Here is a 456,738-nt window from a genome sequence, read left to right as displayed (position 1 = left end):
CTTCGTTACCGCTTCGCAGCAGAGCATCGTGCAGATTTTAGGCATGGTTATTTAGTTCCAATCCGTGAGGACGGGTCAACGGTCTGACCCGGCCTGTTTTTCTCAGGGTAGTGTTTCATTTTATTACTTCCCCCCTTCAGACACGGTTAAATAAACGTCGCGCGACAGCACAATCACCGTTATTTCAATCAGCTAGCCTGAAATAACAAATGCTCTGTTGATATCAGCCGTCACGCTTGCAGAAATAGCACCAGCGATTACTATTAAATACGCAACACGCACATGACAGCGCAACAACGTCATGTTATTTATTACTCATGAAGAGGATATATTATGACTCAGCATCGAGGCGGTTCAGGTAATTTCGCAGAAGACAAACAGAAAGCATCAGAAGCCGGTAAAAAAGGCGGACAGCACAGCGGCGGCAATTTCAAAAACGACCGCGAAAAAGCGTCCGAAGCCGGTAAGAAAGGCGGTCAGAGCAGCAATCGCGGCTCGTGATTAGCCGGCCAGCACAGGATGAGGCGGCCATGGCGCAGGGAGCGCGCCGTTACCCTCACCTCGCTTTTGTTTCACCCTGCGCTTATTTTCCCTCATCGTTAACAGATAACTCTGAAACAGCCTGAACCCGGCAGAAAACGTTATATGATCAAATATCTACTTTTGCCTTACAGGAACAGCCTGACGTGATACTGCGCTATTTTACCTCTCTTTTTTCCAGCCCGGAGTCATTACTGCAGGTGATGAGCCGCCAGGATATTCGTGAATCTATTCAGGAAGGTGACCGGATTATTATTGACGAAGACGGTAACGCTTCGGTTAATCCCCTGAGTCCGCAGGTACAGCAGGACTTTGCCAACCACGTTAAGCGCTTAAAGGATATCTGATGGGAACCGCGATATTTATGGTGCTGATGGTATGTGGCTACTGGTATACCAGCCGCGATATGTCCAGCCGGTTAAAAATAAAACGATCCTTCGGCTGGGACGTCTATTTCCTTATCGCGCTTTACGGCTGCATTTTCGTTGTCCAGGGCGTTATCGCCACCGGACTGGTGTGGCTGATACTGCTGGCGGCATCGGCCATCAATAACAACCTGGCGCTTTCTGCCGACCTGCATGCACGCTGGCACGTCGATTTCATGACCTGGAGCTTTCTTGGCATTCAGGCACCGGTGGTGATCATGCTGGCATTTGCCGTGCTGTTTTGTGTTTATCGTTCCAATTCCGGCAGCGCGCGCCTGACCGCCGGCAGCCGTAAAGAGTTGTACCAGCGCCTGTCACGCTCGAACGGAATTGAGCAGCTGCTGCTGCACTGCATGGAAGAAGGTGAGCTGGCGTGGGTGACGCTGAAATCGCGCCGTATTTACATCGGCATGATTCACGCCGCTACTTTTGAATATCCCAGCACCGCCAACATCGTGCTGATTCCGATGCTCAGCGGCTACCGTGATTCGCGCACGCTGAATCTGGCCGTTGAGCACAACTATAGCCGCTGGTATCACCAGCACGACATCAGCTTTGTTTCCACGCCGAAAAGCGCGCTGGAGTTCCGCAAGGTCCTGATGGTCGATCAGATTGAGAGCCTGTCGCTGTTCGATCCCGCCAGCGCCAGCGCGCTGGCCATGGGAAAATGCCAGCAGGCAGAGAAACGGCGGAACATACCGGGCTGAAATGCCCAGCCGCCCTTTACATCCGCGTTATCTGGCAACAGTGACGCGGCGTCACGTGGTAACCGCTAAGGAGTATGCAATGACCGATCGTCCCGTTCACGGCGACCAGCCGGATTACGATCCGCGCAAAAACAGCCCCGACCAGAAGCCGAAAGATGATGAAAGCAGTGCGCCTGAATCCGGGGATAAGCAGGCCGATTAAACTAAAACCGCCTTCTCAGGCGGTTTTTTTTCGCTGGCGGGGCCGATTTAGCCCGGCCACAGCCAGTTACGCACTTCCGGCACGTCTTCGCCGTGTTCACGCACATAGCGGTGGTGCTCCGCGATGCGCTGCTGCAGATCGTCGAGCAGTTCAGGATGGCGATCGGCCAGGCCCGGCACGTGCAAAATGGCCGCCTGCGCCAGATGATAGCGGTCCAGCTCGTTGAGCACCGTCATATCAAACGGCGTAGTGGTGGTGCCCTCTTCGTTGAATCCGTGCACGTGGAAACTGGCGTGATTGCGGCGCTGATACGTCAGACGATGAATCAGGCTGGGATAGCCATGAAAGGCGAAAATAACCGGTTTGTCGCGGGTAAACAACGCATCGAAATCCTCTTCCGACTTGCCGTGCGGGTGCTGCTGCTGCGTCTGCAGTGCCAGCAGATCCACCACGTTGACCACGCGAATGCGCAGCGTGGGCAGATAGTTTCGCAGCAGATCCACCGCCGCTAACGTCTCCATGGTGGGCACATCACCGGCGCAGGCCATCACCACGTCTGGCTCACCGGCGTCACTCGCCCAGCGCCACTCGCCCATGCCGGCCTCACAGTGGGCAATAGCGCTGTCGATATCCAGCCACTGCGGTGATGGCTGCTTGCCGGCGACAATTACATTGATACGATCCCAGGTACGCAGACAGTGATCGCCCACCCACAGCAGCGTGTTGGCGTCCGGCGGCAGATAGATGCGCACGATATCGGCCTTTTTATTCGCCACGTGATCGATAAAACCGGGATCCTGATGGCTGTAACCGTTGTGATCCTGGCGCCAGACGTGTGACGACAACAGATAATTGAGCGAGGAGATCGGCTGGCGCCAGCCCAGCTTGCGCGTCACCTTCAGCCATTTGGCGTGCTGATTGAACATCGAATCGATAATATGAATAAAGGCTTCATAGCAGTTGAACAGGCCGTGCCGCCCGGTGAGCAGATAGCCCTCGAGCCAGCCCTGGCACTGGTGTTCACTGAGGATCTCCATCACCCGGCCGTCTCGCGCCAGCTGCTCATCATACGGTTTGATCTCCGCCATCCAGCTGCGGCTGGTGACGTCAAAGACCGGCGTCAGGCGATTCGAGGCGGTTTCATCCGGCCCGAACAGGCGGAAATTGTCGGCGTTGCGCTGAAAAATCGCGCTGAGGTAGTGACCGAACTGCTTCGTCGCTTCGCCGCGCTGACTGCCCGGCGCGCCGGTCTCCAGCGCAAACTCGCGGATGTCCGGCGTGTTGAGCGTGCGGCGCAGCCGGCCGCCGTTGGCATAGGGCGAGGCGCTCATGCGTTTGTCGCCCTGCGGCGCCAGCGCGCGCAGTTCCGGCCTGAGTTTCCCCGCCTCGTCAAACAGATCCTCCGGCTGATAACTGCGCAGCCACTGCTCTAACAGCTGACGATGCGATGCATCTTCGCGACACGCCGCCACCGGCACCTGGTGCGCGCGCCAGAAATCCTCCACCTTTTTACCGTCCACTTCTTTTGGACCGGTCCAGCCCTTCGGGCTGCGCAGCACAATCATCGGCCAGCGCGGAATTATCTGCTGCGCCTGGCCGCTGCGCGCCTGCTGCTGGTAAGCAGCAATCTTATCGAACGCATTATCCAGCGCTGCCGCCATTTGCGGATGCATATCGGCCGGCTCGTGACCACAGACAAACAGCGGCTCATAGCCGTAACCGCTGAACAGCTGCTGCAGATCGTCATCGCTGCTGCGCCCGAACAGCGTGGGGTTGGCAATTTTATAGCCGTTCAGATGCAGGATCGGCAGCACCGCACCATCACGCTGCGGATTGAGGAATTTGATGCCGTGCCAGCTGGCGGCGAGCGGTCCGGTTTCCGCCTCACCGTCGCCAATCACACAGGGAACAATCAGCTGCGGATGATCGAAAACCGCGCCAAACGCGTGCGACAGCGAATAGCCCAGCTCGCCGCCTTCATTGATCGATCCCGGCGTTTCCGGTGCCGCATGGCTGGGAATGCCTCCGGGAAACGAGAACTGCTTAAACAGCCGCTGCATACCGGCGGCATCTTCACTGACGTGCGGATAGATCTCGCTGTAGCAGCCTTCTAGCCAGCTATTCGCCACCATCCCCGGCCCGCCGTGCCCCGGGCCGCAGACGTACAGCAGATCCACGTCGCGCTGACGGATGATGCGGTTGAGGTGCGCATAGATAAAGTTCAGGCCGGGCGTGGTGCCCCAGTGGCCAAGTAGTCGCGGCTTGATGTGCTCAGGCTGCAGCGGTTCGCGTAACAGCGGATTATCCATCAGATAAATTTGCCCGACGGACAGGTAATTGGCGGCGCGCCAGTAGCGATCGGTCAGCGCCAGTTCGTCGGCCGCACTCGGATTGCTCATGCCCTCTCCTCCTTTGGTTAGCAGTCAGTTAACCCTAATAGAGGATAGGCAATGCTGCGAGCCAGACGGTATTTCTGTCTGATGACTTTTTAACGCTGCGCTTATTTAACGTATCCGTAAAATATAAGCGAAGCGGTAAAAACCCCTCGGTCAGTAATATTTCCCATTTTGTGCACTATTTAGCATGTTGTGGCCCGTAAAACTGGCACTTTCCCGCTTTTGGTCTATTGTGCCTTAACAGGTAATACCAGTAGAAAATAGAAAAATAAAAGGATCCGAAATTGGACTATAAAATGTTCGCTAAACGACTGCAGCAGTGGCCGCAGTTACATTTCACGGCGATTGAACTGCAGCAACGCGAGATGGCCTGCGAGATCTACGCCACGGCGGCCGAGCACCAGACCATGAGCCAGCTGTTTATTTGTCGCGCCAGTGATGAAGCCAACGCTCAGGAATTAATCAAACAATATCGCAGCTGGCTGCATAAATTTAATCTTGGCCGCAGCCGGCGGGAAAGTCCTCGCCCTGCGCGCAGCGTGTCAGTGAATGTACCGGGCGCAATAAGCGCAGCGTTAAAATAATTCGGCACATCTTCACCGCTAATTCTTGTTGCAAGATCCTGACAGCTCAGCGTATTAATAGACGCGCAGTGAAAGAAGCACCGTCAATGGCGTTGCGGATATTTACGTGACGCGTTATGCGCGCTCAGAAAAAGGTTCCGCGTCGCAATGGTCTGTGCAACACTGTATGGACATACAAGTACCGGAGGTGACGTGAAACAGGTTAACCGTCCTGAAGCGGATCTGTATGCACTGATAGGCATCGCTGTGACGGAATTTATCAGGGAAGGCAGTGTATTCAGGATACATGACGTGACGCAGGTGCTGCATGCAATGAAAGCAGAGGCGCGTGATGAGGCATTCAGGCTTCGCTGCGATGCTGCGATACGGTTACTGGCAGATCTTATGCACTAAAACGATCCCCGCGCGCGCGGGGACCTTCATGTCAGGCATCGTCTGGCGTATAACCCACCACAATTTCCAGCGTTCTGCGCAGCACATTCGCCTGCGCTTCATCCTGCGTTGCTTCCAGTGCCATAATCAGGCAGAGGATAATGGATTTGTTACTGACGCGGCCTTCACTGGCCAGCACGCTACGAATAACGTCATTCAGTACCGTGGCTTCCTCACGCAATGCCATACCGGCATCACGAAAATGCGCTGCCAGTTCCGTGTCCGGCAGCGCAGAATAGAGGGTGTGATTCTCCGACATCGTTCTTTTCCCGTACTGTGAGCAAATACAGTCAGATTACCGTTCAACGACCGGTTAATGCTTGCGGCTGCCACCCGCCTGCCCGTTGTGACCAAACAGCGGATGGACGTTCTCGCGGTCCGGCTGATCGTCGCGCCGCTTCTGCCCGGCGGACATGCTGGCGCGGACTTCACTGATTGCTGTGCGAACAGCAGCCGCCTGCGTTTCATCGCTGGCCTGCTGCTGCATAATATGAAGCTCATCGAGCAGAGCCTGGGTCGTTACCGGCCCGGAGCGCTGCAGCAGCGTGAGCGCCGCTTCGCCGATGATCTCATCAATAAGTGTCTGTTGTTCACTTCTGTTCATAACGAATCTCTGCATATCGCTTGTCCCGACCGGGAACACGACAGAAAAACAGCGCCGTCAAACCGCGGCGCGATACAGCCCGTCACAAGTTATACATGCAGTGATACATTATCAGAACGGCGTTTTCGTGTGTACAACCTGGACGCTTTTACTCCGCTCTCAGCTCTCGCGTTCAAACAACAGGCCGATAAGCTGATGATAATGATGTTCTTCTTCCGTGGTTGCAGCAAGCTCGAGACGGCGCAGCAATTTGGTGCACAGCGATTTACGATTAAGGTTGCGTCCCTCACGCAGGATCTCGACGACAACCTGGCCGAGGGTCTCCTGCTGCGAAGGCAGTGTGGCTTTGCTAAAGTAGTTGGCAATCGCCTCGACTGAGTTCGGAGTGTATCCGTTCTGGCGCATAAGTGACTCCCGATAACGTTAAACTGTCAGAAAAAAGTTCTGGATAATTTGTACAAGTTTTTCAAAAGCTGTACAAGAGGATAAACAAGTGAAAGGGGGATTTTTGTTGCAAAAAGTGCTACCGAAAGGTTATTGACAGGGGGCGAAAGTTAATGCTTTTAACATTACCAGCCGTTTTTTTAGTACCACTTGAATGTCAAACGCTTTGGCTGAGTATTTTGCTATTCGTCACGCAAACGCTGCTGAGGCTTATTTTCTGCCATTACGTCGACAGCACGCTGTTTTCCGTCGTCGCGCTTAATAATAAAAAGTCATTAGCGTCATTACGCCACTTATAAAGCCAGCGAATGCACTAAACGTTGCGAGCGGCGCAATTTGTATGCGATAAATTGCGCCGCTACGCCACGTTTACGCTCAACGCGGGGAAGCCAGTTTGCCCGCTATTACGCTGACAGAATTAAGCTTTACGCTTCTGCCGCTGCGGTTTTACCACGGCGACTGACTTTTCCCCCGCGCCTGCCCGCTTCTACCGCCCGTTCCGGACAGTTTTTAAAATTGCCGCTGCTGACGCTGCCGCCCTTTTTACCCGCTTCGCGAGCACGCTCGGTATTTTCTGCAAAATTACCTGCACCGCCACGTCGTTGTGTCATATGTCACCCCATTAATAAAAATAGTTAAGTGTTTAACGCAGGAATATCTCCACACAGAAACAATATGAATGGGATTCGGGATAAAACAACATTTAATATGCATATTTGTCTTTACAAAAAGCGGTGCGCAAAACACTATTTTAACCGCTGCGCTTATAGCGGGTTGCTTGTAAAGATTTTTTTTTGAAACTTGTACAAAATATTTTTAGCGGTATAAAATCAATTAATTAGCAAAAGTGTGATTTCCGTCACAGTTCGTTTTCTTTACTTACCCACTACTTTTCAGTTTTATCTGAATTTTCAGGGATGATGGAAATATGACCACTCACTTCCAGCACGGCGTATTTAATTTGATCGATGCGCTCCAGCCCCTGTCCTGAACGTGCGGCCTCCAGGATATCTTCCTGACTGATGCCCGACATTTTTAGCCGCTGCGTTAATATCCGGCCATGCTCCACCAGAATCAGCGGACCGCCCTCTGCCATTTGTTCAAATAGCGGGAAACGCGCTTTGAGTTTGCCGAGCACGATATCAATGGTGATTAACGTAATGATGGTGAGGCTGGCCCCGGTGACGGAAAAATCATCGCCCAGCAGTGCCTGCTGTGTGGCTTCGCTAATAATCAGCAGCAGAATCAGATCAAATGAAGTCATTTGCAGCAGCGTGCGTCTGCCCGCAATCTTAAATACCACCATTAACAACAGATAAATGGCCGCTGCGCGTAATACGGTTTCCATAACGCTCTCCTTTTATGGGTAGATCCACTGGGATACCGTTACCGGCACCTGATGATTAACGTGCACGCTTAGCGCAACACGACCCGCCGCCTGCGGCTGAATGCCCAGCCAGATCACGTGCCCTTCTGCTGTCTCGCTGGCGTAGGTGAGCTGCAGCGTATTATCCCGGGTGATCGCCTGCAGCGGCTGTGGCTGCAGCGACTGGATCTGCAACGCATCCAGTGCACCGCTGCCCAGCGTAACGGTGAAGCGCTCGCCGGCCTGCGGCGCAACGCGAATGCGCAGGTTCATATTGCTGTCAATGCGGCCAAAACGTTCATAGTGCAGGCTGACCGAACCGTCCGCCGACTGCGCCTGGCCGTCACTTAATATGCCTTTTGAAAACAATCCGCATGCCCCCAGAATCACGATGACAATCAGCACATACTCACCGATACGCTGGATAAGGCTCTCTCTGCGCTGCCAGCGCATATCTTCCTGTACCGGATAATGGCGGCTGGCTAACTCATCTTTCTTCATCACGTTATTCCTCTTGCAGATAATTATCTGGCCGCTTTCCGCTGCGGTTATTTCATCTCAGCGTTGTTATTTAAGCTTAGCGGTTAATTCAGGAGGTTCGGTGAGAGTGTAATTCGGCTGAGCAGTGACGCAGAAATTAATCCTATAATTCGGAAGCACGCCGCTGGCGATGTTAACGCACCGCGCCAGGCCAGGCGTTTTGTTGATTTCAACCTGACAATGGAAACACGATATGGATGAAGAACTGGTTAATTTAGCAAACGAACTGGGTACGAAACTGCTGGCCGCCGGCCTGACCATCACTACCGCAGAATCTTGTACCTCCGGCTGGGTCGGCTCCGCTCTGGCGGCAGCCAGTAACAGCAGCCGCTTTTACAGCAGCGGCTTTATTACTTATACCAACGAGGCGAAGCAGCGCGTGCTGGGCGTTAGCGCGGAGACGCTGGCGCGCGATACCGCCGTCAGTGAAGCCGCGGTACGGGAGATGGCCTGCGGCGCGAAAAAGCTCGCCGGGGATACGCTGGCTATCGCCGTCAGTGGCTATGCCGGTCCGGACGGCGGGGAAGACGGTACGCCAGCGGGTACCGTATGGTTTGCCTGGTGCCTGGCCGATAATAGTCTGCACACCAGCCGGCAGTGGTTTTCAGGCGAAGGTGAAGAAGTGGTACGCAAAGCGACCCGTTTCAGTCTGGCAGAGCTAAATCGTTTGCTGGAGAATATTTAGCCCCGCTTCGCCGTTCAATTATTGCACGTGGACTAATCAGCCGGACGGGTGGAATTTTCAGCGTACATAAATACGTCAGCGTAAATAACATTCAGTAGCCAACAAGCGAAACCGCATTATTTACCGACTCGCTAAAAAACAGCGCAATTATTTATGGCACATTCTCCTTCCTTCTCATCGATATAGCGTTAGCGAGGCGCGAAAAATATAACCGTCGCGCTTGTCAGTGAGGCAACGTGCATTAGTATTAAGTGTGCAAAACATGCATGGCGGCAGATGCGTCATGTTATTTATTACTCATCACGAGGTAATAGTATGACAGAGCATAGAGGCGGTTCAGGTAATTTCGCAGAAGACAAACAGAAAGCATCTGAAGCGGGTAAAAAAGGCGGACAGAACAGCGGTGGTAATTTCAAAAACGACCGTGAGAAAGCGTCCGAAGCCGGCAAAAAAGGCGGTCAGAATAGCCATCGCGATTCCTGATGCGTCACAACGCAGAGTAAGGAATGTCACGGAGCAGGGAATGCTCCGTCATCAACAGGATGACAGGAATTTATCGCTACGTTTCATTCCCTCTCTTTAACCGCGTTATCACTTAATGGCTTCAGCCTCCCGTTAATTACCGGTTCGGAGAATATTCCATGAAAGTTAAATCGCTACTCGATCTCTTTATTCACGATCTTTCGGATGTTTACAGCGCGGAGAAACAGATTACCCGTGCGTTACCCAAACTGATCCGGGCAGCCTCCGATGAAAGTTTAAAAAACGCCTTTCAGCAACACCTGGAAGAGACCCAGGGACAAATCGAGCGCCTCGATCAGGTCGTCGAAAGCCACGATGAGCTGCGCATCATGCGCATGAAGTGCCACGCGCTGGAAGGCCTGGTTGAAGAAGCCCAGGAGCTGATTGAATCCACCGAAGCGGGACCGGTGCGCGATGCGGGCCTGATTGGCGCAGCGCAGAAGGTTGAGCACTACGAAATTGCCACTTACGGCACGCTGGTTGCCATGGCGAAAAAGCTGGAGCTGAACCAGGCCGCAGAGTTGCTGGCTGCCACGCTGGCAGAAGAAAAATCCACCGATGAAAAACTTACGGATATCGCGGAAAAACAGTAACGCGACTGCCGCACAACGGAGGTAGATATGACGACCACATCCGCACTCTCGCATTATCACGACTGGCTGCGCGACGCTCACGCCATGGAAAAGCAGGCTGAAACCATGCTGGAGCAGATGGCAAAACGCCTGGAAAATTACCCGCAGCTGCGGGCCCGCATTGAGCAGCATATCGAAGAAACCCGTCAGCAGCAGTCTCTGCTGGAATCCATTCTCGACCGCCACGGTATTTCCCACTCCAGCGTGAAAGACGTGATGGGGAAAATGGCCGCTATGGGCCAGGCGTTTGGCGGCACTTTTGCGGAAGACGAAGTGGTGAAAGGCGCGATCAGCGGCTACGTGTTCGAAAACGCTGAGATTGGCAGCTATACCAGCCTGATCAGCGCCGCCACGCGCGCCGGTGACGAAGAGAGCGTTGCCATTCTTAAACAGATCTGTGAGCAGGAGATCGCGATGGCGGACTGGATGTTAACCCATATGCCAGAGCTGACCGATCAGTTCCTGCTGCGCAGCGAAGACCCGGACGCGAAAGCGAAACGCTGATTTTCTCTTCCCGCAAGAGACTTTTTTGAGGTGAGCTATGTTTCGACACGTTAAGAAACTGCAGTACACGGTGCGCGTCAGCGCGCCGAACCCGGGCCTGGCCAATCTGCTGTTAGAGCAGTTTGGCGGTCCGCAGGGCGAACTGGCTGCGGCCATGCGCTATTTTACTCAGGGTCTGGGCGATGAGGATTTAGGACGCCGCGACCTGCTGATGGATATCGCTACCGAGGAGCTCAGCCACCTTGAGATTATCGGCTCGCTGGTTGGCATGCTCAATAAGGGCGCCAAAGGCAAGCTGGCTGAAGGCACTGAAGCGGAAGGCGAACTGTATCGCTCAATTACCGGTGCCGGTAACGATAGCCATCTGACCTCGATTCTTTATGGCGGTGGCCCACCGCTGACCAACTCCGGCGGCGTGCCGTGGACCGCAGCTTACGTGGATACCATCGGCGAAGTGACGGCGGATTTACGGTCGAATATCGCCGCCGAAGCGCGCGCCAAAATCATCTACGAACGCCTGATCAACGTCACTGACGATGTCGGCGTGAAGGATGCCCTGGGCTTCCTGATGACGCGTGAGGCCGCGCACCAGCTTTCATTTGAGAAAGCGCTGTACTCTATTCGCGACAACTTCCCACCGGGCAAGCTGCCGCCAATTGAGCAGTATGCGCACAACTACTACAACATGTCGGAAGGTGACGACGTGCGCGGTAGCTGGAACTCCGATGACAACTTCGATTATGTGGCCGATCCGCAGCCGGCCGTTGACGGCGGAGATGGGTTGCCGTCGGTAACGCTGTCGGCGGATGAGCAGCGCGACATTGATGCGCTGGCCGCACGCACCGCGTCCGATCCGCTGATCGATCCGATCACCGGCGCGGAAGCAGGCAGCAAGAAGTCGCAGTGACGTTCAGTCAGAGTATGCAGTGACACCGTTTTTTCTCGCGCAGTAACTGGCCGCCTGGCCCACGGCGTTTCCCTGACGGGAGCGCCGTTTTTTTCGTCCGGTTGTCATACACTCTTCCGAACCGCCTTCCGCCGGGGTGCGTTTATACATGTTTCCGGCCTGCTAAAAACTCAGGCATGTAAAGCAAAAAAGCCCCCGCGACAGGAGCTTTGATTCTGATAACGATACGATTGCTTATTGTTAACTGGCGATTCGTGCCTTCGCTGACGGCTTCTCCGGACCAATAACGTCAGCATCTTTTTCTTCAAAACCTACTCTGGCAAGCTTCGCACCATCAATGGAAGACCAGAAAGCGACTGAACGTTTGGCAGCAGTCATCGCCCTGGATGTATCAATTTTTTTACTTTGCTTAATCATGATGCCTCCTGAAGTTCCTGCTATGTTCATAATTTACCCTACCCTTGTTTATTTATCAAACAGGATGCTGAATTCCTGCGTTGATTTATTCTTCTTCAAAAAAACCGCCGCACTTTCTCGCGTATTTTATCTTGTATCTCTTCTACCGATGAGGACATTTTATCAGGAGCATCGAATACGAAAGCAAAACCATACGATCTATATCGGGACTGAGCCTCGGGGACAGGGTCACAGATATGCACGTCATCCAAACCCACCATTGCGCAAAAAGTCGTGGCATATACCAGTGCGATAATAAAGACTTTACCTGACAATGATGTCTCTTTATCAACAATAAAATTTTCCAGCATACAAATAGCAAACTCGTTACGCAGTGTGTCATATTTACAGAGGATGACAGCATGCAGTACCTCAGGATCTGCATAGTCAATGACCTTGAGGCTTATATCTAATATGCCGTTGTCATTTGCTGTACCCTGGTAGCGCTCCATCCCCCATGCCCAGTTGAGCTTACTCCCTGTAACGCCTGCGGCAAGGGATTGCTTCTCCGCTTCGCTCAATACGCCTGTGGTGATATTTTTCCAGTTAAAGCTTTTAATAATACGTTGCGTTAAGTTGAGACAGTAATCGTGTACTTCCTGTATTGATAAATCGCTCACACCTGTAGCCTTGCAACCGAATAACTATAGAAATATTTTAAGGCAAAGACATCCTGAGTTAGATGATCCGAATCAAATGGGAGCTTGAAATAAAATTCGGCGAAACTTAAGCAAAAACCTTATCTATTTACATAACCTATACTGCCAAAAACATTGAGCAACATAGCGTTATTTTACTTTTTAATCTCATGGTTAACCGGATTTATTTTTAATATTGATTATTCTTCAGACTATTAATTTTTTCACAGGAATGCATGCAACTATGCAGGCTTTCTGGCGTTTCGACGCATAAGACTGGGATACGGAAATGGCATAAAAATTTCGTCTCTCAGAGACCGTTCAGTTAGTAACTTGCTCCAGCTCGCACATTCGGCAATGCACAATCCTGCCGCTTGATCTTTAGCACGCCTCTGCACATACTGTTTTTATATACAGTATTTTTCAGGGTGCCGGTGATGTATGCATTGGTCGACGTAAACTCTTTCTACGCCAGCTGCGAAACGGTGTTTCGCCCGGATCTGCGCGGCAGGCCAATTGTGGTGCTGTCGAACAACGACGGCTGCATTATCTCACTGAGCCGTGAAGCGAAGCGGCTGGGCATAAAAATGGGGGCGCCGTGGTTCAAGCATCGCGACGAGCTGATGCGCCATCAGGTGGTGGTGTTTTCATCCAACTATGCGCTGTACGGCGACATGTCGGCGCGCGTGATGGAGACGCTCGACCGACTGGCGCCGCGCGTGGACGTCTACTCAATTGACGAAGCCTTTCTGGATGTCAGCGGGCTTGAGGGCTACACCTCGCTGACGCGCTACGGACAGGAGGTGCGTGATTGCCTGTGGAAAGAGACGCACCTGAAAGTGGGCGTCGGCATCGCGCCAACGAAAACCCTCGCCAAGCTGGCTAACTGGGCGGCCAAACGCTGGACCAAAGCCGATAACGTGATGGACCTCTCTGCCCCGGCGCGCCAGCGCGGGCTGATGCAGCGGGTCGGCGTAGAGGAAGTATGGGGCGTCGGCCGCCGTTTATCGAACAAGCTGAACCTGATGGGGATTGAAACCGCCCTGCAGCTGGCGGAGACGCCCACTGCGCTGATCCGTAAGCATTTTGGCGTGGTGCTGGAGCGCACCGTGCGCGAGCTGCGCGGCGAACCGTGCCTGGCATTTGAAGAGGTGATTCCGCACCGGCAAAATATCCTCTGCTCGCGCTCGTTTGGCGATCGCATTACCGATTATCAGGATATGCGCGAAGCCATTGCCAGCTATGCAGCACGCGCAGCGGAGAAACTGCGCAGCGAGCGCCAGTATTGCCGCTACATCGGGGCGTTTATTCGCACCAGCCCGCACGATCCGCATCAGCCCTACTATGCCAACGCCGCCAGCCAGACGCTGGTGACCCCCACCGCCGACAGCCGCGACATTATTCAGGCCACGCTCAACTGTCTGGATCGCATCTGGGTCCCCGGCAAGCGCTATCTGAAAGGCGGCGTGATGCTGGGTGACTTCTTCAGTGATGGCGTGGCACAGTTTGATCTGTTTGCTGACTATCAGCCGCGCCGTAACAGCGATCAGCTGATGGCGCTGATGGATAAGATCAACGCCCACCAGCGCGGTGCCTTGTGGTTTGCCGGTCAGGGCATTCAGAAACCCTGGGCGATGAAACGCGACATGCTGTCTCCGGCTTACACCACGCGTATTAGTGACGTGCCGCGCGTGAAGGCAAAGTGACTTAACCTCTCTCCCGCGGCGACCCTGAACCTGTCACGCTACTCGGAATAATCGCAAGGCGGCGGGAGAGAAAATTGATAATTCACACCAATCGATAAGCGATTAATGATGAAATTAATTTACAGATAATTGATCAATATCGGGCGCTGACGAATACAGCACTTAATGCTTAAACTTCACTGCCCTAAATGGCCGACGCTATTTTAAAATCAATGAAAATTTATTGCCGGCGCATCACAACAAAAACAAATCCATATCAAAAGGTTAGCCATAATTAAAATTGCCGCATCAGCAAAATGAGATAAAGCGCACCATTATAATATTGCGCAACCATTAAGGCCGTGATATTTAAATCTGGACTTTACAATAAACTTACAAAGAGGGAAAAATGAAAATTAACCTTATGGGTTTGATGGTGATGCTCGTTATCCTGTTAAGTGGATGTTCGTCGACGGGGGGTGAGGATAAATACAGCGCGACCTACGTTCAGTCACACATTAAAGAAGGGAAAACCACCAAGGCGGAAGTGCAGCAGCTTTATGGTGTCCCGGATGATAATCAAAAATCCTCTCAGGGCACCACCTGGATTTACGAGAAAAATGCGGATTACAGCAGCGCCTCTTCGCTGCTGGGCTACATCCCGGGAGCGGGAGCCGTATCCGGCGCGTTAGGTATGGCAAACTCAGCAAGTGAAGTATCCTCTACGGCAGGCAAAATGGCAGATAAACGTAGTGGAAATACCGAAATACACGGTAATAGACTCTATATCACTTTTAATAATAGCGATATTGTAGACTACTGGAGTATCCGTTAATTCGCGCCGACAGAAAGTCATTTACCTGATGCGGCTCAGCTGAGCCGCGTTATTCTATTTAAACAAGAATATTATCTGCTTCGTATCATCCGGGCTATTACGCGCAAAATACACCACGACATCTCACCGCTGAATAACGTTTTATCGCGCAGGTAAAAGCGCCGCTGGTAGATCGGCTGGCGTTTGCATCAATGCTGCACCCGTGCGGCGCAGATCGTCTGCGCGCAATGGCAAGGCGCTACGGGCCAAGCCGCGCCAGGTTGTGCCAGGTTGCGCCCGAAATGTTAACAGAAAGCGGCTTGAATTCAGCGTGCTGAACCCCCACTCTAACGCTTTCGCCCTGACAGGAGTAAAACAATGGCAACCGAATATGCGATTATCGCGGGTGGCTGTTTCTGGTGCACCGAAGCAGTATTCAAAGATGTGATTGGCGTCGAGTCAGTCGAAAGTGGTTACACTGGCGGTGAACGTCCTAATCCTACCTACGAGCAGGTGTGCAGCGGTGCGACCGGCCACGCCGAAGCGATTCGCGTAGGCTTCGATCCGGAGAAAGTGAGCTATGGCGATCTGCTGGATATCAGCTTCGCGACCCACGATCCCACCCAGCTGAACCGCCAGGGTAATGATGTTGGCACCCAGTACCGTTCGGCGATTTTCCCGGCTAACGCGGAGCAGGAAGCCGAAGCGATTGCGGCGATTGCCCGTGCGCAGGAAGATCACAACGTGCCGGTGGTGACCACCATTGAGCCGCTGAAAGCCTGGTATCCGGCAGAAGATTATCATCAGGATTACTGGGACGGTGCTGGTCAGCGTAACGGTTACTGCCTGGCGGTAATCCCGCCGAAGCTGCAGAAACTGCGTAAAAGCTTCGCGAACCGGGTGAAACAGGGTTAACCCGCCCGCTCTCCCCCACGGAAGGTCGTCATCGCTGACGGCCTTCCTGCATTTAGCGCGACCCGCTGCGGATTATCCGTCATAATAGCCCCCCGTTTTCCGCAGAGCACGATCATGACCTCTCCACAGCAAGCCACGCCGGCGCGCAGGCGACCGATGAAGCTCAACACCCTGGTGACGCTGATGCTCAGCGCGGTGATTGTGCTGGTGCTGCTGAGCGTACACATGTTTTATTTCTTCCAGATTGGGGCCGCGACGCGCAGCCAGCTGGAGGATAAAGCCATGGCGGTGGCGCGCACGCTGGCGAAATCCCCCGAAATTCAGCAGGCGCTGCGCCTGCCGCCCGATCGGGCCGCTATTCAGCCTATCGCCAAAGCGGTGGAAGAGAGTAACCATCTGCTGTTTATCAGCATCACTAACATGGACGGCATCCGCTACTCGCACCGCAATCCAGAGCTGGTGGGCAAACACTTTATCGGCCCGGACATCGAACCGGCGCTGCGCGGCAACGAGAATGTCTCGGTCAATCAGGGCTCGCTGGCCAAAGCACTGCGCGTGTTTACCCCGGTGTATGACGCCCAGCAGCGGCAGATTGGCGTGGTGGCGATCGGCATTTCGCTGGAAGCGGTCACCGACCAGATCAACCAGAGCCGCTGGAGCATTCTGTGGACCATCCTGATCGGCACCTTTGCCGGCGCGGTTGGCACCTTTATCCTGGTGCGCGTGCTGAAGCGCATTCTGTTTGGCCTCGAGCCATACGAAATTTCCACCCTGTTTGAACAGCGCCAGGCGATCCTCAACTCCGTCAAGGAAGGCGTGGTAGCGATGGACGATCAGGGCGAGGTGACGCTGGTCAATCAGGCGGCGCGCCAGCTGCTTAGCGATAAAATGGGCAGCAGCGTAGTGAGTACCGCGCGCATTTATGATGCCTCGGTGATCGACCAGCATCTGCAGGAGGTGCTCAACAGCGGGCGGGCGCTGCGCGATGAGGAGCTCAACGTCAATGGTCGTCTGCTGCTAAGCAACACCGTGCCGGTGCGCAGCCAGGGACGCATTATCGGCGCAGTCTGCACCTTCAGGGACAAGACCGAAATCAGCCAGCTGATGCAGCGTCTGACCGGCATGGTAAACTATGTTGATGCCCTGCGTGAGCGCTCGCATGAGTTCATGAATAAGCTGCACGTGATCCTCGGCCTGCTGCACATGAAAAACTATGCGCAGGTGGAAGCCTATATTCTGAAGACCGCCAATAACTATCAGACGGAAATTGGCTTCCTGCTGGAGAAAATCAAATCACCGGTGATCGCCGGTTTTCTGCTCAGCAAAATTAACCGCGCCTCCGATTGCGGCCATCGTCTGACCATCAGCGATGCCAGCTACCTGCCGGACAGCGGCAACGAGCAGCAAATGGCGGCGCTGATCACCGTGGTCGGCAATCTGGTGGAGAATGCGCTGGATGCGATGAGCGGGCAGACCGAGGGCGAAATCCACGTCATGCTGCACTACCAGAACGGCTGGCTGACCTGTGAAGTGAGCGATGACGGACCGGGTATCGCGGCGCAGCATCTGGCGACCGTGTTCGACAAGGGCTTCTCCACCAAAGGGGAAGATCGCGGCGTTGGCCTGTTCCTGCTGAAACAGCAGACGGAGCACCTTGGCGGCAGCGTCAGCGTGGAGTCCGAGCCCGGCGTGTTCACCCAATTTTTAGTCCAACTTCCGTGGGATGGAGGAAACCAAACCGCATGATTAACGTGTTAGTGGTCGACGATGACGCCATGGTGGCCGAGCTGAACCGCAGCTTTATCGGCCAGGTACCGGGCTTTCACTGCGTGGGTACCGCCGCGACGCTGCAGCAGGCGCGCGAGTTCCTGTTCAATAGCGAAACGCCGATCGACCTGGTGCTGCTGGATATCTATATGCAGCAGGAAAATGGGCTCGATCTGCTGCCGGAGCTGCGCCAGGCGCAGAGTTCGGTTGAAGTGATCATCATTTCGTCAGCGGCCGATGCGGAGAACATCAAAACCTCGCTGCACTACGGCGTAGTGGATTATCTGATCAAACCGTTCCAGTTCCCGCGTTTTGAAGAGGCGCTGACCGGCTGGCGGCAGAAAAAGTCGCTGATGGACAACCAGCACTACTATCAGCAGTCGGATCTCGATCTGCTGATGCACGGCAGCCCGGCCACCCAGCACGACAACAAACGGCTGCCGAAAGGCCTGACGCCGCAGACGCTGCGCACGCTGTGTCAGTGGATTGATGCCCATCCGGGCCATGAGTTTTCCACCGACGAACTGGCGGCAGAAGTGAACATTTCACGCGTCTCGTGCCGCAAGTATCTGATCTGGCTGGCGCAGATTAACATCCTGTTCACCAGCATTCACTACGGTGCCACTGGCCGCCCGGTGTATCGCTATCGCCTGCAGCCGGAGTACCATTCGCTGCTGCAACAGTACTGTCAGTGACGCAGCTGCCAGCTGCAATCCAGCTGGCTGAAGCGGAAATGGCGCGCCGGCGAGCAGATGATTTGCCGATCGCGGGTGACAAATACCGCGTCGATATCGGGCTGGCCGGCGAGATACGCCAGCCCCTGCTCCACGCCCATGCCGTACAGCAGCGTGGTGTAGATATCGCCATCCAGTGAGCGATCGGCAATCACCGTCACGCTCAGCAGTTCATTGTCCAGCGGATAACCGGTGCGCGGATCGAAGATGTGATGCCAGCAGCGTCCGTCGCGCTCAAAGAAGCGCTCATAAATCCCGGACGTCACCACCGATTTGCCCTGCACCTGCAGCGTACCCAGCAGTTCATCGTCCCGGCCAAACGGCTTTTTCAGGCCGATGCCCCAGCCCTGCGGCTGATGCGGCGGACTGCCCAGCGTCTGCACATTGCCACCGAGATTAATCAGTGCCTGCGCGACGCCCTGCTGGCGCAGAAACGCCTGCACCACGTCAGCGATATAGCCTTTTGCGATAGCACCCAAATCGATCTCCATGCCCGGCAGCGGCAGAAGCACCGAATGCTGCTCGGCATCCAGCACCACCTGATGCGGATCGGTCAGGCGCAGCAGCGCCTCAATCTCCGCTGCGGGCGGTACCTCTCGCCCCTGAAAACCAATCTTCCAGCGTTTCACCACCGGACCGATGGTGAAGTTAAACGCGCTGTCCGGCAGGATGCTCACCGCATGCGCCACGCTAATCAGCGCAAACACCGGCGCGCTCACCACCACCGGATGGCGTCCGGCGGCCTGATTAATGGCCATCACTTCAGATTCGGCGCGGTTAACGGTGAACAGGTTTTCCTGCTGTTTGATCAGGCGAAAGACCTGGCTGGCCAGCGTAGGATTGTCTTCGAACAGTTTGAGCAGAATGGGCGAACCCATAAGGACGGCAGAATAGGAATGGACGCCAGCGTCGCTTGTCATTATTGCCCCGTAAGAGAACGATGCCCGCAGGGCGCGGGCATCGTGATGGCTTAGTTACCTAACGCCAGTTTAGCGGCATTACGACCGGCTTTGATACCAAAGATGATGATATCGGCGACGGCGTTACCGCCGATGCGGTTCGCACCGTGGATGCCGCCGACCACTTCGCCCGCCGCCCAGGCACCTGGAATCACCTGTTTCTGCGCATCAAGTACCGCGGTCTCGGTATTGATGGTCACGCCGCCCATGGTGTGGTGCACGCCTGGAGCGATACGAATCGCGAAGAACGGCCCCTGATTGAGCGGATGACGCAGCGCGGTGGCACGGCCAAAGTCTTCGTCTTTCTGGTTAATCACAAACTCGTTGTAACGGCCCAGCGTGCTTTGTAGCGTTTCCTGATCCATATTGAGTTTCACCGCCAGCTCGTGTGGCGTTGGCGCGCTGATCACAAAGCCTTTGGCGATATATTCGTCCGCCGCTTTGTTGTTGGCACGTACCTGCTCGTCAAACACGATCCACGCGCTTTTTTCCGGCAGCGCGATGATCTCGGCAGAGACTTTGTCGCGGGTTTCCATTTCGTTATAGAAACGCTTACCGGCCTGGCTGACCAGAATCGCCCCGCCGCCGCGCATCGCTTCGGAAATCAGGTACGAAGTGGTCTGCTCAACCGTCGGGTGAATCTGGATTTCGCCCATGTCGACGGTCTCTGCACCAATTTTCTGCAGCATGGCGATACCGCTGCCGGTGGCCCCTTTGTGGTTGGTGGTAACAAAGCCGTCCAGCTCAGGACGGTATTTCACCACCATCTCACGGTTGGCGCTGAAGCCACCGGTGGCGACAATCACGCTTTTCGCATTCAGGATGCGGCTGTCGTTGTACTCATCGACCACTTTCACGCCGCTCACCGCGCCGTTTTCGAACAGAATCTCGGATACCGAGGTTTCCAGCAGCACTTCAATGTTGCGCTGGTTGACGTTTTTCACCAGGCCGCTGATCAGGAAGCCACCTACCGCCGAGCGATCTTCCGGACGGTGCGTACGGTCAATGCTCATGCCGCCGGTGATGGTGATATCACTCAGCTCAATCTCTTTCGCCGCCAGCCACTCAATGGCTTCTGGCGCGCGCTCAACGAATTCACGCAGCAGCACCGGGTTGTTTTTGAACTTGCCGCCTTTCAGCGTTTCCTCGTAGAACAGCTCTTTGCTGTCTTCGATGCCTTTCAGTTTCTGATAGCGGGTTTCCGCGGCGTTCATCCCCACCGAGGCTTTGATGGTGTTACCGCCGATGGTAGGCATCTTCTCGATGATCACCACGCGCGCACCGTCATCGTGCGCCTGAATCGCCGCCGCCAGACCGGCCCCGCCGGTACCGACCACCACCACATCGTAGTTGACCGGCGCATTCGGGTTACCGCCCTCTTCAATCACATACTCTTTGCTGGAGGTGGTGAGCGCGCGCGATACCGCTTTCTTCAGCGCTTCACTCTGGGTGGTCGCGCCGGTGATGGCATCGACGTGCGGGCTGTTCGCCACCAGAATACGTTCACGCAGGCTTTCAAAGGTGCTGGTGAAATCGACATCAAGGTTAGGATCCGGCACCAGCGAGATGTCGGTGATACGGTCGGTATCGAGCGTCACGTTGATTTTCAGCTTCAGCGCTTCGGCTTCAACTTTCGCCTGGTAAACGCCGGCTTTGTACTTGCGATGGCCATCGCTGACGTCACGGATCATCGCATCCACCAGCGAGAAGCGCCACAGCGGTTCCGGAATGGTCAGCGCTTCGCGTTTGGTGCTGTCGATGTACAGATCCATGTGCTCGTTTTTGATGATGCGGTCGGCCCAGTCCGGATAGGCGATGCAGGCTTTACCAATCGCCACCAGATCGAAACCGGAGGCCAGCGCCAGTTCGGCATCCTCTTTGTTCACCACGCCACCCACGCCAATCACCGGCACTTTCGCCAGCGTCGCCGAGCGCTGTTCAATGTATTTGCTGATTAACGGCGTCGGGTCCTGGGTGTCGACAATCGATGGACGCAGCAGCTGGCCAACGGAGAAGTGCACGTAATCCAGCCCGCGCGCCGCCAGTTTCTCCAGCAGATACAGCGTGTCGTCCCAGCGGATACCGGGCACTTCCAGCTCTTCCGGCGAGAAGCGATAACCGATAATGAAATCCGCCGCGGCGAAGCGTTCCGCCATTTTGTGGGTGATTTCCAGCACTTCCAGCGGGAAGCGCGCGCGGTTGTCGCGGCTACCGCCCCATTTGTCGTCGCGCTGGTTAGAGTTAGGTGAGTAGAACTGCTGAATCAGGTAGGTGTTAGCGCCGTGGATCTCCACGCCGTCGAAGCCAGCTTTGATGGCGCGGTTCACCGCATCACCAAACTTAGTGATCATCACGTCCACTTCTTCCGCCGTCAGCGCCTGCGGGGTGCTGGCACCTTCACGCGGCGCGGCGATAGCGCTGGGCGCGACCGGGGTTTTACCGCCGATCAGCGCGGGTTCAACCATGCGACCGCCGTGGTAAATCTGCAAAATGGCTTTGGAACCCTGAGATTTGATGGCATGCGCGATTCGGGCCAGGCCAGGGATTTTGTTGTCGCTGTCGATACCGATAGCGCCCGGGAATGCCGGACCGCGGTTATCAATAAAAGCACACTCGACGATCACGGTACCGATGCTGCCGGCACGCACGCGATAGTACTCGACGAGGTCGCTGGTGACGCCGCCGTCATAATAGCCGGTACAGGTGGTCATCGGTGCCATCACCAGACGGTTTTTCAGCACCGCCCCTTTTGGCAATGTCAGCGGATTAAGAATCGGGGTGAGCGTATTCATAATGAGCAACTCCAGAATTAAGAAATCGTGTATTCAATTCTTTGGCAGTTCGGAGGTCTTTATAATTAATTTAAGTGGTCCGACTTCATGGTATAAATATACCATTTTATTTAGTTACATAACCCAGAATGTTAGTTATATAAGTTTTACGCGTAAAAATAGAATTTGTTGCTCATTGCTGAAATCCGCGCTCCGCTAAGTTTTAACCAATACTTGACAAAAATCAACTTTTTCCTAACATTAAAAGAAAATGATTGAATATCATAAAGATAAAAACCCATTCTCCGGCGTTTTTTACGCTGATTTTGCCGTTCCGTTCATTTTTAACACATATTTTACACCTGTTGGTTCATTTATTACGGCGCAAAAGGTTAAAAGAAAAAATCCGCTAATAATTTTATTGATCCAGATCAAAATAGATATTCTAATTAATCGCATCATAGCGACATTCAATTGATAATTCGCGAAGCAAAATTGCAATAACGAAGATTCATGTAAAAGACACTTTAAAACGCCCCGGTTGATCTGCTACAAGCGTTTCGTAACTAAAAAAAATCAACCCGACCGGGCCGTCAATCGCATTCCCATAACTTGCAGACCAAAACTATGAATACACAAACAACCCAGAGTGAACCCCTAAAGGCGCCACCTGCCGCGCCGGGGAAAAAGAACCGGCTAGTCATGTTGTGCCTGCCGATCGTGGTTGCCGTGCTGTTGCTGCTGGTGCCGACCCCTGCCGGGCTGGAACCGTACGCGTGGCACTTCTTTGCCATCTTCGTCGGGGTGATTGTCGGCCTGATCTTTGAACCGCTGCCGGGTGCGGTCATCGGCCTGACCGGCGTGGTCATCATCGCGCTGTTCAGCCAGTACGTGCTGTTCAGCCCGGCGGAACTGGCCGATCCCAAATTCAAAACGGCCGGTCAGGCGTTTAAATGGGCGGTGAGCGGCTTCGGCAACTCCACCGTATGGCTGATTTTCGGCGCGTTCATGTTTGCCGCCGGCTACGATAAAACCCAGTTCGGTCGTCGCCTGGCGCTGATTCTGGTGAAATATCTCGGCCGCCGCAGCCTGACGCTCGGCTATGCCATCACCTTTGCTGACCTGCTGCTGGCACCGTTCACGCCGTCCAACACCGCGCGCAGTGGCGGCACCATCTATCCCATCATCGCCAACCTGCCGCCGCTGTACGGTTCTAAACCCAACGATCCGAGCGCGCGCAAAATTGGTTCTTACCTGATGTGGGTTGCCATCACCGCTGCCTGTATCACCAGCTCAATGTTCCTGTCGGCGCTGGCGCCGAACCTGCTGGCGCTGGCGCTGGTAAAAAGCGTGGTCGGCTTTGATATCTCATGGGGCATGTGGTTCCTCGCCTTCCTGCCGCTGGGTATCCTGCTGATTCTCACCATGCCGCTGCTGGCTTACTGGCTCTATCCGCCAGAAGTGAAAATCAATGACGAAGTGCCACGCTGGGCCAAAGCCGAGCTGGATAAACTGGGTCCGCTGTCGCGCAACGAGATTCTGCTGCTGGTATTCGTGGTCGCCGCGCTGATGATGTGGATCTTCGCCACGGCGTGGATTGAACCGGCGATGGCCGCCCTGCTGGTTATCGTGCTGATGCTGTGGACCGGCGTGCTGAACTGGAACGACATCACCAGCAACAAAGCCGCATGGAACACCTTTGCCTGGTTTGCCACCCTGGTTGCGCTGGCCGATGGCCTGGCACGCGTGGGCTTCATCGCGTGGCTGGGTAAAGAAGGGGCGCTGCTGCTGCACGGCTACGACCCGCAGGTTTCTGCAGTGGTACTGCTGGTGGCCTTCTACCTGCTGCACTATCTGTTCGCCAGCACCACGGCGCACACCACTGCCCTGCTGCCTGCCATGCTGACCATCGCCGCGTCGATTCCAGGCATCAACATGCCGGTGTTCTGCCTGATGATGTGTACCTCACTGGGTGTGATGGGCATTATCACCCCGTACGGCACAGGCCCAAGCCCGATTTACTACGGTAGCGGCTACCTGCCAACCAAAGATTACTGGCGTCTCGGTACCATCTTTGGTGCCCTGTTCCTGGTGGCGCTGATGGTGATTGCCTACCCGTGGATGGTGATGATGTTCTGATGATGTTGCTTTGATGTTAAAAACGCAGCCGCGTAATAACGTTAAAGTGGTATGATACTCGCCAGTCAGCTCTTGCCGACGACTGGCGAGAGAAAATCGAATAACAGATCGCCTAATTTGTCGCCCGTCATGCTGGCGGGCAACACGAAGCTAAGTGAGCCAACATGTCGAACAAACCCTTCTACTACCAGAATCCCTTTCCTCTCGCCAAAGATGATACCGAGTACTATCTGCTGAGCCGCGACCATGTTTCCGTGGCCAACTTTGATGGCGAAGAAGTCCTGAAAGTCGACCCGAAAGCCCTGACGCTGCTGGCGCAGCAGGCGTTCCACGATGCCTCTTTCATGCTGCGCGCCTCGCATCAGCAGCAGGTGGCGTCGATTCTGGCGGACGATGAAGCCAGCCAGAACGACAAATACGTGGCGCTGCAGTTCCTGCGTAACTCAGAAATCGCCGCCAAGGGCGTGCTGCCAACCTGCCAGGATACCGGCACCGCCATCATCATGGGTAAAAAAGGCCAGCGCGTCTGGACCGGCGGCGGCGATGAAGCGGCGCTGTCTCAGGGCGTCTACAACACTTTTATCGAAGATAACCTGCGCTATTCACAGAACGCGCCGCTCGATATGTACAAAGAGGTCAACACCGGCACCAACCTGCCGGCGCAGATCGATCTCTACAGCGTTGACGGCGACGAATACAAATTCCTGTGCATCGCCAAAGGTGGCGGTTCTGCTAACAAAACCTATCTGTATCAGGAAACCAAAGCGCTGATCACACCAGCGAAGCTGAAAAACTACCTGATCGATAAAATGATGTCGCTCGGCACGGCGGCCTGTCCGCCGTACCACATTGCATTTGTCATCGGCGGCACTTCCGCTGAAAGCACGCTGAAAACCGTGAAGCTGGCGTCAACCCACTATTACGATTCGCTGCCGACCGAAGGTAACGAACACGGTCAGGCGTTCCGCGACGTGCAGCTGGAACAGGAACTGCTGGAAGCCTCGCAGAAACTCGGCCTCGGCGCGCAGTTTGGCGGTAAGTATTTTGCTCACGATATCCGCGTGGTGCGTCTGCCGCGTCACGGCGCATCCTGCCCGGTGGGCATGGGCGTTTCCTGCTCGGCTGACCGCAACATCAAAGCCAAAATTAACCGCGAAGGCATCTGGATCGAGAAGCTGGAAGACAACCCAGGCCGCTATATCCCGGAAGCGCTGCGTCAGCAGGGCGAAGGCGAAGTGGTCAGCGTCGATCTCAATCGCCCGATGAGCGAGATCCTCGCCCAGCTCTCCGCTTACCCGGTGGCAACGCGTCTGTCGCTGAACGGCACCATCATCGTGGCGCGTGATATTGCGCACGCCAAACTGAAAGAGCGCATCGACAACGGCGAAGGTCTGCCGCAGTACATCAAAGATCATCCGGTGTACTATGCGGGCCCGGCGAAAACGCCGGAAGGTTACGCGTCCGGTTCACTCGGTCCGACCACCGCCGGCCGCATGGACTCCTACGTCGATCTGCTGCAGGCTAACGGCGGCAGCATGGTGATGCTGGCCAAAGGTAACCGCAGCCAGCAGGTCACGGATGCCTGCCATAAACACGGCGGCTTCTATCTGGGCAGTATTGGCGGCCCGGCGGCGGTGCTGGCGCAGCAAAGCATTAAGAGTCTGGAGTGCGTGGAGTATGCTGAACTGGGCATGGAAGCGATCTGGAAAATTGAAGTGGAGAACTTCCCGGCGTTCATCCTGGTGGATGACAAAGGCAACGACTTCTTCCAGCAAATCCACAACCAGTGTGCTGCCTGCGTGAAATAAGCCGGCCTGCAATAAAAAAATCCGCGGCGTAAAAGCTGCGGATTTTTTTTGTCTGCCAGCCCCTGCGGCGCTCACACACCGCGCAGCTGCACGTCCAGCAACAGATCGGCATCGTCGTCGTTCTGGCCAATCACGTAGATCGCCTGGCGGCCCGGCAGATTTACAGTAATGATATTCTCTTCGACCGCATCCAGCACTTCGTCGTGCTGCTCCTGAAAGTGGTACAGGGTGTTCATCTTCTCTCCTTAAAAACGGTGCGTTACTGTATAAACTCACGCCTCTTAATATCGACAAGACGCGTCTTAATAACAGGGGGAATAATCTGTTTTTTCTGTCAGCACTGTGACAGAGCTGTGTGACGTTGCCATGAAGGCGGCAGCGGCGCGCACCGCTGCCGGTTAAATCAGAAAAAGCCGAGAGGCTGCGTACTGTAGCTGACCAGCAAATTTTTGGTCTGCTGATAGTGATCGAGCATCATTTTGTGGGTTTCACGGCCAATACCGGATTTTTTATAGCCGCCAAACGCGGCGTGCGCCGGATAGAGGTGATAGCAGTTGGTCCAGACGCGACCGGCTTTGATCGCGCGACCTACGCGGTAAGCACGGTTGATATCGCGCGTCCACACGCCCGCACCGAGGCCGTAAATCGAATCGTTGGCGATGGCAATCGCTTCCGCTTCATCTTTAAAGGTCAGCACGCCGACCACCGGTCCGAAAATCTCCTCCTGGAAGACGCGCATGCTGTTATCACCTTTCAGCAGCGTCGGCTGAATGTAGTAACCGCTGGCAAACGCTTCACCGATTTTCTCCACCCCGCCGCCGTGCAGCACCTGCGCGCCCTCCTGCTGCGCAATCTCCAGGTAAGAGAGAATTTTGTCGAACTGCTGCTGCGACGCCTGCGCGCCGATCATGGTCTCAGTGTCGAGCGGATCGCCACGCTTAATGGTCTGGATGCGCTTCATCACCGCCGCCATAAACGGCTCAAAAATCGACTCCTGAACCAGCGCGCGTGACGGACAGGTACAGACTTCGCCCTGATTGAGGAAGCCCAGCACCACGCCTTCGGCCGCTTTTTCGATGAAGCTCTCCTCCGCCTGCATGATGTCTTCAAAGAAAATGTTGGGCGACTTGCCGCCCAGCTCGACGGTGGACGGGATCAGGCTTTTTGCCGCCAGCTCAAGAATGTGGCCGCCAGTGGCGGTCGATCCGGTAAAGGCGATCTTGGCGATACCCGGATGCGAAGCCAGCGCCTCGCCGGCCTCTTTACCGTAGCCGTGCACCACGTTAATCACGCCCGGCGGCACCAGGTCTTTAATCAGCTCCATCAATAGGGTAATGGAGAGCGGCGTCTGTTCAGCGGGCTTCAGCACCACGCAGTTACCGGCACCCAGCGCCGGCGCCAGTTTCCACGCCGCCATCAGCAGCGGGAAGTTCCACGGGATAATTTGTCCGACGACCCCAAGCGGCTCATGAAAGTGGTAGGCGGCGGTGAACTCGTCGATTTCGGCGGCGGTGCCTTCCTGCGCGCGCACGCAGCCCGCGAAATAGCGGAAGTGGTCAACCGCCAGCGGTAAATCGGCCGCCAGGGTTTCGCGCACCGGCTTGCCGTTATCCCAGGTTTCATTGACCGCGATGGCTTCCAGATTGGCTTCCAGCCGGTCGGCAATTTTCAGCAGCAGCAGTGAACGCGCCTGCGGCGAGGTTTTGCCCCACGCGTCAGCGGCAGCCTGCGCGGCGGCCACCGCGTTATCGATATCCTGCTTATCCGAGCGCGGGAATTCGCCGATGGTCGAGCCATTAATCGGCGTGGTGTTGACGAAGTAGTTACCGTTCACCGGCGGCACAAACTCGCCGTTGATAAAGTTGCCATAACGCGATTGCAGATGGATGAGAGAACCGGTTTCTCCCGGAGCAGCGTAACGCATGGTGTTTCTCCTTGCGGGACAGAGTGGCGAGTAACAACTATGAAACTTGTTATTAACATTGAACGAACAATGCCAGCCTGTCAGATCGCGCAGCGGGAAACTGTGACCGCACCGAAGGAAAATGCGGCATGACGCCACCGTCCTGCCGTCACGCCAGAACGCGCGCCCGCCGCAGACAGAAAATTCCGAGTTTTGCCGTGCGCGTCAGGAAAAGCGAAACATGTGCGATTTGTGCGGTCAATATGAAGCAGCCCCGTGAACAGGAGAAAATCATGCTGGCTTCCGCCCTGATGGCAATGCGCGCCAAAGCGAATTTCGTTCAGCAATTTATCCGCAATCCGCGCAAAATGGGCAGCATTACGCCCTCTTCGGCTGCCCTGTGTCGCGCCATGTGTGAAACGGTCAACTGGGAGCACAGCCTGCGCATCGCCGAGCTGGGTGCCGGCGACGGCGTGCTCACCCGCCATCTGCTGGCGCACATGGCCCCGCAGGCGCAGCTGGATGTGTTTGAAATCAGTCCCGAGCTGGTAAAGGGTTTACGCCGCTGGAACGATGCGCGCATGCAGGTGCGCGCCTGCTCGGCAGAGTATTTGTCGGGGGAGTACGATGTGATTTTTTCCGGCCTGCCGCTGCTGTCGCTGCCGCCCGCCACGCGCGAAGCGATTCTCAGCGCGGTGCATGATGTGCTGGGACCGCGCGGTGTATTCGTCCAGTTTCAGTACACCTCGCTGACCCAGCCCAGCCTGTCACGCTACTTCACCTGGCAGCGCCAGCGGGTGCTGAAGAATATGCCACCCGCGTGGGTTTATCGCTGCACGCGCCATTACGCGCCCTGAACCTGCGCCTGCGGGCGCGTTTGCTGCCAGAAACGCTGCAGCAGCTCGCGCGCCCAGTCTTCGCCAGACAGCTGCGCGCCATCATCGCTGACGCCCTCAGGCAGGCAGGCGCACATGATGTTGTGGCTGAATTCCGGGTGGAACTGCACCGACAGCGCCTGCGGCGAATAGCGCAGGATCTGGCAACCGTCCAGCGCGGAACGCGCCAGCACCTGTGCCTGCGCTGGCGGCACCAGCACCGACTGCCGGTGTGACAGCCAGGCCGGGAAGGTCTCTGGCAGCTGCGCCAGCCACGGATCGCGGTGTACGTCGCGCGTCAGGGTTTTCAGCCCGCGCTCCCAGCCGTTCGGGTTATCACCCACTTTGCCACCCAGCGCATAGGCCATCAGCTGATGGCCATAGCAGACGCCAAGCAGCGGCAGTTGCGCGTCGATGGCCGCGCGAATCCACGCGGCCGTGCGCTCGCTCCAGTCGGCGTGATCGGTAACCATCGCCCACGAGCCGCTGAGAATCGCACCGCTGATGCCAGAGAAAGCCGGCAGCGCTTCTCCGAGATGCGGCCGCACAATGACGTAATCGTCCGGCTGTAACGCGAGGGCTTCAATAAACCACTGCGGTTGTTCACCAATTTTTGCCACCACCTGCGGCGGCGGCGTTTCGAGTTGAATCAGAGCAAGGGGGAGTGCGCGGGTCTGTGTCATGCCGAATACGGTCCTCAAATGATCGTGTTTCGGACATCCACTCTGACAGTAATTTTGCGCCTTGTCCTGTATTTTTCTGGCATAAGCTCATGCCAGCGCGAAAAAAAGCGCCGCCCGCCTGCGCCAATCGATCGCCTTCGTGCCATCATTAGACGGTGACACCCTTTCTCAAACCAAGGACAGCAGCGTGGCGGTGCGGCATTTTTTTCTGGTTCTGATGGTAGTTTGCATCTGGGCCTTCAATAACGTGGCGGTGAAGTGGGGATTGCTGGAGCTTCCGCCGCTGTTTCTCACCTGGATGCGCTTTGTCGTGGTGGCCATCGTGCTGGTGCCGTTTTGCCGCATCACCCGCGCCCAGCTACCGTGGCTGCTGACGCTGGCCTTTACCTTTGGTTTCATGCACTTTTCGCTGCTGTTTGTCGGCATGCGTTATACCGATGCCGGCACCGGTGCCATTGTGGTTCAGCTGGGCACGCCGATTGCCATGCTGCTGGCGATGCTGGTGCTGAAAGAGAAGCTGCGGCTGGTGCAGCTGTGCGGTATCGCCATCTCACTGGCCGGCGTCGTGGTGCTCTCCGGCAGCCCAACGATTCCGGCATGGTGGGTGCTGTGTATTCTGCTGTGCAGCGCCACCGGCTGGGCGGTGAGCAATATGATTGTGAAAAAGTCGCCGCCGATTAAACCGCTGACGCTGACCGGCTGGATCTCCTTCCTCGCCATTCCGATTGTCGGCGCCGCCTCGTGGCTGACCGAATCGCAGCAGTTTACCGCCCTGAGCCACGCTGGCTGGCACGGCTGGTTTGGCATCCTGTACAGCGCCCTCGCCTCATCGATTGTCGCCTACACACTGTGGTACGCGCTGCTGAAAAAATATAACGTCAACCTGATCATGCCCTATTCACTGCTGACCCCGGTGCTGGCGGTGCTGATGGGCGTGCTGGTGCTGGGCGACAGCATGAACAGCTTCAAAATCCTCGGTGCCTCGCTGGTGGTGTTGGGGACGGCGATTGCGGTGATCAATTTGCGTAACCTGCGCATGCACGCCCGCTTTCCGCGCCTGCGCCGCCGCTGATCCGCTCTGCTATGCTTGAAGCTCGCGTGTTTTCCGGAGGCTTAGCATGGATTCTCAACGCGCTGCCGCACTGTGGCAGCAACTATGGCAGGGATTGCGCGGTGCGGAACACGCGCCGACGATCAACTTTCTTCAGACCGACAGCTTCTCTTCGGCTTTTGCCGTCAGCGAACTCGCCGCCACCAGCATCGGCCTCGCCAGCCAGGCGCTGAGCGATCTGCTGGGCCGTCCGGCCCCGGTCAGCGTTAACGTCCGGCTGGCCTCGCGCTGGTTTCAGCACAGCCTGACGCCGCTGAACCGTCCGCCTGCCGCCCAGTGGGATCTGCTGGCCGGTGACTATCCCTGCGAGGATGGCTGGATCCGCCTGCACACCAACGCGCCGCACCATCGCGCCGACATGGCACGCGTGCTGGGCGAACACGCCGATCGGCCATCGCTGGCCGCGGCGGTGGCGCGCTGGCAGGGACTCGCGCTGGAGCAGGCCGTGGTTGACGCCGGTGGCTGCGCCGCGTGGATGCGCAGCGCCCAACAGTGGCAGCAGCACGCGCAGGGGCTGGCGGTAAGCGAAGAAGCGCTGATTGCCCAGCAGGCAACCGGTGAAGCGCCCACGCCGGGCTGGGCACTGCTGCCGGCGCGCCCGCTGCTCGGCGTGCGGGTGCTGGATCTGACGCGCATCATTGCCGGACCGGTGGCGACCCGCTTTCTGGCCAGCCTCGGCGCGCAGGTGCTGCGCATCGATCCGCCCGGCTGGCGCGAACCGACGCTGGAAGAGGAGATCAACTGCGGCAAACGCTGCGCGCAGCTGGATATCAAAACCCGCGCCGGGCGCGATCGGCTGATCACGCTGCTGCAGCATGCGGATGTGCTGGTGCACGGCTATCGCGCCGACGCACTGGAAACGCTGGGGCTGGATGCGGAGAGCCGCCAGCGGCTGGCTCCGGGGCTGGTGGATGTCAGCCTCAACGCCTGGGGCTGGCACGGACCGTGGCGCAACCGGCGCGGTTTTGACAGTCTGGTGCAGATGGCCTGCGGCATCGCTGAACAGGGTATGCGCTGGCAGGAAGGCGAAAAGCCGACGCCGCTGCCGGTGCAGGCGCTGGATCACGCCACCGGCTATATGATGGCGGCTGCGGTGCTGGAAGGATTGCGCCAGCGCCGTGTTAACGGCACCGGCTGGCAGGCGCGCCTGTCGCTGGCGCGCACCGCGCTGTTGCTACAGCAGCACGGCGCAGCGCCACACGATGAACAGCGCGGCATTACGCCTCAGCCGCACGATGCGCTGAGCGCGCTGGAGATCAGTCAATGGGGAATTGGCGAGCGCCTGCGCGCCGCGGCTTATCTGCCCGGCACGCCAATGCTGTGCGCCACGCCGGCGCAGCCGCCAGGCAGCAGCAATCCCTGCTGGTAACGACTCAGGCGTCGTCGCCCTCTTCACGCAGTTCGTCATACATCGCCTGAATCGCTTCACGGCTCAGCGCCGCCAGCGTGCGATAAAATGCGGTGGTGGCGTGCGCTTCCACTTTACCGAGGAAAGCACCGCACCACGGCAGCAGGTAGTCATCAAACAGCGCCAGCTGGGCCGCTGACTCATCTTCCGCAGACTGATCTTCCAGCCAGGATGCCGCCAACAGTAACACACCGAAGTGATCGGCTGGCGACTCGCTCAGCGGCATACCGCGCGAGGTCAAAAACGCCCGCACGTCGGCTTCCTGCGGTCCGTTTGGCCACTGCGAGGCGTACGGCGGCACGCTGCAGTCGCTGCCAACGAACAGCGCGTTGTAATCCGCCGCCAGCGCCTGCGGATCGCTATTCTGCTGCAGCCGGGTCAGCAGTTCATCCTGCTCCAGCGGCCACTGTTCTTTCAGTTTGCCTTCGCGCAGCAGGGTGAACAGCGGCACCAGCAGCGGGTCCTGCGGCTGGCGATTGAACAGCGAGCCGATGACGCGGCAGAGAATGGAAAACTCATTCATGCAACAGAATTCCTTGAGGCAAAAAAGTTAAAAGTCGGCAAATTCCGCAATGTGTTTGCCGGTGCGCTGTTCGAGAAAGTCGAGCAGGCGACGCGGCGTGACATTTAACACGCGATCCTGCGGAAAATCCACTTCGCGCGTGATACGCAGGCAGTGTTCGAAATGGCCAAGCGTGAAGGCAGTGTGCGAATCGGAGCCGAACGCCAGCCGGCCACCGGCATCACGCACCGCTTCCGCTATCGCGCGGCAGTTAGGTTCACTGCCCGGACGCGAATGGGTAAATGACGAGTTGTTGATCTCCAGCGCCACATCGTAGTGCGCGGCGGCTTCCGCGATGGCGCGGATATCCACCGGGAATTTCGGGTTGCCCGGGTGGCTGATGATGTGCACCAGCCCGCTGGCCATGGTGGCGATCATCGCTTCCGTGTGGTGAGCCTTATCGCGCGGCGCGTAGACCGGCTCATGGAAACCGGCAACGATCAGATCCAGCGCATCCAGCATCGGCCCGCTGCAATCAATCTCCCCCTGCTGGTTTTTGATGTTGGCTTCAATGCCGCGCAGCACGCCGACGCCGTCAATCACGCGCGGCCAGATGCGCATGTTAACAAAATGCCAGTAGTGCGGCGCATCGGCCATGTCCGGACCGTGATCGGTGATGGCGAACAGCTTGAGGCCGTTCTGTTTCGCCTGCGCGACGTAATCGTGCAGCGTGCTGTAAGCATGGGTGCTGGCCACGGTGTGCATGTGTAAATCGACGGGATACATCCTCTTCTCCTCTGCTGAATTAATAGCCGCGCTGGCGATCGACCAGACCGCCCGGCTGTTGGCCCTGCTCCAGTGCCGTGATGGCACCGGCAATATAGTCCATCGCCTCATCCGGCAGGGTCGTCGCGGCATTATGCGGCGTAATCATGACACGCGGATGAGACCATAACGGGCTGCTGGCCGGCAGCGGTTCCACCTGGAACACGTCCAGCGCCGCAGCGGCCAGCTGCCCGCTCTCCAGCGCCGCCAGTAGATCGGCCTCCACCACGTGCGCACCGCGCGCGAGGTTGAGGAAACAGGCGCCGCGCGGCAGCGCGCTAAGAAACGCGCCATCGATCAGATTGCTGGTTTCCGGCGTGGCGGGCAGCAAATCAATCAGTATCTGCGTGCCGGCCAGGAATTGCGTTAGCTGGTCGCGGCCATGAAAGGTGCTGACACCGGCAATCTGCTTCGGCGAACGGCTCCAGCAGCGCAGCGGAAAGCCCCACTGCTGCAGGCTCTCCAGCACGCTGCGGCCAAGCACGCCCGCGCCCAGCACGCCAATAGTAAAATTAGCACGTTCGCGGTCCGGCAGCGGCTGCCACCGCGCCTGTTGCTGCTGCTGCTGATAGTCGGCAAAGCGGCGGAACCAGCCGAGCACGCACCAGTTTGCGTACTCCTGCATCTGACGCGCCATACCGGTATCTTCCAGCCGGTAGAGCGGCACCGTATCAGCCAGCATCTCAGGGTGCGCGCCCAGCTGCCGCAAAATTTCGTCCACGCCGGCGCCCATAGCGAATACGCCACGCAGCGCCCGTCCCGCCAGCATCTCCACCGGCGGCGATCGCACAATCGCGTAGTCGGCGGGAGCGTCATCGCCCGGCTGCCACTGGCGGATGCGCACCGCCGGCAGACGCTGGCGCATGCCGTCCAGCCACGGCTGCGGGTTAAGCGACGGGTGATACCAGATGATCTCCATACTGCTCTCCTTTTTTCTTTCAGCCTCAGGCAAATAGCGGCGCAGGGCAAGTAAAAACCCGCGCAGCGCCGCACTTTTCCGGCGATTAATCGCGAAGGCTTCACATTTCCGCCGCTGCAAAAGGCTAAGCGGCGCGTTACCGTCTAAAGTTGTTCGGGTGGTCAATGCGTTAGCGCACCACCTTTTCGGACAAGGAGAAAAACCGATGATAAAAAATGTAGTGTTTACGCCTGCGCGTCTTACCCTGTTGCTCAGCGCGGCGCTGCTGAGCGCGTCTGCTGTGCACGCTGAGGATAACAGCCGCATGCTCAGCGCCCAGCCGCAGCCGCCGGATGTGCGACTCGGCCCACTATTCAGTGCCGTGCAGCAGGCCAGATTTTATCCGGACCAGAAAACCTTTGCCGATGCGGTCCCCAAATATGACCCGGCGTCGATTCTCGCCGACTGGCAGATGCAGAAAAATCAGCGTAATTTCGATCTCAGGCGCTTCGTGGACACCAACTTCACCCTGCCCAAAGCGCAGGATAAATACGTGCCGCCCGCCGGCCAGAGCCTGCGCGCGCACATCAATGGCCTATGGCCGGTGCTGACGCGCAGCACGCCAACGGCCAGCCAGTACGATTCGCTGCTGCCGCTGCCGAAACCGTACGTGGTGCCAGGCGGGCGTTTCCGCGAAGTCTATTACTGGGACAGCTACTTCACCATGCTCGGGCTGGCAGAGAGCGGTCACTGGGATCGGGTGCAGGATATGGTGGACAACTTTGCCAGCGAGCTGGACAAATATGGCCACATCCCTAACGGTAACCGCAGCTACTATCTCAGCCGCTCGCAGCCGCCGTTCTTCAGCCTGATGGTGGATCTGCTGGCCAGCCACAAGGGAGACGATGTCTACCGCCAGTATCTGCCGCAGCTGCAAAAAGAGTACGACTACTGGATGGCAGACAGCGATAAGGTGGCTGCCGCCCAGGCGAGCAAGCGCGTAGTGAAGCTGAGCGACGGCACCCTGCTCAATCGCTACTGGGACGATCGAGATGTGCCGCGCACCGAATCCTGGCTGGACGATGTCAACACCGCGAAAAAAGCGCCCGATCGTGATAAACAGCAGGTGTACCGCGATCTGCGCGCGGGCGCGGCTTCTGGCTGGGACTTCAGCTCGCGCTGGTTCACCGATGCGCACAACCTGGCCTCGATCCGCACCACCCAGCTGGTTCCGGTAGACCTCAACAGTCTGCTGTTCCATCTGGAACAGACGCTGTCCAAAGCCGCGAAGCTGGCAAAACAGGATGATCAGGCGCAGCAGTTTGCTGCGGATGCCGGGAAGCGCCAGGCGGCGATCAACCGCTACCTGTGGGATGACAAACAGGGCTGGTATGCCGACTACGATTTCCAGAAAAAGCAGGTGCACAATCAGCTGACCGCCGCCACGCTGTTCCCGCTGTATATGCAGCTGGCGGGCGACAAACAGGCGGAACGCACCGCCGCCGCGGTGGAAAAACAGCTGCTGAAACCGGGCGGGCTGGTCACGACTACGGTAAACAACGGTCAGCAGTGGGATGCCCCGAACGGCTGGGCTCCGCTGCAGTGGGTGGCGGTCGAAGGTCTGGAGCACTATAAGCAGAACCAGCTGGCGCAGCAGATCGGTCAGCGCTTCCTGCAAAATGTGCAGCAGACTTACGATCGCGAGCACAAACTGGTTGAGAAGTACGTGGTTGACGGCGCCCAGCTGGGCGGTGGCGGCGGTGGCGAGTATCCGCTGCAGGACGGCTTTGGCTGGACCAACGGCGTGACCCTGAAGCTGCTGGATAAGTACTGCCCGAAAGAGAAAACCTGTAACAGCACGCGCGACATCCCATCAATGCCGACGCTGAACGCGGCAAAATAATCGCTTCATCAGGTGCGCCGCCGCGCGCACCTGTTTCTCAAGCCCGATGCCACAGCCAGGCGATGACCACGCCCGGTGCTGCGGCATCCCCCCTGCGCATCACACTTTTCCATTACTTATCTTTTACATCTTGAAACACCCCTTACTAAAAGATAATAATTCTCAATCTTAAAATGACTCTTTTTCTCATCATTAACCGCCGCGCTGGTGTGGTGCGGCTTTTGTTCTCAGCCAAAGGAATCATTATGACCGCGCTGTTCTCCCTTAACCGTGGCCGGCTGCTCTGCGCGCTGGCGCTGGCGTTTCCGGCACTCGGCGTTGCCGAATCTTCTCTGGTGGTTACCGCCCAGCCACAGGAGAGCGCCACGTCGCCCACCGACGGCTATCTCGCCACCCGCAGCGGCGCCACCAAAAGCGATCGTCCGCTGGTTACCACGCCGCAATCCATTTCCGTAGTGACGCGCCAGCAGATTGATGATCAGGGCGCACAGGACCTGAATCAGGCGCTGGGTTACACGCCGGGCGTGTTCACCAACTTTGGTGGCGCGGCCACGCGTTACGACACCATTTCGCTGCGCGGTTTCCACGGCGGTGACGTCGACAACACCTTCCTTGACGGTCTGCGCGTGATGAGCGACGGCGGCAGCTTCAACATTCTGCAGGTAGACAACTGGTTCCTTGACCGCATCGACGTAATTAAAGGCCCCTCTTCTGCCCTTTATGGCCAGACGGTGCCGGGCGGGCTGGTGAACATGGTCACGAAGCGGCCGCAGTTTGCTTCACAGGGCCATTTACGCTTTGCCACCGGCAGCAATACCAGCAACAGCGCCGCGTTTGATTACACCGACGCGATTAACGATCAATGGGCGTACCGCCTGACCGGCATTACGCGCAACAGCGATACCCAGTATGATCATACGCGCGAAGAGAAATACGCGCTGTCACCCCAATTGCTGTGGCAGCCGGACGAAGACACCAGCCTGCTGCTGCGTGCTTATCTGGAAAAGGATCCTTCGGGCGGCTATCACGGCTCCGTTCCGGCGGAAGGCACGCTGTACAGCCACAATGGCCGCTGGCTGAGCGACGGTTTTTATGAGGGCAACAGCGCGCTGGATCAGTTCAAACGGCATGAGCAGATTTACGGCTACGACTTCTCGCACCGTTTCGATGAAGTATGGTCGGTGCACAGCACCGGCAGCTACAGCCATTCCAACGTGGCGCTCGATCAGGTGTATCAGATTGGCTGGAACAGCGACAATCCGGACCTGCTCAACCGCTACTACTCCGGTGAGCGCTCTTCGCTGAGCGCGTGGGCGACCGATAACCAGTTACAGGCGGAGTTTGCCAGCGGTGCGCTGCAGCATCGCGTCACGCTTGGCGCAGAATATCACCGCTACAAAAATGAACTGAGCGACGCCAGTGGCGCTGCCTCACCGCTTAATGCCTGGAGCGGCGAGGCCATCGGCAGCCAGCCGGATTACCTCTGGACAGCACAGACGCGCCGTTATTACCAGAGCGGCCTCTATCTGCAGGATGAGATAGCGTGGCAGCGCTGGCATCTGGATCTCTCCGGCCGCTATGACCGCATCGTGTCAGAGAACGGCAACAGTCGTCGTCAGGACGATCACGTCAGCGGCCGCGCCGCGCTGCTATACGCCTTCGATAACGGCGTGTCGCCGTACGTCAGCTGGAGCCAGGCGATTACCCCGGCTTCGCTGACCGATCCCGACGGGAATCAGCTGAAACCGACCACCTCGGAACAGTATGAAGCCGGGGTAAAATATCAGCCCAACGGCACGCGCGATCTCTACAGCGTAGCCATTTATGACCTGACGCAGAACGATGTGGCCAACCGTAACGTGCTGGACGGTACCTACACGCCGTCCGGCAAAGTGCATGCGCAGGGCATTGAACTGGAGGCGCGCAGCCAGCTGACCGAACGGTTCAGCACCATTGCCGGTTATACGCTCAACCATCTGCGCTTCAAGAATTCCGTGGATGGCAACGACGGCCATACGCCGTACGTCACGCCAAATAGCATGGCGTCGCTGTGGGGGCACTATCAGTTTGATTACGGCCTGAGCGCCGGTGCCGGGGTGCGCTACATTGGCCACCAGTGGGCCGATAACGAGAACACCACCCGTTTGCCGTCGGTAACGCTGTTTGACGCCTCGCTGCGCGCCGATCTGGGCGCGTGGCAGTCGGGTCTGAAAGGTGCCTGGCTGCAGTTCAATGCCAGCAACCTGACGGATAAAAAGTATCTGGCGGCGTGCTACGGCACCGGTTACTGCTATCGCGGTGCCGAGCGGACGCTCACCGCCACCGTGGGCTACGATTTCTGACGGCATAAAAAAATCCGCAGCCCCGGACGGGACTGCGGATCCTCTTAAATCGTGACGTAGCGTCAGCTGCGGACTTTGCGGTAGATCCACAGCACCACAATGGCACCAATCACCGCGACCACGAAGCTGCCAAAGTTGAAGCCGTCAACCCGGCCAAAGCCGAACAGGGTACTGATCCAGCCACCTACCACCGCACCGACAATCCCGAGTACCACGGTCAAAATAAATCCGCCGCCATCTTTACCTGGCATGATCCATTTAGCGATAATCCCGGCAATCAGACCAAAAATAATCCATGAAAGAATACCCATTTGCTGCTCCTTACGTTATGAATCAAGGTGTTCATCGCGCTAAGTATAGCCGGGAATTTTTTCTCTGCTACATCAACGTCATGATGAATAGGTTCACACCGGCTAAAGCTTTTACCGCCTGGGTCGATAACCGACGAAGAGCAGTGGCACTCCTAAAATAGCAATCGGACAGGTGGAGCAGGACGTGAAAGACGCCGATAAAGAACAATATCTCAAGCGCGGTACGTTAGCGGTTTTAAACGTAATGAAGGATTTGTTGCGTTATCAAACCCTGCTGATGGTCAATTTTTCCCGTGGTCAGTTCATTAGCCGGCTGCTGGCGGCCGATGAACAGCGGGTCATTTTTGACCTCGGCAGCAACGCGCTGGACAATGATTTAGCACTGCAGGGCGGCGAAGTGAATATTGCAGCTGAAACCCACGGTGCCAAAGTCGAGTTCGGCCTGCAGGGCTTAACCCGCATCGACTACGAAGGCCTGCCCGCCTTTGCCGCCGATCTGCCCGACCTGGTGTGGCAGATTCAGCGACGCGAGTTCTTCCGCGTCAACGCGCCGCTCGAACCGGTGTTTTACTGCCACAGCCAGTGGCCGGACGGCAGCACCGCACGCTTTCGCCTGCAGGATCTGTCGCTTGGCGGCGTCGGCGTGCTGCTGGACGACACGCTGCCGGAAGGGCTTAATCGCGGTGATACCTTTAAAAAGCTGCGCGTGGAGCTGGGTGAATATGGCCAGTTCGAAGTCACCGCACAGCTGCTGCATATCGGTGAGCGCAGCACCGTCACCAGCAAGAACGAAACCCGCATCACGCCGCGCCTCAGCTTCCGTTTTACCGCTATCGAACCGGTACAGGAACGTCAGCTGCAGCAGGTGATTTTCGCGCTGGAACGACTGGCGCGTGACAAAGCCAATCGCTTCCAGTAATCCGCTGGCGTCCCGCGCGACGCCAACGTAGTCTATGCTTTCTCCTTGCACATTCTTTTAACCGGCTCCCAGCAAGGAGATTCTCCCCAATGGAAAACTGGCTTTCTGCCCACCATTTGCAACTCATTTTTCTCAATCAAAACTTCTGGATTAATAGCGCCATCATTGTGTTCGGCACGCTGATTGTTTACTGGCTGCTGCGCACCGTTATCCGTTTTGTCTCTAACCGTATTGCCCGCTACAGCGAACAGCGCCACGTACGCTTCACCGGCATTCTGGTGGAGATTCTGCGCAGCACCAGTCAGCTGCTGCTGCTGATCTTCTCACTGCTGATAACGCTGAAATTTGTGGATCTGCCGGACAGCTGGAGCGTCGCCATCGCCCACGGCTGGTTCCTGGCGCTGATTCTGCAGCTTACGCTGTGGATCGACGGCGGCATTCGCCTGTGGTTGCACTCGTTGCTACGCGATCCGCTGCACGTGCGTAATCCGGTCACCACGGTGATTCTCGGCATTCTGTTGCGTGTCGTGGTATGGGTGATGATGCTGCTGGCGATCCTCTCCAACATGGGGATTAACATTACCGCGCTGGTGGCCAGCCTCGGCGTCGGCGGTATCGCCATTGCGCTGGCGATTCAGACGGTGCTGAGCGATGTGTTCGCCTCGCTGGCGATTGGCTTCGATAAGCCCTTCGAGCACGGCGACTTTATTGTGTTTGGTGACATCGCCGGCTCAATTGAGCACATTGGCCTGAAAACCACGCGACTGCGCAGCCTTGGTGGCGAACAGATTGTCTGCTCTAACACCATTCTGCTGCAGCAAACCATCCATAACTACAAACGCATGCAGCAGCGGCGCATCGTGTTTAAGTTCGGGATTAATTACGGCACGCCAGCGGAGAAAGTGCGGCAGATTGGCGGCATGGTGCAACGTATTATTGAAAGCGTGCCGGACACGCGTTTCGATCGCGCCCACTTCCTGTCGTTTGACGAATCACAGCTGACGTTCGAAGTGGTCTATTTCGTGCTGAGCGCCGATTACAACAAATATATGGATATTCAGCAGGAGATTAACCTGCAGCTGATGGCGCAGCTGGAGCAGAAGCAGATTCGCTTTGCCTTCCCGATGCGTCGGGTGGAGTTCACCGGCGGCGTACTGCCGCGCATCAACCTCAGCGATGCCTCGAATGAGGGCGCGGCACAGCGCGCACAGCGCTGAGCCCCGCCAGCGGCATTATCCGATGGTGCGATAGGCGGTGGTGACTTTCCACAAGTATCGCGGCGCCTGCGCGGCCGGATGCTTGTTCTGCACGTGCTGGTAGAACTCATCCGGCGTCATGGCGTTGATCATCGCAATGGCGCGATCGCGGTCACGCGAGAAGGTGCGCAGCAGCGCACCGGCGCCGTTGGCATAGGAAACAATGGTGGCATAGCGCAGCGTCAGCGGATCGCGAATGCCCGCCAGCGCGGAGTCCTGCAGGATTCGGATGTAGGCCGCACCGATATCGATATTTTTCGCCGGATCGCGCAGTTCTGAGTTGCTCGGCTGGCCGTGGCGTCCCTGCGCGCGATACACTTCGCGCCCGGCAGTGGCGGCCTTAATCTGCATCAGCCCGACCGCATTTGAACGGCTCACCACGGTTGGGTTGCCCCCGGATTCGACACTAATAATGGCGCTGATCAGCTTCTCATCAACGCCATAATGACTGGCGGCATCTTCGGTAAACAGTGACCATGCATCATTCACTTTGGACGGCGGTGCCTGGGTTAATGGCGTATTTCTCTCCGGCGTCACCGGTTTTTCCGGCTCGCTGGCACAGCCAGCCAGCAGCAAAGCAGACAGCATAAGTAGTCGAATTTTCACTGATTTTTGGTTCCGCTATAGGATTGGCGCAAGCTATCATAACCATGACGGTAAAAGGTAAAATTACCGTTTATCCTAAATACGTAAAAAACCTTGTGCTACCGTGACTTCAGTAACGCATTTCGTCATCATCGGCAGGCCAACAGACAGCAGGATGGAAGTTATGCTCGCCCCTCGTTCAATACGCCTCATCGCCCCTTCCGGTTATTGTCACAATCAGGACGCCGCCCGGCGCGCGGTGGAGCGCCTGCAGGCGGAAGGCCATCAGTTGCAAAATCTCGATGCTATCGCGCGTCGCTGGCAGCGTTTCGCTGGCGATGACGCGCAGCGCCTGCAGGATGTCAATCAGCTGGCAACGCTCACTACTCTGCCGGATATCGTGCTGGCGGTGCGCGGCGGCTATGGTGCCTCGCGCCTGCTCGATTACCTCGACTATGTGGCGCTGCAGCGCCGCCTGCTTAATCAGCCTGTCGCGCTGTGCGGCCACAGTGATTTCACCGCCGTTCAGCTAGCGTTGCTGGCGCAAACCGGGCTGATCACCTTCAGCGGACCGATGCTGGCTGGCAATTTTGGCGCGGAGGCTTTATCTGAATTTACCGTCGCGCACTTTTGGCAGGCGCTAACATCTCCTACAGTCAATCTGGCATGGCCCAGCGCCAGCCCGGATCGCGGCCGCTGGCAGGGCACGCTGTGGGGCGGCAATCTGGCGATGATCTGCTCGCTGATTGGCACGCCGTGGCTGCCGCAGATTGAGGACGGCATTCTGGTGATCGAGGATGTCAATGAGCATCCGTTCCGCATTGAGCGTATGCTGATCCAGCTCCAGCAGAGCGGCATCCTCGCGCGTCAGCGAGCCATCGTAACCGGCAGCTTCACCAGCACCGCCCTGTCCAATTACGACAACGGCTTTGATTTCGCCACGGTGTGGCAGCGGTTGCGTGACGAGTACCAGATTGCAGTGATCAGCGATCTGCCGTTTGGCCATGATGCCGATACCGTGACGCTGCCGCTTGGTGCCAGCGCCACGCTTGAGATTGACCAGGGCGCAGCGCGGTTAGCCTTTACCGGCCATCCCACGTTGCGTTGAGCGTTTGCCGCAGGAGACCGCTATTGAAGCCGCTGTACGAAGACTTGTGGATCTCCACGCCGGAATTTCCCGCGGAAGAGACGGCAAATGATTTAATGATGCACGGGTTTATGCTGCGCCATCCGCGCGGCAACCTGTTGATTGGTCGCGTCGAGCAGCTGCTCGACCATGAAGCGCTGGCGGATGCCGGCGGCGTGATTCGCCACTATTTTACCCACTGGCATGAAGCTGCGCCGGGCGCACGGGCGATTCAGCAGCGTTTCAACAGTGCGCTGTATTGCCACAGCCGCTCGCTCGGGCCGGTAAGCCTGGTGATTGAGCCGGACGAAACCTTCACCCAGCAGGAGGTGCACTTTGGCGATTTTCACCTGTTGCCGACGCCGGGCCATACGCCGGGCAGCTGCAGCTACCTGTACCATTCGCCGCTCGGCCACACTTATCTGTTCGTGGGTGACACCCTGACGCGCGATTATCACCGCTGGATTAGCGTGCTGGTGCCGGACAGCAATCCCGCCGAGCTGCAGCAGTCGCTGGAGCTGTATCGCTCGCTGCGTCCGGATGTGGTGCTGATGAGCACCACGCGCGGGCATCTGTCGTGGGCGAAGGTGGATTTGCAAAGCTGGCTGGCCGCCATTGACGAGGCAGAACAGTCGCCGCTGGATCTGCGCCAGCAGCCACTGCTGTGATTACAGCGTTTTGCTCAGATAGTGGCGCTGGTGTTCGCGCGGATAGTGGTCAAGGCTGAAACGCAGCGTGTAGCCAAGTTTTTCATAGAACGGCCGCGCCTGAAAGCTGGCGGTATCCACCTGCGCGTAACGGCAACCGCGCGCGCGGGCTTCCTGTTCGGCGGCCTTAATCAGCTGGCTGCCGGCGCCCTGCCCGCGCAACCCATCGCTGACCCACAACATGTCGATGCGTAACCAGTTACCGTAGGTTGAGCCGGTCAGCCCCGCCAGCTTTTTCCCTGCGCTGTCCCTGATAAACACGCCGATGGCTTTCATCTCGTTGACGTCAATAAAACGGCTGTTGTAGGCGTTCAGTCCGAGGCGCATTTCATCCAGATCCTGATGAGTCACGCTATCCGTAATGCTTAACTGCATGGTCAGCTCCTTGTGGCGGCATTATGAAGAGGAGTGCTGGCTGTCGTCGTAGCGCTCCAGCGACAGGATGTCGATATCGCGTTTTTCCGTGCGGTTGCACGGCATCAGCTTATCGCTGTCGGCGTAGACGAAAAAGGTTTCGCCACTGTTTTTGTTCACGATCAGCTGATCGCCATTGCGAAAGCGGGTGATGGCGACTTTATCGCCGTCCTGCAGACGCGTGCGCTGCTGACCGGCGGCAATCTGGAAATGCCGGGTTGGCCACATCAGGGTGCTGAGACCGTAGGCGGCGCGTGACACCGTCATGGTGGGGCGGCCCGGACAGGTGATCTGGAATTCGCTTTCACTCCACGCGGGGGCAATCTGGCAGGCCAGCAGGCCCACCACCAGCGTTATCGCCTTCATGGGATTCTCCATTGGGGTTACATCATGATGATTTTGCAGGAATTTAATGATTCTGAGGGTAACACACAAGCGCAGCCGGTGCGGCAGACGGTGACAGCAGGCGGCCGATTGCAGGTGAGCAGAATGACGCTATCAGCATGATTTAATAGATTTTTCTGCGTTACGGATATCTTTGTAACGAGTTAAGTAAAATGCGCTAAGATTGCGCCAGGAGGAGAGTATGCACGATGAAAATGCGCTGTTCGCGCGCCTGGCAAAATCCGCGTTTCGCCGCCGCTTCCACTTAGGTGCCAAAGAGCGTCAGTACTGTATTGAGAAAGGTCCGGCGGTAATCGATCAACATGCGGCGGATTTTATCCAGCAAAGACTGGCCGCGGCCGAACCGAAGAATGATGGCAAACAGACGCCGATGCGCGGCCATCCGGTGTTTATCGCCCAGCACGCCACGGCAACCTGTTGCCGCAGTTGTCTGGCCAAATGGCACGGCATTGCTGCGCATCAGCCGTTAACGGCAGAGCGCAGCAATATATGGTACGGGTGATTCACCGCTGGCTGGTGGGTGAAATAAACGGTTAGGGCAATGGCGGGATTACTCTGCCGCGACCTGCGCGGCCACCAGCATCAGCGCCAGCCCGGCATCGTCGGGATCAAAACGCTGCATAACCTCATGGATCGCCGTCACGCAGTTCATCACCTGCTGTTTTTTGTCGGCGTCTAACTTATCAATCGCGTGCTGAAGAATCATTAAACTGGCTTCTTCTTCTCTCATGGATTTACCCTTGTTTTGCTTACCTGGTGCGCAACGCTGGCAAGAATACCGTTTATCTGCTACCAAAGTCACCCCTTTACATGCTTACCGCTTAACGATTAAACAAATGGCAAATGGGCAGCAGCGTCAGACATGCTATGATCGAAGCAGCGCTGCGTATTGGCCGGCCAGAATTCATCAGGGAACGCCCAGGAACAGGACCATGTTAAAACTCAGTTTTCTCTTCACGCTTCTCCTGCTGGCCGGCTGCAGTTCCACGCCGAAAGGCGTCGATTGCCCCGGCGAAGTAGCGACGCTTGACGGCCAGTCGCTGGGCCATACCGAAGGGCGTATTTTTGATTTGGTGAATTCATTTTCAGTGGCGCGCGATGGCGTGACGCTAAGCAGCGGCGCCCTGCACTCCACCGACCGCTTTCGCTACGTTCCCTTCGCCGTTACGCCGGAAGGCTTTTATGCGCAGCGTCTGAGCGACAAACAGTTCCGCCTGATTAACCCTGCCCGCAACACCATGATTACCTGGACGTGCCCATAAACCGTGCGTCGCACGCGCAGATGGTTTATTGTCAGCGTTTGTCACGCTGCGGACCTGCATGATGGAAAAGAGTCTGGACAATAACGGTTATATCGACTTCCCCTTCCCGGCCACGCGCAACGCGGATGGCTCGGTCAACGCGTGCGGTTTTGACCTGACGCTGGAAACCGATCGCATTGATGAGATCGCTGCCGGTAAACATTCCGAAAATTTGCGCCGCCTGCTGGAAGAGGTGAATTTACAGGACGGCCTGTTCATGACGCTGGCCTGTGACTGGCAGCAGCGCGCGGACGGCGTATGCGGCTTTCTGGATGTGGCGTTCCGGCCGACGCAGGCCTGCAGCAGCGAAGAAACGCAGAGCCTCGATCAGGCCTTTGAAACCTATCTGCGCCGTCAGGAGCAGCAGCACAGCATGCAGAGCGGCACGCTGGTCAACTATGCACGCGCAGTGCTGGACTGGAGCTGGTCGCCGCTGCAGCAGCGCCATCGCCGCTATGAGAAGGTGACCCTTCGCTATTACTGCCAGCAGGCGGACGATGCCGAATGGTGTTTTGATCACCTGCGCCACTTCCTGGTGAGCTGGTATCCGGCGTATCGCGGCCAGCAGTGACGGCGTCCGCGTGACGCCCTGCGCTTACGGCCGTACCAGACGGATCGCGTGCTCGAGCATACGCTGCTCATCGCGTTCATCGTGCGCACGATGATGCCGCGTGCGCTGCAGCAGACGGGCAATTTCCTCGCGTCGGGTTTCATGACCGCACTCGGAAAGTACAATCACGGCATCGCCAATCACCCGGCAAACTTCATCGTAATCGTCTTCATTCAGGATATCGCGTTTCATTTTTCCTCCGTTCAGTCAGCGCTGCGCTGGCTTGCGCAGGCCCTTTCCAGGTATGGACAGGCTTCGCGATTCCTGCAAACCGCTGTTACATCCTGAAAAGCCACCAGGTTGCCGGTCTGCACTTCTCTGTCTACGCTGAAAGAGACATTCACCACTCTCAGGGAGTTAACATGACCGATAAAGCGGAAGCAAAACTGAATGAAGCGGCAGGTGCCGTACAGGAAAAATTTGGCGAGTTAACCGGTTCACGCCGCCATCAGGCACGTGGTGCCGCGCGACGCTATCCGGCGCAAGCCAGCTATGCGGTGCAGGATGCAGCGGACTGCGTGGTGAGATCGGTACGCGATAATCCCGCGACCGGACTGGCGGTTGCCGCCAGCATCGGCGTGATTGTGGGTTTCCTGCTGGGGCGTAAATAATCACCCGGCCATCGGGGCCCGCGCGGCCCCGATCATCAATGCCGCTGCGGCACGCCATCCCGCCGCTCCTGAATGTGTTCATCCGGCGTCTCGGCGATATCAGCTGTCGCGCTGTGTCCCGCCAGATGGCGTCCATGCTGCGCTGTCAGTATTAACGGTCCTGCTGGCAACTGTGCGCTGGCCGCCAGAGATAACAGCAATAAAAACCATCCCGTCAGTAACGTCTTCCCCATCCTGCCCGCCTCTCACGCTGATTGATGAGCGCTCAGCTTGCCGGATGTCCTGCAAATTAGCGTCAGCACGACGCAAAGCTATGTCGGCAGTTGTGAATAATCAGGCCTGCGCTCGCCGTGCTTTATAGCGCGCCACCATGGTCATTAATGCCTGATAAATCAGACCGGCATACAGGCTCATCACCACCATCATTCCTAAGGCTTTACCCTGCGCCTGCCAGGAAACAAACCACATAAAAACGCCCCACAGCAGGGAAAAAATCAGCCAGCCCTTAACAAACTTGATCACACCTTGCATAGCACCTCCGGATTGATGAACGCAGAAGATAACGGTTCAGCACGCAAATGGCACGTGCAGCGCCGCCGGGATGTTAACTGTTTCAAAGTTTTGCGCAAACCGCTATCGCAGCGGGAAAAAGCCGTGGAAAACAGCACGCAGAATGCCGCAACTACGGGTGCCTGTCGCGGCCGTCCCGGTTAGTTTGGCCGTGAACCGCCGATGTGATGGCCGGGATCGCCTTGCATCAGTGTGTAGTGTGTGTATAATTTCACCGATGGAAATCCCATGAAGAGCGCGACGCTGATTAAACTGCTGCAAAAGAATGGCTGGAAACTGGAGCGCATACGCGGCAGTCATCATCAGTTCTCGCACCCGGATTTTGCTCATCTGATCACCGTGCCGCATCCGCAGAAAGATATGAAGAAAGGCACGCTGATGCAGATCCTGAAAGACGCCAGGCTGGATTAATCCATGCTGGTTTTATTTCGCTTGCTCAGAGGTGACATTATGCTGTTTCCCGCTTTGGTAGAGATTGACGCTGACGGCTCGGCCAGTGGTTATTTCCCGGATGTCACCGGCTGTTATTTTGCCGGTGACACGCCCGAGCAAACGCTGCAGGATGCGCAGTCTGCGCTGCACGCCCATTTTGAACTGATGGCAGAGAAAGGCTTATTAATTCCTGAGCCAGCACAGCACTGGCAGCAGGAATTTAGCCAGCCTGGCGTGTGGATATATGTTGATATTGACGTCACCCGCTATCTGGGCAAATCCGAACGCATCAACATCACTATGCCGCACCTGCTGATTGAGAAGATCGATAAGATGGTCAGTAACAATGCGCGCTACAGCAGCCGCAGCCATTTTCTCGCCGAGGCGGCGCGCAAGGCGCTGGTTTCTTAGCCGCACGATTGCGCACGCGTCGCTTATCGTCCGCGACAGCTTTATGTTTGAATTCCCGCCTCAACCGGCCGGCATGTGGTTAAAATGAATTACTTACGCGACATACAAACGTTTATTGAAGGCAATACCGTTCTCTCCGCCACCTTCAGCCTGCTGCTTTTGCTGGTTGTCGGCATGGTCACCCACCTGATCTGTAAGTTCTTTGTGGTGAAAGTGGTGCGTCGCGTGTTCTTTAGCACGCATAAAAACCAGGTTCCGCTGGATAAAGACGTCCGGCTTTCAGAAAAACTGTCGAATTTCATTCCGGTCATCACCGTTTATTACCTGCTGCAGTTTATGCCGGATCTGCCCGAGCATCTGCTGATCGCGGTGAAAACCATCTGTGGCATTCTGTTTTTTGTTTATTTGTCGCTGTTCTTCAATGAAGTGCTGGAGATCGTTAACAACTCCTACTCGCGTAAGTCGAAGCGCAAGAATCATTCGATCAAAGGCTATATCCAGATCGGTAAGATCCTGGTGCACATTATTTCCGCCATCATGATTCTGGCCATCATGTCGAACAAATCGCCGGTGATCATCATTTCAAGTCTGGGTGCGGTCGCGGCGGTATTGATGTTAGTGTTTCAGCATACCCTGCTGTCGCTGGTGGCCAATATTCAGGTGTCATCCAACGATGTGCTGCAGCTTGGCGACTGGATTGAAATGCCGGATAACGGCATCAGCGGTGAAGTGATTGATATCGCCCTGCACACTATCACCATCCGCAACTGGGACAATACGCTGTCGCGCATTCCGACCAAAAATTTCCTCACCGAAACCTACACCAACTGGCAGGCGATGTTCTCCTCCGGCGCGCGGCGAATTATGCGCAGCTTTCATCTCGATCAGACCTCCATTCGCTTTCTCGATCAATCGATGGTGCAGCAGATGAGCCAGATTCGCGGCGTCAGCGAGCAGCTTTCGAGACTCATGGATGGCCGCGATAGCAGCGTGGTCGGCGACCGCTGGTTTGCGGAAAACGGCATCACCAACCTCACCGTGTTCCGTCACTATCTCACCGCCTGGCTGGCGCAGCGCGACGATATTAAAAAAGATATGTATATCGTGGTGCGCGCCATGAAACCGTCACCGGAGGGATTGCCGGTAGAGGTTTATTGCTTTACCTCTTCGGTGCTGTGGGTCGATTACGAGAATTCCCAGTCGGCGATATTTGAATTCATCTACGCCATCGTCGGTCAGTTTTCGCTGCGGATTTACCAGCATCCGGCCGGCAATGATTTCTGGCGTTTGTCGCAAGCGCGCGACAGCCAGATAGGCCAGTTACAGCCTCCAGCGGAATAGAGGGCGCGGTTTCGCCAGCAGCCAGCACAAAAAAAAGGGAGCCCAAAGGCTCCCTTTCATGTTGCATTTGCTCAGGGCAAATTACATGTTCGCGATGATCGCGTCACCAAACTCTGAACATTTCAGCAGTTTAGCGCCGTCCATCAGACGCTCGAAGTCGTAGGTCACGGTCTTAGCGGCGATGGCGCCTTCCATGCCTTTAACGATCAGATCTGCGGCTTCGAACCACTCCAGGTGACGCAGCATCATTTCCGCTGACAGGATCACGGAACCTGGGTTCACTTTATCCTGACCTGCGTACTTCGGTGCGGTACCGTGGGTCGCTTCAAACAGTGCACATTCGTCACCAATGTTCGCGCCCGGGGCGATACCGATACCGCCAACCTGTGCCGCCAGGGCATCAGAAATGTAGTCACCGTTCAGGTTCATACAGGCGATAACGTCATACTCGGCTGGACGCAGCAGGATCTGCTGCAGGAAGGCATCGGCGATCACATCTTTAACGATGATCTCTTTGCCGGTGTTCGGGTTTTTGAACTTCATCCACGGACCGCCATCGATCAGCTCGCCGCCGAACTCCTCTTTCACCAGCTGGTAACCCCAGTCTTTGAAAGAGCCTTCGGTGAACTTCATGATGTTGCCTTTGTGCACCAGCGTCAGTGAATCACGGTCATTGGTGATGGTGTATTCAACCGCAGCACGCACCAGACGTTTGGTGCCTTCTTCTGAACACGGCTTCACGCCAATACCACACTGCTGCGGGAAGCGAATTTTCTTCACGCCCATCTCTTCACGCAGGAATTTGATCACTTTGTCCGCTTCCGGCGTACCGGCTTTCCATTCGATACCGGCATAGATATCTTCGGAGTTTTCGCGGAAGATCACCATGTCGGTATCTTCAGGACGTTTAACCGGGCTTGGCGTGCCGGTGTAGTAACGTACCGGACGCAGACACACGTACAGGTCCAGTTCCTGGCGCAGCGCGACGTTCAGAGAACGAATACCGCCGCCGACTGGGGTGGTCAGTGGGCCTTTGATGGCCACGCGGTACTCTTTGATTAAATCGAGGGTTTCCTGCGGCAGCCAGACATCCTGGCCATAGAGTTCGACGGATTTTTCGCCGGTGTAAATTTCCATCCAGGAAATTTTTCGCTCGCCGTTGTAGGCTTTCTTCACAGCGGCATCAACCACTTTCAGCATCACCGGGGAAACGTCAACCCCAATACCGTCACCTTCAATGTAGGGGATGATCGGGTTATTCGGGACATTCAGTTTGCCCTGATCCAGGGTGATTTTTTGACCTTCCGCCGGAACAACTACTTTGCTTTCCATTAACCTCTCCTTCGAGCGATTTTTTGTTAATGATTTGTAAGATGCGCGTCAATACTACTTGAATATTTCCGCCACGCCAATCACCGCAGTTTCGCGCTATAATGCGCCGATTGTTACCAACTGCAAAGCCCATGCGAAAAACTTCTCAACGAATTCACCAGCATAAGCGCCCCGCTGCCCCCGCGCGGCGCGACACGCGGCCAAAAGGCCCGCGTCGCGTCATACTCTTTAACAAACCTTTCGATGTTCTGCCGCAGTTCAGCGATGAGGCCGGTCGCCGCACGCTGAAAGATTTTGTGCCGGTGAGCGAGGTGTATGCCGCAGGCCGGCTCGACCGCGACAGCGAGGGGTTGATGATTCTGACCAACGATGGCGCACTGCAGGCGCAGCTGACGCAGCCGGGCAAACGCACCGGCAAAATCTACTATGTCCAGGTGGAAGGCGTGCCGCAGGAATCAGATTTATCCCGCCTGCGCAGTGGCGTAACGCTCAACGATGGCGTCACGCTCCCGGCCGGCGCGGAAGTGGTGCCCGAGCCCGCCTGGCTGTGGCCGCGCACGCCGCCGATCCGCGAGCGTAAAGCCATTCCCACCAGCTGGCTGAAAATCACGCTGTATGAAGGACGCAATCGCCAGGTACGGCGCATGACGGCCCACATTGGCTTTCCGACGCTGCGGCTGATCCGTTATGCCATCGGTGATTATCAGCTGCAGGACCTGGCGCCGGGCACATGGCGCGATATCAGCGATCGCGCCTGAAGTGAGCCACTTCGATAACGTCAGGTTAACGATTCAGGAGAAACGATGTTTAAACCTCATGTAACCGTCGCCTGCCTGGTGCACGCGCAGGGTAAATTGCTGGTGGTGGAAGAGCGTGTCGACGGACGCATTACCTGGAATCAGCCGGCCGGACATCTGGAGGCCGATGAGACGCTGCTGGAAGCGGCGCAGCGCGAACTGTATGAAGAGACCGGCATCAGCGCTCAGCCCGCCTATTTCCTCGGCGTACAGCAGTGGATCGCGCCGGACCATACACCTTTTGTGCGTTTTCTGTTTGGCCTCGATCTGCCTGCCACCGTTGCCACCACGCCGCACGACAGCGATATTGACTGCTGCTGGTGGCTGTCGCCGGAGCAGATTCTCACCGCAGACACGCTGCGATCGCCGCTGGTGGCCGAAAGCGTGCGGCTGTGGCAGCAGGGTGCCCGCTATCCGCTGCAGCTGGTGGCGCCGTATCAGTGGCCGTTTCATGAGGGTGCGCACAACGCTTCCGCGTGATAGAATGCGCCGCCTGTTTTTATCGTAATTAAGAGTGCGTCATGTCTGACAACAGCCAGAAAAAAGTGATCGTCGGGATGTCCGGCGGCGTCGATTCTTCCGTTTCCGCCTGGTTACTGCAGCAGCAGGGCTATCAGGTAGAAGGCCTGTTCATGAAGAACTGGGAGGAAGACGATGGCGAGGAGTATTGCACCGCCGCTGACGATCTGGCTGACGCACAGGCCGTGTGTGACAAGCTCGGCATCAAACTGCACAAAATCAACTTCGCCGCCGAGTACTGGGACAATGTGTTCGAGCACTTCCTGGAAGAGTACAAGGCCGGGCGCACGCCGAATCCGGATATCCTGTGTAACAAAGAGATCAAGTTCAAAGCGTTTCTTGAATTCGCCGCGGACGATCTCGGCGCGGATTATATCGCTACCGGTCACTATGTGCGCCGTGCCGATGTGGACGGTAAAAGCCAGCTGCTGCGCGGTCTCGATGGCAACAAAGATCAGAGCTACTTCCTGTACACGCTCAGCCACCAGCAGATTGCGCAGAGCCTGTTCCCGGTCGGCGAGCTGGAGAAGCCCGAGGTGCGCCGCATCGCCGAACAGCTCGATCTGATCACCGCGAAGAAAAAAGATTCCACCGGCATTTGTTTTATCGGCGAGCGTAAATTCCGCGACTTCCTCGGTCGTTATCTGCCGGCGCAGCCGGGCGTGATCGAAACCGTTGACGGTGAAATCGTCGGTGAACATCAGGGGCTGATGTACCACACCCTGGGCCAGCGTAAAGGTCTGGGCATTGGTGGACGCAAAGAGAGCAATGACGATCCGTGGTATGTGGTCGACAAAGACGTGGCGCGCAATACGCTGATAGTCGCGCAGGGCGGCGATCATCCGCGCCTGATGTCGGTGGGCCTGATCGCCCAGCAGCTGCACTGGGTCGATCGCCAGCCAGTGACGAAAGCGCTGCGCTGCACGGTGAAAACCCGCTATCGTCAGAGCGACATTCCCTGCGAAATTATTCCGCACGGTGACGATCGTATTGAAGTGCGTTTCGATGAGCCGGTCGCGGCCGTGACGCCAGGCCAGTCCGCGGTATTCTACCTTGGTGACGTGTGCCTCGGTGGCGGTATTATTGAACAGCGCCTGCCGCTGGCAGAAGCCTGAGTCGGCGCTGCCGACGCGTCTACAGGAGTTAAGCGTGGCTAAAAACTATTATGAAATAACGCTGGCGCTGGCCGGCGTTTGTCAGGCAGCGCATCTGGTGCAGCAACTGGCGCATCAGGGGCACTGCAACAACGCGGCGCTGCAGGTCTCGCTGCGCAGCCTGCTGGATTTGAACCCTGGCTCAACGCTGGCGGTGTTTGGTAATGATGAAGCCAACCTGCGTGCTGGCCTTGAAACGCTGATGGCGGTGCTCAACAGCGGCAGCCGTCAGGGCGCCAGTGCCGAACTGACGCGTTATACGCTGAGCCTGATGGTGCTGGAACGTAAGCTGCACGGTAATAAAACCGCGCTGAACACGCTGGCGCAGCGCGTCAGCCAGCTTGATCGTCAGCTGGCGCACTATGAACTGGAATCAGACACCATCACCAGCGCCATGGCCGGCATTTATGTCGACGTGATCAGCCCGCTCGGCCCGCGCATTCAGGTCACCGGTTCGCCGCAGGTGCTGCAGAATTCGCAGGTGCAGAGTAAGGTGCGCGCCGCGCTGCTGGCCGGTATCCGCGCAGCGGTATTGTGGCAGCAGGTGGGTGGTGGTCGTCTGCAGCTGATGTTTTCGCGCCAGCGCCTGCTGCGTGAAGCTAAAACCCTTTTATCCCGGCTGGGTCCGGCGTATTAAGCGCCGCCCTGCCCTAAATTGTTAACGATTCAGGAGTTGCACTGATGGAATTATCCTCTCTGACCGCCGTCTCACCTGTCGATGGTCGTTACGGCGATAAAGTCAGCCCGCTGCGTGCGATTTTCAGCGAATTTGGTTTGCTGAAATTCCGCGTTGAGGTTGAAGTTCGCTGGTTACAGAAACTGGCCGCGACCGCAGAGATCAAGGAAGTTCCTGCATTTGACGCCGACGCAAACGCTTTCCTTGACGCCATTGTCGCCGGTTTCAGCGAAGAAGATGCGGCGCGCATCAAAACCATTGAGCGCACCACCAACCATGATGTGAAAGCGGTCGAGTACTTTCTGAAAGAGAAAGTGGCTAACGTGCCGGCACTGCACGCGGTGTCTGAATTTATCCATTTCGCCTGCACCTCCGAAGATATCAATAACCTGTCACACGCGCTGATGCTGGAAACCGCACGCCGTGAGGTGATCGTGCCGTTCTGGAACCAGATCATCACTGCCGTGAAAGGCCTGGCGCAGGAGTATCGTGATATTCCGCTGCTGTCGCGCACCCACGGTCAGCCGGCAACGCCGTCCACCATGGGTAAAGAGATGGCCAACGTGGCTTATCGCATGGAACGCCAGCTGCGTCAGCTGAGCAACGTCGAAGTGCTGGGCAAAATCAACGGCGCGGTCGGCAACTACAACGCACACATCGCCGCCTATCCGGAAGTGGACTGGCACCAGCTGAGCGAGCAGTTTGTGACCTCGCTGGGTATTAGCTGGAACCCGTACACCACGCAGATTGAGCCGCATGACTACATCGCCGAGCTGTTTGACTGCATGGCGCGCTTCAACACCATCCTGATCGATTTTGACCGCGACATCTGGGGTTACATCGCCCTGAATCACTTCAAACAGAAAACCATTGCCGGCGAAATTGGCTCTTCCACCATGCCGCACAAGGTTAACCCTATCGACTTCGAAAACTCTGAAGGCAATCTGGGTCTGGCCAATGCGGTGATGCAGCACCTGGCCAGCAAACTGCCGGTATCACGCTGGCAGCGCGACCTGACCGATTCCACCGTGCTGCGCAACCTCGGTGTTGGCGTCGGCTATGCGCTGATCGCCTATCAGGCCACGCTGAAAGGGATTTCTAAACTGGAAGTGAACCGCGATCGCCTGCTGGACGAACTGGATCACAACTGGGAAGTGCTGGCCGAGCCAATCCAGACCGTGATGCGTCGTTATGGCATCGAGAAGCCGTATGAGAAGCTGAAAGAGCTGACGCGCGGCAAACGCGTGGATGCGGCAGGCATGCAAGCCTTCATCGACAGCCTTGAACTGCCGGAAGCAGAGAAAGTGCGCCTGAAGCAGATGACGCCTGCCAACTACCTCGGCCGCGCCATTCAGATGGTTGACGACCTGAAGTAATTCCTTGCCCTGAAAACGCAGGCTATGGCAAGTTGGTGTCACCTCAGTCACTGCATTAGCGGTGGCTGAGGGCAACACCTGCCTGCAACACCTGCCTGCGCATCACAGCCGAGTGTTAATCTGCGGTTTAGCTGGCGTCGCGTATACTTTTTGCCATCATCACTGAGTTTGAAGGTAAGGATATTCTATGCGTGTTCTGGTTGTGGAAGATAATGCCCTGCTGCGCCATCACCTCGCAGTCCAGTTACGTGACATGGGTCATCAGGTGGATGCCGCCGAAGATGCCAAAGAAGCCGACTATTTCCTGCAGGAACACGTTCCCGATATTGCGCTGGTCGATCTCGGTCTGCCCGATGAAGACGGTATGTCGCTGATTCGTCGCTGGCGGGGCGATGCGATTCGTCAGCCGATTCTGGTACTCACCGCACGCGAAGGCTGGCAGGCAAAAGTTGAAGCGCTGGAAGCCGGTGCCGATGACTACGTGACCAAGCCGTTTCACATTGAAGAGGTCGCCGCCCGGCTACAGGCGCTGATGCGCCGCAACAGCGGACACGCCTCACAGATTATCTCCATGCCGCCGTTCCAGGTTGACCTGTCGCGCCGCGAACTGACGGTCAATGACGCCCCGGTTAAGCTGACCGCGTTTGAATACACTATTGTAGAAACCCTGATCCGTAATGCCGGGAAAGTGGTGAGCAAAGACTCGCTGATGCTGCAGCTGTATCCGGATGCAGAACTGCGCGAGAGTCACACTATTGATGTGCTGATGGGCCGGCTGCGCAAAAAAATCCTTGCGCTGCATCCGACCGAAGTGATCAATACCGTGCGTGGTCAGGGATATCGCTTTGATCTCTGATTAATGAACCTGCTCCGCCGTCAGCGTCCTTTCTCTTTACGCGCGCGTTTTCTGCTGGCGACGGCGGCGATCGTGCTGTTTTTGTCGCTGTCATACGGCATGGTGGCGGTGATCGGCTACGTTGTCAGCTTCGATAAAAATACCTATCGCGTGATGCGCGGCGAGAGCAATCTGTTCTTTACCCTCGCGCAGTGGAAAGACAGCAAGCTCACCATCGCCCAGCCGGAGCGCATGACGCTCAACTTCCCGACGCTGGTGTTTATCTACGATGAGCACGGCAAGCTGCTGTGGCAACAGCGCGACGTGCCGGAAATTCGCAAAAACATTCGCCGCGACTGGCTGATGAAGCCGGACTTTTACGAAATCGATACCAGCAATCGCACCAGTATGGCGGCGATGGGCAACAATCCGCAGGCGCAGCAGCGGCTGCACGCGCTGGACAGCGACAGCAATGACACTTTCACGCACTCGGTGGCGGTAAACCGTTACGATGCCACCACCAATCTGCCGGCGCTGACCATCGTGGTGGTGGACTCGATCCCGCAGGAGCTGCAGCACTCTGACGTAGTGTGGTCGTGGTTCAGCTATGTGCTGGCGGCCAATCTGCTGCTGGTGATCCCGCTGCTGTGGCTGGCGGCGCACTGGAGCCTGCGTCCGATTGGCCACCTCACTTCACAGGTGCGCGAGCTGGAAACCGGTCACCGGGAAAACCTCGACGATAACCCGCCGCAGGAGCTGCGCAGTCTGGTGCGCAACCTCAATCTGTTGCTCACCAACGAGCGCCAGCGCTATACGCGCTATCGCACCACGCTGTCGGACCTGACGCACAGCCTGAAAACCCCGCTGGCGGTGCTGCAAAGCACGCTGCGCTCGCTGCGCGGCGGCAAAGAGCTGACCATCGAGCAGGCCGAACCGGTGATGCTGGAGCAAATCAGCCGCATTTCGCAGCAGATTGGCTATTACCTGCATCGCGCCAGCATGCAGGCCGATCACAACCCGCTGCAGCGCGATCTGCACTCGGTTTCGGCCCTGCTGGACAGCCTGTGTTCCGCGCTCAACAAGGTGTATCAGCGCAAGGGCGTTGAAATCACGCTGGATATCTCCCCCGAGCTGACGTTCATCGGCGATCAGAATGATTTTATGGAAGTGCTGGGTAACGTGCTGGATAACGCCTGCAAATACTGCCTCGAATTTATTGAGGTCAGCGCGCGCCAGACGGAAAACGCGCTGCATCTGTTTATCGACGACGACGGGCCAGGCATTCCCGAAAGCAAGCGCGATCTGATTTTTGTGCGCGGCCAGCGCGCCGATACGCTGCGTCCCGGTCAGGGACTGGGACTGGCGGTGGTGCGCGACATTCTTGAGCAGTATGCCGGTCAGGTGATCGCCAGCACCAGTCCGCTCGGCGGCGCGCGCATGGAGGTGATTTTCCAGCGGCAGGAAGTTGAACATCACCGCGAGTAGAACCGGGCGCGGGCTGTTATACTTGGCAGCAATTATGGCCCTAACCGGAATCCTCGCATGGACTATCAGCTCGACATCAACTGGCCCGACTTTATTCAGCGCTACTGGCAAAAACGCCCGGTAGTGCTGAAACGGGGTTTCAAAAACTTCATTGATCCGATCTCTCCGGATGAGCTGGCCGGTCTGGCAATGGAGAACGAGGTGGACAGCCGCCTCGTCAGCCACCACAACGGCAAGTGGCAGGTCAGCCACGGTCCGTTTGAAAGCTACGATCACCTGGGTGAAAGCAACTGGTCGCTGCTGGTACAGGCGGTGAACCACTGGCACGAACCCTCCGCTGCGCTGATGCGCCCGTTCCGCTTCCTGCCCGACTGGCGTATTGACGATTTGATGATCTCCTTCGCCGTGCCGGGCGGCGGCGTAGGCCCGCACTTCGATCAGTACGACGTGTTTATTATTCAGGGCACCGGCCGCCGTCGCTGGCGCGTGGGCGAAAAAGTGCCGATGAAGCAGCACTGTCCGCATCCGGATCTGCTGCAGGTGGAACCGTTTGACGCCATTATCGATGAAGAGCTGGAACCGGGCGATATTTTGTATATTCCACCGGGTTTCCCGCACGAAGGCTATTCGCTGGAGAACGCGCTCAACTATTCAGTCGGCTTCCGCGCGCCAAACGGCCGCGAACTGATCAGCGGCTTTGCGGACTATATGCTGGCGCACGAGCTGGGCAGCTACCGCTTCAGCGATCCGGATGTACCGGCGCGCGACTGCCCGTCGCAGATTCTGCCGTCGGAAGTGGAAGGGATCCGCAAGGTGATGCTGGATGTGATTAATCAGCCGGAGCAGTTTAACCAGTGGTTTGGCGAGTTCATTTCCCAGTCGCGTCACGAACTGGACGTAGCGCCGCCGGAACCACCGTACCAGCCGGATGAGATTTATGATGCGCTGCAGCAGGGCGATGCGCTGACGCGCCTTGGCGGCCTGCGCGTGCTGACGCTGGGCGATGCGGTGTACGTCAACGGTGAACGCGTCGAGTGCGCCCAGCCGGCGGTACTGGCGGCGCTGGCCCATAAGCACGTGCTGACGCTGGAAGATTTTGGCGATGCGCTGGATGATCCTTCGCTGCTGGCCCAGCTGGCGGCGCTGGTGAACAGCGGATACTGGTTTTTTGCTGACTGAGTCTGGCAGGTCCGCTGCGCCGGTTTCCCTCACCCCGGCCCTCTCCCGCCCGCGGGAGAGGGAGAAAATCGCGCGACGATTGCAGTAAAGCGCAGGCCATAAGATGCGTAAGTAAACAGGGGCACACACAGGCGTTAAGGCAATAAACAGAGCCTGAAAACTGCTCGATCGGTCCCCTCTCCCGCGAGCGGGAGAGGGTTAGGGTGAGGGCAAGCCCCTCTCCGGCCCCTACTTCTTCTCCGCCGCGAGCGCGGCCAGGCGCACGATCACCTCAACCGATTTCGCCATCACATTTAGTGACGCAAACTCATGCTTGCCGTGATAGTTGTAGCCGCCGGTAAACAGGTTCGGACACGGCAGCCCTTTCCATGACAGCGCCGATCCGTCGGTGCCGCCGCGGATCGGCTTCACGTTCGGTTCGATGCCACAGTCGCGCATCGCCTGCAGCGCCAGCTCAATAATGTGCGGATGCGGCTCTACCTTCTCGCGCATATTGCGATAGCTGTCGCTGATCTCCACCTTGATGGAGCACTCAGCCTGCAGGCCTTTACTGACGCGGCGGCCAATCTCCTGCAGCAGCTGTTTGCGCTGTTCGTAGCTGTCGGCATCGAAATCCCGAATCAGGTACATCAGCTCGGCGTGCTCGACGGAACCCTTAATGGTGTGCAGATGGAAAAAACCTTCGTAGCCGTCGGTAAACTGCGGCTTCTCTTTGGCCGGCAGCTCGGCGTGGAAGCGCATCGCCAGGTCCAGCGCGTTCACCATCACGTTTTTTGCGCTGCCCGGATGCACGTTATTGCCGGTGATTTTGACCAGCGCCGTTGCGGCGTTGAAGTTCTCGAACTCGAACTCGCCGAGATCGCTGCCGTCAACGGTGTAAGCCCAGTCGGCGGCGAAGCCTTCTACATCAAAGTGCGACGTACCGCGGCCAATCTCCTCATCCGGCGTAAAGGCCACGCGAATGGCGCCGTGCGGCACATCCCCTTTGGCCAGTTCGGCCATGGCTGTCATGATCTCAGCGATACCGGCTTTATCATCGGCGCCCAGCAGCGTTTTGCCGTCGGTGGTGATCAGCGTATGGCCCGTCAGCTTATGCAGCACCGGGAACATCACCGGCGAAAGCACTTCATCCCCGTTGCCCAGCGCAATGTCGCCGCCACGGTAGTTTTCAATGATCTGCGGGTTGACGTTTTTCGCGGTGAAATCCGGTGAGGTATCCATGTGGGAAATAAACCCGATCACCGGCGTCGGCCAGTCAACGTTTGCCGGCAGGGTGCCCATCACACAGCAGTGATCGCTTAAGGTGACGTCAACAAAACCCAGCGCAATAAGCTCTTCCTGTAACTGACGTGCCAGCGTCCACTGCCCTTCACTGCTCGGCACCTGGCGCGCCTGGGGTTTTGCCTGGGTTTCTACTGCCACATAACTGAGAAAACGCTCAAGTAATTGATCCATCTGTCATCCCTCTAAAGAACCTGCATTATTATCATGGGGCCTGATTATCGCCATGTTGCGTCAAATCATTATCCTTCAGGTTAGCCCTCGCAGCGCAATCGTGCGCTGAAATTCGCCCCGCCAGCCATCCGTCCGGCTGACCCGATGAGCATACTCCAGCAATTTGCAGACTTTTCAAGGTTATTCCGTGTATGAACATGGTAATGGCGCATTTTTCAGGTATTATCGCGCCCTTCATCACGGCATGCTGTCACCGGCGGCTATGCGGTAACCTGATTCTCAGCAGACTGAGTGACGAAAATGACGCAAACACGCGCGCAACAGGCGCTGGTTACGCTTTCTGGCATCAGTAAAGCTTTCGATGGCAAAACCATCATCTCCGATTTTGACCTGACCATCGGTCATGGCGAATTTATCACCCTGCTCGGTCCGTCGGGCTGCGGTAAAACCACCATTCTGCGGCTGATTGCCGGGCTGGAGAGCGCCGACAGCGGACACATCTGTCTTGATGAGAGCGACATCACCGACATGCCCGCCGAGCACCGTCATATCAATACCGTGTTTCAGAGCTACGCGCTGTTTCCGCACATGTCGGTATTTGAGAATGTCGCCTTCGGCCTGCGCATGCAGAAAACCCCGGCGGCCGAACTGACTCGCCGCGTCGACGAGGCGCTGGCGATGGTGCAGCTGGAGAACTTTGCCGCGCGCCGGCCACATCAGCTCTCCGGCGGCCAGCAGCAGCGCGTGGCGATTGCGCGGGCGGTGGTCAACCGGCCGAAAGTACTGCTGCTGGATGAGTCGCTCTCCGCGCTGGATTACAAACTGCGCCGCCAGATGCAGAACGAACTGAAAGCGCTGCAGCGCAAGCTGGGCATTACGTTTGTGTTTGTTACTCACGATCAGGAAGAGGCGCTGACCCTGTCCGATCGTATCGTGGTGATGCGCGACGGACGCATTGAGCAGGACGGCACGCCGCGCGAAATCTACGAAGAGCCGGCAAATCTGTTTGTGGCACGCTTTATCGGCGAAATTAACGTGTTTGATGCTGACGTCATCGACAGCAGTGACGCGCCGCGGGTGCGGGCGCGCGTCGAAGGCCGTGAGTGCGATATTCACTGCCCGTTCCCGGTCAAACCCGGCGACCGGCTGCATGTGCTGCTGCGGCCGGAAGATTTGCGCGTCGAGGAGATCGATCACGACAGCCGCAGCGAAAACCTGATCGGCTACGTGCGTGAGCGCAACTATAAAGGCATGACGCTGGAATCCACCGTTGAGCTGGAGAATGGTAAATTACTGACGGTGAGCGAGTTTTTTAACGAGGACGATCCGGACGTTGACCACTCGCTGAACCAGAAAATGGCGGTCAGCTGGGTGCCAAACTGGGAGGTGGTGCTGCCGTATGAAACGGATGCGTAATCGTCTGCAGAAAGCCATTGTGGCGCTGGTGGTCGGCTGGCTGACGCTGTTCGTGTTCCTGCCGAACCTGATGATCTTCGCCACCAGCTTCCTGACGCGCGACGACGCACACATTGTCAGCATGGTGTTCACCCTCAACAATTACAGCCGGCTACTCGATCCGCTGTATGCCCAGGTTCTGCTGCACTCGCTTAACATGGCCTTTCTCGCCACGCTGTGCTGCCTGCTGCTCGGCTACCCTTTTGCCTGGTGCCTGACGCGACTGCCGGTGCGCGTGCGTCCGCTGATGTTGTTTCTGCTGATTGTGCCATTCTGGACTAACTCGCTGATCCGCATTTATGGGCTGAAAATTTTCCTCAGCACGCGCGGCTGGCTCAATGAATTCCTGCTATGGCTCGGCATCATCGACAAACCGTTTCGCATCATGTTTACCCCGGAAGCGGTGATCCTCGGGCTGATCTACATTCTGCTGCCGTTTATGGTGCTGCCGCTCTATTCCAGCCTGGAAAAGCTGGATAAATCCTGCCTTGAGGCGGCGCGCGATCTCGGTGCCAGCAGGCTTCAGACGTTTATCCGTATCATTTTGCCGCTGACCATGCCGGGGATTGTCGCCGGTGCGCTGCTGGTGTTTATCCCGGCAATGGGGCTGTTCTACGTAGCAGATTTACTGGGCGGCGCGAAGAATCTGCTGATCGGTAACATCATCAAGAGTCAGTTCCTGAATATTCGCGACTGGCCGTTTGGCGCCGCCACCAGCATCGTGATGACGCTGCTGATGGGGCTGATGCTGCTGATTTACTGGCGCGCGGCGCGCCTGCTGAACAACAAGGTGGAGCTGCAATGATGACGCGCGTGTTACGCGGTGGCTTCATGGCCGTGATTTATGCCTGGTTTTACATCCCGATCATCATTCTGATCGTGAACTCCTTCAATGCCTCGCGCTTTGGCATCAACTGGCAGGGCTTCAGCACCCAGTGGTATCGCCTGCTGGTCAATAACGACAGCCTGATTCAGGCGGCGCAGCATTCGCTGATTATGGGCGTGCTGTCGGCCAGCTGCGCGACGCTGATCGGTTCACTCACCGCAGTGGCACTGTACCGCTACCGTTTTCGCGGCAAGCCCTTTGTCAGCGGCATGCTGTTTGTGGTGATGATGTCGCCCGATATCGTGATGGCGATTTCGCTGCTGGTGCTGTTTATGCTAGTGGGCATTTCGCTCGGCTTCTGGTCGCTGCTGTTTTCGCACATCACCTTCTGCCTGCCGTTTGTGGTGATCACCGTCTATGCGCGCCTGAAAGGCTTCGACGTCCGTATGCTGGAAGCGGCGAAAGACCTCGGGGCCAGCGAAGTGACCATCTTACGTAAAATTTTGCTGCCGCTGGCGTTGCCGGCAGTGGCCGCAGGGTGGCTGCTGAGTTTCACCCTGTCGATGGACGATGTGGTGGTGTCATCGTTTGTCACCGGTCCCGGCTTCGAGATCTTGCCACTAAAAATTTATTCCATGGTGAAAGTGGGCGTGTCGCCAGAGGTGAACGCGCTGGCTACCATTTTGATGCTGCTGTCGCTGCTGCTGGTGGCAGCCAGTCAGCTGTTGCTGCGTGATAAAACCAAATAGAGGATAACCGATGAAAAAGTGGTCTCACTGGCTGGCGGCTGGAGCGCTGGCACTGGGTATGCAAAGCGCTCAGGCGGATGACAACAATACGCTCTATTTCTACAACTGGACTGAATATGTGCCGCCGGGGCTGCTGGAGCAGTTCACCAAAGAGACCGGCATCAGGGTGATTTACTCCACCTACGAGTCCAATGAGAGCATGTACGCCAAGCTGAAAACTTGGAAAGATGGCGCTTACGATCTGGTGGTGCCGTCGACCTACTTCATCGCCAAAATGCGCAATGAGGGCATGCTGCAGAAGATCGATAAATCACAGCTGAGCAACTTCGGCAATCTCGATCCCGAGCTCCTGAATAAGCCGTTTGACCCAAACAACGACTATTCCATTCCCTATATCTGGGGCGCGACGGCCATTGGCGTGAACACCGACGAGGTGGATCCGAAAACCCTCACCAGCTGGGCCGATCTGTGGCAACCCCAATACAAGCAAAGCCTGCTGCTGACCGACGACGCGCGGGAAGTGTTCCAGATGGCGCTGCGCAAGCTCGGCTACTCCGGTAACACCAGAGATCCGCAACAGATTGAAGCCGCCTATCAGGAGCTGAAAAAGCTGATGCCGAACGTGCTGGCGTTCAATTCCGACAATCCGGGTAACCCGTTTATGGAAGGCGAAGTTAATGTCGGCATGATCTGGAATGGCTCCGCCTGGGTGGCACGTCAGGCCGGCACGCCGCTGCAGATTATCTGGCCGAGAGAGGGCGGGATTTTCTGGATGGATAACCTGGCAATCCCGGCGAATGCGAAAAATAAAGCGGGCGCGCTGAAGCTGATCAACTTCCTGCTGCGCCCGGATGTGGCGGCTAAAGTGGCGGAAACCATCGGCTATCCGACGCCGAACCTCGCTGCGAAGAAGCTGCTGCCGCAAGCGGTGGCCAGCGATCCGTCACTCTATCCGCCAGCTGAAGTGATCAGAAATGGCGAGTGGCAGAACGATGTCGGGGCCGCCAGCGTGCAGTACGAAACGCTGTTCCAGAAGCTGAAAGCAGGACGGTGAGGTTCCGAGGTGGGAGACGGTGCGGTTTTGCCCTCACCCTGCCCTCTCCCAGAGGGAGAGGGTTCATTCGTGCCGGGTTCAGCTAGTGAGAGAGGGTTCATTCGTGCCGGATTCGGCCTGTGGGAAAGACCGTACTGGATTCAGCCTGAGCCTCAGTCCGGCGCGTTTTTCCCCTTCTCCCGCCGGGAGAAGGCCGGGATGAGGGGAAACGCGCAGCGCACTGACTATTTATACAACCCGCGCAAAAACGTATGCACGAACCCGGGCACCACTTCGCTGGCTAAGCCGTAATGCGCTTCAGCGAATTCGTTACCCACCTGACTGGGGGCCAGATTCAGCTCCACGGTGTGCGCGCCCTGCAGTTTTGCTTCATGTACAAAGCCTGCAGCCGGGTAGACATGGCCTGAAGTGCCGATGGCGATAAACAGATCGGCCTGTTCCAGCGCCTGATAAATCTCCTCCATGCCGAGCGGCATCTCACCAAACCACACCACGTGCGGACGCAGCCGCGACGGGAACTGGCAGCAGGTACAGCGATCGTCCGGACCGACGTCCTCCGTCCACGCCAGCACCTGACCGCTGTGCTCACAGCGCACCTTCAGCAGTTCGCCGTGCATATGCAGCACGCGCTGGCTGCCGGCACGCTCGTGCAGATTATCGATATTCTGCGTAACCAGCAGGAAATTATCGCCCAGCACCTGCTCCAGCTCGGCCAGCGCCTTGTGCGCCGGGTTAGGCTGGATGTCGGGCTGCTGCAGCTGACGCCGGCGCGCATTATAGAATCCCTGCACCAGCGCCGGATCGCGGCGAAAGCCCTCCGGCGTCGCGACATCTTCCACGCGATGCTCTTCCCACAGGCCATCTTCCGCGCGGAAGGTGCGAATACCGGACTCCGCCGAAATCCCGGCACCGGTCAGCACCACCACGCGCGGCTGTGGGTGGGCGGCAAGTTCAACCTGGCGGTCGCGCTCAAAGATGCGCTGGCGAAAGCGCTGATGCACTTTGCGGCGGTTCTTTTTGTAGCGGGCAAGTCGAAGGCGGCGGCGCGGTTGGCGCATAAAGGCTCCTTAATCTGCGGCGCTGAACGCCGCGCTGCGGATGTTTTCCGGGTTACTCAGACCCGATAATAGCGGCTGGGTATGACGGCTGCATGCCGCAGACGCTGAAAATGTGCGCAGCCGCGAAGGCGGCTGCGTGATTTATCTTTACTGGCCGCTCAGCACGCGCGCGGGATCGATGCGACTGGCGCGCCGCGCCGGATACCAGCTGGCAATCAGGCTCAGGCCAATCGCCGTCACCAGCACAATCGCCACATCCAGCCAGTGCAGCTCGGATGGCAGGAAATCGATAAAATAGATATCGCCCGCCAGCAGCTGATGCCCGGTAAGGTGCTCCACCGCGCGCATTAACGGCGTCAGGTTAAGCGCCACCAGCACGCCGACCACCACCCCGCTGACGCTACCCAGCAGCCCGGCCAGCAGACCGTACCAGATGAAAATGGCACGAATCAGGCCATCTTTCGCGCCCAGCGTGCGCAGCACGGCGATGTCGCTGCTTTTGTCCTTCACCGCCATCACCAGCGTCGACACGATATTAAAGCAGGCGACGCCAATCACCAGCACCATCGCCAGATACATAATGGCGCGAATCATCTGGATATCGCGATACATGTAGCCGTAGGTGCCAATCCAGCTGCGGATGGTAACGTAGGAATGGGTGGCTTCACCGGCATCGCGCACCAGCTTCTGCGCCTGGAACGGATCGCTCATCTTCAGCGCAATGCCGCTGACGCTGTCGCCCAGATCCAGATAGGTTTGCGCATCGGCCAGCGGCACCAGCGCCAGGCTGTGATCCAGCATACCGCTCAGCTGCAGAATACCGCTCACCTGCAGACGAATGCGCTTCGGCTGCAGCAGTTTGTTCTCGCCATCATTATTCGGGATCAGGATGGTGATCCAGTCGCCCTGCTTCACGTTGAGCGATTTGGCGATGCCGCCGCCGAGGATGATCTGCTGCTTGCCGGCGCTGAACTGCGACCAGGCATCACCGCTGACAAAACGCGGCAGCGCGCTAAGGCGCGGCTCCTGCTGCGGATCAACGCCCTTCACCTGCAGCGCCTGCAGCTTCGCACCGCTCTCAATCAGCCCGGTGAAGTTAACGTACGGCGCCGCTGCGGCGATGCCCGGCACCTGTTCGATCGGCGCAATCATCGGCTGCCAGTTGCGGAATGGCTGGTTCACCGCCTCGATTTCGCCGTGCGGCACCACCGCCAGAATGCGGTTGTTAAGCTCGCGCTCGAAACCGTTCATGGCGCTGAGCCCGATGATCAGCACCGCCACGCCAAGCGCAATGCCGATGGTCGAGATAATGGAAATCAGCGACACCATGCCGCCGCGCCGCCGGCCGCGGCTGAAACGCAGCCCGAGCAGCAGGGATAAAGAGGACGCCATCAGATCGCTCCCAGCGTCAGGTGATCGCTCAGCTGGCCGTCACGCATCTCCATCTGACGGCTCAGGCGCTTCGCCAGGTTCAGGTCGTGCGTCACCACCAGAAACGCCGTGCCCTGCTGCACGTTAAGCTCACCGAGCAGCTCAAAAATGGCGTCCGCGTTGCGCGCATCGAGGTTACCGGTGGGCTCATCCGCCATCACCAGTCGCGGCCGGTTCACCAGCGCCCTGGCAATCGCCACGCGCTGACGTTCACCGCCTGACAGCTCAGCAGGCCGGTGCGCCGCGCGCTTTTCCAGACCTACCGCCGCCAGCATCTCACGCGCACGCGCTTCGGCTTCGGCTTTGCCGGTTTTGCCAATCAGCAGCGGCATCGCTACGTTCTCCAGCGCGCTGAAGTCCGGCAGCAAATGGTGAAACTGATAAATGAAGCCGAGTTCCCGGTTGCGCAGCTCCGCCTTCGCCGCTGAGGACATGGCATTGAGCGATTTGCCGTCAAACACCACATCACCGGAGGTCGGCGCATCCAGCCCGCCCAGCAGGTGCAGTAAAGTACTTTTGCCGGAGCCGGAGCTGCCGACAATCGCCGTCAGTTCGCCCGGCTGCAGGCTAAAAGCCACATTGCGCAGCACATCGGTCTGCACGCTGCCTTCCTGATAGCGTTTGCACAGGTCACGACACTGCAACAAAGGGGTATTACTCATAACGTAAAGCCTCAGCGGGTTGAACGGCGGCAGCGCGCCATGACGGATAGAGAGTAGAGAGCAGAGCGACGGCCATCGAGACCAGCGCAATGGTGATCACCTGCCAGACATTGATATCCACCGGCAGCGCCGCACCATCAAGGAACAGGCCGATCACCGGCATTAAATTATTGAGCTGGCTGGCCAGCAGCACGCCCAGCAGCGTACCGAGCAGCGCGCCGATAATGCCGGCGCTGGCGCCCTGTACCATAAATACCGCGACGATTTGCCGCCGCGTTAAGCCCTGGGTTTGCAGGATCGCCACTTCCGCCTGCTTCTCCATGATCAGCAGGCCCAGCGAGGTGATGATGTTAAAAGCGGCCACGGCGATGATCAGGCTGAGCAGCAGCCCCATCATGTTTTTCTCCATGCGCACCGCCTGGAACAGATCGCCCTTGCGTTCGCGCCAGTCTTTCCACGTCAGCCCCTGCGGCAGCGGCTGCTGGCTGAGCGCATCGACATTCAGCGGCTTATCCAGCCACAGGCGCCAGCCGGTGATGTTGCCGAGCGGATAGCGCATCACGCGCGAAGCATCCTGCTGGTTCACCAGAATCTGATAGCCATCGACTTCGCTGTTGGCCGCGTAGGTGCCGGCAACGGTAAAGATACGCTGGCTCGGCACGCGTCCCACCGGGGTAAACTGGCTGACCGATGGCACCATCAACCGCAGCTGATCGCCGCGCTTCACACCCAGCTGCTGGGCCAGCAGTTCACCGAGAATGACCTTATACTGCCCCGGCTGCAGCACGCTCTGCTGGGTATTGACCAGGTAAGGCGTCAGCGGATCCGGTTCGTCGGGATTGATGCCCAGCATCACGCCAACTGAAACGTTGCGCGCACTCTGTAACACCACATCGGCGGTGGTCAGCGGCGCAATCCGCGTAACGCCCTGCAGTTTGAGATCCTGCGCGCGCATCTGCTGCGGATTGATGCTGCCGGTGTCGCTGGTCACCAGCGCCTGCGGCATCAGACCGAGGATGTTGCCTTCCAGCTCGCGCTCAAAGCCGTTCATCACCGACAGCACCGTCACCAGTGCCAGCACGCCGAGCGTGATACCGATAGTCGAGAGCCAGGAGACGAAACGACCGAAACGGTCTGAAGCACGTCCACGCATGTAGCGCAAACCGATGAATAACGCGACTGGTTGATACATGAGATCCGTCTTGGCCGTTGCCCAAAATTAAGTAGAGCGATGATAAAGGAGCCTTCTGCTTTATGAAACCTCTAACCCGCTGAGTCGCTTGCAAAGTTGCGTCAAAATGCGTCCTCCTGCGCGACAATGCACAAAATTACGACAAAATAGTGACGCTATTAGTACGATTATTCGTCAGCAGGTGGGTTAGACTTAGCCTGCAGTACCGGTTTTCGCATCACAGTAAGCGCAGTACGGAGGTTCTTACCATGAGCAGGTTTCCTAAAGGCAGTATCGTTAAACATAAATCTGGCGAGATCAAAGGCGAAGTGGTCAATGTCTTTGAGCAGGGAGACGCGCTAACCGGTTATTATGTGAAGTGGGACGATGGCAACAACAGCTACCATGTCGAGCGCGAGCTGTCATGGGCTAATGTGGATCGTCCTCGCATGCACTACACACAGCAATCCAGTAAATAACGTGACGCGGCCAGGTCGCCATCAATGACGACCTGGCAACTGGCCATACTGGCGGCCCTTCAGGGTGCCGCTGAGGTAAGGTGCGCATTCATGCACCCTGACATAAACTCAGAAAGGAGAGATGATCCTCACGGCGGAATGTGGAATGATGACGCCCTGGAAACTGAGGAGAGAATGTCGGACCTTATGTCGGAACAGCGTCGTTATACCCTGCCTGCAAAAGCAGGCGACCATCGTCAGCTCGGCCAGCTGGTCGGCGCCGCGCAGGCGGTTGAGTGTGCCAGCATCACCGAACGCCACCGCGGTCCGGTGCTGATGATCACCCCGGATATGCAATCGGCCCTGCGACTGCAGGAGGAGATCAGACAGTTTACCGATCTGCCGGTCACCAATCTTGCTGACTGGGAAACGCTGCCCTACGACAGCTTCTCGCCCCATCAGGACATTATCTCCGCCCGTCTCTCCACCCTGTACCAGCTGCCCACCCTGACGCGCGGCATGCTGATTCTGCCGGTTAACACGCTGATGCAGCGCGTTTGCCCGCACAGCTTCCTGCACGGCCATGCGCTGGTGATGCAGCAGGGCCAGAAGCTGTCGCGCGATGCGCTGCGCGACCAGCTGGAGCAGGCCGGTTATCGCCATGTCGATCAGGTGATGGAGCACGGCGAGTACGCGACGCGCGGCGCGCTGCTCGACCTGTTCCCGATGGGCAGCGATCAGCCTTACCGCATCGATTTCTTTGATGATGAGATCGACAGCCTGCGCCTGTTTGACGTCGATTCACAGCGCACGCTGGAGGCGGTGAGCGCCATCAACCTGCTGCCGGCGCATGAATTTCCCACCGACAAAGCGGCCATTGAGCTGTTCCGCAGCCGCTGGCGTGAAACCTTTGACGTGCGGCGCGAACCCGATCACGTCTATCAGCAGGTGAGCAAAGGCACGCTGCCGGCCGGGATTGAGTACTGGCAGCCGCTGTTTTTCGAGCAGGAACTGCCTACCCTGTTTAGCTATCTGCCCGCCAGCACGCTGGTGCTGAACAGCGGCGATCTGCACGCCAGCGCTGAGCGTTTCTGGCAGGATGCTAACGCACGCTATGAAAATCGCCGCATCGATCCTATGCGCCCGCTGCTGGAACCGGCCACGCTATGGCTGCGCCCGGATGCGCTGCTGAGCGAGCTGAAAAACTGGCCGCGCATGCAGCTCAGCGCTGAGACGCTGCCGGAAAAAGCCGCGAACAGCAATCTCGGCTATCAGCCGTTGCCGGAGCTGACGGTGCAGGCGCAGGCCAAAGCGCCGCTCGATCTGCTGCGCCAGTTCCTCGAGCAGTTTACCGGTCAGGTGATTTTCTCGGTAGAAAGTGAAGGTCGCCGTGAGAGCCTGCAGGAGCTGCTATCCCGCATTAAACTGCGGCCGCAGCCGATCGACCGCTTCGAGCAGGCCGATGGGCAGCCGTACAGCCTGATGATTGGGGCCAGCGAGCGCGGCTTCATTGACACCCAGCGCCAGCGCGCGCTGATTTGCGAAAGCGATCTGCTGGGTGAGCGCGTCAGCCGCCGCCGTCAGGACAATCGCCGCACCATCAATCCGGACGTACTGATTCGCAACCTCGCCGAGCTGCACCCGGGGCAGCCGGTGGTGCATCTTGAACACGGCGTGGGCCGCTACATTGGCCTGACCACGCTGGAAGCCGGCGGTATCGTGGCCGAGTATCTGATGCTCTCCTATGCTGGCGACGCCAAACTTTACGTGCCGGTATCATCGCTGCATCTGATCAGCCGTTACGCCGGCGGCGCCGATGAAAATGCACCGCTGCATAAGCTGGGCAGCGATGCCTGGTCACGCGCGCGGCAGAAAGCGGCGGAGAAAGTGCGTGACGTGGCCGCTGAGCTGCTGGACATCTACGCCCAGCGCGCGGCCAAAGCCGGCTTTGCCTTCAAGCACGACCGCGAGCAGTATCAGCTGTTCTGCGAAGGTTTCCCGTTTGAAACCACGCCGGACCAGGCGCAGGCGATTAACGCCGTGCTCAGCGATATGTGCCAGCCGCTGGCCATGGACCGCCTGGTGTGCGGCGACGTTGGCTTCGGTAAAACCGAAGTGGCGATGCGCGCCGCCTTCCTCGCGGTGGAAAATGGCAAACAGGTTGCGGTGCTGGTGCCAACCACCCTGCTGGCGCAGCAGCACTACGACAACTTCCGCGACCGCTTTGCCAACTGGCCGGTGCGCATTGAGATGCTGTCGCGCTTCCGCAGCGCCAAAGAGCAGGCGCAAGTGCTGGAACAGGCCAGCGAGGGCAAAATTGATATTCTGATCGGCACCCATAAGCTGCTGATGAGCGACCTGAAGTGGCGCGATCTCGGTTTGCTGATCGTCGACGAAGAGCACCGCTTCGGCGTGCGTCACAAAGAGCGCATCAAAGCGATGCGCGCTGACGTCGATATTCTGACGCTCACCGCCACGCCGATCCCGCGCACCCTGAACATGGCGATGAGCGGCATGCGCGATCTGTCGATTATCGCCACGCCACCGGCGCGCCGTCTGGCGGTGAAAACCTTCGTGCGCGAGTATGACAGCCTGGTGGTGCGCGAAGCGATCCTGCGTGAAGTGCTGCGCGGCGGCCAGGTTTACTATCTCTACAACGACGTTGAGAACATTGAGAAAGCGGCGCAGCGGCTGGCCGAACTGGTGCCGGAAGCGCGCATCGCCATCGGCCATGGTCAGATGCGTGAGCGCGATCTGGAACGGGTGATGAACGATTTCCACCACCAGCGCTTCAACGTGCTGGTGTGCACTACCATCATCGAAACCGGAATCGACGTGCCCAGCGCCAACACCATCATCATTGAGCGCGCCGACCATTTCGGTCTGGCACAGCTGCATCAGCTGCGTGGCCGCGTCGGCCGTTCGCACCATCAGGCTTATGCCTGGTTGCTGACGCCGCACCCGAAAGCTATGACCACCGATGCCCAGAAGCGCCTGGAGGCGATTGCCTCGCTGGAGGATCTGGGCGCTGGCTTTGCGCTGGCGACGCACGATCTGGAGATTCGCGGTGCCGGTGAACTGCTGGGTGAAGATCAGAGCGGCCAGATGGAAACCATCGGCTTTACGCTCTACATGGAGCTGCTGGAAAACGCGGTGGATGCGCTGAAGGCCGGACGTGAACCGTCGCTGGAAGATCTCACCAGCAATCAGACCGAAATTGAGCTGCGCATGCCTGCCCTGCTGCCGGATGATTTTATTCCGGACGTCAATACGCGCCTGTCGCTGTATAAACGCATCGCCAGTGCGGCCGATGAACAGGAGCTGGCCGAGCTGAAAATTGAGATGATTGACCGCTTCGGCAAGCTGCCCGACGCCGCGCGTAACCTGCTGGACATCGCCGCGCTGCGCCTGGTGGCGCGCCAGCTGGGACTGCGCAAAATCGAAGCCAGCGAAAAAGGCGGCTTCTTTGAGTTCGCGCCGCAGAATCAGGTCGATCCCGGCTGGCTGATCGGTCTGCTGCAGAAAGATGCGAAGCAGTGGAAGCTGGATGGTCCGACGCGACTGAAATTCACCCGCGATCTGAGCGAGCGCAAAACCCGCATGGAATGGGTGCAGAATTTCGTCGCCGAGCTGGCGAAGAACCGGGTTTAAGGAGCGAGCTCGCAAACCTGGCGGAAAAAATTAAATCACCGCTTGATCCTGTGATATCACAAGGATGGCATCACAGGATTTATTCATGGAAGGAGCTCAATGATGAGCAGGCGAGAGGATATTCTTGACGGCAGTAAAGCAGAAAGAAGTGCTTACGGCCTGGTTTACACAGAAGTATTGGGCTGGATAGATCTCGGTCACGCCCAGGGCAATGACATCAGACAGTTATGGGCGCAAATGCTGTGCGGCGAAGCGCAGAACGGCCTGACTTATGACGTTACCTATAAACAATCAATGGCTGGCCTCAAAAGGCGCCTGACTGTGGGAAAATCAATCACCTGGCGACTCAAAAAAGGTCTGTCATATCACCAAAAGCAAAGCATAGCGCTTGCCATGATGATGACGCTGGCGCGCAGGTTTGAAGGGCTCCAGAATTCTTTCCCTTTTAGCTGGGCTACTGACAGCGGATTCAGTGGCGAAGACCTTGTGTCGGATCTTCTGGGTTTTTACCGGGTTGTGGCATGCATGAGCGGCATTTTCAGCTACCTGAAACCAGTGAGTCAGGCGGATGCATTAAGACGCTGGGACCATTATGGAAAAATTGGCTCCTGGAAAAATGAAACCTTTAAGCCACTGCTTTTCCCTGATCCTCTTCAATTCCCTAACGCCAAACCTCACTTTGGTCAGTTACCGATCTTCATGCGAAGCGTAACGCCCTATAATCGGTGGACATCAGACGATGTTGGCATCATAGACCCTGACCGTGGCTTTATCCATTTTGGTAAGGGCGTATCAAAACTATGAAAAAATCGCTCAGAATTCTACTTTGCGTTCTCATTGCGTGTGTGGTCGGTATGGCCTATGGCTTGAATTATCTCCGCATGGAGTTTGCAGATAGCGCTAATTATACAGAGCACGACTCGCTGGATTACGACTTTTATACGCCTGATTTACTCAAAAAGATGCCGCGCATTACTGATAACTACAGCTTTCATTACAGTAACGTATCAGGTCCCAACCCCGCACTGATTTTTCAGCTGAGGTTTATTGGCGCGACTAACGCAGATAAAATTAATGCGTTTATGAAAGAAAAGGGTTTTAAACAAAGCGAAGCGTGCAGTTTCGCAGGTGACTGCTGGACTGGCGACGATCCGCATGTCACCGTATCGATTGAAATTGAGGAACAACCGCGCACAGTTCTCGTTTCGATGGTAGATAAGCGAATCTGATTACCTCATAACATGCCTGCCAACAGGTAATAAGCCGGGCCGGTAATAGCTGATGAAATTCGTTATGAGGTATAAGCCCCGGATCTCTTGTCTTCACCCTGAATCAAAAAACAACGTAAAAAAAGCGCCTTACGGCGCTTTTTTCGTTACTGCTGCTGTGATGTAGCTTTGCCCAATCAGGCCTGATTCGAGTTGAGGATCAGCTGACCATTACGGTCGAGCGGGATGCGGGTGCCAGGGTCATTCTCCATGCGGATTTTGCCCTGCTGGTCGCCTATTTTATAGGTCACGTCATAACCCAGCATTTTTTCCTGTTTATCGTACACGGTTTTACAGCGCTGCTCGCTGGTGGTGTAAGTGTCACGATCCTGCAGCGCACCCTGCACCTGGTTACCGCCGTAGCCGCCTGCCAGCGCACCGGCCACGGTAGCGATATCCCGGCCGCGGCCTCCGCCGAACTGGTGACCAATGACGCCACCGGCCACGGCACCCAGTACGGAACCGGCGATGCGGTTCTCATCCTGCACCGGACGACGGTGCGTGAGGGTGACGTTACGGCACTCCTGACGCGGCTGCTTAATGCTCTCTTTGATTGGCGTTGCCGAAAGCACCTGAGCATACTGCGGGCCACGATCAAACACATCCATGCTGGCGACGGCGGCCACGCCCAACGCTGCTGCTACGCCGATTCCAATACCCGCTAACATTGATTTATTCACAGGAATGTCCTCCTGAAGTTGTTACCGCGCATTCCTGCCGCAACCCGATCCTGGGTTACCGAGGCATAACCGGCGTGCGCGCCGCGCCGTGTTTGTTGGCATAAGTTTTACAGATGGTCCGAAAATGCAACATCAGATTAATGGAGGAAACGCAGCGGAAAGCCAGCAGGACCAGCTTTTAGGAGAGTTCTGAGCGGCAGTGTCATTGTGCCGTAACCTGGCGCTGACGGGAGGGCAATCAGCCGGTTACGGCAGCCAGACACGCAGCGGGCGGTGGCTGCCGCCCGCCCGCGATTAATGCAGTTTGAGACGTGGGCGCAGCACGCGGTTGAGGCTGCCGACCAGCATCATCAGACCGGTCTTGAAGTATCCATGGAGCGCAATCTGGTGCATACGATACAAGGAGATGTAGACAAAACGCGCAATGCGCCCTTCCACCATCATCGAACCGCGCATCAGATTCCCCATCAGACTGCCGACGGTGCTAAAGCGGGATAGCGACACCAGCGATCCGTGATCTTTATACACGTAGGCTTTGAGCGGCTTGCCTTTGCGCTGGGCGAGAATGTTGTCCAGCGCACGCGACGCCATCTGGTGCGCCGACTGCGCGCGCGGCGGCACGAATCCGCCGCCTGGCAGCGCGCAGGATGCGCAGTCGCCTATGGCATAAATGTCGTCGTCCAGCGTGGTCTGCAGCGTCTCTTTCACCACCAGCTGATTAATGCGGTTGGTTTCCAGCCCGCCAATCTCTTTCATGAAGTCCGGCGCTTTGATACCGGCCGCCCACACCATCAGATCGGCTTCGATGAATTCGCCCCCTTTGGTATTGAGACCGTTCGGCGCGGCGCTGGTGACCATGGTTTGCGTCAGTACGCGCACGCCAAGCTTGCTCAGCTCCTGATGCGCCGCCGCAGAGATGCGCGGCGGCAGCGCAGGCAGAATACGCTCGCCGGCTTCCACCAGCGTGACGTTGAGCGCGCTGCTGTCGAGACCTTTGTAGCCGTAGCTGTGCAGCTGTTTGACTGCGTTGTACAGTTCTGCCGACAGCTCGACGCCGGTCGCGCCGCCGCCGACAATGGCGATATTCACTTTCTGCAGCTGCCCTTCACTGGCGGAGAAGCGCAGGAACAGGTTAAGCATCTCATTGTGGAAACGACGCGCCTGATGCGGGTTGTCGAGGAAGATGCAGTGATCTTTCACGCCCGGCGTGCCGAAGTCGTTCGAGGTGCTGCCCAGCGCCATCACCAGACGGTCATACGCCAGCTCGCGCTGCGGCACCAGCAGGCCACCTTCCGCGTCGCGGATCTCCGCCAGCTCAATGGTTTTACTGTCACGATTAATTTGCGTCAGCGAACCGAGCTGGAACTGGAAGCCGTGGTTGCGCGCGTGCGCCAGATAGCTGAGCGCATCAATGCCCTCATCCATTGAACCGGTCGCCACTTCATGCAGCAGTGGCTTCCACAGATGGCTGTGATTGCGATCGACCAGAATGATCTCTGCCTTTTTGCTGCGGCCGAGTTTGTGGCCCAGCTGCGTCGCCAGCTCAAGCCCTCCGGCGCCGCCACCGACGATGACGATTTTTTCCATGCGTGTAGTCAATGAAGACCCCCTCAAAGTTGTAAACCAAAAGTTAATTAATGGTTATATAAAACCTTAATAAACATAGGGTTGGCGACATTTAATCGCGAGCTGAGGGCAGAATAGCACGGCGTAATCATCCGGACATAAGAAAATTGATGTACATCAATCTTTGGACTGCATTATCAGAATGTTACACGTTTTGTGCGCCGCATCACACGGCGCAGCAGCACTCAGGCAAGGGTTTTGAACGCTTTAATGCGTTGCAGATGCGGGGCAATATTTTTGAATTTGTGGCTGGCCTCCTCGTCCCACACGATCTCGTAGTAAGGGTGCAATTCGGCCGCGCTGCGCTGATTATCCAGCGCCTCATCGTGGCGTGACAAAATGGTCAGGCAGCGGTCGCGGTTCTTTTCACGGAAGTCGCTGACGCATTTGGTGGCGATATCAAGGTACTCTTCCGGCCGGTCGATTTTGCCCTCCATGTTTTCATAGGGAAACAGGTTGGGATTGAAAATCGCCTGGCGCATGCCGCAGAGGAAGCCGATGCGTTCCGCCCAGTAGCCGCCCAAACCGACGCCACAAATCAGTGGATGCGCATCGCTGCCCTGCTGGAGCAGTTTGTCGCACTCTTTCAGCAGAAACTGCATGTCGTGTTTCGGATGGCGGGTGCTGTAGCTAACGAGTCTGACGTCCGGGTCAATAAACTGCAGCTGCAGCACCTTTTCGTGATTGCCCGGACTGTTGGAATCAAAACCGTGCAGATAGATGATCATGATTATCCTCAGCGTGGTGTGAGATCCGGGCAGCGGCGATTATCTGCCCGACGCTTTGTGCGCCAGCCAGCGATCCTGCAGGTCGCTGAGTTGACGCTGGTTTTGCCGCCAGCGCTCGCTGGCCTGCAAACTCTGACGGTCAAAACGCCCCTGATGGTATAACTGCGTGACGCGCTCTGCCTGGATCGGCGTCAAATTATCCAGCACGCTGACAGCACCAGCGCGCTGATTGCACACCAGGATCATATCGCAGCCCGCATTCAGTGACTGCTGCGCACGTTCCGCATAGCTGCCCATCACCGCCGCGCCCTCCATCGACAGATCGTCTGAGAAGATGACTCCATTGAAGCCCAGCTCCTGCCGCAGCACCGTCTGCAGCCAGTACGGCGATCCGCTGGCCGGCAGCGGGTCCACTTCAGTATAGATAACATGCGCGGGCATCACCGCATCCAGCAATTGCTCATCGATCAGCTGCTGGAAAATCGCCATATCATGCTGGCGCAGCGTGGCAGCATCGCGCGTATCGCGCGGCGTCTCTTTGTGCGAATCCGCGCTGACCGCGCCGTGGCCCGGGAAGTGCTTGCCGGTGGTTTTCATGCCGGCTTCGTGCATGCCGTTAATAAAATGGCGCGCCATCTGCAGCGCAATCGCCGGATCGGCGTGGAACGCGCGATCGCCGATCGCCGCGCTGATGTGGCCAATATCCAGCACCGGCGCAAAGCTGATGTCGATGTCCATGGCGATCATTTCCGCCGCCATCTGCCAGCCAGCCTGCTGCGCCAGCTCGCCGGCGCGCGCCACATCGTGCAACGCGGCGAACGATTGCATCGCAGGCAACTGGGTAAAGCCGTCGCGGAAGCGCTGCACGCGTCCGCCTTCCTGATCCACCGCCACCAGCAGCCGGTTGCGCGACGCCGCGCGAATCTGGCGCACCAGCTCCGCCAGCTGCGCAACATCATGGAAGTTGCGGGCGAACAGGATCAGTCCGCCTGTCAGCGGATGTTGCAGAATTTCACGCTCTTCGGCGTCCAGCTCGTAGCCTTCGACGTCCAGCATCAGCGGTCCGGGCGTTGTCATCGTCATGTTTCGGTTCCTGAATTAAAGATCCTGCCAGCTGGCCTGTGCCAGCCGTTGCAATGTTTCGTCGTGGCTCTGCTCGGCGCGCAGCTGATACCAGCTGGCCATCAGCAGCTGCAGCCACGGCTGCCAGCGCCGGCTCTGACGCCGCAGCGCCGTTGCCGACAGCCGCGCCTGCGCGGCATAGTCGCTTATCCAGCGATCGTGCTGTGCGCCATCCACCGCGCCGATAGCGGCCAGCTCCAGCGCCACGTCGCCATCCGCAGCATATTCCCAGTCAATTAAACGCAGACCATCCGGCGTGGCAATCAGATTGCCGGGATGGACATCCATGTGCAGCGGTGCCAGCCGCAGCGGCGACGGTTCACCGCGCTGCAGCAACTGATTTAAGCGCCGCTGCCAGCGCCAGTGCCGCTGCTGACACAGCTGCCAGTAGCGCTGCAGCAGCGGTGCCAGCCGTAAGCGATAGCCGGTCAGCGGCTGATGATGCAGGCGCAGCAGCAGCGTCAGCACCGCTGCGCGCTGCGCGCTGAACTGGGCCGGCGACAGCACCTCGCCCGGCAGCCAGCGCTGCAGCAGCCACGGTGCCTGCCACGCCAGCGGCTGCGGCGCGAGAGCCGTCGCTCGCAGCTGGCGCAGGATGCGGTATTCGCGCTGGCGATCGACAAACGGAATCGGCTGCGGCGGCGTGCGGCGCGCCAGCAGATCGCCCTGCTCGCTGCGCACCTGTATGCTGTTACCGCTTAGTCCCGGCAGCGCGAAAAAATGACCGGCAGCTTGCGCCGTCGGCCATTGTTGCTGAACCAGATACTGCAGCCGGGGATCAGGGTTGTGCAACGCCGTTGCCCGACCAGATGATTTCGCCGGTCTGCACCAGCATCAGCTGCATCTGCAGCGTCGGTGCTTTCACATCGCCCTGCGCGTTGCTGTACAGCACATACTGCGCGTTAACGATGCGCGCCAGGCCAATCGCTTTGCTGCGCGAGTTGAGGCTGTCATCGGGCGACAGGCCGAGCGTTTGCTTCGCCTGATTGAGCTGATCGTTTGAGACCAGGCTGAACTTGCCATTATTGGCCAGCGCGTTCTCAATCGCTGCCGTGGCTTTTTCCGTTTGCAGCGAGCCGTTGGTGCTGTTTTTGATGCGATCCACCAGCAGCACGCTGCCCGGATTAACGCCCGCCGACTGCACCATATTGGCCACTAACGGCTGAACGCTGGTGTTCCAGTTGATGGTTTTCAGCTTCGGCGGCTGCGGTACCGTCTGTGGCGGCGGCACCGGCTGCGCGGGTGGCTGCTCCGGCTGGGTTGGCGTAGTTGGCTGCGTCGGTTCAACCGGCGCCGGGGTTTGTTGTTTCACCACACAACCGGTGAGCATCAGCGCAAATAACAGCGCGCCGGAACGTTGTACACTGCGAATCACAGGTTACTCCTCAAAGATAAAGATAGAGACGCACCTTGCTGGCGGTCGGGTTACCCATTTGCGAAGCCACTTCTACGCTGCCGTGCGCCGGAACGGTTTGGGTCTGCGCCGGTTCCTGCGGCTCAACTTCCAGCCCTTTATCATCGTACCAGTAGAAACGATAGTGCACGGTGACCGGGGTTTCACGCAGATTTTGCAGCACACTGGCGGCGCGCTGCTGGCCGTCGCGGCTGGTCAGCGCGGGTTCATCGGTGATGATGCCCGCCGACAGTACGGCAGACTCCATCACCAGCGACTGGGAGGTATTGATCATCGGCTTATCGCTGCTGCAGCCCACCAGGGTCAGCAACAGCAAGCCGCTCAGCCATTGACGCATCACAAGGTCCGCCTGAGGTTAGATGGCCAGCATCGGGCCCAGCGGCTGTCCGCCGACCAGGTGCATATGAATGTGGTAAACCTCCTGCCCACCGTGACGGTTGCAGTTGATGATCAGGCGATAGCCATCTTCGGCGATGCCTTCATCGCGGGCAATTTTCGCTGCGGCGGTGACCATGCGGCCCAGCGCCTGCTCATGCGCCGCCTGCACATCGTTGGCAGTCGGAATCAGTACGTTGGGGACAATCAGTATATGGGTAGGCGCTTTGGGCGCGATATCGCGGAAGGCGGTGACCAGTTCGTCCTGATAAACCACGTCGGCGGGAATTTCGCGACGAATGATTTTACTGAAAATGGTTTCTTCAGCCATGGTGCAGTTCCTTAAGCCTGAGTTCAGTCAGGCAGTATGCGTGAGGAATTCCGGTTCTTTCAACCTCAGGACCACTTTTCTTCATTAAATGGCTGCCTTTGCATCACTTTTTCGCGCTGGCGCGTCGCGGCGGGTGGAGTCTGGCGGCGGTAAAATAAAAAACCCCTCGGATGAGGGGTTTTGTCGCACCGTAGTTGCAGTGCGGTGAAGCGGCGGCAGAGGAGTAAAGCGTCCCGCGACAGGGATGTCGCGGGACGAGCCCCAGGGATGGTTTTGGCGTCTTTACGATCTGACGCCGCTTCACCGCACCGGCCCGGTCTGCCGTCATGTCACTTACATACCGCGGATATAGTCATCCATCTCGGTTTTCAGGTTATCGGACTTAGTGCCGAAAATCGCCTGCACACCGGAACCGGCCACCACGACACCACGCGCGCCGAGGTTTTTCAGTTCAGCCTGATCCACCTTCGCCACATCCGCTACGCTGACGCGCAGACGGGTGATACAGGCGTCGAGGTTGGTGATGTTCTCTTTACCACCGAACGCCGTAACCAGTTTGCCCGCCATTTCACTGCCGGTGGCGCTGCTCTGCTCAATCGCCGTGTCTTCACGCCCCGGCGTTTTCAGATTCAGCTTCGCAATCAGCACGCGGAACACGGTGTAGTACACCAGACCGTAGATGATACCCACAATCGGGAACAGCCAGATTTTGCTGCTGTTGCCGCTCAGCACGATAAAGTCGATCAGACCGTGTGAGAAGCTGGTGCCATCACGCATGCCCAGCAGAATACAGATTGGGAACGCCAGGCCCGCCAGAATGGCGTGGATCACATAGAGGATCGGCGCCACGAACATGAACGAGAATTCAATCGGCTCGGTGATACCGGTCAGGAACGAGGTCAGCGCGGCGGAGATCATGATGCCGCCCACTTTGGCACGGTTCTCTGGTTTCGCGGAGTGCCAGATGGCGATAGCCGCAGCCGGCAGACCGTACATCTTGAACAGGAAGCCGCCAGAGAGTTTACCGGCAGTCGGGTCACCCGCCATGTAGCGCGGAATGTCACCGTGGAAGACCTGACCGGCCGCGTTGGTGTATTCACCAATCTGCATCTGGAAAGGAACGTTCCAGATGTGGTGCAGACCAAACGGCACCAGCGCACGTTCAACCACACCGTAGATGCCGAACGCTACCACCGGGTTCTGATAAGCCGCCCATTGGGAGAAGTCCTGAATCGCGGTACCGATTGGTGGCCAGATGAAGGACAGCACCACACCGGTGAAAATCGCGGTCAGACCGGAGATGATTGGCACAAAGCGCTTGCCGGCAAAGAAGCCGAGGTATTCCGGCAGCTTAATGCGGTAGAAGCGGTTGAACATGTAGGCCGCAATCGAACCGGCAATAATGCCGCCCAGCACCCCGGTATCGGCGAGGTGTTTGGCTTCGATTTCAGCCGCCGGCAGATGCAGCACCAGTGGCGCAACCACGGCCAGGGTTTTCACCATGATGCCGTAAGCGACCACCGCCGCCAGCGCCGAGACGCCGTCATTGTTGGTAAAGCCCAGCGCCACACCGATCGCAAAGATCAGCGGCATGTTAGCGAACACCGAACCACCCGCTTCGGCCATCACGTGGGAAACCACTTCCGGCAGCCAGCTGAAGTTAGCAGAACCAACACCTAACAAAATACCGGCAATCGGCAGAACCGATACCGGCAACATCAGCGATTTACCTACTTTTTGCAGGTTCGCAAATGCGTTCTTGAACATAGAAGCTCCTGAGTATGAGTGCATTTTTTAGCGCAGTGCGCATGGCAAAGGGGGAGGATCCTTAGCCGGGGTGACGCTGAGCGTCTTTTGATTTATTACGAAGGGTAAAATAAATGACGACACGTTACTTTGACGGCTATCACGTTTCATCAATCACACCGCTGAAATTTCAGTCATTTCTTACTGACTTGCTGCTATAAACAGCAATAAATCACTGCCTGCGCCGCGAATCGCGCAGCACAGGTGAGTGATTTTTGATTAATTCAGAGTTTGAAATAAAGCGTGTCAGCCGCCGAGCCGGCTCATGGGTACCTTAAACAGGCGGGAGAAGTTTTCCGTGGTGGCGACCGCCAGCGTGGCGAGATCGACGCCCTTCACCACTGCCATGTACTCGGCTACGTCGCGGGTATAAGCCGGCTGATTCTCTTTGCCACGGTGCGGCACCGGCGCCAGATACGGCGAATCAGTTTCGACCAGAATGCGATCCAGCGGCACGTAGCGCGCCGCTTCGCGAATCTGCTCGGCGTTGCGGAAGGTCACAATGCCGGAAAAAGAGATGTAGAACCCGAGATCCAGCAGCTGCGCCGCCGTCTCTTTGTCTTCCGTGAAACAGTGCAGCACGCCGCCGCACCGCTCTACCTGCTCTTCACGCAGAATGGCCAGCGTGTCTTCGCGCGCGTCGCGGGTATGCACAATAATCGGCTTGTTCAGCGCAATGCCGGTGCGGATATGCTCACGGAATGAGGCCTGCTGCTGCGCTTTGGTTTCCTGCTGGTAGAAGTAATCCAGCCCGGTTTCGCCCAGCGCAATCACCTGCGCTTCCGCCGCCAGACGGCGAAACTCTTCCACGTCATACGGCGTTTCCTGATTGAGCGGGTGCACGCCGCAGGCCAGCGCGATATTGTCACGATCGCCGACCAGCTGTTTGATTTTGTAGTAATCCGGCAGCGTGGTGGCAATCGCCAGCATGAATTTCACATCCCGCGCCGCCGCTTTGGCAATCACGTCATCCAGATCGCGGTGCTGGGTTTCATAATCGAGGCCATCAAGATGGCAGTGCGAATCAACAATAAACATAAGTTTCTCTTTTGTACTTAGCCGACCGTCGCGGGAGACAGCAAGCGTCCCCAGGCAAGCAGACGATCGGTCAGAATCAGTTCACGGTTAAGCGCTGCCACGTGCAGCAATTGCTCACGGCACTGCAGCCATTGCTGCACGCTCTCGTTGAGCGCGCTGCTGCTGAACCGCTGCGCCAGCTGCGTCACGACATCCGGGCGATCGCCATTGCTCAGCCAGTTGCTGGCACCCTGCTGCACTTTCATCGCGTCCACCAGTAGCGAAAGCAGCCAGCCGAGACGTGCGGCCACATCGTCGCTGTTGAGCGCGGGCAACAGCTGCAAGATATCGCCGCTGAGGGCGCTGTTCAGGCTGTCACACAGCATTTGCCGTGCCTGCCAGCGGTCCGGCTGTAACAACGTCAGCGCCGCTGCGGGCGCGCCGTTGCTCAGGCGCAGCGCCGCGCGCAGTATCGCTTCCGGCTGCGGCTGGTGCTTCTGCAGCCACTGCAGGCTGTGCGTCTCTTCCGGCGGCGACAGGTGCCACGTCATACAGCGGCTGCGCAGCGTGGCCAGCAGCCGCGACGGCTCGCGCACGCTAAGGAAAAACCAGCAGTTGGCAGGCGGCTCCTCCAGCGTTTTCAGCAGCGCATTCGCGGCAGCTTCGGTCAGCTGCGTCGCATCCGGCAGCCAGACGATTTTGGCGCCGCCCTGCTGGGCAAAATGGTACAGCTTCTCAGTGACGTCGCGCACCGCGTCGATGCCGAGCGAAGCTTTGCCCTTTTCCGCTTCCAGCCGATACCAGTCCGGATGGGTGTACGCCTGCATCAGCTGACAGCCGTGACACTCGCCGCAGCTTTTCAGCCCCTGCGGCTGCTGACACATCAGCCAGCGGCTGACGCCCCAGACCAGCGCATCGTCACCCATGCCGTCAATCGCCTGAAGCAGCAGCGCGTGATGCGCCTGTCCGCTTTGATGGCGGGCGATAATCTGTCGGTACGGTTGGTTCAGCCACGGATACCAGTTCATGCCGCCTGACCTGCCAGCCACTGACGCAGTGCCGTCTTAAGTGACGCTGTCACATCTTCTATCGGCTGCGTCGCGTCGATGGTTTTGATGGTCGGATCGGCAGCGGCCAGCGCCTGATAACGCTGGCGCGTGCGGGTAAAGAAGTTGAGCGACTCCTGCTCGATGCGATCCAGTTCACCGCGCGCGCGGGCTCGCTGCAGGCCAATCTCCGGCGTGACGTCGAGATAGAGCGTCAGGTCGGGACGAAAATCGCCCAGCACGGCGTCTCGCAGCGTGGTCATCAGCTGGGTGTCGAGGCCACGGCCACCGCCCTGATACGCCTGCGACGACAGATCGTGGCGATCGCCGACGACCCAGGCACCGCGCGCCAGCGCCGGTTTAATGACGTTTTCTACCAGCTGCACGCGCGCGGCATACAGCATCAGCAGCTCGGCTTTATCGCTCACCTGTTCGCCATCAATGCCCTGTTTCACCAGCACGCGCAGCTGTTCGGCCAAAGGCGTGCCGCCCGGCTCACGGGTAAAGACCACGTCTTCAATGCCCTGCTCATGCAGGACCGCAACCACCGCCTCACGCGCGGTGGTTTTGCCGGCGCCTTCCAGCCCTTCGATGACGATAAACTTACTTTTCATTTTTTTCCTTCATCGCCAGCCGGTAAACCTGCACGGCTTTATTATGACTGGCCAGATTGGTGGTAAAGGTGTGACCGCCTTTGCCATCCGCGACGAAATAGAGGTAATTGGTCTTCTCGGGATGTGCCGCCGCTTCCAGTGACGCACGGCCCGGCATGGCAATCGGGCCTGGCGGCATACCGCTGATGGTATAAGTATTGTACGCGGTCGGCGTCTCAAGATCTTTGCGCGTCAGCGTGCCAGTGTAGCTGTCGCCCATGCCGTAGATCACTGTGGGATCGGTCTGCAGCTTCATACCGGTGCGCAGGCGATTGATAAACACTGAGGCGACGCGCGCGCGCTCTTCGCTGACGCCGGTCTCTTTTTCGATAATCGACGCCATGGTCACCATCTCCTGCGGCGTTTTATACGGCAGGTTGGCCATCCGCCCCTGCCACACCTCGTCTACCAGCTTGTTCATGCGCGCATGGGCACGCTCCAGCAGTGCGACATCGCTGGTGTTGGCGGTATACAGATAGGTGTCAGGATAGAAACTGCCTTCCAGCTGGCTGGCATCCAGTTTGAGCGCGGCCGCAACGCTGGCAAATTCATCGTCCGGCAGCGTGTGTTTGAGATACGGTGCTTTACGCAGCTCGGCCAGCCACTCTTTCAGGCGGGAACCTTCCACGAAGCGCAGCGGGAATTGCGCCTCTTTACCGCTGGCCAGCAGCTGCAGCAGCTGGCGCACCGTCATGCGGGTTTCGAGGCGATAGGTACCGGCTTTAAAGTTAGCCAGCTCAGGCTCCAGCTTCAGCAACGGGCCGAACCAGATGCTCTGTGGAATGATGTGCTGGCTCTCCAGCTGTGCTTCCAGCACCACGCGACCGCTACCGGCCGGCAAGGTATACAGCGTTTCCTGGTTAATGGTTAACGGCGTCTCAGCAAAGCGTTCAATCTGCCAGTAGCTAAAAGCGGCAGCCAGGCCAGCAATCACTACGGCGCCGGCAACTATTTTTTTCATTCGGGTCATGATGCTTCCATCGTCTGGCAACTGGCGAGCAGTTGCTGGTACAGCGTACGTGCGGCAAAGGTGACGTCGTCTATTTGCCGCACGGGTAAAACTGGCATCAGCGCGTTACAGATCACCACTTCATCAGCGCTCAGCACCGCCGATCGGCTGGCCTCAACCTGCTGGCAATCGTGACCGGCCTGCGCCAGCTGCGCCAGTAAATAACGACGCATGATGCCATCAACGCCAGCCAGCGCCAGGCGCGGCGTGAAAATGGTTTCACCGCTGCGCCAGAATAAATTGGCCGCACAGCATTCCACTACCGTCCCGGCGGTGTCAAGCACCAGCGCCTCGTCAGCATCGCACCCCTCCAGCTGCTGGCGAATCAGCACCTGCTCCAGCCGGTTAAGGTGTTTGATGCCGGCCAGCAACGGATTCTGCGCCAGCCGCACCGGGCTGGTCACCAGTCGCGCGCCCTGCTGCTGCAGCGTGGCGTAATGGTGCGGCCAGGGCGCTAGCGCAATAATGCGCGTCGGCTGGGTGCAGCCAGCACGGCTGTAACCGCGTCCGCCCGCGCCGGGCGTCAGGATCACTTTGAGCACTGCTTCGCGCTGACCCGCTGCGACGCAGCGCATCTCCTCCGCCAGCAACGCGCGCTCCGGCGCGGCCATCAGCAGGCGCTGACAGCCCTCATCCAGACGCTGCAGGTGCGCTTCCAGCAGCTGGATGCGGCCCTCTTTGACTGCCGCCGTGGTGAAACAGCCGTCACCAAACTGCACCGCGCGGTCGCGCGCGGATAGCGTGTCCTGCGCGACTCCGTTAATCCACATGCGCTTCTCCTCTGCCGCTGGCGTCAGCGTTGAATAGCACTGTGGCGCGTAACATTCCACGCCACTGCGTGACAAAATATAAAAAAGGCCCGCATTGCGGGCCTCTGTTCGGCTGGATAGCGCTTAAACCTTGCGGAAGATCAGCGAGCCGTTGGTGCCGCCGAAACCGAAGGAGTTACACAGCGTGTACTCCAGTCCGCTGACCTGGCGCGCCGTATGCGGCACGAAATCCAGATCGCAACCTTCGTCAGGATTGTCGAGGTTGATGGTCGGCGGAACCGCCTGGTCGCGCAGCGCCAGAATCGAATAAATCGCTTCTACCGCGCCCGCTGCACCCAGCAGGTGACCGGTCATCGATTTGGTCGAGCTGACCATTACGCTGTGCGCGGCCGCACCAAACACCGACTTCACCGCCTGCGCTTCGGCTTTGTCACCGGCCGGCGTTGAGGTGCCGTGCGCGTTAACATAACCAATCTGCGCCGGGTCCAGCTGCGCATCACGCAGCGCGTTGACCATCGCTGCGGCTGCACCTGAACCGTCTTCCGGTGGAGATGTCATGTGGTAAGCGTCGCTGCTCATGCCGAAACCAACGATTTCCGCATAAATCTTCGCACCGCGTTTCTTCGCGTGTTCGTACTCTTCCAGTACCACAATACCGGCACCGTCGCCCAGCACGAAACCGTCACGATCTTTATCCCACGGACGGCTTGCCGCCTGCGGATTGTCGTTACGGGTAGAGAGCGCACGCGCCGCGCCGAAACCGCCCACGCCCAGTGGCGTACTGGCTTTTTCAGCACCGCCGGCCAGCATCACATCCGCGTCGTTGTACGCGATGATACGGGCAGCGTGACCAATATTGTGCACGCCAGACGTACAGGCGGTCGCAATCGAGATGCTCGGGCCTTTCAGGCCGTACATAATGGTCAGGTGGCCAGCGACCATGTTAACGATGGTTGAAGGCACGAAGAATGGGCTGATTTTGCGCGGACCGCCATTGACCAGCGAGGTATGGTTATCTTCGATCAAACCCAGACCGCCGATGCCGGAACCGATAGCCGCACCGATGCGTCCGGCATTCTCGTCGGTTACGACCAGACCGGAGTCCGCCATAGCCTGAATACCGGCCACAATGCCGTACTGGATGAAGTCATCCATCTTGCGTTGATCTTTGCGCGAGATGTATTCATCGCAGTTAAAATCTTTCACCAGACCCGCAAAACGCGTTGCGTAGGCACTGGTATCAAAATGGTCGATCAGGTTAATGCCGCTCTGACCGGCAAGGAGAGCACTCCAGGTAGACTCTACGGTATTGCCGACAGGAGACAACATGCCAAGACCGGTCACAACTACACGACGCTTAGACACGTTCGTCCTCCAGGGAGGGAAATAATGACGCTATGTGGGGCAAACATAAAACTCAGGCGGTCGAATGACCGCCTGAAGATATTCATTAACCTTTATGGTTATTGATATAGTCGATCGCTGCCTGAACGGTAGTGATTTTCTCAGCTTCTTCGTCTGGAATTTCAGTATCAAACTCTTCTTCCAGAGCCATTACCAGCTCAACGGTGTCAAGAGAATCTGCACCCAGGTCTTCAACGAAAGAAGCGCCGTTAACCACTTCGTCTTCTTTAACGCCCAGCTGCTCAGCTACGATTTTCTTAACGCGTTGTTCGATATCGCTCATACTATTTAATTTCCTATCAAAACTCGCTTTCGCGATGGTTTTCGTAGTGTATAAAATGTTGAAAAAGATGCAACAAAATCCCGGCTGGTCGAACCACGATTTTGCGTTATTCTGCGGTGTTTACCGCAGATAATGCAAATGATTTCGTGATTATCAGACCATGTACATGCCGCCATTGACGTGCAGCGTCTCACCCGTGATGTAGGCGGCTTCGTCAGAGGCTAAGAATGCAACAGCATTGGCAATCTCCTGCGGGTCGCCTAAACGACCTGCCGGCACTTCTGCCAGAATGCCCGAGCGCTGATCTTCGTTCAGTGCACGCGTCATGTCCGTCTCAATAAAGCCCGGAGCCACGACGTTTACGGTAATGCCACGTGACGCAACTTCTCGCGCCAGTGATTTGCTAAAGCCAATCAAACCTGCTTTTGCTGCCGCATAGTTTGCCTGACCCGCGTTACCCATGGTTCCAACTACCGAACCGATGGTAATGATACGGCCCACGCGTTTTTTCATCATGGCACGCATGACCGCCTTCGACAGGCGGAACACCGATGTCAGGTTGGTATCAAGGATATCCGCCCACTCATCGTCTTTCATGCGCATCAGCAGATTGTCACGCGTAATGCCTGCATTATTGACCAAAATGTCAACTTCGCCAAATTCGGCGCGAACTTTCTCGAGCACGCTCTCAATAGAGGCCGCATCGGTCACGTTCAGCAGCAGACCTTTGCCCTTGTCGCCGAGGTAAGCACTGATGGCTTCCGCGCCGCTTTCGCTGGTGGCAGTACCCACCACTTTTGCACCGCGTGCCGCCAGCGTTTCCGCGATGGCACGTCCGATACCGCGGCTGGCGCCGGTCACCAGCGCTACTTTACCTTCAAAGCTCATGATTATCCTCTTATTCCTGGCCAGGCGCCGCAGCCAGTGACGACGGATCGTTCACCGCTGCAGCCGTCAGGCTGTCCACAATTCGTTTGGTCAGGCCGGTCAGCACTTTACCCGGGCCGATTTCCAGCAGTACGGTCACGCCCTGCGCAGCGATAAACTCAACCGCCTCAGTCCAGCGTACCGGGCTGTAAAGCTGACGTACCAGCGCGCTGCGGATTGCTGCAGCGTCGCTTTCGCATTTAACGTCAACGTTATTCACCACCGGCACCGAAGGTGCATTGAAGGTCACGCTTTCCAGCGCCACCGCCAGCTTATCAGCGGCCGGCTTCATCAGCGCACAGTGCGACGGCACGCTGACCGGCAGCGGCAGTGCGCGTTTGGCGCCTGCAGCTTTACAGGCGGCACCGGCACGTTCTACCGCTTCTTTATTGCCGGCGATCACCACCTGGCCCGGCGAGTTGAAGTTGACCGGTGAAACCACCTGGCCCTGCGCGCTCTCTTCACAGGCTTTGCGGATTGCCGCGTCATCGAGACCGATGATCGCCTGCATCGCGCCGGTGCCTTCCGGCACCGCTTCCTGCATCAGTTTGCCGCGCAGTTCAACCAGCTTGATGGCATCAGCAAAATTCAGTACGCCCGCACACACCAGCGCAGAATACTCGCCGAGGCTGTGTCCGGCCATCAGCACCGGCTGTGCGCCATTTTTGCTCTGCCAGACGCGGTAGATTGCGACCGACGCCGCCAGCAGCGCTGGCTGGGTCTGCCAGGTTTTGTTCAGCTCTTCAGCCGGACCCTGCTGGACCAGCTGCCATAAGTCGTAACCCAGCGCGTCAGAAGCTTCACGGAAAGTGGCTTCGACCTGTGGGTTCTCCGCAGCCAGCTCGGCCAGCATGCCGACGGTCTGCGATCCCTGTCCCGGGAAAACAAAAGCAATTTGCGTCATCTTGCGTTCCTGTCAATCAAAAGCGAACCAGCGCCGAGCCCCAGGTGAAACCGCCACCAAAGGCCTCAAGCAAAATCAGTTGTCCGGGCTTGATACGGCCATCACGTACCGCTTCGTCCAGCGCGCTAGGCACCGAGGCCGCGGAAGTGTTGCCGTGACGATCCAGCGTCACCACCACTTTATCCATGCCCATGCCGAGCTTTTTGGCGGTGGCGCTGATGATGCGCAGGTTGGCCTGATGCGGCACCAGCCAGTCGAGCTGTTCACGATCGAGATTATTCGCCTGCAGCGTTTCATCGACGATGTGCGCCAGCTCGGTCACTGCAACCTTGAACACTTCGTTACCGGCCATGGTGAGGTAAGCCGGTTCGTCCTGATGGGCGCGATCCTGGTACGGCAGCGTCAGCAGCTTACCGTAACGGCCATCGGCGTGCAGGTGAGTCGACAGAATGCCGGCCTCCTCGCTTGCGCCGAGCACCACGGCACCTGCGCCGTCACCGAACAGAATGATGGTGCCGCGATCGTCTGGATCGAGCGTGCGAGCCAGCACGTCCGCGCCGATCACCAGCGCGTGCTTCACCGCACCGTTTTTGATGTATTGATCGGCCACGCTCAGCGCATAGGTAAAGCCAGCACAGGCGGCAGCAAGATCGAAGGCGGCGCAGTCGTTAATTTCCAGCATCTGCTGGATCATGCACGCTGAGCTCGGGAAGGCATGGCTGGAAGAGGTGGTTGCCACGATGATCAGGCCAACGTCGCTGGCAGCTACGCCCGCCATTTCCAGCGCACGCTGGGCAGCGGTGAAGCCCATGCTGGCCACCGTTTCATCCGGTGCCGCAATGCGACGTTCACGAATACCGGTCCGGGTGACAATCCACTCGTCCGAAGTCTCCACCATTTTTTCCAGGTCCGCGTTGCTGCGAACCTGCTCAGGCAAATAGCTGCCCGTACCGATAATTTTGGTAAACATCTACGCTTTGTCACTCCTGGCTAATACAGCGTCAAGGCGCGCGGCAATTCTCTCTGGAACTTGCTTGCGCACCGCCTGCTCTGCCTGTTCTATCGCCACGGCAAACGCGCGTTGATTCGCCGCGCCGTGGCTCTTGATCACTGTCCCGCGCAATCCTAACAGACAAGCGCCATTGTACTGGTCGGGGTTGAGATGACCGAAACGTTTAGCCAAACGCTTTTGGATCCAGCGTCCCAGCCATTTCAGCCACCAGGCCCGTTTTTTTCCTTCACCTGACGATTTGAGCAGAGAAAGAAACATTCTTACCACGCCTTCCATGGTCTTCAACGTGACATTACCTACGAAGCCATCACAGACCAGCACATCCGTCTTGCCGGTGAGGAGATCGTTCCCCTCAAGGTAACCAATATAGTTGATCTGCGGCGAGGCCCGCAGCACCGCCGATGCGGCGCGAATCGTTTCCAGCCCTTTCGTCTCTTCCTGACCGATGTTAAGCAGCGCGACGCGCGGCTGGCTGATTTCCAGCACCTCTTCCGCCATCACGGCACCCATCACCGCAAACTGCACCAGCATTTCGCTGTCGGAATCAACGTTAGCGCCCAGATCCAGCACCACCGTTTTGCCGTGCTGCTGATGCGGCAGTACGGTCATCAACGCCGGACGCTCGATGCCATCCAGCGGCTTCAGTAATAACTTTGCCAGGCCCATCAGCGCACCGGTATTGCCGGCACTGACGCACGCCTGCGCTTTGCCCTCTTTCACCAGTTCCAGCGCCACGCGCATCGAACTGCCGCGACTGTTGCGAATCGCCTGTGAGGGTTTCGCATCGCTTGCAATAACCGATTCGGCAGGGATTACCTGCACACGCCCCAGTAACGAGGAATCCGCTTTGGCAAGAAATGACGAGATGATGTCGGGATCGCCGACCAGAAGAAGAACCAGCTGCGTATGAGAGGCCAGTGCCTGCAAGGCTGCAGGCACTGTCACGCAGGGACCGAAGTCCCCGCCCATGGCATCAACTGCCAGGGTCAAACGTGTCAAGGTATCGCCTTGCGTAACCGCAAAGAATTACTTGGTGATAACCTTGCGACCGCGGTAGTAACCATCCGCAGTGATGTGGTGACGCAGATGAGTTTCACCAGAAACTTTATCTACTGACAGAGTGGCAGTGGTCAGCGCATCGTGCGAACGACGCATACCACGCTTAGAACGGGTTGGTTTATTCTGTTGTACGGCCATGGACCTTACTCCTATTACTTACGCTTTAAACTGGCTAATACGGCAAATGGGTTTGGTTTTTCTGCCTCTTCAGGCAGCTGGCCAAAGACCATGTCCGCGTCGGACACTTCACAGTGTTCAGAATCATGCACCGGAACTACCGGCAGCGCGAGGATGAGTTCATCTTCGATCACCGCCAGCAGGTCGATTTCACCGAAATCGTTGACATCGACCGGCTCGTAGGCTTCCGGCAGTGCTTCGGCCTGCTCATCAGAAGAGACAGGACTGAAGCAATAGCTTACGTGCACAGCGTGCGGGAACGGTTGGTTGCAGCGTTGACACAACAACGTCACCTGCACATCGGCCGTTCCTTGCAGAACCGCGAGGCGCTGGTTGTCAACCGCAAACGACATGGCACATTCCACATCACTGTCCACACTCACGACCGATTCGGCCACGCGCGCCACCAATTCAGGTGAATAAACACCATGATAATCCAGGCGTTTTTGCGCGGCGCGGACCGGATCGAGCGTCAGGGGTAATTTTACCTTTTGCATAGGGCGCGCATATTAACTTTGTAACGTCATAGAGTCAAAGAAAAAGGCCGGTTTACAGCATCTTTCACCCGTTAGTCGCATCCAGTGCGGCGCATAGTTTAAAATGACTGTCATCTTTACGCTATCACTTCTGCAAAAAAATGATGACACCGCTGGTTTTAGCTTCAACTTCTCCGTTCCGTCAGGCGCTGCTGCACAAGCTCGGCCTGCCGTTTATCACTGCGGCCCCTGAAAGCGATGAAACGCCGCTGCCGGGTGAGGCCGCGCCACAGCTGGTGCAGCGGCTCGCCGTTGCCAAAGCGCAGGCGCTGGCCGCGCGCTATCCCGACCACTGGATCATTGGTTCCGATCAGGTGTGCGTGCTGGACGGCCGCATCGCCGGCAAGCCGCACACCGCAGAAAACGCCTGTCAGCAGCTGGCGCTGGCCAGCGGCAAAGCCATCACCTTTTATACCGGCCTGGCGCTGATTCATCCCGCCAGCGCGCAGCAGCATGTGCTGTGCGAACCTTTTACTGTGCATTTTCGTCCGCTGAGCGCGGCAGAAATTGCGCGCTATGTCGAACTGGAACAGCCGCTGCAGTGCGCTGGCAGTTTTAAAAGCGAGGGACTGGGGATTTGTCTGTTCGAACGGCTGGAGGGGCGCGATCCCAATAGCGTGATTGGCTTACCGCTGATCGCGCTGAATGGCCTGTTAAGGCAGGCCGGCATCAACCCACTGGGCTGATGCCGTAAGCTATCAGTCTTTTTTCTGCTGGCGCAGCTGGGCAAGACAGTGTTTTAACGCCTTATCCAGCGGCGCTTCCATGCGCAGGCTTTCGCCGGTGTTAGGATGGGTAAACGTCAGGGCAGCGGCATGCAGGAACAGCCGTGACAGACCGGTCGGCGCCAGCTGACGATCAAAGTCGCGATCGCCATAGCGATCGTCAAAGGCAATCGGATGGCCGCCGTGCAGGGTGTGCACGCGGATCTGGTGCGTGCGTCCGGTTACCGGGCTGGCTTTCACTAAGGTGGCCAGGCCAAAACGTTCTTCGACTTTAAAGCGCGTTTCTGACGGTTTTCCCTCGGCGCTGACCCGCACCACGCGCTCGCCGCTTTGCAGGATGTTTTTCAGCAGCGGCGCCTGCACCACTTTCAGATGCGATGGCCAGTCACCGCGTACCAGCGCCAGATAATCCTTCTGCATGCCCTTCTCACGCAGCTGCTCATGCAGCGAACGCAGCGCTGAGCGCTTTTTCGCCACCAGCAAAATGCCAGACGTATCACGATCGAGACGGTGCACCAGTTCAAGGAAGCGCGCCTCCGGGCGCAGCGCGCGCAGCCCTTCAATCACGCCGAAGCTCAGCCCGCTGCCGCCGTGCACCGCGGTGCCGGACGGTTTGTTCAGCACCAGCAGATAATCATCTTCATACAGAATGCACGATTCCAGCGCCGCTACTTTATCCAGCTTGGGCGACACCGCCTGCTCTTCACGCTCGGCCACGCGCACCGGCGGCACGCGCACTTCATCGCCGTCTTCCAGCTTATATTCAGGTTTAACGCGCTTCTTATTCACCCGCACTTCGCCTTTGCGCAGAATGCGGTAAATCATGCTCTTCGGCACCCCTTTTAATTGGGTGCGCAAAAAGTTATCAATGCGTTGGCCGGCATTTTCAGCCGTGATGGCGACAAACTGTACGCCGGGATTCTCTGTTTTCATGGCGGCGATTCTAAATAGTGTCCCCGGATAGCGCCACCCCTTTTTCTGTGCTTAACTCTGACTTTGTCGCCGCGTTAAGCGGCCAGAATGCTGGCTTTTTCAACGATGCGATGATTACCCCTGCAAATGAACAGGTTAAGGATGAACAAACTTCACAGCTCGGTAAAAGTCGCCTTGCTATAAGTTGCTAAGCAATGGAATAATGCAGAGGTTTCTGTCCTGGAAAGAGTCAGGCAGGAAAAAGAGCGAAATTAAGGTATTTTGCCGGATGAAACGGACACGCAGCAATGGCGTAAGACGTGATGTTTAATCAGGCACTTAGCGGGCTGCGGGTTGCGGCCTGGACGACAGACTGGGATGTGTGGATTTTTGAATACTCTGTAGCACTTCCACCTTCAGGCGCTGGTTTTCCTTATGAAAAACAGGCCACCGACAAGATTTGCGCCCCTTTAGCCGCCGACAACCGTGAGGTTGACGTCAGTGCATGCAGACACGGGGCCATCGGTTGATTCTCGTCCAGGGTAACGATGCCCGCAGCTTTATCACTCATGTGAGAATAACGAGTAAGTCACGATGAAAAGAATGTTAATTAACGCAACTCAGCAGGAGGAGTTGCGCGTTGCCCTTGTTGACGGACAACGTCTGTACGATCTGGATATCGAAAGCCCCGGACACGAGCAGAAGAAAGCCAACATCTACAAAGGTAAAATCACCCGTATTGAACCCAGCCTCGAAGCTGCGTTTGTTGATTACGGTGCCGAGCGTCACGGTTTCCTCCCTCTGAAAGAAATTTCCCGCGAATACTTCCCTGCTAACTACAACGCGCATGGCCGTCCGAACATCAAAGATGTGCTGCGTGAAGGTCAGGAAGTGATCGTGCAAATCGATAAAGAGGAGCGCGGTAATAAAGGGGCAGCACTGACCACCTTTATCTCGCTGGCCGGTAGCTATCTGGTGCTGATGCCCAACAACCCGCGCGCTGGCGGCATTTCCCGCCGTATCGAAGGTGACGACCGTACCGAGCTGAAAGAAGCGCTGTCAGCGCTGGAACTGCCGGACGGCATGGGCTTGATCGTGCGTACTGCCGGCGTGGGCAAATCTGCCGAATCGCTGCAGTGGGATCTCAGCTTCCGCCTGAAGCACTGGGAAGCGATTAAAAAAGCCGCAGACAGCCGCCCGGCGCCGTTCCTGATCCATCAGGAAAGCAACGTGATTGTGCGCGCCTTCCGCGACTACCTGCGCCAGGACATCGGTGAAATTCTTATCGATAACCCGAAAGTGCTGGAGCTGGCTCGCCAGCACATCGCCGCGCTGGGTCGTCCGGACTTCAGCAGCAAAATCAAACTGTACACCGGTGAAATTCCGCTGTTCAGCCACTACCAGATCGAATCGCAGATTGAATCGGCGTTCCAGCGTGAAGTGCGTCTGCCGTCCGGCGGTTCAATCGTTATCGACAGCACCGAAGCACTGACCGCTATCGATATCAACTCCGCCCGCGCCACGCGCGGTGGTGATATCGAAGAGACCGCCTTCAATACCAACCTGGAAGCCGCCGACGAGATCGCGCGCCAGCTGCGTCTGCGTGACCTCGGTGGTCTGATTGTGATCGACTTCATCGACATGACGCCAGTGCGCCACCAGCGCGCCGTGGAAAACCGTCTGCGCGAAGCGGTGCGTCAGGATCGTGCGCGTATCCAGATCAGCCACATTTCACGCTTTGGCCTGCTGGAGATGTCGCGTCAGCGCCTCAGCCCGTCACTGGGTGAATCCAGCCATCACGTCTGCCCGCGCTGTAGCGGTACCGGCACCATTCGTGATAACGAATCGCTGTCGCTGTCGATCCTGCGTCTGATTGAAGAAGAAGCGCTGAAAGACAACACCAAAGAAGTGCATGCGATTGTGCCGGTTCAGGTTGCCTCTTACCTGCTGAACGAAAAACGTGAAGCGGTCAGTGCGATTGAGAAACGTCAGGGCGGCGTGCGTGCCATCATCGTGCCAAACGATCAGATGGAAACACCACACTACTCAGTACTGCGCGTGCGCAAAGGTGAAGAGACGCAAACCCTCTCCTATCACCTGCCAAAACTGCATGAAGCGGAGATGGCACTGCCGTCTGAAGAAGAGCACGCTGAGCGTCGTCGTCCGGAGCAGCCAGCACTGGCCGCCTTCGTGATGCCGGATGCGCCACCGGCGCCGGTGGAAGTGAGCGAAGAGAGCAAGCCAGCAGCAACGGCTGACGTCAGCGCCAAACCGGCGGTCGCGGCTCCGGCTACGGTCAGCACTGGACTGGTTGCACGTCTGCTGGGCGGCCTGAAAAAACTGTTTGCCGGTGATGCTCCTGCTGCGGCGCCTGCTGAAGAGAAGACCGAAGCGAAAACCGCTGAAGGTGACAGCACCCAGCAGCGTGGTGAGCGTCGTAATAATCGCCGCAACAACAATAATCGCCGCGAGCGCACACCGCGTAACGGTGAAAACGCTCAGGGACGCGAGCCACGTGAAGCGCGCGAACCGCGTGAACCACGCGAAGCCCGTGAACCGCGCGAAGCCCGCGAGCCACGCGATCAGGATAACCGCCGTAACAAGCGTCAAAATGAGGCGCGCGGCGAGCGTCCGGCACTGACGGAAGAGCAACTGCAGCAGCGTGATGAGCAGCAGCAACAGCGTCGCGAACAGCGCGCTGAGCGCCAGCGTCGTCGTCAGGAAGAGAAGCGTGCGCAGCAGGAGCCGGTCGTGGCTGAGCAGGCGCCGGTTGACAGCGTCGACGACAGCATTGCGCAGGAAGACGAGCGCGTTCAGGTGCTGCCGCGTCGTAAACAGCGTCAGCTCAACCAGCGCGTGCGCGTAGGTGACAGTGCTGAAGTGGCTACTGCTGCAATCCCTGCGGCGGCCGTCACTGAAGCGGCACAGCCAAACAGCCAGCGTGCGCCGCTGAACGAACCGTCCGCAACCACGCAGGATGAGCAGGATGACAACGAGAACCGTGATGGCGCTAACATGCCGCGCCGCTCACGTCGTTCACCGCGTCATCTGCGCGTCAGCGGCCAGCGCCGTCGTCGCTACCGTGACGAGCGTTACCCAACGCAGTCTGCGATGCCGCTGGAATCGGCTGCTGCCTCGCCAGAGATGGCGTCCGGCAAAGTGTGGATTACCTATCCGGTTGCGCAGACTCACGAGCAGTTCACCTCACAGGATGCGCTGAACGAAATGCCAGACTATGGCTATCAGGATGCAGAACCGGCAGAAGAATCGCCGATGGTTGCTGAAGCAGCCTCCACTGTGGTGGCAGAGCCAGAAACGTCAGCGCCTGAGGTGGTGCATCAGGCTGAACCGCAGGCGCACACTGAAGTGCCAGTGGTGAATACTGATGATCTGACGCCTGTGGCGGCGCCGGTTGATCATGAGCCAGCGGTAATCCCGGCAGCCGATGAAGCGCTGGCGCAGGAAACTGCCGCTGAAGCGCAACCGGCCGCGACGCCTGCCGAAGAGACGCAGCCAGCCGTCACCGAAGCGGTTACCGCTGCGGAACAGGCTCCGGTCGCGGTTTCACCGGCGGTAGAAGCGCAGGTGGAAGAGGTGTTGTCAGCTCCGGTTGTCGCCGAAGCGCCTGTTGCGCCAGTGACCGAGCCGCACGCACCGGTTGCCGCGCGTGATACCGCGGTCAGCCATGGCGAAACCCGCTTTAAGCATCACGCCACGGCACCAATGACCAAAGCGCCGGCACCGGCATGGGAACCTGAGCCCGTGCGTCACAGTGACTGGGTCCGCCCGGCCTTCAACTTTGAAGGACGCGGTTCAGCCGGTGGTCATAGCGCCACCCATCAGGCTACCGCACCGGCTACCCGTCCGGAAAGCGTGTAAGCGTTCGCTGTAACGCTACCGTCTCTAAACCCCGGCTGGTCCGGGGTTTTTTATTGCCCGCAGCCTACCGTTCTCCAAACCGAATACCCTGACTAATAGCCAAAAAAAATCCCACGGCCCTCGCAGGCAGTGGGAAAACTAAGCGCACCCGGTTTAAGTACGCTCAAAGAGTCAGGTGACTTATTTATTCATCTGGAACAGCGACATCTTCGACATATCGCTAAAGGTGGTGTACGACGCCTGCAGCAGCTGCTGCTGCATGGTGTAGGTAGAAATGGCTTCGGTGTAATCGACGTTAACCAGCGTGCTCATCTGATCTTTCAGCGTCACCTTGCGGTCGTCACCTTTTGCATCCAGCGTATCCAGTTCGTCCAGCTGGGTGCCAATCTCAGAACGCACCGCCAGCACGTTGTTCAGCGAGTTGCTGAAGCCACGGTTGGCTTTGTCCATCGCCGCGCTGAAGGTCTGTTTAGTGGCATCGTCAGCGTCATTCTGTGGCACTTTCAGTGCCGCGATGGCGTCATCCAGCATATCGAACAGGTTAGTCTGGCTGGCGCTGCCATCCGGTTCCGGCTTAGCGTTACTGGTCAGTTGGTCAAAAATAGAATTACCGGTATGACCCACGGTCATAGTGCGCTCGCTGTCGACTTTCTGGGTGATCGCGTCGCTGCCACCGTTATAGGTGATTTTACCGCTGGCATCTTCGGTGAACGGCGGCTTGTCGGACTCATAGCCGGCAAACAGGTAGCGACCGTTACCGTCCTTGCTGTTGGCCAGGTTAAGCAACTGCGAGCGAATGCCCTCCAGCTGGGTGGCATAAGACGCGCGGTCATCGTCACTCAGCGAGCCGTTACCGGCGCTGATCAGCGTGGATTGCGCCGACTGAATCGCCGTCGTGACATCACTCAGCGTGCTCTCTTCCAGCGACAGTCCCTGATTCGCGAACGAACGCGCCAGCGCGAACTGGCTGTCGCGCGCCTGCGTCTGCGACAGCACCACGGCGCGCGAGGCGGCGATCGGATCGTCAGACGGATTGGTCACGCGGCGGCCGGTAGACAGCTGCTCGCCCGCTTTCAGCCAGGTCGATTGCGCGTCCGTAACGCCACGCACCTGCTGGTCGAAAATCATGTTGGTACTGAGTCTCATCGGTCAGGCCTCCCGTATTAACCGCGGATGCTTATCAACGCATCAAAAATGGTGTTGGCGGTTTGCAGTACCTGCGCGTTCGCCATGTAAAATTGCTGATATTTGCTCAGGTTGGCGTACTCTTCGTCGAGGTTCACGCCAGAAACCGACTGCTGACGTTCGGTCAGCTGCGTCACCACGCCCTTCTGGGTGGTGGCGGCGGTTTCGAGGTTTTTGGTTTTGTTGCCAACGGTGCTCACCAGGCTGGCATAACCCTGCGCCAGCGTGGCGTTACCGTTAATCAGTTTGGCATCCTGCAGGTCCAGCAGCTTTTGCGCGTTACGGTTATCGCTGGCACCACCGGCGGCCGACGCGGCTGCAATCTGCGATTCACTGGTGATGGCCACCGACATGCCGCTGATGACATCCTGCACCGGCTTCACCAGGAAGCTGTCTTTGGCGTTGGCCGTTCCGTTTACCGTCAGCGACAGGCCGTCAAAGCTCATGGTGGTATTGCCGGAACCGTCGGTGCCCATGGTCGGCGTCACTTTCACGTTGTCGGAAAGACGCGTCACCGACCAGTTGCTGCCGTCAAAGCTCACGTTGTAGTTGGACGCTTTCATCGCGCCGGTATCGACCCAGCTGGCGCTGACGCTGGCAGCAGAGGTGTTTTTGCTGTTGGTCACCACCGTCGGGCTGCCAATATTAAAGAAGTTGATGCCGGTGTTGCCGTTGCTGTCGTAACCCTGGCTGTGCACCTGGTTAAAGCTGGTGGTGAAGGCCGCCGCCAGCTGTCCGAGCTGATTCTGTGCGTTATCCAGATCCTGACTACGGAACGCCAGCAGACCGCCAAGCGAACCGGTGGTCAGCGTTTTTTCCGGGATCTCAACGTTACCGGCCTGCTTATCGACATAGCCCACGGTAATGCGCGACGCGTCGCTGCTGGATGGCATGGCAATCAGCGAGGTGGTTTTGCTGCCGTTGACCAGCGTGGTGTTGCCCATCGAAACGATGTAGTTACCGTCCTGCTGCGACACGTTAACGCCGACCAGACCATTCAGGTTGTTGACCAGCTGATCGCGCTGATCGAGCAGATCGTTAGGCGCAGAGCCGCCGCCGGTGGTCAGCTTAGCGATCTGCGTGTTGAGATCGGCAATCTGGCTGGAGTAAGTGTTGATCTGCTCGACGCTGGCTTTGACGTCAGTATTGACGCTGTTTTGCATGCTGGTCAGATACTGCGCGGTGGTCTGGAACTGGTTTACCAGCCCCTGCGCATAGCTCAGCATGGACTGACGCGCCGACGGATCGTCCGCGTTGCTCACCACGTTCTGCACGTTGGTGAAAAAGCTCTGAATCGAGTCTGACAGGCTGGTGGTCGAGGTCGACAGCAGATCATCAATATTCGAAATCTGGTTGTATTGTGAATTTACCGCGCTGTAGTTGGCGCTGTTACCGCGCAGCTGGGCGGTAATAAACTCATCGTATTCGCGCTGCACGCCGGTGACATTGACGCCGTTGCCATAATAGGTGCTGCCCTGCAGCGTACTGTTGGCCTGCGACAGCAAAATCGTCTGGCGCGAATAACCGGCCACGGTGTAATTACTGATGTTGTTACTGGTGGTACTTAATGCGGCCTGTGCGGCGCTCAGCCCGCTCATCGCGGAGTTAATTATGCTGGACATCTCGGTTCCTTTTTCCCGTTAACCGGGCTGGCAGTCATCAGTGCGATTGCGCGGGCCATAACGCCCGCGGCATGTGAAGGTTATCGGCGTGCTTAAGCGAAACTTGAGCGGAAAAATCAGAACAGATCGGTGAAATCCTGGCTGTAGGCCTTCACCACTTTCTCGCCCATGTTTTTGAATTGCTGGATCATTCCCACCAGTTTCTGCGCGTATTTCGGGTCAGTCGCGTAGCCTGCCGCCTGCAGCGCACGTGCGCCCTGCTCGGCACTGGAGGCGCTCGCCACCGCCGCATAGCGTGGGTTACTGGAGATCAACCGGACGTAGTCGCTGAGCGCTTCGAAATAGGAGCCATAAACGCGGAAGGTGGCGCGCACTTTCTTCGCTTCACCACCTTCATATTCGGTGGTCATGATGTCCGTGGTTTCGCCTTTCCAGTCGCCGCTGGCTTTAATCCCGAACACGTTATAGCTCGGCTTACCGTCGCGCGTGAGAATCTGCCGCTGACCCCAGCCCGATTCCAGCGCCGCCTGCGCCAGAATCAGATGGTGCGGAATGCCGCTCTGCTGGCTGGCGACTTTGGCCGGCTGCGCCAGCTGGGCGATAAACTCATTGCTGTCACCGGGCAGACTGGCCGGCGAGACCGGCAGACGCGGTACCGCTTTGCGCACCATCTGCTCCAGCTGTGTCGGCGCCATGCTGCTGTAGATAAAGCTGTTATCCAGCTTCATCGGCACGGTACCGGCACTTTCGTCCGGTGCCTGCGCCGGCTGCATCTGTTTGACGATGGTGTCCGCCAGACCCAGTCCGCGTTTACCGATCTCCTGCGCAATCTGTTGATCGTACATCGAGGTATACAGCCGCGTCTGATCGTTACTCAGCATGCCATCCTGCGGCAGCGCTTCGCGCATGCTCTTCAGCATCATTTGCACGAACATCCCTTCGACCTGCTTCGCCACCTGCAGCGCTTTACCTTTCGGGTCCACGGCAGCCTGACGTTTCAGTTCGTTCAGCGAGCGGCTGTCATACGCCGCGTTCATCAGCGATTGCGTATCGGTCATCAGATAATTTCCAGCTTCGCGCGCAGGCAGCCCGCGCTCTCCATCGATTGCAGAATCGACATCAGCTCAATCGGTGTCGCGCCCAGCGCATTCAGCGCCCGCACCACGTTGTTCAGGTTGGCGCTGGCGTTAACCCGCTGCAGCGCGCCGCCGCTCTGACGCAGATCGATCTGTGTCTGCGTGGTGGCCACCGTCTGTCCTCCGGCGAATGGCGTATCCGGCTGGCTGACGTTCTGCTGCTGATTAACCGTGACCGACAGGTTGCCCTGCGCCACCGCACAGGTGTTGAGCGTCACTTCGCGGTTCATCACCACCGAGCCGGTACGTGAGTTGATGATCACTTTGGCATCTTCCAGCGGCACCGACACATCGATGTTCTGAATTTCCGCCAGCAGACGCACCTGCGAGCTGTTATTTGGCGACACGCGGATTTGCACAGTGCGGGCGTCCAGCGGCAGCGCTGAACCGACGCCGCGGCTGTTGATGGCATCGGCAATGCGCTGCGCCATGGTGAAATCTTCGTTGTTGAGCTGCAGGTTGATGGTGTTCTGGCTGCCGAAGTTGCTCTGCAGCTCACGCTCGACGGTGGCCCCACCGGTGATACGGCCGCCGTTGAGCTGGTTAACCTGCACGCTGCTGCCGCCGGCCGAGGCACCCGCCCCGCCGACCAGAATGTTGCCCTGCGCCAGCGCATAAACCTGGTTATCGACGCCTTTCATCGGCGTCATCAGCAGCGTACCGCCGCGCAAACTTTTGGCGTTACCCAGCGACGACACCACCACGTCAACCGTCTGCCCCTGGCGGGCAAACGACGGCAGCTTGGCGGTGACCATCACCGCTGCCACGTTTTTCAGCTGCATGTTGGTGCCGGCAGGCACGGTGATGCCCAGCTGCGACAGCATGTTACTCACGGTTTGCGTGGTGAACGGCGTCTGGGTGGTCTGGTCACCGGTGCCGTCGAGGCCGACCACCAGGCCATAGCCAATCAGCTGGTTATCGCGTACGCCCTGCACGCTGGTGAGATCGCGGATGCGGTCAGCCTGCGCCATCAGGCTGCTGAGGCTAAGCAGCAGGCCAAGGCCAAAACGCAGCAGTGTAGTGTTTTTCATCATGACCTCTTACATCGGCGAGACGTTCAGGAAGAAGCGCTGGAACCAGCCCATGGTCTGCGCCTCATTGATATAACCGTTACCGACGTACTCAATACGTGCATCGGCGACCTGCGTTGACAGCACCGCGTTGCTGGCGCTGATGGTGCGTGGGTTGACCACGCCAGAGAAGCGAATGAATTCGGTACCCTGGTTGATTTCAATCTGTTTTTCACCGACCACGCGCAGGTTGCCGTTCGACAGCACCTGGTTAACGGTAACGGTGATGGTGCCGGTAAAGGTGTTGTTGGCAGTTGCGCCACCTTTGCCAGCGAAATCGTTTTTGCCGTTGGCATCCAGCGCGGCTTTTTCGCCGCCGGCGCCCACCAGTCCGGCCAGGCCGGTTGGGATGGCGCTCAGGCCAAAGCTGTTGCTGCCGTCGCGGCTGGCATTGGCTGACGAGCTTTTGCTGGCGCTGACGTTTTCCTGCAGCGTAATGGTCAGGGTGTCACCAATGTTACGTGGACGACGATCCTCAAACAGCGGCTGATAGCCGTAGTTGAGCGGCGCCACGCCCTGAAAAATGGAACCGTTCACCACCGGCGGGGCAGATGGCGTCGGCTCAGCCGTCGTCGCACCCTGTACCAGTGGCGTGCGCGGCACCAGCGCACAACCGTTAAGGGTCAGTAGCAGCGTGGCTACTAACCAATGCCCAGGCTTGAGAATCACTTGCTTCGCCACGGAGTTCTGACCTTTTTCATGTTCTTAATCGGGCCAGACGCGCTGGCCCAACGATCCCGGCCTTACAGCTGGGTTAACTTCTGCAGCATCTGATCGGAAGTGCTGATCGCTTTGCTGTTGATTTCATAAGCGCGCTGCGTCTGGATCATGGTCACCAGCTCTTCCGCCACGTTGACGTTCGAGGTTTCCACGTAACCCTGATACAGCAGACCGGCGCCGTTCTGGCCCGGCGTGCTTTCGGTTGGCGCGCCAGAGGCCTGGGTTTCCTGATAAAGGTTTTCCCCGACGCTATCCAGCCCGGCATCGTTCATGAAGGTGCTGAGCGTCAGCTGGCCAACCTGCGCCGGCTGCGTCTGCCCCTGCTGTGTCACCGTCACCACGCCGTCGCGCGCAATGGTGATGCTGGTGGCGTTTGCCGGAATGGTAATGCCCGGCTGCACCGGGAAGCCGGCGTTGGTCACCAGCTGGCCGTTCTGATCCACCTGGAAAGATCCGTCGCGGGTATACGCCGACGTACCGTCCGGCATCTGCACCTGGAAGTAACCCTGACCGTTGATCGCCACATCTTTGGAGTTGCTGGTCTGCGACAGGTTGCCCTGATTGTGCAGACGCTCGGTGGTCACCGGACGCACACCGGTACCGATCTGCAGGCCCGACGGCAGCGTGGTCTGTTCTGACGACTGTGCCCCCGGCTGACGCAGGGTCTGGTACATCAGGTCTTCGAACACCGCACGTGAGCGCTTAAAGCCGTTGGTGCTGACGTTCGCCAGGTTGTTGGCGATGACGTCCATATTGGTTTGCTGTGCGTCAAGACCGGTTTTCGCGATCCATAAAGAACGAATCATTGTGTTTTCCTTAAGCCTTAGCTGCTCATATTAAGCAGCTGATTAGCCCGCTGTTCGTTTTCATCGACGTTAGAGATCACTTTCATCTGCATCTCAAAACGTCGGGCGTTGGCGATCATGTCGACCATGGTTTCCACGGGCTTTACGTTACTGCCCTCCAGCACGCCCGGCATCACCTGCACGGTCGCGTCATTCGGCAGCGCCGCGCCGCGCTGTGCCTGAGTGGCGGCGCTGGGACGGAACATGCCGTCATCACCGCGCGTCAGTTCCTGGCCAGTGGCACGTACCAGCTTCAGCCGTCCGAGCTGCACCGTTGCGTTCGGCGCGTCACCGGCGTTAAGCGCGGTGATGGAGCCATCAGCGGCAATGGTCAGTTGCGCGCCCTGCGGCACGGCAATCGGACCGCCATCGCCCATCACGGGATTGCCCTGAATGGTCAGCTGGCCGGTCGGGCTGATCTGCATGTTACCGTTGCGGGTGTAAGCTTCGCTGCCGTCAGCGGTACGCACCGCCAGCCAGCCATCCTGCTGCACCGCCACGTCGAGCGGACGCTCGGTGTAATCGAGCGAGCCCTGCGACATGTCGGCGCCCGGCGTGGAAGCAGCCACCAGCGTACGCGTGGGCAGCGACCAGCCGTTGACCGGCACCGCGCGCAGCGCATTGAGCTGAGCACGAAAGCCCGGCGTCGAGGCGTTGGCGAGGTTGCTGGCGGTGACGGACTGCTGCTCCATCGTCTGACTGGCGGCGCCCATCGCGGTATATATTGCGTGATCCATAAAGCAATCCCGTTAGCGAATTAACGAAGGTTGACCAGGGTGTTGAGAATCTGGTCCTGCGTTTTGATGGTCTGGCTGTTGGCCTGATAGTTACGCTGGGCAACGATCATATTCACCAGCTCTTTACTCAGGTCGACGTTGGAGGCTTCCAGTGCGCCGGAGGTCAGGTTGCCGTAAGTACCGGTGCCTGCCAGACCGACAGCCGCCTGACCCGAGGAGTTGGTCGCCGACCAGACGTTATCGCCTTCAGACTTCAGCCCTTCCGGGTTAGAGAAACTCGCCAGTACGATCTGACCCAGCAGCTGGGTTTTCTGGTTGGAGTAAGTCCCGGTGATGGTGCCGTCGTCGTTAATGGTGTAGCTGGTCAGATCGCCCGGTGCATAGCCATCCTGGGTTGGGTTACCGAAGTTGGTTTTGCCGGTGTTCTGCTGCAGGCTGCCGAGCACGCTGAGGCTGACGGGCTGGTTGGCCGCAGCACCGTTCGCTCCCTGAATGGTCAGCGCGACGGTGCTGGCCGAAGTCAGGTTACCGCTGGTATCGAATACCATGTTGAAGTTGCCGGCAGCCTGACCGGTGGTGGAATCAATCGCGTGCACCGTCCAGTTGTTATCGGCCGTTTTAACGTAGTAGAGATCCAGCGCGTGGTCGTTACCCTGCGAGTCGTACACGGTCACGGTGCTTTTGGCGTTGTAAGTATCCACGTTGGTCGCCGTGAACGCACCGCCAGTTGGCACCGCATCGGTAGAGTTCAGGTTAGATACCATGGTGGCGGTGGTGGTGGCGCGCGCCGACATCTGGGTGGTCGGAATGCTCAGCGCGACCGGGTTGGCACCGGCCTGAATAGTTGGCGGTGTGCCGTTAGCCGGATAGCCGGTTACGGTCAGGCCCTGGGTGTTCACCAGGTTACGGTTTTCGTCCAGCGTGAACTGGCCGTTGCGCGAATAGAACACGCCGCCGCTGGCGTCGGTCAGACGGAAGAAACCGTTGCCGCTCAGCGCCACGTCCAGCCCACGGCTGGTCGAGGTGGTGGTGCCGTCGTTAAAGTTCTGAATCACCGCGGCGACTTTGGTCCCCATCCCGACGTTCGAACCGGCGAACATATCGGCAAACGCGATGGTGCTGGATTTAAAACCGGCGGTCGCCGAGTTGGCGATGTTGTTACCAATAACGTCGAGGTTGCTGGAGGCAGCGCCCAGGCCGCTCACCGCTTGTGAAAATGACATGCTATTTCTCCTGCTAAGAGGTTAGTCAGAGAATCTGACGAATTTCATCGAGGGTCGCGGAGCCCATGGTGCCGAGATCCAGTTTTGCGGTGTTATTCACGGTGCTGACGCCGTTGACATAGGCGTAGTTCAGCGGCTGTGCCACCAGTTGGGTGCTGCCATTGCTGGCGGCGAGTGAAACCGTGTATTTACCGTCCGGTGCGGCGCTGCCATCGTCCATCTTGCCGTCCCACGAGAAGGTGTGAACGCCGGCGCTGAGACCGCCGAGATCGATGGAGCGCACTACGCTGCCGTTGCCATCTTTAATGGTGACGCTGGTGGCGGTCGATGCGGTGCCCAGCTCCACGCCAAACGGTGTGCTGGTGCCGCTGCCGACCAGTACCTGGCTGCCCTTCACCATCACGCCGTGGCCGATCAGCGTTGAGCTCTGCAGCGACTGACTGGTGCTGATCTGACCGGAGATCGATCCCAGCGTGGTATTGAGTTTTTCAATGCCGCTCAGGGTGTTGATCTGCGTCAGCTGGGTTGTCAGCTGACTGTTGTCCATCGGGTTGGTCGGATCCTGATTTTTCAGCTGCGTCACCAGCATATTCAGGAACTGGTTTTGCAGATCCTGCGCGCTGTTGCCGCTGCCAGTGCTGCTGCTGGAGCTGAGGACCGTGGGGTCGAGGTTGTCTTTAATCCCTACTGCAAGGCTCATAATGCGTCTCCGTTACTGACCCATGGTGAGGGTTTTCATCATCATTGACTTCACCGTGTTCAGCACTTCGACGTTGGCCTGGTAGCTGCGCGACGCGGACATGGTGTTAACGGTTTCGGCGACCACGTCGACGTTAGGCATTTTGACGTAGCCTTTCTGGTCGGCCAGCGGATTGCCCGGGTCGTACACCAGTTTGGCGGGCGTCGGGTCGTTCACCACACCGGCTACTTTGACGCCGCCGGTGGCCGCGCCCTGAGCGGCATCGGTCTGGAAAATCACCTGCTTCGCCACGTACGGCTGGCCGTCCGGCCCGGTGACGCTGTCGGCGTTGGCCAGGTTACTGGCGCTGACGTTGAGCCGCTGTGACTGTGCGGTCATCGCAGAACCGGCGATATCAAAGATATTCAGCAATGCCATGATTATTGCCCCTGCAGAACGCTCATCATGCCCTTGATCTGGCTGCTGATGAGGGTGAGATCGGTTTGGTATTTCAGGCTGTTATCCGCAAACTGCGTACGCTCGCGATCCATATCCACGGTGTTACCATCCGCGGCAGGCTGATCGGGAATGCGGTACAGCAGATCCAGTGCGGGCTGTGAGTTGGTCTGCGCTTCAATGTGACGTGATGACGTGACATTGAGCGCCAGGCTGCTGCCTTCGGCACGGCCGTTCTGCATCACCTTGCTCAGCTGGCTGGCAAAGTCGATATCCCGCGCCTGGTAGCCCGGGGTATCGGCGTTGGCAATGTTTGACGCCAGAATCTCCTGGCGCTGCGCCCGCAGGTTTAATGCTTCAGTACCAAATCGCAGCGCGGCATCGAGTTTGTCGAGCATGCTTCCTCCGCGAATGAGAATTTCGAGCTGACAGCTTAATTGGACAAAAGCAAGGGCTATCGTCTGAATAGCAGCAAAAATCGGGGCTATTTTTCACCTTGAATTTTTCGTGCGCGGAGTAGACTCAGTGCCATCTTTTCGACAGGAGGCGTTGATGCGTACAACTTCTTCCCTGCTGGCCCTGCTGTGGCTGGCCTTCGCGACGCCCGGCTATGCCGCCGATCTCAGCGCGCAGCTGACTCAGTTCTTTCAGGCGCGCGATCCGCAGCATGCCGCCGGTATGACGGTGGTGGTCCGCACGCCGCAGGCGCAGTGGCCTGCCTGCGACACACCGCAGCTGCTGCTGCCGGGTAACAGCCGTCAGTGGGGCAATCTGAGCATCGCCGCCAGCTGCGGCCAGAATCGTCGCTATCTACAGGTCCAGGTGCAGGTGACCGGCGAGTTTCTGGTGGCCAATCGTCAGCTGGCGCGCGGCAGCAACGTCAGCGCCAGTGATTTCCGCCTGGAAAGTGGCCGGCTGGATACGCTGCCGGCGCGCGCGCTGCTCAGCAGCAGCAATCTGGCGGACGCCATTGCCCTGCGTGACATTGCGCCAGGCCAGCCGGTGACGGCCACCATGCTGCGCCAGCCGTGGCGGGTGAAAGCCGGTCAGAATGTGATGGTGATCGCTAGCGGCAACGGCTTTAATGCCAGCAGTGAAGGACGCGCGTTAAACAACGCCAGCGCGGCGCAGACGGTGCGCGTGCGCATGAGTAATGGCCAGGTGGTGAGCGGTCGCGTCAGCGAGGATGGGAATATTCTGATATCGCTATAAAGCGTTAAAGAACGCTGTTGTTCTGCCGATAGAGATATCAACAATGATATTACCCTATGCTGACTCAGTTGGCTGATCCCCAACTGACCCTAACAGGAGCCACACCATGAGTATCGACAGAACGCAGCCTTTAAAACCGGTGAGCACTGTACAGACCCGTGACACCAGCGAAAACCAGGCGAAAGTGCGTCAGAACAGCGCGCCCGCCACCAGCACCAGCCAGAACGGTGCGGAAGTGACGCTGAGTCCCGCTCAGGCGCAGCTGATGCAGCCGGGCAGCAAAGATATTAACACAGCGCGCGTTGAGCAGCTGAAGACCGCCATTCGTAATGGTGAACTGAAAATGGATACCGGTAAGATCGCCGACGCGCTGATCGCCGATACCAGGGCGTTTTTAGAGGGTAAATAGTCCCGATGGATAATCTGCTGACCACGTTAGATAAAATGCAGGATGTGCTGAGTTCGCTTAACGTCGTGATGGATGAAGAGCAACAGCAGCTGTCTGCCGGACGGATTAATGGCAACCTGCTGCAGCGCATTACAGAAGATAAAAGCGCGCTGCTGACCACGTTGAATTATCTGGACGAGATGCGCCGCAAAACCGAGCTGTCGCTGGGTACCAAAGCGCCTTATCGTGGTCACAGTGATATCGCACGCCGCTGGCACACTATTCAGCAACACACCCAGCGTCTGCGCGACGCCAATCAGCACAACGGCATGCTGTTGCAGCATCAGATGACCTTTACCGAAGAAGCGCTGTCGGTGCTGAAACCGCACCAGACCCAGTCCTTCTACGGCCCGGACGGTCGCGGTTTAGGCCAGGCCACGCTGAGCCGCAAAGGCTGAGCTAAAACGTTATCTCTGTCTGCTGAACAGGGTCGCCGCACTGGCGACCCTTTTTGTTGCCAGTCACACCGCCGTACGGCGGGCAAAATCACGCGGACGGAAGCCCAGTAACCCGAGCATTACGAAATACGCGCTGCCACCAATGGCGCACACCGCCGCCAGCCGCAGCAATCGCCACCACATCTGCCCCTCTTCCCACGCCGGCATCACCTGCAGAATGCCCAGCAGCGCAGCAGCCATCACCGCGACGGCGATCAGCAGACGCAGCAGGAAACCGTGCCAGCCCGGCTGCGGCTGAAAGATCTGCTGCTTACGCAGCTGCCAGTAGAGCAGCGCCGCATTCAGGCAGGCTGCCAGACCAATCGACAGCGACAGACCGGCATGCTTCAGCGGACCAATAAACGCCAGGTTCATCAGCTGGGTCATGATTAAGGTCGCAATGGCAATCTTAACCGGCGTTTTGATGTCCTGACGCGAATAGAAGCCCGGCGCCAGCACTTTCACCACGATCAGCCCCATCAGCCCGACCGAATAGGCGATCAGTGCGCGCTGGGTCATCGCCGCATCAAAAGCGGTAAATTTACCGTACTGGAACAGCGCCACGGTGAGCGGACCGGACAGAATACCCAGCGCCACCGCACTCGGCAGCGCCAGCAGGAAGCACAGGCGCAGCCCCCAGTCCATCAGGCGCGAGTATTCGTCGTGGTTACCGCTGGCAAAACTCTTCGCCAGCGACGGCAGCAGGATGGTGCCGAGCGCCACGCCCAGCACGCCAGACGGAAACTCCATCAGGCGGTCGGCGTAGTACATCCACGACACCGAGCCGGAGACCAGAAACGAGGCGAAGATCGTATTGATGATCAGCGAGATCTGGCTAACCGACACGCCGAGAATCGCCGGCCCCATCTGGCGCATCACCCGCCACACCCCGGCATCGCGCAGGTTCACGCGCGGCAGCACCAGCATGCCAATCTTTTTCAGGTGCGGCAGCTGATAAAACAGCTGCAGCAGCCCGCCCACCACCACCGCCCACGCCAGCGCCATCACCGGCGGGTTGAAGTGCGGCGCGGCGAACAGCGCAAAGCCGATCATGCTGATGTTCAGCAGCGTGGGCGCGAACGCCGGTACGGAAAAACGGTTCCAGGTATTGAGAATCGCCCCGGCCAGCGATGCCAGCGAGATCAGCAATATATAAGGAAAGGTCACGCGCAGCAGAGAACTGGTTAAGGCGAACTTGTCGGCGGTATCGGCAAAACCCGGCGCCGTCACCACAATCACCCAGGGCGCAGCGACCATGCCCAGCACCGTCACCACGGCCAGTACCAGCGTCAGCAGGCCTGATACATAGGCGACAAACACCCGCGTGGCGTCTTCGCCCTGCTTGCTTTTGTATTCGGCAAGAATCGGTACGAACGCCTGCGAAAAGGCGCCTTCGGCAAAAATACGTCGCAGCAAATTGGGCAGTTTAAACGCCACGAAAAAAGCATCGGTGGCCATGCCAGCCCCGAAAACGCGCGCCACAATGGCGTCGCGGGCAAAGCCCAGCACGCGGGAAAAAAGGGTCATCGAACTGACCGCAGCCAGCGATTTCAGCAAATTCATAATGAGTGGCGCATCCTGAAAAGTGTCGGATAAATGAGCAACTTAGCGCGGACATCCAGCGATGTCCGGCGATAGTCTACTGCTGCGGTGGGAAATGACCAGCATTGAGTGTTACAAGGGATTATTCCTGCACGGCGTCGCGCCACAGTTTTTCCACCAGACGCTGCGCCGCCAGCGCCTGCTCACCACTGGTTTCAGGCATCGTCTGATTTTCCACGCACTGGATAAAATGCTGCGCCGCACCGCTAAAACCACGCTGGGTCAGATGACTTTGCCACGCCGGCGGGACATCACTGCGCAGGCCGCTCAGCGTCTCTTCACGCCAGTCGCGCATCTCGTTGATTTCGATGTAACGCCCGTCGCAGATGGCGCTGACCACTTCACGCTGGGTGCCGGCTCGCCGATGCATACTGGTGGTAATTTGCAGCGATCCGGCCGAGAAATGGTGCTCGCCATAGCGCATCGCGCCGTCCTCGTTGGTGTCGATGTGGCCGAGCTCCAGCCTGAGTTTGCCGCCAGCCAGCCACAGCGCGGTATCAACCACGTGCAGATAATCATCCAGCAGGGTAAAGCGCAGGTCATGCGGGCCGATGCTGTCCGCCCGGTGTTTCTCGATACGCAGCGAAGACGCGCCCGGCAGCTGCGCTTTCAGCTGCTGGTAGCGCGGCGCAAAGCGCCGGTTGAAGGCAACCATCAGTTTGCGTTTGCGCTTTTCCGCCAGCGCCACCAGCGTCTCCGCCTGCTGCAGCGTTTCGGCCAGCGGCTTATCGACACAAACATCTTTCCCGGCCAGCAGCAGCGCCTGCACCACCTCAAAATGGCTGGCGGTGCTGCTGTGCACAAACACCGCATCGCTGGCCGCCGCCAGCGCATCCAGCTGACTAAAGTAAGGAATACGGTAACTGACGCAGATCGGCTGCGCCCGCGCCTGGCTGGGCGAGAACGCGCCCACCAGCTGCCAGCCGCTGGCCTGCGCCAGCACCGGCAGCCAGGCTTTCTGTGCGATGCCGCCGAGCCCCACCACGCCAATACGCAGCGCCATCTCAGGCCTCCTTGTGCAGCAGCTGTAGCTGGGCTTCGAGGCGCGCCACCTGCGCTTCCAGCTGAGCGACGCGCGCCGCCAGATCGTCACGGTCAACCGCCTCTGCGCCGGACGCAGGCACCTCATCGGGCACCTCGCCGCCAAACAGGTGCATGTAGCGGCTTTCACGCTTGCCCGGCTCGCGCGCCAGTCGTTGCACCATCGGGCCGTCGTCGCGCGTTATCAGGCCATCCAGCGTGTGTTCCACTTCGGCCATGTCCTGAAACTCATGCAGACGACCGCTGCGGGTGCGCAGTTCGCCCGGCGTCTGCGCGCCGCGCAGAAACAGCAGCGTCAGCACCGCCACTTCGGCAGCCGTCAGCTTCAGATTGCCAAACGCCGAGTTGCAGAAACGCTGTTCATATTTGCTGACGCGCTGACCAAAACCGCTGTTGGCGGTGACCAGATGCGTTTTCACCAGCTCGTCGAGCTGAGCCTGCACCTCGCTTTCGCTCAGGTTCATCACCGGCTCGCGGTTGGATTTTTGATTACAGGCGGTGACCACGCCGTTGAGGGATAACGGATATTGATCGGGCGTGGTGACCTGCTTCTCCAGCAGGCAGCCGATCACGCGCAGCGCCTGCGCGGATAAAGCCATCTTCATCGAGTGTTCCTTTTATTATTGTCCGCGACGATCCGGGGTCCATTCGCGCCAGGTAAGCGCCGTCAGGACATGATCCTGCCAGCGGCCATCAATCAGTAAATAGTCTTTGGCGTAGCCCTCTTTTTCAAAGCCGAGGCGCGCCAGCAAATCACCGCTGCGCTGATTGTGCGGCATATAGTTGGCCATAATGCGATGAATGCGCTGCTGGCGCTGCATGTAGCGAATCGCCGACTGCAGCGCTTCGAACATCATGCCCTGCCCCTGCCACTTCTCGCCCAGGGAGTAGCCGAGATAACAGGCATGGAACGATCCGCGCAGCACATTGCTGAAGTTGGCGACACCGCGCACTTCATGCTCTTCCGGGTCCATCAGCACAAAATAGAACGCAGAGCCCTGTTTATGCAGGTCGGCGATTAAACCGAGCCGCGCCTGCCAGCCTGAAGGATAACAATGGCTCTCATCGCGCACCGGTTCCCAGGGTTTAAGAAACGCGCGGTTTTCAGCGTAGTAATCCGCCAGACGCCAGGCATCGCGTTCATGTACTAAACGCACTACCAGACGATCGGTGGTCAGCCGCACGCGCGGGCCAGCAGAGCGATAGCCAAACATCATGACTCCTGAAATCCATGACCAAAGAAAAAGGGACGCCAGCGGCGTTACTTCTCACTATAACCGTCACTCCGGCTGCGGTAAAACCCCGCGCATCGCTGGCGGTAATTGATTCCGATTAAGGATTAATTTCTCTTCAGACTGGATAAAAAAATATCATCCTGAAAACGCTATTTTTCCCGCCGGGGCAGGCGGAAAATAGACCAACTGGTCACTTTTCCCTCTCACTTGCTCAGGATTCAGCATGTCACGGGTTGCGCGGGCACGACGCCTTGGAAAAACATTTCTGTTAGTCGATAACATGCTGGTGGTGATGGGATTCTTTGTGGTGTTTCCCCTGATCTCTATTCACTTCGTTGAACAGCTTGGCTGGGCCGCGCTGCTGGTCGGCATTGCGCTCGGCCTGCGTCAGCTGGTGCAGCAGGGGCTCGGCATCTTTGGCGGTGCGATTGCCGACCGCTTCGGCGCACGGCCGCTGATCGTCACCGGCATGCTGATGCGCGCCGCCGGTTTCGCCTGCATGGCGCTGGCGCATCAGCCGTGGCTGTTGTGGCTCGCCTGCCTGCTGTCCGGACTGGGCGGCACGCTGTTCGATCCGCCACGCAGCGCGCTGGTGGTGAAACTGGTGCGGGCACGCGAGCGCGGTCGCTTCTTTTCGCTGCTGATGATGCAGGACAGCGCCGGCGCGGTGCTGGGCGCGCTGATTGGCAGCTGGCTGCTGGCGTGGGATTTCCGTCTGGTGTGCTGGGTTGGCGCAGCGGTGTTTGTCGGCGCAGCGATCTTCAACGCCGTGTGGTTGCCAGCCTGGCGCATCTCCACAGAGCGTATCGCCATGCGCGAGGGGATGCAGCGCGTCTGGCGCGACCGGCGCTTCCGCCTGTACGTCTTTACCCTGACCGGCTATTACATTCTCGCGGTACAGGTGATGCTGATGCTGCCGGTGATGGTCAATCAGGTGGCGGGCGCCCCGGCGGCGGTGAAGTGGATGTACGCGATTGAGGCGCTGCTGTCGCTCACGCTGCTCTACCCGCTGGCACGCTGGAGCGAAAAGCGCTTCCGGCTGGAAACGCGCCTGATGGCCGGACTGTTTCTCATGACCTTCAGCCTGCTGCCGGTCGGCATGACCGATTCGCTGCCGTCACTGTTTTTGCTGATCGCCGTTTTCTATCTCGGTTCGATCATCGCTGAACCGGCACGTGAGACCCTGAGTGCGTCCCTGGCCAGCGCCCGGGCACGCGGCAGCTACATGGGCTTCAGCCGGCTCGGCCTGGCGATTGGCGGGCTGATTGGCTACTCCGGCGGCGGCTGGATGTTCGATATGGGCCAGCAGCTGGCCCTCCCGGAGCTGCCGTGGATGCTGCTCAGCACCGTCGGCATGATTACCCTGCTGGCGCTATGGTGGCAGTTCCAGCCACGCCAGGTGGCACCGGCGATCTTCAGCAGCTAGTTTGCCGCTTCAGGCGATCTCTTCCATACTTCCCGCACGTCCGGAAAAAGGGTGACCTCCGTCACCCTGAGAATCACAGGAGAAACGGGATGAAACTTTACATCTACGATCACTGCCCTTTCTGCGTTAAAGCACGCATGATATTTGGCCTGAAAAACCTGCCGGTTGAGCTGATTGTGATGCTCAATGACGATGAAGCGACGCCGAAAAAGCTGATTGGCCAGAAGATGGCACCGATTCTGCAAAAAGCCGATGGCAGCGCGATGCCGGAGAGCATGGACATCGTGCGCTTTGTCGATAATCAGGATCGCCAGCCGCTACTGACCGGCAAGCAAAATCCGGCGATTGCCGAGTGGCTGCGACGGGTCAACGGCTATGTTAACAAGCTGCTGCTGCCGCGCATCGCCGAGGCCGCCTTTGCGGAGTTTGCTACCCCCGAAGCGCGTCACTATTTCCGCGATAAGAAACAGGCCAGCCTCGGTGACTTTGCCGAACTGCGGAAGCATGCGCCGGGTTTCATCAAAAATATCAGCGATGACCTGCGCCAGCTGGATAAACTGATCGTCAAACCCAACGCCGTCAACGGCGAGCTGTCCGAGGATGATATCCATCTGTTCCCGCTGCTGCGCTCGCTGACGCTGGTCTCCGGCATTGAGTGGCCGAGCCGCGTCGCCGACTATCGCGATAACATGGCCAAGCAGACGCAGGTGAATCTGCTGTCGTCGATTGCCGCCTGATGACGCGCCGATGAGAAGCGCGCGGCTGCGTTTCTCATCTCTCTCCTGGTGACACCTGGCCCTGAATCAGGCAGGCTTAAGGCTGTTTGGCCGTATCAACCAGGAAGAAGAAATGATGAAGAAGGCGTTTCCCGGGCTATTTGCCCTGTTTTTTGCCGTGCTGCTCAGCGGCTGTAATCAATTGACGCAATACACCATCAGCGAGCAGGAAGTGAATCAGGCGCTGCAAAAGCGCAACAATTACGAGAAAGATATTGGCGTGTCCGGGCTGGTGAATGCCCACATCGTGCTCACCGACCTCAGCAGCCAGATTGGCCGTGAAGAGCCGGGCAAAGTGACGCTGTCTGGCAAAGCCAATATCAACGTCAGCTCGCTATTTGGCCCGCAGCAGGCCGAGATGCAGCTGAAGATGAAAGCGCAACCGGTGTATAACCCGCAGCAGGGCGCGATTTATTTGCAGGATGTGGAAATTGTCGACGCGCAGGTGCAGCCAGAAAAAATGGCGTCGATCATGAAAACCCTCACGCCGTATCTGAACGAATCCCTCAAGCGCTATTTCAATGAAAAACCGGCCTACGTGCTGAGTGCCGACCGCAGCAAAGGCGAGGCGCTGGCGAAGAAACTGGCTAAAGGGCTGGAAGTGAAGCCTGGCCAGCTGGTGATTCCGTTTACCGATTAACCTGCTGAGTGGCCGCTGTGAGCAGCGGCCCTGCATAGCGTGGCAGGGATCGGGCTTTTACCGCCCGCGCCTGCCACGCTGCTGCGCAATCTCCTGCGCCTGCGGTTATTTCTCTGCCGGGCTGCAAAATCCCGTGCAAACGGTTGCTCGCCCCCTTATGATTAGTCCCCGGCCTAAACGAGCCATTTCGTTTTCACCTCAGCCGGAGCCTTTTTGAATGACAGCCCAACCCCAGCACATCACGATTCGCCGCCCTGACGACTGGCACATCCACCTGCGCGATGGCGCAATGCTCAATGCAGTGCTGCCCTATACCAGCGCGGTGAATGGTCGTGCGATTGTCATGCCAAATCTGGTTCCACCGGTGACCAGCGTTGCGGCTGCCGAAGCGTATCGCGCACGCATTATGGCAGCGCTGCCCGCTGAGCATCATTTCACGCCGCTGATGACCTGTTATCTCACCGATTCGCTCGACGCCGATGAAATCGAACGCGGCTTCCGCAACGGGACCTTCACGGCAGCCAAACTCTATCCGGCGCACGCCACCACCAACTCCAGCCATGGCGTGACGAATATTGCCTCGATTGCGTCTGTACTGGAGCGCATGCAGGAAATCGGCATGCCGATGCTGGTACACGGTGAAGTCACGGATGCACATATCGACATCTTCGATCGTGAAGCGCGTTTCATTGAAACCGTGCTGCAGCCGCTGCGCCAGCAATTCCCGCAGCTGAAAGTGGTCATGGAGCACATCACGACCAAAGAAGCGGCGGAGTATGTCGCGGCCGGTAACGAACTGCTGGGTGCCACCATTACGCCACAGCATCTGATGTTCAACCGTAACCACATGCTGGTGGGCGGCGTGCGTCCGCATCTTTATTGCCTGCCTATTCTGAAACGCAATATCCATCAGGAAGCGCTGCGTAAACTGGTGGCGAGCGGTAACCGTCGCGTCTTCCTGGGCACCGACACCGCACCGCATCTGCGCCACCTGAAAGAAGCCAGCTGCGGCTGTGCCGGCGTGTTCAATGCGCCGACGTCGCTGCCCGCTTACCTGACGGTGTTTGAAGAGCTTAACGCGCTGGAACATTTTGAAGCCTTCTGTTCAGAGAATGGTCCCCACTTCTACGGCCTGCCGCTCAATGAAGGCACGCTGACGCTGGTGCGCGAACCGTGGACGGTGCCGGAGAGCATTTCGCTGGCGGACGACACGCTGGTGCCGTTCCTTGCCGGTGAAACCCTGAACTGGCGCGTCAAAGAATAAGTCTCTGCCGCTTGCCTTCGGGAAATTTATACTGTACAAATAACCAGTATATTATCCCGGAGGCGTTTATGCGTGTTGAAATTACCGTAGCAAAGACTCAGCCCCTTCCCGCCGGTGCACTGGATGCACTGAGCGCTGAACTCACTCGCCGTATCTCCCGCGATTTCCCCGACGATCATCATCACGTCAAAGTACGCTATGCCGGTGGCAACCAGCTCAGCGTGTTTGGCGGCTGCAAAGAATCACGCGACCGCATCAGCGATATTTTACAGGAAACCTGGGAAAGCGCTGACGACTGGTTTATTACCGATTAACCGCCACTGTGCCGTTTTTGCCGGGCTCGCCGCCCGGCTTTTTTGTTTTTATTTCCCGCTCGCCAGAAAAACCGGCGCCATCTAGACTCTGATTTAACGATCCCCTATTCTTGCCTCGTCATGCTTACAGGAGGTGTTTACCACATGACTACTGAAAAACCCGAAGAGGCGATGACGTTTGGTGAATTGCTGGCCTTCATTGCTGAACAGCAGCGCCGTTTAACCGTGCTGGAAAATGCCTTTGCTACGCTGACCTTCTGTCTGGACGATCGCGCCAGCCAGCTGCTGGCTCATAACCTGACGCTGGAAGCGCAAAACCAGAATCATGACGCGCAGCTGCAGCAACATTTTGCCCGGCTGGCGGACGAGATCCACCGGCGCACAGGGCAATTACCTGCGGAAACCCAGGGATAATTTCGGATTTTTACCCTGGCATTCAGCCCGCTAAAGTTTTATTGCTGAGAAGCCGATAATCGCTATGACGACACGTTGCGCTGCGACAATAAATACCCCGCTGCGTACGGCGTTTATTTATTCGCTGAAATGCGGCTTTTCAATGCTTTTATTTTGCTGTGTTTTTAAGCACCACACTTTTTAACTACTGTACTGTTAATTCCATGTTATAATTATCCCGCTAGTGCAAGATACAGACGCATTGAACCTCGAAAGCACTTCGTTTAACGAGTAATAAGGAGGTTATAATGGACAGAAGTAAAGACGTCATCCAGACCCATCCGCTGGTGGGATGGGATATCAGCACCGTAGACAGCTATGACGCCATGATGATCCGCCTGCACTCGCTATCATCGCAGGACCAGAAAGAAGAAGAAGCTGATGTGGGTCCTACCTATTGGCTGACTACCGACGTAGCCAGGCAGTTTATCTCTATCCTCGAAGCTGGCATTGCAAAGATCGAGTCCACAGAGCAAGACCTGCGCGATAATCGAAAGCACTAATCATCACCATCGCGTGAAAAGGCACCCTCCAGGGTGCCTTTTTCATGGGCGCTCTCTTTTGATATGCTATTGAAAAAAATCGCCGTTTTGCAGGAGTGATGTCGTCATGGTTTATGATCTGATTGTGGTCGGGAGTGGTTCAGTCGGTGCTGCCGCAGGGTTCTATGCTACCCAGGCAGGCCTGTCGGTACTGATGATCGACAGTGCGCACCCGCCACACAGCCAGGGTACGCATCACGGCGACACCCGCCTGATTCGTCACGCTTATGGCGAAGGTGAACGCTACGTGCCGCTGGTGCTGCGCGCCCAGACATTGTGGGACGAGCTGGAGCGCCAGAGTGGCGAACGCATCATGCACCGCAGCGGCATCCTCAATCTGGCGCCGGCCAGCTCAGATTTCATTCATAACGTTATCGATAGCGCTAAAACCTGGCAGTTAGCCGTGCAGGTATTGCAGGCCGACGAAGTGCGCAAACGCTGGCCGCAGCTTAACGTACCGGACGGTTACATCGGCGTGTTCGAGCCCAATTCTGGCTTCCTGAAATGCGAACAGGCAGTGCGCAGCTGGGTGCAGCTGGCGGAACAGGCCGGCTGTGCGCAGCTGTTTAACTGCCCGGTGAGCGCTATCAGCCGTGAGGGCGATCTGCAGCAAGTCACCACCAGCGATGGCGTATTTCGCGCGCGCAAGCTGCTGATCAGCGCCGGTACCTGGGTCAGTCAGTTGGTGGCCGACCTGCCCGTAACGCCGGTGCGCAAAGTGTTTGCCTGGTATCAGGCCGATGGTCGCTACAGCGAAAATAATCAGTTCCCTGGCTTTACGGTTGAAATGCCGGATGGCAGCCATTTCTACGGTTTCCCGGCGGATAATAATGCGCTGAAAGTCGGCCGTCACGATGGCGGCCAGCCGATGCAGACGCCGGCAGATCGTAAGCCGTTCGGCACCATTACCGCCGACGGCAATGAAGCCTTTGGCTTCCTGCGTCAGTTTCTGCCGGGGGTTGGCGTCTGCCTGCACGGCGAAGCCTGCAGCTATGACAACACGCCGGATGAGGACTTCATCATCGATACGCTGCCCGGCGAGCCCAACCGACTGATTATCACCGGGCTAAGCGGTCACGGTTTTAAGTTCGCCAGCGTGCTGGGCGAACTGGCCAGTGAGTTCGCGCAGAACAAACCTTTCTCCTTTGACCTCACGCCCTTCTCCCTGCAGCGCTTTGCCAGATGATGCCGATGCCAGTGCCGTGCGCACTGGCATACGTTTACCCTTCCTGACACAGATTTACCTGCCGCCTGCCTTACAGGGCGCATTTGGTGTAGCAATAAAAAATTCCCCGCGCGCCGCTGCTGCCCGGCGCCTGTCTATTCAGAATTACTGAATTAAATCGCAGCCGCTTATCCATATATTCCGAACCCTGAAGCATAAAGTTATAGAAAAGTAAGGCCGGTTGCTTTTCTATTTCAGGTTGTAGATTCTCATTACCACTTATTTCCAGATAACGGCTTAATTATGTGGCGTAATTCTCCACAGCACTATGGTGCGTTAACCATCGCATTGCACTGGCTGATGGCGCTGACCATTTATGGGATGTTCGCACTGGGTTTATGGATGGTCGGGCTCGGCTATTACGACGGCTGGTATCACAGCGCCCCGGAGATTCACAAAGGCATCGGCATCTTACTGTTTGCCGCGCTGCTGCTGCGCCTCTGCTGGCGCGTGATTTCGCCACCGCCGGCCCCGCTTCACAGTTACTCGCCGCAGGTGCGTCGGGCTGCCCATGCCGCACACTGGCTGCTGTATGGCCTGCTGCTGGTGTTGCTGATCAGCGGCTATCTGATCTCCACCGCTGACGGCAAGCCGGTTTCGGTATTTGGCTGGTTCGACGTGCCGGCACTGCTGACCGGTGCTGGCGAGCAGGCCGATATCGCCGGTGCTGTTCATTTATGGCTGGCCTGGACGCTGGTGCTGTTGTCTGCCCTGCACGCGCTGGCCGCGCTGAAACACCATTTTGTCGATCGCGACATCACGCTGAAACGGATGCTGGGTTACCGCATCCCCTTAACCTCTGAAAAGGAAAAGTAATATGATCAGGAAAACCCTGCTGGCGCTCAGCGCCGCGGCTCTCTTCTCCGCCAGCCTGAACGCCAGCGCAGCCGAGTATAAGTTTGATAAAGAGGGCCAGCACGCGTTCGTCCAGTTCCGCATTCAGCATCTTGGCTATAGCTGGCTGTACGGCAGCTTTAAAGACTTTGATGGCAGCTTTACCTTTGATGAAGCCAATCCGGCCGCGGACAAGGTCAACGTGACCATCAACACCAACAGCCTTGATACCAATCATGCCGAGCGCGACAAGCATCTGCGCAGCGCGGATTTCCTCAACACCGGCAAATTCCCGCAGGCCAGCTTCCGCTCGACTGAGGTTAAAAAACAGGGCAAGGACTATAAGATCACCGGCAACCTGACGCTCAACGGCGTAACGAAGCCCATCACGCTGGATGCGCAGCTGATCGGTGAAGGTAAGGATCCGTGGGGTGGCTATCGTGCTGGCTTTGCCGCCAGCGGCGAGATCGTGCTGAAGGAGTTTAACATCAGCAAAGACCTCGGTCCGGCGTCACAAAAAGCCGAGCTGATCATTTCAGTGGAAGGCGTGCGTCAGTAAGCGACAACAGCCTGGCGATTAATGCCAGGCTGATACCACGTTACTTTTTGTCCGGCGCGGGGATCGCCATGGTCATGTTCAGTAAACCGCGTGATTTATTGAACACTTTGTTGCCATTTTCGCGACCGGCGCGGCGCGCACGCTGCTCTTCCGGCGACAGTTTAGCCTCTTCCATGCACAGCGGGCTGCAGCAGTTCTGGTATTTTTCCGCACAGCTCGGGCACTGGATAAACAGCAGGTGGCAGCCGTCATTCACACAGTTGGTGTGGCTGTCGCACGGCGCACCGCACTGGTGGCAGCTGGAGAGAATATCGTCGGAGATACGCTCGCCCATGCGCTCGTCAAACACAAAGTTTTTGCCTTTGAAGCGCACCGGTAAACCCTGCTCGCGCGCGCGGCGGGTATATTCAATGATGCCGCCCTCAATGTGATAAACGTCATCAAAACCGTTGTGCTTCATCCACGCGCTGGCTTTTTCACAGCGGATGCCACCGGTACAGTACATGACGATCTTTTTATCTTTCTGCGCCTGCAGCATATCGACTGCCATCGGCAGCTGATCGCGGAAGGTATCGGCTGGCACTTCCAGCGCGTTGTCGAAATGGCCCACTTCGTATTCATAATGGTTGCGCATATCGACGAACACCGCATCCGGGTCGTCCAGCATGGCGTTGACTTCCGCGGCTTTGAGATAATTGCCGACGTTGCTGGCGTCGAAGCTCCCGTCTTCAATGCCGTCAGCCACAATGCGATCGCGCACTTTCAGGCGCAGCACCCAGAACGATTTGCCGTCATCATCCAGCGCGATATTCATGCGCAGATTATCCAGCGCCGGGTCGAAGGCATACAGCAGGGTTTTCATCGCTTCAAAGCGGCTGGCCGGCACGCTGATTTGCGCGTTAATGCCTTCGTGCGCCACGTAGACGCGGCCGAACACGTTCAGCTGAGTCAGGGCTACGTAGAGGCGGTCGCGGAATGCCTGCGGATCGGCAATCTGGAAGTATTTATAAAAAGAGACTGTAGTACGCGGCTCGGTTTCGGCCAGCATACGTTCTTTCAGCTCTTTATTGGAAACGAGGTTGTGTAACACTGGCATGGTGAACACCTGTTAGCAATCAGAGAAATTTAGCGCGCATATGATACCTGAATTGTGCGTGATGCAAAGCTTCTGGTGCAATTCTCCTGTCATCAACGCTATTCGACGGGTTTCTGCGTTAGCTGCGCCAATATTTGCGCATAAATGCTGTCCGCCACGCGCTGACGCACGGATGGTTGATTTCAGTCAGGGAGAAAAAATGGCATAATCCCGGCCAATTACAGAAACCGGACTCTCTGGTACACGACGCAGGACATTGATATTTCCATGACGCAACTTCCGCAATTTACCCGCGAACTCCTTCATCCGCGCTACTGGCTGACCTGGCTGGGCATCGGTTTTCTCTACGTGCTGGTGCTGCTGCCTTATCCGGTGCTGCACGTTATTGGCAGCGGACTGGGTCGCATTGCCATGCGTTTTATGAAGCGTCGTGTTGAGGTTGCGCAGCGCAATCTGGCGCTGTGCTTTCCGGATATGCCGACCAGCGAACGTGAAGCCATGGTGAAGCACAATTTCGAATCCGTCGGGATGGGGCTGATCGAAACCGGTATGGCGTGGTTCTGGCCGGACTGGCGCATCCGCAAATGGGTCAGCACCAGCGGACTGGAACACGTCAGCGAGGCGCTGGCGCAAAAACGCGGCATCCTGCTGATTGGCATGCACTTCCTGACGCTGGAACTGGGCGCGCGCGTGTTTGGTATGTACAACCCGGGCATTGGTGTTTATCGCCCTAACGACAACAAGTTACTGGACTGGCTGCAAACCTGGGGGCGCATGCGCTCAAACAAGAGCATGCTGGATCGCAAAGATCTAAAAGGCATGATTCGCGCGATGAAGAACAACGATATTATCTGGTACGCGCCGGATCACGACTACGGCCCGCGCAGCAGTGTATTCGCCCCGTTCTTTGCCGTTCAGGAAGCCGCGACCACCACCGGCACGCATATGCTGATTCGTCTGGCCAATCCGAGCGTGGTGCCGTTTCTGGCGCGTCGCCTGCCGCACGGCCGCGGCTATGAGCTGAAAATGATGCCGGATATCCGGCATAAATTCTCTCTGGAGAGTGAACTGGATACCGCTATCGTCATGAATAAAGTGGTCGAGGAGACTGTGCTGCTGGCGCCTGAGCAGTATATGTGGCTGCACCGCCGCTTTAAAACCCGCCCGGAAGGCCAGCCTTCCCGCTACTGATTGGTTGCGGGGCATAATCAATGTCCCGCGTTTCTGACCTTGTATTTGCCTTAATGCACGCGGTTTACCGCAGCGATGGATGTTAAATACGGCCCAGCTGGAACTGCTACCCATCACGCTTTTTGCCCCGCACAGCAATCGTCTTGTCCGTGCCACTCCCGCTAACTTACTGGTTAATCTGATCTTCATGATTGTTGTCTGACCCGCTTCCGTGCGCCAGCCGCGCGGTTATTTCAGGCAGCCACAGCCATTACTGTGCGGCGCGGATCTGATTTTGTTTACTTCCAGGCCTTTTCCTATTTAATATTGCTAAGACTTACTGTCTGCTTTTCTTATGTAATAAATTTAACTTATTAAACAAGCATTTGTCTGAATATTACCCGACATATTCTTTTTTATTTAAAATTTCATCTTTGATATATCTTTCTGGAATTGGTTAGCCCGATTGAATCCGGATAATTTCGACCCTGACAGTTACCTCGTTAACTGCGCGTTTAAAAATATAAAAAGATTACACACAGCAAATATATTCAGGACACATAATATGAATAAAGGTATCTACTACTACGTGACGATCAGTACCGATCAGGAGGGCTACCATCTGCTGCATCGGAAGGAGTGTAAACGTCTGCCGGTTAAGGAAGATATGGTGTTCATCGGTACGCTCTATAATTTAAATCAGGCGTTAGCGACCGCGCGAATTAATTTTAAAAAGGTGAAACCCTGTATTAAATGCTGCATCCGCTACTCGGCTCCGGTAATGCGTGAATCGGTACGACCGGTTCTGCACTTTCCGCAAAAGATGATCTGACCGGCGCGGGTGGATGACTTTTTAATCATCCACCCCGTCATTGTTCGCTCCTGCCCTGACAGCCGCCAATTTTCGTCTATTCTTCTGTGAAATCCCTTTTTGCACTGACAAGGAGTTGCAGATGAGCCTGTATAGTACGTTAGAAGAAGCCATTGAAGCCGCACGCGAAGAGTTCCTCAGCAGCCAGCCTGAGATTGAGCAGGATGACGCCAGCGTCAGCCAGTTTGCGCTGCAGAAATACGTGATGCAGGATGGCGATATCATGTGGCAGGCGGAGTTTTTCGCTGATGAAGACGGCCAGGGCGAATGCCTGCCGATTTGCAGCGGTGAAGCGGCGCAGGCGGTGTTCGACGGTAATTTCGATGAAATTGAACTGCGCCAGGAGTGGCAGGCGGAAAACACCCTGCACGAATGGGACGAAGGTGAATTCCAGCTGGAGCCGCCGCGCGACCTCGAAGAAGGTGAGGCCGCAGCCGAAGAGTGGGAAGACGACGACAGTCCGTCAGACAACTGGGCGTAAGTTACTCGTACGGGCCGTGCTGCGCGTCCACCGGCAGCAGCAGCGTGTCCATCACCAGCGACAGCGGCAGATCGAGAATGGTCAGCACGCGCCACGGTCCGTCACGCACATCCCACTGTACGCCGGGATAATACTGGTTGCCGTGCCCCTGTCCGGGCACGGTGCGGCTGATAATGCTGCCACAGCCGCTCAGTAGCAGTATGGCAGCGCCCAGCAGGAATAACTTCAGGCAATAGTTCACGAAATCCACTCACCATGAACTGGCGCGGTTTACGTCGTAACGCGCGTCAGGTCGTCATTAAATTTGTGCTTAAACGGGAATGTTTTTGTCACGGCGCGGTGCCTGATAAATTGCGCCGCGACGCTATGGGTGCGATCCGGCGTGTTTTTAACCGATCAACCTTACGCCATTTTAGCCGCGGGTGCCGGTAAACCGCTATGCCTTTATGCGTAAAGATTAAGTCAGACACGCTGGCCGGGTTGCTGCAGGGCAGCTAAAAAAAAAGCGGCATCGCTGCCGCTTTTTCATCACCGTTAGCCTGTCAGGCGCGCTGAGGCAACGCCTGCGGGTTGAGCGCGAGTTTCTGATAACTCTCTACCCACTGATGATATTTATCCGCACTTTCCCACAAGCGTGAGTGAACGCGCGCCAGCACCACCGGATCGCTGATCAGCTGCAGACGCTGCTCGCGGTTCAGTTTTTCCGGCGCATCGCTCAGCGCCTGATCGACGCGGCGATCGCGCGCGTGATCCAGCAGGGTGCTCTGCTTATGGCGGGACGTCGCCATCGCCGTCGCCAGCGCGTTAAACGCCGGGTTGAACAGCGCATGCATAAAGCCATGCTTCAGCGCACGTTCACGGTTCAGCTGCAGATAGTTATCGGTATCGACCAGCTCTTTCGGCGGCTCATACTCTTCCGGAATCAGGAACAGGTTAGCCCGCCGGCTCTTCAGACCGACCGTGGCGCGACTCGACATCACCGAGACAAACGGCGACAGAATAAGCGAGAAGACGATGGGCGCCAGCCACCACAGGAAATTCAGGTCGAGCACGCCCATACCGACGGCCCAGACAATCCCCAGCAGCATCTGCGAACCGTGGCGACGGAACGCTTCACTCCACGGCGTGGCGTCATCGTCACGCTGCGGCGAGTTCCATACCACTTCCCAGCCAAGGAACGCGCTGACCACAAACACGGTGTGGAACAGCATGCGCACCGGTGCCAGCAGCACCGAGAACAGCATCTCCAGCAGCAGTGAGAGGAACAGGCGGAATGCGCCACCGTACGGTTTCGCCCCTTTGCACCAGATCAACACCACGCTCAGCAGCTTCGGCAGGAACAGCAGTACCAGCGTGGTGGAGAACAGCGCGATGGCCAAATCAGGACGCCACTGCGGCCACACCGGGAACAACTGACGCGGCTGCAGGAAGTAGGTCGGCTCCATCAGCGTATGCACCACCTGCAGGGCAGTCGATAACGCGAGGAACATAAACCACAGCGGTGCCGACAGGTATGACATTACGCCGGTCAGGAACACCGCGCGGTGCACCGGGTGCATGCCTTTCACCAGGAACAGGCGGAAGTTCATCAGGTTACCGTGACACCAGCGACGATCGCGCTTCAGCTCGTCGAGCAGGTTCGGCGGCAGTTCTTCATAGGAACCCGGCAGATCGTAGGCAATCCATACGCCCCAGCCGGCACGACGCATCAGCGCCGCTTCCACGAAGTCATGCGACAGAATCGAACCGGCGAACGAACCCTCGCCCGGCAGCGGTGCCAGCGCACAGTGTTCAATGAACGGCTGTACGCGGATGATGGCGTTGTGCCCCCAGTAGTGCGATTCGCCCAGCTGCCAGAAGTGCAGACCGGCGGTAAACAGCGGCCCGTATACGCGGGTGGCGAACTGCTGACAGCGCGCATACAGCGTATCCATGCCCGACGCTTTCGGCGACGACTGGATAATACCGGCGTTCGGGTTAGCTTCCATCATGCGCACCAGACCGGTGAGACACTCACCGCTCATCACGCTGTCGGCATCCAGCACCACCATGTAGCTGTAGTTGCTGCCCCAGCGGCGGCAGAAGTCATCGATGTTACCGCTCTTACGCTTCACGCGACGACGACGACGGCGATAGAAAATTTTGCCCGCGCCGCCAACATCGCGCACCAGCTCCATCCACGCTTTCTGCTCGGCGATGGCGATGTCGGCATCGTAGCTGTCGCTCAGAATGTAAACGTCGAAATGTTCCGCGTTACCGGTGCGCTTCACCGATTCCCAGGTGGCGCGCAGACCGGCGAACACGCGTTCCACGTCTTCGTTACAGATCGGCATGATCAGCGCGGTGCGATGTTCCGGGTTTAGCGGCTCATCCCCGGTGGTCGAGTACGAAATGCTGTACTTGTCGCGGCCGATCAGCAGCTGCAGGAAGCCCATCAGCGCGGTCCAGAAACCGGCCGATACCCAGCAGAACAGGATGGCAAACAGGAACAGAATGCCGGTCTGCAGAATATACGGCAGGATCAGCTCCACCGACTGCAACCAGTTCTGGTTAAACAGTTCGACCGGATCGAGCAGCGTCCAGCCCTGATACGGCAGAATGGTTTTCATGTACCAGGTGGCGACCACGGTCTGCAGAATGGTCAGAATCAGCAGCACGTAACGACGCATGGAGCCTACGTGGCGCCATTTGTCTTCCGCTTTCTGCTCTTCCACCGTGGCATAGCGTGGATTGCCCTTCTGCCCGCGCAGGGAATCCCAGGCGCGTGCAATCGGGTTGGTACGCCAGGCTTCCGGGAACATCAGCGAACGCTTCACCGGCGGCATCGCCTTCAGCGTGGTGCGTTCGAGATAATCTTTACTGAGCTGCTGACCGCCGGCGAGTGAATCCGGCCACGCCATGGCTACGCGCGACGAGACCGATTTCAGCGGCGCATCGTCCGGCCGTTCGCTGGCAGCGATGTCCTGCCCCAGCGCGCTGTGAATGGCATGGAACGCCTGCGCATTCTGCAGCGAGGCGCTGAGCGTGGCGCGTGCTGCCGCATCAAGCGGCAGCGCCTCCACGTATGATTGAGGTAAATAAGTCGATTTATTCATTGGCAGGTAACTGATAGCTCCAGGTTTCCGTCAATGTCTTGTCGCCGCTCACCAGCGCCGCACGCATCTCGGTCGGCTGCTTGTTGTCTTTCACGCGCAGACGCAGCACCAGACGCCAGCCTTTGGTGACCGGGTTGTAGCGGACACTCTGCTCGACCACGTCGGCGTTGTTACCGACGCTGACCTGCGGCGCCACCTGGGTGTTTTCCGGCAGCTTGCTCATCGCTTTACCAACAAAATCGACGGTAAAGGCGATGGAACCATCCGGCTGACGCACCAGGTTAGACTGCTTCACATCGCCCGCCGAACGCAGCGTGTCTTTCACCCAGGCCACATCGTCCTGGTGCAGCTGGTTCTCATCACGCGTGAAGTGCAGACGATATTTGAAGTTCATCTCTTTGCCCGGTTCCGGCAGGCTCTCCGGCGTCCAGAAGGCCACGATGTTATCGTTGGTTTCGTCCGCCGTCGGGATTTCCACCAGCTCTACGCGACCTTTGCCCCAGTCACCCTGTGGCTCAACCCAGCCGCTCGGGCGCAGGTCATAGCGATCGTCCAGATCCTGGTAGTGACTGAAGTCACGGCCACGCTGCAACAGACCAAATCCTTTCGGATTTTCGATGGTGAAAGTGCTGACGGCCAGATGTTTCGGGTTGTTCAGCGGACGCCAGATCCATTCGCCATTCCCGGCGTGAATCGACAGGCCGTTCGAGTCATGCAGCTCCTGACGGAAGTTGCTGACCGGCGACGGCTGGTTAGCGCCAAACAGGAACATACTGGTCAGCGGTGCCACGCCGAGTTTGCCGACGTTGTCACGCAGATACACTTTGGACTGCACGTCCACGGTCGACTCTGTGCCCGGATGGATGACAAAGCGATAGGCACCGGCAGCGCGCGGTGAATCCAGCAGCGCATAAATCACCAGCTGTTTGTCCTGCGGCTTCGGCCGTTCGATCCAGAATTCTTTGAAGCGCGGGAACTCTTCGCCGGACGGCAGCGCGGTGTCAATCGCCAGACCACGCGCCGACAGGCCATACACCTGGCCTTCGCCAATCACGCGGAAATAGCTGGCGCCCAGGAAGCTGGTGATCTCATCGTCTTTACCCTTTTTATTTAAAGGATACAGCACTTTGAAACCGGCAAAGCCAAGGTTTTTCACCGCATCGGCATCGTGTTTCACGTTGCCGAAATTGAAATAGTCAGGGTTATATTTGATTTCACGTACCGAAGACGCGGTGACTTCATTGATTTTCACCGGCGTGTCGAAATACATGCCCTGATGATAGAACTCGAGCTTAAACGGCGTGCGCAGTTTGCCCCAGTATGCTTTGTCGTGGTTAAACTGGATCTGCTGATAGTCAGCAAACTTCATTTCACGAAACTGAGAGGGTAAATTGCTCTTTGGCGCTTCAAAACCTTTCCCTGCCAGCGCCTTAGCTTGTTTTGCCACATCATCAATGTTGAACGCCCAGCTATTGTTGGCGTACAACGCCAGCAGAACTGCTGCGCCTACCCAGCGCATCTTCACCAGCCCGCCATTATTCTTCACTTTAGTCAGCACATCCCCCCCTTTCGTGTGCTTAGATCAAACCCAATTATCTTAAAGGATTATTCGGTTTTCCGACAGCTTATGTAAAAGATTGTTCCTCTGATTCGTAAGCCAAAAGTGTACTTTTCGGATAATTAAACCCGGAAGATTAAGAAACAGAATCACCTGATAGTATACGCTGTTTACAGCCGGTAGAATTTCGTCCGGCATAATCCGGTTTCAGGGTGAAACCGGCAAGTAAACTGACAAACCGGAAGCTTATGAGTTCAGCCAAACCCGAACGTGAATATTTTCTCGACTCGATTCGAGCGTATTTAATGCTGCTGGGCGTGCCTTTTCACGTCTCGCTGATTTACTCGACCCAGCGCTGGTCGGTTAACAGCCAGGACGCCTCACTGTGGCTGACGGTGCTGAATGATTTTATTCACGCCTTCCGCATGCAGGTGTTCTTTGTTATTTCAGGGTATTTCTCTTACATGCTCTATTTGCGCTATCAGCCTAATCGCTGGCTGAAAGTGCGGCTGGAGCGCGTCGGCATTCCGCTGCTGACCGCCGTCCCGCTGATTACCCTGCCGCAGTTTTTCATGCTGAAAAATCTCACCAGCAAAGTGGGCGACTGGGCCAGTTTCTCGCTGTATGACAAGTACAACGCGCTGATGTGGGATCTGATTTCGCACCTGTGGTTTTTACTGGTCCTGGTGATCCTGACCGCGTTTGGCATGCTGAGCTTCCGCTGGCTGCGCGATCAGCAGCGCCGAATTGATTATCAGCAGGTAGGCTGGGGCAAACTGACGCTGGCCCTGCTGGCCTATGCGCTGGTGTGGTGCGCCTTCCGCCGGCTGATTTTCCACTTTGCGCCCGCGCTGTTAATGGACGGCCTGTTCAGCATCGCGGTGATGCAGTCGCTGTTTTTCCTGCCGTTCTTCATGCTGGGCGCGCTGAGCTGGAAACATCAGGCGCTGAAAGCGCTGTTTGTGCGTTTTAATCCGGTGATGTGCTTTGGCGCGATTGTGGTGTTTATCGCTTACAGCCTGAACCAGCGCTACAGCAGCGGCGAAGGCTGGCTCTATGAGCTGGATGCGCTCATCTCAACGCTGATGGGCCTGTGTATGCTGAACGTCTGCTTCAGCTTCGGTCACAAGCTGCTCAACAGCCATTCGCCGCGCATCATGTATCTGGTCAACGCCTCGCTGTTTATTTATCTGGTGCACCATCCGCTGACCATTCTGTACGGCATCTACGTCACGCCGCACATCAGCAGCAATACGCTGGGCTTCTTTGTCGGGCTGCTGATGGTGTTTGGCGTGGCTTTTGCCCTGTATGAGATCCATCTGCGCATCCCGCTATTGCGCTTTTTGTTCTCCGGCAAGCCGCAGCGCAAAACCGATCGCGCCGCGCAGGCGTAACGGCGCGCTTACCGCCGGGCTGCACCCTGATGTGGCCCGGCTACAGCAGCCACTCCACCGGCAAACGCCACACCAGCCGCACCAGCAGGCGCTGCAGTAGCGTGCACTGCGGCTCGTGCTTATGCACCACTTCCCGCGCTTCGCCGCTGTACTCCACCCAGTTAACGCGGCCCCACTTATCCAGCCGCAGCGTCCAGGCGCGATCGCGCATGCCGCTGCTGAAGCGCTGATGGGTCTGCTGCGCCAGCGCTTCACTCTCGATCACCAGCCCCATTTCGGTGTTCAGCACCGCCGAGCGCGGATCAAAATTAAACGAGCCGATAAACACTTTACGGTTGTCCACGGTGAAGGTTTTGGCGTGCAGGCTGGAGCCGGAGTTACCGGTGAGACCGCGATCGTGCGGCGCGTCAGCGGCGTTGGCCTGCGGTTTCAGCTCATAAAGTGCGATGCCGTGACGCAGCAGCTTTTTACGCCAGCGCGCGTAGCCGGCGTGTACCACGGTGACATCATTAGCCGCCAGCGAGTTGGTTAAGATGGCAATCTTTACGCCGCGTCGCTTCAGCGCCAGCAGCTGCGCCACGCCGGCGCGGGTCGGCACAAAATAGGCCGAAATGATATCGAACTGCTGCTGCGGCGTGCCGATCACCTCCAGCATGCGCTGCGGCAGCAAAGAGGAGCGCTTCGCTTTGCCCAGCCCTTTGCGCGGATCGTCACTCAGCAGCCGCGTGTGGGCCCAGGTCATGCTCAGCGAGCCCTGCTCCAGCTGGCTGACAAACGAGGATTTCTCCAGCCGCGAAAGGTAACGCTGTACCGCCTCGCTCTGCTGCCACTCCGGCGGCAAACGCACCGCTTCATGCGGCGGCGCGCGGGTATCCACCACGCTGCGCAGCGGCGATACCGCTTTGCTGTGCCAGTAGCGCTCAAAATCCCCGGCCACTTCCGCGACCGCCGGCCCCATTGCCAGCACGTCGAGATCGGTAAACAGCGGCTCATTACCGGTGCCAAAATATTCGTCGCCGATATTACGGCCGCCCACCAGCGTCACCGCGCCGTCAACCGTCAGACTCTTGTTGTGCATCCGACGGTTCAGGCGGGCGAAATCGGTCAGGTAGCCCAGCGCGCGCAGGGTGCGAAATGAGAAGGGATTGAACAGTCGCACGGCGATATTCGGATGCCGATCGAGTTCGGCCAGCGTGTCATCCAGCCCGGGCGTGTTGTTGTCATCCAGCAGCAAACGCACCCGCACGCCGCGCTCCGCCGCATCCAGCAGCGCGCTGAACAGCAGTCGCCCGGACATATCGTTGTGCCAGATGTAATACTGGACGTCGATGGTATGCTGCGCCATGCCCATCAGCAGATAGCGCGCCGCAAACGCATCCAGTCCATCATTAAGCGGATGGATGCCGCTCAGTCCCGGATGACGCGCGCATTGCTGTTGCGCATGTGCCCTCAACCCATCGCCCGGCCGTTCGCGTGAGGAACGCAGTGCCGCTTCGCTCATACTCAATCCCTGCTTACCCTGAAGCTGTTATTGTTGGTATCACCGCACGTAAAGGCAATCAGAGCCGTCTACTTCCGCGTCGGGTGCGGCGTTAATTTAGTCTAGACTTAGCCAGGCGTTCTGCATCCGGCGTTCTTCGTGAGGAGAAGATCATGACTCAGCTATCCCCGCGCCATCAGCCCCGGCTATTTCGCAGCTTTTTTCAGGGCAGCTTCCCCTGCTCTACCGCCTGCCGCAGCGGCGGGCGACGACTGGATATGGTGATCAGCAGCGGCCATGACATGCTGCTGGAGAAAGATTACGCCGCGCTGGCGCAGGAAGGATTGCGCACCGCGCGTGACGGTGCGCGCTGGCACCTGATTGAAGCCACGCCAGGGGAATACGACTGGCGCACCTTTCTGCCGATGATTCACGCTGCGGCGCGCCATGATTTGCAAATCATCTGGGAGCTGGCGCACTTTGGTTACCCTGACCATCTCGATATCTGGAAGCCGGCGTTTGTGGATCACTTTGGCCGCTTCGCGCGCGCCATGGCGCAGCTGATGCGCGATGAAGGCGTGGTGCAGCCGTTTTTCACGCCGATTAACCAGATATCGTTCTGGTCATGGGCCGGTGCCGATGTCTCCTGGCTCGATCCCTACGCCAGCGCGCGCGGCCGCGAACTGAAACGTCAGCTGGTGCGCGCCTCGCTGGCGGCCATGCACGCCATTCGCGAGGTCTATCCGGATGCCCGCTTTGTGCTGACCGATCCGCTGGTGCAAATCGCCGCCGATCCGCATAACCCCGACAGTAAACCCTACGCCGACAGCCAGCATCAGGCACAGTTTGAAGCCTGGGACTGGCTGGCGGGACGCGATGCGCCGGAGCTGGGTGGTCAGGCGGATTTTCTCGACATCCTCGGGCTGAACTATTATCCCGACAACCACTGGTTCTTCTCCGGCGATACCATCCCGCCCGATCACCCACAGCGGCAGCCGCTGCACCGTTTGCTGCTGCAGTGCTGGCAGCGTTATCAGCGTCCGCTGCTGCTGGCGGAAACCGGCGCGGAAGGTGACGCGCGCGCGCCCTGGCTGCGCCATGTCAGTGATGAAGCGCGGCTGGCCTTAGCGCAGGGCGTGGCGCTGGAAGGCATTTCGCTCTATCCGGTGGTGGAGTATCCGGCGTGGGCCGACGATCGGCGCTCGCCTGGCGCGCTGTTTGGTCTGGGCGATCCCAACGGTAACCGCACCCTGCACGAAGCACTGGCGCTGGAGTTACGCAGTCAGCAGATTAAATGGCGCACTCAGGATTAAGAGTGCTGCACCGGGCTGGCGGTTTTGGGCGGGCAGGTTTGTACATCCAGTGACGGATCGGCCGGATGGCGTACGTCCGTCAGCCAGGTCATGGTGAAGAGAAACACCACGCCGATCAGGCAGGCAGAAAGCAGTCCAATGATGGCGATCAGTTTGTCATCCCGGGATTCCATCGACATCTCCTTGCGGGCGTCCGTTGTCGGTTGCAGGCCTCAGCTCATCCATAACGTAAGCATCAGGACGAAGATTATAAGGGTAACCGAGGTCACTGCAAGCACCACAATGGCGAAGTGCGCATCATCCAGCGGTTGCCGTAAAGGTTCGTCGAAATCGTCTGGTGGCGCCGGTGAACTCATGATGACTCAACAGGAAAGAGGTTTTTTCAGCAGGATTGCCGCACAGAGTGTAATGGAATAGCGGCTCAGGTACAGCACTATTTCAGCAGGAAAAAGCCACGGTGCGTAACCTCGCCCCGTGGCTGCCCGTCAGAAATCGTAGCTCATGCTAATTTTCAGCGTGCGCGGGTCGCCCTGCGCGAGGTAAGTGCCGGTATCATCAACGTTTGACCAGTACTTCTCATTGGTGACGTTTTCCACCGCCACGCGCCACACCAGATCGTTCTGATTCACCTTCATGCGGTAACGCATGCCGAGATCCAGCGTGGTGTAGCTGTCCAGCTTCAGCGTGTTGGCCGAGTTGGCGTACTGAGAACCGCTGTGGTTGAGCAGCGCGGTGGCCGTCAGACCCTCCACCGGTTTGATGTCATACTCCGCGCCCAGCACGTAGGTGTAGCGCGGCACGCCGATCCCCTGTTTGCCATCGTAGGTGCCGCCGGCGGTTTTCTTCATCACCGGATCGATCCAGGTGGCGCTGGCGTTGAGGCGCAGGCCCAGCACCGGCTCACCGAATACGTTGGCTTCCACGCCGCGATGACGCTGCTCGCCGTCCATCACGTAGACATTGTCACTGTTGATCAGGCCGGACGGTTTCTGGATTTCGAACAGTCCCAGCGAGCCGCCGATGCGGCCGAAATCGGTTTTCACGCCGATCTCATTCTGCTTCGAGTGCGCCACGCCGGTCACAGTGCCATAGTTGACGGCGTCTTTAGGGGCCACTTCGCCGGGCTGCAGCGCTTCCGTATGGTTGGCGTACAGCGCCACGGTTTTCCACGGCTTGTAGACCACGCCGTAGGTTGGCATCCAGCGGTCGTTGGTAAAGCGCGAATCAACGCTTTCCGCACCGGTGTTGTAGTTATAGCTGCGCACCACCACTTTCTGATGGCGTGCACCAACGGTTACCAGCAGCGTATCGTCCAGTAATCCCAGCGTATCGCTCAGCAGATAGCCCTGCGTGCGGGTGCGTGATGTGGTGAGCGGATCGGAGAACTTACCGCCGGCGAAGGTGGCCGCCGGTTCCGCCACGTCACCGCTGTGGTAGATATTAAACGGCGTGCCCACCAGCGACATGTCGTAGGCATTTTTCGCATTGGTGGTCAGCGCCGAGTAACCCACGTTGACTTTATGGCTGACGAAACCGGTGTGGAACTCACCGCGCAGCCCCACCATACCGCTCATGTTGTCCTGAATGCGGTTGGAGTAGAAGCTGCTGATGGTGCCGTCACCGTTGCTGTTGGTGAGGGTTGGCGCGCCATAGTTGCCGGTTTCATGGGCGTGCTGTGCACCGAGGCCGGCATACGCCGTCCAGCTGTCGGTAACATCGTATTCTGCTTTGGCAATACCGAATTCGGATTCCATATCGCTGTACACCCATTTCTGGCTGTAGTTATGCGAGTTTGACGGCACCGCCGGGATCACGCCGGCGCTGGCGAACTTCACGCCCTGCAAGCCGTCATGGAAGGTTTTCTTCTGATAGCCGACGTCCAGCGAGGTGCGCAGCCGGTCGCCGCGATAATCCAGACCGACCGAGGCCGCCGTGGTGCGTTTTTTCTCGCCGTCAACGCCGGTTTCGCCCTCGCGATGCACCGCATTGAACCGCACGCCAAACTGGTTGTTATCGCCAAAGCGACGTCCCACGTCGAGCGTTCCGCCGACCTGAGACGAGGAGGTGTAATCAATGCCCACACGATTGATCGGCGTATCGTCGGCATGTTTTGGCTCAAGGTTAATCATACCGCCGACGCCGGAACTGGCTGCGCCGTTAACCAGACTGTTGGCGCCTTTGAAGATCTCCACGCGATCGATCAGCGAAGCGTCCATCACCTGACGCGGCACCACGCCCGGCAGACCGCCATAAGTCATGTCATCCCCGTCGAGCGTGAAACCCCGAATGCGGTAAGTTTCAGCAAAGTTGCCGTAACCTTTGACGTTCTGCACACCCGCATCGTTGCGCACCACATCGGCAATGGTTTGCGCCTGCTGGTCCTGAATCATTTTTGCCGTATAGCCGATGACGTTGAACGGCACATCCATGGCGTTTTGCTCGCCCAGCATGCCGAGGCGACCGCCGTGGGCAATCTGGCCGTCGAGAAAGGCCGGGACTAAGTCGTTACCGCCGGGTTTGAACTCATTCTGCGGCGTGGCGGTGACGGTCAGCGTCTGCTGTTCGTTAGCGCTCTGGGTCGTTTTACTGGTGTTAGTGGTAGCAGCCATCACTGGCAAACAACCGGCGCTGACCAGCATGGCCAGCAGCGTCGGTTTCATTCCGGGATTGAAAGGCGTTCTGCGCATGGTTATCCCCTGATGCAAACTATACTGAGAATCATTATTATTGCGGTTTGCGATTATGCGCAGCGTACAGTTAAATGCAAGCGAAATCCGGCGGTTTACCACCGCCAGACGCATCATCGGGGGAAGAATATTCCCGCCGGACGACGGGAATGCTGGGTAAACGGAGCGAATCAGGCGTCGCGCCAGCGTTTAAACACCAGCGAGGTGTTGATGCCGCCGAACGCAAAGTTGTTTGACTGGATATAATCGGTCTGCAGCAGACGAGGCTCGCCGGTGATGTAATCCAGCTCGCCGCACTCGGCAGCAGGCTGGGTCAGGTTCAGCGTGGGCGCAAACCAGCCCTCACGCATCATCTCAATACTCATCCAGGCTTCCAGCGCGCCACAGGCACCCAGCGTGTGACCGAAGTAGCTTTTCAGCGACGAGATCGGCGTGCGGTTGCCAAAAATCGCTGCCGTGGCCAGGCTCTCGGCGATATCGCCGCGATCGGTGGCGGTACCGTGCGCGTTGATGTAACCAATCTGCTCTGCCGTCACCCCTGCGCTGTCCAGCGCGCGCTGGATACAAATCTGCATGGTTTCACGCTGCGGCTGAGTGATATGGGCCGCATCACAGTTGGTGTGGAAGCCGACCAGCTCAGCATAGATGGTCGCGCCGCGCGCCTGCGCATGTGCCAGCGACTCCAGAATCAGCGTGCCCGCGCCTTCGCCAATCACCAGGCCGTCGCGCTGCTGATCGAACGGTGCCGGTGAGGTGTGCGGCGCGTCGTTACGCTGACTGGTGGCAAACAGCGTGTCGAACACCGCCGCTTCCGACGGGCACAGCTCCTCAGCGCCGCCGGCGACCATCACCGTCTGGTAGCCATGACGAATCGCTTCCCATGCGTAACCGATCGCCTGGCTGCCGGAGGTGCAGGCGCTGGATGTCGGGATCACGCGGCCGCGCAGACCAAAAAACAGCCCGGCGTTAACCGCCGTGGTGTGCGGCATCATCTGCACGTAGGTGGTGCCGGTAATGTTGTTGGTGTGCTTTTCCGTCAGCATGGTGGCGAACTCGCTCACCGGGCCGGTGCTGCCGGTCGAAGACCCATAGGCGATGCCGGTTTCTCCGCTGGTCAGCACCGGATGGTCAATCAGCCCGGCCTGCTCCAGTGCCAGTTCAGTGGCGCGCGTCGCCAGCAGCGAGACGCGGCCCATGGCGCGGATGCGCTTGCGCGTATAGTGCGGCGGCAGCGCGAAATCATCGACGGGCGCGCCCAGCAACGTGTGCAGGCCGTCATAAACCTGCCACTCCGGCATCTTGCGTACCGCATTCTGGCCCTGTTTAATGCGCTGCGCCACCGCGCTCCAGCTCTCACCGAACGCGGTGACGCCGCCCATACCGGTAACCACTACCCGCTGCATCACAACATCCCTCCGTTGATGGAAATCACCTGCCGCGTAACGTAGCCGGCGATATCCGACATCAGATAGCTGGCCAGACCGGCCACCTCGTCTGCCGCGCCCATGCGCTTCATCGGAATGATTTTCAGCGCTTCGTCGATCACCTGCGGCTCAAGATCGGTCATGCCGGTATCGATCAAACCTGGCGCGATACAGTTCACGGTGATTTTGCGTTTCGCCAGTTCAATCGCCAGCGCTTTGGTGGCACCGATGATGCCGGCTTTGGCCGCGCTGTAGTTGACCTGTCCGCGGTTGCCCATCATGCCGGATACCGAAGAGAGCGTAATGATACGTCCTCCCTGGCGCAGGCCGATCATCGGCATCACGCAGGGATGAATCACGTTGTAGAAGCTGTCGAGGTTGGTGTGGATCACGCTGTCCCATTCGTCTTCCGTCAGCGCCGGAAAAGCACCGTCGCGGGTGATGCCTGCATTGCTGATCACGCCATAATAGGCGCCGTGCGCGGCAATATCCTGCTCCAGCGCGTTACGCGTGGCTTCCCGCTGCGCAACGTCGAACTGCAGCGTGCGGCCGCGGCCGCCTGCGGCAACGATCTGCGCCAGCGTCTGCTGTGCGCCGGCAGCGTCGCGGTGGTAATGCACCACGATATCAAATCCGTCGGCGGCCAGACGTAAGGCCATGGCACGGCCAATGCCTTTACTGGCCCCGGTTACTAATACGCTGCGGGTCATCACTCGGTTCCTTGTTGCGCTAATCGGGTTAATTCATCGTCGTCGGGCTGATAAGTGTTCAGTCGTCCACTGGCCAGCAGGCTGGTGCCGCAGCGGATCTCGCCTTCAAAACTGCCGAGCTTGTCATCGCGCATCAGCAGGCGCATCTCTATCTGCAGTTCACTGTGTGCTGCGAAAGTGGCCGCACTGGCGCGATAGCCGCGCCCGCCCAGCAGCATGCCGGGGCGGATGTCACTGGCGCCGTGCTGGCGGGCATGAAAGCCGGACCAGACGCCCACGGTCTGCGCCATGATTTCGACGCCAAACCACGCCGGCAGCTCGCCCTGCGGCGTGAGAAACGGTGCCAGCACGCCGTGCGGGCTCACCGTGACGGCACAGACAACGCTGTCTGGCGTGACGGCAAGCACGCGCTCAAGCAGCAGCAGCGGCGCGCGGTGCGGCAGGTAATCGCCCACCGGCAAAAAATCATTCATGCGAAGATCCTACAATCAGGCAGGTATTGTTCCCGCCAAAGGCAAATGAGTTGGAGGCAATTACCGGGCGCGCCAGCGGCTGCGCCGCCGTCAGCAGGCCACAGGCCGGCAGCGTAGTGTCCTGAGCCGCGAGCGAAAAATCCTGCGGTGGCAGCGGCAGCTGCTGCTGAATAATCAGGGCCGCCAGCGCCGCTTCGGTGGCGCCTGCTGCGCCCAGCGTGTGGCCAGTGAGGTGCTTGGTGGAGCTGCACGGCACGGCGTCACCGAACAGGCGATGAATCACCGCCGCTTCGACCTGATCGTTCAGCGGCGTGGCGGTGCCGTGCAGGTTGATGTAGCCCACCTCGTGCGGCTGTAAACCGGCCTGCTGCAGCGCCATGCGCATGGCGGCTTCCGCGCCCTCGCCCTGCGGATGCGGCGCTGACATGTGCCAGGCATCGGAGGACTCACCGCAGCCCAGCAGCGCCAGCGGCTGTGGCTCGCGCGTCAGCAGCAGCAGCGCCGCCGCTTCACCAATCGAAATACCGTCGCGCCCGGCGCTAAACGGGGCGCAGTGCTGTTCCGACAGTGAATCGAGGGTGGCGAAACCGTTGATCGGCATGCGGCTGAGCGAGTCGGCACCGCCCACCAGCGCCACGTCGGCCAGACCGGCGGCAATCAGCCGCGCCCCGCTGATGATGGCGCGCGCGCTGGAGGAGCAGGCGGTCGAAATGGTGTACGCCGGACCATCCAGCTGCAAATAGTGCGCCAGAAAGCGCGACGGATCGCCCAGTTCCTGCATGCGGTAATCGTAGCCGCGATGGCCAGCGTCCGTCTGCCGATCGCCCTCGTCCACGCCGGAGGTACTGGTGCCCAGCACGATGGCCACGCGGGCGCGACCATAGCGCGCAATCGCCGCATCCAGCGCCGGCCGGCACTGCTGCAGCGCCGCCAGCAGCAGCCGGTTGTTACGCGTGTCATGCGCGGCCAGCGCCGCCGTTACCGGCGGCAGTGCGCCCGGCACTTCGCCCAGCCAGCAGCGCTTGCCCTGCTGTAACCAGCCGTCGCGCGGCTGCATGCCGGGGGCGGTGCCCTGCTGCAGCTGAGCGGCGATCTGCGCCAGGCTGCTGCCCAGCGCATTAACCATGCCATATGCCGAAAGGTAAATCATGAGGACGCGTCCAGATGCTGGATGTGGATCTGGTAGCCAAAGGCGCGCTGATCGACGCTGATCGGCTCACGCTGCGCACCGCGCTGCAGATAATGGATCTGGCTGATCAGCTGGCCGGCGGCATCGCGCAGTTCTCGCCTGTCGCCACGGTCGCGCAGCGTCCAGCCGGACGGCAGCTGCGGCTGCCACGCGCTGACCGGCCAGTAGCTCAGCATAACATCGGCCAGCACCTGACTGGCTGGCGGCAGGTCGGGCAGCGCCATCATCTGCTGGGTATGAATCCCCTGCTGATCGTACGTCACGCGGAACAGCCGGATGCCAAGCGACGACAGCCCGGCCAGCGAGATCTGCTGCGCATCCGCGCTGAGCAGCACCAGCAGCGACTGGGTTTTGCCCTTCACGCGTCCGGTCAGCAACTGCTGCTGCTGAAAGCCGGGCGAGATGCCCGGTGCCGGCAGCGCAACGCGCACGCCGGGTTTGAGCCAGGCCGTGGGCCGGCTGGACTGGTCATGGTGAGACGCACACCCGCTCAGCAGCAGGCTGAGCGCCAGCAGTAACGCACCCGTTCTCATCGTGGTTTCCTTTTTCCGCCCGCCAGCGCCAGCGGCGCCAGTAAAAATGCACAAAAAATTCCGCTGCACAGCACAGTACCAAAGCTGCTGATGGCGCTGGTGCTGCTGAACACCAGCATGCCCAGCGTAAGCAGCGTGGTCATCATCGCCAGCGTAACCGCCAGCATTGAGGTCAGCGGTGTGCCGCGCGGATTGCTGAAGAACAGCGTGTAATTGATGCCAATGCCCAGCACCAGAATCAGCGCCAGCAGCGCAAACAGATTCAGGCTGGCACCCAGCCAGCCGAGCGTGGCCAGCGCGGCCGCCAGCGACAGCCACGACGGCAGCGCGCTGCGCAGCCCGGCCTTAAGACCCAGGCGCAGGGTATAGCTGACGGTGATCAGCAGCAGCGCCAGCGCCAGCAGGCCGCTCAGCAGTGTGCGCCAGAAGCCAAACAGCTCATCGTAGCGGGCTTTGCGATCGACCCAGCTCACGCCGGCCTGCGGTGTCGCGAGCTTTTGCAGCGCCGCACTGTTGGTCACGCCGCTCACCGGAACCAGCACGCTGCTGCGTCCGTCTGGCAGCGACAGCCACAGCAGCCGCCAGCCTTCACTCAGCGGACTCGCCAGCCACGCCTGCACGCTGACCGGCATCGGCTGCAGACTGGCCTGCGCCAGAGAGATGCCGGCCTGTTGCAGACGCGCCAGAATGGTCGGTGCTGCCTGCTGTAACAGCGCGACATCCTGCTGCTGCTGCGCCAGCGTGCTGAGCGGCAGCAGACGATAACTTGCCAGCCAGCCTTGCTGCTGCGCGTGCTGCAGACCGGGTGCCAGCGCATTCAGCCGCTGCAGCACCTGCTGCTCGTTATCGCCCCAGACGACAAACCAGGTTTGATCGGCCTGCTGTCCTGTGAGCTGCGCCAGCTGGCGATCCTGTGCCAGCAGCTGCGCCGGCGCGCTCTGCAGATGGGCAATATTGTCGTCGATGCGCAGTTGCAAGATGCCGCTCAGCGCATAGAGGGCCACCAGCAACGGTAACCCGACGCGCAGCCCGCGCTGGCGGCGCCACGCGGCCAGCCAGCGCGCCAGCCACACCATCGCCGGCACCGGCCGCACCGGCAGGCCGCGCACCAGCCACGGATAGAAGCAGATCACCGTCAGGCACGCGGCGCTCAGGCCGCTGGCGGCGAACACCGCCAGCTGGCGCAGCCCGGGAAACGGTGCCAGCAGCATCAGCAGCCAGGCGATTGCCGTGGTGCCGAGCGCCAGCAGCAAGGTGCCGCGCACTTTATGCAGGCTCTGCCACGGCGTGGCGTGCTCGCCGTGCACCATGCGTTCCGTCAGGTAGTACAGCGTATAATCGGCCGAGATGCCGACAATGCTGAGGCTCATCACCAGCGTAGTGAGATGCAGCTCACCAAAAAACAGCAGCGTGACGACGGTGCCGGCCATCGCCCCGATAGCTACCGACAGCGCGCTCAGCGCCAGCGGCCGCAGCGAGCGAAACACCAGCCACACCAGCAACAGCAAACCGCCGAGCGTCACGCTGCCCAGCGTGGCCACATCGTGCTGGGCGCGCTGGCTGGCATCGTCGCTAAACAGCACCGTGCCGCGCGTCAGTAGCTGCGCCTGCGGCCAGCGCTGTTTCAGCTGCTGCTCTAGCTGCTGCAGCGCGCTGACCAGCTGATGGCTCTGCGCCATGCTAAAGGCGTTATGCACCAGCTCACCGTGCAGAAAATACCAGCGGCGCTGCTGGGCATCGCTCACCGTCAGCCAGCCGTTGTGCAGCACCATTTTGCTGGCGTTCTGCTGCAGCGCCAGCTGCGCACCGCGCACCAGCAGCAGCGGATCGCCGGCAAGCTCTTTGCTGCTGACCCCGGCAAACGCCGAGAACAGCTGCGCCAGTATCCAGTCAGCCTGCGCGCCACCGCCGTGCTGCAAGCGCGCGCGCGTCAGCGGATCGATCAGCCCGTTGCGATGCTGATAAGCGAAGCTTCCCCAGCGCTGCAGCTGATGCTCATCCAGCGCACCGCTGACCTCACTGAGCATCGGCAGCGCCTGCAGCTGTGCCTGCCACCACGCGGCGGCGGCGTCACCGTCTGCGCCGGGCGCAGTCACCAGCCACACCAGCTGGCGATCGAGCCGCTGCATAAAGCCCTGCTGAATCTCTGCCGGTGCCTGGCCAAGATTCTGCTGCGGCAGCAGAGCCAGCACGCTGCTGTTGATGTGGCTGCGCGGCAGCAACCAGACCAGCGCCAGCATCAGCAGCAGACAGACGGCCAGCCACGCGCGCGCGGCGTAAATCTCACTGCGCTGTGGCAAAACGGGCTCGCTCTTCATCTGTCAGTTGGGCGGGCTGCGTGCGGGTATCGCTCAGGGTGATTTCCGTTTTATCGCCCTGGCGATCGTCCAGCGTGATGCGGTTGAGGTACGCCGCGCCCTGCAGATCGATGCGGTTGAAGATCTTATTCAGCGGTGCCGCTTTCGGCGTCAGGCTCAGTTGCCAGCCGTCACCGCCGTCATTGCGGAAATCGAGCACAAAATTCTCGCGCAGTACCTGCTCATCGGCCTGGAACAGCGCGCGCAGCAGATGATTAAACTGGAACATTTGCGGATTGCTGTCGGCGGTGATCACCTGCGGCGGCTGGCCGCTCATGCTCTGCACCATGCGATGATCGTCCAGAATCAGCGTCATCGGGAACGGTGTCGCCTGGTGCCACCATAGCCCCTGCTGCTGAGCAATCAGCAGCTGACCGCGCGACACCAGCGGCTGCGCCATGCCGGCAATGCTGCGCACCTGAACAAAGCTGGCGCGGATCACCGGCTGGCTGGCGAAGCGCTGCTGCAACTGTTCCAGCGTCACCGCGCTGGCGCTGGCGCTCAGTAGCGTCAGCAGCAGGCAGAACAGACGAATCATGATGACACCCCCAAACGCTGCAGCAGAATTTCCGGTGAGACAAAGCACATCTCCTGCGTACTGGCGTTAACCGCCACCTGCAGCGTGTGCGCTTTGGTGGTCACCTGCCCGGCGGCGTTACGGATGACATAATCGATGCGCAGCCGGTTCTCGTATTCGCTGATGCTGGCTTCGACGCGAATGCTCTCTTCACAGCGCAGCGGCAGGCGGTATTTCACCCGGGTATCGACCACCGGCCAGACGTAGCCGCTGGCGCTCATCTCTGCGTAGCTGTAATTAATGCTGCGCAGCAGCGCTTCACGCGCCACTTCGAAGTAGCGGAAATAGTGGCCGTGCCACACCACGCCCATCGGATCGCAGTCATGAAACGAAACCACCCGTTCAATCTCCGCGCGCCAGCTTGCGTCACGCATCGCGTTGCTCCTCTTCGGGCAGAGCCCAGAAATCGTAAAAGTTAAACCAGTCCAGCGGGGCCAGCAGCGCATGCTGCTGCAGGCGCGCAGCATAGCGATCGACCGCCGCCTGCAACGCCTGCTGTCGCCCATTACGCGGCAGCGGTAAAGGATCGGCAAAGGCCTCGCAGTGCACGCGCAGTTTGCCCTGCTGGCGCAGCGCGAACATCAGCAGCACCGGACAGCGCAGCGCCGCCGCCAGCACAAAGGGTCCCTGCGGAAACGGTGCCGGATGGCCCATAAATTCGCTCCACACCACGCGCCGCTCACCGCCGCGCTGACGCTGCACGGCGGTGCGGTCGCCCACAATCGCCACCCATTCGCCGGCATCCAGCTTTTGCTGCAGCAGAATCGCCGTGTCCGGGCCGATATCGCTGACCGGCAGCAGATTGACGCCCGCCTGCGGCGCAATGCTCTCCAGCACCGCGCGAAAACGCTGGGCGTTGTCGGTAAACACCAGCGCGTTAATCACCAGGCCGCTGACCTGCTTCGCCATCGCCCGACAGGCTTCGATATCCCCCAGATGCGAGGCGAGTATCAGATGGCCTTTGCCTTCAGCGGCGCGAATCACCGCTTCCGCGCCGGGCGCGAAGTCGATGTCGCGTCCCCAGCGCAGATCACCGCGCCAGCTGGCGACTTTATCCAGCATGCTGCCGCCAAATCGCAGGAAGTGGCGATAGCTGCTAAGCGGCCGCGGCAGCGCGATCTGCTGCTGATGCGCCACCGCCTGCACGCGCGCCAGCCACTGCCGCGATGCCGCCCGCGCCGCGCGACCGCTGAGCCAGTACACCGCCACCACCGGCCACAGCAGCAGAATAAACGGCAGGCGGCCGGCACGCTGGTACAGCCACAGCATAAAGCGCAGCCCCCACTGGCCGCGGCGCTCTGGCGTTGCCGCCCAGTGCGCCTGCTGCTGCCGGCGGAATAGCAGCTGCGGGATGCGCGGCAGCATGCCAAAGAACAGACGGGTGTGCATCCATGAGATACGCAGGTTGTCGTGCAGCGCGTCAAAGTGTGAAACCCCGCTCGGCGGATAGGTCACGCGCGTGCGGATAAACCGGCTCGGCGTGCCCTGCCAGTAGAGGCGCACCATGATCTCGGTGTCAAAATCCATGCGCTGGCCGATGGCGCGGCGATCGCACAGCTCAAGCGAGGCAGCCAGCGGATAGACGCGGAAACCGCACATGCTGTCTTTCAGCGACAGCGACAGCGTTTCCACCCATACCCAGAAATGGGTGATGTAGCGGCCATACAGCCGGGATTTCGGGATGGAGTCATCGTACTGCGGCTGGCCGGAGATCAGGCAGTGCGGATAGCGTGCGGCCTCCGCCAGCATGCGCGGGGTGTCCTCGACCTGATGCTGACCGTCGGCGTCCAGCTGCAGCGCATGACTGAAGCCCGCGGCCGCGGCCGCGCGCAGTCCGGCAATCACCGCGGCGCCCTTGCCCTGATTGTGCGGCAGCGTCAGCACCTGGAGCTGCGGCGCATTCAGCGCGGCGATGTGCTGTTTGGTCCCGGCATCGCTGCCGTCATCGACCACGATCACCGGCAGGTTGAACGGGGCCAGGCGCGCCAGTACCGACGCCAGCATCGCGCCATGGTTATAGCAGGGAATCAGCACGCAGGGGGCAAACGATGTACTCAGCACAGGCGAATCTTCCCGCTGCTGGCCACTGCGCGCTGCGCGCCATGCAGCAGCGTGTAGTGAAAACTCAGCAGTGACTTCTCCGGCTGCCACTGTAGCTGCAGCTCCAGCTGCGCATCCGGCGGCACCGGCTGCTGGAATTTGATGTTTTCAATCGAGGCAAAGCTCTTACCCGGCGCGAGGCGCGTCAGGCCGTAGTGCAGTACCCAGTCAAGCTGTGCCACGCCCGGTAAAATCGGCAGCGTCGGAAAGTGGCCGCGAAACCACAGCAGGTCGGCAGCCGCCAGCAGGCGCAGGGTGAGCGTGCCGTCCTGCTGTTGCGCCTCTAATTCAACCGGTAACATCAAACAGTTCCTCTATTTGCGGCCATGCGCGTTTGCTCTGCGCCGTGACCGGAATCGCCGTTACCACCCGCCAGTAGCGCGGCATAGCGACCGGCTCCAGCCAGGGTTGCAGCGCGCGTTTCCATTGTTGTTTGCGCTGGTGCAGCGTGGCGGCGTCGGGTAGCTGCGGTAGCGCCAGCACCACCGCGATGGCATGGCGGCCGTGACGCTGCAGCGCCAGCGCGGCGGCATCTTCCACACCGGGCAGCGCCAGCAGGCGGCGCTCTACTTCGCTCAGCGACACGCGCTTGTCTTCAATTTTCACTACCCGATCCTGACGTCCCGCCAGCTGAAACTGGCCTGACGGCTGCGGCACAATGCGATCGTCCAGCGCGCAGCCGTCGCGGCTTTCCAGCAGATCGGAAAAGACCTGCCAGCGCTGCGGCGCAATCTCGCGCAGCGTGACCTGCGGGAAACACTGCCACAGCGCAGCGTCGTCGCTGGCCCGGCGCCAGGCGATCACCCCGGTTTCGGTGCTGCCGTAAATTTCATCGACCGCGCAGCCCAGCGTCTGCTGCGCGCGTTGTGCATCCGCGCCCGGCAGCGCGCCACCCGCGGAGACAATCAGCGCGCAGGATGGCGGCGACAGCGTGGCGTCCAGCCGGCGCAGAAATGCCGGGCTGCTGATGAAGGCATAGCGGCGATCGGCACGCTGATCGGCCAGCTGCTCGCCATAAAAGATCTGCTGCGCGGCGAACGGCAGGCCGAGCGCCATCGGCAGCATCAGGCGAAAACTCAGGCCATACAGATGCTGATGGCTGACCGAGGCAATGACGTGACATCCCTGCAGACGCGAACCCCACAGATCGGCCAGCCACTGGGCTTCCACGTCCATGGCGCGCCGTGACTTGACCACGCGGCGCGGCGTCCCGGTTGAGCCGGAAGTGAACAGCACCAGGCTGGCCCCGGCCGCCATCTCTGGCAGCACGCCCTGCGCCAGCGCCCCGTCCCAGCGCAGCTGAGCCAGCGTTAGCGCCAGCGGCATATCGCTGATCACACCATCAAGGCTGTCGCGCATCTCTTCCAGCTGCGCGGCGCGGCAGTGGCCGGGGATCACCGGGGTTTTGCCGGCATACCAGCTGGCCAGCAGCGCCACAAGAAAGTGATAGCTGTTGTCGAAGCACAGCGCCCAGCGCGCACCGGGCTGCGCCTGTAGCCGGTGAGTTAAGCCCAGCACCTGCTGCCGCATCTGCGCCAGCGTATGCTGCTGTTGTCCCTGCCAGGCGACGATACGATCGTCACCGTGCAGCCAGTCACCTATCGCCACGGCCTTCATGCCTGTCTCCTCATGCGCTGACGCAGCAGCCATTCGCCGCTCATCAGCGCGCCCATCAGCACATAGCTGATGCACCCGTTCCAGAGTGTCCATAGCCGGATATTACTCAGCAGGCAGGTGGTCAGCGCCACGCTGCCGTTGAAGATAAAAAACCCGCACCACAGCTGCGTAACGCGCCGCGTATAGCGCACGCCGCGCGGCGGCAGCTGGGGTTCACGCAGGCGCGCCAGCCGCTCCACCAGTGGCATCGGGCTGAACAGCGAACCGGCGAACAGCAGCAGCAGCAACGCGTTGACCACCACCGGATACCACAGCAGCAGATGCTGCGCGCGTAACACCACACTGGCAAGGCACAGCAGGCAGCCGACCAGCGCCAGCAGCAGCAACGTGCGTCCCAGCGCGCCCTGCGCCTGACGCAGGCTCCAGATGCGCGCTGCGAACACCAGCGCCAGCAGTACCAGTACGCCGCGCCACTGCGGGTGAGTCAGCGCCAGCCACACCAGCAAGGGCCAGGCGAACAGCGCCAGCGCGTTCAGCAGCCGCAATAGCTGATGCATGGCGTCAGTCAGGCCGGATCGCGCATCAGCTGGTCGACGGCGTCAACCACGTCCTGTACGGTGCGCACAGCGCGGAAGGCTTCCGGTTTGATCTTGCGGCCGGTGCGTTTTTGCAGATGCACCACCATGTCCACCGCATCAATACTGTCGAGTTCGAGATCTTCGTACAGGCGGGCCTCAGGGTGAATCTCGTCCGGATCAATTTCGAACAGGGTATTCAGCAGCGTCGCCACTTCCTGGTAAATATCGTGTTTGTTCATGTCGACGGTTCTCAGGCTTGCTGTTGTTCAACAAAGGCGGCCAGCGTGGCCACGGAAAAAAAGTGCCCCCGCAGCGTTTCGCTCTCGGCGGAGAGCTGTACGCCGAAGCGGTTTTTCACCGCCAGTCCCAGCTCCAGCGCATCGATCGAGTCGAGCCCCAGCCCGTCGCCAAACAGCGGTGCCTCGCTATCGATATCATCCGGGCTGATATCTTCCAGATTCAGCGTGTCGATAATCATGGTTTTAATGTCGTCAATCAGTGCTTGCATAACTTACTTTGTCTCTTCAGGCACCAGCGCCTGTTGCAGATATCGCGTCAGACGGCGCGCGGCCAGCGGCTGCGCATCCTCTTCTGCTTCGTGAAAGGCGTGGCTGGCAATACGCGATTGTACGCGTACCGTAAAAACCGGTTTAACCAGCGGAATCTGATACCAGCGGCTTTGCTTATCGAGCATACGCTGGGTACAGGTGATATGAATCACGCGCAGATCGCATCCGGCGCGCACCGCAATATTTGCCGCGCCGCGCTGCAGTTGCAGCGGCTGGCCATAGCGGGTACGCGTCCCTTCCGGGAAAATCAGAATGGTATCGCCGCGTGCCAGCCGCTGCTGGCTGTCCGGCAGCAGCGTTTCCGCTTCGCTGTTGATCAGGTAATCGGCTGATTTAATCACGCCGCGGAAGAAAATGTTGTGCTGCAGGTCGGCCTTAACCAGGCAATCCATCTCCGGCAGCAGCGACGCGATCATCACGTAATCGATCAGTGACGGATGATTGGCGACGATCAGGCAGCCGCGATCCTGGCGCAGCGCTTCAGCGCCGAATACCTGATAGTCATACACGCCAACAAAGCGGCAGAAGCGCAGAAAACAGCGAAAGCTCCACGCAATGCTGCGGCGCGCGATCTGCCGCCGGCGCAGGCCATCGCGCTGAATCAGCAGCAGCAGGTTAAACCAGATCAGCGACAGCAACAGGCCGCCAAGGCTAAACAGGCTGAAACAGAGCGCGGTCATCACCAGCCGCCAGTAATAGTTACCGCGGCGCCGCTGGCGCATGGTGCGGGCGTTATCCGCCATGAGCATGCTCCCAGCGCCACTGATGGCGCTCGCCGGCGAGGGTAAAATCCGCGGCGTGGTTGAGCATCGCATGCAGAAACTGCAGGCTCTGCGGCAGCGCATCAGGCTGCGGCTGAGCAGCGGTCGCGCTGCAGCGCCACTCATCGCCGGCGCGCAGCAGCAGCGCGACCGCGTAAGGCGCGTTAAAGGTATCGATTTCCGGCAGCCACGGGCGATAGTAGTCGGGCACCTGCCCGTCAAAATCCACCAGCAGCACCTGCGTATAGCCGGCCTGATGCAGCGTAGCCACCTCGAGCAGGCCCTGCTGGAAGCTGTCGACGCCGGCAGAAATCGACGATGACACCAACGGCTGGCGCGCGGCGATGGTCAGACTGCCCACTGCCGAGTTGTGCACCGACATCGCGAAGTCGGTCGGTGACAGCGGCAGCCCGTCAGCGAGCGCACGCAGAATACGCAGATTACGCTCCAGTTCGCCGTGACGGCTGGTAAATACCACGGCGTCAACCGACTGCCGTGCCAGCAGCGCCAGGCCGCACTCAACGGCGGCGCGGCTGCCGGGACTGAGACGACGCGCGGTCATCATCGGTAAAAACTGGGGTTTGGCGATAGCCTGGCTGGCATCCAGCATCGGCGCGTGTTGCGCCCAGCGCTGCCAGTCGTCGGCACTGCTGTGGCCCGGCGCGATGGCATGCCAGTCAACAAGGGAGTAAGCGAGTTTCATACCTGCATTCTTTCTTCAGCCTCAGGGATGGTCAGATTTTCGCTGCGCGGCATCCCTTCCCTGCTCTCTATTCCAGTCATCCGTCTCACGCGGATGTCGCCGAGTTCTCAGGCGGACATCGGGCCCGCCTGTTTCTATTTCGGCAGCGTGCCGGCTAACTTTACGACTAACTGTTAGCGGGACGCGTGATGAGTTATTTTACCGCCTGCACAGCCAGACGCGTCTGAATGCCCTGGTTCAGGTTCTGAATCCAGCGGTTGTAGTTACGGTGAATCTGACCGCTGCCCGCTTTCAGATTGGTACTGCTGACATAATCAATGCGGTAGCTGTTCGCGGTATAGGTAATACGGATATTGGCCGTGTGGCCGCGTTCCGCCAGCAGGCCATTCATCACGCCCGGGCCCGCCGGTGAAATCACCCAGTGATTGGCGGCACCGGCTTCGACGATAGCGCGCTGCATCTGCTGATCGCTGTAGCTCTGGCCGACGGTCTGGCTGACGTTCTGGATCGGTGCCGTGCGCGGTGCGCAGCCGGTGATTAATACTGCGGTTACCAGCAGTGCCAGCGTGGCTTTTTTATTCATCATTTCCTTTTCTTCCCCTGTCATGGCAGGCCGCGCAACCGCGTGGCCGTGCAGGCAATAACCCCTGCATAGTTCCGTTCAGACTGTGTAAAGCGCCGCGGATAATACCACTAATTGTAAAGACAAGTAAAAAAAAGCATGAATCACTTAAGATCAGAGCGGTCCTGTTGTGAAACGGTTTACAACCGGCTTTAGACGTCATTTTTGGCCGCAGCCTGCCGCTGCGGCATGATTATCCCTGCCAGCCGCCGCCAAGCGCGCGATAGAGATCGATTTGTGCCAGTAGCAGGGTGTTTTTCACCGCCACAATATTCAGCTGGGTGCTGAACAGCGTACGCTGCGCATCGAGCTCATCAAGGTAGGACGCGTAACCATTCTGATAACGGTTGCGCGCAATCCGCCACGCTTCCGCGACGTAACGTTCCTGCGCCTGCAGTTCCGTCAGCTGCTGCTGGCTGCGTTCGATGGCATCCAGCGCATTATCGACGTCAGAAAAGGCGTTGCGCACCACCCTTTCATAGCCGTACAGCGCCTGGTTACGCGACGCCATCGCCACATCGACCTGCGCGGTCAGCGCTTCGCGGTTAAGCAGCGGTGCCAGCACGCTGCCGCCGATGCTCCACAGGCGGAACGGATTATCCAGCAGATCGTGTAGCTGGCTGCTCTGCAGCGTGCCGGACGCCGTCAGGTTGAGCGACGGCAGCAGCTGAGCCTGCGCCGCCGCCAGCGAGGCATCGCTCGCCAGCAGCAGGCGCTGCGCCTGCACGATATCGGGCCGGCGGTTAAGCAACTGCGACGGCAGCAGTGCCGGCAGCGCATGCGGTCGCAGCTGATCGAACTGGCTGCTGCGCGCGATCTGGCGCGGATTCATGCCAACCAGAATGCTGAGCGCGTTCTCCTGCTGGGCGATCTGATGCTGCAGCTGCGGAATCTGCGCTTTCGCCGTCTGATACTCCGACGCCGCCTGCATCCATTCCAGCCGCGAGGTATAACCGGTTTCGAACTGGCGCTGCGCCAGATTCAGGGAGTTCTGCCGCGTTGCCAGCGTGGCCTCGGTGACGCGCAGCTGCTCGTCGAGCGCGCACAGGCTGAGGTAACCGGACGCGACCGAACTGGCCACCGTCAATTCAGCGGCCGAGGCCGCCGCACGCTGCGCCGCCAGCGTGGCTTCTGCCGCGCGAATGCTGTTGCTGCGGCTGCCCCATAAATCGACCTCATAATTGGCCTGCAGCAGTCCCTGGAATACTGCACTTTCGTACGGCTGGCCGGTTGCCGCCGACAGCGCACGCTGATGGGTTGCCGCCACGCCCGCCGACAGCGTCGGGAAATTATCGCCCTGCGCCGCTCGCAGCTCGGCGCGATACTGATCGACACGCGACCGGGCAATCAGGATATCGCTGTTGTGCTGCAGCGCCTGGTTCACCAGCCAGTTGAGGCGATCATCGCCAAAGCTGCGCCACCACTGCGCTTCCGGCGCGGCGGCGGGCCCGACCTGCTGACGCCAGCTGGCCGGAATCGGCAGTGACGACGGCGCGCGCTCCACTTCGCGGGCGCAGCCGGTGAGCAGCAGCGCGAGGAGCGCCACGCGTAACGGCCGCATCATGGTGTCTCCCGGTGGGGTTCGGCGGCGGTATCGATGTTGACCTCCACCGACATGCCGGGCCGCAGCTGCTGCAAATCGTCGCCAAGAATTTTGATACGCACCGGAATGCGCTGGGCGATTTTCACGAAGTTACCGGTGGCGTTGTCCGGCGAGATGGCGCTGAACTCGGAACCGGCGGCGGGCGAGATAAACTCCACGCGACCGTCAAAGCGCTTGCCGTCCAGCGCATCGACGCGTATCGACACCGGTAAACCCGGACGCACGTGCGCCAATTGGGTTTCCTTCAGGTTGGCAATCACCCATTTATTATCCGGCACTACCGAAGTCAGGCGCGTGCCGGCGGTAACGTAGGTGCCTTTGCGCACCGACAGCTGACCGAGCTGGCCGCTGTCCGGCGCGATAATGCGCGTGTTGTCCAGATCGATATTGGCCAGCTCCAGTGCCGCCTGCGCGCTGGCCACATCGCCAGCCAGCGCCGCGCGATTAACAATGGTGGTTTGCAGATTCTGCTGTGAGACCGCCACCTGCGCCGCCGCCTGACGCAGCTGGGCCTGAGCCTGCGCATTGGCCGCGCGCGCGGCATCACGCTCGCGCACCGACAGCGAGCCATCGGCCGCCAGGTTTTCCACCCGCTTTAAGTCAAGGCTGCTTTTCAGCGCCTGCGCTTTGGCATTCTCCAGCGCCGCCTGATTACTGGCGATGGTGGCCTCCGCGCTCTTCTGCTGCTGCTGGTTGTTATTCTGCGCGGCGATTTTCATCGCCAGCTGCGCCTGCGCCTGATGCACACGCTGGCGATAGATACGATCGTCAATGGTCATCAGCAGCTGTCCTTTGCGCACCGGCTGTAAATCCACCACCTCAACGTTCGTCAGGTAGCCGCTCACCTGCGGGCTGATGAAGGTCACCTGGCCGCGCACGTAGGCGTTTTCCGTCGACTGGATGGTGCTGGTGAAGGGCCACAACTGCCAGGCATATAAAATCACCAGCACGCCCACGATAGCGATACCGCTTCCGGCGGCGATAGAGAGAATGCGTCGGCGGTTGGTGCGCTCGCGCTCCGCAGCCTGTAAATCGTCCTGTTGGCTCATGGGGTCTCCGTTCGGTTGGCAGGCGCCGCCTGCTGTTGCTGCTCAGTCAGATTATGTCGCGCCTGACGCCAGTTGAGATAGCGCAGCCGCGTCAGGCGCCACAGCACCCACATCAGTGTGATCATCGCCAGCGCGGCGGTCAGTAAATAGGTGTCGTTATAGGCCAGCACGTTGGCCTGCAGCGTGGCCACGGTTTGCAGCTGGCTGCTGCCCTGCGCGCTGAGCAAGCTGCTGTCCGCCAGCTGGCTGCGAAACAGCGCACTGTACTGGCTGAGGCGATCCACCACATTAGGATCAAGCAACGACAGCTGATCGCCCAGCAGGCTGGAGTGATATTTTTCACGCCACGTCTGAAACGTGCCGAGAATGGCGGAGCCAATCAGTCCGCCGAGGTTCTGACTCATGCCAAACAGCACCACAAAGCTCACCAGGTTTTTCGGCTGGGTCACCACGCCACCGATGCCAAGCAGCATCGCCGGTGCGAGGAAAAAGGCGCTGCTGAAACCCAGCAGGAACTGGCTGAAGTAGAGATTGCTGGCGCGCGTCAGCGGGCTGGATTGCGCGTCCATCAGCGAGGCGACAATCATCACCGCCAGCGACACTACGATTGGCCAGCTCAGGTGGTTGGGTTTGATGGTCAGTGCGCTGGCAATCATGCCGCAGATCACGCCCGCGATAATCGCCAGCGCCAGCCCGCGCAGCTGATCGTTGAGCAAGCCGAGCTGCTGCAGAAAACCCACCGCGCCGGTATTCTGCTCGGCCAGCACGATACGCATCATGATCATCACAATCCCGAGCCGAAAGATCATGCCATTGCTCAGCCAGCGGGTGTTGATCAACGGATTAGCGCGGTTATGCTCCAGCACTACCGCCGCGACAATCAGCACCAGTGCCAGCGCCAGACAGACGCCGAGCCACGGCGTGCTGAACCACCACTCAATGCGCCCGAGTGACAGCACGCCGCACAGCAGCGCCATGCCGGGAGCCAGCAGCATAAAGGTGACAAAATCGAGCTTTTCGAAGGCTTTGATACGGTCGCCCGGCGGCAGTTTAACCACCAGCACGCAGCCGAGGGCAATCATTGCCAGGCCCAGCTCAAACAGGTACAGCCCGCGCCACTCCTCCAGCTGCAGCAACTCGGTGGAGAACAGCCGCGCCAGCGGAATCGCCAGCTGTGAAGCGGTGATGCCGATCACCAGCGCTTTGAGACGGTGCTTCGCCGGCCATGCCTGTATCTGGTAATAGATGCCCAGCGAGCTAAGCGCCGCGCCCACCATGCCGTGCGCGGTACGGACGATGATCGCCGAGCTGAGATCGTTGGCGAGAATGTGAAAAAACGCCACGATGACGTACAGCACCAGAAAGGCTTCGGTAAACAGTCGCAGGCCAAACTGCTGGCGAAACTTCACCAGCAGCAGGTTAATGGAGATGTTGCCCATCACGTACACCGCCGGCAGCCAGGCGATTTCGTTACTGTACGCGGCGAAGGTGCCCTGCAGGTTGGTGAGGTTGGCGGTCACCAGCGCGTTGCTCAGCGCACCGGTAATCGAAATCAGCAGGCCGATCAGGCCAAACGCAATGCGTTTCGACGGTGCATGCAGCGGCGTCGATGGCGATCCCGGCAGCATCGGCTTTTCGTGCGGCAGCCATTCGCGTGGAGCATAAGGGTTGCGTTTCGCCACGGCTAGACGTTCCCTAAGCGTTCGAGCAACTGCTGCAGCACTTTTTCAGTGACCGCCAGCTCGGCAGGATCGATATCCGCCAGCAGCTGGGCGCGCAGCGCATCCGCCTGGGTTTTTACCGCACCAAACGCCACGCCGCCCTGCTCGGTCAGCACCAGCAGGCGCTTGCGACGATCTTCCTTTGGCTGCACCCGCGCCAGCAGCTGCTGTTTCACCAGCCGATCGACCAGCGGCACCACGCTGGCTTCCTCCAGCCCCAATAGCTGCGCCAGCGCCTTTTGCGTCGGCGGCTCAGCCGCGGTTGCCACGCTGGCGATCGCCAGCCAGCTGCTCATACTCAGCCCGCTCTCTTTTAACCGGCGATCGACCGCCAGCCGCCACGCATGGGCGGTAAGGTGAAGCAGACGCGAGAAGGGTTGCGGATGATCAGTCAAAGCGTAGCGGCCTAATGGTTAGACTTCTAACTAAACGGGAGGGTTATTATAAGCTAAGCTGCGCGTGATTGAAAAGTTTGCTTACATCAGCAAATTTAGTCGTACCGCGCCTGCATTGCCAGTTTCACTTAAGGAATAAAAAGGCGCAGACTGACGCACTGTACAGAATAAATGTATAACTTTTTAGTGCTGACTTTTCCTTATTTTCCAATGAATTACGCGCTGAAGCACGAATTGCACAAGCCGCCAGCTGTACAGGTTAAGGTCAGTTGTATAACTTTAGCCGCCATGAATCGGTTAACGATTCAGTAACGAATGATGCAGTTGCGTCGCCTCTGAAAGTGTTATGGATTTCCACCTTCAGAGGTGTCTTTTTGAGTGGGATGATGAGTCAGGATTTTCGCGCCTGTCCGCGCGGAAATATTTTCATCATGGTTCTGCTGGCCGCTGCGCCATCAGCCAATCTTAAGGGCTTACACATGCAAAATGCCGTCAACAGCAGCGACGCCATCGCTGACTACTTTAAACAGGCGGGTAACAGTGAAACCAATGAGATGGAAGTGTTAGGCCATCTGATTGCGGAAATCCTGCACAGCGGTATGCCGGTGAGTAATAAGAGCATTATCGCCGCGCTGATCGCTCGCCTGGAGCAGGAAGCGGATGTCGTTCAGCTCGATGTCTATCGTCACCTGCTGGAACTGGTGGTTCATCAGACCCCGGATGATTTTTCGGTGTAGCCGCACCGGATTCCAGGGAGGGAATCAACCTTATCGCCCCGTTTTACTGGCGCCTCGCGTCATCCCCCGGTAACATCGCCCGCGTTAAATTTTATCCTGAATATTGCCGTGCCGTGACGGCATGCGCGACTAAATAAAAGAGCCTGCAAATTAATGAGTCAAATTCCCGATCGCGCCGCCGCTGAAGCGAGCGACATCACGGTCGCACGCGTGCTGCGTTCGCCCACTCTTCTGACCCGCGAGTGCCTGGCCGGTGTGATTACCGCCCTCGCGCTGATACCGGAAGTGATTTCGTTTTCGGTCATTGCCGGCGTCGACCCTAAAGTCAGCCTGGTCGCTTCCGTGGTGCTGTGTCTGACGTTGTCGATTCTCGGTGGCCGACCGGCGATGGTGACTGCGGCGGCCGGTTCGGTGGCGCTGGTGATCGGCCCGATGGTGCACGCGCACGGCGTGGAGTACATCCTGCCGGCAGTGATCCTCGGCGGCATTATTCAGATCATTTTCGGCCTGGCCGGGCTGTCGCGCATGATGCGCTATATTCCGCGTTCCGTGATGATCGGCTTCGTTAACGCGCTGGGTATTTTAATTTTCTTCGCGCAGGTGCCGCACGTCTGGGGCCAGTCCGGCCTGGTGTGGCTGCTGTTCGCCGTCACGCTGGCCATCGTGCTGCTGCTGCCGAAAGTGCTGAAGAGCGTGCCTTCACCGCTGGTGGCCATCGTCGTGGTCACCGCTGTCGCGCTGCTGCTCGGCTATCGCGTACCCAATGTCAGCGATGAAGGGCCGATGAGCGCCGGTCTGCCGGATTTTAATACCCTGCTGGTGCCGCTTAATCTGCAGACGCTGCAGATTGTCTGGCCCACCGCGCTGTCAGTGGCGTTTGTTGGCCTGATGGAATCGCTGCTGACCGCCAAACTGGTCGATGACCTCACCGATACGCCTTCCGGCAAGCGCCGCGAATCCTGGGCACTGGGCGTCGGTAATATCCTGGCGGGCTTTTACGGCGGTATCGCTGGCTGCGCGATGATCGGTCAGACCATTGTCAACGTCGAGCTGGGCAAGGCGCGCACTCGCGTGTCGACCGTGGCCGCAGCGCTGGTGCTGCTGCTGCTGGTCACCGGCCTGAGCCAGATCATGGCGCAGATTCCGATGGTGGTGCTGGCGGGCATTATGATGGTGGTGGCGGTGAAAACCGTGAACTGGCACAGCCTGCAGCCGGCCACGCTGAAACGCATGCCGTGGTCGGAGACGCTGGTGATGGTGCTGACCGTCGCCGTCACGGTGTGGACCGGTAACCTCGCGCTTGGCGTGCTGGTGGGTGTGATTCTCGCCATGATGCTATTTGCCCGCCGCATCGCCCACGTGATTCATGCCGAACGCCAGCTGAGTGACGATGGCGAACAGGTGCACTACACGGTGCGCGGCCCGCTGTTCTTCGCCAGCAGCAACGATCTGTTTGAGCATTTTGACTACGGCCACGATCCGCAGCACGTCACCATCGATCTGACGCACGCGCAGATCTGGGATGCTTCCAGCGTGGCGGCGCTCGACGCCATTGAGTACCGCTACCAGCGGCACGGCGCCAGCGTCACCTTCACCGGCCTGGATAACCGCAGCAGCGATTTCCGCGATCGCCTGAGCGGCAATCTCGGCTAAATCTGCAATCGGGACGCCCGGTGCGGGCGTCCTGTTCGGCATTATTTCACCAGGGCAAACAGATCATTGAGCGATTCGCTCATGGTTGGGTGGGTAAAAATCTGGTCACGCAGCACGCTATACGGCAGCCCGGCATCCATCACCGTTTTTACAATGTTAATGACTTCATGCGAGTCCGCTGCCAGCAGCGCCACGCCGAGAATCTGCTGGCTGCCATTATCAACCACGGCTTTCAGCATGCCACGGGTGTCGTCAACAACGCGCGCACGCGGAATCGCGGCGACCGGCAGTGTCACCACCTGAATATCCCGCCCCTGCGCGCGCGCCTGCGCTTCAGTCAAACCAATCCGTGATAACACAGGCGTCATAAACACGGAATACGGAATGTTAACGCGATCTTCGGTGGTGCGCGTGCCCTTACCCAGCAACTGATCGTAAACGATGCGGAAATCATCAAGCGAAATATAGGTAAACTGTGGCCCGCCGGTAACATCGCCCAGCGCCCAGATATGATCCACGGAAGTTTTAAGCTGTTTATCGACGCGCACCGCGCCGCGCGCATCGGTCACCACCCCCGCGTTTTCCAGTTTCAGTGCCTTCGTCGCCGGGCGACGGCCCGTGGCGACCAGCAGCACATCGACTTCACGATCGCCCTGTGCGGTATGCAGCGTCACGCTGTCGCGACCGCTGGTCACACGCTGCAATGCAGTATTGAGCTCGAGCCTAACGCCCTGCTCCTGCAGGATCCTGGCTATCGCCGCACTGATATCATCATCTTCCCGCGCCAGAAATTGCGGTGCACTTTCAAACAACGTCACTTCGCTACCAAAACCGGCAAACATGGAAGCAAACTCAACGCCAATATACCCGCCGCCGAGGATCCCCAGCCGCTGCGGCAGTTGCGTTAAATTCAGGATACCGCTGCTGTCAACCACGCGCGGTCCGGCAACTAAGCCTTTCAGCACGGGAAACACCGCTTCGGCACCGCTATTGATAAAAATTCGCTCAGCATGAATCTGGCTGACCTGCTGCGAGGAGGTGATTTTCAGCGTGTGGGCATCCACAAATTCCGCCTCACCATCAATGACATCGACCTGCGCAATGGCGGCCAGGTTGAGATAATTCTTCTCACGCAACAATTCTACTACTGCCGCTTTGCGCTGCATGGCATCACTGAAACTGGCATGATGTTGCACATCGTGTACCAGTGCTTTCGTTGGGATACAGCCAACATTAATGCAGGTGCCACCATACATTTCGCGGGATTTTTCGATGATCGCGACACGCCATCCGGCGCGCCCCAGAGCCGCCGCCAGCGTTTTACCTGCTTTACCAAATCCGATGATTGCTGCCTGATAATGGTTCATGATGTTCTCCATAAGCGTCAAAAATAGTCATCACCCAAAGCTTACGGTTTGCTGCCGCGCCGTATTTCGCCGCAACGCTGGTATTTTTGTCTTTGCGTCTGAATCAAGCGGGCAGTTCAGGGAAAAGGGAAAAACAGATGGATCCATTGAGTCAACTGCTGCTGCTGCATAACCCGCAGGGCAGCATAGATAAGAACTGCGTGCTGAGCGGTGAGTGGCAACTGCCGCACAGCGCCGGGCACCTGTGCGCAGTGCGCTGGCATACGGTCACAGGCGGCCCGGTCATGCTGGATATGCCCGTCACTGCGGGTGTCGAACTCAATGCTGGCAGCGTCATATTTCTGCCGCAAAACGCCGCGCATCGTATTTATCAGCGCCATACGCAGCCAACCCAACTGGTATGCGGCCTGCTGGAACTGCCCGCGTCGGCGCATGCTTTCCTCACCGCCCTGCCCGAAGTGCTAATGCTGGCCCCCGAACCCACAAGCAGCGATGGTCGCTGGCTGGCTGCGGTGCTGCCGTTCATCACCCAGAGTGCTGACGCACTGCCAGCTGCTGGTGATGCCGCACTTCGCAGCCAGCAGATTGGCAGCCTGTTCACACTGGCGGTGCGTCATGGGCTCTCAACTCACGCAGCGCAACCTGGCTTACTCTCCCTGGCTCTGCATCCACGTCTTGGCCCTTTAATCATCCAACTGTGCGCCGCGCCGGAAAGGCCGTGGACGGTAGAAGCCATGGCTCAGCAAGTGTTTATGTCCCGCGCCTCATTCGCGCTGCTGTTCCGCCAGCTCAGCGCTACCACGCCGCTGGCCGTGCTCACCGCCCTTCGTCTGCAGCTGGCCGCTCAGCGACTGGCGCGCGAAACAGCCCCGTTAATCAACATCGCTCTGGCCGTCGGCTACGCCAGCGAATCCTCCTTTCACAAAGCGTTTGTCCGTGAGTTTGGCTGCACACCGGGAGAATACCGACGTCGTGTTGAAACGCTGGCGCAGGACCGCTAAGAGTAAAGAAGAAAACTGTACGCGCTTCGCTTGCGTAAAGGCGGATTCGTGGCTTTGCTTATTTCTCAGTGCGTTAACGATTACGCGGTTCGTAACAGGAGGAGAGCAAGATGAGTGGTTTGATGAAGGCAGCCTTAGCGGCACTGACATTGGTTACCCTGGCCGGCTGTATGCAACACAGCGATGCGGTGGGCGGTGACGGTCGACCGCACGCACCGAGCAATCAGTCAGTGCCTGGCGCCAGCGAAGGCGAAGGCCCGGTCGGCCAGCCACAGGATTGAGGTTAGCGGGACAGACGTTATGTCCCGTTTTTATTTTCCCGCCAGATGTCGGCTCAATGAATTTCGGCATAACGGAAGTGATGGTTAACGAGCTGGATCGTCTGGTAATCGAAGTAAAGGCATCAGGCTTCCCCTCTAACCTCGCTATTAATGGGCAAATCCCGATTGCGATTGCCCACGTCAAAGAGAGGACGGATAAATCAGGAGCTTATTCCGGCCAGCTGATCATCTCCTCCAGCCGCCTGAGAATATCCGGGAAGTAACTCTCATTGATAGCCAGTTCGCCCTTTATCTGAATGCTATCAGCGTGGTCTTCCGGACGAAGAACATATTCAATAATCACGATATCATCACCCGTGACCTTACTCAGAACCATATTGAGCTGGTTGAGCTGACTGCGAAAACTAAAAGATTCTATTTCCTGGCGTGCCATTACCGCCTTGTAGTATAGAGAGAATGTTGCGCGCAGTTCCTTCAGTTCGCCGACGGTAAACTCAGTCTGAAACTGCACCTTCACTCCGCTGACGGAAAACTCCACATAAGACTTAATCCAGTCCCAGAGGTGATTAACCGGATCGGTTTCGTTATCAACAACACGCTTAAAGGGTGAGATGGTGAAGACGAATCCTTCATTTCTAAAATCAAACATGCGTGCTTTCCTGCCGGTTAATCGAAATATTTAAAATGGGTGATCGTCCAGTCTGACTCTCGCACCACAACCTCAAGAGTGTATTTTTTATACTCTGTTATGTTTCGCTTGCGATTGAGTTTATACATCTCAGTTTCGTAGAGAAACATCCCTTCGCCTTAAAGGGATCCGCCATTCCCTGCACCAGATAAGGGCGCGCATGCCATGAGGTGAGCGACGCCACAATGCACCACTTCCACCGTCATCTCTGGCATGGTTTACTGGCCCTATAAATGTAAAACCGACCGCTGCAGGTGGTCGAAAAAGCAGGATGGTTCAAGCCGTTAGCGGGCAGATGAAGACCGTTTGATATTATGAAGTGATATCAGGAAAGATTTTCAGGCACAAAAAAACCGCCCTTGGGCGGTCACGACATTGCTACTTATTGCTTTGATTTTATTCGGTATTAAATATGGTGCCCGGGGCGGGACTTGAACCCGCACGACCATAAGCCGAGGGATTTTAAATCCCTTGTGTCTACCGATTTCACCACCCGGGCAGGGTGTAAACTGGAGGCGCGTCCCGGAGTCGAACCGAGGTGGACGGATTTGCAATCCGCTGCATGGCCACTCTGCCAACGCGCCTTTTAATCTGAGGTGCAAGCCGCCTGCGACGTCCTGCAATATCTGGAGCGGGAAACGAGACTCGAACTCGCGACCCCGACCTTGGCAAGGTCGTGCTCTACCAACTGAGCTATTCCCGCATTTGCTTATACTTCACCGAACTTGCTGATTTCATTCAGCTTCTTGCAGCCTCGCTGCCGTTCGATGCGATGCATTCTACTTATCTGACGCAACGAGTCAATAGAATTATCCACACACTGCGTCCGTTTGCTGCTTTTTAAATCGCATCGATCAGCTATCGAGCAAATCGCCGCGTGCCGCGCTTAAATACTGGAACATCGACCAGAAAGTCAGCACCGCTGCGATGTACAACGCCACTACGCCAATGCCTACGACGGTCGCGTCCGGACGCCACAGCAGCGCCACCAGTGACAGCATCTGCGCCGTGGTCTTCACTTTGCCAATCCACGACACCGCCACGCTGCTGCGCTTGCCAATCTCCGCCATCCACTCACGTAAGGCCGAGATAATGATTTCACGCGCGATCATGGTGGCGGCCGGCAGCGTAATCCACCAGGCGTGGAAATACTCGGCGACCAGCACCAGCGCCATCGCCACCATCACTTTGTCGGCGACCGGATCGAGGAAAGCACCGAAACGTGTCGTTTGCTTCCAGCGACGCGCGAGGAAGCCATCAAACCAGTCAGTGACCGCCGCAATGACAAACAGCAGCGCCGTCACCAGCGGAGCCCAGTGAAATGGCAGATAGAACGCCAGCACGAAGAATGGGATCAGAACAACTCGAAACAGGGTAAGACACGTCGGAATGTTAAATTGCATATGCCAGTAACTGTCTGGTGTGAGTAGGGTTTAACGTATGTTCCTACATTGCCCACCCTGTTTCAATGTTAGTGTTTCAGCGAGTAGTAGATTTTTTCCGCCAGCGCGAAGGAGATGCCCGGTACTTTGGCGATTTCATCGACGCTGGCATTCATCAGCGGTTGCAGGCCGCCCATGTACTTCAGCAGCTGCTGACGGCGTTTTGGTCCTACGCCTTCAATGCTCTCCAGCGCGCTGGTGTTCTTCACTTTGGCGCGTTTTTTCCGGTGGCCCGAAATTGCATGATTGTGAGCGTCATCACGAATGTGCTGGATAACATGCAGCGCTGGCGAGTCCGGCGGCAGCGAAATGCCCTCGCCTTCCGCGGCAAAGAACAGGGTTTCAAGACCCGCTTTACGATCGCTGCCTTTCGCCACACCGAGCAGAATCGGCCGGTTTTTATCCCACGGCACGTCCAGTTCAGCAAATACCTGCTGCGCCTGCGCCAGCTGCCCTTTACCGCCGTCGATGAGAATCACATCCGGGATCTTTTCCGGCTCCAGCGCCTTGCCGTAACGACGGCGCAGCACCTGATTCATCGCCGCGTAGTCATCGCCAGGGGTAATTCCTTCGATGTTGTAGCGGCGATAGTCCGCGCGCAGCGGGCCGTCGCGGTTGAACACCACGCAGGACGCGATGGTCTGTTCACCCATGGTGTGACTGATGTCGAAACACTCCATGCGGTTAATCTGCTCCAGCTTCAGGAACGCTGCCAGCGCTGCCAGACGCTGCTGGATGGTCGAATGCTGTGCCAGCCGCGTGGTCAGCGCCGTGGCGGCATTGGTGCGCGCCAGCTTCAGGTAGCGCGCGCGATCGCCGCGCGGTTTGCTCTGAATACTGACCTTGCGCCCGGCCAGCTCACTCAGCGACGCCGCCAGCAGTTCACGTTCGGGCAGATTAAAGTCCAGCAGGATATCCGCCGGTAAAGTGCGCGCTTCACTGCCCTGCAGATAGAACTGCCCGACAAAGGTCTGCACCACCTCAGTGAGTTCCGTGTCCGCAGGAACCTTCGGGAAATAGCTGCGGCTGCCCAGCACTTTACCCTGCCGGATGAACAACACGTGCAGGCAGGCTATGCCGGCATCGAAAGACACGCCCATGACATCAAGATCGTCGCCCTGGTTGGAGACGAACTGTTTTTCCGTAATGCGACGCACTGCCTGGATCTGATCGCGCAGGCGCGCCGCCTCTTCAAAGCGCAAGCCGACGCTGGCCTGCTCCATGCGTTGCACCAGCTGATTGATCACCTGATCGTCTTTGCCAGCCAGAAACAGTCGCACGTAGTCGGTTTGCTGCGCATATTCGTCTTCGCTCACCAGACCGGCGACGCAGGGACCGAGGCAGCGGCCAATCTGATACTGCAGGCACGGGCGCGAGCGGTTGCGGTAGACGCTATTCTCGCACTGGCGAATCGGAAACACCTTTTGCAGCAGCGCCAGCGTTTCACGCACCGCATAGCCGTTGGGAAACGGGCCGAAATATTCGCCTTTGGCATGTTTGGCACCGCGGTGCATCGCCAGTCGCGGATGCGGATCGCCGCTGAGAAAAATGTACGGGTAGGATTTATCATCGCGCAGCAGCACGTTGTAGCGCGGCTGATACAGCTTGATGTAGTTGTGCTCCAGAAGCAGCGCTTCGGTTTCCGTGTGGGTGACGGTCACATCAATATTATGGATGTTGCTGACCAGCACTTCAGTCTTACGGCTGCCCACCTGAGTGCGAAAATAGCTGCTCAGGCGCTTTTTAAGGTCTTTGGCTTTACCAACATAGATCACCGTGCCAGTCGCGTCGTACATACGGTAGACGCCGGGCTGACTGGTTACGGTGCTGAGAAAGGCTCTGGAATTAAAAACGTCACTCACTACTGATTAACGGCTCCGCATTGAACAGGCCATGGCGAATGGCCAGATGCGTTAACTCTACGTCACCACTGATATTCAGTTTGCTGAACATGCGATAGCGATAGCTGTTAACGGTTTTCGGGCTGAGGTTAAGCTGCTCGGAAATCTCCGTCACCTTTTGCCCCCGGGTAATCATCAGCATAATCTGCAATTCCCTTTCCGACAAACAGCTGAATGGCGATTCAGCGCGCTGTGGCTCAATCTGGCTCAGCGCCATCTGCTGAGCAATATCAGAAGCGATGTAACGCTGGCCGGCATGTACGGCGCGAATGGCACTGACCACTTCCTGCGGCGCGGCCCCTTTACTGAGATAGCCTGCTGCACCGGCCTGCATAACTTTCGCTGGCAGCGGATTCTCAGTGTGGATGGTCAGCATGATGATGCGGATATCCGGGTTAAAGCGCACGATTTTGCGCGTGGCTTCCAGTCCGCCGATGCCGGGCATGTTCATGTCCATCAGCACCACATCCACCGGATGGTTACGGCACCATTTTACCGCATCCTCACCACAGGCCACTTCCCCGGCAATCACTAATCCCTTCATATCTTCCAGTATGCGACGAATACCGGCGCGCACCAGTTCATGGTCATCAACAAGAAGCAGGCTGATCAACGGGACGTACTCCGCAGGTTAGTGGGGGAAAATATATTTCAGGGGCGTTATCTTACCGGGTTTCGTGGGGAAAGAACATCGGCGGCGACAGATAAATCTCAAAACCAATGACCCACGTCAAATAGCCGGCAGTGACGAGGGTGTTTTTTAGCGGATGCCATATCATGCAGGAATAAAAATGTTAAAATGTGACTAATATCATTAAGTTATAATTTATATCTCTTTCCCGCTTGTTGCTGTCCATAGCACGAAAAAATAACCGCCTTTCGGAAAATTTTTGCGCGATAAAAAAAGCGCCCGGCGCAATTAATTAACGCCCGGCGTGATGGTCGGTAGCGCAGACTAAATTCTTCTATCAAGCATATGATATACTCTGTTTTTTACGCACGGGAAGAATGTGTCCGCACTGAGTAATACCACCAAGGAGAAAATGATGAGTGATGAAGATTTCGTAACATCGCGCGATACCCAGGCGCTGGCTGACGAAGTGGCCTGCCTGAAAATGATGGTGACGCTGATTCTGAAGGGCATGGGCCAGGCAGATGCCGGCAAGGTGATCATCAATATGGAGCGCTACGTCCAGTCCGCGCTGGCGGATAAACCGCAGGCCGAGGTGTTCAGCAACACCATCCGCCAGATTAAAACCGCTTACCGTCAGTAAGCGGCTTGCCCTGCGCACCCCGCGCGGGGCTTCAGCTGTGTGACTGCCAGTTAACCGACACACCGAGTGATGGCAGCACCTCTTCCGGGCTAAAGCGGCGCGTACCGCGATACTTCTCCGCCAGCGCCGGCTGCTGTACCGGAATGCGAATGGCAAACAGGTTGTCTTCCGACTGAATCAGCCCAGGTGACAGCGGCTCATACACTACCTGATGCTGCTCAAACATCTTCTCCAGCATCGGCGTGGCTGAACTGATGAGGTACTCCATGCCGCTCAGCTCCGCCAGCTGCACCGAGTGCCATAAAATATTCAGCGGCAGTTCGGCATCCACGTCGAGACGAGCCGAATAGCGCGACATTTCCCAGACTTTTTGCTGATCAAAGGGCAGCACCATCCCTTCCGGCACTTCCGGCTCGTGCCACGGCAGCAAACGTGCGCAGCCGCAAATGCCCTGCCGTGCGGTCCAGGCAATCAGCCAGGTAACATCTGATCGATCGAAACGATCGTACTCCTGACCCGGCGTACTAAGCCGCGGCGGAATGGACCAGCCTTCGCCACGCGCAAACACGCTGTAACGATAGGTGCCCAACTCGGCCAGCAATGAGGACGGCATATCCTTTAGCTGTGTTTGAATTATTTTCATCATGCGCCCCTGACATCCCCATGTTTGCAATGATTTATAAAGCGCCAGCCTGGCGGAGTTTCCGGCGCAGGGTAGACAACTGACTGCAGCTTAGGAACTACTAAAAGTAGTAGTTGCTTTTTCGCTATATCAGGCCAATCGCTGCGGCATAACAGGCGATCTGTGTTTTATTGGAAACATTAAAACGCTTTTGCATATTCTTCTGGTGGAAATTTACCGTGTGTTCAGAAATCGCCAGAATAAGGGAAATTTCCGCCGAGGTTTTTCCTTCCGCCGTCCATTTCAATATTTCCAGCTCACGCTGACTAAAATCATCCGATAACACCACCATTGAGCCGTCATTGAGACGGTCCAGCACACGCAAACTCAGTTCCGCCAGGAAGTGCAGTTGCACCTCCAGCTCTACGCGTCTGTGCTGGGTCTGGCTGGGTTGTTGCGATGCTATAGATAATATACCAATGGCACGATTTAACGCCATCGCCGAGCATGAAAAGCCACTTACCAGCCCCGCCGCATTAGCTTCTGCCCATAAATTGCCCGCGCCGGTAAATAAGTCGCGCGTCCACTCCACACCGCGTCCGGGCTGCTGGCAGAGCAGCAGTACCGGATCCACCGTAAAATAATTTTCGCTCTCATAGCGTTTCACCCAACTATCCGGATAAGTACTAAAGAGGAAAATACGTGGCCGGGTAAACGGCACCGGATGCTGAACTAAAAAGGCAAAGGTATCAAACCCGAGCGCTTCAACCTGTTTTTGCAGCAGCGATTTCAAATCCAGTACCTGCGTTAGCGCCTGAAATTCTTTTTCAGTTTCGCCTCGCCAGACGAAATAATTATCGATGTTCATTATTATCCTGACGCTGTGACACGCCGTATTCATACCTTGATATCTGTACTGATTAATGTAAAAAATAAATTAACCAGAGAAAAAATATTGATTGAAAAGAGAGCGGCATTGCGGGCCAGTATTGATAACTGCCTTGTTGTCAATATGTTAGCCAAATGAGTAATTAACGCGTGATGCGTTTGCCAGCGGCACCAGCAAAATGAAAAGTCATGGCAGGCAGAATAAGATTTTTCCGAAGAATTTTCAATCGTCGTGTTCATTCTTCATCACACGGCCCCGATAAAATATTCGTATTATCATTAATGACTATTATCCTGACATCTCCCTTTTTTATACCGTCAGTGACAATCATTCTGCTGATTTAGTCCGCAGCAAGGCTTAATTCCAGTTATTTCTGCAGTTATGTGCCCTGCCGCTGCGTAACCGCCATTTCCGCCATCACATTTTCCAGCTACGCTTTAGCCTGAGCGACAGGCACCGGCATAGCGCCGCAGGCTGCGCGATTTCGGCAAACTCAGTGGGAGTGACTATGTTAAACCAGCTGGCATTACCCTTCCTTGTCGTGGGCGGTTGTACCGCTCTGATGATCGCGAAAGATCTGCTACGTCATCCGCATCCGCTGGCGATGATGAATATCATCTGGCCCCTGACCGGGCTGTACATGCCGTTTTTTGGCTGGCTGGCGTGGTGGTATCTCGGGCGCAAAGCGTCGCGTCAGCGGAAACTGGCGCTGTTAATGCCCTCTACGCTGACAGCCAATGCCAGCTGGCAAACCCTGTTTATTTCTACCTCGCTCACCGCCGCTGCCTGTATATTCGGCGACATCATCACGCTGCCAATAGTCACTCTGCTCAAGCATTTCGCCATTAGCCCCGCGCTGTGGTTACAGGCGATTATTTGCGTGATGATTTCATTACTGGCGGGATTATTTTTTCAGTTTCTGGCCATTCGCCAGCGGGAACAATTTTCTTTTGTCCGCACGTTATTATTAGCGCTGAAAACAGCCACCTTTCCGCTGCTGATTTATCAAACCGGCATTTTTATCTTTATGGCGCTGGCCCTAAAATATGTGCTTAATCAACAGCTCAATCCGTTGATTAGTGTCTTCTGGTTTATGTTACAGCTGGCTATCCTCACCGGGTTTATTTTTTCCTGGCCGGCCAACCACTTTCTCATCAAACGCGGAATTAATCCGGCGGTGTAGCTCAGCGACAAAAGCCTGCGCCGCGCATGCCGAGGTGAAAATGGCTGGCGTGCGCCGCATTGTAATCCGGCCCCAGCGCATTACCGAAACTGGCGCAGCCGTTGCGCCATAGCGCGTGCAGCCCGGCCGCGGCCTGCGCCGGCTGCTGCCAGTTTTTGCCTACCTGCAGCCAGCGGCCGTCCGCCAGTTGAAAGCCGGTAATATCCCACGCATCCGCCGTCGCATGTTCACTGCGGCGACCTTCCTGACGATGATAGATATTACGGCAGGCGAAGCTGCCCACATGGGCAATGCGCCGCAGCGGCGAGGTAATGCCAGCCTGCTGCAGCGCCGCGTTGCTGCGCGTGACGTACAGCGTGCTGGCCACCGCCATCGGACAGCTGGCGAGGAAACTGCTGCTGAGCGTGACGTCGCCGAAGCGGCTGATGCGCAGCGGCTGGTCAACAGCACAATCGCCCTGCAGCGGCGGAACTTCCCGGAAACTCACCCTGCCCTGCGCGCTGGCCTCGCGCATTACCGCCAGACACGCCGCCGGATCGCTGCTCAGCCGCTGCAGCTTGTAGCGCGTCATCCAGCCCGGCGGATCGGTCACGCGCAGCGGAATGAACGGATTCCACTGCGGCGGCAGATGCGTTTTCAGCCAGGGTAAACTCCACCAGCCGCACAGGGCCAGCACGACTATCGCCAGCAACGCGCGCACGCTTCCTCACTTTTACCGGTTAAACGAAATGAAAAGTGTAGAACGCCGTACGGCGTGCCGTGACGCAAACGGCTCATTTGCAGAACATTTACGCAAAATGACGACTCAGCGCACCATGTAAATATTTACTGACACGGTAAAGCACGCAAAAGGGCATAAAGGTTTAAAAACCATTAACGAGAGTGCGCGCCTTTCCTCTATCTTATGCCCTCTTGCCCTGTGCAAAAGCACGTTATTCAACAGCCAGCAGAGCTGACACAACATCAAGACAGGAAAGATATTTTTATGGTTGATCAATCTAAAGCGGTGCCGGTCGAGGCCGAACAGCCGGAAAAACTCCGGCGCAACCTGCATAACCGTCACATCCAGCTTATCGCCATCGGCGGTGCCATCGGCACCGGTCTGTTTATGGGCTCCGGTAAAACCATCAGCCTGGCGGGTCCGTCGATCATCTTCGTCTATATGATCATCGGTTTTATGCTGTTTTTCGTCATGCGCGCGATGGGCGAGCTGCTGCTCTCCAACCTTGAGTACAAATCCTTCAGCGATTTCGCCGCCGATCTACTCGGGCCGTGGGCCGGCTATTTCACTGGCTGGACCTACTGGTTCTGCTGGGTGGTGACCGGCATTGCCGACGTGGTGGCGATCAGCGCCTACTTCCAGCTGTGGTTCCCGGACTTCTCGATCTGGATGAGCGCCCTGCTGTGCGTGTTTGTTTTCCTCGCACTGAACATCGCCACGGTAAAACTGTTTGGCGAGATGGAGTTCTGGTTCGCGATTATTAAAATCGTCGCCATTGTGGCGTTGATCATCACCGGCATCGTGCTGGTGAGCATGCACTATCCGTCACCTGGCGGTACCCATGCGGCGCTGAGCAATATCTGGGATCACGGCGGCATGTTCCCGAAAGGGCTGAGCGGTTTCTTTGCCGGCTTCCAGATTGCGGTGTTTGCCTTTGTCGGTATTGAGCTGGTGGGCACGGCGGCGGCGGAGACCAAAGATCCGCATAAAGTCCTGCCGCGCGCCATCAACGCCATTCCGCTGCGCATCATCATGTTCTATGTGCTGGCGCTGCTGGTGATCATGGCGGTGACGCCGTGGAATCAGGTGATGCCGGATCGCAGCCCGTTCGTTGAGATGTTTGTGCTGATTGGCCTGCCGGCTGCCGCCAGCATCGTCAACTTCGTGGTGCTGACCTCAGCGGCGTCATCGGCCAACAGTGGCATCTTCTCCACCAGCCGCATGCTGTATGGTCTGGCCGAACAGGGCGTGGCGCATAAGGCGTTTGGTCGTCTCTCTGCGCGCGCGGTACCGACCACCGGCCTGTTCTTCTCCTGCCTGTGCCTGCTGGCTGGCGTGGCGCTGATTTACCTGATCCCGGATGTGATGACGGTCTTCACCATGGTGACCACGGTATCGGCGATTCTGTTTATGTTCGTCTGGACCATCATCCTGTGCAGCTATCTGGCCTACCGCAAACAGCATCCGCAGCGTCATGCGGCATCACAATTCAAAATGCCGCTCGGCAAGCTGATGTGCTGGGTATGTATGGCTTTCTTTGCGTTTGTGCTGGTGCTGCTGACGCTGCAGGAAGATACCCGCCAGGCGCTGATGGTCACGCCGCTGTGGTTTGTCATGCTAACCATGGGCTGGCTGTTGCGTCGTCGTAAAGCCTGATCTAATCCTGCAAAAGGCCCGGTTCTCCGGGCCTTTTTCGTTATAAGCGTTCAGTGAATTTGTGCCACGCCTGCGCCAGCGACGGCCGCAGCGAATCTTCCCGTTGCGGTGCTGCCACCGGCGCAGCGGCCGGGCCGAGGTTAAAGGTAAAGGTGTAATCCGGCTCTTCCCCCATGCGTAAATCCACGATCAGCGTGTCGCTGCCCTGCTGGCGCAGGGCATAAAACCCATGGCTGAACCAGGCAACACGTTCGGCGTGCCACTGACCTTTGAACGGGGCAAAAAGTTCAGGATGGCGATCGTACCAGCGAATCTGTAAGGGACGATCGGGCGACAGCAGCGACCACCAGGCTTCCCCATAGCGCTGCGGCGTGATAATCACCGTGCGCCATACCAGCGTGTTGAACGCGGTGGGCGTCACCAGCAGCCGTTCTGGCTGCACGGCCTGCTGCGTCAGCTGTTGCTCAATGTGCCGGGTGGCAACGCTTTGTGCCACCATGCTCCAGCCGAGGTATAGCGTGCTGATGAGCAATCCGGCCTGATTCCAGCGCAGGCCGATGGCGTCCCGTCGCCACAGCGCCACCATCAGGGCGATCAGCAGCGGCAGCGTGTAGAGCGGATCGATAATAAACATGCTGCCGATGGCAAACGGATAATCGGTCAGCGGCAGCCCGAGCTGCGTGCCATATACCGTGGTCAGATCCAGCAGCGGATGGGTAATCAGCGCCAGCCAGATCGCCAGACACCAGCCGCTCCAGTGCTGCCGGCTGCGCGTCGCGCCGGCCACCAGCCAGCCGAAAAACGGTGCCACCAGCGTCAGCCACAGCAGCGCATGGCTCTCGGTGCGGTGCAACGTCATGTTGCGGATGGCATCGCCGTGGTCGATAAAGACATCAAGATCGGGCAGCGTGCCCGCGACCGCCCCGGCCAGCGCCGCCTGCCACAGCGGTACGCGTTTGCCCATCACGGCCACGGTGACCGCCGCGCCCAGCGTCAGTTGTGATAGCGAATCCATGCACTCTCCTGGTCAGTAACGGGGATCAGCGCACGCGGATCCCTTCAATGATCATGCGCTGGACGTTATCCAGCGTCTGGGCAAAAAACGCCGCATCGTTCAGCGTCTGGCCGGTAATGGCTTCCACCTGGGACGCGAAATCAGCGTAGTGCTGCGTGGTCGCCCACAGCAGAAAGAACAGGTGCTGCGGCTGCACGCCAGCGATGCGCCCTTCGGCGATCCACCGTTCGATAATCGCCGCTTTATCATCCACCAGCGCTTTCAAATCACCGGCCAGCTCGCCTTTCAGCAGCGGCGCACCCTGCAGCATCTCCAGACAGAACAGGCGCGATGCCTGCGGATGGTCGCGCGACACTTCCAGCTTCAGACGGATATAGTTGCGAATGGCGACCAGCGGATCCTGGTCATGACGCAGTGCCCGCAGCGGCGCCAGCCACACATCAAGGATTTCTTTCAGTACCGCCACGTACAGCACTTCTTTTGACGGATAGTAGTAAAGCAGGTTGGTTTTCGACACGTCGGCGCGCTCGGCCACTTTATCGAGGCTGGTGCCGTGAATCCCAAACTGAGAGAAGAAGGTTAAGGCCGCTTCCAGAATAGCGGCCCGCTTCGCCGCAACGGCCCGCGATCGACGTCCTGGTTTTTTTTCATCGCTTTTCACACTGTTACCTCGTCCATCCTGCGAAATCGCATCATAACAAACGCCCTGTTTCCTGCCTAATGCTGTGCCCTGCACCTTTTTCGTTCAGGCGACGCATGAAAAACGTGCAATTTTTTTTGACCAGATGGTCTGTTTTGGACCATCCAGTCAGACAATATCATGCCAGTGATTTTAACTTATTGTTATATATAACATTTAAAATTGTGGCACAGGCTTTGCAATTTTGTGATCGAGCGCCGCCCGCAGGATGCGTGCAGGAAGCAGCGCAGCGCGTGAAGCAATCCATGTTCATTGCAGAGAGGTTTCACATGAAAATTGGCGTCTTCGTCCCGATTGGTAATAACGGCTGGCTGATCTCCACGCATGCCCCGCAATACAAGCCGACCTTCGAGCTCAACAAAGCGATCGTGCTTAAGGCCGAGCATTATCATTTCGACTTTGCCCTGTCGATGATTAAGCTGCGCGGCTTCGGCGGCAAAACCGAATTCTGGGACCACAACCTCGAGTCGTTCACCCTGATGGCCGGACTGGCCGCGGTGACCTCACGCATTGAAATCTACGCAACCGCCGCCACCCTGACGCTGCCGCCCGCGATTGTGGCACGCATGGCCGCCACCATCGACTCGATCTCCGGCGGCCGCTTTGGCGTCAATCTGGTGACCGGCTGGCAGAAGCCGGAGTACGAACAGATGGGGCTGTGGCCGGGCGATGAGTACTTCGCCAGCCGCTACAACTACCTGACCGAGTACGTCACGGTGCTGCGCGATCTGTGGGGCACTGGCCAGAGCGACTTCAAGGGCGAGTTCTTCACCATGAACGACTGTCGCGTCAGTCCGCAGCCGCAGAAACCGATGAAGGTGATTTGCGCCGGGCAAAGTGATGCCGGCATGGCATTTTCCGCGCAGCACGCTGATTACAACTTCTGCTTCGGCAAAGGCGTCAACACACCAACCGCCTTTGCGCCAACCGCCGCCCGCATGAAACAGGCCGCGGAGAAAACCGGGCGCGACGTCGGTTCCTACGTGCTGTTTATGATTATCGCCGCTGAAAGCGACGAAGCCGCGCGCGCCAAATGGGAACACTACAAAGCCGGCGCTGACGAGGAAGCCCTTGCCTGGCTCACCACGCAAAGCCAGCAGGACACCAAATCCGGCAGCGACACCAATGTGCGCCAGATGGCCGATCCGACTTCTGCCGTCAACATCAACATGGGTACGCTGGTCGGCTCGTATGCCAGCGTGGCACGCATGCTGGATGAGGTGGCGCTGGTGGAAGGCACCGAAGGCGTGCTGCTGACCTTTGATGATTTCCTGCAGGGTATCGAAGATTTTGGTGAACGTATCCAGCCGCTGATGGCGTGCCGCCGCGCGCTGATTGACGCCCACCAGGAGGTTGCATAATGAATACCGTCGTTTGTGCCCACAGCGCCAGCCAGCCTGCAGTGACTCTGCCGGCGCGCCCGGAAGCCATCGCCCTGCCGCCGGCGCAAAGCGCGCTGATCGTGGTGGATATGCAAAACGCTTACGCCAGCCAGGGCGGCTATCTCGATCTGGCCGGGTTTGATGTCTCCGCCACTCAGCCGGTTATCGCCCGGATTCATCAGGCGGTCACCGCCGCGCGCGCAGCAGGGATGCAGATTATCTGGTTCCAGAACGGCTGGGATGATCAGTATGTCGAAGCCGGTGACGCCGGTTCACCCAATTTTCATAAATCCAACGCGCTGAAAACCATGCGCCAGCGGCCGGAGCTGCACGGCACGCTGCTGGCGAAAGGCGGCTGGGATTATGCGCTGGTGGATGAGCTGGTACCGCAAGCCGGCGATATCGTGCTGCCGAAACCGCGCTACAGCGGCTTTTTCAACACGCCGCTCGACAGCATGCTGCGCAGTCGTGGCATCCGTCATCTGGTGTTCACCGGCATCGCCACTAACGTCTGCGTGGAATCCACGCTGCGCGACGGCTTTTTCCTCGAGTATTTCGGCGTGGTGTTGGCAGACGCCACCCATCAGGCCGGACCGTCATTTGCCCAGCAGGCCGCGCTGTTCAACATTGAAACTTTTTTTGGCTGGGTCAGCGATACCGACACCTTCTGCGAAGCGCTGAAGTCGTAACCGTGGTTACACCTGCACACTTAATAATAAGGATTCTGCGTCATGCCTAAAACAGTGATTATTCCACCCGGTACCACGACGCCCATCGCCCCGTTTGTGCCCGGCACCTTAGCCGATGGCGTGGTGTACGTGTCCGGCACGCTGCCGTTCGATGCCGACAACAACGTGGTGCACGTCGGCGATGCAGCGGCGCAAACCCGCCACGTGCTGGAGACCATTAAAAAGGTGATCGAGACCGCCGGCGGCAGCCTGGAAGACGTCACCTTCAACTCGATTTTTATCACCGACTGGAGCAACTACGCGGCGGTAAACCAGGTGTACGCCGACTATTTCCCCGGCGACAAACCGGCGCGCTTCTGCATTCAGTGCGGCCTGGTGAAGCCCGACGCGCTGATTGAAATCGCCAGCGTGGCACACATCGGCCGGCAGGAGGCGTAATGCATCTGGATATTCAGGGATTACGCGCGCCCGACGCGCCGACGCTGGTACTGTCGTCCGGGCTGGGCGGCGTGGCCGGTTTCTGGCAGCCGCAGCTGGCGGCGCTGACGCCGCACTATCGCGTGGTGACCTACGATCAGCGCGGCACCGGTCGCAGCCCCGATACGTTACCGGAAGGCTATAGCATGGCGATGATGGCGGCGGAGCTGGCTGAGGCGCTGGCGGAACGCGGCATCGAACAGTATGACATCGTCGGCCATGCGCTTGGCGGGCTGATTGGCCTGCAGCTGGCACTTGATTATCCGCAGCGCGTCGGACGCGTAGTGGTGATCAACGGCTGGCTGGCGCTGGATGCCCACACCGAACGCTGCTTCCAGGTACGTCAGGATTTGCTGCTTAACGTTGGCGTTGAAGCGTTTGTGCGTGCGCAGCCGCTGTTTCTTTACCCGGCCGAATGGCTGGCACGCCATCAGTCGCGCATCAGCGCGGAGGATGTGCATCACGTGGCGCATTTCCAGGGCATGGAGAACCTGCTGCGCCGTCTGCACGCGCTGAAATCGGCCGATTTCCGTCCGCACACCGCGCGTATCACCCAGCCGGTACTGGCAATTTGCAGTCAGGATGACCTGCTGGTGCCGTGGAGCTGCTCGCCTCAGCTGGCGCAGGCGCTGCCCAACGGCAGCCTGATTGAGATGCCGTGGGGCGGACATGCCATGAGCGTGACCGATGCCGACAACTTCAATGCGCTGCTGCTGCGCTGGCTGGCGGACACCGCCACGCCGGCGCGCCGCGCCAGCTAATGGTGGAGCCGATAATGAGCGTACATGAACTGCCTCTGTTGCCTGAGGTGAGCCAGCAGACTTTCCGCGATGCCATGTCCGGCCTGGGCGCGGCGGTCAATATCATCACCACCGACGGGCCGGCCGGACGCGCCGGTTTTACCGCCACCGCGGTGTGCAGCGTCAGTGATACGCCGCCGACGCTGCTGGTCTGCCTCAATCGTAATGCATCGGTGTGGCCGATCTTCCGCGACAACGGCGTGCTGTGTGTGAACACGCTGGCCGCCGGCCAGGAATCGCTGTCAACGCTGTTTGGCGGTAAAACCCCGATGACGGAACGTTTTGCCGCCGCCCACTGGCACACGCAGCACAGCGGCGCCCCGCTGCTGCAGGGCGCGCTGATGGCGTTCGACTGCACCATCACGCAGGTCGTCAGCGTGGCGACACACGATATTCTGTTTTGCAACGTAATGGCGCTGGAGCGCCATGATGCTCAGCCCGGTCTGATGTGGTTTGACCGCCGCTACCATGCCCTTTCACGGCAGGACGCCCGCTAACGCCGCACCCTGCGGCCCGGTTCGACCACTACCCTGGAGAAGACGATGGCGAGTTCCTGGTTCCCCCGCTGGCAGAAAAAGTCAGCCATGAGCGATGATGGGCTGATTGCCCCGGACGAAACCCTGCCGCTCGGGCAGACGTTCGTGCTGGGCCTGCAGCATGCGGTAGCAATGTTTGGTGCAACGGTACTGATGCCGCTGCTGATGGGGCTGGATCCCAATCTGGCGATCCTGGTTTCCGGTATCGGCACCCTGCTGTTCTTTGTCATTACCGGTGGTCGCGTGCCGAGTTATCTCGGATCGAGCGCCGCGTTTGTCGGCGTGGTGATCGCCATTACCGGCTTCAACGGTCAGGGACTCAATCCCAACCTGGCGCTGGCGCTGGGCGGCGTCATTGCCTGCGGCGCGCTCTACACGCTGATTGGCCTGGTGGTGATGAAAGTCGGAACCGGCTGGATTGAACGGCTGATGCCACCGGTGGTAACCGGCGCGGTGGTGATGGCCATTGGGCTCAATCTGGCGCCGATTGCGGTGCACAGCGTGTCATCCTCGATGTTTGATAGCTGGATGGCGGTGATGACGGTGCTGTGCATCGGGCTGGTGGCGGTGTTTACCCGTGGCATGGTGCAGCGGCTACTGATTCTGGTCGGACTGATCGTTGCCTGGGCGCTGTACGCCCTGCTGACCAACGTGATGGGCTTCGGCAAGCCGGTGGATTTCAGCCGCGTGGCCAGCGCCGCGTGGTTTGGTCTGCCGCACACCACCGCGCCGGTGTTTGATATGCAGGCAATCGTGATGATCGCTCCGGTGGCGATTATTCTGGTGGCGGAGAACCTCGGCCACATTAAAGCGGTAGCCGGTATGACCGGGCGCAACCTCGATCCGTGGATGGGACGCGCATTTGTCGGTGACGGGCTGGCAACCATGCTGTCGGGTTCGATTGGCGGCAGCGGCGTCACCACTTATGCCGAAAACATCGGCGTGATGGCGGTGACCAAAGTCTACTCCACGCTGGCGTTTGTCGCGGCGGCGCTGATCGCGCTGGTACTGGGCTTTTCGCCCAAGTTCGGCGCGCTCATCCACACCATTCCCGGCCCGGTGATTGGCGGCGCTTCAATTGTAGTGTTTGGCTTAATCGCCGTGGCGGGCGCGCGCATCTGGGTGCAGAACCACGTCGATTTTAGCCAGAACAGCAATTTGATTATGGTGGCCACCACGCTGGTGCTCGGCGCCGGAGATTTTGCGCTGAAGATCGGCAGCTTTACCCTCGGCGGCATCGGTACAGCCACCTTTGGTGCCATTATCCTCAACGCCATTCTGCAGCGACGCGGTGCCGCGCTGACCCAGCCGGCGACACGCCCGCAGCCTTAAGGTTCCTGCGGTGCCTGCTCCGGCACCGCTTTTTTGCGCCGCAGGCGCAGCTCACTGACAATCACCCCGCAGACAATCAATGCACCGCCCAGCAGCGCCGCGGCCGGTAACCGTTCGCCAGCGATGCGCCCGACTACACCCGCCCACACCGGCTCACCGGCATAGATCACTGTGGCGCGCGTTGGCGAAACACTGCGCTGCGCCCAGTTCATGGTGACCTGAATCAGCGCGCTGGCTGCCCCAAGTCCCAGTGCACTGAACAGCAGCGGCGCCGACAAGGCGGGTAATGATTCGCCGTTGGGCAGCATCAGCACAAAGGCGCAGGCGGAAGCCACCAGCAGCTGCACCAGCGTCACGCGCCGGACATCAACCTGTCCGGCATAGCGACTGATAAGAATGATTTCTGCAGCAATCGCCAGCGTACTGAGCAGCGTGGCGATCTCACCGGCATTCAGCGTCAGGCTGCCATCCTGCGGACCGGCAACCAGCACCAGACCGGTAAACGCCAGCAAAATACCCAGCCACGCCATCAGGCCCGGCGGTCGGCGCAGAAACAGCCATTGCAATAACGGCACCACTGGCACGTAAAGCGCGGTAAGGAACGCCGACTGGCTGCTGGAAATGGTTTGCATGCCCCAGGTTTGCAATCCGTAACCGCCGGCAATCGCCACGCCAATCAGTGCGCCAGCTTTAATCTCCAGCCAGGTGATATGGCGCAGATAACGGCGAAAGAAAAAGGCCAGCAGCAGCGAGGCGGTCGCAAAACGCAGCCCGACAAAAAAGAACGGACCCGAGTGCGCCATGGCGCGATGCACCACCAGAAAGGTGCCACCCCAGACCATAGTAATAAAAATCAGTACCAGCTCCTGGCGCGTGATGCGCAGGCTGAGACGGGAAGTTGAAGCGGACATAACGCACCAGAATTGAGGATTGGCGCACATTTTTGCTGATCGGATGGGCAAAAAGCAATCTTTGTTACCGCCGGGCGCACCCGGCGGCGAGGCGATGCCATCACGCAGACCCTACTTTTTCGCGCGACTGCGTCCCCCTTTTTCACCTGCTTCGGCGGCGCGCTGCGGATCATTTCTGAAATTCCCGCCGCTGTTTTTACCGCCTTTACGACCCGCTTCCGCGGCCCTTTCGCGATCTTCCGCGAAGTTGCCTGATCCTCCACGATGTTGAGCCATCATTTCCTCCAGGTATTGAGCATCGGTGGTGAAGACGTGTCACGGTATAACCGTGAAAAGTCAGGCGCGTAATTATATCGCACCCGGTTAAAGCATAGCCAATCAGCGCGTCATTGTGCGCTTATTCATACTTTGCAACAGATAAACCGCTCACCATCGTATTTAGAGCGAGACTATCCACTGAAAAACAAAGGATTAGCCGCAGAAAAAGCAGAGCGCTGCGCGTAACTGATTAAGGGCTGACCAGCATAGCGCGCAGCCTCTTCTATACTTCTTTCTGTTCCTTACATCACAGGATGAAAACGCAATGGCAAAAATTCTGGTGCTTTATTACTCAATGTACGGACATATCGAAACCATGGCTAACGCGGTGGCGGAAGGCGCGAAGCGCGTGAGCGGCGCCGAGGTCACCATTCTACGCGTGCCGGAAAGTATGGATGCCGAACGGTTTGCGCAGGTTGGCGGCAAGGTCAATCAGCCGGCGGCGGAAGCTAAACCGGACGATCTGCCGCAGTACGATGCCATCATCGTCGGTACCCCGACGCGCTTCGGCAATATGTCCGGGCAGATGCGCAATTTCTGGGACCGCACCGGTGGCCTGTGGGCTTCCGGCGCGCTGTACGGCAAGATCGCCAGCGTGTTTGCTTCGACCGGCACCGGCGGCGGTCAGGAGCAGACGATTACCTCGGTGTGGACCACGCTGGCGCATCACGGCATGGTGATTGTGCCCATCGGTTACGGTACCAAAGAGTTGTTTGATATTTCGCAGGTGCGTGGTGGCACGCCCTATGGCGCAACCACGCTGGCGGGCGGTGACGGATCGCGTCAGCCCTCTGCGGAAGAGCTGGATATTGCCCGCTATCAGGGCCAATACGTCGCCGATCTGGCGGTAAAACTGAAAGGATAAATTCCCAACAGGAGAGTGTTATGGCAACAGAACAGTTTAAAGCTCACCACGTGGGCGAATGGGCGACCTTACGTCACACCTCGCCGGAAATCGCTGAAGCGATCTTCGAAGTGGCCAATTATGACGAACGACTCGCCGAAGAGATCTGGCGCCAGCAAGGCAGCGATGAGGTGTTATTCCGCGCCTTCGAGAAAACCGATCAGGATGTCCTGACGTGGGACGATAAACCGGTCGAACGTAAAAACATCTGAAGCACTGGCGGGCCTGTCCCGCCTTCTCATTTTTTAGCCGTCAGGGAGCCTCTATGTCAGCCTATCAAAGCATCAATCCGGCCAATAATCAGCTGCTGAAAACCTGGCCATCACACGATGACAGCTATGCACAACAGGCGTTACATACCGCCGATGCGCTCTATCATTCGCCGTGGAGCAAGGGCGATATTCAGCCGCGCCTGCAGGTGCTGCAGCGTCTGGCGGATTTATTTGACCAGCGCAGCGAAGAGCTGGCCACCCTTGCCAGCAAAGAGATGGGTAAGCTGATTGGCCAGAGCCGCGGCGAAGTGAAAATCTGCGCCAGCATCGCGCGCTACTATGCCGAACACGCGGCCAGGCTGCTGCAGGCTCAGCCCTATCCCAGCGATGTCGGTGATGCCTGGCTTGAATATCATCCGATTGGCGTGGTGGTGGCCGTCGAGCCGTGGAATTTCCCTTTTTACCAGCTGATGCGCGTACTGGCACCAAACCTGGCACTGGGTAACCCGGTGCTGGCGAAACACGCCAACATTGTGCCGCACTGCGCTGATGCGTTTGAAAAGCTGGTGCTGGAAGCCGGTGCGCCGCAGGGCGCGTGGACCAATCTGTTTATCTCCAACCAGCAGGTGGCCGATCTGATCGCCGATCCGCGCGTGCAGGGCGTGGCGCTCACCGGTTCAGAACGCGCCGGCAGCGCGGTGGCCGAGCAGGCCGGTAAACACCTGAAAAAATCCACGCTGGAGCTCGGTGGTAACGATGTGTTTGTGGTGCTGGACGATGCCGATATTGATGAAGCGGTGCGTCAGGGCGCGCAGGCGCGGCTGAGCAACTGCGGTCAGGTGTGTACCGCGGCGAAGCGCTTTATTCTGCATGAAAAGATCGCCGATCGCTTTATGGCTAAGTTTAGCGCGGCGCTGCAATCCGCGACGCCTGGCGATCCATTAGATGAAAAAACCACGCTGGGGCCGCTGTCGTCGCAGGATGCTCGTGACCGTCTGGTGAAGCAGGTCGATGAAGCGGTAGCGCATGGTGCGCGCGTGGAGTGTGGCGGACGCGTCATCGACGGCGTCGGCTGCTACTACCAGCCGACCATTCTGACCGGCCTGACGCCAGACAATCCGGCTTACTATCAGGAGTTTTTTGGTCCGGTGGCGCAGGTGTATGTGGTGGCGGACGACCGTGCTGCGGTGGCGCTGGCCAATGACTCGCACTACGGGTTGGGCGGTTCAGTATGGACGCGGGACATAGCGCGCGGACGCAACATGGCTTCGCAGATTGAGACCGGCATGGTGTTCATCAACTCGCAGAGTGATACCGCTGCCGAGTTGCCGTTCGGCGGCGTGAAGCGTTCCGGCTATGGCCGTGAGCTGTCCGATCTGGGGCTGAAGGAGTTTGCTAACCAGAAACTGGTCGTGGTGGCGGGTTAAGTAACATGAAAACCACCGTGGCACTGAGCCGGACGGTGGTTTTTTCGCTTCACTGCGGTGCGCGTCAATGCGCAGCCGGTAACAACACAGCAGGGTCGCCGTGCATGGCGACCCTGCTGGCGTTTTAGTTGCTGGCCGCTGCCGGCTGTTGCGCTGGTTTCGCGTCAGCCTCTGGCTTCGCCGGCGTTGCATCAGCCTGCGCTTTCTGCGCCACTGCCGCATCGGCTTTCGCCTTGTCGTCTGCCGCTTTCTGGGCGCTGGCCTTCTCAGCTTTGGCTTTGTCGTCCGCCACTTTTTGCGCCGCGGCCTTGTCCGCCTTCACTTTTTCCTCTGCGGCTTTCTGCGCTGCGGCTTTATCCGCTGCTGCTTTCTCTGCTGCAGCCTTGTCGGCAGCGGCTTTATCTGCAGCGGCCTGATCGGCTTTGGCCGGTGCGTCATCGCTGGCCGCTGGCGCTGAGGCCGGCTGTGCGGCCGGTGCCGGTGCGGCAGGCTGCAGCGGCGTACCCTGCAGGGCGTTGTTCAGCGCGCTGGTGAATTGATCCCAGCTGCAGTAACCGTTAGCGTCGGTATCACAACCCGCCAGCTGCAGCGTGACGCGCTTCGGTGGGTTCTTCAGGCTTAGCACATCGGCATTACGCAGCTGATCCGCAGTCTGATAGACATACTCCACTTTCAGCAGGTCTTTGTTGTTCTTCGCATCGTGCCAGCGTTCAAACACCACCTGACCGCCAATCGGGGTTTTCTCGTCGTTACCCGGCAGCTCGTACGGTTTGACCTGCAGCGCGCTCAGCAGTGACGCGATATTGGAATCGTGTCCGACCATCAGCGTCACTTTCGGTGCACTGGCCTTGTCCTGATCGACCAGCTGGCTGCGGATATAATCCACCAGCGGTGCAGCGACATCGCGCGCCACTTCCGGCGAGGTAAACAGCGCATCCTGATAGCCATTTTTGATCGCTGCCAGCTCTTTCCACTGCTCTGGCGTTTTGATTTGTCCCCAGGCAACCTGATCCGCCGGGAAACCTTCGTAATACTGCAGCGTGAAGGCATCGATCAGGGAGTTACCCACTTTTAGCGGACCACTCACGCCGGGCTCTTTGCCGTTTTCCGCGCTAAAGGTGTTGTCGCCGCTGCTCAGATCGCACTGCTTCTTGCCGTTACAGGCTGGAGCCGATTTGTAATCCACGATTTTTTCCAGCCGCTGGAACGCCGGCTTCAGCGCCAGCTTCTCATTGGCTGCGGTCATCGCCGCCAGCGCTTTCTTGTTAAACGCTTCGCTGCCATCGGTGATGACCGGATTGAAGATCGGGTCCATGGTGCCCATCGCATCCTGATGGGTAACCGCGATATCACAGCCAGGGAAAGCGCCCGTGACAAAATACTGTGCGGTCGCGACGGTGCGCTGCAGGCTGTTGGCATAGACAAAAATGTTGCTGCTGTCCGGACAGGTACCGTTCTGTACCAGCCCCTGCTGGGCCAGCCACTGACGGGTATAGTTACCCATATAGACTTCGAGCACGCCGCCTTTGGTGGTCAGCTCGCCACCGGGCACATCCCACTGCGGCCAGCTTTTTTTCGTCGCCTGCTCCAACACGCTGCCATTATTCGCCAGCGGAGCACGCAGATTGTGACGACTCAGCATCAGGACCTGCTGCAGCTGCATGTCGCCATCCGCAGCGTAAGCGCTCATACCCATCGGCAGCGCCGCAATCACTGACAGCGCGCAAAGACTCAGTTTCTTGATCATTGTGCCTATTCCATAATTCATCAGGGAAACACTCTGGCATTCAAGCGATTAGCTCGCCAAAGAGCGAATTACCGCACAGTGTAACTCAGCTCGCCTGAGAAAATCGCCAGATGTTTGCAAAAACCGTGAATCGACTATAGCAGTAAACGCGTTAGCCGTCGGGTTACGGCAGCGGATTGAAAAGCATCAGGATGTTTTTCGGAAGAATGGAATGCAGAAAAGAAAAAAGCCCGCATCGCTGCGGGCTTCTCGTATATGGCGGAGGAACAGAGATTCGAACTCTGGGATGGTTTCCCATCGGCGGTTTTCAAGACCGCTGCCTTAAGCCACTCGGCCATCCCTCCTGAAATCTTTTTGTCACCTGACACTGCGAGAGTGTGAAGTGGCGGAGGAGGAGAGATTCGAACTCTCGGATGGTTTCCCATCGGCGGTTTTCAAGACCGCTGCCTTAAGCCGCTCGGCCACCCCTCCGCAATGAGGCGCACTATAAACATCCCCCCGAACGATGTAAAGCATCCAATGATTCGTTCGCCTGAAAAACAGCCAAAAATGATTTTTTTGCCGTCTTAATCGACATTCTGCTCAGTGAAACAGCAATTTATCGCGTAAAGATGGGTAAAACGGCTTTTCTGTGCCATGGCCGTTGCGTATTCTCAGGCCATATTTGGTGTTCTCTCTCTAACAGGAGCGCATGATGGACAGAATAATTAGCTCGTCACAGCAACAGTCGCTACTCAGCACGCATAAAGTGCTGCGTAATACCTACTTTTTACTTGGCCTGACGCTGGCGTTTTCCGCCGTCACCGCCACGCTCAGCACCGTTTACGCCCTGCCCTCGCCGGGACTGATTCTGATGCTGGTAGGCTTTTACGGATTGATGTTCCTGACCTATCGCCTGGCGAACAGCCCGGCCGGCATTCTGGCCGCGTTTGCCTTCACCGGCTTCCTCGGTTACTGCCTCGGCCCGATTCTCAGCTCGTTCCTCACCGCTGGCATGGGTGATGTTATTGCCATGGCGCTGGGCGGCACCGCGCTGGTGTTCTTCTGCTGTTCCGCCTATGTCCTGACCACGCGCCGCGATATGTCCTTCCTGGGCGGAATGATGATGGCCGGCTTTGTGGTGCTGCTGGTGGCTGTGGTTGCTAACATCTTCCTGCAGCTGCCTGCGCTGCACCTGGCGATCAGCGCACTGTTTATCCTGTTCTCCGCCGGTGCCATTCTGTGGGAAACCAGCAACATCATTCAGGGCGGTGAAACCAACTACATTCGCGCCACCGTGAGCCTGTATGTGTCGCTGTACAACATCTTTGTCAGCCTGCTGAGCCTGCTGGGCTTCGCCAACCGCGACTAAGACGTAAAGCACGCACCGTTAAACCCCGCTCCGGCGGGGTTTTTGCTTTTTATCCGCCGGCCACTTTACAATGGGCGCGATGATGAAATGAGGAAACAACGTGATTTTTGCCGGTAAAGAGATTGCTACTGACGCGGAAGGCTATCTGAAAAACAGCGCCGACTGGAGTGAAGCGCTGGCGCAGGCCATCGCCCAGCAGGAAGCGATTGAGATGAGCGAAGCGCACTGGGAAGTGGTGCACTTTGTGCGTGATTTCTATCAGCAGTTTAATACGTCGCCAGCGGTGCGCATGCTGGTGAAAGCCATGGCGCAAAAGTATGGCGAAGAGAAAGGCAACAGCCGCTATCTGTTTCGCCTGTTTCCGGAAGGGCCGGCTAAGCAGGCGACAAAAATTGCTGGCCTGCCGAAACCGGCGAAATGTCTGTAGTCAACCGGTGGTAAACCGCGTCGGCCGCTCCGCCAGCTGATGCGGCTCCACCAGAACGTTATCAACTCGCGCACTGCGCGGTCCGCCCGCCTTTAACCAGGCAATCAGCGCATCTACCTGCTGCGCGTCTCCCGCCGCCAGCACTTCCACGCTGCCGTCCGCCAGATTGTGCGCATAGCCCGTGACGCCCAGCTCATTCGCCCGTGCCTGGGTGTGATAACGAAAGCCCACGCCCTGCACGACACCGTGCACCCAGATTTTGTACCCTGCCGTCGCCATGGCGATCTCCCTTTGTGCGTTGCATTTTGCCGCCATCCACCGGAAAATGGCGCCTCATTTTTTCAGGTAAGCATAGCAAACATGACCGTTCGATTGATTCTCGCTAAGGGACGTGAAAAATCCCTGCTCCGCCGCCATCCGTGGGTGTTCTCCGGTGCCGTTGCCCGTATGGAAGGTAAAGCCCAGTCGGGTGAAACCATTGATATCTGTGACAGCAACGGCAAATGGCTGGCCCGCGCCGCCTACTCTCCTCAGTCACAAATTCGCGCGCGCGTCTGGAGCTGGCAGCAGGATGAGTCAATCGACATCGCCTTCTTTGTCCGCACGCTGCAAAAAGCGCAGCAGTGGCGCGACTGGCTGGCACAGCGCGACGGACTGGACAGTTATCGCCTGATCGCCGGCGAGTCCGATGGACTGCCGGGCGTCACGATCGATCGCTTCGGTCATTTCCTCGTGCTGCAACTGCTGTCGGCCGGTGCTGAATATCAGCGTCCGGCTATCGTCTCGGCGCTGCAGCAGTGCTATCCCGACTGCGCCATCTATGACCGCTCTGACGTGGCGGTGCGGAAGAAAGAGGGACTGGAGCTGGCGCAGGGCCCGGTAAGCGGTGAGCTGCCGCCTGCGCTGCTGCCCATAACCGAGCACGGCATGCAGTTGCTGGTGGATATTCAGGGTGGCCACAAGACCGGTTATTACCTCGATCAGCGCGACAGCCGCTTTGCCACCCGCCGTTACGCAGAAAATGCCCGCGTGCTTAACTGCTTCTCTTACACCGGCGGCTTTGCGGTGTCTGCCCTGCTCGGCGGCTGCCGGGAAGTGATCAGCGTGGATACCTCGCAGGATGCACTTGACGTGGCGAAGCAGAACGTGGCGCTTAACGGGCTGGATCTCTCCCGCGCGCAGTTCCTGCGCGACGATGTGTTCAAACTGCTGCGCCGTTACCGCGACAGCGGCGAGAAGTTCGACATGATCGTGATGGATCCGCCTAAGTTCGTTGAAAACAAAAATCAGCTGATGGGTGCCTGCCGCGGCTATAAAGACATCAACATGCTGGCGATGCAGCTGCTGAATCCGGGGGGCATTCTGCTGACGTTCTCCTGTTCAGGGCTAATGGCCACCGAGCTGTTCCAGAAAATTATCGCTGATGCCGCTGTCGATGCCGGTCGTGATGTACAATTTATAGAGCAGTTCCGTCAGGCAGCCGACCATCCGGTGATCGCCAGCTATCCTGAAGGGCTTTATCTGAAAGGCTTTGCCTGTCGCGTGCTGTGACTTGAAAACGCTGTCCCTGCCCCCATATTGGTGACAGGGCAAAGTTTTGGGAGGTCACAATGATTGCCAGTAAATTTGGAATTGGACAGCAGGTCCGGCACCGTCTCTCCGGGGTGCTCGGCGTGATTGTGGACGTCGACCCGGAGTATTCGCTGGACGATCCGCAGCTGGATGAGGTGGGCGCGACGGAATCGCTGCGTGCCGCTCCCTGGTATCACGTGGTGATGGAGGATGAGGAAGGTGAACAGGTGCACACCTATATCGCGGAGATTCAGCTGGCCGGAGAGACCTCGTTTGAGCATCCGGAACAGCCATCCATGGATGAACTGGCGGCCTCAATCCGTCAGCAGCTGCAGGCACCCAGCCTGAGGCATTAATCGTGCGGCGACCCGGAGTCGCCGTTTTTATTTACCGCGTCACGCCCAACCGCGGAATTTCCATCTTCGGACAGCGATCCATAATCACCGTCAGCCCGGCATCACGCGCCAGCACCGCCGCCTGTTCGTTAATCACGCCCAGCTGCAGCCATAATGTTTTCGCTCCGATAGCGATCGCTTCCTGCGCCACGCCCCATGCCGCTTCGGAATTGCGGAACACATCCACCATGTCAATCTTGCCTGGGATCTCCGCCAGCGTGCCGTACACGGTTTGCCCCAGCAGCTGCTGTCCCGCCAGCTTCGGACTCACCGGAATCACCTCATAACCCTGATCGAGCAAATATTTCATCACGCCATAGCTGGCACGCTCAGGCCGATCGCTGGCACCGACCAGCGCGATGCGTTGGGTTTGCGTCAGGACATCGCGAATCGTTTGATCGTTCATGTTTATCTCCTTTTTCACTCGCCTGAGTGTAGATGCCATTGCGCGCTAAAGTGCAAGCGCAGCGCACGAAAAGTTTGCGCGGCGACACGAATAAATATGTTAAAATGTAAATTAACTGCCATAATGTAATAATTTGCTACATATCGCCCTTTATCCCCTGTTTCGGGAGTTGAAATGAAGCTGTCTCCGGCTGTTACGGGTTTACTGCTGTTGCTCGTATCGGCAACCTGCCATGCCATCACCCTGAAGCTCGATCCCCAGATCGACCTGCTGGTGCTGGATGGGCGCAAAATCTCAGGTTCGCTGCTGAAAGGCGCGGACAGCCTTGAGCTGGAGCGCGGTCAGCATCAGTTTCTGTTTCGCGTGGATAAACCTTGCGCCGATGCCAGCCACTTTACATCAGGGCTGATGATTGTCACTTTTACCGCCAACGGTCATTCGGTGGCGATCCGCCTGCCGGCGCTGGAAAATCGCCGCGAACGCACGTTGTTCGACAAATCGCTTAATTTTCAGTTGATTGATGAGCACGGTAACGAAATCGCCAGCCTTCGCGATCGCCTGCCAGGTGAGAGCAGCAGTAATGTTGAACAGGCGATGCTCAACTACAACCGCACGGCGCAGGCGGCCAGCGTGCCGCGCTTTGCGCTGCAGGCAGCCAGCGCGCCGGATGCGAATCTCAGTCTGGACTTAGTGTGGCAGGACGCCAGTCATTTGCCCGCGCTGCAACGCTGGCTGCAGCGCGTTGATGCCGCCACGCGCCAGCGTTTTATCAGCTGGATGAAAACCTTACGCGCAAGTTGATAGCAGGGAAACGCCAGGGGTAAACTCGTGCATTCACTTCGTTTGCACGCGCAGAAACAGGAAGCCCCATGGAGCAGACCGTTCGTACCCTGAAAGTTCAGAAACACATCGCCCTCGTTGCCCACGACCACTGCAAAGCCTCGCTGCTGGACTGGGCAAAAATCAATCAGAACGCGCTGCAACCCCATGTGCTGTACGCCACCGGCACCACCGGCAACCTGATCAATCGTCACACCGGACTGGACGTGAATGCCATGCTGAGCGGCCCGATGGGCGGCGATCAGCAGGTCGGCGCGCTGATTGCTGAAGGCAAAATTGATGTGCTGTTCTTCTTCTGGGATCCGCTGAACGCGGTGCCGCACGATCCGGACGTCAAAGCGCTGCTGCGTCTCGCCACCGTGTGGAATATCCCGGTGGCGACCAACCGCGCCACCGCAGATTTCATCATCCATTCGCCGATGTTTGCCAGCGAAGTGGCTATTCAGATCCCTGACTATCAGCGCTACCTGACGGAACGTCTGAAAGCCTGAGGATTCAGGCCTTCCGGCTCTGCGGTACGCCCAGTTCGCGCAGGTGATCGACAAACACGGAAGGCCGCTCTTTATCAAACATCAGCCACACCTGCTGGCGCGCACGCGTAATGGCCACGTAGGCGAGGCGGCGCTCTTCCGCATCCGGGAAATCCTCCGGCTGCGGCAGCAGACCCTCTTCCATGATCGACTCGCGCGCCTGCGCCGGAAAACCGTCGCGCCCTTCATGCAGCCCCAGCACGATGACAAAATCCGCCTGCTGACCTTTACTGGCGTGAATGGTCATAAAATCGAGCCGCAGTTTTGGCCAGCGTGTTTTGGCTTTATCCAGCATGGCCGGACGCAGATGATGGTAACGCGCCAGCAGCAGCACGCGCTCGTCCGGCTTCGCGTAGCCGCTAAGCTTATCCAGCAGCGCTTCCAGCTGCTCCTGCGGCAGCAGCGTGACCGATTTCTTGTTGCCTTTACTCAGGCTGTTGAGCGGCTTGCGCAGCTGATGCGGATTCTGCTGCACAAAGCGGTTGGCAATGTCCCCGATGCGATCGTTGAAGCGGTAGGTGGTATCCAGCACGCAGCGGTCACCTTCGCCAAAATAGTGATGAAACGCGGTGGTCAGGCTCATCTCCGCACCGCTGAAGCGATAGATCGCCTGCCAGTCATCGCCGACCGCAAACAAACTGGTGCGCTTGTTTTGCTGACGCAGCGCGCTGAGCAGTGCCGCGCGCTGCGGTGAAATATCCTGGAATTCATCCACCAGAATGTGCTTCCACGGACTGATAAAGCGCCCCTTCTCCAGCACGGCAATCGCCTGATGAATCAGCCCGGAGAAATCCACGGCCCCCTCGGCTTTGAGTGCGCTTTTCCATGCTTTCAGCAGCGGCGCCATCAGCCGGACGCGTTTGGTAAAATTGTCGCGCAGCGGCTCCGGCACATCGGCAATCATCGCCGCCTGCGCACCACCGTGCATGCGCATCAGCCCGAGCCAGCGCTCCAGCCGCACGGCGAGCCGCTGCGCCAGTTTATCATCCTGCCAGAACGGACCTTCCGGCACATCCCATGCCAGCTCTTCCTGCAGCCACTGACGCCAGCCGCTGGCCTGCGCCTTTTTGCTGCTGCACTGCTCACGCCAGTTTTCGATCAGTAACTGCCGCCGCGCGCTGCTGTCACTTTCCAGCCGGGTGATCACCGGCTGCTTGTTGCTGCCTTCGCGAATAATGTGCAGCGCCAGCGCGTGGAACGTACGCGCCTGAATGGCGCTCTCGCCCAGCCGCGACTGGATGCGATCGTTCATCTCTTCTGCCGCCTGGCGTCCAAAAGCCAGCAGCAGGATTTGCTCCGGCTGCGCCAGTTTGCGCTGCAGCAGCCAGCCGGCGCGCGCCACCAGCACCGAGGTTTTACCGCTGCCCGCGCCCGCCAGCACCAGCAGCGCATCTTCACCGTTGACCACCGCTTCACACTGCGATGGGTTGAGCGGCGTGGTTTCGACGGTGGAGAAAAACGCGTGGTGATCGCTGATGACGCGCGCGCTCCATTCGCGGTTGCGCTGCCGAATCGCGCTCTCGCCCTGCTCCAGCCACTGCTGGCAAAAGCGCCACAGGGTGCGACAGTTATCAAATTCGTCCAGCCGGGCCAGCGGCAGCGGTAAGGCGGAAAACTGGCGCGTGATGGTCTCTTTTAGCGCCGCCAGCTCGCTGCGCTTCAGCCAGCGATCCTGCCCGATGAAGGCGTTAATCTCCTGTTGCAGCGCCGCCAGCACCTGCGCGCTGATGTCGCTCATCTCGAGGCTCCACGCCTGCCACGCCTGCTGCAGGTAGTGATAAAAACGCTGGGTTTCCTGCCATTCCGTGCCGTGCAGCCGCACCACTTTCTCTTCCGGCAATAAAAACTCCAGCTCGCCCCACACCATGCCGCGTTTGCAGGCAATGCTGATGAGCTGATTAAACGGAATCAGATACTCATGGCGATCGCCGCTGACTTCCACACCGGCGGCCAGCAGTCGCACCCGGTTATAAGGATGCTGTGCCAGTCGTTTGCCCATCGATGTTGCTTTCAGTTCCATCTTCGCACCGTCATGTGGAATTCGATTATCGCGCAGTTTACCTGTCAGACCCTTAGCGCTCCAGCCTTAAAACACGCTAAACTGGGCGACACATATTGCGGATTGCAAAAGGAAAAACGCGTTATGCGCACCGTGCTTAATATTCTTAATTTTATCCTTGGCGGCTTTATCACCACTCTCGGATGGCTGTTTGCCACGCTGATCAGCATCGTGCTGATTTTTACCCTGCCGCTGACGCGCTCCTGCTGGGAAATAACCAAACTGTCCCTGCTGCCATTTGGCAACGAAGCGGTGCACGTTGACGTACTGCGTCCGGAGAGCAAAAGCCACGTGCTGAACGCCGGCGGCACCTTTCTCAACCTGTTCTGGCTGATTTTCTTTGGCTGGTGGCTGTGTCTGATGCATATCTCGACCGGCATTGTGCAATGCCTGAGCATCATCGGCATCCCAACCGGTATTGCCCACTTTAAAATCGCTGCCATCGCGCTGTGGCCGGTGGGTCGTCGTGTGGTGTCGGTGGAAGAAGCGCAGGCGGCGCGTGAAGCCAACGCCCGGCGCCGCTACTGAGGCTGAAGATGATGCCTGACGCTCTGCCCGGCTGGCGCCGTTACCTGTTTAACAGCAGCCTGCGCTACCTGCTGCGCATCTTCTTCGCGCTGGCCGGCTGCGCCGCCGTCCCCTGGTGGCTGCAGCAGATTGAGTGGACCATTCCATTGACGCTCGGCGTGGTGGCGGCCGCGCTGGCCGATCTCGACGATCGCTGGACCGGCCGCGTACGCAATCTGCTCATCACGCTGGTGTGCTTCTGCATCGCGTCAGTGTCGGTGGAGCTGCTGTTCCCGCATCCGTGGCTGTTTGCTATTGGCCTCGCGCTCTCCAGCTGGGGGTTTATTCTGCTGGGCGCGCTGGGACAACGCTACGCCACCATTGCCTTTGGCGCGCTACTGATTGCGGTTTATACCATGCTCGGCATTGGCCTGTTCCCGCAGTGGTGGATGCAGCCAGCGCTGCTGCTGATTGGCGCGCTGTGGTACAACCTGCTGACCTTCATCGGCCATCTGATGTTCCCGGTGCGCCCGGTGCAGGAGCAACTGGCCGCCAGCTTTTCCCAGCTGGCGCGCTATCTGGAAGCCAAAGCCAACCTGTTTGATCCCGATGGCGATGAACAGGATGACGCCGCGCTGATTGCCACCGCGATGGTGAACAGTCAGCTGGTGGCGCAGCTCAACCTGACAAAAACCACCATTCAGAGCCGTTTACGCGGCGACCGCGGTTCACGCAGTACGCGGCGCAGCCTGCATTACTATTTTGTGGCGCAGGATATTCACGAGCGCGCCAGCTCCTCGCATCTGCAGTATCACCTGCTGCGCGACGACTGGCGCTACAACGAAGTGCTGTTTCGCTTCCAGCGGCTGCTGAACATGCAGGCGCAGGCCTGCCGTCAGCTGGCTGAGAACATTGTGCTGCGCCAGCCATGGCATCATGACAGCCACTTCGCGCGCAGCTTTGAGCGGCTGGAGACCGCGCTGCAGCGCCTGCAGCACAACGATCCGCAGGCGGCGCACATTCGTCCGCTGTTCTGGCTGCTGCGCAATTTACGCGCTATCGACGCGCAGCTGGCGTCGATCGAATCGGAGCAGCGGCTGGCAGAACCGCTAACGCAAAGCGATCACCATCTGTCACGCGAAGGGCTGAGCGGCTGGGCCGATATTCGTCTGCGCCTCAGCCGCCACCTGAGCCCGGGTTCTGCGCTGTTCCGCCACGCGGTGCGCATGTCACTGGTGCTGTGCGTCGGCTATGCCTTCATCCAGCTCACCGGCCTCCATCGCGGCTACTGGATCCTGCTGACCAGCCTGTTTGTCTGTCAGCCCAACTACAACGCCACGCGACGACGGCTGGCGCTGCGTATCGGCGGAACGCTGGCCGGTATCGCGATTGGCCTGCCGGTGCTGTGGCTGGTGCCGTCGGTCGAGGGCCAGCTGATCCTGATCGTGCTGAGCGGCGTGCTGTTTTTTGCCTTCCGCCAGATTCAGTACGCACAGGCGACACTGTTCATCACCCTGCTGGTGCTGCTGTGTTTCAATCTGCTGGGTGAAGGTTTTGATGTCGCCCTGCCGCGCGTGGTGGATACGTTGCTCGGCTGTGGACTGGCCTGGCTGGCGGTGGCATTTGTCTGGCCTGACTGGCGCTTCCGTAAATTGACGGCCGTGGCCGATCGCACGCTGGATGCCAACTGCCGTTATCTTGATGCCATTATGGAACAGTATCATCAGGGCAAAGATAACCGCCTCGCCTATCGCGTGGCGCGGCGTGACGCCCACAACGCCGATGCAGAGCTGGCCTCGGTGGTCTCCAACATGAGCAGCGAACTGAAGCTGCAGCAGCCGCTGCGTGAAAATGCGTTCCGCCTGCTGTGCCTCAACCATTCGTTTCTCAGTTATATCTCTGCGCTGGGCGCGCACCGTGAACGGCTGACTGAGGGCGAACTGCTGACGCTGCTGGATGACGCGGTCTGTTTTGTGGAGGATGTGCTGCAGATTGAACGCGTCAGCGAAGCACAGGCAGAAACGATGCAGCAGGCGCTGATGCAGCGGCTGAGCGCGCTGAAAACCAGTGACGAGGCGCAGGCGCCGCTGGTGTTACAGCAGCTGGGCCTGCTGATTGCCCTGCTGCCGGAAATTGCCCGTCTGCGCCGCGTCATTGCCGCCGCTTAAGGCAACAAACGCTCCGCCGCCGCGTGCTGGCGGAGCGTCTCCTGATACCACGCGCTTAACTCTTCACGTACCGCCGCCGGCAGCGCCGCCTGATGATGGCCGGAGATCGCCCCTTCCAGTGCCAGCAGGGTTTTCAGGCCGATGTCTTTATTCACCGCCCGCAGCCTGAGCCAGCTCTGGCGCGACCCCATTTCGTATAGCAGCCGCACCGAATTGATCCCGACTTTGTGCAGCATCAGCTCCATGCGCAGGCTGAGATTGGGCAGATCTTTCAGCCTGAGCAAGACAAGTCTGTTCGCCGCCTCGGCGCGCGCAGCGTACAACGAGCTGGCCGATAAGCGCAGCAGCTGGTCGGTGTCCTGCCATAGCTGCTTATCCACTTTGTAGTAGCTGAGCGTCACCGGCATGCCGCGCTTGCGGTATACCAGCGGTTCCAGTGGCCGCTGCGCGGCATAGTGCTGCAGCGCCTCGCTGGCACGCAGATAGAGCGCATCCTCATTGATGTAAGCAAATACCACCTTCTCAACCGCCAGTGCGTAGCCACCAAACTGGGTGCGCGATTCAATTTTTCCCAATGCCGCTAACTGGGCTTTGGACTGCTCAACGACCGGATTATTTTTCTTCATAACGTCCCCTTTTTCTCATTCCTTGCGCGGGAAATTTCCTATAAAAAGCTCAGAGATTCATCTGGTTAGAAGATAGAAAAAACGATTTAGCTGTTCAATGAATAAAAGCAGCAACAAGGGGATCTTGTGCCGAATTTGCGAGGCATTTTCAGAAATTGAGGTTGATCTTTATCCAGGAACTCATTACTGTATATTCATACAGTTCATTACTGAGTGATTAAATTATGCGTACTCAATACTCTGGCCCTGCTGATCGTTCCCGCCGTTTCGCCAGCACTGGCTTAACGCAACCTTCTCTGGGTGGTATTACTGAACTGCGTTACAGCGAACAGCCTGGCATTATGCCGCTGCTGTTGCTGCCGGTCCTGAAGCAACTGAGCGCGCAGTCACGCTGGCAGCTGTGGCTGACTCCGGCGCACAAACTGAACCGCAGCTGGATGCAGCAGTCGGGATTACCGCTGGAAAAGAGTATGCATATCACCGAATCCGAGCGTTTGAGCACGGTCGAGAGCATGGTTAAGGCGCTGCGCACTGGCAATTACAGCGTGGTACTCGCCTGGATTCCTTATGAATTGAGCAATGAAGAACGCCTGGAACTTGAGCAGGCTGCGGCGGAAGGCGAAGCGCTGGGATTGATTATGCGTCCTCAGGGGCAGGATCTTGCTCTGTCCAGACAGCCAAACAGCGCAAAAATTCCGTCTGATTTGTTTCATTAAGTAAAACTAAGATTTTTCTCACGCTATTTTTTCACAAAGTTGCGGCTAAGCCACTGATTCTTTTCCCGCCAGCTATGACAATGGCTTAGCCGCATTTTTCTTTTCCATTAGCGAAAATTTTGCCATGTCATTTGTTAAAATGTGTGTATAAATCCCTGTTTTTTTATCCGCTGACGTCACATCATACTTGTAAGTTTCCAATCTCGTTGTAGACTTTACCTCGCCAGGGTGCTCAATAACCTCCGTTTTTTCGGTAGAGTCATAAGCGAGCGTTTAGACCCGGCGAAGGATTACAACCAAGAGCAACCTTTTTGCTCATTGCCTATTTGGATGATAACGAGGCGCAAAATGAAAAAGACAGCTATCGCAATTGCAGTGGCACTGGCTGGCTTCGCTACCGTAGCGCAGGCCGCTCCTAAAGATGACACCTGGTACACCGGTGCTAAACTGGGCTGGTCTCAGTATCACGATACTGGTTACTACGGTAACGGTTACGTAAACAACGACGGTCCAACCCACGAATCTCAGCTGGGCGCAGGTGCTTTCCTGGGCTACCAGGCTAACCCATACCTGGGCTTCGAGCTGGGCTACGACTGGCTGGGCCGTATGCCGAACAAAGGCAATCAAATTAACGGCGCATTCAAAGCACAGGGCGTTCAGCTGGCAGCTAAACTGAGCTACCCAATTGCTGACGATCTGGACGTGTACACCCGTCTGGGTGGCATGGTATGGCGTGCAGACTCAACTCAGGCTAACGTAAACGACGGCACTCGCACCAGCAACCACGACACCGGCGTTTCTCCGCTGGCTGCTGTTGGTGTTGAATACGCACTGACCAAAAACTGGGCGACTCGCCTGGACTACCAGTGGGTTAACAACATCGGTGACGCAGGTACCGTTGGTGCGCGTCCAGACAACAGCATGCTGAGCGTCGGCGTTTCTTACCGTTTCGGTCAGGACGAAGCTGCAGCACCAGTTGTTGCTCCAGCGCCAGCTCCGGCTCCGGTTGTTGAAACCAAGCGTTTCACCCTGAAGTCTGACGTGCTGTTCACCTTCAACAAATCTACCCTGAAGCCAGAAGGTCAGCAGGCTCTGGATCAGCTGTACAGCCAGCTGAGCTCAATGGATCCGAAAGACGGTTCTGTTGTGGTTCTGGGCTTCACCGACCGCATCGGTTCAGACCAGTACAACCAGAAACTGTCTGAGAAACGTGCTCAGTCTGTTGTCGACTACCTGGTATCTAAAGGTATCCCGGCTAACAAGATCTCTGCACGTGGCATGGGTGAATCCAACCCAGTTACTGGCAACACCTGTGACAGCGTGAAAGGCCGTAATGCCCTGATCGACTGCCTGGCGCCAGACCGTCGCGTTGAAATCGACGTGAAAGGTATCAAAGACGTTGTAACTCAGCCACAGGCTTAAGTTATCGCGCAGTAAAAAACCCCGCTTCGGCGGGGTTTTTTTATGGCTCATTATGACGCAATTCTGTTCACAGCTATTCGTTTTCCGCGCCGCCTTTGCCCAGAATGGCCTGCAGATCCTGCTTGAGCGTCGACATCTGACTGGCATACTTCTCTTTGCGTTCCGCATCCTCGATCAGCTGAACAATCGTCTCTGACAAGGTGCTGTTGCGACGCTGCGCCAGCCCGGCCAGACGTTGCCACACCAGATACTCCAGATCGATAGACTTCTTGCGCGTGTGCTGATGCTCAGCATTGAAATGACGTTTGCGCCGGGCGCGAATGGTCTGCTTCAGGCGGTTTTCCAGCTCAGGATGGATATGCTTCGCGATCCAGTCACCCACGTCGACCGGATGGTTCTCCATCGCCAGCAGCGTCTCAACCGCCGCCTGCGCCGCGCTCAGCTCGATGTGCCGGGTGATCAGTTCACCTTCCCGATGCTTTTTCACCAGGTATTTCCACTTCCATCCACTTTCAAGATTTTCGAGTTGCTGGTATTTCATCGGAATCTCATCGTGATCACGTAACAAACTAAGAATAACAGCTTTTTTCCCGGATGCAGCAAGGAAAAACATGTCGTGCTGCTCACAGTTCGGGCCGGAAGTGCGCCGTGCTTAACCGGGTTGAATCCTGTATAATCGCGCTTTTCCTGAATCAGACTAATGCGAATATTTTGACCAGCACTCAACTTACGTGGCAAGCCCTGCAGCCGGATAGCTCGCGCTACCAATCACTTTTCTCAACCGTCTCTCTGGAAGATAGCGATACGCTTGCCGCGGTTCAGCCGCGTCTGCTGAATGCGCTGGCGCATTTACACCATCAAACGCTGGGCTTTCCGCTGCTGCTGTTGCGCAGCCAGGAAAACAGCGATTATCTGGCGTGGATTGCCGAAGCGGCACAGCGCTTCCAGCCGGATGAGACTGCGCTGTACGGCGGTGATTACCATGTGATGGGCGATAACGTCAGCCTGCAACCGCCTGTTGACGCCAGTCGTCCGTTCACCAGCGCTGGCGGCGTACATTACGCCGACTGGATTGAGTCCGAGCAGCTGTTCGGCTGCGTGCGTCAGTATAAAGATCGCGTGCAGCTGGAGCCCGGTCTGCTGCACCAGGCGAATGGCGGCACGCTGATCCTGTCGATCAACACCCTGCTGGCACAGCCGCTGCTGTGGCTGCGCCTGCGCAAAGTGATTGAGCTGGGCCGCTTTGACTGGTATTCACCGGACGAGCGCCGCCCGTTGCCGGTCACCATTCCCCCGCTGCCGCTGCAGCTGCGTCTGATTTTATGCGGCGATCGCGAGGCGCTGGCCAGCTTCCAGGAGCTGGACGTTGAAGTGCACGAAATGGCGCTGTACAGCGAGTTCGAAGAGAACCTGCAGCTGGTCGACGATGATGACATGGCAAACTGGTGCCGCTGGACGCTCAGCCAGGCAGAGCTGGCCGGTTTATCTGCGCCAGAGGCTGATTTCTGGCCGCTGCTGATCAATGAAGCCGTGCGTCTGACCGGCGATCAGGACACGCTGCCGCTGTGCCCGCGCTGGCTGCGCCGTCAGCTGCAGGAAGCCGCGCTGCACGGTGAGACGCTGAATGGTGACGCGCTGAAGGAAGCACTGGAAGCACGTCAGTGGCGCGAAAGTTTCCTCGCCGACCGGATGCGCGATGAGATTCTGCTGAATCAGATCATGATCGAGACCGAAGGCGAAGTGGTCGGTCAGATCAACGGCCTGTCGGTGATTGAATTCCCAGGCCATCCACGTCCGTGGGGCGAGCCATCACGCATCACCTGCGTTGTGCATCCGGGCGACGGCGAGTTTACTGACGTCGAACGCAAAGCAGAGCTTGGCGGCAACATCCACGCCAAAGGCATGATGATCATGCAGGCCTACCTGATTTCGGAACTTGAGCTGGAGCAGCAGCTGCCGTTCTCGGCATCGGTGGTGTTTGAGCAATCCTATTCCGAGGTCGATGGCGACAGCGCCTCGCTGGCCGAGCTGTGTGTCTTGATCAGCGCGCTGGCAAATCAGCCGCTGAGCCAGCAAATCGCCGTCACCGGGTCGGTGGATCAGTTTGGTAACGTGCAGCCGGTCGGTGGCCTGAATGAGAAAATCGAAGGCTTCTTCCATATTTGCCAGTCACGTGAGCTGACCGGCAAACAGGGGGTGATTCTGCCTGCCAGCAACGTCCGCCATCTCAGCCTCAGCGAAGAGGTGGTGGCCGCGGTACAGCAGGGGCAGTTCCACATCTGGGCGATTGAGCGCGTTGACGAAGCGCTGCCGCTGTTAACCGGCATTGCCTGGCAGAGCGAAAGCGGCGAATCGCTGCTGAACACCATTCAGGAGCGCATTACCCAGCTCAATCAGCAGGAGAGCCGACCGCGCCCGTGGCCTTTACGCTGGCTCAACTGGTTCAACCACAGCTGATTGCATTGCCCAGCGTACAACTGTTCGCTAATATTCGGGCTTCACTAAAAGAAGGCATATTGAGAACATGGTAGATAAACGCGAATCCTATAGCAAAGAAGACCTGATTGCCTCTGGTCGCGGCGAACTGTTTGGCGAAAATGGCCCACCGCTTCCGTCTGACAACATGTTGATGATGGACCGCGTGGTCAAAATGACCGAAGACGGCGGTAAATTCGATAAAGGTTATGTGGAAGCCGAGCTGGATATCCGCCCTGACCTGTGGTTCTTTGATTGCCACTTCAAAGGCGATCCGGTGATGCCGGGCTGTCTCGGCCTGGATGCCATGTGGCAGCTGGTTGGCTTCTATCTCGGCTGGCTGGGTGCGGAAGGTAAAGGCCGCGCGCTGGGCGTTGGTGAAGTGAAATTCACCGGCCAGGTTCTGCCAACCGCGAAGCTGGTCACCTACAAAATTCACTTCAAACGCGTCATCAACCGCAAGCTGGTGATGGGCGTGGCAGATGGCGAAGTGTTCGTCGACGGTAACCTGATTTACACCGCGACGGACCTGAAAGTGGGCCTGTTTAAAGACACTTCAGCGTTCTGACCCGCCAACAAAAACCTCCGCACGCAGCGGAGGTTTTTTTTCCTGTTTATGGACATCCGACGGTGCCTAAGCCACCGCCGACCTGTCCTCCATGGCTTGTCGCCAACCTCCCAACCAGTGAGACCGGGCATCGATCATTTGATAAGGGCATATCTCTTTTGAGCGGCCGGTAATGCCTGCCTGATAGCCTCGTGAATGTGCTCGTTCCAGGCGGTCTCTCTTCTGTCTCTTCATACCTCGTTTCCCTCATTTCAGGTCTGGTGGAATCTGGTGGAAAGAAAGAGTGGTGAATTAATGTTCAACCACAGTAATGTTCTAACCCGAGGTCGGCGAAAGGTCAATGCGCAAAATTCACGCCAATGTCATCATTTTGCCGCGAAATAGACACATAACCGTCAGTACAGCAGCCATATCTGGCTGATTCCGCAATAAAAAAGTCCCTGATTTGCGCGCCGTCACAATACGGCAAATCAGGGACTTAGCATAAGCATCGAACAATTCTTAATTTAGCGTAACCACGCTATTCGCGATTTGCTGTGCCGTTTGCTGCCAGCCGAGCGCCAGCGTGCGCACCAGTGCATCATAGCCATCTTCGGTCTGCGGCAGCGTCAGATTAAAGCCATGTTTGATAAGCCGCCCTTGATGTTGTAGCAGCCATTCACCGCTTACCACTACTTTGCCGTCGTAGCGGCCGTGGAAACCGGTGACGTGCACGCTGAGCGTATCGTGCGTCTCGCCCAGCGGCTGGCTGGCCACCAGCCGACCCGGCAGCGCCTGGCCCAGATTGGTGACCAGCGTCTGCTGCAGCTGCTGGTCGAGCGGACTGGCCCACAGGTTATTGGCGGCAATCACGTACTTTACGTCACTGGTTTGATACACCAGCCCGTTGCCGGCGAGATAGTCCGGTACACTCACCTGCTCAACCCAAATCATCGGCTGGCTGGCGGAGACGTCACTGCTGACGCGCGCCATATTGCTGCCCGCAGGCAGCTGGTAATAAGTGGTGTCGATAGTGCTGCTGCAGCCCGCCAGCAGCAGCACAGCGCCGATAATCAGCCCTTTTTTCACTGTTTCGCCCTCTTTGGCTGCGGATCCTGACCCGGTTTGGCTTCAAATACCAGCGCGTTGCTCTTGCTGTTGAGCGTTTTCAGCACCGGCTGCAATTCACGCAGCACCTGATCGAGACGCTGCATATCGCCCACCAGTTTGTTATACGCTGGCGATCCCGGCTGCAGCCCCTTCATGCTGCGATTGAGCTCGCGCAGCGTTTGCTGCATATCGGCCGGCAGCGTTTTCATCGCCGGATTGGCGGTGATCTGATTGAGGTTATCCAGCGTTTTCTGCAGCTGCTGCAGAGTGCGCTGGCTCTCTTTCAGCGTGCCGGTGGCCTGATTGATCATCGGGTTGAGCGGCAGTGCGTTGATCTTATCCAGCGCCGCCATCAGTTTCTGCTGAATCTGGCTGAGGCCGCCGCTCACGGTCGGAATCACTTCCAGGCCGGCCACTTCATTCGGCCCTTTATAAGCCGGGGCATTGTCATAGAAGTCGAGATCGACAAACAGGGCGCCGGACAGCAGGTTACCGGTTTTCAGCGTGGCGCGCAGGCCGCGTTTCTTACCATCCTGCAGATGCTGTTCAAGGTTAAAGTCATCACCGAGACGGCTGATAAAGCGGTCCGGCTCGATGCGGATTAGCACCGGCACGCGGTAATCGGTGTTCAGCGCCTGATTCACGCCCGGGATCATGTACGGCACTTGAGCCACGGTACCGAGACGAATGCCGCGGAACTCGACTGGCGCACCAACCTGCAGACCACGAATCGAGTCGCTGAAGAACATCAGGAAATCGGTGTGTTTGGTGTACAGCGAATCCTGAATGCTGCGCTGGTCGTCATACAGGTGGTAGTCGTCCTGATTTTTGGCCAGCTCGCCAGGTTCCCAGCCGTCCGGCACGTCAAAGCTCACGCCACCGCTGAACAGGGTCGTCAGCGATCCCATTTCGACGCGCATGCCGGAAGCGGACATATCCACCGCAATGCCGCTGTCCTTCCAGAAGCGCACATTGGTGGTGATCAGCCGGTCGTAAGGCGCCGCGATGAACAGCTGATAGGTCATCATGCGCTTGTCGGTATCAAAGGTGCTGGTCTCCACCGTGCCGACGCGGTAACCGCGGAACAGCACCGGATCGCCCGGATTAAGCTGACCGGCTTTTTTGCTGTCGAGAATGACGCGAATCCCTTTGGCATCCGGCGGTGCCAGCGGCGGCGCGTCGAGCAGCTGATAGCTCTCCGGCTTTTCGCCTTTGGCACCGGGCTGCAGTTCGATGTAAGCGCCGGAGAGCAGCGTACCGAGGCCGGTCACCCCTTCGCGACCAATCTGCGGCTTCACCACCCAAAACACGCTGTCTTTATGCAGCAATTTTTCCATGCCAGCATTCAGGCGCGCGGTGATCTCGACGTGGTGCAAATCGTCGGTCAGTACCGCACTTTCGACGGTGCCGACGTCGACGCTGCGGCTTTTAATGGTGGTTTTACCGGCCACAATGCCTTCGGCGTTTTCGGTGATCAGCGTGACCTGCGGCCCCTGATGGCTAAAGTGATAAAACAGAATCCATCCGCCGATTAACAGCGTGACGATAGGTACGATCCACACCGGCGACCAGCGTTTGATCTGGTCGACGTTAGCAATGCCGTGTTGGTTGTCCGTCAAGACGCGGCTCCTTACGTTCAGTTTCCTGTAGACGATCCCAAATCAGGCGCGGATCAAACGTCATGGCGGCGAACATAGTCAGGATCACCACCAGCGCAAACAACAGCGCGCCTGGCGCAGGGTAAACACTCATCAGCTGGCCCATGCGCACCAGCGCTGAGAGCACAGCAATCACAAACACATCAATCATTGACCAGCGGCCAACAAATTCCACCACCTCATAAATCAGGTGCATTTTCTCACTGTCGCGCCGGCCACGGCCGCTGGCGTGCCAGCACAGCCAGCCAATCGCCACCATCTTCAGCGAAGGCACCATAATACTGGCGATAAAAATCACCAGCGCGACCGGCCACGAGCCGTCGCTCCACAGCAAAATGACGCCGGCCATAATATTGGACGGATACTGTGAGCCGAGCGTTTCGGTCACCATGATCGGCATAATATTCGACGGGATATAGAGCATCACCGAGGTGATCAGCAGCGCCAGCGTCCACTGCAGGCTGTGCTGCCGGCGCGGCGCGGCGCTCACGCCGCAGCGCGGACAGGTTTTCTCAGCGGCCGGCAGAATCGCGGTGCAGCACGGACAGCTGCGCAGCCCCTGCTTCAGCCCGCTGATGCCCGCCTGCGGCGTTTGCGCCAGCGGCGGCAGCGGATCGATGCACTGCCAGACCCAGCGGCGATCGACACACTGAAACGCACGCAGCTGCAGCAGGCAAAACAGGCACCACGGCCAGAAGCTGCTGCCGAGGCCAATTTCACCGTAGGCCATCAATTTGACGAAGCTGACCAGCACGCCGACCATGAAGATTTCCGCCATCCCCCAGCTGCGCAATTGAAACAGAATACGCGCCAGTCCAAGCCGCAGGCTGTGCGGCAAACGCACCGGATTCACCAGCAGCAGAATGGCGATCATGCAGAAAGCCGGAATGCCCTGCACAAACAGCAGGAATAGCGTGGCGAGGCTGCGATAGTCCTCGCGATCCATCACCTGCGGGATAGCCATCAGCGAGATCTGACTGCTGAGGCCGGCCACATGCATGCTGATAAACGGAAACAGATTGGCCAGCAGCAGCATAAACAGCGCCGCCAGCGCATAGCCGGTAGGGCGTTTGCGCGGTTCGTGCCAGTTGGCCACCAGCGTGGTGTGACAGCGCGGACAGCGCGCACGGCTGCCCACCGGTACGGCGGGCAGTTTTACGGTTAAATCACACTGCGGACAGAGCATCCAGTGCTGCGTCTGATGCGTGGCACACATGCTGACTCCCTCTGCGTTATGCGCCGTTTTTCAGCGCTTCCAGCTCTTCCCAACGTTCAAAGGTGGTTTCCAGCGCCTGCTCCGCCTGCGCCAGCGCATCCAGCACCGGCTGCGTTTTGTCGTGCGGCTGGCTGAAGAAGTCCGGATGACTCATCTGCGCCTGCAGCTCACCGATGCGCGTCTCCAGCTGCTCCAGCTTTTGCGGCAGCTGTTCCAGTTCACGCGTCAGGTTATAGCTTAGCTTGCCTGCGCTGCGTTTGGGGGCATCGGCTTTTTCTGCCGGTTTAGCCGCTGCAGTTCTAGCCGGTGCAGCTTTGGTCTGTTTGTACGCGGCGCGCTGCTGCTGCGCATCATGGTAGCCCCCGACGAAGGTGCCGATCTCGCCGTTGCCTTCAAAGATCCAGCATTCAGTCACGGTGTTATCGACGAACTGACGATCGTGGCTCACCAGCAGCACAGTGCCCTGATAGCCATCCACCAGCTCTTCCAGCAGCTCGAGCGTTTCGACGTCGAGGTCGTTAGTCGGTTCGTCAAGAATCAGCAGGTTACTGGGCTTGAGGAACAGACGCGCCAGCAGCAGGCGGTTACGCTCGCCGCCGGACAGCGCACGCACCGGCGTCATGGCGCGTTTCGGGTGGAACAGGAAGTCCTGCAGATAGCCGAGCACGTGGCGCGGCTTGCCGTTGACCATCACTTCCTGTTTGCCTTCCGCCAGGTTGTCCATCACGGTTTTATCCGGATCGAGCTCCGCGCGGTGCTGATCGAAATAGGCGATTTCCAGTTTGGTGCCGCAGTGCACGCGACCGGCATCCGCCTTCAGCTGGCCGAGCATCAGGCGCAGCAGCGTGGTTTTACCGCAGCCGTTCGGGCCAATCAGGGCGATTTTGTCGCCGCGCTGCACCTGGGTGGAGAAATCCTTAACCAGCGTTTTGCCGTCAACGCCGTAATCCACGTTTTCCAGCTCAAAGACGATTTTGCCGGAACGCGCCGCTTCACCGACCTGCATATTGGCTTTGCCCATCACGTCACGCCGTTCGGAACGTTCACGACGCAGCGCTTTCAGCGCGCGCACGCGGCCTTCGTTACGGGTGCGACGCGCTTTGATGCCCTGGCGAATCCACACTTCTTCCTGCGCCAGCTTGCGGTCGAATTCGGCGTTTTGCATCTCTTCAACGCGCAGCGCTTCCTCTTTGCCCAGCAGGAACTGATCGTAATCGCCCGGCCACGACACCAGCTTGCCGCGATCGAGGTCGACAATGCGCGTCGCCATGTTGCGGATAAACGAGCGGTCGTGCGAGATAAACACGATGCTGCCGTTGAAGGTTTTCAGGAAGCTTTCCAGCCAGTCGATGGTTTCAATATCGAGGTGGTTAGTCGGTTCGTCGAGCATCAGCACGCGCGGGTTGCTGACCAGCGCACGGCCCAGCGCGGCTTTACGCAGCCAGCCACCGGAGAGTGACGACAGCTCGGTGTCCGGCTGCAGGCCAATCTGCTGCAGTACATCGTTGATGCGGCTATCGAGCTGCCACAGGTTGTGATGGTCGAGAATCGTCTGCAGTCGCCCCATTTCGTTGAGGTTTTTCTCGCTCGGATCTTCCATCACCAGGTGCGATATGGCGTGGTAGGCCTTGAGGTGTTCAGCCTGTTCGGCCACGCCTTCGGCAACGAAGTCGTACACCGAACCAGTGATATTGCGTGGCGGGTCCTGTTGCAGCCGCGCGACCACCAAATCCTGCTCATAAATAATGCGGCCGTCATCCAGCGGCTGTTCGCCGTTGATGATCTTCATCAGCGTCGATTTACCGGCTCCGTTGCGCCCAACCAGACAGACGCGCTCGCCCTCTTCGATATGCAGTTCGGTGTTATCCAACAGCGGCGCATCGCTGAACGACAGGTAAGCGCCATGGATACTGATCAGTGACATAAAACTTATTCCTTACCGGCGTGGCTTACCAGCCAGCAGTTGTGAATTTGACGGTTGCGCGCAAAGTCCTGCGACAGCGTTTTTTGCGTAATTTCCTGCGCCTGCAGACCCAGACGCTGCAAACCGTCCAGATCCATTTTGAAGCCGCGCTTGTTGTTAGAGAACATAATGGTGCCGCCGCGACGCAGCATGCGCTTCAGGTTCTGCAGCAGCATCAGGTGGTCGCGCTGCACATCGAAATCATCTTCCATCCGTTTCGAGTTGGAGAAGGTCGGCGGATCGATAAAGATCAAATCAAACTGTTCGTCGCTTTCGCGCAGCCAGCTCAGGCAGTCCGCCTGCATCAGGCGATGCTGGCGCCCGGTTAATCCGTTCAGGCGCAGGTTACGTTCGGCCCACTCCAGATAAGTGCGCGACATATCCACCGTGGTGGTGGATTTGGCCCCGCCCAGCCCGGCGTGCACGCTGGCGCTACCGGTATAGGAAAACAGGTTAAGGAAATCTTTCCCCGCGCTCATCTGGCCCAGCATCTGGCGCGCGATACGGTGGTCGAGGAACAGGCCGGTATCGAGATAATCCGTCAGGTTCACCAGCAGCCGCGCGTTGTATTCCTGCACCTCAAAGAATTCGCCCTTCTCGCTCAGCTTCTGGTACTGGTTTTTACCCTTCTGGCGTTCGCGGGTTTTCAGCACCAGGCGATTAGCCGGTATCTCCAGCACGCTCAGCGTGGCGCCGATCACGTCAAACAGGCGCTGACGCGCTTTGGTCGCGTCCACGGTTTTCGGCGGCGCGTACTCCTGAATCACCACCCAGTCGGCGTAGCGATCGACCGCCACGTTATACTCCGGCAGATCGGCGTCATACAGGCGATAGCAGTCGATGTTTGACTGGCGCGCCCACTTGTCGAGTTTTTTGCTGTTCTTACGCAGGCGGTTAGCAAAGTCTTCAGCAATCTGTGCGCCGCCTTCGGCGCTATTCGCCGCCAGCTGGTAGTTCTTCTGTACGCACTCCAGCGGACCGTTTTTCGCTTTAAACTGGCGATCGGCGCGCAGCTGCAGGCAGCTCAGCAGCTCGGGTGAGGCGCTGAACAGCGACAAATTCCAGCCGCCAAACTGCTGTTTCATGATGCGGCCCAGCTGGCTGTGCAGCGCAATCAGCGCCGGCTCGCTCTCCAGACGCTCACCGTACGGCGGGTTACTCAGCACCGTACCGCTGACCTCTTCGCCTGCCAGCGGATTTTTCAACTGCAGCACATCCTGCTGCGCAAAGGTGAACAGATCGAACACGCCAGCGCGGCGCGCGTTGGCACGTGCCCATTCCAGCACGCGCCCATCATTATCATAGCCAAAGAAGCGAGACGTGGTGGCGGCCGTGCCGGCGCGCGCGCGCTGCAGGGCGTCGCTGCGCACCTCCTGCCACAGCGCGCTGTTGTGGCGTTTCCAGCGGCTGAAGCCCCAGTGCGAACGCAGCAGGCCCGGCGCGCGATCGCAGGCGATCAGCGCCGCTTCAATCAGCAGCGTACCGGATCCACACATCGGATCGACCAGCGGCGTGCCGTTCTGCCAGCCGGAGCGCATCACAATCGCCGCCGCCAGGTTCTCTTTCAGCGGAGCCTGGCCGGTTTGCTGGCGATAGCCGCGCTGGTGCAGTGCAGTACCGCTCAGATCCAGCGCAATGCTGACGCGATCTTTGTTCAGCCACGCGTTGATGCGGATGCCCGGCTGCTCGCGATCCACGCTCGGACGCTCCAGATTCTGCCGGGTAAAGCTATCAACAATCGCATCTTTGATGCGCAGCGCACCAAACTGGCTGTTGCGGATCACCTCGTTAGTGCCGCTGAAGTGGATGGCGAACGTGGTGTTGCTGTCAAACAGCTCGCTCCACGGGATGCTTTGCGCCCCCACGTAGAGGTCGAGATCGCTCCAGACGCCGAATTCTCCCAGCGGCAGCAAAATACGTGAAGCCAGACGGCTCCACAGCAGGCTTTGGTACATTACGCGGTCGTCGGCTCGGAAGTGGACGCCGCCCTGCACCACCTGCAAATCCTGCGCACCCAGCGCGTCCAGCTCAGTTTTCAACAGCTCTTCGAGCCCACGCGCCGTACTGGCAAACAGAGAATTCATATCGTCACTTTTACTCTTGCTAAAATTGTTGCGCATTATAGCGAATCAGCGTCCTATGTCATAAAGTTAGCTTCTTTTTGTCTGTTCGGAGTTGTGATGATTACCCTGTCTCGCCTGTATATTCACCCGGTTAAGTCGATGCGTGGTTTGCAGCTGTCACACGCGCAGGTGCTGGAGAGCGGCCTCGCCTTTGATCGCATCTTTATGGTGACCGAAGCCGACGGTACTTTTATTACCGCGCGCCAGTTTCCGGAGATGGTGCGTTTCACGCCGGCACTGCTGCCTGACGGGCTGTTTATCACCGCGCCGGACGGCAGCCAGGCGCTGATCCGCTTCAGCGATTTCAGCGCCCAGCCAGCGCCGACGGAAGTGTGGGGAAACCACTTCACCGCGCGCATTGCGCCCGAGGCGATCAACCAGTGGCTGAGCGGCTTTTTCCCGCGCCCGGTGCAGCTGCGCTGGGTCGGTGACGAGCCATCGCGCCGGGTTAAACGCTTCGATCAGGTGCCGCTGGGTTTCGCCGACGGTTTTCCTTATTTGCTGGTCAATATGGCGTCGCTGCAGGATCTGCAGCAGCGCTGTCCGGCCAGCGTGCGGCTGGAACAGTTCCGCCCTAACCTGATCGTCAGCGGTGCCAGCGCCTGGGATGAAGACAGCTGGAAACGCATTAAAATCGGCGAGATCAGCTTCGAGATGCCGAAACCGTGCAGCCGCTGCGTGTTTACCACCATCGGCACCGAAAGTGGTCGTAAACATCCGCAGGGCGAACCGCTCGCCACGCTGCAGCGCTTCCGCAGCGCGCAGGACGGCAGCGGTGATATTGATTTTGGTCTGAACCTGATAGCACTCAACAGCGGCATCGTTCGCGTTGGCGATACGGTTGAGGTGCTGGAACGGCAGACGCCGCGCGCTTACGGTGCCGGTGCGGTGGTGGAAACGCTGCAGGCCACCAGCAGCGCGCCGGCCGCCGTCACCATTGGCTATCAGGGGCAGCAGTTTGCTGGCGATAATCAGCAGGTATTACTGGAACAGCTGGAGATGCAGGGCTTTCGCATTCCCTATTCGTGTCGAGCCGGGATTTGCGGCAGCTGCAAAATGACGCTGGTAGCGGGTAACGTGAAGGCGCTGAAGCAGAGCGCGGTGCGCGGCGACGGCACCATTCTCAGCTGCAGCTGTATTCCGGACGGAGATATTGAGCTGGCGTAAGCGCTACACCGCGCGGGCAAACGGCGCGTTACTTTCCTGCAGCTGCGGCTGCAGGCGATCGTTCATGATCTTGATGGCATCGCCGAGCTGCATCCCTTTGCCCGCCACCGTCAGCGCACTCTGCGCCAGCAGACAGAGCGCCGCGTTCTCACCGCTCTCAACCACCAGCAGTTGCGCCTGCTCGCCGCTGTCGGCCAGCGTTACCGCCACCATATCGCCCGCGACGGGCTGCCAGCTGTGCGCATGGCTGGTGAAGTGCCAGCTTTTTGGCATCAGCGGTTTGAGGAAACGGCTGGCCACCAGCGCATTCAGCACCAGTTCAGCGCGCTGATCGCTTTTCAGGCCGCTCTGCCGGCAACGCTCTTCGAAGGTAAAATAAAGCGCAGCGTCATCGACGCAAAAGCCGCTGTCGTTAAAGGCATCGGGCGTCAGCATTTTGCGCGAGAAGCGCGAGCGAAATAACATTCCATCGGCCAGATCCAGCATCATCCGGTCATGCTCTGCGTCAAAATACCAACGCCAGTTATCATCGGGTTTGATTTTCATGGGGTGCCCTGTGGATTTACGCTGCGCTAAACGGCGCTTAAATTTAAAATATTGCTTTAAGGAAAAGCTGAAAATTGTACGAACAGGACAAAATATAAACGAGCCGGAGGGATAAATAAACCCCCCGGCCAGGGAAAGTGAGAAATGTCTTAGAGGTGGGTCACGATATCTTTAATTAAACCCGGACCTTTATAAATAAAGCCGGAGTATATCTGCACCAGCGTTGCGCCAGCCGCCATTTTTTCCCGCGCGGCGACCAGCGAATCAATGCCGCCGACGCCAATAATCGGCAGACGTCCCTGCAGCTCCTGCGCCAGCCGGCGAATCACTTCGGTGCTGCGCGACTGTACCGGACGACCACTTAATCCACCCGCTTCGTCGGCGTATTTTAACCCGCTCACCAGTGAACGATCCAGCGTGGTATTGGTAGCGATCACGCCATCTATTTCATGACGCACTAAACTGTCAGCAACCTGGATCAATTCTTCTTCAGAAAGATCCGGCGCGATCTTCACCGCTACCGGCACATATTTAAGATGGCTTTCCTGCAGCGCCCGCTGTTTTAATTTAATCGCTGACAGCAGATCGTCCAGCGCTTCGCCATATTGCAGCGAACGTAATCCTGGGGTATTCGGTGAGGAAATATTGATGGCAATATAACCGGCGTGTGCATACACCTTTTCCATGCAGGTCAGATAATCGTCTTTGCCCTGCTCCACCGGCGTGTCTTTATTTTTGCCAATATTGATGCCGAGCACGCCTTTAAAGCGCGCCTTTTTCACATTCTCTACCAGGTGATCGACGCCGAGATTATTGAAGCCCATGCGGTTAATGATACCTTCCGCCGCCACCAGCCGGAACATGCGCGGTTTGTCATTGCCCGGCTGCGCGCGCGGCGTCACGGTGCCGACTTCGACAAAGCCAAAACCCATGGCGCCGAAGGCGTCGATGCACTCCGCATTCTTATCCAGCCCCGCAGCCAGACCCAGCGCGTTCGGAAAGGTCAGACCCATGCAGGTCACCGGGCGTGACGGCAGCGACTGACGAATCAGCCCTTCCAGCGGCGTGCCGCTGATAAAGCGTAACTGTTGAAAGGTGAGTTCGTGCGCGCGCTCTGGATCGAGCTTAAACAGCGCCGGCCGGACGATAGGATATAACATGCACTCTCCTGAATGGCGGAAGCTTCGTGAAAGTCGGGTGCACGGGAATTTGTGCGCCAGAATGGTAAGGTGCTCTGGCGCAAAAGTAAATTACTCTGGGACGCAACAACTTGATCGGTATCAGCGTCGGGCGGAATAGCGTCCGAGACGATCGCGGCAGGCCTGCAAACCGCTATAAATCGCCGGGCAATACCACAGCAGTTTCAGCCGCGCGTTGTGCTGCAATACTTTACGCACCAGCTGATTCACCTGCGGCTGCCACTCGGCGGGGACTGTCATGTGGTTCTTGCGAATTTGCGCCAGGCAGCCGTGCATCACCGTCTGATAATAGTCATCCAGTAGCGCCTCATCATGCGGCAGCTGCTGCTGCTGCAGGAACTGCTCGCTGCCGCCGCGCGCGATAAAGTAATTTTTCACCCACGAGAAGTCGCGCGTGCTCTGCGACAGCGAACTCAGCATAAAGCGTTTGTAGTAGTAACTCTGGCTGGTGCAGTACAGCGCGCGCGCCTGCAGGTAAAGCGCAAACATAAAAGGCGCGTCTTCGTGGTTCTGGATCGGCAGAAACTGTAGGTCGAGCTGGTCAATCAGCCGACGTGAGATGATGCTGCTCCAGATGACGCGATGCGCCGACTGATGCTGAATCAGCGTGCGCAATGTGGCGCTGCCGCCCGGCAACAGGCCGCTGACGTGGCGCTGGTGAATAGTCTGATAATGGCGCTGCGGTGCCGGCAGGTCGAAAAACATCTTCGCGCCAAAGCAGAACAGATCTATTTCCGGGTGACGCGCCTGCACGCGGCGGAAATCCGCGAACAGCTCGGTCGAGACGAAGTCGTCGGCATCCATGAAATAGACAAAATCGCCGCTGGCCGCAGCCAGCCCTTTCATACGTGCAGCGCTGACGCCGCCGCGTCCGCCGCTCAGCAGCGTCACCTGCGGATGCTGCGCGGCAAACGCCGTCAGCCAGGCGACGCTGTCATCGCTCGAACCATCATCAATGATGATGATCTCTTCCGGCGGTGATGACTGACGCAACAGCGACCCCAGGGTTTCCGGCAGCCAGGGCGCGCAGTTCCAGTTAGGGATAATGACCGAAACCGTCGGCGTACCGCGTGATGTCATGCTCATCCTCGTTCCTCTGCGTTAACAAGCGGCGCGCGCAGGCGTTTCAGCACCAGGCTGTGTAACAGGCAGCACACGCCAAGGTTAAAGGCACCGATCAGCCCCAGCCACAGCAGGTTGATCCAGCGATTCTGGTTCCATTCAATCGGCAGCAGCGTGCTGAGCCACGCAATCAGCGCCGAGACCGCCCAGATCAGCGCCACGTCGCGCGTCAGCCAGCTAAAGTGGATGCCCGGCGCAAAGCGGCGATGCACCAGCCACGCCCAGCCGACCAGATAGAAGATGTTCTGCCCCAGCCACAGCCAGCCGGTGCCCAGCGCGCCGTAATGGATGGCACACCAGATATTGAGCGGCACCAGCACGATGGCAAAACAGGTGAATCCTTGCATATGCAGCTTCAGATTGCCGTTAACGTATTGCAGGTGATACAGCAGGCCGCAGATCGCCTGGATGCCGCTGCCGAGCGCATACAGGCTGAGCACAAACGCCATTTCATCGACAATCTGCGTTTTCTGCGTCCACGCCCACAGCAGCGGCCCGGCATAGCAGGCAATAGTGATGCTGAGCGGCGCCATAAAAATCGCCACCGCCTGAGTGGTATAACGGTAGAGCTTCAGCGATTCGGCATCGCCCTGCTGACGGGTTTTCATGCCGGTCATGCGCGGCACAATCGCCTGCATAATCGGGCTGCTAAGCAGCAGAATGCCGGTAGCCGCCGTGGCGACCACGGTGAACGAACCGTACTCGCTGAGCGGCAGGGTTTTTGACAGCACCAGCCGGTCAATCTGCGAAATAAAGGTCCAGACGGCGCTGGAGAAGGCCGCGCTCAGCGCAAAGCGGATAAAGGGTTTCAGCACACCTTTCAGATCGTTGCGCTTCTCTTTACGTGCCGCGCGCGGCACCAGCTGACAGGCTTTCCAGATACAGCAGGCGGCTTCGGCAATTGACACCAGCAACTGCCAGATAAAGAAGGTCAGCAGCGGATTCGGGAACAGCTGGATCACCAGCACCGCGCCAAAAGTACGCAGCGTGGTAATGATCAGGTTGACGCCGTTGAGCCAGACCTGATGCTCAAAACCGACGATCACGCTACGATACGGGCTGGTACGCCAGCGAATCGCGGCGGTGATCACCATGATCGCCACGGCGACCACCACATCGCTGGCCGGTAAGTGCTGCGCATCCAGCCAATGGGTCGCGATCCACGGCGTCGCCAGCCAGCCGAGCACCACCAGCACCAGGGTGGAAAACAGGAAGAACCGGGTCAGCGTGGCAAACAGCGCCGGGAACCAGACGAACTCCGCCTGGTTAGCCCGATAACGTGCCGCTTCGCGCATCAGCGTGGTTGATACGCCCGCGTCCAGCAGCTGCAGCCAGGTCAGCAATATAGAAAAGAAGCCCACGAGACCGTAAGCTTCCATACCTAAATGCTGAATATACAGGGGAACCACTAAAATACCTGACAGCGTCAGATAGATCTGGCCAACATAGTTGGCAATCGCGTTGCGTTTGATAGACATAAAAGCTCTGGCGTCTGGGTATTTTTCTCAGTGTTAACAGCGTGACACAAAAATACCGTAGCGCCCACGGGAGTAATTCTTAAAATTAACGCTGGCGCTATCTCAGCGGCTTTTTCTCATTTTCATCAGTGAGAAATAGAGATCGGGCTGTTTCAGCAACAGTTTCTCCATTGCACTCTGCGGTGAAAACTGGTCGGCAAAGTAGCTGACTGCGTGCCGCACATTATTAGAGAACTGCGTTTCACCTTTTAATTCCTGTTGCACCAGCTGTAATAACCCACTGCGTAAATAACTCTGGCGATAGCGGTTTCGCTCCGGAATAAAGTGTGACAAACGGGTGACTTTTTCATATTCCGTCATAAATTGCTGATAGCTGAGCGGCGGATTAACGGTAGTCACCTCATGCTCCGCGCGGGCGTCGAGTAGCCATACCGTTTGCGTGTTTAACAAACCGGCCAGCATCACATCCTGAATGCGCGCCAGCGGCGTGGCATTTTTCACCAGCGCGGCGCGCAGGATAACGGCGTAATTGTTCTGCTGCCACAGGCGCTGGGTCTGTAACTGCTGAAACAGCTGCAGCGACGGCTGCAGCCCGTGGCTGAGCGCGCGCGGCGCCAGGGAAACCAACAGACAATTGAGTTCCGGCCGCTGATGGCTCAGCTTAGCCACTTCCTGCAACAGTGCAGCAGAGGGCACAAAGCCATCGGCGGCAAACAGCAGAAACGCCTCGTCGCTGACGCTCTCCGCCGCTGGCTGCGGCACAGCACTAAAATCGCTGTGTGCGGCATCCGGCTGCAGCAGATAACACAACAGTGGATGAACGTGATCAGCCGCGACGCGCGCGGGCTGACCGGCGACCGGTTCAGTCGAATGCACCAACAGAGCAGACCTTCCCATATTCCTCTCCCTAAAAATAATACTGAATAATGGCCAGACAAATATCCGCCCAATTAGGGCGCAAATAAGGCAGTGACTTTTTTTTAGCGTAAGAAAACTCAATCGATTATAAACAGCCCGCAGACGGCATTTCTATTCGCCCTTGCCAGGCTGGCTGATAATTTACCGTTTATTGTTAAGCGCCACTGAAGCAATCCCGACCAGCGTGCAGAAGTAATACGTAATATCGGTAACAGGAAACGCGTTAAGCGGTGTGTTTTTAATAAAACGCCATGCTTTGACACACTTATTCGTTAATTTAAGACCAGCTTAAAATGGAACAATCTCTACGGACACTGCGAAAAATCCTGGTGCCAGCTTTAAACTTACATCAGCGTTGGGTTGCTACCCCTTAAATTACCTCATCTATTTTTCTTAAGCCTGACGACAAGGTCGCGCCCGACGATGTGTGTCGCCGGTTACACCTCTGATTTAACCAGGCAACAGCGCTTTTAATCATTCTCACCTTGCCGGCGGCGGAAGCCGCTAATGAGAACCTGGCATTCAGCGCGCGCAATTCAGATTAACCTTAGACCCACTTTAGCCCTGCTTTTACAAACCTCCCTATTGCCGCCTGGCAGCTATGGATTGCCGGATAAATCATTTACGCCGCGCCGACTGCTCTGTCAGGATTGAACCCATCAGTTCTCAATAATAGCTAATCAATAACTTTCAGTTATAAGGAGTGCGCATGCGGGTTATTACGCTGGCGGGAAGTCCGCGCTTCCCTTCACGTTCAACAGCGCTGCTGACCCTGTGTCAGCGTGCGCTGGAAGCGCGTGGCGTTGAGGTGATTCCGTGGAACATTCATAACTTTCAGCCGGAAGATTTGCTGTATGCCCGGTTTGATTCTCCGGCGCTGACCGCACTGAAAGAGGATTTAGCGCTGGCCGATGGGCTGATCGTCGCCACACCGATCTATAAAGCCTCGTTCTCCGGTGCGCTGAAAACCCTGCTCGACCTGCTGCCGGAACGCGCGCTGGAACACAAAGTGGTACTGCCGCTGGCCAGCGGTGGCAGCGTGGCGCACATGCTGGCGGTGGATTACGCGCTGAAACCGGTACTGAACGCGCTGAAAGCGCAGGAGGTGCTGCACGGCGTGTTTGCCAGCGATACGCAAGTCACCCATTACGACCGTCAGCCCGAGCTGGACGCACTTCTGTCCGCACGTATCGATGAGGCGCTGGAAACCTTCTGGCAGGCGCTGCACCGTCGTCATCCACCCTATGCTCAGGCTGTATAAAGGAAACGCTTATGAAAAGGATGTTAACCCGCTGGCTGCTGCCGACCGTTACCGCGCTGTTTGCTTTAAGTCTTGCTGCGCAGGCTGCGGACGCGCCGGCCCAATTCCGCATCGGCTATCAGAAGGGATCGGTCAGCATGGTGCTGGCCAAATCGCATCGGCTGCTGGAGCAGCGCTTCCCGGCCACCAACATTCAGTGGATAGAGTTTCCGGCCGGTCCGCAAATGCTCGAAGCGCTGAACGTGGGCAGCATTGACTTAGGCAGCACCGGGGATATCCCGCCGCTGTTTGCCCAGGCCGCCGGCGCGGATTTGCTGTATGTCGGCTCGGAGCCGCCGAAACCGCAGGCCGAAGTGATTCTGGTGCCGAAAGACAGCCCGATTCACAGCGTGGCGCAACTGAAAGGCCACAAAGTGGCGTTCCAGAAAGGCTCCAGCTCGCACAATCTGCTGCTGCGCGCGCTGGCACAGGCCGGACTGAGCTTTAACGATATTCAGCCGACTTATCTGACGCCCGCCGATGCGCGCGCCGCATTTCAGCAGGGTGATGTTGACGCCTGGGCGATCTGGGATCCCTACTATTCCGCTGCGCTGCTGCAGGGCAACGTCCGTGTGCTGGTGGACGGCAGCAAGCTGAACCAGACCGGTTCGTTCTACCTCGCTACGCGCAGCTTTGCTACCGATCACGGTGACTTCGTGCAGCAGGTGCTGCACACCTTTAGCGAAGCCGATGCGCTGACGCGCAGCCAGCGCCAGCAAAGTATCAATCTGCTGGCACAGGCGATGGGCCTGCCGCAGCCGGTGATCGCCAGCTACCTTGACCATCGTCCTCCGACCACCATTACGCCGGTCAGCGCGCGCACCGCGCAGGCCCAACAGCACACTGCCGATCTGTTTTATGCCAACCATTTAATGCCGGTCAAAGTCACCATTGCCGATCGCATCTGGCAGCCACAGCCGGCCCGGCCATAAGGAAATTTATCATGAGCGTATCTGTATTCTGGTTTCTTCCCACCCACGGCGACGGCCACTATCTCGGTACGGCCGAAGGCGCGCGCCCGGTGGACCACGGTTATCTGCAACAGGTGGCGCAGGCCGCCGATCGTCTCGGTTTTGGCGGCGTGCTGATCCCCACCGGCCGGTCGTGTGAAGATGCGTGGCTGGTGGCCGCTTCCCTGATTCCGGTGACGCAGCGTCTGCGCTTTCTGGTGGCGCTGCGACCGGGAGTGATTTCCCCGACCCAGGCCGCCCGACAGGCCGCCACGCTCGATCGCCTCTCCAACGGTCGCGCGCTGTTTAACCTGGTTACCGGCGGCGATCCGGAAGAGCTGGCAGGTGACGGCGTGTTCCTCGATCACCGCGAACGTTATGCCGAATCTGCCGAGTTTACCCGCGTCTGGCGCCGGGTGAGTGAAGGCGAAACGGTCGATTACGAAGGCAAGTACGTCAAAGTGCGCGGTGCACGGCTGATGTTTAAAGCGGTGCAGCAGCCGCGTCCGCCGCTGTGGTTTGGTGGCTCATCGGATGCCGCGCAGGATCTGGCCGCGGAGCAGGTTGACGTTTATCTCACCTGGGGCGAACCGCCGGCGCTGGTGAAAGAGAAGATTGAACAGGTGCGCGCCAAAGCGGCGGCGCAGGGGCGCACGGTGCGCTTCGGCATCCGTCTGCACGTCATTGTGCGTGAGACCAATGAGGAAGCGTGGCAGGCGGCGGACCGGCTGATCGCCCATCTGGACGATGCCACCATTGCCAAAGCGCAGGCGGCCTTCGCCCGCACCGATTCCGTCGGTCAGCAGCGCATGGCCGCACTGCACGGCGGGCAGCGCGATCGGCTGGAGATCAGCCCAAATCTGTGGGCCGGCGTCGGTCTGGTGCGCGGCGGTGCCGGGACGGCGCTGGTGGGCGACGGTCCGACGGTGGCGGCGCGGATGCAGGAGTATCAGGATCTGGGCATCGAAACCTTCATCCTGTCCGGCTATCCGCATCTGGAAGAAGCGTATCGCGTTGGCGAACTGCTGTTCCCGCATCTCGATCTGGCGATTCCTGAGGTGCCCAAACCGCGCGTGGTTCAGGCACACGGTGAAGCAGTCGCCAATGATTTCACCCCGCAGAAAGTCGCGCAGAGTTAAGGAGTGACACATGGCTAAGGTCAAAAAACAGCTGAGCAACGCCCTGCTGCCGTGGGCATTGCCGGTGCTGCTGCTGTTGGTGTGGCAGATAGCGTCGCAGGCCGGCTGGCTGTCGACGCGCATCCTGCCCTCGCCGGAGAATATTGTCATCACCTTCTGGCATCTGGCGGTGAGCGGTGAACTGTGGCAGCACCTCGCCATCAGCGGCTGGCGTGCGGCAATCGGCTTTGCTATTGGCGGTTCGATTGGCCTGATCCTTGGACTGATTACCGGCACGTCGCGCACCGGCGAGCGGTTGCTGGACACCTCGGTGCAGATGCTGCGTAACGTGCCGCATCTGGCGCTGATCCCGCTGGTGATCCTGTGGTTCGGCATCGACGAATCGGCCAAAATTTTTCTCGTGGCGCTTGGCACGCTGTTCCCCATCTACCTCAATACCTATCACGGCATTCGCAATATTGACCGCGGCCTGGTGGAGATGGCGCGCAGCTACGGTCTTTCCGGCTGGAGCCTGTTTATTCAGGTGATTCTGCCGGGCGCGCTGCCGTCGATCATGGTCGGCGTGCGCTTTGCCCTCGGTCTGATGTGGCTGACGCTGATTGTGGCCGAAACCATCTCGGCCAATGCCGGTATTGGCTACCTGGCTATGAATGCGCGCGAGTTTCTGCAAACCGATGTAGTGGTGGTCGCCATCATTCTCTATGCCCTGCTGGGCAAACTGGCCGACGTGACGGCACAACTGCTGGAGCGTGTCTGGCTGCGCTGGCATCCGGCTTACCAACTGAAGGAGGAGAACGCATGAGCAACGCAACGTTTAGCCCGGCGCGCCTGAACCGCGGTACGCCAGTGGGCGTCAACGGCGTCAGCAAACTGTATGGCGATCGCACTATCCTGAATCATATCGATTTACACATTCCGGCTGGCCAGTTTGTCGCCGTGGTCGGCCGCAGCGGCTGCGGTAAAAGTACCCTGCTGCGCCTGCTGGCCGGGCTGGAATCCACCACGCGCGGCGAACTGCTGGCGGGCAACGCGCCGCTGGCCGAGGCACGCGAAGATACCCGCCTGATGTTTCAGGATGCGCGTCTGCTGCCGTGGAAGAAAGTGATCGATAACGTTGGCCTTGGCCTGAAGGGCCGCGAGTGGCGCAGCGCCGCGCATGAGGCGCTGGCGGCCGTCGGTCTGGCCGATCGCGCACATGACTGGCCGGCAGCGCTCTCCGGCGGACAGAAACAGCGGGTGGCGCTGGCGCGCGCCCTGATTCATCGCCCCGGCCTGCTGCTGCTCGATGAACCGCTCGGCGCACTCGACGCGCTGACGCGCATTGAAATGCAGGGGCTGATTGAGTCGCTGTGGCAGCAGCATAATTTTACCGTGCTGCTGGTGACGCACGATGTCAGCGAAGCAGTGGCGATGGCCGATCGCGTGCTGCTGATTGAAGAGGGTCAGATCGGGCTGGATTTGGCGGTGGATTTACCGCGTCCGCGCCGCAAAGGATCGGCGCGTCTGGCCGAGCTGGAAGCTGAGGTACTGGATCGGGTGATGAAGCGGGGAACCTCAGAGCAGCCCCTGCAGTTCGCGCAGCAGCATTAATTCAGGACGCGCGATAAATCGCGCCGCTACAGAGGATTGCAACTCTTTGTAGCGGCGCAATTTATTGCGCATTGTTTTCTTACGCGTTCAGCGCTTTGGTGATCTTCTCGTACAGATCGCCGGACAGATTCTCCAGCCCCTGCAGCGTTTCCAGCGCCTTGCGCATCAGCGCCTGACGTTCGGCATCATAACGCTTCAGTCGAATCAGCGGCTCAATCATGCGCGCCGCTACCTGCGGGTTGCGACGGTTAAGATCGGTCAGCATCTCCACCATGAACTGATAACCACTGCCATCTTTGGCATGGAACGCAGCCGGGTTGGCTGAGGCAAACGCGCCAATCAGCGAACGGATGCGGTTCGGGTTGCCCATGGTGAACGAGCGGTGCGTCAGCAAGCTACGTACCTTGCTCAGCACGTCAGCCGCCGGACTGGTGGCCTGCAGCATAAACCACTTATCCATCACCAGTCCGTCCTGATGCCAGCGCTCGTCGTACGCGGCCAGCAGCGCATCGCGGCACGGCAGCTGCGCCGCCACGGCGGCAGACAGCGCGGCCAGCGCGTCGGTCATGTTGCTGGCTTTGTCGTACTGCGCCTGCACCAGTTTGCTGGCCTGCTCCGCGTCCGCAAACGCCAGATAGCTCAGGCAGACATTTTTCAGCGCGCGCTTGCCAATTTCGGCATGCTCCACTTTATAGTCGCTGCTCTGGTTAGCAAGATACACCGCGTAAAACTCATCGCTCAGCTCATTCGCCAGCGTACGCACCAGCGCCGCGCGCACGGCGGCAATCGCCAGCGGATCGATCACCTCGAACAGCTCGGCGATCTCATTCTCTGACGGCAGCGACAGGATCAGCGCCATCAGCGCCGGATCGCCCTGCTCATCCAGCAGCACCGCGCGGAAAGCGTCCGCGACGTGCAGCGGCAGCGACAGCGGCTGGCCCTGCTGATGGCGCGCCACGTTGAGGCGAATGTAGGTCGCCAGCAGGCTTTGCGCTGCATCCCAGCGCGAGAAGTCGTTGCGCGCGTGCCGCATCAGGAAAGTCAGCTGCGCATCGCTCCATTTATAGTCGAGCTTGACCGGTGCGGAGAATTCCCGCAGCAGCGACGGCACTGGCTGGAAATATACTTTGTCGAAAATGAAGGTCTGGAACTCGTCGGTGACGTTCAGCACGTGATGAACCGGATGGCCATTGTGCTGCAGCGGAATCACCTTGCCTTCGCCGTCATATAGCTCGATATCCAGCGGAATGTGCAGCGGCAGCTTCTCTTTCTGATCGGCGGTCGGTGGCGTGTGCTGCGTAACGTGCAGCGTGTACTGCTCCAGTTCCGGATTGTAGTCATCGCGCACCGTCAGCACCGGCGTGCCCGACTGACTGTACCAGCGGCGGAACTGGGACAGATCGACGTTGGAGGCATCTTCCATCGCCTGCACAAAATCATCACAGGTAGCGGCGCTGCCGTCATGGCGCTCGAAATAGAGCTGCATCCCCTGCTGGAATTGCTCTTCACCCAGTAGCGTGTGCAGCATGCGAATCACTTCCGACCCCTTCTCGTAGACCGTCAGGGTATAGAAGTTGTTCATCTCGATCACCTGATCCGGGCGGATCGGATGGGCCATCGGGCTGGCATCTTCGGCAAACTGCGCGCCGCGCATCACGCGCACATTATCAATGCGGTTCACCGCGCGCGAGCCGAGATCGGAACTGAACTCCTGATCGCGGAAGACCGTCAGTCCCTCTTTCAGGCTGAGCTGGAACCAGTCGCGGCAGGTGACGCGGTTGCCGGTCCAGTTGTGGAAATATTCGTGACCAATTACCGCTTCAATGCCGAGATAATCTTTGTCCGTGGCGGTTTCCGCTTTAGCCAGCACGTATTTGGAGTTGAAGACGTTGAGGCCTTTATTCTCCATCGCGCCCATATTGAAGAAATCTACCGCGACGATCATAAAGATATCGAGGTCATATTCGAGACCGAAACGTTCTTCATCCCACTTCATGCTGGCTTTCAGCGAAGTCATCGCCCAGTCTGCACGGTCCAGGTTGCCGCGATCGACAAAGATTTCCAGCGCCACGTTGCGACCGGAACGGGTGATGAAGCTGTCGCGCAGCACATCGAAATCGCCGGCCACCAGCGCGAACAGGTAGCAGGGTTTCGGGAACGGATCCTGCCATTTCACCCAGTGACGGCCATCTTCGTGCTGACCGCTTTCCAGCTTGTTGCCGTTGGACAGCAGGTACGGATAGGTAGCGGCGTCGGCGATCAGGGTCGTGGTGAAACGCGCCAGCACGTCCGGGCGATCGAGATACCAGGTGATATGGCGAAAACCTTCGGCTTCGCACTGGGTGCAGAGCGCCTCGCCGGATTTATACAGCCCTTCCAGCGCGGTGTTTTTATCCGGGTGGATTTCATTAATGATGGTCAGAGTAAAGTTATCCGGCAGCTGGCTGATGATCAGCGCGCCCTGCTCTTCGCGGTAGTGCGGCCACGGATTACCATCCACCGCCAGCGACAGCAGCGTCAGTTCCTCGCCGTCCAGACGCAGTTCAGCCTGCTGCGCGCCAAGGCGTTTTACCTGACTGACGGCGGTCACGCGCGTGGTGGCCGCATCAAGGTCAAACGTCAGGTCGATATCGGTGATGGTGTAGTCCGGCGCCCGGTAGTCGTGGCGATATTTAATTTGCGGCTGTTGCGTCATAAATCCTTCTCGCATCGTTAATTTAGTCAACCTTCAGAGTCTAAGCGGGTTGCGCCCGGGTTGCCACGCCCAATGCGTGCCTTGTGGCAAAAGTCTACAATTCGTTAACAATGGCACAAATGACCCTCGACCTGTCACCTGCAATTATGGTGTGATCGCGGTGATTACTGTTCTATACTCCTGCGTCTTTATGACTTTGTTGAATACCGGGCTCTGCTCCGCGGAAGAGGATGCTGAAACGCACCATGACTGGACACGCTTCCCCGATTTTGACCACGCTGCTTGATACCGATGCTTACAAGCTTCATATGCAGCAGGCCGTTTACCATCGTTACTACGATGTCCCGGTAACGGCAGAATTTCGCTGCCGCAGTGATGAACAGCTCGGCCAGTACGCCGATGCCATCCGCGCACAGATTACTGCCATGCAATCTCTGGCGCTGAGCGATGACGAATATCGTTACCTCAGCAGCTTACCGTTTTTCCAGCAGAACTATCTCGACTGGCTGCGCCAGTTCCGCTTCGATGCCTCGCAGGTTGAGGTGCGCGACGATCACGGGCATCTGCGCATTCAGATTCGCGGTCCGTGGCGTGAAGTGATTCTGTGGGAAGTACCGCTGCTGGCGCTGATCAGCGAAGTGGTGCACCGCCATCGTACGCCGCAAAGCGGCGCGGAACAGGCGGTGGCGCATCTGCAGCAAAAGCTGGTGCACTTCCGTGAGCAGGTGGGCGATCTCGATATGTCGCGCTTCAAGCTGATGGACTTTGGCACGCGACGTCGCTATTCGCGCGCGGTGCAGGAAGCGATTGTCAGCACGCTGAAAACGGAATTCCCGTGGCTGCTGGGCACCAGCAACTACGATCTGGCGCGCCGGTTGCAGCTCAACCCGGTTGGAACCCAGGCGCACGAATGGTTCCAGGCGCACCAGCAGATCAGCCCGGTGCTGGCCAATAGCCAGCGTGCGGCGCTGCAGTCGTGGCTGGATGAGTACGACAACCAGCTCGGCATTGCCCTGACCGACTGCATCACCATGGATGCCTTCCTGCGTGATTTCGGCCCCGGCTTTGCCCATCGCTATCAGGGCTTACGCCATGATTCGGGCGATCCGGTGGAGTGGGGAGAGAAAGCCATTGCGCACTATCAGCGGCTGAATATCGATCCGCTCAGCAAAACGCTGGTGTTCTCCGACAATCTCAACCTCGATAAGGCGCTGGCGCTATATCGTCACTTCGGCCAGCGCGCCAACGTGGTATTTGGCATCGGTACCCGCCTCACCTGCGATATTCCCGGCGTAACACCGTTGAATATCGTGATCAAACTGGTGAGCTGTAACGGTAAACCGGTGGCTAAGCTCTCCGACAGTCCCGGTAAAACCATCTGCCAGGATAAAGCCTTTGTGCGCGCCCTGCGCAAAGCCTTCGACCTGCCGCTGGTCAAACGCGCCAGCTAATTGGCCTGAGCAGGGTGCCTGCGCCCTGCTCTGCGCCAGAAAATCTCTTTATTCTCCGGCAATTTTGCTTGTTTCCTGGTGGCTCGCAAGTAACATAGCTAAACCCCGGAATGGGGCTTATTTCACTCCATCTTCATTTATATAGAGAGATTTTTATGAGCGTAGTGCCTGTAGCGGATGTACTGCACGGCCGTGTCGCGGTTGACAGTGAAGTCACCGTACGTGGTTGGGTACGTACCCGAAGAGATTCCAAAGCCGGTCTTTCCTTTATCGCCGTTTATGACGGTTCCTGCTTTAATCCCGTTCAGGCCGTCGTCAATAATTCTCTGAATAATTATCAGGATGAAGTGCTGCGTCTGACCACCGGCTGTTCGGTGATCGTCACCGGTAAAGTGGTGGAGTCGCCAGGTGAAGGCCAGGCATTCGAACTGCAGGCAACGCAGGTTGAGGTCACCGGCTGGGTTGACGATCCGGATACCTATCCGATGGCGGCGAAACGTCACAGCATCGAATACCTGCGCGAAGTGGCGCACCTGCGTCCGCGCACCAACATTGTCGGTGCCGTAGCGCGCGTGCGTCATACGCTGGCGCAGGCGCTGCATCGCTTCTTCCATGAAAACGGCTATTTCTGGGTTTCCACGCCGCTGATCACCGCCTCTGACACCGAAGGTGCCGGCGAGATGTTCCGCGTCTCAACACTGGATCTGGAAAACCTGCCACGCGACCCGCAGGGCAAAGTCGATTTCGATAAAGACTTCTTTGGTAAAGAGGCCTTCCTGACCGTTTCTGGTCAGTTGAATGCCGAGACCTATGCCTGTGCGCTGTCGAAAGTGTATACCTTTGGCCCGACGTTCCGTGCCGAGAACTCCAACACCAGCCGTCACTTAGCGGAATTCTGGATGCTGGAACCGGAAGTGGCGTTCGCCACGCTGGATGATGCGGCCGCCCTGGCGGAAGCGATGCTGAAGTACGTGTTTAAAGCGGTGCTGGAAGAGCGCGCTGATGACATGGCGTTCTTTGCTGAGCGCGTGGATAAAGAAGCTATCGCCCGTCTGGAGCGCTTCATCACCACGGATTTCGCCCAGGTAGACTACACCGACGCCGTGGACATTCTGCTGAAAAGCGGCCAGACCTTCGAGAACCCGGTTTCCTGGGGCGTGGATCTCTCTTCTGAGCATGAGCGTTACCTGGCAGAGAAACACTTCAAAGCGCCGGTGGTGGTGAAGAACTATCCAAAAGACATCAAAGCGTTCTACATGCGCATGAATGATGACGGCAAAACCGTGGCCGCGATGGACGTGCTGGCGCCGGGCATCGGCGAAATCATCGGCGGCTCGCAGCGTGAAGAGCGTCTTGATGTACTGGATGCCCGCCTCGCCGAAATGGGCCTGAATAAAGAAGATTACTGGTGGTATCGTGATCTGCGTCGCTATGGCACCGTGCCCCATGCCGGCTTTGGTTTAGGTTTCGAACGTTTGATCGCCTATGTCACCGGCGTACAAAATGTAAGGGACGTTATCCCGTTCCCACGTACCCCGCGTAACGCGAATTTCTAAGATTTAAGATTAAATATAAGAAATTCATATATATATCGAGGTCGGCTCTGCCGGCCTTTTTTTATTTTTGTAAATTTTGAGATATCTCACAAAGTTCCCGATATTTTACAAATTGTAATACAATTTTGCTTTTTGATACGTAATTGCGAGAATTGAATCATTTTCGGGCTAGAATTAGCAACCCCGTGATGGAAAGATGCGTGCAGACACAGGAGACATCAAACTTCTTTCAAGGTTCCCGTAAAGGTTTCTTGACGGCAGTGGCAGATGTCCAAATAACTCCAATGAGGGTAATAAATAATGATGAAGCGCAACATTCTTGCAGTGGTTATCCCTGCTCTGTTAGCTGCCGGCGCAGCAAACGCAGCAGAAATCTATAATAAAGACGGCAACAAACTGGACCTCTACGGTAAAGTTGATGCGCGCCATCAGTTCTCTGATGACTCAAGCTCAGACGGCGACAAATCTTACGTTCGTTTCGGCTTCAAGGGTGAAACTCAGATTACCGACCAGCTGACCGGTTACGGCCAGTGGGAATACAACGTACAGGCTAACGTTGCTGAATCTCAGGGCACTTCTGGTTCTAAAACCCGTGTTGGCTTCGCCGGTCTGAAATTTGCTGATGCAGGCTCCTTCGACTACGGCCGTAACTACGGCGTTCTGTACGACGCAATGTCTTACACTGACCAGCTGCCAGTATTCGGTGACGATACCCTGTATCAGGACAACGACAACTTCATGGCCGGTCGTTCTAACGGCCTGGCGACTTACCGCAACAGCAACTTCTTCGGTCTGGTTGACGGTCTGGCATTCGCTGTTCAGTATCAGGGCAAAAACGAAGGTCGCGGTCCACGTTATGACAACGGTGACGGCTGGGGTACCTCTCTGTCCTATGACACTGGTATGGGCATCAGCGCAGTGGGTGCATACTTCTCTTCAGATCGTACCAATCAGCAGCAGCTGGATGGCAACGGTGAGAAAGCAGATGCATACGGTTTCGGTCTGAAATACGACGCCAACAACGTCTACCTGGCTGCCTTCTATGGTGAGTCTCGTAACCTGACTCAATATGGCAATAACAACGACGGCACTGGCGCTACCGGCCCTGACTTCAACTTCGCTGCCAACAAAGCGCAGGCTTTCGAAGTGGTTGCTCAGTACCAGTTCGACTTCGGTCTGCGTCCATCCATCGCTTACCTGCAGTCTAAAGGCAAGGACCTGAACGGCGCGACTGGCCACGGTTCAACCTTCGCTGGCGGCGATGCTGACCTGGTTAAATATATCGAAATCGGTACCTACTACTACTTCAACAAAAACATGTCCACCTACGTTGACTACAAAATCAACCTGCTGGACGACAACGACTTCACCCGCGCTACCGGTACTTCTACCGACGACGTGGTTGGCGTTGGCCTGGTTTACCAGTTCTAATCTGCCGATTCGAACTGCGTAACACCTCAGAAACGGAGCCTTCGGGCTCCGTTTTGCATTTCAGTGATCGGGCTCCCGATTAGCGCCATTACTTTATACGCCACAGTTATTTCTTTTTTATGTCAGCGGTTGGCAAGCGTTGCGTCTGACGTTAACCTGATAGCTCATTTTGCTAAAGTTCACCCAAACGGAACTGACTCATGTTTGAATCAATCTCTGCCGCACCAGCCGATCCTATTCTGGGACTGGCTGACCTGTTTCGCGCCGACGACCGCCCGAATAAAATCAACCTTGGCATTGGTGTCTACAAAGATGAAACCGGTAAAACACCGGTGCTGACCAGTGTTAAAAAAGCTGAGCAGTATCTGCTGGAAAATGAAACCACCAAAAACTACCTCAGCATTGATGGTCTGGCTGATTTCGCGCGCTGCACGCAGGAACTGCTGTTTGGCAAAGAGAACGCGCTGATTAGCGCTGGCCGCGCCTGCACTGCGCAAACGCCGGGCGGTACCGGAGCACTGCGCGTCGCCGCGGATTTCCTCGCTACGCAAACCAACGTCAAACGCGTCTGGGTGAGCAATCCCAGCTGGCCGAACCACAAAAACGTGTTCAACGCTGCCGGTCTGGAAGTGTGTGATTACCAGTATTACGATGCGGCGACCCACAGCCTTGACTTCGACGGCATGCTGGCATCACTGCAGGAAGCGCAGGCGGGCGACGTGGTGCTGTTCCACGGCTGCTGCCATAACCCGACCGGTATCGATCCAACGGCCGATCAGTGGCAACAGCTGGCGCAGCTGTCGCTGGAGAAAGGCTGGCTGCCGCTGTTCGACTTCGCCTATCAGGGCTTCGCGCGCGGTCTGGATGAAGATGCTGAAGGCCTGCGCATTTTCGCAGCGTCCCATCAGGAACTGATTGTCGCCAGCTCCTACTCGAAGAACTTTGGTCTCTACAACGAGCGTGTCGGTGCGCTGACGCTGGTGGCGGCAACAGCCGACGTGGCGAAGACAGCATTCAGCCAGGTGAAATACAGCATCCGCGCCAACTACTCTAACCCGCCGTCACACGGTGCTGCCGTGGTCGCCACCATTCTCGGTAACGACGCGCTGCGTACCATCTGGGTGCAGGAGCTGACCGACATGCGCCAGCGCATTCAGCGCATGCGCCAGCTGTTTGTGAATACCCTGGCGGAGAAAGGCGCACAGCGTGATTTCAGCTTCATTATCAAACAGAACGGCATGTTCTCGTTCAGCGGCCTGACCAAAGATCAGGTAGTGCGTCTGCGCGAAGAGTTTGGCGTGTACGCGGTGAATTCCGGTCGCGTTAACGTGGCAGGCATGACGCCGGATAATATGTCGGCGCTGTGTGAAGCGATAGTCGCCGTGCTGTAACCAACGAAAAATGGGCCTGTTGGCCCATTTTTTTATTGCAGGAAAGGGTTGCTGACGCGCTCGTGGCCAAGAGTGGAAATCGGACCGTGGCCCGGCACAAACGTCACATCATCGCCCAGTGGCAGAAGTTTATCCCGGATGGCGGCAATCAGATCGCTGTGACTGCCCTGCGGAAAATCGGTGCGTCCCACGCCACCGTTAAAAATCACATCGCCTGAGATCAGCAGACGGCCAGCACGGTCAAAAAATACGATATGGCCTGGCGTATGACCCGGGCAGTGCAGTATTTCCAGCGTCACGTTGCCCAGCTGTACCGTTTCGCCCTCTTCCAGCCAGCGATCTGGCGTCAGCGGCGCGCACTCCGGCAAACCAAACATCCGGCTTTGAGTAGGCAGGTTATCCAGCCAGAAGGCATCGGCTGGCTGCGGCCCGACGATCGGCACCTGATAGTGCTGCGCCAGTTCCGCAGCGGCACCGACGTGATCGAGATGACCGTGAGTCAGCAGAATTTGCGACGGCGTTAACCCCCGCTCCGCCAGCACGGCAATAATGGTTTCGGCATCGCCGCCGGGATCAACCAGCGCAGCCTGTTGCGTCTCGTCATCCCAGATAACGGAACAGTTCTGTGAAAAGGCGGTGACCGGAATAATCAGGTAATTCATAGCGCTCCATGACCGACACACGCAGCGCTGCCGGTATCAGGACCAGTGCCTTGCAGGCCCGGTATCAATGTGTACGAAGTTGCTGCGCGGGTAATATCCTACACCACCGGCGCGCATAGATAACGCCGCTTTGCGAACATTGCTGAGAGAAATGCCCTCAATGTGGAAATCCATCGCCTGCCCTTTGGTGTGATAGCTGTGTTTGGCCACGCCAGGGCCCGATTCACGCAGCATATTATTGGTTGCCAGCGTACGGTAGCCGGAGATCAGCTGCACCGGTTTACGCGTATTGAGCAGCGTCTGCAGACGATACAGCTGGTCAAACAGATGGGGATCGATGTGCTTAACCTGATTAGCGCGGTAATCGCGGAAGAAGTGGTTTAAGCGAGCTAACTCATCCTTGTCATAACTCTTACCGTTGAAAAATTCAGTTTTGAGGGTTTCACCGGTATGCATGTTACTGAGCGTTAATACCCGGGGGCGGGAGGTGGAAACCGACGCCAGTGCTGCACCCGGCAGCAGTGACAATCCAGCCGCTGCGCCACCCAGCAGCAATAAACGACGACGTTGAGAATCAAAATTAGCCATGAAGCGGGGTTACCTAATCTAAAACGATAAAAATATGTGCAAAAAGTACACAAGGCCGAACAGTAACCGCAGCCTGGAGAGCAGTCAACCCGCAATCTGTCACAGAATGCGCAAAACCGGTCTGAAATCAATTTTTCCAGACCGGTCTTGCCATTTTCTATCAGGAAAGGATAACTGAGAAATCAACGTTTAGAGCAGCAGCTGCCCCGCTTTGGTCAACACCTGGCTGCCGGAGCGCGCCGGATTATCATAATTGTAAATATCTGTACGATACTGCGGCTGGCCGTCGTCAGCCACCCAGGCCGTAAGGTAATAGAGATTAACCGGGATGCGATGGCGGATCGGCACGTAGCGCGTATCGCCCTGTTTCAGCGTGTCGGAGATGCGACTGTCGTTCCAGCCGGCGTCCTGCAGCAGCAGATCGGCCAGCTCAGAGGCTTTATTCACGCGCACGCAGCCCGAGCTCAGCGCACGGATATCGCGCTGGAACAGGCCATGATTGGGCGTGTCATGCAGATAAATCGCGTCCGAACTCGGCATGTTGAATTTATAGCGGCCCAGCGAGTTGCTGGCACCCGGCGCCTGACGAATGCGATACGGGAAACTGGCGGCGGACACCATGTGCCAGTCAATCATCGACGGGTCGATCACTTCCGCATCGGCGCTCCAGCCTGACAGCAGCGTGTAGCCGTGCTTATACAGATAGCTCGGATCCTGCTTCACCTTCGGCACGATATCCTGGCGCACCAGTGTGGTGGGCACGTTCCACGGTGGATTGAGCACCACATTGTTGAGCGCGCTGCGCATCAGCGGCGTTTTGCGGTCCGGACGACCGACAATCACCCGCGATGACAGAATGGTATTGCCGTTGTTGTAGTAGGTCAGGGAATAGTTGGGAATATTCACCATGATGCCGTTGTGCATGTCATCCGGCAGCAGACGCAGACGCTGAATATTCAGCGCCAGCAGCGCCGCACGCATCTGCGGGGAAACATTCAGCCACTCGCGGGTGCGCGGGCCAATGGCGCCATCGTCCGCCAGTCCCTGCCAGTGCTGGAAGCGTTTGACCCCTTCCACCAGCGCGCTATCGTACACGTTATTGCTGGCTGGCGGTGTGACGGCACTGATGTTGCCGCTGGCCTGCGGTGCCTGCGCCGGCAGATCGCTGACGCTGGTGGCCGACGGGCTGACGGCCACCGGCTGATCGCTCTGGCTTACCGGCTGCGGGGCGGTCGGGACGGCATCCTCGGCTGGCGTAGGCGTAGTGCTGTGCGTGCCGGTCAGCATGCCGGTGCGCTGCAAAATTTCACGCAGCGCCGGCACATCATCGCTGATTTGCCCCGGACGCAGCGTGGCCTTGTCACGCAGCTGCGGCCACGGCCGGTTATCGGTCAGCAGCGCTTTCAGCGCGCTGTGCATCGGTGCGTACTGCGGATGCTGCGGCTGCAGCGACACCACAAAGGCGCGGCTGCCGCCGCCGTTCACCGCGTTCTGCCACTGATTAATGGCGGAGAGTGACGGCATGGTCAGCTTGTACGGCACATTGCTGTACAGCCAGGTTTCGCCCTGAGTCGGCACATTCGCGACAAACTGCAGATAGCCGAGCATGGCGTCGCTCAGTACCACGTCCCGCGCAAAGCCTTTGATATCCGGATTGGTGAGCAACTCTACCCAGCGGGTAAACTGCGGCTGCACGCCGGAGAGCGCCACTTCTGCCAGCTGCTGCTGGAAAGCCTGCACGGCGTCACGGTCCTGCCACAGCGGTGCCATATTGCGCGCGGCATAGATGCCGGCGAGGCCAGGCAAATAAAAAGGTCGTTCGCTGGGGCTCAATGCCTGCAGAATGTGCTGCTGGCTGGCAGCCACGGATAGCGTACCGTGCGCAGTGTCCGGCAGCGCGCTGACGCTGGCCGCCTGGCTGATCGCCAGCGGTGTCGCCATCAGTGACAAACTGAGTGCTATTGCAGCACGTTTAATTCTGCTCTTATTGTCCAGCAACATCCCTGCCCCCTTCTTACCCAAGACACAGCATCCTGAAAACGCCGTGTACCGCCTTACTCTTATGGTTGAGTATAAAATAAAAAACGGCATCCGCCTCGCAGGGCCGATGCCGTTTACAGATTAACCGCAGCATAAAATTTTAACCAGATATGCCGCTAGCTATTTTCGGTTGCCACGCCCGCTGCGGGATTTTCCAGTTTCGCCGGCGTCGGATCGGCGGAGAAACCGCGCAGACCGACCACGTGGACGTGCTCCGTATTGTTAAAGACTTTACGTACCAGTTTATAGGTAGTGCCTTTTTCCGGGCTGATATTCTCCGGCGCGGCGATCACCAGCTGCATTTCCAGACGCTCGCACAGTTCGAACAGCGTGGCGATGGAGCGCGCATCAAGACGTGCGGCTTCATCGAGGAACAGCAGGCGACATGGCGAAATGTCTTTGCCGCGCAGACGTCGTGACTCCTCTTCCCAGCTCTGCACCACCATCACCAGAATCGACATGCCGGTACCGATCGCTTCACCGGTCGACAGCGCTCCACTTTCGGCGCGCAGCCAGCCGTCGGAACCGCGGTTAACTTCCACTTCCATCTCAAGGTAGTTGCGGTAGTCAAGCAGCTCTTCACCGATGGTCTGCGCCGTACGCTGTCCCATATCGATCTGCGGGTTGAGACGCTGATACAGCTTCGCCAGCGCTTCCGAGAACGTCAGGCGATTGCTGGTGAACAGATCCTGATGCTGCTCATGCTCTTCCGACAGCGTATCCAGCAGCATGGCGTGCGTTTCGCGCACGTTGACATTGAGCCGCACGCTGCGCACCTGACCAAAGCTCACCGCCTGCAAGCCCTGGTTCAGCTGGCGAATACGGTTCTGCTCGCGCTGAATGGTTTTGCGGATGATATTGGCGGCGCTGCGCGAGCTGATCGCCAGCGTCTGCTCACGCGCCGTCAGCTCTTCGGTCAGACGGTTCAGCTCAATCTCCATCTGTTCGATGGCTTCGACCGGGTCATCGGTGCGGATAATATCCTGACGGATACGCTCACGCAGATGCTGGTAGACAGCGATAAAGAACTGAATCTTGCGCTCCGGCCGTTTTGGATCTTCCGACATGCGCAGCACATCGCGCAGGTGTTCATTATCCGCCACCGCCAGACGCAGCGCACCCAGCGCCTTATCCGACATTGAGCGCAGCTCGTCGCCGCTCAGGTAAGCCAGTTCGCGGCGATGCAGACGACGCTCGACGCCGTTCTCTTTCACCAGCCGCAGCACAGTGCACCAGCCCGCTTTGGCGCTGACCACCTGCTCACGCATCAGATGGTAATCGCGCTCCAGCTTACGCAGTTTCTTCTGCAGGCCATCCATCTCGGCCTCGCAGAAGGTGAGCTGTTTCTCCAGCTGATTACGACGCGCACGGTTGTGGCTGAGCGCCGTATACAGCTCGTCACGCCGGCTGCGCGCACGCTCCTCGGCGCTGGCATCGGCGTGCACGCCAATATCCAGCATCTCCTGCTGCAGCTCTTTCAGCATGTCGCGCTTGGCATCATACGAACTCTTCAGCGACGCCAGCACCTGGGAATATTGTGTCAGCTGCGCCTGATGCTCACGCAGGCGTTCGCGTGCGCGGCTACGCTCACCTTCCGCCTGATCCAGACGCTGGCGCAGTTTCTCGTTGAGATCGCTGTTACCGGTCAGCATGCCGGCAGAATCTTCATAGCTGAAATGCGCGCGGCGCTGCACCACTTCGGTCAGGGCAAACGCCTGCTGACGGGCTTCGCGCTGCTGCTGCTGCGCCTGCTGATAATCACGCGTCAGCTGTTCGTGCTGCTGCGGATCGCTCTGCAGTACCGCCACCAGCGGTTCCAGCTTGCTGAGTTTCGCACCGTGCTGATGCAGGAAGCGCGCGGCTTCCTGGGCTTCTTCTACCCGCTCGCGAATCTCTTCGCAACGATCGGCCAGCGAGTCATCCAGCAGCAGATTGACGCGTGGCAGCAGGCGGTTGAGCTGCGCCACGCCCTCTTTTGCCTGCTCAAACTGGGCACGCTGCTGCTGGTTGTCGCTCTCGTGCTGCGCCAGCGCGCGCTCCAGCTCGCCACGACGGCTATTGAGCTGGCGCATCTGCGCTTCCGGATCGTCGTCGAAGGCCACCGCCAGGTGACTGCCGATAAAGCGACTGAAGGATTGATGCAGGCGCTGGGTTTTCTGTACGTCAAACGACAGTGTGGCGAAACGCTCGGCCAGCTGGTCACGTTCATTGTGCAGCAGCTCCAGCTGATTTTCCCGCGCTGCGCGGCCAAACAGCGGTATTTTCGGGAAGCGTGAATAGCGCCACTGACGTTCAGCGACTTTCACCACCACCGCGTTTTCCAGCTCGTCGACGCTAAACACGCTGTCATCAAACGACTGCGGATCGCCCTCAATCAGATAGAGATCTTCCGGACACTCTTCGAGGCCGTCGAGCATCTCGCGCACCAGCGACAGATCCGGCACCACAATCGCGTGACGTGACGGACCGTACAGCGCCGAGAAGTACGGTGCATCATCCAGCGTGACGTCATCGTAAATTTCTGACAGCAGTACGCCGCCAAACCGTTCTGCCAGCTGCGTCAGACGTGCATCTTCAGCGCCGCCTGGCTGGCTGAGCCGCTCAATCTGCTGCTCCACCTCGCGTTTGCGCGCCGCGACTTCGTCACGCTCGACGGTGGTTTCACGCTCGCGCTCCAGCAGCTGCTGCATATATTCGGTGATCTGCTGGCTGCTGCTCAGCGTCTGGCCGGTCTGCTCGCTCAGTTGGGTGAGAATCTCCTGCGCCGCCAGCCAGTGCGGTGCCCGCGCGGTCAGCGCGGTAATGCGCTCGCGCAGCTGCTCCAGCTCCTGGCGCATCAGCATGCGGCGTTCACCGGCGTCGGCCACGCTTTCGTTCAGCTGCTCAATCTGCGCTTCCAGCTCACGCTGCAGGCCTTCGAGCGCGTCAGCGTCATACTGCTGGCCCTGACGTTTGCAGAAGTCGGCCAGCAGACGTTCGGCGTCATGCTGCTCGCGCAGGCGGGTTTCCAGTTCGTTGAGACGCAGACGCAGCGAAGAGAGCTGTTCGGCATGATGGCGCTGATTAGCGGCATCGCGCAGCAATTCGCGCCCGACCTGCCACGCATCCTGCCGGCTTACCTCGCCGGCAATGCTGGTAACCAGCGCCAGCGCCTGTTCAAACTGGCTGTGCGCCGCTTCCGCCACGCTGAGTTTCTGCTCCAGGCGCAGCAGCCGTTCGGTGGCCTCTTCTTCGCGCGCCTGGAAGGTTTCCTGCCACTCTGCGGCGTTATCAATGGTGAGGTCCGGCAGCTGACACTGCGCCCGCGCTTTTTCCAGCGCCTGCAGCGCCTGCTGATACTGAATGGCGCGGGTTTGCTGCACGTCGAGCGCCTGCTGGAAATCGGCCAGCTGGCTTTTCAGTTCATCGACTTCAATTTCCGCCGCTTCAGCACGCGCTTCGTTCTCTTCCTGCACCTCACGCGCTTCGGCCACCACTTCGTTCTGCTCTTCGAGGCGGTAGGTCAGCTCTTCCAGATCGGCATCGTAACGCGCGATCTTCTCCTGCTGACGCATCGCCGTCTGGACCAGATTAAGGTGATCGCTCGCCGCCTGATAATCGGTTTCCAGATCGCTCTCTGCACCGTTGTGCTCAGAAAGTTCGCGCGCCATTTCGATGTGACGATACTGTTCCGACGCCAGCTGATTGCGGCTGGTGAATAGCTCGTTACGCAGCTGCAGCGCACCGTCGAGATGGATGCGCCGCTCGTTGGCATGGCGCATGTAGTCGGCAGAAACGTAGCTGGTGGCTTCCGAAATCAGATGCTTAAACAGATCGCGGTCCGACTGGGTGACGCGAATCGCTTCCAGCGTCATGCGGTTTTCGCGCAGCGCCGCTTCCATATCCTGGAACGCCTTACGCACGCCGCCGTTTTCCGGCAGCAGGTAATCGCGCAGTGAGCGGGTAATGGCGCTGGAGATACCGCCATACAGCGAGGCTTCGATCAGACGATAGAATTTGCTGCGATCGCCGGCGGTGCGCAGGCGACGCGGCACCACGCCGAGCTCAAACATCATGGCGTGGTAGTCGGTGACCGAGCTGAACTGGCGGAACTGCACGCCCTCCTGCGCTTCGACCCGCTCCTTCACCTCCGCCAGCGGCAGCACGCGCGCCTGACGGCTGCCGAGAATTTCGGTCAGCATATCGGTTGGCAGCGTATCGGTCGGCAGGCCGTGAATACTGAACGGTTTGATATCGACTTTCTTATCGCGTCCAGCCACCTGCTGCAGACGCACGCCAGCCACCACGCGCTGATGGCGCGAGTTGACCACGTCCAGCACCGCATAGCAGACGCCCGCACGCAATTTGCCGTGCAGGCCCTTGTCGCGCGAGCCGGATGTGGCACCGGCTTCGGTGGTATTACGGAAATGCAGCAGGGTTAAGTCCGGAATCAGTGCCGTAACAAACGCCGCCATGGTGGTCGATTTACCGGCACCGTTACCGCCGGACAGCGTGGTGACCAGCTCATCCAGATCAAAGGTGCGGGCAAAGAAACCGTTCCAGTTGATCAGCGTGAGCGATCGAAATTTACCGCGTTCAATCATGCCTGTTCATCCTCCGCGTGCTCGCTCGCGTCGTTTTCGCTGTCATTGTCTGCATCGTCGTTATCACTGGCGACCGGCGCGCTCTCCAGCGTCATCGCTTCACCGTCACGGATCAGGCGCAGCTGCGCCTCACGCGCGTCGTCACCGCTGCGCACATCGGCGCCAAAGCGGAACACCGACTCCATAATGCGGAACTTGCTGCTGTCGTTGCCCATAAACCACACCATGCCAAGACGGCGCAGGCGGCTGAGCGAGGCGCGCATTTTCTCCTGCAGTTTGGCGCGGTCCAGGTCCGATCCGGTGGAGCGCTGGTTAACCAGCTTCAGCAGCTTGCTTTCATCGGCCAGCGACAGCAGCTCGTCGTACAGCTCCTGCTGGGTGAAAATGCCCTCGTTGGCCAGCCGCTCCGGACTCAGGTAGAGATAACAGAGAATTTTACCCACCATCATGTCGAGCTCGGACAGCACCGAGCGCGGGATCAGCGTGGTTGAGCGCGGACGCAGATAGAAAAAACCTTCCGGTGCGCGGATCAACTCAACGTTATAGCGCGCATAAAACTCTTCTAAAAACGGCTGGTAATCCATCAGGAACGCGTGATTATCCAGCTCTTCAATACCAATGTGGCGGCCGGCGCGTAACTGGCTATCGAGCGCGGGAAAAATCGGGTTTGCCAGTGCCAGCGCCAGTTTGACCGGCATCACTTGTTCAATATTTGTCGATGACATGTGCCTGCACCTTGGCTCCGTAATCATTAATGGTCTGCCATTCCGCAGGCAGACCGGCTAAATCGGCTTCGGCCACGCCGAGTCGCACCGCCTGATCGATGACGATGCGCGCGAGGTCGAAGTGGCGCGCGCGCGGGTACTGCGCCAGATAGTCGCGCATCACCGTGGCGAGATGCAGCGGCTTCTGCTGCTGCTTGTAAATCTGCAGCGCTTCTTCAATCATCGCCGCCAGCTGCTCGCGGATTTCGTTAAACTCTTCGTACTCCATCTCCGGCGGCAGCTCGCCCATCACCTCGTCGTTACGCAGCGTCATCTCTTCATCGCGCATGTCATACAGACGGTCGGCATTGGCGTAGGTCAGCGCCCACGGCTGATCGAAATAGTTCTGCACCGACTGGCGTAAACGCTGCGCGAAAACGCGGTTTTTATCCATGTCGATGGCGGTACGAATAAATTTGTGCACGTGGCGGTCGTAACCGATCCACAGGTCGATGGCCTGCTGGCCCCAGCTGATAATGCGATCGAGCTTGTTTTGCAGGTCAAACACCAGTTTGTCGACAAAGCCGAGATCCGGGCTGCTCAGCGTGGCGTCCTGAATACGCAGCAGGTTAGCCTGCAGCTTGTCGCCTGCCGCTTCCAGCGTATCCTGCAGTTCACGCAGCGTGCCGGAAGTTTCCGACAGCAGCAGCTCACAGCTGGAGATGGCCGCACGCCAGTCTTTGTTCAGCAGATCGGCGATATCACTTTTTACCGCCTGCTGCTGTTCGTCCATCAGGCGCTGCGTCATGTCGATGCTATCGAAGATCTCCGCCACCGAATATTTCAGCGGCGCAAAGACGTTGCGGTGCCAGTGAAACTCGTCGCCATCTTCCTCGGCGGCGTCAGCCGCGCGCTTCAGCTCCTGTGCCACGATTGACAGCTGCATTGACAGGCGCAGCGTGGAAAATTCGCGCTGGCGGATGTAATAGTCGGTGATGCCGATCGCCAGTGGCGTCAGACGATAGATGGCGTGCCCTTCGGTCAGCTCGCTGGTAAAGCGGTTAAGCAGACGCTGACGCACCATGTCGTTGATGGCGTTGTTGGCACGGACCTGCACGGTTTCGTGGGTTTGTTCAAACGCTTTGCTGACGTGACGAAAGGCGTCAATCAGCTCACCTTCACTCATCTCGCCGTCCATGCGCTCCCCGTTGAGGGTGGCGATGGCCAGCAAAAACGCCAGACGTTCTACCGGCAGCGCAAGGGAAAAGTCATTCTTGCGCGCCCATGCCACCAGTTCGGGGACCGTCTGGGAAAATTCGCTCATAGTTGATCCTTTTACCTGGGTTTGCGCGCAGTCACATGGATATAGCGCCCTAAACTCAAAAAGGGCTCCTGACGACAGTAGCGCCGTTCCATCTCAATAATTTCCTCAAAGCTCTTCCCGGCGCCGGGCTGCGGCTTCATGTAGTCACTGAACACGCGGATACCGGCTCGCTGCTCGGTGATAAATCCGCACTGCGTCAGCCAGCGCTGCACGTCTTCGGGATCGCGGGGGAAATCCGGCGACAGCGTGCGTTTTTTGCGCTTGTTCATGTTGGCGCGCAGATAGCCGAAATTGCCGAGCGTCAGGGTGCGGAACGTCAGGCCGTGCGCATTGTAAAACATCAGCGACAGCACGCCGCCGGGTTTCAGCGTGTGCCACAGCGCCTGCAGCACCGCCAGCGGATCCGCCACCCACTCAAGCACAGCGTGAAACAATACCAGATCCACCGGCTTATCCAAATGTTCGCCAACCTGCTGTGCGCTAATTTGTTTGAATTGCATGTTGTGGCTCACACCCGCGCTGTGCGCATGGTCGGCGGCCAGCCGCAGCATCTCGCCCGACAGGTCGCACAGCACGACCTGATGCCCCTGCGCAGCCAGGCCGCTGGAGATCTGTCCGACGCCGCCCCCGGCATCCAGCACCGTCAGCGGGCCGGCTGGCAGCGTCGGCAGAATGGCGTTCAGTTCATCCCAGATGATCGCCTGGCGCACCTGGCCTTTACGGGTGCCATAAATGTTTTGCGAGAATTTATCCGCCAGATCGTCAAAGTTACGATCCTGCATGGTGATGGCTCCGCTTGGCTGCATTCAACTTGTGCTATTTTGTCACAGGCTCAACAAGAATGAACCTTTCATGCCGCAGTAACTGTCTGGCTGCTGTTTTTTCGGACAAAAGGAGACGTTTTCGATGTTTTTTGCCTTAAAAAAATGGATTGGCGCGATGCTATTGCCTTTGCCATTGCTGTTAACGCTTATGGCGGCAGGACTTTTGCTGCTCTGGTTCAGTCGCTGGCAAAAAAGCGGCAAAATCCTTATCTCATTTAGCTGGCTGATGCTGTTACTGCTGAGTCTGCAGCCGGTGGCCGACCGCCTGCTGGCGCCGCTGGAAAACCAGTATGTCACGTGGAACGGCAGCGAACCGGTGGATTACATCGTGGTGCTGGGCGGGGGTTACACCTATAACCGGCAGTGGGCACCGAGTTCCAATCTGCTGAACAACAGCCTGCCGCGCGTAACCGAAGGCGTCCGTCAGTGGCGACGCTATCCGCAGGCGAAGATGATCTTCACCGGCGCCGCTGCGGGCTATAACCCGCGCAGTAACGCCAGCGTTGCCGCCGACGTGGCGCGCAGCCTGGGCGTGCCCGACGATGCCATCATCGTGCTGGATCAACCGCATGACACCGGCGAGGAAGCGCTGGCAGTGAAACAGACCATCGGACAGCATCCGTTTCTGCTGGTCACTTCTGCCAACCATCTGCCGCGCGCCATGCATTTTTTCCAGAGCGCCGGCCTGAATCCGCTTCCGGCACCGTCCAACCAGCTGGCCATTACCTCGCCGATTAGCGTCTGGGATCGCACGCTGCCCTCACCGCTGTGGCTTAGCCACAGTCAGCGTGCGGTGTATGAAACGCTGGGCCTGATCTGGCAGCGGCTGCGCGGCAGCGGTGCGCATTCAGCCGAGCCAGGGGAGTAGCTGCGCGCGGGCATAGTCAAAGCGCGGACGGTCGAACTGTCCGCTGCTGACCAGCGTATCGACACAATCCCACAGCTGATACAACCAGCGCCGCCAGAGGAAACCCTCATCCACCGGCGCGCGCTGTAAATAGTGCTGCAGCAGCGATGCTTCAGCCCCGTTTTCCGCCAGGCGCATCAGCTCATATTCGCGCGGTGCCCATAAAAGGGTGCCCGGCTGCATCATCGCCACCAGCTGGTCGCTGCGCGGATCTTTTAGCATGCTGGCCAGACGCAGATTACCGTGTACCAGCACGCACGGATCGTCAAAGCCGGCAAACAGCTGCGTTAGCTGCGCGCGGCTGCGAAACAGAATCTGGCGATCGGCGAGGGTAAACGCGGGAGGTGACAGATAGCTCAGCGTCGACCACAGCACTTCCACCCGCTGGCGATACCACGCCGGCCAGCGATTCTCCTGCACGCTGTCGACGCTGCCAACCAGCCCGTGGCTGTCAATGCGGTGCCACGCCAGCAGCCCTTCGACAATCTGTTCACACAGCTGCTCCCAGCGCGCTGCCGTGCGCGCCGGCGCTTCGGCCGACACGCCGTTTACGCGCGCCATCAACAGCATTTCATGCGCCGGCGGTTGCTGGCTTGAGACGAGGCCGTAAACCGTGGGCAGCGTAATCAGCCCTTCGTGCGCCAGCATGGTGAGTTTTTTCGCTTCGAGCGCGGCGCGTCCCTGATGACGAAAATATTTCGCCACCAGCGGCATCGGCTTACCGTGGTCATCATAGAGGGCGTAAAGACGCGATTGTGCCTGTTCGCTGATGGTTTCCAGCCGGCTCACGCCTTCGCCCAGCACCAGCGCCAGTTCTGCACGGAGTTGTTCCATAGAAGGGTCCTCCGGAGATAACTCATTACACCATCCTGGAGGTCACGGCGGCGCAAGACTTAGCGCCAGATCAAACTTTGCGGCCAGCCGGGTCGCTGGCCGCTGACGATCAGGCCTGCATTGCCGCACGCACGCGCAGCAGATCGTCCGGCGTATCCACGCCAACGCTCGGCACGGTCGCCGCTACCGCCACGTGAATTTTTTCGCCGTACCACAGCACGCGCAGCTGTTCCAGCAACTCGATCTGCTCTAACGCACAGGGTTGCCATGCCACATAGCGACGGATGAAACCGGCGCGATAGGCATAAATACCGATGTGGCGCAGCAGCGTGTCGCCAATCTGCTCACGCGACTGCGCGTAACGCTCGCGATCCCACGGAATGGTCGCGCGGGAAAAATAGAGTGCATAGCCGCTGGCATCGGTAACCACTTTTACCGCATTGGGGTTAAACGCCTCTTCAGCCTCGCGAATCGGCACCGCCAGCGTCGCCATGCCGGCATCCGCCTGTGCCAGGTTGTCCGCCACCTGACGCACGATCTCCGCCGGAATCATCGGCTCGTCGCCCTGCACGTTGACGATGATGGTGTCATCAGCAAACTGATACTTTTCAATCACCTCAGCCAGACGCTCGGTGCCGGACTGGTGATCGGCGCGCGTCATGCACACTTCACCACCGGCAGCGGTCACTGCCGCCGCCACGTCGGGATGATCGGTAGCCACAATCACCCGCCCGGCACCCGATTCCCGCGCACGCTCCATCACGTGCACCACCATCGGTTTACCGTGAATATCCAGCAGCGGTTTGCCCGGCAGGCGCGTGGAAGCATAGCGCGCCGGAATAATCGCCACGAAACTCATGGATGAATCTCTTCAACAGACAGCGTACGCGCTTCCACTTCCAGCAGCACCGGGATGCCGTCACGCACCGGGAATGCCAGACCGTCGGGTTTGCAGATCAATTCCTGCTGCTCTTTGTTGTAATACAGTTTTCCGTTGCAGACCGGACAGGCCACAATCTCAAGTAAACGGTGATCCATACTTTTCTCCTTTCAGGACCGATACGTCAGACGATTAGCATACCATAGCGCAACTGACGGCGGCGCGCCGCCATCCGCTTATACGCTGATGCGCCAGCGCGCTGACCAGGCGGCCCGCAGCGCGTCAGGCGCGTTTTCCAGCACCACTTCACTGGCACCCTGCCAGGCGGCAAAGCGATTGATGGCTTTTTGCACATCAGTGAGCAACGGCTGGCTCAGGCGTACACCGGGCTCCAGCCAGAAGGCCCGCAGGATTAAGCGCTGCGCCTGGCGATCCATTTTGGCATCCACGCGCCCCTTCAGTACGCCGCGATGCAGCAGCGGCAGGACAAAATAGCCATATTTACGCTTGTGCTCTGGCGTATAGCACTCAATGCGGTAGTCAAAATTAAACAACTCAAGCGCGCGACGACGATCCCATACCACCGGATCAAACGGTGACAGCAGCGCGCTGTGCGTGGCGGCCTGCGGCTGCGCCAGCTGCGGCAATAGCGAATGATGCAGCCACATCTCGCCCAGTTGCTCAACCTCGACGCGCTGAATTATCCCCTGCTCAGCGGCCTGCGCCAGCCAGGGCGCAATGGGCGCGCGTTTCAGCCGGTAGTAATCGGCCAGCCAGCTGGCGCGGAAAATGCCGAGGCTGCGGGCGCTGTGCTCCAGCATCTGCATCACCGCCTCGCTTTCGCTCAGCGCATGCTGCTCGTCGCGCCAGTGCGGCATCACCCGACTACGCAGATCGTAGACGCGCTGGAAATTACGCCGCTCAACGACCATCAGTTCACCGGCGCTAAACAGGTTCTCCAGGTGACGCTTGTGCGGCTTCCACGCCCACCAGCCGGGTTTAGTATGCTTGTCGCTGGCAAAATCAGCGGCGCGCACCGGACCGGTGGCGGCTATATGTTGCAGCAGCTCAGCGATCTCCTGCTGATGCTGATCCACCCATTGCTGATTGTATTTCCAGCCCAGGCGCTGCGGTGCCAGCATGCGGTGACGCAGCAGCGGATAATCTTCAGAGGGGATAAAACAGGCTTCATGCGCCCAGTATTCAAACAGTTCACCCGCAGCCAGCGTCTGTTCCAGCCATTCAGGAGGAAAAGCGCCCAGCCGGCTGAACAGCACCAGATACGGACTGCGCGCGACCACGTTAATGGTATCGATTTGCAGCAGCGACATCTGCCGCACACAGGCATAAAGATCGGCAAAACGCGCCTGACGGCGCGGAGGGCGCAGCAGTCCCTGCGCGGAGAGGTGCAGATTGCGGGCGGTTTGCAGCGAGAGGGATTGCGTGTTGGTCATAACGTCGTCCCTTCAGGTATTTAACGCGACCGGGCGTCGCGCGCAGACATGCAGAGTTGGGTCAGGTCGGCGAGTAGTGCGGCCAGCGGCGCGCCCGCCAGCTGCGCATCTACCGGCAGATACCACCAGTTAGCGCGGGCAAACTGGCGACATTTGACCGCGTCTTTTTCCGTCATCAGCAGGCACTGTGCGCCCTGCGTCAAACGGCGTAACTCGTCTTCGCTGTAGGCATGGTGATCGGCAAAGGCGATTTCCGCCACCGGCTGCACTCCGTGCTGCTGCAGCGTAGTGAAGAAACGCGGCGGGTGACCGATGCCGGCCATCGCGACAATTGGCGGCAACTGCGTCAGCGCAGCCTGTTCACCGGTCAGCAGGTTGATCGCCAGACCCGGCTGTAGCGTCATGGCGATTTCGCCCGCCTGCGCACTGCCGCCGTTGACCACCACGGCATCAACCTGCTGCAGCCGCGATGCGCGTTCACGCATCGGCCCGGCCGGCAACCACCAGCCGTTGCCAAAGCGGCGCACGCCATCCACGACCACGATTTCGCGATCGCGCTGCAGCGCATAGTGCTGCAGGCCATCATCCGTCACAATCACATCCAGCGGATGTGCCGCCAGCAGCGCTTCAATTGCATGCCGGCGTTTTGGCGCCACGGCGACCGGTACCTGGGTGCGCTGGGCGATCAGCACCGGTTCATCACCGGCCTGTGCCGTCGACGTATTCTCACTAACCAGCAGCGGATAGTGTTCTGCTTTACCACCGTAACCGCGCGACACCACCCCCACGCGCAGCCCCTGCTGTTGCAGCATCTGCACCAGCCAAATCACCAGCGGTGTTTTACCGTTGCCGCCCGCGGTGAGGTTACCGACGACAATCACCGGGCAGGGCGCGCGCCAGCGGGTACGCCAGCCGCGCTGATAGCTCAGGCGAATCAGCCAGGTGATAGCGCCGTACAGCAGGCTTAGCGGCCACAGCAGCAGCCACAGCGGCGAGCGTCCGCTCCAGATACGTTCAATCATTGACCGAACTGCAGTTTGTGCAGTTGCGCATAAGCGCCTTTCTGCGCCAGCAGCACATTGTGGGTACCGCGTTCCACGATACGCCCATCCTCGACCACCACAATTTCGTCGGCCTTTTCAATGGTAGAGAGGCGGTGCGCGATCACCAGCGATGTACGGTTCTTTTGCAGCTCGTCCAGCGCCGACTGAATGGCGCGTTCGGATTCGGTATCCAGCGCTGAAGTGGCTTCGTCCAGAATCAAAATCGGGCAGTCACGCAGCAGCGCACGGGCAATCGCGATACGCTGACGCTGGCCGCCCGACAACAGCACGCCGTTTTCACCAATAACCGTGTCGAGACCGTTATCCATCTTGTTGATGAAGTCCATGGCGTGCGCCATGGTCGCCGCCTGCTCGATTTGCTCGCGGGTGTATTCACCGTTGCGCGCATAAGCGATGTTATTGGCGATGGTGTCGTTGAACAGATGGACATTCTGTGAGACCAGTGCGACCTGATTACGCAGCGAGCGCAGGGTATATTCCCGCAGGTCGTGGCCATCCAGCAGAATCTCGCCCTCGTTGATATCGTAAAAACGCGTCAGCAGGCTGGCCATGGTGGATTTGCCCGAGCCGGAACGGCCCACCAGCGCCACGGTTTTGCCTGCGGGCAGCGTGAGATTGATATCGCGCAGCGCCGGAATATCGCGGCCTGGATAGGTGAAGGTCACGTTGCGGAATTCAACATCCCCTATCGCGCGGGCGATTTCGCGCTTGCCGTTGTCGATCTCCTGCTCGCTATCCAGGATAGTAAACAGCGTCTGACACGCCGCCATACCGCGCTGGAACTGGGCGTTGACGTTGGTCAGCGATTTCAGCGGTCGCATCAGGGCGATCATCGATGAAAACACCACTGTGATGGTACCGGCAGTCAGGGTATCCATCACGCTCGGGAAGCTGGCGGCATACAGCACAAAAGCCAGCGCCAGCGACGCGATCAGCTGAATCACCGGATCGGAAATCGAAGAGGCCGAAACCAGTTTCATGCCCTGCTGGCGCATTTTGTTGCTCACCTGCGAGAAACGCTCGGCTTCCACTTCCTGTCCACCAAAGATCAGCACTTCTTTATGCCCTTTCAGCATCTGCTCAGCACTGGTGGTTACCTGCCCCATGGTGTTCTGCATATTTTTACTGATGCTGCGGAAACGCTTGGATACGGTGCGAATGGCAAAGGAGACCAGCGGCGCCAGCAGAATCAAAATCAGCGACAGCTGCCAGCTGTAGTAAAACATCATGATGAACAGGCCGATGATCGACGCGCCTTCGCGTACCACCGTCACCAGCGCGCTGGATGAGGATGAAGCGACCTGCTCCGAATCGTAAGTAATACGCGACAGCAGGGTACCGGTTGACTGCTGATCGAAGAATGCAACCGGCATGCCCATCATGTGGCCGAACAGGCGACGGCGCATGTTCATTACCACATTGCCGGAGACCCATGAGATGCAGTAACTGGAGATATAACTGGTTACGCCGCGGATCAGCATCAGGCCGATGACCGCCAGCGGCATCCACAGCAGAACGGATTTGTCGGCTTTGCCGAAACCATCATCCAGTAAAGGTTTCAACAGGGAGAGCATTAATGTGTCGCCTGCCGCATTGAGTATCAGCGCCACGGCGGACACAATCAGGCCAGCCTTGTGCGGTGCAATCATCGGCCAGAGTCGGCGAAATGTCTGCCACGTTGAGAGGTCTTTGTCTTGATGCATTATTTATTCACGCTGTTTGAAATAGCCGCTCATTCTACCTGGAATCGCGTTTGACGCCAAACCACTGATGATACCAGCGGGGCATTATTTGCTCTCTTAACCCCTTAATCTGCCAGCGACCCCGCCGTATGCCGATATGGATCTGGCCCGATTGCGCGGTGTCGTACCAGCGATAGCCCCGCTCACGGTAACGCTGGACCACGGCGAGCGCCGGCATCCGCCAGGCGTTATAACGCGCCAGCGAAGCCAGCGCCGCCTGCCCGGCAACGCTCCGTAACAGTAAAGGGCCCGAAGAACTGCGGCTGCCATGATGGGGCACCTGGATAAACGTAGATTGTAAGCCGTGTTTTTCCAGTGCGACCAGCCTGCGTTCAGCTTCCAGCTCAATATCCCCGGTCAGTAACAGGCTGAACTGACCATCATCCACGCGCACCACGCAGGAGTCATTATTCTGCCCTGCGGTCTGTCCGCGCGGCGGCCACAGCACGCGAAACTGCAACCGACCCCACTGCAACTGTTGACCGCGATAGCACGGCAGGTGTCCGGGCTCGTCGAGCGCGCTGCGTACCGTCAGGTCAGGCTGCGCCTGCTGCAGCGCGGCTAACCCGCCGCGGTGATCGAGATGCCTGTGACTCAGGATCACGCCCTGCAGGTGACGACCTTTGTACTGCAGCCAGGGTAACAGCACACGCGCTCCCGCATTATCCTCTGCCCAGCCGGGTCCGCTGTCATACAGCATCACCTCATTTCCCTGACTGATCGCCACCGCCAGACCGTGTCCGACATCAATCATGTCAATCTGCCAGTCATCCTGCGCGCTATTGCTGCGCCAGAACCACAGTGAAAGCAGCAGCGCGCAACACGGCAGAAGCGTGCTGGCGAGCAGACCACTGCGCCACAGCGCTAGCCCGGCCCACATCAGCAGCACCGCCGGCAGCGTATCGCTCCAGTGCCACCAGCCGGCCGGTAGCCACGCCAGCCCCTGCATCACCAGGTTGACCGACCAGTCGGCCAGTTGCCACAGCGGCGCAGCGATTGCAGGCAGCGGCAGCAGCATCGCCAGGAGAATCAGCGGCACGCTAATCAGCGAGACCACCGGTACCGCCAGCAGATTAGCCAGCAACGCGCTCAGGCTGAGTCCGTGGAACAGGAAGATCTGGAGCGGCGCCATCAGAATCATCATGCCTAGCTGCAGATGAAGCAGTCGTAGCACCAGCCAGCGCCGTGGCTGGCGCAAACGCAGCGGCAGTGGAAACCATTGAAACCACAACATCAGCATCGCCACCGCCAGCGCCGACAGCCAGAAGCTTTCAGACAGCACCGTCAGCGGATCAATCCATAACAGACTGCCCACGCAGAGCGTCCAGATCTGCCAGTTGCTCAGCTGCCAGCCTGCCAGGCGCGTCGCCAGCCACAGCGTCAGCGCCAGCATTGCGCGCTGTGCCGGCGGGTGGCTGCCGGAGATCCAGCAATAGGCTGCGGCCGTTAACCAGCTGACCAGCAGCGGCATTACATAGCCTATCCGGCTGGCAGGTAATATCAACTGGATGCCGCGCGCCAGCAGCCAGCCCACGCTGGCCGCCAGCGCGATGTGCATGCCGGAGATCGCCATCAGGTGCGCGGTGCCGGTGTCGCGCAGCAGCGATCGTTGTGCTGGCGTCATTGCCTCACGCAGGCCAAACGCCAGCGCCTGCACAATCGCTGGCTGCGTTAAATCGCTGAACAGCGGCAGATGGTGGCCGATAAAACGCGTCCGCCAGCTGCAGTGCAGGGAATCCGCCTGCTGACTGACAATTCGCCCCTGTAATGCTGTATGGCTGGCAATGGCAAAACGCTGCAGGTCAAACCCGCCCTCGTTGAGGCGGGCATGCACTGCGCGTAGCCGCAACTGCATGTGCCAGCGCTGTCCCGCACACCAGGTGATATCATCAGTGACATTGCGGAGCGTAACCAACAGCGGTGGAAAGACATAGCGCTCACCAACCCGGATAATTCGCACCGTAAGCTGTTTCTTCGCCGGCATCACCGCAGTAATACCTACCGTTGCCGCAACTGGCGCCACGGTCAGCTGCTCCAGGTTATCAACCGTCTGACGCGCTTCCATCAGTGCCCAGCTGACCAGCAGTAAGCCCAATCCGCAGTAGCGTAAGATCCTCACTGGCGTATGCGCCAGTAACAGTGCGCCAGCCAGCAAAAGCACAATGAGACTGTAAGCGGGAATCTGCGGCAGCAAGCCCAGCGGCAGCGCCGCGACGAGCATCATTCTGGCTACCACTATTATTGTCACGCGCACGCCCTCTTCTGTCACTGCCGCGGATTGTGCGCGCTGGCAGAGGTAAAAGCATGCGGCTAAATGTCGATTTCAGAGCGGGATTACGCGGAACTTATGGTGTTTGCAGGAGACGAACAGCACGATGGAAGCAGGATCGCAAACCTGAACGCGAGACAAAAAAAACGACACCCGCAGGTGTCGTTTTTATCGTTCGGTAACGGCTTAGCCGTAGATATTTGCACGGTCACGCAATTCTTTGCCCGGCTTGAAGTGGGGAACGTATTTACCTTCCAGTTCCACTTTGTCACCCGTTTTCGGGTTACGACCAGTGCGCGGTGCGCGGTAGTGCAAAGAAAAGCTGCCGAATCCCCGGATTTCAATGCGCTCGCCCTGGGCCAGCGTAGTGGCCATGTGCTCGAGCATCTCTTTGACCGCATCCTCAACGACTTTCGCCGGGATATGAGTATGCTGGCCAGCAAGTCTTTCAATCAGTTCTGACTTGGTCATGTAACCTCCGGTTAATCCCTGTATGGAAAGGTATGACAGCTTTTACCGAAACCGGACGATTTTCACCGTCCGGTGCTTCGGGTCGATTACTCGCCTTTAGCCGCTTTGAACGCTTCAGCCATTGCGTTAGAGAAGTTGCCATCTTCCTGTTTGGTGTTAACAGTGTTGATAGCTTCTTTCTCGTCAGCCTGGTCTTTAGCACGAACAGACAGGCTCACAACGCGGTTCTTACGGTCAACGCCGGTGAATTTCGCTTCAACGTCGTCGCCTACGCTCAGAACCTGAGTTGCGTCTTCGATGCGGTCCAGAGAAGCTTCAGAAGCGCGCAGGTAACCTTCTACGCCGTCAGCTAATTCTACTGTAGCACCTTTAGCGTCAACTGCAGTGACTTTACCCGTCACGATTGCGCCTTTCTTGTTCAGGGTGATGTAGTTGTTGAATGGATCTTCAGCCAGCTGCTTCACGCCCAGAGAAATACGCTCACGCTCTGCGTCAACCTGCAGTACAACGGCAGCGATTTCGTCGCCTTTCTTGTACTCACGAACGGCTTCTTCGCCAGTCGCGTTCCAGGAGATGTCAGACAGGTGAACCAGACCGTCAATGCCACCGTCCAGGCCGATGAAGATACCGAAGTCAGTGATTGACTTGATTTTACCTTCAACGCGATCGCCTTTGTTGTGGGTCTCTGCGAACTGCTGCCATGGGTTAGATTTGCACTGCTTCAGACCCAGGGAGATACGACGACGTTCTTCGTCGATGTCCAGAACCATAACTTCAACCACATCACCTACGTTGACAACTTTAGATGGGTGGATGTTTTTGTTGGTCCAGTCCATTTCAGACACGTGTACCAGGCCTTCAACGCCTTCTTCGATTTCAACGAAGCAGCCGTAGTCGGTCAGGTTGGTCACGCGACCGGTCAGTTTGGTACCTTCCGGATAACGCTTAGCGATAGCCACCCATGGATCTTCGCCCAGCTGTTTCAGGCCCAGAGATACGCGAGTACGCTCGCGGTCGAACTTCAGCACTTTAACAGTGATTTCGTCGCCCACGTTGACGATTTCGCTTGGATGCTTAACGCGCTTCCACGCCATGTCGGTGATGTGCAGCAGGCCGTCAACGCCACCCAGATCCACGAATGCGCCGTAGTCAGTGAGGTTCTTAACGATACCTTTGACTTCCATGCCTTCCTGCAGGTTTTCCAGCAGCTGATCGCGCTCAGCGCTGTTTTCAGATTCGATAACCGCGCGGCGAGAAACCACAACGTTGTTACGCTTCTGATCAAGCTTGATTACTTTGAATTCAAGCTCTTTGCCTTCCAGGTGCAGCGTGTCGCGGACCGGACGAACGTCAACCAGTGAACCTGGCAGGAACGCACGAATACCGTTCAGCTCAACTGTGAAGCCACCTTTAACTTTGCCGTTGATAACACCGGTAACAGTTTCAGCGTCTTCGTAAGCTTTTTCCAGCGTGATCCAAGCTTCGTGACGTTTAGCTTTCTCACGGGACAGCAGGGTTTCACCGAAGCCGTCTTCTACTGCATCCAGAGCAACGTCAACTTCGTCGCCCACCTGGATTTCCAGTTCGCCGGCTGCGTTCTTGAACTGTTCTGCAGGGATAGCAGATTCAGATTTCAGACCCGCATCAACCAGCACGACGTCTTTGTCGATAGAAACAACAACGCCACGAACGATGGAACCCGGACGGGTTTCGATTTCTTTCAGGGACTCTTCAAAGAGTTGAGCAAAAGATTCAGTCATATTGATAATCTTAGGATTCTTCAATTTAACGTCCACCTGACGTCATTGTCGGATGGGGTTGTTTCACATGCCCTGCACCGCTTCCCTGGCACAGGGTTACTACAATTCGGTTGCCGAAAAGATTAAATGCCCAGCTTCTGGCGGGCATAATCGAGTGCCTTTTCAATCACTTGCTCAATGGTCATGCTGGTTGAATCCAGCACCAGAGCATCAGCGGCTGGCACTAAAGGTGCGATGGCGCGGTTACGATCGCGGTCGTCGCGTTCCTTTATCTCGGATAAAAGGCGATCAAAGTTAACATTAAAGCCCTTTTCCTGCAACTGTAGCATGCGGCGGTGCGCACGCTCTTCAGAGCTGGCATCGAGGAAAATTTTAACCGGTGCATCCGGAAAAACCACGGTGCCCATGTCACGTCCATCGGCGATTAAACCCGGCTCTTCACGGAACGCGCGCTGCCGGCGCAGCAGGGCTTCACGCACGCGCGGGAAGGCCGCCACGCGCGACGCCGTATTGCTCACTTCCTGCGTACGGATTTCGCCGGTGACGTCTTCACCTTCCAGCACCACCTGCATTTCACCGTCTACCGACAGAAAGCGTACGTCAAGGTGTGCCGCCATTGGCACCAGCGCTTCTTCCGACTCGATATCCACCTGATGATGCAGCGCGGCCAGAGCCAGTACGCGGTAAATAGCACCCGAATCCAGCAGGTGCCACTGCAACGACTCCGCCATCGCTTTACATAAAGTCCCTTTACCCGCGCCGCTTGGGCCATCAATGGTAATTACCGGGGCGATTGCCGTCATTGTTCTCTCCTGTTGCTGCGTGCTGATGATCAGCCTTCTTGGCTGTCTGGATTGCGCGGCATTATACGCTGCCCGCGTCCGCTTGGTTACCCTTTAGCGTAGACAGCGCCAGAAATTTCGGCAGATTCAGAACAATTTCCCACCAGTAAGGCCGGGAGAGAGTTAAGAAGCCCGGCACACTGGCACCGGGCGGGCGGATTATGACGCGTGACTGATTTTTGCCAGCTGCTGGAAGTAATCCGGGAAGGTTTTCGCCGTGCAGCCGGGATCGAGGATGGTTACCGGCGTGTCGGATAACGCGACCAGCGAGAAACACATCGCCATGCGGTGATCGTTATAAGTGCCGATGTCAGCATGCTGTAACTGCGCAGGCGGTGTGACGCGAATAAAGTCGTGTCCCTCTTCCACTTCCGCACCGACTTTACGCAGTTCGGTGGCCATGGCAGCCAGGCGATCGGTTTCTTTCACGCGCCAGTTATAGATGTTGCGCATCAGCGTGGTGCCTTCGGCGAACAGCGCGGTCGTCGCGATCGTCATCGCCGCATCCGGAATGTGGTTCATGTCCATATCAATCGCGTTCAGCGCACCGCGCGTGCAGGCAATATAATCGTCGCCCCACTCAATCACCGCACCCATTTTCTCCAGCACGTCGGCAAAACGGATGTCGCCCTGCACGCTATTGCGGCCAATGCCGGTGACACGCACCGTACCGCCGCGAATTGCCGCAGCCGCAAGGAAGTAGGACGCTGACGACGCATCACCTTCTACCAGATAATCACCCGGTGACTGATACTGCTGCTGACCTTTCACCACAAAACGCTGGTACTGCTGATTGTCGACGTCCACGCCAAAGCAACGCATCAGATGCAGGGTGATATCAATGTAAGGTTTGGAAACCAGCTCACCTTTGATGGTGATCGTGGTGTCGTTCTGTGCCAGCGGCGCGGTCATCAACAGCGCAGTCAGGAACTGGCTGGAGACGCTGCCATCGACACTGACTTCACCGCCGGTAAAACCGCCGTTGAGACGCAGCGGCGGATAATCGGTTTGTTCCAGATAATCAATGCGCGCGCCGCCCTGACGTAACGCATCCACCAGATGGCCGATAGGACGCTCTTTCATGCGCGGCTCGCCGGTCAGTACCACCGACTGCTCGCCGAGGCACAGCGCGGCGGCCAGCGGACGCATTGCCGTTCCGGCATTGCCGAGGAACAATTCCAGTGGCTGACTGGCGCGCAGCGGCCCGCCATTGCCCACCACTTCGCACACGGTGCGATCGGCTGACAGCGTATAGCTGACGCCCAGCGCCTGCAGCGCATTCAGCATGTGTTTAACGTCATCGCTGTCGAGCAGGTTAGTCAGGCGCGTGGTGCCGTTCGCCAGCGCAGCCAGTAACAGGGCGCGGTTTGATACGCTTTTCGAGCCCGGTAAATTTACCGTGCCGTCAACGCGGGCAATCGGCTGTAGAGTCAGAGAGTCCTGCATGTGAAACCAAATCTCCAGAAATACGAGACCCTGTCCAGTGACAGGGTCTGAGGCCAGCCGGGCTGGCACGAAGGTAAAAAATTAACCGTGGCGACGTTCGAAGTCGACCATAAATTCCGTCAGCGCTTTCACGCCTTCCAGCGGCATTGCATTGTAAATCGAGGCGCGCATACCGCCAACCACACGGTGCCCCTTCAGTGCATGCAGGCCCGCCTTCAGTGATTCCTCAAGGAATACTTTATCCAGCGCGGCATCGGCCAGCTGGAACGGCACGTTCATGCGGGAACGGTTCTCGCTGGCCACGTCGTTACGATAGAAGCTGCTGCTGTCGATCACGCCGTACAGCAGATCGGCTTTCGCCTGATTTACCTTGTCCATCTCCGCTACACCGCCCTTCTCTTTCAGCCATTTGAACACCAGGCCGGAGAGATACCAGGCAAACGTCGGCGGCGTGTTAAACATTGAATCGTTTTCGGCCAGCACTTTATAGTCGAGAATGGACGGCACCCAGCGCTGCGCTTTGCCCAGCAGGTCATCACGCACCACCACCAGCGTCAGGCCAGCGGGACCGATGTTTTTCTGCGCGCCGGCATAAATCACGCCGTAGCGGCTGATGTCGAGCGGACGAGACAGGATAGTCGAAGAGAGATCGGCCACCACCACTTTATCGCCGAAGTCTGGCTCTTCATCGATGGCAATACCGTCGATGGTTTCATTCGGGCAGAAATGCACATAAGCGGCATCATCGCTGAGCTGCCATTCACGCATCGGTAACAGCGCGCGCTTGCCCTCACGGGTGGTTTTGATGTCAATGGCGTTCGGTGAGCAGAATTTTTCTGCTTCCTTAATAGCACTGTGCGCCCAGTAGCCGCCGTCAATGTAATCCGCACGGCTGGCATCGCCCAGCAAATTGCCCGGGATTGCCGCGAACTGCGCGCGTGCGCCACCGTGGCAGAATAATACTTTGTAGTTGGCCGGGATTTTCAGCAGATCGCGAAAATCCTGCTCCGCCGCTTCTGCGACTTCAATAAACTCTTTGCTGCGGTGACTGATTTCCATCACCGAGGTGCCTAAGCCATGCCAGTTTGTCAGTTCTTGTTCTGCACGACGAAGCACTTCCACCGGTAGCATTGCCGGTCCGGAGCTAAAATTATAAACCTGCGCCATTTCCCCTCACCATTGTCATATCGAACGGTTATGAATACCCCATCGGTTTTATCATTGCCTCCGGATGGCTGCAATCATTTATCCGGCAGCGATCACATTTCCAGAGCCCGCTCCACCGCAGGTTATGTCACAAATGTAATAAGCCACGGAATTTTGTGAGGTCGCCCGGCGAAGTAAAATCAGACAGCTGCCAGAGGGATAAAAAGCCGTAACAATGCGTTGAGAAATTTGGCGCAGCAATAGCGAAGCAGGCGCAAAACCCGTATTATTGCGCGCTTTACGCCCAACCACTGACTTGAGAGAGCGCCACCATGACGCAAACGTTTATTCCAGGTAAAGACGCCGCACTGGAAGACTCCATCGCACGCTTCCAGCAGAAACTGCAGGATCTGGGTTTCAATATTGAAGAAGCTTCCTGGCTGAACCCGGTGCCGCACGTCTGGTCAGTGCACATTCGCGACCGCGACTGCCCGCTTTGCTTTACTAACGGCAAAGGCGCCAGTAAAAAAGCGGCGCTGGCCTCCGCGCTGGGCGAGTATTTTGAGCGCCTCTCAACTAACTACTTCTTTGCTGATTTCTGGCTGGGCGAAACCATCGCTAACAGCGAGTTCGTGCACTACCCTGACGAGAAATGGTTCCCGCTGACCGACGATGACAGCCTGCCGGCAGGCATTCTGGATGCGCGGCTGCGTAAGTTTTACGATCCGGAACAGAGCCTGAGCGCGTCCGATCTGGTAGATCTGCAATCCGGTAATGCCGCTCGCGGTATCTGCGGCCTGCCATTTACCCGCCAGTCCGACCAGCAAACCGTTTATATCCCGATGAACATCATCGGCAACCTGTATGTGTCTAACGGCATGTCCGCTGGCAACACTGCAAATGAAGCGCGCGTACAGGGCTTGTCCGAAGTGTTTGAGCGCCATATCAAAAATCGCATCATTGCGGAATCCATCAGCCTGCCAGAAATTCCTCAGGCGGTGATGCAGCGCTATCCTGGCGTGGTCGAGGCGATTGAACGTCTTGAAGCAGAAGGTTTCCCGATTTTCTCCTACGACGCTTCGCTGGGCGGCAAGTATCCGGTGATCTGCGTGGTGCTGTTTAACCCGGCGAATGGCACCTGCTTTGCCTCCTTCGGTGCCCATCCGGACTTCGGCGTCGCGCTGGAGCGTACCGTTACCGAACTGCTGCAGGGCCGCGGCCTGAAAGATCTCGACGTGTTTACTCCGCCAACCTTTGATGATGAAGAGGTCGCCGAGCACGCTAACCTGGAAACCCACTTCATTGACTCCAGCGGCCTGATCTCGTGGGATATGTTTAAAGACGATGCCGACTATCCATTTGTTGACTGGAGCTTTGCCGGCACCACTCATGAAGAGTTCGATACGCTGATGGCAATCTTCCGTGCGGAAGGTAAAGAAGTGTATATCGCTGACTACGAGCATCTGGATGTTTACGCTTGTCGTATTATCGTGCCGGGTATGTCTGATATTTACCCTGCCGAAGATCTGCTGCTGGCCAACAACAACATGGGTGCGTCACTGCGTGAAACGCTGCTGTCGCTGCCAGCAACCCAGTGGCAACCTGAGGAGTATCTGGCTCTGATCGAACAGCTGGATGAAGAAGGCCATGATGACTTCACCCGCGTGCGTGAGCTGCTGGGACTGGCATCCGGCAAAGACAACGGCTGGTTCACGCTGCGTATTGGCGAGCTGAAAGCGATGCTGGCACTGGCCGGTGGCGATCTCGATCAGGCCCTGATCTGGACCGAATGGACCATGGAGTTTAACCAGTCGATCTTCAGCGCTGAGCGGGCTAACTACTATCGTTGTCTGCAGACTCTGCTGCTGCTGGCCATGGAAGAAGAGCGCGACCCGCTGCAATATCATCGTGCTTTTGTCCGCATGTATGGTGAAGCCGCAGTCGATGCCGCTTCTGCTGCCATCAGCGGTGAGGCACCGTTCTATGGTCTGCAGGTGGTTGACCGCGATCTGAATGCTTTCCCGGCGCATCAGGCACTGCTGGCCGCATACGAGAAATTACAGGCGGCTAAACGTCGCTACTGGTCTGCGAAATAAAACGACTAATTTATTAGCCGATAATTAGTCCGATGCTGAAGGGCACTGGCAATATGCAGTGCCCTTTTTTATGCCCTGAAATGTCCTCGCCCGTGAAAATAATAAATAACAATTCAGTATCATTGATAAACAGCATTTAACAAATTCGAGGTGCCAACAGCGAGTCATTCAACTTATTTTGCATAAATTAAAAATTATTTATTTTATAATTTTCAATAATTTAAATCAAATTACACACCTCTGGCGCCTTCGCTTACCCCTGCCGTTTCGGCAAATATGATCCATATCAACTCCTGACCTATACTCCTTTGTTAGTATCTTTACAGACAATTTCTGGAGAGCGTTAGTGTGAAAGCTGACAACCCTTTTAATTCATTATTACCGGCGGCGATGGCAAAAGTCGCAGAAGATGCCGGTGTCTATAAAGCGACTAAACATCCCTTAACCACTTTCTTTCTTGCCATCACCGCTGGCGTATTTATTTCCATCGCTTTCGTCTTTTATATCACCGCCACGACCGGCAGCGGCACCATGCCCTACGGTATGGCCAAACTGATCGGCGGTATCTGTTTCTCACTGGGCTTAATGCTGGTGGTGGTCTGCGGCGCTGACCTGTTCACCTCCACGGTGCTCATCGTGGTGGCAAAAGCCAGCGGACGCATTACCTGGCTGCAACTGGGCCGTCACTGGCTGAATGTCTATGTCGGTAACCTGTGCGGCGCGCTGTTTTTTGTGGCGCTGATTTGGCTGGCCGGTGAGCACATGGTCGCTAACGGCGCATGGGGATTGAATGTTTTACAGACCGCTGACCACAAAATGCATCACACGTTTATCGAAGCGGTAAGCCTCGGTACACTGGCTAACCTGATGGTGTGTCTGGCGGTGTGGATGAGCTACTCCGGCCGTAGCCTGCTCGACAAAATGGTAGCGATGATTTTACCGGTTGCGATGTTTGTAGCCAGCGGCTTTGAGCACAGCATCGCCAATATGTTCCTGATCCCGATGGCCATTATGATTCGCGATTTTGCCAGCCCGGAATTCTGGCAGATGACCGGTGCCAGCGCGGCGCAATTTCCTGCACTGGGCATTGGCGATTTTATTGTTAATAACCTGATTCCCGTGACCATCGGCAACATCATTGGCGGCGGTCTGTTAGTCGGGTTGACCTATTGGGTTATCTATCTGCGCGACGGTGAGTCCGCGCACTGAGTCATTAAGTACGGGCGTGCTGAGCAGCGCGCCATACGTTACAGTCTCCCTAAATAAGGCAGGTATATCATGTCCGAACTGAATGAAAAAATGGCGTCAGCCTGGGAAGGATTTAGCGCCGGTGAATGGCAGAGCAGCGTCAACGTCCGTGACTTCATCCAAAAAAACTACACGCCGTATGAAGGTGACGAAGCATTCCTCGCCGGCGCAACGCCAGCCACCAGCAAACTGTGGGACAGCGTGCTGGAAGGCATCAAAATCGAAAACCGCACCCATGCGCCGGTGGATTTCGACACCGATTTAGCCTCTACCATCACTTCACACGATGCGGGCTATATCAATAAATCACTGGAAACCATCGTTGGTCTGCAGACTGAAGCCCCGCTGAAACGCGCAATCATCCCGTTTGGCGGCATCAAAATGGTGGAAGGCTCCTGTAAAGTTTACGGCCGAGAGCTGGACCCGGCGCTGAAGAAAGTTTTCACCGATTACCGCAAAACCCACAACCAGGGCGTGTTTGACGTTTACACCCCGGATATCCTGCGCTGCCGTAAATCCGGCGTGCTGACCGGTCTGCCAGATGCATACGGCCGCGGTCGTATTATTGGTGACTACCGTCGCGTCGCGCTGTACGGCATCGACTTCCTGATGAAAGACAAAGTGGCTCAGTTCAACTCACTGCAGAGTGACATGGAAAATGGTGTTGATCTCGAAGCCACCATTCGCCTGCGTGAAGAGATTTCTGAACAGCACCGCGCACTGGGCCAGATCAAAGAGATGGCAGCCAAATATGGCTTTGATATCTCTCTGCCAGCCACCACCGCGCAGGAAGCAGTACAGTGGACCTACTTCGGTTACCTCGCAGCAGTGAAATCACAAAACGGTGCCGCGATGTCGTTTGGTCGCGTGTCCACTTTCCTCGACGTTTACATCGAGCGCGATATCAAAGCCGGTAAACTGAGCGAAGAGCAGGCGCAGGAGCTGATTGACCATCTGGTGATGAAACTGCGTATGGTGCGCTTCCTGCGTACGCCGGAATACGATGAGCTGTTCTCTGGCGACCCAATCTGGGCCACTGAATCACTGGCTGGTATGGGCGTTGACGGTCGTACGCTGGTGACGAAAAGCACCTTCCGCTTCCTGAACACGCTGTACACCATGGGTCCATCACCGGAACCAAACATGACCATTCTGTGGTCTGAGAAGCTGCCGGTTAACTTCAAAAAGTATGCGGCAAAAGTCTCCATCGACACCTCATCGCTGCAGTATGAGAACGATGACCTGATGCGTCCGGACTTTGACAATGATGACTACGCCATCGCCTGCTGCGTGAGCCCGATGATTGTCGGTAAACAAATGCAGTTCTTCGGCGCACGTGCCAACCTGGCTAAAACACTGCTGTACGCAATCAACGGCGGTGTGGATGAGAAGCTGAAAATGCAGGTCGGCCCGAAAGAAGCGCCAATCACTGACGATGTGCTGGATTATGACACCGTGATGGCGCGTCTGGACCACTTCATGGACTGGCTGGCAAAACAGTATGTCACGTCACTCAACATCATCCACTACATGCATGATAAGTACAGTTATGAAGCCGCGCTGATGGCACTGCACGACCGTGACGTTTATCGTACCATGGCGTGCGGTATCGCAGGCCTGTCTGTCGCCGCGGACTCACTTTCAGCGATTAAATATGCCAAAGTGAAACCCGTCCGTGACGCCGATGGTCTGGCAGTGGACTTCGAAATTGAAGGTGAATATCCACAGTTCGGTAACAATGACCCGCGCGTGGATGATCTGGCCTGTGACCTGGTTGAACGTTTCATGAAGAAAATTCAGAAACTGCAGACCTACCGTAATGCGGTGCCAACGCAGTCGGTACTGACCATCACCTCCAACGTGGTATACGGTAAGAAAACCGGTAACACGCCTGATGGCCGCCGTTCCGGTGCACCATTTGGACCGGGTGCTAACCCAATGCATGGTCGTGACCAGAAAGGGGCTGTCGCTTCACTGACTTCCGTGGCGAAACTGCCGTTTGCCTATGCAAAAGACGGTATCTCTTACACCTTCTCCATCGTACCGAATGCGCTGGGTAAAGATGATAACGTGCGTAAGACTAACCTTGCAGGTCTGATGGATGGTTATTTCCACCACGAAGCCAGCATTGAGGGCGGTCAGCACCTGAACGTTAACGTGATGAACCGTGAGATGTTGCTGGATGCCATGGAGCACCCGGAGAAATATCCTCAGCTGACCATTCGCGTTTCCGGTTATGCGGTGCGTTTCAACTCGCTGACGAAAGAACAGCAGCAGGATGTGATTACCCGTACCTTCACGCAGTCGCTGTAATCCTTCACACTGTAAAAGAAAGGCTCCTGCGGGAGCCTTTTCTCCACAAGCCAGTTTTGCCAGTCTGCTTTCGCAGGCAGTCTGGCAAAACCGACTTACATCCTCAGAGCACAACACAGATTGTGCCGCCTGCTCGTCAGGCTGAACCGGAGAATACATCGCAATGTCAACCATCGGTCGTATCCACTCATTTGAATCCTGCGGTACCGTTGACGGTCCCGGCATCCGCTTTATCACCTTTTTCCAGGGCTGCCTGATGCGCTGCCTGTACTGCCACAACCGCGATACCTGGGACACTCACGGCGGTAAAGAGATTACCGTTGACGAGCTGATGAAGGATGTACTGTCCTATCGTCACTTTATGAATGCGTCCGGTGGCGGCGTGACGGCCTCCGGCGGCGAAGCCATTCTGCAGGCGGAATTTGTGCGCGACTGGTTCCGCGCCTGTCAGGCTGAGGGCATTCACACCTGCCTCGATACCAACGGCTTTGTGCGCCGTTACGATCCGGTGATCGATGAACTGCTCGATGCCACCGACCTGGTGATGCTCGACCTCAAGCAGATCAACGATGATGTGCACCAGATTCTGGTGGGCGTATCAAACCACCGCACGCTGGATTTCGCCCGCTATCTGCAAAAGAGAGGGAAACGGACCTGGATTCGCTATGTGGTAGTGCCAGGTTATTCCGATGATGACGATTCGGTACACCGTCTCGGTGAGTTCACTAAAGACATGAGCAATATCGAGAAAATTGAGCTGCTGCCCTATCACGAACTGGGCAAACATAAATGGATTGCGATGGGTGAAGAGTACAAGCTGGATGGTGTGAAGCCGCCGGCCAAAGAGACCATGGAGCGGGTGAAAAACATTCTTACCGGTTACGGCCACAACGTAATGTATTGAATCTCGCGGCGCTGATAGCGCGCCGGTAAGAGGATGGAAAAGTTTGCAGTTGGGAGATGCGCGATAAGTTACGCATCTCCCGTTAAAGATGGGTTGTGATAATCAGGCGTGCGCCACCGGCGTTGCGTGCTGATCGGCTTTACGCAGCAGCATCACCAGATAGACCAGTGCAACCACCGCAATCATCACAAACAGCAGGCGATCGGAATAGTTCTGCATCAGCATCGCGGTCATTCCCGGCCCGACGAGGCTGCCAACGGTATAACTGAACAGCAACGCCTGGTTCATCGCCACCAGTTCGTGATGCGCCACCGTTTCACACGCCCACGACATCGCCACCGGATAAAGCGTGAAGCCCGCAAGTCCCAGCACAAACAGCGCCGGCGCCATTGCTGTTCCGCTCAGCATGGCAATCGCACCCAGAATCACCACGAACACCTGCACGCGCAGTACCATCAGGCGACCAAAACGGTCGGCAAGACGCCCTACCGGCCACTGCCCCACAATCCCCGCACTCACCAGCAGCGCCATCCAGTAACCCACGGTGGCATCGCTCATGCCCTGATGTGATAAATAGAGCGGCATCAGGCCGTACAGTGAACCGAGCACGATGCCGGAGATAATGCAGCCGTTGATACCCAGACGCGAGCTGCGGCGGCGCAACATGCTCCAGATTCGTCCGGTGGAAGCTTCTTCAGTAGCCGTACCGGCGTTGACCTGCACAAACACCACAGGCAGCACGGCACAGACGATCAGCGCGGTCACCCACGGAATAACGTGCAGTAGTTCGGTCGAAACGCGGCTCACCAGCAGCTGGCCGGCAACCGTGCCGAGGTAGTAGATGATCATGTATGCAGCCAGCAGCTGACCGCGATTGCGCACCGTACCGCTGCACAGCAACGCACTCTCAACCACCACCCAAATCAGCGCGCAGCCGACGCCCGCGGTGAAGCGCAGCAGCGTCCAGCTGTAAAAACCGTCCAGCAGCATCATGCCCATGGTCGCCAGGGCAAACAGCACGCTGGCAAGGTAAAAGCAGCGATTAAAGCCGTAACGATTGATCAACCAGCCCGCCAGCAGTGTGCCTAATAAGTTGCCGGTGTAATAGGCGGAGCTCGCCATGCCCACCTGCCAGGTTGGCAGCTGATCGTGGGTAAGCCATAACGGCACCAGCGTATTAAGCACAGCAATAGACACCGTCATCAGCATTAAGCCGCAAAGCAGCAGCAGGACGGGGCGCGACCAGGTTGACATAGGGAGTAAAACCAAAAGAAATGAAGAGAATTGCGCGCAGTTTGCCATTGGTATAAACAAAGTCAATGTGCAAAAAAACAGCGCCGCACATTTTGCTGCTGAACAATTTATTTTTTTTATCTTCAGCGGGTTACAGGACTACAGAAAGGTCTTATAGCTGAATCTATCTACATGAATTTATAGATTTTTGATGGTTTGAAGCACAGTCATGACGATAACGTTTATTTCTGATTAATTCCGGTTAAAAAATAATGACTGGCGAGCTTAAGAAATAAAAAACCCGGCATTTGCCGGGTTGATAAATTCGCGTAACTTAGCCGATGTATTCCAGTCCGCCCATATACGGGCGCAGCACGTCCGGTACCGCAATGCGACCATCCGCCTGCTGGTAGTTTTCCAGCACGGCGACCAGCGTACGACCGACCGCCAGGCCTGAACCGTTCAGCGTGTGGACCAGACGCGGCTTTTTGTCCGTTTTGCTGCGGCAGCGAGCCTGCATGCGGCGCGCCTGGAAATCCCACATATTCGAGCAGGAGGAGATTTCACGGTACGTATCCTGCGCCGGCAGCCAGACTTCCAGATCATAAGTTTTGGCTGAGCCAAAGCCCATGTCGCCAGTGCACAGCAGCACTTTACGGTAAGGCAGGTTCAGCAACTGCAGCACTTTTTCTGCATGGCCGACCAGCTCTTCCAGCGCGTCCATGGAGGTTTCCGGAGCAACGATCTGCACCATCTCCACTTTGTCGAACTGGTGCATACGGATTAAACCGCGCGTATCGCGTCCGTAAGAACCGGCTTCAGAACGGAAGCAAGGCGTGTGCGCCGTGAGTTTGATCGGCAGAGATTCTTCTTCAACGATCTCATCGCGCACCAGGTTGGTCAGCGGCACTTCTGCAGTCGGGATCAGTGCATAGTTGCTGCTGCCTGCTTCTTCGCCCAGCGGTTTAGTGTGGAACAGATCCTCACCAAACTTAGGTAACTGACCGGTACCGTACAGCGTCTCGTGGTTCACCAGATACGGCACGTAAGTTTCCAGATAACCGTGCTGCTGGCTGTGCAGATCGATCATGAACTGGCTCAGCGCGCGATGCAGACGGGCAATCTGGCCCTGCATCACGATAAAGCGCGAACCGGTCAGTTTCACCGCCGAAGCGAAATCCAGACCTTTCACCGCTTCACCCAGCTCAACATGGTCTTTTACCGGGAAATCGAACTGGCGCGGCTGGCCCCAGCGGCTTACTTCCTGATTTTCGCTGTCGTCTTTACCCGGCGGCACTTCATCGGCCGGCAGGTTAGGCAGCGCGAGTGCAAAGTCGCGAATTTCGTTCTGCAGGGTATCCAGCTCTGCTTTCGCCGCATCCAGGCGTTCGCCCAGCGCGTTCACTTCCTGACGCAGCGGCTCGATATCTTCCCCACGTGCTTTGGCCTGACCGATGGATTTGGAGCGGGAGTTACGCTCAGCCTGCAGATTTTCAGTCTCTACCTGCAAAACTTTACGACGCTCTTCGAGGGAGCGCAGCTTATCCACATCCAGTTTAAATCCCCGGCGTGCCAGTTTTTCTGCGACTGCGTCTGGCTCATTACGCAGCAGATTGGGATCGAGCATGCTTATCCTGTGTAATAAAAGGTTGATTGAACGAATGGAGGGATGCATTCCACTGGAATGCATTGAAATCCTTGCTCACCTTACCGTAACGCGTTTATCAGCGGTAGCGTTTTATCGGGCTATTTTGATCCTGTTCAGCAAGCCAGGCGAGTTTTTCACCGATCTTGCTTTCAAGGCCGCGACTGGTCGGCTGATAGTAGCGCGTCTGCGCCATTTCCGGCGGGAAAAACACCTCGCCAGCCGCATAGGCATTAGGTTCGTCATGGGCGTAGCGGTACTCTTTACCCAGTCCCATCTCTTTCATCAGCTTCGTCGGTGCATTACGCAGATGTTCCGGCACGTCGTAATCCGGGAACTCACGCGCATCACGCATCGCCGCTTTAAAGGCGGTATAAACAGCATTGCTTTTCGGCGCGCAGGCCAGATAAACAATGGCCTGGGCAATCGCACGTTCACCTTCCGCCGGCCCGACGCGGGTAAAACAATCCCACGCGGCGATCGCGACCTGCATGGCACGCGGATCGGCGTTCCCGACATCTTCTGAGGCAATCGCCAGCAGCCGCCGCGCCACATAGAGCGGATCGCCACCGGCGGTGATAATGCGCGCATACCAGTACAGTGCTGCATCCGGCGCTGAACCGCGCACCGACTTGTGCAGCGCGGAGATCAAATCGTAAAAGCGATCGCCTTTGTTATCGAAACGCGCCGCCCGTTCACCCGACACTTCATTCAGCAGCTGTGGCGTTAGCTCCCGCTGTCCCTGCGCGTTGAGCTCGGCCATATCGGCCATCATTTCCAGCGTATTCAGTGCGCGCCGCGCATCGCCGTTAACCAGTTCGGCGATCATACGTCGGGTATTATCCGGTAACAGAATATCGCTGTCGCCGTAACCGCGCGTTTTGTCCTGCATCGCCTGGTCCAGCACCCGTTCGATGTCCGCGCTGGTCAGCGATTTAAGCAGATAAACGCGGGCGCGCGACAGCAGTGCCGAGTTCAGTTCAAAGGAGGGATTTTCCGTGGTTGCGCCAATGAAGGTAATGGTGCCGTCTTCAATGTGTGGCAGAAACGCATCCTGCTGGCTCTTGTTGAAGCGATGCACCTCATCAACAAACAGAATGGTGCGGCGTCCAACCTGACGATTCTGGCGCGCGCGCTCAATGGCCTCGCGGATCTCTTTCACGCCGGAAGTCACCGCCGAGATCCGTTCCACGTCGGCGTTGCCGTAATGGGCGATAATCTCCGCCAGCGTGGTTTTGCCGGTACCCGGCGGGCCCCACAGAATCATGGAGTGCAGCTGACCCGCCTCAATGGCGCGCGGCAACGGTTTACCGGCCGCGAGCAGATGCTGCTGACCAATATATTGCTGCAGCGTTGCTGGCCGCATTCGCGCGGCCAGCGGTCTGAACTCATTTGACGGTGCAAAATCCAGCGACAGGTTACTCACCCTCACCTCACTGACGTTGATCGTCCACCGTTACCCCTTTTGGCGGCGTAAAGGTGAATTTATCCGGGCTGATAGCGCCGTTTTTCTGGCTCTTCAGCTGATAGCTGCTGCGCTGTCCATCCTGCTCAATGGCGCTGAACTGATTGATGGTGCCTGCGGAAGTGACATTGATGGTGAACTGTTTCAGGTTGCCATCGCTGCTTTTAGGCGTCAGCTCAAAATTATCACCCTGCTGTTTAATGTTGTACTGCTGCCAGTCAGACGGCTGGTTACGCGCAATCAGCATAAATGGCGTGTTGCTGGTGGCATTCTGCAGCAGGCTGACGCTGGCCTGTTCCACAAAAGGATTATAGAACCACAAATTTTTACCGTCGGAGATAATCACGCTTTCGTCCGGTGCGGTCATGTGCCAGTTGAACAGGCTCGGACGTTTCACCCACAGTTCGCCTTCCCCGTCCTGCACGTTTGCGCCGCTGCCGTCAGTCACTTTCTGGCTGAAGCTGGCATGGAAGCTGTTCACTTTATTGAGACGCTGTTGCAGATCGCTGGAAGCGTCCGCCAGTGCAGAAGAAGCAACAAAACTGGCCAGCAGGCCACAGGCAATAACGCGAAATTTCATCTGATACGATTCCTTATTCATGGTTTCCCGACACTTACTGCATTAAACGTAGTCGCCGCTCTGTCAGTTCGACAGGAGAAAAAGCCGAAAGCTCCCAATGATATGGGGATCAAACCACAGATAAACAACGGGCCAGCTTACACTGGCCCTGCATTAAACTGCGAAGAAGAGTCTTACATTTCGTGAGAAGGCGGAGACAGCACTTCGCGGTTACCGTTGTGGCCCGGCTCAGAGACAATGCCCTGCGCCTCCATCTGCTCGATAATGCGCGCTGCGCGGTTGTAGCCGATACGGAACTGGCGCTGCACGCCGGAGATCGACGCGCGGCGTTTTTCCACCACGAACGCCACCGCCTGATCAAACAGCGGATCCAGCTCTTCATCGCCGTCCAGACCGCCACCGCCGCTTTCACTCTCTTCGCCAGCAGTGATGCTGTCGATATATTGCGGACGTCCACGCGCTTTCCAGTCCTGCACCACCGCATGCACTTCCTGGTCACGCACAAAGGCACCGTGGACACGCACCGGCATCGACGAGTTTGGCGGCATATAAAGCATGTCACCCATGCCCAGCAGAGATTCGGCACCGCCCTGATCGAGGATGGTGCGCGAGTCAATTTTACTGGACACGGTAAAAGCGATACGCGTCGGAATGTTGGCCTTAATCAGGCCGGTAATCACATCCACCGACGGACGCTGGGTAGCCAGCACCAGGTGAATACCCGCGGCACGGGCTTTCTGCGCCAGGCGCGCAATCAGCTCTTCGACCTTCTTGCCTACCGCCATCATCAGATCGGCAAACTCATCTACCAGCACCACGATGTACGGCAGTTTTTCCAGCACCGGCGGCGTGGTGTCCATGCTGTCACCTGGCTTCCAGAACGGATCCGGAATTGGCCGGCCCATCGCCGCAGCCTGCTCGATCTTCTCGTTGTAACCGGCAAGATTACGCACGCCAAGCGCAGACATCAGCTTATAGCGGCGCTCCATCTCGACCACACTCCAGCGCAGCGCGTTAGCCGCATCTTTCATGTCGGTGACCACTTCCGTCAGCAGGTGCGGAATACCCTCATACACTGACAGCTCAAGCATTTTCGGGTCGATCATGATAAAGCGCACTTCTTCCGGCGTGGCTTTATACAGCATGCTGATGATCATGGTGTTAACGCCGACCGACTTACCGGAACCGGTGGTACCGGCCACCAGCAGATGCGGCATCTTCGCCAGATCGGCCACTACAGGCTGACCGGAAATATCTTTACCCAGCACCACAGACAGCGGCGACGGATTATCGCGGAACTTATCGCAGTCCAGCACTTCACGCAGGTAGACGGTCTGCCGATGCTTATTCGGGAGCTCAAGCCCGACATAAGGCTTGCCCGGAATCACCTCGACCACACGCACCGCGACGGCGGAGAGCGAACGCGCCAGGTCGCGCGACAGGTTAGAAATACGCGCGGCTTTCACGCCCGGTGCCAGATCCAGTTCAAAGCGGGTGATTACCGGCCCTGGTGAGATGCCGACCACTTCGGCCTTCACGCGGTAATCCGCCAGACGCGCTTCAACCAGACGCGCGGTCTGTTCCAGCGCAAACATATCCACCGGCTCCTCTTCCGCCGGTGGCGACGTCAGCAGATCCAGCGTTGGCAGCGGCGTGGAAGGTTTCTCCAGCGGCTGTTCGTGACGCACCAGGAACGGGTGGAACAGGCTGTCCTGCGCGGGTGCGGCAGGCTTCGGCGTTTCCGCCGGCGCGGCGTAAACTTCGTCGTCTGGCGTTGACCATGGGCTGGTTTCTGCGCTCAGCGATGAAGGCACCGCCGGCTCAGGCGCCGCAGGCTGCTGCCACTGGGCCGGAACGTCCGGTTCTGGCGTGGCGGCAATAGTAAACAGCGGCTCGCTCGGTGTGTCATCAACCAAATCTTTCATCGGAGAGAAATCAAATGCCGCTGAGGTATCGAGATTAAATACCGGCGCGCGCTCCTGCTCTGGCTGGTTGTAACGCTGTTGCTGCTGCTGAGCAAACTGCTGCGCCAGCTGAGCCTGCTGCAGCGCCTCTTCATCTTCTTCCTCTGCCGGCTGCTGCTGCCAGCTGTCGCCGTAACGCTGTTGCTGCTGTGAATGGAACGCTTCACGCAGCTGGGCTTCCTGCAGCGCAGCGTTATCTTCATCCTGCGGCTGTGGCACTTGCCAGCTCGCACTGATTTCCGGCTGCTGCTGATCGGCCTCTTCGCGCGCTTTCTCTTCCGCCATGCGCTGCGAGGGCAGTTTGATACCGTAGGAGGCCAGCTCACGCCGGGTCGGCAGCTTCACTTTGTTCGGACGCGGCAATTCAGGACCGATGCCCTGTTTTACCTGCGGGTTGTAGTCGCGCTCCGGCACCACATCAAAGGCTGGGGTGTAAGCAGCGGTGCGCGCAGCGGCCGCAGCCGTTGCTGAACCGAGCGCAGCAGCGGCGGCGGCATTGAGCGGAGTGGCGGCCTGATCGGCACTCTGCCAGTTGCCCATGCGCGGGCCGTCATCTTCTTCAGCAAGCGAAAAGGCATCGGTGGCTGGCGAGGCAGGCACTTCAAACCGGTACAGCGGCGGAGCTGCGGCGGGTTCGGCGGCATGAGCCGCAGGGGTACTGGCAACCGGTGCAGGCAGCGGTGCAGCGGCAGGCTCCGGCGACGGCGCAGATTGTGGTGGCGCACTCATGGCCGGTGCAGATGGCTCAGGCGCAGCGACGGCCGGCACCTGACGCGCGGCTTCACTGGTGGCGGCCAGCGCGGCAGCGGTCGACGCACTGGCTTTCGCCAGCAGGGGATCGTCGCCAGCAACCTCAGCCACAGGTTCTGTCACCTGACGAGGTTTAGCCAGCAGCACGTCATCGTCGTCGGCCTGAGCAGGCACGGCGCGCAGTGCCGGTACCGGCTCGTCGGAGTGCGCCTCGTCGTCGTATTCTTCTTCTTCCTGCCAGGGTTCATCATGGCGCGAGCGGTTGCTGGCAAAAGTCAGCACGCCCATCACTACACTGCCGATCTTCTCGGCAATCGCCAGCCAGGACCAGCCCGTATAGAGCGTGATACCGGCCGCCCAGACGCACAGCAGCGTCAGCGTGCCACCGGCACCGCTGAACCACGGCGCCATCGCATTGCTGACCAGGCTGCCAATCACGCCGCCGGAGGCAAAATACCAGATATCGTCCACGTTGAGCGCGGCCAGTCCGCAGGTGGTCACCACCAGCGCCAGCACACCAATCAGCCGCAGGCCCACCGCAAAATAGTCGATGTAATCCTGCCGGTCGCGCTGGCGGAAGGTGATCCAGCACAGGCCAATAATCACCGGCGGAATGGCATAAGCCATCACACCAAAGATAAACAGCAGAGTATCGGCCAGCCAAGCGCCCACGCTGCCGCCCAGATTATGGATCGGCTCGTGCCAGGCGGTTTGCGACCAGCTGGGATCGGAGGGGTTAAAGCTAACCAGCGACACCATCAGATAGATGGCAAACAAGGCCACAAGGATGAGCAACGCTTCCAGCAGCCGACGTCCGCTGCTCAGCGGTTGTAACGAAACGTCTTTATCTTCTGTATATTCCTGGCTCAAGAGAACTCTCCAGGTGCCTGTAAATTAAGAAGGCAACAGCGTCAGGCTTGCCTGACGCTGGTCCTGTATGAATTCACAGGAGTGTACCGAAATCCTGCAAGCTTTGCACCTGCCCTGCGTTACCGGGTCTTAATCACCAGACGATTGCTCTGTTTGACCTCTTCCATCACCACGTAAGTACGGGTGTCGTTAACGCCCGGCAGGCGCAGCAAGGTCTCACCCAGCAGTTTACGGTAGGCGGACATGTCCGGTACACGGGTTTTCAGCAGGTAATCAAAGTCACCGGAAACGAGGTGACATTCTTGAGTTTCCTCAAGTTTTTGTACGGCGGCGTTAAATTGTTCAAACACATCCGGCGCGCCGCGATTCAGAGTAATCTCAACGAATACCAGCAGTGAAGCATCAAGATAATGTGGGTTCAGCTGCGCCGTATAACCCAGAATGAAGCCCTGACGTTCCAGGCGACGTACGCGTTCAAGACAAGGTGTTGGCGAGAGGCCGACACGTTTTGAAAGCTCAACGTTGGAAATACGGCCGTCTTTCTGCAGTTCATTCAGAATATTTCTGTCGATCCGATCCAGATCTTTTCCGGGGCGTTTCTTGTTGTCTACCATTATTATTGTCTCTCTTAATTCCTTCCCTTTACCTGCCAAACCCTGAAAACGTTCAATGTTCAGGGCCTTACTGAAGTGAAGTCTTTAAGCCTGTGCAGTAACGCGACCATCCGTATGACGCATGCTGTCTGTCCACATCATGCGTCATTACCAATGTCAGGCTGAGTTTATTTGGCGAAATTGCGCAAAACAGAGCTGAAATTCTGTTTTGAACCGCTAAATCTTCTCTGCTTCTGACAATGTTTTCGCAAAAGCGCAGGCGATTGTCAAAGTAAAACATCCAAATTCAGTACAAGATGCCAGACAGCGTACTGGGTTGCTGTTTTTAAATGAGAATTTTTATACAGCTGCACCACAAATTGCCGAGCAATGCCCCCTTTTGGCGCAGCGCACGTGCAGAATTGCTATTCATCGTCTACGCCGCTTGCAGTGATTGTTAACAAAATTGCTGAAACCTTTTTTTGCGGCAGCAATTTCCCTACAATCGAAAACTATGTTGTCTGACACACACTGAGGAACGCATGAGTACGGCCAAACACAGTAAGCTGCTCATTCTGGGCTCCGGCCCAGCCGGTTATACCGCAGCGGTTTATGCCGCACGCGCCAACCTGAACCCGGTTTTGATTACCGGACTGGAAAAAGGCGGCCAGCTCACCACCACGACTGAAGTCGAAAACTGGCCGGGCGACCCGCACGATCTGACCGGCCCGGCGCTGATGGAGCGCATGCAGGCGCACGCCGAGAAGTTCAACACCGAAATCATCTTCGATCACATTCACACGGTCGATCTGCAGAACCGACCGTTCCGTTTGACCGGCGACAGCGGCGAATACACCGCGGACGCACTGATCATCGCGACCGGTGCTTCAGCGCGCTACCTCGGCCTGCCGTCAGAAGAGGCGTTTAAAGGCAAAGGGGTTTCTGCCTGCGCTACCTGTGATGGTTTCTTCTATCGCAACCAAAAAGTGGCGGTGATCGGCGGCGGTAACACGGCCGTTGAAGAGGCGCTCTATCTGGCGAACATCGCCTCCGAGGTGCACCTGATTCACCGTCGTGACAGCTTCCGCGCTGAGAAGATTTTGATCGACCGCCTGATGGAGAAAGTGCGCAACGGCAATATCGTGCTGCACACCGATCGCACGCTGGATGAAGTGGTGGGCGACCAGATGGGCGTCACCGGCGTACAACTCTCCTCGACCAAAGGTGAAGCTGCGGTCTCGCTGGAAGTAGCGGGCCTGTTTGTCGCCATCGGCCATAGCCCGAACACGGCGATTTTCGACGGTCAGCTGGATCTGGAAAACGGCTATATCAAAGTGCAGTCCGGTTTGCATGGCAACGCCACGCAGACCAGCGTGCCGGGCGTGTTCGCCGCCGGTGACGTGATGGATCACATCTATCGTCAGGCTATTACCTCAGCCGGTACCGGCTGTATGGCCGCGCTGGATGCGGAGCGCTATCTGGATGGCCTGGTTAAAAACGATAAGTAAGTTGTTAATAACCTGATCATAATTACATTGAGGCGGCCAGTTTTGGTCGCCTTTTTTATCGCCTGCGTGCTACAGTTCTGCCACCCGTCTGTCCGGCATTGAGCGCCGGATTTTGCCTCTCGTCACGGTGATCAAACGGCTTCGCATGGACAAATCACGGCAACACGAACTGCTGCGCTGGCTACGCCAGCAGCGTCATCATGGCGCACGCGGCCTGCGGCTGGCTTCGCTGGCAGGTTTTGCTGCGGCGTTAATTCTCATCGCCCAGGCCTGGCTGCTGGCCTCGCTGCTGCAAAAACTGCTGGTGGAACAGCAACCGCGCGCAGAACTGGTCGGTGATTTTCTGCTGTTACTGCTGTGTTTCGCGCTGCGCGCCGCGCTGCATTACGGCCGTGAGATGGCCGGTTACCGCGCCGGCGTGGCGATTCGCCGTGCGCTGCGGCAACAGGTGCTGGACCGTCTGAACGCGCTCGGTCCGGCCTGGATTCAGGGCAAGCCGGCCGGGAGCTGGGCCACGCTGCTGCTGGAACAGATTGAAGAGATGCAGGAGTATTACGCGCGCTATCTGCCGCAGATGTCGCTGGCGGTTTTTGTCCCCTGCGCCATCCTCATCGCCATCTTCCCGATTAACTGGGCCGCCGGGCTGATTCTGCTGGCGACCGCGCCGCTGATTCCGCTGTTTATGGCGCTGGTCGGCATGGGCGCGGCCGATGCCAATCGACGTAATTTCCTCGCGCTGGCGCGTCTGAGCGGCGATTTCTATGACCGGCTGCGCGGACGCGAAACGCTGCGCCTGTTTCACCGCGCGGACGCTGAACAGCAGGCAATTGCCGCCAGCACGCAGGATTTTCGTCAGCGCACCATGGAAGTGCTGCGCCTCGCCTTTCTCTCCTCTGCGGTGCTGGAGTTTTTCGCCTCGCTGGCGATTGCCGTGGTCGCAGTCTATTTCGGCTTCTCGTACCTGGGTGAACTCAATTTTGGCCACTACGGCACCGGCGTGACGCTGTTTGCCGGTTTCCTGGCGCTGATTCTTGCCCCCGAATTTTTCCAGCCGCTGCGCGATCTCGGCACTTTTTACCATGCCAAAGCGCAGGCAGTGGGCGGCGCCGACGCGCTTGACTCCTTTTTGCGCGAAACACCGCACAGCGCGCCGGACGCAATGACGCAGACGCTGCCGCCTGACGGTCCGCTGTCTCTGCAGGCACAGGATTTAGTGATCATGACCGCCGCCGGCGAAGCGCTGTCACAGCCGCTGAATTTCCGTCTCAATCCGGGTCAGCGGGTGGCGCTGGTCGGGCAAAGCGGCGCCGGAAAAAGTGCGCTGATGAATGTCCTGCTCGGTTTTCTGCCCTACCAGGGTTCACTGCTCATTAATGACCAGGAACTGCGCGACATCAGCCGCAGCCACTGGCAGCAGCAGCTGGCCTGGGTCGGACAAAATCCGCAGCTGCCGGCGGCAACGCTGCGTGACAATCTCCAGCTCACTGACACGCCGGTGGACGAGGCCACGCTAACCGCCGTGCTGCAGCGCGCTGGCGTCAGCGAATTTTTGTCGCGTCTGCCGCAGGGGATGGATACGCCAGTTGGCGAGGGCGGCATCGGTCTGTCGGTCGGGCAGGCGCAGCGTATCGCCGTCGCACGCGCGCTGCTGAAGCCGGCCCGCCTGTTGCTACTTGACGAACCGGGCTCCGGGCTCGACAGTCAGAGCGAACAGCATGTCATGGGCGCGCTGCAGCAGGCCGCCCGGCAGCAAACCACGCTGATGATTACTCATCAGCTGCACGCCCTCGAACAGTGGGATGAAGTGTGGGTAATGCAGGCCGGACAGCTGGTGCAGCAGGGCCACTGGCAGCAGTTGATTAATGAGAGCGGACCGCTGCGCGAGCTGGCACAGCATCGTCAGAGGGAGATTGCCTGATGCGCGCGTTGCTGCCTTTCCTGCGGCTGTATCGCCGCCACCCGTGGCGTTTAGGCCTCGGCGTGGTGCTGGCTATCGTCACGCTGCTCGCCAGCATCGGCTTGCTGACGCTGTCCGGCTGGTTCCTTGCCGCCTCCTCACTGGCTGGCGTTGCCGGCCTGTACAGCTTTAATTACATGCTGCCCGCCGCCGGCGTGCGTGGCGCGGCAATCACCCGCACCGCCGCACGCTATTTTGAACGGCTGGTCAGCCACGATGCCACTTTCCGCGTGCTGCAGCATCTGCGCGTCTTTACCTTTGGCCGGCTGATGGCGCTGGCGCCGGCGCAGCTGGCGCGCTTTCGTCACGGCGAACTGCTCAACCGCTTTGTCAGTGACGTCGATACGCTTGACCACCTCTATTTACGCGTCATTTCTCCCCTGCTGGGTGCGGCAGTGGTGATTGTGGTGGTGACCTGCGGTCTGGCGCTGCTGGATGTGCCGCTGGCGCTGCTGCTCGGGGCGATCATGCTGCTGACGCTGCTGCTGATGCCGCCGCTGTTCTGGCGACTTGGTGCGCACACCGGCGAACAGATTGCCCGTCGCCAGGCCAGCTGGCGACTGCAACTGACCAGCTGGCTTAGCGGTCTGGCTGAGTTGCAAATTTATGGCGCGGCGGCGCTGTGGCGTCAGCGGCTGGATCTGGAAGAGCGCGCGTGGCAGCAGGCGCAGCAGCGGCAACACCGGCTGCAGGCACTGGCGCAGAGCCTGCTCACGCTGATCGCCGGCAGTACCGTTACCCTGCTGCTGTGGCTGGCCGCCAGCGGCGTCGGTAGTCATAGCACGCCGGGCGCGCTGATTGCCCTGTTTGTGTTTTGTGCGCTGGCCGCGTTCGAAGCGCTGGCACCGGTCGCCGGTGCGTTTCTGCCGCTGACGCAGGTAACGCGCGCAGCGCAGCGCGTGCAGGAGATTATTGATCGGCCGCCCGCGATTTGCTTCCCGACGCAGCCCGTCGCGACGCAGCCCGGCATCAGCCTGACGCTGGAACAGATCGACTTCAGCTATCCGCAGCGTCCCGACCCGGTGCTGCGTAATTTCTCCCTGACGCTCGCGGCAGGCGAACATCTGGCGCTGCTCGGCCCAACCGGCTGCGGTAAATCCAGCCTGCTGGCGCTGATCACGCGCGGCTGGGAAGCTCAGCGCGGCACGATTCGCCTGAACGATATTGCGCTGGCGGACTGGGACGAAGCCAGCCTGCGGCAGCGCATCAGCGTGGTCACGCAGCGCGTCCATCTGTTCAGTCAGACGCTGCGCGCTAACCTGCTGCTGGCTGCGCCACAGGCCAGCGATGCGCAGCTGACTGCGGTATTGCAACAGGTTGGGCTGGCGCACCTCACGCAGCACAGCGAAGGGCTGAATGCGTGGATGGGGGAAGGCGGCCGGCCGCTGTCCGGTGGTGAGCTGCGCCGGCTGGCGATTGCCCGTGCGCTGCTGCACGATGGCGATCTCTGGCTACTGGATGAGCCGACCGAAGGTCTGGATGCCGCCACCGAGCAGCAGATCCTCGCGCTGCTGCAGCAGGTCAGTCAGGGAAAAACGCTGATTATGGTGACGCACCGCCTGAGCGGACTTGAACAGATGGACCGCATCTGCGTGCTGGATGGCGGACAGATTATCGAATCCGGCAGCCATGACGAATTAATCTCAAAAGCGGGGCGCTACTGGCGTTTCCAGCAGCGCTTTGCGCTATAGTCTATGCGTTTAACCTGAGGGTGACCGACGCAATGAGACTGGTACAACTTTCACGGGATTCACTCAACTTCCCGCCGCCGGAGATGGCGCTGCGTGAGCCGAACGGCCTGCTGGCCATGGGTGGCGATCTCTCCCCTGCCCGCCTGATGAATGCCTATCAGCGCGGGATTTTCCCGTGGTTCTCGCCCGGCGATCCGATTTTGTGGTGGTCGCCGGATCCGCGCGCGGTACTGCTGCCGGAGTCGTTTCACCTTAGCCGCAGCATGGCGCGCTTCCATCGCCGTTCACCCTATCGCGTCACCATGAATCATGCCTTTGCTCAGGTAGTTGAGGGCTGCGCCAGCGAGCGTCAGGAAGGCACGTGGATCACTTTTGAAGTGAAACGCGCCTGGCTGCGGCTGTACGAGCTGGGCCATGCGCATTCGATTGAAGTGTGGCAGGATCACCGCCTGGTGGGCGGCATGTATGGCCTGGCGCTCGGCCAGATTTTTTGCGGCGAGTCGATGTTCAGCCGGGCGGAAAACGCCTCCAAAACCGCGCTGTTGATTTTCTCACAACACTTTGTTGCGCATCAGGGACGGCTGATTGATTGTCAGGTGCTCAACCCCCATACCGCCTCGCTGGGCGCAGTTGAAATTCCGCGTGTCGATTATCTGCAATACGTGCAAACGCTGGCGTGGCAACCGGTGCAGAGCGGCTGCTGGCAAACACAAACCCTTTTTTGACCGACCCCGCAGATGTTTTGCACACAATTCCCGACAAAAGTGATACAATAAGCGAGTTTGGTATGTCGTCCGCGCTTCGCTGTGGCGAGCCGGAATTGCCAGGCTGGGAATCTCACACTATTCCCGAAGCTGTTGCAGTTGTGCACCCGATGCCGATTGCTGCAGATTCTTAGCCCGCTAATCCCCCGCAGACGTCAAAAAACACCCGAATTTATCCGTAATGCACGCGCAACGGCGCGACGCACGGCGAAGCGTTGGCAAAAACAGCCAACGTTTCTTTACATAAATCATGGAATTCGGCATTATCTTGCCGGTTCAACAGTTTGGTAGTTCACCCAGAGGATTCGATGGCCAAAGAAGACAATATTGAAATGCAAGGTACCGTACTGGATACGTTACCTAACACCATGTTCCGCGTAGAGCTTGAAAACGGGCACGTGGTTACCGCTCATATCTCCGGTAAAATGCGTAAAAACTACATCCGCATCCTGACGGGCGACAAAGTGACTGTCGAGTTGACCCCGTACGACCTGAGCAAAGGCCGCATTGTCTTCCGTAGTCGCTAAGTTGTTGCACTCGCCTCGCGTTTGCTGATGTAAACTAAGCGCGAAAAAAAAGGCCGGATTTGAATCCGGCCTTTTTCTTATCTGAGCCCCCGTTAATGCACGGTGCCCTCGGTTTTACGTTTTTCCGCACTCAGGAAGTGGTAGGTAAGCTGGTTTTTCTCTTTATCCAGCGCTACCGACACCGATCCGCCATCCACCAGTGAACCAAACAGCAGCTCGTTAGCCAGCGGTTTTTTCAGGTTTTCCTGCACGGTACGCGCCATCGGACGGGCACCCATCGCTTTGTCGTAACCTTTCTCAGCCAGCCAGTCGCGCGCATCATCGCTGACTTCCAGCGACACGCCTTTCGCATCCAGCTGCGCCTGCAACTCAACGATAAACTTATCCACTACCTGATGAATCACCTCGGTATCGAGATGACGGAACCAGATAATGTTGTCGAGACGGTTACGGAACTCCGGCGTAAAGATCTTTTTGATCTCTTCCATCGCGTCAGTGCTGTTGTCCTGCTGAATCAGGCCGATTGACTTACGCTCGGTCTCACGCACCCCGGCGTTAGTGGTCATCACAACCACCACGTTGCGGAAGTCCGCTTTACGGCCGTTGTTATCGGTCAGCATGCCGTTATCCATCACCTGCAGCAGCAGGTTAAAGACATCCGGATGGGCTTTCTCGATCTCATCGAGCAGCACCACCGCGTGCGGATGCTTGATCACCGCATCGGTCAGCAGACCGCCCTGATCAAAGCCGACATAGCCCGGAGGCGCACCAATCAAACGGCTGACGGTGTGACGCTCCATATACTCGGACATATCAAAGCGCAGCAGTTCAATGCCCAGCGCCTTCGCCAGCTGCACCGTGACTTCGGTTTTACCGACCCCGGTCGGACCGGCAAACAGGAACGAACCTACCGGCTTACGCTCCTGCCCCAGGCCCGCACGGCTCATCTTGATGGCTTCGGTCAGCGCTTCAATCGCGTTGTCCTGACCAAACACCAGCATTTTCAGACGGTCGCCGAGGTTTTTCAGCGTATCGCGATCGGTGGCCGAAACGCTCTGCTCCGGAATACGGGCAATACGCGCCACCACGGATTCGATGTCCGACACGTTAACGGTTTTCTTGCGCTTGCTAACCGGCACCAGACGCGCACGCGCGCCGGCTTCATCGATCACGTCAATCGCCTTGTCCGGCAGATGACGGTCATTGATGTACTTCACCGCCAGCTCAACCGCCGCACGCACCGCTTTGGCGGTGTAGCGCACATCGTGATGCGCTTCGTACTTCGGCTTCAGCCCATTAAGAATCTGTACCGTCTCTTCAACCGAAGGCTCAGTGATATCGATTTTCTGGAAACGGCGCGCCAGCGCACGATCCTTCTCAAAGATATTGCTGAACTCCTGATAGGTCGTGGAACCCATCACGCGGATTTTACCGCTGGACAGCAACGGCTTGATCAGGTTCGCGGCGTCCACCTGGCCACCCGATGCCGCACCGGCACCGATGATGGTGTGGATCTCGTCGATGAACAGAATGCTGTTGTTATCCTGTTCCAGCTGTTTCAGCAGCGCTTTAAAACGTTTTTCAAAATCACCGCGGTATTTGGTGCCAGCCAGCAGCGAGCCGATATCCAGCGAGTAGATGGTGCACTCTTTCATCACTTCCGGCACGTCGCCCTGCACAATGCGCCAGGCAAGCCCTTCGGCAATCGCGGTTTTACCGACGCCCGATTCGCCCACCAGCAGCGGGTTATTCTTACGACGACGGCACAGCACCTGAATGGCCCGTTCCAGCTCTTTATCGCGGCCGATCAGCGGGTCAATTCCGCCGACGCGAGCAAGCTGATTAAGATTGGTGGTGAAGTTTTCCATACGTTCCTCCCCGCCTGCTTGCTCTTCGTTAACCGGATTCTCCGCGCTGTTCTGCGGCTGGCCCGGTTCGTCTTTACGCGTACCATGGGAGATGAAGTTCACCACATCGAGGCGGCTCACTTCGTGTTTGCGCAGCAGGTAAGCCGCTTGCGACTCCTGCTCGCTGAAAATGGCGACCAGCACGTTCGCGCCGGACACTTCGCTGCGACCGGATGACTGGACATGAAAGACCGCACGCTGCAGCACGCGCTGGAAGCTGAGCGTCGGCTGTGTGTCGCGCTCCTCTTCGCTGGCAGGCAACACCGGCGTGGTTTGTTCGATGAAGGCTTCGAGTTCCTGACGCAGAGCCGCAATATCCACCGTACAGGCTTCCAGTGCCTCTCTGGCCGACGGGTTGCTGAGCAGGGCCAGCAACAGATGTTCGACGGTCATAAACTCGTGACGGTGCTCGCGCGCTCTGGCGAAAGCCATGTTTAAACTGAGTTCCAGTTCTTGATTGAGCATTTGGCACCTCCCCCAATTATCGCTCTGACGGACTGAATCCTATATGGAGACAGCTTCAGGCTTTTTCCAGCGTACACAGCAAAGGATGTTGATTTTCCCGCGCGTAATTGTTCACCTGGGCGACTTTGGTCTCCGCCACTTCTGCAGTGAATACACCACAGATTGCCTTTCCATGGTAGTGAACTTTCAGCATCAGTTGCGTTGCACGTTCAACATCATAAGAAAAGAACTTTTGCAGAACGTCAATAACAAATTCCATAGGTGTATAATCGTCATTATTCAGAATGACTTTATACATTGAAGGCGGCTTTAACCCTTCGCGTACTTTGTCTTCGGCCAGATGTTCAAAGTTAAGCCAGTCGTTTGTGTTTGCCATAATGTTCCGTTGAAATTCTGCGTTACGGTAGCGCACATTTCTGTGCTCTCACCTCAAGTTTAACACGCCTGTCAAGCCGCTTTTCCTGTGACAAAAATCGGTCCTGAAAGCGCATGCGCGACCTGTATCACAAAATTTGCAATAGCGTTAACTGCCTCAAATTTTGATGAATTTCTCCCCGTGCGCCAGGGCCGTTTGCTTGACGATAAGGTCCGTTTCTCTACATTCTACTTACACAAGCTGATTGAGTTTTAAACAAACTCGACTCACAGCTTCAATGACCTCACCTACTTATCAAAATGTCTTGCGAGGGAAGTAAAAGCATGGAGACGGGTACTGTTAAATGGTTCAACAACGCCAAAGGCTTCGGCTTTATCTGTCCGGTTGGCGGCGGCGACGACATCTTCGCACACTACTCCACGATTCAGATGGAGGGATACAGAACGCTGAAAGCGGGCCAGCATGTTCAGTTCGATGTCCATGAAGGGCCGAAAGGCAACCATGCCAGTCTGATTGTGCCCTGTGAAGCATCGTCACTCTCCTGACGGGCGCGCATCTGCTCTCATTCTGACCACTCCCGAATAAAAATGCCAGCCGCAGACGCTGGCATTTTTCTTTGTCGCGCCGGGGTGCAATTAGTCTGCCCGGCCGCGCGCCAGCCACATCACACGACCAAACAGCTGATCGAGCAACGGCGGAATCGCCTGCGGACCGCGCTCGGCCGCGGCCATCGCCACCGCAATCGCCAGTTCCGGCTTCGAGCTGTGATGAATCGCTTTAGTAATAATACGCCGCACGTTCATTGGCACGTTTAACGGCAGGTGCGCCATCTGCTGATAAACATCACTGAAGCCGTGCCTGTAAAGAAAGTGTTCGATATCCGGCGCCGGGAACTGCGTGAGGTGATCGCTCTCCTGCTCGTGCGGCTGCAGCTGACTGCGCGCAGTGGCCGCGTATTTTTTTCCGGCCTCGTCGCCGTCAGTCAGCACATGCCAGGCGATGCCCATGCGGCGCGCATATTTCAGCAATGGCTTGAGCCCGGACTGGGCAAACTCAATCACCTTTACCCCTTCCGCGGCAAAATGGTAGCCGCGCTGTCGCGCCAGCTCATTAATGATCCATACCTCGGTTTCGCCCTCCACCAGCAGCCAGCAGCGGGCAAACAGCGCCGATGGCCGATTGACGCGGATATGAAAGCCGATGCGGCGCGCCTCTTCGGCACTTAATCCCTCCGGCCCGATACGCCACGCCGCCACGCGATCGGGCTCGCGCACCAGTCGGCAGATTTGCTCCAGCGCCACCTGCGACAATAGCTCGCCGGAGTTCGTGGTGGCGATTTTTTGCAGCGGCATCAGCGCCAGCAGATTCCACGCCACCGACAGCATGATCGGATGCAGCCGGGTTTCCGGGTCTTCCACCAGCAGCAACGGACGCGCGCCCGCGGGCAGCGCATCGCTGCCGTGCGCCTGCAGCAGGAGTGAGAACATGCGCAGCAGAATCACCTGGCGACTGCGCGATTCGGTGCCGGCAATCAACTGATTGAGCTGATCGAGCGAACGCCAGCCCTGACTGCCGTCGCGCAGCTCCGGCGCAACGCGCGTGGCTCCGGCATCCGGCTGCTGTACCAGAAAATAGTGCGCCATCAGCTGCTGCATCGTCTGTAAGCCCTGGCGCAACAGCGCGTCGCTCAGGGTTTGCGGCCGCGCCACCAGATCGCGCGTCAGCGTGTGCATCTCCTGCGCCAGCGCGCTCAGGGTATCTGCGCGCTGCTGCGTGTCATTGTCGCCGTGGCGCGCGCGCCGGCCAAAGCGCGCATCGCGCAGGCGCAGCACCGGATAGTACGCGCGCAGCTGCGCCAGCGCAGCGTCGGTGCCCGCCAGCGGTAACACCTCGCCACGCGCATCAATAAAGCGCCAGCGGGTTTTGACTTCGCTGCCCTGGCGCGTCGCCAGCGTACTGAAGCGCAGGTAACGGCCGGTTTCATCCTGTTGCCAGAACGGCGCAAACAGTGCTTCATGCTCATCGCCCTGCGCGCGAAAGCGGAACACCAGCTGCAGCTTATGCAGCCGCGCCGCCACCTCACCGGGCGGAAAGTGAAAGTCCTGCTCCGTAAACAGATACGGCTCGGCAGACGGGGCCAGCAGCAGCATCAGCGCATCCAGCAGGCTGGATTTGCCCCAGGCGTTTTCCCCAATCAGCAGATTGGTGTCGGTCAGCGGCAGCGACAACCGGTTAATGCCGCGAAAGCCGTGGATATCGATATGTTCCAGAATCATTGCGCAGTCCTTCAGGGCTTTGCCTGAGCATGGTCCGCCGCGCTGCGTTGGTCAAGTCGGTAGCGGGAGAAAAGGTTTACACTTCAGGCGTTTTCCATTAGCGTGGCGTCTCGCCAAAAAGGACGTCATTTTTCATGTACACCGGACTGCTTATCATCCTGGTGCCACTGATGGTGGGCTATCTGCTACCGTGGCATCAGCCCGCGCTGTTAAAGCGCGTGAACCGCCTGCTGAGTTTGCTGATTTACGCCATTCTGTTTTTTATGGGTACCAGCCTCGCCTTTCTCGACAACCTCGGCAGTAATTTGCTAATTGTATTTAAAACCGCGCTGATTGCTGCAGGTGCTATTCTGAGCTGCTCACTGCTGGCGCTGTGGCTGCTGGATCGCCGCTGGCCGTGGCGTCAGCAGCATCGCCAGCAGGATCTGCCATCGCGCTGGCACATGGTGCTGGAATCGCTCAAGCTGTGCGTGGCGGTGCTGGCCGGTTTCCTGCTGGGATTAACCCAGTGGGCGCCGCTGCGCCATGCATCGACCCTCAGCGAAATCGCGCTCATCGTGCTGCTGTTCCTGGTTGGCGTGCAGCTGCGCGGCAGCGGCATGACGCTGCGCCAGATTACTCTGAACCGGCGCGGCATGATGGTGGCGCTGGTATCGCTGTGCGGTTCACTGGGCGGCGGCGTGCTGGCGGCGTGGCTGCTCGGCGTTTCGCTGTCAACCGGCCTGGCGCTGGCCAGCGGCTTTGGCTGGTATTCGCTGTCCGGCATTCTGATGACGGAAGCGTACGGCCCGGTGATGGGCAGCGCCGCCTTCTTCAACGATCTGCTGCGTGAGCTGGCCGCAGTGCTGCTGATCCCGGTGCTGGTTAACCGTTACCGCAGTATGGCGCTCGGGCTGAGCGGCGCCACGTCGATGGATTTTACCCTGCCGATTCTGCAGCGCGCCGGCGGAATGGAGATTGTGCCTGCGGCGATTGTGCACGGTTTTATCATGAACCTGCTGGCACCGATCCTCATCGCCCTGTTTTCCGCCTGACGCGCAGCGCATTTTTTCACGCCCGCTGCGCTGTGGCTTCGTCTACGCTTTCTCTCTGACGCGTTTTTTGCCATCCGAATGGATGGCCAACACCAGAGAGGAGCGAACGATGAAGCAAACAGTGGCGGCCCTGCTGGCCAAAACGCTGGAGAGCGCCGGCGTAAAACGCATTTGGGGCGTGACCGGTGACTCCCTCAACGGGCTGAACGATAGCCTTAACCGCATGGGCACCATCGAATGGATGCCAACGCGCCATGAAGAAGTGGCCGCCTTTGCCGCCGGCGCGGAGGCGCAAATCAGCGGTGAGCTGGCGGTATGCGCCGGCTCCTGCGGCCCTGGCAACCTGCATCTGATCAACGGTCTGTTCGACTGCCACCGCAATCATGTTCCGGTGCTGGCGATTGCCGCGCACATTCCTTCCAGTGAAATCGGCAGCGGCTATTTTCAGGAAACTCATCCGCAGGAGTTATTTCGCGAGTGCAGCCATTACTGCGAGCTGGTCTCCAATCCGGAACAGCTGCCGCAGGTGCTCGGCATTGCGATGCGTAAAGCGATCCTCAATCGCGGCGTGTCGGTGATTGTGCTGCCGGGCGACGTGGCGCTGCAGGCGGCACCGGAGAACGCGCGCAGCGAATGGTATCCGCCGCAACTGCCGCAAGTGGTGCCGTCGGTCAGCGAACTGACGCGCCTCGCAGAAACGCTCAATGAAGCGAAAAATATCACCCTGATGTGCGGCAGCGGCTGCGCCGGCGCCCATGCGGAAGTGGTCAAGCTGGCCGAAACGCTGAAAGCACCGGTGGTGCACGCGATGCGCGGCAAAGAGCACCTCGAGTACGACAACCCGTACGACGTCGGCATGACCGGGCTGATCGGCTTCTCATCCGGCTATCACGCCATGATGAACGCCGACACGCTGGTGCTGCTCGGCACCCAGTTCCCTTATCGCCCGTTCTACCCGGCGGACGCGCGCATTATTCAGATTGATATCAATCCGGCCAGCCTCGGCGCGCACAGTCACGTCGATATGGCGCTGGTGGGCGACATCAAAGCCACGCTGCAGGCGCTGCAGCCGCAGCTCACCAGCCACAGCGACCGTCATCACCTCGATCGCGCACTGGAACACTACGCGGATGCGCGCAAAGGGCTGGACGATCTGGCGACCGCCAACGATAAGCAGGCGATCCACCCGCAGTATCTGGCCCAGCAGATCAGCCACTACGCGGCCGATGACGCCATCTTTACCTGTGATGTCGGCACGCCAACGGTGTGGGCGGCGCGCTATCTGAAAATGAACGGCAAGCGCCGTCTGCTCGGCTCGTTTAACCACGGTTCGATGGCCAACGCCATGCCGCAGGCGCTGGGCGCACAGGCCATCGATAAACAGCGTCAGGTGGTTGCGCTGTGCGGTGACGGCGGCTTCAGCATGCTGATGGGTGATTTCATCTCGCTGGCGCAGCTTAAGCTGCCGGTGAAGCTGGTGATCTTTAACAACAGCGTGCTGGGCTTTGTGGCGATGGAGATGAAAGCCGGCGGCTATCTCACCGACGGCACCGATCTGGAGAATCCGGACTTCGCCGCCATCGCCAGCGCCTGCGGCATTAAAGGGATTCGCGTCGAGAAAGCCTCGGAGCTGGATGGCGCGCTGCAACAGGCGTTCGCGCACGACGGTCCGGTGCTGGTGGATGTCATCACCGCCAAGGAGGAGCTGTCGATGCCGCCGCAGATTAAAGCCGAACAGGCCAAAGGTTTCAGCCTGTATATGCTGCGCGCCATTCTGAATGGTCGCGGTGATGAGATTGTCGAACTGGCGAAAACCAACTGGCTGCGGTAAAACGGAGAGACTTGCCGGATTCACCACGATGCGGGCGCTTAGCCCGCTTTTTTATGTCAGGAGAGCAACGTGATCGATTTACGCAGTGATACCGTAACCCGCCCGAGTGCCGCGATGCTGGATGCGATGATGGCGGCCGAAACCGGCGATGATGTCTATCGCGATGATCCTACCGTCAATGCGCTGGAAGACGAAGCGGCGCGCCTGAGCGGTAAAGCGGCTGCGCTGTTCTTCCCTACCGGCACCCAGGCCAACCTGGTGGCGCTTCTGTGCCACTGCCAGCGTGGCGATGAGTACATCGTTGGTCAGCAGGCGCATAACTACAAGTATGAGGCCGGCGGTGCCGCGGTGCTCGGCAGCATCCAGCCGCAGCCGATTTTCGCGGCTGCCGACGGCACGTTGCCGCTGCACGACGTGGCGGCCGCCATCAAGCCGGACGACATCCATTTTGCCCGCACCCGCCTGCTGAGCCTGGAAAATACCCATCACGGCAAAGTGCTGCCGCTGAGCTACCTCGAACAGGCGTGGCAATTCACCCGCGAGCGCCAGCTGGCGCTGCACATTGACGGCGCGCGCATCTTTAACGCCGTGGTGGCGCAGGGTTTACAGCTAATCGATATCGCCCGCTACTGCGATACCCTGACCATCTGCCTGTCAAAAGGACTGGGCACGCCGGTCGGCTCTCTGCTGTGTGGCGATGAAGCTTATATTGAGCAGGCGCGGCGCTGGCGCAAAATGACCGGCGGCGGCATGCGCCAGGCCGGCATTCTGGCGGCGGCCGGACTCTACGCGCTGCAGCACAACGTGGCGCGTCTGCAGGAGGATCATGACAACGCCGCGTGGCTTGGCGCGCAGCTCAGCGCTATCGGCGTCGAGGTGGTGAGTCAGCACACTAATATGCTGTTCGTGAAAGTGCCGGCGGAGCAGGTCGCGCCGTTACAGCGCTGGATGCAGGCCGGCGACGTACTGCTCAGCGTGGGTACGCAGACGCGCATCGTGACCCATCTGGACGTCAGCCGTCAGCAGCTGCAGCAGCTGGTGGCGCGCTGGCAGGCCTTTCTGCAGCCGTAACGCTGCAACGCGCGGCTACTGAGCCGCGCCATATTTCGCCAGCAGCGCGCGGGCGATGGCCAGCGTTTCGGCATCGGCTTCGCCACGGTAATCACGCGGGCGGAAATGCATCTGAAACGCCGCAATCAGTTTGCGCTGCATCTGCGGCGTTTGCGCAGCGGCAACGTCATAACCATAGCGCTGCAGCGCGGCCAGCAGCGTGGCACGCTCCACCGGAGCGTCCGGCGGCTGGTTAGCCAGATAGCGCTGCACCGTGGCGGCATCCGGCCACGCTCCCAGCCCCTGCCGGGCCAGCTGCTGCCACGGAAACAGCGGACCGGGATCCTGCTTGCGCTGTGGCGCGATATCACTGTGCCCGACAATATTTTCCGGACTGATGCCGTAACGCTGGCTGATATCGCGCACCAGCGCGGTCAGGGCGCTGATTTGCGCGGTGGTGAACGGCTGCCACTGCTGGCCCGTCAGCGTGCGGTGATAGCCGTCATTGACGATTTCGATGCCAATTGAGGTGTCATTAATGCGCGTTGCGCCGCGCCAGAAGCTCGGTCCGGCATGCCACGCCAGCTGATTTTCAGCCACCAGCTGCCAGATCACCCCGGCGCCGTTTTTCTGCGGCGGCTGCTGCGGAATCAGATAGTGTGCGCTGACGTTGCGGTCGGTCAGGGTCGCCAGCGACGAGGGAAAGTCCTCCGCCGTGTAGTGGATCACCACCACTTTGATGCGCGGCCTGGCTCCCTGCGCCGGATGCGCGCTGTCCACCCAATAGCCGTTGCGCGCCTCCAGCGTCGACTGGCAGGCGCTGAGCAGCAGCGCCATCGCCAGCAGTAACACCGCGCGCATTAGCGCACGATCACCGCAGTACCGGTAACGCTCACCATCAGCATGCTGCTGTCTTTGCCCACGGTTTCGTAATCAATATCAATGCCGACCACCGCATTGGCGCCCAGCGCTTTCGCCTGTTCTTCCAGCTCTTCAAAGGCGATCTGCCGCGCTTTACGCAGCTCTTTCTCATAGGCACCCGATCGGCCACCGACGATATCGCGGATGCCGGCAAAGAAGTCGCGGAAAATGTTGGCACCGAGGATCGCTTCGCCGGTCACGACGCCGCAATATTCAGTGATGCTGTGTCCTTCCAGGGTTGGCGTAGTCGAAAATTTCATCGTTCTCTCCTGTGGTGATTGATGAGGCGATAGCTCGTACGGCGTAAAAGCACGGCTATACTCTATGCTAAAAATGGCGCTTTGCCAGTGAACAATAAGGAAATCGAGATGAGAAACAAAGCCTTTGCGCTGCTTGTTCCCGCTGCATTGCTGCTGAGTGCCTGTACCACCGTTGAGCCGGTGATCAAGGACAACGGGCCGCGTACCGCGCCCTGCGTTGACGGCGGTCCGGACAGCGTGGCGCAGCAGTTCTACGATCTACGTGTCAGCCAGCCAACTCAGGGATTGCCGGACAGCACCACGCTGGCAAAATATCGCCCGTACCTGAGCGACAACCTGTACCAGAAACTGCTGCATGCCAGCAGCCAGAGTAACAAACCAGCAGCATGGAGCCAGGGCGATCTGTTCTCCAGCCTGGCGCAGGGGCCTGCCGCCGCTGATGTCGCCAGCGCCTCCACCATTCCCAACCGCGATGCGCGCAACATTCCGCTGCGCGTCACGCTGAGCCGTGGCGATAAAAGCTGGCGCGATGAAGTGCTGATGATTCACGAAGGCACCTGCTGGGTGGTGGATGATGTGCGCTACGTCGGCGACTGGCCGCACGCCGGCGGTGGCTCGCTCAGCCAGCTGCTGGAAGAGAAAAAATAGTCGCGCATTTTTTCCGCACTCAGCCGCAACCATTAGCGCGCCGCACCATTGCGGCGCCGCTAATCTTCAGCCCCACACCTGACGCTTGCCCTTTTTCCCCTTGCCCCGCTGCCCTGCCCGATTTTGTGCTACGCTTTTGCTGTTTAATTGCTCTTTAATAAATTTTAACCCACCTCAATTGCATAACTATTCTGGTGACGTTAAGATTTGCGACACTAATTGCTATTCATTTTTTGCGCATGAGTATTCAACTAAACGCCATCAACTGTTTTTACGGTGCCCATCAGGCGCTGTTCGATATCAACCTGGCCTGCCCGCAGGGCGAAACGCTGGTGTTGCTCGGCCCGAGTGGCGCGGGTAAAAGTTCTCTCCTGCGCGTGCTCAACCTGCTGGAGCTGCCGCGTTCCGGTAGCCTGCAGATTGCCGGCAACCATTTCGATTTCAGCCAGACGCCGTCCGACAACGCCATTCGCGAACTGCGCCAGAATGTTGGCATGGTGTTTCAGCAATATAATCTGTGGCCGCACCTCAGCGTGATGCAGAACCTGATTGAAGCGCCGTGTCGCGTGCTCGGGCTCAGCAAGGACGCAGCACACGCGCGCGCCGATAAACTGCTGGAACGCCTGCGCCTGACGCCGTACGCCGATCGCTTTCCGCTGCACCTTTCCGGCGGCCAGCAGCAGCGCGTGGCAATTGCGCGCGCGCTGATGATGGAGCCACAGGTGCTGCTGTTCGATGAACCGACCGCCGCGCTCGACCCGGAAATCACGGCGCAGATCGTCAGCATCATCCGCGAGCTGGCACAGACGCAGATCACGCAGGTGATTGTGACCCATGAAGTCGAGGTGGCGCGGAAAACCGCCAGCCGCGTGGTCTACATGGAGAATGGCCGTATTATCGAACAGGGCGATGCCAGCCACTTTACACAGCCGCAAACCGACGCGTTTGCTCATTATCTTTCGCACTAAGTCAGGATGCTTCTAATGAAAAAAGTTGTACTAGCTGCACTGCTTGCCAGCCTGAGCCTGAGCGCTTCAGCCGCGCAGACCCTGCGTTTCGCTACCGAGGCGTCTTATCCGCCGTTTGAATTTGTCGATTCCGACAACAAAATCCAGGGCTTTGACGTCGACCTGGCCAATGCGCTGTGTAAAGAGATCGATGCGACCTGCACCTTTACCAACCAGGCATTTGACAGCCTGATCCCCAGCCTGAAATTCCGTCGCTTCGACGCGGTAATGGCCGGCATGGATATCACGCCAGAGCGTGAAAAGCAGGTGCTGTTCACCAAACCTTATTACGACAACTCGGCCACCTTCATCGTGCAGAAAGGCAAGCTGGCAGACGTCGCGGCGCTGAAAGGCAAGCGCGTCGGCGTGCAGAACGGCACCACACACCAGAAATACCTCTCTGACAAGCACAGCGACATCACCATCGTGCCTTACGACAGCTACCAGAATGCGGTGCTCGACCTGAAAAATGGCCGTATTGATGCGGTGTTCGGGGATACCGCCGTGGTTAACGAGTGGCTGAAGCAGAACGCCAACCTCGCCACGCTGGGTGACAAAGTGACCGACAAAGCCTACTTCGGCACCGGCCTCGGCATCGCCGTGCGTCAGGGCAACAGCGAACTGCAGCAGAAGTTCAACGGCGCGCTGGACAAGATCAAAGCCGACGGCACCTACAAAACCATCTACAACAAATGGTTTCAGCAGTAATTTCTGATGAATGAAATGATTCCACTCGCAAGCGCCGCCGGCATGACCGTCGGCCTTGCCGTTTGTGCCCTCATCGCCGGCCTTGCGCTGGCGATGGTGTTTGCTGGCTGGGAATCGCTGCGCTGGAAACCGCTGGCGTGGATCGGTACCGGGCTGGTGACGCTGATTCGCGGCCTGCCGGAAATTCTGGTGGTGCTGTTTATCTATTTCGGTGCCTCGCAGCTGCTGCTGACGCTGTCGGACGGCTTCCAGCTCAATCTCGGCCTGTTCACCCTGCCGGTGCAGATGCAGATTGAGAACTTTGATGTCAGCCCGTTTCTGTGCGGCGTGATTGCGCTGGCGATGCTCTATTCGGCTTACGCCTCCCAGACGCTGCGCGGTGCGCTGAAAGCGGTACCGACTGGCCAGTGGGAATCAGGCCAGGCGCTGGGCATGAAAAAGTCCGCGATTTTCTTCCGCCTGATTATGCCGCAGATGTGGCGTCACGCGCTGCCGGGGCTCGGCAATCAGTGGCTGGTGCTGCTTAAGGATACGGCGCTGGTATCGCTGATTAGCGTCAACGATCTCATGCTACAGACCAAAAGCATTGCGACGCGCACTCAGGAGCCGTTTACCTGGTATCTGGTGGCGGCCGCGATCTATTTAGTGATTACGTTATTCAGCCAGGCGGTGCTGCGCCGCATTGAATTGCGAACCACGCGCTTTGAGCGGGGGGCCTGACGCATGCTGGCGTATTTACCTGAGCTACTGAAAGGCCTGCATACCAGCCTGACGCTGACCGCCGCCTCGCTGGTCGCCGCGCTGCTGCTGGCGCTGCTGTGCACCATTGTGCTGGCGCTGAAGCTGCCGCTGCTCAACTGGCTGGTTAAAGGCTACATCACCCTGTTTACCGGCACGCCGCTGCTGGTGCAGATTTTCCTGATCTATTACGGTCCCGGCCAGTTCCCGAGTATTCAGAACGTGCCGTGGCTGTGGCACCTGCTGTCGCAGCCGTGGCTGTGCGCCATGCTGGCGCTGTCGCTCAACAGCGCAGCCTACACCACGCAGCTGTTTTACGGCGCGGTGCGCGCCATTCCGGCCGGTCAGTGGCAGTCCTGTGCTGCACTGGGCATGCGCCGCCGCGATACGCTGCGTATTCTGCTGCCGTACGCGTTTAAGCGCGCCCTCTCCTCTTATTCGAACGAAGTGGTGCTGGTCTTTAAGAGTACCTCGCTGGCCTACACCATTACGCTGATGGAAGTGATGGGCCACGGCCAGCTGCTGTATGGCCGCACCTACGACGTCACCGTGTACGCTGCCGCCGGTCTGATTTATCTGGTGGTTAACGGCCTGCTGACGCTGCTGATGCGCCTGGTCGAGAAGCGCGCGCTGGCGTTTGAGCGCCGTAACTGATCGTCTGACGCGGCGCGAAGGAACGCGCCGCGCCCTTGCCTTCTGATCCCCACCTCTTCTGAATAAATTTTTAATCATCTTTATTGCATATAAATTCAATAACTGGCATCGTGTAAATCGTTTTACCTCTGGCATGGTTTACAGGAGCTTCGTAATGAAAAAATGGATTGTTGCGGCAGTAATGGCAACACTGGCAATGAATGCTTATGCGGCGGAAAAAATTCGTTTTGCCTCGTCGGCGACCTATCCACCGTTTGAATCACTCGATCACAATAACCAGATTGTCGGTTTTGATATCGACCTCGCCAAAGCGCTGTGTCAGCAGATGCAGGCCGAGTGCACCTTCACCAACAATGCCTTCGACAGCCTGATTCCCTCGCTGAAGTTTCGCCGTTATGACGCGGTCATTTCCGGCATGGATATCACCGCTGAGCGCAGCAAGCAGGTCGATTTTACTCAGCCCTACTACGCCAATTCGGCGATTGTTATCGCCCATAAAGGTGAATACAGCGACTTTAGCCAGCTGAAAGGCAAACGCATCGGCGTGGAAAACGGCACCACCCATCAGAAATACCTGCTGGAGAAGCATCCGGAAGTGATTGCGGTGGCCTACGACAGCTACCAGAACGCCATCCTCGACCTGAAAAATGGCCGGCTCAACGGCGTATTTGGTGACAGCGCGGTGGTCAATCAGTGGCTGAAAGCCAATGCAGATTTGAGCACGGTCGGCGAGCACATTACCGACAGCGACTACTTCGGCACCGGGCTCGGCATTGCGGTGCGCAAAGGCAACAGCGCGTTACTGCAGCAGCTGAACAGCGCGCTGGCGGCGCTGAAAGCCAACGGCAGCTGGCAGCAAATCAATCAGAAGTGGTTCCCGGAATAAGCATTATGGAGTTGCGTGGCGCCGGGCCTGCCAGGTTCTGCACGTCCTCAGCGCAGCCGGGCGCTACGCGATTCCACCCTTACGACGCAGTAACGTCAGCACCTCGAAATGTGCGGTGTGCGGGAACATATCGAACAGCTGAACGCGGCTGATGTCATAGTCGGCCAGGCGCGCAATGTCCTGCGCCATGCTGGCGGGATTGCAGCTGGAATACAGAATGTAGTCCGGTGCCATGCGGCTCAGCCAGGCGCACAGTTCGGCGCCAATACCGCGACGTGGCGGATTGACCAGCACCAGCTGCGGCACACTCGCATGCCCGGTGGCAAACTGCGTTGAATCCAGCGCGGCAAAACTCACCTTCTCTAATCCCAGCTGCTGCGCCGACTGCTGCGCGCAGGCGATGGCTTCCGCACTGATTTCAATGCCGGTCAGCTGCATCTGCGGCGTGGCGCAGTGCAGGCCAAAGCCGCCAACGCCACAGAACAGATCCCACATGCTGTGTACCGGCAGCTCCGCCACCCAGTCGCGTGCCGTTGCGTACAGCGTAGCCGCCACCTGCGGGTTGGTCTGGAAGAAACTTTGCGGGCGGATATACAACGGCACGTCGTTAAAACGCTCCGGCAGCGCCTGCTCAGGCGTCAGCGCAATCTCCTCCTCACCCTCCAGTATCGCCATGTGCACTGGCTGAATATTGGCAGAGATCACCTGCAGCTGCGGCAGCTGCTGTTGCAGCCACGGCAGCGCGGCGCGCAGCTGTGCCAGTTTGCTGTGCGAGCGCAGAACAAAACGCAGCATCATGCCGCCCTGGGTGCTCTCCGTCAGCAGCAAAAACTTCAGCTCGCCGCGTTTGCGCGCCACGTTGTACGGCGTCAGGCCGGCACGGGCAATAAAGGGTTTCAGCACGGCAAATACCGCCTCGAAGCTGGCGGGATAGAGCGGACAGGCGCAAAGATCCACCGGCTCGCCGTCGCGCGCCACCATGCCGAACAGCGGTTTTTCCACGCTGCCGCTCACCACCATCTTGGCTTTATTGCGAAACCCCTGCTGCGCCGAGGTGACCGGCGGCCGCCAGTCGGCGACCGGCAGGCCGTCCAGCAGCTGCGCCAGCTGTGACTGCTTGTCGCTCAGCTGTTGCGGATAGGTTTTTTCCAGCCACTGGCACGAGCGACAGCGACCGGCTTGATAAAGCGCGCAATGCATGGAAAGGCCTGTATTGAGAGTCGGGAGCAAAAACGGGGGCCGATTGTATCACCGGCTGCGGAAAAATGCGCGACTGCTGGCCGGCACGAACAGCAGCAGCAGCACCAGCACATCCGGCAGCTTCTGCAGCAGCGTGTGGTGAATAATCTGCACGTTATCTTCGCCGGGAATGCTGAAAATCTCCGGATAGATCCAGCCTACCGACGCCATCAGCATGTACAGCAGCACCACGATCTGCGTGGCCACGTAGCCCCAGCGCCCGGCATTACTGCCGCGCATCAGGGTAAAGGCGCAGCGCAGTTCAAACAGGAAAATCAGCTGGCTGGCGATAAAGATCAGCGTGGAATCCCACGCCTGCGCGCTGCGGTGCACGAAATTGGCGATTTCGTCATAGCCCAGCTCATTGGCCAGCATCAGCACGCTGATACAGCGCGTGGCGATAATGGCGCTGCCGGCAATGGTCACCGGCACGGGCGTGGTGGTTGAAACCAGGTTTTTCAGCGTTTCCGACATTGCGCGCTCCATAAGAAAAGGCTGACAGAGTCAGCCTTGCTTATATTGGCAAAGGTTGCGTCACTCAGCCACGTTTTGCTTTCTGAATATCGCGCAATCGCTGTTTTTCTTCATGTGCCATGAAGCGCCAGGCAATAAAGCCCACCAGCCCGACCACGAACAGAATCAGCGAGGCCAGCGCGTTAATCTCCGGATTGACGCCGCGGCGCACGGTGGCAAAGATGGCCATCGGCAGCGTGGTGGCGCCCGGCCCGGTGACGAAGCTGGCGATCACCAGATCGTCCAGTGACAGGGTAAACGCCAGCAGCCAGCCGGTGATGATCGCCGGAGCAATCATCGGCACGGTAATCACAAAGAACACCTTCAGCGGCGTGGCACCGAGGTCCATCGCCGCTTCTTCAATTGAGCGATCCAGCTCGCGCAGCCGCGAGTTGATCACCACCGCCACGTAGGCGGTACAGAACGTGACGTGCGCCAGCCAGATGGTCAGCATGCCGCGATCGCCCGGCCAGCCGAAGGTGTTGCCCATCGCCACGAACAGCAGCAGCAGCGACAGACCAGTGATCACGTCGGGCATCACCAGCGGCGCGGTGAGCATGAAAGCAAAGCCGCTGTGGCCGCGAAAACGTCCGAAGCGCACGATAATCACCGCCGCCATAGTGCCAAGCACCACCGCCATGGTGGCCGACAGCGCCGCGATGGTCAGGCTCAGGCCAACCGCATCCAGCATCGCGTCATCCTGGAACAGCACGCGATACCAGTGGAACGAAAAGCTCTCCCACACCGTCACCAGCTGCGAGCTGTTGAAGGAGTAAACCACCAGCAGCAGCATCGGCGCGTACAGGAACAGGAAGCACAGCGCCAGAATCGCGGTGCGCCACGGAGAGCGGATTACCGGTAGCTGATTCATCCCTTCTCTCCCATTTCACGGTTTTGATGCTTGTGGAACCAGACGATGGGCAGGATCAGGATCAGCAGGATGATCACCGCCAGCGCCGAGGCCACCGGCCAGTCGCGGTTGTTGAAGAACTCCTGCCACAAAATGCGCCCAATCATGATGCTATCCGGGCCGCCGAGCAGTTCCGGGATCACGTACTCACCCACCGCCGGGATAAACACCAGCATCGAGCCGGCAATGATGCCGCCTTTGGTCAGCGGCACGATGACGCTGAAGAAGGTCTTCAGCGGGCGCGCACCGAGGTCGAGCGACGCTTCCACCAGCGAATAATCAATGCGCGTCAGCGCGGTATAGATCGGCAGCACCATAAACGGCAGATAACAGTAAACGATGCCGATATACACCGCGGTGTTGGTGTACAGGATAATCAGCGGATGGTCTATCACGCCGAGCCACATCAGGAAACGGTTAAGAATCCCATTGTTGTTGAGCAGCCCCATCCACGCATAGACGCGCACCAGGAACGAGGTCCACGACGGCAGGATCACCAGCAGCAGCAGGATGGTGCGCATGGAGGGCTTGCTGTGCGCCACCGCCCACGCCAGCGGATAACCGATCAGCAGACAGATCACCGTTGAGATCGCCGCCACCTTCAGCGAGGTGAGATAAGCTTCGGCGTACAGCGGATCGTCGGTAAGCGTCAGGTAGTTGCCCAGATTGAGCACCAGGTTGAGCTGATCGTCTGCCCAGGTGACCAAATCGGTGTACGGCGGAATGGCGCGCGCAATATCGGCGAAGCTGATCTTCAGCACGATAAGGAACGGCAGCATAAACAGCAGGATCAGCCACAGATAAGGCAGCGCGATCACCAGCTTGCGACCGTGCTGCATTTTCATGCGCGTGCCCCAGCGCTGCAGCGGCGTGCCTGCCACCTCCGGCTGGCTGCGTTGAGAAATCTGGCTCATAGCGCCTCCTTAAACCGTCAGAACCACACAGCTGTCGGCATCCCAGCACAGGCGGACTTCATCGCCCCAGGTGGGCGCGCCTTTGCGATAGCGATGCGCATTCTGCAGCTGGGCGCTGATCATCTGGCCGCTGCGCAGCCGCACGTGGTAAATCGACAGGTCACCGAGATAGGCAATGTGCACCACTTCACCCACGGCAAAGTTGCAGCCGTCGGCGGGCACCTCGTCGCACAGCATCACTTTTTCCGGCCGCAGCGCCACGTGCACCGGCACGTTATCGACGATCGAGACATCGGTCTGCACCTTAAGCGGATGCACCAGCCCCGGACTGTCAATCACCACGCCATCTTCGCGACGTTCGCGCAGCAGGCCATCGAAGACATTCACCGAACCGATAAACTCGGCGCTGTAGCGGCTGGTCGGGTGCTCGTAGATCTCTTCCGGCTCGCCGATTTGCACGAATTTGCCGCGGTTCATGATGGCGATACGGCCCGCCATAGTCATGGCTTCTTCCTGATCGTGGGTCACCATCACGCAGGTGGCGCCCACGCGCTCGAGAATATCCACCACTTCATGCTGCATGCGGTCGCGCAGTTTTTTATCCAGCGCGCCCATCGGTTCGTCGAGCAGCAGCAGCTTGGGACGTTTCGCCAGGCTTCGCGCCAGCGCCACGCGCTGACGCTGGCCGCCCGACAGCTGATGCGGCTTACGTTTGGCGTACTCTTCCATGTGCACCAGCGCCAGCATCTCTGCCACGCGGCTGCTGATTTCGCCTTTGGGCAGTCGGTCCTGCTTCAGGCCAAAGGCGATGTTCTGTTCTACCGTCATGTGCGGAAACAGCGCGTAAGACTGGAACATCATGTTGATGGGCCGCTGATACGGCGGCACGTGGGACAGATCCTGACCGTCCAGCACAATCTGGCCACTGCTGGGGATCTCAAAGCCGGCCAGCATCCGCAGCAGCGTGGACTTGCCACAGCCGGACGCGCCCAGCAGCGCGAAAATTTCGCCTTTGTAAATGGTCAGGCTGACATCATCCACGGCGTGCTGGCCGTCAAACGATTTCGTCAGGTTGCGGATTTCCAGCAGCGGCGTTAACGCCTTAGCCGTTTTATTTTGGGGGCGGGGAATCGCGTCGTTCACTCACATGTCTCCGGCGCTAAGCGGAATAGCGCGGCACAGCCAGCCGCTAAATGACACAACAGAGGCCAGCACCGCGCCTCTGTTGTCGTTTACCGATAAGGGAATCCGTTCAGAACGAATTACTTACCACTTTTAACTTTAGTCCATGCACGGGTGCGCGCACGATCCAGTTTCGGATCCTGGACTTTGAGCACAAACAGTTTGGCCATCGCTTCCGGCGTCGGGAAGATACCCGGGTTGTTGCGCACATCCGCATTGATCAGCGGCAGCGACGCTTTGTTACCGTTGGCGTAGTTCATCTTGTTGGAGACGTCGGCGATCACTTTCGGATCCATGATGTAGTTCAGCCACTGATAAGCCGCATCGAGGTTTTTCGCGTCTTTCGGAATCGCCATCATATCGAAGAACGCCAGCGCGCCCTCTTTCGGTACGCTGTAACCGAGATGCACACCGTTGTTGGCTTTCACCGCGCGATCTTTCGCCTGCAGAATATCGCCAGACCAGCCGATAGCGACGCAGATGTTGCCGTTAGCGAGGTCGTTGATGTACTGCGAAGAGTGGAAGTAGCGAATATTCGGACGCAGCTTCAGCAGCAGATCGGTGGCCGCGCCGGTGTAATCTTTCGCATCAGAGCTGTTCGGATCTTTGCCGAGGTAGTTCAGCACGGTGGCAAAAATCTCTTCTGGCGCATCGAGGAACGAAACGCCGCAGCTTTTCAGTTTTTCCAGGTTTTCCGGCTTCAGCACCAGATCCCAGCTGTTAACCGGCGCATCGGCGCCGAGTGCCGCTTTGACTTTGTCGATGTTATAGCCAATGCCGGTGGTGCCCCACAGGTAAGGAATGGCGTATTTGTTACCCGGATCGTGCTGGGCCACTTTCGCCATCAGATCGGGATCGAGGTTTTTGTAGTTAGGCAGCTTGCTCTTATCCAGCTCCTGGAACACGCCAGACTGCAGCTGACGCGCGAGGAAGCTCGACGACGGCACCACCACGTCATAGCCGGTGCTGCCGGCCATCAGTTTGCCTTCCAGCACTTCGTTGGAGTCAAAGACGTCGTAGACCACCTTGATGCCGGTCTGCTTTTCAAAATTGGGCACGGTGTCGGCCGAAATATAATCGGACCAGTTATAAACGTGCAGCGTTTTGTCCTCTGCCTGAGCGCCCACGGCCGCAGCCATCAGCACACCTGCAACCACACCTGGCAACCATTTTTTTGACTGGTTGATCATGTTTTCCTTCCTCCTGAGCGGGTCATCACAACGCTGCATACACGCGATCCGGTCGTTGCGTTGTCTGTTAAATTACAGCCACACAATGAATCAATATTCAGCGGGAGTTTAATAGCAAAAACCTATAGCTGCGCCGTAGTTGCACGTATCAGACAGCCCCGCAAGAATAGCCCCCCTGATTCCCCGGTGCCAGATCCCAGCTTAAAAAACGCCTTTTTGCGATAAGTTATGCATGTTTCTGCTATGCGCTCCGGCACTAGCGGCATAAAGCACGACTAATATCTGGCAATAAAGGGCAAAATGCAGAATAAAAAGTGGTGGGCCTGAAATGAAAACTGCCGCAAAAAGCGGCAGTTAGCGGGAGAGGAAAAATCAGTGCAGCATGCTTTGGCTGTTGAGGCTCGACGGGCGCTCTTCTTCTTCGCCCATCATCAGCAAATGATTGGCAAAGGCTTCCATGATCACCATGGAAATCCCCTCTTCGCTCTGCTTCATGAAGTGGGTGAACTGACCAAAGGTGAGACCGGCGCTGACGCTGATTGACTGGCAGACGATCAGCTTTGGCAGGTTGTCATCCTGAATATCGATAAACGCTTTCACCGTAAGCGAGCTGGCATTAATTTGCGACAGTTCGCCTACCAGCGGGATCAGCGCGGTGGGCTTAACTTCAGCCAGCGCCGAGAAGAGGATGACGTTATCCACCAGGTCGATTTTCGCGTCAAACACCCCGTCGAAATTCTGCATATGCGGCAGATGCAAAGCCTGACAGGCATCGCATTCGAACCAGGTGATATTTTGTTGATCCAGCCAGCGACGCAGCATGTCGATGTCAGGAACGACCAGTGAATCCATCGTTGTATCCTGTGGGGTGAATAAATAAGCGCCTTAGCTTACGGAAAAATGGCTGCAGATGCCACGAAAACCGCGCAAAAGCGCGGTTCAGCCCCCGGTTTTCGGACGATAACCGGGGCAGGCGTGCTGCTCTATCCAGCGGATCATCATGGCGGCAATGTCCAAACCGGTGCTGCCTTCAATGCCCTCCAGTCCCGGAGAGGCATTCACCTCCATCACCAGCGGACCGCGATTAGCGCGCAGAATATCCACGCCCGCCACCGCCAGGCCCAGCGTTGTCGCCGCTTTTACCGCAATCTCACGCTCCTGATCGGTGATGGTGACGGCGCGGGCGCTGCCGCCGCGGTGCAGATTAGAGCGGAAATCGCCCTCTTTCGCTTCCCGCTCAATCGCCGCCACCACTTCGTCGCCAATCACCAGACAGCGGATATCGCGCCCGCGCGCCTCTTTAATGAACTCCTGCACCAGAATGTGTGCATTGAGGCCGCGAAACGCATCGATCACACTCTCCGCCGCCTGACGGGTTTCCGCCAGCACCACGCCAATCCCCTGCGTGCCTTCCACCAGTTTCACCACCAGCGGCGCGCCGCCGACCATGGCGATCACATCCTGGGTGTCATCCGGCGATGAGGCAAAGCCGGTGACCGGCATATCAATCCCTTCGCGCGCCAGCAGCTGCAGCGAGCGCAGCTTGTCGCGCGCGCGGGTAATGGCCACCGACTCGTTAAGCGGATAGCTCCCCAGCATCTCGAACTGGCGCAGCACCGCCGTGCCGTAAAAGGTGGTGGCGGTGCCGATGCGCGGAATCACCGCGTCGAAATGGCCGAGCGCCTCGCCGCGATAGTGCACCGCCGGCGAGTCGGAGTTGATATTCATGTAGCAGGAGAGCGGATCGATCATCTGCACCTGATGGCCACGCATTTCCGCGGCTTCACGCAGGCGTTTACAGGAGTAGAGCGTGCCGTCACGGGTAAGAATGGCCATCTTCATTGCAGCGATCCCTGTACTTAGCGCGTGGCCCAACCCTGCTGATGCAGGTAGTCCAGCATAAATGGTCGTGTTTCTTTGATGATTAAACGCTGAATCATTTCGCTCCAGGTTTCCGAGCGCTGATTGCTGTCGCGCTGCTGATAATAAGCGGTGATTTGCTGGTCATACTGCGCCAGCACCGCTTTATCCAGCGGCTGATAGCGATTTTCATGCACCAGCATCGCCTGCGGCATGCGCGGTTTGACATCCGGTGACGCGTCGGGATGGCCGATGCAGAAACCAAACAACGGCAGCACAAACTTCGGCAGCCCCAGCAGCTCCGTGACCTGAGCGATGCTGTTACGAATACCACCAATAAATACGCCACCTAAGCCGAGCGATTCCGCGGCCACCATGGCATTCTGCGCCATCAGCGCGGTATCGACACAGCCCAGCAGCAGCTGTTCGGCCCGGCCCAGCTGGGCCTCAGGGCAGATCTGCTGGTGGCGATTGAAGTCGGCGCAAAATACCCAAAACTCCGCCGCCGCACTGACCCACGGCTGGCCGCCGGTGAGCTGCACCAGCTGCTCGCGCAGGTTGCGGTCGGTGATACGCACAATCGACGAGCACTGTAAAAAACTGGAGGTTGAGGCCGCCTGCGCTGCAGCGATAATCGCGCTGCGCTGGGCGTCATCAATCCCCTGCTCAGTAAAGGCGCGAATGGAACGGTGGCTGCATAGCAAATCAATAGTCGGCGTCATAATCCTCTCCGGTTACTTCTTATTGTGAGTGTGATTGAACAACTGCGGCGCCATCGCCTTTGCCGTGCGCCACATCATTAGCCACGCGGCCGGCAGCATCAGCGCAATGCCGAGAAAAAACAGCAGCGTCGCCAGCGGCTTTTTCGCCATGAATGCCGGCGCCGCCAGCCAGTCGTTGACCAGCAGCAGCGCGCCAATGACCGCCAGCACGCCCAGGGCTTCCAGCAGCAACACCGGTTTGGGCAACGTCGCCAGATTACGCATGATACGAGGCTCCTCAGTGTTCATCTGTTTTTTGCTGCATGTGATACCCGAATACTGTAGTACGGCATTGTGACCGGGTATAGACAGCGCACATTAGAGTAACAGGCAATTTCTGCTTTTCTTAAGCAGGATGGGCGGGCATGATGTGACGCATTATTCACGCTGTGATGTGAGACAAGTCACAAAACAGCAGCGGAAGGAGAGAAGCAATGATTGCAGTGATTTTTGGCCGTTCCAGCTGCCCTTACTGCGTACGAGCAAAAGAGTTAGCCACGAAGTTAACCAGTGAGCGCGACGATTTTAATTATCAGTACGTCGATATCCAGGCGACCGGCATCACTAAAGCCGATCTGGAAGCGCGTGCCGGCAAACCGGTTTCTACCGTGCCGCAGATCTTCCTCGACGACCAGCACATCGGTGGCTACACCGAATTTGCGGCGTGGACCAAAGAAAACCTCGGTATCGAAGCCTGATCTGACGGGCCTGCGGGCCCGTTTTCATCTCACTCAGCTAGTACGCATCGCCAGCATAATACGCAGCAGCCGCACCAGCAGTGCACCGCAGCCAGCCCAGAACAGCGCACTCAGACTCCACGCCGTCACCAGCAGCCAGCTGTGCGTCATCGGCATCACCAGCCATACCCACGTCATGCCCAGCAGCGTGCCGCCCAGCGCGATCCACAACGTGCCGATCAGCGGACTGTCCGGCTGCAGCAGCGCCATCACGATGCCCGGCAGCAGAAACAGCAGCAGTTCCGGCTGTCCACGCACCGCCTGAGCCGTCGCGGCGGACCAAAAATGATGTGCAAAAATAAACACCAGCGTATAAAGCATCACGCCCAGAACCGATGCTGGCCAGCGATTATTGCGCTGCAACATACCTCTCCTCAACTTTGACGTTAACAATATTGAAACTTTTAACTGCCCTGATGCGCTTACGTGGAAATAAAAAGAAACAGCTGGAGGCAGAAGGAATGAAAACTGCTGATAGCTGAGGGTGTTAATTATGATTAGAATGGCGCCGCTTTATGTAGGTCACAGATTAAGAACATTCGGTGACCGGTCCGTGCGCTGCCGTCACAAGATAGCGAAAAAATCCCCTCCCATCAACCCGTTACAGGTAAATAAGAAGTTAAACCGTGAACATTAACGTCGCAGAATTGTTAAGCGGAAATGACGTTCTGTTATTATTTGTCGTGTTAGCCCTCGGCCTGTGCCTGGGTAAATTACGCCTTGGCTCCGTACAACTCGGTAATTCTATTGGTGTGCTGGTGGTTTCGCTGATTTTGGGTCAGCAACACTTCGCGATTAATACTGACGCCCTAAGTCTGGGCTTTATGCTGTTTATTTTTTGTGTCGGGGTGGAAGCCGGTCCTAACTTTTTTTCCATCTTTTTCCGCGACGGCAAGAACTACTTCTTTCTGGCGATCGTCATGGTGGTCAGCGCCCTGCTGATTGCGCTGACGCTCGGCAAACTGTTCGGCTGGGATATTGGCCTCACCGCCGGCATGCTGGCCGGCTCGATGACCTCGACGCCGGTGCTGGTCGGCGCAGGCGATACGCTGCGGCAAAGCATCAGCGACACGCAGCTGCTGGGGCGCATGCAGGATAACCTCAGCCTCGGTTACGCCCTGACCTACCTGATTGGGCTGGTCAGCCTGATTTTCGGCGCACGCTATCTGCCGCGCCTGCAGCATCAGGATTTGCCGACCTGCGCGCAGCAGATCGCCCGCGAGCGCGGTCTGGATGCCGACAGCCAGCGTAAAGTCTTCCTGCCGGTGATTCGCGCCTATCGCGTTGGTCCGGAGCTGGTTGAGTGGAGCGGCGGCAAAAACCTGCGCGAGCTGGGGATTCATCGTCAGACCGGCTGCTACATTGAGCGCCTGCGGCGTAACGGCATTCTGGCCAGTCCGGACGGTGATGCAGTGCTGCAGCTCGGCGACGAAATCTCTCTGGTCGGCTATCCGGATGCGCACGCGCGTCTCGACGCCAGCTTCCGCAATGGCAAAGAGGTATTCGATCGCGATCTGCTCGACATGCGCATCGTCACCGAAGAGATCGTGGTGAAAAACCACAACGCGGTGAATAAACGCCTGAGTCATTTAAAACTGACCGATCACGGCTGCTTCCTTAACCGGGTGATTCGCAGCCAGATTGAGATGCCGATCGACGACAGCATTATGCTCAACAAAGGTGATGTGCTGCAGGTGAGCGGCGAAGCGCGCCGGGTGAAAAGCCTGGCCGATCGCATCGGCTTCATTGCTATTCACAGCCAGATGACCGATCTGCTGGCGTTCTGCGCCTTCTTTATCATTGGCCTGATGATCGGCATGATCACCTTCCAGTTCAGCAACTTCAGCTTTGGTCTGGGTAACGCCGCCGGGCTGCTGTTTGCCGGCATCATGCTCGGCTTCCTGCGCGCCAACCACCCCACGTTCGGCTATATCCCGCAGGGTGCGCTGACCATGGTGAAAGAGTTTGGCCTGATGGTGTTTATGGCCGGGGTTGGCCTGAGCGCCGGCAGCGGGCTGCAGCACGGGCTCGGCAGTGCGGGCGCGCTGATGCTGCTGAGCGGCCTGCTGGTGAGTCTGTTGCCGGTGGTGATTTGCTATCTGTTCGGCGCTTACGTGCTGCGCATGAACCGCGCGCTGCTGTTTGGTGCCATCATGGGCGCGCGCACCTGTGCGCCGGCTATGGAGATCATCAGCGATACCGCGCGCAGCAGCATTCCGGCGCTCGGCTATGCCGGTACGTACGCCATTGCCAACGTGTTGCTGACGCTGGCGGGGACGCTGATCGTCATCATCTGGCCGCTTTTGCCTTTTTAAAAATATTTTTACCGGCGTCAGAACTAATCGGACGCGATGCAGTCTGAATAAGTGCCACTGCTTTTCTTTGAAATCCCCAAATTGAGGAGCCCGTTAGCCTTCTGCTAGCGGGTTTTTTTATGCCCGCCGCGGCCGTCCTTAAGGTTCTCCTAAGCGTAACTTGCGACCCTGCGACTCTGGTTTCGCTATCTTCAAACATTCATGCAACTTTCATCAAAGTTAAACACTCCGGCAACCCGCAGTGAGATTCGGAGCGCGGCTATTTATTCTCTGTCTGCGCGCTTTTACGCTATCAACCTTATTTTGCTGGCAATTCTGGCGCTGGCGTTTTTGTGGTGGTCGCGCCACGAAAGCCTCGACATCGCCATCAGCCAGCGCTGGTTCGATCCGCTTACCCGGCGTTTTCCGTGGCAGCACAACCGCTGGCTGGATCTGATTAACCATCGGCTGATGAAGGATGTGATCATCGCTGGCGCGGTGCTGCTGTTACTGCGCGGCCTGCAACAGCGCGATGCCCGGCGCGTGCTGGTGGCTCTGCTGTTTGGCATGGGTCCGCTGGTGGTGGGTTTGCTGAAGGCACACAGCGCGCACTCCTGTCCGTGGGATCTGGCGCTGTTCGGCGGCAACGCCGCGAGCTTTCCGCTCCTGGCGCCGGTGCCGGCCAACAGCGGTCCGGGCCAGTGCTTTCCCGGCGGTCACGCCTCCAGCGGCTTTGCGCTGATGGCGCTGTTTTTTTTGTGGTGGCCGGAACGCCCGCGCCGCGCGCTGCTAGCGCTGGTGCTGGGTATCGCCTGTGGCCTGCTGATGGGCTATGGCCAGGTGATGCGCGGGGCGCACTTTTTCTCCCACAATTTGTGGGCGGGCTGGTGGGTGTGGCTCAGCCAGCTGCTGATTTTTGCCGCAATTTCTTTTTGGATAAACAAGACGAGGACAAGGAAACGTGATGGAAGCACTTAACCACACGCTCTTTTTATGGATTAACGCCACGCCGGATTCACCCGCGTGGCTGCTTAGCCTGGCGACGTTTATCGCCAAAGATCTGATTGCGATTGTGCCGCTGCTGATTGTCGCCCTGTGGCTGTGGGGACCGCGCGATCAGCTGCAGTCGCAGCGCGCGCTGGTGCTGAAAACCGGCATGGCGCTGATTTATGCGCTGAGCATCTCCTGGTGCGTCGGCCAGCTGTTGCCGCACCCGCGTCCGTTTGCCATCGGCTTTGGCCACCAGTTCCTGTCGCACGCGGCCGATGACTCCTATCCCAGCGATCACGGCACCACCATTTTCACCTTTGCGCTGGCGTTTATTTTCTGGCATCGCCTGTGGTCCGGGGTGATTTTGCTGGCGATTGGCAGCGCTATTGCCTGGTCGCGTGTCTACCTTGGCGTGCACTGGCCGCTGGATATGCTGGGCGGTTTTCTGGTGGGGTTACTGGGTTGTCTGGCTTCGCATCTGGCGTGGCAACTGTACGGTCAGCGCATGCTGGCGCTGACGCATCAGGTCTATCGTGCCCTGTTCGCAATGCCGATCAGGAAAGGCTGGATTCGCGGCTAAATTTCGCCCACCTGGCGGGTTAGCGTAAGGCTGACCCGCCTGCTGGCGATCAACTAAACCACTTACCGAACCAGCCGTTGAATTTCATCATAATGAAATCCCAGATACGGCCAATAAAGCCGGCTTCCGGCACATCCTCCATCGCCACCAGCGGGCGCTGCTCAATGGTTTTGCCGTCCAGCTGAAAATCGATGGTGCCCACCACCTGATTCTTCTTCAGCGGTGCTTCCAGCTGCGGTGCGTTGAGGGTAAAGCTGGCCTTGAGATTTTTCATCTGCCCCTTCGGAATCGTCACCGCCGCATCCTTCGCCACGCCAAGGTTGACCTGGCTGTTCTCGCCAAACCACACGCGCTGCTGGGCGAACGGCTTATCGGCTTTGATCGGCGTAACGGTTTCGTAAAAGCGGAAGCCCCACGTCAGCAGCTTTTCACTCTCGCGGAAGCGAATCGCATCGGTCTGCGCGCCCAGCACCACTGAAATCAGGCGCATATCGCCGTCGACCGCCGAGGCGACCAGATTGTTGCCCGCGCCCGACGTGTGACCGGTTTTGATGCCGTCGACCTTGAGATTACTGCTCCACAGCAGCCGGTTACGGTTCATCTGCTTGATGTTATTGAAGGTGAACTCTTTCTCACTGTTCAGCGCGTACTCTTCCGGCACATCACCAATCAGGTGCTGGCCGATGATCGCCATGTCGCGCGCGGTACTGTACTGGCCTTCGGCGTCCAGACCGTGCACCGTCATGAAATGGGTGTTTTGCAGACCAAAGGCTTTAACGTAATTGTTCATCAGGCCGATGAAGGCATCCTGACTGCCGGCGACATAATCCGCCAGCGCGATACAGGCATCATTCCCTGACTGAATCACCACGCCCTTATTCAGTTCCGAAACCGGGATGCGGTCGCCCGGTTTAAGAAACATCAGCGACGACCCGCGCAGTTTCGGATTGCCGGTGGCCCACGCGTCCTGGCCGATAGTGACCATATCGTTGTTAGTAATCTTCCCGGATTTCAGCGCCTGCCCCACCACATAGCTGGTCATCATTTTAGTCAGACTGGCGGGATCGAGACGCTGATCGGCATTGGACTCCGCCAGCACTTTGCCGCTGCTGTAGTCCATCAGAATCCACGCTTTGGCCTCAATCTGCGGTGGCGGAGGTGCCTGCTCGGCCTGAGTGGTGACGGGAACGAAAAGCAATAATAATGAAGTGGCCGCCAGTGGCCGCCAGACCGAAGTCAGGGAAGTTTTTCTCATGAGCGTGACCCAATTGTCCTTGTAAAATCACGGATTTGTGCCGGTAAGACATGTCTTACCAAACGCTAACGGTTCGCGCCGGTGAAAAAAACCGCCAAACCGTAAAGTTTTTTAGAGTTTGTTAGAGTAACCCTGGCATTAAGGCCGGTGCGCTGCCAGTTCGCACGCGTCTGAAGAGGGGAAAAATTGCGAGAAATTCCGAATTTTCGCAGAACAGTTAAGCCAGTCACAAAATTCCGCTAACCTGATGCCAGTCAGCCCGAGGAGAATCATGATGGACTTAGCCGTTTTCGATCTGGATGAAACCCTGATTTGTGATGACAGCACCAGTCTCTGGCTGCGCTGGCTGGTTTCTCAGGGATTTGCGCCGGAAGAGATTATTCCCCAGGAGCAGGCGCTGATGGCGCAGTATCACGCCGGCAGCCTGTCGATTGAAGAGTACATGCGCACCACGCTCTCGCCGCTCGCCGGCATGGCGACGCCCACCGTCGCAGGCTGGGTGCGGCGTTTTATTCATCGCGATATCCTGCCGCGCGTCTTCCCTGCCGCGCGTGAACGCATTCAGTGGCACCAGCAGCGTGGCGATACGGTGATGATTATCACCGCCAGCGGCGATCACATTGCCGTGCCGATTGCGGAACGGCTGGGTGTGCACGGCGCGCTGGCAATCGGCGTGGAGGTGGTTGATGAACGCTACAGCGGCGAAATTTACGGCACCGCGACCTACCGTGAAGGCAAAGTCACGCGACTCAGCGACTGGCGGGCGCTGCAGCAGGATCGGCGTTTTGAGCGCACCTGGGCTTATAGCGATTCGATGAACGATCTGCCGCTGCTTACCCATGCCGATCACGCGTGGGTGATTAATCCGGATGCGCTGCTGCAGCAGGAAGCGCAGCAGCGCGGCTGGCAGGTGTGTAACTGGGTGCGCTGATTAACCCCGTGCGGCGCTGGCGGCCTCTGCCAGCCCGACTTTCAGCAGCTTGCCGTTAGCCTCATCGGTCAGCACATACAGATAACCATCCGGTCCCTGACGCACATCGCGGATGCGTTCGCCACGGTCGCCCAGCAGTCGCTGTGCCTCTTCAACTTTCTCGCCGTTAACGCGCAGACGGATCAGGCTTTTGTCTTTCAGCGCACCGATAAACAGCGAATTTTTCCACTGGGGAAAGCGCGCGCTATTGTAAAACGCCATGCCGCTGATGGCCGGCGATTGCTGCCAGTAAAACAGCGGCTGCTCAGTGCCGGCAACGGCGCTGCCCTGCGCTTCCGGCACTTTCTGCCCGCTGTAATCAATACCGTACGTCGCCAGCGGCCAGCCGTAATTTTTGCCTTTTGCCGCCAGATTGACCTCATCGCCGCCGCGCGGACCGTGTTCACTCTCCCACATCTGCTGCGTCCACGGATTGAGCGCCAGCCCCTGCGGATTGCGCACGCCGTAAGACCAGATCTCCGCACGCGCACCCTGACGATCGTTAAATGGGTTATCCGCCGGGACTTTACCCTCCTGCGTCAGGCGAACAATTTTGCCCGACAACTTATCCAGCTGCTGCGCGCTGCTGCTGGCAAAGTTATCGCCGAACGCGATGAAGAGATAGCCCTGGCGATCGAACGCCAGCCGTGTACCGATGTTGGCGCCGCCGGACAGCTTCGGCGTTTGCTCCAGCACCACCTTGAAATCCTGCAGCTGGCGGTGATCGGCGCTGAGCGTGCCGTAACCCACCACGCCGCCGGCGCGGCCGGCGTCATCTGCGGTGGTATAGCTGAGCCATACCCGGCGGCTTTGTGCGAAGTCCGGCGCCAGCACCACATCCAGCAGACCGCCCTGCCGGCTGGCCCACACTTTCGGCACGCCGCTAATCGGCTGCGACAGACCGCGGCCCGGCTGCCAGCTGCGCAGCTGTCCGGACCGTTCGGTAATCAGCAGGGTTTGCTGGTCGGGCAGAAATGCCACTGACCACGGATGATCGAGTTTGTCCTGTAACACCTGCACCTGGACATCAGCCGCCAGCGCGGTAAAGGAACCGCTAAGCGCGCCAGCCAGCAGCGCAACACGCCATAAACGCATGGGATTCTCCTTTTTCACAGTCTGCCGTTAAGGGTAGTCAGCCGGTAAGAAAGGATGTGCAGGATTTACAAAACATTAAGCCCGGCGCAGAGGCCGGGCTTGTAGCAGGCAGGATTATTCGAAGCAGGTTTCCGGGTTTTCCGACAGGGAAATAAAGGATTCACCGCCTTTGGTCAGCGCAATGATGCCGCCGCTTTCAATATCATAAACCCAGCCGTGCAGACGCAGCTTGCCTTTGCGCAGCGCGACCGAAACGGAAGGATGCGTTTTGATATTGTTGAGCTGGGCGATCACGTTCTCTTTGACCATTTCGTTGAGGCGTTTCTCAACCGATTCGTAGTTGCGCTCTTCCACCACCGCTTTTGCCGCGTTGGCGTAGTGCAGCCAGTGATCAACCGCCGGCATACTCTCGAGATCGGCGTTAGACGCAATCGCGTTCATGGCACCGCAGTTGGAGTGACCACAAATGATAATTTCTGTTACGCCCAGTGCGACCACCGCGTACTCAATGGTTGCTGACACGCCACCCGGCTCCGGACCAAACGGCGGTACGATATTACCGGCGTTGCGGATCACGAACAGCTGGCCCGGCTCTGACTGCGTCACCAGTTCCGGCACCAGACGGCTATCTGAACAGGAGATAAATAAAGCCTTGGGATTCTGGTTGGACGCCAGACTCTTGAAAAGATCCTTCCTTTCAGGAAACACATTCTGTTGAAAATTCAGAAAACCTTTGACGATCTCTTGCATTTGTCTGCTCTCACATTATCCACTTCTGCCCCGGCAGTGAGAAACCCACCGCTGGCGCGCTTTAAAATTCTGTAATGTCGATAATAACTTACAATTACCAACCAAACATTTAAGCAAAATCGACCCGCTTGCACAACCCGGATGTCCGCCATGCTCACTAAGCGTACACCAAACAAAACGTTGCGCCAGGTGACCGCCCTGCCCTGACATATAAGATTATTAGATTGACAATATTAGATTTTATCTTTATTTTCTAATTACCCCTTGCAGGGATGGCAGGTGAAAAGAGGTGCATTGTGGTTGAAGTATCCTGGTCTAAACGTGCCCTGAAACACCTGATGAAGATCGACAAACGCTATCAAAAAAGCATCTTTGAAAAGACATCCCAGCTGATCGCCTTTCCGGCCGTCGCACTGGACATCAGGAAGCTGCAGCAGAGTGATAATCGTTACCGTCTGCGGGTGGGCGATTATCGGGTTATCTTTGCGTTGATAGAGGGAGAGCCTGTCGTTCTTGAGATTGTAGAAGTTGCACGCAGAACCTCTCATACTTACTGATACTCTGCGGGGGAAACCCCGCAGCTATGCACCTGATGACATTGGCCGCGACCTGACGCTATTCGGATAAACTATGTCAAAACAGTATATTTATGATGAAGCAGGCGAACCGCAATTCGTGGTTCTGCCTGTCGCGGAGTATGAAAAGCTGCTTTCAGATGCGGAAAGCAACTGGACAACCCTCGCGATTGAAGCGGATGAACATGATGATGAAACCGTGCCGCATGACGTGGTTGGCATTATGCTCAGCCAGGATATCAGTTTGCAGGCGGCCTGGCGTGTTTACCGTAACCTCTCGCAGCAGTATGTTGCCGAACAATTAGGGACCACGCAAAGCGCAATTTCCCAACTGGAACGCAAAGAGAGTAAACCACAGAAAAAAACGCGCGAGCGCTTAGCCCGACTCTACAGCTGCCGTCCGGAACAATTATTGCTGTAATTCCCCCGGCCACCGTTTGCGTGGCCTTTTTCTCTGCTTTCGACAGCGCTTCCCTATACATTTTCCCCGTCAACCTCTGTACAATCGCGCTCCTGTCCACCTTAATTATGATGAATTTTTATCCTTATGAGCCATGTCAAAAATCCGCCGCGTGTAGGCTTCGTCTCTCTCGGCTGTCCAAAAAACCTCGTTGACTCTGAACGCATCCTGACGGAACTGCGCACGGAAGGTTACGACGTGGTGCCACGTTACGATGATGCGGAGATCGTCATCGTGAATACCTGTGGATTTATTGACAGTGCCGTACAGGAATCACTGGAAGCGATTGGTGAAGCGCTGAACGAGAACGGCAAAGTGATCGTCACCGGCTGCCTCGGCGCCAAAGTGGATCAGATCCGCGAAGTGCATCCGAAAGTGCTGGAGATCACCGGCCCGCACAGCTACGAGCAGGTGCTGTCGCACGTGCACACGTACGTGCCGAAACCGGAGCACAATCCGTTCCTCAGCCTGGTACCGGAACAGGGCGTGAAACTGACGCCGCGCCACTACGCTTACCTGAAAATTTCCGAGGGCTGTAACCATCGCTGCACCTTCTGCATTATTCCGTCAATGCGTGGCGATCTGGACAGCCGCCCGATTGGCGCGGTGCTTGATGAAGCCAAACGCCTGGTGGAAGCCGGCGTAAAAGAGCTGCTGGTGATTTCGCAGGACACCTCCGCGTACGGCGTCGATGTCAAACACCGTACCGGTTTCTGGAACGGTTCGCCGGTGAAAACCAGCATGGTCAGCCTGTGTGAACAGCTGGCGAAACTCGGCGTCTGGGTGCGTCTGCACTACGTTTATCCGTATCCACACGTGGATGACGTGATCCCGCTGATGGCCGAAGGCAAAATCCTGCCTTACCTCGACATTCCGCTGCAGCACGCCAGCCCGCGCATTCTGAAGCTGATGAAGCGTCCTGGCGCGGTTGAGCGCACGCTGGAGCGCATTAAGCGCTGGCGTGAAATCTGTCCGGAGCTGACGCTGCGTTCCACCTTCATCGTCGGCTTTCCGGGCGAAACCGAAGAAGATTTCCAGATGCTGCTCGACTTCCTGCGTGAAGCGCGCCTCGACCGCGTGGGCTGCTTCCAGTACAGCCCGGTTGAAGGCGCCACGGCTAACCAGCTGCCGGATCAGGTAGCGGACGACGTCAAACAGGCGCGTTTTGATCGCTTCATGCAGCTGCAGCAGCAGATCTCCGCAGAGCGTCTGCAGGAGAAAATCGGTCGCGAAATTCTGGTGATCATTGACGAAGTGGATGAAGAAGGCGCGGTCGGCCGCAGCATGGCCGATGCCCCGGAAATCGACGGCGCGGTGTACCTGAATGGCGATCGCCAGGTGAAGGTTGGCGAAGTGGTGCGTGTTAAAGTCGAACACGCCGACGAATATGACCTGTGGGGCACGCGCGTTTAACCGTACTGTTGCTGGTGCGCTTTTTTGCGTGCCAGATAATCGTTATCGGCGCGCAGCCGGTCCCAGCATGCTTTGAATACGGCCGCCGCAGCGGCCTTTTCTTTCTCTACCGTCCGCGGCAGCTCTTTGCCGTCGGCATCGTATTTCCGTCCGCCCTGATGATTACTGTAGCGGCGCGCGCGGGTGTAACCCATCTGAATAAACTTGCGCGCCATATCCATGCCAACAAAATCGTCCTGCGCGCGATAGTCCTCAAATAGCTGCATGATCTTTTCTGACGATTGCTGCGCCAGCTCGACGGTGCGGAAACGCCAGTGCGGCAGAATTTCGCTTTTGTACGGTTCTACCATCAGCACACCCTGCTCGCCGCGTCCGACCTGATACAGCTCCGGATGCTGACGGAAGTCGAGCTGTTTAAAATCCTGCTGGTAATTAAACGGTTTCATCCTCTGGCCTCCTGTCCGTAACCATTAGTACGGTGAATTATTTCGCTGCCGCACTTTAGTGATGCTTTTTTCCACCGATAACATAACTACCGGCCCATTTGCTAAGAGATGCTCACATGTTCAATAAGATGAAAATTGTGACCGCCATTGTGGTTATTCTGGTGGTATTCACAGCCATGCAGGCCATATCCGGCTCGCTATTTTTCTCCTCGCTGCGCGCGGGACAACATAATTTCACCGCCAGTAATCAGTTGTCCCATCAGCAGCGCGAGCTGGGCGACGGCTGGCAAACGCTGGTAAAAACCCGCGTGACCATCAACCGCGTGGCGATTCGCATTCTGAAAAATCAGACTGACGAACAGTCGCTGGCGGCGATCAACAAGCTGCTGCTGGCGGCTGGCGCCTCGCTGGAAGAGGCGCAGCAGCACTTCAATCAGTATAGAAGCTATCCACGCGTCGACGGTCAGAGCGCCGCCACCGCCGATGTTATCGACAGCAAATTCAAAGCTTTTGCCGATCTGCTGCGCCAGTCCGCCGTGTTTCTGAAAGCCAATAACTACGCGGCCTACGGCAACCTCGAGGCGCAGCAGGCGCAGGATGAACTGGAGCAGGCTTATCAGCAGTGGCGTGATGAAAACATGCAGCTGATCAAGCAGCGTAGCCAGCAAAACGACAGCAACTATCAACAGGTGCTGATCATGATTGCCGTCATCGCGCTGGTGGTGGTGCTGATGGTGGTGGCGGTGTGGACGCTGGTACGCCGCGTGCTGCTGGCACCGATGCAGCAGGTACAGCAGCAGATTGAGCGCTTTGCGGAAGGCGATCTGTCGGCCAGCCTGCAGGTTGAAGGCCGCAGCGAAATGGCGGCTATCGCGGCCAGCCTGAATCATATGCAGCAGGCACTGCTCGGTACCATCAACAACGTGCGCGACAGCGCCGATGCCATCTTTGGCAGCGCCAGCGCTATCGCCAACGGCAATAACGATCTCTCGGCGCGCACCGAACAGCAGGCTGCCTCACTGGAAGAGACCGCCGCCAGCATGGAACAGCTGACCGCGACCGTGAAGCAGAACGCAGACAATGCGCGTCAGGCCACGCAGCTGGCAAAAACCGCCTCCGACACCGCGGATAAAGGCGGTAACGTGGTGGAAGGCGTAGTGAAGACCATGCGCGACATCGCAGACAGTTCAAAGAAAATCGCCGACATTACCAGCGTGATTGACGGCATCGCGTTCCAGACCAACATTCTGGCGCTTAACGCGGCAGTTGAGGCGGCGCGCGCCGGTGAGCAGGGGCGCGGCTTTGCGGTGGTGGCGGGCGAGGTGCGCAACCTGGCTCAGCGCAGCGCGCAGGCGGCGAAAGAGATCAAAGTGCTGATTGAAAACTCCGTACAGCGCGTGGACCTCGGTTCGCAGCAGGTCAGCAGCGCTGGCGATACCATGCAGGAGATTGTCAGCGCGGTGACGCGCGTCACCGACATTATGGGCGAGATCGCGTCGGCGTCCGATGAGCAGAGCCGCGGTATCGACCAGATTGGCCAGGCGGTGAATGAGATGGATCGCGTGACGCAGCAGAACGCTACGCTGGTGCAGGAATCGGCCAGCGCCTCGGCATCGCTGGAGCAGCAGGCCAGCCGCCTGTCGTCGGCGGTGGCGAGGTTCAACACCGGCGCGCGCCAGCCCGCGGCGGCGACAGAGCGGGTGGTCACACCGGTGCTGCCGGCCCCGACCCGCGCCCTGCCCGCGGCGGTGAGCAACGGTAACGATAACTGGGAAACGTTTTGATGCACTGACATGTTAATAAAATCAATCTCCTGATTGAGAGTCATGCGCCAGGCATTGCAGTGATCATAGCGGCACGATCTATTGCGCGATAAATCGCGCCGCTACAACTGCAATGCGGTGTTCACCCTCAGCTCTTCAGTTTCGGATCCAGCGCGTCGCGCAGGCCGTCGCCCAGCAGGTTAAACGCCAGCACGGTGAGAAAAATCGCCAGGCTGGGGAAGATCGCCACGTGCGGTGCAATCACCATATCGGCGCGCGCTTCGTTGAGCATCGCGCCCCACTCCGGCGTCGGCGGCTGTGCGCCCAGCCCGAGGAAAGAGAGGCTGGCGGCGGTGATAATCGACGTCCCGATGCGCATGGTGAAATAGACGACAATCGACGACACCGTGCCGGGCAAAATGTGGCGCATGATAATGGTCCAGTCCGAGGCACCAATACTGCGCGCCGACTCGATATAAGTCTGATGTTTCAGCACCAGCGTGTTGCCCCGCACCAGGCGGGCAAACGCCGGAATACTAAAAATTGCCACCGCCACAATCACGTTGCTCATGCCGCTGCCCATGATCGCCACCACCGCAATCGCCAGCAGAATGCCGGGAAAAGCAAACAGCACATCGCAGATGCGCATGGTGATGCGATCCCACCAGCCTTCGTAATAGCCCGCCAGCAGCCCCAGCACCGTGCCGATCACCGTGCCAATCGCCACCGAGAAGAAGCCGGCGATCAGCGAGATACGCGTGCCGACCAGCACCCGGCTGAAGATGTCGCGCCCAAGTGAATCGACGCCAAACAGATGCATCCACGACGGACCTTCGTTGAGCCGGTCATAGTCAAAATAGTTTTCGGCATCAAACGGGGCGATCCACGGGGCGATAAACGCCACCACAATCAGCAGCAGTACAAATGCGCCCGCCAGCAGCGCCACATGCTGACGGCGAAAGCGCCGCCAGAATTCACGCCACGGCGTGCGAACCCGGTTTTCCGTCATCAGCGGCAGGGATTTCAGTGCCGCCTCGCGTCGCCAGTTCTTCAATTGCGACTCCTTACCTGTAGCGAATAGCCGGGTTGATCGCCGCGTAAAGCATATCGACGATCAGGTTAATCAGAATGAACTCCAGTGAAAACAGCAGCACCTCGGCCTGAATCACCGGGTAATCGCGCATCTCCACCGAATCCACCAGCAAACGGCCCAGTCCGGGCCAGTTAAACACCACTTCCACCACAATCGAGCCACCGAGCAGAAAGCCGAACTGCAGCCCCATCATGGTGACCACCGGGATCATGGCGTTGCGCAGCCCGTGTTTGACCACCACAAGCGATTCGCGCACCCCTTTGGCACGCGCGGTGCGCATATAATCTTCCTGCATCACCTCGACGAACGAAGCGCGGGTAAAGCGCGCCATGACGGCGGCCACAGCGGCACCGAGCGTAATCGACGGCAGAATATAGTGCTGCCAGCTGTCGGCCCCCACCGTCGGCAGCCAGCCGAGCTCGACCGAAAAGACCTGCATCAGCAGCATGCCCAGCGCAAACGCCGGGAAGGAGATGCCGGAAACCGCCAGCGTCATGCCGATGCGGTCCGGCCAGCGATTGCGCCATACCGCCGAAACGATGCCGATCGCCATACCAAACAGCACCGCCCACACCATGCTGCTCAGCGTCAGCCACAGCGTAGGAAAAAAGCGCGCAGCAATTTCGGCAGAGACCGGCCGCTTTGACACCATCGACTGACCAAAATCGCCCTGCAGCGCATTGAGGATAAAGTGCCAGAACTGCTGAATCAGCGGCTGATCGAGCCCCAGCTCCTGCCGCACCAGCGCCACTACTGAGGCATCGGCTTCCGGACCGGCAATCAGGCGCGCCGGATCGCCCGGCAATAAATGCACGAACAAAAACACCAGCACTGCGACAATCAACAGCGTGGGAATCAGCCCGAGCAGGCGTTTAATAAAATAGTTGAGCATGCGAAATCCCGCGCAGCATCGGCCAGCCCCGCAAGGCTGGCCGCGTCTGTTACTTCAGATCCGCCTCATCAAAATTGAATGAGGTATCAGGCATGACGTAAAAACCGGTCAGGTTTTTGTTGTTCGCAGACAGCAACTGCTCCACCACCAGCGGAATCCACGGGTGATCGTTCCAGATGCGATCCTGCGCGTCTTTATACAGTCTGGCTTTCTGGTCGCGATCGGTGGTCTTCAGCGCATCCGCCAGGTCTTTATCCACCTGCGGATTGCTGTAGAACGCGGTGTTAAAGATCGCCGGTGGCCACGAGCTGGTAGCGAACAGCGGCGTCAGCGCCCAGTCGGCTTCACCGGTAGAAGCTGACCAGCCGGTGTAGAACATGCGCACCCCGCTCTCTTTCTGCCCTTTGCTCTCCACTTCCGCCGCACGCTGGCCGGCATCCATCGCCGTGACTTTTACCTTCACGCCCACCTGCGCCAGTTGCTGCTGGGTAAACTGCAATACCTTCTGCGCGGTGCTGTGGTTATGCGACGACCACAGCGTGGTTTCGAAACCGTTCGGGTAGCCTGCTTCCTTCAGCAACTCGCGCGCTTTGGCCGGATCGTATTTGATTGCCGGATAGGTCTGGGCAAAATCAATGCGTGGCGGCACGATGCCGGTGGCGGGCGTGGCGTAACCGGCAAAGGCCACTTTGGCCAGCGCCTGGCGATTGATGGCGTACTCCAGCGCTTCACGCACTTTCGGGTTATCGAACGGCTTTTGCGTCACGTTGAGGCTGATGTAACGCTGCATGATCGATGGCGTGGTTACCACATCCAGCTTGCTATTGCCCTGCAGCAGTTTGGCCTGCTCTAACGGCACCGGGAAGGCGAAGCTGGCCTCGCCGGTTTGCAGCATGGCCGCGCGGGTGTTGTTATCCACCACCGGACGCCAGGTAATGCTGTCGAGCTTCGGATAGCCCGGCTTCCAGTAGCCCGACCATTTCTTCACTTTGACAAAGTCGGTCTGGTTCCAGGTGTCAAAGACGTAAGGACCGGTGCCCACCGGATGGAAACCGATGTCTTTGCCATATTTTTTCAGCGCGGTTGGCGAGATCATCACCGCTGCCGGGTGCGCCAGATTGTTGATGAACGCTGAAAACGGCTGTTTCAGGGTGATTTTCACCGTGGTCGGATCGACCACTTCAGTGGTGGCGACATATTTAAACAGGTTGTAGCGCTTGAGATGATTGTCCGGATTGCTGGCGCGGTCGAGGTTGACCTTCACCGCTTCGGCATTGAAATCCGTGCCATCCTGGAATTTCACCCCCGGACGCAGCTTGATGGTGTAAGTCAAACCATCGCTGCTGGCCTGGTAGCTTTCCGCCAGCACGTTGATCAGCTTCATGTCTTTATCGAAGCCGAACAGGCCCTGATAGAAGGATTTGGCCACCGCCTGCGACAGCGTGTCGTTGGCGTCGTACGGATCCAGCGTGGTGAAGGTCGACGCCACGGCAATCACCGCATCTTTGGCCGCCCAGGCGGGCAGCGCCAGCGCCGAACTCAACAACCCGGCAGTGATAACCCCTTTTCGCATGATATGGTGCATCGTTATCGTTCTCCTGTAGTCCCTGTCTTGCGCGCCCTGCGCGGAGGGCGCGGTTGGTTGCTGCTCAGGCGCCGCTAATGGCATGGCGGGCGACAAAATGGCCCGGTGCCACTTCCAGTAACGGTGCCACTTCCGGCTCATCACCCAGCGGGCGAATCGGGCTGGGGATCTCATCCACCATCAGCGCCCGCTCGCGGTGCCGATGCGCCGGATCGGCCACCGGCACCGCGGCCATCAGTTTTTTGGTATACGGATGGCGCGGCTGTTCGAATACCGCCTGGCGCGGTCCCATCTCGACAATCTGTCCGAGATACATCACCGCCACGCGATGACTGATGCGCTCCACCACCGCCATGTTGTGCGAAATAAACAGGAAGGCGATGCCAAATTCACGCTGTAAATCCAGCATCAGGTTGATGATCTGCGCCTGAATCGACACATCCAGCGCGGAGACGGATTCGTCGGCGATCACCACTTTGGGATTGAGCGCCAGCGCGCGTGCGATGCAGATACGCTGGCGCTGACCGCCAGAAAACTCATGTGGATAGCGCTGCGCATGTTCGGGTAGCAGACCGACGCGTTCCAGCAGCCAGGCGACGCGTTTCTCCGCCTGCGCGCGCCCCATGCTGCGATGCACCAGCAGCGGCTCCATAATCGAAAAACCGACGGTGAGGCGCGGATCGAGCGACGCGTACGGATCCTGAAAGATAAACTGAATGTCGCGGCGCAGCGTGGCCAGCGCCCTGCCCTGCAGCGCATCAATACGCTGGCCGTCAAACGTGATGCTGCCGCCCTGGCTGGCGACCAGCCGCAGCAGCGAGCGTCCGGTGGTGGATTTGCCGCAGCCGGATTCGCCCACCAGCGCGAGGGTTTCGCCTGCGTAGAGATCGAAACTGACCTTTTCTACCGCGTGGACGCGCCGCTTCACCCGATTGAGCAGCCCGCCGCGAATATCAAAGCGCGTGACCAGATCGCGCACCTGTAAAATCGGCGGACGATCGTGACGCACGGTATCCTGCGGCGTGCTGGCCTCTTCGCGGCCGTTGGTATGCAGCAGCGGAAACTTCGCCGGCAGCGGCTGGCCGCTCATCGCCCCGAGTTTCGGCACGGCCGCCAGCAGCGCACGGGTATACGGCTGCTGCGGCGCATCGAACAGCTGCTGCACCGGCGCGCGCTCAACCACATCGCCGCGATACATCACCTGCACGCGATCGGCCATCTCCGCCACCACGCCCATATCATGCGTAATAAAGATGACGCCCATCTGCATCTCTTTTTGCAGCACGCGAATCAGCTGCAGAATCTGCGCCTGGATGGTGACATCCAGCGCGGTGGTTGGCTCATCGGCAATCAGCAGCGCCGGCTTGCACGACAGCGCCATGGCGATCATCACGCGCTGGCGCATACCACCGGAGAGCTGATGCGGATAGCGCGACAGCACATTGTGCGCTTCCGGAATGCGCACCAGATCCAGCATGCGCCGCGCTTCAGCCTGTGCCTGGTGGTGACTTTTGCCCTGATGCAAACGAATGGATTCGGCGATCTGCTCACCGACGGTAAACACCGGATTCAGCGAGGTCATCGGCTCCTGAAAAATCATCGCCATGTCCGCGCCGCGCACCCGGCGCATCTGGCTGGCGGACGCCCGCATCACGTCGAGCACCTCGCCGCTGCGCCGCCGCAGCAGGATTTCACCGCTGACCGCACCGCCGGCCTGCGCAATCAGGCGCATCAGCGCCAGCGACGTGACCGATTTGCCTGAACCCGATTCGCCCACCAGCGCCAGCGTCTCGCCGCGGTGCAGATCGAGCGAAAGCTGGCGCACCGCTTCCGTCACGCGCCCTTCATGCTCAAAGCGCACGCAGAGATCGCGCACTGCCAGCACCTGCTGCGGCGCAAACTGCTGCTGTAGATCCGTCATGCCTGCTCCTTAGCTGTCGCGGTAAATGGCCACCTCAACTTCGCCGCCCACGTAAGCGAATCCGCGGTACATGCCTTCGCTGTTAAACGGCAGCGCCACGTTGCCGTGGGCATCGACGGCAATCAGCCCACCGCTGCCCTCCAGCTCCTGCACTTTGTCATGAATCACACTGGCGGTGGCCTGCTGCAGTGAACGACCGCCGTACTCCATCTGCGCCGAGACATCGTAAGCCGCCAGCGTGCGGATAAACACTTCGCCGGTACCGGTACAGGAGACCGCCACGGTGGCGTTATTGGCATAGCAGCCGGCACCGGCCAGCGGTGAATCGCCGACGCGGCCCGCCTGCTTGTTGGTCATGCCGCCGGTCGAGGTGGCGGCCGCCAGATTACCCTGCAAATCGAGCGCCACCGCGCCCACGGTACCAAATTTGCGATCCGGGTCCAGCGGATCGCCACTCTGCGCCGCACCATCGTGATCGAGCAGCATCTGTTCACTACCCAGCGCGCGCTGCAGCTGTTCCCAGCGTTCTGGCGTCGAGAAGAAGTCGGGCTCGACCGGCGTCAGCCCCTGTTGCGCGGCAAAGGCTTCCGCCCCGCTGCCAATGAACAGCACGTGCGGACTGGCTTCAAGTACCTTGCGCGCGGCAAGAATCGGATTGCGGATCCGGCTGACGCCCGCCACGGCACCGATATCCAGCGTGCGGCCATCCATCAGGCTGGCATCCAGCTCGTGAGTGCCCTGATGGGTGAATACGGCGCCTCTGCCGGCGTTAAACAACGGGCACTCTTCCAGCAGCCGTACCGCTTCGGTCACGGCATCCAGCGCGCTGCCGCCACTGGCGAGGATCTGCTGGCCAGCGCTGACAATCGCGGCCAGCTGCTGACGATAGTGCTGCTCTTTTTCGGCACTCATTGCCGCACGCGTAATCGCGCCGGCGCCGCCGTGAATTGCGATAACTGCTTTAGCCATAACCGTTACCCTGTCAAGGAATCAGAGCCAAAAACACTGATTTAGAATGGTTTTCATCTTTTTTTGGCAATTTTCGACTATAGAAAGCCCCTCCCTGCTTGTAAAGCAGAAAGTGTATCAGCGGTCATAACCTTTTAATGTGGATTATGCTTTTTTGTGAATTAAGGGGGAGAACGCACCAGCCTTAAAATCATGGCTGGCGCGATTACGTCTGGCACCGACAAGGCAGTGAATAACCTATTTGCCCTTACCTTTCGTGTGGCTTCAGTGCCGGTTAAAAATCGGGTAAGTTAAAGGCCCGTTCATGAAATGGAATATTCAGTGGAAGATGAAAAAGGGGTAAGGATTGCACTCTCCCCGGTGCAGCTGGCAGCCGTCCTTTCAGATCGCAGCGTCAGCGAGGGTGAAACGACCAGCAACCGCATTTTTGGAGGGCTCGGGATCGCTGGCGGGGTAATTGAGCTTTTTGGTGCTGGCGCACTGTGCGTCGTGCCTGAGCCCACCATGCTGACCAAAGCTGGCTGCGTCTTTGTCGGTACTCACGGTCTCGACACTCTTCAGGCCAGCCTGCGCCAGGTATGGACTGGCAGACAGGTCGCTACCGACACGTTTAATTCGGCCGTGGCACTCGCAGAATCGCTCGGCGCTGACCATCAGACCGCCATGAATGTCGGCCTGACGGTTGATATCGCCATTCCGATGGCATTTGCCTTTGCAGCCGGAGCAGAGCGCATCATCGCGGTACGTGCCGGGCGGGTCAAAATCGCCGAGCATGAGTCGCTCTCAGGGCGAGCACCCGGTGGGCACACGATTGAGCGACATATAGGCAAAACGCCGGATGAGCTGCGGGAGAGGCTTCGTAACCGGCCTCGTCTCGATGAGGCCAGTAGCTTTAAGTCTCTGAGCGAGGCAGAATCACTGATCAGTAAGGTGCTGGCAGATAATAAGCATCAAATTCAGATGTGGGTGAAAAATATCCCTCCTGGCTTGCAAGCCCGCATGCGCCTGAGTCGGCGTTTTTCACATCCGGTTGGTATAGTCGTGAGTAAAGGGCGTGAAGAGGTTGAGACCTGCTATGCCGTTCGCGTCATACTGGATTTTAAGCCCTACAACGGCAAACCTTACTTTATCATTACCGCTTTCCCGGAGTTATGATGGACCGTATCAGTATCAGTGAACTGGATAATTTTATTGGCATCTGGTTTGGGCAGGATTACGACCTGTTTGAACCAGGTGATGAGATCGAGCCAAAAATCGAGGCGTATATCAGAGAAGCACATAACGGAAACCTGCACGCCATGCTGGCAGACATCGAGCTGTTTCTGGCAGAGTGCAATGACGTCGAATCTGATTTCCGTGATCGCTATAAAAGAGAGTTTGTTCCGGCCAACTGGGATACGACTGCGGGCGCGTTTCTTTCACTGGTGCATAAGAAAGTATCTGCCGCACTAACATCATAACATCAGCACAGTTGTTAACATGACTACCACTGTCAGTCTGAACAAATCATGTTCGCCGGCGGATCTATCACCTCTCACTAATTTCCATTCCCTTTGATCTCGCATGTGACTCAGCCGACAACAGCCACCATAATAAGCAGCATTCGCCTTTAACCGACAGAGATGGACATGGAACCTTTTACCGCCGGACTGATTTCCCTTGAAGACGCGCAGCAGAAAATGCTGCAGCAGCTGCAACCGATTAGCGATTGCCTGAGCGTTGCGCTGGCCGATGCCGCCGGGCGCATCACCGCAAAGCCGGTTGTCTCGCCGCTGGACGTGCCGCCGTTCGATAACTCTGCGATGGACGGCTATGCGCTGCGTCTGAGCGACCTGACGGCTGACGGCGTGTTGCCGGTGGCGGGCAAAGCCTTTGCCGGCGCTCCGTTCAGTGGCGAATGGCCAGCCGGCAGCGTGATTCGCATCATGACCGGCGCACCGATTCCCGCCGGCTGCGACGCCGTGGTGATGCAGGAGCAGACCGAACAGCGCGACGGCGCTATCGTCATCACCGCGTCGGTACGTGCCGGGCAGAATATTCGCCGCATCGGAGAAGATATTCAGGCCGGTAAACAGGTGCTGGACGCTGGCGTGCGGCTTGGGGCGGCGGAACTGCCGCTGCTCGCGTCACTCGGCATCGCTGAGGTCAGCGTACTGCGCAAGCTGCGCGTGGCCATTTTCTCCACCGGCGACGAACTGCAGGCGGTCGGCCAGCCACTGGCTGAAGGCCAGATTTATGACACCAATCGCTTTACCGTGGCGCTGATGCTGCGCAAACTCGGCTGCGAGGTGATCGACCTCGGCGTGATCGCTGACGATCCTGCCTTGCTGCGTCAGGCCTTCAGCGAAGCCGATCGCCAGGCCGATGTGGTGATCAGTACCGGCGGTGTGTCGGTGGGCGAAGCGGATTTCACCAAAGCAATGCTCGAAGAGCTGGGCGCGATTACCTTCTGGAAACTGGCGATCAAGCCCGGCAAGCCATTTGCCTTTGGCCGTCTGGCCAACAGCTGGTTCTGCGGTTTGCCGGGTAATCCGGTATCGGCGGCCGTGACTTTCTATCAGCTGGTGCAGCCGCTGCTGGCCACGCTGACCGGCCAGACCACGCGCATCATGCCGCTGCGCCAGCGCGCGCGGGCGACGCAGCGCCTGAAGAAAGCGCCGGGCCGGCTCGATTTTCAGCGTGGCATTCTCAGCCGCGGCGATGATGGCGTACTGGAAGTACGCAGCACTGGCGCGCAGGGCTCGCACGTGTTCAGTTCCTTTGCGCTGGCCGACTGTTTCATCGTACTGGAGCGCGATCGCGGGGACGTCGAGCCCGGCGAATGGGTTGACATCGAAGTGTTCAACAGCCTGCTGGAGGGTTAATGAGCGTAGAGCTGAGCGATGAAGAGATGCTGCGCTACAACCGGCAGATCGTGCTGCGCGGTTTCGATTTCGACGGTCAGGAACGGCTGAAAGCCTCACGGGTGCTCATCGTTGGCCTCGGCGGTCTGGGCTGTGCCGCCGCGCCTTATCTCGCCGCCGCCGGCGTCGGTCATCTGACGCTGCTGGATTTCGATCGCGTCAGCCTGAGTAATCTGCAGCGCCAGATCCTGCACAGCGATGCGCGCATCGGCATGGCAAAAGTCGCCTCGGCACGCCAGCAGCTGGCGGCCATCAATCCGCACTGCGTGCTGGAGCCGATCGATGCGCAGCTGGAGGAGGCCGCGCTCAGCGCTCTGATTGCGCGTCACGATGCGGTATTGGACTGCAGCGACAATGTCACCACGCGCGAACAGGTGAACCGCGGATGTTTTCAGCACCGCGTGCCGCTGATCGCCGGCGCCGCCATTCGCATGGAAGGCCAGCTCAGCGTATTTACCTGGCAGACCGGCGAGCCCTGCTATCGCTGCATCAGCCGTCTGTTCGGCGAACAAACGCTGAGCTGCGTCGAAGCCGGGGTGATGGCCCCGCTGGTTGGCGTGGTGGGTGCGATGCAGGCGATGGAAACGCTGAAGGTGCTGAGCGCCTTTGGCCAGCCGGCCAGTGCACGGTTGCTGATGTACGATGCGATGAGCGCCGAGTTTCGCAGCATGAACGTGGCGCAGGATGCGCAGTGTGAAGTGTGCGGTAAGCGAGAGGTATAACGCCAGGGCGTGACATAAGCGTTATCTATTACTGAGCGGCGCAATTTATCAGGGGGTAAATTGCGCCGCTGTTTATTGCGGATACTGCACGGCTTTGACGTTATACGATGCCCTGGCTGCGCAGGTAATCTTCGTAGTTGCCGGTGAAGTCAACGATGCGATCGCCTTTCATCTCGATCACGCGCGTCGCCAGCGAGCTGACGAATTCACGGTCGTGCGAGACGAAAATCAGCGTTCCTTCGTACATCTCCAGCGCCATGTTCAGTGACTCGATCGATTCCATATCCAGGTGGTTGGTCGGTTCGTCCATCACCAGAATGTTTGGCTTTTGCATCATCAGCTTGCCAAACAGCATGCGCCCTTTCTCACCACCGGACAGCACTTTGGCCGGCTTCTTGATGTCGTCGTGGCTGAACAGCAGACGACCAAGAATACTGCGCACCGCCTGCTCGTCATCACCTTCCTGCTTCCACTGGCTCATCCAGTCGAACACGCTCAGGTCGTCAGCAAAATCTTCGGCGTGATCCTGCGCGTAATAACCAATGCGCGCGTTCTCTGACCATTTCACCGTGCCGCTATCCGGCTGCAGTTCGCCAACCAGGGTTTTCAGCAGCGTGGATTTACCAATACCGTTGGCGCCGAGGATCGCCAGTTTCTCACCCACTTCCAGCAGCAGGTTAAGATTTTTAAACAGCGGACCGTTATCAAATCCTTTGGTCAGTGCTTCCACTTCCAGCGCATTACGGAACAGTTTCTTATCCTGTTCAAAACGAATATACGGGTTCTGACGGCTGGAGGCTTTTACTTCATCCAGTTTGATTTTATCAATCTGCTTCGCACGCGACGTGGCCTGCCGTGATTTTGAGGCGTTGGCGCTAAAGCGGCTGACGAAGGATTGCAGGTCGGCAATTTGCGCTTTCTTCTTGGCGTTGTCCGCTAATAAACGTTCACGCGCCTGGGTCGCCGCGGTCATATATTCGTCATAATTACCCGGATAAACGCGCAGCTCGCCGTAATCGAGATCCGCCATGTGCGTGCACACCATATTCAGGAAGTGACGGTCATGCGAAATGATGATCATGGTGCTGTCACGTTCGTTCAGCACCTGTTCCAGCCAGCGGATGGTATCAATATCCAGGTTGTTGGTTGGTTCATCGAGTAACAAAATATCCGGGTTGGCAAATAACGCCTGCGCCAGCAGCACACGCAATTTCCAGCCTGGGGCAATTTCACTCATCGGACCGTAATGCTGCTCCACCGGAATGCCCACGCCGAGTAATAATTCCCCGGCGCGCGATTCTGCGCTGTAACCGTCCATTTCACCGTAGGCAACTTCAAGGTCGGCGACTTTATAGCCTTCCTCTTCGCTCATTTCCGGCAATGCATATATGCGATCGCGCTCCTGCTTCACCGCCCACAATTCCTGGTGACCCATGATCACGGTGTCCAGCACGCTATATTGCTCGAAAGCAAACTGATCCTGGCGTAGCTTACCGATGCGCTCATTCGGGTCGAGGGAAACATTTCCGTTGGTCGGAACCAGGTCGCCGCCCAGTATTTTCATGAAGGTCGATTTACCGCTGCCGTTCGCACCGATTAAACCGTAACGATTACCGCCGCCAAATTTAACGGAGATATTCTCAAACAGTGGCTTACTGCCGAACTGCATAGTGATATTGCTGGAAACTAACACGGCATTGACCTTTGTTACGCAGTGGAGGAAAAAACAGCGGGCATTATGCCAGAAGCGGCCTGGATGAGCCACCTCTGCACCCGGTCGGGCACAGACAAAGCAGAGAACACCTTGTTGCCAGAGACAAAATAATTGTTGCCGTAAAGCGGTGTGATACGCCGCACCGAAAATGCATCGGCGCCCGCGTGCGGCACGCAGCCAATAAAAAAGCCGGAGACGCTGACGCCTCCGGCTCCCGCTTACAAGGATTGTGCAGATTATTTGATCAGGAAGCTGTCGAGGCTTTTACCGGCATCCAGTGCTTTTTTAATCGCAGCTGGGGTACGGCCCTGACCGGTCCATGATTTTTCTTCACCGTTTTCGTCGGTGTAAGAATATTTCGCCGGACGCGGCGCACGCTTGGCGCGTTTTTTACCGGTTTCCAGCGCGCCCAGTAATTCGTTCGGGTCGATACCGTCTGCCAGCAGCATTTCACGGTATTTAGACAGCTTTTCTTCTTTTTCGCGGTTTTGCGCTTCTTCCGCTTCGACTTCGTCACGACGCTCGGTCACAACGACGGTTAATTTTTCCAGAATCTCTTCCAGATCGCTCAGTGGCAGTTCACGAGCCTGTGCACGTAATGTGCGAATGTTGTTCAGAACTTTAAATGCGTCACTCATCACAATGTCCTTGCTTAAGGGGGTTAAATAAACTGTAGTGGCAAGATTACCCAATTCAAATAAAAAAATAAATTAATTTTGCAGACCGGATTATTCCGAATGGATAAGCATATTCCTGACACGCGGGTTTAAACCTAATGTGCGGGCCTGAATTAACGCTGAATTAACATCACGCGTTCAGTACCACCGGCTGGAACTGGAATCGATTTCATCGCTTATTCCCACGTAGGAAACAAGCATTTAGCGCTTATTGCCTGCTGCGGCAGAAGTGAGCATAAAAGTAAAAAAAGATTAATGGTGTAAGTAAAATCAGTTTTTAAGCGTGATAATCCGCCCGCTGCAGATGAGAGCAATATCTCATTTTTCCCTTAAATAAATAAAAAAAGGCCGGTGCAGTACCGGCCATCATGCAAAAATCGTATACCTGCGGTTATCCGTTTCTCTTCACCGCCGGATGCAATACCTGCGGCGTCGCGCCGTCAGAGAGCTGGTCGTGCAAATAATGTTCAATCTGTTCCAGCGAGCGATTGCGTGTTTCCGGCACACAGCGAATAACAAAAATAGCGCCGCCAATGCCAATTGCCGCAAAAATAAAGAACGCGCCGGATAAGCCAACCGACGCCAGCAGGATCGGGAACATCAGTGAAATAACAAAATTGGCGATCCACAGCGCAAATACCGCGCCGCCCATAAAAATACCGCGTAAGCGCGTGGGAAAAATTTCTGACAGCAGCAGCCAGGTCACCGGCGACAGCGCGCCCTGCTGAAAACTCAGAAACATCAGCATGCCCAGCAGCACCATATAACTGCGCAGCATATCCGGCTGGCCGTTGACCGTTTCCGGCATCAGGTAACTGACCGCGCCAATAAACACCAGACACGCGGTGCAGCCAAACTGACCCATCATCGTCATGGTGCGGCGGCCAATACGGCCGAGCAGCCAGATACCCACAAACGTCATCAGGACCGAAATTGCGCCGTTGGCGATGGTGGCAAACAGCGCGGCGTTATCACTCATGCCCACCGCTTTGAGCATGGTCGGCGCGTAATACATGATGGTATTGACGCCGGTTAACTGCTGGATTGCGGCGATACCGATACCGATAAAGAACAATTTAATCAGCCACGGCTGACGCAGTTCGCGCAAACGCGGACGCTGTTGCTGCTCTGCCGACAGCGTCTCTTCAATCTCCATCATCTCTCACTCAACGTCTTCGCGTGCGCGGGTGCGCTCCAGCACCTTACGCGCTTCGGCAAGGCGGCCCTTCATCGCATACCAGCGCGGCGTGTCCGGCATAAACATCATGCCGAACCACAGCAGCACCGCAGGCAGCGTGGCGACCGCCAGCATCCAGCGCCAGGTGGTATCGCCGCCCCAGGCGGCGTTGAAGCCGGCATTCGACATATAGGCCAGCATCTGGCCAGAGACGATCATCAGCTCCTGCATGGTCACCAGCTGACCCCGTTTGTTGGCCGGAGCCATTTCGGCGATATACACCGGCACGGTAGCGGACGCGCCGCCCACCGCCACGCCGAGGACCAGGCGGAAGAAAATCATCCAGCTGACGTCGGGCGCCAGTGCGGTGCCCAGCGCGCCGATGGCAAAAATAATCGCCAGCACCAGAATAATTTTTCTCCGCCCGACCGCGGCAGCAAAGTGGCCGGAAGCCAGCGCGCCGAACGCTGCGCCGAACAGCAGGCTGCTGGTCACCAGTCCGGTGGTAACGGGTGTAAGATGCAGATCGTCGCCCATAAATAACAGGGCGCCGGAGATCACGCCGGTGTCGTAGCCAAACAACAAGCCACCGAGGGTGGCAATCAGCGCAATGACTTTCACAAAGGGTTCCGTGCGCGTGCTGCTGTTTGGCCCTGATGCCTGATTGGGCGTCATCCAGGTTTCGCGGGACATAACCAACTCCTTTCCTGATGTAAGAAGCCTTAAAATAGATTATTTCCACCGCATTGAATAAATATGAAATTTAAGTTTTGCGCCAGTGGGCATCATCTTTGCCGTTAAATTCGACAGAGATCACAAAAAGCGCTTAGGCACGCAATGAGGGAAGTGCAAATTTTGCACAACTAATCGAAGGGGGAATATTTATTTCACGAAGCGCGCTGACCGCAGGTAATCGATGCGGTCAGCGGCGACACATCAATTCACTGCGGTAGCCGGGCCAAAGACGTCATAGTCTGGCAGCGTCACCTGCTGATACGGCTCCCAGCCGCCGCCCAGCGCTTTATACAGCGCCACCAGGTCCAGCGCGCTTTGCATGCGCGCCTGCGTCGATTGCGCCTCCGCCTGCGCCAGCTGACGCTGTGCATCCAGTACCTCGAGGAAGGTGGAGATGCCCTGTTTGTAACTGTCGCTGGCAAGGTCAAAGGCGCGCTGCAGTGCGCCGGTAGTCTCATCCAGCGCGGTAACCTGTTGCTGGTCGGCGCGATAGCTGACCAGCGCATTTTCCACATCCTGCAGCGCCGTCAGCACCGTCTGCCGATAGTCGAGCGCCGCACTCGCCTGCTGCGCGCGCGCCAGTTTCACGCTGGAAACCAGACGTCCGCCCTGAAAAATTGGGATCGACAGCGCCGGACCGATGCTGAAGAAGTGGCTGCTCCAGTCGTCGAGGTAGCTGGCATCGGTGTTGCGCACGCCCAGCTGGCCGGTGAGCGACAGGCTGGGGAACAGGTTCGCCACCGATACGCCAATATTGGCGGTCTGCGCATGCAGATTCGCTTCAGCCTGGCGGATGTCCGGACGACGGCGCGCCAGCGTGGACGGAATGCCCACCGCCACCAGCTTCGGCAGCGTCGGCAGCGCTTTGCTGCTCATCAGTTCGTTATCCAGCGCGCCCGGCGTTTTACCCAGCAGCACCGCCAGCCCATTCATTGCCTGGCGCTCCTGCGCCTGATACTGCGGCAGCTGAGCATTCAGCGAGGCCAGCTGCGCACGGGCATTTTCCACGTCGGTGAGCGGTGCCAGACCGTTGCGCTGCTGGCTTTGCGTCAGCGTCCAGGTTTCCTGCGCCACGTTGATTTGCTGTTGCAGCGTCGCCAGCACCGACTGCGCGCCGCGCAGCTGCAGATAGGCGCGCGCCACCTCGGCTTCCAGCGACACCAGCGCATCGTTACGCTGCTCAATTGCCGCCTGCTGCTGCGCGTCCGCCACTTCCATCTGACGCCGCACTTTGCCCCATAAATCCAGCTCCCAGCTGGCATCAAAGCTGCCCTGATACAGCGTGACCGAATGGGTTAAGCCGTTGAGCTGATTCGCCACCTCATCATCCACCTGATCGTAGGCACCGTTGGATTTCAGGATGCCTTTCAGGCCGAGCTGCTGCCGCGTCACTTTGGCGGAGCCGTTAAGCGACGGGAACAGCCCGCCACGCGCCTGCGCCAGCTGTTCACGCGCGCCGGCAATGCGCAGCACCGACTGTTGCAGCGTCAGGTTGCCGGCGATGGCGCGCTCAATCAGGCTATCGAGCTGCGGGTCGTTAAAGCTTTTCCACCACGAAGGATTGGTCGCGGACGCCAGCGGTTTTGAGGCTTCCTGAGAGGGCAAATCACGGTAGCTACCGGGCGTGTGCGCCTGCGGCGGCTGATAATCGGGCCCGACGGCACAACCCGCCAGCAGCATGGACAGCGCCAGCAGCGTCAGCGACGGCGTAACGCGCGAAGTGGTGATCATGTTAATGTGCTCCTGCACTGCCTTCGCTCTTGATCGGCGAAAGCAACCAACAAAAAGGAATCAATAGCACGGCGACAATGCTCAGGCCCATGAACACGTCGATGTAAGCCAGAATACGCGCCTGGGCAATCATCTCCTGATAGAGCTGACCGCTGGCCAGCGTCAGCGGATCGCCCACCGCGCGGGTAAAGTCACGAATCGCCTGCGCCCAGTGCTGCAGCGTGAGGTTGAATTGCTCATTGAGCGGCGACATGTTGTGCACCATGTGGGCCGATCGCACCTGTTCACGTTCGGTGATGCCAGCAGTGGCCAGCGAAATGCCGATCGAACCGGCCACGTTACGGAACATGGTGAACAGCGCGGAGGCATCCGCATTCAGCCGCTGCGGCACAGTGATAAAGGCAATGGTGGTGAGCGGCACAAACAGGAAGCCGAGGCCAATCGACTGCGCGCTGCGCATCAGCACCAGCGTGGTGAAATCCACGTTCGGCGTCAGGGTGCTGGAATAGAAGAAGGCCAGCGCCAGACAGGTAAAGCCAAAGGCGATGATGTAGCGCGTCTGCACAATCGGCATCAGCTTCAGCACCAGCGGGATGGTGAGCACGATCAGGACCGCGCCGGGCGACAGCACCAGCCCGGACCAGGTGGCGGTATAACCGAGATCCTGCTGCGCCAGCTGCGGTAACACCACCGAGCTGCCATAAAGAATCATCGCCATGCCCGCCATCAGCAGACCGGCCACCCAGAAGTTACGATCCTTCATCACCGTGATATCCACCACCGGCTTGCGTGCATACAGCAGCCAGTAAACCGCCCCGACGATGCCGACGGCCGCCAGCATGGCGAACAGGCGAATAAAGTGCGAGGCGAACCAGTCTTCATCTTCACCGCGATCGAGAAACACCTGCAGGCAGCCGAGACCCAGGGTAATCAGGCTGATGCCGATATAGTCGATTTTCAGCCGGCCCTTATCCCACTTGCGCTCCCACGGCGGATCTTCCAGCAGCTGATAGATCGCCAGCACCGTGAGGATCCCCACCGGAATATTTATAAAGAACACCCAGCGCCAGCTGTAGTTATCGGTGATCCAGCCGCCGAGCGTCGGGCCAATCACCGGCGCGACAATAATGGCAATCGACGACAGACCAAAAGCCTTGCCGCGATCTTCCGGCTTGAAGTAATCCAGCAGCACCGACTGCTGCACCGGTTGCAGGCCGCCGCCAAAGAAGCCCTGCAGCACGCGGAACAGAATGATTTGCCACAGCTCGGTAGCAATACCGCACAGGAAGGAGCAGATGGTAAACATCACAATGCAGATCAGGAAGAACTGCTTGCGGCCAAACAGGCGGGAGAAAAAGGCCGAAATCGGCAGCACAATGCCGTTGGCGACCAGATAGGAGGTCAGCACCCAGGTGGATTCATCGTAGCTGGAGGAGAGCGACCCGGCGATGTGCGGCAGTGCGACGTTAACGATGGTGGTGTCCAGGATCTCCATGAACACCGCCAGCGTCACCGTGATGGCAACCAGCCACGGATTGCTGGCCGGACGCCAGCTTTCGCTCGCACTCATTCCACCGTCACCTTCGGTTCAACCGACAGCCCAAGCGGCAGCGGATGATTCGGATCCAGTCCCTTATCAATCACGATTTTCACCGGTACGCGCTGCACAATCTTCACATAGTTACCGGTGGCGTTTTCTGCCGGGAAGGTGGAGAAGCGCGAGCCGGAGCCCATCTGCACACTGTCGACGTGCCCTTCCAGCTTCATGTCCGGCCAGGCATCAACGCTGATCTCGACTTTATCGCCCGGATTCATGCGCGCCAGCTGCGACTCTTTAAAGTTGGCGGTAATCCAGATGTCCGGCGAGACCAGCGAGAACAGCGCACTGCCGGCCTGCACCAGCGTGCCGGGTTGCACGTTGCGTTTGGTGACGAACCCGTCGTACGGGGCCCGCACTTCGGTGTAGGAGAGGTTAAGTTCTGCGGTGTTCAGCTGCGCCCGAGCCTGTTCAACCTGCTGCTGGCGCGCCTCAACATTGGTTTCCTGCTGGCGAATCTGCAACTGTACCTGCGAGGCCACTTCGACCTGCGCTTTGGCGCTTTGCAGCTGTGCTTCAGCCGAGCGCAACTGTGCGGCGGCGCTATCAATATTGCGTTGTGAGGTCGCACGCGGGTCAACGCCGCGCTGACGACGGTAATCCGCCTGTGCATTGAGTAAATTAGCCTGCGCCCGTGCCTGATCGGCCAGCGCCTGATCGCGCTGCGCCGGATATTGCACCCGCGCCAGCGCCAGCTGCGCCTGCGCCTGATGCAGCTGCGCCTGCGCCAGACCGAGCTGTGCTTTGGCCTGATCGCGCTGCGCGGCGTTATCGCGTGGATCGATCAGCACCAGCAGATCGCCCTTCTTCACGCGCTGGTTATCTTTCACCAGCAGTTGCACCACATAGCCCGAGGCTTTGGGCGCAATGGTCACGGCATCGCCTTCGGTGAACGCATCGTCGGTGGTTTCGATATTGCGCGTGCTGAACCAGAACCAGAATCCTACCAGCAGCATGATCACCACCACAATCGCCAGAATGATCAGCGGCTTTTTGCCGGGGCGTTTACGGGGTGATTGCTGGTTATCCTGACTGGAATCTGACGTGTTGTTATCTTGTTGCTCATCGGCCGATGGCGGATTGTGGTTTTCACTCATAATTTGTCATCACTGGCTGGTAATCCCGGTCCCCGGGCGAAACGGTCAACTTAACCTTAGATGGGAAATTGACAAATGCCAGTGTAACTTTACATAAGCTAACATCCGACGCATTTTCTGCAACAGCGCATAACGCGCTGAAAAATCAGCGCGTCGTGCAGGGGCAAACCGGTCAGTCAGGGTTAGCGCAGCAGCTGTAACATCAGCCAGCCGCACAGCATCGACCAGGCGAGCATCGGCAGCGAAAACAGATGGAAACGCCACCACACTTTGGCGTCCTGCGCCATGCGCAGCGCAATCAGGTTGGCGAGCGATCCCGGCAGCAGGCCAAAGCCACCAATGTTAACCGCCCAGGCCAGCACCTCGGACGGCGGCACTTTTTGCAATAGCAGAATGGTGGCCGGCACATTGCTGATCACCTGCGACAGGCCAATCGCCAGCAAATAGATACCGCCCTCGCCCAATTGACCGATGGCGGCAAAATACGGCTGCAGAATCGGCAGATGCATCAGTAAAAAGACATCAATGAACATCGCCACGAACACCAGCAGCAGGCTCCAGTCGATGGTCGCCAGCACCTGACGCGCCATCAGCAAGAAACAGGCCGCCACCAGCAGCAGCGCCCAGCCGGTGAGTTTCAGCTCCAGCGCAACGATAAATACCACGTACAGCAGGACGCTGACGATAAACAGCGGTTTCTGCCACTGCTGGTTGCCCGGTGCATCATGTTTCTCAATGCTGCGCGCCGGGAAGCTAAACCACGTCAGCACCACCAGCGTCAGCATCAGCATCGCCGCCAGCGGCGCCATCTGAGCAATAAAACCGGCCACGCTCAGCGTGCCGTGGCTCCACAGCAGGATGTTTTGCGGATTGCCGACCGGCGTCAGCAACGATCCGGCATTGACCGCCAGCGCTTCAAAGATGATCAGCCGGGAGATCGGCAGGCGCGAGAATTTGCGCAGCGTCAGCGTGAGCGGCACCAGGATAAACAGCGCCACATCATTGGTCAGGAAGGTCGAGAGCAGTGCCGCCGCACATACCATAAACAGCGCCAGCGTGCGTTCGTGCTGGAAGCGCTGCACCAGCCGCGCGCCGAGCACATCGAAATAGCCGCTGTTCTCCAGCCCTTTCGTCAGCATCAGCAACCCGGTGAGCGTCATGATGGTATGCCAGTCAACGGCGGCGGGCAGCTGCAGCCAGCGGTAATCCGCCAGCGGCAACAAAATCACGCCCAACAGCAACAGTAAATGCAACACGCGGTCACGCATTAAGGAACGAAGCACGATGGGCATGATGGCAGAAGGCCTTGTAGGTTAATGATTCTCGTAAAATTTCTGGAAGACGGCGAGGGTTTCATCACTGACGTGATGCTCCAGCCCTTCGGAATCCCGACGGGCGGTTTCCGGGCTGACGCCGAGCGCCAGCAGGAAGGTTTCTACAATGTGATGGCGCACGCGGCTGGCTTCAGCCAGCTTTTCTCCCTCGGCGGTGAGGAACACGCCGCGATACGGCACCTGCTCAACCAGACCGGTGGTGCTGAGACGCTTGAGCATTTTGGCGACGGTCGGCTGGGAAACGCCGAGGCGTGCCGCCATATCCACCTGGCGCGCTTCGCCAAATTCACGAATTAAATCAGAGATTAACTCAACATAATCATCAATCAGCTCACGACGATGCGCTTCGCGTACCTGGCGAAATCCTTCGACATGCTCCTCGATCTCTTTAAGCGGCCCCTGGGGCAGGTTGGTGGCGCTTTTCGCACGACGACTCATTCAGCTTCCTCTTTATTATCTGCCGCACTTTACCTGCGGTGCGGGCTGGCTGCGCTCATTGTAAACCAGGCACAAATAAGCACAAATTTTTCCTGATTAGTATTGGCTAAAGAGTATAGCCAGTGCTATCTTTGTACATGTTGTAAGCGAATAGCCTACAAAGGAGGCAACGATGAACGAACCCTGGCTGTTGCTGCTCCTTTTCCTGCTGTTTATCGCAGGGCTGTGCTTACTGTTGGGTCACCCGTCCTCCAGGAGGTAAAGATGAGCACCATGAAAAGCTGCCTCGACTGCGGCAAATGCTTCCAGACCACGCAAAGCAAACCGGCTTTTGAGCTGAAGTCGCTGCTGTGTCTGTTTAGCCGCTCGCCTTTTGCCTTGCGTCTGATGCTGATAGAGAAGCTGACCGGCAAAAAAATTGCCGCGCATCCCTGCCCGAACCTGATCTGGCGCGGCTGATTTCCCGAAACGCTTTCCACGCTGACCCGCTCACTGAGCGGGTTTTATTTTGCCTGCTGCCCGCCGACAGCACGCCGGGAGGGCAGGCATAAAAAAACGGCCCGTAAAGGGCCGTTTCTGTGCAACTCTGGTCTAAGCAAAAACTTAGAAGCTGTAACCTACGCCAGCAATCCAGGTGCCCACGTCGACGTTACGGATGCGGCTCTGCTCGTAGCCCACGTCCAGAGCAACGTTCTGGATTGGGTTGAACTGCATACCTGCGCCGTAAGAGAAGCCTACGTCGCTGCTGTCAGATTTAGACTGACCGGCAGTCTGGTTCTGCTGGTATTTGCCGTAGCCGATACCCACTACGCCGTAGATGCTGGCCCAGTCGTTCAGACGGTAAGCCGGACCACCGGTGATGCCGTAGTACTGACCTTTGTTGTACACGCCATCTTCAGTGCGATCTTTTTCGGTGTAGGTGAAAGAACCGATCCAACCCAGTGGGTTAGAACCATCTTCGTAGCGGTATTTCAGGTTGAAGCCGTTAGCTTTGTTAGCAACGCCCTGATAGTCGCTCTGCGCGTAACCGGCAGATACGGTGCTCTGTGCCATGGCGGAACCTGCGGAAACTGCCAGTACACAAGCCAGTGCTGAAAGACATGCAATTTTTTTCATAACCACCTCAAATGTGAATATACTTCTCTCCTGACAACGCTAAAAATATAACAAAACTTAGCAAGAAACTCTGCCCGCATTTTGTTGTCTAACAGATTGTTTGGTGTAACAGAAAGTTAATGAACTTTCGTATGTCATTCATTTTTCTTATAAAAAGCATCATCTTTCTGCAATACTTCTGCGCAGAGAAAATTATCGGTTTAAGTAAATTCCTAAACTAACCTGACATTTCTTTACGGAAATGGCCCTGAAAATGGCCATTTTTTGTGCGTTCACCACCCGCGCTTCGTCATGCTGGCCGGACAGGGTTGCCTGGTATTGTTCTGAATTGTTCCCCTCTGCCGCCGACCTGATGATGCCTTTCAGGCGCAAAGCGTGCTGATGACCGCAACACCTTTGCGTGACATCAGCCGCCTCCTTATTTGCCGCCGATTGTTTTACACTGGCTGCCCGTTGCTTCGTTATTCATCATGACAGGAATTGATCACAGGATGTCTGCGCCTCTTTCCCACCCAAAACTGGCACCGGTGGTGCTGCCGATTTCCGTACTGCTGATTGCCATGTTGTCGCTGCAGGGCGGCGCGTCGCTGGCGAAATCGCTGTTTCCCACTGTCGGTGCGCCAGGCATTACCGCGCTGCGTCTGGGACTGGGCACGCTTATCCTGTGCGCAATTTTCAAACCCTGGCGTCTGCGCTTTAGCGCCGCGCAGCGCAAGCCGCTGCTGATGTATGGACTGGCGCTGGGCTGCATGAATTATCTGTTCTATCTCTCGATTCGTACCGTGCCGCTGGGCGTCGCGGTAGGGCTGGAGTTTCTCGGTCCGCTGACGCTGGCGCTGGCCGGCGCGCGCCGTCCGCTGGATTTTCTCTGGGTGCTGCTGGCGGTCACCGGCCTGTGGTTCCTGCTGCCGATTGGTCACGGCCTCAGCCATATCGATCCGGCAGGCGCACTGCTGGCGGTGGGCGCGGGTGCCTGCTGGGCAGTCTATATTCTGGCGGGCCAGCGGGCAGGTGCTGAACACGGCCCGGCCACGGTGGCGATGGGGTCGCTGATTGCGTCAGTGATTTTTGTGCCGCTCGGTCTGACCTTCGCCGCGCCCGGCATCTGGCAATGGGAAATCCTGCCGCTGGCGCTGCTTATCGCCCTGCTCTCCAGCGCCATTCCTTACTCGCTGGAGATGATGGCGTTAACGCGTCTGCCGGCGCGCATTTTCGGCACGCTGATGAGTCTGGAACCGGCGATGGCCGCGCTCTCCGGCATGCTGTTCCTCGGCGAACTGCTGACGCTGCAGCAGTGGCTGGCGCTGCTGGCGATCATTGCCGCGTCAGCCGGCTCGACGCTGACCATGAAACAGAAAGCGGCACATATAAACGAAGTCGATATCAACGCGCCACAATAAACAGTGCGGGTTCAGCCGGTTATTTAACTGGCTGAATATAGAAACATTCTCATTATCATTTCTTTGCTGTGTGAACGATCGGTTATTATTATTTTGCAACATGATGAGCAAATATTTAACAAAACAGATAATTCCTTTATTTACATTAAGTTAAATCCATCACCCTTATTTCCCGCTTCTCCTTCGGCTTTAACTATTCCTGTCATTGATTTAATCAATCCTGCAGAGCGTAAAACTGCTGCTATACTTATTCCCGTGCTTGATTAGGACAACCATCAATAAGAGGACATTAATGATGAGTACCGCAAAACTGGTTAAAACAAAATCTTCCGATCTGATTTATACCCGCAATGACGTGGCTGATAGCGAGAAGAAAGCTACCATCGAGGTGCTCAACCGTCTGGTCGTGGAATTTATTGACCTGTCGCTGATCACCAAGCAGGCGCACTGGAACATGCGCGGCGCAAACTTTATCGGTGTACATGAAATGCTGGATGGCTTCCGCACCGCGATTACCGACCACCAGGATACCATCGCAGAACGTGTGGTGCAGCTGGGCGGCGTGGCGCTGGGCACCACGCAGGTAGTTAACGACAAGTCACCGCTGAAAAGCTACCCGCTGAACATTCATAGCGTACAGGATCACCTGAAAGCGCTGGCCGACCGTTATGCTGTAGTGGCTAACGATACGCGTAAAGCCATCAGCGAAGTGAAAGACGAAGACACGGCGGATATCTTTACTGCCGCATCGCGTGACCTTGATAAGTTCCTGTGGTTCATCGAATCCAACATCGAGTAATGCTCAATCAGGCGGGTTATCCCGCCTTTTTTATGCCTGTCATCCACACGGCTTTTTTGACGCCGTTAACAATTCCTTAATCCTTTCTTTCCCTTATTATCACTCTGATGCACACTGTGCCTGCACCACCACAGCACAATGCACCATTTTGGTGATTCATTCTGGTGCAAACTTTTCCCCGCGTGCAGAATTGTGTCAGCCTGCCCCGGCAATCTGGTGATTTTGGCGTTTGAGAAAAGTTGGCATAATTTTTTCATATGATGAGCCGTACATCGGGCCACCAGGCCTGACGGGTAATAAGGAAAAAAATGATGAAGTCGTTGATTAAAGTCTCCGTGGCCGCGCTGGCGCTGGCCTTCTCGCTTTCCTCCACTGCAGCAGACAAAAAACTGGTCGTCGCTACTGACACCGCATTCGTTCCGTTTGAATTCAAACAGGGCGACAAGTACGTCGGTTTTGATATCGACCTGTGGGACGCCATCGCTAAACAGCTGAAGCTGGATTACACCCTGAAGCCAATGGATTTCAGCGGCATCATTCCGGCGCTGCAAACCAAAAACGTTGACCTGGCGCTGGCCGGCATCACCATTACCGAAGAACGTAAAAAAGCCATCGAATTCTCTGACGGCTACTACAAAAGCGGTCTGCTGGTGATGGTGCGTAACAATGAAAACGACATCAAAGGCATCGACGACCTGAACGGCAAAGTGGTGGCAGTAAAGAGCGGCACCGGTTCGGTGGATTACGCTAAAGCACACATCAAAACCAAAGATCTGCGCCAGTTCCCGAACATCGACAACGCGTACATGGAGTTAGGCACCAACCGTGCTGACGCTGTGCTGCACGACACGCCAAACATCCTTTACTTCATCCACACCGCTGGCAAAGGCCGTTTCAAAGCAGTCGGTGACTCCATTGAAGCGCAGCAGTATGGTATCGCTTTCCCGAAAGGCAGCGACGACCTGCGTGAGAAAGTGAATGGCGCGCTGAAAACCCTGCACGACAACGGTACTTACAACACTATCTATAAAAAATGGTTCGGCAGCGAACCTAAATAATTCAGGCCTGACGCCTTTTTATCAGCAGGGAGCTTTGTTCTCCCTGCTTTTTACATTTCCACTGCAACAGATTCTGGAGTCACACCATGGAGTTTGACTGGAGCGTCATCTGGCCCGCCTTACCGATCCTGATCGAAGGCGCCAAAATGACCCTGCTTATCTCGATCCTCGGCCTGATTGGCGGCCTGGTTATCGGCCTCGTGGCCGGTTTCGCCCGCGCCTACGGCGGCTGGATCACCAACAACATCGCGTTAGTGTTTATCGAACTGATTCGCGGCACGCCAATCGTAGTGCAGGTGATGTTCATCTACTTCGCCCTGCCGATGGCCTTCCCGGACCTGCGCATCGACCCGTTCACCGCTGCCGTGGTGACCATCATGATCAACTCCGGTGCTTACATTGCGGAGATCACGCGCGGTGCGGTGCTGTCGATCAACAAAGGCTTCCGTGAAGCCGGTCTGGCGCTTGGCCTGTCGCGCCGCGAAACCCTGCGCTATGTGATCATGCCGCTGGCGCTGCGCCGCATGCTGCCGCCGCTGGGCAACCAGTGGATCGTCAGCATTAAAGACACCTCGCTGTTCATCGTGATTGGTGTGGCGGAACTGACCCGTCAGGGCCAGGAGATCATCGCCGGTAACTTCCGCGCACTGGAGATCTGGAGCGCCGTTGCCATCATTTACCTGGTTATTACGCTGGTGTTGAGCTTTGTGCTGCGCCGTATTGAGAAAAGGGTGAAAATCCTGTGATTGAATTTAAAAACGTCTCGAAAAACTTCGGCCAGACTCAGGTACTGCACGACATTAACCTGAAAATTAATCAGGGTGAAGTGGTGGTGATCATCGGGCCGTCCGGCTCCGGTAAATCCACCCTGCTGCGCTGCATCAACAAGCTGGAAGAGATCAGCAGCGGCGAACTGATTGTCGATGGCATGAAAGTTAACGATCCCAAAGTGGATGAACGCCTGATTCGTCAGGAAGCCGGCATGGTGTTCCAGCAGTTCCATCTGTTCCCGCAGATGAGCGCGCTGGAAAACGTAGCCTTTGGTCCGATCCGCGTGCGCGGTGCAAAGAAAGATGCCGCACACAAACTGGCGCGCGAGCTGCTGGGCAAAGTGGGTCTCGCCGAGCGTGCGCACCACTTCCCTTCCGAGCTGTCCGGCGGACAGCAGCAGCGCGTAGCGATTGCCCGCGCGCTGGCGGTGAAGCCGAAAATGATGCTGTTCGATGAGCCGACCTCAGCACTCGATCCCGAGCTGCGTCACGAAGTGCTGAAAGTGATGCAGGATCTGGCGGAAGAAGGCATGACCATGGTGATTGTGACCCATGAAGTGGGCTTCGCGCAGAAAGTGGCGTCGCGCCTGATCTTTATAGACAAAGGCACCATCGCGGAAGATGGTAATCCGGACGATCTGATCACCAACCCGCCGAGCGACCGCCTGCGTGAGTTTCTGCAGCACGTCTCTTAATACGGCGTAAAAACAACAAAGCCGCTGCGGTTCCCCGTAGCGGCTTTTTTTTTACCTGAGCAGCGGTTAACGTGCCAGACGTTGCGCGCGCGTGGCGGGCGGTAAAAATGTCCAGGCGATAAAACGGCTTTGCTTCTGGCCCTGGGCCATGTCGACAATGCGTACCTGATAAGCGTCCTGCGCCTTCAGGCGATCGCGCAGCTCAGGCAGGTGCTCTTTGCGCGACACCAGCGAGGTAAACCAGACGATGCGATCGCCTAACGCGACGCTTTCATCAATCATCCGGCCGATAAACGCCCGTTCACCGCCGTCGCACCACAGCTCGTTATGCTGACCGCCAAAGTTCAGCGGTGACTGCTTGCCGAGGCCAAGATTGCGCACTTTACGCTGGCTGCCAGCGGCCGCATCGGCGGCCGAAGCGTGGAACGGCGGATTACACAGCACCGCGTGATAGCGTTCGTTCTTATGCACCACGCCAGCAAAAATCGCGCTCTCCTGCTTCTGACGGCGCAGGCGAATGGCGCGCTGCAGGCCGGGATTGCTGGCGACAATCTGACTGGCGGCGTTAACGGCGTCCGCGCTGATGTCGGTGCCGGTAAAGCGCCAGCCATACTCCGCATGACCGATCAGCGGATAGATGCAGTTGGCACCGCAGCCAATATCCATCACGTCGAGATCGCGCGGCAGCACGCCACCGTTGTTGCTGGCCAGCAGATCCGCCAGCGCATGGATATAGTCAGCACGGCCCGGCACCGGCGGCGTCAGATAGCCTTCCGGCAACTGCCAGTTCAGGTTATAAAACAGTTTCAGCAGCGCCTGATTCAGCAGCAGCACCGCGTGCGGATCGGCGAAATCAACCGACAGCTCACCGTAACCGTTGGGGCGCACTTTATCCGCCAGCGGCGGATGCGCGGCGGTCAGGGCAGCAAAATCATAACGGCCCTGATGGCGGTTACGCGAATGAAAGAGCGCGGTAGCGGCAGGCTTGTTCATAGATTCTCCGGACAGTAATGCGCGCGTAAGATACGCTGGATGACGGCAGCGCACAATCCGCCAGGAAAATTTTGTGCAACGAATCTAAATCTATTGTCCCAAAAACTGCGTCCGCAATTCTGCGTGTTCCAGCCGCCAGCGCCGCTGAAGAACGCAGCATGCCGGACGAATCAGGAGCGCAAATGCGTCAACGTTACTCTTATCAGCCACGCAGCGGACACGGTCTGCCTCACGATCCGCTCAACGCCATCGTCGGCCCGCGCCCGATTGGCTGGGTCAGCTCGCAAAGCGCCAGCGGCCAGCGCAATCTCGCGCCCTACAGTTTCTTCAACTGTTTCAACTATCATCCCCCGATCATTGGCTTTGCCAGCAGCGGCTGGAAAGACAGCGTGAAGAATATCAGCGAAACCGGCGAGTTCGTCTGGAACCTGGCGACGCGTCCGCTGGCAGAAGCCATGAACGAAAGTTCCGCTTCGGTGCCGCCCGATCACGACGAGTTCGCCCTCGCCGGCCTGACGCCGCTGGCGGCTTCGCACGTTAACGTCAGCATGGTAGCGGAGAGCCCGGTCAACTTTGAGTGTCGCCTGACGCAGCTGATTCGCCTGCAGGATACGCAGGGAAGCGAGCTGGAGAGCTGGCTGGTGCTGGGCGAAGCGGTGGCGATTCACATCGATGAAGCGCTGCTGGAGAACGGCATCTACCAGACCGCCAAAGCGCAGCCGATTCTGCGCGCCGGCGGTCCTTCCGCCTATTACGCGATCAGTGAAGATCAGCGTTTTGATCTGGTGCGCCCGGACGCGCGCCGCGGCTAAGGCCTGACACGCTGGCGGCGCAGCGCATTGCGCCGCTAGCAGGCCAGCGTTTTTAGCACCTTTACCGCACGCGCCATCTCCGGCGCCAGCCAGCGATCCTCCTGCCAGGTGGCTACCTCAGCGCGCAGCGCGCGCAACGCCTGGCGGGTGCCGCCGGCCAGCTGCGCCTCACCGTGAAAGTCCAGTGCCTGCGCTGCCAGCAGGTACTCAATCGCCAGCACCTGCCAGACGTTATCCAGCAGTCTGAGCAGCTTGAGCGCCGCGCCGGTGCCGAGGCTGAGATGGTCCTCCTGCAATCCCGAGGTGACGTAATTGTCCAGCACCGCCGGCTGTGCCAGCTGGCGATTCTCCGCACACAACGCCGCCGCCACGTATTGCGCGATCATCATGCCGGAGTTGACGCCCGGCTGCGCCACAAGAAACGGCGGCAGCCCGCTGACCAGCGGATTGACCAGCCGGTCCAGCCGGCGCTCGGCAATGCTGCCGATCTCCGCCATGGCGATTGCCAGCAGATCGGCCGCCATGGCCACCGATTCGCCGTGCGGATTGGCCTGCGACACCACGCGCCAGTTGTCCGGCGTGCCCAGCACCAGCGGATTATCGGTGCAGGCGTTCAGCTCGATCTCAATCTGACGTGCCGCGTGGGCGAACTGATCGCGGCTGGCACCGTGCACCTGCGGCATTGAACGCAGGCTGAGCGCATCCTGGGTGCGTATGCCGCAGCTCGCCGCCAGCAGCGAGCTGTCGCTCAGCAGCGCACGCAGACGCTGGCCGCTATGCTGCATACCGGGGCTGGCTTTCAGCGCAATCACCTCAGCATCAAACGCAGCCAGCTGACCGCGCAGCGCTTCAAAGCTCATGGCCCCGGTGACATCCGCGCAGTCCAGCAGCCGTGCCGCATCGTCGAGTGCCAGACAGCTCAGCCCGGTCATGCACGGCGTACCGTTGACCAGGCTCAGGCCCTCTTTGGCGCCGGGGCGATACGGCTGCAAACCGGCCAGCCGCAGCGCCTGCTCCGCCGGCATCACCTGTTGCTGGTACTCAACGTCGCCCACGCCAATCAGTGCCAGCCCGATGTGCGCCATATGGGTGAGATAACCGACTGAACCCTGCGATGGCACCTGCGGCGTGATCTGCTGATTGAGCATCGCCAGCAGATGCTGCACCAGCGCCACCGAGACGCCGGATTTGCCGTGACTGTAGTTGGCGATCGCCGCACACAGAATGGCGCGCGTCTGCTCGCGCGTCAGCAGCGGACCAACGCCGCAGGCGTGGCTCAGCAGCGTATTGCGTGACAGCTGGCTGAGCTGGTCTTCCGGCAGCGTAATGTTGCACAGCGCGCCGAGGCCGGTATTGATGCCATAGGCGATCTGGCCGCTGGTCACGATCTGCTGCACGATCTCGCGCCCACGTGCAATGCGCTGCCATGCGGCGACGCTCAGCGTCAGTTCGGCGTTATGTCGTGCCACCTGCACCAGCGCCTGCCAGGTCAGCGGCGCATCGCCCCAGACCACGGTCATACTGGCTGCTCCACGTGGTGGCTCTGATGGCTGGAGATAAACTGTTTAAAGCGCTGCGAACCGCTGGCACCGAACATCGCTTCCGGCGTGCCCTCGCAGTCGATGTTGCCCTGATGCATAAACACCACGCGGTTGGAGACGTTGCGCGCAAAGCCCATCTCGTGCGTCACCACCAGCATGGTGCGCCCTTCCTCCGCCAGGCTGCGCATCACCTTCAGCACTTCGCCGACCAGCTCCGGATCGAGCGCCGAGGTCGGCTCATCAAACAGCATCACCTCCGGATCCATCGCCAGCGCACGGGCAATCGCCACGCGCTGCTGCTGGCCGCCGGAGAGCTGCGCCGGGTAAAAATCCTTGCGGTTGAGCAGTCCGACGCGATCCAGCAATTGCTCTGCCTGGGCAATACAGCTTTTTTTGTCGCGCTTCAGCACATAGTGCGGACCTTCAATCACGTTCTGCAGCACCGTCATGTGCGACCACAGATTAAAGCTCTGAAACACCATGCCCAGCCGCGAGCGCAGGCGTTCGATCTGCTTAGGATTGGCCGCCAGCTGATGGCCGCGCGCGTGGCGCTTCATTTCAATGGTTTCGCCGCCGACGCTCACCACGCCGGCATCCGGCGTTTCCAGCAGATTGATGCAGCGCAGCAAGGTACTTTTGCCCGAGCCGCTGGCACCGAGAATTGAAATGACATCGCCCTGATGCGCCTGCAGCGAGATGCCTTTGAGCACCTCCATAGCGCCAAAAGATTTATGGATATCGGTGGCGGACAAGGTGACAGGTGAAGTGGAATGCATATTACTCTCCGGCAAGCGGTTTAACGGCGGGCAGCGGCTTTTTTTCAGCGCGGTGCACCGGGGTCAGACGGCGTTCTAACAGCGCGTATAGCTGGACGATAATAAAGTTGAGGATCAGGTAGATCGCCGCAGCGCAGACGAACACTTCCATGGTGCGATAGGTACGCTGGATGATCTGCTGCGCTACGCCGGTGACATCCCACACCGTAACCAGGCTGGCGAGCGCGGTGGATTTCACCAGCAGAATCGCCTCGGTGGAGTACGCCGGCAGCGCATAGCGCAGCATGATCGGCGCGATGATGCGGCGCAGCAGCAGCCAGCGCGACATGCCGCAGGCCAGTCCGGCTTCCACCTGGCCTGCCGGCACCGCCAGCAGCGCACCGCGCAGGATCTCGGCGGTGTAAGCGGCGGTACATAGCGACAGCGCCAGCACCGCGCAGATAAACGGCTCGCGCAGGAACGGCCAGACGAAACTGTGGCGAATCACGCCAAACTGGCCAAGGCCGTAGTAGATGAGAAATAGCTGAATCAGCAGCGGCGAGCCGCGAAACACCAGAATGTAGCCGCGGGCAAAACCGCTCAGCAGCCGCCAGCGGCTCATGCGCAGCGCCAGAATGCCCAGCGCCAGCAGCCCGCCGCAGACAAAGGCGCTGATAAACAGCCCGAGCGTCACCGGCAGCGCCGCGCTCAGCTTAAGAAAGGTATCGGCAAGAAAAGCGAAGTCGATCATACTGCTGCTCCTTAGTGCTGTGCCGCAGTGCGACTTTGCCATGCGCGGCCGAGGCGCGATTCCGCGCGACGAAACGCATGGTTCGACAGCAGTGTCAGCAGCAGATAGCAGCCACCGCCAATCAGGTAAAAGGTGAAGTAATCGCGCGTTGAACCGGCGGCCACCTGACTGGCGCGCATCAGCTCGACGATGCCGGTCACTGACACCAGCGCCGAATCTTTCAGGCTCATCTGCCAGACGTTGGACATGCCCGGCAGCGCGTAACGCACAATCTGCGGGACGAGGATGCGCTGGGCGATGCGCCAGCGCGGCATCCCGATGGCCACCGCCGCTTCAACTTCGCCCTTCGCCAGCGCCAGGCGCGCAGCGCGATACACTTCACCCTGATAGGATCCGGAGATGAGCCCGATCGCCAGCGCGCCAATCAGGAACGGCGGCGCCTCGATAAAACCGTCTGCACCAAACAGCTGGCCGACCAGCGTAATCAACCCTGATCCACCGAAGTAGAACAGGTAGATCACCAGCAGTTCCGGAATGCCGCGAAACACCACGGAGTAGCTTTCACCCAGCCAGCGCAGCCAGCGCTGAGGCGAAAGTTTCGCCGCCGCCACACCGGAACCGACCACCGCACCAATAATCAGCGCCGCCAGCGACAGCAGCAGCGTGGTGCCGGCGGCGCTCAGAATCAGGCGACCCCAGCCATCAGCACCAAAACTCAGCAGGCTCATCATCTTTCACCTCACTTACGGCGTTACGTCAGTTTTAAACCACTTCTCGCTCAGCTTTTTCACCGTGCCGTCCGCCAGCGCAGCGTGGATGGCAGCGTCGAGTTTGGCTTTCAGATCGTTATCGGCCATGCGCACGCCCATCGCTTCGCCTTCACCCCAGATCGGGCCGCCCAGCTGCGGGCCGCTGAACGTCAGGTTGCTGTTCTCTTTACGCGCCAGCATTGACTGCGCAAAGGTCTCGTCGTCAAACACCGCATCGATGCGGCCCGCCTGCAGGTCGAGAATCGCATCCGCTGAAGCGGTGTATTCGCGCACCTCGGCCACGTCTTTGAAGTATTTATCGATGAACGGCGTATACACGGTGCCGGAGGCAATACCGATGGTTTTGCCCTTCAGCGCGGCTTTCAGCGGGGCGATGGCGGCGTTAATGGCGGCTTCATCGTCGTGCAGTTTGATGATGTTCTTGTCGGCCGGCAGCAGCGGGTTATCTTTGCTGGTAATGAAGGTCGCTGGCGTGGATGCATATGGCGTGGTGAAGTTGACCACTTTTTTCCGGTCCGGCGTAATCACGATGGCATCCATGATGACGTCATATTTCCCGGCGTTCAGTCCGGCGATCATTCCGTCCCAGTTCTGCACCACCAGCTTGCACTGCATGCTCATGCGCTTGCATAAATCTTCCATCAGTTCGGGTTCGAAGCCGCCCAGCTTGCCGCCCGGCAGCGTCAGGTTCCACGGCTCATAGCTGCCTTCGGTGGCGATGGTGATGGATTTCCACTCTTTGGCCTCGGCAGCCACACCGGCTAGCATCAGGCTGGCAAACAGCGTAGTGAGGCAAAAACGGCGAAACGGGGCACGGTGTGTCATACGGCTTCTCCTGGTGGTTAGCAAATCAGGCTGTCTCTGTTAACTGATACAGCGCAAATGACATTTCATGTATATACAAGTTAGCGTGCGGCAGATCATTGTCGGCATAAGCTTTTTGTGAGCCAGCCAGAATAAATAACGTTTATCCACTCGCGGTCTTTACTTGTACATACAACCTAGTAAGCGCTGTGCCAGATCGGCAAAGGCGTTAACACAGGGGGAGAGTGATGCAGCGGCGCGGGCGACGCACACTTTCAGGGCATTGGCTGCACATATTTGGGGAGTGCAGCGGATGTACATCCGCGAAATGAGAAACGGGGTCACCGGGATGGCGACCCGCAACAGTTAAACGGTTTTTCCCGCCTGCAGAAACGCCTGCAGCAGCGGCTTCAGCACGTGCTGCAATTGCGTGGCGCGGTCCTGCTGCCAGGCGAACGGCGGCGCTTCATCCATGTAATTCAGCTGCGCCAGTTCCAGCTGTACCGCCTGCACGCCCTGCGCTGGCTGGCCGTAAGCGCGCGTAATGTAGCCGCCTTTAAAGCGTCCGTTCACCACCCAGCTGTAGTCGCTTTGCGCGGCGCACACCTGCTCAATCGCCGCGATGCTGGCCGCCGAACAGCTGGCGCCCTCATTGGTGCCGATGTTCAGGTCCGGCAGCTGGCCGTCAAACAGACGCGGAATCACCGAGGCGATGGAGTGCGCATCAAACAGCAGCGCATAGCCATGTTCGGCTTTCAGCCGCGCCAGCTCCTGCTGAATCTGCTGATGATAAGGCTGCCAGATAGTGTCCAGATAGCGCTGGCGCGCCGCGCTGTCCGGCGTCATGCCCGGCTGGAACGTCGGCGTGCCGTCAAACAGCGTCTCCGGATAGAGTCCGGTGGTGGCCGTGCTGTACAGCGGCTGATTGTCCGGCGGACGGTTAAGGTCAATGACAAAACGTGAATAGTGACCGATCAGCACGCTGGCACCGAGATCGCGCACGAAATCGTACAGCAGCGGGATATGCCAATCGGTATCCGGCAGGCCGCGCGCGGCCTCGCTCAGCCCGACATCAACCTCCGGCGTCAGTTGGGTGCCGGCATGTGGAATACTGACCAGCAGCGGCAGCTTACCGGCGGTGAAATGAAAAGGGGTCATTGCGCTTCTCCACGATAGATAACCTGGCACGGCAGTTCGCCGCCCAGCCAGTAAACCAGCTCAGCCGGGCGAGCCAGCGGCCAGTGGACAAAATTGGCTACCTTGCCCGGCTCCAGCGAACCGTGCGTGGCCTGCAACCCGAGCGCCTTCGCGCCCCACAGCGTGACGCCGGCCAGCGCTTCTTCCGGCGTCAGGCCAAACAGCGTACAGCCCATATTCAGCATCAGCCGCAGCGACAGCGCCGGTGACGTGCCCGGATTGGCATCGCTGGCCAGCGCCATCGGCACGCCGTGCTGGCGGAACAGTTCTACCGGCGGACGCTGCGTCTCGCGCAGCAGGTAGAACGCCCCCGGCAGCAGGACCGCCACCGTGCCATGCTCTGCCATCGCGCGGGCATCGTCCTCCGTGGCGTATTCGAGGTGATCGGCGGAAAGCGCGCCATAGCGCGCCGCCAGTGCGGCACCGCCGAGCGCCGACAGCTGTTCGGCATGCAGCTTCACCGGCAGACCGAGCGCGGTGGCGGCATCAAATACCGCGCTGACCTGCTGCGGTGACAGCGCCAGATGTTCGCAGAACGCATCGACCGCATCCGCCAGCCCTTCCGCTTTCACCCGCGGCAACAGGCGCTGGCAGATAATATCAATCCAGCCCTGTGGGTTTTCCCGGAACTCCGGCGGGATGCCGTGCGCCGCCAGGCAGGTAGCCTGCACGTCGGCAGGCACCGATTGCGCCAGTTCGCGGATTGCGCGCAGCAGAGTAAGCTCGCTCTCTTCATCCAGCCCGTAACCGGATTTGATCTCCACCGTGGTGACGCCCTCAGCCAGCAGGCGATCGAGCCGCCAGCGTGCCGAGTCGATCAGCTGCTGCTGGCTGGCCGCCCGCGTGGCGCGTACCGTCGACATGATGCCGCCGCCCTGCGCGGCGATCTCCGCGTAGCTCACGCCGTTGAGCCGCTGCTCGAACTCCTGGCTGCGATCGCCGCCAAACACCAGATGCGTGTGGCAATCCACCAGACCGGGCGTGATGATGCCGCCGTCAAACTGCTGCTGCCGGCGCGGGGCAAAGTCCGGTAACGCGCTGCGCGGGCCCACCCACACCAGCTCGCCGTTATCCACCGCCACGGCGCCATCCTCAATCAGGTTATAGCGACCGTCACGCATGGTGACCACATCGGCCCCCAGCCACAGGCTGTCGATCTGTTTACTTGCCATCCCACTCCCCTTTTGTCTGGCGATTTACACTGCGCCTCAAAGTATGTATATGTATATACAACTTTCCGCCATTGAGGATCAACCATGGCAGTTTATTTTGCCCCACGCGCACGGCTGGCCGACGGCTGGCAGGAAAACGTGCTGATCGCAACCGACGATCAGGGATTTATTCGCGCCCTTACCGCCGACAGTACGCCCGGTGACGCCGTGCGCCTGGCCGGCCCGGTGATTCCGGCGATGGCCAACCTGCATTCCCATGCCTTCCAGCGCGCCATGGCCGGGCTGGCGGAAGTGGCGGGCGATCCGCAGGACAGCTTCTGGACGTGGCGCGATCTGATGTACCGCATGGTGCAGCGCCTGTCGCCTGAGCAGGTCGGCGCCATCGCCACCCATCTCTACATTGATATGCTCAAAGGCGGCTACAGCCAGGTGGCGGAATTTCACTATCTGCATCACGATCCGCACGGCCAGCCGTACGCCGACGATGCGATGCTGCACCAGCTGATGCAGGCGGCGCACACCGCCGGTATCGGCCAGACGCTGCTGCCGGTGCTGTACAGCTACAGCGGCTTCGGTGCGCAGCCGGCCAGCGACGGTCAGCGACGCTTCATTCAGCACACCGATGCCTATCTGCAACAGCAGCAGCGCGTCGCGCAGTGGAGCGCGCAGCAGCCGCTGATCAATCACGGCCTGTGCTTCCACTCGCTGCGCGCGGTGAGCGAAGCCCAGATGCATGAGGTGCTGGCCGCCAGCGCTGCGCATCTGCCGGTGCACATTCACGTTGCCGAGCAGGAAAAAGAGGTCAGTGACAGCCTGGCGTGGAGCGGCGAGCGGCCGGTGGCGTGGCTGTATAATCGCTTTGCCGTCGATGCGCGCTGGTGCCTGATTCACGCCACCCATCTCGATCAGCCGGAGATCGCGCGCATGGCGGACAGCGGTGCCATTGCCGGGCTGTGTCCCACCACCGAAGCCAACCTCGGCGACGGCATCTTCCCGGCGGTGGAGTACATCGGGCGCGGCGGGCGCTGGGGCATTGGCTCTGATAGCCACGTTTCGCTCAGTGCGCTGGAGGAGCTGCGCTGGCTGGAGTATGGCCAGCGGCTGCGCGACCGTCGCCGCAACCGCATCACGCTCACCGATCAACCTTCGGTCGGCGATCTGCTGTGGCAGCAGGCAGCGCAGGGCGGCGCGCAGGCCTGTGGTATTGCCGGCGGTGAGCTGGCGGTGGGCAAACGCGCCGACTGGCTGGTGCTGGAGGAGGATGCGCTGCTGGCCAGCGTCAGTTCCGCCGCGCTGCTCAATCGCTGGCTGTTTGCCGGCAGCAGCCAGCAGATTCGTGACGTGTTTGTTGCCGGACAGCCGGTGATTCAGCAAGGCCATCACGCGGCGGAAGAAGCGGCCGCCGCTGGCTTTGCCCGGGCGATGCGAGCGCTGCAATGAACGCGCGCTTTGATTATGCGCAGCTGCCGGTCAGCCGCTGGCGCAACGGCGGCGGGGAAACGCGCGAAATCATCAGCTATCCCCCGGGCGCGGCGCAGTTCGAGTGGCGCGCCAGCATCGCCACCATCGACGCCGACGGGCCGTTCTCGCCCTTCCCCGGCGTCGATCGGGTGATCACTTTACTGCACGGCGATAGCGTACTGCTGCGTTGTGAACAGGCCGAACAGCAGCTGCTGCCTCATCAGCCGTGGGCCTTTTCCGGCGAATGGGCGATTGAGGCGCAGGTCAGCGGCAGCTGTCAGGACTTCAACATCATGACGCGGCGCGACCGCTGGCGCGCGGCGGTGAGCGTGGAGCAGCAGTCGGTCAGCAGTCTGCATGGCGTGGCGTATGTGCTGGCGGGTTCGTGGCGCAGCAGTGCGGGCGAGACGCTGCAGGTGCAGCAGGGCATGTGGTGGCTGCAGGCGCAACAGCAGCTGGTGCCGCAAACGGCAGAGGCCAGCCTGCTGTTTATCGCACTTAGCCGTGTCCCCTGAAGCGGCCCAGCAGCTTGTAGCGTGAACCGGGATAGAGCAGGCGCGCGTAGGTCACGATTTTGTTGTCGCTCCACGTCTGGCGGCGGATGAGCAGGCACGGCTCGTGCTCGTCCAGCGCCAGGTGCTTACGCTGGCGCAAATCCGGCAGTACCGCTTCAACAATGTGCTCACCGGCAGTCAGCGGGGCGACGCGCATCAGATAGGTGTACGGCGTCAGGCTGTGGTAATCCTGGCTGAGATAGTCGGGTGCCACCAGCGGATTGACCAGACGATCTTCCAGCTGCACCGGCAGCTCATTTTCATAGTGCACGATCAGCGAATGATACAGCGTCTGACCGGTGGACAATCCCAGCACCGCCGCCTGTTCCGGATCCGCCTTCATCTGACCAATCGAGAGAATTTTGCAGCTGTGCGTGTGGCCGCGCTGGGCAATTTCATCGGCGATGTTGTGCACTTCCAGCATTGCGGTATAGCCCTTCATCTCCGCGACAAAGGTGCCGACGCCCTGCATGCGCACCAGAAACCCTTCGCTGGTGAGTTCCCGCAGCGCACGGTTGATGGTCATGCGGCTGACGCCCAGTTCATTCACCAGCTCGCTCTCGGACGGCACCCGCTGGTTGGCTTTCCAGTGACCTTCCCGGATCTGGCTGACGATTGCCTGCTTAACGCGCTGGTAAATGGGCGCGGGTTCATCCCCCATCGCTGCCGCCAGCTGTGCGATTGCCGTTTGCTCCGCCATTTCCTGTTCCTTTTCCGAATGATGAGTGAAGTTTACTGTCTCGCCGCCTAAATGTATATACATCCAATGGTGCAAAGCCTGCCGTAGTGGTGCAGTCGCCGCCCGCTTTTAGTGCAGGCTGCCGGGCTGAATGTTGCCTCGCCCGCATTGCGGCACGTTTCACAGAATATGATCAATCTGGCACAGCGCTTGCTACTTGTATAGACAAGATTAGACACTTATGCTTCACTCACAACACTTATCGCACCTCTGGCGGCGGTCATCGCCTTCTTCACTCCGCCAGAGCGTGACAAATAACTTGTATAGACAGGAGTAGACTATGTCAGGTTCGGTTCAGGCAATTCGCCTCGTTCCCGGTGAAGTGGACCTCGCCACCTTACGCCGTATTTATCAGGACCAGGTGACGCTGCAGCTGGCAGAGGAAGCGCGGGCGGACATTGACCGCGCACGTGAAACCGTCGAGGCCATCGTCGCTTCCGGCAAGGTGGTGTACGGCATCAACACCGGCTTCGGCAAGCTGGCGCAGACGCAGATCCCGGCCGAACGCCTGGCGGAACTGCAGCGCAACCTGGTGCTGTCGCACAGCGTCGGCCTCGGCGATCTGCTGCCGGACAACGTCACCCGTCTGGTGGTCGCCAGCAAAATCATTAGCCTGGCGCGCGGCCACTCGGGCATCCGTATGGAGCTGATTGATGCGCTGCTGGCGCTGTTCAACGCCGGCGTGATGCCGTGCATTCCGGCAAAAGGATCGGTTGGTGCGTCCGGCGATCTGGCACCGCTGGCGCATCTCTCCCTGATGCTGCTCGGTGAAGGCCAGGTGCGCATTGACGGCCAACTGGTGCCGGCCCGCGAAGGACTGGCCCGCGTTGGCCTGCAGCCGATTGTGCTGGGACCGAAAGAGGGTCTGGCGCTGCTCAACGGCACTCAGGTCTCAACCGCGCTGGCGCTGCGCGGCCTGTTTGAAGCCGAGAATCTGTTTGCCGCCGGGCTGATGGCCGGTGCGCTGTCGCTGGAAGCGATCAAAGGCTCGGTAAAACCGTTTGATGCACGCATTCATCAGGCGCGCGGCCAGCACGGCCAGATTGCCGTCGCCGCTGCGGTGGAGACGCTGCTCGAAGGCAGCGAAATTCTCAGCTCGCACAGCAACTGCGGACGCGTACAGGATCCCTATTCGATTCGCTGCGTGCCGCAGGTGATGGGCGCCTGTCTCGATAACCTCAGCCACGCCGCGCGCGTGCTGCAGATTGAAGCCAACGCCGCCTCCGACAACCCGCTGGTCTTCAGCGACAGCGGCGACGTGATCTCCGGCGGCAACTTCCACGCTGAGCCGGTGGCCTTTGCCGCCGACATCATCGCGCTGGCCATTGCGGAAGTCGGCGCGATTTCCGAACGCCGTCTGGCGCTGCTGCTCGACACCGGCCTTTCCGGTCTGCCGCCCTTCCTGGTGCGCGACGGCGGCGTGAACTCGGGCTTTATGATTGCGCAGGTCACCGCTGCCGCGCTGGCCTCAGAAAACAAATCGCTGGCGCATCCGGGCAGCGTTGACAGCCTGCCGACTTCAGCCAATCAGGAAGATCACGTATCGATGGCCACCTACGCGGCACGGCGTCTGGGCGAGATGTGCTTCAACACCGCTGCCGTGGTCGGTATTGAAGCGATGGCGGCGGCGCAGGGCATCGACTTCCATCGTCCACTGCAAAGCTCTGCCGCGATCGAACAGGAGATGAGCCGCATTCGTGCGCAGGTCGCCTTCCTCGATCAGGACCGTTTACTGGCGCCGGACATTGATGCCATGCGCCTGTGGGCCAGCAGTCATGCCTGGCCTGAAACCCTTACTGCGCTGCTGCCAAGCCAGCGTTCTACTGCTAATTAAGGAACCGATGATGAGCGAAACTTTGACTCAGGCTGTTGCCCGTGAAATCCGTGCGCCGCGCGGTAATGAACTGCACTGCGCCAACTGGCTGATTGAAGCGGCATACCGCATGATTCAGAACAACCTCGATCCTGACGTGGCCGAACGCCCGGAGGATCTGGTGGTGTATGGCGGAATCGGCAAAGCCGCGCGCAACTGGGCGTGCTTTGAACAGATTCTGCGCTCGCTGCGCGCGCTGCAGCCGGAAGAGACGCTGCTGATTCAGTCCGGCAAGCCGGTCGGTGTGTTCCGCACCCATGCCGATGCGCCGCGCGTACTGCTGGCCAACTCTAACCTGGTGCCGCACTGGGCGACGTGGGATCACTTCCACGAGCTGGATAAGGCCGGACTGATGATGTATGGCCAGATGACCGCCGGTTCATGGATTTACATCGGCGCACAGGGCATCGTGCAGGGCACCTTTGAAACCTTCGCCGAAGCCGGTCGCCAGCACTACAACAGCGACCTGACCGGCCGCTGGATTCTCACCGCCGGTCTCGGCGGCATGGGCGGCGCGCAGCCGCTGGCGGGCGTGCTGGCCGGTGCCTGCGTGCTGGCGATTGAGTGCCAGGAGTCGCGCATCGATTTCCGTCTGCGCACCCGCTACCTCGACCATAAAGCTTACAGCCTGGATGAGGCGCTGGCGCTGATCAAAGACGCCACCGAAGCCGGTCAGGCGATCTCCGTGGGCCTGCTGGGCAACGCGGCCGAGCTGGTACCGGAGCTGGTGCAGCGCGCGAAAGCGGGCGGCATGAAGCCTGACATCGTGACCGATCAGACCTCCGCGCACGACCCGATTAACGGCTATCTGCCGGTGGGCTGGGACGTGGCACGCTGGGAAGCCGAGCGCGTCAGCAATCCGAAAGCGGTGGAGAAAGCGGCACGCGCCTCAATGGCGCAGCACGTGCAGGCAATGCTCGACTTCCACCACATGGGTGTGCCGACCGTGGATTACGGCAACAACATTCGTCAGGTGGCGCTGGATGAAGGGGTGAAAAACGCCTTTGATTTCCCGGGCTTCGTGCCGGCGTATATTCGTCCGCTGTTCTGCGAGGGCAAAGGCCCGTTCCGCTGGGTGGCGCTCTCGGGCGATGCGGAAGATATCTATAAAACCGACGCCAAACTGAAAGAGCTGTTCCCGGATCACAAAAACCTGCACCGCTGGCTGGATATGGCACAGGAGCGCATCGCCTTCCAGGGCCTGCCGGCGCGTATTTGCTGGCTGGGGCTGGGCGAGCGGCATAAAGCCGCGCTGGCATTCAATGAGATGGTGCGCAACGGCGAGCTGAAAGCGCCGATCGTGATCGGTCGTGACCACCTCGACTGCGGCTCAGTGGCGTCACCTAACCGTGAAACCGAGGCGATGAAGGATGGCTCGGATGCGGTGTCGGACTGGCCGCTGCTGAACGCGTTGCTGAACACCGCAGGCGGAGCCACGTGGGTCAGTTTGCACCACGGCGGCGGCGTCGGTATGGGCTTCTCGCAGCACTCCGGGGTGGTGATCGTCTGTGACGGTACGGCTGAAGCGGATGCACGCCTCGGTCGCGTGCTGTGGAACGACCCGGCCACCGGCGTAATGCGCCATGCCGATGCGGGCTACGAGCTGGCGCAGTCCTGCGCAGAGCAGCACGGTCTCAATTTGCCGATGCTGAAGTAGTTTCCAGGTGCGCATCAATGCGCACACTACGGTAGGTTACCCCGGCTAAACAATAACGTCGTGTTGGCCTGTTAAGCCGTAACATTGTTCCAAAAGAGTGCATTATGTAGGGTCGGCATTCATGCCGACCACATGCAGCACCAGCACGGCGTTATCCATCACTCCCTGTAGGGTCGGCATTCATGCCGACCTTGTCCCCTTATGCCATTCCGCTATAGCCTATAGCCAAATTATTCCTTTCCACGATAGACGCCCCCTGCGCTTGCCACTACAGTGGACACTTAACTTCCCGCGTCGGAGATTGCGCAGCTGACGCTGCTGATGGAGCCTTACTTTATGAGCCTGCCTGCTGTCCTGCTGGAAAACGCCCTCACCTGGCGTCGTCAGTTACATCAACACCCTGAACTGGGTTACCAGGAGCAGCAGACCAGCGAGCTGGTGGCACAGGTGTTGACCGATGCCGGACTGCAGGTGTTTCGCGGCCTCGCCGGCACTGGCGTGATCGGCACGCTGGAAAACGGCCCCGGTCCGGTCATCGGCCTGCGCGCCGATATGGATGCCCTGCCGATCACCGAAAAAGGCGATGCGCAGTGGAAATCGAGCCGGCCAGGCGTGATGCACGCCTGCGGTCACGATGGCCACACCGCGATACTGCTGGCCGCAGCCTGTCAGCTGGCCGCCACGCGTAATTTCAAGGGCACCGTACATTTCCTGTTTCAGCCGGCCGAAGAGAATCTCGGCGGTGCGCGCAAAATGGTGGAAGAAGGTCTGTTTCAGCGCTTCCCGATGGATGCGGTATACGCGATGCACAACTGGCCGGGGCTGCCGGTGGGATCGCTGGCGGTAAATCCGGGCGCGATGATGGCATCGCTGGATTCGTTTGAGATTACGCTGCACGGCAAAAGCTGTCACGCGGCGATGCCGGAAAGCGGTGCCGACCCGATGGTGGTGGCCGCTGAGCTGATATTGGCGCTGCAAACCATCCCGTCGCGCCGCCTGTCACCACTGGCGTCGGCGGTGGTCAGCGTTACCCAGATTCACGGTGGTGAAGCCATCAACGTCATTCCGGAGCAGATCACGCTGCGCGGTACGGTGCGATGTCTGCAGACCGACGTGCGCAACCGCGTGCGCGGTCTGATTGAAGATTTTGTGACGACCCTGCCGCGCCCGTTTGGCGTCAGCGGCGAGATTCACTGGTATCCCGGCTATCCGGTTACCGCCAACCATGTTGCCCCGGCGGAGCAGGTGCGTGACGTGGCGTGCCAGCTACTGGGCGAACAGCAGGTGCACTGGCAGGTTAACCCGTCAATGGCGTCTGAAGATTTCGCCTGCATGCTGGAAGCCTGTCCCGGTGCCTATTTCTGGCTCGGCGCCGACGGTGCCACGCCCTCAGCCCCGCTGCACAATGCGAACTATGATTTCAACGATGCGCTGCTGCCGATTGGTATTACGTTCTGGCAGCAGTTGGTAGAGAGCGTGCTGATAAAACGCTGAAGGCAATGCTCAGCGAGCCAATTCAGTTGCGCAGGCATGTGCGCCCTGCGCAACCGCTGCGGTGACCGCCGTCACCGCCCAGGTTTTCGTGCATGGCCTGTCGGGCAGCCTGGTTAGATCCCCGCCTGCTGTAACCGCGTTTCGGCATCAGCCATCGTCGCGGCTTCGCCGGTCGCCACCAGACAGCACGCCAGCTGCAGGCGCAGCGCCTGCGGCACCGCGCGTTCACCCGCCAGCACCTGACGAATCCACGCTGCGGTATCCTGCGCGCTTTTGCTCCCGGCCAGCGCCAGCGCGACCTCTGGCTGCCGCTCAACCCACACTTCGGCTTCTGCGCCGGCACCGCGAATATAATTAATCGCCGGGCAGCGCTGCGGATTGGCATACACTTCACCTTCGGTGCCGTTCAGCAGAATGGCCGGTGCGTCGATATCCTGGAAAAATTTCCCCACGCGCGGCACATATTCCGGATGCGACACGCTCGCCAGCCGCAGCGCGGCGCGTTCGGCAAACGGCGTCGCCAGCTTGGCCAGCGTGTGCGCACTGTTGCGCACGCCCATGCGCCAGCGCAGCGCCAGCTGTTTAGCCATTGGCGCACATAAATCATCGATGGTGATGAACGCCAGCTCGCCGGCGTCGAGTTTCGCCTGCGCCTGCGGCGCGCTGGTCACCGGCGCGATATCCAGCGCCGCCAGCACCGCTTCGCTGGTCACGCGAGTCGGATCGTCACTCACGCCGTGCAGCAGCACCGGAAAACCGAGCTTCACCAGCAGCAGCGCCAGCAGCGGCGTCAGGTTGCCCTGGCGGCGCGCGCCGTTGTAGCTGGGAATGACGATCGGCATCGGACGCTGTGCCGGCGCCTGCAGCCGCATCATACGCTGCTGCATCGCATGGTAGAAGCCGCGCATCTCCGCTTCCCCTTCCCCTTTGATGCGCAGCGCAATCAGCACGCCGCCCAGTTCGAGATCCGGCACCTCGTCCGCCAGCATCGCGCTGTAAAGCGCCACGGCGGTGTCAAAGTCGATATCGCGTGCGTGATTCTTGCCGCGGCCAATCTCTTTAATGATCTTATTCAGTTCCATCAGGCTTTCCCGCTTCCAGGGCGCGCCGTCACCCGGCGGCCAACAATCGTGCATCCGGCTGTTGCCGCATACTCAGGATTTCTTGCTGCGCTTCGCCGGTTTGTCCGCTTCCGGCACCGGCGGTTGTTCAATCGGAAACACCGGCAGCGCGGCCAGCAGGCGGCTGCCGTAGGCTTTGCTGATCAGCCGGCGATCGTAAATGATGATTTCGCCAAAACACTGGTGGCTGCGGATCAAACGCCCGACCTGCTGGATCAGCGTAAATGACGCGCTGGGTAAACTCTGTACTTCAAACGGATAGCGTTTGAGGCTCTTCAGCCACTCGCCTTCGGTCAAAATTACCGGACTGTCTACCGGCGGAAAAGCAATTTTATGGATGTGCACCTGCGACAGCAGATCGCCTTTCAAATCGAGCCCTTCGGCAAAAGATTGCAGGCCAACCAGAATGCTGCTTTGTCCGGCGGTCACCCGTTGCCGGTGAAGCTCCACCAGCCGTGAACGCGGCTGATCGCCCTGCACCAGCATCGACAGACGCAGCTCCGGCACCAGGCTGACAAACTGCTGCATCGCGCGCCCGCTGGCAAACAGCACCAGCACACCTTTATGCTGCTGCGCCTGCATTTGCTGGCGGAAGAAGCGCGCCATCTCAGCAATGTGCTCCGCTTCATTGGCCAGCAGCGGCTCATAGCGCATCTGCGGGATCACCAGCTTGCCCTGGTCGACATGGTTAAACGGCGAATCGAGCGCCACGAAGCGGTCGCCGGCCTTTGGGTTCAGGCCGGACATCTCCTGCAGGCGATTAAAGCTGTTCAGCGAACGCAGCGTGGCCGAGGTCACCACCACGTGCGGGATTTTGCGCCACAGCAGCTTTTCCAGCTGATCGCTGACGCGAATCCCGGCGCAGTGAAACAGCAGATGCGCCTGGCCGTCGCGAATTTCGCGCGTCACCCATTTTGACACCGGCGCGTTAGACGCCTTTTCCATCGCCGCCAGCCGCCACAGTTTGCTGATCGACTCAAACCAGCCAAAGTGGCGATTGAGCTGCAGGATAGCCTTGTGCAGCCGCATAATATCGGCCTTGCCGGTCTGTTCGCCCAGTTCGTTGAGCAGCCCTTCGCTCAGGCCACGCAGCGCATCACTCAGCTTAAACAGCCGCGCGCACAGGGTCAGCAGTTCTGGCGGCAGCTCACCGAGCACAAAGCGAAACTCGCCTGGCTGATTGTCGCGCGGCAGCAGAGGATTGAGCGCGTTGCACAGCGTCTGCAGCTGCTCGCGCATCTCATCACAGTGCCCTTTCAGACGCTCGGGATTGCTCAGCGGCGGCGGGGATTTCGGCCGGAACTGCGCCATGATGGTCTCCACCAGCCGCACAAACAGATCGAGCTGCAGGCTGCTCCAGCCCGGCGTGATCTCCGCGCTCATCTCCAGCGCATCCCGCGCCACTTCCGGCAGATGGTGCCCTTCATCCAGTACCAGCATCAGGTGTTTGGCCGGCGGCAGCACCGACTCATTCTCCATCGCCGCCATCACCAGCGCATGGTTTGCCACCACCACATCGGCCTGTTCGATTTCGCGTCGCGCCACAAAGAACGGACATTCGCGATACCAGCGGCAGTGGTGTGCCAGGCAGTTTGCTTTATCAGTGGAGAGGCGCTGCCACAGGCTGTCATCAATCGCCACGTCGCTGTGATCGCGCAGGCCATCCCACTTATAGCTGCTGAGGTCTTTCTCCAGCCGCGCGCAGAATTTCTGCTCCTCTTTCGAACCGGTCACCGCCTGTTCGTCGAGATACAGCAACAGATCGCCCTGCTGATCGTCCGTGGCTGCCAGCGCGGTCAGGTTGCGCGGACAGACATAGCGCCCGCGACCAAAAGCCGCGGTGAAGGTGAGGTCAGGAATGATTTTCTTTAATAGCGGCAGATCTTTGCTGAAGATCTGATCCTGCAGCGCCACGTTGGCGGTGCTGATGACTAAACGTTTCTCTTCGGCGCGGCTGACCGCAATGCCGGGAATCAGGTAGGACAGGGTTTTGCCGACGCCGGTGGGCGCCTCAATGGCCAGATGGCGACCATCGTCACCGGCCAGACTCTTCGCCACTTCGGCGATCATCTGGCGCTGCGGCGCGCGCGGGATAAAGTCAGGAACCTGCTGCTGCAGCGCCTTATACCATTGCGCAATCTGGCTTTTTATCGCTGCTGTCAGGGCCATAGTGAATACTGTTGGTTAAACCGGCCTGTATTTTTACACAGTATTGCCGCAGCGTCAGCTTTCGCGCTCAGTTTTTCGCGCTGGATTCAGAATTTCGCGCATCGCGCGGATCAGCGGCTCGCGCGCGCGGCCGCGCCGGAAGGCGAACGAAAACGGCGCACGAAAGTGAAAATGGTGGGGCAACAGGCGCAGCAGCTGGCTCTGCTGCTCGCGGCTGCGCGCGTAATGCTCGGGTAAAAAGCCAATGTAACGCCCGGAAAGGATCAGCGTCAGCTGCGCTTCAATGCTCTCCACCGACGCGGTGCTATGGCGAAAACCGCGCTTGTTCAGCTCCTGCTGGTTCCAGTAGCGCCGCGTTACCATGCCGGTTTGCTGCACGCGACGCACATCCACCTCGCCCTGCGCCAGCACATGTTGCGGACTGCAGTACAGCCACTGCTGCTCCTCGTACAACGGCAGCGTCACCAGATTGCTGGCGCGCAGCGGGAAGTGGCCGATGGCCAAATCGAGCCGATCTTCCAGCACCTGCTGCTGCAGCTCGTTGGGCTCGCACACGCTGAGGGTGAGGAATACCGCCGGAAAGCGCTGATTAAAACGCGCCACGATCGCCGGCAGATCCAGCGTGCTGTCGGTAACGGTAGCATCGACCACGCCGAGCGCAAACGTGCCGCCCTGCGCGCTTTTCAGCGTCTCCACCTGCGACTGCCAACCGCTCAGCGTCGCCAGCATTTCCCGGGTGTAAGCGTAGAACTGTTCGCCTTTGCTGGTCAGTGCAAAGCCCGCGCGCCCGCGCTGGCACAGGATAAAGCCCAGCTGGCTTTCCAGGTCACTCATGTAGGCGCTGATGGCGGGCGTGGTCATGTTCAGCGCCTGCTGCGCGCGTGAATAGCCCTGGTTTTCCACCACGCTGGCGAACACCTGCAGCAGCTTGAGATTGGGTAACGTCAACACGGCTCTTCCTTCAGGGATTGCTGACAATAGTTAACAAAATTGTGAAGTGATTATCGGCTGACAACGATTTTTTCTGCAAGCCGCTTTGGCGATGATGCTGACATTCCCTGAAAAAGAGAGCTTTCGCTATGTCGCAACAAAATTTGCTGTTCCCGGCGCGCGTGCTGCGCGGTGCGGGTGTGATTAACCAGCTGGGGGCCATCTGCGCCGGGCTGGGCCAGCGCGCACTGCTGATTGGCGGCCAGCGCGCGCTGCAGGCGGTGACCACGCGCGTGCAGGCGCAGCTGGACGCCGCGGGTGTCGAACTGCTGGCACCGGTGTGGTTTGGTGGCGAAACCTCGAGTAACCATATCGACCGGCTGGCGGCGTTAGCGACAGAACAGCAGGCAGAGGTGCTGATCGGCGCCGGCGGTGGCAAGGCGCTGGACACCATCAAAGCGGTGGGCGCACAGCTCGGACTGCCGGTGGTAACCGTACCGACGATTGCCGCCACCTGCGCCGCCGTGACTCCGCTGACCATTCGCTACGACGATAACGGCAACTTCTTCGATATCTTCCCGCTGCCACAGGCACCGGCGGCGGTGATCATCGACAGTGAGCTGCTGGCAGCCGCCCCTGCCCGCTGGCTGGCCGCGGGTCTCGGCGATACGCTGGCTAAATGGTATGAGTTTCGGGCGGTCAGCACGCGCCATCCGGCGCGCACCGGCAATGCGCTCTCTTCGCTGGCGCACAGCCAGATCTGCTATGAGGTGATCGCGGAGCACGGTCCGGCGGCTTACGCAGCGGTGCTGCGCGGTGAGAGCGGCACTTCGCTCGATCAGGTGCTGGACGCGATTTTTACCTGGGCCGGTCTGACCTCGCTGATGAGCAATGGCGCCCACGCCGCCGCTGCGCATGCCATCTACGAAGGTTTCACCTTCTGCGACAAAACGCGCGAGTTTGGTCACGGCCTGCTGGTGGGTTACGGTAATTTGTGCCTGCTGGCGCTGGAGGATCGCAGCGACGAAGAGCTGGTGGATGAGATGCGCCTGGCGCGCGACTGCGGCGTACCGCTGACGCTGGCCGAAATTGCCGCGCTGGATGAAAGCGAGCTGGCGCTGATTGTGCACGAATCCGTTCACGCGCCGGATATGGCCAACATGGCCGAAGCGGTGACCGAAGCGCGGCTGCGGGCGGCGATGGCGCGGATTGAAGCGCTGGCGCAACGGGTTTGATTAAGGAAACCGCGAATCGCACCCTGGTCGTAGCGGCGCGATTCATCGCGCAATAAATTGCGCCGCTACGAAAAGTGCCCTTGTTTTGAATGTATTTAAACGTTAACAGACACGCATTACGCCATGGCTGGCGCCCCACTTTTACCGGGTCGCCAGCAACGCCGCGACGTGCCGCATATCCGCCACGTTTTCCAGCGTCAGACACCGCGTTTCCAGCTGCTGCACCTGCGTCGCCGGCAACACGCGCGCGGCGAGGCTGCGGTATTTGGCACGCAGCGACGCGTCGCTCAGCGGATTCGCCGGCGATCCGGACGGCACCGCGACGTGCTGCTGCCACTGCTGGCCCTGCACCGTCTCCAGCCGCACCCACGGTTCATCATCGCGCCCCTGCTGGTCATCAATCTCCAGTTCAATGCGCGCCATCAGCGCGGCTGCTTCCGCACTCAGGCGACGGTCGTCGTCATAACTCGTCAGCTCCGCTGTGCCATACAGCGCGCGCGCCGTCAGCGCATACGGCAGGCTCATTTGCGCGGCGGCGAGGCTGGTGAGCTCACGCGTACCGCACATCTCCAGCAGAAACGGATTGAGCCCAACCACAATGCGCGCGATGTCCTGGGTCGCCACCGCATGCTGCTCAAGCAGCAGACCCAGCGCATCGATCGCCGCATGCGTGCCGCGACAGGCGGCGTACGGTTTGATGGAACAGCGCGCCAGCTTCCATACTTCGCCCAGCTGCGCCGTGAGCGCGGCAGGCTGCTGGGTTTCACTCGCCAGCGTTTGCAGAAAGCCGCCCCAGCGCGCCTCAAATACCGCGGCAGGTCCGCTGATGCCGCGCTGAGCCAGCAGCGCCGCCTGCACGCCCCCTTCCGCCGCACGCGCCGCGTGCAGCTTTTTGGTGTGCGAGCCGTCATGAATAAAGCCCCACAGGCCACCACTGAAGCTGGCGGCGATGCCCAGTGCCGAGGCGCACTGCGTGGCCGGCAGCCGTAACAGCGCACTGACTGCCGCCGCCGCGCCAAATACGCCGCAGCTGGCGGTTGAGTGCCAGCCCGCGCCGTTGTGCGCCGCATAGCCGCCGCAGGCCTCCAGCACGCGGCGACCGATGTCATAACCGATCACCATCGCGGTGATGAATTCCCGTCCGTTAACCGGCTGCGTTGCCAGCGGCAGTGCCGCCAGCAGCGCCGGCAGTACCACGGCTCCGGAGTGATCGCAGCCGCCGGTGTCATCCAGCTCATACATGTGTGCCGCCACGCCGTTGAGCCACGCCGCCTGACGCGGGGAAGCTTGCTGCGCACAGCCCCACAGCTGCGCCACGCCGCTGCCGCCCTCGTCGGCCACCAGCGTCTGACATTCGCGCCAGATCGGGCTGTCACAGCCCGCCAGCGCGGCGCCGAGCGTATCCAGCAGATGACGTTTTGCCTGCATCACCAGCGGTTCCGGCAGCTGAGCGAACCGGGTGGCCGCGATGAAGTCCGCCAGCCGATCAAGCGTGGTGTCCATGTTCGCCTCCGCTGAGTCGGGCAAATACCTCTGCCGGATGATCGGCATCGTTATCCGGCTGCGTCTGCCAGTGCGCGGCCACCTGGCCGGCAGTAGCGATCCACACATCGTGCTGCTGCAGCGTCTCCAGCAGCTGGCGCAGCAGGCCAATGCGCCCGGCGGTGCCAATGATTTCCGGGTGCAGCCGCAGCAGATAACACAGGCCGAAACGGTGAAAGCCGTGGAAATCCTGCGTCAGGTTGGCCAGCGTTTCGCCATAAGGCGCGATACGCGACTGTCCGGGCGGAATCGCCGGGCTGAGGTTGAAGGCAAAATAAGGTGCATCTTCCAGCGTGTAATGCATCGGCAGTTCCACCAGCCGGGTGCCCGGATGAAAATAGGGTAAGTCATCGCCGCGCCAGCCGGAGGACCAGCGGATGCCGTGCGCCGCCAGCGCCGCAGCGAGTCCCGGCTTCCACTGGCCGGCCGGCGTACGAAATCCTTCGATGGCCCGGCCAGTGAGCTGCGCCAGCCGCTCGCAGCCGCGCGTCACGCTGGTAATCTGCTGCGCCAGCGTCAGCGCCGAGAAGTCTTCGTGTCGCTCGCCGCTACAGGCGATCTCATGGCCGGCGGCGACAATGCGCTGCAGCACCTGCGGCTGCTCTTCGGCGACGATGGCCGGTAAGCACCAGCTGGCCAGCAGCTGTTTTTCCGCCAGCAGTTCCAGCAGACGATCGACGCCGCGCAGCGTGCCATAGCGCCACACCGACAGGGTTTTATCGCGCCCGGCGACCGCAGGCGCCTGCGTCAGGATGCCGTGAATATCGTGATAGTCGATGGTAATGATGGCCGCCGATTGTTTGCCCGACGGCCAGCGAGAAGATTCAGTCATGGTGCTGCTCCTGCAAATACCACGCAGCCACCGCATCACAGCGCGCAAACCACACATCGTCGCGCGCCGTCATGTGGGCAAACAGTTGCTCCAGCAACAGCAAACGGCCGGGCTGCCCGGATATTTTCGGGTGGAACAGCGTGGTCAGGCACAATCCTTCCGCCATCGCGCCGTCAAATTCGCGCTGCCAGTTGTCAACGGTGTGCGCATAGCTGGCGATGCGGTCGCCGCCCTGCGGGAAATCTGGCTGGCGCGTATAGGCCAGCGAGGCGTAATCGTCCATCTCCCACTTGCCCGGGATCTCTACCAGCGGCGTATGTCCGGCGACAGCCATGCTGTAGGGCCGATCGTCACCGCGCATGCTGCTGGAGTAAATCACCCCGGCCTCACGCAGAATCTGCGGCGTTTCGGCATGCCAGTCGCCAGAAGGGGTGCGAAAACCGCAGGCGCGGATGCCGAGATACTGCTGAAAGATGGCGGCCGAGCGCGCCATCACGGCGCGCTGTTCATCTGGCGTAATCGCCCAGAACGATTCGTGGCGATAACCGTGATAGGCCACTTCGTGGCCCTGCTCGATGATCGCCTGGCACTGTCGCGGCCACTGCTCTACCACCCACGCCGGCACAAAAAACGTGGCCGGCAGCTGGAAGGCGCGCAGCAGATCGAGCAGCCGACCGAGCGCACGAAATGGCCCGTAGGCGCCAAAGGTGAAATACTCCGGCGTTGACCATAAACTGCCATTCAGCATGGCGTCGCCGGTCGGCCCATCCAGATCAAACGCCAGCGCCATACAGCCACGCTTGCCCTGCGGCCAGCGCACTGCGCCCGGTTGTTGCATACGCCCGCTCCTTAGCCCTGATTCACCGTCGCTTCGGCAATGCCGTTGTCGCTCAGGCCCCATTTGCTGAGGATTTTCTGGTAGCTGCCATCGGCAATCATGGCGTTAATGGCCGCCTGAATCGCGGTGGTCAGCTCGCCGGCATCTTTACCCAGCGCCATGCCGGTGTACTGGAAGGAGAAGGCTTTATCCAGCGGCTTGAAGGTGCCTTTTTCCAGATTCATGATGTACGGCAGGGTTTCGCTGCCCTGCACTGCGCCATCAAGACGACGCTGGCGCAGCTGCGTGCGCGCATCGGCGGTGCCTTCCGCACCCACCACGATAATCGCGGGTTTACCGGCTGCTTCGCAGTGCGCTTTGGACCAGGTAGCAATCTCCTGCGGGAAGGTGGTGCGGCGGCTGGTGCCTACTTTTTTGCCGCACAGATCGGTGGCGCTGTTGATGTCGCTGCGCGCCGCCAGAGTGTAGAACTGCGGGCCGGTTTTGAAGTAGTCAATGAAGTTGACCACTTTCTGCCGCTCTTTGGTGTCGGTCATGCCGGACATCACCAGATCGACGCGTTTGGTCACTACCGCGTTGACCATCTGTTCAAAGGCAATCTCCTGCCAGTTGACCTTCACGCCCAGCTTTTCGCCAATCGCCTGGCCCAGCTCATAATCGACGCCGCTCAGCTGATTGGTGGCCGGATCTTTAAAATCCATCGGCGGGTAGTTCGGCATGATGGCGACGGTCAGCCCTTTCTCTTTGATACTGGCCGGTACGGCAATCTCCGCCCAGGCAGAGGATTGCAGCAGCAGCGCGGCACTGATGGCACTCAATAACAGCTTTTTCATTTATTCACCCCGGTCACGTTAAAGAAGAATCGCGTTGATAAAGTTTTTCATCCGTGGGTTTTGCGGGTTCAGCAGAATCTCTTCCGGTGCGCCCTGCTCAATAATGCGTCCCTCATCCATAAACACCACCTGGTTAGCGACCTCACGCGCAAAGCCCATTTCGTGGGTCACCACCAGCATGGTGGTGCCTTCTTTTGCCAGCTGGCGCATCACCGCCAGCACTTCACCGACCATCTCCGGATCGAGCGCCGAAGTCGGTTCATCAAACAGCATCAGTTTGGGTTTCATCGCCAGCGCGCGGGCAATCGCCACACGCTGCTGCTGGCCGCCGGAGAGCGACTGCGGATAGTCGTGCGCTTTGTGCGCCAGTCCGACGCGATCCAGCAGCGCCATCGCCTCTTCGCTGGCCTCGCGTTTCGGCCGCAGCAGCACGCGGCACGGCCCCTCAATGATGTTCTCCAGCGCGGTTTTGTGCGGAAACAGGTTGAAGCGCTGAAATACCATGCCGGTCTGCAGCCGCTGGCGCGCAATCTGTTTGTCACTCAGCGGATGCAGCTTGTTGCCGGCAATGCGATAGCCCGCCAGCTCGTTGTCGACCCAGATGCCGCCCTGATCCACTTTCTCCAGCTGGTTAATACAGCGCAGAAAGGTACTTTTACCGGAACCCGACGGGCCGAGAATGCACATCACCTCGCCGTAGTTCACTTCCAGGCTGACGTCCTTTAGCGCGTGGAACTGATCGAAATATTTGTTCACCTTGACGGCGCGCACGATGTTTCTCATCTCTCACTCCCGGTTACTGGCGACGACGATGGCCGCGTGAGAAGTAACGTTCCAGCTGGCTCTGTCCGAACGACAGCAGCGTCACGATAATCAGGTACCAGATGCCGGCGACGAACAGCAGCTCCATCACGCGCGCGTTGGCGAAGTAGATGGTTTGCGCGTTGTACAGCAGCTCGGAGTACTGAATCATGCTGGCCAGGCTGGTGGTTTTGATCATGCTGATGAACTCATTGCCGACCGGCGGCAGAATCACCCGCATCGCCTGCGGCAGAATGATGCGCTGCAGCGCCTGCAGACGCGGCATGCCGATGGCTTTGGCGGCTTCATACTGACCGGTATCCACCGACAACAGCCCGGCGCGCACCACTTCGGAGGTGTACGCACCCTGATTGATGCTCAGGCCGAGCAGCGCGGCGAGAAACGGCGTCATCACCGTGACGGTTTGCACACTGAACAGGCCGGGAATGCTGATGGTGGGGAACACCAGCGCCAGGTTAAACCACAGCAGCAGCTGCAAAATCAGCGGCGTGCCGCGAAAGATCCACGCATAGCCCACTGCGATGTAGTGCAGCACCGGATTGGGCGACATGTACATGATGGCGGTAATGACACCAAACAGAATGCCCAGCGCCATCGCCAGCACCGACATGATCAGCGTGTTAACCACGCCATTCAGGATCGCCTGCGCGGTGAAGAACTGGCCGACGAACGACCACTCAATGTTGCCGTGCGCAAAGGCGTTGACCAGCAGCGCCAGCAGCACGAGGATCACTGCCGATGCGGTGATGCGGCCATAATAGCGGCGCGGCACCACCTGATAGCGATCGAGATCGTAATGGGGCTGGACGCGGCCATTGCTGACCGACGGTTCAACCGGTGTGGTGTGTGACATAGGCTCTCCTCAGGCGCGCGGTCCGGCGTAATCATCGGCCCAGCGCTGCTGGTCCTGCATCAGGGTTTGCAGACGTGCCAGCTGCTCGCGCACCCGTGCTGGCGCGGTGCCGCCGTAGCCGCTGCGGGCTGCCAGCGCCGCTTCCAGCGTTAACGCCTGGCGTACTTCCGGCGTGAGACGCGCATCGACGCCATACAACTGCGCATCCGTCAGATCGGCCAGGCCGCAGTTTTCGCGTTCGCACAGCTGCACCAGTTGCCAGGTGATCTCGTGCGCCTCGCGGAACGGCACGCCGCGCACTGCCAGCCAGTCGGCCACTTCGGTCGCCAGCGTGAAGCCATCCGGCGCCTGCTCGCGCATCACCTCAGTGTTAAATTTCAGCGTCGCCATCATGCCGGCCATGGCGGGCAGCACCATCAGCAGCGTATCAACCGCATCAATCACGTTACGTTTGTCGTCGCTGAGATCGCGGTTGTAAGAGAGCGGCATGGCTTTCATGGTGGTCAGCAGCGCCATCAGGTTGCCGACCAGCCGGCCGCTGCGGCCGCGCGTCAGCTCGGCGATATCGGGATTTTTCTTCTGCGGCATGATCGAGCTGCCGGTGGCGTAACTGTCGTGCAGCTCCACCCAGCGAAACTGACGCGACGCCCACATGCACACCTCTTCACACAGGCGGGACAGATTGATGCCGATCATGCTGGTGACGAACAGGAATTCCGCGGCGTAGTCGCGACTGGCGACCGCATCGATCGAGTTTTCACAGGGCGCCAGATAGGCGAGATCGGCGGCGGCCAGCTGGGGCTGACGCGCAATCGCCGAACCGGCCATTGCTGCCGCGCCCAGCGGACAGCGCGCGCTGCGGCGATCCCAGTCCTGCATACGCTCGATGTCACGCGCGAAGGATTGCGCATGCGCCAGCAGCTGATGGCCAAACACAATCGGCTGCGCCTGCTGCAGATGGGTAAAACCCGGGGCGACGCTGTCGGTGTGCTGCGCGGCCTGCGTCACCAGCGCCTGCTGCAGTTGCAGCAGCGCGCTCACCAGCTTGCGGCCGTTATCGCGCAGATAGAGGCGCAGATCGTTGACGGTCTGATCGTTGCGTGAACGGCCGGCACGCAGCTTGCCGCCCAGCGCGCCGAGACGTTCTGTCAGTGCGCGTTCGATGAAGGTATGCACGTCTTCATCGGCGGCAATCGGCTGCAGCTGGCCAGCGCGATAATCGGCGTCCAGCGCGTCAATCGCCGCCAGCATGGTGCTGAGCTCGTCAGCGCTTAACAGCGCGGCACGCGCCAGTTCCTGCGCATGGGCACGGCAACCGGCGAGGTCGTACGGCGCCAGCGCAAAGTAATATTCCGGGCTACGCGACAGCGCGGTTAAACTGGCTGCCGGTGCCGCTTTAAAACGCGCGCCCCAGAGCAGTTCGGCATTCTCAGACATGCTATTTCCCTCACAAATCAGCTGCAGCAATATGAAAAAGTTAAGATTCAGCCGGTAGCGATAATAAAAACTTATTTTATTGCCACGCTGGCAAATAGGTGGTATTTCAGATTCACTGTACTTTCACCGCAATTATTCCGGAGTTGAATAGCAAAAATGGAAAGTAAAGTTTCCCAGTCTGGAAACAATGCGAATAATCGCGGCGATAATGCGGTTCTGGCGCTGAGTAATATCGACTTAAAATTGCTGCGGGTATTTAAATGCGTGGTGGAAGCCGGTGGATTAACCGCCGCCAGTCACGAATTAAATATTGGCCTGGCGGCGATCAGTAAACAGGTTTCCGATCTGGAGATCCGGCTGGGCATGACGCTGTGCAGCCGCGGCCGTGAAGGCTTTGAGCTGACACAGTACGGCATCAACGTATATCAGGCCACGCTGGAGCTGTTCGTGTCGCTTAACCTGTTTCGTGAACGGCTGCACAACAGCCGCAACGAACTGCTGGGCGACATCGCAATTTGCGTGGTGGATAACACCATCAGCGATCCGCACTCGCCGGTCACCAGCGCGGTGCAACAGCTGCACCAGAAAGCGCCAAAGGTGCAGATTCGTCTGCAGACCGCGCAGCTGGATGATATTGAGCGCGGCATTAGCGAAGGGCGTTTTCATTGCGGCATTGCTCCCGCCTATGAAATGAAAAATGATTTCGATTATTTCGAACTTTATAAAGAATACGCAAAATTATATTGCGCTGCGTCACATCCACTCTATTCCGGATCTTGCGATAAAAATATTTCGGTGGAAGTATTACGTGAGCAGAAAATTATTAATCATTTATATGTTACCCCGCGCGATGAACGCCGCCTGATTCCGGTGCAGGAGAGCGGTGTGCAGGCGGTACAGGTGGAATCGGTGGCGATGCTGATTTTAACCGGCCACTTTATTGGCTATTTACCGGAACATTATGCCGCCCCGTTTATTGCCCGCGGTCAACTGTGTGAACTGGGTGATGATACGCTGCGTCGCGAAACCGCGTTTTGTCTGGTGATGAAGAAGGGCCGGAAAATAAATCCGATTATCCGGCTGTTTATGCAGTCGCTGGGGTTGAGCGAGGCCGCGGCGGCGCACTGATACGGTGCGTGCGACCGGGTTTCTGCTGGCACGGGATGGAATGTGCACGCTGATGCCCTCACCCCGGCCCTCTCCCACCGGGAGAGGGAGAGGGAGAAGCAGCCTGCGGACAAGGGAGAGGCGGCATCCGGTAACAGCATCAGAACGCTTACGCCAGCCGCTTATACATCACCGTGGTGGCATCCAGCTCACCGGCCGTCGATTCGGCATAATAGGGGATTGAACCCGCGACCTGCCAGCCGAGCGACAGATAGAGCGCGCTGGCGACATCACCGCTGCGCGTATCCAGTACCAGCAGCGTTTTGCCCTGCTGCTGTGCCAGTTCTTCAGCGCGTAACATCAGACGGCGCGCAATGCCCTGGCGACGCGCACGCGGATGCACCAGCAGTTTGCTGATCTCCGCGCGATGGCGGCCGTTGGGCATACTGCTGAAGCCCAGCATCACCGTGGCCACAATCTCGCCCGCTTGCCAGGCCACCAGCAGCTGATTATCCCCGCTCGCCAGGCTGTAAATTTTATCCTGCCAGAAGCGCGCCATTACCGCGCGATCGTCCGCGTCGATAAAGCCGACGCTGGCACCGTCCGCCACACAACCGTGCAGTACATCGCACAGTGCCGCCAGCAGCGGCTGCGCCTGCGTGGCGCTGAGAGAATCGATTTCAATCATGGTTTGCACACCACCAGAATGTAACGCGCGCCGCCTTCAGCATGCGCCTGAAAAGAGGAACGTCCGCTGAGGTGGAAGCGCAGGCAATCGCCAGCCTGTAACGTCCAGCTGTGCGTTTCCATAGTGATAGTCAGCTCGCCCGACTGCAGCCAGATGTGCTGCTCCAGCCCCTGTACCGGCGGCGCATCATAATCAATGCGCGCGCCCGGGCGCAGCACGCCCTCGACCAGCTCCGCTTTGAACTGGCTGGCCGGTGGCGAGACGTTGCGGCGCTGAAAGCCACTCTGCGTATCCTGCCACACCGGCTGCTGCTCCGCTTTCAGCAGCAGCGCCGCGTCTTCTTCTACTTCGCTCAGCAGGCGCGACATGGTCAGGCCGTAAGCAACACACAGGCGATTAAGCAATGCGGCGGTAGGGCTGGTCTCGGCGCGCTCAATGCGCGACAATGAGGCGCGGCTAATGCCGGTTGCCAGAGCCAGTTCATCCAGCGACCAGCCGCGCTGCAGGCGTAATTCCGCCAGGCGTGCCGCAAGTCGATCTTCCGTATTTGGAGCAGACATCTTCACCTCTCATTTTCGGGAAATAAATCTCATATAAGAGATAAAACCCGAAATCGTGCAGTGGGTCAAGTTGTACAATAAAATAATCATTGTACAAGCTCACTCTGGCGGTTAAGGTGTTGTTATGCAGGTCAGAATTTTAGAGGATGCCATGGCCTTATACAGTATCGGCGATGTTGCCGAGCGCTGTGGAATTAACCCGGTAACCCTGCGTGCCTGGCAGCGTCGTTATGGGCTGTTAAAGCCGCAGCGCACCGAGGGTGGTCATCGACAATTTGATGATGAAGATGTTCAGCGGATCGAAGAGATCAAACGCTGGATAGAGAGTGGTGTGCCCGTTGGTAAAGTCAAAGCCTTGCTTGAAGGAGAGACCTTCAACGTGCATGACGGCTGGACGGCGTTGCAGGAAGAGCTGATGAGCGTGCTGCGCCACGTGCGGCCTTCCAAATTGCGCACCAAAATCGCCACCATTGGTCGTGAACACCCGGTGGACGCGCTGATTGACCACGTTTTTGTGCCGGTGCGCCAGCGTCTAGGGCTGGATCAAAATACCGCGCGCACCATGTGCAGCCTGCTGGACGGCGCGCTGATTGATTACGTCGCCTTCTGTCTGGCCGGTGCGCGTAAAAAAGCCGGCAAAGATGCGCTGATGATTGGCTGGGGCGTGGAAGATCGCACCCGCATCTGGCTGGAAGCCTGGCGCTTAGCGCAGCAGGGCTGGCGCATTGATGTGCTGGCAGAACCGCTGGATATGCCGCGTCCGGAGCTATTTCCCGGCCAGCATCTGTTTATCTGGACCGGTAAAAAGCCGACGCGCCGTCAGCTGGAGCAGTTTGAACACTGGCAGGCTCAGGGCTTCTCAATACATGTCCACGAACCCGTTTGAAAAATCGCACACGCGGCCTTTGCCTCAACCGGTGTGCGCGTTATCATGCCGCACTCCGTGACTTTTCTCAGGTTTCCCTATGAACTGGAATAAACTTCTCATTGGCACCCTGTTTGCCATCATGGCGATTGGCGGCATGGGCGGCATGATGCTGGTCGGCTACAGCCTTATTCTGCATACCCACTGAGTGCGCGCTGCAACCGCTCCAGCAGCCGGTCGCAGATTAACGCCAGCAGCGCCACCAGCAACGCACCCTGAATCACATAGGCGGTATTGAAGCCGCTCAGACCGATAATCACCGGCGACCCCAGACTTTCTGCCCCCACGGTTGAGGCAATGGTCGCAGTGCCGATGTTGATCATCACCGAGGTGCGCACCCCGGCCATAATCACCGGGGCCGCCAGCGCCAGCTCAATCTGCCACAGCCGCCGCCACGGTCCCATGCCGAGACCAACGGCGATCTCGCGGCTGCTGGCCGGTACGCTGTCCAGTCCCGCCAGCGTGCCCTGCAGGATCGGCAACAGCCCATACAGAAACAGCGCCATCACCGCCGGTGCGGCACCAAAACCCATCACCGGTACGGCAATCGCCAGCACGGCCACCGGCGGAAAGGTCTGCCCGGCCGCCGCCAGCGTCTCCAGCAGCGGGCGAAACGCCCTGCCGCCTTGACGCGTCGCGAATACCGCACAGCCGACACCCACCACAATCGCCAGCGCGCTGCCGCTGATCACCAGCAGCAGATGGGCCAGCGCCAGCTGCCAGAAACTCTCCTGCTGATACAGCGGCCGCTCCAGTTGCGGAAACCAGTGCGCGAACAGCGGCGCGCTGTGCGGCAGTCCCCACAGCAACAGCAGAAACAGTCCCAGCAGCCAGTAAAGCGGATCGCGCAGCACTCGCATCAGCCCGCCTCCCGCTGTCGCAGCAAATCGCTGAAATGCAGCACGCCCAGCGGCTGCTGATGCTGATCGACCACCGGTAATTTGTCGGTGCGGCGCGCGATAAACTGCGACAGCGCCTCGCGCAGCGTCAGTCCGGCGGCGATCGGTTCCGCCTCCAGCCATTCGCCGCGCCGTGCCGCCGCGCCCGCGCGTCCCAGTGCCAGCAGCCGCACGCCCAGTTCGCTGCGGCCAAAAAACTGACGCGCAAAATCGCTGGCGGGCTGCGTCAGCAGGTCAATCGGTCGCCCCTGCTGCACAATCTCGCCGCCGTCCATCAGCACCAGCCGGTCGGCGAGGGTTAACGCTTCGTCGATGTCGTGCGTCACCAGCACCACGGTGCGCCCCGACAGCTGCTGAATACGCAGCATCTCCTGCTGCAGCGCCTGACGGTTGACCGGATCGAGCGCGCCGAACGGTTCATCCATCAGCAGCAGTTCCGGGTCGGCCGCCAGCGCGCGCGCCACGCCGACGCGCTGCTGCTGACCGCCGGAGAGCTGGTGCGGATAGCGCGTTGCCAGCGAGCCGTCGAGATTGAGCAGCGCCAGCAATTCGTCCACCCGCGCCGCAATTTTTTCCCGCGGCCAGCCGAGCAGCGATGGCACGGTGGCGATATTTTTGGCCACATTCCAGTGCGGGAACAGGCCGATGGACTGGATGGCATAGCCAATGCGCCGCCGCAGCGCGCGCGCATCCATCTGCTCAATCGGCTCACCGGCAAAGCGGATCTCGCCGCTGTCGTGCTCCACCAGCCGGTTAATCATCTTCAGCGTGGTGGATTTACCCGAGCCGGACGTGCCAATCAGCACGGTAAAACTGCCCTTCTCAATCTTCAGCGACAGGTTGCGAATCGCCTCTTTCCCGGCGAACGCCTTGCTTACCTGATGAAACTCAATCATGTCCTCTCTCCAGCAGTGCCGACAGCAATCGCAGCAGCGCATCACATATCACCGCCAGCGCCACCACCGGAATCACGCCCAGCAGCACCAGATCCAGCGCGCTGCTTAGCAGTCCCTGAAACACAATGGCACCAAAGCCGCCGGCACCAATCAGCGCCGCGACCACCGCCAGCCCGACGGTTTGCACCACCACCACGCGCAGCCCGGAGAGCCACACTGGCAGCGCCAGCGGCAGCTCGGCGTGCCAGAACTGCTGCCAGCCGCTCATGCCCATGCCGCGTGCGGTTTCGCGCACCTCCTGCGGCACCTGCTGCAGACCCGCTACCACGCTGCGCACCAGCGGCAGCAGCGCATACAGCACCAGCGCAATCAGCGCCGGCGCGAGGCCAATCCCGCTGATACCGAGGCGCGCCAGCTGCGGAAAATGCGCTGCCAGCCCGGCCAGCGGCGCGATCAGCAGGCCAAACAGCGCCACCGACGGCACGGTCTGGATCAGATTCAGCACGCTGAAAGCGGCATGCTGCCAGCGGGCGCGCCGCGCGATGGCCAGTCCGAGCGGCAGACCAATCAGTAAGGTGGGCAGCAGCGTGCCGCCGAGCAGCAGCAGGTGCTGGCTGAATGCCGCGTTAAACACGGCGGTGCGGTTGGCATACTCTTTCAGCAGCGACAGCGCATCCAGCTGACCGCTCAGCAGCACCACCAGCGGCGGCAGCCACAGTTGCAGGTTAAGCAGAATACGCAGCGACGTATGGTGGCTTAGCTGGCGAATGGCTTCGGCCGCCAGCAGCAGCGCTAATCCTGCCGCACACCATAAGCCGCTGCCCAGCGCGGTACGCGCCAGCGGACTGCCGCTGCGGGCCAGTTCGCTGGCAGCGTGGCCGCCAATGCCAATCAGCAGCGCGAACAGCGCTTCTGCGCCCAGCAACTGCGCCAGCGCCGCGCCGCGTCCCGGCGGCCACCATAATCCCAGCCACAGCCACAACAGCGGCACCAGCAGCAGCCAACCCGCCTGCACCTGCCACAGCATCAGCGGCTGTCCGGAGACCAACCGGTTGGCCGCAAAGCTCAGCAGCGGCAGCGCGCCCAGCGCCAGCGTGATCAGCAGCGTCAGTACCAATTGCACCGGCTGCTGACGCGGTCGGTTTACCCGCGACAGCACCGCTTACAGCAACTTATTCTGCTGCAGCCACTGCCGTGCGACCTGGCTGGCGTCCTGACCGTCAACGGCGATTTGCGCATTCAGCTGCTGCAGCGTTTTCTCATCCAGCTTGCTGAACACCGGCTGCAGCCAGTCAGCAATCTGCGGATATTGTTGCAGCACGCTGGCGCGGATCACCGGCGCGGGGGCGTAAATCGGCTGCACGCCCTTCGGATCGCTGAGGGTTTGCAGGCCGAGCGCCGCCACCGGACCGTCAGTACCATAGGCCATCGCCGCGTTCACGCCCGAGGTTTGCTGCGCGGCGGCTTTAATGGTCACGGCGGTATCGCCGCCGGCCAGCGACAGCAGCTGCGACTGGCCGAGCTTGAAGTTGTAGGCTTTTTCAAAGGCTGGCAACGCATCGCTGCGCTCAATAAATTCCGCCGAAGCGGCCAGCTTAAAGGTGCCGCCCTTTTTCAGGTAAGCGCTGAGATCGTCCAGCGACTGCAGGTTATTCTGCTGCGCCACGTCACCGCGCACCGCGATAGTCCAGGTGTTATTGGCTGGCGCGGGCGTCAGCCACACCAGATGATTTTTCTCCGCGTCGAGCTTTTTCACCTTCTCATAGCCCTGCTGCGCGTTTTTCCACGCGGCGTCTTTCTCATCATTGAAGAAGAACGCTCCGTTGCCGGTGTATTCCGGATAAATATCCAGCTCGCCAGCGGTAATCGCCCCGCGTACCACCTGCGTGGTGCCGAGCTGGATTTTGTTGACGGTTTTTACCCCGTGCTGATTCAGCACCTGCAGAATAATGTTACCGAGCAGCGAACCTTCAGTATCAATCTTGGAACCGACCTTTACCGGGTCCGCTGCCTGCACGGCCCCGACACTCATCGCCAGGGCGATCATCCCCAATAAACCCTGCTTAATCATGGCGCTTTCCTCAGCGTTGTTTTCTCTCAGTGATAATCAAGCGTAGCCTGGCGCAGCGGGATGGGGGCGACGGGTAGCGCAAATCGCTGTTTTTCTGCGTTTCCGCACGGCTTTTTTAGAACGCTTTGGTTGCACTTATAACCAAATAGAATTTTTCCTGCTGCATGCGCGGCTTATGCTCATAGCCCCACTCTTTACAATAAATCACACAACATCATGTCAGACTTAACTTCTTCGGCGCACGTGGCGCTGGCAGGGAATACGCCGCAGGGCGAGACGCAGTGGATTCGCAGCGCGGCCGACGTGACGCGGCTGGTCAACAACAGTAACGCCTCGCGCAGCAATGCGCGTATCGTCATCGCCATCGCGCTGGGCGGAGTTTTTCTCGATGCCTACGATCTCGGTGCGCTGGCATTCGGCATTAAAGATGTCACGCGAGAATTCAATCTGACGCCCGCCGGCACCGGCATGGTCGCGTCAGCCATCACTTTTGGCGCGATTGTCGGCGCGCTGATCGGCGGCTATCTCACCGATAAAATCGGTCGCTATCGGGTCTTTATGGCCGATATGTTCTTCTTCGTGGTGGCGGCGCTGGCCTGCGCCTTTGCGCCGAATGAGTACGTGCTGGCGGCGGCGCGCTTTGTGATGGGTCTCGGCGTCGGCATCGATTTGCCGGTGGCGATGGCATTCCTCGCGGAGTTTTCCAGGCTACGCGGTCAGGGCAACAAGGCCGCCAGCGTCGCGATGTGGTGTCCGACCTGGTATGCAGCGATCAGCATCTCCTATCTGCTGGTGCTGCTGCTGTATGCGGTGCTGCCGGAGAGCCATACCGACTGGCTGTGGCGGCTGATTCTCGGCTTTGGCGCGGTGCCGGCGCTGTTGATCATCGCTATCCGCAGCCGCTACATGAGTGAATCGCCGATCTGGGCGGCCAATCAGGGCAACCTGCAGGGTGCCGCGGCCATTCTGCGGCGATCGTATAACATCAACGCTGAAGTGGCGCAGGAGGCCGATCTCACAGCCGCACAGCCGGTACGTAAAGCCAGCTGGCGCAACTACGGCGCGCTGCTGCAGGGCGTTTACCGCCGCCGTACGCTGCTGGCGACCATCACGTCGATTGCCTCGTCGTTCGCTTACAACGCGGTGGCCTTTGGCCTGCCGGTGATCATCTCCAGCTTCCTCGCCCAGTCGATGCTGACCACCATTCTGGTTTCGCTGGCGCTTAACCTGCTGTTTGCGTTTGTTGGCGGCCTGCTGGCGGTGCGGCTGGTGCCGCGGCTGGGCGCGTGGAAGATGTCGGTGGCTGGTTACGCCTGCCAGTGTGCGGCGCTGCTTGGGCTGGCGCTGATTGGTCGCCCGGCCGGCGGAGAAGAAGCAGCGCTGGCGATTGCCATGCTGGCGCTGTTCCTGTTCGGTCAGGGGTTTGGTCCGGGTTCACACACCATGACCTTTGCCTCACTGAGCTATCCGGCTTCGCTGCGCGGCGTGGGCGTCGGCTTTAATCAGACGCTGATGCGCGCCAGCTCGACGGTATCCCTGTTTGTGTTTCCGCTGCTGGTGGCGGCGTTCGGCACCGGCGTGTTCTGGGTCATTCTGCTGGCACCGCTGGCCGGATTGCTGGCGCTGCTGGCGATTCGCTGGGAACCGTCAGGCTACGATGTAGATGCGGAAGATTTTCAGTAAGCGGATAACGCCTCAGCGATGAGGCGTTCACTCAGGCAGTGAGGCGGAAATCGCCCAGCGTAGTGGGGATGCGCGGGAAAGTGTGCAGGAACCACGGCGTAAATTTTGCCGGATTATCGCGCATCTCCTGCTGAATCTGTTCGACAGAGCAGTAGCACCAGTCGTCGGCCTCGTCGAGGTTAAGCACCGGCGCTTCGTCACTGATGGCGAAAAACACGTGACCATACTCATGCTCGATCAGGCCGTTGCTGAGCGGCAGATTGTAGCTCAGCTCAAACACCGGCGTCAGCGCCAGATCCAGCCCCATCTCTTCACGCAGGCGGCGCTCAGCCGCGTCGCGCGTCAGCTCCTGTGGATAAGGATGGCTGCAGCAGGTGTTGCTCCATAAACCGCCGCAGTGATACTTACTCTGCGCCCGGCGCTGCAGCAACAGTTCATGGCGCGAATTGAATACGTAAACCGTTACCGCGCGATGCAGCAATCCCTTCTCATGGACTTCCAGCTTTTCCATCTTGCCGGTGGGACGATCGAGGTGGTCGACGAGGATAACTTCAATGGCGGGCATGACAACTCCTTCGGAAAAATCCCCACTATTGTACACAATAGCGGAAGCGGCAGCGGAGAAAATCGCGCACATTCCGTGCGCTGTCGCGATAAGCAGTAAGCTTAGCAGCCTGCGGATAATTCTGGAGAAAAAGGCAGGAAAAAGCGTGACAGCGGCGCCATAAAGACGCCGCTGTAAGGGGTGTGCGCTGCGTTACAGTTTGAAGCCGTGCACCACCTGCTCAAGCTGCACGCTTTGCTCTTCCATGGCACGCGCCGCCGCGGAAACCTGTTCCACCAGCGCCGCATTCTGCTGGGTGCTGCCGTCAAGCTGGGTGATCGCCAGGTTCACCTGTTCGATGCCCATGCTCTGTTCGCGGCTGGCGGACATGATTTCGCTCATCAGCGTCGTCACGCTGCTGACGCCCTGCATCAGCTCGTCCATGGTTTGTCCCGCCTGCTCCACCAGCTGGCTGCCGGTATCGATATTGGCCACCGACTCTTCAATCAGCTTCTTGATTTCACGCGCCGAGTTAGCGGAGCGCTGTGCCAGATTGCGCACTTCCGAGGCCACTACCGCAAATCCGCGGCCCTGCTCACCGGCGCGCGCCGCTTCCACCGCGGCGTTGAGTGCCAGAATGTTGGTCTGGAAGGCGATGCTGTCGATAACGCTGATAATATCCACCACTTTACGTGAGGAGTGATGAATTTCGCCCATGGTGCTGACCACCTGACGCACCACCTCGCTGCCGCGCGCCGCCACCTGAGACGCACCATCTGCCAGCTGGTTAGCGTGCGTCGCGTTGTCGGCGTTCTGGCGCACCGTGCCGGTCAGCTCTTCCATCGACGCGGCGGTTTGCACAATCGAGCTCGCCTGTGATTCGGTCCGCGCCGAGAGATCGGCGTTGCCGCTGGCGATTTCACGCGAAGCTGCGGTGATTGCCAGCGCGCTGTCGCCCACCTGGCGCATCAGCCCCTGCAGATGGGCGATGAACTGGTTGAAGCTCTGCGCCACGGCGTTAAATTCCGGGCTGTTGCTGGCCGGCAGCCGCTGCGTGAGATCCGCACCGCCGGTCGACAGCGCTTCGATGTTTTGATTCAGCAGACTCAGGCGTTTCATCATGGCGCGCACAAAGCCGAGCAGCACCAGCAGCAGCAGAATCGCCAGCGGGATCTGTACCAGGCCGAGGCGGGTCAGCATGCTGTGCGTCTGCGCATCCAGCAATGCTGACGGCACGTCGCTGGCCAGATACCACGGGCTGCCGGGAATCGCCTGCAGGAATAGCGTGTGCTCACCATCTTCTCCGCTGAAGGTGGTTTGCGCAGGCTGAGAACCGGCCTGTGCCAGCAGCCCTTTCAGCGCTGCCGCCATTGGCAGCTGGGTATCAGCCAGATTCTCCAGCTTCGGCGTGCCTTCCAGCAGCGCGGCGTTACCGACCACTTTGCCATCCGCTTCGACGATCAGGACGCGGCCGTGAATCGCCTCACCCATCTGTCGGGCCAGCTGATTGAAAAAGCCGAGCGTAACGTCAATGGTCGAGACGCCCCAGACGGTGCCGTTACGGTAAATTGCCATGGCGCAGTTGGTGCGCGGCTGCGGGCTGGCGGCATCCTGATAAGCCTTCGCCCACGCGCACTGGCCCTTCTCGGCGGCCATGCCGTCTTTGTACCACGGCTGCTCCCAGTATTTGTCGGCAGCCTCCGAGTTCCAGTAGGTGTTGACCTGCAGCTGGTTACTGGCGTTGCGCGCGAAGAACGAGCTGTCTTTCTCCTTCGCCGGATCGCGCCGGTTAGGTAACGGCCAGATACCGCCACCGAACACGTTGCTGTCCTGATACTGGTTAACCAGCGCCGGCAGCAGCGTATCAATGGCGGCGCTGTCCATCACGCCTGCCGCCTCGGTAATGGCGCGCTGTTGCGCCTGTACGCGGTTCATCTGCTCGACGATGCGTCCGGCAAGGCCATCCACCTCATAGCGCACCAGCCGGCTTTCGTTCTGGCTGAGCTGCGGCGCAATGAACTGGTTAATCACCAGCACGGTGACCAGCATAAGAACAACAAAGAATGCGACTAAGGTCGCGGTAAAACGGGATTGTGTGGTTTTTAACATCGGTGTGCCCTTACCCTGGTGTGGCGAGTTGCCTGATTGAGGTTAACGGCTTGTTACAGAGGAACTTGAGGTGCGCGAGATCACAAAATGGTTAACTGATTGAATCGCGTGACCATAAGAGCGCTTATTGTCACCACCCTTGCCCTGTGACTCCTCAGCGATAGAGATGATGAGTCACTCTATTGTGCTCCTGACCAGGCATTAACGATTAATCCTGCGCCAGAAATAAACAGGATCACGTCAATCAGCACGGCAAACTGTGTGACCGACAGTCTCTGGACGATCGCTTTCGTGCTCAGGGTGCCCAGCATAATGCCACTGCCTACTAACAAACCGGTGAGCACAACCTGCATTGTGAGCGCCTGCTGCAAGGCAAAAGTACCGACCTTGCTGATATATAGCAGAAAAGCGCTGGATGCTTCCGTGCCAATAAATGCGCCACGGCTCAATCCATAGGCGGTAAAAATCAGCACGCTCACCGGTCCGGTGGAGAGAACCAGTCCGGTCAGAAAACCCACAACGCCACCACAAAGCCCTAACTGCTTTATCGAGAGCGTCCATTGATTGTTTCTCAGGTTGCGTCTGACCAGGATCATCGCCCAGAAAAACAGCCCCAGCGCGCCATCGATGATCCAGGCGGGTAAAGAGAGCAGCACATGCGCACCTAATGCTGCTGCTGGCATGCCAGGAAGGGTATAGGCCAGCGTGGCGCGCCAGTCGATTTCACGCCACCAGACTGCGATGCGCGAGAGATTCCCCATAATTGCGGCGATAGCCATGACTGGCATCGCCACTCTGGGGCCGAAATTGCTGACCATCAGCGGCAGCAGCAGTAACGAAGAACCGGTGCCGATGATGCCACTCAGCGCCCCGGAAAGAATCGCGATCAGCGTCACAAAGACATAATCACTCACTGAGTTTCCTCATTTTCAACGGCAAAGCAGGCATCTTAATGAGGGTGCGTAGATCATAATATCGATAAATATTGCCCACTACCGATACTAAAAGTCACAGATGAAGAAACGTAACCTGCCGCCGTTGAATGCACTGCGGCTGTTCGAAACGGCCGCGCACGCCAACAGTTTGAGTGACGCTGCTGAGGAATTAGGGATTACCCACGGTGCCGTTAGCCGCCAGATCAAATTGCTTGAGGAGTGGCTGGGACAACCGCTATTTGAACGTCAGGGACAGCGCAGCGTGGCGGCGGAACATGCCCGGGCTTTTGCCGCAGAGATCAGCACCGCTTTTGACATTATCAGCGATGCTGCGGTGCGCTTTGGCAAAACCCCCAATACCCGCACGGTACGCGTCAATGCGCAAACCACTTTTGCGATGCACTGGCTGATCCCGCGCCTGCCGGCATTCCATAACCAGCATCCTGACATTGAAATCTCGGTATCCACTTCAAACAGTTCGGAGGTGAAAGGGCTATCTGGTTTTGACGTCCTGATTCGCCGGGATGCTGTGGACAAACCCGAATGGCGTTACTTTGAGAAGAGACCGTTATTTGAGGAAAAGCTCACCCTGATTGCCGCGCCGAAACTGTTAGCCACAAAAGCACTGAACACCCCTGCAGACCTGGCAAACCACGTTGTGGTGTTATCCCGTACGCGGTCAGGTGAATGGGAACAGTGGATGAAACAGGCTGGCGTGGAAGATGTGCGCCCGCTACGTTTTCAGCGATTCGAACATAATTATATCAGTCTGCAGGCAATCATTGATGGTGTCGGTGTGGGCATCGGGGGAAGAGAAATGCTGGGCCATGACCTGCAGGGCAACCCGCTTGTCACCCCGTTAGCTATTGAGGCAAAGGGAAGTCATTACGTGGCATTGATTCCGCCCGATGTGGATAAATCCTCGTCGCTGAACCGCTTTATCGCATGGCTGGAGCAGGAAGCATCCGGTTAATACCCATCGGGTCGGTAATCTGATGCTTCGGACACGACTGATTCTGCAGGCATTACGGTGCGGATTCCACCACTTCCTGGCGCGGACGGAATACATGATCGCTGCCCTGCGCCAGCAAGCGCTGCAGCAACTGCTGGCCGCCGCGCTCGTCCGCCTGGGCAAACAGCCGCTCGGCTTCGGTGATCGGCGTCGCCCACAGCAGATTCGGCCGATCGCCGTCGCGCTTCGGCAGCCGCAGCTGTGCGCTTTCACCTGCCAGACCGTTGGCCAGCAGGAAGCTTTCAAAGCCGACCGGCGCCACTTCCGACGCCAGCGTGTGCCCTTCGCCAATCCAGGTGAGCCGCGCCCACGGCAGATGAGCAAACTCCGCCAGCGCGCTGGCCATCTGCACCGCGTTGGCCTCGGTCATCACTTCGCCATCCACCGCCATCGCCAGCTCCACGCGCCGGTACTGCGGTGCCAGCTCATCAAACAGATAATCCACCTGCGGCATCGGCCGGATACTCATGCCGAGGGTGAAGAAATACCACACGCCGTTATGCCAGTGCTGCGAAATTGCCATCGGCGGCCAGTTACCCTGATCGATGGCGTAATATTTTACCGACTCGCCAAACTGCGCCTGATAACGCTGTAGCAGCTCGCTCTGCACCCGATCCCACTGCTGGCCATCGTGCCAGTCACGCCAGAAATGGCGCTGCTGTTCGGCGCGCGCATAGTAATCATTGGTGGAGGCCGAACCGAGCGGCGCGGTGAGACGATTCTCTTTGATGCAGCCTGCCGAAAAGCTGACCTGCTTGTCCTGGTACAGGCTCCAGCCGGGGATCACCGCCAGCAGCTGGCCGTAATACCACAGCGCCGCGCCGTCATCACTTGGCTCCCACAGAATCTGCAGGCCGGCCGGATCGAGCATCGGTTCCGCTTCCAGCGTGCGGCAGTAGCTGGCGCTGAGCAGCGGCGCAATACCCTGCTCCATCGCCGCGCGATCTTCCTGCGCCGGCGCCGGCAGCAGATTGCGTAACCAGCAGCCGCGCACCGCATACTGGCTGCGAAACAGGTCGTTCGGCCAGATGTAAAAATAGGCGGTACGCGCATCCTGCTCGACGATGGCGGTTAAAGTGTGTTGCTGATTCGGCACCTCAGCAATCAGAGGTTGGTGTGTCATAACGCCTCGACAATGCCTGGAGGGATCCATTTTCCCCGAGAATAGAGCAGGATCGGCACTTACGCCATGTGACACAAGGGTAAAACTCTCAAAGTGCGGTGCGCCACCGTTCAGGCTGGCTTAAGAATTACGTGGACGGCGACGGTGAAGCTTCAGATTTTTTTGCGATTCTTTTGCCGCTTCGCATGCTATTGTCTGCGCACTCTTCTGTTGCGGAGCTGTCGTCATGGTGCTGCAAACCCTCGATCTCAATCTGCGCGATATCGTGATGCTCGCCCTGCTGGTGTGGCTGTTTGTCCGCTATACATGGGTGATGGCGGCGCTGACGCTGATCGGCGGCGGCATTGCGCTGCTGATACTCCTGCCGCTGGATATCTACTACACGCTGATGCCGCTGGCGCTGCTGGGCGTGGGTCTCGGCATGCTGCTGCATCACTATCAGCAGCGTCAGTTACGCTTAAAACGCGAGGCGCGCACGCCGCGCAGCTACACCAGCAAGCAGGATGAGTTTCACCTGTAACGCGGATCGCGCCCCATGCGCTGCATCGCTCGCGCCCAGGCGCCGCGCTGAATCGACCAGCGTAACAGCGCGGCAATTAGTGCAATCTGCTTATCAATTCGCCATTGCGTCAGCGGCCCGACCGGCTGTTGCATCAGCTGTTGCGCCCAGTCCGGCAGCAAACCACAGCCGGCCTGCAGCATCACGCGCATCGCCGGTTTCGCCTGCCAGCTGGGTGCCGGCGCGTTCAGCAGCAGCTGCATCACTTCGTGGGTGCGCGCATCGTAAACCAGCTCTGCACGCATCGCCTGTAAATACGCCTCGACCGCTTCAACGCTTTTCGGTACCTGCTGCGCGCCAAGCGCTTCCGCTACCCGCGCTGCTTCGGCGTAGTAACGATCGCGATCCGCCAGGCTGAGCTGTGGATTTTTGTAGCGCAGATGCGCCGCCAGAAAGCGGCTGGTTTCTGCGACGTGTACCCAGGTGAGCAGATGCGGATCGCTGGCGGCATAAGGTTTGCCAGTGTTGTCGATGCCGGTGACGCGCAGATGGATGCGTTTGACCCGCTCAATCAGGGTGTGCGCATCGGCGGTGTTGCCGAAGGTGGTGACGGCAATGAACTGGCTGGTGCGCCGCAGCCGGCCGAGCATGTCCTGGCGGAAGCTGGAGTGATCCCATACGCCGGCCAGCGCCGCCGGATGCAGCATCTGCAGCATCAACGCGCTGATGCCGCCGCACAGCATGGCGGGAAAGTCGCCGTGCACCTGCCAGATGATGTGATCAGGACCAAACAGCCCGGGATCGCCCGGCGGCTGGGAGATGTCAAATTCGTTGAGCGACAGGCCGTTAAGGCGAAAGACCTGCTGTTCGATGCGGTGGCGGAGATTCATTTGTTCGTTCTTGCGCTAATGACCTTTTCCCTCACCCCAGCCCTCTCCCGCGCGCGGGAGAGGGGGCAGTCCGCTGAAGCTGGCAGGTCAGAGGATAATATCCGCTAAAAGTCGATTTGATCGGTTCCCTCTCCCGCCGGGAGAGGGTTAGGGTGAGGGAAACCAGGATAACAAACCCTCAATTACAAATAATCGAACTGCGCATCCTGAGTTCTGACCGAATCCAGACCGATCATCACGTTGAATTTGCCCGGCTCGGCGACGTGCTGCATCTTCTGATTCCAGAATTTCAGCGCATCGGCATCAATCTTAAAGCGCACGGTCTGCGACTCACCGGCCTTCAGCATGATGCGCTGGAAGCCGCGCAGCTCCTGCACCGGACGGCTGATACTGGCCACCGGATCGTTCAGGTACAGCTGCACCACCGTAGCACCATCGCGTTTGCCGGTATTGGTCACCGTCACGCTGGCTTCCACCGTGCCGTTACGCGGCATGGTCGGCGCAGACATCTTCACCGGCGACACGCTGAACTGGGTATAACTCAACCCGTAACCAAACGGATAGAGCGGACCGTTAATCGCGTCGTAGTAGTGCGAGGTGTACTTGTTCGGCTTCTCGAAATTGTACGGACGGCCGGTCGGCAAATGGTTGTAATAGATCGGAATCTGACCGACCGAGCGCGGGAATGACACCGGCAGTTTGCCCGAAGGGTTGTAATCACCGAACAGCACATCGGCGATGGCGTTACCGCCTTCGGTACCGCTGAACCAGGTCTCCAGCATCGCATCCGCCATGCGATCCTCATTCACCAGCGCCAGCGGACGGCCATTCATCAGCACAATCACCAGCGGTTTGCCGGTGGCTTTCAGCGCCGCCAGCAGCTTTTGCTGGCTCGGCGGAATCACCAGGTCGCTGCGGCTCGACGCTTCATGCGCCATGCCCTGCGCCTCGCCCACTGCCGCTACTACCACGTCCGCTTTTTTCGCCTGTGCGACCGCTTCGTCAATCAACTGCTGTGGCGAACGGGCATCGACGCTGACCGCCTGCTCATACAGGTTGAGGAAGTTCTGGATACCTTTGTTATCGGAAATATTGGCCCCTTTGGCATACAGCACGGTGCCTTTGCCAGCCATGGCGCTGCGCATGCCCTGCAGCAGCGAGACAGATTGCTTCGCCACGCCCGCCGCCGACCAGCTGCCCATGATATCGCGCTGGCTATCGGCCAGCGGGCCCACCAGCGCCACGGTGGCCTCTTTCTTCAGCGGCAGGGTTTCATGCCAGTTTTTCAGCAGCACCATGCTGCGACGCGCCACGTCACGCGCTTCCGCCCGGTGCAGGCGGCTTTCCGCATTGGTGTCCTGCGGATCGCTGCCTTTCGGACCCAGATGGCTGTATGGGTCGTTGAACAGCCCCATGTCATATTTGACGTTGAGCACGTGACGCGCGGCATCGTCGATTTCCGCCATGCTCACCGCGCCGCTTTTCACCAGTCCCGGCAGGTATTTGCTGTAGTACTCGTCGCTCATACTCATGTCGATGCCGGATTTCAGCGCGATGCGCACCGCATCCTGCGGATCGCTGGCGACGCCGTGTTTGATTAACTCTTTGATGGCACCGTGATCGCTGATGGTGATGCCTTTGAATTTCCAGTCGTGGCGCAGAATATCTTTCAGCAGCCAGCTGTCGGCGGTGGCCGGCGTGCCGTTCAGCGAATTGAGCGCCACCATCACGCCGCCGCTGCCGGCATCCAGCGAAGCTTTATACGGCGGCAGGTAATCCTGGAACAGGCGCTGCGGGCTCATGTCGACGGTGTTGTAATCGCGACCGCCCTCCACTGCGCCGTAAGCCGCAAAGTGTTTAACGCTGGTCATGATCGCGTAGCGGTCGGCGGCGCTCTTGCCCTGCATGGCTTTGACCATCGTACTGCCCATCTGCGAAGTGAGATAGGTATCCTCGCCAAACCCTTCAGAGCCGCGGCCCCAGCGCGGTTCGCGCGACACATCCACCATCGGCGCCCAGGTCATGTTGAGACCGTCGTCCGCCGCTTCATAGGCGGAGACGCGGCCCACTTCGCTAACGGCCTGCAGATCCCAGCTGGCGGCGAGGCCGAGCGGAATCGGGAAAATAGTGCGCTGGCCGTGCACCACGTCGTAGGCAAAGAACAGCGGCACTTTCAGGCGGCTGAGCTGCATGACCTGATCCTGCATGGCGCGAATATCCTGACGCGTTACCGTGTTGAAAATCGCCCCGACCTGGCCGTGCTGAATCATGTCGCGAATTGCCTCTTTCGGCGTATCCGGACCGACGCTGATCAGGCGCATCTGCCCGATCTTTTCATCCAGCGTCATTTTGCTCAGCAGCTGATTAACAAAGGCGTCGCGCGCCTGTTCCGTCATTGGATGGGGGCCGAACAGGTCGTCCGCAAACGCGGGTTGCACGGCAAGGGAAACAGCGAGGCTAACAGAGTAAATCCATTTCATCAGGTCGGGTTCTCTTAAGTAACTGCGCAATATCGAAATAACCGGGGCAGTGTGCCACAAGATGAGGATAGCAGGTAGCCGCCATTGTCACACTGCGCCCCTGCGGCCAGCGCGTGCTACAGTAGAAGCGCCACGTTAACGACAAGGATAGGCTAATGAATAACAACACCTCTCACCCTGCCCTGCTGTCAGAGTTGCGCCGTCTGGTTGGCGCAGCACAGCTGCTGACCGACGCTGAGCAGACCGCGCGCTATCGTAAGGGTTTCCGTTCCGGCGAAGGCGATGCGCTGGCGGTGGTTTTCCCTGGCTCGCTGCTGGAGCTGTGGCGCGTGCTGCAGGCGCTGGTGCAGGCCGATGCCATCGTGCTCATGCAGGCGGCCAATACCGGCCTGACCGAAGGCTCAACGCCCAACGGCAACGATTACGATCGCCCGGTGGTGATCATCAGTACCCTGCGTCTCGACAAACTGCAGCTGATCGACGGCGGCAGGCAGATTCTCGCCTTCCCCGGCAGCACGCTGTATCAGCTGGAGAAAGCCCTTAAACCGCTCGGGCGCGAGCCGCACTCGGTGATTGGCTCATCGTGCATTGGCGCTTCGGTGCTGGGTGGCATCTGCAATAATTCCGGCGGCTCGCTGATCAAACGCGGCCCGGCCTACAGCGAAATGGCGCTGTTTGCGCAGGTGGACGCTGACGGCAAGCTCCGGCTGGTCAACCATCTGGGCATTGAGCTTGGTCATTCGCCGGAAGAGATTCTCGGCCGGCTGGACGATGAGCGCTGGCAGCCGGGCGACGTGCGCTGGGATGCGCGCCACGCGTCCGACCACGAATACGCCGAGCGGGTGCGGGATATTCATGCCGATACGCCAGCGCGCTTCAATGCCGACCAGCGGCGCCTGTTTGAAGCGTCAGGCTGCGCTGGCAAACTGGCGGTGTTTGCCGTGCGCCTCGACACCTTCCCCACCGAGCCGAAACAGCAGGTGTTTTACATCGGCACCAACGATCCGGCGACGCTCGGTGAAATACGTCGCCATATCCTGGCGGAATTCAGCCATCTGCCGGTGGCCGGTGAATACATGCACCGCGATATTTTCGACATCGCCGAAGTGTACGGTAAAGACACCTTTGTGATGATTGATAAACTCGGCACCGACAAGATGCCGCTGTTTTTCACCCTCAAAGGCCGGGTGGATGCCTGGCTAAGTAAACTGAGCTTCGTGAAGCCGCACCTTACCGATCGCCTGCTGCAACGCATCAGCCGCTGGTTCCCGGCGCACCTGCCGAAGCGCCTGAAGCAGTATCGTGACAAATATGAGCATCACCTGATGCTGAAGATGTCCGGCGACGGCGTGGCCGAAGCGCAGGCGTATCTGCAGGAGTATTTCCGCGAAGGCGGCGGTGAGTTCTTTGCCTGCGACGCCAAAGAGGGCGCGCACGCCTTTCTGCATCGCTTTGCCGCAGCCGGTGCCGCCGTGCGCTATCACGCGGTGCACGCTGACGAAGTGGAGGATATTCTGGCGCTGGACATTGCGCTGCGCCGCAACGATCAGGAATGGTTTGAGCGCCTGCCGCCGGAGTTTGATCACGATCTGATTCATCGTCTCTACTACGGCCACTTCTTCTGCCATGTGTTCCATCAGGATTACATTGTGAAGAAAGGCGTAGATGCCCATGCGCTGAAGGAGAAGATGCTGGCGATCCTCGCGGCGCGCGGCGCGGAATACCCGGCGGAGCATAACGTCGGCCATCTGTATGCGGCGAAGCCGCAGCTGCAGGCGTTTTACCGCCAGCTCGATCCGACCAATACCTTCAACCCGGGCATCGGGAAAACCAGCAAGCAGAAAGGCTGGGCGGTGAAAGCCTGAGTCAGATCTGCCGGCCCCGTAGCGGCGCGATTTATCGCGCGGGTTTGCTGCATCAGAGGCAAACCTTAGCGCAATGAATTGCGCCGCTACGGTCTCGTGCCATTATGGCAACGCTTCACCTTCATTCTGCGTCGCCGGCAGCGCGCGGCGTTCGATAATCATGGTCTGCGGCGTCGACAGCACGATGCCCTCTTTGCGCAGGCGCGTCAGGATATCGAACAGCAGATCGCTTTTCGCCCCGGAAATCTGGCGCTGGCTGGCGACGTTGCCGGTGACGCTCAGCACAATGCCGGCCGGCGTTAAATCTTTAAACGAAACCGACGGCTCCGGCGTCTCGAGAATACGCTCGTTTTCGCGATACACCTCCAGCAACAGCTCGCGCACCTGCACCGGATCGATGTCCAGCGGGAAAGTCAGCTGAATGGTCACCACGCCCTGCGCATTGCCCATGGTGGCGTTACGCACGTTCTGCGAAATCAGCTGCGAGTTCGGCACAATCACCGTGGATTTATCGCCCAGCTGAATCTCAGTGGCGCGCACGTTAATGCGGCGAATATCCCCTTCGATACCGCTGATGCTCACCAGATCGCCGACCTTCACCGGACGCTCGGTCAGCAGAATCAGGCCGGAGATAAAGTTCTTCACGATCTCCTGTAAGCCGAAACCGATACCGACCGACAGGGCGCTGACGATCCACGCCAGCTTATTCCACTGCAGCCCCATGATGGACAACGTCAGCAGGATCACCAGCACGTAACCGATATTACTGAACAGCGTGACCAGCGACACGCGCATGCCGATGTCCATGGTGGTCTTCGGCAGAAACTCTTTGTCCAGCCAGCGGCGCACCGAGCGCAGCACATAGATACCGACCACCAGACACAGAATGGCGTTGACCATGTGTGCCGGCACAATGTTGAGCGACTCCAGCCCTTTGCCGCCCCAGAATTCAATCACCTTCTGGATCAGCTCGATGGGCGTCGAGGAGGCAAACGTGCCGTTGAGCAGCGCCAGCGCGACAAATGCCACCAGCAGGGTTTTCCCCACGGCGCTGAGCAGCGTTGCCGCCTGCTGCAGATAGCGCTCGTCAATATTCAGCGAGGTCTGCAGCCGCTTACCGGTGGCGTTGTTGGTGGAGAACAGGCTTTCGCAGCCGTCGTTGATCAGATGACTGAGGAAGTAGAACGAGCCAAACAGAATGCCGCACCAGATCACTTCATAGCTGAGGAAGCGCGCCAGCGTGACGTAACCGACAATCAGCGAAACCAGAATCGCCACGGCGGTGACCGTCAGCGCCAGCTGCACCAGGCCGACGACTGTGGGACGCGCTTCCGGCGGATTGCCGGCCTGCGCCATGCGACGACGCACGCGATTAGTACGCATGCTGATCGCCAGCCCGGTGCTGCCAATCAGCAACGCCGTCAGGCCGTTAGCAAAAATGGTGGTGTTCAGGCTGGTGCCAACCGTGTAGTTAAACGACTCGGCGGTCTGGAAGATAAACACCAGCGCGGCGGTAATCGGCGGGAACGGCTTCAGCGCCAGCGCCACTTCACTGGAGATGCTCGGCAAGCGCCAGCTTGGACGGCGCGTTGACAGGAACGCGCGACCGAGACCGGCGATCAGCCCGCAGTAGACGCTGAGCTGCACCAGACGGCTGATGAAATCCTGCACGTCGCTGGAGACTTCATCGCGCCGCACAAACGCCAGCGAGAGGAAGTTAAAGGTCAGCACCACGGCCGCCAGCGTGGTCAGCGCAATTGCCGCCGCGAGGAAGCTGCGCCGCAGCCGCCCTTCCGGCAGCTTGTGGATGCTGACCCACGCCAGAAACTCTTCGCTGTAGCGCCGGCCCAGCGTCATCACCAGCAGCGCCGCCAGCAGCCAGCCGACCGTGCCCACGCGCCAGCCTGGCTCCCACGACAGCGCGGCGGTGTCCTGCAGTTCGCTGATAAAGTCGCCAATTTTCTCGCCATCCAGATCCTGACGGCTGAACAGCGGTGACCAGAAGCGTGGCCCTAAAATACTGCCGGAGTTAAGCGCCAGCTGGCTTTTCAGCTGGTCGCGTCGCAGGTTAACGATCTGCGAGGACAGCACCAGCGCGCCGTTTTTGATGCCGTCGGCCTGCTTAATCTGATCATCCAGCTTGCCCTTCTGATTCTCCAGCGCGGCGCGTTTGCGCGTCACTTCCGGCGTCTCTTTCACGCCGCTGTCCGCCTTCGGCGCCGGGCCGAGCACCGCCAGCTGGGCATCCAGCTGCTGACGCTGCGGAATCAGCGCCTGGCCGAGGGTTTCCGCATTGCCCGACAGCTCTAGCGCCATCTCATTGAGCTGGTTGAGTTGGTTTTCATTGGTATCGCCAGATACCTGGCCCTTAATTTTGTCGAGGATTTTCTGCATTTTTGGCAGCTGGACCGCCGGATTGACCTTCGGTGCCGCATCGTCTTCCTGCTGCGCAGCCGCGGCGTTGTCATCCGCATAGCTCAGTGCCGGCGTCAGTAGCACCAGCAGCAGCAGGAACGGGGTAAACAGAGAACGAAACTTGAACATATGAGTGAGATTCCAGCGCAATAACAGCCTATAAACGCAAGGTTAACCGTGAATGGTCGCCAGTGTAGGACTTTGCCGTCAGGGAAACTATAGGAATGGTGGCGTAAAACATTGGTGCTAACGATAAGGGATTTTGTTCATTTAGGCTCCGCTCTCCGCCAGACGCATGCCGTCGCGGCACAGGGCATAAGCCAGCGCACCGCGACGACGCGACAGGATTGCGTTACTCCACGTTCGCGCTGCTGGCGAGCTGCGACGCTTTCTGTTTTTTGTAAGCCAGCGCGGCCGCCGGCACCGGTGCCGCTTTGCCGGTTTCCAGCCAGTCGCGCAGGCGGTTGGCATCGGCAAAGTGGGTGTATTTACCAAACGCATCCAGCACCACCAGCGCCACCGGACGGTTATTAATCATGGTACGCATTATCAGGCAGTGACCGGCCTCGTCGGTGTAGCCGGTTTTGGTCAGCTGAATGCGCCAGTCATCCTTGTACACCAGGTGGTTGGTGTTGCGGAACGGCAGCGCGTAGCTGGGGTGTTTAAACACCGCCGTCTCTTCTTTGGTGGTGCTCAGCTGGCCGATCAGCGGATACTGGCGCGTAGCTTTCAGCAGCTTCACCAGGTCTTCCGCGCTGGAGACGTTGTGCAGCGACAGACCGGTCGGCTCTACATAGTGGGTATGCGTCATGCCGAGCGCGCGCGCTTTGGCGTTCATGGCACGAATAAAGGCGTCGTAGCCGCCCGGATAGTGATGCGCCAGGCTGGCCGCCGCGCGGTTTTCCGAGGACATCAGCGCCAGCAGCAGCATGTTGCGGCGGCTGATTTCACTGTTGAGCTTCACGCGCGAGAACACGCCGCGCATTTCAGGCGTCTGGCTGATATCCACCGACAGCATTTCGTCCATCGGCAGTCGGGCATCCAGCACCACCATCGCCGTCATCACTTTGGTGATCGACGCGATCGGCCGCACCCGGTCCGGGTGGCTGGAAAACAGCACTTTATTGTTGTCCAGATCAACAATCATCGCGCTGCCGGAGGCGATTTGCGGCTGGGCAATCGGCGCCAGATCGGACAGTTTTGCTGCGGCGGCCAGCGCCGGAGTCGTTACAGCTGGCGCGGCGACAAACAGCGCCAGCGACAGCAAAGAAATACGCATTTTTACAGACATCGTGTCAAAAAAATCCGGTGAGGAGGTTTGCGCTGTGTTGTAACACAGGCCGCCGGCGTCAGGCCTGATGCGACGCGGGCTGGCTGCGCTATCATACGCGCTCGTCTGCGAAATTTCTTAGGGAGATTGTTTCCGGGCGTTAAAAAAGGCGGGCATGACAAACGCTGACAGACGCAGCGGGATCAGTCAGGTCGCCATGGCTGACGACCTGACCCTCATCACGGTCAGAACAAACGTGGTCCGTAGCCCCACAGAATCACCGTCAGCGCCAGCAGCACTTCGAACACCAGCACGCCAATCGCCAGCGTCGAGCCGGAGAAGCGCAGGCTCTCTTCACGGTCAATATTGAGGAATACCGGGATGCCGACGTACAGCAGATAACCGGTGTACATCAGCGCTATCGCCCCGGCCAGCACGCACAGCCACACCAGCGGATAGAGCGCCACCAGCCCGCTGATAAACAGCGGCGTCGCCACATAGCCGGCAAATACGGTACAGCGCTGAATGCTGGGACGCTGCGGATAGTCGCGCGCCATCCAGTGAATGACGCGGCCCATCACCGCCACACCGCCTAAGATGATCAGGTAAAACAGAATGCCGAGACCAATACCGGTCAGCATGTTGAGTTGCACGAACTGCCCTTCGCCCAGATTCCAGCCCAGCTGCGTAGTGCCAATAAAGGCGCAGATCACCGGGATCGCCGCCATCAGCAGAACGTGATGGGTGTAATGGTGCGAAACGCTCTCGTTTTCCTGCTTGATATCACGCATCTCCTGATTGGGATGCGCCAGAAGACCCCAGACATGATTCATACAATCACTCCTCTGATGCGACGGGCTGCCCCAGCGATCAGGCTGTCCAATGCAGGCAGCTTCAGTTCAAGTATAATCGGCGCGGCTGTTTTTGCGGCCAGCGGCACAAAAAAAGCCGCAGCCAGCTAGACTGTTAGCTGTATCGCTTACCCAGGGAGGAAAAATTGCACATCGATATCAATGGATTAATCACCCAGTACGGTTACCTGGCGCTGCTGATTGGCTGCATTGCCGAAGGCGAAACCTTTACCCTGCTGGGCGGCGTGGCGGCGCACGAAGGCCTGCTGCATTTCAGCGGCGTGGTGCTGGCGGCGATGGGCGGCGGCATCATTGGCGATCAGCTGCTGTTCTGGCTTGGCCGTCGCTATGGCACGCGCATTCTGCGGCGCTTCCGTAAACATCAGGACACGATTAAAAAAGCCAACCGGCTGATTCAGAAGCACCCCAGCCTGTTTGTGATTGGCGTGCGCTTCATGTACGGCTTTCGCCTGATTGGACCGATTATTATTGGCACCAGCCGCCTTAAGCCGGTGCGCTTTTTCGTGCTTAACGTCATTGGTGCCGCGCTGTGGGCGCTGATTTTCGTCACCCTCGGCTACTTCGCCGGTGAAATCATCACGCCGTGGCTGCACAAGCTCGACCAGCACCTCAAGCATTTCATCTGGCTGGCGGCGGCGATTGTGTTCGGCATCGTGCTGCGCTATGTGATACGCCGCTGGAACCGCCGCCGCGCCGGTTAACTGTGGTAACCCTTGAACTGCGGGTTGGACAGCATAAAGCCGCCGTCGACCACAAATGATTGTCCGGTGGTGTAGGTGGCCCATTCTGAGCACAGCCACGCTACCAGACTGGCGATTTCGCGCGTATCGCCAGGGCGACCAATAGGGATTTCCGGCATGCGCCGGCTGTGCGCCTCGCTGTTGCTCATGTCGTTCATCGGCGTGGCGATCGCGCCGGGCGCTACGGCGTTCACCAGAATGTGATGCGGCAGCAGGCTCAGCGCCATTGATTTGGTCAGCCCGCCGAGCGCATGTTTGGCGGCGGTGTAAGCGGCGGCATCCGGCAGCGGCGTGTGCTCATGCACCGAGGTGATATTGATGATGCGCCCGCCGTCGCCCTGATCGACCATATGCCGCGCGGCAATCTGGCCGCAGACAAACGCGCCGTCCACGTCAACGGTGAAGACTTTGCGCCAGTCCTCAAAAGTCATATCGAGGAAATCCGCTTTGCTCATTACGCCAGCATTGTTCACCAGCACATCAATACGACCGAGCGAATTGATCAGCTGCGCCAGCTGTTGTCCGCCAGCCTGCGGATCGGACAGATCGAGCTGCCGCACCTGCGCCAGCTGGCCTTTGCTCTCCACCAGCCGCGCGGTTTCCTGCGCGCCCTCTTCATCCGATCGCCAGGTAATGCCGACGGTATAGCCGGCCTCGGCCAGCATTACGGCGCAGCTGCGCCCAATCCCCGAATCTGAAGCGGTCACTACGGCGACTTTCTGTTTGCCCAGTGTCATAACGTTCTCCTGCCTGATGGGTGTCTCCACAGTATAGAAGTTATCGTTCTGTGCCACGTCGCCGCCGATTCTGCCGTTTCGGCTATAGTTAACAATCGGATAGCGTTGAGGAGGCAGGATGAGCAAGATTAAACGCAGAATTGACGACCACGGCGTCATCGGTGATTTACGCACCTGTGCCCTGATCGCGAATGACGGCACCATTGATTATCTGTGCTGGCCCGAACTCGACAGCCCCTCCGTGTTTGCCGCCCTGCTCGACAGCGACGAGGCCGGCCTGTTTTCGCTGGCACCGCAGTGGCAAAACGCGCGCCAGCAGCAGCTCTACCTGCCCGATACCAACATTCTGCAAACCCGCTGGCTTGATGATGCCGGCGTGGCAGAAATCACCGATTACATGCCGATCTGCGATGAGCGCAGCAAAGTGCCGCGCCTGGTACGGCGGGTAAAAATGATCCGCGGCACTGCCACGTTTGATCTGCGCTGCGCGCCGCGCCACGATTATGCCCGTGCGGAAACGCGCACCGAAACGCGTCCCGGCGGCATCGCCTTTGTCGCGGAAGGTCAGCCGTCGCTGCGCCTGAGCGCCACGGTGGTGATGACGCGCGAACCGGACAGCGCGGTGGCGCAGTTTACCCTGCAGGCCGGTGAGCACGCCGAATTTGTGTTCGGTAACGATGACGATCCGCAGGTGCAGCATATCGCGACCGAACGCTGCTTCCGCGACACCGTGGAGTACTGGCGACGCTGGAGCAGCCACAGCTCCTACCGCGGCCGCTGGCGCGAAATGGTGACGCGCTCGGCGCTGGCGCTCAAGCTGCTCACCTCGCACCAGCACGGCTCGATTGCGGCCGCCGCCACCTTTGGTCTGCCGGAAGAGCTGGGCGGCGAGCGTAACTGGGATTACCGCGCCTCGTGGATCCGCGATGCCTCGTTCAGCATGTACGCGCTGATGCGGCTCGGCTATGTGGAAGAAGCGCGTGACTTTACCCACTGGGTCGGCCGCTGCGTTGAGCACAGCCACGACGATACGCCGCATTTGCAGGTGATGTATCGCCTCGACAGCGGCACGGAACTGCACGAGACCGAACTGCTCAACCTCTCCGGTTACGCCAACTCACGCCCGGTGCGCATCGGCAATGATGCCTGGCGCCAGACCCAGCTGGATATCTATGGTGAGCTGATGGATGCGGTCTATCTCGCCAATAAATACGGCGAAGCCATCTCGCAGCGCGGCTGGCGTCACGTATCCAGCATGATCGATTACGTCTGCGTTAACTGGAACCAGCCGGACGCCGGTATCTGGGAGATGCGCGGCGAGCCGGAGCACTTTCTGCATTCGCGCCTGATGTGCTGGGTGGCGCTGGACCGCGCGCTGCGGCTGGGTATGAAGCGTTCGCTGCCGATGCCGTATGAGCGCTGGGATCGGGTGCGCAGCGAGATCCGCGACGATATCTGGCAGAACTTCTGGAACGCCGATCTCGGCCACTTCACCGCCACGCGCGGCGGCAAATTCCTCGACGCCTCGATGTTGCTGATGCCGCTGGTGCGCTTTGTCAGCTCAACCGATCCGGAGTGGATCGCCACGCTGGATGCGATTAAAACCCATCTGGTGAGCGACGGTTTAGTGCGGCGTTATAACATCAGTGAGACGCCCGCCGATGCGCTGACCGGCGGCGAAGGCGCGTTTGCCGCCTGTTCGTTCTGGTATGTGGAGTGTCTGGCGCGTGCCGGGCGGGTACATGAGGCGCACTTCGAGTTTGAAAAGCTGCTGAGCTACGCCAATCCGCTCGGGCTGTACGCCGAGGAGTTTACCTCGCACGGCAATGCGCTGGGCAACATGCCGCAGGCGCTGACCCATCTGGCGTTAATCAGTGCCGCGTTTTTCCTCAACCGTAAACTGAGCGGCGAAGTGACGCTGTGGCAACCGTAAGAAAATTCACATTTTGGGCGGCATGGCAAAGAGAATAGTCTGTGAAACGCGGCGTTTTGCGTAAAGTATCTTCAACCAGCGAAAATCCTGATTCCCATCATTGCGCCTATGCACATATAATGCGCAGCGGGTTATTCTGACCCTGATGGGTTCGACACACTGACAAGCCATGAAAATGGCCATAACGACTTGTAAAAACATGAAAAAAAGCATTCGCGCGTTCGCTTCACTCGCCCTCGTACTGGCGGCGTTCAGCCAGTCGGCCTTTGCAGTCGTCTATCCGCTGCCTCCAGCGAATAGTCGCCTGATCGGCGAAAATATTGAAATCACCGTGCCAGACGACAGCAAACTGCCGCTGGAAGCGTTTGCGGCGCAGTACCAGATGGGCCTCAGCAACATGCTGGAAGCCAATCCGGGCGTGGACGTTTACCTGCCGAAAGCAGGCACTAAAATGGTGATCCCACAGCAGCTGATTCTGCCTGACGCACCGCGTGAAGGCATCGTGATCAACAGCGCTGAGATGCGTCTGTATTACTACCCGAAAGGCACCAAAACTGTGGTGGTGCTGCCGATCGGTATCGGCGAGCTGGGTAAAGATACGCCGGTCAACTGGACCACGGCGGTTGAGCGCAAGAAAAACGGCCCAACCTGGACGCCGACCAAAGCGATGCACGCGGAGTACGCGGCGCGCGGCGAGAGCATCCCGGCCGTGTTCCCGGCAGGTCCGGATAACCCGATGGGCCTGTACGCGCTGTACATTGGCCGTCTGTATGCGATTCACGGCACCAACGCCAACTTTGGTATCGGCCTGCGCGTGAGCCACGGCTGTGTGCGTCTGCGTGCAGACGACATCAAATGGCTGTTCGACAACGTGCCGGTCGGTACGCGCGTCCAGTTCATTGACCAGCCGGTAAAAGCCACCGTTGAGCCAGACGGTTCACGCTACATCGAGGTTCACAACCCGCTGTCGACTACCGAAGAGCAGTTTAACTCACGTGAACTGGTGCCAATCAGCCTGACGTCCGCCGTGACCAAAGTGGTGGCCGATGCCAGCACCAACCAGGATGCCGTGAACAATGCCATCCAGGCGCGTACCGGTATGCCGACCAAAATCAACGGTCAGCCGGGCGAAGCTCAGCCTGCGCCGGTGATGGTGCAGGAGTCTTCTGACGCGATGCCGAAAGAAGAGCCGATGACGCCGCAGGGCGCAACCGCCGTCGCGCCACAGGCCGATGCGCAGCAGCCTGCAGAAGCCGCTCCGGTTGAGCAGGCCGCGCCGGCACAGCCTGCCAGCAACGGTAACAGCCTGTAAGGGTCTGCTGTCGATGATCAAGCCAGCCGCAGGGCTGGCTTTTTTATTGCCCGATCGCCGGGGTCGCCATCCGTTGCGCCCCTGCAGGTCATTGTACGTTTGTGCGCTCAATCGTGCGGCCGGCGTAACGCCAGCCAGCCCGTCACCAGAGTAAACACCAGCACCACCAGCACTAACAGCAGGAAGCCGTGCGGATTGTTCGCCAGCGGAATGCCGCCCACGTTCATGCCAAAAAAACCCGCCACGATATTGATGGGCAGCGCCAGCACGGTAATTGAAGTGAGCAAAAACAGCGTCCGGTTGCTCTGCTCCATCAGGCGGGCCGCGATCTCCTCCTGCAGCAGGCGGATGCGCTCCATCAGGCTGGCAAGATCGTTGAGCGCCACGCTGAACTCCTCGGTAAATATCCGCAGCTCGCTGAGCGGTTCGCGGTTGAGCCAGTTTGGCGGCCGGTTAAGCAGGCGAAACAGCGCGGCCGGTTCCGGCGCCAGCAGCCGCTGGACGCGCAGCAGCATGCGGCGCAGGTGGCCCAGCTCGCTGCGGTTGGCTTTGATCGCCGCGCTCAGCAGCCGCTCTTCTATCGCATCCACCGCCTGGCTGGAGCGCCGCACCACCTGCTCCAGCTGCGCTTCCTGTTCGCCGAGCAGCCACAGCAGCATCGCATCCGGCGCGCTGAAGCACAGCCGATCAATCTGCTGATGCATACGCTCGATCATGCCAACCGGGCGATAGCGCGCGCTTACCATCACCTGCGGCCGGCACCAGATCCACAGCGTCGCGTTTTGCGTGCTGCGCTCCTCTTTACTGAAGGTGACGTCATTCAGCACCGCCAGTAGCGCATCGTTTTGCTGCGCCAGCCGGGTGCGCGGCGAGGCCGAATGAATCTCATCGAAAAAATCATCATCTACGCTGAAGTGGTCCTGAACCCAGCGCTCGGCGCGGGCGTGATTCAGGTTGATGTGCAGCCAGAGAAAACTGGTGTCCGGCAAGGTATGCCGGGCCAGCTGCGCGGCTTCGCGGGCATTGAGCCGCTGCGGCGGTGCGTCCGGGTTGAACAGGTAACCGTGAATCAGTCCGGCAACTTCGTTGTTGAAGTCCGGTAGCGAGGCAAGCGGCAGAACAGGCTGGAGCATAGCGGCGTGAAGATCCCTGAGCGGTCAGATCCACAGCCTGCGACAGGCCTGTTACAGCACGATGACAGCGCGCGCTGGCATCATCATTCTGTCATACAAACCCCGTATCACACTGCAGTTAACGGATGCCGTTCGTGCATCGTTAATTCACCCCGGGGGTGTGTTATGGCTGAAAACAGTTTCCCTGCATCATCGTCCGCCAGCGGACGCCCTAATCTGCACCCGCGCAGCGGTCGCGCCTCGCGTCTGCTGTTTCTGCTGCTGCTGGTGGCCGGGCTGGTGTTCACCGGTATCAATCTGTTCAACGACGTGGAAGAGACCGGCGCGGTCGTCACCAGCTATACGCCGTTTCTGCTGCTCGGCGTGGCGCTGCTGATTGCGCTCGGCTTCGAGTTTGTTAACGGCTTCCACGATACCGCCAATGCCGTCGCCACGGTGATCTACACCCATTCGCTGTCGCCGGGCGTGGCGGTGGTGTGGTCCGGCTTGTGTAACTTTCTCGGCGTGCTACTGTCCAGCGGCGTGGTGGCGTTTGGCATTATCTCGCTGCTGCCGGTGGAGCTGATTCTGCAGGCGGGCAGCGGTCACGGCTTTGCTATGGTGTACGCGCTGCTGTGCTCGGCCATTGTCTGGAACCTCGGCACCTGGTATTTCGGCCTGCCCTCTTCCTCCTCGCACACGCTGATCGGCTCGATTATCGGCGTAGGCGTGGCGAATGCGCTGCTGCACGGGCGCAGCGGCACCAGCGGCGTCGACTGGGATCAGGCGGTTAAAGTCGGTTACGCCCTGCTGCTGTCGCCGGTGATTGGCTTCATCTGCGCCGCCGTGCTGCTGCTGGCCATGAAGGCCCTGGTGCGCAATCGCCAGCTGTATCAGGCACCGGAAGGCAATCAGCCACCGCCCGCGTGGATTCGCGGCCTTTTGATTCTTACCTGTACCGGCGTCTCGTTTGCCCACGGCTCGAACGACGGTCAGAAAGGCATGGGGCTGATCATGCTGATCCTGGTCGGCACCATGCCGATCGCCTATGCGCTCAACCGCTCGCTGCCGCCGGAGCAAATTCCGCGCGTGGCGGCGTTAACCCAGGTCACCGAACAGCAGCTGCTGACGCTGCAGCCGCCGCCCGCCGCGATGCCGCCGGCGCGTGAGGTGCTGACCGAGTACGTGCGCACCAGCCAGAACCGGCCGCAGGTGCTACCGGCGCTCGGCATGATGCTCGGCGATATCGGCGAACAGATTCGCCAGTACGGTTCGGTAGAAAATATCCCGGCGCAGGCGGTCACCAACACGCGCAACGACATGTATCTCGCCTCGGAAACCATCAAGCATCTGCAATCGGCCAACGTCGCGCTGCCGGAAGAGACGGCGCGCAACCTGACGGCGGTGAAGCACGAGCTGGACGCGGCCACGCGCTTTATCCCGATGTGGGTCAAAGTGGTGGTGGCGATTGCGCTGGGTCTCGGCACCATGGTCGGCTGGCGCCGGATTGTGGTTACAGTGGGTGAGCGTATCGGCAAAACCCATCTCACCTATGCACAAGGTGCCAGTGCGGAGCTGGTGGCGATGGCCACCATTGGCGCGGCCGATGCCTTTGGTTTACCGGTGTCGACCACCCATGTGCTGTCGTCCGGCGTGGCCGGTACCATGGCGGCCAACCGATCCGGCCTGCAGCTCGCCACCCTGCGCAATCTGGCGCTGGCGTGGGTACTGACGCTGCCGGTATCGGTGCTGCTGTCAGGGCTGCTGTATGCGCTGTTTATTCATCTGGCCTGATACGCTTTGAAGACTGCTGGTGCAAGCGCAGCGTAATCAGGAACGCGCCCAGCACCATCAGTGCCGCCGCCAGATACACCGACTGCATGCCCCAGTGGCCGATCAGCAGCCCGGCCACCGGTCCGGTTAATCCCAGTCCCAAATCGAGAAACGCCGAATAGGTACCGAGCGCCGATCCCTGATCCTGCTGCTGCACCCGCTTCACCGCTTCCACGCCCAGCGCCGGGAACACCAGCGAGAAGCCGCCGCCGGTGAGGAAGGCGCCGATATCCACCAGCCAGCTGCTGTCCGCCTGCCAGATCAGCAGCAGACCGGCGGCCTCGAGCACGAAGGAGATCAGCGAAACCTTCAGCCCGCCGAAGCGCGTGATATAGCGCCCGCACGCCAGCCGCACCAGCACGAAGCCGAGGCTGAACAGCGTCAGGGCGAAGGCCGCGCCGCTCCAGTCGCGGCTGGCGAAATAGAGGGTAATGAAGGTGGAGATCACGCCAAAGCCGATGGTGCCAAATCCCAGCGCCAGGCCAAACAGCCAGACGCGGCTGACCACGCGATGAAACGGAATGCGCACCCCGGCGCTGACACTGACCGCCGGCTTGCCGGAAGCCATCCAGAAGCCGATTGCCCCCATCAGCGCCACCAGACCGGCAAAGCCGCTGATGCCAAAAATCTGATTCAGCAGCACGCCCAGCGGCGCACCAATCGCCATGGCAAAGTAAGTCGCCACGCCGTTCCACGAAATCACCCGCGCGGTTTGCCGTGGGCCGACAATGTTCATGCCCCACAGCGTCGAGCCGGTACTGCTGAAGCTTTCCCCGACGCCGAGAAACAGTCGCCCCAGCGCCAGCAGCGCCAGGCTCAGCAGCGGCGCGCCGCTGCACAGTGCGGCGATAATTGACAGCACGCCACTCATGCCGCAGCACACCAGCCCCATCATCACCACTCGTTTCGGGCCGTAGCGATCGGCCAGCCGGCCAGAGTGCGGTCGGCTGAGCAGCGTGGCGAAGTACTGCAGGCTGATGATCAGCCCGGCGATAAACGAGCTGAAGCCCAGCTGGTTATGCACAAACCCCGGCAGCACCGCCAACGGCAGCCCGACGGACAGGTAGCAAAAGAAGGTGAAGACGATGACGGAGAGGATGCGTTTATTTAACTGAGCATTACTCAGTACAGCGGCGTCAGACATGGAAGATGGCGTCAGAAACGTAGGTGAAAGCGAAAGTTCACTATACCGATTAGCAGACTAAGGATCGCGGCTTTTTTTGTTATAAAACATGGCGACAGCGCACACTTTCAGCAGGTTACCGGTGACGCGTTGTCATCACTGCGGGCCTGGCGGTTGAGGTGCGGCCGCCAGGGTTCAGAAGCAGGATACAGGTGTGATGCGTGCGGCGTGGCGTTCAATGGCGCTGGCGATCTCGGCGGAGACACGCAGCGTGCGGATCTCGCTGAACAGGCCGTCGGCCTCATGGTAGGCTTTGCGCAGATAGCCCAGCCACTGCTTGATGCGTGCAACGTGATAGTTGCCGGTATCGCCCTGCTTTTCCAGCTGGGTGTAGCGCAGCAACAGTTCAACCACCTGCGACCACGGCATCGGGGCCTCGTTGTACTTCACCACGCGCCCCAGGTTAGGCACGTTGAGCGCGCCGCGCCCGAGCATAACCGCATCGCAACCGGTGATGCGCAGGCAATCCTGCGCATCCTGCCAGCTCCAGATTTCACCGTTGGCGATCACCGGAATTGTCAGGCGCTGGCGAATCTCACCAATCGCCTGCCAGTTGATGCTCTCTGCGCGATAGCCATCCTCTTTGGTGCGACCGTGCACCACCAGCTCGCTGGCACCGGCCTGCTGTACCGCATCGGCGATCTCGAAGCGCCGCGCGCCCGAATCCCAGCCGAGCCGCACTTTCACCGTGACCGGCAGATGAGACGGCACCGCCTCGCGCATCGCTTTGGCGCCGCGATAGATCAGCTCCGGATCTTTCAGCAGCGTCGCACCGCCGCCGCTGCCGTTCACCAGCTTCGACGGGCAGCCGCAGTTGAGATCCACGCCCCACGAGCCCAGCTCCACCGCGCGCGCGGCGTTTTCTGCCAGCCACTCCGGATACTGACCCAGCAGCTGCATACGCACGCGCGTGCCCGAAGGCGTGCGGCTGTGATGGTGCAGCTCCGGACACAAACGGTAGAAGGATTTTACCGGCAACAGCTGATCGACCACGCGCAAAAACTCGGTGACGCACAGGTCATAATCATTCACGCCGGAGAGCAGTTCACGTACCAGCGAATCCAGTACGCCCTCCATAGGAGCCAGTAAAACCCGCATGCCGTTACGCGTTCCCGTTGTTCTTCGCCGCCGGACGACGTGAGCGCGCCGGTTTACCCGCGTTGCCCGCCGCCGGGCCATTGTTGCCCTGACGACGCGGTGCACGCGCCTCGCCCTGCGGACGCGCGCCGCCGTTACCGGCGCTGGCACGCTGACCATTGCCGCCGCTGCGGCTGCGCGGTGCCTCAGCACCCTGCCCCGTCGCGCGACCCTGACCACGTCCGCGTGGCTGCTGCTGACGGCCATTCTGAATCGGCTCCGCCTTGATGCTCGGATCCGGCTCAAAGCCCGGCAGCGCAATGCGCGGTATTTCCCGCTTCAGCAGGCGCTCGATGTCACGCAGCAGCTTGTGCTCATCAACGCACACCAGCGACAGCGCCGCACCGGTGGCCGCCGCACGACCGGTACGGCCGATGCGGTGCACGTAATCTTCCGCCACGTTCGGCAGCTCATAGTTGACCACGTGCGGCAGCTCTTCGATATCCAGACCGCGCGCGGCGATATCGGTGGCCACCAGCACGCGAATGCCGCCGGTTTTGAAGTCGGCCAGCGCACGGGTACGCGCGCCCTGACTTTTGTTGCCGTGAATGGCGGCCGCCGTGATGCCGTCTTTGTTGAGCTGCTCAGCGAGGTGGTTAGCGCCGTGCTTGGTGCGGGTGAACACCAGCACCTGCTGCCAGTTGTCGCGACCAATCATCAGCGACAGCAGTTCCCGCTTACGCTTCTTATCCACAAAATGCACCTGCTGCGACACCTGCTCAGAAGCGGTGTTGCGGCGTGCCACTTCCACCTGTTCCGGGTTGGTGAGCAGTTTTTCCGCCAGCGCTTTGATCTCGTCCGAGAAGGTGGCAGAGAACAGCAGGTTCTGCCGTTTGGCCGGCAGTTTTGCCAGCACGCGGCGAATGTCGTGGATGAAGCCCATGTCGAGCATGCGATCCGCTTCGTCCAGCACCAGGATTTCCACCTGCGACAGATCGACCGCGTTCTGGTGCGCCAGATCGAGCAGACGTCCTGGCGTGGCGATCAGCACATCAACACCGCCGCGCAGTTTCATCATCTGCGGGTTGATGCTGACGCCGCCAAACACCACCAGCGAACGCATGTTCAGGTACTGGCTGTATTCACGCACGTTTTCGCCGACCTGCGCCGCCAGTTCACGGGTTGGGGTGAGGATCAGCGCGCGCACCGGACGGCGACCGCGCGCCGCTGCCGGTTTTTCTGACAGACGCTGCAGCAGAGGCAGCGTGAAACCGGCGGTTTTACCGGTACCGGTCTGGGCGCTCGCCAGCAGGTCACGACCGGCCAGCACCACGGGAATCGCCTGACGCTGGATTGGCGTCGGCTCACGGTAGCCCTGTTCTGCTACCGCACGCAAAATATCGGCATTCAAGCCGAGAGAGTCAAAAGACATGCAGGTGTATTACTCCGAACCGCCCTGATCGCGCTGCGCGATGTAGTTTTCAGGGGGGATATGACGCAGCCTCAAGGCCTGCGTGTGAAAAGGGCACAAACTACCATGCGTAAGAGGGGCAGTGTAGCAGCTTTCCGCAGGAACCGCGACCGGCAAAACGTGGCGTGCTGTGCCGCTGCGCGACGGCGCGTAAAAAAGGAGCCGCGGAGGGCTCCTTTCTTCTTGCTGGCACGTCAGCTTAGCTGCGTTTTTTCTGCACGCGCTGCGGCGGCTCTTTGGCCAGCAGCGACACCAGCGCCGGGCCCACCAGCATCACCACGCCCAGACAACCAATCAGCAGATTGTTGTGGATGAAGCGTGAAATCAGGAACAGCGTCAGCATCGCCGCGCCAAAGTAGTATGTCGTGGTGACTTCTTCGAGAGAGTCACCAAAGCGGCGCAAACGGGCACTACGCTGCAGGGCCAGCATGGTGATGAACACCAGCGCATAAGCTGCCACCAGGGTACTGCTCACTTCGACCAGTGCCTTATGTTTCCAGCCCCACACCAGCGCCGCGATCACCAGCAGGTGCGTCGCAATATGCAGGCAGGTTTGACCGGTAACAATCTGAACACGATTAGACCATTTCATTCTCTTCTCCTGGCAGACCCAACAGGTCGCCCAAGTGTATCTGACCGCAGCCAGACGGATTTCCTCAATGTAAAGCAAATTTCGGATAACACCCTAATTTTCTGTCTCCAGCACCACCCATTTGTGACAAAGACTACACTTTGTTCTGTTGATGATGAAAAGGAGCGCGTCGCAGTATGCCACAAAACACGCAAGGATCTTCATTTAAAGTCCTGACGATCAATACCCACAAGGGGTTCACCAGCTTCAACCGTCGCTTTATCCTGCCGGAACTGCGCGACGCCGTGCGCGCCACTTCGGCAGATATCGTCTTTTTACAGGAGGTGATGGGCACGCACGCCATCCACTCCGCACACATTGAAAACTGGCCGGAAAATTCACACTACGAATACCTTGCCGACACCATGTGGCACGATTTCGCTTACGGCCGCAACGCGGTCTATCCTGAGGGGCATCACGGTAACGCGATACTGTCGCGCTTTCCGATTACCGAATACGTAAACCGCGATATTTCTGTGGCGGGCAGTGAGAAGCGCGGCATGCTGCATTGCCAGATCAGCCTGCCGGACCGGCCACAGCCGATTCACGCGCTGTGCGTGCATCTTGGCCTGAAAGAGAAACACCGTCAGGCGCAGATGCGCATGATGTGTGAAGTGATTGCGTCGCTACCACCGGATGCGCCCCTGGTGGTGGCCGGCGATTTTAATGACTGGCAGGTACGCGCTAACCGCTTTTTGCAGCGTGGAGCCGGTCTGCAGGAGGTGTTTAGCATGAAAAACGGTCGCCCGGCGCGCACCTTCCCGGCGCGCTTTCCACTGCTGCGTCTCGATCGCATCTATATCCGCAATGCGTCGGTGAGCCAGCCGTGGGCGCTGCCGGTGAAACCCTGGTCACATCTGTCCGATCATGCCCCGCTGGCCGTGGAGATCTTCTTATGAATTTCAGCTGGCGCGAAGGTAACCAGCTGCGGCTGCTGGAAAATGGCGATCAATTCTTCCCGCGTGTCTCCGGCGCGATTCAGCGCGCGCAGCGAACGCTGCTGCTGGAGACGTTTATCCTGTTTGAAGATGAGGTCGGTAAAGCGCTGCACCGCGATCTGCTGGCCGCCGCGCAGCGCGGCGTGAAGGTGGAAGTGATGGTGGACGGCTACGGCTCGCCGGACCTGTCAACGCAGTACATCAACAGCCTGACCGAAGCGGGCGTGCGCTTTATTTACTATGATCCGCGTCCGCTGGTGATGGGTATGCGCACCAACGTGTTCCGCCGTCTGCATCGCAAAATTGTGGTTATCGATGAGGAAATTGCGTTTGTCGGCGGTATCAATTTCTCCGCCGAACACAACACCGATTACGGGCCAGAAGCCAAGCAGGATTACGCCGTCGAGGTGAAAGGACCGGTGGTGCTGGACATTGCGCGCTACGTGCAGCAGGCAATCGGCAGCGAACAGGTGACGCGTCGCTGGTGGGGCGCACGCTCCCAGCGGCTGGCAGTCAACGCCCTGCCCGGCGATGCGCAGGTGCTGTTCGTTTATCGTGATAACGATGAGCACCGCGACGACATCGAACAGCACTATCTCGATATGCTGCGCAAGGCGAAGCAGGATGTGATTATCGCTAACGCCTACTTCTTCCCCGGCTATCGCCTGCTGCGTGAGATGCGCAACGCGGCCCAGCGCGGTGTGCGCGTGCGGCTGATCGTGCAGGGTGAACCGGACATGCCGATTGTCAAAGTCGGCGCCGAGCTGCTGTATAACTACCTGGTGGATGCCGGCGTTGAAGTGTACGAATACTGCCGCCGCCCGCTGCATGGCAAAGTGGCGGTGCAGGATCAGCAGTGGTCAACGGTCGGCTCCAGCAACCTCGACCCGCTCAGCCTGTCGCTGAATCTCGAAGCCAACCTGATCATCCACGACCACACCTTCAACCAGACGCTGCGCGATAACCTTGAGCAGCTGCTGGCTGCGGACTGCGTGCGCGTCGATGAAGACAAGCTGCCGCCGCGCACCTGGTGGCAGCTGACCAAGAGCGTCATCGTGTTCCATTTCCTGCGCCATTTCCCGGCGATTGCCGGCTGGCTGCCTGCCCATACGCCCCATTTGTCTCAGGTCGATCCGCCGGTGCAGCCGGAAATGGAAACCCAGGACCGGGTTGAAGCTGATAATGAAGGAGCGAAACCCTGATGAGCAAAAAGAACCCGCGCTGGCAGTTAGCGAAAAAAATCCTTACCTGGCTGTTCTTCATTGCGGTAATCGTGCTGCTGGTGGTTTACGCACGCAAGGTGAACTGGGAAGACGTGTATAAGGTGATCGTCGGCTATAACCGCTACGTGGTGCTGAGCGCCGCCGCGCTGGTGGTGGTGAGCTACCTCACCTACGGCCTGTACGATTTGATTGGTCGCGCCTACTGCGGGCATAAGCTGGCGAAACGTCAGGTAATGCTGGTGTCATTTATCTGTTACGCCTTCAACCTGACGCTGAGCACCTGGGTGGGCGGTGTGGCGATGCGCTATCGCCTCTATTCGCGCCTCGGCCTGCCCGGCGGCACCATTACGCGCATCTTCTCCCTGAGCATTGCCACCAACTGGCTCGGCTATATTTTGCTTGGCGGCGTGGTGTTTGTTGCCGGCATGGTGCCGATTCCGCCCGGCTGGTTTATTGGCGAAGGCACGCTACGGGTGATTGGTGCGGTGCTGCTGGCGATGGTGGCGGTTTATCTTTGGGCCTGTGCTTTCGCGAAGAAGCGCCGCTGGACGGTGAAAGGCCAGCATCTGCAGCTGCCCTCATTGCGCATGGCGCTGTTTCAGTTTGCCGTTTCCTGCGCCAACTGGATGGTGATGGGCACCATTATCTGGCTGCTGCTGGCGCGTGAGGTGGATTATCCGCTGGTGCTGGGCGTGCTGTTAATCAGCAGTATTGCCGGGGTGATTATCCACATTCCGGCGGGCATTGGCGTGCTGGAAGCGGTGTTCCTCGCGCTGCTCAGCGGCCAGCATGCCTCGCACGGTGAGATCATCGCCGCGCTGCTGGCCTATCGAGTGCTCTATTTTATTCTGCCGCTGCTGCTGGCACTGGTGCTGTATCTGTGGCTGGAGAGCCGCGCGAAGCATTTACGGCAGAAGAATGAGCGCAAGATGGCGGCGCGATAAGGCGTGCCAGGCGCAGGCTGAATAACGCGTAATACACAACGCCGCTACGGAGGAGAAGGTGAAACTGGCTGATAAGTACAAACCGTTCACCTGGCCGTAGCGGCGCGATTATTTTGCAGCGTTCCTGACGGGTGACTGTTAACGACGGTTACCGAAAATCCGCAGCAGCATCAGGAACAGGTTGATGAAGTCGAGATACAGTGTCAGCGCGCCCATGATGGAGAAGCGGCGCAAATTCTCTTTATCGTTAACATCAATGCCCTCACCGATGGCCTTCAGTTTCTGCGTGTCATAAGCCGTCAGGCCAACAAACACCACCACGCCGATATAGGTAATCGCCCACATCAGCGCCGGGCTTTTCAGCCAGAAGTTCACCAGCGACGCCAGCAGAATGCCAATCAGCGCCATAAACAGCAGGCTGCCGAAGCGGCTCAGGTCGCGTTTGGTGGTGTAGCCGTAAAAGCTCATGGCACCAAACATGCCCGCGGTAACGAAGAAGGTACTGGCGATCGACGAGTAGGTATAAACGAGGAAAATACTCGCCATCGTCAGCCCGGTCAGCGCGGAATAGAGCATAAACAGCCCGGTCGCCACCGCACCGCTCATGCGCTGCACCATGCCGGAAAGCACAAACACCAGCGCCAGCTGCGCGATAATCAGGCCGAAGAAGGTGATGCGATTGGCAAACACCAGCTCCATGACGGCAGGCGTGCGCGCGGCAAACCACGACACAAACGCCGTCAGCAGTAAACCGCAGGTCATCCAGCCATACACCTGCGCCATATAGGTTTGCAGCCCGGTAGACGCCTGCTGCACGATTGAACCATTACGTGGATATCGATCCATGATGCACCTCTTTAAAAGTTACTGATAACGTCAGTGTGAAGTGTACACCACGGATCGTCAACGGCGTGTCAAACACTGCTGATATCGCCCGTCAACCCGCTGGGCGAACCACGCGGTGGTGAGATTGCGGGTAATTTTCGGGCTCTCCAGCTTGATGCCCGGCAGCACTTCGCGCGGCAGACGTTTTCCCGCCATCTTATCGGCCAGCAGGAAGGTCTGCTTCCACAGCGTGCTGTCGCTGAAGCTTTCGCTGTCGCCCTTCTCCAGATCGCGGCGAATTTCGCGCGGGCTCATGTCCAGCTGCTTCGCCAGCGTGCGTACCGCCAGTTCGGTGGCACCCGCCTGTTCGCTGCCGTAAAGGATCAGATCGCCGTCCAGCGCCAGTTTAATGCCGCTGGCACGCGCCACCGCAGCCTGGAACGCGGCGTTGCGGCTGGCGTACCAGCCGGCGTTGAAGTCAGCAAAGCGATACAGCGGCTGGCTGTAATCGGCCGGATAGCCCAGCAAATGCAGCGTGCCGAAGTAGATGCCGCCGCGCCGGCTGAACACTTCGCGCCGGATCGAGCCGTCAATCGGGTACGGATAGCCCTGCGCATGCGCTTCGGCGAAGGCAATGCTGACCTGCATCGGCCCGCCGGTGTGAATCGGGTTAAGATTGCCGAACAGCTTCTGCCCCATAGGCACCATATCGATAAAGTCATCGAAAATCGCGCTCAGCTCTTTCTCGCTGTGCACCTTATCGAGGCGTGCCGCGTAGCTCTCGCCGTTGGAGGATTTGATCAGTAACGCGGTGCGCACCAGAAACGCCGGCACGTGCACGCTGGCAGCGCGTCGGTCGATTTCCGCCCAGGCGATTTTGGGCAGACCCGGCACGCTGGCATCGGCGCTGAAGTTCGATTCCTGATCGGTCACGGCGATCACCGCGCAGATATTGCTGGCGCTGGCGTCGATGTGCTGTACGCGCAGCGCGGTATAGATGTCGTCGGCCCAGGCCGATTTTTGCGTCACGTGGGCGGGCAGCAATTGCTGGATTTGCGCTTTCACGTCAGCGGGCTGGCGGGCCGGCAGCTGCGGCTCCTTTTTGGTGCTGCATCCGGCCAGCACCAGCGCAGCCAGCAGCGCTGCGCCTCGTAATATCGTGGTGGTGTTCATCCTGCTCCCTGATAAGCCAGCAAAAACCGTACCTTACCGTTTTCGTGGTCTGGCGGCTATCAGCGCGGGCGGATTTTGCGTGCTAGTTCCAGCGTTCGGCGGCCTGATGGTCGCTGTCGCGGGCATCGACCCAGCGATCGCCCTGCGCGGTGGCTTCACGCTTCCAGAACGGCGCGCGGGTTTTCAGGTAATCCATGATGAATTCACTGGCGGCAAAGGCACTGCCGCGATGGGCGCTGCTGACGCCAACGAACACGATCTCCTCGCCGGGGAACAGTTCGCCCACGCGATGAATCACCGTCACCTGCTGCAGCGCCCAGCGCTGACGCGCATCCGCCACAATCTCCGCCAGCGCTTTTTCCGTCATGCCGGGATAATGCTCCAGCGTCAGTGCCGCCACGCTGTCACCGAGATTGTGGTTGCGGACTTTGCCGGTGAAGGTGACGACCGCGCCGTCGCTGTCATGCGCCGCCAGCAGCGCATACTCGTCGCCAACGTTAAACGGCGCGCTGCCGACGCGAATTCGGGTTGTCATGCTCAGCCTCCGGTAACCGGCGGGAAGAACGCCACTTCATCGCCGGCGCGCAGCGGATGGCTCATCGGCACCAGCGTCTGATTCACCGCCGCCAGCAGCTTGCCGGATTCCAGCGCCAGCGCCCAGCGATCGCTTTTCTGCGCCAGCGCAGCGCGCAGCGTGGCAACGTCAGCATACTCTGCCGCCAGATCCAGCGCGGCGGTGCCGGTCAGTTCGCGCACCTGGGCAAAAAACAGCACCTTAATCATGGCGCACCGCCTGAAAATCACCGGACTTGCCGCCGCTTTTGCTCAGCAGTCGCAGCTGATCGATGACGATATCTTTCTGCACCGCTTTGCACATGTCGTAGATGGTGAGCGCCGCGACCGACGCGGCGGTCAGCGCTTCCATTTCCACGCCGGTTTTGCCGCTCAGGCGACAGCGCGAGGTAATGCGTACGCGGCTGTGCTCCGGCTCAGCCATCAGCGTCACTTCAACTTTGCTCAGCATCAGCGGATGGCACAGCGGGATCAGTTCCCAGGTGCGCTTCGCCGCCTGGATGCCGGCAATACGTGCGGTGGCGAACACATCGCCTTTGTCGTGACTGCCGTCGAGGATCATCTGCAGCGTGGCTGGCTGCATCAGCACCAGCGCTTCCGCCTGCGCTTCTCGCACGGTGTCAGTTTTACCGGAGACGTCCACCATGTGGGCTTCGCCGGCGGCATTGATATGGGTTAACGAGGACATACTTATAACTTCTTCAAATGTGAGACAAAATTACACGGACGCGTACGCGCATCCAGCTGAGCTTCAATGATCCGCTCCCACGCGCTGCGGCAGGCACCGGTTGAGCCCGGCACGGCAAAAATCAGCGTCTGGTTGGCCAGGCCGGCCACCGCACGCGACTGCAGCGTCGCGCTGCCGATCTCCTCGTATGAGATCATGCGAAACAGTTCGCCAAAGCCGTCAATTTCGCGGTCCAGCAGCGGCAGCAGCGCTTCCGGCGTGCTGTTTTTACTGTTGAAGCCGGTACCGCCGTTAATCAGCACCACCTGCACATCTTCACTGGCGATCCAGCGCGATACCGTGGCGCGAATACGATAGCGGTTGTCCGGCACGATGGCGTGATCCACCACCTGATGACCGGCTTCGCTCAGCGCCTCACGCAGATAGTCGCCGGAGCTGTCACTGCTGGCGTCGCGGCTGTCAGAGACGGTCATCACCGCCACATTTAAGGCGACAAAATCGCCGGAAGGTTTGCCCATGGCCGTAACTCCTGTGTTAGCCACCAATAAAGGAGAGGTTCTGCGTGATGCCGGTGTTGCCCTGATGCAGGAAGTGCGTCTGCTTTTTCTGCCCGAGGCTGTGAGCGATGCGCGCCTGCAGCTCGGCCTGTTGATCGTCAGAAGCCAGCAGATCGCGCAGCGGCACGCCGCCGTCGCCAAACAGGCACAGATGCAGGTTACCGATCGCGGATACGCGCAGGCGATTGCAGCTGGCGCAGAAATCTTTTTCATACGGCATGATCAGCCCGATTTCGCCCTGGTAATCTGGATGGCGAAATACCTGCGCCGGGCCATCGCTGCGGCCGCGCAGCTGGCGCTGCCAGCCCTGCATGATCAGCTGATCGCGGATCACCTCGCCGGACACATGGTGACGGCGGAACAGATCGCCGCCCTCACCGGTTTCCATCAGCTCAATAAAGCGCAGCTGAATCGGCCGGTTGCGAATCCACGCCAGAAAGGTCTCCAGGCTGTGGCTGTTGACGTCGCGCATCAGCACGCTGTTGACTTTGACGGTGCTGAAACCGGCGTCAAAAGCCGCATCAATCCCCGCCATGACTTCGTGAAATTTGTTCTGCCCGGTAATGGCGTGAAACTGCCGCGCATCGAGGCTGTCGACGCTGACGTTGATATGGGTAAGGCCGGCCGCACGCCACGCGCGCACGTCACGCGCCATGCGGTAGCCGTTGGTGGTCATGGCGATCTGGCGGATCGCCGCGTTGTCGCGCACGGCGGCAATGATATCGGTGAAGTCGCGCCGCATTGAGGGCTCGCCGCCGGTGAGGCGCACCTTTTCGGTGCCCGCCGCCGCAAAGGCACGCGTCACGCGACGAATCTCATCCAGCGAGAGAAAACTTTTGTTGTGCACGCCGTTCGGCCGGTAGCCGTCGGGCAGGCAGTAGGTACAACGGAAGTTACACACGTCCGTGACCGACAGGCGCAGATAATAAAAGCTGCGCGCATAGGCATCTGTAAATTGTGGCACCTGAACACCTTTCCAAAGTACGGGAGATGCAGTCATTTCTTTCTGCACCCTGGCAGCACGCGGCTGCGGCCAGGCATCCATATCACACGACTTAGGAACGCAAGGCTTGGGAGTCTGTTGTCATTGTGGACAACACGGTTAACGCAAATGGTAGCGCGATTTGTCGCTCGCATCCATCGCCATTTTTCGCTATATATGTTGATACATAACGTTATTTCACCGCATTTTCGCGACAGGATACGGTAAAATGCGCGACAGATATTGATACACATCAGTTGAACGCCGTCTGCACCGCACGTGCGGCGTTTTAAGGAGCAGCATGAATCGTACCCTGGCAGATTTGGATCGCGTGGTAGCACTCGGCGGCGGCCACGGCCTTGGCCGCGTCATGTCGGCGCTGGCGCCGCTGGGATCACGCCTGACCGGCATCGTCACCACCACCGACAACGGCGGATCCACCGGCCGCATACGCCGTTCAGAAGGCGGCATTGCCTGGGGCGACATGCGCAACTGCATTAATCAGCTGATCACCGAGCCCAGCGTGGCATCCGCCATGTTCGAGTACCGCTTTACCGGCAACGGCGAACTGGCCGGGCATAATCTGGGCAATCTGATCCTGAAAGCGCTCGATCACCTCAGCGTGCGCCCGCTGGAGGCCATCAACATTATCCGTAACCTGCTGAAAGTGGATGCGTTTCTGATCCCGATGTCGGAGCAGCCGGTGGATCTGGTGGCGCAGGATAGTGAAGGCAATATGGTGTACGGTGAAACGGCGATTGACGAAATGAAGCAGGCGCCGGAAGAGCTGATGCTGCACCCGAATGTGGTGCCGACGCGCGAAGCGCTGGACGCCGTCGCCGAAGCCGATTTGATCCTGATTGGTCCCGGCAGCTTTTACACCAGCCTGATGCCGATCCTGTTGATGGAAGAGATGGCGCGCGCGCTGCGCCGGACGCCCGCCACCATGGTATTTATCGGTAATCTCGGGCGCGAACTGAGTCCGGCGGCGGCCAGCCTGACGGTCGCCGACAAGCTGGCGGTAATGGAAAAAGCCATTGGCAAACGGGTAATTGATGCCGTGGTAGTCGGCCCGTCCGCAGACACGCGCGGCGTCAGCGATCGCCTGATCGTGCGCGAACCGCTGGAAGCCGCCGATATCCGCTATCGTCACGACCGCCAGCTGCTGCGCCTCGCGCTGGAACATGCCATCCAGGCGGTTTAGCCGGCGCGCAACGCGACTGCCGGCCTCACGTTAAGAGGCAGCGATAAACAGTTCCCGCAGCTCATGCAGCTGGTCGCGCACCCGCGCGGCCTCTTCGAATTCGAGGTTCTGCGCGTGCTGCTGCATCTGCCCTTCCAGCTCGTGGATTTTCTTCTGCATGGCCTGTGGCGTGAGCGCCAGATAGCTGGCCTCGGCTTCGGCGGCAGTGCGTGAAGCCGTTTTGCCTTTGCCGCGCGTTTTCACCACGTTTTTGCCGAGCTCAAGAATATCGGTGATCTTCTTGTTCAGGCCCTGCGGCACAATGCCGTGCTCTTCGTTATAACGCTGCTGCTTCTCGCGGCGGCGCTCGGTCTCTTCCATCGCCCGCGCCATGGATGGCGTGATTTTGTCGGCGTAAAGAATCGCTTTACCGTTTACGTTACGCGCCGCACGACCGATGGTCTGAATCAGCGAACGCTCGGAGCGCAGGAAGCCCTCTTTATCGGCGTCGAGAATCGCCACCAGCGACACTTCCGGCATATCCAGCCCTTCACGCAGCAGGTTAATGCCGACCAGCACGTCGAATTCGCCGAGGCGCAGATCACGAATGATCTCCATGCGTTCAACGGTATCAATGTCCGAATGCAGGTAGCGCACTTTCTCGCCGTGCTCTTCGAGGTACTCGGTAAGATCTTCGGCCATGCGTTTGGTCAGCGTGGTGACCAGCACGCGCTCGTTGATTTCGACGCGCTTGCGGATCTCCGACAGCAGATCGTCAACCTGGGTGCCCACCGGGCGCACCTCAAGAATCGGATCGAGCAGGCCGGTAGGTCGCACCACCTGATCGACGACATCGCCGCCCGATTTTTCCAGTTCGTAGTTCCCCGGCGTGGCCGAGACGTAAATGGTCTGCGGCGCCTGCGCTTCAAACTCTTCGAAGCGCATTGGACGGTTATCCAGTGCCGACGGCAGGCGGAAACCGTACTCCACCAGCGTCTCTTTACGCGCGCGGTCGCCGCGATACATACCGCCAATCTGTGGAATGGTAACGTGCGATTCGTCAACCACCAGCAGGCCGTCAGCCGGCAGGTAGTCGAACAGCGTTGGCGGCGGCTCGCCCGGCCCGCGTCCGGAGAGATAGCGCGAATAGTTTTCAATGCCCGAGCAGTAACCCAGCTCGTTCATCATTTCAAGGTCAAACTGGGTGCGCTGGGTGATGCGCTGCTCTTCCAGCAGCTTGTTGTTCTCCAGCAGCACCTTGCGCCGCAACGCCAGCTCATCCTTAATCTCTTCCATCGCCTGCAGAATACGCTCGCGCGGCGTCACGTAGTGCGTTTTCGGGTAGATGGTGAAACGCGGAATCACTGAGATCACCTGGCCAGTGAGCGGATCGAACAGCGACAGGCGCTCAACCTCTTCATCAAACAGCTCAACGCGCAGGCCAATATCATCCGATTCCGCCGGGAAGATATCGATCACTTCGCCACGCACGCGGAAGGTGCCGCGCTGGAACACCTGGTCGTTGCGGGTGTACTGCAGCTCGGCGAGGCGGCGCAGGATGCTGCGCTGATCGATGATCATGCCGCGCGTCAGGTGCAGCATCATTTTCAGGTAGAGATCGGGATCGCCCAGGCCGTAGATGGCAGAAACCGACGCCACCACAATCACGTCGCGGCGCTCCAGCATAGCTTTGGTGGCGGAGAGACGCATCTGCTCAATGTGCTCGTTCACCGCCGCGTCTTTCTCGATGAAGGTGTCGGAGCTGGGGACGTACGCTTCCGGCTGATAGTAATCGTAGTAGGAGACAAAAAACTCCACCGCGTTATCCGGGAAGAACTCTTTCATCTCACCATACAGCTGCGCCGCCAGCGTTTTATTGGGAGCCATCACCATGGTCGGCCGGTTGAGGTCGGCGATGACGTTGGCGATGGTAAAGGTTTTCCCCGAACCGGTTACGCCCAGCAACGTCTGGTGCGCCAGTCCATCTTCCAGCCCCTCTTCCAGACGACGAATCGCCTCGGGCTGATCGCCTGAAGGTTTGAAAGCGGAGTTGAGTTTAAAAGCTTTACTCATGGTATTACGGTTCCTGCAGAAGAAGTCGGCGGGCAGGCTGGTAATTCTACTCCGCTATGGCGATTTTGCCAGAAAATAATACTGGATATAATTACAGATATCCTGCACGATGATGGGGAGAAGCCGCGATTCGCTTCAGCGTAATTTATGCGGTGTGACGGAAGCATTTGTTGCGCAAGGTTATCCCCAGACGGGCAGCGCTTTTAACAATTGTCAATAGAGCGTCATTAAATTGCAGTGAGATGACAAGCCAGACAATTCTCAGGCTTGCTTTTAAATAAGTTATTGATTTATAGGATTTCACCTCAAAAGCCCAGTTTCGCAGCATTATGTATGTAACCCGCGTATTTCCTCGCTTGCGCCCGGTTTTCAGTCGCTAATGCACAAGGTTATCCACAGGAATAGTGGATAACTGAATCCAGCCCCGCGCCCATCGGCTGTGTATAATTTTCCCCTCGCTTATCCTGCCGTGCGAAAAAAATTTTTTTGCGATTATTTTTCCATCATCCCGCCTGGCGTTAACTATTCTTTTGGCGTAGCACACCGTGCCGCAACGCAAAAAAGCCCGGTGTCAAGGCCACTTATTTCTTCAGTCCCTGCCTTATCACAGTACAGATGCACCAGAAACGTTTAGCTGTCAGCACCGTCAAAGTGCAGCCGGGTTATTACTGCGGGCAATTGTTAAGCTTTGCTCATCATTAATGGCGAATTTCGCTGCCTTTTACCCCTGATTCGGCTGATTTAGCGGATCTGGCCTGGGAATTGCAGTGAATTACCGGTGGAGTGACGAGTCCATGTCGGCAGCGCATATTGCCGCCGCCGGCGACAGCAGGGTCCCAATAGCCATCGTGCATGACTGTATGCCAGACGACACAGAGCGGGAGCATTCAGGCGAATAATCTGGAAGGAGAGTGTCAGATGCTGAGTTTACGTTCGGTGAATCAATTTTACGGTCAGAACCATATTTTATGGGATGTGGATCTCGATCTGCCGCCAGGCACCTGCACCGGCGTGCTGGGCAGCCCGGGCATGGGCAAAACCACGCTGGTGAACTGTATTATGGGCCGTCTGCCGATCAACAGCGGCTCGATGACCTGGCAGGAAGATGGCGCGCCGCCGGAAAACCTGCTGCTGCAGCCCGCCGAGCAGCGCGCGCGCATGGGCATCGGCTACGTGCCGCAGGGACGCCATATTTTTTCCCAGATGAGCGTTGAGGATAACCTGCTGATTGCGCTAATGGCGGCGCAGGACGATCGCAGCCGCGCCATTCCCGAGATGGTGTTCGATCTGTTTCCGGCGCTCTACTCGCTGCGTCATCAGCGCAGTGGCGAACTGCCGATGGATCAGCAGCAGCAGCTGGCCTTGGCGCGCGCGCTGGTGCTGCAGCCGAAACTGCTGATCCTCGATGAGCCGACTGAAGGCATGTCGCCGTGGCTGGAAGAGGAGATGGGCAATCTGATTCGCCGCCTGAACCGCGACTATGGCCTGACGATTTTGCTGCTGGAGCAGCACGTGTCGTTTATTCGCCGCGTGGCGGACTATTTTCTGCTGCTGCATCGCGGCCGCAACGTGGCGCAGGGCAGCGTGGCGCAGCTGGATGATGTCACCGTGAGTAAGTGGTTAACCGCCACCTAGCGTTGCGGGGATTGCGGCGCAGGCTGCTGCGCCGCGTAATTTACTGTGGCAGGGTAAGGTAGCGGCCACAATCAGCCTGCTGTGCCGCACTGCTCAGCCACGGAATCTCCCCGAGGAAGGGGGCTGCAATGCGCTGCTGCAGCGTTGCCAGATATTCCGCATGTCGCTTGCCCGGCGGCTGAATGTCGTTGGCAATCCAGCCCGCTAAGCGCAAACCGCGCGCTGTCACCGCTTCCGCCGTCAGCATGGCGTGGTTGATGCAGCCGAGCTTCACGCCCACCACCAGAATCACCGGCAGCTGCTCAGCGGCGACCCAGTCGGCATAGGTTTGCGTCGCGGACAGCGGCGTGAACCAGCCGCCTGCGCCTTCCACCAGCACCCAGTCAGCCTGCTGCTCCAGGGCGCGCAACCCAGCGGAGAGCTGCGCAAATTCAATTGGCCTGCCCTCTTCCGCGCTGACGATGTGCGGCGACGTCGGCTCCATAAACGCCAGCGGATTGACCTGTTCATAGCTCAGCGCCAGGCTGCTGTAGCGCTGCAGCGCCAGCGCGTCGCTGTTGCGCACGCCCTCTGGCGTCATCTCGCAGCCGGAGGCCACCGGCTTGTAGCCGGCGGTGCGTAACCCCGCGGCGCTCGCCGCCTGCAGCAGGGCGCCGCTGGCGACCGTTTTGCCTACTTCGGTGTCGGTTCCGGTGATAAACCAGCGTGTCATTTGCGTAAAACTCCATACATCAGGTGATAGCTAAGACGATAGCCGTGCGCATCCTGCGGCCAGTGCTGCTCCAGCTGCGCCAGCTGCGGGCGCGTCAGCAGGGCTGCCTGCCGTCCTTCATGCAGATGCGTCGCGCCGATGCCTTTCAGCGAGCGCATGGCGCTCAGCGCGCTGGGGAAATGCAGCGTCACGATCTGCGTCTGGCTGCGCAGCGGCAGGCCAGCGGTCGCCGCGGCAAAGGCATCGTCGCTGAGAAAGCGATTGGCGTGACGGCGACCATCGATCTGCGCCCACGCCTGATGCACCTCCTGCAGCGAGCCGTCGAGCAGCGTCGAGAACAGCACGCTACCGCCCGGGCGCGTCACGCGCAGAAACTGCTGCAGCGCGGTGCGCAGATCGCTGCTCCACTGCACCGCAAGGTTGCTCCAGACGCCGTCGACGCTGTTATCCGCCAGCGGTAACTGGTCGATATCGCCCTGTAAATAGTCCTGCGCCGACTGCTGTTCGCGTGCCGCCTGCAGCATCGCCGGCGACAGATCCAGCGCACAAACCTGGCGACCGCGATCGCGCCAGTAGCGGCTGAACCAGCCGGTGCCGCAGCCGGCATCCAGCAGCTGCGGCCCAAATCGCGCCGGTGCCAGCGCCAGCAACGCCTCGCCGCTCTGGCGCTGCAGCTGGGCATGCTGTTCGTAGTGCGCGGCCGCCCGGCCAAACGCCTGCGCCACCGCCTGTTTATTCACCTGCAGCGTCATACAGCGCCTCCAGCAACGCGTCGATATCTTCGGGATGATGCGCGGCGGTGAGCGTAATGCGCAGCCGCGCCGTGCCAGGCGGCACCGTCGGAGGCCGGATGGCGCTCACCCAGCAACCGGCCTGCGCCAGCCGCTGTGACAGCGCCAGCGCGGCGCGGTTTTCGCCGACGATCAGTGGCTGAATGGCACTGTCAGAGGCCATCAGCTGCCACGGCAACTGCGCCGCGCCCGCGCGAAAGCGGGCAATATTCTGCTGCAGCCGGGCGCGCAGCGCGTCGCCCTGCTGAATCTGCTGCAGCGCCGCCAGCAATGCACAGCACTGCGCCGGCGGCATGGCGGTGGAATAGATTAAATGGCGCGAGAATTGCTCAACGTAATCCGCGGTGGCGTCATCACACAGCAGCGCTGCGCCACTGACGCCAAATCCTTTGCCAAAGGTCACCACCAGCAGCTCTGGTTTCACCTGCTGCTGCCAGCAGCTGCCGCGCCCCTGGTCGCCGGTAACGCCAATGCCGTGCGCATCGTCCACCAGCAGCCAGCCGCCCGCGCGCCGGGTTTCGGCTGCAATGTCGGCCAGCGGCGCGCTGTCGCCATCCATGCTGAATACGCCTTCGGTTACCACCAGCGTGCCCCCTTCGGCGCGCGTTGCCAGTAGCTTCGCCAGGCTGGCCGGCTGGTTGTGGGCAAAACGGCGCAGCGTTGCCGGGCTGTGGCTGGCGGCATCCAGCAGTGAGGCGTGCGCCAGTTTGTCAGCGATAATGCGATCGGACGGTTGCGCCAGCAGATGGATCACCGCCTGGTTGGCGGCAAAGCCGGAGATAAACAGTAGCGTGCGCGGGTAGCCAAGCCAGGTCGCCAGCTGCTGCTCCAGCTGCGCATGATGGCGGCTGTAGCCGGTGACGTGGCCGGAAGCCCCGGCACCGGCACCCGCCTCGTGCGCGCCCTGCTGCCAGGCGGCAATCACCGCCGGATGCTGGCTCAGGCCCAGGTAATCATTGCTGGAGAAGTGGCGATAGCGCTGCCCGTCGAGGGTAATCTCACGCACGCTGTTGTGCTCAACGCGCCGCCGCTGCCGCCAGCCGTCGGCGGCGCGCTGTGCCGACAGCGCCTGCGCGATACGTTCAGACCACATTTACACCGCCGCGTTGTAGAACTGTTCGCTGTCAGCGTGCATCAGCTGTTCGCTGAGTTGATGCTGCTGTTCATTGTCGCCTGCAGTCGTTGCGGTGTGCTCCGGATTCAGGCCCAGCTTGCGGAACAGGATCAGATCTTTGTCCTCTTCCGGGTTTGGCGTGGTCAGTAGTTTGCAGCCGTAGAAAATTGAGTTGGCCCCTGCCATAAAGCACATCGCCTGGGTCTGTTCGCTCATCTGCTCGCGGCCGGCCGACAGGCGCACGTGTGAGGTCGGCATCATGATGCGCGCTACGGCAATGGTGCGGATAAAATCGAACGGCTCGACGTCATCGTTATCCGCCAGCGGCGTGCCTTTGACTTTCACCAGCATGTTGATCGGCACGCTCTCCGGCGGCGTGGGCAGGTTGGCCAGTTGCACCAGCAATCCGGCGCGATCGTTGACCGTTTCGCCCAGTCCGACAATGCCGCCTGAACACACTTTGATGCCGGCGTTGCGCACTTTATCCAGCGTATCGAGACGCTCCTGATAAGTGCGGGTGGTGATGATGCTGCCGTAAAACTCCGGCGAGGTGTCGAGGTTATGGTTGTAGAAATCGAGCCCGGCACTGGCCAGCCGCTGTGCCTGATCGTGGTCAAGCGTTCCCAGTGTCATGCAGGTTTCCATGCCCATGGCTTTCACGCCCTGCACCATCTGCTCCAGGTACGGCATGTCGCGCTCGTGCGGGTTTTTCCACGCCGCGCCCATGCAGAAACGGCTGGAACCGGCTGCTTTCGCCTTGCGCGCCGACTCCAGCACCGCTTCCACTTCCATCAGGCGCTCGGTTTCCAGCCCGGTTTTGTAACGCGCGCTCTGCGGACAGTATTTACAGTCTTCCGGACAGGCGCCGGTTTTGATCGACAGCAGCGTGCTGACCTGCACCTGACGCGGGTCGAAGTGCTGGCGGTGCACCTGCTGTGCTTCAAACATCAGCTCGAGAAAAGGTTTATCAAACAGCGCCTGAGCCTGAGCCAGTGTCCAGCGATTAGCCATTGCTTACTCCAAAAAAGGGGGTTCATCCTGACGATTAACGTGGTTATACTTGTAAACTAAATCTTTTCAAAATGGTTTACAAGACAGATGTTCACACAGGATGACCTCCGCTTTGACCGCCAGCATATCTGGCATCCTTACACCTCAATGCGCGATCCGCTGCCGTGCTATCCGGTGGTGGCCGCACAGGGCTGCACGCTGCAGCTGGCCGATGGACGTGAGCTGGTCGACGGCATGTCGTCGTGGTGGGCAGCGATCCACGGCTATAACCATCCGCGTCTTAATCAGGCGTTGCAGCAGCAGATGGCACAGATGTCACACGTGATGTTCGGCGGCATCACCCATCCGCCAGCCGTGGAGCTGAGCCGCCAGCTGATCGCCATGACGCCCGAGGCGCTGGAGTGCGTGTTCCTCGCCGATTCTGGCTCGATCGCCGTCGAAGTGTCGATGAAAATGGCGCTGCAGTACTGGCTGGGTCGCGGAGAGACGCGGCAGAAACTCCTCACGCTGCAGCGCGGTTATCACGGCGATACGTTTGCCGCCATGTCAGTGTGCGATCCGGAGAATTCCATGCACAGCCTGTGGCGCGGTTACCTGCCGGAGCATCTGTTCGCCCGCGCGCCGCAGTGTGGCTTTGACGATGACTGGGATGACAACGATATTGCTGATTTTGCCCGGCTGATTGAGCAGCACCATCGCAGTATCGCCGCGGTGATCCTCGAACCTGTCGTGCAGGGTGCCGGCGGCATGCGCTTTTACCATCCACGCTATCTGCAGCAGGTGCGGGCGCTGTGCGATCGCTACGGTTTATTGCTGATCGCCGATGAGATCGCCACCGGCTTTGGCCGCAGCGGCAAGCTGTTTGCCTGCGAGCACGCCGGCATCACGCCGGACATTTTGTGCCTCGGCAAGGCGCTGACCGGCGGCACGCTGACGCTCTCCGCCACCCTGACCACGCGCGACGTCGCCGATACCATCAGCCGTAGCGCAGCGGGCTGCTTTATGCACGGGCCGACGTTCATGGGCAATCCGCTGGCCTGTGCGGTGGCGGTCGAAAGCCTGAAGCTGATCAACGAAGGCCACTGGCCGGCGCAGGTGGCGGCGATTGAACAGCAGCTGCGTGCGGAACTGCTGCCGCTGCGCGACCATCCGGCAGTGGCGGATGCGCGCGTGCTGGGGGCGATTGGCGTGATTGAGACTCATCAGCCGGTAAACATGGCGGCGCTGCAGCAGTTCTTCGTGGAACGCGGCGTGTGGATTCGCCCGTTCGGTAAGCTGATTTACCTGATGCCACCTTATCTGATTTCTGCCGCACAGCTGACGCAGCTGACGGCAGCGGTGCGCGCGGCGCTGGCGGTGGACGGCCATTTTCAGCCCTGACACCGCTGGCACTCGCCGCCATTTTCCACCATCATGGAAAGCCGCATACAACAGGAAAGGAGAGATCATGCGCGTAGTGAGCCAGGATTTTAACGATGGCGATAAAATGCCCGAGCGCCACGTGTTTAACGGCATGGGTTACCAGGGCGATAATCTGTCGCCGCACCTGGCATGGGATGAAGTGCCGGCCGGTACCAAAAGCTTTGTGGTGACCTGCTACGATCCGGATGCGCCAACCGGCTCCGGCTGGTGGCACTGGGTGGTCGCCAATATTCCGGCTGAAGTGACCGTGCTGTCACAAGGCGCCGGTTCCGGCGTGGCGGAACTGCCCGAGGGTGCCATTCAGACGCGCACCGATTTCGGCCAGAACGGTTACGGTGGCGCAGCGCCGCCGCAGGGCGAATCGCATCGCTACATCTTTACGGTGCATGCGCTCGACGTGGATAGCATTGAAGTGGACGAAGGTGCCAGTGGCGCGATGGTTGGCTTCAACGTGCACTTCCACGCGCTGGCCAGCGCATCAATCACGGTGAAATACGCCTGATTGCACAAGGTGCGCATCGCTGCGCACCCCGGCAGAGGTCGCCGTTACTGGCGACCCTGCATGATCGACGCGCGTTCCTTAGTCCAGCGCGTGAATCACTACCCACATCGGCCCCTGACCCACGGCGTAACGCGCCAGCGGGTGCAGCAGGCCACGCTCACCAATGCGATAGACTTCGATGTGATGCGATTTCTGCCCCGCCGCCACCAGATACTGACCACTGCCATCAATGTTAAAGCCACGCGGCTGAGTTTCGGTCGGCTGATAACCCTCAATCGTCAGTACCGAGCCGTCCTCACTGATACTGAACACGGTCAGCGTGCTGCTGGTGCGGTCACAGGCATACAGGAAGCGACCGTCTGGCGTGATGTGGATATCGGCCGCCCAGCGCGTGTCGCTGAAGCCCGGCGGCATCATATCGAGACTCTGCACGCGCTCGACCTGGCCATTAACATTGTTCAGCGCCCAGACGTCGACGGTGCTGTCCAGTTCATTAACCACATAGCCATAGGCACCGTTCGGGTGGAACGCCATATGACGCGGGCCGGCGCCTTCTACGGTGGTCACCTGCGACTGCGCGCGCGGTGCCAGCGTGCCGTCGGCCTGCAGCTGATACAGGCAGATGCGATCCTGCTTCAGCGCCGGCACAAACAGCGTCTGGTTGCTGAGGTCGATATTCGCCGAATGGCAGCCTTCCAGCCCGCCAATTACCTGCAGCGGCGCCTGCGGCAGGCCGTCGCTGCCAATCGGGCTGATGCTGACGCAGGCATCGTTATACGAGCCGCAGAACAAATAGTTGCCCTGGCGATCGGTAGAGATGTGGGTCGGACTGCCCGGCAGCGGCGCTTCACCGGCCAGGCTCAACGTACCGTCGGCCGCAATGCGGTATGCCAGTACGCGAAAATTCGGACGCACGCCGACATAGAGAAAATCTTTCTTCGGGCTCACCACCATCGGCTGCACCTGGCCGGCCACATCCGTGACCTGCAATAACGTCAGTGCGCCATCTTCCTGCATCTGCCAGGCGTGAATCTGCTGGCTCTCGGGACTGGCGGTATACACGACTTGTTTCATGCGTTTTCCTTATTCGCTGCCTGATGAAAAACAGTAACTGTAGCGCGTTTCACCGCCGCGCGCTGGGCTGATTTGTGCCCTGCTTTTTGTCTCAGGACCGCTGGCGGGTGTAGACTTAACGCTTTGCTAACTCCGGACGGAAAGTGTAATGAGCTACCGCGTAATCGCCCTTGACCTCGACGGCACCCTGCTGACCCCCAATAAAACCATCCTGCCAGAATCCCTTGAAGCCCTGGCCCGCGCGCAGCAGGCTGGCGTTCAGGTGCTGATCGTCACCGGTCGCCATCACTGCGCGATTCACCCGTTTTATCAGGCGCTGCAGCTGACAACGCCTGCCATCTGCTGTAACGGCACTTACCTGTACGATTATCAGGCGCAACGGGTGCTGGCTGCCGATCCACTGGAGAAAAGCCAGGCGGCGCGGGTGATTGAAATGCTCGATCAGGAGAATATCCACGGCCTGCTGTATGTCGATGATGCGATGCTGTATCAGGAAGCGACCGGTCATGTGACGCGCACCCTCAACTGGGCACAGTCGCTGCCGGAAGCGCAGCGCCCGCTGTTTGTGCAGGTGCCGAGTCTGGCGCAGGCGGCGCACGACGCGCAGTCGATCTGGAAATTTGCCCTGTCGCATCCGGATACCCGTGCGCTGCAGCAGTTTGCCGAACGCACCGAATGCGAGCTGGGTCTGGCGTGTGAATGGTCGTGGCACGATCAGGTCGACATCGCTCAGGCCGGCAACAGCAAAGGCAAGCGCCTGGCGCAGTGGGTGGCGAGTCAGGGTCTGAACATGCAGGACGTGCTGGCGTTTGGTGACAATTACAACGATCTGAGCATGCTGGAGCAGGCCGGGCTGGGCGTGGCGATGGGCAATGCCGATGACGCCATCAAAGCGCGCGCGCGTAAAGTGATCGGCACCAATCTGGAGCCGGGCATCGCGCAGGTGATCTACCAGGAAGTGCTGTAACGCCAGGCTGGTCGCGGCACAAGGCATCCGTAAGATTGACCGGAAAAAAGGCGCGAAAAATCGCGCCGCGACAGAGGGTGCAACGGGTGATTACTGCAGCGGTAAATCGCACATACGGTAGCGGCGCGATTCATCGCGCTCATCCGCAGAGCGGACGTACCGCGTTGTCGTCCGGTTTGTGTTACGCGGTAATCGACACGCTCTTGATCTGCGCATACAGCCACTGATCCGGCCGGATGTTCAGCTCGTCGCGCGCCCACGGTGAAATGCGCGCCCACAGTTCGCTGACGCCGATGCGCAGTTTCACTTCGACCTGATCGTCCAGCTCCAGCAGCTCCACCACCTGCGCCGGTAAGATATTGCGGATCGAGGTGTTTTGCGGCGGCTGCAGTGCCAGCGACACATCCGCCGAGGCAATCCGAATGCGCAGCGTGCTTTTCACCGGCTGATTCACCCGGCTGACCCAGATGTGCTGATCGCCGAGCGACAGCGCGGTCATCGGGTAATCCGGATGCTGTTCCAGCACCTGCACGCGCAGCACGCTGCTGCGCTCGGCCGGCGGCAGCCACGGTCGCATCGCGCTGCTGCCCCACACTTTTTCCAGCGCGCCAAAGGCTTTGACGTTACCGTTATCCAGCACCAGTACCTGATTCGCCAGCTGGACAATCTCCTCCAGACTGTGGGTCACGTACAGCAGCGGAATCTCCACCTGCTTCGCCAGCTTGTGCAGATAGGGCATCAGCTCCCGCTTGCGCGGCAGATCGAGTGACGCCAGCGGCTCGTCCATCAGCAGGATATCCGGCGCGCTCAGCAGCGCCCGGCCCATCGCCACACGCTGTTTTTCACCGCCCGACAGCGAAGCAGGATAGCGGTCCAGCAGCGCGTCCAGTCCCAGCAGCGTCACCAGCGCCCCGAACTGCGTCTTCATTTTGGCCGCCATGCCATATTGCAGATTGCCGCGCACGCGATAGTGAGGAAACAGGCGCGCATCCTGAAACACGTACCCGATGCGGCGTTTTTCCGGCGGCAGATTGATGCCGCTGTCGCTGTCAAACAGCAGACGATCGTTAAGCGCGATCTGGCCGCGCTGCGGCTGCGTCAGACCGCTGATGGCATTGATGAATGAGGTTTTTCCCGCCCCGGACACGCCAAAAATTGCGGTGATGCCGCTGGCCGGAATCTCCACATCGACGTTGAGCTGATGCTCACCGAGCTGTTGCGCAATGTTGATTTTCAGCATCAGGCCGCTCCCAGCCGCTTGCGGCCCCAGCGCGCCAGCAGCTCCGAAGCCACCAGTGACAGCAGCGCCAGCGCAATTGCCACCGCGCACAGCCGCGCCGCGGTGCCTTCCGCGCCGGGCGTTTCAATCAGGGTAAACATGGCGGACGGAATGGTGCGGGTTTCGCCAGGAATGTTGGAGACAAAGGTAATGGTGGCGCCAAATTCACCCAGCGAGCGGGCGAACGCCAGCACGGTGCCCACGATGATGCCAGGGAAAGTCAGCGGCAGTGTGATGGTGAAAAACACCCGCCAGCGGCCCGCGCCCAGGGTACGCGCCGCCTGTTCCAGCCGGCTATCTACCGCTTCCAGCGCCAGACGAATGGCGCGCACCATCAGCGGAAACGCCATCACTGCCGAGGCCAGCACCGCGCCGCGCCAGCTGAAGGCAAAGGTGATGCCGAACCAGTCATACAGCCAGCTGCCAATCAGGCCGCGCCGCCCGAGCGACAGCAGCAGCAAATAGCCGACCACCACCGGCGGCAGCACCAGCGGCAGATGAATCAGGCTATCGAGCAGGGTTTTGCCGGGAAAGCGACAGCGCGCCAGAATCCACGCCATCAGGATGCCAAACGGCAGGCTGCACAGCACCGCCACGCAGGAAACTTTCAGGCTCAGGAACACGGCCTGCCATTCGGGATCGCTCAGTATCATCTCTTCGGCGTAAATCCATACTGTTTAAACACGGCAGCGGCATCCGGCCCCTGCAGATAGTCATAGAAGGCCTGCACCGCTGCGTTCTGGTGATCGCTGACCACCGCCATCGGGTACTCTACGGGTTTGTGACTCGCTTCCGGGAAGCGTCCGACCACCTGCACCTTATCACTGGCTACCGCGTCGGAACCGTACACGATGCCGTACGGCGTTTCGCGGCGTTCTACCAGCGCCAGCGCGGCACGCACGTTGTTAGCCGGTGCGAGTCGTGAAGACAACGTGTCCCACGCGCCCAGCTTTTGCAGCGCTTCTTTGGCATAGATGCCCGCCGGCACGTGATCCGGATCGCCCACCGCCAGGCGCTCGCCCTTAAGCAGGTTCTGCCAGTTGGTCTGCGCATTGATGGTCACCGGCTGCGCGTGCGCGCTTTTTGCCGCCACCAGCACCAGATCATTGCCCAGCAGCGTGTGACGCGTACTGCCGATCACGCTGTTTTTCGCCGCCGCATCGTCCATCCACTGCTGATCGGCAGAGATAAACAGATCCGCCGGGGCGCCCTGCTCGATTTGCCGCGCCAGCGTCGATGAAGAAGCGAATGAGGATACCACTTCAACGCCGCTTTTTTGCTGATATTGCGTGGCGATCTGCTGCATCGCGTTGGTCAGCGACGCCGCGGCGAACACGGTAATTTTCTCCGCGGCCAGTGCCTGACCCGAGAGCGACACGGTGATGACGGCAGCCGCCGCCCAGCGATAAACAGTGTTTTGCATACTAAGCTCCAGGTTACGTTATATAGTTGATAATACAACGTGAGCCTGAAAGCTGTCATGGGCTTTATATCGGCAAAAATGGCGGGAAGTTAAGGGCAAAACGCCCGCAGCGTGCGGGCGTTAAAAATCAGTGTTGGGAGCTTTTGGCGGGACGGTCGTCGCGGCGGCCAAATTTAGAGATGACGTTAAAGACTTCACCCAGGCCGTAAATCAGACCCAGCATAATCGCCATCACGATGGGCACCATGATGATGGCGACCGCCAGGCTTTTTAACAGTTCCAGCATGGAAACCTCGCGCAAAGAGTAAAAAAGTGATTGTAACGGCTGGAGAAAAAAAGGCACTGCCCTTTTCGTGCTTTTACTTTAGGCCTTACAATTGTCGCATCAACCTAAGGAGCCGACATGCAGGCAGAACTCTCTCTACACATCCGTCTTCAGCAGAAACTGTTTGCCGATCCGCGCCGTATCGAACTGCTGAAGCGCGTGCGGGAAACCGGCTCCATCAGCCAGGGCGCCCGACTGGCGGGCATCAGTTATAAAAGCGCGTGGGACGCCATCAATGAGATGAATCAGCTGGCGGACCAGACGCTGGTCGAACGCGCGACCGGCGGCAAAGGTGGTGGCGGCGCCCGGCTGACGCGCTACGGCGAGCGGCTGATTCAGCTGTTTCAGCTGATGGAGCAGATCCAGCAAAAAGCCTTTGACGTGCTGCAAAACGACAGCCTGCCGCTCGACAGCCTGCTGGCAGCCATCGCCCGCTTTTCCCTGCAGACCAGCGCGCGTAATCAGCTGTTTGGCACGGTGCAGGCGCGCGACCGTCAGCAGGTGCAGCAGCATATTGTGGTCCTGCTGAACGACGGCGTGACGCGCCTGCAGGTCGCCCTGACCGAACGCAGCGCGGAACGGCTGCAGCTCGACAGCGGTAAAGAGGTGCTGGTGCTGATTAAAGCGCCGTGGATCCGCCTGACGCCAGACGCGGCCGCTGGCGATAATCAGCTGCCAGGCACGATTCAGACCATCGAACCCGGTGATACCCACAGCGAAGTGCTGATAACCCTGCCGGGCGGTGAAACGCTGTGCGCCACCGTCGCCAGCACGGCGATCCGTCAGCATAATCTGCAGCCCGGCAGCGCCGTGACCGCCTCTTTTAATGCGGAACATGCCATCATCGCCACACTGCTCTGATCTGGCCGCCATGATTTGACTTCGTTTCACAGGCTCGCTACAACTGAGTGACTTGATGCAGAAAACGGAATGAATCATGGCTTCATTGCAAATTTCGCAAGGCATATTTCTCCTGAGCGATACCCGCACCCTGACCCTGCCAGACTTAACCCTGCACAGCGGTGAAAGCTGGGCATTCGTCGGTGCCAACGGCAGCGGCAAATCCTCGCTGGCGCGCGCGCTGTCCGGCGAGTTAACACCAGCGAAGGGCGAGCTGCGCCAGGATTTTCAGCGCCGCACCCGTCTGTCGCTGGAGCAGCTGCAACGGCTGGTGACGCAGGAGTGGGAGCGCAACAACACCGATCTGCTGAGCGAAGGCGAAGATGACACCGGCCGCACCGCGCTGGAGATCATTCAGGATGAAGTAAAAGATGACGCGCGGGCGCAGGCGCTGGCACAACAGTTCGGCATCAGCGCTCTACTGACTCGCCGCTTCAAATACCTGTCCACCGGCGAAACGCGCAAAACGCTGCTGTGTCAGGCGCTGATGGCGCAGCCGGATTTGCTGATCCTTGATGAACCTTTTGATGGCCTGGATGTGGCATCGCGCGCCAGCCTCGCCGATACCCTGCATCAGCTGCATCGCGACGGCTACACCGTGGTGCTGGTGCTGAACCGCTTTGACGATATCCCGGACTTTGTGCAGCAGGTCGGCGTGCTGGCAGAGTGCACGCTGACGCACGTCGGCGCGCGCCAGAAGATTCTCGCCGAAGCGCTGGTGGCACAGCTGGCGCACAGTGAACGCCTGCAGGGCATGGCGCTGCCGGAGCCGGACCTGCCGGATCAGCTGCCACAGCTGGCGGCAGATGCGCCGCGCGTGATACTGCGCAACGGCGTGGTGTCGTATAACGATCATGCGGTGATCGACGGCCTGAACTGGCAGGTCAATCCCGGCGAGCACTGGCAGGTCATCGGCCCGAACGGCGCAGGGAAATCGACCCTGCTCAGCCTGGTTACCGGCGACCATCCACAAGGCTACAGCAATGATTTGACGCTGTTCGGCATCCGCCGCGGCAGCGGTGAGACCATCTGGGACATCAAGCAGCACATCGGTTACGTCAGCAGCAGCCTGCACCTGGATTATCGCGTCAGCTGTAATGTGCGCACGGTGATCCTGTCCGGCTTTTTTGATTCGATTGGGCTGTATCAGGCGGTATCGGATCGGCAGAAAGCGCTGGCGCGCCAGTGGCTGGCGCTGCTCGGCATGGACAATGCGCTGGCCGATGCGCCGTTTCACAGCCTGTCGTGGGGCCAGCAGCGGCTGGTGCTGATTGCGCGCGCGCTGGTGAAGCACCCGACGCTGTTAATCCTGGATGAACCGCTGCAGGGGCTCGATCCGATTAACCGCCAGCTGGTGCGCCGCTTTGTTGATGTGCTGATCGGCGAAGGGCGCACCCAGCTGATGTTTGTGTCCCACCACGCCGAAGACGCGCCGCAGTGCATCACTCACCGCCTGAGTTTTGTAAAACAGGGCGCGGGCTATGCTTATCAGCAGGAGGCGCTGCGTTAGTTTTCATTGATGAGCGGGTCGCCATGCATGGCGGCCCGGCAGCAACAGTACGCACCTGACAGATTGCTCCCCCCAAAATGTAACCGCTACCACTAGCCTGCCGCATTATTCAGCAAACGCTGCGCATAAACCCACAAAATGAGAATCGTCACCTTGTGTAAACGATACCATTTATCCAGACTGGATCACGCTTTCAGCGCCACCGTTATGCTACGTTGAAGGCAGTGATTTTCTTCTGTTTGCCGATTACCAGGACTTGTTATGCAAAAATTTAACCCGGTCGATCATCCGCATCGCCGCTATAACCCGTTGATCGATCAATGGGTGCTGGTGTCACCGCATCGCGCCAAACGTCCGTGGCAGGGTGCGCAGGAGACGCCCGCGCTGGAGCAACTGCCGGCACACGACCCGGACTGCTTCCTGTGCGCCGGTAATACCCGCATCACCGGCGATAAAAATCCTGATTACAAAAGCACTTACGTGTTCACCAATGACTTTGCCGCGCTGATGACCGACACGCCGGACGCGCCGCAGAGCGACGATGTGCTGATGCGCTGTGAAAGCGCGCGCGGTACCAGCCGGGTGATCTGCTTCTCGCCGGATCACAGTAAAACCCTGCCCGAACTGCCGCTGCACAATCTGCAGGATATCGTGCGTACCTGGCAGGAGCAGACGGCTGAACTCGGCCAGCACTATCCGTGGGTGCAGGTGTTCGAAAACAAAGGCGCAGCGATGGGCTGCTCGAATCCGCATCCACACGGTCAGGTATGGGCCAACAGCTTTCTGCCGAACGAAGCGCAAAAAGAGGATGACAACCAGCGCCGCTACTTTGCCGATAAAGGCACGCCGCTGCTGGTGGATTACGTGGCGCGCGAACTGCAGGACGGCAGCCGTACCGTGGTTGAAACCGATCACTGGCTGGCGGTGGTGCCGTGGTGGGCGGCCTGGCCGTTTGAAACTCTGCTGCTGCCGAAAACGCACGTGAAACGCATTACCGATCTTAACGAGGCGCAGCGCACCGATCTGGCGCTGGCGCTTAAGCAACTTACCAGCCGTTACGACAATCTGTTCCAGTGCTCGTTCCCCTATTCGATGGGCTGGCACGGCGCGCCGTTCAACGGCGAAGCTAACGAACACTGGCAGCTGCATGCGCACTTCTATCCTCCGCTGCTGCGCTCCGCCACCGTGCGAAAATTTATGGTTGGCTACGAGATGCTGGCCGAGACCCAACGTGATTTAACGGCGGAACAGGCGGCAGAACGTCTGCGCTCTGTCAGCGCTATCCATTTCCGTGAGGAACAATAAATGTCTTTAAAATCGATCACTCAACAGGTTTTCGCTGACACCTTCGGCTATGCGCCGAGCCACAGTATTCAGGCACCGGGCCGGGTGAACCTTATTGGCGAGCATACCGACTATAACGACGGCTTCGTGCTGCCCTGCGCTATCGATTATCAGACCGTGATTGCCTGCGCCCGCCGCGATGATCGCCAGGTGCGCGTAGTGGCAGTGGATTACGACAATCAGCAGGATAGCTTCTCGCTGGATGCGCCGATTGAGCCGCTCAGCGAACCGATGTGGGCTAACTACGTGCGCGGCGTGGTGAAACATCTGCAGCAGCGCGACGCCAGCTTTGGCGGCGTGGATATGGTGATCAGCGGTAACGTGCCGCAGGGCGCCGGTCTCAGCTCGTCCGCCTCGCTGGAAGTGGCGGTGGGCACCGTGTTCCAGCAGCTGTATCAGCTGAAGCTGGACGGCGCAGCGATTGCCGTCAACGGGCAGGAAGCGGAAAACCAGTTTGTTGGCTGCAACTGCGGCATCATGGATCAGCTGATATCCGCACTCGGCCAGCAGGATCACGCCATGCTGCTGGACTGCCGCACACTGGGCACGCGCGCCGTATCCATGCCGGAGGATGTTGCGGTGGTGATCATCAACTCGAACTTCCGCCGCAATCTGGTGGGCAGCGAATACAACACCCGCCGCGAGCAGTGCGAAACCGGTGCACGCTTCTTCAACAAAAAGGCGCTGCGCGACGTGACGCTGGAAGAGTTTGCGGCGGCAGAACAGCAGCTCGATCCGCTGGTGGCCAAACGCGTGCGCCACGTGATCACCGAAAACGCCCGGACGCTGGAAGCGGCGGACGCCCTGAGCAGCGGCGATCTGCAGCGCATGGGTGAACTGATGGCCGCCTCGCACGCTTCAATGCGCGACGATTTTGAGATCACCGTGCCACCCATCGATCAGCTGGTGGAGATTGTTAAAGCGGAAATCGGCCCGCGCGGCGGCGTGCGCATGACCGGCGGCGGCTTCGGCGGCTGCATCGTGGCGCTGATGCCCACCGAACTGGTCGATCAGGTGAAAGCGGCGGTAGCGCAGCAGTACGAAGCGCAGACCGGCATCAAAGAAACCTTCTACGTGTGCAAAGCCTCAGCAGGAGCCGGCCAATGGTAAGCGACGTCAACTCTCACGCGCCCGACGGTCAGCCGTGGCGCATCACCGTACTGCGCAATCGCAACGGCATGGTCGCCACCTTTATGGACTGGGGCGCCACCTGGCTGTCGGCGCGCGTGCCGATGCAGGACGGCAGCGTGCGCGAGGCGCTGCTTGGCTGCGCCACGCCGTCCGATTATCTGCATCAGGACGCTTATCTGGGCGCCACCATCGGGCGCTACGCGAACCGCATCGCCTTCGCTGAGCTGAAAAAACTCAATCTGCTGCTGGCAGCCAATCAGGGTCCGCACCAGCTGCACGGCGGGCCGCAGGGGTTCGACAAGCGCCGCTGGCAGATTATCAGCCAGAGCGACAGCGAAGTGCATTATCGTCTTGATTCGCCGGACGGTGATCAGGGCTATCCCGGCAATCTGATTGCCGATGTGATTTATCAGCTCGATGATGACAACTGCCTGTCGATTCGCTATGAAGCGCAGACCGATCAGGCCTGTCCGGTCAACCTGACCAACCATGCTTACTTCAACCTTGATGCGCATCATGGCGACGCGCGCCAGCATCGCTTACAACTGCAGGCCGATCGTTATCTGCCGGTAGACAGCGCAGGCATTCCGAATGCGCCGCTGAAAGCGGTGGACGGCACCAGCTTTGATTTCCGCCAGCCGAAACGCGTGGCGGATGAGTTTCTGGCCGATGACGATCAGCGCGCGGTGAAAGGGTACGATCACGCGTTTCTGCTCACCACCGCCGGTGACAGCAGCCAGCCGGCTGCGCAGCTGTGGTCAGCGGACAGCAAACTCAGCGTGAGCGTGTTCACCGCCGCCCCGGCGCTGCAGTTCTACTCCGGCAACTATCTGGAGGGAACGCGCGCCCGTGAACAGGGCAGCTATACTGCTTTCCAGGGCATTGCTCTGGAGAGTGAGTTTTTACCGGATTCGCCCAACCACAGCGAGTGGCCGCAGCCTGACTGCTGGCTGCAGCCCGGCGACACATGGCACTCCGTGACGCGTTATCGCTTCACTCCGCACTAAGCCGCCGGTCGAAAAACGCGCACTGCGATGCCAACAGGCTTACGCCGTGCGCTGTTTTCCGCTATGGTATGGCGCTATCAGTGTGCCGCTGAAATCAGTGGCCGCAGCCGGTTTCTATCATCATCGAAACATTAAGCATTAAGGAGTAAAGCTATGGCCGTAACTAAGCTGGTTCTGGTGCGCCACGGCGAAAGCCAGTGGAATCAGGAAAACCGCTTCACCGGATGGTACGACGTGGATCTGTCCGACAAGGGTCGCACCGAAGCCAAAGCAGCCGGTCAGCTGCTGAAGAAAGAAGGTTTCGTGTTTGATTTTGCCTACACCTCCGTGCTGAAGCGTGCCATCCACACTCTGTGGAACGTGCTGGATGAGCTGGATCAGGCCTGGCTGCCGGTTGAAAAAACCTGGCGTCTGAACGAGCGTCACTACGGTGCGCTGCAGGGCCTGGACAAAGCGGAAACCGCGGCCAAATACGGCGACGATCAGGTGAAACAGTGGCGCCGTGGCTTTGCCGTTACGCCGCCGGAGCTGGATCGTAACGACGAACGCTTCCCGGGCCACGACCCACGCTACAAATCACTGACCGACGCGCAGCTGCCGACCACCGAAAGCCTGGCGCTGACCATCGAACGTGTTATTCCATTCTGGAACGAGAGCATTCTGCCGCGTATTAAAAGCGGTGAGAAAGTGATCGTCGCCGCGCACGGTAACTCACTGCGCGCGCTGGTGAAATACCTCGATAACATGAGCGAAGATGAGATCCTCGAACTGAACATCCCAACGGGCGTACCGCTGGTGTATGAGTTCGACGAGAACTTCAAGCCAATCAAACATTACTATCTGGGTGATGCTGACGAGATCGCGGCAAAAGCCGCCGCCGTTGCTAACCAGGGTAAAGCGAAGTAAGTTCACGCTGAAACGCAAAAGGCCAGACGCGAGTCTGGCCTTTTTTTATGCCGTGCGCTGCGGTTAGCCGCGACGGGTTTTGATCGCCTGCGCCAGCTGACGCAGCGCTTTTTCGGTGTCGTCCCAGCCAATACAGGCGTCGGTGACGCTCTGGCCGTACACCAGCGGTTTGCCGCTGTCGAGGCTCTGGTTGCCTTCCACCAGATGGCTCTCGATCATCACGCCGGTAATCGCCTGCTCGCCGCCAGCAATCTGCTGCGCCACGTCTTCGGCGACCACCATCTGACGCTGGAACTGCTTGCTGCTGTTGGCGTGGCTGAAGTCGATCATCACCTGCGGACGCAGACCCGCTTTTTCCAGCCCGGTTTTCACCGCCGCAACGTGTTGCGCGCTGTAGTTTGGCTCTTTACCGCCGCGCAAAATGATGTGGCAATCTTCATTACCGCTGGTTTCGACAATCGCCGAATGACCATATTTGGTGACCGACAGGAAACAGTGCGGCGCGCTGGCAGCACCGATTGCATCGATGGCTACTTTGATGGTGCCGTCGGTACCGTTTTTGAAGCCGACCGGACAGGAGAGTCCGGAAGAGAGCTCGCGGTGCACCTGCGATTCAGTGGTACGCGCGCCAATGGCGCCCCAGCTCATCAAATCTGCCATGTACTGCGGGGTAATCATGTCGAGGAACTCACCGGCGGCTGGCAGTCCGGTGTCGTTGATATCCACCAGCAGCTTACGCGCCAGGCGCAGGCCGTCGTTAATCTGGAAGCTACCGTCCATGTAAGGATCGTTGATCAGCCCTTTCCAGCCCACCGTGGTACGCGGTTTTTCAAAGTACACGCGCATCACCACTTCCAGCTCACTCTTCAGCTCCTCGCGCAACGTCAGCAGGCGAGCGGCATACTCTTTGGCCGCCTGCGTATCGTGGATGGAGCACGGCCCAATCACCACCAGCAGACGGTCATCTTCACCGTGCAGAATGCGGTGAATGGCCTGGCGTGCCTGGGCAACGGTTTGAGCGGCTTTATCGGTGGCGGGGAATTTTTCCAGCAGCGCAACAGGGGGCAATAACTCTTTGATCTCTCTGATGCGTAAATCGTCGTTCTGGTAATCCATACTTATTCCATTCAAATTTCTGGCCCTGCGTACGCCGGGCGCAACCTGTCCAATGTATCCCTTCAGGCACCAGGTGTAAATTATGTCCTGCGCGCAAATGGCTCGCCCGGATTTGCATTTATTCGTTTCTGAACTAAGCTTTTTAAACGTAAGCACTGAGGAATGAGGTGCTTTCGCTATTTATATTCATGCCGAACACTCATGACGGAATTAAATTCCGTCGCGGCACGCTTTTTTCGTCAAACAGCACCAGCGGGTGTCACGCGGCAACTATCCATTTATTACAGGAGCATAATGATGAATAAGTTTGCATTGATTTTTCTGACGGCAGCGATGACTTTAGGCAGCGGCGCAGCACTGGCTGCGGATAACAACAACGGCCAGGCGAATGCGTCAGCAGAAGCCGGTGCAGCCGCGGGCGGCGCGAAAGAGAATCTGCCGCCAAATAATGTTGATAATAGCAACATTAATAATGGCAGCATGAACACCAACGGTGCGGCGACTTCTGGTACCAGCTCCGGCAATATGTCGGCCAGCCAGGAACACAAAAATACCATGTGTAAAGATGGTCGCTGCCCGGATATGAACAAGAAAGTTGAAACCAGGGAAGGCGGTGGTCACGTCAAACATAAAACTGACGGCACCACGCAGTAATTCACGCGGAGCGTGATGCAGGGCGAGCTTCGGCTCGCCCTGTTGTTTTTCCCCTGCCCTATTTCCGCTATGCTAACGCTATGAAATTCACAGGAACTGTTTCATGGCTTCGCTGCTGCTTATCGATGATCACCCGTTAGTTGAAGTCGCGCTGGAAGCGGCCTGCCTCAACGCCCCCATTCCGTTACAGCTCTACGCCGCCGGCGACGAAGCTCAGGCGCGCCTGCTGCTGCAACAGCATCCTATTGACCTGATTGTGCTGGATATCGGCCTGCCGGACAGCGATGGTCTGGAGCTGCTGCGCCGTCTGCGCGCGCGCCATCCGCAGTGTCCGGTGCTGATTTACTCGGCCCAGCAGAGCCGCCACACGCTGCTTAGCGCCGCTTCGTTCGGCGCTGCCGGCTATGTGGTGAAGAGTCAAAGCATGGCGCAGCTGCTGAGCGCGATTCTGGCGGTGCTGGGTGGCCAGCAGGCGTTTCCGCCGCTGCCGGAGCGCATCGCGCTGCCGCTTACTGAGAAAGAGCAGCAGATTGTGGCGCTGCTGGTGCGCGGGCTGTCGAATATTCAGATTGGCGAACAGCTGCACATCAGCAACAAAACCGTCAGCACCCACAAGAAAAACATTCTGGAGAAGACCGGCGTGCAGTCGGTGGTCGAGCTGGCAGAACTGTGGAAAGCGCAGCAGTGACACGCTGGCTGCCGTTGCTTTTCCTGCTGTTTAGCCTGCTGGCGCGCGCCGGGCTGCAGCCCGCCAGCAGCGTGATGCTGCCCGCCATGATGCCCGCGCCGCACGCCGAGCCGTGGCCGGGACCGGTGCTGCGCGTGGCGGTGCCGGCGCAAAACAGCGCGCCCTGGGCGATGCGCATCGGCGATCGCATCTGGGGCATTGATGCCGACTATCTCAGCGCCCTCAGCCAGCTGAGCGGCAGCACCTTCAGCCTGCACGGTTATCCTGACTTTGCCGCACAACTGGCGGCGCTGCAGCGTGGCGACGTGGATATGGTGCTGAGCACCCGCCAGCGCGATCTGCCCGCCGACGTACTGACCAGCGAGAGCTGGTTCACCAGCCCGATGCGCATCTACCGCAATCGCGACAACCAGCGCGCGGTGATGTTCAACAGTGACAACGCCCAGCTGACCATCGCCGCCGACACGCTGGCGCAGCTGCCGCCCACCTTTGCACATCGCCACCGCTGGCAGACGCTGCCCGGCAATTTGCAGGCGCTGTATGCCCTGCTGAACCAGCAGAGCGACTATCTGGTAGCCGATGAAGCCAGCGCCGGTTTCCTGCTCAGCCAGCTGCAGCAGGGACAGATTTATCAGATCACCGCCGATCCCGGTGCCGGCGAGCTGTCGCTGCGCGCGCTGACGCGCGATCCGGCATTAATCGCCTGGCTCAACCGCCAGCTGCGCTTGCTGCCGGCGGAATTCAGTAATCGCGTGCAGCAGCGCTGGAGTCCACCGCTGCTGCGCTATCAGGATACGCAAACCCTGATGCTGACGGGCGAAGAGAAACAGTGGCTGGCGCAGCAGGATGCCATCCCTTATGCCGCCGAGAGCGATAACGCACCGTGGAGCTATCGTGATGCCAGCGGCAACGCGCGCGGCTTCGGTATTGACCTGCTTAACGCGCTGAGCCAGAGCACCGGCCTGCGTTTCACGCCGCGCTGGGTCAATAATCCACAGCAGGCCGCCAGTCTGTTGCAGCAGCAGCAGGTGATGCTCAACCTGCTGCAGCCGCTGTACGGTGATGATGCCAACCGCACGGCGCTGCCGGTGTGGCGCGCCATCTGGGGCATTTATACGCTGTCCGATCGACAGCCAGTGGGCTGGTCCGCGCTGCACGCTCAGCGCGTCGGCGTGCTGCGCGGCGATCTGGCGCAGCGCCTGCTTCCGGCAGACATCACGCCCCAGCTGTTCGACGATCGCGCCCAGCTGTGGCAGGCGCTCAACAGTGGCCAGATTGATGCGCTGGTGGATAACGTGCTGTCGGCGCGCTGGCGCATGGCCAGCCATGAGGGCAACCGCGTGCATCTCGCCTTTGTGGCCAGCGATATCGCCTGGCCGCTGGCGCCGCAGGTGAGCGCACAGCAGCCGCAGCTGAGCGCCCTGCTCGACCATGCGCTGCAGCAGATTCCGGCGGATACCCTGAACCAGATGCGCGTCAGCTGGTCGCAGCCGCCGCAGCCTGGCACCACCATGACGATGCGCAATGTGCCGCTGCTGATTTTGATCGCCGCCGCCGTGATCATCCTGCTGTTGCTGGTGCTGCTGCTGCGCCGCTATCTGCAGCAGCGACGTGACCGCTTACAGCGCGAGCAGGCGGAGCGCGCCAACGCCGCTAAAAGCCAGTTTCTTGCCACCGCCAGCCACGAGCTACGCACGCCGATGCAGGCGATACTGGGCCTGCTGGAACTGGAACAGCAGCAGCATCCCAGCGCGCGGCTCGATGTAATGTACAGCAGCGCCCGTTCGCTGATGACGCTGCTGAACGACCTGCAGGATCATGCGCGCATCGAGAATCACAGCTTCCGCCTGACGCCGCGCCCGCTCGATCTCACGCTATGGCTACAGCAGCAACAGCAGTTTTATCACCCGCTGATGCGCGATGGCGGTCCGCAGCTGCACGTAGCGGCGCTGACGCCGCTGCCGGCCAGCGTGATGCTCGACAGCGATCGCCTGCAGCAGGTGGTGAACAACCTGGTGGCCAATGCGCTGAAATTTACCCGCCACGGCGAAATCCGCCTGACGCTGGCGGTCACCGGGGATATCGCGCTGACGGTGAGCGACAGCGGCAGCGGCATTCCGCTCAGCGAGCAGGCGCAGCTGTTTGAACCGTGGTATCAGGCGCCGTCGGGCAAGCGCCATGCGGTGCAGGGCAGCGGCCTCGGGCTGTTTATCTGTCGCGAGATTGTACAGCGCATGGGCGGCACGCTGTCGCTGGACTCCGCACCGCAGCAGGGCACCACGGTGAGCGTGCGCCTGCCGCTGGAACCCTGTGCGGCGACGGCGACAGATGACGCCACGCACTGGCCACACTATCCGCAGCTGCGCGTGGCGATTGTCGACGATCACCCGACTAATCTGCTGGTGATGCAGCAGCAGCTGGCGAGCTTTGGCATTACTGCGGCGGTGTTTGAGGATGGCCGCGAACTGCTGCGGGCCGATGCGCAGCAGCCGTTTGATGTGCTGTTTATCGACCAGATGATGCCGCGCCCGGATGGCCTGACGCTGCTGCGCATCCTGCGCCGTCGTCAGCGCCAGCGCGTACAGCCTGCGCTGCGCGTAATGTGCTCCGCCGACGTCCAGCTGCTGAAACAGCCGCTGCAGGCGCACGAAGCGCAGCTGGTCAAGCCGATTACCCTGCGGGATATCGCGCCGCTGCTGGCGCAGGCGGTGCGCGATCCATTACAAGTGCTGCCAGACAGCCTGCAGATTCTGGCGCAGCACAATCCGGCCTTTATTCCGCGTATTTGCCACACCCTGCAGCGTACGCTGCAGCAGGATCGTGATGCGCTGCTGCAGGCCAGCGCAGCCGCAGACTGGCCGCAGCTGGCGCGCGCGGCGCACCGCCTGAAAGGCAGCTGGCTGATGCTTGGCATTGACGATGTGGCCGCCCGCTGCCAGCAGCTGGCCGACGCGGCAAAACAGCATCAGCCTGACCGTGAAAATCTCAATTTACTGATATCATTAACGAACAGGCTACTTAACCAACTGGAACGTTATGGCACACACTCATTCTCACAGTGAGCACGGCGGCAACCGCACGCGTCTCGCCGCCGCGTTTGGCGTCACCGCGCTGTTTATGGTTGCCGAGGTCATCGGTGGACTGGTGTCCGGCTCGCTGGCGCTGCTGGCCGATGCCGGACATATGCTCACCGACGCCGCCGCGCTGCTGATGGCGCTGCTCGCCGTGCAGTTCGCCCGGCGCAAACCGAATGCGCGTCACACCTTTGGCTTGCTGCGTCTTACCACGCTGGCCGCGTTTGTTAACGCCATCGCGCTGCTGGTGATTACGGTCCTGATTGTCTGGGAAGCGCTGCGCCGTTTTTATCAGCCTGAGCCGATTGAAGGCGGCCTGATGCTCGGCATCGCCATTGCCGGCCTGCTGGCGAATCTGCTGTCATTCTGGCTGCTGCACCGTGGTAGCGAAGAGAAGAATCTCAACGTGCGCGCTGCCGCGCTGCACGTGCTGGGCGATCTGCTCGGTTCGGTGGGCGCAATCGTGGCGGCAGTGATCATCATGCTGACCGGCTGGACGCCAATCGATCCGATTCTGTCACTGCTGGTGGCGCTGCTGGTGGTGCGCAGTGGCTGGGCGCTGCTGCGCGAGAGCCTGCACGAGTTGCTGGAAGGCGCACCGACGCATATCGACGTGGATAAGCTGGCGCGGGCGCTGACGCGGCACATTGATGAAGTGCGCAATGTGCATCATGTGCATGTGTGGCAGGTGGGCGAAAAGCCGGTGCTGACGCTGCACGTGCAGGTGATCCCGCCGTACGATCACGACGGCCTGCTGCGACGCATTCATCAATATCTGCACCAGCATTATCAGATTGCCCATGCCACGGTGCAGATGGAGTATCAGCCCTGCGTCGGCCCGGACTGTGAATTATGCGAGGAGAGCGGCACGCAGCACGAGCACGCCGCGCTGGAAGGTCACGCGCATCACCATCACTGACGTGACAGCGCGCGCGAACCCTGTTCCCGTGCGCTCTGCATCCACAGGCGCGTGCCGTTCAGCGCGATCAGCGTCAGAATGGCGTACTCCAGCGCCATGGCATATACGCCCTGGCGCGCAAAGATCATCACGCTGATGACGTTGATCCCCACCCACAGCAGCCAGTTCTCAACGTATTTGCGCGTCATCAGGATCATCGCCACAATCGACAGCACCATCATGCAGGAATCCCAGAACGGGAAGGCATCCGGCTGCAACTGCGGCATTGCCACCTCAAGGCCGAGCGACTGCATCAGGCCCACTGCGGTGCGCGTGAGAAACGCGAACACCGGGTCGATATAGCGCGTCATCAGCGCAATGGCGATCACGCAGGCGGCGCCCCAGCCGATGGCTTTCGGCAGCGGCAGCCAGCGGATTTTCAGCGCCGCTTCATGGCTGCTGGTCTGCCGGCTCCACGCGTACCAGCCGTACACGTTGGCGACAAAGAAGAACAGCTGCAGCAGCAGGCTGGCATACAGCTGAATCTGAAAGAAAATCACCGCAAACAGCGTGACGTTAATCAGACCAAACAGGTAGTTGATGATTTTTTCCTGGCTGGCGAGCCAGATACACAGCAGGCCGGCCAGCGTACCGATCGCCTCAATCCATGACAGATCGTAGCCGCCGACGCCAATCGGAATATGTACCAGGATATTGTGTGTGCTAAAGAAGTCCATCATCTGCACCTGTCTGCAAGCCGCCTCAGGCGTTCCCTTTCAGCGTAAGTTTGAGTTGTGCTGCAAAGTCTAGCATGCGGTTGAGCGGCAGTAACGCCGCCTGACGCAGCGCGGCATCAACGTGGATCTCATGCTGTGCGCCGCCGTGCGCCAGCCCTTCAGCGATGGCCTGCAGGCCATTCATCGCCATCCACGGACAGTGCGCACAGCTGCGGCAGGTCGCACCTTCGCCGGCGGTTGGCGCTTCCAGTAACTCTTTATCCGGTACCGCCTGCTGCATTTTGTAAAAGATGCCGCGATCGGTCGCCACAATCATCTGTGGATGCGGCAGCGTTTTGGCGGCCTGAATCAGCTGGCTGGTGGAACCGACCGCATCGGCCAGCTCAACGATCGCCTGCGGGGATTCCGGGTGCACCAGCACCGCCGCGTCAGGATAAAGCGCTTTCATGCGCTGCAGCGCCTGGGTTTTGAACTCATCATGCACGATGCAGGCGCCCTGCCAGCACAGCACATCAGCGCCGGTTTGCTGCGTCACGTAACGGCCCAGATGGCGGTCCGGTGCCCAGATAATTTTTTCACCGCGGCTATCGAGATATTCAATCAGCTCAACCGCAATGCTGGACGTCACCACCCAGTCGGCGCGTGCTTTTACCGCCGCCGAGGTGTTGGCGTACACCACCACGGTCCGATCCGGATGCGCATCGCAGAAGCGGTTAAATTCGTCAATCGGGCAACCGAGGTCGAGCGAGCACTCCGCCTGCAGCGTGGGCATTAGCACGGTTTTTTCCGGGCTGAGGATTTTGGCGGTTTCGCCCATGAAACGCACGCCGGCCACCAGCAGGGTTTGCGCCGGATGCTGGCTGCCAAAGCGCGCCATCTCGAGGGAATCCGCCACGCAGCCGCCGGTCTCTTCGGCCAGCGCCTGGATTTCTGGATCGGTGTAGTAGTGCGCCACCATCACCGCATCGCGTGCCTTAAGCAGGCGTTTGATTTCCGTGATGTAATCGGCTTTTTCCTGCGGGCTGAGGCGCGCCGGTTTCGGCGGGAAGGGATAGATAGCGCTTTCAGCATCAAACATTGCACTCATGACACGGCTCTCGTTTTATCGATTTAACAAAATCGTCCACCAGAACGATGATGCGGCATTAAATCCGCCATCGTGTTTTATATGCTAAACACAATAGCGGATAACGCCGAGCCTGTCGTGTGATTTTTATGCGGGCAGCACCAGCTGTGCGCCGGCCTGCGCCTGCTGTGGGCTCTCCAGCTCAAGCAGAAATGCTTTTACCGCCAGGCCACCAGCAAAGCCGGTGAGCTTGCCGTTGCTGCCGATCACCCGATGACAGGGCGCCATGATCGACAACGGATTTTTACCGTTGGCAGCGCCGACGGCACGTACCGCTTTCGGATTGCCGATCTGCTCAGCGATTTGCAGATAGCTGCGGGTTTCACCAAATGGAATGGTGAGCAGCGCCTGCCAGACCTTTTTCTGAAACGGCGTGCCGACGGTGTCGTACGGCATGTCAAACTGCTGGCGCTCGCCGGCAAAATACTGGCGCAGCTGGCACTCGGCCTCGCACAGAATCGGATGCTGGTCGTTGCGCGTGATTGGTTTGAGCGGCACGCGCTGTGCGCCTTCGTTTTCCCACAAAATCGCCGACAGACCGCGATCCGTGGCGATGAGCGTCAGTTCTCCGACGGGCGTCGTGATAATTTTGGCGTGATACATGGTTGCACCTCCGGCATGGGCTATGCGAATGATTATCGCATTTCCGAGCAGCAAAACTGGCCGTTTTCGGCCATGAGCATAAACTGGTTAGCTGTCCGAAAGCAGCCAGTTTTTCCTTCACACCTGCGCGACGATGGCGTTTATTTGCCGGAGACGATGATGTTTGATCCTGAAATTGCTTACCAGGCGCTGACGGCGCGCGACAGCCGTTTCGACGGCGTGTTTTTTGTCGGCGTGACCTCAACCGGTATTTACTGCCGCCCGATCTGCCCGGTAAAAGCGCCGATGCAGAAGAACTGCCTGTTTTTCACCAGTGCCGAAGCGGCTGAGAAAGCGCACTTTCGCCCCTGTCTGCGCTGCCGTCCCGAGCTGGCACCCGGTTCGGCGCCGGTCGACAGCCATCATCGCATCGCCGACCGGCTGATTCGTCGTATCGAAGAAGGCTTGCTGGAAGAACAGGAGACGCTGGCTGAGATCGCCAGCGAGTTTGACCTGAGTGAACGCCAACTACGCCGGGTGATTCAGCAGGAGCTGGGTGTGTCGCCGCTTGAACTGCGGCAAACGCGGCGCATGCTGCTGGCGAAGCAGCTCCTGACTGAAACCGCACTGCCGGTGACCGAGATTGCCTATGCCAGCGGGTTTCGCAGCCTGCGCCGCTTTAACGACGTGTTTCAGGCTCGCTATCGCATGACGCCATCACGTCTGCGTAAGCAGATTCAGACGGAAAACCTGAATGGCGAGCAGCAGAGCGCCGAACTGCGCCTTAGCTATCGGCCCCCTTATGACTGGGACGCCATCCTCGATTTCCTGCAACAGCGCGTGATGAAGCAAGTCGAGTGGGTCAGCGAGGGCGTTTACCATCGCACCGTGGCGCTTGGCCAGTGTCGTGGCTGGGTGTGCGTAAGTCATCTGCCAGAGAAACAGGCGCTGAAAGTACAATTTACCACCACGCTGACGCCGGTGCTGCCGGCCCTGCTGCGCCGTTTGCGCGATCTGTTTGATCTGGATGCCCAGCCACAGCGCATCAGCGAGCAGCTCAGCCAGGATCCGTTATTGGCTGCGAGTCTGGCTCGCTATCCGGGTTTGCGCGTTCCTGGTGCGTTTGACGGCTTCGAGCTGGCGGTTCGCGCCATCCTCGGCCAGCAGGTAACAGTGAAAGCCGCGACCACGCTGAGCAGTCGCGTGGCGGAGCGTTTTGGCGCGCCCCTCACCACGCCGTGGCCCGCACTCTCCCGCTTACCGCCTGCGGCAGAATCACTGGCTAGCGCCTCCCTCGATGATATTGCCAGCCTCGGTATTGTGAGCGCCCGCGCACAGGCGATCCAGGCACTGGCCGGGGCCTGCGCGTCGGGAGCGCTGCGCTTCAATGGCGCGGTTAATCCGGACGTGGTGCAGCAGCAGTTGCTAGCGCTGAAGGGTGTCGGACCGTGGACGGCGAGCTATATCGCCATGCGCGCCCTGCGCTGGCCGGATGCCTTTCCGAAAGAGGACATTGCGATCCGCAATAATCTCGGTGGCGTGAGCGCAAAGGTCGCAGAGCAGATGTCGCAGGTGTGGCGCCCGTGGCGCAGTTACGCAGTGCTGCATATCTGGAAGAGCCTGACGCCGGAAAAGCGCTAGCGTCAATCTCTGGATGCCAATAGCAATCCAATTACTACTGCACTTGCAGTGCCATCAAGCCGGCCATACCGGGGCGGCTCCGTAAAGTCGCCGTAAATACATCCCTGTAGGCTCTGCCGGCGCATCCATGCGCCGGAAGCTTTACTCCCCCGCCCCGGTATAGCCGTCTTTGTTAACGCCCTCTGCGATTCACTGTCGCCCCTAACGGGTCGCCACTACGAATTACCGCAGCTATGAGGGTTGAAAGCCAGTTAAGGCGGGTGCGGAGGAGCGAAGCGTCCGAGCCATGGATGGCGAGGCCGATCCACAGGGATGTGAGGTTCCTTTGCGATCCGCCCCGCCTTATCTGGCCGGTGCACAACCTCAAAGCGACCCATCTAACACCATAAAAACGCAAAAAAGCAAAAAGGCGCCTTTAGGGCGCCTTTCTACATAACTGGTGGGTCGTGCAGGATTCGAACCTGCGACCAATTGATTAAAAGTCAACTGCTCTACCAACTGAGCTAACGACCCGCTCGGGATGTGGCTTACAACTTTCGACTTGATGGTGGGTCGTGCAGGATTCGAACCTGCGACCAATTGATTAAAAGTCAACTGCTCTACCAACTGAGCTAACGACCCATCAAGGTTGTGAAGCAAACTGAAGTGACATCAAAACTGAACGGTTGAGATGGTGGGTCGTGCAGGATTCGAACCTGCGACCAATTGATTAAAAGTCAACTGCTCTACCAACTGAGCTAACGACCCATCTTCAGTGCTGCCGATACTTGTTAAGATATGTCCCGGCAACGGCGGCATATATTACTGATTTAGCGGGAGGGCGCAACCCTTATTTTCCGCTAAATGTCTCAACTGCTTACCTTTCATGCGGCAAGACCAGAAATCAGACGAAATCCGGTCTTAACTGCAGCAATTACATCGCAGCGAGCCGTTTTTGTGCCTGCTTAGCAGACTCCGAGTTAGGGAACTGTTTGATCACCTGCTGGTAGACCGCTTTCGCTTTCGCTGTGTCGTTCTTCTCCTGCATAATCACCCCAACCTTAAACAGCGCTTCTGCCGCTTTTGGCGATTTCGGGTAGTTTTTGACTACAGTGGCAAAATAGTAGGCCGCATCGTCCTTTTTGCCTTTGTTGTAGTACAACTGACCCAGCCAGTAATTGGCATTCGGCTGATAGGTGGAGTCCGGATACTTCTTCACCCACGCCTGCAGCGCAGTAATCGCCTGGTCGTACTGCTTCTTCTCAAGAATCAGCGCGACGGCAGCATTGTAATCGGTGTTGGCATCGCCGGTTTGTGCGGGTGCAGCGGCAGCCGTATTGCTGCTCCCCGCATCAGCGTTTCCCGCTGCGGCACCGGCTGCTGCATCGGCACCACCGCTGGCCTGCGCACCATTACTGCTGCTCAGACTGTCGATCTGCTGATAAAGCTGCTTCTGCCGCTCAATCACCTGATTAAGCTGATAACTGTTCTGCTGGATCTGCCCGCGCAGCGAATCGATATCGCTTTGGTTATCACTCATCTGCTGCTGCAACTGCTGCAGAAGCTGAGCCTGGGCATTGGAGATACGTTCAAGAGTGGTGACACGGTCTTCGACCGAGCCTGAGCCAACGCTACTGATTGACGCCTGGGCATTAGCGGCCCATGGGGCCGCTACGCCAACCAGTAACGACAGACTCAACAGATGAAGTCTGAAGTTACTAATCATGTGATTCTCTTAGTAAACCAGTACGGCACGACGGTTTTTAGCGTAAGCCGCTTCGTCGTGACCCAGTACAGCAGGTTTCTCTTTACCGTAAGATACGATAGACATCTGGTCAGCAGACACGCCTTTACCCTGCAGGTACATTTTAACGGCGTTAGCACGACGCTCGCCCAGGGCGATGTTGTACTCTGGGGTGCCGCGCTCATCCGCGTGACCTTCGATGGTCACTTTGTAAGATGGGTTGCTGCGCAGGAAAGCAGCGTGCTGATCCAGCATCTGAGCGTACTCAGACTGCACGTCATACTTGTCCAGACCGAAGTAAACGATGTTGTTCTGCTGCAGCTGCTGCATCTGCAGACGCGCCTGCTCGTCAGAAGACATGTTGCCGTTCTGGCCAGCGCCAGCGCCGTATGCACCGTCAGCACCCATGCCGGTCTGATCGTTGTTGTTGTTTTTGTGAGAGCTACATGCAGCTACCGCGATAACCGGCAGAGCCAGCATCAAACCCTTCAGCACTTTGTTCAGTTGCATTTCTTTATCCTATTATTTTGTTTGCCATACATTTTACTCCCCCGCCAGGCGAGGGAGCGATGCATCACAGATACGGCGACCAGGCAGGGAATTTGACCTGTCCATCAGTTGCCGGAAGACGCGCTTTGAAACGCCCATCGGTTGAAACCAACTGCAACACGGAACCCATCCCCTGAGTAGAGCTATAGATTACCATCGTGCCGTTAGGAGCCAGACTTGGCGTCTCATCCAGGAACGTGTCCGTTATTGTCTGAACGGCTCCCGTTTCCAGATCCTGTTTGGCGACGTGCTGCGCGCCACCGGCGCTGCTGATCATCACCATCGTTTTACCGTCAGATGACACATCCGCATCCTGGTTCTGAGCCCCTTCCCAGGTAATGCGTTGTGGCGTTCCGCCGTTAACGTTAACTTTGTAAATCTGAGGCGCACCGGCCTGATCCGAGGTGTAAGCCAGCGTCTGGCTGTCCGGGAACCAGGTAGGTTCGGTGCTGTTGTAACGGCCATCGGTGACCTGACGCGTCTGACCGGAGGCCAGATCCATCACGTACAGGTTCAGGCTACCGGTTTTCGACAGCGCGAAGGCCAGCTTAGAGCCGTCCGGCGAGAAGGCCGGCGCACCGTTGTGGCGCGGATACGAAGCCACCTGACGGATAGCACCGTTAGACAGCGTCTGCACCACCAGCGCCGATTTACCGCTTTCGAAGGTCACGTAAGCCACTTTGCTGCCGTCTGGCGACCAGGCCGGTGACATCAGCGGCTGCGGCGAACGGTGCACGACAAACTGGTTGTAACCATCGTAGTCAGAGACGCGCAGCTCGTACGGGAACTGACCGCCGTTGGTCTGCACCACGTAGGCGATACGGGTACGGAATGCACCTTTGATACCGGTCAGCTTCTCAAACACTTCATCGCTGGCGGTATGCGCTGCATAGCGCAGCCACTGTTTGGTGACTTTATAGGAGTTCTGCGCCAGTACGGTGCCCGGTGCGCCACCGGTATCCACCAGCTGGTAAGCTACCTGGTAGCTGCCATCGGCGTTCGGCGTAACCTGCCCGACCACCACGGCATCAATACCCAGTGCGCTCCACGCGGCAGGCTGTACTTCCTGTGCGCTGGTCGGCTGCTGTGGCAGACGCGAACGATCCAGCGGGTTGAATTTACCGCTGTTACGTAAGTCGGCTGCGACGATGCCACCAATGTCTTCTGGTGCAGCGCCCGGACCGGCCCACTGGAACGGCACCACACCAATTGGGCGTGCGGTATTCACGCCCTGCGTAATTTCAATGCGTACTTCCGCGTGCAGCATCGCTGCCCACAGCAGTACAAAAAAACCTAAGGTTACACGAAGTGCCTGCTTCATCTTATCTCCCTTATCTGAACCTGAGTTCATGATAATTCGCACAGTTCCTGAAAAAACACGAGTACTCATAGAGTACGGCAAGCTAACCTTAGTTCAACCTGCCGTACGTTACTGCATTATTCTGGTTTGAAACGCATCGGTGCGTTCTTGAACACTTCATATACGGCCTGCGAAGGCGGTTTCGGAATGCGTGCCTGCTTCGCTGCGGTAATCGCCGCCTGACACAGCGCCGGATCGCCGCCTTCGGCTTTCACGTCAATCAGCAAACCATCCGGTGCCAGTTTAATCCGCAGATCGCAGCTTTTGCCGCGATACAGATCGGCATCGTAGAAGCGGCTCTGAATCGCACTGGTGATCTGACCCAGATACGCATTCACCTCAGCACCTGAGGCACCCGCCTTCTTCTGATTGCCCTGACCTGCCGCCGCGCCACCGCCAGAAGCGGCACCGCTTTTCGGTGCATTCTTACCGGAAGAGAGACCGCCTAACAGATCATCGACGTCGCTCTCATTCTTCGCCGCTTCGGCAGCCGCTTTCTTCTTCGCATCAGCCGCAGCTTTGGCTTTGGCTGCCGCATCCGCTTTGGCTTTCGCTGCTGCCTCAGCTTTCGCTTTGGCCTCGGCGGCTGCTTTCTCTTTCGCGGCTTCTGCGGCTTTCTCTTTGGCTTCCTGCGCGGCTTTAGCTTTGGCATCCGCCGCGGCCTGAGCTTTGGCTTCCGCCTCCGCTTTGGCTTTCGCTTCAGCTGCGGCTTTCGCCTGCTGCGCGGCTTTCTCTTTCGCCGCTTCCGCCGCTGCCGCTTTGGCCTGCTCTTCCGCTTTCTTCTTCGCGTCAGCTGCGGCCTGCTTCGCCTGCTCTTCCGCTTTGGCTTTCGCATCCGCTGCGGCCTTCGCCTGAGCATCGGCCTGCGCTTTGGCATCGGCTTTGGCTTTCGCTGCGGCCGCTTCTGCGGCTTTCTGCTGCTCCTGCGCCTGTTTCGCTGCTGCTTCAGCCGCTTTCTGCTGTTCTGCCTGCTGCTTCGCCTGCTCTTTGGCTTCCTGCTGCGCCTGCAGACGCTCTTTTTCCAGCTCTTTCAACCGCTGCTGTTCGGCGGCCTGCTTCTGCTGCAACTCTTCCGCCTGCTGCTGTGCCTGCTTCTGACGCTGCTGCTCGGCGCGCTGACTGTCACTCTGCTGATTCTGCTGACGGTTATACTGCTCAACCACCGCGCCAGGATCGACCATCACCGCGTCGATATCACTGCCGCCACCGCCGCCGCTGGCTTCGATATGTTCGTTAAACGAGCTCCAAATCAGCAGGGCGATCAGCACGATGTGCAGAATCACCGAAATGATTATCGCGCGTTTTAACTTCTCGTTCTGCTCGGTTGCCTTCGACACTCTCGGTTCCCAAAAACGGTTCGCGTTAAATCGGCTGCGTCATCAAACCGACGGATTTCACGCCAGCCTGATGCAACAGGTTCAGCGCCTTGATGATTTCGTCGTAAGGCACATCTTTCGCCCCACCAATCAGGAAGACCGTCTTCGGATTGGCTTCAATACGGCGCTGCGCTTCGCTCACCACCTGTTCCGGCGGCAGCTGCGTCATACGATCGTGATCCACCACCAGGCTGTACTGCCCTACCCCGGCCACTTCCACGATCACCGGCGGATTGTCGTCGCTGGAAACGGTTTTCGAATCGGTGGCATCCGGCAGGTCCACTTCCACGCTCTGCGTAATAATCGGCGCGGTTGCCATAAAGATGAGCAGCAACACCAGCAGCACGTCCAGCAGCGGAACAATGTTGATTTCCGACTTAAGGTCGCGACGCCCGCGACCACGGGTTCTGGCCATCGTTAACCTCGACTTACTTGCTGTTGTCGGTAGAGAAAGCCTGACGATGCAGGATAGCCGTGAACTCTTCCATAAAGTTGTCGTAGCCCTGCTCCAGCTTGTTTACGCGCTGGTTCAGACGGTTGTACGCCATAACGGCAGGAATGGCCGCGAACAGACCAATTGCGGTGGCGATCAGCGCTTCGGCGATACCGGGCGCGACCATTTGCAGCGTGGCCTGTTTTACCGCACCCAGTGCGATAAAGGCGTGCATGATCCCCCACACCGTACCAAACAGACCGATATACGGGCTGATGGAACCGACGGTGCCGAGGAACGGGATATGGTTTTCCAGCGCTTCCAGTTCACGGTTCATGGAAATACGCATGGCGCGGCCGGCCCCTTCAACGACGGCTTCCGGCGCATGGCTGTTGGCGCGATGCAGGCGGGCAAACTCTTTAAAGCCCGAGTAGAAAATCTGTTCAGACCCGCTCAGCTCATCACGGCGCGCCTGGCTCTCCTGATAGAGACGCGACAGCTCGATGCCGGACCAGAACTTGTCCTCGAACGCCTCGGCCTCACGCCCCGCCGCGTTAAGAATGCGGGTGCGCTGAATGATGATTGCCCAGGAGGCAATAGAAAAGCCGATCAAAATCAACATGATAAGTTTGACCAGAAGGCTCGCCTTCAGGAACAAATCAAGAACGTTCATGTCAGTCACTGCTTGAACTCCGCGACAATAGACTTGGGAAGCGCAATCGGCTTCATTAGATGTGGGTTGATGCAGGCAATCAGGACGTCTGCTTCATTGAGCACTTTGCCTTCAGCATTCACGATACGCTGCGAGAACGTCATGGTTGCGCGCGTCATTGCTGTCACTTCGCTCTGGATCTCCAGAAGGTCGTCGAGACGTGCCGCGGCAATAAAGTCCACCGTCATGCGCCGTACCACAAAAGCCACCTGCTCTTCCAACAGGGCCTGTTGATTGAAATGGTGCTGGCGCAACATCTCGGTACGTGCTCGTTCATAAAAAGCAAGATAGCTGGCGTGGTAAACCACACCACCGGCGTCAGTGTCTTCGTAATAGACCCGAACCGGCCAGCGAAACAGCGTTGTACTCACTCTACATCCCGGTCTCATTTTAAACGTTGCTACTATACGCAAGAGAGATCGGCTTGGGAATGGTCCGCCAGAGCCAGGAGAAAATAATTATCAGACGTTAACAACTGGAAGGATTTTTGGGAGATTTCCTGACCAACCACTGACAAAAACTCACGTCAGCAGCGGTAAAACAGCCCTTCCGGGCTGAGACAGAACTTAATGGTAGAACCAGTAAATTCCCAGCGCCAGCACGATCAGCGCCGGTAGCGGGGCAAACAGCGCCTGCCAGCGGGCACGCTGTGGCCGAAAGCCGGTGCCGTGAATCACGCCGCTGCACACCGCCCAGATTAACAATAATCCGTGCCAGATAGCGAGCTCACTGGTGCGTGCGGCAAAGCGCGCCGGCTGCCAGATGACGCATCCGGCCAGCCACAGTGCCAGAATCAGTGAAAGGGCCCGCAGCGGGCCCTTATCCATCAGACAATACAGCGACTGTATCAGGCTGCGCATCAGAGCTTATCGTCCTGCGCGCCGCCCTCTTCTACATGCTCGATCGCCAGTGCCGTGACCACGCCAAACGCACAGGCCAGCAAGGTGCCGAGAATCCAGGCAAAATACCACATGCTCAATCTCCTCAATCAGTACAGGGAGTGCGTATTGCGCTCAATGTGTTCTTTGGTGATGCGGCCATACATCTTGTAGTAACACCAGCTGGTGTAAGCCAGAATAATCGGCACAAAGATGATGGCTGCCACGGTCATGATCTGCAGCGTCAGCAGGCTGGAGGTTGCGTCCCACATGGTCAGGCTGGTGCCTGGCACGGTGCTGGATGGCATGATGAACGGGAACAGCGCAATGCCCGCCGTCATAATGACGCACGCCAGCGTCAGCGAAGAGAAGATAAACGCCCATGCGCCCTTCTCCATGCGCGAACACAGGATCGTCAGCAGCGGCAGCAGCGCACCCAGCAGCGGGAACAGCCACAGCACCGGCATCTGTTCAAAATTGACCAGCCAGGCACCGGCTTCACGCACCACGTCTTTACCCAGCGGGTTAGACGCCGCGTGATGATCGATTGCGCTTTTCAGCACGTAGCCATCAATGCCGTACTTCACCCAGACGCCGGCCAGCACAAAGCCCACCAGCATCACCAGTGCGCTGATTTGCGCCGCGGTGCGGGAACGCAGGTGCAGTTCGCCGCTGGTACGCATCTGCAGGTAAGTCGCGCCCTGGGCCAGAATCATCGCGACGCTGATCACCCCCGCCAGCAGGCCAAACGGATTGAGCAGCTGGAAGAAATTGCCGGTATAGAACAGGCGCAGGTATTCGTCAGCATGGAACGGCACGCCCTGCAGCAGGTTACCGAACGCCACACCAATCACCAGCGGCGGCACAAAGCTGCCAATGAAGATGCCCCAGTCCCAGGCACCGCGCCAGCGCATATCCTCGATCTTCGACCGGTAGTCAAAACCCACCGGACGGAAGAACAGCGAGGCCAGCACCAGAATCATCGCCACGTAGAAACCGGAGAACGCCGCGGCATACACCATTGGCCAGGCGGCAAACAGTGCGCCACCGGCAGTGATCAGCCAGACCTGGTTGCCGTCCCAGTGCGGCGCGATGCTGTTAATCATAATGCGACGTTCGGTATCGGTGCGACCGAGGATGCGGGTCAGCATACCCACGCCCATATCGAAGCCGTCGGTGACGGCAAAACCGATCAGCAAAATGCCAATCAGCAGCCACCAGACAAAACGCAACACTTCATAGTCAAACATGGTCGCTCTCCTTATCCACGCGCCGGTTGAGTCACAGCTTGCGCTGTTTCATGGTGATAGCGGCCGGTTTTCAGGCTGCTTGGACCAAGGCGGGCAAATTTGAACATCAGATACATTTCCGCCACCAGGAACACGGTATACAGGCCGCAGATCAGAATCATCGAGAACAGCAGATCGCCGACGGTCAGCGACGAGTTAGCCACCGCGGTTGGCAGCACCTCACCAATCGCCCACGGCTGACGGCCATATTCAGCGACAAACCAGCCGGCTTCGACGGCAATCCACGGCAGTGGAATCCCGTACAGCGCCGCTTTCAGCAGCCAGCGATTCTTACCGATGCGGTTACGAATCACGCTCCAGAACGACAGCGCAATGATGCCCAGCAGCAGCACGCCACACAGCACCATGATGCGGAAGGCGAAATAGAGCGGTGCCACGCGCGGAATCGAATCCTGCGTTGCCTGCTGGATTTGCGCTTCCGTGGCGTTCGCCACGTCCGGGGTATAACGCTTGAGCAGCAGACCGTAGCCGAGATCCTGTTTATGCGTCTCAAACTCACTGCGCACCGCCGGATCTTTACTGCCGGCACGCAGCTCGTTCAGCAGCGCATAGGCTTTCATACCGTTACGGATGCGCACTTCATGCTGCGCCAGCAGATCTTTCAGACCGGTGACCGGCGTATCGACGGAACGCGTAGCAATTAAACCGAGCAGATACGGGATCTGGATGGCGTACTTGTTCTCCTGCGTCGCCTGATCCGGCACGCCAAACAGCGTAAAGGCCGCCGGCGCCGGCTGGGTTTCCCATTCGGCTTCGATGGCGGCCAGCTTGGTTTTCTGCACATCGCCCATTTCATAACCGGATTCGTCACCCAGCACGATGACCGACAGCACGGCAGCCATACCGAAGCTGGCAGCGATCGCAAAGGAACGTTTAGCAAACGCGATGTCGCGCCCTTTCAGCAGATACCAGGCGCTGATGCCCAGAATGAACATCGCACCGGTGGTGTAGCCCGCGGCCACGGTATGCACAAATTTCACCTGCGCCACCGGGTTTAGCACCAGCTCGGAGAAGCTCACCATCTCCATACGCATGGTTTCGAAATTGAATTCGGAGGCGATCGGGTTCTGCATCCAGCCGTTCGCCACCAGGATCCACAGCGCGGACATGTTCGAGCCGAGTGCCACCAGCCAGGTCACCGCCAGGTGCTGCACTTTACCGAGGCGATCCCAGCCGAAGAAGAACAGGCCGACAAAGGTGGATTCAAGGAAGAACGCCATCAGGCCTTCGATGGCCAGCGGCGCACCGAAGATATCGCCGACGTAGTGGGAGTAATAAGACCAGTTGGTACCGAACTGAAATTCCATGGTCAGGCCGGTGGCCACACCCAGCGCAAAGTTGATACCAAACAACTTGCCCCAGAATTTGGTCATATCTTTATAAATCTGTTTTCCCGACAGGACATAGACCGTTTCCATGATCGCCAGTAAAAACGCCATACCGAGCGTTAAGGGCACGAACAGGAAATGGTACATCGCCGTCAGGGCAAACTGTAAACGCGACAGCTCGACAATATCTAACATGATGACTCCTTGCTCCTCGCATGAACTCATCCTGCGAATAACAACCACAAACAGCGGGCAGTGCGATGCAGAATAAGGTCAGGAACGACTGATTATTGATTCCAGTTTTGTTACCGACAGCACAATGCGTACTGCGGCCCGAAGTGAGCGAGTAACAGTGGTGAAAATTCCCCGAAAAACCGATCGCTTCAGCCTGTTTCGAGCAGGAGTAAGATGAGGAGGCGACAGAATTGATATGACAACGCCTGGCACAAACTCCTGAAAAATGATGAAAAAGACTGAATTGATGCAGCGCAATTTATACCGGTTGGGTTGCTTTTAGCCAGCGGTAAAGTTTGCTATATATCGCCTTTTATTGATCTGGATTAAGACAATAATTTTCCAGATATGTAGTGTTAGAGTTGTTGTTAATTAGTTGTCATAAATCGATAGCGCAATTAAGAAAACAATTACCTTTCCCGTAATTATTTAACCTCTTTGTCGCCCGGCAGCATAAAGCTTTGCGGCAAAAGCACGCCTCTTTGCCCTTCTTTACGCACTGCAAATAAGCATAGCCGCAGAACCTGCTACCGTTACGTTTTTACTGCAAATGTGTGAGGACGGCTACTGGCCGTGCATTACAGCCATAAAAAAAGCCACCCGCAGGTGGCTTTTTTCTTTCAGCAGCAAAAACTTATTTCGCTGGCAGTACCGCTTTCACTGCGTCGCCGATATCGGCCAGGCTGCGCACGGTTTTTACACCGGCCGCTTCCAGCGCAGCAAATTTCTCATCAGCAGTGCCTTTACCACCGGCAATGATGGCGCCGGCGTGGCCCATACGCTTGCCTTTCGGCGCCGTTACGCCGGCGATATAGCCGACCACAGGCTTGGTCACGTGCTCTTTGATGAACGCCGCGGCTTCTTCTTCAGCGCTGCCGCCGATCTCACCGATCATCACGATCGCTTCAGTCTGCGGATCGTCCTGGAACATTTTCAGGATGTCGATGAAGTTGGAGCCTGGGATCGGGTCACCGCCGATGCCCACACAGGTGGA

General features: G+C 58.6%; 441 protein-coding genes, 8 tRNA genes, 2 pseudogenes and 1 riboswitch (2 of these 452 running past the window's edge). Of the genes and pseudogenes, 184 read left to right on the top strand and 267 right to left on the bottom strand.

Annotated elements, in window-relative coordinates; genetic code table 11:
* The 5 genes from MXF20_RS02845 to MXF20_RS02825 all read left to right on the top strand — a co-directional run.
* Positions 1–55, top strand: the final stretch of a protein-coding gene (locus MXF20_RS02845; RefSeq protein WP_211725505.1) for a GNAT family N-acetyltransferase. It extends 458 nt beyond the left edge of the window; the window shows 55 of its 513 coding nt (coding positions 459–513); its start codon lies off the left edge, out of view; the stop codon is at positions 53–55.
* 278 nt (positions 56–333) lie between these two features.
* Positions 334–501 (top strand): general stress protein, encoded by a 168-nt coding sequence (locus MXF20_RS02840; protein WP_021506316.1) that lies wholly within the window; start codon positions 334–336, stop codon positions 499–501.
* Between the two features lie 188 nt (positions 502–689).
* Positions 690–887, top strand: coding sequence for a hypothetical protein (locus MXF20_RS02835; protein WP_275029088.1), 198 nt, complete (start codon positions 690–692; stop codon positions 885–887).
* Positions 887–1,672: a hypothetical protein gene (locus MXF20_RS02830; protein WP_275025213.1), complete on the top strand. Its 786-nt coding sequence runs from the start codon at positions 887–889 to the stop codon at positions 1,670–1,672. The genes MXF20_RS02835 and MXF20_RS02830 overlap by 1 nt, the downstream gene beginning before the upstream one ends.
* A gap of 79 nt (positions 1,673–1,751) precedes the next feature.
* Positions 1,752–1,874, top strand: coding sequence for a hypothetical protein (locus MXF20_RS02825; protein WP_275025215.1), 123 nt, complete (start codon positions 1,752–1,754; stop codon positions 1,872–1,874).
* A 47-nt stretch (positions 1,875–1,921) separates the two neighbouring features.
* On the opposite strand, the gene MXF20_RS02820 is transcribed toward MXF20_RS02825, so the two are convergent.
* Positions 1,922–4,273 (bottom strand): phosphoketolase family protein, encoded by a 2,352-nt coding sequence (locus tag MXF20_RS02820; protein WP_325967584.1) that lies wholly within the window; start codon positions 4,271–4,273, stop codon positions 1,922–1,924.
* Between the two features lie 293 nt (positions 4,274–4,566).
* On the opposite strand from MXF20_RS02820, the gene MXF20_RS02815 reads away from it, so the two are divergent.
* Together MXF20_RS02815 and MXF20_RS02810 are read left to right on the top strand one after the other, a co-directional pair.
* Entirely contained in the window at positions 4,567–4,854 is a 288-nt protein-coding gene (locus MXF20_RS02815) for a hypothetical protein (RefSeq protein ID WP_325967582.1), read from the top strand.
* Positions 4,855–5,046: 192 nt separating this feature from the next.
* Complete coding sequence (locus tag MXF20_RS02810; RefSeq protein WP_325967580.1) at positions 5,047–5,247, top strand: hypothetical protein; 201 nt, start codon at positions 5,047–5,049, stop codon at positions 5,245–5,247.
* Positions 5,248–5,278: 31 nt separating this feature from the next.
* On the opposite strand, the gene MXF20_RS02805 is transcribed toward MXF20_RS02810, so the two are convergent.
* The 6 genes from MXF20_RS02805 to MXF20_RS02780 form a co-directional block, all read right to left on the bottom strand.
* Entirely contained in the window at positions 5,279–5,545 is a 267-nt protein-coding gene (locus MXF20_RS02805) for a biofilm development regulator YmgB/AriR family protein (RefSeq protein ID WP_325967578.1), read from the bottom strand.
* Positions 5,546–5,599: 54 nt separating this feature from the next.
* A complete protein-coding gene (locus MXF20_RS02800) occupies positions 5,600–5,890 on the bottom strand; it encodes a hypothetical protein (RefSeq protein ID WP_325967575.1) in 291 nt (96 codons plus the stop codon).
* Positions 5,891–6,049: 159 nt separating this feature from the next.
* Positions 6,050–6,295 carry a regulatory protein YcgZ gene (ycgZ, locus tag MXF20_RS02795; RefSeq protein WP_325967573.1) on the bottom strand — a complete coding sequence of 82 codons (246 nt, stop codon included), beginning with the start codon at positions 6,293–6,295 and terminating at the stop codon, positions 6,050–6,052.
* A 464-nt stretch (positions 6,296–6,759) separates the two neighbouring features.
* A complete protein-coding gene (locus MXF20_RS02790) occupies positions 6,760–6,945 on the bottom strand; it encodes a general stress protein (RefSeq protein ID WP_071813571.1) in 186 nt (61 codons plus the stop codon).
* 275 nt (positions 6,946–7,220) lie between these two features.
* Positions 7,221–7,682: a DUF421 domain-containing protein gene (locus MXF20_RS02785; RefSeq protein WP_325967572.1), complete on the bottom strand. Its 462-nt coding sequence runs from the start codon at positions 7,680–7,682 to the stop codon at positions 7,221–7,223.
* Between the two features lie 12 nt (positions 7,683–7,694).
* Positions 7,695–8,201: a hypothetical protein gene (locus tag MXF20_RS02780; RefSeq protein WP_325967570.1), complete on the bottom strand. Its 507-nt coding sequence runs from the start codon at positions 8,199–8,201 to the stop codon at positions 7,695–7,697.
* A gap of 232 nt (positions 8,202–8,433) precedes the next feature.
* Between MXF20_RS02780 and MXF20_RS02775 the strand changes: the two genes are divergently transcribed.
* From MXF20_RS02775 to MXF20_RS02755, 5 genes are all read left to right on the top strand, one after another.
* Complete coding sequence (locus tag MXF20_RS02775; protein WP_325967567.1) at positions 8,434–8,925, top strand: nicotinamide-nucleotide amidohydrolase family protein; 492 nt, start codon at positions 8,434–8,436, stop codon at positions 8,923–8,925.
* A gap of 315 nt (positions 8,926–9,240) precedes the next feature.
* On the top strand, positions 9,241–9,408 hold the full coding sequence (locus tag MXF20_RS02770) for a general stress protein (protein WP_325967945.1): 168 nt from the start codon (positions 9,241–9,243) through the stop codon (positions 9,406–9,408).
* 158 nt (positions 9,409–9,566) lie between these two features.
* The gene (locus MXF20_RS02765; protein WP_325967565.1) at positions 9,567–10,040 is read left to right on the top strand and encodes a ferritin-like domain-containing protein; all 474 of its coding nucleotides are present in this window, start codon (positions 9,567–9,569) and stop codon (positions 10,038–10,040) included.
* A 27-nt stretch (positions 10,041–10,067) separates the two neighbouring features.
* The gene (locus tag MXF20_RS02760) at positions 10,068–10,583 is read left to right on the top strand and encodes a ferritin-like domain-containing protein (RefSeq protein ID WP_238560967.1); all 516 of its coding nucleotides are present in this window, start codon (positions 10,068–10,070) and stop codon (positions 10,581–10,583) included.
* A gap of 37 nt (positions 10,584–10,620) precedes the next feature.
* Entirely contained in the window at positions 10,621–11,490 is an 870-nt protein-coding gene (locus MXF20_RS02755) for a manganese catalase family protein (protein WP_325967561.1), read from the top strand.
* A 240-nt stretch (positions 11,491–11,730) separates the two neighbouring features.
* On the opposite strand, the gene MXF20_RS02750 is transcribed toward MXF20_RS02755, so the two are convergent.
* Positions 11,731–11,907, bottom strand: a complete 177-nt coding sequence (locus tag MXF20_RS02750; protein WP_325967559.1) for a hypothetical protein — start codon at positions 11,905–11,907, stop codon at positions 11,731–11,733.
* Between the two features lie 95 nt (positions 11,908–12,002).
* Entirely contained in the window at positions 12,003–12,566 is a 564-nt protein-coding gene (locus MXF20_RS02745) for a hypothetical protein (RefSeq protein WP_325967556.1), read from the bottom strand.
* A gap of 455 nt (positions 12,567–13,021) precedes the next feature.
* On the opposite strand from MXF20_RS02745, the gene umuC reads away from it, so the two are divergent.
* The 5 genes from umuC to dcuR all read left to right on the top strand — a co-directional run bounded on the left by umuC (position 13,022) and on the right by dcuR (position 18,460).
* Positions 13,022–14,290, top strand: coding sequence for a translesion error-prone DNA polymerase V subunit UmuC (gene umuC / locus MXF20_RS02740; protein WP_325967555.1), 1,269 nt, complete (start codon positions 13,022–13,024; stop codon positions 14,288–14,290).
* A gap of 388 nt (positions 14,291–14,678) precedes the next feature.
* The gene (locus tag MXF20_RS02735; protein WP_223815622.1) at positions 14,679–15,104 is read left to right on the top strand and encodes a hypothetical protein; all 426 of its coding nucleotides are present in this window, start codon (positions 14,679–14,681) and stop codon (positions 15,102–15,104) included.
* A 357-nt stretch (positions 15,105–15,461) separates the two neighbouring features.
* Complete coding sequence (gene msrA / locus MXF20_RS02730; RefSeq protein WP_325967552.1) at positions 15,462–15,998, top strand: peptide-methionine (S)-S-oxide reductase MsrA; 537 nt, start codon at positions 15,462–15,464, stop codon at positions 15,996–15,998.
* 114 nt (positions 15,999–16,112) lie between these two features.
* On the top strand, positions 16,113–17,744 hold the full coding sequence (locus tag MXF20_RS02725) for a sensor histidine kinase (RefSeq protein WP_325967550.1): 1,632 nt from the start codon (positions 16,113–16,115) through the stop codon (positions 17,742–17,744).
* Positions 17,741–18,460 carry a two-component system response regulator DcuR gene (gene dcuR, locus MXF20_RS02720; RefSeq protein WP_021506339.1) on the top strand — a complete coding sequence of 240 codons (720 nt, stop codon included), beginning with the start codon at positions 17,741–17,743 and terminating at the stop codon, positions 18,458–18,460. Before MXF20_RS02725 ends, dcuR begins: the two co-directional genes overlap by 4 nt.
* Here dcuR and MXF20_RS02715 read toward each other — a convergent pair.
* Both MXF20_RS02715 and MXF20_RS02710 read right to left on the bottom strand, forming a co-directional pair.
* On the bottom strand, positions 18,454–19,419 hold the full coding sequence (locus tag MXF20_RS02715) for an FAD:protein FMN transferase (RefSeq protein WP_325967549.1): 966 nt from the start codon (positions 19,417–19,419) through the stop codon (positions 18,454–18,456). The two genes, dcuR and MXF20_RS02715, sit on opposite strands and share 7 nt — an antisense overlap.
* 50 nt (positions 19,420–19,469) lie before the next feature.
* Positions 19,470–22,250 carry a flavocytochrome c gene (locus MXF20_RS02710; RefSeq protein ID WP_325967546.1) on the bottom strand — a complete coding sequence of 927 codons (2,781 nt, stop codon included), beginning with the start codon at positions 22,248–22,250 and terminating at the stop codon, positions 19,470–19,472.
* A 606-nt stretch (positions 22,251–22,856) separates the two neighbouring features.
* Between MXF20_RS02710 and MXF20_RS02705 the strand changes: the two genes are divergently transcribed.
* Complete coding sequence (locus MXF20_RS02705; protein ID WP_325967545.1) at positions 22,857–24,368, top strand: anion permease; 1,512 nt, start codon at positions 22,857–22,859, stop codon at positions 24,366–24,368.
* Between the two features lie 164 nt (positions 24,369–24,532).
* Positions 24,533–26,176 (top strand): class I fumarate hydratase FumA, encoded by a 1,644-nt coding sequence (gene fumA, locus MXF20_RS02700; RefSeq protein ID WP_058769655.1) that lies wholly within the window; start codon positions 24,533–24,535, stop codon positions 26,174–26,176.
* A 71-nt stretch (positions 26,177–26,247) separates the two neighbouring features.
* On the opposite strand, the gene MXF20_RS02695 is transcribed toward fumA, so the two are convergent.
* Positions 26,248–26,412 carry a hypothetical protein gene (locus MXF20_RS02695; RefSeq protein ID WP_021506344.1) on the bottom strand — a complete coding sequence of 55 codons (165 nt, stop codon included), beginning with the start codon at positions 26,410–26,412 and terminating at the stop codon, positions 26,248–26,250.
* A 167-nt stretch (positions 26,413–26,579) separates the two neighbouring features.
* Entirely contained in the window at positions 26,580–28,100 is a 1,521-nt protein-coding gene (locus tag MXF20_RS02690; protein WP_021506345.1) for an aldehyde dehydrogenase family protein, read from the bottom strand.
* Between the two features lie 272 nt (positions 28,101–28,372).
* Here MXF20_RS02690 and MXF20_RS02685 point away from each other — a divergent pair, with 272 nt between their 5' ends.
* Positions 28,373–28,936 (top strand): class I SAM-dependent methyltransferase, encoded by a 564-nt coding sequence (locus MXF20_RS02685; protein ID WP_325967544.1) that lies wholly within the window; start codon positions 28,373–28,375, stop codon positions 28,934–28,936.
* On the opposite strand, the gene MXF20_RS02680 is transcribed toward MXF20_RS02685, so the two are convergent.
* A complete protein-coding gene (locus tag MXF20_RS02680) occupies positions 28,924–29,637 on the bottom strand; it encodes a glutamine amidotransferase (protein WP_325967541.1) in 714 nt (237 codons plus the stop codon). The genes MXF20_RS02685 and MXF20_RS02680 overlap by 13 nt on opposite strands.
* Before the next feature lie 187 nt (positions 29,638–29,824).
* Between MXF20_RS02680 and MXF20_RS02675 the strand changes: the two genes are divergently transcribed.
* Positions 29,825–30,709 carry a DMT family transporter gene (locus MXF20_RS02675; RefSeq protein WP_325967538.1) on the top strand — a complete coding sequence of 295 codons (885 nt, stop codon included), beginning with the start codon at positions 29,825–29,827 and terminating at the stop codon, positions 30,707–30,709.
* 46 nt (positions 30,710–30,755) lie between these two features.
* Positions 30,756–32,117: a CoA transferase gene (locus tag MXF20_RS02670; protein ID WP_325967535.1), complete on the top strand. Its 1,362-nt coding sequence runs from the start codon at positions 30,756–30,758 to the stop codon at positions 32,115–32,117.
* A gap of 4 nt (positions 32,118–32,121) precedes the next feature.
* Here the strand turns inward: MXF20_RS02670 and MXF20_RS02665 are convergent, their stop codons facing one another.
* Genes MXF20_RS02665 through ghrA form a run of 3 tightly spaced genes read right to left on the bottom strand, consistent with a single transcriptional unit; the run spans position 32,122 to position 34,402 of the window.
* Positions 32,122–32,679 carry a molecular chaperone gene (locus MXF20_RS02665; protein WP_325967532.1) on the bottom strand — a complete coding sequence of 186 codons (558 nt, stop codon included), beginning with the start codon at positions 32,677–32,679 and terminating at the stop codon, positions 32,122–32,124.
* A 27-nt stretch (positions 32,680–32,706) separates the two neighbouring features.
* Positions 32,707–33,444, bottom strand: a complete 738-nt coding sequence (locus MXF20_RS02660) for a phosphatase (RefSeq protein WP_325967529.1) — start codon at positions 33,442–33,444, stop codon at positions 32,707–32,709.
* Positions 33,445–33,463: 19 nt separating this feature from the next.
* Positions 33,464–34,402, bottom strand: a complete 939-nt coding sequence (gene ghrA / locus MXF20_RS02655; RefSeq protein WP_325967526.1) for a glyoxylate/hydroxypyruvate reductase GhrA — start codon at positions 34,400–34,402, stop codon at positions 33,464–33,466.
* Positions 34,403–34,607: 205 nt separating this feature from the next.
* Between ghrA and treA the strand changes: the two genes are divergently transcribed.
* A complete protein-coding gene (treA, locus tag MXF20_RS02650; protein WP_325967524.1) occupies positions 34,608–36,284 on the top strand; it encodes an alpha,alpha-trehalase TreA in 1,677 nt (558 codons plus the stop codon).
* Positions 36,285–36,529: 245 nt separating this feature from the next.
* The gene (locus MXF20_RS02645) at positions 36,530–38,626 is read left to right on the top strand and encodes a TonB-dependent siderophore receptor (RefSeq protein WP_325967522.1); all 2,097 of its coding nucleotides are present in this window, start codon (positions 36,530–36,532) and stop codon (positions 38,624–38,626) included.
* A 62-nt stretch (positions 38,627–38,688) separates the two neighbouring features.
* Here the strand turns inward: MXF20_RS02645 and MXF20_RS02640 are convergent, their stop codons facing one another.
* Entirely contained in the window at positions 38,689–38,937 is a 249-nt protein-coding gene (locus MXF20_RS02640) for a GlsB/YeaQ/YmgE family stress response membrane protein (RefSeq protein WP_021506355.1), read from the bottom strand.
* A gap of 184 nt (positions 38,938–39,121) precedes the next feature.
* Between MXF20_RS02640 and MXF20_RS02635 the strand changes: the two genes are divergently transcribed.
* Entirely contained in the window at positions 39,122–39,856 is a 735-nt protein-coding gene (locus MXF20_RS02635) for a flagellar brake protein (RefSeq protein ID WP_325967520.1), read from the top strand.
* Between the two features lie 89 nt (positions 39,857–39,945).
* Positions 39,946–41,073 (top strand): mechanosensitive ion channel family protein, encoded by a 1,128-nt coding sequence (locus MXF20_RS02630; protein WP_325967518.1) that lies wholly within the window; start codon positions 39,946–39,948, stop codon positions 41,071–41,073.
* 15 nt (positions 41,074–41,088) lie between these two features.
* Here MXF20_RS02630 and emtA read toward each other — a convergent pair whose 3' ends face one another.
* The gene (gene emtA / locus MXF20_RS02625; protein WP_072208615.1) at positions 41,089–41,718 is read right to left on the bottom strand and encodes a membrane-bound lytic murein transglycosylase EmtA; all 630 of its coding nucleotides are present in this window, start codon (positions 41,716–41,718) and stop codon (positions 41,089–41,091) included.
* 163 nt (positions 41,719–41,881) lie between these two features.
* Here emtA and ldcA point away from each other — a divergent pair, with 163 nt between their 5' ends.
* Positions 41,882–42,805, top strand: a complete 924-nt coding sequence (gene ldcA, locus MXF20_RS02620) for a muramoyltetrapeptide carboxypeptidase (RefSeq protein WP_325967516.1) — start codon at positions 41,882–41,884, stop codon at positions 42,803–42,805.
* Positions 42,806–42,828: 23 nt separating this feature from the next.
* Positions 42,829–43,491, top strand: a complete 663-nt coding sequence (locus MXF20_RS02615; protein WP_325967514.1) for an MBL fold metallo-hydrolase — start codon at positions 42,829–42,831, stop codon at positions 43,489–43,491.
* Here the strand turns inward: MXF20_RS02615 and MXF20_RS02610 are convergent, their stop codons facing one another.
* A complete protein-coding gene (locus tag MXF20_RS02610) occupies positions 43,492–43,905 on the bottom strand; it encodes a GNAT family N-acetyltransferase (protein ID WP_325967512.1) in 414 nt (137 codons plus the stop codon).
* 21 nt (positions 43,906–43,926) lie between these two features.
* Positions 43,927–44,310, bottom strand: a complete 384-nt coding sequence (locus MXF20_RS02605; RefSeq protein WP_325967510.1) for a hypothetical protein — start codon at positions 44,308–44,310, stop codon at positions 43,927–43,929.
* Between the two features lie 220 nt (positions 44,311–44,530).
* Between MXF20_RS02605 and MXF20_RS02600 the strand changes: the two are divergent.
* Positions 44,531–44,886 (top strand): annotated as a pseudogene (locus MXF20_RS02600) (DUF4186 domain-containing protein).
* Between the two features lie 13 nt (positions 44,887–44,899).
* Here MXF20_RS02600 and MXF20_RS02595 read toward each other — a convergent pair.
* Positions 44,900–45,079, bottom strand: a complete 180-nt coding sequence (locus MXF20_RS02595) for a hypothetical protein (protein ID WP_031279245.1) — start codon at positions 45,077–45,079, stop codon at positions 44,900–44,902.
* 202 nt (positions 45,080–45,281) lie between these two features.
* On the opposite strand from MXF20_RS02595, the gene MXF20_RS02590 reads away from it, so the two are divergent.
* On the top strand, positions 45,282–45,611 hold the full coding sequence (locus MXF20_RS02590) for a hypothetical protein (RefSeq protein WP_325967508.1): 330 nt from the start codon (positions 45,282–45,284) through the stop codon (positions 45,609–45,611).
* 61 nt (positions 45,612–45,672) lie between these two features.
* Positions 45,673–46,221 carry a hypothetical protein gene (locus tag MXF20_RS02585; protein WP_325967944.1) on the top strand — a complete coding sequence of 183 codons (549 nt, stop codon included), beginning with the start codon at positions 45,673–45,675 and terminating at the stop codon, positions 46,219–46,221.
* A 24-nt stretch (positions 46,222–46,245) separates the two neighbouring features.
* Here the strand turns inward: MXF20_RS02585 and MXF20_RS02580 are convergent, their stop codons facing one another.
* Complete coding sequence (locus MXF20_RS02580) at positions 46,246–46,452, bottom strand: DUF2767 family protein (protein WP_058769647.1); 207 nt, start codon at positions 46,450–46,452, stop codon at positions 46,246–46,248.
* Between the two features lie 170 nt (positions 46,453–46,622).
* Between MXF20_RS02580 and MXF20_RS02575 the strand changes: the two genes are divergently transcribed.
* Positions 46,623–46,871 carry a CsbD family protein gene (locus MXF20_RS02575; RefSeq protein WP_325967506.1) on the top strand — a complete coding sequence of 83 codons (249 nt, stop codon included), beginning with the start codon at positions 46,623–46,625 and terminating at the stop codon, positions 46,869–46,871.
* Between the two features lie 35 nt (positions 46,872–46,906).
* On the opposite strand, the gene MXF20_RS02570 is transcribed toward MXF20_RS02575, so the two are convergent.
* Together MXF20_RS02570 and MXF20_RS02565 are read right to left on the bottom strand one after the other, a co-directional pair.
* Positions 46,907–47,104: a hypothetical protein gene (locus MXF20_RS02570; RefSeq protein ID WP_325967504.1), complete on the bottom strand. Its 198-nt coding sequence runs from the start codon at positions 47,102–47,104 to the stop codon at positions 46,907–46,909.
* Between the two features lie 100 nt (positions 47,105–47,204).
* Positions 47,205–47,402 (bottom strand): DUF6404 family protein, encoded by a 198-nt coding sequence (locus tag MXF20_RS02565; protein ID WP_325967502.1) that lies wholly within the window; start codon positions 47,400–47,402, stop codon positions 47,205–47,207.
* Positions 47,403–47,669: 267 nt separating this feature from the next.
* Here MXF20_RS02565 and MXF20_RS02560 point away from each other — a divergent pair, with 267 nt between their 5' ends.
* From MXF20_RS02560 to MXF20_RS02550, 3 genes are all read left to right on the top strand, one after another.
* A complete protein-coding gene (locus MXF20_RS02560) occupies positions 47,670–47,852 on the top strand; it encodes a type II toxin-antitoxin system HicA family toxin (protein WP_010617212.1) in 183 nt (60 codons plus the stop codon).
* A gap of 39 nt (positions 47,853–47,891) precedes the next feature.
* The gene (locus MXF20_RS02555; protein ID WP_022548759.1) at positions 47,892–48,284 is read left to right on the top strand and encodes a type II toxin-antitoxin system HicB family antitoxin; all 393 of its coding nucleotides are present in this window, start codon (positions 47,892–47,894) and stop codon (positions 48,282–48,284) included.
* Between the two features lie 84 nt (positions 48,285–48,368).
* Positions 48,369–49,625 carry a mechanosensitive ion channel family protein gene (locus tag MXF20_RS02550; protein WP_325967501.1) on the top strand — a complete coding sequence of 419 codons (1,257 nt, stop codon included), beginning with the start codon at positions 48,369–48,371 and terminating at the stop codon, positions 49,623–49,625.
* A gap of 81 nt (positions 49,626–49,706) precedes the next feature.
* Here the strand turns inward: MXF20_RS02550 and icd are convergent, their stop codons facing one another.
* Complete coding sequence (gene icd, locus MXF20_RS02545; RefSeq protein ID WP_325967499.1) at positions 49,707–50,957, bottom strand: NADP-dependent isocitrate dehydrogenase; 1,251 nt, start codon at positions 50,955–50,957, stop codon at positions 49,707–49,709.
* A 101-nt stretch (positions 50,958–51,058) separates the two neighbouring features.
* Between icd and rluE the strand changes: the two genes are divergently transcribed.
* The 8 genes from rluE (at position 51,059) to MXF20_RS02505 (ending at position 58,978) form a co-directional block, all read left to right on the top strand.
* The gene (gene rluE / locus MXF20_RS02540) at positions 51,059–51,715 is read left to right on the top strand and encodes a 23S rRNA pseudouridine(2457) synthase RluE (protein WP_325967498.1); all 657 of its coding nucleotides are present in this window, start codon (positions 51,059–51,061) and stop codon (positions 51,713–51,715) included.
* A gap of 45 nt (positions 51,716–51,760) precedes the next feature.
* A complete protein-coding gene (locus MXF20_RS02535) occupies positions 51,761–52,234 on the top strand; it encodes an NUDIX hydrolase (RefSeq protein ID WP_325967497.1) in 474 nt (157 codons plus the stop codon).
* Between the two features lie 41 nt (positions 52,235–52,275).
* A complete protein-coding gene (gene mnmA / locus MXF20_RS02530; RefSeq protein WP_325967496.1) occupies positions 52,276–53,388 on the top strand; it encodes a tRNA 2-thiouridine(34) synthase MnmA in 1,113 nt (370 codons plus the stop codon).
* 34 nt (positions 53,389–53,422) lie between these two features.
* The gene (gene hflD, locus MXF20_RS02525) at positions 53,423–54,064 is read left to right on the top strand and encodes a high frequency lysogenization protein HflD (protein WP_325967495.1); all 642 of its coding nucleotides are present in this window, start codon (positions 53,423–53,425) and stop codon (positions 54,062–54,064) included.
* Between the two features lie 44 nt (positions 54,065–54,108).
* The gene (purB, locus tag MXF20_RS02520) at positions 54,109–55,479 is read left to right on the top strand and encodes an adenylosuccinate lyase (RefSeq protein ID WP_325967493.1); all 1,371 of its coding nucleotides are present in this window, start codon (positions 54,109–54,111) and stop codon (positions 55,477–55,479) included.
* Between the two features lie 187 nt (positions 55,480–55,666).
* Positions 55,667–56,335, top strand: coding sequence for a two-component system response regulator PhoP (gene phoP, locus MXF20_RS02515; RefSeq protein WP_211725100.1), 669 nt, complete (start codon positions 55,667–55,669; stop codon positions 56,333–56,335).
* 3 nt (positions 56,336–56,338) lie between these two features.
* Positions 56,339–57,799 (top strand): two-component system sensor histidine kinase PhoQ, encoded by a 1,461-nt coding sequence (gene phoQ, locus MXF20_RS02510; protein ID WP_325967491.1) that lies wholly within the window; start codon positions 56,339–56,341, stop codon positions 57,797–57,799.
* 57 nt (positions 57,800–57,856) lie between these two features.
* Positions 57,857–58,978: a cupin domain-containing protein gene (locus MXF20_RS02505; RefSeq protein ID WP_325967490.1), complete on the top strand. Its 1,122-nt coding sequence runs from the start codon at positions 57,857–57,859 to the stop codon at positions 58,976–58,978.
* Positions 58,979–59,206: 228 nt separating this feature from the next.
* Here MXF20_RS02505 and pepT read toward each other — a convergent pair whose 3' ends face one another.
* Positions 59,207–60,433 (bottom strand): peptidase T, encoded by a 1,227-nt coding sequence (gene pepT, locus MXF20_RS02500; RefSeq protein ID WP_021506380.1) that lies wholly within the window; start codon positions 60,431–60,433, stop codon positions 59,207–59,209.
* A 300-nt stretch (positions 60,434–60,733) separates the two neighbouring features.
* On the opposite strand from pepT, the gene potA reads away from it, so the two are divergent.
* Genes potA through potD form a run of 4 tightly spaced genes read left to right on the top strand, consistent with a single transcriptional unit; the run spans position 60,734 to position 64,517 of the window.
* On the top strand, positions 60,734–61,849 hold the full coding sequence (gene potA, locus MXF20_RS02495) for a spermidine/putrescine ABC transporter ATP-binding protein PotA (protein ID WP_260641326.1): 1,116 nt from the start codon (positions 60,734–60,736) through the stop codon (positions 61,847–61,849).
* Positions 61,842–62,693 (top strand): spermidine/putrescine ABC transporter permease PotB, encoded by an 852-nt coding sequence (gene potB, locus MXF20_RS02490; RefSeq protein ID WP_325967943.1) that lies wholly within the window; start codon positions 61,842–61,844, stop codon positions 62,691–62,693. Before potA ends, potB begins: the two co-directional genes overlap by 8 nt.
* The gene (potC, locus tag MXF20_RS02485) at positions 62,690–63,463 is read left to right on the top strand and encodes a spermidine/putrescine ABC transporter permease PotC (RefSeq protein ID WP_325967489.1); all 774 of its coding nucleotides are present in this window, start codon (positions 62,690–62,692) and stop codon (positions 63,461–63,463) included. The genes potB and potC overlap by 4 nt, the downstream gene beginning before the upstream one ends.
* 10 nt (positions 63,464–63,473) lie before the next feature.
* Positions 63,474–64,517 (top strand): spermidine/putrescine ABC transporter substrate-binding protein PotD, encoded by a 1,044-nt coding sequence (gene potD / locus MXF20_RS02480; protein WP_325967487.1) that lies wholly within the window; start codon positions 63,474–63,476, stop codon positions 64,515–64,517.
* 224 nt (positions 64,518–64,741) lie between these two features.
* Here potD and cobB read toward each other — a convergent pair whose 3' ends face one another.
* The 4 genes from cobB to lolC all read right to left on the bottom strand — a co-directional run bounded on the left by cobB (position 64,742) and on the right by lolC (position 68,860).
* Complete coding sequence (gene cobB, locus MXF20_RS02475) at positions 64,742–65,575, bottom strand: Sir2 family NAD+-dependent deacetylase (protein ID WP_325967485.1); 834 nt, start codon at positions 65,573–65,575, stop codon at positions 64,742–64,744.
* Positions 65,576–65,722: 147 nt separating this feature from the next.
* Positions 65,723–66,967, bottom strand: a complete 1,245-nt coding sequence (gene lolE, locus MXF20_RS02470) for a lipoprotein-releasing ABC transporter permease subunit LolE (RefSeq protein WP_325967483.1) — start codon at positions 66,965–66,967, stop codon at positions 65,723–65,725.
* Positions 66,967–67,668, bottom strand: coding sequence for a lipoprotein-releasing ABC transporter ATP-binding protein LolD (gene lolD, locus MXF20_RS02465; RefSeq protein WP_260641321.1), 702 nt, complete (start codon positions 67,666–67,668; stop codon positions 66,967–66,969). Before lolD ends, lolE begins: the two co-directional genes overlap by 1 nt.
* Entirely contained in the window at positions 67,661–68,860 is a 1,200-nt protein-coding gene (gene lolC / locus MXF20_RS02460; protein WP_166709960.1) for a lipoprotein-releasing ABC transporter permease subunit LolC, read from the bottom strand. The genes lolD and lolC overlap by 8 nt, the downstream gene beginning before the upstream one ends.
* Positions 68,861–69,108: 248 nt before the next feature.
* On the opposite strand from lolC, the gene MXF20_RS02455 reads away from it, so the two are divergent.
* The 4 genes from MXF20_RS02455 (at position 69,109) to MXF20_RS02440 (ending at position 74,177) form a co-directional block, all read left to right on the top strand.
* A complete protein-coding gene (locus tag MXF20_RS02455) occupies positions 69,109–69,318 on the top strand; it encodes a hypothetical protein (protein WP_021506388.1) in 210 nt (69 codons plus the stop codon).
* Positions 69,319–69,504: 186 nt separating this feature from the next.
* Positions 69,505–72,948 carry a transcription-repair coupling factor gene (mfd, locus tag MXF20_RS02450; protein WP_325967942.1) on the top strand — a complete coding sequence of 1,148 codons (3,444 nt, stop codon included), beginning with the start codon at positions 69,505–69,507 and terminating at the stop codon, positions 72,946–72,948.
* Positions 72,949–73,050: 102 nt separating this feature from the next.
* A complete protein-coding gene (locus MXF20_RS02445; protein WP_325967941.1) occupies positions 73,051–73,752 on the top strand; it encodes a hypothetical protein in 702 nt (233 codons plus the stop codon).
* A complete protein-coding gene (locus MXF20_RS02440; RefSeq protein ID WP_325967481.1) occupies positions 73,749–74,177 on the top strand; it encodes a hypothetical protein in 429 nt (142 codons plus the stop codon). The genes MXF20_RS02445 and MXF20_RS02440 overlap by 4 nt, the downstream gene beginning before the upstream one ends.
* 176 nt (positions 74,178–74,353) lie before the next feature.
* Here MXF20_RS02440 and MXF20_RS02435 read toward each other — a convergent pair whose 3' ends face one another.
* The 22 genes from MXF20_RS02435 to yceD form a co-directional block, all read right to left on the bottom strand.
* Positions 74,354–74,896, bottom strand: coding sequence for a glycine zipper 2TM domain-containing protein (locus tag MXF20_RS02435; protein WP_031279257.1), 543 nt, complete (start codon positions 74,894–74,896; stop codon positions 74,354–74,356).
* A gap of 294 nt (positions 74,897–75,190) precedes the next feature.
* Complete coding sequence (locus MXF20_RS02430) at positions 75,191–76,495, bottom strand: NAD(P)/FAD-dependent oxidoreductase (RefSeq protein WP_325967480.1); 1,305 nt, start codon at positions 76,493–76,495, stop codon at positions 75,191–75,193.
* Positions 76,496–76,707: 212 nt separating this feature from the next.
* On the bottom strand, positions 76,708–77,250 hold the full coding sequence (gene ycfP / locus MXF20_RS02425) for an alpha/beta hydrolase YcfP (protein WP_325967479.1): 543 nt from the start codon (positions 77,248–77,250) through the stop codon (positions 76,708–76,710).
* Positions 77,251–77,289: 39 nt separating this feature from the next.
* Entirely contained in the window at positions 77,290–78,333 is a 1,044-nt protein-coding gene (gene nagZ / locus MXF20_RS02420) for a beta-N-acetylhexosaminidase (protein WP_325967478.1), read from the bottom strand.
* A gap of 15 nt (positions 78,334–78,348) precedes the next feature.
* Positions 78,349–79,164, bottom strand: a complete 816-nt coding sequence (gene thiK / locus MXF20_RS02415) for a thiamine kinase (protein ID WP_325967477.1) — start codon at positions 79,162–79,164, stop codon at positions 78,349–78,351.
* Complete coding sequence (gene lpoB / locus MXF20_RS02410; RefSeq protein ID WP_325967475.1) at positions 79,151–79,747, bottom strand: penicillin-binding protein activator LpoB; 597 nt, start codon at positions 79,745–79,747, stop codon at positions 79,151–79,153. Before lpoB ends, thiK begins: the two co-directional genes overlap by 14 nt.
* A gap of 10 nt (positions 79,748–79,757) precedes the next feature.
* Positions 79,758–80,123, bottom strand: coding sequence for a YcfL family protein (locus MXF20_RS02405; protein ID WP_325967473.1), 366 nt, complete (start codon positions 80,121–80,123; stop codon positions 79,758–79,760).
* An 18-nt stretch (positions 80,124–80,141) separates the two neighbouring features.
* The gene (gene hinT / locus MXF20_RS02400; protein ID WP_021506397.1) at positions 80,142–80,492 is read right to left on the bottom strand and encodes a purine nucleoside phosphoramidase; all 351 of its coding nucleotides are present in this window, start codon (positions 80,490–80,492) and stop codon (positions 80,142–80,144) included.
* A gap of 333 nt (positions 80,493–80,825) precedes the next feature.
* Positions 80,826–82,259 carry a PTS glucose transporter subunit IIBC gene (gene ptsG, locus MXF20_RS02395; protein ID WP_325967472.1) on the bottom strand — a complete coding sequence of 478 codons (1,434 nt, stop codon included), beginning with the start codon at positions 82,257–82,259 and terminating at the stop codon, positions 80,826–80,828.
* A 285-nt stretch (positions 82,260–82,544) separates the two neighbouring features.
* Entirely contained in the window at positions 82,545–83,336 is a 792-nt protein-coding gene (locus tag MXF20_RS02390) for a metal-dependent hydrolase (RefSeq protein ID WP_325967470.1), read from the bottom strand.
* A 17-nt stretch (positions 83,337–83,353) separates the two neighbouring features.
* On the bottom strand, positions 83,354–84,343 hold the full coding sequence (holB, locus tag MXF20_RS02385) for a DNA polymerase III subunit delta' (RefSeq protein ID WP_325967469.1): 990 nt from the start codon (positions 84,341–84,343) through the stop codon (positions 83,354–83,356).
* Complete coding sequence (gene tmk, locus MXF20_RS02380) at positions 84,340–84,975, bottom strand: dTMP kinase (RefSeq protein ID WP_325967467.1); 636 nt, start codon at positions 84,973–84,975, stop codon at positions 84,340–84,342. The genes holB and tmk overlap by 4 nt, the downstream gene beginning before the upstream one ends.
* Positions 84,965–85,984 carry an endolytic transglycosylase MltG gene (mltG, locus tag MXF20_RS02375; RefSeq protein ID WP_325967464.1) on the bottom strand — a complete coding sequence of 340 codons (1,020 nt, stop codon included), beginning with the start codon at positions 85,982–85,984 and terminating at the stop codon, positions 84,965–84,967. The genes tmk and mltG overlap by 11 nt, the downstream gene beginning before the upstream one ends.
* Positions 85,981–86,793: an aminodeoxychorismate lyase gene (gene pabC / locus MXF20_RS02370; RefSeq protein ID WP_325967463.1), complete on the bottom strand. Its 813-nt coding sequence runs from the start codon at positions 86,791–86,793 to the stop codon at positions 85,981–85,983. Before pabC ends, mltG begins: the two co-directional genes overlap by 4 nt.
* A 123-nt stretch (positions 86,794–86,916) precedes the next feature.
* Positions 86,917–88,158: a beta-ketoacyl-ACP synthase II gene (gene fabF / locus MXF20_RS02365; protein WP_325967461.1), complete on the bottom strand. Its 1,242-nt coding sequence runs from the start codon at positions 88,156–88,158 to the stop codon at positions 86,917–86,919.
* 85 nt (positions 88,159–88,243) lie between these two features.
* The gene (gene acpP / locus MXF20_RS02360) at positions 88,244–88,480 is read right to left on the bottom strand and encodes an acyl carrier protein (protein WP_010617251.1); all 237 of its coding nucleotides are present in this window, start codon (positions 88,478–88,480) and stop codon (positions 88,244–88,246) included.
* 153 nt (positions 88,481–88,633) lie between these two features.
* Positions 88,634–89,368, bottom strand: a complete 735-nt coding sequence (gene fabG / locus MXF20_RS02355; RefSeq protein ID WP_021506405.1) for a 3-oxoacyl-ACP reductase FabG — start codon at positions 89,366–89,368, stop codon at positions 88,634–88,636.
* Between the two features lie 10 nt (positions 89,369–89,378).
* Complete coding sequence (fabD, locus tag MXF20_RS02350; RefSeq protein WP_325967459.1) at positions 89,379–90,311, bottom strand: ACP S-malonyltransferase; 933 nt, start codon at positions 90,309–90,311, stop codon at positions 89,379–89,381.
* 16 nt (positions 90,312–90,327) lie between these two features.
* A complete protein-coding gene (locus MXF20_RS02345) occupies positions 90,328–91,281 on the bottom strand; it encodes a beta-ketoacyl-ACP synthase III (RefSeq protein ID WP_325967457.1) in 954 nt (317 codons plus the stop codon).
* Positions 91,282–92,322 (bottom strand): phosphate acyltransferase PlsX, encoded by a 1,041-nt coding sequence (gene plsX / locus MXF20_RS02340; RefSeq protein WP_325967454.1) that lies wholly within the window; start codon positions 92,320–92,322, stop codon positions 91,282–91,284.
* A gap of 27 nt (positions 92,323–92,349) precedes the next feature.
* A complete protein-coding gene (gene rpmF, locus MXF20_RS02335; RefSeq protein WP_017348070.1) occupies positions 92,350–92,520 on the bottom strand; it encodes a 50S ribosomal protein L32 in 171 nt (56 codons plus the stop codon).
* 14 nt (positions 92,521–92,534) lie between these two features.
* The gene (gene yceD, locus MXF20_RS02330; protein WP_325967451.1) at positions 92,535–93,056 is read right to left on the bottom strand and encodes a 23S rRNA accumulation protein YceD; all 522 of its coding nucleotides are present in this window, start codon (positions 93,054–93,056) and stop codon (positions 92,535–92,537) included.
* A 143-nt stretch (positions 93,057–93,199) separates the two neighbouring features.
* Here yceD and MXF20_RS02325 point away from each other — a divergent pair, with 143 nt between their 5' ends.
* On the top strand, positions 93,200–93,781 hold the full coding sequence (locus tag MXF20_RS02325; protein ID WP_418936828.1) for a Maf family protein: 582 nt from the start codon (positions 93,200–93,202) through the stop codon (positions 93,779–93,781).
* Positions 93,782–93,793: 12 nt separating this feature from the next.
* Here MXF20_RS02325 and rluC read toward each other — a convergent pair whose 3' ends face one another.
* On the bottom strand, positions 93,794–94,753 hold the full coding sequence (gene rluC / locus MXF20_RS02320; RefSeq protein WP_325967448.1) for a 23S rRNA pseudouridine(955/2504/2580) synthase RluC: 960 nt from the start codon (positions 94,751–94,753) through the stop codon (positions 93,794–93,796).
* 573 nt (positions 94,754–95,326) lie between these two features.
* Here rluC and rne point away from each other — a divergent pair.
* Positions 95,327–98,611, top strand: a complete 3,285-nt coding sequence (gene rne, locus MXF20_RS02315) for a ribonuclease E (protein ID WP_325967447.1) — start codon at positions 95,327–95,329, stop codon at positions 98,609–98,611.
* Positions 98,612–98,791: 180 nt separating this feature from the next.
* On the opposite strand, the gene flgL is transcribed toward rne, so the two are convergent.
* The 11 genes from flgL to flgB form a co-directional block, all read right to left on the bottom strand.
* The gene (gene flgL / locus MXF20_RS02310; RefSeq protein ID WP_325967445.1) at positions 98,792–99,757 is read right to left on the bottom strand and encodes a flagellar hook-associated protein FlgL; all 966 of its coding nucleotides are present in this window, start codon (positions 99,755–99,757) and stop codon (positions 98,792–98,794) included.
* Between the two features lie 17 nt (positions 99,758–99,774).
* The gene (flgK, locus tag MXF20_RS02305; RefSeq protein WP_325967443.1) at positions 99,775–101,418 is read right to left on the bottom strand and encodes a flagellar hook-associated protein FlgK; all 1,644 of its coding nucleotides are present in this window, start codon (positions 101,416–101,418) and stop codon (positions 99,775–99,777) included.
* A 116-nt stretch (positions 101,419–101,534) separates the two neighbouring features.
* Positions 101,535–102,476: a flagellar assembly peptidoglycan hydrolase FlgJ gene (flgJ, locus tag MXF20_RS02300; RefSeq protein WP_325967442.1), complete on the bottom strand. Its 942-nt coding sequence runs from the start codon at positions 102,474–102,476 to the stop codon at positions 101,535–101,537.
* Positions 102,476–103,525: a flagellar basal body P-ring protein FlgI gene (locus MXF20_RS02295; RefSeq protein WP_240656212.1), complete on the bottom strand. Its 1,050-nt coding sequence runs from the start codon at positions 103,523–103,525 to the stop codon at positions 102,476–102,478. Before MXF20_RS02295 ends, flgJ begins: the two co-directional genes overlap by 1 nt.
* Positions 103,526–103,594: 69 nt before the next feature.
* Positions 103,595–104,305 carry a flagellar basal body L-ring protein FlgH gene (locus tag MXF20_RS02290; RefSeq protein WP_021506417.1) on the bottom strand — a complete coding sequence of 237 codons (711 nt, stop codon included), beginning with the start codon at positions 104,303–104,305 and terminating at the stop codon, positions 103,595–103,597.
* Positions 104,306–104,367: 62 nt separating this feature from the next.
* Positions 104,368–105,150 (bottom strand): flagellar basal-body rod protein FlgG, encoded by a 783-nt coding sequence (gene flgG, locus MXF20_RS02285; RefSeq protein WP_021506418.1) that lies wholly within the window; start codon positions 105,148–105,150, stop codon positions 104,368–104,370.
* A 17-nt stretch (positions 105,151–105,167) separates the two neighbouring features.
* On the bottom strand, positions 105,168–105,926 hold the full coding sequence (locus MXF20_RS02280; protein ID WP_058759464.1) for a flagellar basal body rod protein FlgF: 759 nt from the start codon (positions 105,924–105,926) through the stop codon (positions 105,168–105,170).
* 20 nt (positions 105,927–105,946) lie between these two features.
* Entirely contained in the window at positions 105,947–107,149 is a 1,203-nt protein-coding gene (flgE, locus tag MXF20_RS02275) for a flagellar hook protein FlgE (RefSeq protein WP_238560991.1), read from the bottom strand.
* 25 nt (positions 107,150–107,174) lie between these two features.
* Positions 107,175–107,849, bottom strand: a complete 675-nt coding sequence (flgD, locus tag MXF20_RS02270; RefSeq protein ID WP_021506421.1) for a flagellar hook assembly protein FlgD — start codon at positions 107,847–107,849, stop codon at positions 107,175–107,177.
* 12 nt (positions 107,850–107,861) lie between these two features.
* Positions 107,862–108,266, bottom strand: coding sequence for a flagellar basal body rod protein FlgC (gene flgC / locus MXF20_RS02265; RefSeq protein WP_021506422.1), 405 nt, complete (start codon positions 108,264–108,266; stop codon positions 107,862–107,864).
* Between the two features lie 2 nt (positions 108,267–108,268).
* Positions 108,269–108,682, bottom strand: a complete 414-nt coding sequence (gene flgB / locus MXF20_RS02260) for a flagellar basal body rod protein FlgB (RefSeq protein ID WP_021506423.1) — start codon at positions 108,680–108,682, stop codon at positions 108,269–108,271.
* Positions 108,683–108,836: 154 nt separating this feature from the next.
* Here flgB and flgA point away from each other — a divergent pair, with 154 nt between their 5' ends.
* The 3 genes from flgA (at position 108,837) to flgN (ending at position 110,342) form a co-directional block, all read left to right on the top strand.
* Positions 108,837–109,496: a flagellar basal body P-ring formation chaperone FlgA gene (flgA, locus tag MXF20_RS02255; RefSeq protein WP_325967438.1), complete on the top strand. Its 660-nt coding sequence runs from the start codon at positions 108,837–108,839 to the stop codon at positions 109,494–109,496.
* A gap of 106 nt (positions 109,497–109,602) precedes the next feature.
* Complete coding sequence (gene flgM / locus MXF20_RS02250) at positions 109,603–109,905, top strand: flagellar biosynthesis anti-sigma factor FlgM (protein WP_325967436.1); 303 nt, start codon at positions 109,603–109,605, stop codon at positions 109,903–109,905.
* Between the two features lie 5 nt (positions 109,906–109,910).
* Positions 109,911–110,342: a flagellar export chaperone FlgN gene (gene flgN, locus MXF20_RS02245; RefSeq protein WP_325967434.1), complete on the top strand. Its 432-nt coding sequence runs from the start codon at positions 109,911–109,913 to the stop codon at positions 110,340–110,342.
* 63 nt (positions 110,343–110,405) lie between these two features.
* Here the strand turns inward: flgN and murJ are convergent, their stop codons facing one another.
* The 4 genes from murJ to rimJ all read right to left on the bottom strand — a co-directional run bounded on the left by murJ (position 110,406) and on the right by rimJ (position 114,238).
* Positions 110,406–111,944: a murein biosynthesis integral membrane protein MurJ gene (gene murJ, locus MXF20_RS02240; protein ID WP_325967432.1), complete on the bottom strand. Its 1,539-nt coding sequence runs from the start codon at positions 111,942–111,944 to the stop codon at positions 110,406–110,408.
* Positions 111,945–112,065: 121 nt separating this feature from the next.
* Positions 112,066–112,986, bottom strand: a complete 921-nt coding sequence (locus tag MXF20_RS02235; protein ID WP_325967430.1) for a Gfo/Idh/MocA family oxidoreductase — start codon at positions 112,984–112,986, stop codon at positions 112,066–112,068.
* 1 nt (position 112,987) lies between these two features.
* Positions 112,988–113,629, bottom strand: coding sequence for a DUF480 domain-containing protein (locus MXF20_RS02230; protein WP_325967427.1), 642 nt, complete (start codon positions 113,627–113,629; stop codon positions 112,988–112,990).
* Between the two features lie 15 nt (positions 113,630–113,644).
* Positions 113,645–114,238 (bottom strand): ribosomal protein S5-alanine N-acetyltransferase, encoded by a 594-nt coding sequence (rimJ, locus tag MXF20_RS02225; protein ID WP_325967938.1) that lies wholly within the window; start codon positions 114,236–114,238, stop codon positions 113,645–113,647.
* A gap of 244 nt (positions 114,239–114,482) precedes the next feature.
* Between rimJ and mdtH the strand changes: the two genes are divergently transcribed.
* The 10 genes from mdtH to MXF20_RS02175 all read left to right on the top strand — a co-directional run bounded on the left by mdtH (position 114,483) and on the right by MXF20_RS02175 (position 122,292).
* Positions 114,483–115,685 carry a multidrug efflux MFS transporter MdtH gene (gene mdtH, locus MXF20_RS02220; RefSeq protein WP_325967426.1) on the top strand — a complete coding sequence of 401 codons (1,203 nt, stop codon included), beginning with the start codon at positions 114,483–114,485 and terminating at the stop codon, positions 115,683–115,685.
* An 89-nt stretch (positions 115,686–115,774) separates the two neighbouring features.
* Positions 115,775–116,422, top strand: coding sequence for a glutaredoxin 2 (gene grxB / locus MXF20_RS02215; RefSeq protein WP_325967425.1), 648 nt, complete (start codon positions 115,775–115,777; stop codon positions 116,420–116,422).
* Between the two features lie 115 nt (positions 116,423–116,537).
* Entirely contained in the window at positions 116,538–117,101 is a 564-nt protein-coding gene (locus tag MXF20_RS02210; protein WP_325967937.1) for a lipoprotein, read from the top strand.
* 217 nt (positions 117,102–117,318) lie between these two features.
* The gene (gene pyrC / locus MXF20_RS02205) at positions 117,319–118,365 is read left to right on the top strand and encodes a dihydroorotase (protein ID WP_325967423.1); all 1,047 of its coding nucleotides are present in this window, start codon (positions 117,319–117,321) and stop codon (positions 118,363–118,365) included.
* A gap of 68 nt (positions 118,366–118,433) precedes the next feature.
* On the top strand, positions 118,434–118,679 hold the full coding sequence (gene dinI, locus MXF20_RS02200) for a DNA damage-inducible protein I (protein ID WP_325967420.1): 246 nt from the start codon (positions 118,434–118,436) through the stop codon (positions 118,677–118,679).
* Between the two features lie 144 nt (positions 118,680–118,823).
* Positions 118,824–119,093: a hypothetical protein gene (locus MXF20_RS02195; RefSeq protein ID WP_325967419.1), complete on the top strand. Its 270-nt coding sequence runs from the start codon at positions 118,824–118,826 to the stop codon at positions 119,091–119,093.
* 287 nt (positions 119,094–119,380) lie between these two features.
* Positions 119,381–119,635 (top strand): biofilm formation regulator BssS, encoded by a 255-nt coding sequence (bssS, locus tag MXF20_RS02190; protein ID WP_325967417.1) that lies wholly within the window; start codon positions 119,381–119,383, stop codon positions 119,633–119,635.
* A 106-nt stretch (positions 119,636–119,741) separates the two neighbouring features.
* Positions 119,742–120,860: an N-methyl-L-tryptophan oxidase gene (solA, locus tag MXF20_RS02185; protein ID WP_325967416.1), complete on the top strand. Its 1,119-nt coding sequence runs from the start codon at positions 119,742–119,744 to the stop codon at positions 120,858–120,860.
* Between the two features lie 279 nt (positions 120,861–121,139).
* A complete protein-coding gene (locus tag MXF20_RS02180) occupies positions 121,140–121,715 on the top strand; it encodes a cytochrome b (protein WP_325967936.1) in 576 nt (191 codons plus the stop codon).
* A 1-nt stretch (position 121,716) separates the two neighbouring features.
* Positions 121,717–122,292 carry a YceI family protein gene (locus tag MXF20_RS02175; RefSeq protein ID WP_325967415.1) on the top strand — a complete coding sequence of 192 codons (576 nt, stop codon included), beginning with the start codon at positions 121,717–121,719 and terminating at the stop codon, positions 122,290–122,292.
* A gap of 40 nt (positions 122,293–122,332) precedes the next feature.
* Here MXF20_RS02175 and MXF20_RS02170 read toward each other — a convergent pair whose 3' ends face one another.
* Positions 122,333–123,388 carry a rhodanese-related sulfurtransferase gene (locus MXF20_RS02170; protein WP_325967414.1) on the bottom strand — a complete coding sequence of 352 codons (1,056 nt, stop codon included), beginning with the start codon at positions 123,386–123,388 and terminating at the stop codon, positions 122,333–122,335.
* Positions 123,389–123,655: 267 nt separating this feature from the next.
* Between MXF20_RS02170 and MXF20_RS02165 the strand changes: the two genes are divergently transcribed.
* From MXF20_RS02165 to MXF20_RS02155, 3 genes are all read left to right on the top strand, one after another.
* Positions 123,656–124,579, top strand: a complete 924-nt coding sequence (locus MXF20_RS02165) for a Kdo(2)-lipid IV(A) acyltransferase (protein ID WP_325967412.1) — start codon at positions 123,656–123,658, stop codon at positions 124,577–124,579.
* Positions 124,580–125,123: 544 nt separating this feature from the next.
* Entirely contained in the window at positions 125,124–125,390 is a 267-nt protein-coding gene (locus MXF20_RS02160) for a hypothetical protein (protein ID WP_325967410.1), read from the top strand.
* A 121-nt stretch (positions 125,391–125,511) separates the two neighbouring features.
* Positions 125,512–125,910, top strand: coding sequence for a MysB family protein (locus MXF20_RS02155; RefSeq protein WP_325967408.1), 399 nt, complete (start codon positions 125,512–125,514; stop codon positions 125,908–125,910).
* Between the two features lies 1 nt (position 125,911).
* Here MXF20_RS02155 and MXF20_RS02150 read toward each other — a convergent pair whose 3' ends face one another.
* The 3 genes from MXF20_RS02150 to MXF20_RS02140 form a co-directional block, all read right to left on the bottom strand.
* Positions 125,912–126,151, bottom strand: a complete 240-nt coding sequence (locus tag MXF20_RS02150; RefSeq protein ID WP_325967935.1) for a YceK/YidQ family lipoprotein — start codon at positions 126,149–126,151, stop codon at positions 125,912–125,914.
* A 301-nt stretch (positions 126,152–126,452) separates the two neighbouring features.
* On the bottom strand, positions 126,453–129,005 hold the full coding sequence (mdoH, locus tag MXF20_RS02145; protein ID WP_325967405.1) for a glucans biosynthesis glucosyltransferase MdoH: 2,553 nt from the start codon (positions 129,003–129,005) through the stop codon (positions 126,453–126,455).
* Positions 128,998–130,533 (bottom strand): glucan biosynthesis protein G, encoded by a 1,536-nt coding sequence (locus tag MXF20_RS02140; RefSeq protein WP_325967934.1) that lies wholly within the window; start codon positions 130,531–130,533, stop codon positions 128,998–129,000. The genes mdoH and MXF20_RS02140 overlap by 8 nt, the downstream gene beginning before the upstream one ends.
* 278 nt (positions 130,534–130,811) lie before the next feature.
* Here MXF20_RS02140 and mdoC point away from each other — a divergent pair, with 278 nt between their 5' ends.
* Positions 130,812–131,957 carry a glucans biosynthesis protein MdoC gene (mdoC, locus tag MXF20_RS02135; protein ID WP_325967403.1) on the top strand — a complete coding sequence of 382 codons (1,146 nt, stop codon included), beginning with the start codon at positions 130,812–130,814 and terminating at the stop codon, positions 131,955–131,957.
* A gap of 40 nt (positions 131,958–131,997) precedes the next feature.
* Here the strand turns inward: mdoC and MXF20_RS02130 are convergent, their stop codons facing one another.
* Positions 131,998–133,458, bottom strand: a complete 1,461-nt coding sequence (locus MXF20_RS02130) for a phospholipase D family protein (RefSeq protein WP_325967402.1) — start codon at positions 133,456–133,458, stop codon at positions 131,998–132,000.
* Positions 133,459–133,610: 152 nt separating this feature from the next.
* Between MXF20_RS02130 and MXF20_RS02125 the strand changes: the two genes are divergently transcribed.
* On the top strand, positions 133,611–134,750 hold the full coding sequence (locus MXF20_RS02125; RefSeq protein ID WP_325967401.1) for a beta-glucosidase: 1,140 nt from the start codon (positions 133,611–133,613) through the stop codon (positions 134,748–134,750).
* Here MXF20_RS02125 and MXF20_RS02120 read toward each other — a convergent pair.
* The 23 genes from MXF20_RS02120 to MXF20_RS02010 form a co-directional block, all read right to left on the bottom strand.
* The gene (locus tag MXF20_RS02120) at positions 134,747–134,923 is read right to left on the bottom strand and encodes a hypothetical protein (protein ID WP_021506450.1); all 177 of its coding nucleotides are present in this window, start codon (positions 134,921–134,923) and stop codon (positions 134,747–134,749) included. The genes MXF20_RS02125 and MXF20_RS02120 overlap by 4 nt on opposite strands.
* Before the next feature lie 312 nt (positions 134,924–135,235).
* A complete protein-coding gene (locus MXF20_RS02115) occupies positions 135,236–137,437 on the bottom strand; it encodes a TonB-dependent siderophore receptor (RefSeq protein WP_325967399.1) in 2,202 nt (733 codons plus the stop codon).
* Between the two features lie 170 nt (positions 137,438–137,607).
* Complete coding sequence (locus tag MXF20_RS02110; protein ID WP_325967933.1) at positions 137,608–138,840, bottom strand: beta-ketoacyl-ACP synthase; 1,233 nt, start codon at positions 138,838–138,840, stop codon at positions 137,608–137,610.
* Positions 138,840–139,571 (bottom strand): 3-ketoacyl-ACP reductase FabG2, encoded by a 732-nt coding sequence (locus tag MXF20_RS02105; RefSeq protein WP_058759685.1) that lies wholly within the window; start codon positions 139,569–139,571, stop codon positions 138,840–138,842. Before MXF20_RS02105 ends, MXF20_RS02110 begins: the two co-directional genes overlap by 1 nt.
* Complete coding sequence (locus MXF20_RS02100) at positions 139,571–140,044, bottom strand: 3-hydroxy-fatty acyl-ACP dehydratase (RefSeq protein ID WP_325967398.1); 474 nt, start codon at positions 140,042–140,044, stop codon at positions 139,571–139,573. The genes MXF20_RS02105 and MXF20_RS02100 overlap by 1 nt, the downstream gene beginning before the upstream one ends.
* Positions 140,037–141,194 carry a beta-ketoacyl-[acyl-carrier-protein] synthase family protein gene (locus MXF20_RS02095; protein WP_325967397.1) on the bottom strand — a complete coding sequence of 386 codons (1,158 nt, stop codon included), beginning with the start codon at positions 141,192–141,194 and terminating at the stop codon, positions 140,037–140,039. Before MXF20_RS02095 ends, MXF20_RS02100 begins: the two co-directional genes overlap by 8 nt.
* Positions 141,191–141,766, bottom strand: coding sequence for a DUF3261 domain-containing protein (locus tag MXF20_RS02090; RefSeq protein ID WP_325967396.1), 576 nt, complete (start codon positions 141,764–141,766; stop codon positions 141,191–141,193). Before MXF20_RS02090 ends, MXF20_RS02095 begins: the two co-directional genes overlap by 4 nt.
* A complete protein-coding gene (locus MXF20_RS02085; RefSeq protein ID WP_325967395.1) occupies positions 141,763–144,084 on the bottom strand; it encodes an MMPL family transporter in 2,322 nt (773 codons plus the stop codon). The genes MXF20_RS02090 and MXF20_RS02085 overlap by 4 nt, the downstream gene beginning before the upstream one ends.
* Positions 144,050–144,661: an outer membrane lipoprotein carrier protein LolA gene (locus MXF20_RS02080; protein ID WP_325967393.1), complete on the bottom strand. Its 612-nt coding sequence runs from the start codon at positions 144,659–144,661 to the stop codon at positions 144,050–144,052. The genes MXF20_RS02085 and MXF20_RS02080 overlap by 35 nt, the downstream gene beginning before the upstream one ends.
* Complete coding sequence (locus tag MXF20_RS02075; RefSeq protein ID WP_325967392.1) at positions 144,658–145,074, bottom strand: thioesterase family protein; 417 nt, start codon at positions 145,072–145,074, stop codon at positions 144,658–144,660. Before MXF20_RS02075 ends, MXF20_RS02080 begins: the two co-directional genes overlap by 4 nt.
* Positions 145,067–146,761: a glycosyltransferase family 2 protein gene (locus MXF20_RS02070; protein ID WP_325967391.1), complete on the bottom strand. Its 1,695-nt coding sequence runs from the start codon at positions 146,759–146,761 to the stop codon at positions 145,067–145,069. The genes MXF20_RS02075 and MXF20_RS02070 overlap by 8 nt, the downstream gene beginning before the upstream one ends.
* Entirely contained in the window at positions 146,755–147,102 is a 348-nt protein-coding gene (locus MXF20_RS02065) for a hydroxymyristoyl-ACP dehydratase (RefSeq protein WP_325967389.1), read from the bottom strand. Before MXF20_RS02065 ends, MXF20_RS02070 begins: the two co-directional genes overlap by 7 nt.
* On the bottom strand, positions 147,089–148,417 hold the full coding sequence (locus MXF20_RS02060) for an AMP-binding protein (RefSeq protein WP_325967388.1): 1,329 nt from the start codon (positions 148,415–148,417) through the stop codon (positions 147,089–147,091). Before MXF20_RS02060 ends, MXF20_RS02065 begins: the two co-directional genes overlap by 14 nt.
* Positions 148,414–148,974, bottom strand: coding sequence for a hypothetical protein (locus MXF20_RS02055; protein WP_325967386.1), 561 nt, complete (start codon positions 148,972–148,974; stop codon positions 148,414–148,416). Before MXF20_RS02055 ends, MXF20_RS02060 begins: the two co-directional genes overlap by 4 nt.
* 8 nt (positions 148,975–148,982) lie before the next feature.
* Positions 148,983–149,234, bottom strand: coding sequence for an acyl carrier protein (locus MXF20_RS02050; RefSeq protein WP_325967385.1), 252 nt, complete (start codon positions 149,232–149,234; stop codon positions 148,983–148,985).
* Between the two features lie 11 nt (positions 149,235–149,245).
* A complete protein-coding gene (locus tag MXF20_RS02045; RefSeq protein WP_325967382.1) occupies positions 149,246–149,503 on the bottom strand; it encodes a phosphopantetheine-binding protein in 258 nt (85 codons plus the stop codon).
* 3 nt (positions 149,504–149,506) lie between these two features.
* Positions 149,507–150,307 (bottom strand): lysophospholipid acyltransferase family protein, encoded by an 801-nt coding sequence (locus MXF20_RS02040; RefSeq protein WP_325967380.1) that lies wholly within the window; start codon positions 150,305–150,307, stop codon positions 149,507–149,509.
* Positions 150,297–151,028: a beta-ketoacyl synthase chain length factor gene (locus MXF20_RS02035; protein WP_325967378.1), complete on the bottom strand. Its 732-nt coding sequence runs from the start codon at positions 151,026–151,028 to the stop codon at positions 150,297–150,299. Before MXF20_RS02035 ends, MXF20_RS02040 begins: the two co-directional genes overlap by 11 nt.
* 193 nt (positions 151,029–151,221) lie before the next feature.
* A complete protein-coding gene (locus tag MXF20_RS02030) occupies positions 151,222–151,611 on the bottom strand; it encodes a hypothetical protein (RefSeq protein ID WP_418936827.1) in 390 nt (129 codons plus the stop codon).
* Positions 151,612–151,843: 232 nt separating this feature from the next.
* Entirely contained in the window at positions 151,844–153,214 is a 1,371-nt protein-coding gene (locus tag MXF20_RS02025) for an efflux transporter outer membrane subunit (RefSeq protein WP_418936825.1), read from the bottom strand.
* Complete coding sequence (locus tag MXF20_RS02020) at positions 153,211–154,302, bottom strand: HlyD family secretion protein (RefSeq protein ID WP_325967375.1); 1,092 nt, start codon at positions 154,300–154,302, stop codon at positions 153,211–153,213. The genes MXF20_RS02025 and MXF20_RS02020 overlap by 4 nt, the downstream gene beginning before the upstream one ends.
* Positions 154,299–155,984, bottom strand: a complete 1,686-nt coding sequence (locus MXF20_RS02015) for an MFS transporter (RefSeq protein ID WP_325967373.1) — start codon at positions 155,982–155,984, stop codon at positions 154,299–154,301. Before MXF20_RS02015 ends, MXF20_RS02020 begins: the two co-directional genes overlap by 4 nt.
* 2 nt (positions 155,985–155,986) lie before the next feature.
* On the bottom strand, positions 155,987–156,418 hold the full coding sequence (locus tag MXF20_RS02010; RefSeq protein WP_325967372.1) for a MarR family winged helix-turn-helix transcriptional regulator: 432 nt from the start codon (positions 156,416–156,418) through the stop codon (positions 155,987–155,989).
* 479 nt (positions 156,419–156,897) lie between these two features.
* On the opposite strand from MXF20_RS02010, the gene MXF20_RS02005 reads away from it, so the two are divergent.
* Positions 156,898–157,155: a biofilm/acid-resistance regulator YmgB/AriR gene (locus tag MXF20_RS02005; protein WP_325967371.1), complete on the top strand. Its 258-nt coding sequence runs from the start codon at positions 156,898–156,900 to the stop codon at positions 157,153–157,155.
* A 153-nt stretch (positions 157,156–157,308) separates the two neighbouring features.
* Complete coding sequence (locus MXF20_RS02000) at positions 157,309–158,808, top strand: SulP family inorganic anion transporter (RefSeq protein ID WP_325967368.1); 1,500 nt, start codon at positions 157,309–157,311, stop codon at positions 158,806–158,808.
* Positions 158,809–158,849: 41 nt separating this feature from the next.
* On the opposite strand, the gene rclA is transcribed toward MXF20_RS02000, so the two are convergent.
* Positions 158,850–160,175: a reactive chlorine resistance oxidoreductase RclA gene (gene rclA / locus MXF20_RS01995; protein WP_325967366.1), complete on the bottom strand. Its 1,326-nt coding sequence runs from the start codon at positions 160,173–160,175 to the stop codon at positions 158,850–158,852.
* A 137-nt stretch (positions 160,176–160,312) separates the two neighbouring features.
* Here rclA and MXF20_RS01990 point away from each other — a divergent pair, with 137 nt between their 5' ends.
* Positions 160,313–161,176, top strand: coding sequence for a helix-turn-helix domain-containing protein (locus MXF20_RS01990; protein ID WP_325967365.1), 864 nt, complete (start codon positions 160,313–160,315; stop codon positions 161,174–161,176).
* A gap of 110 nt (positions 161,177–161,286) precedes the next feature.
* Positions 161,287–161,457: a hypothetical protein gene (locus tag MXF20_RS01985; protein WP_325967364.1), complete on the top strand. Its 171-nt coding sequence runs from the start codon at positions 161,287–161,289 to the stop codon at positions 161,455–161,457.
* Positions 161,458–161,665: 208 nt separating this feature from the next.
* On the opposite strand, the gene MXF20_RS01980 is transcribed toward MXF20_RS01985, so the two are convergent.
* The 7 genes from MXF20_RS01980 to uvrY form a co-directional block, all read right to left on the bottom strand.
* Positions 161,666–162,106, bottom strand: a complete 441-nt coding sequence (locus MXF20_RS01980; protein WP_325967361.1) for a hypothetical protein — start codon at positions 162,104–162,106, stop codon at positions 161,666–161,668.
* 452 nt (positions 162,107–162,558) lie between these two features.
* Positions 162,559–162,644, bottom strand: a tRNA-Leu gene (locus MXF20_RS01975).
* Between the two features lie 11 nt (positions 162,645–162,655).
* Positions 162,656–162,729: transfer RNA gene (locus tag MXF20_RS01970), tRNA-Cys, on the bottom strand.
* A 43-nt stretch (positions 162,730–162,772) separates the two neighbouring features.
* A tRNA-Gly gene (locus MXF20_RS01965) sits at positions 162,773–162,848 on the bottom strand.
* A gap of 151 nt (positions 162,849–162,999) precedes the next feature.
* Positions 163,000–163,548, bottom strand: coding sequence for a CDP-diacylglycerol--glycerol-3-phosphate 3-phosphatidyltransferase (gene pgsA / locus MXF20_RS01960; RefSeq protein ID WP_325967358.1), 549 nt, complete (start codon positions 163,546–163,548; stop codon positions 163,000–163,002).
* Between the two features lie 68 nt (positions 163,549–163,616).
* Entirely contained in the window at positions 163,617–165,449 is a 1,833-nt protein-coding gene (uvrC, locus tag MXF20_RS01955) for an excinuclease ABC subunit UvrC (protein WP_325967357.1), read from the bottom strand.
* On the bottom strand, positions 165,442–166,101 hold the full coding sequence (gene uvrY / locus MXF20_RS01950) for a UvrY/SirA/GacA family response regulator transcription factor (RefSeq protein WP_325967356.1): 660 nt from the start codon (positions 166,099–166,101) through the stop codon (positions 165,442–165,444). Before uvrY ends, uvrC begins: the two co-directional genes overlap by 8 nt.
* A gap of 433 nt (positions 166,102–166,534) precedes the next feature.
* Here uvrY and MXF20_RS01945 point away from each other — a divergent pair, with 433 nt between their 5' ends.
* On the top strand, positions 166,535–166,762 hold the full coding sequence (locus MXF20_RS01945) for a DUF2594 family protein (protein WP_010616664.1): 228 nt from the start codon (positions 166,535–166,537) through the stop codon (positions 166,760–166,762).
* A gap of 31 nt (positions 166,763–166,793) precedes the next feature.
* Here MXF20_RS01945 and MXF20_RS01940 read toward each other — a convergent pair whose 3' ends face one another.
* Together MXF20_RS01940 and sdiA are read right to left on the bottom strand one after the other, a co-directional pair.
* Positions 166,794–167,405 carry an acyl-homoserine-lactone synthase gene (locus MXF20_RS01940; protein ID WP_325967931.1) on the bottom strand — a complete coding sequence of 204 codons (612 nt, stop codon included), beginning with the start codon at positions 167,403–167,405 and terminating at the stop codon, positions 166,794–166,796.
* Positions 167,406–167,529: 124 nt separating this feature from the next.
* Positions 167,530–168,252 (bottom strand): transcriptional regulator SdiA, encoded by a 723-nt coding sequence (gene sdiA, locus MXF20_RS01935; protein ID WP_325967354.1) that lies wholly within the window; start codon positions 168,250–168,252, stop codon positions 167,530–167,532.
* Positions 168,253–168,781: 529 nt separating this feature from the next.
* Here sdiA and MXF20_RS01930 point away from each other — a divergent pair.
* Positions 168,782–169,456, top strand: coding sequence for a DUF4396 domain-containing protein (locus MXF20_RS01930; protein WP_325967352.1), 675 nt, complete (start codon positions 168,782–168,784; stop codon positions 169,454–169,456).
* Between the two features lies 1 nt (position 169,457).
* Here MXF20_RS01930 and MXF20_RS01925 read toward each other — a convergent pair whose 3' ends face one another.
* Positions 169,458–170,156, bottom strand: a complete 699-nt coding sequence (locus MXF20_RS01925; protein WP_325967349.1) for an extensin family protein — start codon at positions 170,154–170,156, stop codon at positions 169,458–169,460.
* Positions 170,157–170,441: 285 nt separating this feature from the next.
* Here MXF20_RS01925 and cycA point away from each other — a divergent pair, with 285 nt between their 5' ends.
* The gene (cycA, locus tag MXF20_RS01920) at positions 170,442–171,833 is read left to right on the top strand and encodes a D-serine/D-alanine/glycine transporter (protein WP_325967347.1); all 1,392 of its coding nucleotides are present in this window, start codon (positions 170,442–170,444) and stop codon (positions 171,831–171,833) included.
* 40 nt (positions 171,834–171,873) lie between these two features.
* Here the strand turns inward: cycA and MXF20_RS01915 are convergent, their stop codons facing one another.
* Positions 171,874–172,848: a metal-dependent hydrolase gene (locus MXF20_RS01915; RefSeq protein ID WP_325967346.1), complete on the bottom strand. Its 975-nt coding sequence runs from the start codon at positions 172,846–172,848 to the stop codon at positions 171,874–171,876.
* 25 nt (positions 172,849–172,873) lie between these two features.
* Entirely contained in the window at positions 172,874–173,509 is a 636-nt protein-coding gene (gene rutR, locus MXF20_RS01910) for an HTH-type transcriptional regulator RutR (RefSeq protein WP_325967343.1), read from the bottom strand.
* Between the two features lie 308 nt (positions 173,510–173,817).
* On the opposite strand from rutR, the gene rutA reads away from it, so the two are divergent.
* The 6 genes from rutA to rutG are packed head-to-tail and all read left to right on the top strand — an operon-like array spanning position 173,818 to position 178,764.
* Positions 173,818–174,909, top strand: a complete 1,092-nt coding sequence (gene rutA, locus MXF20_RS01905) for a pyrimidine utilization protein A (RefSeq protein WP_325967342.1) — start codon at positions 173,818–173,820, stop codon at positions 174,907–174,909.
* On the top strand, positions 174,909–175,619 hold the full coding sequence (gene rutB / locus MXF20_RS01900; RefSeq protein ID WP_325967340.1) for a pyrimidine utilization protein B: 711 nt from the start codon (positions 174,909–174,911) through the stop codon (positions 175,617–175,619). The genes rutA and rutB overlap by 1 nt, the downstream gene beginning before the upstream one ends.
* A gap of 42 nt (positions 175,620–175,661) precedes the next feature.
* A complete protein-coding gene (gene rutC / locus MXF20_RS01895) occupies positions 175,662–176,057 on the top strand; it encodes a pyrimidine utilization protein C (protein WP_325967338.1) in 396 nt (131 codons plus the stop codon).
* Positions 176,057–176,857 (top strand): pyrimidine utilization protein D, encoded by an 801-nt coding sequence (gene rutD, locus MXF20_RS01890; RefSeq protein ID WP_325967336.1) that lies wholly within the window; start codon positions 176,057–176,059, stop codon positions 176,855–176,857. Before rutC ends, rutD begins: the two co-directional genes overlap by 1 nt.
* A 14-nt stretch (positions 176,858–176,871) precedes the next feature.
* Entirely contained in the window at positions 176,872–177,393 is a 522-nt protein-coding gene (gene rutF / locus MXF20_RS01885; RefSeq protein WP_418936824.1) for an NADH-dependent FMN reductase RutF, read from the top strand.
* Positions 177,394–177,438: 45 nt separating this feature from the next.
* Positions 177,439–178,764 (top strand): pyrimidine utilization transport protein G, encoded by a 1,326-nt coding sequence (gene rutG / locus MXF20_RS01880; RefSeq protein WP_325967334.1) that lies wholly within the window; start codon positions 177,439–177,441, stop codon positions 178,762–178,764.
* Here the strand turns inward: rutG and MXF20_RS01875 are convergent.
* Together MXF20_RS01875 and MXF20_RS01870 are read right to left on the bottom strand one after the other, a co-directional pair.
* Positions 178,761–179,675 (bottom strand): DMT family transporter, encoded by a 915-nt coding sequence (locus MXF20_RS01875; RefSeq protein ID WP_325967332.1) that lies wholly within the window; start codon positions 179,673–179,675, stop codon positions 178,761–178,763. The genes rutG and MXF20_RS01875 overlap by 4 nt on opposite strands.
* A 111-nt stretch (positions 179,676–179,786) precedes the next feature.
* A complete protein-coding gene (locus MXF20_RS01870) occupies positions 179,787–179,951 on the bottom strand; it encodes a general stress protein (RefSeq protein WP_010616548.1) in 165 nt (54 codons plus the stop codon).
* A 307-nt stretch (positions 179,952–180,258) separates the two neighbouring features.
* Here MXF20_RS01870 and wrbA point away from each other — a divergent pair, with 307 nt between their 5' ends.
* The 3 genes from wrbA to MXF20_RS01855 are packed head-to-tail and all read left to right on the top strand — an operon-like array spanning position 180,259 to position 182,536.
* On the top strand, positions 180,259–180,858 hold the full coding sequence (gene wrbA, locus MXF20_RS01865; RefSeq protein ID WP_325967330.1) for an NAD(P)H:quinone oxidoreductase: 600 nt from the start codon (positions 180,259–180,261) through the stop codon (positions 180,856–180,858).
* Between the two features lie 20 nt (positions 180,859–180,878).
* Positions 180,879–181,109, top strand: a complete 231-nt coding sequence (locus MXF20_RS01860) for a YccJ family protein (RefSeq protein WP_021508292.1) — start codon at positions 180,879–180,881, stop codon at positions 181,107–181,109.
* Between the two features lie 53 nt (positions 181,110–181,162).
* Positions 181,163–182,536 (top strand): NAD-dependent succinate-semialdehyde dehydrogenase, encoded by a 1,374-nt coding sequence (locus MXF20_RS01855; RefSeq protein ID WP_325967328.1) that lies wholly within the window; start codon positions 181,163–181,165, stop codon positions 182,534–182,536.
* A 124-nt stretch (positions 182,537–182,660) separates the two neighbouring features.
* Here MXF20_RS01855 and agp read toward each other — a convergent pair whose 3' ends face one another.
* The 3 genes from agp to MXF20_RS01840 form a co-directional block, all read right to left on the bottom strand.
* A complete protein-coding gene (gene agp, locus MXF20_RS01850) occupies positions 182,661–184,283 on the bottom strand; it encodes a bifunctional glucose-1-phosphatase/inositol phosphatase (protein ID WP_325967327.1) in 1,623 nt (540 codons plus the stop codon).
* Positions 184,284–184,539: 256 nt separating this feature from the next.
* A tRNA-Ser gene (locus tag MXF20_RS01845) sits at positions 184,540–184,627 on the bottom strand.
* Positions 184,628–184,666: 39 nt separating this feature from the next.
* Positions 184,667–184,754 (bottom strand) — tRNA-Ser (locus tag MXF20_RS01840).
* A 223-nt stretch (positions 184,755–184,977) separates the two neighbouring features.
* Between MXF20_RS01840 and yccA the strand changes: the two genes are divergently transcribed.
* Together yccA and tusE are read left to right on the top strand one after the other, a co-directional pair.
* Positions 184,978–185,634, top strand: coding sequence for an FtsH protease modulator YccA (gene yccA / locus MXF20_RS01835; protein ID WP_021508295.1), 657 nt, complete (start codon positions 184,978–184,980; stop codon positions 185,632–185,634).
* 100 nt (positions 185,635–185,734) lie between these two features.
* Complete coding sequence (tusE, locus tag MXF20_RS01830) at positions 185,735–186,061, top strand: sulfurtransferase TusE (RefSeq protein WP_010616552.1); 327 nt, start codon at positions 185,735–185,737, stop codon at positions 186,059–186,061.
* Here tusE and yccX read toward each other — a convergent pair whose 3' ends face one another.
* Positions 186,062–186,340 carry an acylphosphatase gene (yccX, locus tag MXF20_RS01825; protein ID WP_325967326.1) on the bottom strand — a complete coding sequence of 93 codons (279 nt, stop codon included), beginning with the start codon at positions 186,338–186,340 and terminating at the stop codon, positions 186,062–186,064.
* 81 nt (positions 186,341–186,421) lie between these two features.
* On the opposite strand from yccX, the gene rlmI reads away from it, so the two are divergent.
* Positions 186,422–187,612 carry a 23S rRNA (cytosine(1962)-C(5))-methyltransferase RlmI gene (rlmI, locus tag MXF20_RS01820; RefSeq protein WP_325967323.1) on the top strand — a complete coding sequence of 397 codons (1,191 nt, stop codon included), beginning with the start codon at positions 186,422–186,424 and terminating at the stop codon, positions 187,610–187,612.
* A gap of 59 nt (positions 187,613–187,671) precedes the next feature.
* A complete protein-coding gene (gene hspQ / locus MXF20_RS01815; protein ID WP_021508298.1) occupies positions 187,672–187,989 on the top strand; it encodes a heat shock protein HspQ in 318 nt (105 codons plus the stop codon).
* A 31-nt stretch (positions 187,990–188,020) separates the two neighbouring features.
* Here the strand turns inward: hspQ and MXF20_RS01810 are convergent, their stop codons facing one another.
* Positions 188,021–188,434, bottom strand: coding sequence for a CoA-binding protein (locus tag MXF20_RS01810; protein WP_152391150.1), 414 nt, complete (start codon positions 188,432–188,434; stop codon positions 188,021–188,023).
* 174 nt (positions 188,435–188,608) lie between these two features.
* Here MXF20_RS01810 and MXF20_RS01805 point away from each other — a divergent pair, with 174 nt between their 5' ends.
* On the top strand, positions 188,609–189,235 hold the full coding sequence (locus MXF20_RS01805) for a DUF2057 family protein (protein WP_325967320.1): 627 nt from the start codon (positions 188,609–188,611) through the stop codon (positions 189,233–189,235).
* Between the two features lie 68 nt (positions 189,236–189,303).
* Complete coding sequence (locus MXF20_RS01800) at positions 189,304–189,765, top strand: methylglyoxal synthase (RefSeq protein ID WP_325967318.1); 462 nt, start codon at positions 189,304–189,306, stop codon at positions 189,763–189,765.
* A gap of 4 nt (positions 189,766–189,769) precedes the next feature.
* Here MXF20_RS01800 and helD read toward each other — a convergent pair whose 3' ends face one another.
* Entirely contained in the window at positions 189,770–191,824 is a 2,055-nt protein-coding gene (helD, locus tag MXF20_RS01795) for a DNA helicase IV (RefSeq protein ID WP_325967317.1), read from the bottom strand.
* 123 nt (positions 191,825–191,947) lie between these two features.
* Between helD and MXF20_RS01790 the strand changes: the two genes are divergently transcribed.
* Positions 191,948–192,391, top strand: a complete 444-nt coding sequence (locus MXF20_RS01790; protein ID WP_325967316.1) for a YccF domain-containing protein — start codon at positions 191,948–191,950, stop codon at positions 192,389–192,391.
* 8 nt (positions 192,392–192,399) lie between these two features.
* A complete protein-coding gene (gene yccS, locus MXF20_RS01785) occupies positions 192,400–194,538 on the top strand; it encodes a YccS family putative transporter (RefSeq protein WP_325967315.1) in 2,139 nt (712 codons plus the stop codon).
* Here yccS and MXF20_RS01780 read toward each other — a convergent pair.
* Positions 194,535–195,164 carry a TfoX/Sxy family DNA transformation protein gene (locus MXF20_RS01780; protein ID WP_325967314.1) on the bottom strand — a complete coding sequence of 210 codons (630 nt, stop codon included), beginning with the start codon at positions 195,162–195,164 and terminating at the stop codon, positions 194,535–194,537. The genes yccS and MXF20_RS01780 overlap by 4 nt on opposite strands.
* Positions 195,165–195,388: 224 nt before the next feature.
* On the opposite strand from MXF20_RS01780, the gene sulA reads away from it, so the two are divergent.
* Complete coding sequence (sulA, locus tag MXF20_RS01775; RefSeq protein WP_325967313.1) at positions 195,389–195,880, top strand: SOS-induced cell division inhibitor SulA; 492 nt, start codon at positions 195,389–195,391, stop codon at positions 195,878–195,880.
* A 348-nt stretch (positions 195,881–196,228) separates the two neighbouring features.
* Positions 196,229–197,302 carry a porin OmpA gene (gene ompA / locus MXF20_RS01770; RefSeq protein ID WP_325967311.1) on the top strand — a complete coding sequence of 358 codons (1,074 nt, stop codon included), beginning with the start codon at positions 196,229–196,231 and terminating at the stop codon, positions 197,300–197,302.
* 73 nt (positions 197,303–197,375) lie between these two features.
* On the opposite strand, the gene matP is transcribed toward ompA, so the two are convergent.
* The gene (gene matP / locus MXF20_RS01765; protein ID WP_325967310.1) at positions 197,376–197,843 is read right to left on the bottom strand and encodes a macrodomain Ter protein MatP; all 468 of its coding nucleotides are present in this window, start codon (positions 197,841–197,843) and stop codon (positions 197,376–197,378) included.
* Between the two features lie 53 nt (positions 197,844–197,896).
* On the opposite strand from matP, the gene MXF20_RS01760 reads away from it, so the two are divergent.
* On the top strand, positions 197,897–199,759 hold the full coding sequence (locus tag MXF20_RS01760) for a Lon protease family protein (RefSeq protein WP_325967309.1): 1,863 nt from the start codon (positions 197,897–197,899) through the stop codon (positions 199,757–199,759).
* 67 nt (positions 199,760–199,826) lie between these two features.
* Positions 199,827–200,345: a bifunctional 3-hydroxydecanoyl-ACP dehydratase/trans-2-decenoyl-ACP isomerase gene (fabA, locus tag MXF20_RS01755; RefSeq protein ID WP_010616565.1), complete on the top strand. Its 519-nt coding sequence runs from the start codon at positions 199,827–199,829 to the stop codon at positions 200,343–200,345.
* 66 nt (positions 200,346–200,411) lie between these two features.
* On the opposite strand, the gene rmf is transcribed toward fabA, so the two are convergent.
* From rmf to rlmKL, 6 genes are all read right to left on the bottom strand, one after another.
* Positions 200,412–200,579, bottom strand: coding sequence for a ribosome modulation factor (gene rmf / locus MXF20_RS01750; protein ID WP_013508548.1), 168 nt, complete (start codon positions 200,577–200,579; stop codon positions 200,412–200,414).
* 267 nt (positions 200,580–200,846) lie between these two features.
* Positions 200,847–201,413, bottom strand: a complete 567-nt coding sequence (gene pqiC / locus MXF20_RS01745; RefSeq protein WP_325967307.1) for a membrane integrity-associated transporter subunit PqiC — start codon at positions 201,411–201,413, stop codon at positions 200,847–200,849.
* The gene (gene pqiB, locus MXF20_RS01740; RefSeq protein WP_325967305.1) at positions 201,410–203,053 is read right to left on the bottom strand and encodes an intermembrane transport protein PqiB; all 1,644 of its coding nucleotides are present in this window, start codon (positions 203,051–203,053) and stop codon (positions 201,410–201,412) included. Before pqiB ends, pqiC begins: the two co-directional genes overlap by 4 nt.
* Positions 203,025–204,308 (bottom strand): membrane integrity-associated transporter subunit PqiA, encoded by a 1,284-nt coding sequence (gene pqiA / locus MXF20_RS01735; protein WP_325967303.1) that lies wholly within the window; start codon positions 204,306–204,308, stop codon positions 203,025–203,027. The genes pqiB and pqiA overlap by 29 nt, the downstream gene beginning before the upstream one ends.
* A 16-nt stretch (positions 204,309–204,324) precedes the next feature.
* On the bottom strand, positions 204,325–206,232 hold the full coding sequence (locus tag MXF20_RS01730) for an ABC transporter ATP-binding protein (RefSeq protein ID WP_325967301.1): 1,908 nt from the start codon (positions 206,230–206,232) through the stop codon (positions 204,325–204,327).
* Positions 206,233–206,237: 5 nt separating this feature from the next.
* The gene (gene rlmKL, locus MXF20_RS01725; protein ID WP_325967300.1) at positions 206,238–208,355 is read right to left on the bottom strand and encodes a bifunctional 23S rRNA (guanine(2069)-N(7))-methyltransferase RlmK/23S rRNA (guanine(2445)-N(2))-methyltransferase RlmL; all 2,118 of its coding nucleotides are present in this window, start codon (positions 208,353–208,355) and stop codon (positions 206,238–206,240) included.
* Between the two features lie 96 nt (positions 208,356–208,451).
* Here rlmKL and MXF20_RS01720 point away from each other — a divergent pair, with 96 nt between their 5' ends.
* Positions 208,452–209,561 carry a YcbX family protein gene (locus MXF20_RS01720; RefSeq protein WP_325967299.1) on the top strand — a complete coding sequence of 370 codons (1,110 nt, stop codon included), beginning with the start codon at positions 208,452–208,454 and terminating at the stop codon, positions 209,559–209,561.
* Positions 209,562–209,564: 3 nt separating this feature from the next.
* On the opposite strand, the gene MXF20_RS01715 is transcribed toward MXF20_RS01720, so the two are convergent.
* The 5 genes from MXF20_RS01715 to MXF20_RS01695 all read right to left on the bottom strand — a co-directional run bounded on the left by MXF20_RS01715 (position 209,565) and on the right by MXF20_RS01695 (position 214,803).
* Positions 209,565–210,107, bottom strand: a complete 543-nt coding sequence (locus tag MXF20_RS01715) for a cell division protein ZapC (protein ID WP_166718651.1) — start codon at positions 210,105–210,107, stop codon at positions 209,565–209,567.
* Positions 210,108–210,256: 149 nt separating this feature from the next.
* The gene (gene pyrD, locus MXF20_RS01710) at positions 210,257–211,267 is read right to left on the bottom strand and encodes a quinone-dependent dihydroorotate dehydrogenase (protein ID WP_021508317.1); all 1,011 of its coding nucleotides are present in this window, start codon (positions 211,265–211,267) and stop codon (positions 210,257–210,259) included.
* Between the two features lie 120 nt (positions 211,268–211,387).
* Positions 211,388–212,392, bottom strand: coding sequence for a glycosyltransferase family A protein (locus tag MXF20_RS01705; protein WP_325967298.1), 1,005 nt, complete (start codon positions 212,390–212,392; stop codon positions 211,388–211,390).
* Entirely contained in the window at positions 212,389–213,906 is a 1,518-nt protein-coding gene (locus MXF20_RS01700) for a lipopolysaccharide biosynthesis protein (protein ID WP_325967296.1), read from the bottom strand. The genes MXF20_RS01705 and MXF20_RS01700 overlap by 4 nt, the downstream gene beginning before the upstream one ends.
* 102 nt (positions 213,907–214,008) lie before the next feature.
* Positions 214,009–214,803 (bottom strand): hypothetical protein, encoded by a 795-nt coding sequence (locus MXF20_RS01695; RefSeq protein WP_325967295.1) that lies wholly within the window; start codon positions 214,801–214,803, stop codon positions 214,009–214,011.
* 730 nt (positions 214,804–215,533) lie between these two features.
* On the opposite strand from MXF20_RS01695, the gene ssuE reads away from it, so the two are divergent.
* The 5 genes from ssuE to ssuB are packed head-to-tail and all read left to right on the top strand — an operon-like array spanning position 215,534 to position 219,803.
* Positions 215,534–216,085 (top strand): NADPH-dependent FMN reductase, encoded by a 552-nt coding sequence (gene ssuE, locus MXF20_RS01690; protein ID WP_325967294.1) that lies wholly within the window; start codon positions 215,534–215,536, stop codon positions 216,083–216,085.
* Positions 216,086–216,096: 11 nt separating this feature from the next.
* Positions 216,097–217,056, top strand: a complete 960-nt coding sequence (locus MXF20_RS01685; protein WP_325967293.1) for a sulfonate ABC transporter substrate-binding protein — start codon at positions 216,097–216,099, stop codon at positions 217,054–217,056.
* An 11-nt stretch (positions 217,057–217,067) separates the two neighbouring features.
* Positions 217,068–218,213, top strand: coding sequence for an FMNH2-dependent alkanesulfonate monooxygenase (ssuD, locus tag MXF20_RS01680; protein ID WP_325967292.1), 1,146 nt, complete (start codon positions 217,068–217,070; stop codon positions 218,211–218,213).
* Positions 218,214–218,223: 10 nt separating this feature from the next.
* A complete protein-coding gene (gene ssuC / locus MXF20_RS01675) occupies positions 218,224–219,015 on the top strand; it encodes an aliphatic sulfonate ABC transporter permease SsuC (protein WP_325967291.1) in 792 nt (263 codons plus the stop codon).
* Complete coding sequence (gene ssuB / locus MXF20_RS01670; protein WP_325967290.1) at positions 219,012–219,803, top strand: aliphatic sulfonates ABC transporter ATP-binding protein; 792 nt, start codon at positions 219,012–219,014, stop codon at positions 219,801–219,803. The genes ssuC and ssuB overlap by 4 nt, the downstream gene beginning before the upstream one ends.
* A 79-nt stretch (positions 219,804–219,882) precedes the next feature.
* Here the strand turns inward: ssuB and pepN are convergent, their stop codons facing one another.
* Positions 219,883–222,498: an aminopeptidase N gene (gene pepN, locus MXF20_RS01665; protein ID WP_325967288.1), complete on the bottom strand. Its 2,616-nt coding sequence runs from the start codon at positions 222,496–222,498 to the stop codon at positions 219,883–219,885.
* Between the two features lie 245 nt (positions 222,499–222,743).
* Between pepN and pncB the strand changes: the two genes are divergently transcribed.
* The 4 genes from pncB (at position 222,744) to MXF20_RS01645 (ending at position 228,327) form a co-directional block, all read left to right on the top strand.
* The gene (gene pncB, locus MXF20_RS01660; protein WP_325967287.1) at positions 222,744–223,949 is read left to right on the top strand and encodes a nicotinate phosphoribosyltransferase; all 1,206 of its coding nucleotides are present in this window, start codon (positions 222,744–222,746) and stop codon (positions 223,947–223,949) included.
* A 155-nt stretch (positions 223,950–224,104) separates the two neighbouring features.
* Positions 224,105–225,505, top strand: a complete 1,401-nt coding sequence (gene asnS, locus MXF20_RS01655; protein WP_325967285.1) for an asparagine--tRNA ligase — start codon at positions 224,105–224,107, stop codon at positions 225,503–225,505.
* 300 nt (positions 225,506–225,805) lie between these two features.
* A complete protein-coding gene (gene ompC / locus MXF20_RS01650) occupies positions 225,806–226,936 on the top strand; it encodes a porin OmpC (protein WP_104186977.1) in 1,131 nt (376 codons plus the stop codon).
* Between the two features lie 200 nt (positions 226,937–227,136).
* Positions 227,137–228,327 carry an amino acid aminotransferase gene (locus tag MXF20_RS01645; RefSeq protein ID WP_021508330.1) on the top strand — a complete coding sequence of 397 codons (1,191 nt, stop codon included), beginning with the start codon at positions 227,137–227,139 and terminating at the stop codon, positions 228,325–228,327.
* A 32-nt stretch (positions 228,328–228,359) separates the two neighbouring features.
* Here MXF20_RS01645 and MXF20_RS01640 read toward each other — a convergent pair whose 3' ends face one another.
* The 7 genes from MXF20_RS01640 to cmoM form a co-directional block, all read right to left on the bottom strand.
* A complete protein-coding gene (locus MXF20_RS01640; protein WP_325967283.1) occupies positions 228,360–228,989 on the bottom strand; it encodes an MBL fold metallo-hydrolase in 630 nt (209 codons plus the stop codon).
* A 36-nt stretch (positions 228,990–229,025) separates the two neighbouring features.
* Positions 229,026–229,577 carry a YcbK family protein gene (locus MXF20_RS01635; RefSeq protein ID WP_031279855.1) on the bottom strand — a complete coding sequence of 184 codons (552 nt, stop codon included), beginning with the start codon at positions 229,575–229,577 and terminating at the stop codon, positions 229,026–229,028.
* Positions 229,578–229,766: 189 nt separating this feature from the next.
* The gene (ldtD, locus tag MXF20_RS01630; protein WP_418936822.1) at positions 229,767–231,578 is read right to left on the bottom strand and encodes a L,D-transpeptidase; all 1,812 of its coding nucleotides are present in this window, start codon (positions 231,576–231,578) and stop codon (positions 229,767–229,769) included.
* Between the two features lie 155 nt (positions 231,579–231,733).
* Positions 231,734–236,200, bottom strand: coding sequence for a chromosome partition protein MukB (gene mukB / locus MXF20_RS01625; protein WP_325967279.1), 4,467 nt, complete (start codon positions 236,198–236,200; stop codon positions 231,734–231,736).
* Positions 236,197–236,925 (bottom strand): chromosome partition protein MukE, encoded by a 729-nt coding sequence (gene mukE, locus MXF20_RS01620; RefSeq protein WP_325967278.1) that lies wholly within the window; start codon positions 236,923–236,925, stop codon positions 236,197–236,199. The genes mukB and mukE overlap by 4 nt, the downstream gene beginning before the upstream one ends.
* Positions 236,906–238,228 (bottom strand): chromosome partition protein MukF, encoded by a 1,323-nt coding sequence (mukF, locus tag MXF20_RS01615; RefSeq protein WP_058757757.1) that lies wholly within the window; start codon positions 238,226–238,228, stop codon positions 236,906–236,908. The genes mukE and mukF overlap by 20 nt, the downstream gene beginning before the upstream one ends.
* Before the next feature lie 11 nt (positions 238,229–238,239).
* Positions 238,240–239,010, bottom strand: a complete 771-nt coding sequence (gene cmoM, locus MXF20_RS01610; protein ID WP_325967277.1) for a tRNA uridine 5-oxyacetic acid(34) methyltransferase CmoM — start codon at positions 239,008–239,010, stop codon at positions 238,240–238,242.
* 124 nt (positions 239,011–239,134) lie between these two features.
* Between cmoM and elyC the strand changes: the two genes are divergently transcribed.
* Entirely contained in the window at positions 239,135–239,920 is a 786-nt protein-coding gene (elyC, locus tag MXF20_RS01605) for an envelope biogenesis factor ElyC (protein WP_325967275.1), read from the top strand.
* On the opposite strand, the gene MXF20_RS01600 is transcribed toward elyC, so the two are convergent.
* From MXF20_RS01600 to serC, 12 genes are all read right to left on the bottom strand, one after another.
* Positions 239,900–240,793 carry a YcbJ family phosphotransferase gene (locus tag MXF20_RS01600; protein WP_325967274.1) on the bottom strand — a complete coding sequence of 298 codons (894 nt, stop codon included), beginning with the start codon at positions 240,791–240,793 and terminating at the stop codon, positions 239,900–239,902. The two genes, elyC and MXF20_RS01600, sit on opposite strands and share 21 nt — an antisense overlap.
* Before the next feature lie 109 nt (positions 240,794–240,902).
* The gene (kdsB, locus tag MXF20_RS01595) at positions 240,903–241,652 is read right to left on the bottom strand and encodes a 3-deoxy-manno-octulosonate cytidylyltransferase (RefSeq protein WP_325967273.1); all 750 of its coding nucleotides are present in this window, start codon (positions 241,650–241,652) and stop codon (positions 240,903–240,905) included.
* On the bottom strand, positions 241,649–241,831 hold the full coding sequence (locus MXF20_RS01590; RefSeq protein ID WP_010618270.1) for a Trm112 family protein: 183 nt from the start codon (positions 241,829–241,831) through the stop codon (positions 241,649–241,651). The genes kdsB and MXF20_RS01590 overlap by 4 nt, the downstream gene beginning before the upstream one ends.
* 78 nt (positions 241,832–241,909) lie before the next feature.
* Positions 241,910–243,127, bottom strand: a complete 1,218-nt coding sequence (locus MXF20_RS01585) for a winged helix-turn-helix domain-containing protein (protein ID WP_325967270.1) — start codon at positions 243,125–243,127, stop codon at positions 241,910–241,912.
* Between the two features lie 20 nt (positions 243,128–243,147).
* Complete coding sequence (lpxK, locus tag MXF20_RS01580) at positions 243,148–244,149, bottom strand: tetraacyldisaccharide 4'-kinase (protein WP_325967268.1); 1,002 nt, start codon at positions 244,147–244,149, stop codon at positions 243,148–243,150.
* Entirely contained in the window at positions 244,146–245,894 is a 1,749-nt protein-coding gene (gene msbA, locus MXF20_RS01575; protein WP_325967267.1) for a lipid A ABC transporter ATP-binding protein/permease MsbA, read from the bottom strand. Before msbA ends, lpxK begins: the two co-directional genes overlap by 4 nt.
* A gap of 34 nt (positions 245,895–245,928) precedes the next feature.
* On the bottom strand, positions 245,929–248,157 hold the full coding sequence (locus tag MXF20_RS01570; RefSeq protein WP_325967265.1) for a DNA internalization-related competence protein ComEC/Rec2: 2,229 nt from the start codon (positions 248,155–248,157) through the stop codon (positions 245,929–245,931).
* A gap of 231 nt (positions 248,158–248,388) precedes the next feature.
* On the bottom strand, positions 248,389–248,673 hold the full coding sequence (ihfB, locus tag MXF20_RS01565) for an integration host factor subunit beta (protein ID WP_010618275.1): 285 nt from the start codon (positions 248,671–248,673) through the stop codon (positions 248,389–248,391).
* Positions 248,674–248,759: 86 nt separating this feature from the next.
* Positions 248,760–250,433 (bottom strand): 30S ribosomal protein S1, encoded by a 1,674-nt coding sequence (gene rpsA / locus MXF20_RS01560; protein WP_325967928.1) that lies wholly within the window; start codon positions 250,431–250,433, stop codon positions 248,760–248,762.
* 122 nt (positions 250,434–250,555) lie between these two features.
* Complete coding sequence (cmk, locus tag MXF20_RS01555; protein ID WP_325967264.1) at positions 250,556–251,236, bottom strand: (d)CMP kinase; 681 nt, start codon at positions 251,234–251,236, stop codon at positions 250,556–250,558.
* Between the two features lie 198 nt (positions 251,237–251,434).
* On the bottom strand, positions 251,435–252,721 hold the full coding sequence (aroA, locus tag MXF20_RS01550; RefSeq protein ID WP_325967262.1) for a 3-phosphoshikimate 1-carboxyvinyltransferase: 1,287 nt from the start codon (positions 252,719–252,721) through the stop codon (positions 251,435–251,437).
* Positions 252,722–252,802: 81 nt separating this feature from the next.
* Positions 252,803–253,888 carry a 3-phosphoserine/phosphohydroxythreonine transaminase gene (gene serC, locus MXF20_RS01545; protein ID WP_021508348.1) on the bottom strand — a complete coding sequence of 362 codons (1,086 nt, stop codon included), beginning with the start codon at positions 253,886–253,888 and terminating at the stop codon, positions 252,803–252,805.
* 311 nt (positions 253,889–254,199) lie between these two features.
* On the opposite strand from serC, the gene ycaO reads away from it, so the two are divergent.
* The 4 genes from ycaO (at position 254,200) to pflA (ending at position 260,428) form a co-directional block, all read left to right on the top strand.
* Positions 254,200–255,963, top strand: a complete 1,764-nt coding sequence (ycaO, locus tag MXF20_RS01540) for a 30S ribosomal protein S12 methylthiotransferase accessory factor YcaO (protein WP_325967261.1) — start codon at positions 254,200–254,202, stop codon at positions 255,961–255,963.
* Between the two features lie 348 nt (positions 255,964–256,311).
* Positions 256,312–257,172: a formate transporter FocA gene (gene focA, locus MXF20_RS01535; protein WP_021508350.1), complete on the top strand. Its 861-nt coding sequence runs from the start codon at positions 256,312–256,314 to the stop codon at positions 257,170–257,172.
* A 69-nt stretch (positions 257,173–257,241) separates the two neighbouring features.
* Entirely contained in the window at positions 257,242–259,524 is a 2,283-nt protein-coding gene (pflB, locus tag MXF20_RS01530) for a formate C-acetyltransferase (RefSeq protein WP_325967260.1), read from the top strand.
* Positions 259,525–259,687: 163 nt separating this feature from the next.
* Complete coding sequence (pflA, locus tag MXF20_RS01525; protein WP_325967258.1) at positions 259,688–260,428, top strand: pyruvate formate lyase 1-activating protein; 741 nt, start codon at positions 259,688–259,690, stop codon at positions 260,426–260,428.
* A gap of 102 nt (positions 260,429–260,530) precedes the next feature.
* On the opposite strand, the gene MXF20_RS01520 is transcribed toward pflA, so the two are convergent.
* The 6 genes from MXF20_RS01520 to lrp form a co-directional block, all read right to left on the bottom strand.
* Positions 260,531–261,682, bottom strand: a complete 1,152-nt coding sequence (locus MXF20_RS01520; protein ID WP_325967256.1) for an MFS transporter — start codon at positions 261,680–261,682, stop codon at positions 260,531–260,533.
* Between the two features lie 313 nt (positions 261,683–261,995).
* Entirely contained in the window at positions 261,996–263,288 is a 1,293-nt protein-coding gene (serS, locus tag MXF20_RS01515; protein WP_325967254.1) for a serine--tRNA ligase, read from the bottom strand.
* Between the two features lie 97 nt (positions 263,289–263,385).
* Positions 263,386–264,732, bottom strand: coding sequence for a replication-associated recombination protein A (locus MXF20_RS01510; RefSeq protein WP_325967252.1), 1,347 nt, complete (start codon positions 264,730–264,732; stop codon positions 263,386–263,388).
* 7 nt (positions 264,733–264,739) lie between these two features.
* Positions 264,740–265,351, bottom strand: a complete 612-nt coding sequence (gene lolA, locus MXF20_RS01505; RefSeq protein WP_325967251.1) for an outer membrane lipoprotein chaperone LolA — start codon at positions 265,349–265,351, stop codon at positions 264,740–264,742.
* Between the two features lie 173 nt (positions 265,352–265,524).
* Positions 265,525–268,935: a DNA translocase FtsK 4TM domain-containing protein gene (locus tag MXF20_RS01500; protein WP_325967249.1), complete on the bottom strand. Its 3,411-nt coding sequence runs from the start codon at positions 268,933–268,935 to the stop codon at positions 265,525–265,527.
* Between the two features lie 119 nt (positions 268,936–269,054).
* A complete protein-coding gene (gene lrp, locus MXF20_RS01495) occupies positions 269,055–269,549 on the bottom strand; it encodes a leucine-responsive transcriptional regulator Lrp (protein ID WP_006118610.1) in 495 nt (164 codons plus the stop codon).
* Between the two features lie 521 nt (positions 269,550–270,070).
* Between lrp and trxB the strand changes: the two genes are divergently transcribed.
* From trxB to infA, 5 genes are all read left to right on the top strand, one after another.
* The gene (trxB, locus tag MXF20_RS01490; protein WP_325967248.1) at positions 270,071–271,036 is read left to right on the top strand and encodes a thioredoxin-disulfide reductase; all 966 of its coding nucleotides are present in this window, start codon (positions 270,071–270,073) and stop codon (positions 271,034–271,036) included.
* 145 nt (positions 271,037–271,181) lie between these two features.
* On the top strand, positions 271,182–272,954 hold the full coding sequence (cydD, locus tag MXF20_RS01485; protein ID WP_325967246.1) for a heme ABC transporter permease/ATP-binding protein CydD: 1,773 nt from the start codon (positions 271,182–271,184) through the stop codon (positions 272,952–272,954).
* Positions 272,954–274,684, top strand: a complete 1,731-nt coding sequence (gene cydC / locus MXF20_RS01480) for a heme ABC transporter ATP-binding protein/permease CydC (protein WP_325967243.1) — start codon at positions 272,954–272,956, stop codon at positions 274,682–274,684. Before cydD ends, cydC begins: the two co-directional genes overlap by 1 nt.
* Before the next feature lie 32 nt (positions 274,685–274,716).
* Positions 274,717–275,409: a leucyl/phenylalanyl-tRNA--protein transferase gene (gene aat / locus MXF20_RS01475; protein ID WP_325967241.1), complete on the top strand. Its 693-nt coding sequence runs from the start codon at positions 274,717–274,719 to the stop codon at positions 275,407–275,409.
* 347 nt (positions 275,410–275,756) lie between these two features.
* A complete protein-coding gene (gene infA / locus MXF20_RS01470; RefSeq protein ID WP_002211347.1) occupies positions 275,757–275,975 on the top strand; it encodes a translation initiation factor IF-1 in 219 nt (72 codons plus the stop codon).
* A gap of 92 nt (positions 275,976–276,067) precedes the next feature.
* Here infA and clpA read toward each other — a convergent pair whose 3' ends face one another.
* Together clpA and clpS are read right to left on the bottom strand one after the other, a co-directional pair.
* On the bottom strand, positions 276,068–278,347 hold the full coding sequence (gene clpA, locus MXF20_RS01465) for an ATP-dependent Clp protease ATP-binding subunit ClpA (RefSeq protein WP_325967240.1): 2,280 nt from the start codon (positions 278,345–278,347) through the stop codon (positions 276,068–276,070).
* A gap of 55 nt (positions 278,348–278,402) precedes the next feature.
* On the bottom strand, positions 278,403–278,723 hold the full coding sequence (gene clpS, locus MXF20_RS01460; protein WP_021508363.1) for an ATP-dependent Clp protease adapter ClpS: 321 nt from the start codon (positions 278,721–278,723) through the stop codon (positions 278,403–278,405).
* A gap of 323 nt (positions 278,724–279,046) precedes the next feature.
* Here clpS and cspD point away from each other — a divergent pair, with 323 nt between their 5' ends.
* Positions 279,047–279,268 (top strand): cold shock-like protein CspD, encoded by a 222-nt coding sequence (gene cspD, locus MXF20_RS01455; protein WP_325967238.1) that lies wholly within the window; start codon positions 279,047–279,049, stop codon positions 279,266–279,268.
* Positions 279,269–279,358: 90 nt separating this feature from the next.
* Here the strand turns inward: cspD and MXF20_RS01450 are convergent, their stop codons facing one another.
* Complete coding sequence (locus tag MXF20_RS01450; protein WP_325967237.1) at positions 279,359–280,999, bottom strand: ATP-dependent endonuclease; 1,641 nt, start codon at positions 280,997–280,999, stop codon at positions 279,359–279,361.
* 134 nt (positions 281,000–281,133) lie between these two features.
* On the opposite strand from MXF20_RS01450, the gene MXF20_RS01445 reads away from it, so the two are divergent.
* From MXF20_RS01445 to ltaE, 3 genes are all read left to right on the top strand, one after another.
* Positions 281,134–282,033: a lysine exporter LysO family protein gene (locus MXF20_RS01445; RefSeq protein ID WP_325967236.1), complete on the top strand. Its 900-nt coding sequence runs from the start codon at positions 281,134–281,136 to the stop codon at positions 282,031–282,033.
* Between the two features lie 109 nt (positions 282,034–282,142).
* Positions 282,143–283,864 (top strand): ubiquinone-dependent pyruvate dehydrogenase, encoded by a 1,722-nt coding sequence (gene poxB, locus MXF20_RS01440; RefSeq protein ID WP_238561029.1) that lies wholly within the window; start codon positions 282,143–282,145, stop codon positions 283,862–283,864.
* Between the two features lie 69 nt (positions 283,865–283,933).
* Positions 283,934–284,935: a low-specificity L-threonine aldolase gene (ltaE, locus tag MXF20_RS01435; protein ID WP_325967233.1), complete on the top strand. Its 1,002-nt coding sequence runs from the start codon at positions 283,934–283,936 to the stop codon at positions 284,933–284,935.
* 15 nt (positions 284,936–284,950) lie between these two features.
* On the opposite strand, the gene MXF20_RS01430 is transcribed toward ltaE, so the two are convergent.
* Both MXF20_RS01430 and MXF20_RS01425 read right to left on the bottom strand, forming a co-directional pair.
* A complete protein-coding gene (locus MXF20_RS01430) occupies positions 284,951–285,775 on the bottom strand; it encodes an N-acetylmuramoyl-L-alanine amidase (RefSeq protein ID WP_325967231.1) in 825 nt (274 codons plus the stop codon).
* Complete coding sequence (locus MXF20_RS01425) at positions 285,775–286,095, bottom strand: heavy metal-binding domain-containing protein (protein ID WP_058757780.1); 321 nt, start codon at positions 286,093–286,095, stop codon at positions 285,775–285,777. Before MXF20_RS01425 ends, MXF20_RS01430 begins: the two co-directional genes overlap by 1 nt.
* A gap of 108 nt (positions 286,096–286,203) precedes the next feature.
* Between MXF20_RS01425 and MXF20_RS01420 the strand changes: the two genes are divergently transcribed.
* The 6 genes from MXF20_RS01420 (at position 286,204) to MXF20_RS01395 (ending at position 290,736) form a co-directional block, all read left to right on the top strand.
* A complete protein-coding gene (locus tag MXF20_RS01420) occupies positions 286,204–286,743 on the top strand; it encodes a lipoprotein (protein ID WP_325967230.1) in 540 nt (179 codons plus the stop codon).
* Positions 286,744–286,982: 239 nt separating this feature from the next.
* Positions 286,983–287,711: an arginine ABC transporter ATP-binding protein ArtP gene (gene artP / locus MXF20_RS01415; protein ID WP_325967227.1), complete on the top strand. Its 729-nt coding sequence runs from the start codon at positions 286,983–286,985 to the stop codon at positions 287,709–287,711.
* 15 nt (positions 287,712–287,726) lie between these two features.
* Positions 287,727–288,458: an arginine ABC transporter substrate-binding protein gene (gene artJ, locus MXF20_RS01410; RefSeq protein ID WP_325967225.1), complete on the top strand. Its 732-nt coding sequence runs from the start codon at positions 287,727–287,729 to the stop codon at positions 288,456–288,458.
* A gap of 6 nt (positions 288,459–288,464) precedes the next feature.
* Positions 288,465–289,178, top strand: a complete 714-nt coding sequence (gene artQ, locus MXF20_RS01405) for an arginine ABC transporter permease ArtQ (protein ID WP_325967224.1) — start codon at positions 288,465–288,467, stop codon at positions 289,176–289,178.
* Between the two features lie 3 nt (positions 289,179–289,181).
* Positions 289,182–289,850 carry an arginine ABC transporter permease ArtM gene (gene artM, locus MXF20_RS01400; protein ID WP_021508374.1) on the top strand — a complete coding sequence of 223 codons (669 nt, stop codon included), beginning with the start codon at positions 289,182–289,184 and terminating at the stop codon, positions 289,848–289,850.
* 154 nt (positions 289,851–290,004) lie between these two features.
* Positions 290,005–290,736, top strand: coding sequence for an arginine ABC transporter substrate-binding protein (locus MXF20_RS01395; RefSeq protein ID WP_325967222.1), 732 nt, complete (start codon positions 290,005–290,007; stop codon positions 290,734–290,736).
* A gap of 63 nt (positions 290,737–290,799) precedes the next feature.
* Here MXF20_RS01395 and rlmC read toward each other — a convergent pair whose 3' ends face one another.
* The 10 genes from rlmC to MXF20_RS01345 all read right to left on the bottom strand — a co-directional run bounded on the left by rlmC (position 290,800) and on the right by MXF20_RS01345 (position 299,530).
* Complete coding sequence (rlmC, locus tag MXF20_RS01390; RefSeq protein ID WP_325967220.1) at positions 290,800–291,936, bottom strand: 23S rRNA (uracil(747)-C(5))-methyltransferase RlmC; 1,137 nt, start codon at positions 291,934–291,936, stop codon at positions 290,800–290,802.
* A 48-nt stretch (positions 291,937–291,984) separates the two neighbouring features.
* A complete protein-coding gene (locus MXF20_RS01385) occupies positions 291,985–292,449 on the bottom strand; it encodes a YbjO family protein (protein WP_325967218.1) in 465 nt (154 codons plus the stop codon).
* 64 nt (positions 292,450–292,513) lie between these two features.
* Complete coding sequence (gene potI / locus MXF20_RS01380) at positions 292,514–293,359, bottom strand: putrescine ABC transporter permease PotI (protein WP_058757786.1); 846 nt, start codon at positions 293,357–293,359, stop codon at positions 292,514–292,516.
* Positions 293,356–294,312 (bottom strand): putrescine ABC transporter permease PotH, encoded by a 957-nt coding sequence (potH, locus tag MXF20_RS01375; protein WP_325967216.1) that lies wholly within the window; start codon positions 294,310–294,312, stop codon positions 293,356–293,358. The genes potI and potH overlap by 4 nt, the downstream gene beginning before the upstream one ends.
* A gap of 9 nt (positions 294,313–294,321) precedes the next feature.
* The gene (gene potG, locus MXF20_RS01370; RefSeq protein ID WP_325967215.1) at positions 294,322–295,455 is read right to left on the bottom strand and encodes a putrescine ABC transporter ATP-binding subunit PotG; all 1,134 of its coding nucleotides are present in this window, start codon (positions 295,453–295,455) and stop codon (positions 294,322–294,324) included.
* Between the two features lie 119 nt (positions 295,456–295,574).
* A complete protein-coding gene (gene potF / locus MXF20_RS01365) occupies positions 295,575–296,684 on the bottom strand; it encodes a spermidine/putrescine ABC transporter substrate-binding protein PotF (RefSeq protein WP_021508381.1) in 1,110 nt (369 codons plus the stop codon).
* A 372-nt stretch (positions 296,685–297,056) separates the two neighbouring features.
* Positions 297,057–297,536, bottom strand: a complete 480-nt coding sequence (locus MXF20_RS01360; protein ID WP_325967213.1) for a YbjN domain-containing protein — start codon at positions 297,534–297,536, stop codon at positions 297,057–297,059.
* Between the two features lie 87 nt (positions 297,537–297,623).
* Positions 297,624–298,526 (bottom strand): 30S ribosomal protein S6--L-glutamate ligase, encoded by a 903-nt coding sequence (gene rimK / locus MXF20_RS01355; RefSeq protein WP_325967212.1) that lies wholly within the window; start codon positions 298,524–298,526, stop codon positions 297,624–297,626.
* Between the two features lie 17 nt (positions 298,527–298,543).
* Positions 298,544–299,266, bottom strand: coding sequence for an oxygen-insensitive NADPH nitroreductase (nfsA, locus tag MXF20_RS01350; protein WP_325967209.1), 723 nt, complete (start codon positions 299,264–299,266; stop codon positions 298,544–298,546).
* Between the two features lie 12 nt (positions 299,267–299,278).
* Positions 299,279–299,530, bottom strand: a complete 252-nt coding sequence (locus MXF20_RS01345) for a DUF1418 family protein (protein WP_325967207.1) — start codon at positions 299,528–299,530, stop codon at positions 299,279–299,281.
* 209 nt (positions 299,531–299,739) lie between these two features.
* On the opposite strand from MXF20_RS01345, the gene MXF20_RS01340 reads away from it, so the two are divergent.
* A complete protein-coding gene (locus tag MXF20_RS01340; protein ID WP_010618314.1) occupies positions 299,740–300,003 on the top strand; it encodes a GrxA family glutaredoxin in 264 nt (87 codons plus the stop codon).
* A gap of 33 nt (positions 300,004–300,036) precedes the next feature.
* Here MXF20_RS01340 and ybjM read toward each other — a convergent pair whose 3' ends face one another.
* Positions 300,037–300,408, bottom strand: a complete 372-nt coding sequence (ybjM, locus tag MXF20_RS01335; protein ID WP_325967206.1) for an inner membrane protein YbjM — start codon at positions 300,406–300,408, stop codon at positions 300,037–300,039.
* A 260-nt stretch (positions 300,409–300,668) separates the two neighbouring features.
* Between ybjM and MXF20_RS01330 the strand changes: the two genes are divergently transcribed.
* The 3 genes from MXF20_RS01330 (at position 300,669) to ybjG (ending at position 303,906) form a co-directional block, all read left to right on the top strand.
* Entirely contained in the window at positions 300,669–302,357 is a 1,689-nt protein-coding gene (locus tag MXF20_RS01330; RefSeq protein ID WP_325967205.1) for an aspartate:alanine antiporter, read from the top strand.
* Between the two features lie 201 nt (positions 302,358–302,558).
* A complete protein-coding gene (locus tag MXF20_RS01325; RefSeq protein WP_418936820.1) occupies positions 302,559–303,314 on the top strand; it encodes a phosphatase PAP2 family protein in 756 nt (251 codons plus the stop codon).
* Positions 303,301–303,906 carry an undecaprenyl-diphosphate phosphatase gene (gene ybjG / locus MXF20_RS01320; protein WP_325967201.1) on the top strand — a complete coding sequence of 202 codons (606 nt, stop codon included), beginning with the start codon at positions 303,301–303,303 and terminating at the stop codon, positions 303,904–303,906. Before MXF20_RS01325 ends, ybjG begins: the two co-directional genes overlap by 14 nt.
* A 49-nt stretch (positions 303,907–303,955) precedes the next feature.
* Here ybjG and MXF20_RS01315 read toward each other — a convergent pair whose 3' ends face one another.
* The gene (locus MXF20_RS01315) at positions 303,956–305,161 is read right to left on the bottom strand and encodes a serine hydrolase (protein WP_325967199.1); all 1,206 of its coding nucleotides are present in this window, start codon (positions 305,159–305,161) and stop codon (positions 303,956–303,958) included.
* Between the two features lie 274 nt (positions 305,162–305,435).
* Between MXF20_RS01315 and MXF20_RS01310 the strand changes: the two genes are divergently transcribed.
* Positions 305,436–306,092: an HAD family hydrolase gene (locus tag MXF20_RS01310; RefSeq protein WP_325967927.1), complete on the top strand. Its 657-nt coding sequence runs from the start codon at positions 305,436–305,438 to the stop codon at positions 306,090–306,092.
* Here the strand turns inward: MXF20_RS01310 and MXF20_RS01305 are convergent, their stop codons facing one another.
* Positions 306,093–307,226: a PQQ-dependent sugar dehydrogenase gene (locus tag MXF20_RS01305; protein ID WP_325967198.1), complete on the bottom strand. Its 1,134-nt coding sequence runs from the start codon at positions 307,224–307,226 to the stop codon at positions 306,093–306,095.
* A 114-nt stretch (positions 307,227–307,340) separates the two neighbouring features.
* Complete coding sequence (locus MXF20_RS01300; protein ID WP_021508393.1) at positions 307,341–307,976, bottom strand: carbonic anhydrase; 636 nt, start codon at positions 307,974–307,976, stop codon at positions 307,341–307,343.
* Between the two features lie 296 nt (positions 307,977–308,272).
* Here MXF20_RS01300 and MXF20_RS01295 point away from each other — a divergent pair, with 296 nt between their 5' ends.
* The 3 genes from MXF20_RS01295 to rimO all read left to right on the top strand — a co-directional run bounded on the left by MXF20_RS01295 (position 308,273) and on the right by rimO (position 310,424).
* Positions 308,273–308,533: a type II toxin-antitoxin system RelE family toxin gene (locus MXF20_RS01295; protein ID WP_031279864.1), complete on the top strand. Its 261-nt coding sequence runs from the start codon at positions 308,273–308,275 to the stop codon at positions 308,531–308,533.
* Positions 308,534–308,606: 73 nt separating this feature from the next.
* Positions 308,607–308,972: a helix-turn-helix domain-containing protein gene (locus MXF20_RS01290; protein ID WP_021508395.1), complete on the top strand. Its 366-nt coding sequence runs from the start codon at positions 308,607–308,609 to the stop codon at positions 308,970–308,972.
* Between the two features lie 126 nt (positions 308,973–309,098).
* Positions 309,099–310,424 carry a 30S ribosomal protein S12 methylthiotransferase RimO gene (gene rimO / locus MXF20_RS01285; protein ID WP_325967194.1) on the top strand — a complete coding sequence of 442 codons (1,326 nt, stop codon included), beginning with the start codon at positions 309,099–309,101 and terminating at the stop codon, positions 310,422–310,424.
* Here the strand turns inward: rimO and MXF20_RS01280 are convergent.
* Positions 310,421–310,870: a DUF4385 domain-containing protein gene (locus tag MXF20_RS01280; protein ID WP_325967193.1), complete on the bottom strand. Its 450-nt coding sequence runs from the start codon at positions 310,868–310,870 to the stop codon at positions 310,421–310,423. The two genes, rimO and MXF20_RS01280, sit on opposite strands and share 4 nt — an antisense overlap.
* Before the next feature lie 116 nt (positions 310,871–310,986).
* Between MXF20_RS01280 and MXF20_RS01275 the strand changes: the two genes are divergently transcribed.
* The gene (locus MXF20_RS01275; RefSeq protein ID WP_325967192.1) at positions 310,987–312,654 is read left to right on the top strand and encodes a methyl-accepting chemotaxis protein; all 1,668 of its coding nucleotides are present in this window, start codon (positions 310,987–310,989) and stop codon (positions 312,652–312,654) included.
* A gap of 127 nt (positions 312,655–312,781) precedes the next feature.
* Here MXF20_RS01275 and gsiD read toward each other — a convergent pair whose 3' ends face one another.
* The 5 genes from gsiD to MXF20_RS01250 form a co-directional block, all read right to left on the bottom strand.
* On the bottom strand, positions 312,782–313,687 hold the full coding sequence (gsiD, locus tag MXF20_RS01270; protein ID WP_058757796.1) for a glutathione ABC transporter permease GsiD: 906 nt from the start codon (positions 313,685–313,687) through the stop codon (positions 312,782–312,784).
* 10 nt (positions 313,688–313,697) lie between these two features.
* On the bottom strand, positions 313,698–314,618 hold the full coding sequence (gsiC, locus tag MXF20_RS01265; protein ID WP_282954239.1) for a glutathione ABC transporter permease GsiC: 921 nt from the start codon (positions 314,616–314,618) through the stop codon (positions 313,698–313,700).
* A gap of 49 nt (positions 314,619–314,667) precedes the next feature.
* The gene (gsiB, locus tag MXF20_RS01260) at positions 314,668–316,203 is read right to left on the bottom strand and encodes a glutathione ABC transporter substrate-binding protein GsiB (protein ID WP_325967190.1); all 1,536 of its coding nucleotides are present in this window, start codon (positions 316,201–316,203) and stop codon (positions 314,668–314,670) included.
* Between the two features lie 64 nt (positions 316,204–316,267).
* Positions 316,268–318,124 carry a dipeptide ABC transporter ATP-binding protein gene (locus MXF20_RS01255; RefSeq protein ID WP_325967188.1) on the bottom strand — a complete coding sequence of 619 codons (1,857 nt, stop codon included), beginning with the start codon at positions 318,122–318,124 and terminating at the stop codon, positions 316,268–316,270.
* 9 nt (positions 318,125–318,133) lie between these two features.
* On the bottom strand, positions 318,134–319,093 hold the full coding sequence (locus MXF20_RS01250) for an isoaspartyl peptidase/L-asparaginase family protein (RefSeq protein WP_325967187.1): 960 nt from the start codon (positions 319,091–319,093) through the stop codon (positions 318,134–318,136).
* 321 nt (positions 319,094–319,414) lie between these two features.
* Here MXF20_RS01250 and MXF20_RS01245 point away from each other — a divergent pair, with 321 nt between their 5' ends.
* The 4 genes from MXF20_RS01245 (at position 319,415) to moeB (ending at position 322,718) form a co-directional block, all read left to right on the top strand.
* A complete protein-coding gene (locus MXF20_RS01245) occupies positions 319,415–320,248 on the top strand; it encodes an RNase A-like domain-containing protein (protein ID WP_325967186.1) in 834 nt (277 codons plus the stop codon).
* Complete coding sequence (locus MXF20_RS01240; protein ID WP_325967925.1) at positions 320,248–320,553, top strand: contact-dependent growth inhibition system immunity protein; 306 nt, start codon at positions 320,248–320,250, stop codon at positions 320,551–320,553. Before MXF20_RS01245 ends, MXF20_RS01240 begins: the two co-directional genes overlap by 1 nt.
* A 168-nt stretch (positions 320,554–320,721) precedes the next feature.
* A complete protein-coding gene (moeA, locus tag MXF20_RS01235) occupies positions 320,722–321,957 on the top strand; it encodes a molybdopterin molybdotransferase MoeA (protein WP_325967184.1) in 1,236 nt (411 codons plus the stop codon).
* Entirely contained in the window at positions 321,957–322,718 is a 762-nt protein-coding gene (gene moeB, locus MXF20_RS01230) for a molybdopterin-synthase adenylyltransferase MoeB (protein ID WP_325967182.1), read from the top strand. Before moeA ends, moeB begins: the two co-directional genes overlap by 1 nt.
* Before the next feature lie 100 nt (positions 322,719–322,818).
* On the opposite strand, the gene MXF20_RS01225 is transcribed toward moeB, so the two are convergent.
* The 8 genes and pseudogenes from MXF20_RS01225 to mntR all read right to left on the bottom strand — a co-directional run bounded on the left by MXF20_RS01225 (position 322,819) and on the right by mntR (position 333,218).
* Positions 322,819–324,411: an ABC-F family ATPase gene (locus MXF20_RS01225; protein WP_031279866.1), complete on the bottom strand. Its 1,593-nt coding sequence runs from the start codon at positions 324,409–324,411 to the stop codon at positions 322,819–322,821.
* A gap of 257 nt (positions 324,412–324,668) precedes the next feature.
* Positions 324,669–325,070: an H-NS family nucleoid-associated regulatory protein gene (locus MXF20_RS01220; RefSeq protein WP_021508409.1), complete on the bottom strand. Its 402-nt coding sequence runs from the start codon at positions 325,068–325,070 to the stop codon at positions 324,669–324,671.
* A gap of 430 nt (positions 325,071–325,500) precedes the next feature.
* A pseudogene (locus tag MXF20_RS01215) lies at positions 325,501–326,979 on the bottom strand (sugar porter family MFS transporter).
* Between the two features lie 243 nt (positions 326,980–327,222).
* On the bottom strand, positions 327,223–328,752 hold the full coding sequence (locus MXF20_RS01210) for an efflux transporter outer membrane subunit (RefSeq protein WP_325967181.1): 1,530 nt from the start codon (positions 328,750–328,752) through the stop codon (positions 327,223–327,225).
* A gap of 1 nt (position 328,753) precedes the next feature.
* The gene (locus MXF20_RS01205; protein WP_325967180.1) at positions 328,754–330,322 is read right to left on the bottom strand and encodes a DHA2 family efflux MFS transporter permease subunit; all 1,569 of its coding nucleotides are present in this window, start codon (positions 330,320–330,322) and stop codon (positions 328,754–328,756) included.
* Positions 330,319–331,446 (bottom strand): HlyD family secretion protein, encoded by a 1,128-nt coding sequence (locus MXF20_RS01200; protein WP_325967178.1) that lies wholly within the window; start codon positions 331,444–331,446, stop codon positions 330,319–330,321. Before MXF20_RS01200 ends, MXF20_RS01205 begins: the two co-directional genes overlap by 4 nt.
* A 182-nt stretch (positions 331,447–331,628) precedes the next feature.
* Positions 331,629–332,738, bottom strand: coding sequence for an SLC13 family permease (locus MXF20_RS01195; protein WP_325967176.1), 1,110 nt, complete (start codon positions 332,736–332,738; stop codon positions 331,629–331,631).
* Between the two features lie 21 nt (positions 332,739–332,759).
* Positions 332,760–333,218, bottom strand: a complete 459-nt coding sequence (gene mntR, locus MXF20_RS01190; protein ID WP_325967174.1) for a manganese-binding transcriptional regulator MntR — start codon at positions 333,216–333,218, stop codon at positions 332,760–332,762.
* Between the two features lie 264 nt (positions 333,219–333,482).
* Here mntR and MXF20_RS01185 point away from each other — a divergent pair, with 264 nt between their 5' ends.
* On the top strand, positions 333,483–333,677 hold the full coding sequence (locus MXF20_RS01185; protein WP_211726423.1) for a hypothetical protein: 195 nt from the start codon (positions 333,483–333,485) through the stop codon (positions 333,675–333,677).
* A gap of 144 nt (positions 333,678–333,821) precedes the next feature.
* On the opposite strand, the gene ompX is transcribed toward MXF20_RS01185, so the two are convergent.
* Positions 333,822–334,334, bottom strand: a complete 513-nt coding sequence (ompX, locus tag MXF20_RS01180; protein WP_211726422.1) for an outer membrane protein OmpX — start codon at positions 334,332–334,334, stop codon at positions 333,822–333,824.
* A gap of 491 nt (positions 334,335–334,825) precedes the next feature.
* Between ompX and rhtA the strand changes: the two genes are divergently transcribed.
* The 5 genes from rhtA to glnQ all read left to right on the top strand — a co-directional run bounded on the left by rhtA (position 334,826) and on the right by glnQ (position 339,056).
* The gene (gene rhtA, locus MXF20_RS01175) at positions 334,826–335,734 is read left to right on the top strand and encodes a threonine/homoserine exporter RhtA (protein WP_325967172.1); all 909 of its coding nucleotides are present in this window, start codon (positions 334,826–334,828) and stop codon (positions 335,732–335,734) included.
* 295 nt (positions 335,735–336,029) lie between these two features.
* Positions 336,030–336,533: a DNA starvation/stationary phase protection protein Dps gene (gene dps / locus MXF20_RS01170; RefSeq protein WP_021508421.1), complete on the top strand. Its 504-nt coding sequence runs from the start codon at positions 336,030–336,032 to the stop codon at positions 336,531–336,533.
* A 311-nt stretch (positions 336,534–336,844) separates the two neighbouring features.
* Complete coding sequence (gene glnH / locus MXF20_RS01165) at positions 336,845–337,591, top strand: glutamine ABC transporter substrate-binding protein GlnH (RefSeq protein WP_021508422.1); 747 nt, start codon at positions 336,845–336,847, stop codon at positions 337,589–337,591.
* An 86-nt stretch (positions 337,592–337,677) separates the two neighbouring features.
* Entirely contained in the window at positions 337,678–338,337 is a 660-nt protein-coding gene (glnP, locus tag MXF20_RS01160) for a glutamine ABC transporter permease GlnP (protein WP_021508423.1), read from the top strand.
* A complete protein-coding gene (glnQ, locus tag MXF20_RS01155; protein ID WP_325967171.1) occupies positions 338,334–339,056 on the top strand; it encodes a glutamine ABC transporter ATP-binding protein GlnQ in 723 nt (240 codons plus the stop codon). The genes glnP and glnQ overlap by 4 nt, the downstream gene beginning before the upstream one ends.
* 66 nt (positions 339,057–339,122) lie before the next feature.
* On the opposite strand, the gene rlmF is transcribed toward glnQ, so the two are convergent.
* Positions 339,123–340,049, bottom strand: a complete 927-nt coding sequence (rlmF, locus tag MXF20_RS01150) for a 23S rRNA (adenine(1618)-N(6))-methyltransferase RlmF (protein WP_325967170.1) — start codon at positions 340,047–340,049, stop codon at positions 339,123–339,125.
* A gap of 182 nt (positions 340,050–340,231) precedes the next feature.
* On the opposite strand from rlmF, the gene MXF20_RS01145 reads away from it, so the two are divergent.
* On the top strand, positions 340,232–340,861 hold the full coding sequence (locus MXF20_RS01145) for a flavin reductase family protein (protein WP_211726421.1): 630 nt from the start codon (positions 340,232–340,234) through the stop codon (positions 340,859–340,861).
* A gap of 35 nt (positions 340,862–340,896) precedes the next feature.
* On the opposite strand, the gene MXF20_RS01140 is transcribed toward MXF20_RS01145, so the two are convergent.
* From MXF20_RS01140 to hutI, 7 genes are all read right to left on the bottom strand, one after another.
* Positions 340,897–342,381, bottom strand: coding sequence for a histidine ammonia-lyase (locus MXF20_RS01140; RefSeq protein ID WP_325967169.1), 1,485 nt, complete (start codon positions 342,379–342,381; stop codon positions 340,897–340,899).
* Entirely contained in the window at positions 342,378–343,178 is an 801-nt protein-coding gene (locus tag MXF20_RS01135) for an ABC transporter ATP-binding protein (protein WP_325967168.1), read from the bottom strand. The genes MXF20_RS01140 and MXF20_RS01135 overlap by 4 nt, the downstream gene beginning before the upstream one ends.
* Position 343,179: 1 nt before the next feature.
* Positions 343,180–343,908 (bottom strand): ABC transporter permease, encoded by a 729-nt coding sequence (locus MXF20_RS01130; protein WP_058757808.1) that lies wholly within the window; start codon positions 343,906–343,908, stop codon positions 343,180–343,182.
* 11 nt (positions 343,909–343,919) lie between these two features.
* Complete coding sequence (locus tag MXF20_RS01125) at positions 343,920–344,639, bottom strand: ABC transporter permease subunit (RefSeq protein ID WP_325967166.1); 720 nt, start codon at positions 344,637–344,639, stop codon at positions 343,920–343,922.
* Between the two features lie 12 nt (positions 344,640–344,651).
* Complete coding sequence (locus MXF20_RS01120) at positions 344,652–345,503, bottom strand: transporter substrate-binding domain-containing protein (protein ID WP_325967164.1); 852 nt, start codon at positions 345,501–345,503, stop codon at positions 344,652–344,654.
* 345 nt (positions 345,504–345,848) lie between these two features.
* Entirely contained in the window at positions 345,849–346,640 is a 792-nt protein-coding gene (hutG, locus tag MXF20_RS01115) for an N-formylglutamate deformylase (RefSeq protein WP_325967162.1), read from the bottom strand.
* Complete coding sequence (gene hutI / locus MXF20_RS01110) at positions 346,637–347,851, bottom strand: imidazolonepropionase (protein ID WP_325967159.1); 1,215 nt, start codon at positions 347,849–347,851, stop codon at positions 346,637–346,639. The genes hutG and hutI overlap by 4 nt, the downstream gene beginning before the upstream one ends.
* A gap of 84 nt (positions 347,852–347,935) precedes the next feature.
* Here hutI and MXF20_RS01105 point away from each other — a divergent pair, with 84 nt between their 5' ends.
* Together MXF20_RS01105 and MXF20_RS01100 are read left to right on the top strand one after the other, a co-directional pair.
* Entirely contained in the window at positions 347,936–349,291 is a 1,356-nt protein-coding gene (locus MXF20_RS01105; RefSeq protein WP_325967157.1) for a formimidoylglutamate deiminase, read from the top strand.
* Positions 349,288–349,827, top strand: coding sequence for a HutD family protein (locus MXF20_RS01100; protein ID WP_325967155.1), 540 nt, complete (start codon positions 349,288–349,290; stop codon positions 349,825–349,827). Before MXF20_RS01105 ends, MXF20_RS01100 begins: the two co-directional genes overlap by 4 nt.
* Here MXF20_RS01100 and hutC read toward each other — a convergent pair.
* A complete protein-coding gene (gene hutC / locus MXF20_RS01095; RefSeq protein WP_021508436.1) occupies positions 349,811–350,566 on the bottom strand; it encodes a histidine utilization repressor in 756 nt (251 codons plus the stop codon). The genes MXF20_RS01100 and hutC overlap by 17 nt on opposite strands.
* A 319-nt stretch (positions 350,567–350,885) precedes the next feature.
* On the opposite strand from hutC, the gene hutH reads away from it, so the two are divergent.
* From hutH to MXF20_RS01080, 3 genes are all read left to right on the top strand, one after another.
* A complete protein-coding gene (gene hutH / locus MXF20_RS01090) occupies positions 350,886–352,439 on the top strand; it encodes a histidine ammonia-lyase (RefSeq protein WP_325967154.1) in 1,554 nt (517 codons plus the stop codon).
* A 10-nt stretch (positions 352,440–352,449) separates the two neighbouring features.
* Positions 352,450–354,135, top strand: a complete 1,686-nt coding sequence (gene hutU, locus MXF20_RS01085) for a urocanate hydratase (RefSeq protein WP_058775328.1) — start codon at positions 352,450–352,452, stop codon at positions 354,133–354,135.
* A 336-nt stretch (positions 354,136–354,471) separates the two neighbouring features.
* The gene (locus MXF20_RS01080; protein WP_325967152.1) at positions 354,472–355,629 is read left to right on the top strand and encodes a M20 aminoacylase family protein; all 1,158 of its coding nucleotides are present in this window, start codon (positions 354,472–354,474) and stop codon (positions 355,627–355,629) included.
* Positions 355,630–355,742: 113 nt separating this feature from the next.
* Here the strand turns inward: MXF20_RS01080 and ybiB are convergent, their stop codons facing one another.
* The 3 genes from ybiB to MXF20_RS01065 all read right to left on the bottom strand — a co-directional run bounded on the left by ybiB (position 355,743) and on the right by MXF20_RS01065 (position 359,870).
* On the bottom strand, positions 355,743–356,711 hold the full coding sequence (gene ybiB, locus MXF20_RS01075) for a DNA-binding protein YbiB (protein WP_325967151.1): 969 nt from the start codon (positions 356,709–356,711) through the stop codon (positions 355,743–355,745).
* A 72-nt stretch (positions 356,712–356,783) separates the two neighbouring features.
* Positions 356,784–358,919, bottom strand: a complete 2,136-nt coding sequence (gene dinG, locus MXF20_RS01070; RefSeq protein WP_325967150.1) for an ATP-dependent DNA helicase DinG — start codon at positions 358,917–358,919, stop codon at positions 356,784–356,786.
* A gap of 54 nt (positions 358,920–358,973) precedes the next feature.
* Positions 358,974–359,870 (bottom strand): LysR family transcriptional regulator, encoded by an 897-nt coding sequence (locus tag MXF20_RS01065; protein ID WP_325967148.1) that lies wholly within the window; start codon positions 359,868–359,870, stop codon positions 358,974–358,976.
* A gap of 128 nt (positions 359,871–359,998) precedes the next feature.
* Between MXF20_RS01065 and MXF20_RS01060 the strand changes: the two genes are divergently transcribed.
* Positions 359,999–361,084 (top strand): iron-containing alcohol dehydrogenase family protein, encoded by a 1,086-nt coding sequence (locus MXF20_RS01060; RefSeq protein ID WP_325967146.1) that lies wholly within the window; start codon positions 359,999–360,001, stop codon positions 361,082–361,084.
* Positions 361,085–361,225: 141 nt separating this feature from the next.
* Here the strand turns inward: MXF20_RS01060 and MXF20_RS01055 are convergent, their stop codons facing one another.
* The 7 genes from MXF20_RS01055 to argH are packed head-to-tail and all read right to left on the bottom strand — an operon-like array spanning position 361,226 to position 368,241.
* Positions 361,226–362,587 (bottom strand): MmgE/PrpD family protein, encoded by a 1,362-nt coding sequence (locus tag MXF20_RS01055; RefSeq protein ID WP_325967145.1) that lies wholly within the window; start codon positions 362,585–362,587, stop codon positions 361,226–361,228.
* Positions 362,571–363,458, bottom strand: a complete 888-nt coding sequence (locus MXF20_RS01050; protein WP_325967143.1) for a polysaccharide deacetylase — start codon at positions 363,456–363,458, stop codon at positions 362,571–362,573. The genes MXF20_RS01055 and MXF20_RS01050 overlap by 17 nt, the downstream gene beginning before the upstream one ends.
* Positions 363,451–364,296 carry a polysaccharide deacetylase gene (locus tag MXF20_RS01045; protein WP_325967142.1) on the bottom strand — a complete coding sequence of 282 codons (846 nt, stop codon included), beginning with the start codon at positions 364,294–364,296 and terminating at the stop codon, positions 363,451–363,453. Before MXF20_RS01045 ends, MXF20_RS01050 begins: the two co-directional genes overlap by 8 nt.
* Positions 364,297–364,307: 11 nt before the next feature.
* Entirely contained in the window at positions 364,308–365,129 is an 822-nt protein-coding gene (locus MXF20_RS01040) for an ABC transporter substrate-binding protein (RefSeq protein ID WP_021508447.1), read from the bottom strand.
* Positions 365,130–365,147: 18 nt separating this feature from the next.
* On the bottom strand, positions 365,148–365,912 hold the full coding sequence (locus tag MXF20_RS01035) for an amino acid ABC transporter ATP-binding protein (protein WP_021508448.1): 765 nt from the start codon (positions 365,910–365,912) through the stop codon (positions 365,148–365,150).
* A 13-nt stretch (positions 365,913–365,925) separates the two neighbouring features.
* The gene (locus tag MXF20_RS01030) at positions 365,926–366,804 is read right to left on the bottom strand and encodes an amino acid ABC transporter permease (RefSeq protein WP_282995665.1); all 879 of its coding nucleotides are present in this window, start codon (positions 366,802–366,804) and stop codon (positions 365,926–365,928) included.
* 9 nt (positions 366,805–366,813) lie between these two features.
* Positions 366,814–368,241 carry an argininosuccinate lyase gene (gene argH, locus MXF20_RS01025; RefSeq protein WP_325967141.1) on the bottom strand — a complete coding sequence of 476 codons (1,428 nt, stop codon included), beginning with the start codon at positions 368,239–368,241 and terminating at the stop codon, positions 366,814–366,816.
* A gap of 156 nt (positions 368,242–368,397) precedes the next feature.
* Here argH and MXF20_RS01020 point away from each other — a divergent pair, with 156 nt between their 5' ends.
* Positions 368,398–369,369, top strand: coding sequence for a LysR family transcriptional regulator (locus MXF20_RS01020; protein WP_325967139.1), 972 nt, complete (start codon positions 368,398–368,400; stop codon positions 369,367–369,369).
* A gap of 148 nt (positions 369,370–369,517) precedes the next feature.
* Here the strand turns inward: MXF20_RS01020 and MXF20_RS01015 are convergent, their stop codons facing one another.
* Complete coding sequence (locus MXF20_RS01015; protein WP_325967138.1) at positions 369,518–370,036, bottom strand: GNAT family N-acetyltransferase; 519 nt, start codon at positions 370,034–370,036, stop codon at positions 369,518–369,520.
* Complete coding sequence (locus MXF20_RS01010) at positions 370,033–370,596, bottom strand: XRE family transcriptional regulator (RefSeq protein WP_325967136.1); 564 nt, start codon at positions 370,594–370,596, stop codon at positions 370,033–370,035. Before MXF20_RS01010 ends, MXF20_RS01015 begins: the two co-directional genes overlap by 4 nt.
* Before the next feature lie 151 nt (positions 370,597–370,747).
* Between MXF20_RS01010 and MXF20_RS01005 the strand changes: the two genes are divergently transcribed.
* Entirely contained in the window at positions 370,748–371,482 is a 735-nt protein-coding gene (locus tag MXF20_RS01005; RefSeq protein ID WP_325967134.1) for a MerR family transcriptional regulator, read from the top strand.
* 167 nt (positions 371,483–371,649) lie between these two features.
* Here MXF20_RS01005 and MXF20_RS01000 read toward each other — a convergent pair whose 3' ends face one another.
* Genes MXF20_RS01000 through MXF20_RS00985 form a run of 4 tightly spaced genes read right to left on the bottom strand, consistent with a single transcriptional unit; the run spans position 371,650 to position 375,387 of the window.
* Positions 371,650–372,381, bottom strand: coding sequence for an ABC transporter permease (locus MXF20_RS01000; protein WP_325967132.1), 732 nt, complete (start codon positions 372,379–372,381; stop codon positions 371,650–371,652).
* Complete coding sequence (locus MXF20_RS00995) at positions 372,381–373,316, bottom strand: ABC transporter ATP-binding protein (RefSeq protein ID WP_325967129.1); 936 nt, start codon at positions 373,314–373,316, stop codon at positions 372,381–372,383. Before MXF20_RS00995 ends, MXF20_RS01000 begins: the two co-directional genes overlap by 1 nt.
* Positions 373,309–374,439 (bottom strand): ABC transporter permease, encoded by a 1,131-nt coding sequence (locus tag MXF20_RS00990; RefSeq protein ID WP_418936819.1) that lies wholly within the window; start codon positions 374,437–374,439, stop codon positions 373,309–373,311. Before MXF20_RS00990 ends, MXF20_RS00995 begins: the two co-directional genes overlap by 8 nt.
* Positions 374,440–374,478: 39 nt before the next feature.
* Positions 374,479–375,387 carry an ABC transporter substrate-binding protein gene (locus tag MXF20_RS00985; protein ID WP_325967127.1) on the bottom strand — a complete coding sequence of 303 codons (909 nt, stop codon included), beginning with the start codon at positions 375,385–375,387 and terminating at the stop codon, positions 374,479–374,481.
* 216 nt (positions 375,388–375,603) lie between these two features.
* Between MXF20_RS00985 and MXF20_RS00980 the strand changes: the two genes are divergently transcribed.
* Positions 375,604–377,070 carry an MFS transporter gene (locus MXF20_RS00980; protein WP_325967125.1) on the top strand — a complete coding sequence of 489 codons (1,467 nt, stop codon included), beginning with the start codon at positions 375,604–375,606 and terminating at the stop codon, positions 377,068–377,070.
* Between the two features lie 31 nt (positions 377,071–377,101).
* Here the strand turns inward: MXF20_RS00980 and idi are convergent, their stop codons facing one another.
* From idi to MXF20_RS00965, 3 genes are all read right to left on the bottom strand, one after another.
* Complete coding sequence (gene idi / locus MXF20_RS00975; protein ID WP_104092729.1) at positions 377,102–377,635, bottom strand: isopentenyl-diphosphate Delta-isomerase; 534 nt, start codon at positions 377,633–377,635, stop codon at positions 377,102–377,104.
* A 192-nt stretch (positions 377,636–377,827) separates the two neighbouring features.
* The gene (locus tag MXF20_RS00970; RefSeq protein WP_325967124.1) at positions 377,828–379,723 is read right to left on the bottom strand and encodes a methyl-accepting chemotaxis protein; all 1,896 of its coding nucleotides are present in this window, start codon (positions 379,721–379,723) and stop codon (positions 377,828–377,830) included.
* Between the two features lie 179 nt (positions 379,724–379,902).
* Entirely contained in the window at positions 379,903–380,637 is a 735-nt protein-coding gene (locus tag MXF20_RS00965) for a sulfite exporter TauE/SafE family protein (RefSeq protein ID WP_325967123.1), read from the bottom strand.
* Positions 380,638–380,737: 100 nt separating this feature from the next.
* Between MXF20_RS00965 and MXF20_RS00960 the strand changes: the two genes are divergently transcribed.
* The gene (locus tag MXF20_RS00960) at positions 380,738–381,631 is read left to right on the top strand and encodes a LysR substrate-binding domain-containing protein (RefSeq protein WP_325967121.1); all 894 of its coding nucleotides are present in this window, start codon (positions 380,738–380,740) and stop codon (positions 381,629–381,631) included.
* A gap of 52 nt (positions 381,632–381,683) precedes the next feature.
* Here MXF20_RS00960 and MXF20_RS00955 read toward each other — a convergent pair whose 3' ends face one another.
* The gene (locus tag MXF20_RS00955; RefSeq protein WP_325967120.1) at positions 381,684–382,793 is read right to left on the bottom strand and encodes a suppressor of fused domain protein; all 1,110 of its coding nucleotides are present in this window, start codon (positions 382,791–382,793) and stop codon (positions 381,684–381,686) included.
* 226 nt (positions 382,794–383,019) lie between these two features.
* Here MXF20_RS00955 and MXF20_RS00950 point away from each other — a divergent pair, with 226 nt between their 5' ends.
* The gene (locus MXF20_RS00950; protein WP_325967118.1) at positions 383,020–383,313 is read left to right on the top strand and encodes a hypothetical protein; all 294 of its coding nucleotides are present in this window, start codon (positions 383,020–383,022) and stop codon (positions 383,311–383,313) included.
* Here the strand turns inward: MXF20_RS00950 and MXF20_RS00945 are convergent.
* Both MXF20_RS00945 and bglX read right to left on the bottom strand, forming a co-directional pair.
* The gene (locus MXF20_RS00945; protein WP_325967116.1) at positions 383,304–384,182 is read right to left on the bottom strand and encodes an oxygenase MpaB family protein; all 879 of its coding nucleotides are present in this window, start codon (positions 384,180–384,182) and stop codon (positions 383,304–383,306) included. The two genes, MXF20_RS00950 and MXF20_RS00945, sit on opposite strands and share 10 nt — an antisense overlap.
* A gap of 182 nt (positions 384,183–384,364) precedes the next feature.
* On the bottom strand, positions 384,365–386,662 hold the full coding sequence (gene bglX, locus MXF20_RS00940) for a beta-glucosidase BglX (RefSeq protein WP_325967115.1): 2,298 nt from the start codon (positions 386,660–386,662) through the stop codon (positions 384,365–384,367).
* A 155-nt stretch (positions 386,663–386,817) separates the two neighbouring features.
* On the opposite strand from bglX, the gene dld reads away from it, so the two are divergent.
* A complete protein-coding gene (gene dld / locus MXF20_RS00935) occupies positions 386,818–388,527 on the top strand; it encodes a D-lactate dehydrogenase (protein ID WP_325967113.1) in 1,710 nt (569 codons plus the stop codon).
* Positions 388,528–388,629: 102 nt separating this feature from the next.
* Here dld and MXF20_RS00930 read toward each other — a convergent pair whose 3' ends face one another.
* The 3 genes from MXF20_RS00930 to MXF20_RS00920 all read right to left on the bottom strand — a co-directional run bounded on the left by MXF20_RS00930 (position 388,630) and on the right by MXF20_RS00920 (position 393,045).
* Positions 388,630–391,071, bottom strand: a complete 2,442-nt coding sequence (locus MXF20_RS00930; protein WP_325967111.1) for a DUF3772 domain-containing protein — start codon at positions 391,069–391,071, stop codon at positions 388,630–388,632.
* 223 nt (positions 391,072–391,294) lie between these two features.
* Positions 391,295–392,233 carry a D-alanyl-D-alanine endopeptidase gene (gene pbpG, locus MXF20_RS00925; RefSeq protein WP_325967110.1) on the bottom strand — a complete coding sequence of 313 codons (939 nt, stop codon included), beginning with the start codon at positions 392,231–392,233 and terminating at the stop codon, positions 391,295–391,297.
* Between the two features lie 224 nt (positions 392,234–392,457).
* Entirely contained in the window at positions 392,458–393,045 is a 588-nt protein-coding gene (locus tag MXF20_RS00920; RefSeq protein ID WP_059011173.1) for a Yip1 family protein, read from the bottom strand.
* 164 nt (positions 393,046–393,209) lie between these two features.
* Here MXF20_RS00920 and MXF20_RS00915 point away from each other — a divergent pair, with 164 nt between their 5' ends.
* The gene (locus MXF20_RS00915; RefSeq protein ID WP_325967109.1) at positions 393,210–393,785 is read left to right on the top strand and encodes a DedA family protein; all 576 of its coding nucleotides are present in this window, start codon (positions 393,210–393,212) and stop codon (positions 393,783–393,785) included.
* On the opposite strand, the gene MXF20_RS00910 is transcribed toward MXF20_RS00915, so the two are convergent.
* Positions 393,782–394,561 carry an SDR family oxidoreductase gene (locus tag MXF20_RS00910; protein WP_325967108.1) on the bottom strand — a complete coding sequence of 260 codons (780 nt, stop codon included), beginning with the start codon at positions 394,559–394,561 and terminating at the stop codon, positions 393,782–393,784. The genes MXF20_RS00915 and MXF20_RS00910 overlap by 4 nt on opposite strands.
* Before the next feature lie 118 nt (positions 394,562–394,679).
* On the opposite strand from MXF20_RS00910, the gene MXF20_RS00905 reads away from it, so the two are divergent.
* Both MXF20_RS00905 and MXF20_RS00900 read left to right on the top strand, forming a co-directional pair.
* On the top strand, positions 394,680–396,494 hold the full coding sequence (locus MXF20_RS00905; protein WP_325967107.1) for a glycoside hydrolase family 15 protein: 1,815 nt from the start codon (positions 394,680–394,682) through the stop codon (positions 396,492–396,494).
* 199 nt (positions 396,495–396,693) lie between these two features.
* A complete protein-coding gene (locus tag MXF20_RS00900; protein WP_058775308.1) occupies positions 396,694–397,806 on the top strand; it encodes a L,D-transpeptidase family protein in 1,113 nt (370 codons plus the stop codon).
* Between the two features lie 107 nt (positions 397,807–397,913).
* On the opposite strand, the gene MXF20_RS00895 is transcribed toward MXF20_RS00900, so the two are convergent.
* Positions 397,914–398,939, bottom strand: coding sequence for a transporter (locus MXF20_RS00895; protein WP_325967106.1), 1,026 nt, complete (start codon positions 398,937–398,939; stop codon positions 397,914–397,916).
* A 165-nt stretch (positions 398,940–399,104) separates the two neighbouring features.
* Between MXF20_RS00895 and MXF20_RS00890 the strand changes: the two genes are divergently transcribed.
* A complete protein-coding gene (locus MXF20_RS00890) occupies positions 399,105–400,712 on the top strand; it encodes an inorganic phosphate transporter (protein WP_325967104.1) in 1,608 nt (535 codons plus the stop codon).
* On the opposite strand, the gene MXF20_RS00885 is transcribed toward MXF20_RS00890, so the two are convergent.
* The 4 genes from MXF20_RS00885 to MXF20_RS00870 form a co-directional block, all read right to left on the bottom strand.
* The gene (locus MXF20_RS00885; RefSeq protein WP_325967103.1) at positions 400,696–401,895 is read right to left on the bottom strand and encodes an MFS transporter; all 1,200 of its coding nucleotides are present in this window, start codon (positions 401,893–401,895) and stop codon (positions 400,696–400,698) included. The genes MXF20_RS00890 and MXF20_RS00885 overlap by 17 nt on opposite strands.
* 174 nt (positions 401,896–402,069) lie before the next feature.
* Positions 402,070–403,032, bottom strand: a complete 963-nt coding sequence (gene dusC / locus MXF20_RS00880) for a tRNA dihydrouridine(16) synthase DusC (protein ID WP_325967101.1) — start codon at positions 403,030–403,032, stop codon at positions 402,070–402,072.
* A gap of 4 nt (positions 403,033–403,036) precedes the next feature.
* Positions 403,037–404,443 (bottom strand): ATP-dependent RNA helicase RhlE, encoded by a 1,407-nt coding sequence (rhlE, locus tag MXF20_RS00875; RefSeq protein WP_325967099.1) that lies wholly within the window; start codon positions 404,441–404,443, stop codon positions 403,037–403,039.
* 238 nt (positions 404,444–404,681) lie between these two features.
* Positions 404,682–405,074, bottom strand: coding sequence for a YbhQ family protein (locus MXF20_RS00870; protein ID WP_021508485.1), 393 nt, complete (start codon positions 405,072–405,074; stop codon positions 404,682–404,684).
* A gap of 176 nt (positions 405,075–405,250) precedes the next feature.
* On the opposite strand from MXF20_RS00870, the gene MXF20_RS00865 reads away from it, so the two are divergent.
* The 3 genes from MXF20_RS00865 to MXF20_RS00855 are packed head-to-tail and all read left to right on the top strand — an operon-like array spanning position 405,251 to position 408,218.
* Positions 405,251–406,012, top strand: a complete 762-nt coding sequence (locus tag MXF20_RS00865) for an endonuclease/exonuclease/phosphatase family protein (RefSeq protein WP_325967097.1) — start codon at positions 405,251–405,253, stop codon at positions 406,010–406,012.
* Positions 406,009–407,253, top strand: coding sequence for a cardiolipin synthase ClsB (gene clsB / locus MXF20_RS00860; protein WP_325967095.1), 1,245 nt, complete (start codon positions 406,009–406,011; stop codon positions 407,251–407,253). Before MXF20_RS00865 ends, clsB begins: the two co-directional genes overlap by 4 nt.
* The gene (locus MXF20_RS00855) at positions 407,253–408,218 is read left to right on the top strand and encodes a lysylphosphatidylglycerol synthase domain-containing protein (RefSeq protein ID WP_325967093.1); all 966 of its coding nucleotides are present in this window, start codon (positions 407,253–407,255) and stop codon (positions 408,216–408,218) included. The genes clsB and MXF20_RS00855 overlap by 1 nt, the downstream gene beginning before the upstream one ends.
* A gap of 138 nt (positions 408,219–408,356) precedes the next feature.
* On the opposite strand, the gene MXF20_RS00850 is transcribed toward MXF20_RS00855, so the two are convergent.
* The 7 genes from MXF20_RS00850 to moaA all read right to left on the bottom strand — a co-directional run bounded on the left by MXF20_RS00850 (position 408,357) and on the right by moaA (position 412,998).
* Positions 408,357–409,064: a Bax inhibitor-1 family protein gene (locus MXF20_RS00850; RefSeq protein WP_021508489.1), complete on the bottom strand. Its 708-nt coding sequence runs from the start codon at positions 409,062–409,064 to the stop codon at positions 408,357–408,359.
* Positions 409,065–409,121: 57 nt separating this feature from the next.
* Entirely contained in the window at positions 409,122–410,216 is a 1,095-nt protein-coding gene (locus tag MXF20_RS00845; RefSeq protein ID WP_325967092.1) for a DUF1615 domain-containing protein, read from the bottom strand.
* A gap of 82 nt (positions 410,217–410,298) precedes the next feature.
* Complete coding sequence (gene moaE / locus MXF20_RS00840) at positions 410,299–410,751, bottom strand: molybdopterin synthase catalytic subunit MoaE (RefSeq protein WP_058775303.1); 453 nt, start codon at positions 410,749–410,751, stop codon at positions 410,299–410,301.
* A gap of 2 nt (positions 410,752–410,753) precedes the next feature.
* Positions 410,754–410,999 (bottom strand): molybdopterin synthase sulfur carrier subunit, encoded by a 246-nt coding sequence (gene moaD, locus MXF20_RS00835; protein WP_325967088.1) that lies wholly within the window; start codon positions 410,997–410,999, stop codon positions 410,754–410,756.
* Positions 410,992–411,477 carry a cyclic pyranopterin monophosphate synthase MoaC gene (gene moaC / locus MXF20_RS00830; RefSeq protein ID WP_325967086.1) on the bottom strand — a complete coding sequence of 162 codons (486 nt, stop codon included), beginning with the start codon at positions 411,475–411,477 and terminating at the stop codon, positions 410,992–410,994. The genes moaD and moaC overlap by 8 nt, the downstream gene beginning before the upstream one ends.
* 2 nt (positions 411,478–411,479) lie before the next feature.
* A complete protein-coding gene (gene moaB / locus MXF20_RS00825; protein WP_325967083.1) occupies positions 411,480–411,995 on the bottom strand; it encodes a molybdenum cofactor biosynthesis protein B in 516 nt (171 codons plus the stop codon).
* A gap of 16 nt (positions 411,996–412,011) precedes the next feature.
* Positions 412,012–412,998 carry a GTP 3',8-cyclase MoaA gene (gene moaA, locus MXF20_RS00820; RefSeq protein WP_325967081.1) on the bottom strand — a complete coding sequence of 329 codons (987 nt, stop codon included), beginning with the start codon at positions 412,996–412,998 and terminating at the stop codon, positions 412,012–412,014.
* A riboswitch (molybdenum cofactor riboswitch) is annotated at positions 412,987–413,123 on the bottom strand. Its footprint overlaps the gene before it by 12 nt.
* 194 nt (positions 413,124–413,317) lie before the next feature.
* On the opposite strand from moaA, the gene MXF20_RS00815 reads away from it, so the two are divergent.
* Positions 413,318–414,220, top strand: a complete 903-nt coding sequence (locus MXF20_RS00815) for a uridine diphosphate-N-acetylglucosamine-binding protein YvcK (RefSeq protein WP_325967079.1) — start codon at positions 413,318–413,320, stop codon at positions 414,218–414,220.
* A 30-nt stretch (positions 414,221–414,250) separates the two neighbouring features.
* Here MXF20_RS00815 and uvrB read toward each other — a convergent pair whose 3' ends face one another.
* Positions 414,251–416,272: an excinuclease ABC subunit UvrB gene (uvrB, locus tag MXF20_RS00810; protein ID WP_325967078.1), complete on the bottom strand. Its 2,022-nt coding sequence runs from the start codon at positions 416,270–416,272 to the stop codon at positions 414,251–414,253.
* A 918-nt stretch (positions 416,273–417,190) separates the two neighbouring features.
* On the opposite strand from uvrB, the gene MXF20_RS00805 reads away from it, so the two are divergent.
* Positions 417,191–417,907, top strand: coding sequence for an ABC transporter ATP-binding protein (locus tag MXF20_RS00805; RefSeq protein WP_021508499.1), 717 nt, complete (start codon positions 417,191–417,193; stop codon positions 417,905–417,907).
* A gap of 40 nt (positions 417,908–417,947) precedes the next feature.
* Here MXF20_RS00805 and bioD read toward each other — a convergent pair whose 3' ends face one another.
* The 4 genes from bioD to bioB are packed head-to-tail and all read right to left on the bottom strand — an operon-like array spanning position 417,948 to position 421,535.
* Positions 417,948–418,619 carry a dethiobiotin synthase gene (bioD, locus tag MXF20_RS00800; RefSeq protein ID WP_211725840.1) on the bottom strand — a complete coding sequence of 224 codons (672 nt, stop codon included), beginning with the start codon at positions 418,617–418,619 and terminating at the stop codon, positions 417,948–417,950.
* Entirely contained in the window at positions 418,616–419,371 is a 756-nt protein-coding gene (bioC, locus tag MXF20_RS00795; protein ID WP_325967077.1) for a malonyl-ACP O-methyltransferase BioC, read from the bottom strand. Before bioC ends, bioD begins: the two co-directional genes overlap by 4 nt.
* Positions 419,352–420,503: an 8-amino-7-oxononanoate synthase gene (gene bioF, locus MXF20_RS00790; RefSeq protein WP_325967074.1), complete on the bottom strand. Its 1,152-nt coding sequence runs from the start codon at positions 420,501–420,503 to the stop codon at positions 419,352–419,354. Before bioF ends, bioC begins: the two co-directional genes overlap by 20 nt.
* On the bottom strand, positions 420,504–421,535 hold the full coding sequence (gene bioB, locus MXF20_RS00785) for a biotin synthase BioB (RefSeq protein ID WP_136546844.1): 1,032 nt from the start codon (positions 421,533–421,535) through the stop codon (positions 420,504–420,506). It lies immediately after the preceding gene.
* An 87-nt stretch (positions 421,536–421,622) separates the two neighbouring features.
* Here bioB and bioA point away from each other — a divergent pair, with 87 nt between their 5' ends.
* Both bioA and MXF20_RS00775 read left to right on the top strand, forming a co-directional pair.
* Positions 421,623–422,915, top strand: a complete 1,293-nt coding sequence (gene bioA, locus MXF20_RS00780) for an adenosylmethionine--8-amino-7-oxononanoate transaminase (RefSeq protein ID WP_325967071.1) — start codon at positions 421,623–421,625, stop codon at positions 422,913–422,915.
* A 67-nt stretch (positions 422,916–422,982) separates the two neighbouring features.
* On the top strand, positions 422,983–423,459 hold the full coding sequence (locus MXF20_RS00775) for a kinase inhibitor (protein ID WP_325967069.1): 477 nt from the start codon (positions 422,983–422,985) through the stop codon (positions 423,457–423,459).
* Positions 423,460–423,537: 78 nt separating this feature from the next.
* On the opposite strand, the gene pgl is transcribed toward MXF20_RS00775, so the two are convergent.
* Positions 423,538–424,533: a 6-phosphogluconolactonase gene (gene pgl, locus MXF20_RS00770; protein WP_325967067.1), complete on the bottom strand. Its 996-nt coding sequence runs from the start codon at positions 424,531–424,533 to the stop codon at positions 423,538–423,540.
* A gap of 148 nt (positions 424,534–424,681) precedes the next feature.
* On the opposite strand from pgl, the gene MXF20_RS00765 reads away from it, so the two are divergent.
* On the top strand, positions 424,682–425,500 hold the full coding sequence (locus tag MXF20_RS00765) for a pyridoxal phosphatase (protein ID WP_325967065.1): 819 nt from the start codon (positions 424,682–424,684) through the stop codon (positions 425,498–425,500).
* A 181-nt stretch (positions 425,501–425,681) separates the two neighbouring features.
* Here the strand turns inward: MXF20_RS00765 and modC are convergent, their stop codons facing one another.
* From modC to MXF20_RS00745, 4 genes are all read right to left on the bottom strand, one after another.
* A complete protein-coding gene (gene modC / locus MXF20_RS00760; RefSeq protein WP_325967063.1) occupies positions 425,682–426,740 on the bottom strand; it encodes a molybdenum ABC transporter ATP-binding protein ModC in 1,059 nt (352 codons plus the stop codon).
* Entirely contained in the window at positions 426,740–427,432 is a 693-nt protein-coding gene (modB, locus tag MXF20_RS00755; RefSeq protein ID WP_104092706.1) for a molybdate ABC transporter permease subunit, read from the bottom strand. The genes modC and modB overlap by 1 nt, the downstream gene beginning before the upstream one ends.
* Complete coding sequence (gene modA / locus MXF20_RS00750) at positions 427,429–428,202, bottom strand: molybdate ABC transporter substrate-binding protein (protein ID WP_325967060.1); 774 nt, start codon at positions 428,200–428,202, stop codon at positions 427,429–427,431. The genes modB and modA overlap by 4 nt, the downstream gene beginning before the upstream one ends.
* A 127-nt stretch (positions 428,203–428,329) precedes the next feature.
* Positions 428,330–428,488 (bottom strand): AcrZ family multidrug efflux pump-associated protein, encoded by a 159-nt coding sequence (locus tag MXF20_RS00745; protein WP_325967058.1) that lies wholly within the window; start codon positions 428,486–428,488, stop codon positions 428,330–428,332.
* A 117-nt stretch (positions 428,489–428,605) separates the two neighbouring features.
* On the opposite strand from MXF20_RS00745, the gene modE reads away from it, so the two are divergent.
* The 6 genes from modE (at position 428,606) to gpmA (ending at position 435,325) form a co-directional block, all read left to right on the top strand.
* Positions 428,606–429,388, top strand: a complete 783-nt coding sequence (gene modE, locus MXF20_RS00740) for a molybdenum-dependent transcriptional regulator (RefSeq protein ID WP_325967055.1) — start codon at positions 428,606–428,608, stop codon at positions 429,386–429,388.
* 76 nt (positions 429,389–429,464) lie between these two features.
* On the top strand, positions 429,465–430,937 hold the full coding sequence (gene modF / locus MXF20_RS00735) for a molybdate ABC transporter ATP-binding protein ModF (RefSeq protein ID WP_325967053.1): 1,473 nt from the start codon (positions 429,465–429,467) through the stop codon (positions 430,935–430,937).
* A 261-nt stretch (positions 430,938–431,198) separates the two neighbouring features.
* The gene (gene galT / locus MXF20_RS00730) at positions 431,199–432,242 is read left to right on the top strand and encodes a galactose-1-phosphate uridylyltransferase (RefSeq protein WP_325967052.1); all 1,044 of its coding nucleotides are present in this window, start codon (positions 431,199–431,201) and stop codon (positions 432,240–432,242) included.
* Positions 432,243–433,391 carry a galactokinase gene (galK, locus tag MXF20_RS00725; RefSeq protein ID WP_325967051.1) on the top strand — a complete coding sequence of 383 codons (1,149 nt, stop codon included), beginning with the start codon at positions 432,243–432,245 and terminating at the stop codon, positions 433,389–433,391.
* Entirely contained in the window at positions 433,385–434,419 is a 1,035-nt protein-coding gene (galM, locus tag MXF20_RS00720; protein ID WP_325967050.1) for a galactose-1-epimerase, read from the top strand. Before galK ends, galM begins: the two co-directional genes overlap by 7 nt.
* A 153-nt stretch (positions 434,420–434,572) precedes the next feature.
* Positions 434,573–435,325, top strand: coding sequence for a 2,3-diphosphoglycerate-dependent phosphoglycerate mutase (gene gpmA, locus MXF20_RS00715; protein ID WP_325967049.1), 753 nt, complete (start codon positions 434,573–434,575; stop codon positions 435,323–435,325).
* Between the two features lie 63 nt (positions 435,326–435,388).
* Here the strand turns inward: gpmA and aroG are convergent, their stop codons facing one another.
* On the bottom strand, positions 435,389–436,441 hold the full coding sequence (aroG, locus tag MXF20_RS00710) for a 3-deoxy-7-phosphoheptulonate synthase AroG (RefSeq protein WP_325967048.1): 1,053 nt from the start codon (positions 436,439–436,441) through the stop codon (positions 435,389–435,391).
* A 297-nt stretch (positions 436,442–436,738) separates the two neighbouring features.
* Here aroG and MXF20_RS00705 point away from each other — a divergent pair, with 297 nt between their 5' ends.
* From MXF20_RS00705 to zitB, 4 genes are all read left to right on the top strand, one after another.
* Positions 436,739–437,095 carry a YbgS-like family protein gene (locus MXF20_RS00705; RefSeq protein WP_325967922.1) on the top strand — a complete coding sequence of 119 codons (357 nt, stop codon included), beginning with the start codon at positions 436,739–436,741 and terminating at the stop codon, positions 437,093–437,095.
* A 103-nt stretch (positions 437,096–437,198) separates the two neighbouring features.
* On the top strand, positions 437,199–437,783 hold the full coding sequence (locus MXF20_RS00700) for a response regulator transcription factor (protein WP_325967046.1): 585 nt from the start codon (positions 437,199–437,201) through the stop codon (positions 437,781–437,783).
* Positions 437,765–440,845, top strand: coding sequence for an ATP-binding protein (locus MXF20_RS00695; RefSeq protein WP_325967045.1), 3,081 nt, complete (start codon positions 437,765–437,767; stop codon positions 440,843–440,845). Before MXF20_RS00700 ends, MXF20_RS00695 begins: the two co-directional genes overlap by 19 nt.
* Entirely contained in the window at positions 440,820–441,776 is a 957-nt protein-coding gene (gene zitB / locus MXF20_RS00690; protein ID WP_021508521.1) for a CDF family zinc transporter ZitB, read from the top strand. Before MXF20_RS00695 ends, zitB begins: the two co-directional genes overlap by 26 nt.
* On the opposite strand, the gene pnuC is transcribed toward zitB, so the two are convergent.
* The 3 genes from pnuC to MXF20_RS00675 form a co-directional block, all read right to left on the bottom strand.
* Positions 441,770–442,492: a nicotinamide riboside transporter PnuC gene (pnuC, locus tag MXF20_RS00685; protein WP_325967921.1), complete on the bottom strand. Its 723-nt coding sequence runs from the start codon at positions 442,490–442,492 to the stop codon at positions 441,770–441,772. The two genes, zitB and pnuC, sit on opposite strands and share 7 nt — an antisense overlap.
* A gap of 25 nt (positions 442,493–442,517) precedes the next feature.
* Complete coding sequence (gene nadA, locus MXF20_RS00680; RefSeq protein WP_325967044.1) at positions 442,518–443,579, bottom strand: quinolinate synthase NadA; 1,062 nt, start codon at positions 443,577–443,579, stop codon at positions 442,518–442,520.
* Between the two features lie 126 nt (positions 443,580–443,705).
* On the bottom strand, positions 443,706–444,221 hold the full coding sequence (locus tag MXF20_RS00675) for a methylated-DNA--[protein]-cysteine S-methyltransferase (RefSeq protein WP_325967042.1): 516 nt from the start codon (positions 444,219–444,221) through the stop codon (positions 443,706–443,708).
* Between the two features lie 159 nt (positions 444,222–444,380).
* Between MXF20_RS00675 and MXF20_RS00670 the strand changes: the two genes are divergently transcribed.
* Positions 444,381–445,841 carry an AlkA N-terminal domain-containing protein gene (locus MXF20_RS00670; protein ID WP_325967920.1) on the top strand — a complete coding sequence of 487 codons (1,461 nt, stop codon included), beginning with the start codon at positions 444,381–444,383 and terminating at the stop codon, positions 445,839–445,841.
* A gap of 437 nt (positions 445,842–446,278) precedes the next feature.
* On the opposite strand, the gene MXF20_RS00665 is transcribed toward MXF20_RS00670, so the two are convergent.
* From MXF20_RS00665 to sucD, 15 genes are all read right to left on the bottom strand, one after another.
* A tRNA-Lys gene (locus MXF20_RS00665) sits at positions 446,279–446,354 on the bottom strand.
* A 32-nt stretch (positions 446,355–446,386) separates the two neighbouring features.
* A tRNA-Lys gene (locus tag MXF20_RS00660) sits at positions 446,387–446,462 on the bottom strand.
* A 50-nt stretch (positions 446,463–446,512) separates the two neighbouring features.
* Positions 446,513–446,588, bottom strand: a tRNA-Lys gene (locus MXF20_RS00655).
* A 166-nt stretch (positions 446,589–446,754) separates the two neighbouring features.
* Positions 446,755–447,546: a cell division protein CpoB gene (gene cpoB / locus MXF20_RS00650; RefSeq protein WP_325967041.1), complete on the bottom strand. Its 792-nt coding sequence runs from the start codon at positions 447,544–447,546 to the stop codon at positions 446,755–446,757.
* Between the two features lie 9 nt (positions 447,547–447,555).
* Positions 447,556–448,074: a peptidoglycan-associated lipoprotein Pal gene (pal, locus tag MXF20_RS00645; protein ID WP_021508527.1), complete on the bottom strand. Its 519-nt coding sequence runs from the start codon at positions 448,072–448,074 to the stop codon at positions 447,556–447,558.
* 64 nt (positions 448,075–448,138) lie between these two features.
* Positions 448,139–449,434, bottom strand: a complete 1,296-nt coding sequence (gene tolB, locus MXF20_RS00640; RefSeq protein ID WP_141497052.1) for a Tol-Pal system beta propeller repeat protein TolB — start codon at positions 449,432–449,434, stop codon at positions 448,139–448,141.
* 116 nt (positions 449,435–449,550) lie between these two features.
* On the bottom strand, positions 449,551–450,810 hold the full coding sequence (gene tolA / locus MXF20_RS00635) for a cell envelope integrity protein TolA (protein ID WP_021508529.1): 1,260 nt from the start codon (positions 450,808–450,810) through the stop codon (positions 449,551–449,553).
* Positions 450,811–450,835: 25 nt separating this feature from the next.
* The gene (gene tolR / locus MXF20_RS00630; protein ID WP_021508530.1) at positions 450,836–451,264 is read right to left on the bottom strand and encodes a colicin uptake protein TolR; all 429 of its coding nucleotides are present in this window, start codon (positions 451,262–451,264) and stop codon (positions 450,836–450,838) included.
* A gap of 13 nt (positions 451,265–451,277) precedes the next feature.
* Entirely contained in the window at positions 451,278–451,964 is a 687-nt protein-coding gene (tolQ, locus tag MXF20_RS00625; protein ID WP_010616001.1) for a Tol-Pal system protein TolQ, read from the bottom strand.
* On the bottom strand, positions 451,961–452,383 hold the full coding sequence (ybgC, locus tag MXF20_RS00620) for a tol-pal system-associated acyl-CoA thioesterase (RefSeq protein ID WP_168714917.1): 423 nt from the start codon (positions 452,381–452,383) through the stop codon (positions 451,961–451,963). Before ybgC ends, tolQ begins: the two co-directional genes overlap by 4 nt.
* Positions 452,384–452,560: 177 nt before the next feature.
* Positions 452,561–452,854, bottom strand: a complete 294-nt coding sequence (gene ybgE / locus MXF20_RS00615) for a cyd operon protein YbgE (RefSeq protein ID WP_325967040.1) — start codon at positions 452,852–452,854, stop codon at positions 452,561–452,563.
* The gene (gene cydX / locus MXF20_RS00610) at positions 452,854–452,967 is read right to left on the bottom strand and encodes a cytochrome bd-I oxidase subunit CydX (protein ID WP_010615998.1); all 114 of its coding nucleotides are present in this window, start codon (positions 452,965–452,967) and stop codon (positions 452,854–452,856) included. Before cydX ends, ybgE begins: the two co-directional genes overlap by 1 nt.
* A gap of 15 nt (positions 452,968–452,982) precedes the next feature.
* Positions 452,983–454,122 (bottom strand): cytochrome d ubiquinol oxidase subunit II, encoded by a 1,140-nt coding sequence (cydB, locus tag MXF20_RS00605; protein ID WP_021508533.1) that lies wholly within the window; start codon positions 454,120–454,122, stop codon positions 452,983–452,985.
* Positions 454,123–454,133: 11 nt separating this feature from the next.
* Complete coding sequence (cydA, locus tag MXF20_RS00600; protein WP_325967039.1) at positions 454,134–455,705, bottom strand: cytochrome ubiquinol oxidase subunit I; 1,572 nt, start codon at positions 455,703–455,705, stop codon at positions 454,134–454,136.
* 673 nt (positions 455,706–456,378) lie between these two features.
* Positions 456,379–456,738 carry the end of a succinate--CoA ligase subunit alpha gene (gene sucD, locus MXF20_RS00595; protein ID WP_021508535.1) on the bottom strand. It continues 516 nt past the right edge of the window, so 360 of the gene's 876 nt are visible here — the last part of the coding sequence; the start codon falls outside the window, past its right edge; the stop codon is at positions 456,379–456,381.

This window comes from Pantoea dispersa (genome assembly GCF_035783935.1).
GTDB classification, from domain to species: Bacteria; Pseudomonadota; Gammaproteobacteria; order Enterobacterales; family Enterobacteriaceae; genus Pantoea; species Pantoea dispersa_C.
This window is presented reverse-complemented; position numbering and strand designations above follow the sequence as displayed.

Excerpts from the sequence above, each read along its gene's own strand:
- MXF20_RS01315 (WP_325967199.1), bottom strand. The coding sequence starts at position 305,161 with ATGAGAAAAACTTCCCTGACTTCGGTCTGGCGGCCACTGGCGGCCACT.
- MXF20_RS02050 (WP_325967385.1), bottom strand. The coding sequence starts at position 149,234 with ATGAACAAACACGATATTTACCAGGAAGTGGCGACGCTGCTGAATACC.
- moaB (WP_325967083.1), bottom strand. The coding sequence starts at position 411,995 with ATGGGCAAACCTTCCGGCGATTTTGTCGCCTTAAATGTGGCGGTGATG.
- purB (WP_325967493.1), top strand. The coding sequence starts at position 54,109 with ATGGAATTATCCTCTCTGACCGCCGTCTCACCTGTCGATGGTCGTTAC.
- rutG (WP_325967334.1), top strand. The coding sequence starts at position 177,439 with ATGGCGAGTTCCTGGTTCCCCCGCTGGCAGAAAAAGTCAGCCATGAGC.
- pflA (WP_325967258.1), top strand. The coding sequence starts at position 259,688 with ATGTCAACCATCGGTCGTATCCACTCATTTGAATCCTGCGGTACCGTT.
- MXF20_RS01240 (WP_325967925.1), top strand. The coding sequence starts at position 320,248 with ATGGACCGTATCAGTATCAGTGAACTGGATAATTTTATTGGCATCTGG.
- bioB (WP_136546844.1), bottom strand. The coding sequence starts at position 421,535 with ATGGCTAATCGCTGGACACTGGCTCAGGCTCAGGCGCTGTTTGATAAA.
- MXF20_RS02170 (WP_325967414.1), bottom strand. The coding sequence starts at position 123,388 with ATGCCAGTGTTACACAACCTCGTTTCCAATAAAGAGCTGAAAGAACGT.
- pflB (WP_325967260.1), top strand. The coding sequence starts at position 257,242 with ATGTCCGAACTGAATGAAAAAATGGCGTCAGCCTGGGAAGGATTTAGC.
- MXF20_RS02665 (WP_325967532.1), bottom strand. The coding sequence starts at position 32,679 with ATGAATGAGTTTTCCATTCTCTGCCGCGTCATCGGCTCGCTGTTCAAT.
- MXF20_RS01645 (WP_021508330.1), top strand. The coding sequence starts at position 227,137 with ATGTTTGAATCAATCTCTGCCGCACCAGCCGATCCTATTCTGGGACTG.
- rluE (WP_325967498.1), top strand. The coding sequence starts at position 51,059 with ATGCGCCGATTGTTACCAACTGCAAAGCCCATGCGAAAAACTTCTCAA.
- murJ (WP_325967432.1), bottom strand. The coding sequence starts at position 111,944 with ATGAATTTGCTGAAATCGCTGGCTGCGGTCAGTTCGATGACCCTTTTT.
- MXF20_RS01210 (WP_325967181.1), bottom strand. The coding sequence starts at position 328,752 with ATGATCACCACTTCGCGCGTTACGCCGTCGCTGACGCTGCTGGCGCTG.
- rlmKL (WP_325967300.1), bottom strand. The coding sequence starts at position 208,355 with ATGAATTCTCTGTTTGCCAGTACGGCGCGTGGGCTCGAAGAGCTGTTG.
- potC (WP_325967489.1), top strand. The coding sequence starts at position 62,690 with ATGATGACGCGCGTGTTACGCGGTGGCTTCATGGCCGTGATTTATGCC.
- MXF20_RS02505 (WP_325967490.1), top strand. The coding sequence starts at position 57,857 with ATGGACTATCAGCTCGACATCAACTGGCCCGACTTTATTCAGCGCTAC.
- moaE (WP_058775303.1), bottom strand. The coding sequence starts at position 410,751 with ATGACAACCCGAATTCGCGTCGGCAGCGCGCCGTTTAACGTTGGCGAC.
- MXF20_RS00845 (WP_325967092.1), bottom strand. The coding sequence starts at position 410,216 with ATGAACACCACCACGATATTACGAGGCGCAGCGCTGCTGGCTGCGCTG.
- solA (WP_325967416.1), top strand. The coding sequence starts at position 119,742 with ATGGTTTATGATCTGATTGTGGTCGGGAGTGGTTCAGTCGGTGCTGCC.
- MXF20_RS01445 (WP_325967236.1), top strand. The coding sequence starts at position 281,134 with ATGTACACCGGACTGCTTATCATCCTGGTGCCACTGATGGTGGGCTAT.
- MXF20_RS01855 (WP_325967328.1), top strand. The coding sequence starts at position 181,163 with ATGTCAGCCTATCAAAGCATCAATCCGGCCAATAATCAGCTGCTGAAA.
- MXF20_RS02670 (WP_325967535.1), top strand. The coding sequence starts at position 30,756 with ATGGATTCTCAACGCGCTGCCGCACTGTGGCAGCAACTATGGCAGGGA.
- MXF20_RS01060 (WP_325967146.1), top strand. The coding sequence starts at position 359,999 with ATGTCGCAACAAAATTTGCTGTTCCCGGCGCGCGTGCTGCGCGGTGCG.
- MXF20_RS01200 (WP_325967178.1), bottom strand. The coding sequence starts at position 331,446 with ATGAGTGAAAACCACAATCCGCCATCGGCCGATGAGCAACAAGATAAC.
- gsiB (WP_325967190.1), bottom strand. The coding sequence starts at position 316,203 with ATGCACCATATCATGCGAAAAGGGGTTATCACTGCCGGGTTGTTGAGT.
- MXF20_RS01280 (WP_325967193.1), bottom strand. The coding sequence starts at position 310,870 with ATGAAACCGTTTAATTACCAGCAGGATTTTAAACAGCTCGACTTCCGT.
- yceD (WP_325967451.1), bottom strand. The coding sequence starts at position 93,056 with ATGCAAAAGGTAAAATTACCCCTGACGCTCGATCCGGTCCGCGCCGCG.
- MXF20_RS02765 (WP_325967565.1), top strand. The coding sequence starts at position 9,567 with ATGAAAGTTAAATCGCTACTCGATCTCTTTATTCACGATCTTTCGGAT.
- serC (WP_021508348.1), bottom strand. The coding sequence starts at position 253,888 with ATGGCGCAGGTTTATAATTTTAGCTCCGGACCGGCAATGCTACCGGTG.
- rclA (WP_325967366.1), bottom strand. The coding sequence starts at position 160,175 with ATGAACCATTATCAGGCAGCAATCATCGGATTTGGTAAAGCAGGTAAA.
- matP (WP_325967310.1), bottom strand. The coding sequence starts at position 197,843 with ATGAAATACCAGCAACTCGAAAATCTTGAAAGTGGATGGAAGTGGAAA.
- flgG (WP_021506418.1), bottom strand. The coding sequence starts at position 105,150 with ATGATTCGTTCTTTATGGATCGCGAAAACCGGTCTTGACGCACAGCAA.
- MXF20_RS00870 (WP_021508485.1), bottom strand. The coding sequence starts at position 405,074 with ATGAAATGGTCTAATCGTGTTCAGATTGTTACCGGTCAAACCTGCCTG.
- MXF20_RS01685 (WP_325967293.1), top strand. The coding sequence starts at position 216,097 with ATGAAAAGGATGTTAACCCGCTGGCTGCTGCCGACCGTTACCGCGCTG.
- mukB (WP_325967279.1), bottom strand. The coding sequence starts at position 236,200 with ATGATTGAACGCGGTAAATTTCGATCGCTCACGCTGATCAACTGGAAC.
- cmk (WP_325967264.1), bottom strand. The coding sequence starts at position 251,236 with ATGACGGCAATCGCCCCGGTAATTACCATTGATGGCCCAAGCGGCGCG.
- cobB (WP_325967485.1), bottom strand. The coding sequence starts at position 65,575 with ATGCGCCAACCGCGCCGCCGCCTTCGACTTGCCCGCTACAAAAAGAAC.
- umuC (WP_325967555.1), top strand. The coding sequence starts at position 13,022 with ATGTATGCATTGGTCGACGTAAACTCTTTCTACGCCAGCTGCGAAACG.
- ycfP (WP_325967479.1), bottom strand. The coding sequence starts at position 77,250 with ATGATCATCTATCTGCACGGTTTTGATTCCAACAGTCCGGGCAATCAC.
- gpmA (WP_325967049.1), top strand. The coding sequence starts at position 434,573 with ATGGCCGTAACTAAGCTGGTTCTGGTGCGCCACGGCGAAAGCCAGTGG.
- MXF20_RS02085 (WP_325967395.1), bottom strand. The coding sequence starts at position 144,084 with ATGAAGAGCGAGCCCGTTTTGCCACAGCGCAGTGAGATTTACGCCGCG.
- MXF20_RS01000 (WP_325967132.1), bottom strand. The coding sequence starts at position 372,381 with ATGCGAGTGCTGCGCGATCCGCTTTACTGGCTGCTGGGACTGTTTCTG.
- MXF20_RS01305 (WP_325967198.1), bottom strand. The coding sequence starts at position 307,226 with ATGCGTTTATGGCGTGTTGCGCTGCTGGCTGGCGCGCTTAGCGGTTCC.
- icd (WP_325967499.1), bottom strand. The coding sequence starts at position 50,957 with ATGGAAAGCAAAGTAGTTGTTCCGGCGGAAGGTCAAAAAATCACCCTG.
- MXF20_RS02035 (WP_325967378.1), bottom strand. The coding sequence starts at position 151,028 with ATGAAACTCGCTTACTCCCTTGTTGACTGGCATGCCATCGCGCCGGGC.
- MXF20_RS02555 (WP_022548759.1), top strand. The coding sequence starts at position 47,892 with ATGCTGTTTCCCGCTTTGGTAGAGATTGACGCTGACGGCTCGGCCAGT.
- MXF20_RS02640 (WP_021506355.1), bottom strand. The coding sequence starts at position 38,937 with ATGGGTATTCTTTCATGGATTATTTTTGGTCTGATTGCCGGGATTATC.
- MXF20_RS01790 (WP_325967316.1), top strand. The coding sequence starts at position 191,948 with ATGCGCACCGTGCTTAATATTCTTAATTTTATCCTTGGCGGCTTTATC.
- yccS (WP_325967315.1), top strand. The coding sequence starts at position 192,400 with ATGATGCCTGACGCTCTGCCCGGCTGGCGCCGTTACCTGTTTAACAGC.
- MXF20_RS02715 (WP_325967549.1), bottom strand. The coding sequence starts at position 19,419 with ATGACAAGCGACGCTGGCGTCCATTCCTATTCTGCCGTCCTTATGGGT.
- pqiA (WP_325967303.1), bottom strand. The coding sequence starts at position 204,308 with ATGTGTGCCACGCATCAGACGCAGCACTGGATGCTCTGTCCGCAGTGT.
- potF (WP_021508381.1), bottom strand. The coding sequence starts at position 296,684 with ATGATCAACCAGTCAAAAAAATGGTTGCCAGGTGTGGTTGCAGGTGTG.
- MXF20_RS02130 (WP_325967402.1), bottom strand. The coding sequence starts at position 133,458 with ATGAGCGAAGCGGCACTGCGTTCCTCACGCGAACGGCCGGGCGATGGG.
- MXF20_RS01640 (WP_325967283.1), bottom strand. The coding sequence starts at position 228,989 with ATGAATTACCTGATTATTCCGGTCACCGCCTTTTCACAGAACTGTTCC.
- hutH (WP_325967154.1), top strand. The coding sequence starts at position 350,886 with ATGTCAGGTTCGGTTCAGGCAATTCGCCTCGTTCCCGGTGAAGTGGAC.
- MXF20_RS00885 (WP_325967103.1), bottom strand. The coding sequence starts at position 401,895 with ATGTCTGACGCCGCTGTACTGAGTAATGCTCAGTTAAATAAACGCATC.
- bioC (WP_325967077.1), bottom strand. The coding sequence starts at position 419,371 with ATGACGCTGCAGGTGAATAAACAGGCGGTGGCGCAGGCGTTTGGCCGG.
- MXF20_RS02155 (WP_325967408.1), top strand. The coding sequence starts at position 125,512 with ATGAGCCTGTATAGTACGTTAGAAGAAGCCATTGAAGCCGCACGCGAA.
- MXF20_RS01100 (WP_325967155.1), top strand. The coding sequence starts at position 349,288 with ATGAACGCGCGCTTTGATTATGCGCAGCTGCCGGTCAGCCGCTGGCGC.
- pgsA (WP_325967358.1), bottom strand. The coding sequence starts at position 163,548 with ATGCAATTTAACATTCCGACGTGTCTTACCCTGTTTCGAGTTGTTCTG.
- lolA (WP_325967251.1), bottom strand. The coding sequence starts at position 265,351 with ATGAAATTTCGCGTTATTGCCTGTGGCCTGCTGGCCAGTTTTGTTGCT.
- MXF20_RS01310 (WP_325967927.1), top strand. The coding sequence starts at position 305,436 with ATGGACTTAGCCGTTTTCGATCTGGATGAAACCCTGATTTGTGATGAC.
- MXF20_RS02120 (WP_021506450.1), bottom strand. The coding sequence starts at position 134,923 with ATGGAATCCCGGGATGACAAACTGATCGCCATCATTGGACTGCTTTCT.
- MXF20_RS01875 (WP_325967332.1), bottom strand. The coding sequence starts at position 179,675 with ATGTCCGCTTCAACTTCCCGTCTCAGCCTGCGCATCACGCGCCAGGAG.
- phoQ (WP_325967491.1), top strand. The coding sequence starts at position 56,339 with ATGAACCTGCTCCGCCGTCAGCGTCCTTTCTCTTTACGCGCGCGTTTT.
- pepN (WP_325967288.1), bottom strand. The coding sequence starts at position 222,498 with ATGACGCAACAGCCGCAAATTAAATATCGCCACGACTACCGGGCGCCG.
- MXF20_RS01290 (WP_021508395.1), top strand. The coding sequence starts at position 308,607 with ATGTCAAAACAGTATATTTATGATGAAGCAGGCGAACCGCAATTCGTG.
- MXF20_RS02710 (WP_325967546.1), bottom strand. The coding sequence starts at position 22,250 with ATGAATACGCTCACCCCGATTCTTAATCCGCTGACATTGCCAAAAGGG.
- MXF20_RS02580 (WP_058769647.1), bottom strand. The coding sequence starts at position 46,452 with ATGAAACGCGATATCCTGAATGAAGACGATTACGATGAAGTTTGCCGG.
- rlmF (WP_325967170.1), bottom strand. The coding sequence starts at position 340,049 with ATGAACAAGCCTGCCGCTACCGCGCTCTTTCATTCGCGTAACCGCCAT.
- MXF20_RS01425 (WP_058757780.1), bottom strand. The coding sequence starts at position 286,095 with ATGAAATTTTCGACTACGCCAACCCTGGAAGGACACAGCATCACTGAA.
- MXF20_RS02390 (WP_325967470.1), bottom strand. The coding sequence starts at position 83,336 with ATGTTTATTGTTGATTCGCACTGCCATCTTGATGGCCTCGATTATGAA.
- flgC (WP_021506422.1), bottom strand. The coding sequence starts at position 108,266 with ATGGCATTGCTGAATATCTTTGATATCGCCGGTTCTGCGATGACCGCA.
- pgl (WP_325967067.1), bottom strand. The coding sequence starts at position 424,533 with ATGAAACAAGTCGTGTATACCGCCAGTCCCGAGAGCCAGCAGATTCAC.
- hutI (WP_325967159.1), bottom strand. The coding sequence starts at position 347,851 with ATGGCAAGTAAACAGATCGACAGCCTGTGGCTGGGGGCCGATGTGGTC.
- MXF20_RS02295 (WP_240656212.1), bottom strand. The coding sequence starts at position 103,525 with ATGGCGCAGGCTGACCGCATCCGCGATCTCACCAGCGTGCAGGGCGTA.
- mukE (WP_325967278.1), bottom strand. The coding sequence starts at position 236,925 with ATGTCATCGACAAATATTGAACAAGTGATGCCGGTCAAACTGGCGCTG.
- flgB (WP_021506423.1), bottom strand. The coding sequence starts at position 108,682 with ATGCTCGACAAACTCGATGCCGCGCTGCGATTTGGTACTGAAGCATTA.
- MXF20_RS01860 (WP_021508292.1), top strand. The coding sequence starts at position 180,879 with ATGGCAACAGAACAGTTTAAAGCTCACCACGTGGGCGAATGGGCGACC.
- MXF20_RS00855 (WP_325967093.1), top strand. The coding sequence starts at position 407,253 with ATGAGCAAAAAGAACCCGCGCTGGCAGTTAGCGAAAAAAATCCTTACC.
- pyrC (WP_325967423.1), top strand. The coding sequence starts at position 117,319 with ATGACAGCCCAACCCCAGCACATCACGATTCGCCGCCCTGACGACTGG.
- agp (WP_325967327.1), bottom strand. The coding sequence starts at position 184,283 with ATGATCAAGAAACTGAGTCTTTGCGCGCTGTCAGTGATTGCGGCGCTG.
- phoP (WP_211725100.1), top strand. The coding sequence starts at position 55,667 with ATGCGTGTTCTGGTTGTGGAAGATAATGCCCTGCTGCGCCATCACCTC.
- tmk (WP_325967467.1), bottom strand. The coding sequence starts at position 84,975 with ATGAAAAGTAAGTTTATCGTCATCGAAGGGCTGGAAGGCGCCGGCAAA.
- MXF20_RS01720 (WP_325967299.1), top strand. The coding sequence starts at position 208,452 with ATGATTACCCTGTCTCGCCTGTATATTCACCCGGTTAAGTCGATGCGT.
- mntR (WP_325967174.1), bottom strand. The coding sequence starts at position 333,218 with ATGAGTCGTCGTGCGAAAAGCGCCACCAACCTGCCCCAGGGGCCGCTT.
- MXF20_RS01760 (WP_325967309.1), top strand. The coding sequence starts at position 197,897 with ATGCAGCAAGGAAAAACATGTCGTGCTGCTCACAGTTCGGGCCGGAAG.
- elyC (WP_325967275.1), top strand. The coding sequence starts at position 239,135 with ATGTTTTTTGCCTTAAAAAAATGGATTGGCGCGATGCTATTGCCTTTG.
- mdtH (WP_325967426.1), top strand. The coding sequence starts at position 114,483 with ATGTCACGGGTTGCGCGGGCACGACGCCTTGGAAAAACATTTCTGTTA.
- MXF20_RS01800 (WP_325967318.1), top strand. The coding sequence starts at position 189,304 with ATGGAGCAGACCGTTCGTACCCTGAAAGTTCAGAAACACATCGCCCTC.
- MXF20_RS02560 (WP_010617212.1), top strand. The coding sequence starts at position 47,670 with ATGAAGAGCGCGACGCTGATTAAACTGCTGCAAAAGAATGGCTGGAAA.
- MXF20_RS01430 (WP_325967231.1), bottom strand. The coding sequence starts at position 285,775 with ATGCGCGCGGTGTTACTGCTGGCGATGGCGCTGCTGCTCAGCGCCTGC.
- MXF20_RS00745 (WP_325967058.1), bottom strand. The coding sequence starts at position 428,488 with ATGCTGGAACTGTTAAAAAGCCTGGCGGTCGCCATCATCATGGTGCCC.
- MXF20_RS02775 (WP_325967567.1), top strand. The coding sequence starts at position 8,434 with ATGGATGAAGAACTGGTTAATTTAGCAAACGAACTGGGTACGAAACTG.
- MXF20_RS02230 (WP_325967427.1), bottom strand. The coding sequence starts at position 113,629 with ATGAAGATGGCTTTATCCGCGCAGGCGCTGCGCGTGATCGGCTGCCTG.
- MXF20_RS02445 (WP_325967941.1), top strand. The coding sequence starts at position 73,051 with ATGAGCAGGCGAGAGGATATTCTTGACGGCAGTAAAGCAGAAAGAAGT.
- mdoH (WP_325967405.1), bottom strand. The coding sequence starts at position 129,005 with ATGAATAAATCGACTTATTTACCTCAATCATACGTGGAGGCGCTGCCG.
- MXF20_RS02755 (WP_325967561.1), top strand. The coding sequence starts at position 10,621 with ATGTTTCGACACGTTAAGAAACTGCAGTACACGGTGCGCGTCAGCGCG.
- acpP (WP_010617251.1), bottom strand. The coding sequence starts at position 88,480 with ATGAGCGATATCGAACAACGCGTTAAGAAAATCGTAGCTGAGCAGCTG.
- ompA (WP_325967311.1), top strand. The coding sequence starts at position 196,229 with ATGAAAAAGACAGCTATCGCAATTGCAGTGGCACTGGCTGGCTTCGCT.
- MXF20_RS00900 (WP_058775308.1), top strand. The coding sequence starts at position 396,694 with ATGAAAAAAAGCATTCGCGCGTTCGCTTCACTCGCCCTCGTACTGGCG.
- MXF20_RS02095 (WP_325967397.1), bottom strand. The coding sequence starts at position 141,194 with ATGATTTACCTTTCGGCATATGGCATGGTTAATGCGCTGGGCAGCAGC.
- rluC (WP_325967448.1), bottom strand. The coding sequence starts at position 94,753 with ATGAAAACAGAGAATCCCGGCGTACAGTTTGTCGCCATCACGGCTGAA.
- MXF20_RS01805 (WP_325967320.1), top strand. The coding sequence starts at position 188,609 with ATGAAGCTGTCTCCGGCTGTTACGGGTTTACTGCTGTTGCTCGTATCG.
- MXF20_RS02165 (WP_325967412.1), top strand. The coding sequence starts at position 123,656 with ATGACGCAACTTCCGCAATTTACCCGCGAACTCCTTCATCCGCGCTAC.
- poxB (WP_238561029.1), top strand. The coding sequence starts at position 282,143 with ATGAAGCAAACAGTGGCGGCCCTGCTGGCCAAAACGCTGGAGAGCGCC.
- MXF20_RS01915 (WP_325967346.1), bottom strand. The coding sequence starts at position 172,848 with ATGGATTCGCTATCACAACTGACGCTGGGCGCGGCGGTCACCGTGGCC.
- mnmA (WP_325967496.1), top strand. The coding sequence starts at position 52,276 with ATGTCTGACAACAGCCAGAAAAAAGTGATCGTCGGGATGTCCGGCGGC.
- glnH (WP_021508422.1), top strand. The coding sequence starts at position 336,845 with ATGAAGTCGTTGATTAAAGTCTCCGTGGCCGCGCTGGCGCTGGCCTTC.
- pncB (WP_325967287.1), top strand. The coding sequence starts at position 222,744 with ATGACTGGACACGCTTCCCCGATTTTGACCACGCTGCTTGATACCGAT.
- MXF20_RS01780 (WP_325967314.1), bottom strand. The coding sequence starts at position 195,164 with ATGAAGAAAAATAATCCGGTCGTTGAGCAGTCCAAAGCCCAGTTAGCG.
- lpxK (WP_325967268.1), bottom strand. The coding sequence starts at position 244,149 with ATGATTGAACGTATCTGGAGCGGACGCTCGCCGCTGTGGCTGCTGCTG.
- MXF20_RS02455 (WP_021506388.1), top strand. The coding sequence starts at position 69,109 with ATGAGCAGGTTTCCTAAAGGCAGTATCGTTAAACATAAATCTGGCGAG.
- MXF20_RS02790 (WP_071813571.1), bottom strand. The coding sequence starts at position 6,945 with ATGACACAACGACGTGGCGGTGCAGGTAATTTTGCAGAAAATACCGAG.
- MXF20_RS02030 (WP_418936827.1), bottom strand. The coding sequence starts at position 151,611 with ATGAATAAAAAAGCCACGCTGGCACTGCTGGTAACCGCAGTATTAATC.
- MXF20_RS01870 (WP_010616548.1), bottom strand. The coding sequence starts at position 179,951 with ATGGCTCAACATCGTGGAGGATCAGGCAACTTCGCGGAAGATCGCGAA.
- msrA (WP_325967552.1), top strand. The coding sequence starts at position 15,462 with ATGGCAACCGAATATGCGATTATCGCGGGTGGCTGTTTCTGGTGCACC.
- MXF20_RS01195 (WP_325967176.1), bottom strand. The coding sequence starts at position 332,738 with ATGCCCATCGTGCTTCGTTCCTTAATGCGTGACCGCGTGTTGCATTTA.
- moeB (WP_325967182.1), top strand. The coding sequence starts at position 321,957 with ATGAGCGTAGAGCTGAGCGATGAAGAGATGCTGCGCTACAACCGGCAG.
- uvrB (WP_325967078.1), bottom strand. The coding sequence starts at position 416,272 with ATGAGTAAAGCTTTTAAACTCAACTCCGCTTTCAAACCTTCAGGCGAT.
- MXF20_RS02280 (WP_058759464.1), bottom strand. The coding sequence starts at position 105,926 with ATGGATCACGCAATATATACCGCGATGGGCGCCGCCAGTCAGACGATG.
- MXF20_RS00980 (WP_325967125.1), top strand. The coding sequence starts at position 375,604 with ATGTCAGACTTAACTTCTTCGGCGCACGTGGCGCTGGCAGGGAATACG.
- MXF20_RS02040 (WP_325967380.1), bottom strand. The coding sequence starts at position 150,307 with ATGGCGGATAACGCCCGCACCATGCGCCAGCGGCGCCGCGGTAACTAT.
- pyrD (WP_021508317.1), bottom strand. The coding sequence starts at position 211,267 with ATGTTATATCCTATCGTCCGGCCGGCGCTGTTTAAGCTCGATCCAGAG.
- MXF20_RS01140 (WP_325967169.1), bottom strand. The coding sequence starts at position 342,381 with ATGACCGTGGTCTGGGGCGATGCGCCGCTGACCTGGCAGGCGCTGGTG.
- rutF (WP_418936824.1), top strand. The coding sequence starts at position 176,872 with ATGAGCGTACATGAACTGCCTCTGTTGCCTGAGGTGAGCCAGCAGACT.
- MXF20_RS02345 (WP_325967457.1), bottom strand. The coding sequence starts at position 91,281 with ATGTTTACCAAAATTATCGGTACGGGCAGCTATTTGCCTGAGCAGGTT.
- cmoM (WP_325967277.1), bottom strand. The coding sequence starts at position 239,010 with ATGCAGGATCGTAACTTTGACGATCTGGCGGATAAATTCTCGCAAAAC.
- MXF20_RS01030 (WP_282995665.1), bottom strand. The coding sequence starts at position 366,804 with ATGTCACACACCACACCGGTTGAACCGTCGGTCAGCAATGGCCGCGTC.
- MXF20_RS01040 (WP_021508447.1), bottom strand. The coding sequence starts at position 365,129 with ATGAAAAAGCTGTTATTGAGTGCCATCAGTGCCGCGCTGCTGCTGCAA.
- ybiB (WP_325967151.1), bottom strand. The coding sequence starts at position 356,711 with ATGGAACTGAATAAGATCATTAAAGAGATTGGCCGCGGCAAGAATCAC.
- MXF20_RS02000 (WP_325967368.1), top strand. The coding sequence starts at position 157,309 with ATGAGTCAAATTCCCGATCGCGCCGCCGCTGAAGCGAGCGACATCACG.
- nfsA (WP_325967209.1), bottom strand. The coding sequence starts at position 299,266 with ATGACGCCGACTATTGATTTGCTATGCAGCCACCGTTCCATTCGCGCC.
- MXF20_RS00765 (WP_325967065.1), top strand. The coding sequence starts at position 424,682 with ATGAGCTACCGCGTAATCGCCCTTGACCTCGACGGCACCCTGCTGACC.
- MXF20_RS01340 (WP_010618314.1), top strand. The coding sequence starts at position 299,740 with ATGATTGCAGTGATTTTTGGCCGTTCCAGCTGCCCTTACTGCGTACGA.
- MXF20_RS02195 (WP_325967419.1), top strand. The coding sequence starts at position 118,824 with ATGACTACTGAAAAACCCGAAGAGGCGATGACGTTTGGTGAATTGCTG.
- MXF20_RS02690 (WP_021506345.1), bottom strand. The coding sequence starts at position 28,100 with ATGCGTTACGCTGCTCCGGGAGAAACCGGTTCTCTCATCCATCTGCAA.
- MXF20_RS02570 (WP_325967504.1), bottom strand. The coding sequence starts at position 47,104 with ATGGGGAAGACGTTACTGACGGGATGGTTTTTATTGCTGTTATCTCTG.
- MXF20_RS01185 (WP_211726423.1), top strand. The coding sequence starts at position 333,483 with ATGAGCACCATGAAAAGCTGCCTCGACTGCGGCAAATGCTTCCAGACC.
- MXF20_RS00705 (WP_325967922.1), top strand. The coding sequence starts at position 436,739 with ATGAATAAGTTTGCATTGATTTTTCTGACGGCAGCGATGACTTTAGGC.
- modF (WP_325967053.1), top strand. The coding sequence starts at position 429,465 with ATGGCTTCATTGCAAATTTCGCAAGGCATATTTCTCCTGAGCGATACC.
- artJ (WP_325967225.1), top strand. The coding sequence starts at position 287,727 with ATGAAAAAAGTTGTACTAGCTGCACTGCTTGCCAGCCTGAGCCTGAGC.
- ybgC (WP_168714917.1), bottom strand. The coding sequence starts at position 452,383 with ATGAGACCGGGATGTAGAGTGAGTACAACGCTGTTTCGCTGGCCGGTT.
- MXF20_RS02075 (WP_325967392.1), bottom strand. The coding sequence starts at position 145,074 with ATGCGTGACGCAAGCTGGCGCGCGGAGATTGAACGGGTGGTTTCGTTT.
- MXF20_RS02780 (WP_325967570.1), bottom strand. The coding sequence starts at position 8,201 with ATGAAGAAAGATGAGTTAGCCAGCCGCCATTATCCGGTACAGGAAGAT.
- hspQ (WP_021508298.1), top strand. The coding sequence starts at position 187,672 with ATGATTGCCAGTAAATTTGGAATTGGACAGCAGGTCCGGCACCGTCTC.
- MXF20_RS01420 (WP_325967230.1), top strand. The coding sequence starts at position 286,204 with ATGAGAAACAAAGCCTTTGCGCTGCTTGTTCCCGCTGCATTGCTGCTG.
- MXF20_RS02800 (WP_325967575.1), bottom strand. The coding sequence starts at position 5,890 with ATGAACAGAAGTGAACAACAGACACTTATTGATGAGATCATCGGCGAA.
- MXF20_RS00930 (WP_325967111.1), bottom strand. The coding sequence starts at position 391,071 with ATGTTCAAGTTTCGTTCTCTGTTTACCCCGTTCCTGCTGCTGCTGGTG.
- MXF20_RS00815 (WP_325967079.1), top strand. The coding sequence starts at position 413,318 with ATGAATCGTACCCTGGCAGATTTGGATCGCGTGGTAGCACTCGGCGGC.
- rlmI (WP_325967323.1), top strand. The coding sequence starts at position 186,422 with ATGACCGTTCGATTGATTCTCGCTAAGGGACGTGAAAAATCCCTGCTC.
- ssuC (WP_325967291.1), top strand. The coding sequence starts at position 218,224 with ATGGCTAAGGTCAAAAAACAGCTGAGCAACGCCCTGCTGCCGTGGGCA.
- cycA (WP_325967347.1), top strand. The coding sequence starts at position 170,442 with ATGGTTGATCAATCTAAAGCGGTGCCGGTCGAGGCCGAACAGCCGGAA.
- tolB (WP_141497052.1), bottom strand. The coding sequence starts at position 449,434 with ATGAAGCAGGCACTTCGTGTAACCTTAGGTTTTTTTGTACTGCTGTGG.
- MXF20_RS02750 (WP_325967559.1), bottom strand. The coding sequence starts at position 11,907 with ATGATTAAGCAAAGTAAAAAAATTGATACATCCAGGGCGATGACTGCT.
- hinT (WP_021506397.1), bottom strand. The coding sequence starts at position 80,492 with ATGGCTGAAGAAACCATTTTCAGTAAAATCATTCGTCGCGAAATTCCC.
- MXF20_RS00910 (WP_325967108.1), bottom strand. The coding sequence starts at position 394,561 with ATGACACTGGGCAAACAGAAAGTCGCCGTAGTGACCGCTTCAGATTCG.
- MXF20_RS02805 (WP_325967578.1), bottom strand. The coding sequence starts at position 5,545 with ATGTCGGAGAATCACACCCTCTATTCTGCGCTGCCGGACACGGAACTG.
- hutG (WP_325967162.1), bottom strand. The coding sequence starts at position 346,640 with ATGACCCCTTTTCATTTCACCGCCGGTAAGCTGCCGCTGCTGGTCAGT.
- MXF20_RS02160 (WP_325967410.1), top strand. The coding sequence starts at position 125,124 with ATGAATAAAGGTATCTACTACTACGTGACGATCAGTACCGATCAGGAG.
- ompC (WP_104186977.1), top strand. The coding sequence starts at position 225,806 with ATGATGAAGCGCAACATTCTTGCAGTGGTTATCCCTGCTCTGTTAGCT.
- dinG (WP_325967150.1), bottom strand. The coding sequence starts at position 358,919 with ATGGCCCTGACAGCAGCGATAAAAAGCCAGATTGCGCAATGGTATAAG.
- holB (WP_325967469.1), bottom strand. The coding sequence starts at position 84,343 with ATGAACTGGTATCCGTGGCTGAACCAACCGTACCGACAGATTATCGCC.
- bssS (WP_325967417.1), top strand. The coding sequence starts at position 119,381 with ATGGACAGAAGTAAAGACGTCATCCAGACCCATCCGCTGGTGGGATGG.
- MXF20_RS01125 (WP_325967166.1), bottom strand. The coding sequence starts at position 344,639 with ATGATGAGCCTGCTGAGTTTTGGTGCTGATGGCTGGGGTCGCCTGATT.
- cydA (WP_325967039.1), bottom strand. The coding sequence starts at position 455,705 with ATGTTAGATATTGTCGAGCTGTCGCGTTTACAGTTTGCCCTGACGGCG.
- cydC (WP_325967243.1), top strand. The coding sequence starts at position 272,954 with ATGCGCGCGTTGCTGCCTTTCCTGCGGCTGTATCGCCGCCACCCGTGG.
- lrp (WP_006118610.1), bottom strand. The coding sequence starts at position 269,549 with ATGGTAGACAACAAGAAACGCCCCGGAAAAGATCTGGATCGGATCGAC.
- tolR (WP_021508530.1), bottom strand. The coding sequence starts at position 451,264 with ATGGCCAGAACCCGTGGTCGCGGGCGTCGCGACCTTAAGTCGGAAATC.
- MXF20_RS02065 (WP_325967389.1), bottom strand. The coding sequence starts at position 147,102 with ATGTTACCGGTTGAATTAGAGGCGCAACAGCAGGACGGCACGCTCACC.
- MXF20_RS00905 (WP_325967107.1), top strand. The coding sequence starts at position 394,680 with ATGAGCAAGATTAAACGCAGAATTGACGACCACGGCGTCATCGGTGAT.
- zitB (WP_021508521.1), top strand. The coding sequence starts at position 440,820 with ATGGCACACACTCATTCTCACAGTGAGCACGGCGGCAACCGCACGCGT.
- MXF20_RS02535 (WP_325967497.1), top strand. The coding sequence starts at position 51,761 with ATGTTTAAACCTCATGTAACCGTCGCCTGCCTGGTGCACGCGCAGGGT.
- MXF20_RS01035 (WP_021508448.1), bottom strand. The coding sequence starts at position 365,912 with ATGAGAAACATCGTGCGCGCCGTCAAGGTGAACAAATATTTCGATCAG.
- lolE (WP_325967483.1), bottom strand. The coding sequence starts at position 66,967 with ATGGCGTCCTCTTTATCCCTGCTGCTCGGGCTGCGTTTCAGCCGCGGC.
- rhlE (WP_325967099.1), bottom strand. The coding sequence starts at position 404,443 with ATGTCTTTTGACTCTCTCGGCTTGAATGCCGATATTTTGCGTGCGGTA.
- MXF20_RS01450 (WP_325967237.1), bottom strand. The coding sequence starts at position 280,999 with ATGATTCTGGAACATATCGATATCCACGGCTTTCGCGGCATTAACCGG.
- ssuB (WP_325967290.1), top strand. The coding sequence starts at position 219,012 with ATGAGCAACGCAACGTTTAGCCCGGCGCGCCTGAACCGCGGTACGCCA.
- MXF20_RS01600 (WP_325967274.1), bottom strand. The coding sequence starts at position 240,793 with ATGGAACAACTCCGTGCAGAACTGGCGCTGGTGCTGGGCGAAGGCGTG.
- MXF20_RS01205 (WP_325967180.1), bottom strand. The coding sequence starts at position 330,322 with ATGAGTGCGAGCGAAAGCTGGCGTCCGGCCAGCAATCCGTGGCTGGTT.
- flgD (WP_021506421.1), bottom strand. The coding sequence starts at position 107,849 with ATGAGCCTTGCAGTAGGGATTAAAGACAACCTCGACCCCACGGTCCTC.
- MXF20_RS01810 (WP_152391150.1), bottom strand. The coding sequence starts at position 188,434 with ATGAACGATCAAACGATTCGCGATGTCCTGACGCAAACCCAACGCATC.
- MXF20_RS01020 (WP_325967139.1), top strand. The coding sequence starts at position 368,398 with ATGGAAAGTAAAGTTTCCCAGTCTGGAAACAATGCGAATAATCGCGGC.
- MXF20_RS02825 (WP_275025215.1), top strand. The coding sequence starts at position 1,752 with ATGACCGATCGTCCCGTTCACGGCGACCAGCCGGATTACGATCCGCGC.
- moaC (WP_325967086.1), bottom strand. The coding sequence starts at position 411,477 with ATGTCCTCGTTAACCCATATCAATGCCGCCGGCGAAGCCCACATGGTG.
- bioD (WP_211725840.1), bottom strand. The coding sequence starts at position 418,619 with ATGACACGCTGGTTTATCACCGGAACCGACACCGAAGTAGGCAAAACG.
- galM (WP_325967050.1), top strand. The coding sequence starts at position 433,385 with ATGGTAAGCGACGTCAACTCTCACGCGCCCGACGGTCAGCCGTGGCGC.
- MXF20_RS02115 (WP_325967399.1), bottom strand. The coding sequence starts at position 137,437 with ATGCGCAGAACGCCTTTCAATCCCGGAATGAAACCGACGCTGCTGGCC.
- MXF20_RS02110 (WP_325967933.1), bottom strand. The coding sequence starts at position 138,840 with ATGCAGCGGGTAGTGGTTACCGGTATGGGCGGCGTCACCGCGTTCGGT.
- MXF20_RS01345 (WP_325967207.1), bottom strand. The coding sequence starts at position 299,530 with ATGCGTAATCTGGCGACGTTGCCCAAACCGGTGTTGCTGCTGGAAGCC.
- MXF20_RS01930 (WP_325967352.1), top strand. The coding sequence starts at position 168,782 with ATGTTAAACCAGCTGGCATTACCCTTCCTTGTCGTGGGCGGTTGTACC.
- cpoB (WP_325967041.1), bottom strand. The coding sequence starts at position 447,546 with ATGATTAGTAACTTCAGACTTCATCTGTTGAGTCTGTCGTTACTGGTT.
- modA (WP_325967060.1), bottom strand. The coding sequence starts at position 428,202 with ATGCAAAACACTGTTTATCGCTGGGCGGCGGCTGCCGTCATCACCGTG.
- rhtA (WP_325967172.1), top strand. The coding sequence starts at position 334,826 with ATGTCTGCGCCTCTTTCCCACCCAAAACTGGCACCGGTGGTGCTGCCG.
- MXF20_RS02060 (WP_325967388.1), bottom strand. The coding sequence starts at position 148,417 with ATGAAGGCCGTGGCGATAGGTGACTGGCTGCACGGTGACGATCGTATC.
- ghrA (WP_325967526.1), bottom strand. The coding sequence starts at position 34,402 with ATGGAGATCATCTGGTATCACCCGTCGCTTAACCCGCAGCCGTGGCTG.
- rlmC (WP_325967220.1), bottom strand. The coding sequence starts at position 291,936 with ATGCATTGCGCGCTTTATCAAGCCGGTCGCTGTCGCTCGTGCCAGTGG.
- rutD (WP_325967336.1), top strand. The coding sequence starts at position 176,057 with ATGCATCTGGATATTCAGGGATTACGCGCGCCCGACGCGCCGACGCTG.
- MXF20_RS02830 (WP_275025213.1), top strand. The coding sequence starts at position 887 with ATGGGAACCGCGATATTTATGGTGCTGATGGTATGTGGCTACTGGTAT.
- flgK (WP_325967443.1), bottom strand. The coding sequence starts at position 101,418 with ATGTCCAGCATAATTAACTCCGCGATGAGCGGGCTGAGCGCCGCACAG.
- MXF20_RS02590 (WP_325967508.1), top strand. The coding sequence starts at position 45,282 with ATGTTAAAACTCAGTTTTCTCTTCACGCTTCTCCTGCTGGCCGGCTGC.
- lolD (WP_260641321.1), bottom strand. The coding sequence starts at position 67,668 with ATGAGTAATACCCCTTTGTTGCAGTGTCGTGACCTGTGCAAACGCTAT.
- cydB (WP_021508533.1), bottom strand. The coding sequence starts at position 454,122 with ATGTTTGACTATGAAGTGTTGCGTTTTGTCTGGTGGCTGCTGATTGGC.
- MXF20_RS00970 (WP_325967124.1), bottom strand. The coding sequence starts at position 379,723 with ATGTTAAAAACCACACAATCCCGTTTTACCGCGACCTTAGTCGCATTC.
- MXF20_RS01520 (WP_325967256.1), bottom strand. The coding sequence starts at position 261,682 with ATGTCAACCTGGTCGCGCCCCGTCCTGCTGCTGCTTTGCGGCTTAATG.
- ybjM (WP_325967206.1), bottom strand. The coding sequence starts at position 300,408 with ATGTTGCAGCGCAATAATCGCTGGCCAGCATCGGTTCTGGGCGTGATG.
- MXF20_RS02785 (WP_325967572.1), bottom strand. The coding sequence starts at position 7,682 with ATGGAAACCGTATTACGCGCAGCGGCCATTTATCTGTTGTTAATGGTG.
- msbA (WP_325967267.1), bottom strand. The coding sequence starts at position 245,894 with ATGCATCAAGACAAAGACCTCTCAACGTGGCAGACATTTCGCCGACTC.
- aat (WP_325967241.1), top strand. The coding sequence starts at position 274,717 with ATGAGACTGGTACAACTTTCACGGGATTCACTCAACTTCCCGCCGCCG.
- ompX (WP_211726422.1), bottom strand. The coding sequence starts at position 334,334 with ATGAAAAAAATTGCATGTCTTTCAGCACTGGCTTGTGTACTGGCAGTT.
- MXF20_RS02815 (WP_325967582.1), top strand. The coding sequence starts at position 4,567 with ATGTTCGCTAAACGACTGCAGCAGTGGCCGCAGTTACATTTCACGGCG.
- rmf (WP_013508548.1), bottom strand. The coding sequence starts at position 200,579 with ATGAAGAGACAGAAGAGAGACCGCCTGGAACGAGCACATTCACGAGGC.
- modB (WP_104092706.1), bottom strand. The coding sequence starts at position 427,432 with ATGATACTGAGCGATCCCGAATGGCAGGCCGTGTTCCTGAGCCTGAAA.
- MXF20_RS01990 (WP_325967365.1), top strand. The coding sequence starts at position 160,313 with ATGGATCCATTGAGTCAACTGCTGCTGCTGCATAACCCGCAGGGCAGC.
- MXF20_RS01590 (WP_010618270.1), bottom strand. The coding sequence starts at position 241,831 with ATGGATCACCGTTTACTTGAGATTGTGGCCTGTCCGGTCTGCAACGGA.
- MXF20_RS02605 (WP_325967510.1), bottom strand. The coding sequence starts at position 44,310 with ATGAAGGCGATAACGCTGGTGGTGGGCCTGCTGGCCTGCCAGATTGCC.
- asnS (WP_325967285.1), top strand. The coding sequence starts at position 224,105 with ATGAGCGTAGTGCCTGTAGCGGATGTACTGCACGGCCGTGTCGCGGTT.
- MXF20_RS02585 (WP_325967944.1), top strand. The coding sequence starts at position 45,673 with ATGGAAAAGAGTCTGGACAATAACGGTTATATCGACTTCCCCTTCCCG.
- dinI (WP_325967420.1), top strand. The coding sequence starts at position 118,434 with ATGCGTGTTGAAATTACCGTAGCAAAGACTCAGCCCCTTCCCGCCGGT.
- MXF20_RS02725 (WP_325967550.1), top strand. The coding sequence starts at position 16,113 with ATGACCTCTCCACAGCAAGCCACGCCGGCGCGCAGGCGACCGATGAAG.
- MXF20_RS02820 (WP_325967584.1), bottom strand. The coding sequence starts at position 4,273 with ATGAGCAATCCGAGTGCGGCCGACGAACTGGCGCTGACCGATCGCTAC.
- MXF20_RS02575 (WP_325967506.1), top strand. The coding sequence starts at position 46,623 with ATGACCGATAAAGCGGAAGCAAAACTGAATGAAGCGGCAGGTGCCGTA.
- ldcA (WP_325967516.1), top strand. The coding sequence starts at position 41,882 with ATGCTCGCCCCTCGTTCAATACGCCTCATCGCCCCTTCCGGTTATTGT.
- bglX (WP_325967115.1), bottom strand. The coding sequence starts at position 386,662 with ATGAAATGGATTTACTCTGTTAGCCTCGCTGTTTCCCTTGCCGTGCAA.
- moeA (WP_325967184.1), top strand. The coding sequence starts at position 320,722 with ATGGAACCTTTTACCGCCGGACTGATTTCCCTTGAAGACGCGCAGCAG.
- MXF20_RS02550 (WP_325967501.1), top strand. The coding sequence starts at position 48,369 with ATGAATTACTTACGCGACATACAAACGTTTATTGAAGGCAATACCGTT.
- mltG (WP_325967464.1), bottom strand. The coding sequence starts at position 85,984 with ATGACCCGAATGAAAAAAATAGTTGCCGGCGCCGTAGTGATTGCTGGC.
- MXF20_RS01385 (WP_325967218.1), bottom strand. The coding sequence starts at position 292,449 with ATGTCGGAAACGCTGAAAAACCTGGTTTCAACCACCACGCCCGTGCCG.
- wrbA (WP_325967330.1), top strand. The coding sequence starts at position 180,259 with ATGGCAAAAATTCTGGTGCTTTATTACTCAATGTACGGACATATCGAA.
- flgJ (WP_325967442.1), bottom strand. The coding sequence starts at position 102,476 with ATGACCGATACGCAATCGCTGATGAACGCGGCGTATGACAGCCGCTCG.
- modC (WP_325967063.1), bottom strand. The coding sequence starts at position 426,740 with ATGCTGAAAATCAACATTGCGCAACAGCTCGGTGAGCATCAGCTCAAC.
- MXF20_RS02695 (WP_021506344.1), bottom strand. The coding sequence starts at position 26,412 with ATGAACACCCTGTACCACTTTCAGGAGCAGCACGACGAAGTGCTGGAT.
- MXF20_RS00895 (WP_325967106.1), bottom strand. The coding sequence starts at position 398,939 with ATGCTCCAGCCTGTTCTGCCGCTTGCCTCGCTACCGGACTTCAACAAC.
- MXF20_RS01120 (WP_325967164.1), bottom strand. The coding sequence starts at position 345,503 with ATGACACACCGTGCCCCGTTTCGCCGTTTTTGCCTCACTACGCTGTTT.
- fumA (WP_058769655.1), top strand. The coding sequence starts at position 24,533 with ATGTCGAACAAACCCTTCTACTACCAGAATCCCTTTCCTCTCGCCAAA.
- cydX (WP_010615998.1), bottom strand. The coding sequence starts at position 452,967 with ATGTGGTATTTTGCCTGGATTCTCGGCACCTTGCTGGCCTGTGCGTTT.
- MXF20_RS01325 (WP_418936820.1), top strand. The coding sequence starts at position 302,559 with ATGCAACTTTCATCAAAGTTAAACACTCCGGCAACCCGCAGTGAGATT.
- flgE (WP_238560991.1), bottom strand. The coding sequence starts at position 107,149 with ATGTCATTTTCACAAGCGGTGAGCGGCCTGGGCGCTGCCTCCAGCAAC.
- pnuC (WP_325967921.1), bottom strand. The coding sequence starts at position 442,492 with ATGGACTTCTTTAGCACACACAATATCCTGGTACATATTCCGATTGGC.
- MXF20_RS01945 (WP_010616664.1), top strand. The coding sequence starts at position 166,535 with ATGAGTGATGAAGATTTCGTAACATCGCGCGATACCCAGGCGCTGGCT.
- hutU (WP_058775328.1), top strand. The coding sequence starts at position 352,450 with ATGAGCGAAACTTTGACTCAGGCTGTTGCCCGTGAAATCCGTGCGCCG.
- nadA (WP_325967044.1), bottom strand. The coding sequence starts at position 443,579 with ATGAGTGCAATGTTTGATGCTGAAAGCGCTATCTATCCCTTCCCGCCG.
- MXF20_RS00865 (WP_325967097.1), top strand. The coding sequence starts at position 405,251 with ATGCCACAAAACACGCAAGGATCTTCATTTAAAGTCCTGACGATCAAT.
- dcuR (WP_021506339.1), top strand. The coding sequence starts at position 17,741 with ATGATTAACGTGTTAGTGGTCGACGATGACGCCATGGTGGCCGAGCTG.
- MXF20_RS01135 (WP_325967168.1), bottom strand. The coding sequence starts at position 343,178 with ATGCATTCCACTTCACCTGTCACCTTGTCCGCCACCGATATCCATAAA.
- bioF (WP_325967074.1), bottom strand. The coding sequence starts at position 420,503 with ATGTGGTCTGAACGTATCGCGCAGGCGCTGTCGGCACAGCGCGCCGCC.
- MXF20_RS00775 (WP_325967069.1), top strand. The coding sequence starts at position 422,983 with ATGCGCGTAGTGAGCCAGGATTTTAACGATGGCGATAAAATGCCCGAG.
- MXF20_RS02235 (WP_325967430.1), bottom strand. The coding sequence starts at position 112,986 with ATGGCGCTGCGTATTGGCGTGGTGGGGCTCGGCGGCATCGCACAGAAA.
- MXF20_RS02090 (WP_325967396.1), bottom strand. The coding sequence starts at position 141,766 with ATGAGAACGGGTGCGTTACTGCTGGCGCTCAGCCTGCTGCTGAGCGGG.
- MXF20_RS01985 (WP_325967364.1), top strand. The coding sequence starts at position 161,287 with ATGAGTGGTTTGATGAAGGCAGCCTTAGCGGCACTGACATTGGTTACC.
- MXF20_RS01220 (WP_021508409.1), bottom strand. The coding sequence starts at position 325,070 with ATGAGTGACGCATTTAAAGTTCTGAACAACATTCGCACATTACGTGCA.
- treA (WP_325967524.1), top strand. The coding sequence starts at position 34,608 with ATGATAAAAAATGTAGTGTTTACGCCTGCGCGTCTTACCCTGTTGCTC.
- yccX (WP_325967326.1), bottom strand. The coding sequence starts at position 186,340 with ATGGCGACGGCAGGGTACAAAATCTGGGTGCACGGTGTCGTGCAGGGC.
- ycgZ (WP_325967573.1), bottom strand. The coding sequence starts at position 6,295 with ATGCGCCAGAACGGATACACTCCGAACTCAGTCGAGGCGATTGCCAAC.
- dusC (WP_325967101.1), bottom strand. The coding sequence starts at position 403,032 with ATGCGGGTTTTACTGGCTCCTATGGAGGGCGTACTGGATTCGCTGGTA.
- MXF20_RS02840 (WP_021506316.1), top strand. The coding sequence starts at position 334 with ATGACTCAGCATCGAGGCGGTTCAGGTAATTTCGCAGAAGACAAACAG.
- MXF20_RS02105 (WP_058759685.1), bottom strand. The coding sequence starts at position 139,571 with ATGACCCGCAGCGTATTAGTAACCGGGGCCAGTAAAGGCATTGGCCGT.
- MXF20_RS02045 (WP_325967382.1), bottom strand. The coding sequence starts at position 149,503 with ATGCAAGCACTGATTGACGACATTAAAACCATGATTATCGACACGCTG.
- MXF20_RS02025 (WP_418936825.1), bottom strand. The coding sequence starts at position 153,214 with ATGATGCGGCCGTTACGCGTGGCGCTCCTCGCGCTGCTGCTCACCGGC.
- galT (WP_325967052.1), top strand. The coding sequence starts at position 431,199 with ATGCAAAAATTTAACCCGGTCGATCATCCGCATCGCCGCTATAACCCG.
- MXF20_RS02125 (WP_325967401.1), top strand. The coding sequence starts at position 133,611 with ATGACTCAGCTATCCCCGCGCCATCAGCCCCGGCTATTTCGCAGCTTT.
- pbpG (WP_325967110.1), bottom strand. The coding sequence starts at position 392,233 with ATGTCTGTAAAAATGCGTATTTCTTTGCTGTCGCTGGCGCTGTTTGTC.
- ldtD (WP_418936822.1), bottom strand. The coding sequence starts at position 231,578 with ATGTTGCTGGACAATAAGAGCAGAATTAAACGTGCTGCAATAGCACTC.
- MXF20_RS02080 (WP_325967393.1), bottom strand. The coding sequence starts at position 144,661 with ATGATTCGTCTGTTCTGCCTGCTGCTGACGCTACTGAGCGCCAGCGCC.
- MXF20_RS01130 (WP_058757808.1), bottom strand. The coding sequence starts at position 343,908 with ATGATCGACTTCGCTTTTCTTGCCGATACCTTTCTTAAGCTGAGCGCG.
- MXF20_RS01585 (WP_325967270.1), bottom strand. The coding sequence starts at position 243,127 with ATGACCAACACGCAATCCCTCTCGCTGCAAACCGCCCGCAATCTGCAC.
- MXF20_RS02005 (WP_325967371.1), top strand. The coding sequence starts at position 156,898 with ATGCAAAATGCCGTCAACAGCAGCGACGCCATCGCTGACTACTTTAAA.
- MXF20_RS00945 (WP_325967116.1), bottom strand. The coding sequence starts at position 384,182 with ATGAATCTCCGCCACCGCATCGAACAGCAGGTCTTTCGCCTTAACGGC.
- MXF20_RS00890 (WP_325967104.1), top strand. The coding sequence starts at position 399,105 with ATGGCTGAAAACAGTTTCCCTGCATCATCGTCCGCCAGCGGACGCCCT.
- potD (WP_325967487.1), top strand. The coding sequence starts at position 63,474 with ATGAAAAAGTGGTCTCACTGGCTGGCGGCTGGAGCGCTGGCACTGGGT.
- dps (WP_021508421.1), top strand. The coding sequence starts at position 336,030 with ATGAGTACCGCAAAACTGGTTAAAACAAAATCTTCCGATCTGATTTAT.
- kdsB (WP_325967273.1), bottom strand. The coding sequence starts at position 241,652 with ATGAGTTTCGTGGCGATTATTCCGGCGCGCTATGCTTCCACGCGCCTG.
- bioA (WP_325967071.1), top strand. The coding sequence starts at position 421,623 with ATGTTCACACAGGATGACCTCCGCTTTGACCGCCAGCATATCTGGCAT.
- pepT (WP_021506380.1), bottom strand. The coding sequence starts at position 60,433 with ATGGATCAATTACTTGAGCGTTTTCTCAGTTATGTGGCAGTAGAAACC.
- trxB (WP_325967248.1), top strand. The coding sequence starts at position 270,071 with ATGAGTACGGCCAAACACAGTAAGCTGCTCATTCTGGGCTCCGGCCCA.
- MXF20_RS01395 (WP_325967222.1), top strand. The coding sequence starts at position 290,005 with ATGAAAAAATGGATTGTTGCGGCAGTAATGGCAACACTGGCAATGAAT.
- MXF20_RS02685 (WP_325967544.1), top strand. The coding sequence starts at position 28,373 with ATGCTGGCTTCCGCCCTGATGGCAATGCGCGCCAAAGCGAATTTCGTT.
- MXF20_RS00950 (WP_325967118.1), top strand. The coding sequence starts at position 383,020 with ATGGTGCTGCAAACCCTCGATCTCAATCTGCGCGATATCGTGATGCTC.
- rutB (WP_325967340.1), top strand. The coding sequence starts at position 174,909 with ATGAATACCGTCGTTTGTGCCCACAGCGCCAGCCAGCCTGCAGTGACT.
- MXF20_RS02610 (WP_325967512.1), bottom strand. The coding sequence starts at position 43,905 with ATGCAGTTAAGCATTACGGATAGCGTGACTCATCAGGATCTGGATGAA.
- MXF20_RS00995 (WP_325967129.1), bottom strand. The coding sequence starts at position 373,316 with ATGATTGAGTTTCATCAGGTAAGCAAGGCGTTCGCCGGGAAAGAGGCG.
- ycaO (WP_325967261.1), top strand. The coding sequence starts at position 254,200 with ATGACGCAAACGTTTATTCCAGGTAAAGACGCCGCACTGGAAGACTCC.
- MXF20_RS02020 (WP_325967375.1), bottom strand. The coding sequence starts at position 154,302 with ATGAGCCAACAGGACGATTTACAGGCTGCGGAGCGCGAGCGCACCAAC.
- MXF20_RS02055 (WP_325967386.1), bottom strand. The coding sequence starts at position 148,974 with ATGCATCAGCTATTGCGGCTGCTGAACGCGCTGGCGCTGTTCGCCTGG.
- helD (WP_325967317.1), bottom strand. The coding sequence starts at position 191,824 with ATGGAACTGAAAGCAACATCGATGGGCAAACGACTGGCACAGCATCCT.
- MXF20_RS01360 (WP_325967213.1), bottom strand. The coding sequence starts at position 297,536 with ATGGATTCACTGGTCGTTCCTGACATCGACATGCTGCGTCGCTGGCTG.
- ihfB (WP_010618275.1), bottom strand. The coding sequence starts at position 248,673 with ATGACCAAGTCAGAACTGATTGAAAGACTTGCTGGCCAGCATACTCAT.
- ybjG (WP_325967201.1), top strand. The coding sequence starts at position 303,301 with ATGGAAGCACTTAACCACACGCTCTTTTTATGGATTAACGCCACGCCG.
- MXF20_RS02705 (WP_325967545.1), top strand. The coding sequence starts at position 22,857 with ATGAATACACAAACAACCCAGAGTGAACCCCTAAAGGCGCCACCTGCC.
- rimK (WP_325967212.1), bottom strand. The coding sequence starts at position 298,526 with ATGAAGATGGCCATTCTTACCCGTGACGGCACGCTCTACTCCTGTAAA.
- infA (WP_002211347.1), top strand. The coding sequence starts at position 275,757 with ATGGCCAAAGAAGACAATATTGAAATGCAAGGTACCGTACTGGATACG.
- dld (WP_325967113.1), top strand. The coding sequence starts at position 386,818 with ATGAATAACAACACCTCTCACCCTGCCCTGCTGTCAGAGTTGCGCCGT.
- MXF20_RS02680 (WP_325967541.1), bottom strand. The coding sequence starts at position 29,637 with ATGACACAGACCCGCGCACTCCCCCTTGCTCTGATTCAACTCGAAACG.
- MXF20_RS02565 (WP_325967502.1), bottom strand. The coding sequence starts at position 47,402 with ATGCAAGGTGTGATCAAGTTTGTTAAGGGCTGGCTGATTTTTTCCCTG.
- potH (WP_325967216.1), bottom strand. The coding sequence starts at position 294,312 with ATGAGCCAGATTTCTCAACGCAGCCAGCCGGAGGTGGCAGGCACGCCG.
- rimO (WP_325967194.1), top strand. The coding sequence starts at position 309,099 with ATGAGCCATGTCAAAAATCCGCCGCGTGTAGGCTTCGTCTCTCTCGGC.
- rne (WP_325967447.1), top strand. The coding sequence starts at position 95,327 with ATGAAAAGAATGTTAATTAACGCAACTCAGCAGGAGGAGTTGCGCGTT.
- MXF20_RS01055 (WP_325967145.1), bottom strand. The coding sequence starts at position 362,587 with ATGGACACCACGCTTGATCGGCTGGCGGACTTCATCGCGGCCACCCGG.
- clpA (WP_325967240.1), bottom strand. The coding sequence starts at position 278,347 with ATGCTCAATCAAGAACTGGAACTCAGTTTAAACATGGCTTTCGCCAGA.
- gsiC (WP_282954239.1), bottom strand. The coding sequence starts at position 314,618 with ATGCTCAACTATTTTATTAAACGCCTGCTCGGGCTGATTCCCACGCTG.
- pal (WP_021508527.1), bottom strand. The coding sequence starts at position 448,074 with ATGCAACTGAACAAAGTGCTGAAGGGTTTGATGCTGGCTCTGCCGGTT.
- MXF20_RS00955 (WP_325967120.1), bottom strand. The coding sequence starts at position 382,793 with ATGACACACCAACCTCTGATTGCTGAGGTGCCGAATCAGCAACACACT.
- flgN (WP_325967434.1), top strand. The coding sequence starts at position 109,911 with ATGGATAATCTGCTGACCACGTTAGATAAAATGCAGGATGTGCTGAGT.
- MXF20_RS00985 (WP_325967127.1), bottom strand. The coding sequence starts at position 375,387 with ATGATTAAGCAGGGTTTATTGGGGATGATCGCCCTGGCGATGAGTGTC.
- flgA (WP_325967438.1), top strand. The coding sequence starts at position 108,837 with ATGCGTACAACTTCTTCCCTGCTGGCCCTGCTGTGGCTGGCCTTCGCG.
- artP (WP_325967227.1), top strand. The coding sequence starts at position 286,983 with ATGAGTATTCAACTAAACGCCATCAACTGTTTTTACGGTGCCCATCAG.
- MXF20_RS01300 (WP_021508393.1), bottom strand. The coding sequence starts at position 307,976 with ATGCAAGAGATCGTCAAAGGTTTTCTGAATTTTCAACAGAATGTGTTT.
- ssuD (WP_325967292.1), top strand. The coding sequence starts at position 217,068 with ATGAGCGTATCTGTATTCTGGTTTCTTCCCACCCACGGCGACGGCCAC.
- MXF20_RS01275 (WP_325967192.1), top strand. The coding sequence starts at position 310,987 with ATGTTCAATAAGATGAAAATTGTGACCGCCATTGTGGTTATTCTGGTG.
- mukF (WP_058757757.1), bottom strand. The coding sequence starts at position 238,228 with ATGAGCGAATTTTCCCAGACGGTCCCCGAACTGGTGGCATGGGCGCGC.
- ptsG (WP_325967472.1), bottom strand. The coding sequence starts at position 82,259 with ATGTTCAAGAACGCATTTGCGAACCTGCAAAAAGTAGGTAAATCGCTG.
- MXF20_RS01010 (WP_325967136.1), bottom strand. The coding sequence starts at position 370,596 with ATGTCTGCTCCAAATACGGAAGATCGACTTGCGGCACGCCTGGCGGAA.
- nagZ (WP_325967478.1), bottom strand. The coding sequence starts at position 78,333 with ATGACGATGACAACGCCCGGACCGCTGATGCTGGACGTCGAAGGCTAC.
- MXF20_RS00670 (WP_325967920.1), top strand. The coding sequence starts at position 444,381 with ATGTTTGATCCTGAAATTGCTTACCAGGCGCTGACGGCGCGCGACAGC.
- MXF20_RS01695 (WP_325967295.1), bottom strand. The coding sequence starts at position 214,803 with ATGGGAAGGTCTGCTCTGTTGGTGCATTCGACTGAACCGGTCGCCGGT.
- yccA (WP_021508295.1), top strand. The coding sequence starts at position 184,978 with ATGGACAGAATAATTAGCTCGTCACAGCAACAGTCGCTACTCAGCACG.
- sdiA (WP_325967354.1), bottom strand. The coding sequence starts at position 168,252 with ATGAACATCGATAATTATTTCGTCTGGCGAGGCGAAACTGAAAAAGAA.
- MXF20_RS02440 (WP_325967481.1), top strand. The coding sequence starts at position 73,749 with ATGAAAAAATCGCTCAGAATTCTACTTTGCGTTCTCATTGCGTGTGTG.
- artM (WP_021508374.1), top strand. The coding sequence starts at position 289,182 with ATGCTGGCGTATTTACCTGAGCTACTGAAAGGCCTGCATACCAGCCTG.
- MXF20_RS02100 (WP_325967398.1), bottom strand. The coding sequence starts at position 140,044 with ATGAATGATTTTTTGCCGGTGGGCGATTACCTGCCGCACCGCGCGCCG.
- sulA (WP_325967313.1), top strand. The coding sequence starts at position 195,389 with ATGCGTACTCAATACTCTGGCCCTGCTGATCGTTCCCGCCGTTTCGCC.
- MXF20_RS01730 (WP_325967301.1), bottom strand. The coding sequence starts at position 206,232 with ATGTCACTGATCAGTATCCATGGCGCTTACCTGTCGTTCAGCGATGCG.
- artQ (WP_325967224.1), top strand. The coding sequence starts at position 288,465 with ATGAATGAAATGATTCCACTCGCAAGCGCCGCCGGCATGACCGTCGGC.
- cspD (WP_325967238.1), top strand. The coding sequence starts at position 279,047 with ATGGAGACGGGTACTGTTAAATGGTTCAACAACGCCAAAGGCTTCGGC.
- mfd (WP_325967942.1), top strand. The coding sequence starts at position 69,505 with ATGTCGGAACAGCGTCGTTATACCCTGCCTGCAAAAGCAGGCGACCAT.
- serS (WP_325967254.1), bottom strand. The coding sequence starts at position 263,288 with ATGCTCGATCCCAATCTGCTGCGTAATGAGCCAGACGCAGTCGCAGAA.
- MXF20_RS01005 (WP_325967134.1), top strand. The coding sequence starts at position 370,748 with ATGGCCTTATACAGTATCGGCGATGTTGCCGAGCGCTGTGGAATTAAC.
- MXF20_RS01980 (WP_325967361.1), bottom strand. The coding sequence starts at position 162,106 with ATGTTTGATTTTAGAAATGAAGGATTCGTCTTCACCATCTCACCCTTT.
- potA (WP_260641326.1), top strand. The coding sequence starts at position 60,734 with ATGACGCAAACACGCGCGCAACAGGCGCTGGTTACGCTTTCTGGCATC.
- rimJ (WP_325967938.1), bottom strand. The coding sequence starts at position 114,238 with ATGTTTGGCTATCGCTCTGCTGGCCCGCGCGTGCGGCTGACCACCGAT.
- cydD (WP_325967246.1), top strand. The coding sequence starts at position 271,182 with ATGGACAAATCACGGCAACACGAACTGCTGCGCTGGCTACGCCAGCAG.
- MXF20_RS01105 (WP_325967157.1), top strand. The coding sequence starts at position 347,936 with ATGGCAGTTTATTTTGCCCCACGCGCACGGCTGGCCGACGGCTGGCAG.
- MXF20_RS00920 (WP_059011173.1), bottom strand. The coding sequence starts at position 393,045 with ATGAATCATGTCTGGGGTCTTCTGGCGCATCCCAATCAGGAGATGCGT.
- mdoC (WP_325967403.1), top strand. The coding sequence starts at position 130,812 with ATGAGTTCAGCCAAACCCGAACGTGAATATTTTCTCGACTCGATTCGA.
- MXF20_RS01255 (WP_325967188.1), bottom strand. The coding sequence starts at position 318,124 with ATGACGGATCTACAGCAGCAGTTTGCGCCGCAGCAGGTGCTGGCAGTG.
- fabA (WP_010616565.1), top strand. The coding sequence starts at position 199,827 with ATGGTAGATAAACGCGAATCCTATAGCAAAGAAGACCTGATTGCCTCT.
- MXF20_RS01250 (WP_325967187.1), bottom strand. The coding sequence starts at position 319,093 with ATGGCTAAAGCAGTTATCGCAATTCACGGCGGCGCCGGCGCGATTACG.
- MXF20_RS02325 (WP_418936828.1), top strand. The coding sequence starts at position 93,200 with ATGACACCGCTGGTTTTAGCTTCAACTTCTCCGTTCCGTCAGGCGCTG.
- moaD (WP_325967088.1), bottom strand. The coding sequence starts at position 410,999 with ATGATTAAGGTGCTGTTTTTTGCCCAGGTGCGCGAACTGACCGGCACC.
- pabC (WP_325967463.1), bottom strand. The coding sequence starts at position 86,793 with ATGTGGATTAACGGAGTCGCGCAGGACACGCTATCCGCGCGCGACCGC.
- MXF20_RS02405 (WP_325967473.1), bottom strand. The coding sequence starts at position 80,123 with ATGCGTCAATGGCTGAGCGGCTTGCTGTTGCTGACCCTGGTGGGCTGC.
- clsB (WP_325967095.1), top strand. The coding sequence starts at position 406,009 with ATGAATTTCAGCTGGCGCGAAGGTAACCAGCTGCGGCTGCTGGAAAAT.
- hutC (WP_021508436.1), bottom strand. The coding sequence starts at position 350,566 with ATGGCGGAGCAAACGGCAATCGCACAGCTGGCGGCAGCGATGGGGGAT.
- idi (WP_104092729.1), bottom strand. The coding sequence starts at position 377,635 with ATGCCCGCCATTGAAGTTATCCTCGTCGACCACCTCGATCGTCCCACC.
- lolC (WP_166709960.1), bottom strand. The coding sequence starts at position 68,860 with ATGTATCAACCAGTCGCGTTATTCATCGGTTTGCGCTACATGCGTGGA.
- MXF20_RS01940 (WP_325967931.1), bottom strand. The coding sequence starts at position 167,405 with ATGAAAATAATTCAAACACAGCTAAAGGATATGCCGTCCTCATTGCTG.
- MXF20_RS01700 (WP_325967296.1), bottom strand. The coding sequence starts at position 213,906 with ATGTCTATCAAACGCAACGCGATTGCCAACTATGTTGGCCAGATCTAT.
- MXF20_RS02210 (WP_325967937.1), top strand. The coding sequence starts at position 116,538 with ATGAAGAAGGCGTTTCCCGGGCTATTTGCCCTGTTTTTTGCCGTGCTG.
- clpS (WP_021508363.1), bottom strand. The coding sequence starts at position 278,723 with ATGGCAAACACAAACGACTGGCTTAACTTTGAACATCTGGCCGAAGAC.
- MXF20_RS02660 (WP_325967529.1), bottom strand. The coding sequence starts at position 33,444 with ATGTATCCCGTCGATTTACACATGCACACCGTGGCCAGCACCCATGCT.
- rpmF (WP_017348070.1), bottom strand. The coding sequence starts at position 92,520 with ATGGCCGTACAACAGAATAAACCAACCCGTTCTAAGCGTGGTATGCGT.
- MXF20_RS00850 (WP_021508489.1), bottom strand. The coding sequence starts at position 409,064 with ATGGATCGATATCCACGTAATGGTTCAATCGTGCAGCAGGCGTCTACC.
- MXF20_RS01015 (WP_325967138.1), bottom strand. The coding sequence starts at position 370,036 with ATGATTGAAATCGATTCTCTCAGCGCCACGCAGGCGCAGCCGCTGCTG.
- rpsA (WP_325967928.1), bottom strand. The coding sequence starts at position 250,433 with ATGACTGAATCTTTTGCTCAACTCTTTGAAGAGTCCCTGAAAGAAATC.
- modE (WP_325967055.1), top strand. The coding sequence starts at position 428,606 with ATGCAGGCAGAACTCTCTCTACACATCCGTCTTCAGCAGAAACTGTTT.
- MXF20_RS01045 (WP_325967142.1), bottom strand. The coding sequence starts at position 364,296 with ATGCAACAACCGGGCGCAGTGCGCTGGCCGCAGGGCAAGCGTGGCTGT.
- aroA (WP_325967262.1), bottom strand. The coding sequence starts at position 252,721 with ATGCAGGACTCTCTGACTCTACAGCCGATTGCCCGCGTTGACGGCACG.
- MXF20_RS02175 (WP_325967415.1), top strand. The coding sequence starts at position 121,717 with ATGATCAGGAAAACCCTGCTGGCGCTCAGCGCCGCGGCTCTCTTCTCC.
- MXF20_RS00700 (WP_325967046.1), top strand. The coding sequence starts at position 437,199 with ATGGCTTCGCTGCTGCTTATCGATGATCACCCGTTAGTTGAAGTCGCG.
- MXF20_RS00805 (WP_021508499.1), top strand. The coding sequence starts at position 417,191 with ATGCTGAGTTTACGTTCGGTGAATCAATTTTACGGTCAGAACCATATT.
- MXF20_RS02630 (WP_325967518.1), top strand. The coding sequence starts at position 39,946 with ATGGAAAACTGGCTTTCTGCCCACCATTTGCAACTCATTTTTCTCAAT.
- MXF20_RS02735 (WP_223815622.1), top strand. The coding sequence starts at position 14,679 with ATGAAAATTAACCTTATGGGTTTGATGGTGATGCTCGTTATCCTGTTA.
- ybgE (WP_325967040.1), bottom strand. The coding sequence starts at position 452,854 with ATGCGCAGCCTGATACAGTCGCTGTATTGTCTGATGGATAAGGGCCCG.
- MXF20_RS01715 (WP_166718651.1), bottom strand. The coding sequence starts at position 210,107 with ATGAAAATCAAACCCGATGATAACTGGCGTTGGTATTTTGACGCAGAG.
- rutA (WP_325967342.1), top strand. The coding sequence starts at position 173,818 with ATGAAAATTGGCGTCTTCGTCCCGATTGGTAATAACGGCTGGCTGATC.
- MXF20_RS01635 (WP_031279855.1), bottom strand. The coding sequence starts at position 229,577 with ATGGCTAATTTTGATTCTCAACGTCGTCGTTTATTGCTGCTGGGTGGC.
- MXF20_RS01050 (WP_325967143.1), bottom strand. The coding sequence starts at position 363,458 with ATGACTGAATCTTCTCGCTGGCCGTCGGGCAAACAATCGGCGGCCATC.
- flgM (WP_325967436.1), top strand. The coding sequence starts at position 109,603 with ATGAGTATCGACAGAACGCAGCCTTTAAAACCGGTGAGCACTGTACAG.
- grxB (WP_325967425.1), top strand. The coding sequence starts at position 115,775 with ATGAAACTTTACATCTACGATCACTGCCCTTTCTGCGTTAAAGCACGC.
- fabD (WP_325967459.1), bottom strand. The coding sequence starts at position 90,311 with ATGACGCAAATTGCTTTTGTTTTCCCGGGACAGGGATCGCAGACCGTC.
- MXF20_RS00960 (WP_325967121.1), top strand. The coding sequence starts at position 380,738 with ATGAAGAAACGTAACCTGCCGCCGTTGAATGCACTGCGGCTGTTCGAA.
- argH (WP_325967141.1), bottom strand. The coding sequence starts at position 368,241 with ATGTCTGAGAATGCCGAACTGCTCTGGGGCGCGCGTTTTAAAGCGGCA.
- glnP (WP_021508423.1), top strand. The coding sequence starts at position 337,678 with ATGGAGTTTGACTGGAGCGTCATCTGGCCCGCCTTACCGATCCTGATC.
- MXF20_RS02595 (WP_031279245.1), bottom strand. The coding sequence starts at position 45,079 with ATGAGAGAAGAAGAAGCCAGTTTAATGATTCTTCAGCACGCGATTGAT.
- potI (WP_058757786.1), bottom strand. The coding sequence starts at position 293,359 with ATGAATCAGCTACCGGTAATCCGCTCTCCGTGGCGCACCGCGATTCTG.
- MXF20_RS00675 (WP_325967042.1), bottom strand. The coding sequence starts at position 444,221 with ATGTATCACGCCAAAATTATCACGACGCCCGTCGGAGAACTGACGCTC.
- MXF20_RS01080 (WP_325967152.1), top strand. The coding sequence starts at position 354,472 with ATGAGCCTGCCTGCTGTCCTGCTGGAAAACGCCCTCACCTGGCGTCGT.
- ssuE (WP_325967294.1), top strand. The coding sequence starts at position 215,534 with ATGCGGGTTATTACGCTGGCGGGAAGTCCGCGCTTCCCTTCACGTTCA.
- MXF20_RS02645 (WP_325967522.1), top strand. The coding sequence starts at position 36,530 with ATGACCGCGCTGTTCTCCCTTAACCGTGGCCGGCTGCTCTGCGCGCTG.
- MXF20_RS02760 (WP_238560967.1), top strand. The coding sequence starts at position 10,068 with ATGACGACCACATCCGCACTCTCGCATTATCACGACTGGCTGCGCGAC.
- aroG (WP_325967048.1), bottom strand. The coding sequence starts at position 436,441 with ATGGATTACCAGAACGACGATTTACGCATCAGAGAGATCAAAGAGTTA.
- fabG (WP_021506405.1), bottom strand. The coding sequence starts at position 89,368 with ATGAGCTTTGAAGGTAAAGTAGCGCTGGTGACCGGCGCCAGCCGCGGT.
- MXF20_RS01145 (WP_211726421.1), top strand. The coding sequence starts at position 340,232 with ATGCGTCAACGTTACTCTTATCAGCCACGCAGCGGACACGGTCTGCCT.
- MXF20_RS02770 (WP_325967945.1), top strand. The coding sequence starts at position 9,241 with ATGACAGAGCATAGAGGCGGTTCAGGTAATTTCGCAGAAGACAAACAG.
- MXF20_RS01705 (WP_325967298.1), bottom strand. The coding sequence starts at position 212,392 with ATGAGCATGACATCACGCGGTACGCCGACGGTTTCGGTCATTATCCCT.
- potB (WP_325967943.1), top strand. The coding sequence starts at position 61,842 with ATGCGTAATCGTCTGCAGAAAGCCATTGTGGCGCTGGTGGTCGGCTGG.
- flgL (WP_325967445.1), bottom strand. The coding sequence starts at position 99,757 with ATGAGACTCAGTACCAACATGATTTTCGACCAGCAGGTGCGTGGCGTT.
- MXF20_RS01570 (WP_325967265.1), bottom strand. The coding sequence starts at position 248,157 with ATGATGCTCGTCGCGGCGCTGCCGCTGGGCTTGCTGCCGCAGATTCCC.
- rutC (WP_325967338.1), top strand. The coding sequence starts at position 175,662 with ATGCCTAAAACAGTGATTATTCCACCCGGTACCACGACGCCCATCGCC.
- galK (WP_325967051.1), top strand. The coding sequence starts at position 432,243 with ATGTCTTTAAAATCGATCACTCAACAGGTTTTCGCTGACACCTTCGGC.